Consider the following 461,373-nt stretch of genomic DNA (forward strand, 5'->3'; position numbering starts at 1 on the left):
GGGGTCGACGGCCGCGACGACGACGTGCACGCTCGCGATGCCGCCGTTGGTGGCCCAGGTCTTGGTGCCGTTGATGACCCACTCGTCCTTGGCCTCGTCGTAGACGGCCCGGGTGCGCATGGCGGAGACGTCCGAGCCCGCGTCGGGCTCGGAGGAGCAGAAGGCGGCGACCTTCACGTCATTGGCGTCGCCGTACATCTGCGGGATCCAGGTGCCGATCTGCTCCTCGGTGCCGTTGGCGAGCACGCCGACGGCGGCCAGGCCGGTGCCGACGATGGACAGGGCGATCCCCGCGTCGCCCCAGAACAGTTCCTCCATGGTCATGGGGATGCCGAGGCCGGTGGGGTCGAAGTACTGCTGGGCGTAGAAGTCCAGGGAGTACAGGCCGATCTTGGCGGCCTCCTGGATAATCGGCCAGGGCGTTTCCTCGCGCTCGTCCCATTCCGCGGCGGCGGGGCGCATGACGTCCGCGGCGAAGCCGTGGATCCACTCACGCACTGCCTTCTGATCATCGTTGAGTTCGAACGAGAACTCCGCCATGGCCCCTCCACCTGCCGCGCCTGCTGTTACCGTAGGTAACAGCAGTCTGTTACTGGTCAGTAGGCGATGTCAACTCCACGGCCGTGCGATCCCCTTACCCCGGTCGGGTGTTACGTTGCGCAGATACGCGGTGCCCATTCATGTAACGCGTGAACACGTCAGGGGGCGGGGAGGCCACGACATGGAGACCGGGACCAGCCAGCGCGAAGACCACCAGCAGCAGGCCGCCGCACGGCGCCGCAAGGAGCTGCTGGAGGCCGCCGACCGGGTGGTGCTGCGCGACGGCCCCGAGGCCTCGATGAACGCGATCGCCGCCGAGGCGGGCATCACCAAGCCCATTCTGTACCGTCATTTCGGCGACAAGGGTGGGCTCTACCGGGCCCTCGCGGTCCGCCACACCGATGCCCTGCTCGCCTCGCTGCGCAAGGCCCTGGACGCCCCCGCACCCGACCGCCGCGGACGGGTGGCGGCCACGCTGGACACCTATCTGGTGGCGATCGAGGCCCGGCCCCAGGTGTACCGCTTCCTGATGCACCCGGCCGACCAGGGCCAGCAGCAGGAGCAGGGCTTCGACGTGGGCCACCACTCCGCCCCGCTGCTGCGCCGCATGGGCGACGAGCTGGCCAAGGTGATCGCCGACCGGGTCGAACTCGGCCCCGGCGGCGAGGAGGTGGCCCGGATCTGGGGCCATGGGATCGTCGGCATGATGCACGCCGCGGGCGACTGGTGGCTGCGGGAACGGCCCTGCTCGCGCGAGCGGTTGGTGCACCACCTCACCGATCTGCTGTGGGGGCGGCTGGCCCTGGTGGACGACCGGGTCGGCGCTCCCGGGCTGTTCTGAGGGCCCCGAGGTTCACGCCCGCCCGCGCGCCCACGGCGCGCGGCGGGCCGCCCACAGCACCCGGCGCCGCCGCAAGCCCTCCAGCCGGTCCAGGAACAGCCCGCCGTCCAGGTGGTCGCATTCGTGCTGGAGGCAGCGGGCGAAGAAGCCGCCGCCCTCGACCCGCACCGGCTCCCCGGTCACCGTCACGCCCTCCACCACCGCGCGGTCGAAGCGCGGGGTGCCCGACTCGATGCCCGGCAGCGACAGACAGCCCTCGGTGCCCCGTACGGTCACCCCGTCGGCCTCCGCGAGCCGCGGGTTGACCACGTGCCCCAGATGACGCCGGTCCTCGTCGTCCGGGCAGTCGTACACGAAGACCCGCAGCCCCACGCCGATCTGGTTGGCGGCAAGGCCAACCCCGCCCGCCGCGTACATCGTGGCGAACAGGTCCTCGACCAGCCGGGCGAGCGCCGCGTCGAAGTCGGTGACCTCCTCGCAGGGCGCGCGCAGCGCCTGATCGCCGAGCAGCCGCAGGGGCCGTACCGTCCCCCGGCTCCCCGGGATCGCGCCGTTTCGCATGGCAGCCAAGCGTACGGTCCCTCGGAAGGGCCGACGGAATTCGGGACAGCGCCCGGATCTCGATAGGCTGATCCCCGACCGTGGCCTCCCGGCTGGCGATTCGGCGCGGAGGGGGCGTACCACCGGTGCCTCGGGGGGCAGGTGCGGCGCCGGTATGCGAGGAGGATCGAGAGACGATGGCAGGCAACTCAGAGCCGCTGTCGCCACGTGCCAAGCTGGCCGTGACGGCGGGCAGGGCCGCGGCGGCGGTGTCGAAGGCCGCGGGCCGCGGCAGCGGATCAGTGATCGGCGGCAAGGTGGCCCTGCGCCTCGACCCCGATCTGCTCAGCAGGCTGGCGCACCACCTGGACGTGATCCTGGTGTCGGCGACCAACGGCAAGACCACGACGACCCGGCTGATCGCCGAGGCGCTGCGGGCCGCGGGCCCGGTGGTCTCCAACGCGCTCGGGGCCAACATGCCCGCGGGCATCACCTCGGCCCTGGCGGGCGGCTCCGACGCCCGCTACGGCGTGATCGAGGTCGACGAGAAGTACCTCGCCGGGGTGGCCCGCGACACCGAGCCCAAGGCCATCGCGCTGCTCAACCTCTCGCGCGACCAGCTCGACCGGGCCGCCGAGACCCGGATGCTCGCCGAGAAGTGGCGGGAGGGCCTGGCCGGTACGAAGGCCACGGTGATCGCGAACGCGGACGACCCGCTCATCGTCTGGGCCGCCTCCTCCAGCCCCAATGTGGTGTGGGTCGCCGCGGGCCAGGAGTGGAAGGACGACGCCTGGTCCTGCCCGGCGTGCGGCGGGGTGCTCCAGCGCCCCGGCGACGACTGGGTGTGCGGCGAGTGCGGCTTCCGCCGCCCGGTGCCCAGCTGGGCGCTGAACGGCGACTACGTGCTGGACCCGCACGGCGCGGCCTGGCCGATCCACCTCCAGCTGCCCGGCCGCGCGAACAAGGCGAACGCGGCCACCTCGGCGGCAGTCGCCGCCACCTTCGGCGTGCCCCCGCAGGTCGCGCTGGAGCGGATGTACCAGGTGCAGGCGGTCGCCGGCCGCTATGACGTGGTCACCTTCCAGGAGCGCGAGCTGCGGCTGCTGCTGGCGAAGAACCCGGCCGGCTGGCTGGAGACGTTCTCGCTGATCGACCCGCCGCCCACCCCGGTGATCCTCTCGGTGAACGCGCGCGGCGCGGACGGCACGGACACCTCCTGGCTGTGGGACGTGGATTACACCCGGCTCGCCGGGCACCCGATCTGTGTGATCGGCGACCGCAAGCTGGACCTCGCGGTGCGCCTGGAGGTCGCCGGGCTCGACTTCCGGGTCTGCGCGGACGCGGACGAGGCGGTGCGGATCTCCCCGCCCGGCCGCATCGAGGTGATCGCCAACTACACCGCGTTCCAGGACCTGCGCCGCCGGGTCGGCAACTGACCCCCGTACGAGGAGACACGACGATGCGTAGCACGAGCCAGAACGGCCTGCGTCTGGTCTGGGTCTACCCCGACCTGCTGAGCACGTACGGCGACCAGGGCAACGTCCTGGTGGTGGAGCGCCGGGCGCGCCAGCGCGGGCTGGACGTCTCCCGCCTGGACGTCCGCTCCGACCAGCAGATCCCCACCTCCGGGGACATCTACCTGATCGGCGGCGGCGAGGACCGCCCGCAGCGGCTGGCCGCCGAGCGGCTGATCCGGGACGGCGGGCTGAACCGCGCGGTCGCCAACGGGGCGATCGTCTTCTCGGTGTGCGCCGGGTACCAGATCCTCGGCCACGAGTTCATCAACGACCTCGGGCAGCGCCAGCAGGGTCTGGGCCTGCTGGACGTGATCAGCACCCGCGGCGAGGGCGCCCGCTGCGTCGGCGATGTGCTGGCCGACATCGACGAGCCGCTGGGGCTGCCGCCGCTGACCGGGTTCGAGAACCACCAGGGCGTCACCCACCTGGGCCCGACCGCGCGCCCCTTCGCGCGCGTCCGGTTCGGCAACGGCAACGGCACGGGCGACGGCTACGAGGGCGCGTACAAGGACACCGTCTTCGGGACGTACATGCACGGCCCGGTGATGGCCCGCAACCCGCACATCGCGGACCATCTGCTGAAGCTGGCGCTCGATGTGAACGGGCTGCCGCCGGTCGACGACCAGTGGTACGAGGCGCTGCGCAACGAGCGGATCGCGGCGGCCACCGCGCAGCCCGCCTGAGCGCCCTCGCCCAGCCCGCCTGAGCGCCCTCGTGCACGGCTGAGCCGCCGGGTGACCGCATCGCGGACACCCGGCGGCGAAGCGCGGCCCGCGGCGTCCGCCGCTTGTAGGGTGTCGTCGTCCAGCCGGACAGCGCGGTCCGGATGTCGCCCCATCGCAACGGTGGGCTTTCGCAGACAGAGGAATCACGCGCCATGCGCATCGGTGTGCTCACGTCCGGCGGCGACTGCCCCGGGCTGAACGCGGTCATCAGGTCCGTCGTCCACCGCGCCGTCGTCGACCACGGCGACGAGGTGATCGGCTTCCAGGACGGCTGGAAGGGCCTGCTGGAGTGTGACTACCGCAAGCTCGACCTGGACGCCGTGAGCGGCATCCTGGCCCTCGGCGGCACCGTCCTCGGCTCGACCCGGGTGCAGCCCGCGCATCTGCGCGACGGGGTGGAGCGCGCGAAGGGCCACGTCGAGGAGCTGGGCCTGGACGCGGTCATCCCGATCGGCGGCGAAGGCACCCTGAAGGCGGCCCGGATGCTGTCGGACGCCGGGCTGCCGATCGTCGGAGTCCCGAAGACGATCGACAACGACATCGCCTCGACCGATGTGACCTTCGGTTTCGACACCGCGGTCGGGGTGGCGACCGAGGCCCTGGACCGGCTCAAGACCACCGCGGAGTCGCATCAGCGGGTGCTGATCGTCGAGGTCATGGGGCGGCACACCGGCTGGATCGCGCTGCACTCGGGCATGGCCGCGGGTGCCCACGCCATCGTCGTGCCGGAGCGCCCGTTCGACATCGAGGAGCTGGCCAAAACCGTCGGGGCACGGTTCGAGGCGGGCAAGAAGTTCGCGATCGTGGTGGCCGCCGAGGGCGCCAAGCCGCGCGAGGGCACGATGGAGTACGCGGCCGGGGAACGGGACGTCTTCGGCCACGAGCGGTTCGCCGGTATCGCCCGCCAGCTCTCCGTCGAGCTGGAACAGCGGCTGGGGAAGGAGGCCCGGCCGGTGATCCTGGGCCATGTGCAGCGCGGTGGCACGCCGACGGCGTACGACCGGGTGCTGGCCACCCGCTTCGGCTGGCACGCCGTCGAGGCGGCGCACCGCGGCGAGTTCGGCAAGATCACGGCGCTGCGCGGTACGGACATCGTGATGGTTCCGCTCGCGGACGCGGTGGAGCGGCTGAAGACGGTACCCGCCGAGCGGTACACCGAGGCCGAGTGCGTGCTCTGACCTGACGGGTTCTACGCTGGTGCGGGCACATTTGGTGCACACCGGGTAGAGCAGGAAGGCCGGGGATAACCGATGGATCACGGCGGACACGGCATGATGATGGATCTGCCGCCGTTCACCCTCGCACGCGGATTGGCGTTCGGCGGTGATCCCTTCTTCCTCGTCGGCTGTGTGCTCGCGCTCACCCTGTACGGCTGGGGCGCGGTGCGGCTGTGGCGGCGCGGTGACAGCTGGCCCGTGGGACGGCTGCTGGCGTTCGTGGCGGGCGTGCTGACCGTCGTGGTCGCGATGTGCACCGGGCTGAACGACTACGGCATGGTCATGTTCAGCGTGCACATGGTCCAGCACATGATCATCAGTATGGTCTCCCCCATCCTGCTGCTGCTGGGCGCGCCGGTGACGCTGGCCCTGCGCGCCCTGCCGGCGGCCGGGCGCGGCCGCAAGGGGCCGCGGGAGCTGCTGGTGGCGCTGCTGCACAGCCGCTACATGCGGATCATCACCCATCCGGTGTTCACGATCCCGCTGTTCATCGCGAGCCTGTACGGGCTCTACTTCACCCCGCTCTTCGACTTCCTGATGGGCTCCAAGGTGGGGCACATCGCGATGATGGTCCACTTCCTCGCGGTGGGCCTGGTCTTCTTCTGGCCGATCATGGGCGTGGACCCGGGGCCGCACCGGCCGGGCTATGTGATGCGGATGCTGGAGCTGTTCGCGGGGATGCCCTTCCACGCGTTCTTCGGGATCGCGCTGATGATGGCGAGCGCGCCCATGATCGGCACGTTCGAGCATCCGCCCGGCTCGCTGGGGATCGACGCGCTGTCCGACCAGAACGCGGCGGGCGGCATCGCCTGGGCGTTCAGCGAGGTGCCGTCGGTGATCGTGCTGGTGGCGCTGGTGTACCAGTGGTACAAGTCCGACCAGCGCCAGGCGCGGCGCGATGACCGTACGGCGGACCGCGACGGCGATCAGGAACTCGCCGCGTACAACGCCTATCTGGCGTCGCTCCAGTCCCGCGGGCGCTAGCCGATACCCCACGGCCGAGAGACGATGGAGTCTCGGCCGTGGGGCCGGTGTTCCGGCCGGGGTGCCGGAACCGCCGTGAGGAGGTCGGGTATGACCGGATCTGCCAAGGGGATGACGGCGTGCGCGGTGGGTGGGCTCGTGGTGGTGACGGCCTACACCGTGTCGCTGGGGAGCAATGGCTGGCTGTGGTTCGCCTGGGTGGTGCTCGCGCTGCTGACGGTGGGGACGCTGCTCGCCCGCTGAGCGGGCCTACGTCATGCCGCGGTGCCGCGCAGCCACCGCCACAGGGACGTCCACCACGGGACGCGGGCGGTCGGTGCCGCGGTGTCGGCGGTGGCGCCTTCGCCCGCGGATAAGGCCTCGTCCTCGTCCGCGGGCACCCAGCGCGTGGGGCGCAGCTTGGGCGCGAGCATCATGCCGGAGGTGTCCACCTCGGTCTCGGCCCTGCGCGGCATGAACGCGACCGGCAGCTCGACCAGATGGCGGGAGATCCACGACGCGACCCAGCTCAGCTCGGTCTCCGGCACGTCCAGCCGCAGATCGGGCAGGCGCAGCAGCAGGGTGTCGATGGCGGTGTCCGCGATGGCGCGGCCGATGTCCTGGCCGGGGCATTCGTGCGGGCCGCCGCTGAACGACAGGTGCGAGCGGTTGCCGTACATGGGCGCGCCGAGGTCGGGGCGGATGGCGGGGTCGACGTTCCCGGCGGCGAGGCCGAGGAGCAGCATGTCCCCGGCCTTGATCTGCCGTCCGCCCAGTTCGGTGTCGCCGGTGGCCCAGCGGCCGGGGATCACGGTGAGCGGCGGTTCGTTCCACAGCACGTGCTCGATGGCGTCCGGCAGGGTCATGTGACCTCCGGCCAGGGAGGCGCGGAAGCGCGGGTCGGTGAGGACCATGCGCAGCGTGTTGGCCATGAGGTTGGTGGTGGTCTCGTTGCCGGTGAGCAGCACGAGCCGCAGATGCTGGACGACCTCCTCCTCGGTCAGCTCGGAGGGGTGGCTCAGCAGCCAGGACGCGAGGTCGCTGCCGGGCTGGGTGCGCTTGCGCTCGACGAGCTGGCGGAGGGTGTCGGTGACGTACTGGTCGCTGCGCAGGGCCGTTTCGGAGCCCTTCATCAGGTCTCGGGTGGCCTCGACCAGCCGTGGGCCGTACTCGTCGGGCATGCCGAGCAGCTGGGTGAGGACGAGCATGGGCAGCCGCTGGGCGAAGCCCGTGACCAGTTCGGCCTGTCCGTCGGCGCAGAAGTCGTTGACCAGCTGGTGGGTGAAGCGGGTGATGTGGCGTCGGATGCCGCGGCGGTCGACCCGGTTCATGCTGTCGGTGAGCGCGGCGCGCAGCCGCTCGTGCTCGTCGCCGTCGGCGAAGGTGCACATGGGCTGCCAGCCGACCACGGGGAGCAGCGGCGAGTCGGCCGGGATCCGGCCCTCCCCCCAGGCGCTCCAGTAGCGGGAGTCGCGGGAGAAGCGGGAGGGGGTGCGGGCGACCTCCAGGTTCTCGCGGTAGCCCAGCAGCAGCCAGGCCGGTACGTCGTCGCCGAGCCGCACCGGGGCCACCGGTCCGTGTTCGCTGCGCAGCCGCTCGTACAGGCCCATCGGGTCCTTCTCGTTCTCGGATCCGAAGAGGTCCACCACACCGGCGAGGGGGCTCCGGGCGTGGGCGGGGCACTGGTCGGGAGGAGGGGTCACGGTGTCTCCGGGGTCACGGTGGTGAGGTGTTGCAGATAGCTCACGAGGGTGAGGAGGGTGTCGCGGCTGGAGGCGCGGTCGCGGGCGTCGCAGTCGATGATGGGGACGGCGTCGGGCAGGTCCAGGGCCGCGCGCAGCTCGCCGACGGGGTGGACGGGCGCCCCGGGGAAGGCGTTGATGGCGACGACGAAGGGGACGCCCCGCTCCTCCAGCCGGCCCAGGACGTCGAAGCTGACCTCCAGCCGGCGGGTGTCGATGAGGACCACGGCGCCGAGCGCGCCCTCGAAGAGGCCGTTCCACAGGAACCAGAAGCGCTCCTGGCCGGGGGTGCCGAAGAGGTAGAGCACCAGCCGTTCGTTGAGGCTGATGCGGCCGAAGTCCATGGCCACGGTGGTCTCGGTCTTGCGCTCCACCCCGGCGATGTCGTCGACGCCGACCCCGGCCTGGGTCATCGTCTCCTCGGTGGTCAGCGGGCGGATCTCGCTCACCGAGCCGACCATGGTGGTCTTGCCGACCCCGAATCCGCCGACGATCACGATCTTGACGGCCGCGGCGGCGGAGGCCGGGAGGGTGTCCTCGCTGCGGGGTCCGACGAGCGTGTCAGAGGTTCTGTAGTCCATGCATCACCGCCTGGAGAAGTTCGGTGTCGGGCAGCACGGCGGCCGGGACCGGTGCCCGCGCCTCCACCTGGTGGTGGGCGAGCAGATCCGCGAGGAGTACGGTCACCGTGCTGACGGGCAGCGTCAGATACGCGGAGATCTCGGCCACGGAGAGCGGGAAGTGGCACATCCGCAGCACGGCGGCGGCCTCGGGCAGCATGCCCGGCTCGGGTTCGGCCCGGGCCACGATCAGGCTGACCAGTTCGATGGTGTCCGCCCGCGGGGACCGGCCGGGGCCGCCGTCGACGAGGTAGAGCCGTTCAGGGCCGCCTTCGTCGGCGCCCTTTCCGGTCCGGCTCATGTCATGCGTCCACTGGCCCGTGGCGGGCTGCTGAGGTGTTCGCCGAGCCGGGCGACCAGGTCTCTCATGCACTGGCCCATCAGCCCGGCGTCCACGCCGTCCTCGGCGAGCACCGCGAGGTAGGAGCTGGTGCCGGCCGCCATCAGATAGAAGAAGCCGCCGTCGACCTCGATGACCACCAGCCGCATCCGCCCGTCGCCGGTGGGGAATTCGGCGGCGATCGCCGTCGACAGGCTCTGGAGCCCCGCGCAGGCGGCGGCCAGGCGGTCGGCGGTCTCCTCGTCCGTACCGACCTGGGCCATGCACAGGCCGTCCGAGGACAGCAGGACCACGTGGCGGGTCTGCGGAACGCTCTTGGCGAGGTCCCGGAGCATCCAGTCCATGTTGAACCGCGCTTGCGTCACTTGCTACTCACCCTTATCCGAAGCGTTGTCCACGGCGTTGTCCCAGGCGTGCGGCGTGTCCGACGGCTCCGCGCCGTGCGGGTGCCCGGAGGTGTCCACCGGGTCCTCCTCACCGGACACGGCCTTGGTGAACGCGGCCAGCCACATCCCCGGCTGGACGGGCGGCTCGGCCGGTGCCGGGGGGCCCGCCGGGGCGGGCTCCGGGTCGGCCTGGATCCGGATGGGCGGGGTCACGGTCGGCATCCGGCGGCGGCGCTGGGGCAGTCCTGCGGTGTTGTGGCGGATCCCGTTGTGGTCGTGGGCGACCGGGCCGGTGGCGTTGGCGTTGGTGGGCAGCGGCGGATAGGGCTCGGCGCGCTTGATGGGCTTGGGCGGCGGCAGCTTCTGGGCCCGGGCGATGGCGCCGCCGGGGGCCGGGGTGGGACAGATGACGTCCTGCGGGACGACGAGCACCGCGCGGACACCGCCGTACGCGGAGGGCCGCAGCGACACCTGGAACCGGTACTTCACGGCGAGGCGGCCGACCACGGCCAGGCCCAGCCGGGGCGTCTCGCCGAGGTCGTCGAGGTCGAAGCCGGTGCCCGCCTGCTCCAGCACGTACTCGGTGCGCCTGCGGCTCTCCTCCGACAGGCCCACCCCGGCGTCCTCGATCTCGACCGCCACCCCGGACTGGACCTCGACCGCCGTCAGATGCACCCGCGTCTTGGGAGGGGAGTAGCGGGTGGCGTTGTCCAACAGCTCGGCCAGGGCGTGGATCAGCGGCTCCACGGACGGGCCGACGATGCCGACGTCGGCCACCGAGTGCAGATCCACCCGCCGGTATTCGAGAATGCGCGACATGGCGCCGCGCAGCACGTTGTACAGCGGCACCGGGTTGCGCCACTGACGGCCCGGGCGGGAGCCGCCCAGCACCGAGATGCTGTCGGCGAGCCGCCCGATCAGCGCGTTGCCGTGGTCGAGGTGGAGCAGGTCGTGGTAGACCTCGGGGGCGGCCCCGTGCTTGTCCTCCATGTCCCGCATGTCCATGGCCTGTTGATGGGTGATGGCCTGCACCCGGCGGGCGATGTTGACGAACGCCCGCCCCGCCGCGTCCCGCAGGTCCTCCTCGGCCCGCACGGTCTCCAGCACCGTCCGCAGGACGGCGCGGTGCGCGGACTCGAAGTCCGGGTCGAGGACGGGCGAGGGCTCGATGGTCTTCATCACGGCGTCGACCTCGGCGCCGCGCTGGAGCCGCTCCACGGCCGCGGGCAGCACCTCCTGGGCCAGCCGCCGGGTCTCCACCTCCTGGTCGACCAGGCGCTGCCGGTACGCGGCGTCCTGTTCGGCGGCCCGCGCGCGCAGCCTGCCGATCAGACGTCCGCGGCGGGCCGACTCGGCCGCCGCCAGGGCCACCGCCAGCGTCGCCGCCGCGCCGCACCAGGCGACCGTCGCCCGCGCCCCGGCGGACACCACGGTCACGGCGAACGCCGCGCAGGCCGCCATCGCGGCGGGAGGAATGAGCCATACGAGCGCGGAGGCGGGCCGTCGGCCTCCAGGTGACGCGCCGGCGAAAACCATCGGCTTCCTTAAAAGCAGCGGGAGAAAATGCGTGCGAAGAACTCGCTACGGGCCCTGGAGCATAGCGGTTTGGACACATCCCGAAATGACGATGGTTTTTTCTTGGTAACGAATTCGGCGGGGTGAATTCAACGAGCGCAAAAAAGCGATCGCATTCGCTCACACCCCCGGGGGATCCGAAACCCCACACCGCCAACATGCGGCGCATTTGCCGCCATTACGGACATCATGCGGCGACTCGCCGTGAGCTGCCGGGAGTTGTACAGTCGGTCGGTTTATTCGGTCGCGCGACGATGATCGAATTTCGTAGCCTCGACGGACCATGACGGAGGAACGAACATGAGTGCGCGACTGCGGGGCATCGCCAAGGAGACCGAGAGCATCGTCGCGGCGGGCGGCTATACGACGCCCGGGGGCCGCCCGGTGCGGCTCGCCGAGCGGATCGCCCGGGCCACGGCGGGGACCGCGCTGTACGGGCCGGAGCCGGTGGAGCCCCCGGCATCCGGGGCGGGGGACCGCGCCACGGCGTTCGAGGTGACCGCGGAGAGCAGCATGGAAGCCGCGCGCCGGCTGACGCTCGGGCGGACCGGGGAGCCGGTCGCCGTGCTCAATTTCGCCTCCGCGCGCAACCCCGGAGGCGGCTATCTGAACGGCGCGCAGGCACAGGAGGAGGCGCTGTGCCGGACCTCGGCGCTCTACACGTGTCTGCGGACGGTGCCGGAGTTCTACGCGGCGCACCGCGCCGATCCGAGCCCGTTCTACAGCGACCGGGTCATCCACTCCCCCGGCGTCCCGGTGTTCCGCGACGACCGGGGCGGGCTGCTGGCGGAGGCGTACGAGGTCGGCTTCCTCACGTCGGCCGCGCCGAACGCCGGAGTGATCGCCCGGCGAACCCCGGACCGGGTGGCCGAGGTGGCGGGGCGGCTCACCGCGCGCGCCGAGCGGGTGCTGGAGGTCGCGTCCGTGGGCGGCTACCGGCAGTTGGTGCTGGGGGCCTGGGGCTGCGGGGTGTTCCGCAATGATCCGGCGGTGGTAGCCGGGGCGTTCCACGCCCATCTGGTGGGCGGGGGGGCGCGGTTCGCGGACCGCTTCGACCGCGTGGTGTTCGCGGTGCTGGACCGCCGCGTGGACTCCCCCACCAGGGCGGCCTTCGCGGCGGCGTTCCCCCGGTAGTCCGGGGCGGCGGGGCGCCGGAGCCCGCTTCCGTACGCGCCGACTCGTACGGAAGCGGGCCCGGCCGACCGTTACTTGACGGCCCCGGCGGCCTTCGCGGCCCCGGTCTTCGCGGCCCCGGTCTTCGCGGGCTTCGGCGTGGCGTGCGGAGCGCACGTCACGTCCTTGGCGTCCACCGTGCCCTTGAGCAGGTAGGCGTCCACCCGGTCGTTGATGCAGGCGTTGACCAGCCCGGTGACACCGTGCGAACCGGCGTCCTTCTCGGTGATCAGACGCGAGCCCTTGAGGCGCTTGTGCAGCTCGACGGCGCCCTCGTACGGGGTGGCGGCGTCACGGGTGCTCTGCACGATGAGCGTCTTCGGCAGCCCCTTGCCCGCACCGACCTCCAGCGGGGTGTGCTGCTTCGACGGCCAGGTGGCGCACGGCAGGTTCATCCAGGCGTTGGACCAGGTCAGGAACGGGTAGTCGCGGTGGAGCCGGGTGTTGTCCCGGTCCCACTTCCGCCAGCTGGTCGGCCACTTGGCGTCGGCGCACTCCACGGCGGTGTACACCGCGTTGCCGTTCTCCGAGGCGATGTTGCCCGCGGTGTCGGACATGTCCGGGCCCGCGGCCTCGACGAGCGCCTTCTCGTCACCGGCCAGGTAGTCGCGCCACACCTCGGCGACCGTGGTCCACGACGAGTCGTAGTACGGGGCGCTCTGGAAGAAGCCCAGCAGCTCGGCCGGGCCGACGACCCCGCCGATCGGGTTCTTCTTGGCGGTGGCGCGCAGCTTCTCCCACTGCGCCTGGACCTCTCCCGGGGTGTCACCGATGTGGTAGGCCGCGTCGTTCTTGGCCACCCACGCCTTCCAGTCGTCCCAGCGCATTTCGAACGCCACGTCCTGGTCCAGGTTGGCCTGGTACCAGATCTTCTCCCGCGACGGGTTCACCACGGAGTCCACGATCAGGCGGCGCACATGGTCGGGGAAGAGCGTCGCGTAGACACCCCCGATGTACGTCCCGTAGGACACGCCCAGGTAGTTGAGCTTCTTGTCGCCGAGCGCGGCCCGGATGACGTCGATGTCGCGGGCGGTGTTGGGCGTCGTCATGTGCGGCAGCATCCAGCCGCTGCGCTCCTTGCACCCGTCGGCGTACTCCGCGGCGAGCTTGCGCTGCGCCCGCTTGTCCGCCTCGCTGTCGGGCACCGGGTCCATCTTGGGCGCCTTGACGAACTCCTGCGGGTCGACACAGGAGATGGCGGCCGAGTGGCCCACCCCGCGCGGGTCGAAGCCCACGAAGTCGTACGCCTTCGCAGTCTTCGTCCACAGCGGGTTCTTGTTGGTGACCCGGGTCGGGAACTTCAGCCCGGAGCCGCCCGGTCCGCCCGGGTTGTAGATCAGCGAACCCTGCCGCTCGGAGGCGGTCCCGGTGTTGCCGATGCGGTCCACCGCGATCTTGATGGTGCGGCCGTTCGGCTTGGCGTAGTCGAGCGGCACGGTCACATAGCCGCACTGGATGGGCTTGGCGAGGTTCCAATCGCCCGGACAGTCCGTCCAGTCGATGCCCGCCTTCGCGGCCCGGGCCGCGGCGATCGCCGCCCCGCGGGCCTCCGCGGCGCCCCCCGGCGTCCGCGTGGGCTCCGATGCCCCCGCCGTGGGGGCGGCCAGCGCACCGGTTATCAGCGCGCCGGTCAACACGCCGCCGGCCACGCCGAGTACTGCTGTGCGTCTCACGTAGTAATCCCCCTGCTTTGTTGCGCCGCCGTGCGGCGATGATCACAGAGTGTCAGGAGGATCCTCGCGCCTCGCTTACTCCTGAGTACAGGGCAAACCGCCGTTTCTTTATCAACACGTCACCTTCACAGGCCCGCTCAGCCTTTGATCGCACCGGCGATGAGGGCCTGGAGCTGCTCGGCGGTGCGGTCCAGCGGCTCGATGCTGCGCTTGGCCCGGCACATGGCGACGGTTCCCTCGACGGCGGCGACGGTGAGCGTCGCGAGCTGCTCCGCCTGCCCGGGCGCGGCGCCGTGTTCCCGCAGGGAGACGGCGAGCAGTCTCTCCCAGTCGTCGAAGACGGCCGCGGCGGCCACCAGGGCGGGCGGGATCTCGCCGGGCGGCGGCTCCTCGATGGAGACGGCCAGGACCGGGCATCCGGCCCGGAAGTCGGCGTCGATGACGATCCCGCGCCACAGTCCGAGGAACGCCCGGAGGCCCGCGACCGGGCCCGCCTCCAGCTCCTTGCGGAGCACGCGGGCGATGGTCTCGCCCGCGTACCGGACGGCCTCGGTGGCCAACTGCTGCTTGCCCTCGGGGAAGTAGTGGTACGTGGAACCGAGCGGCGCCTCGGCGTGCTTGGCCATCTCGCGGATGCTCGTGGCGTTCAGTCCGCGCCGGCTGATCATGTCGGCCGCGCCGACCACGATCCGCTGCCGGGCCTGGGGGCCGCCCTTGGTCATGTTCACTCCCGCTCTGGCTATAACGCTCGTCATAGTCTAGCGTGACCTCGCGTTATAACGACTGTCATAAAGCGAGGCCGTCACCGTGCCCCAGGGCGCCCTGTCCGAGCGGCGCAAGGCCGGTCTGGTCGAGGACGCCACCCAGACCGTGCTGAAGGCCGCCGGGCTCTCCCCGGACGAGGCACTGCGGTGTGGGTGCTGATCCACGAGCAGCCGGACGGCACCTGGGGTGCCGGTGGATCCGTCATCCGGTACGCCGACCTGGTCGCCCTCGCCCGGCAGAGCAAGGGCCAGAGCGAGGAGGGCGAGAGCGATGCGTGAACTGACGTACGTCGCGCGGCACACCGTCGAGTGGCGCGAGGCGCCCGACCCCCGGCTGGAGTCCGGCCGGGACGCGATCGTCGCGCCGGTGGCCGCCACCCCCTGCGACGTGGACTCCGCCATCCTCGCCGGGCTGACCGCCCACTGCACCTCCGTGCCGCACATGGCGATGTACGGCGCGCCGATCGGCGGCAGTTGGGGCGGGCCCTTCTCCGACCTGGTCCGCGTGCCGTACGCGGACGCCATGCTGGTCCCGCTGCCGCCGGGGCTCGACCCCATCGCCATGGCCTCGGCCAGCGACGGCTGTACGTGTGCGACATCGCCCGCGCGCTCGGCGCCTCCGACGTCCTGTACGTCGACCCCGACGCCGAGCACCGGAAGCTCGCGACGAGCTTCGGCGCCCGTACCGCCGAGGCGATCGAGCCCATCCGGCACGGCTTCGACATCGCCGTGGAGGCGACCGGCCGCATCGATCAGCTCACCCTGGCGCTCACCTCGCTCGCCCCCGAGGGCATCTGCGAGAGCACGGGCAATCACTTCCGGCCCGGCGAACTGCCACTGCTCGACATGTACCTCACCGGTGTCACCCTGCGCCCGGGACAACGTCCGCAGCCACCTGCCCGACGCCCTCGAACTCGCGGGCTCCGGAAAGGTGGCGCCCGAACGCGTCGTCTCCCATGTCCTGGACTGGGAGCAACTCCCCGAGGCGCTGCCGGAGAAGCGCCTCAAGCCGGTGTTCGTACGCGACATCGCCCCGGCTGGGGCTGCGGCTGCGAGCTGAGCGCCTCGTCCAGCATCCGGCGCAGCCGCAGGCCGTCCGTGGCCACGGCGCTGACCAGGGCGGCCGGGCCGGTGAGCGGGGTGATGACGGCCGTGTCGGCGAGCAGTCGGGGCTGGACGGGAACGCTGTCGTACGCCGGGTCCACCACCAGGAGTTGACCGGCCGCCCGGTGCCCGCCGAGCACCGCGCCGCCGTCCCAGCCGGGCGCGCCGGGGCCGTACGACAGCTCCTGGTCCAGCAGCGGGCGCCCGGCGCGGTGCACGGTGAGACGGCTGGTCAGCGCGCCCGGGGGCTCGCCGAAGCGGCCGAGGATCTGTTCCTCGCGCAGCACCAGGCGGGCGGTGGGGGCGAGTTCGACGGTGGTGGTCATGCGCAGATCGCTGCCGTGGGCGGAGATCAGGGGTTCGGGCAGCCAGTGCAGGGTGGCGCCGTCGGCGACGGTCAGCCGGATCGCGTAGTGGGCGGGCTCGGCGGAACGGCCGGGCAGCGCGAGCGTGGCGGCCGCCGAACCGACGCGGAGCCGGGCGCCGGGGCCGACGGCCGCGGTCAGCACGATGCGGTCGCCGCCGAGCGGGGCGCTCATCGCGCCGACCACGGTGACGCACGCCTCGCCGTCGCCGGTCGCCCGGGTCCGCCGCAGGGCGAGCGGCCCGTCCCCGGCCAGCACGGGCAGCGCGGTGCCGCCGCGGCCGTCCGCTTCGGCGACGAGGCGGGCGGTGGCGCGTACGCCGGGGCCCGGCGCGTCGGCTCTGCCGGTCACGCCGGGTCCGCCGTCCAGGCGGCCAGCCGCTCGCGTACCCAGTCGGCGATCGGACGGACTCCGTCCGGCGCGACCAGGGAGGTGAACGCGACCGGCAGATCGCCCCGCTGCTCCTTGGCGTCGCGCGCCATGCGCTCCAGGTCGGATCCGACGTACGGGGCGAGGTCGGTCTTGTTGACGACGAGGAGGTCGGCCGTCGTCACGCCCGGGCCGCCCTTGCGCGGGATGTCGTCGCCGCCCGCGACGTCGATGACGAACACCTGCGCGTCGACCAGGCCCTTGGAGAAGGTCGCGGTGAGGTTGTCGCCGCCGGACTCGACGAGGACCAGGTCGAGCGGACCGACGCTCTCCTCCAGGTCCTCGACCGCCTCGAGGTTGGCGGAGATGTCGTCGCGGATCGCGGTGTGCGGGCAGGCGCCGGTCTCCACGGCGCTGATGCGCTCCGCGGGCAGCACCGCGTTGCGCAGCAGGAACTCGGCGTCCTCGCGGGTGTAGATGTCGTTGGTGACCACGGCGATCGACAACTCGTCGCGCAGCGCCCGGCACAGCGCGGCGACGGTCGCGGTCTTGCCGGAACCGACCGGTCCGCCGAGCCCGATGCGCAGCGCCCGGCGGGTGCCGTCGAGGTGGCGCGGGTCGGCTGCGTGGGTGTGGCGAGGGGGGTAGGTCTCGGGGTGATCGAGGTGCATGGCGGCTCCGGGGGCGGGTGAGGAGGCGGGCGGTTACGAGGCGAAGAGGCGTACGGGCCAGGTGGCGTGCTGCTCGGCGGCGATGTCGAGCAGCGGCGCCGCGGCGGCGGGCAGCGCGCCGGGTCCCTCGTCCAGGGCCCGGTGTGCCGCCTCGGCGGCGCGGGCGGCGATCCGGTCGATCTCGGGGGCGAGACGGGCGAGGACGGTGGTGGCGTCGAACGGATCGAGGCTGAGCAGCCGTACGGCGGCGGACGCCGGTCCCCCGGCCGACTCGTACGCGGCGGCGTACGCGGCGGCCCGCGGGTCGAGCCCGGCGGCGCGCGCGGCCAGCCCCTGTACGACGGGCTGGTGGGCGCCGCGCGGCCGGGCGGCGGCGAGGGCGTCCAGCTCGGGCGAGGGCCAGGTGGCGCGGGCGGCGCGCATCAGTTGACGGCCGAGCCGCCGTGCGGTGGTACGCAGCGCGGGGACGGGGGTCCGGGCGTCGGCGGCCTCGTCGAGCACGAGCGGATCCATCCCGGCGGCGGCCGCGGCGGCGAGCGCGGCCGCGGTGAGCCCGGCGGTGTGCAACCGCCCGCGGCAGAACGCCTCCAGGGTGACCGCGTCCTGGATGCGCCCGGCCTTGACGGCGGCCTCGGCCCCGCCGGAATGGGCGTGCCCTCCGGCGGGGAACCGCCCATCGGCGAGGATGAGCAGCGCGGCGGCCGGGGTGGAGCGGGCCGGAGGCGGCGGGGGCGCGGTGTTGTCCGTCATCATCGCGGTCAGAAGAGGAAGTACCGCTGGGCCATGGGGAGTTCGGCCGCGGGAGCCGGGTCGACGGGGTCGCCGTCGATGGTCACCGTGAAGGTGTCCGGGTCGACCTCCACCCGCGGCATGGCGTCGTTCTCCCGCATGTCCGCCTTGGTCACCCCGCGCGTCCCCCGGATCGGCACGAACCGCTTCCCGAGGCCGAGCCGGTCGGCCAGGCCGTCGTCCAGCGCGGCCTGGGTGACGAAGTTGAAGGAGTTGGCGGCCGGGGCGCGTCCCACCGCGCCGAACATGGGCCGGGGCAGCACCGGCTGCGGCGTGGGGATGGACGCGTTGGCGTCGCCCATCTGCGCGTACGCGATCTGCCCGCCCTTGAGCACCAGGTGCGGCTTGACGCCGAAGAAGGCGGGCTCCCACAGCACCAGGTCGGCGAGCTTCCCGGGCTCCACGGAGCCGATCTCACCGTCGAGGCCCTGCGCCACCGCCGGGTTGATGGTGTATTTGGCGACATAGCGACGTGCCCGCCGGTTGTCGGCGCGCCCGTCCCCCGGCAGGGCGCCCCGGCGGCGCTTCATGACATGCGCGGTCTGCCAGGTGCGCAGGACGACCTCGCCGATCCGGCCCATGGCCTGGGAGTCGGAGGAGATGATCGAGATGGCGCCGAGGTCGTGCAGGATGTCCTCGGCGGCGATGGTGCCGGGCCGGATGCGGGACTCGGCGAAGGCGAGGTCCTCGGGGACGGCCGGGTTGAGGTGGTGGCAGACCATCAGCATGTCGAGGTGTTCCTCGACGGTGTTGACGGTGTGCGGCCGGGTCGGATTGGTCGAGCTGGGCAGCACGTTCGGCTGGGAGACCACGGTGATGATGTCGGGCGCGTGGCCGCCGCCCGCACCTTCGGTGTGGTACGCGTGGATCGAGCGTCCGGCGATCGCGGCGAGGGTGTCGGCGACGAACCCGGCCTCGTTGAGCGTGTCGGTGTGGATGGCGAGCTGGGCGCCGCTCTCCTCGCACACGCCGAGGCAGGCGTCGATCGCGGCGGGGGTCGCCCCCCAGTCCTCGTGGATCTTGAAACCGAGGGCCCCGCCGCGCAGTTGGGACCACATGCCCTCGCGCGAGACGGTGTTGCCCTTGCCGAGCAGCCCGATGTTGACGGGGTACCCCTCCAGCGCCTCGAACATCCGGGCCAGGTGCCAGGGGCCGGGGGTGATGGTGGTCGCCTTGGTGCCCTCGGCGGGCCCGGTGCCGCCACCGACCAGGGTGGTGATGCCCGAGGACAGCGCCTGGTCGACGAGGGTCGGGGAGATGAAGTGGACATGGGCGTCGATGGCGCCCGCGGTGAGGATCCTGCCGTTGCCCGCGATGACCTCGGTCTCGGGGCCGATGACGAGGTCGGGGTGGACACCGTCCATGGTGTCGGGGTTCCCGGCCTTGCCGATCCCGGTGATACGGCCGTCCCGCAGCCCGACGTCGGCCTTGACCACGCCCCAGTGGTCGAGCACCACGGCACCGGTGATCACGGTGTCGGGGGCGCCCTCGGCGCGGGTGGCGCGCGACTGGCCCATGGACTCGCGGATCACCTTGCCGCCGCCGAAGACCGCCTCGTCGCCGGAGCGGCCGGGGCCGCCGCAGCGGTCCTCCTCGATCTCGACCACGAGGTCGGTGTCGGCGAGCCGTATACGATCGCCGGCGGTCGGCCCGAACAGGTCCGCGTACGCGGCGCGGCTCAGCTCCGTCACAGCGCGCCTCCCGTCTCGCCGCGCAGTCCGGTAACGACCCGCGCGCCCGCCAGCGGCACCAGCTCCACCTCGACGGGGATGCCCGGTTCGAAGCGCACGGCGGTGCCCGCGGCGATGTGGAGCCGGTGGCCGCGGGCCGCGGCCCGGTCGAACGTAAGGCCCGGGTTGGCCTCGGCGAAGTGGTAGTGGGAGCCGACCTGGACCGGCCGGTCGGCCGCGTTGAGCACGGTGAGCCGGATGACCGGCCGCCCCTCGTTGAGCCGTACCGGCTCGTCCGCGTGGAAGATCTCTCCGGGGATCATGGAACGCCGCCTCCCGTCAGTCGATCGGCTGGTGAACGGTGACGAGCTTGGTGCCGTCCGGGAAGGTGGCCTCTACCTGGACGTCGTGGATCATCTCGGGGACGCCCTCCATGACCTCGTCGCGGGTGAGCACCTTGCGGCCGGAGGCCATCAGCTCGGCGACGGTACGGCCGTCCCTGGCGCCCTCCAGGATGTGGACGGTGATCAGCGCGACGGCCTCGGGATGGTTGAGCGACACGCCTCGCGCCCGACGCTTTTCAGCCACGTCGGCGGCCACATGGATGAGCAGCCGTTCCTGCTCGTGCGGCGTCAACTGCACGTTTTCCCACCTCATCCTCGCCCTCGGTGTCCGCAGGCTAGTTCGGTGGCGTTTCGGTGGCGTTAACGGACATCCGGCTGTTATGCGCGGTCCACGGCGGATCACCCTTGACGATCGTGCGGCGCACCCTCGATCCTCATGTCCGCATCACATGATCCATCCGCTTCGCTCCAACCCCCCACATCTTTATGGAGCCCATCTGTGAATCGAATAGTGCTGATCCGCCGCGGCGCGCTCGCGGCCGGAACCTGTGCCGCCGTCGCCGCAGCCCTGCTGGGCGGGGCGCCGGGAGCCGGGGCGGCCGCCTCGCCCCGCGCCGCCGCCCCCGACATCGACGTCGAGGCCGTCAAGGCCGACCTCGGCAAGCTCCAGTCGATCGCCGAGGAGAACGGCGGCAACCGCGCCCACGGACAGCCCGGCTACCGGGCGTCCCTGGACTACATCAAGGGCAAGCTGGACGCGGCGGGGTTCAAAACCGGCGTCCAGGAGTTCACCTCGGGCGGCGCCAAGGGCTACAACCTCGTCGCCGACTGGCCGGGCGGCAGCGCCGACAAGGTGCTCATGGCCGGATCGCATCTCGACTCGGTCGAGGCCGGACCCGGCATCAACGACAACGGATCGGGCTCCGCCGCGATCCTGGAGGTCGCGCTCGCCGTGGCCAAGGCCGAACTCAAGCCCACCAAGCACCTGCGGTTCGCCTGGTGGGGCGATGAGGAGGACGGCATGATCGGCTCCACCCACTACGTGGACAGCCTGAAGTCCGACGAGAAGTCGAAGATCGACTCGTATCTGAACTTCGACATGCTCGGCTCCCCCAACCCCGGGTACTTCGTCTACGACGACGACCCGGAGCTGGAGAAGGTCTTCAAGGACTGGTACGCGGCCAAGAACATCGCGACGGAGAAGGAGACCGAGGGCGACGGCCGCTCGGACCACTCCCCGTTCAAGGACGCCGGGGTGCGGGTCGGCGGGCTGTTCACCGGCGCCGAGTCCACCAAGTCCCAGGCGCAGGCGGACCAGTGGGGCGGCGAGGCGGGCGAGCCGTTCGACCCGTGCTACCACTCCGCGTGCGACAAGACGTCCAACGTGGACGACACCGCGCTGGACCGCAACAGCGACGCGATCGCCCACGCGGTCTGGGAGCTCAGCTCCTAACCGCCACTTCCCCAGCCGTCGTCACTCGCGGCCCGGACGCCGATCCCCGGCGTCCGGGCCGCGGTGTTCTGCCGCGATACCGAAGCGCCGCCGTTCGCCGGGAGCGGACGAGGTCGGGCGCATCGCCGACACCGTACTGATCACCTGCTCCTCCGCCTCCGCCTCCGCCTCGACCGCGTCGAGTCGTTGCAGGTCAGCCGAGGACACCAGGGCGACCAGCGGCTTTCCATGCCGGGTGAGGACCACCCGCTCACCGCCGTAGACCACGCGGTTGATCAGGTCCGCCAGTTCCGCCCGGGCTTGCGTCACCGGAATCTCGTACGCCATGCTCCCCATCGTACGGGACGTACGTCCTGTACATTTTTTACGGAGCCGAGTCCCCGAGAGACCCACGAGAGGTGACCGCGATGGAACGACCGGCCGCGCGCTATGTCCTGCCCGAGTTCACCGAGCGCACCAGCAGCGGCGTGCGCACCATGGACCCCTACTCCAAGCTGCTCTCCGAGCGCATCGTCTTCCTCGGCACGCCCATCGACGACACGGCGGCCAACGATGTGATCGCGCAGCTCATCCACCTCGAACACGCCGTGCCCGACCAGGACGTCTCGCTCTACATCAACTCCCCGGGCGGCTCGTTCGGCGCGATGACGGCGATCTACGACACGATGCACTTCGTCACCTGCGACATCGAGACCATCTGCCTGGGCCAGGCCGCGTCCGCCGCCGCCGTACTGCTCGCCGCCGGGGCGCCGGGCAAGCGGCTGGCGCTGCCGGGCGCGCGGGTGCTGATCCATCAGGCGGCGCTCAGCGAACCCGTCGAGGGGACCACCTCGGACCTGGAGATCCACGCCCGTGAGCTGCTGCGGACCCAGGCGCTGCTGGAGGAGATGCTGGTGCGGCACACCGGGCAGAGCGCCGAGCGGATCCGCGCGGACATCGACCGCGACAGGATCTTCGACGCCGCGGCCGCGGTGGCGTACGGGCTGGTGGACGGGGTCACCCAGAGCCGTAAGCGTCCGGGTTCGCTGCCCGGGGCACGGTGATCGCGCGATGCTTCCGCCGGAACTTCCCCCGCTGCCCGCGCTGACCCGCGCGGAGGGCCGCCTCGTGGACGGCTATCTGGAGGCCGTCGATCTGCTCGGCCGGATCAACCCCGCCCGCGGCCACGACACCTACAGCGGGCTGCGCGCCGCCCAGGCGCTGGTCGGAAAGGCCATCGCGCTGCGGGACGCGCTGGCGCTGATGCACGACCGGGGCGAGAGCGAACTGCACACCGCGACGCTGGACCGTGCGCTGCGCGTGCTGGACGGCGAGCGGCGCTCCGAACGGGTGACGCTGCCGTCCGTCTCGCCGCGATGATCGCGGTCGCGCCCGGGGCCCCGAGGCTCGCCGCGGTGATCGCGGTCGTCGCGCCCGGAACCCCGAGGCGTCGCCCGAACGGCGTAGCGCGGGGCCCGGCGCGAGGCCGCCGCCGGGTTGCGGCCGACGGCGCCGATACCGCCGTCGCCGCAGGCCGGAGGGCGGGTCGCGGGCCGTCCCTGTCACCCGAACGGCAGAGCCGTGACCACCCTCACACCCCGCCCGCTCGGCTCGGAACCGGCGGCCGCGGCGGGTGACCATCCCTGGGACGACCGAACCCGGCCACCGAAGGGTGGTGTGCGAGATGACCGCGCACATACGGATCCCCAGAATGGTCTCCCGGGCCGGTGCCCTCTCGGCCCTCACCGCCGTCGCCGTCGGCGGCACCGTGGCGGTGCCCGGTGTGCCGCAGCAGGCCGACGCGGCGACCGTGGCGGCCAAGGCGCTGCGGATCGCGGCCTCGAAGAAGGGCGCGCCCTATGTGTACGGGGCGGCGGGGCCGCACCGCTTCGACTGCTCGGGGCTCACCCAGTACGCGTACAAGCGGGCCGGGAAGCGGCTGCCGCGCACCGCCGCGGCCCAGTACAACCGCACCCGCCACATCAAGGCGTCCGCCCGCAAGGGCGGTGACCTGGTCTTCTTCCATGCGGGAGGCAGCGTCTACCACGTCGGCCTCTACGCGGGGAGCGGCCGGATCTGGCATGCGCCCAAGGCGGGCACGGTGGTGCGGCTGGAGCGGATCTGGACCGGAAAGGTCTCGTACGGGCATGTGCGCTGACCGGCCGGCTGTCGGACCCCGGCGGTAGCTTGACGGAGGATCAGGGGAGTCCTGGTCCTCCGTCACCTTCCGGAGGCACGGCATGGCGTATCTGAATCCGGTCCGGCACATCTCCTTCGACGCCCACGACCCTTACGCCCTGGCGCAGTTCTGGTCGCGGCTGACCGGCTACGCCATAACGGACGAGGACGCACCGGGCGACGACGAGGTGCTGATCGAGTCGGGCCAACCCGGCGTGCCCGGACTGCTGTTCCTGCGGGTGCCGGACGCCAAGGCCGTCAAGAACCGGGTCCACCTCGACATCCAGCCGCCCTCGGGCACCCGGGACGAGGAGGTGAAGAGGCTGCTCGGGCTCGGTGCGCGGGTCGCCGACGACCGGCGCACGGAGGACGGGATGGGGTGGGTGGTGATGGCCGATCCCGAGGGCAACGAGTTCTGTGTGGAGCGCAGCGCGGTCGAGCGTGGTCTGGTGTGACCGCCCCCGTGAGGCGTTAGCGTGGGCCGGTGCCGGTTCGGGGGAGATCCGGCACCGGGAGGGGAGCTACGTTGAGCGATCAGTTCCAGGCGGACCGGACCTACGACCAGGTGTATCTCGTCTTCGTCGACACCTCCGGCTATTCGACGATCGTCCGCTCGAACCCCAGGGACCGGGCCGCGCACGGATTCGATCTGCTGCGGGAGCGGATGCGGGCGCGCATCGGCCAGGTCTCCGCCCAGCACCGGTGTGCCCGCAGCGATCTGTGGAACTGGCGCGGGGACGGCGGGTTCTTCGCGATCCACGACGACAGCGAGAGCGTGGCCCGCGATGTGGCGCTGGAGGCGGCGCGGACGTTTCTCACCCTCGATCTGCGGCATCTGCGGGACGAGTTCGCGCAGGCGGGGGTGGACGGCGAGCTGCATGTGCGGATGGCGGTGCACAAGGGGGCGATACGGCACACCGGCGAGGGCCGGACCGGCACCATCCACTCCCCCGACATCAACCTGGCCGCGCATCTGGAGAAGGCGACCCCGCCGGACTGTCTGGCGGTCTCGGAGGACGTGTACCGCACCGCGGGCCGGTATGCGGAGCTGTTCGCGCACGTCGGCAGCCACGAGGGCAAGGACGTCTACCTGATGGCGGGCGACGGCGGCCCGGGCGAGGCGGTCAAGGCGTGGCTGGCGGGCCGGGGGCTGGCGGGCGGCACGCCCGTGCACGCCTATCCCGAGCGGCCCAGCTCGGTCGAGAAGGCGCGGCTGCTGGACGCGGCCTCGGCGGAGGTGCTCGACATGGGCACCGCGCTGCGCACCTCGTCGTCCCGGCTGGTCACCACCGAGCGCCCGGCCCGCTATCGCGACGCGGCCTTGAGCCTGCTGCGCCGCGGCGGGGTGTACCGCTGCTATCTGCTGGATCCGTCTTCGGACGCGGCGGCCACCCTGTCGCGGCAGTACCAGGAGGACATGACCCGGAAGATCAAGGATTCGCTGGAGCGTTTCGGCCGGTTCAAGGAGCGGTACGGGGCGGCGGCGGACGGCTTGCGCGTCTACCAGACGAACGAGTTCCCCGGCTTCTCGGCGCTGGCCGTCGATCCGCGCCGGACGAACGGGCTGATCCTCTACTCCTCGTATCTGATGGGCACCAGCCCGTACGGGGTGATCGAGCGCGGCGACATGCCCCACTATCTGATCAGCCCGGACGCCGGTCGTACGTATGCGCGCATCCTGGAGCTGACCGAGGCGCGAGCGGCTACGGGGCAGGTCGAACGCGTATTGTGAGCGCTTCCGGTAACCCGCGGGGTATGAAGAACGACGCCCCGAGAACCGTCCGTCGCGAGACCGCGCTGGAGCGTGACGACCGGAACTTCGCCGAACTGCTCCAGGAGCTGCGGGTCACCCAGACGGGGGTGCAGATCCTGTTCGCCTTCCTGCTGACCCTGGCCTTCACCGACCGCTTCGCATCGCTGGACGCGGTGCAGCGCGGCACGTACGTCGCCACGCTGCTGCTCGCGGTCGTGGCGGCGACCCTGTTCACCGCCCCGGCGGCGCTGCACCGGGCGCTGTTCCGCAGGGGGGCCAAGCGACGCGTCGTGGACGTCTCCGGGAAGCTGGCCTCGGCCGGGCTGTGCGTGCTGACGCTGGCGTTCACCGGGTCGGTGCTGCTGGTGGTGGACGTGGTGCTGGGGCGCGGCCCGGGGATCGCCGCGGCGGCGGGCACGTTCGCGGTGTGCTGCGGGCTGTGGGGCATCCTCCCGCGCTGGATCCGCCACCGGATGGGCCACCGCCCGTCGCCGACCGCGCCGCACGACCACGCGGCCTAGGACACCGGCACAGTCCACGGCAGCGCGATCCATACGGTCTTGCCGCCGTCCGCGGTGGGGGTGACGAACACCTCGCCGCCCGATTCGGCGGCCAGACAGCCGATGATGAGCAGCCCCCGTCCGTTGTCCTGGTGGGCCGCGGCGCACAGCGGCCGGGGGTGACGGGGGTGGCTGTCGGTGACACCGATCTCCAACCGCCCCTCGTGGTCGAGCCTTATGTCCACGGTGAAGGTGGGCGACTCGCCCAGGGTGTGCTGTACGGCGTTGGTGGCGAGCTCGGAGACGATGAGCCGCACGGTGTCCGCGGCCTCCTCGCCTTCCCCGAGTCCCCATTCGGCCAGCACGTCCGCCACGTAGGCGCGGGCCGCGGGAACCGAGGCGGGCGCGCTCGGCAGAGTGACGGATGCTTCCTGATGGTCTGCCATGACGGCCTGTCCCTTTCCCGCCGGGGCACGGCTGCGGACGCGCACGGGTGGCGCCGCGCAGCCTTGGGGTCCGGGTGGGCGGCCCCGGCGGCTCCGACCGTCAGACTGCCACCGATGCCCTCCGTGTCGGGGGCGATCCACCGAGTTATGCATATATCTGTCGCCCGAAGCGGTGAACTCTGCTACGGAAGACCGGATTTGCGGGGCAGACTGGGCCACGGTCACGACAGGGCGGGACAGCGGACGGGCAGCGGGAGGGAGATCTGATGCGGTACGGCCCGGCGGTACGCCGCCGCAAGCTCGGCGCGGAGCTGCGCCGCCAGCGCGATCTGGCGGGGCTCACCAGCGGCGAGGCCGCGCGGCGGCTGAGCTGGCACCAGTCGAAGGTGAGCCGGATCGAGACCGGGCGCAGCGGGGCGAAGCCCGGGGACGTGGCGCGGCTGCTGGAGGTGTACGGGGTCACCGACCCCCAGCTGCGGGCGCTGCTGGAGGCGCTGTGCGGCGGGGGCGCCTCGGATCCGGAGGGGTCGCGGCGCGGCTGGTGGTACGCGTACCGCGATCTGCTGCCGCCCGCCTACCGGGACTTCATCAGCCTGGAGGCGGAGGCGTCGGCCGCGTACACGCTGGAGACCACGGTGGTGCCGGGGCTGTTGCAGACCGCGGACTACGCGCGGACGGTGACCCGGGCGGCGCTGCCGGATCTGCCGCAGGACCAGCTGGACACGCTGGTCGAGGTGCGGATCGCGCGCCAGTCGGTGCTGCGCGACGCGCAGCCGCTGCGGCTGCACGCGGTGCTGGACGAGGCGGTGTTACGGCGCGGGGTGGGCGACGCCGCGGTGATGCGGGCTCAGCTGCGGCAGCTGGCGGAGATGGCCGAGTTACCGCAGGTGCGATTGCAGGTGCTGCCGTTCTCCGCCGGAATGCCCATCGGTATTACCGGTCCTTTCATTATCTTCTCTTTTCCGCACATTACTGACCTCGACGTGGTGGTTCTCGACCATTTGACGAGTAGCCTCTATCTGGAGCGGAAAGAAGACCTCCGGGCGTACAGCAGCGCATTCGATGTGCTGCGGACCAACGCCCTGTCACCCGAGGATTCATTGATCCTCATCTCGAAAATCGGGGGCGGCGCCTGAGGGGGCACCATGTCCGATCTGTCCGCCAAGTCCGTCGTCTGGCTGCGCAGCAGCTACAGCGTCGGAATGAACAATTGCGTCGAGACGGCCCGGCTGAGCCCGGGCCTGCTCGCCGTGCGGGACTCGAAGAACACCGCGGGACCCGCCTTGCTGTTCCCCCCGTCGGCCTGGACCTCGTTCGTCGAGGACCTGTGCCACGGCGATCTCGGTGACCCCGGTCCCGGGGGCGCCTCCCGGCCGTAGCCGGGAGGACGCCACACCGCCGGACACCGATCCGTCAGGCGGCCGGTGCGGTCCCCACGATCACGTCGGCCGCCTCCTCCACCTGCTGATCCGTCAGATCCGCGCGAGCGGTGAGCCGTACCCGCGAGATGCCGTCGGGGACGGACGGGGGACGGAAGCAGCCCACCACCAGACCGGCCGCACGGCAGTCCGCGGCCCACCCCACCGCCTGCTCCGGGGACGGCGCGCGCACCGACACCACCGAGGCGTCGGGCCGCGCCGCGGTGAGCCCGGCGGCGGTCAGCCGTGCGTGCAGCCGCGCCGCGACCGTACGGGCCCGGGCGGCGCGCTCCGGCTCCCGGCTCAGCAGCCGCAGGCTCGCCAGGGCGGCGCCCGCGGCGGCCGGGTTGAGGCCGGTGTCGAAGATGAACGTGCGCGCGGTGTTCACCAGGTGCTCGATCACCCGGGCGGGCCCCAGCACCACCCCGCCCTGGCTGCCCAGCGACTTCGACAGGGTGGCCGTGACCACCACGTCCGGCGCGCCCGCGAGCCCGGCGGCGTACGGGGCGCCGCGCCCGCCGTCGCCCACCACCCCCAGGCCGTGCGCGTCGTCCACGACCAGCGCCGCGCCGTGCGCCCGGCAAGCGGCGGCGAGTCCGGTCAGCGGCGCCACGTCGCCGTCCACCGAGAAGACGGAGTCGGAGACGACGAGCGCGCGCCGGGCCGGGTCCTCCTTCCGGGCCCCGTCGAGCACCTTGGCCACGGCGTCGGGGTCGGCGTGCGGGGCGACGGCGACCTCGGCGCGGGAGAGCCGGCAGCCGTCGATGAGCGAGGCGTGGTTCCCCGCGTCGGAGACGATGAGCGCGCCCCGCCCGCTCAGCGCCGAGACCGCGGCCAGGTTGGCGGCGTACCCGGAGGAGAACACCAGCGCCGCGTCGAAGCCGCAGAACGCGGCCAGCTCCGCCTCCAGCGCCCCGTGCAGCTCCGTGGACCCGGTGACCAGCCGGGAGCCGGTCGACCCGGCGCCCCAGCGGCGCGCCGCCTCCGCCGCGGCGGCCGTCACCTCGGGGTGCCGGGCCAGGCCCAGATAGTCGTTGCTCGCCAGGTCGAGCAGCGGCGAGTCGGCGGGCCGCGGCTTGAGCACGCGCCGCAGCCCGGCACGCCCGCGCTGCTCCTGTGCCGCGTCGATCCACGCGAACGGGTCGTCCTGGCGGTCCTGGGGCATCGGCTTCCTCGCGTTCCTTCGGGCACGGGCGGGCACGGGCCGGGCACCGGCCGGGCTGGGGCCGGGCGCCGACTGTGGGGTCCGGATAGAAGGTAGTCGTGCCCATGCGTGGGCAGGGTGTGGCAATACACACACCCCGAACGCCGCGTCTTGTACGGTCCCTCCTTGGCCAGGGGCGGTGCCGTAAGACAGGATCTCCGCCATGGACCTGCTGAACACGCTGGTGGACAAGGGGCTGCGGGGCGAGTCGCCGACCCGCGCAGAGGCTCTCGCGGTATTGGCGACTTCCGACGACGACGTGCTGGATGTGGTGGCCGCCGCGGGCAAGGTGCGCCGTCGGTGGTTCGGGCGGCGGGTGAAGCTGAACTACCTGGTGAACCTCAAGTCCGGGCTGTGCCCCGAGGACTGTGGGTACTGCTCGCAGCGGCTCGGCTCGAAGTCCGAGATCCTCAAGTACACCTGGCTCAAGCCGGACCAGGCGGCGGCCGCGGCGGTCGCCGGGGTCGCGGGCGGCGCCAAGCGGGTCTGCCTGGTCGCCAGCGGACGCGGGCCGACGGATCGGGACGTGGACCGGGTCTCCCAGACCATCGCCGCGATCAAGGAGCAGAACGAGGGTGTGGAGATCTGCGCGTGCCTCGGGCTGCTGTCCGACGGGCAGGCGGAGCGGCTGCGGGAGGCGGGTGCGGACGCCTACAACCACAACCTCAACACCTCCGAGGCCACGTACGGCGACATCACCACCACCCACACCTACGCCGACCGGGTCTCCACCGTGCAGCAGGCCCAGTCCGCGGGCATGTCGGCCTGCTCCGGGCTGATCGCGGGCATGGGCGAGCGCGACGAGGACCTGGTCGACGTGGTCTTCTCGCTGCGCGAGCTGAACCCGGACTCGGTGCCGGTCAACTTCCTCATCCCCATCGAGGGCACCCCGCTGGCCGGGGACTGGAACCTCACCCCGCAGCGCTGTCTGCGCATCCTCGCCATGGTCCGGTTCGTCTGCCCGGACGTGGAGGTGCGGCTCGCGGGCGGGCGCGAGATCCATCTGCGGACGCTCCAGCCGCTGGCCCTGCACCTGGCGAACTCGATCTTCCTCGGCGATTATCTGACCACCGAGGGCCAGGCGGGCAAGGACGACCTGGACATGATCGCCGACGCGGGCTTCGAGGTGGAGGGCACGGACACCAGGACGCTGCCCGCGCACCGCGCCGATGCGCTCGCGGCGGCCGGCGGCGGCTGCGGCTCGCACGGCGCGGAGGGCGGCGGCTGCGGCCCGTGCGGCGACGCGCCCGGGACCGTCGCCGACACCGCCCCTGCCGAGACCGCGCTTGCCGAGCCCGTCGCGGTGGCGGCCGGGGAGTCGCACGCGGACCTGGTCGCGGTGCGCCGCCGGGGCGCGGGGACGGAACTGCCGCCCAATGCCTGAGCCACTGACGCCCGACGCGCTGCTGGCTCTGGACCGGCAGCACGTCTGGCATCCGTACGCCCCGATGCCCGGCCGCGCGGACCCGCTCGTCGTGGAGTCCGCGTCCGGGGTCCGGCTGCGGCTCGCCGAACCGGTCGAGGGCGTACGGGAGCTGGTGGACGGGATGTCGTCGTGGTGGTCCGCCATCCACGGCTACAACCACCCGGTGCTCAACGACGCGGCCCGCGGCCAGCTCGACCGGATGAGCCATGTGATGTTCGGCGGGCTCACCCATGAGCCCGCCGTGCGGCTGGCCACCCGGCTCGTGGAGATCACGCCCGAACCGCTCCAGCACGTCTTCCTCGCCGACTCGGGCTCGGTGTCGGTCGAGGTCGCGGTCAAGATGTGCCTCCAGTACTGGCGCTCCCTCGGCCGCCCCGCCAAGCAGCGGCTGCTGACCTGGCGCGGCGGCTACCACGGCGACACCTGGCAGCCGATGGCGGTGTGCGACCCGGACGGCGGCATGCACCGGCTGTGGTCGGGCGTCCTGCCCGAGCAGATCTTCGCCGACGCGCCACCGCCCGGCTTCGACGCCGAGCCCGACCCGGCGTACGAGGCCCATGTGCGCGAGCTGGTGGCCCGGCACGCGGACGAGCTGGCCGCGGTGATCGTGGAACCGGTCGTGCAGGGTGCGGGCGGCATGCGGTTCCACTCCCCCGCCTTGCTGCGGATGCTGCGCGAGGCGTGCGACGAGCACGACGTGCTGCTGGTGTTCGACGAGATCGCCACCGGTTTCGGCCGCACCGGAGCGCTCTTCGCGGCTGAACACGCCGGGGTCAGCCCCGATGTGATGTGCCTCGGCAAGGCGCTGACCGGCGGTTATCTGACGATGGCCGCCACGCTGTGCACCTCGCGGGTGGCGGACGGCATCTCGCGCGGCGAGCTTCCGGTGCTCGCCCACGGCCCGACGTTCATGGGCAATCCACTGGCCGCCGCCGTCGCGGGCGCCTCGATCGACCTGCTGCTGTCCTACGACTGGCGGCAGGAGATCAAGCGGATCGAGACGGGGCTGCGGGACGGGCTGGCGCCCGCCGCCGAACTGCCGGGCGTACGGGAGGTACGGGTGCTCGGCGCGATCGGCGTCGTCCAGCTGGACCACCCGCTGGACGACGCGGGGATGGCGGCGGCGTCGCGGGCGGCGGTGCGCGAGGGCGTCTGGCTGCGCCCGTTCCGCGACATGCTCTACACCATGCCGCCCTACATCACCGGCGACGACGATCTGGCCCGTATCTGCGCGGCGGTACGGTCGGCCGCCGCCACGGCGGGCTGACCGCGCGACAGCACAACAACAGCGAGACAACAGCGAAAGGCACGAAGCAACGGATGTCAGTACTGGTCGTGACCGGCACCGGCACGGAGGTCGGCAAGACCGTCACCACGGCGGCCGTCGCGGCGGCGGCGCTGTCCCGCGGCCGGTCGGTCGCCGTACTCAAGCCCGCGCAGACCGGCGTCGGTCCGGACGAGCCGGGCGACGCCGCCGAGGTGGCCCGGCTCGCCGGTGACCTGACCCTGCGGGAACTCGCCCGCTACCCCGAGCCGCTGGCGCCCGACACCGCGGCGCGGCGCGCCGGGCGCCCCGCCGTGCGGCCGCACGAGATCGCGGAGGCGGCGGAGAAGCTGGCCGCCGAACACGATCTGGTGCTCGTCGAGGGCGCGGGCGGCCTGCTCGTACGGTTCGACGAGACCGGTGCGACGCTCGCCGACGCGGCCCGGCTGCTCGACGCCCCCGTCCTGGTCGTCGCCCACGCGGGCCTGGGCACGCTCAACGCCACGGCCCTCACGGCGGAGGCGCTGCGCGCCCGGGGCCTGCGCTTCCCCGGCGTCGTCATCGGCAGCTGGCCCGCGGACGCGGATCTCGCCTCCCGCTGCAACAGGACCGACCTGCCGGAGGCGGCTGGCGCCCCGCTGCTGGGCGCCGTTCCCGAGCGGGCCGGGGCCCTGTCGCCCGCCGACTTCCGCGCGGCGGCCCCGGGGTGGCTGGCCCCGCGGCTGGACGGCGTCTGGGACGCGGAGCAGTTCACGAAGGAGCACCGCACGGCGTAGCGGTGGGGGCGGCATGGGCAGACTCCCGGTATCGGTATACAGCCGTCCCGCTGGAAAAGGGGTGTCACCCATGCCCGTACGCCGTCCCCGGCCCCCGCGCGAAGCCGTCCACCACCCGCTGTTCGCCCGCTTCTGGGCCAAGGTCAGCCCCGTCGCCGACGAACGGGCCGGGGTCGCCGAACTCCGTGACGAGCTGCTGGCCGGGCTGTCCGGCCGGGTCATCGAGATCGGCGCCGGCAACGGCCTGAACTTCGTGCACTACCCGAGCACCGTCTCCGAGGTCGTCGCCATCGAGCCCGAGCGCCATCTGCGCCGCCTGGCGGTGCGGGCGGGCCACCGGGCCGAGGTGCCGGTGGACGTGGTGCCCGGGGTCGCGGAGGCGCTGCCGGTCAAGAGCGAGGCGTTCGACGCGGCGGTGGCGTGTCTGGTGCTGTGCTCCGTACGGGACGTCCAGCGCACCCTGGCCGAACTGATGCGGGTGCTGCGGCCGGGCGGTGAGCTGCGGTTCCTGGAGCACGGGCGGGCCGAGGGGCGGGCGATGGCGGCGACGCAGGGGGTGCTGGACCGGACGGTGTGGCCGCTGATGTTCGGCGGGTGCCACACGGGGCGCGAGGTGCGGGTGGAGATGGCGCGGGTGGGCTTCGAGCCCGTCACCCACCGGTCGCTGCGGCTCCCCGAACGGGGACTGCCGCTGCCCACCTCGCCCTGCACCCTGGGCGTGGTGCGGCGCCCGGAGTCATAGGGGGTGTCTCGCTAGACGCTCCAGCGGCGCAGCTCATCCGCGATCGCGTGCACATCCACCGCGCCGTCGTGCACCAGGCGCGCCAGATCCCGCACCCGCTCCGGCGATGTGGCCACCTTCAGCCCGCTCGCCACCAGGTACGCGTACGCGACGGCCGACGCGAACAGCGCGTTCGAGCGCTCCAGGGCCGGGACCAGAAGCAGCAGCTGCAACAGCGCGGCGGCCCGCTCCTGCGGTTCGGGGTAGATCGGGGTGCCGAATATCTCCGCTTCGTGGCGGCTCACGGCGGCGACCAGCGCACCGTAATCGGTGACGCGCGGATCCCCCGGGGTGTTGTGTTCGGCGATCATCAGAAGCCAGGCGAGATCGATACGCACGGTCAACGGCGCGCTTCGCCCCCGAGCTCCCGACCGGGTTCACGTCCGACGTCCCGGCCGAATTCCTCGTCGAAGACGGACTGGTACTGCTTCATGAAGTCGGCCGCGGCCTCCACGAACTTGTGGCCCACCTCGCCCGCGTCCTGCCGCACCAGCTCTTCGATGTAGCGGTTCACGCTCACTCCCCGCTGTAGCGCACGCTCCCGGGCCACCTCAGCGGTGGTTTCGTCGACCCGGACGTTCAGCTGTGTCTTAGCCACACCATCACGCTAGCGCATATTTGCTAGCTGCGCCAACGGCGCGCGGAAGCGGGCGGGTCCCTACCATCGAGGGCAAACCGTTCCGACACGGGAGGCGTTTGTGTCCACACCGGCGGCAACGAAGACAGACGGGTACGCGGAGGGCGGCGCCCGCCCGGCGGCCCGGGCCCGCGGCCTGACCAAGGCGTACGGCAGCGGCGAGACCGCCGTGATCGCCCTGGACGCGGTGGACGTGGAGATCGAGCGGGGCCGGTTCACCGCGGTGATGGGGCCGTCCGGTTCCGGCAAGTCCACGCTGATGCACTGCCTGGCGGGCCTCGACACGGTCTCCTCGGGCCAGGTCTGGCTGGGCGACACCGAGATCACCGGGCTCGACGACCGCCGACTGACCCAGCTGCGCCGCGACCGGATCGGCTTCATGTTCCAGTCCTTCAACCTGCTGCCCACCCTGAACGCGGCCGAGAACATCACCCTGCCCATGGACATCGCGGGCCAGAAGCCCGACCCGGAGTGGCTGGAGCGGGTCATCGACACCCTCGGGCTGCGGGACCGCCTCAAGCACCGGCCCTCCCAGCTGTCCGGCGGCCAGCAGCAGCGGGTGGCGTGCGCCCGGGCGCTGGCCTCCCGCCCCGAGCTGATCTTCGCGGACGAGCCGACCGGCAACCTGGACTCGCGGGCGGGCCTGGAGGTGCTGACCTTCCTGCGCGAGGCGGTGGACGAGCTGGGGCAGACGGTGGTCATGGTGACCCATGACCCGAGCGCGGCCGCCCACTCCGACCTGGTGCTCTTCCTCGACGACGGCCGGATCGTGGACCGGATGGAGCGGCCCACGGCCGACTCGGTGCTGGGCCGCATGCAGATCTTCACCCGGGCGTACACGACGCACGAGGGCTGACCAATGAGCGCTGTACTCCGATAGGTTCGGGTCATTCTCGATCAAGGAGGGCTCATGGCACGGCCGTTCCGTTTCGGAGTCAATCTGCTCACGCTCGAATCAGCCCCGGCATGGCGGGAGAAGTGCCGCCGCGCCGACCGGCTGGGCTACGACGTCCTGCTGGTCCCCGACCATCTGGGCCTGCCCGCGCCGTTCGCCGCGCTGGTGGCCGCCGCCGAAGTCACCGAGCGGCCGCGGCTCGGCACCTTCGTCCTCAACCTGGGCTTCTGGAACCCGGCCCTGCTGGCCCGCGCGGTGGCCACCTGCGACGCGCTCACCGGGGGACGGCTGGAACTGGGCCTCGGGGCGGGGTACGTGAAGGCCGAGCACGACAGCGCCGGGCTGCCGTTCGGGTCGCCGCGCGAGCGGGTGGACCACCTGGAGCGCACCGTCCGTGAGCTGGAGCGGCTGCTGACCGATCCCGAGCAGCAGCCGCGGCCCGCGCAGACCCCGCGCCCGCCCCTGCTGCTGGGCGGCAACGGCAACCGGCTGCTGCGGGTGGCCGCGCGCCACGCGGAGATCGCGGCCTTCACGGGCGCGGTCCAGGCTCCGGACGACGCGCCCGGCCCGATGAAGATGATCAGCCCGGAGGCGCTGGAGGAGCGGGTGGCGGCCTTCCACCGCTTCGCCGCCGAAGCCGAAGCCGAGGCCAAGACCGGAGCCGAAGCCAAGACCGGGGCCAAGACCGGGGCCGAGGCCACGGCGGGGGCCACGGCGGGGGCAGGGCCCGCCGAGCTGAACTATCTGATCCAGATGGTCGAGAACACCGACGCCCGCCGCGCCAAGGCCCGCGAGCTGAAGCCGTATGCCCCCGACCTCACCGAGGAACAACTGCTGGACCACCCCGCGCTGCTGCTGGGCAGCCCCAAGGACATGGCGGACCAGCTGCGGGCCCACCGCGAGCGCTTCGGCTTCTCGTACTTCACCGTGCTCGAGCACCACATGGAGACCTTCGCCCAGGTGATCGAGGAGCTGCACGGAGCGTGATGGACGTACGGTCCTGGCGCCCGCTGCACCCCCGTACCCACTGAAGCCCCCGGAAACCGTTCGCGAGAGGGTCCGGCGCTCTGCTTGGCTCACCCCATGAGTGATCTTCGAATCCGCCACGCCACCCCCTCGGATGTCGACACCGTGCTCGCCTTCTGGCGCGAGGCCGCGGAAGGGACGAGCATCAGCGACGACCGGGACGGGGTGGCCCGGCTGATCGCCCGGGACGCCGAGTCGCTGCTGCTGGCCGAGCGGGAGGGGGCGCTCGCCGGGACCGTCATAGCGGGCTTCGACGGCTGGCGCTGCCATCTGTACCGGCTCGCCGTCCACCCCGCCCACCGCCGCCGGGGCGTGGCGACCGCGCTGCTCGCGGCGGCCGAGGAGCGGTTCGCGGCGCTGGGCGGGCGGCGCGGGGACGCCATGGTGCTCGACGCGAACGCGCTCGCCCACCACGCGTGGAGCGCGGCCGGTTACGCCCGGGAGCCGCAGTGGAGCCGCTGGGTGAAGCCGCTGACGCCCTGACGCGGGCCTTTGCGCTCACGCGGGCCTTTGCCGCGCCCTTACGATGAGAGTGCGCGGCGTCTCCCGTCGCGCGCTCCTCCGGGCCCTGCCGGATCATGGGACGGAGGTGAACCGATGACCGAAGTCCTCCTCCTGGTCGTGGCGCTCCTGCTGGCGCTCGCATGCGGTGCCTTCGTGGCGGCGGAGTTCTCGCTGACCACGGTCGAGCGCGGCGAGCTGGAGCAGGCGGTGGAGCGCGGCGAGCGCGGTGCGGCGAGCGCGCTGAAGGCCGTGCGCGGGCTGACGTACCAGCTCTCCGGCGCCCAGCTCGGCATCACCGTCACCAACCTGGTCGTGGGCATGCTCGCCGAGCCGTCCATCGCCGCGCTGCTGGGCGGGCCGCTCACCGCGCTCGGGGTGCCCCGCTCCGCCTCCCACTCGGTGGCCCTCGTCATCGGCACCGCCCTGTCGACGGTGGTGATGATGGTGGTCGGCGAGCTGGTCCCCAAGAACTGGGCGATCTCCCGTCCGCTGCCGGTCGCGCGGGCCGTCGCCACTCCGCAGCGCGTCTTCAGCGCGGCCTTCCGCCCGCTGATCACCCACCTCAACAACACCGCCAACCACCTGGTGCGCCGGATGGGCCTGGAGCCCATCGAGGAGCTGGCGTCGACGCGCGGCCCGCAGGAGCTGATCGCGCTCGCCCGGCACTCCGCGAAGGCGGGCTCGCTGGAGGAGGACACCGCGGAGCTCTTCGTCCGCACCCTCAATCTGGGCGGGCTGACCGCGCAGAACGTGATGACGCCCCGGGTGCAGGTGATCGCGCTGGACGTACGGGCCACCGCCGAGGACGTCGCCAACGCGACCCGCGCCACCGGCCTGTCCCGCTTCCCCGTCCACCGCGACAGCCTGGACGCGGTGGCCGGCATCGTCCACATCAAGGACGTCCTCCCGATCCCCGCCGAGGCGCGGCCGCGCCATCCGGTGTCCGAGCTGATGCACGAGGCCCTGCTGGTCCCCGAGTCGCTCACCGTGGACCGGCTGCTGGACCGACTCTCGGTCAGGCGCAGCATGGCCGTGGTCATCGACGAGTACGGCGGTACGGCCGGGGTCGTCACCCTGGAGGACATCGTCGAGGAGGTGGTCGGCGAGGTACGCGACGAGCACGATCCGCACGAGACCCCCGGCCTTGCCCCGGCGGGCGAGGACGCCGAGGGCCGGGCGGTGTACGACGCGGACGGCGCCGCCCGGGTCGATCAGCTGGAGGCGATCGGGCTGCGGGTGCCCCCGGGGCCGTACGAGACGCTGGCCGGGGTGATCGCGGCCGAGCTGGGCCGCATCCCGGTCGTGGGCGACACGATCCGGCCGGAGGGCTGGCGGGTGGAGGTGGTGAACGCGGCGGGCCACCGCGCCGCCCGGGTACGGCTGCACGCCCCGCTCCCCCATGGCCACCGGCGGGGCCACGGCGGGGACCACGGCCGGGACGACGGCGGGGCGGGCCCATGATCGCCGTCCAGCTGCTGATCGGCCTGCTGACGCTGGTCGCGAACGCCTTCTTCGTGGGCGCCGAGTTCGCCCTGATCTCGGTGCGTCGCAGCCAGATCGAACCGTACGCCGAGCGGGGCGACCGCCGGGCGCGGGCCGTGCTGTGGGGGCTCGAACACGTCTCCGCGCTGCTGGCCGCGGCCCAGCTCGGCATCACGCTGTGCACGCTGGTGCTGGGTGCCGTCGCGGAACCGGCCATCGCGCATCTGCTGGAGCCGCTGTTCCACGCGGCCGGGCTGCCGCTCGGGCTGGTGCATCCCGTCTCGTTCGTGATCGCGCTGAGCCTGGCGACGTATCTGCACATGCTGGTCGGCGAGATGGTGCCGAAGAACGTGGCGCTGGCCGAGCCGGTGCGCTCCGCGCTGCTGCTCGGGCCGTCGCTGGTGGGGCTCGCGCGGGCGCTGCGCCCGGTCATCTTCGCAGTCAACGCGTTCGCCAACGGACTGCTGAAGCTGATGCGGGTCCAGCCCCGGGGCGAGGTGGCGGCGACCTTCTCGGATGACGAACTGGCCCGCATGGTCGCGGACTCCAGCGAGGCCGGGCTGCTGGACGACCGCGGTGCCGAGCGGCTGCGGGACGCGCTGGAGCTGGGCCGGCGGCCGGTGCGGGACGTGGTGCTGCCGATGGACCGGGTGGTCTCGGCGCGGAGCGGGGTGACCCCCGAGGAGCTGGAGCGGATGTCGGCCGAAACGGGCTTCTCCCGATTCCCCGTGATCGACGACTCCGGGCGGATGCTGGGCTATCTGCATGTGAAGGACGCGCTGGACGCACATCCGCGCGACGTTCCGTTCCGCCCCGATCAGCTGCGGCCGGTCGCCCGGGTGCGGTCGCAGATGCCGCTGGACGACGTGCTCACCGCGATGCGCGACAGCGGCACCCATCTCGCGCCCGTCATCGACGCGGAGGGGCGATTGGAGGGCCTGGTCACGATGGAGGACGTGCTGCGCCTGCTGGTGGCGTGACGAGCACGACGAGGCGGCGCGCGCGGCGAACGTGACGAGGCGGTGTGACGGGGAGCGGCGGAGCCGGGCCGTCACTGGTCCCGTCTGGACTCATGGGCGATGATGCACGCCTGCCAGTGCGCCAGCGCCTCCTCCCGTCCGCCGCCGCCCTCCTCGGCGACGGCCAGCAGCGCGTCGGCGGCCATCGCGGCGAGCCGGACGGCGACCCGGCACACATCGCGCGTCTCCAGCGGCTCCAGCAGGGCCGCCGCACCCTCACCGTCGTCGGCGAGGGCGGCGGCGACGATCGCCATGGTCGTACGGTCGCATTCAAAGGCATCCACGCGGACCAGACTGCCCTACTCGGCTCCGTCCGGAACCCTGCTCCGCCCAACCGAGCGACCCGTTTGCATCCGCGCGCCGCCTCGGCCGGAGATTCCCGGCCATCCGCCGCAAGGGCTCAGGGGCGGCGGCCGGGGCGCCCGCCCGCCGGGTCGTAGCGGAAGACGACGTATTCGACGTGCCCGATCACCTTGGTGCGGTCCGTCCGCCGGTACAGCTCGGGCGGCCGGAAGATGTTGTCGTCGTAGATGTCCGCGCCGGGTTCGAGGTTCCAGCTCGCCGTCGTCCCGTTCCGGGCTCCGCCCTCGAAATAGATGTGGGTCATCGCCATGCGGCTCATGATGCGCGCGCCTCGGCCTCCGCGCAGCCCGCGTGCACCGGATAAGATCGTCCGAGCCATGCAGACGAACACCACCTATACAAGCTTTGTCGCGGTCGGCGACTCCTTCACCGAGGGCATGTCCGACGCCCTCCCGGACGGCGGCTACCGCGGCTGGGCGGATCTGCTCGCCGCCCGGCTGGCGGCCCGCACCCCCGGCTTCCGGTACGCCAATCTCGCGGTGCGCGGGAAGCTGATCGGCCAGATCGTGGACGAGCAGACGGGCCCGGCCGCCGCGATGGGCGCGGACCTGGTGACGCTGGTCGGCGGCGGGAACGACGTCCTGCGGCCGAAATGCGACATCGGCCGGGTGTGCGGCCTGCTGGAGGAGGCGGCCGAGCGGCTCGCGCCGAGCTGCAAGCAGCTGGTGCTGATGCGCAGTCCCGGGCGGCGCGGTCCGGTGATGGAGCGGTTCCACCCGCGGATGGAGCGGCTGTTCTCCTTCGTGGACGAGCTGGCCGTACGGCATGACGCGACGGTCGTGGACCTGTACGCCTCCGAGGCGGTCGGCGATCCCCGGATGTGGGCGGACGACCGGCTCCATCTGAACGCCGAGGGGCACCGTCGGGTCGCCGAGGCCGTGTGGCAGGCGCTGGGCCACGAGCCGGAGGAGGACTGGGACGCGCCGCTGCCGCCCGCGGTCCGCCCGGGCTGGCTGGCCCGCCGCACCTCGGACGCGCGGTTCGCCCGCGAGCACCTGGGCCCGTGGATCGCCCGGCGGCTGACGGGCCGTTCCTCGGGCGACGGCCGGGCCCCGAAGCGGGCCGAACTCCTCCGTTACGAGGGCTGACCCGGGCCGGGCCGGTGGGCACCGGTCTGGCCTGGGGATACGCCCAGTAGACTCTGTGCACGTGACTGGTAAGCCGCGCATTCCGAACGTCCTGGCCGGCCGCTACGCCTCCGCGGAGCTGGCCGTCCTGTGGTCCCCCGAGTACAAGGTGACGCTGGAGCGGCGGCTGTGGCTCGCCGTACTGCGTGCCCAGAAGGACCTGGGCATCGAGGTGCCGGACACCGCCCTCGCCGACTACGAACGGGTCCTGGAGGACGTCGACCTCGCCTCGATCGCCGAGCGCGAGAAGGTCACCCGGCACGATGTGAAGGCCCGCATCGAGGAGTTCAACGCACTCGCCGGTCATGAGCACGTCCACAAGGGCATGACCTCCCGCGACCTCACCGAGAACGTCGAGCAGCTCCAGACCAGGCTCTCCCTGGAGCTGGTGCGGGACCGTACGGTCGCCGTGCTGGCCCGGCTCGGCAAGCTGGCCGCCGACCACGCCGAGCTGGTGATGGCGGGCCGCTCGCACAACGTCGCCGCGCAGGCCACCACGCTCGGCAAGCGCTTCGCGACCGCGGCGGACGAGCTGCTGGTCGCCTACGGGCGCGTGGAGGAGCTGCTCGGCCGGTACCCGCTGCGCGGCATCAAGGGCCCGGTCGGCACCGCGCAGGACATGCTGGACCTGCTCGGCGGGGACGCCCAGAAGCTGGCCGAGCTGGAGCGGCGGATCGCCGGTCACCTGGGCTTCGCGCAGGCGTTCACCTCGGTCGGCCAGGTCTACCCGCGCTCGCTGGACTACGAGGTCGTCACCGCCCTGGTGCAGCTGGCCGCGGCCCCGTCCTCACTGGCCAAGACGATCCGGCTGATGGCCGGGCACGAGCTGGTGACCGAGGGCTTCAAGCCGGGCCAGGTCGGCTCGTCCGCGATGCCGCACAAGATGAACACCCGCTCCTGCGAGCGCGTCAACGGCCTCGCCGTGATCCTGCGCGGCTACGCCTCGATGACCGGCGAGCTGGCGGGCGACCAGTGGAACGAGGGCGATGTGTCCTGCTCGGTGGTGCGCCGCGTCGCGCTGCCGGACGCGTTCTTCGCCTTCGACGGGCTGCTGGAGACCTTCCTGACCGTGCTCGACGAGTTCGGCGCCTTCCCCGCCGTCGTCGCCCGCGAACTGGACCGCTACCTGCCCTTCCTCGCCACCACCAAGGTGCTGATGGGCGCCGTGCGGGCCGGGGTGGGCCGCGAGATCGCCCATGAGGCGATCAAGGAGCACGCGGTCGCCGCCGCCCTCGCGATGCGCGAGCAGGGCGCCGAGCGCAACGAGCTGCTCGACTCCCTCGCCGCCGACGAGCGGATTCCGCTGGACCGGGCGGAGCTGGAGGCGCTGATGGCCGACAAGCTGTCCTTCACGGGCGCCGCCGCCGACCAGGTCGGCACGGTGGTCGGCCGGATCGAGGAGATCATCAAGCAGCACCCCGAGGCCGCGGCGTACGCACCGGCGTCGATCCTCTGACGCCGTGCCCCTGACGCCCGACGAACTGGAGGCCGCCCGCGACCGCCTCGTGCCCGATGTGGTCGGGGGCGGTCTGCGGGTCCTCTTCTGCGGCATCAACCCCGGGCTGATGACCGCCGCCACCGGCCACCACTTCGCCCGCCCCGGCAACCGGTTCTGGCCCGTGCTGCACGCCTCGGGTTTCACCCCGAGGCTGCTGCACCCCTCCGAGCAGGGGGAACTGCCGTCCTATGGTCTGGGCATCACCAATGTGGTCGCCCGGGCCAGCGCGCGGGCCGACGAACTGTCCGACGAGGAGTACCGGGAGGGCGGCCGGATCCTGGAGGAGAAGGTCCGCCGCCTGCGGCCGCGCTGGCTCGCGGTGGCGGGCGTCACCGCCTACCGGGTCGCGTTCGGCGACAAGCGGGCGAAGATCGGCCCGCAGGAGCGGACCATCGGGGACACCCGGATCTGGGCGCTGCCCAACCCCAGCGGGCTCAACGCGCACTGGACGAAGGCGACGATGGCGGAGGAGTACGCCCGGCTGCGCGCCGCCGCCGAGGCGAACGCCGGCGCAGGAGACCAGGGCACCGCCTGACGTCAGCCGACGCCCGACTCCCCTATCGCCACCAGCAGCTGGAACGGCAGCTCACGGTCGCCCTGCCCCACCCCGAGCCCGACCCAGCGCCCGTCCACGCGCCAGACGTACAGCTCGGGCACATAGCCGCACAGGTCATCGAGCGGCGGCGGAACCGGCTCCCCCATCGCCGAGCGCTCCAGGACGTCCGCGAGGTCGAGGACCCGAGGGGCGCCCCACCGTAAGGTCAGCACCTGCACGAGGACGCCCAGCTCGGCCTCGAACTCCTCCAGCATCTCCTCCACCCGGGTCAGGTCCGCGTCCCAGAAGTCCTCGCTCACCCGGAGGTCGGCGACGTGGAACCCCGGGCCGCGGCGCTGCGCGGGAAAGTCCCGGGCCCGGAGCGCGTCGATCGTGGCCAGGTGGTCCGCCGTACTGGTCATGCCATCAGTAAACAACCCGGCACCGACATCTGGCCGCCCGTCAGGTGCCCGGGCGGGCACGGGTTCGCAGGTGGCTCGCCGTGCCCGCCCCCAGCAGATACGATCCGGCACAGACGCAGTGGGAGGGGGTCCGACGTGGGGCGGCTGACCGGCGGGGATCCGTCCCTGCTGCGGCGCATCAACTCCGCCGTGGTGCTCCAGGCGCTGCGCGCCGCCAAAGCGTCCGTTCCGCCGGACGCCGCCTCCGCGTCCCTCACCGACCTCACCCTGGCCACCGGCCTGTCCCGGCCCACGGTCGAGGGGGTGGTCGACGGGCTGATCGACAGCGGGCTCGCGGCGGAGGTGCCCGCCGAGGAGGGCGGCGTCCGCCGCCAGGGCCGCCCCGCGCGCCGCTTCCGCTTCCGCGCCGAGGCCGGGCATCTGCTGGGCATAGAGATAGGGGCGCACCGGGTCGCCGCCCTGCTGTCGGACCTGGACGGACGAGCGCTCGGCTCGACGGTGCACGAGGTGTCCGAGAAGGCACCGGCGGACGAGCGGCTGGAGCGGGTGCGGGCCGCCGTCGCGGAGCTGCTCCGGCACGCCGGGGTCGAACGCCACTCGCTGCGGGCGGTCGGCGTGGGCAGCCCCGGCATCGTGGAGGCCGACGGCACCGTCCATCTGTGCACCGCCCTGCCGGGCTGGACGGGCCTGCCGCTAGGCGAGCGGCTGCGGCGCTCCTTCCGGTGCCCGGTGCTGGTGGAGAACGACGCGAACACCGCGGCCGTGGCCGAGCACTGGAAGGGCGCCGCGGTCGGCTCGGACGACGTCGTCTTCGTGCTGGCCGGGCTGAGCCCCGGCGCCGGGTCGCTGATCGGCGGGCGGCTGCACCGCGGCTACGGCGGCGCGGCCGGGGAGATCGGCGCCCTGCATCTGCTGGGCCGCGAGGCCAGCCCGGAACAGGTGCTCTCCACCACCGGGGAACCGCTGAACCCGCTGGACGAGGCGCAGGTCGTACGGGTCTTCGCGCTCGCCCGGGACGGCGACTCCCGGGCGCGCGCGGCCGTGGACCGCTTCATCCGGCGGCTGGTGCACGACACGGCGGCCCTGGTGCTGGCGCTCGACCCCGAGGTGGTCGTGGTGGGCGGCTGGGCCGCGGGGCTCGACGGCATGCTGGGCCCGCTCCGCGACGAGCTGGCCCGCTACTGTCTGCGCCCGCCGCAGGTCGCCCAGTCGCTGCTGGGCGAGGCCGCGGTGACGACGGGCGCGCTGCGGCTGGCGCTGGACCATGTGGAGGCGGAGCTGTTCGCGGTGGACAGCACGGTCACCGCGCGCCGCGCCGGTCGCTGAGGACCTTGCCGGTCGCTGAGCCCCTGTCGGCCCGCGACCGGACCGAGACCCTTTCGGCCCGCCGCCGGATCAGCCCGCCAGCAGCTCCACGCCGTTCGGGTCGCCGAAGGTGAGGCGGCAGGTGTCGGCGCGGTAGGTGGCCACGGCGACCGCCGCGGTGCGGTTCTCCGCCACATAGCGGGTGGTCACCACGAGGACGGGCGCGCCGGGCAGCCGGTCCAGCTCCTTGGCGTCGTCCGCCCGGGCCGACCCCAGCTCCACCGACTGCTCCCGCCCCTCCAGCTTCAGCCGGCTCAGCTCGCGCAGCACGGCACGGGCGCGGGCCAGTCCGCTGGGGGTGTCGATGGCGGCGAGGCCGGGAACGGACGCGTCCGGTACGTACAGCAGCTCGGCGGCGAGCGGCTGGCCCTGGCTCACCCGGGTGCGCCGCACCTGGTGCACGGGGGCGTCGGGCTCGGTGTCGAGGAGCCGCACGACCGCGGCGGGCGGCACCGCCTCGACGCTGTCGACGCAACTCCAGGTGTCGTCGCCCGCCTCCGTCCAGGTGTGGGTGTAGTCCCCGACGGCCACGCCGACGCGCGGCGGCGCGACGGTGGTGCCGACTCCACGGCGGCGCTGAAGCCTGCCCTCCAGCTCCAGCTGTTCGAGGGCCTGCCGGAGGGTGGCGCGGGCGACGCCGAAACGGGCGGCCAGCTCACGCTCGTTGGGCAGGATCTCCCCGACCGCGAACTCCGAGTCGAGCGCGTCGCTGAGCACGGTCTTCAGATGCCAGTACTTCGGCTCCGGCACCGAGTCGAGCTGTGTGGTCCCCACCCTGATCTCCCCCTGTTATGCGAGCTGATTTATGCGTGCTTATTTATTAAACATTGTTGCAGTATCAATGCGACCATAGGACGGGGCCCATACTTGGTCAAGACCAATGCCCGATCAGCTATCGTCATGATCATTCCATCAGGGACGGTAACGGGGCGGAGCTGAGGTAATGGACCTGGTCACGGTCGTGACGGGCGGCAGTCGTGGCATCGGGGCGGCGGTGGCGGTGCGGCTGGCACGCGCCGGGCACAGCGTCGCCATCGGCTACGAGCAGGCCCGGGATGCCGCCGAGCGGTGCGCGGAGCTGGTGCGCGCGGAGGGGGTGCGGGCCGCCGTCGTCCAGGCGGACACGAGCGCCGAGGACCAGGTCGAGGCGATGTTCGACACGGTGCGGGACGAGCTGGGCCCGATCACCGGGCTGGTCAACAACGCCGGGATCACCGGGCCGTTGGGCCGCTTCACCGAAACCTCGCCCGAGGTGATGCGGCGGGTCGTGGACGTCAACGTGACCGGCGCCCTGCTGTGCGCGCGGCGCGCGGCGCGCGAGATGTCCACCCGGCACGGCGGCCGCGGCGGCGCCATCGTCAACATCTCCTCCGGTGCGGCGACGACCGGCAGCCCCGGGGAGTACGTGCACTACGCGGCCAGCAAGGCGGCCGTGGACGCGATGACGGTGGGCCTGTCGAAGGAACTGGCCGCGGAGGGGATCCGGGTCAACTCGGTCCAGCCGGGCATGACGCTGACCGACATCCACGCGCAGATGGGCGACCCGGAGCGGCCGTGGCGGAATCCGGAGCGGGTGCCGATGGGGCGGCCGGGCGAGCCGGAGGAGATCGCGGGCGCGGTGGCGTGGCTGCTCTCCCCGGAGGCGTCGTACACGACGGGAGCCGTGCTCCGGGTGGCGGGCGGGCTGTAGCCGCGCCGGATCTCTTTGGAACAGCCTGCTGTTTACTGTGCGTTCGGGAATGAGGCATCTCGCACCGATAGCAACAGACCGGCACAGCTGTTCTACGAGCAACGGGAGGCTCCACCATGGCGAGGGAATCCGGCAGAAGGATCGGGCGGCGCGCGGTGCTCCAGGGGTCGGCCGCCGCGTCCGCGGCGCTGGCGCTGCCCGCCGGGGCGTCGGGGGTGGCGTCGGCCGCGCCCGCGCAGGCGCTGTCGGGTCGCCCGAGCGCCCGGTGGGGCGTGCAGACGGGCGATGTGACGACGTCTTCGGGTCTGGTGTGGGTGCGCTCCGACCGCCCGGCCCGGATGATCGTGGAGACCTCCGCGACGGAGTCCTTCACGCGCCCGCGCCGCTGGCAGGGGCCGTTGCTCGGGCCGGGCACGGACTTCACGGGCCGCACCGCGCTGCACGGCCTGCCGGCCGGCAGCCAGGTGCACTACCGGGTGCTGCTCGCCGACCCGGAGGACCCGCGCCGCACCGGTGAGCCGGTGCACGGGACGTTCCGTACGGTGCCCGAGCGCCGCAAGGGCGTGCGCTTCGTCTGGTCGGGCGACCTGGCCGGGCAGGGCTGGGGCATCAACCCGGACCAGGGCGGCTACCGGGTCTTCGAGGAGATGCGCCGCCGCAACCCCGACTTCTTCCTGTGCAGCGGCGACAACATCTACGCCGACGGCCCGCTCACCGAGACCGTCAAGCTGCCCGACGGCTCCACCTGGCGGAACATCATGACGCCGGAGAAGGCCAAGGTCGCCGAGACCCTGGACGAGTACCGCGGCAACTTCCGCTACAACCTGCTGGACGAGAATCTGCGCCGGTTCCACGCCGAGGTGCCGACCATCACCCAGTGGGACGACCACGAGGTGGTGAACAACTGGTACCCGGGCGAGATCCTGGCCGACGACCGCTACACCGAGAAGAAGGTGGACGTGCTGGCGGCCCGCGCCCGGCAGGCGTTCGCCGAGTACTTCCCGATCAGCAGCCTGCGGCCGGACGCGAGCGGCCGGGTGTACCGGGTGCAGCACCACGGCCCGCTGCTGGATGTGTTCGTGCTGGACTGCCGTACGTACCGCGACGCCAACTCGCCGGGCCGCCAGCCGGAGGACACCCAGGGCATCCTGGGCGCCGAGCAGCTGCGGTGGCTGAAGCGGGAGCTGTCGCGGTCGCGCGCGGTGTGGAAGGTGATCGCCTGCGACATGCCGCTTGGCCTGGTGGTCCCGGACGGGAAGAGCGACTTCGAGGCGGTGGCGCAGGGCGACCCCGGCGCCCCGCTGGGCCGTGAGCTCCAGATCGCGGAGCTGCTGCGGCACATCAAGCACCAGAAGATCACCGGCACGGTGTGGCTGACGGCGGACGTCCACTACACCTCGGCGCAGCACTACGACCCGTCGCGGGCGGCGTTCAAAGACTTCGCGCCGTTCTGGGAGTTCGTCACCGGTCCGCTGAACGCGGGCTCCTTCCCGGCGGTGAAGCTGGACGGCACGTTCGGCCCGGAGCAGCCGTATCTCAAGGCGCCGGACCGGGCGAACGTCTCGCCCGCCGAGGGCTACCAGTTCTACGGCGAGGTGGAGATCGACGGCGACAGCGGCGAGCTGACGGTCCGGCTGCTGGAGGTGGGCGGGACGGTGCTGTACACCAAGGCGCTCAAGCCGGGGCTGGTCGGCCAATAGCGAAGCCGACGTGTGCGGTACGCGTCCCCGGGGGCGCGTACCGTACCGACCATGGCCTCCCGCGTTCCGTCCTCCCGCCTCACCTACCCGGAGGTGGGCGCCACCCGGCACCGGCCGCTGCCCGCCGGATACGGCCATCTGCGGGTGCGGTCCCGGATCGGGACGGGTCCGGAGGTGTTCGAGGCGGCGGGGCGCGCGGTGCTGGAGTGGCGGATGCACCGGGCCGTCGGGGTCACGATCCGCACCGACGGGCCCGCCGCCGAGGGGCGGACGGTCGTGGTGGGGCTGGGGGCCGGGCCGCTGCGGCTGCGCGCGCCGTGCGAGGTGGTGTGGACGGTGGCGGACGGGACGGCAGCTGGCTTCGCGTACGGGACGCTGCCCGGCCATCCGGAGCGCGGCGAGGAGTCGTTCGTGGTGAGCCTGGAGCGGGACGGCTCGGTGTGGCTGACGGTCACGGCGTTCAGCCGCCCGGCGGTACGGTTGACCCGGGCGGTGGCGCCGCTGGTGCCGTTCTTCCAGCGGGCGTACGCGCGCCGCTGCGGGCGGGTGCTGCGGCGGCTGGCGGCCGGGGGCCGGGCGGCGGGATAGGAGAATCCGCCACCTTTGAATCTCCGACAGATTAATCTCGGACAAAACTAGCTTCTCCGAGCAGATGCACACTTAACCCATAGGTCACAGAGCGTTTGTGATCACGCAACACCCTTGCGCGAGGCTGTTTTCCATGACTCCTCGAGCGACACACGACCCCCACCCGACCCGGCCCCGTAACCGCTGGCGGCTGCCCACCTGGTGGCGGCGACTACACGGCCACGCCCCGCCGGTGCCGGAATCCTCACCGGAGCCCGCGGACGACGTGCGGACCGATGCGGCCGAGGCCGCGGGCGCCCCGGAGGACTCCACGTGGCGTATACGGACGACCGACCCATCCGCTGGCCGAGGGGACCGTGGACGAGTTCCTGCTGCGCGCCCCCGCCGCCGTACCGGTCGACGAGCTGAAGCGCGCGATCGCCGCCGGGGGCGGCAGCGACACCTGGATCGAGCGCGCCGACACCCACGATCTGGTGGACGCGCCGACCCGGGTGCTGACGCTGGCGACCCGTACCGCGCTGGACGGCGCCGAACTGCCGCTCGCGCTCCGCCAGTTGCTGGGCCGCTGCACCATCCACTCGCTTCCGGCCACCTCGCTCGGCGGCCGTCCGCTGGAGGACACGCCGCCGGTCGAAGGGGTGCTGGAGGAGACCGTGATGCGGCTGCGGGACCCGTCCGGCGGGGCGCTCACCATCGAGCGGCCCCATCTGCCGTTCACCCCGACCGAGTTCGCGCGCGCCCGCGCGCTGGTCGAGCTGGACGCCCGGCTCGGCCCGCGGCTGCCGCACCGCCGCGATGTGCTGACGCTGCCCGAGGGCAACGAGGTCACCGTGCGCCGGGCCGACACCCGGGACCTGGCCGAGGCCCGCGCGATGCACCAGCGGTGCTCGGCCGCCACGCTCGGGCGGCGCTACCACGGCCCGGTCGGCGACGCCGACCGCTACCTGGACCATCTGCTCAGCCCGCGCTATGGCCGGACCCTCGCCGCGTACACCGCCTCCGGGCGGCTGGTCGCGCTCGGCCATCTGCTGTGGGACGGGGACGAGACCGAGGTCGCGCTGATCGTCGAGGACGCGTGGCAGCGCCGCGGCATCGGCGGGGAGCTGCTGCGGCGGCTGGTCGCGATGGCCTCCGAGACGGGCAGCGGCTGCGTCTACGCGGTCACCCACTCGGCCAACACCGGGATGGTCGCGGCGATGCGCGCCCTCGGGCTGCCGCTGGACTACCAGATCGAGCAGGGCACACTCGTGGTCACCGCCGAGCTGGCCCCCGCCCAGGTGCCCGCCCCGGCGCCGGGCAGCGGCCGCTGAGCACCCGGGGCCCGGGGCCGCCGCCCCGGGCCCCGGTCCGGGGTGGTGCGTGTCCTGGCCTCCACCCTCCGGAGGCCACGCAGGCGCATGACATGCCTACGCTGATGACGCCGCACCCCCGGCCGTACGAGGATGGCCCCATGTCCGATTCCATGAACGCTCCGCTGCCCCGACAGGTCGCCGACGCCTACGTCGACGACCTCATCGAACTCGACCCGATCACCGGCACCTACCTGGGCGTTCCCGAGAGCGCACGCCGCCTCCCCGACTTCTCCCCCGCGGGCGCCGAGGCCGCCGCCGAGCTGGCGCGCGCCACCCTGGAGCGGCTGGCCGAGGCCGAGGGGCGGCCCGGTGCGGACAGCGACGCCGAGCGACGCTGCGGGCGGCTGCTGCGGGAGCGGCTGACCGCCGAACTCGCCGTGCACGAGGCGGATGAGCCGCTGCGCGCGGTCAGCAATCTGCACTCGCCACTGCACTCGGTGCGCAGCGTCTTCCCCCTGATGCCGACCGCCTCCGACGAGGACTGGTCGGCGATCGCGGCCCGGCTGCGGGCCGTCCCCGGCGCGCTGGAGGGCTACCGTGCCTCGCTCGCCGAGGGGCTGCGGCGCGAGCTGCCCGCAGGGCCGCGGCAGGTGGCCACGGTCCTCGGCCAGCTGGACGAGTGGATCGGCACCGACCGCAGCTGGTTCGCCGAGTTCACCGCCGAGGGGCCGGACGCGCTGCGCACCGAGCTGGACGAGGCCGCGGCCGCCGCCACCGAGGCGCTGGTCGTCCTCCGCGACTGGCTGCGCGATGTGTACGGCCCGGGCATCGAGGGCGCCCCGGAGGTGGTGGGGCGCGAGCGCTACCAGCGCTGGTCCCGGATGTGGAACGGCACCGATCTGGACCTGGACGAGGCGTACGCGTACGGCTGGTCGGAATACCACCGCATCCACGCCGAGATGCGCACCGAGGCGGAGAAGATCCTGCCCGGCGCGACCCCGTGGGAGGCGCTGCGCCACCTCGACGAGCACGGCGTGCACATCGAGGGCGTCGAGGAGACCCGGGTCTGGCTCCAGGAGCTGATGGACGAGGCCATCGAGCAGCTGGACGGCACCCACTTCGACCTGGCCGAGCGGGTCAAGCGGGTCGAGTCGATGATCGCCCCGCCGGGGAGCGCGGCCGCCCCGTACTACACCCAGCCGTCGGAGGACTTCTCCCGCCCCGGCCGCACCTGGCTGCCCACCATGGGCGAGACCCGCTTCCCCGTGTACGACCTGGTCTCGACCTGGTACCACGAGGGCGTCCCCGGCCACCATCTCCAGCTCGCCCAGTGGGCCCACGTCGCCGACCGGCTCTCCCGCTACCAGGCCACGGTCGGCATGGTCAGCGCCAACGCCGAGGGCTGGGCGCTGTACGCGGAGCGGCTGATGGACGATCTGGGCTATCTGACCGACCCGGAGCGGCGGCTCGGCTACCTCGACGCGCAGATGATGCGGGCGCTGCGGGTGATCGTCGACATCGGCATGCACCTGGAGCTGGAGATCCCCGGCCACTCGCCCTTCCACCCCGGTGAGCGCTGGACGCCGGAGCTGGCGCGGGAGTTCTTCGGGCTGCACTGCGGCCGCCCCGCGGACTTCCTCGACAGCGAGCTGGTGCGCTACCTGGGGATGCCGGGCCAGGCCATCGGCTACAAGCTGGGCGAGCGGGCCTGGCTGACCGGGCGGGAGGCGGCCCGCAAGGCGCACGGCGACGCCTTCGACGCCAAGAAGTGGCACATGGCGGCGCTGTCGCAGGGGTCGCTGGGGCTGGACGACCTGGTGGCGGAGCTGTCCGCGCTCTGACGGGCGGGAAGGGGCGGCCGGCCGTATCGGCAATCGTGTTGTGCCCCGGCCGCCCCGGTTCCTATGGTCCGTTTCATGCGTCCCGTGTTCCTGTTCTCCCGCGATCCGCTGGCACCGCGCCGCGTCGACCCCGAGTTCGCCGAGGAGGCCCGGGCCGTGCGCGCGACCGGGGCGTCCGTCGCGCTGGTCGACCACGAGACCCTGACCGCCGGGGACGCGGCGGGCGCGGTGCGCGCGGTGGCGCGGGGCGAGCGCGGCGCCGGGCCCGTCTGGTACCGCGGCTGGATGCTGCCCGCCGGGCGGTACGCCGAACTGTCCACCGCCCTCGCCGACCGCGGCCACACCCTGCTCACCTCGCCCGAGCGGTACCGCACCGCGCATGAACTCCCCGGCTGGTACGACGTCTTCGCCCCGCTGACCCCGCGCAGCGCCTGGCTGCCGCTGCCGCCCGGCGGGGCGGTGGATCCGGAGGAGCTGGCGCGGCTGGCCGAGCGGCTGGGCGGCGCGGGCCCGGCAGTGGTGAAGGACTGGGTCAAGTCCCGCAAACACGAGTGGTCCGAGGCGTGTTACGTCCCCGACCTCGCCGACACCGCCCGCCTGGCCTCGGTGGTCACCCGCTTCGTGCAGCTGCAAGGCAGCCACCTCACCGGCGGTGTGGTGCTGCGCGCGTACGAGCCGTACCGGCCGGTGGGCGAGGCCCGGGTCTGGTGGCTCGACGGCGAACCCGCCCTCATAGGCCCCCACCCCGACACGCCCGGTCTGACCCCCGCCCCGGACCTGTCCGAGGTGGCCTCCGCAGTCCGCCAACTGGCCTGCCGCTTCATCACCACGGACCTCGCCCTCCACGAGGACGGCCGCTGGCGCGTGGTGGAGGCGGGAGACGCCCAGGTCAGCGGCCTGCCGCGGACCACCGGGGCAAAGCCCCTGTTCACCGCCCTCACCACGGCCGCTGCGCGCTAGGGGGTGTCTTGCCGATCATGCCGGGCTCCCGACGCCTGGCACGGCACCTCGCGGCCCCGCGCTCGTCGCACGCAGCGCCGCTGCGCTCTCCTCACGCGGGTTGCGAGCCACCGCACCAGACGCCGCTCGCTGATCCAGCCTGATCGACAAGACACCCCCTAGCCGCGCCGGCCGAGTACAGTCACGCTGGGCCGCGCGCACCCTCGCCGCGTCCCGGCGAGGAGGGGCCCACGTGGCGTACCAGCAGGGGCACGAGAACGGCCGGTTCGTGCTGCGGAACGGCCGGATGACGCTGCGCGAGCACACGCCCGGGGACGCGGCCGTGATCGCCGACGGCAAGCCCGGCGACCTGGACTGGGTCGACGGCGTCCCCGGCGACGCGTCCATCGGCGCCGCCGGAATGACCGCCCGCGCCGCGGCGGCGGGGTACTACCGCTCACCCTGGGGCACCTTCGCCATCCTGCGCGCCGAGGACAGTGTCGCCCTCGGCAGCATCGGCTTCCACGGCCCGCCCGCCCCCGGCGAGGGCGAGGTGGAGGTCGGCTACGACCTGTCCCACTCGGCGCGCGGCGCGGGCTGGGCCACCGGCGCCCTGCGGCTGCTGATGGAGTGGACCGCGGAACGGCCGGAGGTCCACACCGTCATCGCCACCACCGAGCCGTGGAACATCCCCTCCCAGCGGGTGCTGCTCCGCGCGGACTTCTCGCGCACGGCGGACCGCGGCGACCTGTACGTCTACCAGCGCGCCGCCACAGGGGTCTGAGTCACCCCAGGGCCGCCGTAGCGGTGCGGTGGCGCACCGCCGATCCCTCGCGCCCCTTCACCACCTCCAGCCGTGCCGGGATCCGCTGGCGCAGATCCGCGACATGGCTGACGATGCCGACCGTACGGTCCCGTTCGCGCAGCGAGTCCAGGACGTCCAGCACCTCGTCCAGGGTCTGTTCGTCCAGGCTGCCGAACCCCTCGTCGATGAAGAGCGTGTCGAGCCGGACCCCGCCCGCCTCGTCCGTGACGACATCGGCGAGCCCGAGCGCCAGGGCGAGCGAGGCGAAGAAGGTCTCGCCGCCGGAGAGGGTGGCGGTGTCGCGCTCGCGGCCGGTCCAGGCGTCGATGACGTGCAGCCCGAGCCCGGAGCGGCCGCGGCCGCCCGTCCGGGCGTCGGAGTGCACCAGGGTGTAGCGCCCGGAGGACATGTGCCGCAGCCGCGCGCTGGCCGCGGCCGCCACCTGTTCCAGCCGCGCGGCCAGCACATACGCCTCCAGCCGCATCCGGCGCTCGTTGTCGGCGGAGGTGCCGGCGGCGAGGGTCGCGAGGCGGGCGACCCGGTCGTACTCCTCGCGCAGCGGCGCGAGCCGCCGCGCGTCCTCGACGGCCTGCGCGGAGAGCCCGTCCAGCTCCTGGCAGCGGGTACGGGCCGCCGCGTCGGCCGCCGAGGCGTCGCGCAGGGTGCGGGTGGCCGCGTCCGCGGCGGCCCGCGCCGCGGCGAGGTCGGCGGGGCGCTCCCGCGCCGCGGCGGCGAGCCGCGGATCGGACAGCTCCGCCGCGACGGCCGCCGCCTCCGTCTGCCACTCGTCCAGGCGACGCTGCGCCTCGCGCCGCCGGTCCGCGGAGAGTACGGCGTCGGCCGCCGCCTCCGGCGTGTCGAAGCCCGCGCGGTACGCGGCGTCGGCGAGATGCGCGTCGGCCTCCTTCAGCCGCCGTGCGGCGGCCTCGGCCTCCCGCACCGCCTCGGCCGTCCGCGCCAGCAGCTCCGCCTGCCGCTCCAGCCGCGCCGCGCGCTCGGCCACCGTGGCGTCCCCGCCGCGGGCCTGGTCCAGCTCGGCCAGCAGCGCGGCCCGCTCCCGGACCAGCGCCTCGCGGTGCGACGTACGGCCCGCCGAACGCCGCTCGGCCTCCTGCCGCTGGGCCAGCCGCCGGGCGTGCTCGCCCTCGGCCCGGTCGAGGGCCGCGCGGGCGTCGTGCCCGTCCGCGGCCGCGTCGCGGGCCTCGGCGTACGCGGTGCGCACCTCGGCCAGGGCGCGGTCCAGCGCCTCCACCGTGCCGCCGTCCGCCCCGGCCTCCGCGCCCGCCAGCGCCTCCTTCAACCGCTGCGACCGGCGCTCGGCCTCCTCGCGGCCCGCCTCGGCCCGCTGGTACTCCTCCTCCGCGGCCTCCTCCGCCGTACGGTCCACATGCCCCGCCCCCGGACGCGCCGGGCTCGGATGCTCACACCCGCCACACACCGCGCACGGCTCCCCCGGGCGCAGCCCGGCCGCCAGCTCGGCGGCGATCCCGCGCAGCCGCCGGTCCTTGAGGTCCAGCCAGCCCTCCCGGGCGGCGCCCGCCCGCTCACGACACCGCAACAGCTCCTCCCGCGCCCGCTCCACCAGCGCGGCGAGGCGGTCGCGCTCGCGGGCGGCGTCGAGCCGCCGCTCGGCGGGCTCGATCCGCGCGCCGAGCTGCTCGGCCCGGGTGGCGGCCTCCTGCGCGGCCTCGATGCGCGCCTGATGCGCGAGCCGCACCGACTCCCATCCGGCGAGCCACTGGGCGGCCTCCTCGATGGCCTCGTCATCGGCCCGCGCCTCGCGGTCCAGCTCCGCGATCTCCGTCACCACGGCCCGGGCCCGCTCCTCGCCCCGCCGAGCCGCCGCCAGCGCCCCCAACTCCCCCCGCACCCGCCGCTCCACCAGCCCCAACCACTCGGCCCCAGCCTCGGCCAACGACCCACCGGAGCGCTCCCGCGGCCCGGCCGCGCCCTCCTCGCCGACCGCGAGGCCATCGCCCGCGCCCGGTACCGCACCGCCCGCGTCGGCAGCCTCGGGCCCCGCCTGCCCGACGACGGTCCCGCGCCCGGCGGGCCCGGCCGACGGTCCGTCACCGGACATCCGCGGCGACGCGGCACCTCGCCCGCCCCGCACGGCAGCCCGGTCGTCCGGCGCGGTCTCCCCGGGCGCCACGGCGCCGCGCGCGGGCGGTACGCCGCCCGCACCGGCCGTGTCTCCGGGCTCGGCCGCCTCCGACGACCCGCGCGGGTCGCCGTTCCCATCCCGCCCCGGCATGGGGGCGTCGGGCTCGCCCGATGGGCTGGTGCCGCGTGCGGGCGGCACCGTGGCTGCGGGCTCGGGCCCGGTGGTTCGGGCGTCCTCCCGCGCGTCCGGCTCGGCGGAGGGGCGCTGGGCGGGGACGTGGGCCAGGGCTTCCAGGGCCGGATCGGTGGCCAGGTGGGTGCGGGCCGTGCGTTCGGCGGCGGCGGCGCGTCGGTGGGCGTGGGCGGCGGTGGTGCGGAGGTCCAGGGCGGGTGCCACGGCGTCGGCGGCGCGGGCGCGGTCCAACAGGGCGTGCAGCCGGTCGCGTTCGGCCCGGCGCAGCTCCAGGTCGTCCGCGCGGCGCCGCGCCTCGGCGTGGCGGCGCTGGAGTGCGGCGCGCTCGCTCTCCGCGTCCGCCGCCCGCCGGGCGGCCTCGTGCACGGCTTCGGCGCCGCGCAGCGCCGACGCCGCGATGTCCCGGCGTTCGCGCGCGCCCGCGCGGGCGAGGGCGGCCCACTCCAGGACGGCGTCGGCCAGGCCGGGTTCCCCGGCGGCGGCCTCCGGGAGCGGGTGCGCGTCCAGTTCGGCGGAGCGGCCCGCGGCCTGGGCCATGCGGTGGGCGAGCGCGAGGAGCCGTTCGTCACCGCCGATGACGCGCTTCTCGGCGGCCCGCCGCTGCTCGGCGAGCCGCTCCTCGACGGCGGCGAAGCGGCTGGTGTCGAAGAGCCTGCCCAGCAGCTTGGCCCGGGCCGGTTCGTCCGCGCGGAGGAAGCGGGCGAAGTCGCCCTGCGGCAACAGCACCACCTGGCAGAACTGATCCCGGCTCATGCCCAGCAGCTGTTCGATCTCGGCACCGATCTCCTGGTGCGAGCGGCTGAGCGCCTTCCAGGTGCGGGAGTCCGCATCGTAGGCGCGCAGCAGGCTCTGCGCCTTCTCCCGGGTCACCCCGGTGCCGCGCTTCTTGGGCCGGGGCTGCTCGGGCCGCCGGGTGATCTCCAAGCGCCGTTCGCCGACGGTGAGTTCGAGGACGACCTCGGTCGGGGTCAGCGGGTCGGCGTGGTCGCTGCGCAGGGAGAGGCCGCTGCCCTGCCGGGCGCCGGGCACCTGCCCGTACAGGCCGTAGCAGACGGCGTCGAGGACGGAGGTCTTGCCCGCGCCGGTCGGCCCGTGCAGCAGGAAGAGCCCGGCGGCCGACAGCTCGTCGAAGTCGACGTGCTGGGTGGCGCCGAAGGGGCCGAAGGCGGTGACGGTCAGCCGGTGGAGCCTCATCGCGGGTCCTCCCCTGACGTCCTGACGGCTTCGAGGGCGTCGCCGAGCAGCACGGATTCGCGCGCGTCCGGGCCCCGCCCGCCCCGTACGTGGGCCACGAAGTCCTCGGCGATCTCCCGGTCGGTGCGGCCGCGCAGCCGCTGCGCGTAGGAGGCGAGCGGGTCGTCGGGGGGCCGCTCCGGGTCGAAGACCAGGCTGAGGACGTGCGGGAAGCGGGCCGCGAGCCGGGCCATCGGCTCGTACGGCCGCACCGGGTCGGTCAGCGTCGCCTCGACCCACGCCGTCTCGTGCCGGGCGAGGTCCGGGTCGGCGAGCAGATCCTCCAGCGGCCCCCGGAGGCGGGCCAGCGGGCGCGGTACGGGGCAGTCGACGCGCTCGGCGGCGGCGAGCGCGCCGTCCGCGCCCAGCTCCACGAGCCACATGGACTTGCGGTGCGCGGCCTCGGAGAAGGAGTACGCGAGCGGCGAGCCCGAGTAGCGGATCCGCTCGGTGAGGGTCTGACAGCCGTGCAGATGCCCGAGCGCCACATAGTCGACGCCGTCGAAGACGTCGGCGGGGACGGAGGCGACTCCGCCGACGGTGATGTCCCGTTCGCTGTCGCTGACCGCGCCGCCGGTGACGAAGGCGTGCGCGAGGACGACGGACCGGGTGCCGGGCGGCCGGGTGGCGAGGTCGGCGCGCACCCGGTCCATGGCGGCGCCGAGGACCGCAGGGTGTCCGGCGGCGGGCGCGTCCAACGTCTCGCGCACCAGGCCGGGTTCGAGGTACGGCAGACCGTAGAAGGCCACGTCGCCGTGGCGGTCGGCGAGGACGACGGGGGTGCCGCACCCGGCGGGGTCGGTGCGCAGATGGATCCCGGCCCGCTCGATGAGCCCGGCGCCGACGCCCAGCCGCCGGGGCGAGTCATGGTTGCCGGAGATCATGACGGTCGGTACGCCGAGGTCGGCGAGCCGGTGCAGGGCGTCGTCGAACAGCTCGACGGCGGCCAGCGGCGGTACGGCCCGGTCGTAGACGTCCCCCGCGACGAGGACGGCGTCCACCTCCCGCTCCCGGACGGTCGCGACGAGGTGGTCGAGGAACTCCCGCTGCGCCGCGAGCAGGCTGACGCGGTGGAAGGACCGTCCGAGGTGCCAGTCGGAGGTGTGCAGAATTCTCAACGATCGACTCCGACCCGCACGCTTGTCCTTCCTCCACCCCGGTGATCAGCAACGCGCCCGTACCGGATCAGCGATACGGGCACCGACCACGTTAACCGCGATCGGTGCCCGGGTCCGCACGGACCTCGCTTTTGTACCCGTGTGTCCCTGTGTTACGTGCGCGTCTCGCCCCAGCGGTGGTCGTCGAAGAGGTCGACGCCCTCGGGGTAGCCGGTGCCGTAGCCCGTGCCGTAGCCATCGCCGTAGCCGTGGCTGTCGCCGTAGCCGTCGTGGTGGCCGTCCACCGGGCGGGGGTCGAGGTAGTACCACTCGGCCGTGGGGCCGGGACCGGCGGACGGGTCGGCCATCTGTTCCGGACCGCTGGGCAGGGGCCCGGCGAACGGGTCGCCGGACCACGCGCCGGTCGCTGCCGCCGCCTCCGGCTGCCGCACGGGCTCCTTGGCCGCCTTGGGCGCGTTCAGCTCGTTCGGCATCAGCAGTTCCACCCGTACGCCGGGGGTGGCCCGCTTCTGTGCGACGAACTCCTCGACCTGGTTGCGGCAGGCGTGATCCAGGTGGGTGACGCCCATCAGATCGAGCCGGATCCGCTCCTTCCCGGAGGCGCCGACGGCTTCGAGCGCGTCGATGAGCTTCGGCAGCCGCAGGAAGGTGGCGTTGCCCTTCATGACGACCTTGGCGCTGTCGCCCTCGATGATGTGCTCGACGGAGGTCTGCGACATCCGCAGCGCGGCCAGCACGATTCCGGCCGCGAGCCCGATCAGCACGCCTTCGAGCAGCGCGGTGGCGACGATGGCGAGCGTGGTGAGGGTCATCACGATGAACTCGCCGCGGTCCTGGTGCCACATCTTCGGGAACTGCTCGGGGGCGAGCAGCTTCCAGCCGCTGTGCACGAGGACACCGGCCAGCACCGAGATCGGGATCAGGGCGAGGACGCTGGGCAGCAGCAGGGCGAAGGCGAGCAGCCACAGGCCGTGCAGCGTGCGGGAGAGCCGGGTCTTGGCGCCGGACTGGACGTTGGCCGAGCTGCGCGCGACGACGGCGGTCATGGGGAGCGAGCCGAGGATGCCGCAGATCGTGTTGCCGGCGCCCTGGGCGATCAGCTCGCTGTTGTACTGGGTGCGCTTGCCGTCGTGCATCCGGTCGACGGCGGCGGCCGTGAACAGGCTCTCCGCCGAGGCGATGACGGTGAAGGTGACGATGGCGGTGAGGATCGCGGGGTCGGCGAGCCCGGCGAACTGCTCGGGGCCCGGAACCTGGATGGCGGCCAGCAGATTGCCGACCTGGAGCGTCTTCACCTCGACGCCGGGGAGCGCGGCGATGCCGATGCCGAGACCGACGGCGACCAGCGCGGCGGGGATCTTGTTGACGGGCCCCGGCACCTTCTTCCAGACGAAGCTGAGGACGACCGTGGCGATGCCGAGCCCGGCGGCGATGGCCGCCTGCGGGTTCGCCAGGGTGTCGGCGACGAGTCCGGGGAAGGCGAGCATGTTCTCGATGGGCGTGCCGGGGGCCTTGTTGTCGGCCAGCGGATACGACTGGCTGACCATCAGCGGCAGGCCGATACCGGCGAGCATGCCCTGCACGACGGCGACCGAGGTGGCCTGGAACATCCGGCCGAGGCGGATCAGCCCCAGCGCGATCTGGAGGATTCCGGCGCCCAGCACGATCACGCCGAGCATGGCGATGCCCTGCGCCTCCACCGTCTCGGCGACGAGCGCGGCGAGTCCCGCGGCGGGCCCGCTCACCTGGAGGGTGCTGCCCGGGGTCATGCCGACGACGAGGCCGCCGATCACACCGGTGATGATGCCGAGTTCGGCGGGGGCGCCCGAGGCGACGGCGACGCCGATGCACAGGGGCAGGGCCACCAGGAAGACCACGAGCGAGGCGCTGATCTCGGTACCGAGGTTCACCCCGGCGGCCTTGCCGCCCTTGGGAAAGAGCCCCTTGGCGTCGCGCCCTCCGGTCCCGCCCTCCGCACCGGCACCCGTGCGGGTGCCGGGTTCCGCCCCGGTGGCGGGGCCAGCACCGGCCCCGCCACCGGGTGTCTTAACCATCCCTTTCAACGTGTCGAACGTTTCCGTAGCCGGCCCGCTTCCGTCGTCCGGCGTGTGGGCCGGGGCGTACGCCGGACTGTGGGCCGGGGCCGGGGCCGGGCTTTGAGCCGCCCAATCATCGACGTATAGCGGGGGCCCGGCCGCTTCCGTGGGGGCCCGGCCTCGTGCATGCCGTCCCGTCGTCATGAGTGCACCCGGAAGTCGCCGTCCGCTTCGAGTTCCCACAACTCGGCGCTGTCGACTTGGTAGAACCAGCCGTGCAGCCGCAGTTGACCATTTTCCAATCGGCGCCGGGCGGCCGGGTATTCCCTGAGCGCATCGAGCTGATTACGGACATTCAGCTGGGCCAATTCCTTCAGGCACGGGTCCTCTTCGGTGGAACCGAGCTTCGGGGTCAACCCGGGCCGGGCGACGTCGAGCCAGGCGCCGACCCCGGGCATCCGGGACAGATCCGCCCCGGAGGCCAGCGCCCCCATGGCGCCGCAGTGCGAATGACCGCAGACGATGACGTCCTGGACGCCCAGCACCTCCAGCGCGTATTCAATGGTGGCGACCTCGCCGGAGACCAGGTGCATACCGTGCGGCGGAACGATGTTTCCCGCGTTGCGCAGCTCGAATATCTCACCGGGCCGGGCCCCCGTGATGAGCGCCGGAATCACACGGGAATCCGCGCAAGTAATGAAGAGGGCCTGTGGAGATTGCCCGTCGGCCAGTTTCCGGTATTCGCCGCTGTCGAAATCGGCCCGGCTCCGGAACGAGCGGGCGTGTTCGAGGAGAGTCTGCATCGTGCCTCCCTGACGGGTGATTGCCACCAGATGCCATTCACCGTAAGGAGGCATGTGTCAGGCGAGGGCTAAACGAACACTAGAGCATTGCAAGTTCTTCGCCAATATTCGGGGCCGCACTCGCAACATTACAAAAACCGGGACGCGGATCCGGCGCTGCGGTAGACAGGACCCATGACCGTACGAGCACTGCTGATCGAGGACGACGAGACGATCGCCGAGCCCCTCGTTGAGGGGTTACGGCGATACGGGCTGGCGGCCAGTCATGTCGGCACCGGTGCCGCCGGGCTGGAAGGGCCGTACGGGGACATCGTTCTGCTCGACCTGGGACTGCCGGACATGGACGGCATCGACGTCTGCCGCGGCATCCGGCGGGTCTCCGACGTACCCATCATCATGCTCACCGCGCGCGGTGAGGAGGCCGACCGGGTACTCGGACTGGAACTGGGAGCGGACGACTATTTGGCGAAACCATTCAGCATGCGGGAGCTGATCGCCCGCATCCGCGCCGTCACCCGTCGCACCCAGCGCACCGAGACCGCACCCACCGTCCCCGCGGCGGCCGCCCCCACCGCCACTCCTCCCCCACCGGTCTTCGAACCGGAACCCACCCCGGCCCCGGCCCCGACGCCCGTCCAGCACCAGACGCTGGAGGGCCAGGAGCCGCTGATCGTGGACCGCAGGACCCGGCAGGTGTGGGTCGGCGGCACCGCGGTCGCCCTCACCCCGAAGGAGTTCGAGCTGCTGGCCCTGCTCACCGAGGACCCCGGCGCCGTGTATTCGCGTCAGCAGATCCTCGACCGGGTGTGGGATCCGCACTTCCACGGGCCGACCAAGACCCTGGACGTGCACATCGCCACCCTGCGCCGCAAGCTCGGCGACCCTGCCTGGATCCAGACCCTGCGCGGCGTCGGCTTCCGCCTCGCCGTGCACACCGGTGTTCCGGAGGCCGCCCGGCCGTGACCCGTCGTCTGCTGCTCGGCTATCTGAGCCTCGCCGTCCTGGTTCTGCTGTGTTTCGAGATCCCGCTCGGCTACATCTACAGCCGTTCCGAGAAGGAGCGGGTCATCTCCGCGGCCGAGGACGAGGCCGAGTCGGTGTCCGCGTACGCCTCGCTGTCCATCATGGCGGGCCGGCAGGAGCGTGAACTTCCGACGCGGGTCAGGCACTGCGCCGAGCGCATCGGCGGCGAGGTGCTCATCGTGGCCGCCGACGGCAGAGTGCTCGCCACCTCCCATCCGCTGCCCGCCGAGGAGGGGCGGGACATCACGTCCCGGCCCGAGATCGCGGCGGCGCTGGGGGGCCGTGACGCGGTCGACGTACGGACCTCCACCATCGGCGGCGTCAGCTATCTCTCGATCGCCCTTCCCGTCTCGCACGGGAACCAGCTCCAGGGCGCCGTGCGGCTCACCGTCCCCACCGACGCGGTGCACTCCAAGGTGCACCGGGCATGGCTGCTGCTGGCCCTGGCCGGGCTGGCGATCCTCACCGGGGCCGCCGCGGTGTCCCTGGTCTTCGCCCGCTGGACCAGCCGTCCCATCGTGGAGCTGGAGCGCTTCGCGCACCGGCTGGCCGACGGCAAGGCCCCCACGCCCGCCCCGGCGACCTCCGGACCGCCCGAGGTACGCAGCCTGGCGGCCACCTTCAACCAGACCGCCGCCCGGCTGGCCCATCTGCTGGAGGCCCAGCGCGCGTTCGCGGCCGAGGCGTCCCACCAGCTCAAGACGCCGCTCGCGGCGCTGCGGCTGCGCCTGGACAACATGGAATCCGACGTCCCCGAGCACGCCCGCCCCCAACTCATCGCCGCGACGACCGAGACGGACCGGCTGGCCCGCATGGTCGAAGGGCTGCTGGCGATGGCCCGGATGGAGGAGGGCGCCGTGACCCCGGAGCCGATCGACCTGGACGAGCTGTGCAGGGAGCGGCTGCGCACCTGGACCCCGCTGTTCCAGAAGCACCACGCCCAACTCGTCCTGCGCGGCCTCCCCGTCGGCTACGCCCTCGCGGTGCCCGGCGCCGTGGAACAGATCCTGGACAACCTGCTCTCCAACGCGCTGCGGTCATCGCCGCTGGGCAGCACCGTCACCCTCGACGTCCGCCACCCGGCGCCGGACCGCCGCCATCTGCACCGGGACGGCCGCCCCACCTGGGTCGAGGTGCACGTCATCGACCAGGGTCCGGGCATGACCGCGGAGCAGCGCCGCCGTGCCTTCGACCGCTTCTGGCGGGCCCCCGACTCCCCCAAGGGCGGCACCGGCCTCGGCCTCTCGCTGGTCCAGCGGCTGGCCCACGCCAGCGGCGGCGAGGCCACGCTGAACGCGGCACCCGGCAGCGGACTGGACGCCGCGGTCCGGCTGCGGTCCCCGGCCCGGTCCGGTGGTGGCCCGGGACGCCCGGCCAGAATGCACCTGCGCCGCAAGCCCGTCGTCCCGGAGCCCACCGCCCAGACCCCGGTCTGAGCGGGCCCGGCGGGACCTTGCGGACACGCCCGAGGGCGTGTCCGTAAGATCGCGCGCCCTAGGGAGCCTCTTCGTATGCCTCGCCGCCCAGTTCCAGCCCGGCCGTCCCCGCGGTGGCGTCCGCGAGCCAGCCGCGGAAGGCCGCCACGTCCGCCTCGGGCAGCCCCACCTCGATGGTCACCGCCTCCGCGTACCGGACGTCCCGTACCACCCGGCCCGTCGCGCGCAGGTCGTTCTCCAGTTTCCCGCCCGCTCCGCCGTGACGCCCAGCGCGTCGAGCGCCTCAGCCCGCCCGCGCCGAGCTTCACGCCCCCGAAGTAGCGGGTGACCACAGCCACCACGTACCGCATCTCCCGGCGCACCAGCATCTGGAGCATCGGTACGCCCGCGGTGCCGCCCGGCTCGCCGTCGTCGCTCGCCTTCTGTACGTCGCCGTCGGCGCCGATGACGTAGGCGTAGCAGTTGTGGTTGGCGGTGGGGTGTTCCTTGCGGACGCGCTGGATGACCTCCTGGGCCTCCTGCTCGGTCGCGGCGGGCGCGAGCGTGCAGAGGAAGCGGGACTTGTTGATCTCGACCTCGTGCACGTCTTCGCGCGCGACCGTCCGGTACTGCTCCTGCATCCGGTCAGCCTACGCTGCGGCTTCTTCGTCAGCGGTGGCCAGGAGTGCGGCGTGGGTCGCCGCGGTGAGCACCGCCGCGGCGAGGACCCATGAGACCCAGTTGCCCGGGTTGGGCAGCCACTGCCTGCCCAGCGCGACCGGGTAGATGACCGCCGCGTAGCCGGCGGGGACGGTGTGGCGCACGATCCCCTTTCTGGCGGCGCCGAGAAAGAGGGGCGGCGCCAGCAGCCCGGCGGTGAACACCACGCCCACGACCCACAGCGCGCGGTGCCGCCGGCTGGTGTACATGGGGGTGGTGGAGGACGCGGCGGCGGGGAATGGGTTCACGTTCACCTCTCGGCGGTCGGTGTACGGGTCATGGGCGTGGACACGGATCGATCATTTGGCCGATTTCTCACTCCCCGAACTCCAGTTCCGATGAAATGTTCGAGGGAGTCGCTAACCGCCCGGTTCGGAGCGGAGACAGCTGAGTGCGCGCCGCGCGCTCGCGGCTCCGATTCCCTCCAGATCGCGCAACTGCTGGGCGGAGAGACTGGACAACCGTTCGACACTGTCGACACCGGCGCGCAGCAAGGTGTTGGCCAGCCGATGCCCGAATCTGTCATGTCCCAGTACGTCGAAGAGTTCGCCGCCCTCGCATGAACAACCGGCCTCCCGGTCCAGCGTCCCCGGCCCCTTTTCCCGTACGCGGCACGCGGAGCACACATCGATCACCTGGCCATCCCGGAGGGTCCTGGCCCAGCTCAGCGGGACCATAGCCGCTCGCGCCGCGCTCACGGTGTCGGTCGCGTCGGATGTACAAGTGGCGCCACAGATGTCACATCGAATGGTGATCGAATGACTCATGTGAGCATGATGGCAGACGAGGCGCCAACCGACTTTGCACACCGATACTTTGCGACGCCTCGGCCCCCCACAGCATTCCCCGGATCTCGCGCGTCCCACCCCTGAAACCGTGGTACTCGGCGAAATGCTGCCCACCGGCACATGCGTTTCTCACGGTGCCTTCATTACAAATGCGACTGTTACAGCGGCCAGACGGGTGAAAACGTGAGCCGACAGTGGACAGCGCAGAGTCCGGGGGGATGCGCGCGCTGGGCGTAGGAAGCGTGAGGAAGCGTCTCAATTCCCTCGGATGAGGCGGACGAGACACACCACGCTTCAGCGGTCACACCCCCTTGATTCCTGCCGGGTGCTGTCACGGAGCCCTGACCGGGGCTCACTTGACCGACAACGGGAACGGCTGGGTGATGACGATCAACGCCACTGGGGACGGTACGGCCGACGCGAAGGGCCACCGGAAGCGTGGATGGCGCGTGTCCGCGGCCGTGGGCCTGGCGGCGGTGCTGACCGGCGGGGGGATCGTGGCGTTGCAGGCGACCGGATCACCCGCGCCCGGCGGCCGCTCGGCGCCCGCGGCGAACGTCGCCTCGCACACCGGACCGCTGACGTCGAAGGAGACCCGGGAGGCGTCCCGGATCGCCGTCGGGGCCACCGGTGGGCAGCAGCCCACGCCCGAGGGCGAGAAGAAGGACACCCAGGGCAGGAAGGCCGGGGGCGGGGAGAAGAACGCCGCGGGCGGTTCGGGCGCCGAGGTGCTGGACACCCGCCGTCCGCCGCGCCCCAAGTCGGCCGCCTCCGCCCCCGACAGCGAGGCCGAGGTCCAGCTGTACGACTACGCCTCCGACACCCTGATCACCCGGCTCGTCGATCTGCGCTCCGGCAAGGTCGTCCGCTCGACCCGTCAGCAGGAGGTCCAGCCGCCGCCCACGTCGGCCGAGGTCCGGCAGGCGGTGAAGGTCATCCTGGCCGACCGCCGTCTCGGGGACGGGATGCGCGCCTCCTACCGGGCGGAGACGAAGAAGCGGCTGACCTCGCCGTCCCAACTGCTGATCCAGGGCATGTCGTTCCTCGGGTCCCGTGCCGAGGGAGTGAAGGGCGCCGAGCAGGTGTCGCAGTGCGGCACCCACCGGTGCGTCCAGCTCTTCGTGCGCATTCCGGGCGGTAAGTGGATCGACACCAGCAGGATCGTCATCGATCTCTCGGCCGGGCGCACCGCCGTCATCGGCCTGTGAGGGGAGCTCAGTTCGTGTTCAGTTCGTTTCGGCGTGCCCGTGTGCTCCTGGCCGTGGTGGGTCTGCTGACGCTGTGGGTGCCGGGTCCCGCGTCCGCCGCTCCCCGGAAGGCCCCGGCGGCTCCCGACTGCCCCAAGGCCGACCGCATCGACCAGACGCTCAAGAACGGCGCCCGCTGGCAGATGTGCTGGCACATCGACCGCCAGACGGGTGTGGAGCTGAGCGATGTGACGTACACGCCCAACCGCGGCACCCCGACCCGCGTCCTGAAGAGCGCGTCGATCGCCGAGGTGCACGTGCCCTACGACAGCGGCCAGCCGCGCTTCTACGACGTGTCGTCCATCGGCCTCGGCGACCTCGGCCAGGGCACGCTGACCAAGCTGTCGAAGGACGACTGCCCCACCGGCAAGCTCGGGAACTACCAGGACACGCCCGTGATGTGCAGTCAGGAGCAGCCGCGGCCGTTCGCGTACAAGAGCGCGGTGGAGAAGAGCGTGCGGCACGGGACCGATCTGACCGTGTTCTCGGTGTCCGAGATCGGCTGGTACGACTACATCATGGAGTGGCACTTCTCCGACGACGGTGCCATCACCCCGCGCGCGGGCGCCACCGGATCCCTCTCGCCGTTCGCGTTCTCCGACGCGACCAGCGGGTGGCCGACGGGCGTGGGCTCCCAGCGGTTCAGCGAGAACCACTCGCACAACATCTTCTGGCGGCTGGACTTCGATGTGAACGGCCAGTCGAAGAACGTCGTCGAGCAGTACGACTTCGAGGGCAGCGGCACCGCCAAGCGCACCATGAAGCGCACCGAGCTGTCCAAGGAGACCGGGGCGGACCTGGCACCCGCCCGCTTCTGGCGGGTGGTGAACCCGGCGGCCGAGAACGACGACGGCCACCCCATGTCGTGGGAGATCGACAACGGCGACAGCGATCAGTACCGGGGCCCGGGCGACACCGAGAAGTTCACGCACCACGACGTGTACTTCTCGCAGTACCGGGAGTGCGAGCGGCTGGCCTACGGCAACACCGCGAAGGGCTGTGCCGCCTCGGTGGACAAGTACACCAACGGTGAGAAGGTCACCGACCCGGTCGCCTGGGTCAGCGTCGACTACCACCACGTGCCCCGGGACGAGGACCAGGACCCGATGCCCACGCACTGGCAGAGCTTCCGGATCGTCCCCCGGGACGTCACGGCCACGAGCCGGCTGCCGTGACCGCCCCGTTCCGTCACCCGTCCCTACCCTGCACGGCAAGGAGTGCACAGTGTTACACCGGCCCATGGATACGTCCCGGGACAAGCGGCGGCCCACGGCGCCCCACCGCCTCGAGGACCGCCTCCACGCCCTGGCGCGGGCCCATCAGGTGCCCGGAGCCCAACTCGCCGTGCACAGCGGCGGAACGACACGCGCCGTGCACACCGGGGTGCTGGACTCCATAACCGGGGAGCCGTTCACCGCCGAGACGGCGGTGCCCATCGGCTCCCTCACCAAGTGCTACACCGCCACCGTCGTCATGCTCCTCGTCGCGGACGGCGACGTGGAGCTGGACGACCAGCTCGGCGACCACGTGCCGGAGCTGCGGCGGGCCGGGCCGCCGTGCACGGTACGGCAGGTGCTCAGTCACACCGCCGGGCTCGCGTCCGGGCCCGACTCCGACCATGTCGCCGCGCTGACCACCGCGCGCTATCTCCAGGCCCACTGCACCGACGGCACGCTGGTGATGGAGCCGGGGACCGACTTCTCGTACTCCAACGCGGGCTATGTCGCGGCGGGCCGGCTGATCGAGACGGTCACCGGGATGAGCTGGCAGGACGCCGTACGGTCCATCCTGCTGGACCCGCTGGGCACCGTGCCGTCGTTCATCGGCGCGCCCGGTACGCCGAAGCGGCAGGCGGCGCGCGGCCACTCGGCCAACAAGGCGTCGGGCCGGACCCGGCCGGTGCGGCAGAACCTCGCCCCGGCGGAGGCCGCGGCCGGTGCGCTGATGGCGAGCGCACCGGACCTGGTGGCGCTGGCCCTGGCCCACACCCATGACGGGCCGGGCGGGCTGCTGCCGCCGGAGCTGGCGGAGGAGATGCGGCGGCCGGTGCCCGGCGCCGACCCCGGTGTCCTCGCCGACGGCTGGGGGCTGGGATTCGCGCTCTTCCAGCAGGGGGACGCGACCTGGTTCGGGCACGACGGGAACGCCCAGGGCACGTCCTGCTATCTGCGGGCCGATCCGCACACCGGCACCGTGGTCGCCTTCACCAGCAACTCCAACAGCGGCGCCGACATGTGGCACGAACTGAGCGCCGAACTGGAGGAGTTCACCGGCATCCAGGTCCCCGGGACGCCGGCCCGGCCACGTCCGGCGGTCACCCCCATGGCCGCGACGTCGCAGTGCACCGGGATCTATCTCAACGGCGACATCGAGTACCAGGTGACGATGAGCGACAGCGGCACCCTCGCCCTGTCCGTGGACGGTGACGTCCCCGCGCCACTGGTCTGTCACGAGGACCTGACCTGCGACCTGGTGGACCCGTCCTCCGGGCGCCGGATCCCCGGTGGCCGTTTCGTGCGCGACCCGCGCACCGGCACGGTCGACCGCATTCAGCTCTCGGGCCGGATGGCCCGCAAGAGCGTCTTCGTCTGAGGTTCGAGGTTCCCCACCGCACACTCCCCACCGCGGCCGTCTCCCCCGCCTCGCCACGGCCGCGCGCGGCGCCTCATCACCCGAGTTCCACCCTTTCAACCGCTCTGAAGGGCCGCACCGACATGATGGACCAGTACGACAACGCATCGGGTTCGGCGTCCTCGTCCGAGGACCCCCCGGGTCTGCCTCCCGCGGCGTGGAACGCCACGTCACGCGCCGTCTCCCGCGCACCGCTGGGTGAGCTGTTCGCGTCCTGGGCGGCCCGTACCCCCCGGGCCGCGGCGCTGGTGGCCGCGGACCGGACGTGGTCGTTCTGTGAGGTCGACGCCTGGGCGAACCGGCTGGCCCACCACCTCATCGGGCGCGGTGTGGGACCCGAGCGCGTGGTGGCACTGGTCCTGCCGCGCTCGGCCGAACTGGTGGTGGCCGAGCTGGCGGTCGCCAAGGCCGGGGCCGCGTTCCTGCCCGTGGACCCCGCGCACCCCGAGGAGCGCCGGGCCATGATGCTGGCCGACGCCCGGCCGGTGGTGGTCCTCGACGATCCCGAGCACATCCGGGCCGTGACCGGCCCCGAGCACACGCCCGGCGACGCGGACCGGCTCGCCCCACTGCTGCCGGAGCATCCGGCGTACGTCATCTACACCTCCGGCTCCACCGGTGTGCCCAAGGGCGTGATGGTGCCGCACGCCGGGCTGGGGAACTTCGCGGCCGCCACCGCCGACCACTACCAGGTGCGGCCGGGCGACCGGGTGCTCCAGTTCTCCTCGCCGAGTTTCGACGCCTCCGTACTGGAGCTGTGCTCCTCCCTGCTCGCGGGGGCGGCGCTGGTGGTGCCCCCGGAGGGCCCCCTGCTCGGCGCCGAACTCCCCGCCGTGCTGCGGGAACACCGGGTGACCCACGCCCTGATCCCCCCGGCGGCCCTGGCGACGGTGCCCGCGGAGGAGGTCCACGCGGGGCTGCCGGAGTTCCGCACCCTGATCGTGGGGGCGGAGGCGTGCCCCGCCGATCTGGTGGACCTGTGGGCCCCGGGCCGGCGGATGGTCAACTCCTACGGCCCGACCGAGGCCACCGTCGTGGCCACCTGGACGGACGCCCTGGAGGCGGGCTCCGGCAACCCGCCGATCGGCCGTCCGCTGCCCAACACCCGGGTGTACGTGCTGGACGAGTCGATGCGGCCGGTGCCGGTGGGCGCCACCGGGGAGCTGTACATCAGCGGCGCGGGAGTGGCGCGGGGCTATCTCGACCGCCCGGGGCTGACCGCGGAGCGCTTCGTCGCGGTGCCCTTCGGGCCGCCCGGCGACCGGATGTACCGCACCGGTGACCTGGCCCGCTGGAACGCCGACGGCGAGGTGGAGTTCCTCGGCCGGACCGACCATCAGGTCAAGGTGCGCGGCTTCCGCATCGAACTGGGCGAGGTGGAGGCCGCGCTCGCCCGCCACCCGGACGTACAGGCCGCCGTCGTCACCGTCCGGGAGGACGAGCCCGGGCTGAAGCGGCTGGTCGGCTATGTGGTGCCCACCAGCGGGGGCACGCCGCCCCGGGCCGCGGAGCTGCGGGCCGCGACCGCCCGGCTGCTGCCCGCGCACATGGTGCCGTCCGCGTACGTCGTCCTGGACGCGTTCCCCCTCACCCCGCACCGCAAGGTCGACCGGCAGGCGCTGCCCGCCCCGTCCGCCACCGCGGAGGGGCACTCCCGCCACATCGCCCCGCGCACCCCCGCCGAGGCCGCTCTCGTCCAGGTCTGGACCGAGGTGCTGCCGGTGGACACCGTGGGCGTCGAGGACGACTTCCTCGGGCTGGGCGGCGACTCCATCCTCGGCGTCCGGCTGCTGTCCCGGCTCCGGGCGGAGCTGGGCGTGGAACTGTCGCTCCGGGAGCTGCTCGACGCCCGGACCGTGGCGCGGCTGGCCGCGCGGCTGCCGGAGGAGGCCGCCGACGCGCCGGAGGCGCCGATCCCGCCCGCCCCGCGCGACCGGCCGCTGCCGCTGTCCGCCGCCCAGCGGCGGCTGTGGTTCCTGGACGACCTGACCTCCGGCGGCACCGAGTACAACACCGGGGCCGGGCTGCGGCTGAGCGGCCCGCTCGACACCGGCGCCCTGCGCCGCGCGCTCGGCACCCTGGCCGCCCGGCACGACGCGCTGCGCACCACCTTCGTCACCGTGGACGGGCACGGTGTGCAGCGGATCGCCGAGCGGGGCACCGTACCGCTCGACCACGCCGACCTCGGCGGGCGGCCCGCCGCGGAGCGCGACGCCGCCGTCGACCGGCTGCTGACCGACGAGCTGAACCGCCCCTACGACCTGGCCGAGGGCCCGCTGACCAGGGCGCTGCTCATCCGGCTCGCCGACGACGACCACGTACTGCTGCTGGCCCAGCACCACATCGTCACCGACGGCTGGTCGGTCGGCCTCCTGGTCCGCGAACTGACCGCGCTGTACGAGGCGGAGGTCACCGGCACCGACCCCGGCCTCCCCGGACCCGCGCTCCAGTACCCGGACTTCGCCGTCTGGGAGCGCAACCACCCGGTGCCGCCCGGGCAGGACACCGATCTGAAGTACTGGCGAACCCGGCTCGCCGGAATGCAGACCCTGGAGCTGCCCACCGACCGCCCCCGCCCCCCGGTGCGCACCACCGCAGGGGCGGTGCACCGGCGCGAGCTGCCCGCCGATCTGGTGGCCGCCCTCGGGCGGCTCGGCCGGGAGCGGAACACCACGCTGTTCACCCTGCTCGCGGCGTCCGTCGCGGTCCTGTTCTCCCGCTACTCGGGCCAGCGGGACGTCGCCTTCGGCACCGTCACCAGCGGACGCCACCGCAAGGAGCTGGAGTCGGTCGCCGGGTTCTTCGTCAACACGCTCGTGCTGCGCGCCGACGTCGACGGGGACAGCACCGTCGAGCAGTTCGTGGACGCGATGCGCGAGACGGTGCTCGACGCCTTCAGCCATGACCGGCTGCCGTTCGAGAAGGTCGTGGAGGAGCTGGCCCCGAAGCGCGACGCCAGCCGCAACCCGCTGGTGCAGGCCCTGGTCGTCCAGCAGGGCGCCATGGTGCCCGCCCGGGAAGCGGGTGGCGTGACGATCGCCGAGCACTCCCTGCCGCGGCCCGCCGCACGGTTCGACCTGGTGCTGGAGTTCCTGCCCCGGGACGACGGATCGCTGGGGCTCACCGTCGAGTACAACTCCGATCTGTTCGACGCCCGGACGATGGAACAGATGGCCGGGCATCTGCACCGGCTGCTGACCCGGATGGTGGCCGACCCCGGCAGCACCCTGATCGAACTCCAGATGCTGAGCGACGCCGAGTGGCACAAGCTGCTCGACTCCTGGAACGGCACCGGCCAGGCCCTCACCGACGCGACGCTGCCCGAACTCTTCGCGGCACAGGCCGCGTCGCGGCCGCGGGCGACCGCCGTGACCTGCGGGGAGACCCGGCTCTCCTACGACGAGGTGAACCGGCGCGCCAACCGGCTCGCCCGGCTGCTGATCGACCGGGGCGTCGGCCCCGAGCGGCTGGTGGCGCTGGCCCTGCCGCGCTCGGCCGACCTGGTCGTCGTCCTGCTGGCGGTGCTCAAGGCGGGCGCCGGATACCTGCCCGTGGATCCCGCGTACCCGGCCGAGCGCATCGCGTTCATGCTGGACGACGCCGCGCCCTCGACCATCCTCGCCACCACCGGCACGGCGGGCAGCCTGCCCACCGGTGCCGACCCGCTGGTGCTGGACGACGAAGCGGTCCGCGCCGAGCTGGCGCGGCGGGCGGACGGCGACATCACCGACGCCGAGCGGACCGGTCCGCTGGACCGGTCCCATCCCGCCTACGTCATCTACACCTCCGGGTCCACCGGCACGCCCAAGGGAGTGGTGGTCACCCACCAGAGCGTGGCGGGCCTGGCCGCCTGGACCGAGGCCGAGCTGGGGCGGGAACGGCTGACCGGGGTCGTGGCCTCGACCTCGCTCAACTTCGACGTGTCCGTGTTCGAGATCCTGTGCCCGCTGCTGGCGGGCGGCAGCATCGAGGTCGTCCAGGATCTGCTGGCCCTCGCCGACCCCGCGAACCGGCCGCGCGCGACCGGGCTGATCAGCGGCGTGCCGTCGGTGTTCGCCCGGCTGCTGAGCGGGGACGCCGGACAGATCGACGCGGGGCAGATCGAGGCCGGGACCGTCGTCCTGGCGGGCGAGGCCCTGCCCGCCCAGACCGTACGGGACATCAGGGCGGCGCTGCCGTCCTGCCGCATCGCCAACATGTACGGGCCGACCGAGGCGACCGTCTACGCCACCGCCTGGTTCTCCTCGGGCGAAGCACCGCGGCAGGCGCCGCCGATCGGGCGGCCCGTCGCCGACACCCGCGCCTATGTCCTGGACCCGACGCTGCGACTGGTGCCGCCCGGGGTGACCGGCGAGCTGTATCTCGGCGGCCGGGGCCTCGCCCGGGGCTACCTCAACCGGCCCGGGCTGACCGCCGACCGCTTCCTCGCGGACCCCTTCGGGGCGCCGGGCAACCGCATGTACCGCACCGGTGACCTGGTGCGCTGGGGCAGCGACGGCCAGCTGGAGTACATGGGCCGGGCCGACGACCAGGTGAAGATCCGCGGCTTCCGCATCGAACTGGGCGAGGTCGAGACGGCGTTGCTGCGCCACCCCGGCATCGCCGAGGCCGCCGCCGTCGCGAAGGAGACCGGCGGCCACAAGCGGCTCATCGCCTACGTCGTGCCCGCGCCGGGCACCACACCGGACCCGGCGGCGCTGCGCACGTTCCTGGGGGGCAGCCTGCCCGACTACATGGTGCCCGCCTCGGTCCTGGTCATGGAGCGGATGCCGCTCAACCCCAACGGCAAGCTGGACCGGAGCCGTCTGCCCGACCCGGACTGGTCGCCGTCGGCGGCGCCGGGCTATGTGGCGCCGCGCACCGCCACCGAACGGACCCTCGCCGCGGTCTGGGCCCGGATCCTCCACGTGGAACGCATCGGGGTGGAGGACAACTTCTTCTCCCTCGGCGGGGACTCGATCCTCAGCATCCAGGTGGTCTCCCAGGCGCGGCAGGCCGGGCTCTCCGTCACCTCCCGCGACGTCTACCGCCACCAGACGATCGCCGCCCTCGCCCTGCACCTGGACACCGCGGCCGCGCAGCCCCTGCCGGACGCCACCGGTGCGGAAGCGGCCACCGGGGAGCTGCCGCTGACGCCCATCCAGCACTGGCTGTTCGAGCACGACCCCGAGCGGGCCGGGCACTTCAACCAGACGATCTCCCTCGTCCTGCCCGAGGACGTGGACGAGGACGCGCTGCGCGGCGCGCTGGAGGCGGTCGTCGCCCACCACGACGCGCTGCGCTCCCGGTTCCCCTCCGAGGACGGCGGCGAGAGCCGCTGCCAGCGGATCGACGGCGGCGGGACGATGGACCTGCTGCGCCGCCACACCGGCGACGGCGAACCCCACCTCGGCGCCTTCGACCTGACGGCCGGACCGCTGCTGCGCGCGGTGCTGGAGGAGAACGCCGGGACCGGAGAGCCGCCGGTGCTCCACCTCACCGTGCACCACGCCGTCGTGGACGGGGTCTCCTGGCGCATCCTGCTGGAGGACCTGGACACCGCCTACCACCAGTTGGCCGGGCTTCCCGCCGCCTCCTCCCCGCTGCGTACCTGGGCCCGGCGGCTGAACGACCATGCGAAGGCCGGGGGGTTCGACGCCGAGGCCGCGTACTGGACCGGCCTGGTCCGGGACTCCGATCCGTCGCTCCCGGTAGACCTGGATGGGGCAGCCGGGGCGAACACCTACGCCTCGGCCCGGTCGGTCACCGTCACGCTCGACCAGGACGAGACCACCGCCCTGCTCCAGACGCTGCCCGAGGTCTACCGGACGCAGGTCAACGATGTGCTGCTGAGCGCGCTGGCCCGGGTGCTGGGCCGGTGGACCGGGCGCACCCGTGTGCCGGTCGACCTGGAGGGCCACGGCCGCGAGGAGATCTTCGAGGAGGTGGATCTGTCCCGTACGGTCGGCTGGTTCACCACCCGTTTCCCGGTGGCGCTCGACCTTCCCGAGGGTGACTGGGGCGACGTACTCAAGTCCGTCAAGGAGCAGTTGCGGGCCGTGCCGCAGCGCGGCCTGGGGTACGGGGCGCTGCGCCATCTGACCCGCCCCGAGGGCCTTCCGACCGGACCCACGGCCGGGGTCAGCTTCAACTACCTGGGCCAGTTCGAGCTGCCGGGCGACGGCGACGGGCTGTTCCGCGGCGTCCACCGCGAACTGGCCCTGGATGCCGACCCGGAGTCGCCGCGCCCGCATCCGCTGGAGGTGGTCGGCCGGGTCGAGGACCAACGGCTCGCGTTCACCTGGTTCTACTCGGCGAACCTGCACCGGGAGGAGACCGTCGGGCGGCTGGCCGGGGAGTTCCTGCGGGCGCTGGGCGCCATCGCCCGGCACGCCGCCGCGCCCGGCGCGGGCGGCCGCACCCCGTCCGACTTCCCGCTGGCCTCCCTCGACCAGGCCACGGTGGACCGGCTGGTGGGCGACGGCAGCGCGGTGGAGGACGTCTACCCGCTGACCCCCACCCAGGCGGGCATGCTGTTCCACGGGCTGTCCCAGGAGGACCGGCGCGCCTACTTCCAGCAGCTCACGTTCGTCCTCGACGGGGTGTCCGACCCGGGCGCGCTGGCCGCGGCCTGGCAGCGGGTCACCGACCGCACGCCGGCCTTGCGCAGCCGCGCCGAGTGGGAAGGGGTGCCGGAGCCGCTCCAGGTGGTGGAGCGCGGGGTCCGGGTGCCGGTCACCCATCTCGACTGGCGCGGGCTGTCCGAAGCGGAGCGCCGGGAGGAGTCGCGGCGGTTCCTCGCCGAGGACCGGGAACGGGGGCTCGACCTGGCCGCGGCGCCGCTGATGCGGCTGGCGCTGGCCCGGCTGTCCGACACCGAGGTCCAGGTGGTGTGGACGTTCCACCATCTGATCCTGGACGGCTGGAGCCTGTTCCAGGTGCTGTCCGACGTCTTCGCCTGCCATGCGTCCGGGGCGGGGGCCGCGCTGCCCAGCCGCCGCCCGTTCCGCGACTACGTGGCCTGGCTGCGGGACCGTGACTGGGCGGAGGCCGAGGAGCACTGGCGCTCCCGGCTCGGCGATCTGTCGGAGCCCACCCCGCTGCCGTTCGACCGGGAACCCACCGAGACCCATCACGCGGAGTCCAACGCCGACGTGCGGGTCACGCTGCCCGCGGACGCGTCCCATCGGCTGGCGGAGCTGGCCAGGGGCGCGGGGCTCACCATGAACACCCTGCTCCAGGGCGCCTGGACGCTGCTGCTGTCCCGGTACACCGGCCGCGCGGACGTCGTCTTCGGGACCACGGTCTCGGGCCGTCCGCCGGAACTGCCGGGCGTCGAGGCGATGACCGGCCTGTTCATCACCACCGTGCCGACCCGGCTGCCGGTGCCCACGGGCGGCACCCTGCTGTCGTGGCTGCGAGAGGTACAGGAGCGGCAGACCGAGGACCGGCGCTTCGACTTCGTACCGCTCACCCGGCTGCGGTCGATGACCCGGCTCGAAGAGCGGGTGAACCTCTTCGACAGCATCGTGGTGTTCGAGAACTATCCCGTCGGCGGGGACCTCGCCGCCGCGCACGGGCTGGCCCTGCGCGACCTCGACGGCGTCGAGACGACGAACTACCCGCTGAGCCTGGTGGTCTACCCCGGCGAGGAGATGGCGCTGCGGCTGGGCTACGACCCGGCCCTGTTCGACGCCGCGACGATTGAGCGCATGGCCGAGTACCTGTCGGTGCTGCTGACGAACATGGCCACCGGCCCGGACCGGGCGCCCGCGCGCCTCCCGATGCTCACCTACGCCCGGCGCGCCCAGGTGCTCCGCGAGTGGAACGACACCACGGCCCCGCTGCCCGAGGGTTCGGTGGCCGACCTGTTCGCCGCCCAGGTGCGGCGTACGCCGGACGCGCCCGCCCTGGACGGCGACGGCGGCCCGGTGAGCTACCGGGAGCTGGACGCGCGCGCCAACCGGCTGGCCCACCGGCTCATCGGGCTCGGAATCGGTCCGGAGCGGCCGGTGGCCGTCCTGATGGACCGGTCCGTGGAACTGGTGGTCGCCCAGCTGGCGATCGTCAAGGCGGGCGGGGTGTACGTACCGCTGGACACCCGCGCGCCCGGGGACCGGCTGCGGCTGGTGCTGGCCGAGGCGACGGCGGACGTCCTGCTGACCGACCGCGCCTGGGAGCGGACCGCCGCGGACATCGGGCACGGCGGGCGGACGCTGCTGGTGGCGCCGGGTACAGAGGGCGGCGACGGGCCGGCCGGACCGCCCGCGGTGGAGGTCTTCCCCGACAACACGGCCTACCTGATGTTCACTTCGGGCTCCACCGGACGGCCCAAGGGCGTCGCGGTCCGGCACCGCGATGTGACCGCCCTCGCCCATGACCGCGCCTTCGCGCGCCACGACCGGGTGCTGGTGCACTCCCCGCAGGCGTTCGACGCCTCCACCTACGAGGTGTGGGTGCCGCTGCTGCGCGGCGGTACCGCAGTCCTCGCCCCGGTGGGCGACGTGGACGCGGACGCGGTGCGGCACGCGATCACCGGACACGGGGTGAGCTGCCTGTGGCTGACCGCCGGTCTCTTCCGGCTCCTGGCGCAGGAGGCGCCGGACTGCCTGCGCGGCGCCCGGGAGGTCTGGACCGGCGGCGAGGCGGTGCCGCCCGCGGCGGTGCGCCGGGTGCTCGACGCCTGCCCGGAGCTGACGGTGGTCGACGGCTACGGGCCCACCGAGACCACGACCTTCGTCACCCGGCGCCCCTTCCGCGCCGGTGAGGAGCTGCCCGGGACACTGCCCATCGGACGGCCGCTGGACAACACCCGCGCCTACGTCCTGGACGGCGCCCTCCAGCCCCAACCACCGGGCATACCCGGGGAGTTGTACATCGCGGGCGCGGGGCTCGCCCGGGGCTACCGGAACCGTCCCGGCCCGACGGCCGAGGCTTACGTCGCCGACCCGTTCGGGCCTCCCGGCTCCCGGATGTACCGCACCGGGGACCTGGTGTCCTGGACCGCCGACGGCGAACTCGCCTTCGTGGGCCGCTCGGACGACCAGATGAAGATCCGGGGCTTCCGCATCGAACCGGGCGAGATCGAGGCCGCGCTCGCCCGCCACCCGGCCGTCGCCGAGGCGGTCGTGGCGCTCGCCCGGGACGGGGAGCGGAAACTGCTGGCCGCCTATCTGGTCCCGGTGCGCGGCGCCGAGGTGCCCGAACCTACGGAGCTGCGGTCCCTGGTGGGCCGGGAGCTGCCCGACTACATGGTGCCCGCGGTCTTCATCGCCCTGGACGAACTGCCGCTCACCGGCAACGGCAAGGTGGACCGCCGCCGGCTGCCCGAGCCCGACTGGGCGGCGGCCACGGCGGGCGCGGAGTACGTGGCGCCCCGCACCGACGCCGAACGGATCCTGGCGGAGATCATGGGGACGCTGCTGGGCCGGGAGCGGATCGGCGTCGAGGACAACTTCTTCATGCTCGGCGGGGACTCGATCCTCAGCATCCAGGTCGCCTCGCGCGCCCGGCAGGCGGGCCTGACGGTGACGCCCAGGGAACTCTTCCGGCACCCCACGATCGCCTCGCTCGCCACCGTCGCCACCGCCACCGCCCGGCCCGCCGCCGACGCGGGCCCGGTGAGCGGCGAACTGCCGCTGACCCCGATCCAGCACTGGTTCCTCGGCACGGGCAGCCCCCGGCCCGAGTACTTCAACCAGTCCGTCCTGGTCGAACTCGACGGGGACCCCGACCCCCGGGCGCTCCGTCAGGCCCTGCGGGCGCTGCTGGTCCACCACGACGCGCTGCGGATGCGCTTCACGCGCCGGGCGGACGGCACCGTACGGCAGTACTGCCCGCCGCCGGACGAGACCGGCCCGGACCCGCTGCGGGAGGTGGACCTGTCGGGGCTCGGGGAGCCGGAGCGGCGGGCCGCCGAGGAGGCGGCCATGGCCGAGGCGAACGCCGGGTTCGTCCTGGACCGGGGGCCGCTGCTGGCCGCCCGGCTGCTGCGCCCGGGCCCCGGACTGCGGCCGTCGCTCTTCCTGACCGTGCACCACCTGGTGGTCGACGGCGTCTCCTGGCGCGTGCTGCTGGAGGACCTGGAGACCGCCTACCGCCAGGTGCTCGGCGGCTCCCCCGCCGACCTCGGGGCGCGCACCACCTCGTTGCGGGACTGGTCCCGGCGGCTCGCCGAGCACACCGCGGCCGGGGGCTTCGACGCCGAACTCCCGCACTGGACGGCGGTGGCCGAGGACTGCGCCGCCGGGATCCCGGTCGACGGGGGCGACGGCGAGGGCGGCAACACCGTCGCGGCCATGGAGTCGGTCACCGTGACGCTGGACCGGGAGCGGACCACCGCCCTGCTCCAGCAGGTGCCCGAGGTCTACCGCACCCGCGTGGACGACGTGCTGCTCTCGGCGCTGGGCCGGGTGCTGGCCGAGTGGACCGGGCGGGGGCGGGTCGCCGTCGACCTGGAGGGGCACGGCCGGGAGGAACACCTGCTGGACGGCGTGGACCTGTCCCGTACCGTCGGCTGGTTCACCACCATGTTCCCGGTCGCCCTGGACATCCCGGACGCCGCGGGCGGCGGCTGGGGCGACACACTGAAGTCCGTCAAGGAGCAGCTGCGGGCGGTGCCCGCCCAGGGCATCGGCTACGGCGCGCTGCGCCATCTGGCCCCGGACTCGCCGCTCGCGGACGCGGCGGAGCCCCGGATCAGCTTCAACTACCTCGGCCAGTTCGACTGGTCGGCCACGGGCGGGACCACCGGCGACGCCGCCCTGGTCCGCACCGTGCGGGGCGGTCTGGGAGGTGACGCCGCACCGGAGTCGCCCCGCGCGCACCTGCTCGACATCGTGGGCCGCGTCGAGCGGCGCTGCCTGGAGATCACCTGGTACTACGGCTCCGGGACGCACTCCGAGGAGACGGTGTCCCGGCTGGCCGGGGAGATGCTCCGCGCCCTGGAGGACATCGTCGCCCACTGCGCCGGGCCCGGCGCGGGCGGCCGTACCCCGTCGGACTTCCCGCTGGCCCGGCTGGACCAGGCCGCGGTGGACCGGGTGGCCGCCGACGGGCGGTCGGTGGAGGACATCTATCCGCTGACCCCGATGCAGGCCGGGATGCTGTTCCACAGCCTCGTGGACCCGGCGTCCGACGCCTACTTCAACCAGGTGCAGCTGCGGCTCACCGGGGTGACGGACCCGCAGGCGCTGGCCACGGCGTGGCAGCGGACCACGGACGCCAACCCGATCCTGCGCACCCAGCTGGTCTGGGCGGACACCCCGGAGCCCCTCCAGGTCGTACGGCGGCGGGCCACCCTGCGGATCGCCCACCACGACTGGACCGGACGGTCCGACGCGTGGCGCGAGGCCGAACTGAGCAGGCTGCTCGCCGACGACCGGGCCGAGGGCATCGACCTCGGCAGCGCGCCGCTGACCCGGCTGGCCCTGATCCGGCTGTCGGCCGACGAGGTACGGCTGGTCTGGACGTTCCACCATGTGCTGCTCGACGGCTGGAGCGCGGCGCAGGTCTTCGACGAGGTCTGCGAGCGGTACGCGGCGCTCACCACCGGCCGCGGTGCCGTCGTGCCCGCCCGGCGGCCCTTCCGGGAGTACCTGGGCTGGCTCGGGGAGCAGGACACGGCGGAGGCCGAGCGGTTCTGGCGCGGGGCGCTGGAGGGCTTCACCGCCCCGACCGAACTGCCCCGCGACCGGCCCGCGGCCGAGGCGCACCGCACGGCGTCCTCGGGCACGCACCGGGTCGCCCTCGGCGCGGAGGAGTCCGCCCGGCTGCGCACCGTCGCCCAGCGCAACGGGCTGACGATGAACACGGTGGTGCAGGGCGCCTGGGGGCTGCTGCTGTCCCGCTACAGCGGGACGGACGACGTGGCGTTCGGCACCACCGTCTCCGGCCGCCCCGCCGCGCTGCCGGGTGTGGAGTCGATGGTCGGGGTGTTCATCAACACCATCCCCACCCGGGTCCGGGTGGACGGCCGGAGCCCGCTGGTGAGCTGGCTGCGGGACCTCCAGACGGCGCAGTCGGAGTCCCGGCGCTTCGAGTTCGCGTCCCTGGCGCAGCTCCAGAGCTGGAGCGAGGTGCCCGGCGGCGTCGGCCTCTTCGACAGCATCGTGGTCTTCGAGAACTACCCCTTCGACAGCGAGGCCATCGCGGCACACGGCCTCCGCATCCATCAGGAACGGGATCTGGAGCCGACGAACTACGCGCTCAGCGTCGTCGTGGCGCCCGAGGAGCGGCTGTCGATCTCGCTGGACTACGACCCCGCCGCCTTCGACGCCGCGACGGTCGAGCGGCTGGGCGGATGCCTGCACGGGCTGCTGGCCGAGATGGCGGCCGATCCGGAACGGCGGCTGGAGGATCTGCCGCTGATCGGCGCGGCGGAAACCCGCCGGATCCTGGACGCGTTCAGCGGTCCCGTCGCCCCGGCGCCGCGCGCGGTCCTGCCGGAGCTGTTCGAGGCGCAGGCGTCCCGTACCCCGGACGCGGTGGCCGTGCGGGGCGGGGACCTCTCGCTGACGTACCGGGAGCTGAACGAGCGCGCCAACCGGCTCGCCCGGCTGCTGATCGGCGCGGGCGCCGGTCCGGAACGGTTCGTGGCGCTGTCGCTGCCGCGTACGCCGGAGCTGGTGGTGGCGCTGCTGGCGGTGGTCAAGAGCGGCGCCGGTTATCTCCCGGTCGACCCCGCGTACCCGGCGGAGCGCATCGAGTTCATGATCGGCGACATCGCCCCGGACATCGTCCTGACCACCGGGGAGACGGCTCCCCGCATCCCGGGCGGGCCGGGCCACCGGATCCTGCTGGACGACGCGGAGACCGGCCGTGCGCTGGCCGGGCTGGGCGCTCATGACGTCGGCGACGCCGAGCGCACCACCCCGCTGGTCCCCGGCCACCCTGCGTACGTCATCCACACCTCCGGATCGACCGGTACGCCCAAGGGCGTCGTGGCCACCCACCAGGGTGTCGCCGCGCTGGCCGCCTGGGCGGCGGAGGAGTTCGGCGCGGCGGGGCTCTCCCACGTCGTGGCGTCCACCTCGCTCAACTTCGACGTGTCGGTCTTCGAGATCATCTGCCCGCTGATGGCGGGCGGTTCCCTGGAGATCGTGGCGGATCTGCTCGCCCTGGCCGAGCGGCCGGAGCCGTGGACGGCGTCCCTGATCAGCGCGGTGCCCTCGGCCCTCGGGCAGGTGCTCGGCAAGGGCGGCGTCTCCGTCACCGCCGACGCGGTGGTGCTGGCCGGTGAGGGGCTGGCGGCCCGTACGGTGCAGGAGGTCCGTACGGCCATCCCGGGCTGCCGGGTGGCCAACATCTACGGCCCCACCGAGGCCACCGTCTACGCCACCGCCTGGACTTGCGACCCCGCGGACCCCGGCCGGACCCCGCCGATCGGCTCCCCGGTCGCCGCCACCCGGGCGTACGCGCTGGACGCGCGGCTGCGGCCGGTGCCCATCGGGGTGCCCGGCGAACTGTATCTGGCCGGTCCGGGCCTGGCCCGGGGGTACTTCGGCCGTCCCGGGCTGACCGCGGACCGCTTCACGGCCGACCCGTTCGGCCCCGCGGGCAGCCGGATGTACCGCACCGGCGACCTCGTGCGCTGGGACGCGGACGGGCAGCTGGAGTACCTCGGCAGGACCGACGACCAGGTCAAGGTGCGGGGCTTCCGGATCGAGCTGGGCGAGGTCGAGGCCGCGCTGGCGCGCCACCCCGAGGTCGCCGAGGCGGCCGCGGCCGTCGTCGAGACTGACGGCCACAAACGGCTGGTCGGCTACACCGTCCCGGCCCCCGGTGCCACGGCGGTCGATCCCGCCGCGATGCGCGCGTTCCTCGCGACGAGCCTGCCGGACCACATGGTGCCCGCGGCCGTCGTCGCCCTGGAGCGGCTGCCGCTGAACCCCAGCGGCAAGCTCGACCGGCGGGCGCTGCCCGCCCCGGACTGGGCCGCCCCCGCCACCGGCCATGTGCCGCCCCGTACGGAGGCCGAGAAGGCGCTCGCGGGGATCTGGGCCGAGGTGCTGGGGGTGGAGCGGGTCGGCGTCGACGACAACTACTTCACCCTCGGCGGCGACTCCATCCTCAGCATCCAGATCGTCTCCTCCGCCCGCCGGGCGGGCATCGAGCTGACCCCGCGCCATCTGTTCGTCCACCAGACCGTCGCGGACCTGGCCGCCGCCGCTAGGGACGTCCCGGCCACGGCGGTCGCGGCCGAACAGGGGCCGGTCGTCGGCGAGGTGCCGATGACCCCCGTCCAGCACTGGCTGTTCGACACCCTCACCGACAGCCCCGGCCACTTCACCCAGGCGGTGTCCGCCGAGCTGACCGGGCCGGTGGACGAGGCCGTGCTGCGCGCCGCCCTGGACACGCTGCTCGACCACCACGACGCGCTGCGGCTGCGCTTCGAGCGCACCGGGAACGGTCACTGGCGCCAGCACAGCGTGCCGCCGGGCGGCGACCGGGTGCTCGACGTCCATGACCTGTCCGCTACCGGCCCCGGGCTGCGGGAGGCGGCGATGCGGGAGGCGGAGCAGCGGATCCGGGCCGGATTCCAGCTGGACCGGGGGCCGTTGTTCAAGGCCGTGCTGTTCCTGCGGGGCGACGGGGAGCGCCCGGTCCTCAGCCTGATCGCCCACCATCTGGTGGTGGACGCGGTCTCCTGGCGGATCCTGCTGGAGGATCTGGACACCGCGTACCGGCTGCTCGACGCCGGGCGGCCGGGGAGCCTCGGCCGGAAGACCACCTCGTTCCGCGCGTGGTCGCGGCAGTTGAGCGAGCACACCGTCGCCGGGGGCTTCGACGCCGAACGCGGCCACTGGACCGCCGCACACGGCTCCCCGGACCTCCCCACGGACGGCGAGGGACCCAACACCGCCGCCAGTGAGGAGACGGTGACGGTCCGGCTGGACACCGAGGAGACCCGGGTCCTGCTCCAGGAGGTGCCGGGCGCCTATCTGACGCGGATCAACGACGTCCTGCTGTGCGCGCTGGGCCGGGTGCTGGGCCGCTGGACCGGCCGGGGCCGGGTGCTGGTCGCGCTGGAGGGGCACGGCCGCGAGGAGATCTTCGAGGGCATCGATCTCTCCCGTACGGTCGGCTGGTTCACCAGCATGTTCCCCGTCGCCCTGGACGGCGGCGCCGGAACCGGTCTGGAGGAGGCGCTGAAGACCGTCAAGGAGCGGCTGCGGGCGGTCCCCGGGAACGGGCTGGGCTACGGGGCGCTGCGCCATCTGGCCCCGGACTCGCCGCTCGCCGGTGCGGCGGACCCGCAGATCAGCTTCAACTACCTCGGCCAGCTCGACTGGGACCTGCCCGACGGCGGTCTGCTGCACGCGCTGCGCAGCGGCTTGGAGGGCGATATGAGCCCGGAGGCGCCCCGGCCGCATCTGCTCGACGTGGTCGGCCGGGTGGAGGGCAGGAAGCTGGAACTCACCTGGTCCTACTCCCGGGACCGGCACCATCGGAGCACGGTCTCCCGGCTCGCCCAGGAGACCATGGACGAGCTGCGCGCGATCATGCGGCTGTGCACGGGTGAGGGGGCGGGCGGACGCACGCCCTCGGACTTCCCGCTGGCCGCCCTGGACCAGGAGACGGTCGACCGGCTGGCGGGCGACGGCCGGGACGTGGCGGACATCTATCCGCTGACGCCCACCCAGAGCGGGCTGGTCTTCCACGGGCTGGCCCAGCGCGGCCAGGGGCTCTATGTGGAGCAGGCGACCTTCATCCTGGACGGGGTCCGGGACTCCCGGGTCCTCGCCGCCGCCTGGCAGCACGTCGTGGACCGCACCCCGGTGCTGCGCAGCGAGGTGGTGACGCAGGGGGTGCCCGAGCCCGTACAGATCGTGCGCCGCGGCGCGGCCGTACCGGTCGAGGAGCTGGACTGGAGCGAACTGACGGAGGACGAGCGCCGGTCCGCGCTGGAGCGGCTGCTCGACCAGGACCGCGCCCGGGGGCTCGATCTCGCCGCGGCTCCGCTGCTCCGCGTCACCCTGGCTCGGCTCTCGCCGACCGAAGTGCAGGTGCTGTGGACCTTCCACCATGTGCTGCTCGACGGCTGGAGCGTCTTCCAGGTCCTGACGGACGTCTTCGCGGCCCACGCCGCCCTGGCCGCGGGGGAACAGCCGCGGCTCCAGGCCCGCAGGCCGTTCGCGGACTATGTCGCCTGGCTCGGACGGCAGGACCGCGCGCAGGCCGAAGCGCACTGGCGCAAGACGCTTGCCGGGTTCACCGCACCCACTCCCCTCCCCTACGACCACAAGCCGACGGCGGAGGCCCCCACCCGGTCCTCGCAGTGGCTGTCGCAGCGGCTCGGTGAGCAGGAGACCGCAGCCCTGGAGGACTTCGCCCGGCGGCACCGGCTCACTCTCAATACGATCGTCCAGGGCGCTTGGGGGTTGCTCGTATCTCGCTTGAGCAGCGAGTCGGACGTCTGCTTCGGGGCGACCGTCTCCGGACGGCCGACCGAACTGCCCGGCGCCGACAGCATCACCGGCATCTTCATCAACACCCTGCCGGTGCGGATCGCGGTGGAGGAAGGCGCCGCCGCGGTCCCGTGGCTGCGCGGGCTCCAGGCCGACCAGGCGGACGCGCGCGGCTTCGGCCACGTACCGCTCGCCCAGCTCCAGGGCTGGAGCGACGTGCCGGGCGGAGCGGACCTCTTCGAGAGCCTGGTGGTGTTCGAGAACTACCCGATCAACAGCTCCGCCGCCGCCGAGCACGGGCTGCGGGTGCGCGAACTCCAGGCCCTGGAGAGCACCAACTACGCGCTGACCGTGGTCGTCTCCCCCGGCTCCGAGCTGTCCGTCGAACTCGGCTACGACCCCCGGCTCTTCGAGGAGACCACCGCACAGGGGCTGGCCGACCAGCTGACGCACGTCCTCGGCGCCCTCGCCGCGGCCCCCGACGACCAGCCGCTGGACCGGATCGACATCCTGCCGTCCGAACTGCGCACACGGCTCCTGGTGGACTGGAACGACACCGCCCGCCCCGCCCCGCAGACGACCCTGGCGGAACTCTTCGAGGCCGCCGCGGACCGTCACCCCGACGCGCCAGCGGTCCTCGCCCCCGATGTCGAGCTGTCCTACGCGGAGCTGGACGCCCGGGCCAACCGCCTCGCCCACCGGCTCATCGCCCAAGGCGTGGGCCCCGGGCGGATCGTCGCCCTGGTGCTGCCCCGGTCGGTGGAGATCGTCGTCGCCCAGCTCGCGGTGGCCAAGGCGGGCGGCGCCCATCTGCCCGTCGACCCCGGCTATCCCGCCGAGCGCATCGCCCTGATGCTGGCGGACGCCGCTCCACACCTGACCCTCGACGGCCTCGACGAGGCCGAGGCTTCCGGGGGACCCACGCACCGGCCCACCGACCGGGACCGGCTGCGCCCCGTCGACCCCGACGACCCGGCCTACGTGATCTACACCTCCGGGTCCACCGGCACCCCCAAGGGGGTGGTGGTCACCCATCGCGGGATCGGCAACTTCGCCGCCGCCGAGGCCGAGCACTACGAGGTGCGGGAGGGCGACCGGGTCCTCCAGTTCGCCTCGCCCAGCTTCGACGCCTCCGTCCTGGAGCTGTGCATGGCGCTGCCCACCGGGGCCGCGCTCGTGGTGCCCGAACCCGGGCCGCTGCTGGGCGAGCACCTCGCGCGCGTCCTGCGCGAGCGGCGCGTCACCCACACCCTCATCCCGCCCGCCGCGCTGGCCACGCTGCCCGTCGGAACCGAGAAGGAGCTGCCCGAGCTGCGCACGCTGATCGTGGGCGGGGACGCCTGCGGTACGGAGCTGACGACCCGGTGGGCCCCGCACCACCGCATGATCAACTCCTATGGGCCCACCGAGGCGACCGTGGTCGCCACCTGGTCCGATCCGCTCGTCGCGGACGGCGCCCCGCCGCCCATCGGGAGGCCCGTCCCCAACACCCGGGCCTATCTGCTCGACGTGCGGCTCCGCCCGGTGCCGCCCGGGGTGCCCGGGGAGCTGTGGATCAGCGGCCCGTCGCTGGCCCGCGGCTATCTGAACCGCCCCGGGCTGACCGCGTCCCGCTTCCTCGCGGATCCCTTCGGGCCCGCGGGCAGCAGGATGTACCGCACCGGCGACCTCGCCCGCTACGACGCCGAGGGCCGGATCCACCACCTGGGCCGCACCGACCACCAGATCAAGCTGCACGGCTATCGCATCGAGGCCGGCGAGGTGGAGACCGCCCTGGTCGGCCACCCCTCGGTCGCGGAGGCCGTGGTGACGGTCCGGGAGGACGAGCCCGGCGTCCGCAGGCTGGTGGCGCATCTCGTCCTCACCCCCGGCGCCGCCGTCCCGGCCGACGCCGAGCTGCGCGCCGAGCTGGGCCGTACCCTGCCCGGCTACATGGTGCCGTCGGCGTTCGCCGTCCTGGACCGCCTGCCGCTCACCGAGAACGGCAAGACGGACCGTGCGGCACTGCCCGCGCCCGGCCCCGCCACCGCGGCCCCGGCCGCCGGCCATGTCGAGCCGCGCACCCCCACCGAGGAGGTCATCGCGGAGATCTGGTCCGAGGTGCTGGGGGTGGCGCCGGTCGGCGCCGAGGACGACTTCTTCGCACTGGGCGGTGACTCCGTCCGCAGCCTGCTGATCGCCTCCCGGGCGGGTGAGGCGTTCGGCCTCGACCTGACCCCGCGGGACATCATGACCGCGCACACCGTCTCCACCCTCGCCGACCTGGTCGAGGAGTACATCCTGCGCGAACTCGAAGACGCCGCTTCGGGCGGCAGCGACCACGACGAACGGTGAGGACAGACAAGATGACGTCTTCGAGGAACAGCCGCGCCTCCGCCCTGCCCGAAGAAATGCGGGAAGCCCTCCGCCGCCGTCTCGCGGGCAAGGCCGGACGCACCGCGGCGATCCCCCGCACGGACCGCACGCAGCCGCTTCCGCTGTCCTTCGCGCAAGCGCGGCTGTGGTTCCTGCACACCCTCCAGCCGGACGAGGCGGGCTACAACAGCGCGGTCGCCCTGCGGCTGACCGGCGCCCTGGACGTGGCCGCGCTCTCCCGGGCGCTCGATGCCCTGGTGGAGCGCCACGAGGCGCTGCGCACCGTCTTCGAGGACGGTGACGGGCAGCCGTCGCAGGTGGTGCGCGAGGCCACCGCGGTTCCGCTGCCGGTGGCCGACCTCACCGGCGATCCCGGGGCACTGGACGACACGCTGCTCGCCGAGTACTCCCGCCCCTTCGACCTGCGGACCGGGCCCCTGCTGCGGGCGCTGCTGATACGGCTGGCCGACGAGGACCACGTCCTGCTGCTCACGGCCCATCACATCGTCACCGACGGCTGGTCCATGGGCATCCTGCTGGACGAGCTGTGCGCGCTGTACGGCGCCGGTCCGGCCGACGGCGTCCGGGACCCGCTGCCGCCGGTGCCGGTGCAGTACCCGGACTTCGCGGTGTGGCAGCGCAAGCGGCTCTCCGGGGCCACCCTGGACAAGCAGCTCGACTACTGGAAGGGGCGGCTCGCGGACACCGTCCCGCTGGAGCTGCCCACCGACCGGCCCCGGCCCGCGGTGCGGACATCGGCGGGCGCGGTGCACGAGTTCACCGTGGACCGGAAGGTCGCGGCGCGGCTGAAGGAGCTGGCGGCGGACCGGCGCACCACCCTGTTCTCCGTGCTGGTCGCCGCGTGCCAGGGGCTGTTCGCCCGCTGGTCGGGCCAGGACGACATCGCGCTGGGCACCGTCACCTCCGGCCGTGGCCGCACCGAACTGGAGCGCGCCGTCGGGTTCTTCGTGAACACCGTGGTGCTGCGCTCCGGGGTCGATGTCGCGCGTTCGTTCCGCGAGCTGATCGACACCGCCGGTACGACGGTCCTCGACGCCTTCGCGCACGACGAGACGCCGTTCGAGCGGCTGGTGGAGGCCGTGGGGGCGCGCCGGGAGGCCGGGCGCAACCCGCTGTTCGACGTGATGGTGCTGCTCCACAGCACCCCGCGGTCCGCGCCCCGCCCGGCCGGGCTGACGGCGACGAGCGTCGATGTGCCGCGGCAGTCCTCGACCTTCGACCTCAGCGTGGAGTTCGTGGAGGACGAACAGGAGCTGCGGGGGCTGCTGGAGTACAGCACCGAGCTGTTCGACGCGGAGACCGCCGAGCGGATGGCGGGGCATCTGCTGGTGCTGCTCGACGCGGCGAGCGCCGAGCCGGATCGGCCGGTGCGGGAACTCCCGCTGCTGACGGAGGCGGAACGGCGGCAGGTGACGGCCTGGGGCCACGGCCCCGCCCTGGACATCGAGCCGACCACGTTCCCCGCCGTGTTCCAGGCGCAGGCGGCCCGCACCCCGGCGGCGACGGCCCTGGTCGCCGGGGACGAGGTGTACGACTTCGCGGCGCTCAACGCGGCCGCCAACCGGCTGGCGCACCAGCTGATCGGGCTGGGCGTCGGCCCCGAGCGGATCGTCGGGGTGAAGCTGCCGCGCACCGCCGACATGGTCGTGGCGATCCTCGCCGTCCTCAAGGCGGGCGGCGTCTATCTGCCGATCGACCCCGAACTCCCCGAGGAGCGCGTCGCGTTCCTGCTGTCCGACGCCCGGCCGATGCTGGTGCTGGACGAGGCGGCGCTGCGTACGGTCCCCGCCACGCTGCCCGCGACCGACCCCACCGATGCCGACCGGACCGGCGCGCTGCACCCGGACGGCGCGGCCTACGTCATCTACACCTCCGGCTCCACGGGCCGCCCCAAGGGGGTGGCCGTGACCCACCGGGCCATGGTGAACCTGCTGGTGGGCCACCGCCACGGCTTCGTGGCCGAGGCGGGTGGCGGTCCGCTGCGCGCCGCGCTGACCGCGTCGTTCTCCTTCGACACCTCGCTGGAGGGGCTGCTGCTCCTGGCGGACGGCCATGAGCTGCACCTCATCGACGAGACCACCCGGCTCGATCCGGCCGCGCTCGTGGACCACATCGCCGGGCACCGGATCGACTTCCTGGATCTCACCCCGTCGTATCTGCGGCAGCTCCTCCCGGCCGGGCTGCTCACCGACGCCCGGCACCGCCCCCGGGTGCTGATGCTGGGCGGCGAGGCCATCGGCCAGACGCTGTGGCGGCAGCTGGCGGGCGCCCCCGGCACCACGGCGTACAACTTCTACGGTCCGACCGAGTGCACCGTCGACGCGCTCGCCGCCCGGGTCGGCGGCGCCGGGCGTCCGGTGGTGGGGCGGCCGCTGGGCAATCTGCGCGCCTATGTGCTCGACGCCCGGCTCCAGCCGGTTTCGGCCGGGGTCGCGGGCGAACTGTATCTGGCCGGTGACCAGCTCGCGCGCGGCTATCCGCACCGCCCGGGCCTCACCGCCGCGCGGTTCGTGGCCGATCCGTTCGGGCCCGCCGGAGCGCGGATGTACCGCACCGGCGATGTGGCCCGCTGGACCGCCGCCGGGGAGCTGGATTACCTCGGCCGCGCCGACGACCAGGTGAAGATCCGCGGCCACCGGGTCGAACCGGGCGAGATCGAGGCCGCGTTGCTCGATCTGCCGTCCGTCGCCGAGGCGGCCGTGATCGCCGTGACCGACGACCGCGACCACGCGCGGCTGGCCGCCTACTACGTACCGGCCGCCTCCGCCGTGCCGCCCACCGCGCAGGAGCTGCGGGCGGCCCTCGGGCGCACGCTGCCGGGCCACATGGTGCCCGGCGCCTTCCTCGCCCTCGACGCCATGCCGCTCACCACGAGCGGCAAGCTCGACCGGCGGGCGCTGCCCGCCCCGCAGCCCGATGCCTCCCGGCGGGAGACCGCCTACACGGCTCCGCGCACGCCGGTGGAGGAGGAGCTGGCCCGGATCTGGGCCGAGGTGCTGGGCGCCGACGCGGTCGGGGTGTCGGACAACTTCTTCGAACTCGGCGGCGACTCGATCCTCAGCATCCAGGCCGTCTCCCGGGCGCGCCAGGCCGGGCTGCGGCTCAGCTCCCGGGACGTGTTCCTGCACCAGACCATCGCCGACCTGGCCGCCGCCATCGCCCCGCGCAGCGCGCCCGGTACGGACGACACCGTCCCCGAGACACCGACGGGCCCGGCGCCGCTGACCCCGATCCAGCACTGGTTCTTCGCCACCCACGGCCCGCTGCGCCACTTCACCATGTCGATGGTGGTGGACCTGCCGTACGACGTGGACGAGACCGCGCTGAACACCGCTCTGGAGGCGGTGGCCGCCCACCACCCGGCGCTGCGCACCCGGTTCGTTCAGGACAACGGTGAATGGCGCCAGTATGCCGACGCTCCGGTGGCGGGGCCGCTGATCCGCCGCCACGACCTGTCCGGACTCACGGGCGACGCGCTGCACACCGCGGCCGAGGCGGCCGCCGAGGCCGCCCGCGCCGAACTCGACCTCGCCACGGGCGCGTTGCTGTGCGCCGCGCTGATCCTGCGCGGCGCGGGGGCGCGGCCGCGGCTGTTCCTGACCGCGCACCACCTGGCCGTGGACAGCGTCTCCTGGCGCATCCTGCTCGGCGATCTGGAGACCGGGTACCGGCAGGCCGCGGCCGGGGACCCGGTGCGGCTCGACCCGGTCGGCACCCCGTTCACCCGCTGGGCCCACCGGCTGAGCGACCACGTGCTGGCCGGGGAGCTGGACGGCGACCTGCCGTACTGGGAGGGCGTGGCGCGGGCGGGCGGCGCGGACCTGCCGGTGGACCGCCCGGGCCGCGCCACCGCCGGAACCACCCGCACGGTCCGGGTGCGGCTCGACCACGACACGACCGACGCACTGCTGCGCCGGGTGCCCGGGGTGTACCGGACGCAGATCAACGACGTCCTGATGAGCGCGCTCGGCCGGGTGCTCGCCGACTGGACGCACACCGACCGGGTGCTGGTGGCGATGGAGGGCCACGGCCGGGAGGAGATCGACGAGTCCGTCGAACTGTCCCGGACCGTCGGCTGGTTCACCACGCAGTACCCGGTGACGCTCACCCTGCCCGGCGGCGGCTGGGGTCCGGTGCTGAAATCTGTGAAGGAGCAGCTGCGGGCGCTGCCCCGCCGGGGACTGAGCTACGAGGCGCTGGCCCACCTGAGCGCGCCCGGCTCCCCCGCCCGTGCGCTGCGCGACGCCCCGCTGCCGGGCATCTGCTTCAACTACCACGGCCAGTGGGGCTCCGCACCGGGCGACGACGCGTTCACCCTCACCGGAGAGACCCTGGGGCAGGATCTCGCCGCCGATGAGCCCTCGACCTATCTGCTCGATGTGTCGGGCGTCGTGGCGGCCGGTGAGCTGGAGCTGACCTGGCTCTACTCCGACCGCGTCCACGACGGGGCCACGGTGCGGCGGCTCGCGGACGCGATGCTGGCGGCGCTGCGGGAGATCGTCGGCCACTGCGCGGAGCCGGGCGCCGGTGGCCGTACGCCGTCGGACTTCCCGCTCGCCCGGCTGGACCAGGCGGGCGTGGACCGGCTGGTCGGTGACGGGCGCGGGACCGAGGACGTCTATCCGCTGACCCCGCTTCAGGAAGGCATGCTCTTCCACCGCCTGGTGGGCGGCGGGAAGGACGTGTACCTGGACCAGGCCACGCTGACCCTGGCCGGGGTGAGCGACCCGCAGGCGTTCGCCCTCGCCTGGCAGCAGACGGTCGACCGCACGCCCGTGCTGCGCAGTGGCGTGGTGTGGGAGGACGTCGAGCGGCCCGTGCAGTTCGTACGCCACCGGGCCACCGTGCCCGTCACCCACGTCGACTGGCGGGAGCTGCCGGAGGAGCGGCGCGCGGCCGAGCTGGACCGGCTCCGGGAACAGGATCTGGCGCTCGGCCTGGATCTGACGGCGCCGCCGCTGATGCGGCTGACCATCGTGCAACTCCCCGCTGACCAGGTGGCGCTGATCTGGACCTCGCACCATCTGATCCTGGACGGCTGGAGCCTGGCCCAGGTCTTCACCGAGGTGTGCGAGCGGTACGCCGCGGCCGCCCGGGGAGACCGCCCGGCGCTGACCGCCCGGCGGCCCTTCCGCGACTATCTGCACTGGCTGGACCGCCAGGACGGGCGGGAGGCCGAGGAGCACTGGCGGGCGCTGCTCGCGGGGGTCACCGCGCCCACACCGCTGCCGTACGACCGCAAGCCGCTGGAGTCCCACCGGGCCGGGTCCTCGGCGACCGTGGCGGTGGCGCTCGGGGCCGGGGTCTCGGCGGAGCTGCGCGAGGCGGCCCGGCGCCGCGGGCTCACCGTCAACACGATCGTGCAGGGCGCCTGGGCGCTGCTGCTGTCCCGGTACAGCGGCGAGGACGACGTGGTCTTCGGCACCACCGTCTCGGGCCGCCCGGCGGAGCTGGCCGGGGTCGAGTCCATGGTGGGCATGTTCATCAACACCCTGCCCACCCGGGTACGGGTCGACGGCGCCCGGAACACCGCCGAGTGGCTGCGGGAACTCCAGGTGGCGCAGGCCGGGTCCCGGGGCTTCGAATCCGTGTCGCTGGCCCAGCTGTCGGCCTGGAGCGAGGTGCCGGCCGGTACGCCGCTGTTCGACAGCATGGTGGCGTTCGAGAACTACCCCTTCGACGACTCCTCGGCGCGCGAGGCGGGGCTGCGGATCCTCGACGTCGAGTCGACCGACGCCACGAACTTCCCGCTCAGCCTGCGCGCCCATCTCTCCGACCGGCTCGGCTTCGACCTCGGCTACGACCCGGAGCTGTTCGACGCCGGGACCGCGGCCGCCCTCGCCGACCGGCTGTGCCGACTGCTGACGGAGATCGCGGCGGACCCGGACCGCCCGCTGCGGGCCCTGCCGTGGCTGACCGCCGAGGAGCGGCGGCGGGTCCTGGTGGAGTGGAACGGCTCCGTGGAGGGCACGCCGGAGCGGACCGTGGTGGACCTGTTCGAGGAGCAGGCCGCCCGTACCCCGGATGCGAGGGCCGTCACCTGTGGCGCGGAGTCGCTCTCGTACGCGGAACTCGACGCGCGGGCGGGCCGGTTGGCCCACCGGCTCGCCGCCCAGGGCGCGGCACGGGAGCGGTATGTGGCGCTGGCCCTGCCCCGCTCGCTCGACATGATCGTGGCGATCGTGGCCGTGCTGAAGACCGGCGCGGCCTATCTGCCGATCGATCCGGACCAGCCGTCCGGGCGGATCGCCCATATGCTCGCCGACACCGAACCCGTGCTGCTGCTGACCACCGGCGCCCTGGACGAGCGGATCGCGGCGGACACCGCCGTGCCCCGGCTGTGCCTGGACGACCCGGCGGTGGCCGCCGATCTGCGGGACCGCCCGGCCACCGTCCCGGCCGCGGCCCGGCCGCTGCCGGACAGCCCCGCCTACGCCATCTACACCTCGGGGTCGACCGGGATGCCCAAGGGCGTGGTCATCCCGCACGCCAATGTGGTCCGGCTGTTCTCGCACACCCGCCAGTGGTTCTCGTTCGACGAGAGCGATGTGTGGACGCTGTTCCACTCCTACGCCTTCGACTTCTCCGTCTGGGAGATCTGGGGGCCGCTGCTGCACGGCGGCCGGCTCGTGGTCGTCCCGTACGCGGTCTCGCGCTCCCCGGAGGAGTTCCTGCGGCTGCTGGCGGACGAGCGGGTGACGGTGCTCAACCAGACGCCGTCGGCGTTCTACGCGCTGATGCGCGCGGACGAAGAGAACCCCGGGGCGCGGCTGGGCTTGCGCACCGTGGTCTTCGGCGGTGAGGCGCTCGACCCGCGCCGTCTGGAGGGCTGGTACGCGCGGCACGCGGACACCGCGCCCGTGCTGGTCAACATGTACGGGATCACCGAGACCACCGTGCACGTCACCCACACCGCCCTCGACCGCGCCACCGCGGCCCGCGCCACCGGCAGCGGCATCGGCACCGGCATCCCCGACCTGCGGATCTACGTCCTCGACGCGGCCCTCGAACCGGTGCCGCCGGGCGCGGTGGGCGAGCTGTACGTGGCGGGCGCGGGGCTGGCCCGTGGCTATCTGCGCCGCCCGGGGCTGACCGCGTCCCGTTTCGTCGCCGACCCGTTCGGCCCGCCCGGGAGCCGGATGTACCGCACCGGCGACCGGGCCCGGTGGAGCGCGGACGGGGAGCTGGAGTACCTGGGCCGCGCCGACGACCAGGTGAAGATCCGTGGTTTCCGGATCGAACCCGGTGAGATCGAGGCCGCCCTGACCGCGCATCCGGCGGTGGCCCACGCCGTGGTGACCGCGCGCGAGGACCGGCCCGGGGTGCGGCGGCTGGTGGCCTACACCGTGGCCACGCGCACTGTGGCCACCGGTCAGGGCACGCCGCCGTCCGCCGCCGAGCTGCGGGACTTCCTCGGGCGCGCTCTGCCCGAGCACATGATTCCGGCCGCCTACGTCCCGCTGGACACCCTGCCGCTGACCGTCAACGGCAAGCTGGACCGGGCGGCGCTGCCCGCCCCGGGCGCGGACGGCTTCGCCACGGGCGCCGAGCGGATCGCCCCGCGCACCGAGGCGGAAGCCACGGTCGCCCGGGTGTGGGCCGAGGTGCTGGGGGTCGAGGAGGCGGGGGCCGAGGACAACTTCTTCGCCCTGGGCGGCGATTCGATCCTCGCCATCCGGGTGGCCTCCCGGCTGCGCACCGCCTTCGGCACCGACGTCTCGCCGCGGTCGCTGTTCACCCATGCCACCGTCGCCGCCCTCGCCGCCGGCTTGAGCGCACCGGACGGCGCCGCGCCGCGCGAGGTGATCCCTGCCGTGGCGCGGGGAGGGGACCTGCCGCTGTCGTACGCGCAACAGCGCCTGTGGTTCCTGGACGGCTTCGACGACCGCGACACCGAGTATGTGACCCCGTTCGCGCTGCGGCTGCGCGGCCCGCTCGACACCGGCGCCCTGCGCGCCGCGCTCGACGGCCTGGTGGCCCGGCACGAGCCGCTGCGCACCACGTTCGCCGAGGTGGACGGCCGCGGTGTGCAGCGGATCCACGACCCGTACCGGGTCGAGCTGCCGCGTCACGACCTGGCCGCCCTCCCCGCCGCCGAGCGCGAACGGGAGCTGGAGCGGCTGCTGGAGCGGGAGGGCGCCACCGCCTTCGATCTGAGCCGTGGCCCGCTGCTGCGGGCGTCCCTGATCGGGCTGGACGACGAGGAACACGTCCTCACGCTGACGATGCATCACATCGTCACGGACGGCTGGTCCACCGCCGTCATCAGCGACGACCTGGGCGAGCTGTACGCCGCGGCGGTGACGGGCCGCAGCCCCGAGCTGCCCCCGCTGCCGCTGGGCTACGCCGACTACGCGGCCTGGCAACGCGATCCGCACGGCGGGGCCGCCGCGGTGGAACCGCAGCTGGACCACTGGCGGAAGACCCTGGCCGACCTGGCCCCGCTGGAGCTGCCGACCGACCGGCCGCGCCCGGCCGTGCAGACCAGGAACGGGGCGCTGCTGGACTTCACGCTGGACGCGGAGCTGGTGGCCCGGCTCCGCGAGACCGGGCGGCACGGCGACGCCACCCTCTTCATGACCCTGCTCGCCACCTGTCAGGTGCTGCTGGCGCGCTGGTCGGGGCAGGAGGACATCGCGGTGGGCACCGTGACCTCCGGCCGGGAGCGGCCCGAGCTGGAGCGCCTGGTCGGGATGTTCGTGAACACGCTCGTGCTGCGCGGCCGGGTGCGTGCGGACCGCGCGTTCGGCGAACTGCTCCGGGAGGTGCGCGACACCGTCCTGGACGCCTTCGCCCACCAGGACGTGCCGTTCGAGCGGATCGTGGACACGCTCCAGCCGGAGCGGGACACCAGCCGCACCCCGCTGTTCCAGGTGATGGTGGCGCTGCACAACCTGGGCGGTGAGGTGCCGAGCCTGCCCGGTCTCGCCGTGGAGACGGTCCGCATCCCGAGCCGGACCGCCGCCTTCGACCTCGGCTTCGACTTCGTGGAACACCGGGGCGCCCTGACCGGGTACGTGGAGTACAACACCGATCTGTTCGACGCGGCCACGGTGCGGCGGATGGTCCGGCAGCTGCGGCTGCTGCTGGAAACGGTGGCGGACGACCCCGGCCGCCCGGTGGGCGAACTCCCGCTGCTGACCGCCCGGGAGCGGCACACCGTGCTGGAGGAGTGGAACGACACCGCCCTGCCGGTGGCGGAAACCACCTTCCCGCGCCACTTCGAGGAGCAGGCGGTCCGCACCCCGCACGCCACCGCGCTGGTGGCCCCCGACGCCACCTACGACTTCGCGGAGCTGAACGCCCGCGCCAACCGGCTGGCCCACCACCTGATCGGCCTCGGGGCCGGTCCCGAGAAGGTGGTCGCGGTCAGGCTGCCGCGCACCGCCGACCTGATGGTGGCCCAGCTCGCGGTCCTCAAGGCGGGCGGCGCGTATCTGTACGTGGATCCCGAACTGCCCGCCGAGCGCGCCCGGTTCCTGCTGGAGGACTCAGGCCCCGAGGTCGTCCTCACCCCCGAGGCGCTGCGCGACGCGCCCCTCGACGGCCTTCCCGCCACCGACCCCACCGACCGGGACCGGCGCTCCCCGCTGCGCCCGGCGAACACCGCGTACATCAACTACACCTCGGGTTCCACCGGCCGCCCCAAGGGCGTCGCCGTCGAACACCGCCAGCTGGTCAACCTCTGCCACGACCACGTGGCCGGGCTCATCGGGCCGCACGCGGCCGAGGCGGGCCGTCCGCTGCGCGCGGCGCTGACCGCCGCGTTCTCCTTCGACACCTCCTGGGAGGGCGCGGTGTTCCTGGCCGCGGGCCAGGAGGTGCATCTGATCGACGACGCGGTACGGTTCGACCCGGCCGCCTTGGTCGAGCTGATCGGCGCCCGGGAACTGGACTTCCTCGACCTCACCCCCTCGTATCTCCAAGGGCTGGTGGCCGCCGGGCTGTTCGGCGGCCGCCACCGGCCGCGGATCGTCATGGTGGGCGGCGAGGCGCTCGGAGCGGCACTGTGGCGGGAGCTGCGCGCGGTGCCCGGAGTGGCGGCGTACAACTTCTACGGGCCCACCGAGTGCGCCGTCGACGCGGTGTACGGGCGCCTCACCGACCTGGGGGACCGTCCGCTGATCGGGCGCCCCGGCCACAACGTGCGGGCGTACGTCCTGGACGGGGCGCTGCGTCCGGTGCCGCCCGGCGTGCCCGGCGAACTGCATCTGGCCGGCGCCCAGGTGGTGCGCGGCTATCGGGGCCGTCCGGGGCTGACCGCGGTCCACTTCGTCCCCGACCCGTACGGCCCGCCCGGCTCGCGGATGTACCGCACCGGCGACCGGGTCCGCTGGACGGCGGACGGGGTGCTCGAATTCCTCGGCCGCACCGACGACCAGGTCAAGATCCGTGGCTTCCGCATCGAGCCCGGTGAGATCGAGGCCGCCGTGCTGGACCACCCGGCGGTCGAGGACGCCGTGGTGGTGGCCCGCGAGGACTCCGGCCACCGGCGGCTGGTGTGCTACCTCGTGGCCACGGGGGCGGACGCCGCGCCCGGCGCGGTGGAGCTGCGCGCCCGGCTCAAGCGGACCCTGCCCGACTACATGGTCCCGGCGGCCTTCGTGACGCTGGACCGGATGCCCCGTAACGACGCCGGAAAGGTCGACCGGCGGGCGCTGCCCGCGCCGCCCGCGCAGCCGGAGGCGGAGACCGCGTACGTGGCGCCGCGCACCGAGGCGGAAACGGTGCTCGCGCGCGTGTGGTCCGAGGTGCTCGGCACCCCGCGGATCGGGGTGGAGGACAACTTCTTCGCCCTGGGGGGCGATTCGATCCTCAGCATCCAGATCGTCTCCCGCGCCCGCCAGGCCGGACTGCGGATCACCTCCAAGGACGTCTTCCGCCACCAGACCATCGCGGAACTCGCGGTGACCATCGGGTCCGCCCCGGCGCCGGACCACGCTCCGGCCGCCGCGCCGACGGGCCCGGCGCCGCTCACCCCGATCCAGCACTGGTACCTCGACGGGCGGCGGCCCGGCGATCCGCACCACTTCACCATGACCCACCGGCTGCGGCTCGCCGACGACCTCGACGAGGCCGCGCTGCGGCGGGCGGTGGACGCGCTCGTGGCCCACCACGCGGCGCTGCGCACCCGGTTCGTCGTCATCGACGGTCAGTGGCGGCAGGAGGTCCTGACCACCGCGCCCGGGCCGCTGCTCGAACGGCACGATCTGTCCGGCCTCGGCGAGGAGGCGCGGTCGCGCGCCGTGCGGGAGGCCACGGTCGCGGCGCAGACCGGGCTGGACATCGGCGAGGGCGCGGTGCTGCGGGCCCTGCTGTTCACCTACGGTCCGGGGCAGCCGCCGGAGTTGCTGGTCACCGTCCACCATCTGGTCGTGGACGGCGTGTCCTGGCGCGTCCTCCTCGGCGACCTGGAGACCGCGTACCACCAGGCCGCCGCCGGAGCCACGCCCGCGCTGCCCCCGGCGAGCAGCGCCTACGCGCACTGGGCGGCCCGGCTGGCGGAACACGTGCGGTCCGGCGGGCTCGACGGCGACCTGGCGTACTGGACGCGCACCGCGGACACCACGCCCGCCCCGCTGCCCGTCGACCGCCGGGGCGCCAACACCCAGGAGACGGCGGCCACGGTGACCGTCGGTCTCGGCCGCGCCGAGACCGAGGCGCTGCTGCGCGACGTCCCGGACGTGTACCGCACCCAGATCAACGACGTGCTGCTCAGCGCGCTCGGCCGGAGCCTGGCCCGCTGGACCGGCGACGACACCGTGCTGATCGGGGTGGAGGGACACGGCCGCGAGGACCTCTTCGAGGAGCTGGATCTCTCCCGTACGGTCGGCTGGTTCACCGCCGAGTTCCCGCTCGCGCTGACCGTCGCACCCGACGCGGACTGGCGGGAGACGCTCAGGTCCGTCAAGGAGCAGCTGCACGCCGTACCGCACCGCGGGCTGAGTTACGGGGCGCTGCGCCACCTCTCCCCCACCGCGGGCGAGCAGTTGCGGGGCGGTCCGGCCCCGCAGATCGGGTTCAACTACCACGGCCAGTGGGATGTCGCCTCGGATGATGCCTCCGGGCTCTACCAGGACGCCCTGCCCTCGACGGGGCGGGACGCGCCGGGCGGCGAGGCCCGTACGTATCTGCTGGAGGTCACCGGAGCCGTCCAGGGCGGCCGTCTCGAGCTGGGCTGGACCTATCCGGCGCTGATGTACGACGAGGCGACCGTGCGCCGTCTCGCCGAGGACGTGGTCGCCGCGCTGCGCGAGATCGTCGCGCACTGCGCGGAGCCCGGCGCGGGCGGCCGCAGCCCCTCGGACTTCCCGCTCGCCCGGCTCGACCAGCGCCAGGTGGACCTGATCGCGGGCGACGGCAGGGACGTGGAGGACATCTATCCGCTGACCCCGTTGCAGGCGGGCATGCTCTTCCACGGCCTGGTCGACACCCAGGGCGCCTACTTCGACCAGATCGCGCTGCGCATCGGCGGCATCGCCGACCCGGACGCGTTCGCCGCCGCCTGGCAGCGGGTCGTGGACCGGACGCCGGTGCTGCGCAGCGAGGTGCGCTGGGAGGGTCTTGAGGAGCCCGTCCAGGTGGTGCGCCGCCATGCCGCGCTGCCCACCGCCCGGCACGACTGGCGCCCCCTCTCCCCGGACGGGCAACAGGCCGCGCTGGAGCGGCTGCTCGCCGAGGACCGGGCGGCCGGAATGGAGCTGACGTCGGCCCCGCTGACCCGGATCGCGGTGACGCGGCTGACCGACGACGAGATCATGCTGGTGTGGACCTCGCACCATCTGATGCTCGACGGCTGGTCCACCGGGCAGCTCTTCGCCGAGGTGTGCGAGAACTACGCGGCGCTCACCGAGGGCCGCACCGTGGCCCCGCCCGCGCGCCGCCCGTTCCGGGACTTCCTGCGCTGGCTGCGGGAGCAGGACCAGGAGCGGGCCGAGCGGCACTGGCGGGACGTCCTGGCGGGCTTCGGCGCCCGGACCCCGCTGCCGTACGACCGGCCGCCCCGGGAGGCGCACCGGGCCGCGTCGGGCGCGCTGACCCGGCTGGAGTTGCCACGGGAGGTGTCCGCGCGGCTGCGCGAGACGGCCCGGAGCCACGGGCTGACCGTCAACACGCTGGTGCAGGGCGCCTGGGCGCTGCTGCTGTCCCGGTACGGCGGCGAGCCGGACGTGGTGTTCGGCACCACCGCCTCGGGCCGTCCGGACGGGCTGCCGGGGGTGGAGACGATGGTCGGCATGTTCATCAACACGGTCCCCACCCGGGCCGTGGCCGACGGCGGCCGCGATGTGGTGCGGTGGCTGCGGGAGCTCCAGGACCAGCAGAGCGAGTCCCGCCGCTTCGACTTCGTCTCCCTCGCCCGTATCCAGGGCTTGAGCGAACTGCCCGCCGCCGAGGCCCTGTTCGACTCCATGGTGGTCTTCGAGAACTACCCCTTCGACGAGGAGTCGGCGGCCGGTGCCGGGATCGCCATCCGGGAGGTGCGGGCCGAGGACGCCACGAACTTCCCGCTGTGCTGCCGGGCCTATCTCGGCGACCGGCTCGGGTTCGACATCGCCTACGATCCGGCGCTGTTCGACGCGGCGACGGCGGAGCGGGCCGCGCGCCATCTGGGGACGCTGCTGGAGGGCATGGCCGACGGCGCCGGGCGCACCCTGGACGAGCTGCGGCTGCTGACCGACACCGAGGAGCGCCGGGCGGTGCGGGAGGGGAACGACACCGCCCGCCCGCTGCCCGCGGGCTCGCTCGCGGAGCTGTTCACCGAACAGGCCGCGCGGACCCCGGACGCCATCGCCGTCACCGACGGCGCCACGGCCCTCCGCTACCGCGACCTCGACGCGTGGTCCGGGCAACTGGCGGCGGTCCTGGCCGAGTCGGGGGTGCGCACCGAGGACCGGGTGGCACTGCTCATGGACCGGTCGGCCGCACTCGTCGTGGCGCAGCTCGCGGTGGTCAGGGCGGGCGGGGTGTACGTCCCCGTGGACGCCCGCGCGCCGCGCGCACGGCAGCGGGAGCTGCTGGAGCAGGCGGGCGCGAAGGTCGTGCTGACGGCGGACGACGTGGCCGCCGCGCGCGACGGCGAGCGGACACCGCCCGCCGTGCCGGTGGACCGGGACAACCTGGCGTACGTGATGTTCACCTCCGGGTCGACCGGGGTGCCGAAGGCCGTGGGGGTGCGCCACCGCGATGTGGCGGCGCTCGCCCTCCACCGGGCCTTCGCGAGCGGCGGGCACGAACGGGTGCCGCTGCACTCCCCGGTGGCGTTCGACGCCGCCACCTACGAGGTGTGGGTGCCGCTGCTGCGCGGCGGTCAGGTGGTGGTGGCCCCGCCGGGCGAGCTGGACGCGGCGGCGCTGCGGCGGCTGGTGGCCGGGCACGGGGTGACGGGCCTGTGGCTGACCGCCGGGCTGTTCCGGCTGCTCGCCACGGACGCCCCGGACTGCTTCGCGGGCCTGCGCGAGGTGTGGACCGGGGGCGATGTGGTGCCGGCGAGCGCCGTGCGCCGGGTGCTGGCGGCGTGCCCCGGGCTGACCGTGGTGGACGGCTACGGGCCGACCGAGACGACGACCTTCGCGACCGCCTTCCCGATGGCCGCGGCCGACGAGGTGCCCGAGGTGGTGCCGATCGGCGGGCCGCTGGACAACATGCGGGCGTACGTCCTGGACGCGCGGCTGCGGATCGTCCCGCCCGGTGTCGTCGGTGAACTCTTCGTCGCCGGTGAGGGCGTGGCCCGCGGCTATCTGGGGCGGCCCGGCGCGACGGCGGCGGCCTTCCTCGCCGATCCGTACGGGCCCGCCGGGGAGCGGATGTACCGCACCGGCGACCTGGCGCGGCGGCGGCCGGACGGCACGGTGGAGTTCGTCGGCCGCGCCGACCACCAGGTGAAGGTCCGGGGCTTCCGGATCGAGCCGGGCGAGGTGGAGAGCGTGCTGACCGCGCACCCCGGGGTGGCGGACGCGGCGGTGGTGGCCCGGGAGGACCGGCCCGGGGTGAAGCGGCTGGTGGCCTATGTGGTGCCGGGCGGCGACCGGCCCGTGGACGGTGCGGAGTTGCGTACCCATGTGGCGGCCGGGCTTCCGGAGTACATGGTGCCGTCCGCGGTCGTCCTGCTGGACGCGCTGCCGCTGAGCCGCAACGGCAAGCTGGACCGCGCGGCGCTGCCCGCCCCCGGTGCCGACCCGGACCGGGCGGCGTACGTCGCCCCGCGTGACGAGGCCGAGCGGCGCACGGCGTCGATCCTGGCCGAGGTGCTGGGGGTCGAACGGGTCGGCGCCGAGGACGACTTCTTCGTGCTCGGCGGTGACTCCATCCTCAGCATCCGGCTCACTTCGCGGCTGCGGGAGGCGTTCACCGCGGAGGTCTCGCCCCGGCTGGTGTTCACCCACTCGACGGTGGCCGCGCTGGCCGCGGCCCTCACCGAGGCGAGCGGCCGCCCCGTGTCCGCGCCGATCACCCCGGTGCCCCGGGACGCGGAGCTGCCGCTGTCCTATCCGCAGCAACGCCTGTGGTTCCTGGACTCCTTCGCGCCGGACAGCACCGAGTACATCACCCCGCTGGCGCTGCGGATGCGCGGCACCCTCGACGTCCCGGCGCTGGAGGACGCGCTGACCGCGCTGGTGGCCCGGCACGAGTCGCTGCGCACCACCTTCGACGCGGTGGACGGGCGAGGGGTGCAGATCGTACACGAGCCCTCCGCGGTGCGGCTCGCCCGCCACGATCTGTCGGACGTTCCCGCCGACCGGCGGGAGGCGGAGCTGACGGAGCTGCTGGCGCGGGAGCGGGAGCGCCCGTTCGACCTGCGGCGCGGCCCGCTGCTGCGGGCCGGGCTGATCCGGCTGGGCGCCGAGGACCACGCCCTCACGCTGACGCTGCATCACATCATCACCGACGGCTGGTCCACCGGTGTGCTCATCGGCGATCTGCGCGAGCTGTACCGGGCGGCGCTGAGCGGCGACGCGGCGGCGCTGCCACCGCTTCCGGTGCAGTACGCCGATGTCGCGGCCTGGCAGCGGGCCGAGCTGTCCGGCCCGCACACTGATGAGCAACTGACCTACTGGAAGCGGCAGTTGAGTCATGTGGAGCCGCTGGAGCTGCCCACCGACCGGCCCCGTCCCGCAGTGCGGAGCGGACACGGCGCGACGGCGGAGTTCGAGGTGCCCGCGGCCGTGAACCGGCGCCTCAAGGAGTACGGGCAGGCCCGTGGCACCACCCTGTTCATGACGCTGGTGGCGGCGGCCCAGGTGCTGCTGGCCCGGCTGTCGGGCCAGGAGGACATCACGGTGGGGACGGTCACCTCGGGGCGGGAGCGCGCCGAGGCGGAGCATCTGATCGGCTTCTTCGTGAACACGCTGGTGCTGCGCTCCTCGGTCGACCCCGAGCGCGGCTTCACCGACTTCCTGTCCGAGGTGCGCGGCACCGTCCTGGACGCCTTCGCCCACCAGAGCGTGCCGTTCGAGCGGGTGGTGGACGAGGTGCAGCCCACCCGGGACACCAGCCGGACCCCGCTGTTCCAGGCGATGGTGGTCCTCCAGAACATCCCCGGCGGGCAGCTGGATCTGCCCGGTCTCGCGCTGGAGGACATCGCCCCCGAGACCGGCACCGCCAGCTTCGACCTCACGCTGGAGTTCGCCGAGGCCGACGGGGGCGTCCTGCGCGGGCTGATCAGCTACAGCACCGACCTGTTCGACGCGTCGACGGCCGAGCGCATGGGCGCGGCCCTGCGTACGCTCCTCACCGGCATCGCCGACGACCCGGACCGGGCGGTGGGCGCGCTGCCGCTCGCCACCCCGGCTGAGCTGCGGCGCACGCTCGTGGAGTGGAACGCCACCGGACACCCCGTGGCTCCGGCCACGCTCGCCGAGCTGTTCGAGCGGCAGGCGGCGGTGTCCCCGGACGCCCCGGCCGTGGCGTCCGGGGCGGGCGGGCTCACCTTCGCCGAGCTGGAGACAGCGGCGAACCGGCTGGCGCACCGGCTCATCGGGCGTGGTGTGGGGCCGGAGAAGCTGGTGGCGCTGGTGCTGCCGCGGTCGGTGGAGATGGTGGTGGCGCAGCTGGCGGTGGTGAAGGCGGGCGGCGCGTTCCTGCCGGTTGACCCCAACTACCCGGCCGAGCGGGTGGCGTTCATGCTGCGGGACGCCGAACCCCTGGTCGTCCTCGACGACCCGGCGTCGGTGTGGGCCGGGGACGGCCCCGCCGATCCACCGGCCGTCCGGGGGCTGACGCCGGACCATCCGGCGTACGTCATCTACACCTCCGGGTCCACCGGGGTGCCCAAGGCGGTCGTGGTCCCCCACGCGGGGCTGGCGAGCTTCTCGGCCGCCGCCGCCGAACACTACGACGTCCGGGCCGGGGACCGTGTCCTCCAGTTCGCCTCGCCGAGCTTCGACGCCTCCGTACTGGAGTTGTGCATCTCCCTGCCGAGGGGCGCGGCGCTGGTGGTCGCGGAAGAGGGGCCGCTGCTGGGCGAGCGGCTGGCCCAGGTGCTGACCGAGCACCGGGTCACCCATGCGCTGATTCCCCCGGCGGCGCTGGCCACCGTGCCGGAGGCGGCGCGGGAGGCGGGGATGCCGGGCTTGCGCACCCTGATCGTCGGCGGTGACGCGTGCTCCGCCGAACTGGTGGACCGCTGGGCCCCGGGGCGCCGGATGATCAACTCGTACGGTCCGACCGAGGCGACCGTGGTGAGCACCTGGTCCGGGCCGCTGGCTGCCGGTTCGGGGGTGCCGCCGATCGGCGGGCCGATCCGTAACACCCGGGCCTATGTGCTGGACTCCGCGCTGCGCCCGGTTCCGGTGGGCGTGGCCGGGGAGCTGTACGTGGCCGGGGCGGGACTGGCCCGCGGCTATCTGGGCCGTCCGGGGCTGACCGCCTCCCGCTTCCTGGCCGACCCGTTCGGCCCGGCGGGGAGCCGGATGTACCGCACGGGCGATGTGGTGCGCTGGACCGCCGACGGCGAGCTGCGGTTCGTCGGCCGGGCCGACGACCAGGTCAAGGTGCGCGGGTTCCGGATCGAGCCGGGCGAGGTGGAGAGCGCGCTGCGGCGCAGCCCGGACGTACGCGAGGCGGTGGTGGCCGTGCGGGACACCGGGCCCACGCCCGAGCATCCGTCCGGGCTGAAGCGCCTGGTCGGCTATGTGGTCCCGGCGCCGGACACCGCCCCAACCGCCGCCTCGCTGCGCGACTTCCTGGGCCGGATCCTGCCGCCCCACATGGTGCCGTCGGCGTTCGCCACCCTGGCGGAGCTGCCGCTCACCCCGAACGGAAAGGTCGACCGCCGCGCCCTGCCCGATCCGGACCCCGCTCCGGCCCCGGGCGCGGACCATGTCGCGCCGCGCACCCCGATGGAGAGCCGGATCGCGGCGATCTGGGCGGATGTCCTCGGCCTTGACCGGGTCGGCGTGCACGACAACTTCTTCGACCTCGGCGGGGATTCCATCCTGAGCATCCAGGTCGTCTCCCGCGCCCGCCAGTCGGGGCTGCGGCTGTCCACCAAGGATCTCTTCACCCACCAGTCGGTGGCCGCCCTCGCCGCCGTGGCCACGGACGAACGGGACGACGAGGGCGGTGCGGAACCGGTGACCGGAGCCCTTCCGCTCACCCCGATCCAGCGGTGGTTCTTCGCCACCCACACCGTCAACCCGCACCACTTCAACCAGTCCACGCTGCTGGAGCTGGACCAGGCGGTGGACGAGGCGGCGCTGGAAGGGGCGCTGGCCGCCCTGCTGATCCACCATGACGCGCTGCGGATGCGGTTCACGCAAGAGGGCAGCGAGTGGCGGCAGTTCGACCCGGAGCCCGAACCGGGAGCCGTCCTCGCCCGGTACGACCTGTCCGGGCTGCCCGCGCACGAGGCGGACGCGGCGATGGAGAAGACCGCCGACGCCCTGCACGCGGGCTTCGACCTCGGCAGCGGCCCGCTGCTGAAGGCCGCGCTGTTCCGGTTCGGCGACGAGCGGCGGCCGTTCCTCTTCCTGACCGCCCACCACCTGGTCATCGACGGGGTGTCCTGGCGGATCGTGCTGGACGACCTGGACACCGCGTACCAGCAGGGCGTGCGGGGCGAGCCGGTCGACCTCGGGCCCAAGACGACCTCGTTCCGGGACTGGTCCCGGCAGCTCGCCGAGCAGGTCGCCGACGGCGCCCTGGACCACGAGGCCGACCACTGGGCCGCGGCGCTGGACGCGCGGCCGCTGCCGATCGACCACGAGCCGTCCGCCGCGGGAGCCTCGGCAGCCGAGACCCGGGCGGTGCCGGTGGAGATCGACGAGGCGGACACCGAGGCGCTGCTGCGTGCCGCCCCCACCGCCTACCGCACCCGCATCAACGACGTGCTGCTGGCCGCCCTCGCGCTGGCGCTGTCGCGCTGGACCGGCCGGGACCGGATCTCCGTCGAACTGGAGGGCCACGGGCGCGAGGACGTCATCGAGGGCGCCGATCTCTCCCGTACGGTGGGCTGGTTCACCACGATGTACCCGGTCTCCTTCGACCTGCCCGCCGCGCGGGATTCCGCGTCCGTCGACTGGCGCGGCCTGGTCAAGTCGGTCAGGCGTCGTCTGCGGGCCGTTCCCGGCAACGGCTTCGGCTTCGGGGCGCTGCGGACCTTCGGCACGGACGCCGTACGGGAGCGGCTGACCGGCACCGGCACCGGGCCCCAGGTCGTGTTCAACTACCTCGGCCAGTGGGACGCCCGGTCCGCCGAGGCCAAGGACGGACTCGTCCACGCCGAGCACGGATCCTTCGGCCAGGACCACGACCCGCGCGAGGGCGGTTCGCATCTGCTGGAGGTCGTGGGCGCGGTGCAGAACGGCCGCCTCGGCTTCACCTGGTACTACCGTCCCGGCGTCCACGAGGAGTCGACCGTGGCGGCGGTGGCCGCGGACTTCGCGGACGCGCTGCGCCGCATCGCCCAGGACTGCCGGGGTGCCGTATGAGCGGGGACCGCGCCGCCCCGTCGGGCCCGGTGGAGGCGCCCCCGTCCACACGCCCGCCGGTGCCGCTGTCGCGCAACCGGGGCTACCGGCTGCTGTGGGGCAGTCAGGCGCTCTCGGAGTTCGGGTTCCACGCGTCGATGATCGCGTTTCCGCTGCTGGTCCTGGCGCTCACCGGTTCGGGCGCCGCCTCCGGGCTGGTGATGGGCACGATCGCCGCCGCGCAGATGCTGGCCGGGCTGCCCGCCGGGGTCCTGGTGGACCGCTACGACCGCAAGGCGCTGATGCTCGGCTGCGAGGCGGCCCAGGCGGTGTCCGCCATCAGCCTCGTGGTGGCGGTGTGGGGCGACGCGGCCACCGTGCCGCACATGGTCGCCGTCGCCGCGGTGTTCGGGGCCGCCGCCGCGCTCTTCGAACCGGCGGAGAACGCCGCGCTGCCGCTGCTGGTGGACGACGCACAGCTGCCCGCGGCGGTCTCGATGAACACGGCGCGGGCGTCTATGGGACAGCTCTCGGGCACCGCCACCGGCGGGTTCCTGTTCGCCGTGGGGCGCTTCGTCCCCTTCCTGGCCGACGCCGTCATGCACACCCTCTCGTTCGTCGCGCTGCTCTTCCTCCGGCTGCCCGAGCCGGAGCGGCCCGCCACCGCGCCGGGCAGGCTCGGCCACGCCATGCTGACCGGCCTGCGGTGGGTGTGGCAGGAGCGCCGGATCCGGGTCACCATCCTGTGCGCGGTCGTGCTGAACCTGTTCTTCAGCGCCTTCTACCTCGTCGTCATCGTGCTCGCCGGAACCAGAGGGGTGCCCTCCGGGGAGGTCGGGGTGATGGCGGCCATGCTCGGAGTGGGCGGGGTCGCGGGCGCGCTCGCCGCGCCCGTACTCCACGGCCGCCTCGGCGCCTACCGCGCCATCGTGGCGGTGTTCTGGGCGCTGACCGTGCTCACCCCGGTCGCCGCCGTCGTGCACAGCGGCTATCTGACCGGGGTGCTGTTCGCCCTGATGGCGCTGTTCCCGCCCACCGCGAACACCGCGATCATGACGGAGCAGCTGCTGCGCACCCCCGACCAACTGCGCGGCAGGCTCACCAGCGTCCTCGCCCTCGCCTGCGGGGCCGCGGGCGCGGCGGGCCCCGCGCTGGGCGGACTGCTCACCCAGGCCCTGCCGGGCGACCGGGCGATCCTGGTGTGCTCGGCCGGGATGGCGGCCGCGGCCGTCCTCGCCACCGCCAGCCCGACCCTGCGCGGGCTGTCCCCGAACCCGCCGCCCGGCAACCGTCCGGCGGCGGCCTGAGAACCACCTCCACGCAAAGATCCCCACGAAAAGATCCCTACGACAGGAGAAACAGCTCATGGACGACAACGCCCGCTTCCAGGTGCTCCGCAACGACGAGGACCAGTACTCCCTGTGGCCCGCCGACCTCGACGTCCCCGACGGCTGGCAGACCGTCGGCAAGGAGGGCACCAAGGACGAGTGCTCCGCCTACGTCGACGAGGTGTGGACCGACATGAGGCCCCGTAGCCTGCGCGAGCGCATGGCCGACTCGGCTTCCTGACCCCTCCCCCCGTCATCAGGCACCCGGCGCGCCGGGGAATCTCCGGGGCGCCGGGGAATCTCCGGGGCGCGGTGTCCGTTTCCGCCCGAGGAGGCCGGACACCGCACCCGCAGGAGGAATCCATGTACGGCGACGCAGCGACGATCCGCACGATCCTGGACGAGCTGGGAGACACCTGGGCGGTCGTCGGCCTGTCGTCCAACCGGGCCCGCGCGGCGTACGGCGTGGCCGGGGTGCTCCAGCGCCACGGCAAGCGCGTGGTGCCGGTGCACCCGAAGGCCGAGACGGTGCTCGGCGAGCCCGGGTACGCCACGCTCGCCGACATCCCGTTCCCGGTCGACGTGGTCGATGTGTTCGTCAACTCCGAGCTGGCCGGTCCGATCGCCGACCAGGCGGTGGAGATCGGCGCCAAGGCGGTGTGGTTCCAGCTCGGCGTCGTCGATCCGGCGGCGTACGAGCGGACCCGGGCGGCGGGGCTGGAGATGGTGATGGACCGCTGCCCCGCCATCGAGCTCCCGCGGCTGGGCCGGTAAAGGGTTTGGGGGCGGCGCGGCCCGGCGGCTAGCTTCGCCCCATGATCCCGATACGTGCCGCCCGCCCCGCCGACGCCGCCGAGCTGGTCCGGCTGCGCCGGCTGATGTTCCTCGCGATGCACGGCGAGGACGAGCCGGGCCCCTGGGAGGCGAGCGCCGAGGAGGCCGCGCGGCGGCAGGGCCGCGGTTACACCCGCCCGTCTCCCCCCACCACCCTCAACTGAAGCGCTGCGCGCACTGTTTTATGCGCCACGACGGAGGCGCTGCTCGACTGGTTCGCCGGGCAGGGCGTCACCCGCGTCGATCTGCATGCCACGGAGGGCGCCGAGGAGCTGTACCGGAGCCTGGGCTTCGCCGAGCACTCCATCGCGCTGTCGCTGGACCCGTCCCGGCGCCAGGGCTGACCGCTGCTCGACCGCTACGCGCCGAGCCCCTCCAGCACGACCGCGCCCGGCAGCCCGGCGAGCACCTTGCCCGGCACGATGAGCTTGCCCCGGCGGCTGCCGCTGCCGATGAGCGCGTACGGGATGTCGGCGACGGCGGCGTCCAGCAGGAGCGGCCAGTCGGCGGGCAGCCCGATCGGGGTGATGCCGCCGAACTCCATCGCGCTCTCGCCGGTCGCCGTCTCGATCGGCGCGAACGACGCCTTGCGGGCGCCCAGATGGCGGCGTACGACACCGTTGACGTCCGCGCGGGTGTGGGCGAGGACCAGGCACGCGGCGAGCGTGACCTCGCCGCCCCGCTTCCCCGCCACCACCACGCAGTTGGCCGACTGTTCCAGCAGCCAGGAGCCGTAGTTCTCCACGAGCACGGCGGTGTCCGCCTTGTCCGGGTCGGTGTCCACGTACAGCACCTGTTCCACCGGGTCGGTGCCGCGCCAGTCGCGCAGCGCGGCGGCCACCGGGGCGGTCAGCAGGTCCAGGCACTCCACGGCGGGACGGACCTCGTCGAAGGCATCCATCGGGGTAGGCATGCGGCTCAAGCTAGCAGGCCGGAGGGGGTGCGCAGGCCCGCGTTTCAGCGGGCGGGCGGCACCGACACCGCCATGGTCATCTCCACCGGTACGTCCCCGTCGTTGCGGTACGTGTGCGGGGTGTTGGCCTCGAAGGCGGCCGAGGTTCCGGTCGGTACGGTGTACGTCCGGTCCCCGACGACCAGGGTCAGCTCGCCCGCGGTCACCCGCAGCAGCTCGAAGGTGCCGACCGGGTGCGGATCGGAGTTGCTGCCGTCGCCGGGCATCAGCAGCCAGTCCCACATCTCCAGCGGCCCGTTCGCCTCGGTGCCCACCAGCAGCGCGGTGTAGCTGCCCGCCTCGGTGGACCACATCCGCACGGCCTGGTCGGCGGGGACGAAGGTCACCTGGGGTCCCTGCTCGTAGTCGAGCAGCGTCGTGATGCTCACGCCGAGGGCGTCGGCGAGCTTCACGGTGGTGCCGACGCTGGGGTTCGTACGGGCCTGCTCGATCTGGATGATCATGCCCCGGCTGACCCCGGCGCGGGCGGCGAGGGCGTCGAGGGTGTAGCCGCGTTCGTTGCGCCAGCGCTTGAGGTTGCGGGCGAGCGACTGCGTGAGCTGATCGAGGTCCGTCACGGGCATCCCGTCCATCATCAGGGGCCGTCCACTATCGTGAATGGCATAGTCGAACAAAGTGAACTACGGTGGGGTGTACTCCAGCGTCCATCACACTGTACGGCGAGGTCTCTCCATGTCCGCACTCTTCGCTCTTGCCACCAGCCTCATGTGGGGGCTGGCCGACTTCGGCGGAGGGCTGCTCACCCGGCGCACCCCCGCGCTCACGGTGGTCGTCGTCTCGCAGGTCATCGCCGTGACCGTACTCGGCGCGATCGTGGTGGCCACCGGCGGCTGGTCCGAGGCCGGGCCGCAGCTGTGGTTCGCCGCGGCGGCGGGCGTCGTGGGCCCCGCCGCCATGCTCTGCTTCTACCGGGCGCTCGCGCTCGGCCCGATGGGCGTCGTCTCCCCGCTCGGCGCCCTGGGCGGGGTCATGGTGCCGCTCGCGGTCGCGATCGTGCTCGGCGAGCGGCCCGGACTGCTCCAGCTGGCCGGGGTCGTGGTGGCGGTGGCCGGGGTGGTCCTGGCCGGCGGGCCGCAGACCGGCGGAGCCCCCGTCCAGCGGCAGACCCTGCTGCTCACCCTGGTCGCCGCACTGGGCTTCGGCTCGGTGATGGCGCTGATCGCCGAGGCGTCCACCACCCTGACCGGGCTGTTCCTCGCGCTGTTCGTGCAGCGGGTGTGCAACGTGGTGGTCGGCGGCACCGCGCTGCTGATCTCCGTACGGCGCGGCACCCCCGCACTGCCCGAGGGCGGCCTGCGCGTCGTCGCGGCGTCCCTGCCCGCGCTCGCCTTCGTGGGGCTGGCCGACGTCGCCGCCAACGGCACCTACAACCTGGCCGCCCACTCCGGACCGGTCACCATCGCCGCCGTCCTCGCCTCGCTGTACCCGGTGGTGACCGCGCTCGCCGCCCGCGGGCTGCTGGGCGAGCGGCTGCGCGCGGTGCAGGCGACCGGTGCCGGGCTCGCCCTGGTGGGCACCGTGCTGCTGACGACGGGCTAACGTGCCGGGGACGAGAGTTCGCGGACCGAAGGAGACGGCAGTGGCGGAGCGGGCGCTGATCGCGGGAGTGGGCGGCAAGGAGCCGAAGGTCGATCCGGAGGCGTTCACCGCCCCGACCTCCGTGGTGATCGGCGATGTGTCGGTGGCCGCGGGAGCGAGCGTCTGGTACCACGCCGTGCTGCGCGGGGACGCCGAGTCGATCAGCGTGGGCGCACACAGCAACATCCAGGACAACTGCACCGTGCACGCCGACCCCGGCTTCCCGGCCACCGTCGGCGAGCGGGTGACGGTGGGCCACAACGCGGTGCTGCACGGCTGCACCGTCGAGGACGACGTCCTGGTCGGCATGGGTGCCACGGTCCTGAACGGCGCGCACATCGGTGCGGGCTCGCTGATCGCCGCCCAGGCGCTGGTTCCGCAGGGGATGCGGGTGCCGCCGGGCTCGCTGGTCGCGGGGGTTCCGGCGAAGGTCCGGCGCGAGCTGACCGAGGAGGAGCGGGAGCACGTGCGGCTCAACGCCGAGGGCTATGTGGAACTGGCCCGCCACCACCGCGCGGCGACGGAGGAGCGGGCCAGTCAGGAGTGACGGACCAGGAGTGACGAAAGCGGCTACTCGGCGGCCGGGACGGGCTCCGGCTCGGCCGCCTCGGCGCCGGTCCCGGCGGTGGCCGCCACCGGCTGCTGCGCGGCCTTCTGCTGCGCCTTCTTCGTACGCCACTTCATCAGCAGCATCGAGCCGAGGCCGAAGCACAGGGCGACCACGAGCCCGAGGTAGGAGAAGCGCTTGAGCCAGTCCTCGGCGACCTTGCCGACGGAGTAGATGACCGCGGTGGTGCCGCCCGCCCAGACGATGCCGCCGAGCACGTTGGCGATGGCGAACTTCCAGTACGGCATGCGCAGCACGCCCGCGAGCGGGCCCGCGAAGATGCGCAGCAGCGCGATGAAGCGGCCCACGAAGACCGCCCACATGCCCCACTTCTGGAAGGACTGCTCGGCGCTCGCCACATGCTCGGCGCTGAAGTGCTTGGGGAATTTGCGGCCCAGCCAGGCGAGCAGCGGCTGACCGCCCTTGCGGCCGATCGCGTACCCGATGGAGTCGCCGATCACGGCACCCGCGATGGCGCAGCTGCCGAGGATGTAGGGGTTGATGTGATCCTGCGAGGCCGCCAGCAGCGAGGCGGTGACGAGGATGATCTCTCCGGGGAGCGGGATGCCCAGGCTTTCGAGGCCGATGACCAGGCCGACGAGCAGATACACACTGATCGCGGGTACGGTTTCGAGCCATTCCTCGATGTGCAACGCCGGTTCCCTCCCGTATGCCGATCCATGGTCGGCGCACGCCCGATCGAGCGCACCCGGGAAGCGTACTCAATCGGCGCGTCCGCCACATTCCACGATGGGTGGTCCCGGCCACACCGGCTCGCCGGACGGCTCCGTACGAGGGGGACATACCCCCGTACGAGGGGGACGGAGGCCGGTCCTCAGCCCTGCGGCCGCAGCGTCCAGGTGATGGACATCTCCCCGGTGACCGCTCCGTCCTCGCGCGTGATCTCGATCCGTACGGGGAATTCGGGGCGCTCGCCCGCGTCGAGTCCGGCCACCACCTCGGCCACCGGCCGGCCGAGCCGGGCGGTCGCGGTAACCGGCCCCTTGGCGAGCTTCTTGTAGTCGATCTCGGCGCGCACGGCCAGCGGCACGGCACGCTGGAGCTGGTCGCCGAAGGCGGCGAGCACGACCGCGCCGGACGCGGATTCGGCCAGGGTGAACATCGCCCCCGCGTGCGGTCCGCCCACGTGGTTGTGGAAGTCGGGCTGGTCGGGCAGGCGCACCACGGCGCGTTCGGCCGACGCCTCGACGAACTCCAGGTTCAGGGTGCGGACCATGGGCACGGTGGCGGCGAGCATGTCGCCGATGGACGGCAGGGTCTCTGACATGACCTGGAAGTTACCACCGAGTAGAAAACTCGGGAAAGGGGCGGCCGTAGCCGCCGCCCGCGACCCCATCTATCGTTATCGGCCATGTGGCCAGGACAGCAGCCGCCCGGGGGCGAGCAGAACCCGCAGGATCAGAATCCCTATCAGCAACCGGGGTATCAACAGCCCAACCCTTACCAGCAGCCGGGTTACCAGCAGCCGAATCCGTATCAGCAGCCACAGCCGGGCTACCCCGGCCAGCCGGGGCAGCAGCCGGGTTACGGGCCGCAGCAGAACCAGCCCGCACACGGCTGGAACACATCCTCCGGACCGGCCGGGGCGCCGCAGCCGCCACAGGACAAGAAGAAGCGCACGGCGACCATCGCCATCGTCGCCGCGGTGGCGGTCGTCGCGGCGGCCGTGATCACCGGCGCCGTCCTCCTGAACCAGGACGACGGCGGGGACGACCAGGCCAAGGACGGCCAGAAGCCCGGCGCCTCCTCGTCCGCCGCCTCCTCCGACCCGGCCGAGGCCCCCTCCGCCGGTGAGGAGGACAACCCGCGCGCCGGTGGCGACGCGGCCGAGGTGAAGCCGGTGATCCCGGGCTGGAAGACGGTCGTCAACCCCAAGCGGCACGACGCCTTCGACGTGCCCGCCAACTGGACGGTGAAGAAGCCGGACCTGAGCATCGGCTTCGAGGACGAGAAGGGCAACCCGCTCGTCATCATGTCCGCCCCGGCCAAGTACAAGGAAGAGGCCTGCACGGTCACGGACGACGACGGCGAGGAGAACACCAGCGGCATCGCCGGAGTCGGCACCAAGGGCGCACAGGGCGCCAAGACCCAGGCCGAAGCCGCCGAGACCGAGGCCAAGAACTGGGTCTTCGCCGGCTTCGACCAGCACGAGACCGGCACCCGCAAGGTCACCAAGGCCAAGCCGTTCAAGAGTGACCACGGGCTGAAGGGCCACACGGCCACGGCGACGGTCACCGGCGTCAAGAAGACCGACAAGTGCGTCACGGACGGCAAGGCGGTCACCGTCACCTACACCGACATCAACGGCGATTACGCGACCTGGGTGCTCTACTCCGCCAAGGGCGTCAAGGACGAGGTCTCGGACGCCACCATCAAGAAGATCATGAGCACGCTGCGTCCGGTGAAGTCCGAGGGCTTCTGATCGACGCGGCCGGAATTGGGTTGGACGCCGGGGCCCGCCCCCAGGGATAGTCCGCTGCGTGACCACTCCCCCGGCCCCGCGTCCCCGACCGCACCGCCCCGCCTGGGCGGGTCGCAACTACACCCTGCTGACCGCCGCCGCGGTGGTGACGGGCCTGGGAAACTCCGGGGCCCTCATCGCGGCGGCGTTCGCGGTGCTGGACGCGGGCGGCGACGGCGGCGACGTCGGGCTCGTGGCCGCGGCCCGTACCCTGCCGCTCGTCGCCTTCCTGCTGATCGGCGGCGCGTTGGCGGACCGGCTGCCGCGGCACCGGGTGATGGTCGCCGCCAACGCCCTCAACTGCGCCTCGCAGGGCCTCTTCGCGGTGCTCGTGCTCTCCGGCGAGGCGCGGCTGTGGCAGATGGCCGCGCTCGCCGCGCTCGGCGGCATCGGCCAGGCGTTCTTCGGCCCCGCCGCCGAGGGCATGCTGTTCTCCAGCGTCACCTCCGAACAGTCCGCCCGCGCCTTCGCGTTGTTCCGGATGGGCCTGAACGGCTCGCAGATCGGCGGCGCCGCGCTCGGCGGCGCGCTGGTGGCGATCGTCGGTCCGGGCTGGGTGCTGGCCATCGACGCCGCCGCCTTCGCCGTCGCCGGGGCGCTGCGCGCGCTGCTCGACGTCAGCCACATCGCGCCGCGCGAACCCGGCGGCGGCATGCTGCGCGATCTGCGCGAGGGCTGGCAGGAGTTCATCGGCCGGCCCTGGCTGTGGTCCATCGTGGTCCAGTTCTCGGTCGTCAACGCCGTGGTGGCCGCGGCCGAGGCGGTGTACGGGCCGCTGGTCGCCGAGGAACATCTGGGCGGCGCGCGGCCCTGGGGGTTCGCGCTCGCGGCGTTCGGCGCGGGCACCGTCGTCGGCGGGCTGACGATGATGCGCTGGAGACCGCGGCGGCTGCTGCTCGCGGGCACCCTGTGCGTGCTGCCGTTCTCCCTGCCGTCGGCCGCGCTCGCCGTCCCGCTGTCCGCGCCCGCGCTGTGCGCGGTGATGTTCGTCGCCGGGGCCTCGGTCGAGGTGTTCGGAGTGTCCTGGATGAGCGCGCTGCACCAGGAGATCCCCGAGAACAAGCTGTCCCGGGTGGCGGCGTACGACTGGCTGGGCTCCATCGCCATGGTCCCCGTGGCCACCGCCCTCGCGGGCCCGGCCGAGAGCGCCTTCGGGCGGACCACCGCGCTGTGGGGCTGCTCGGCGCTGATCCTGCTGCTGACCCTGGCGGTGCTGTGCGTACCGGACGTACGGCGGCTGCGGCGCCGCGAACCGAAGCCGGTCGCCGAGGGGATGCCCGCCGCCGAGCTGACGGCGGCGCCGGACCGCTGAGCCCGCCGTACGCGCCGTACACGACGGCACGTACGGCGAACCGTCAGCCGACGCTGAACGCGCCGCCCGGCGGCTCCGGCGACGGCACCGCGTCCTCGTCCCGCACCGGCGCCGCGTCGCCGATGAACCGCTCCAGCGCCGCCCCGTACTCCACCCGCGCCGGGAACGCGTCGGCCGCGGTACGCCGCGCCAGCGCCCCGACCGGCAGCTCGCTCTGCGAGGCCACCAACACCGCGTTCCCGAACCGGCGGCCGCGCAGCACCGCGGGCTCCGCGATCAGGCACACCTCCACGAACACGCTGCGGAACGTGGCCAGTTGGGAGCGGAGAAAGGTGAACGGAGCGCTGTCGGCGAGGTTCGCCGCGTAAGCGCCCCCGGGGCGCAGCACCCGGGCCGCGGCGCGCGCGTACGCGACGGAGGTGAGATGCGCGGGCACCCGCGACCCGCCGAACACATCGGCCACGACGACATCCGCGGACGCGTCGGGCGCGGCCTCCAGCGCCGCGCGGGCGTCCGCCCGGCGCACCGTGATGCCCGCGCCGCCGGGCGGCAGCGGCAGCTGCTCGGCGACCAGCTCCAGCAGCCCGCCGTCGGCCTCGATCACCTGCTGCCGGGAGCCGGGCCGGGTGGCGGCCAGATAGCGGGGCAGGGTCAGCGCCCCGCCGCCCAGATGCAGGGCGTCGAGGGGCGCGCCGGGCTCGGCGGTCGCGTCGAGGACGTGGGCGAGCCTGCGCGCGTACTCGAACTCCAGGTGGCCGGGGTCGTCCAGGTCGACGTACGACTGCGGTGCGCCGTCCACCGTGAGCAGCCAGGCGCGCGGCCGGTCCAGGTCGGGCATCAGCTTGGCGGTGCCGTGGTCCACGTTCCGGGTCACGGGTATCGGCTCGTTCACCGTCCCATTGTGCCGTCCCGGGCGGGCCACGGCTCCCGCTCGCCCTCCCCGGCGGGGGCGGGCGAGCGGGAGCCGGTCTCTAGGGGGTGACGGTGAGCACCGTGCCCGCGCCCACCGTGCGGCCGCCCTCGCGGATCGCGAAGCCGAGCCCCGGCTCCAGCGGTACCGCGCGGCCCAGCTCTACCGTCAGGGTGACGGTGTCACCGGGGCGGGCCACCCCGGCGGCCCCGAGGTCCACCTCGCCGACCACATCGGCCGTACGCAGGTAGAACTGCGGCCGGTAGCCGGTGACCACCGGGGTGCGGCGGCCGCCCTCGGCCGCCGACAGCACGTACACGCTCGCGGTGAAGCGCCGCCGGGGTACGACACTGCCGGGCGCGGCGACCACCTGGCCGCGGCGCACCGCGTCCCGCGCCACCCCGCGCAGCAACAGCGCCACGTTGTCCCCGGCCTCGGCGGACTCCATGGGTTTGCCGAAGGTCTCGACGCCCGTGACGACCGTCGTCACGTCCGCGCCGAGCACCTCGACGCGGTCGCCGACGCGCACCGTGCCGCGCTCGACGGCGCCGGTGACGACCGTGCCGCGGCCGGTGATGGTCAGCACGTTCTCCACCGGCAGCAGGAACGGGGCGTCGGTGTAACGCACCGGCGTCGGCACGTAGATGTCGACGGCGTCGAGCAGCGCCTCGATCGCACCGGTCCAGCGCGGGTCGCCGTCCAGGGCGCGCAGTCCGGAGACCCGTACGACGGGCGTGGTCTCGCCGGGGTAGCCGTGCGCGGACAGCAGCTCGCGCACCTCCAGTTCGACCAGGTCGGTCAGCTCGGGGTCGCCCGCGTCGGCCTTGTTGAGGGCGACGACGATGTGGTCGACCCCCACCTGGCGGGCGAGCAGCACGTGTTCGGCGGTCTGCGGCATGACGCCGTCGAGCGCCGAGACGACGAGGATGGCGCCGTCGAGCTGGGCCGCGCCGGTCACCATGTTCTTGATGAAGTCGGCGTGGCCGGGCATGTCGACGTGCGCGTAGTGCCGGGTGTCGGTCTCGTACTCGACGTGCGCGATGTTGATGGTGATGCCGCGCGCGGCCTCCTCCGGCGCCCGGTCGATGCGGTCGAACGGCACATAGGTGCCGCCGGAGCCGCGCTCGCTGAGCACCTTGGTGATGGCGGCCGTGAGCGTGGTCTTGCCGTGGTCGACGTGGCCCATGGTGCCGATGTTCAGATGCGGCTTGGTGCGCACGTAGGTCTGCTTGACCGTCTTGGGCATGGCGGACATGGGTTGTTCCTCCTCGGAACGACAAGGGAAACGCGGACCCCGGGGCCTGGCCGACCCTCCCCCGGTGGGGTCCGTCGGAGTCGTCCGAGGAGGGTCAGCTTCGAGCGCCGTCGAGGTGGTCGGCTGTCACGGCCACAGCGGCAGCGAATACGGCTGCGGCGGTGGCGGAGAAGTCGGCGGCAGCCTTCGGAGCGTCCGCGACCGCGGACGTCGTCATGAGGAAGGCATACCGGAACATGCCGTGATCATTGCGCACCGTTCAGTCCCCGTCGAATGGTTTTCGTGGCGTGCGGGGCGGGTGCGGCGCATGCGAACCCCTGGTGTCCGGGAGGTCGTTGTGCGGCCGTCCCATGTATCGGCCCGTCGACAACCAGCCGACGAGCGAACGACATCACAGCGTGCCCGCGGCCCGGTCGGTTACGCTCCCCCGATGCTCGATGTCGCCGCCCCCGCCCCGAAACCGGCCGTGCGCCGCGCCCGCGCCGTGCTGTTCTCGCCGTGGTCACGGCTGGGGCTGCTCGCCGCGCTGCTGGCCGGTGCCGCGACCGCGGTGTGGGTGTGGCAGCCGCACCGGCTGCTGGCCGACGGCTGGCCGCCACAGCTGTCGGGGGCGGCGGCCGTGGTGCTGTTCGCGGCCGCGTACGGGCTGTGCACCGCCGCGCTGGTGCCCAGGCCGCTGCTGAACCTGGCGGCGGGCGTGCTCCTCGGCGCCCAGGTCGGCCTCGCCGCGGCCGTCGCCGGTACGGTGCTCGGCGCCGGAATCTCCTTCGGCCTGGGCAGACTGCTCGGGCAGGACGCGCTGCGCCCGCTGCTGCGGGGCCGCTGGCTGGGCGCGGCGGACCGGCAGCTGAGTCGGCACGGCTTTCGCTCGATGCTGGCGATCCGGCTCTTCCCGGGCGTGCCGTTCGCCGCCGCGAACTACTGCGCGGCGATCTCACGGATGGGCTGGCCCGCGTTCCTGCTGGCGACCGGGCTCGGCTGTGTGCCGAACACGGCGGCGTACGTGGTGGCGGGCGGCCATGCGGCCACGCCCACCTCGCCCGTCTTCCTCATCGCGCTGGCCTGCATCGCCGTACCGGCCCTGGGCGGGCTGTTCGTGGCCTGGCGCAAGCGCGGCCGCCTGCGGGGCGCGTGAGTTGATGGCCCACACCGCTGAACCGGCCCTCGGGCCGGGCCCTTGGCAGGCCGTCCACCCGGGGACGCTACGCTGCCACCACAACCGGTTGCCGGTCCCCGGCCATCGGCCTTCCCCTCGGCCGCCCCGCCTGTTCCGGCATGCCCCGGAGCAGCGCATGATCAGCCTTTGGATAGCGTAGACGCAATGTCGTGGTTTGAATCATTCATCCTCGGGCTGGTCCAGGGGCTGACCGAGTTTCTTCCGATCTCCTCCAGCGCCCATCTGCGCCTCACCGCCGCCTTCGCGGGCTGGAACGACCCTGGCCCCGCCTTCACGGCCATCACCCAGATAGGCACCGAGCTGGCGGTGCTCATCTACTTCCGCAAGGACATAGCCCGGATCGTCAGCGCCTGGTTCCGCTCCCTGTTCAACAAGGAGTGGCGCGGCGACCACGATGCCCAGATGGGCTGGCTGGTGATCGTCGGCTCGATCCCGATCGGTGTGCTCGGCCTCACACTTCAGGACGCGATCGAGGGCCCGTTCCGCGATCTGCGGCTCATCGCCACCACCCTCATCGTGATGGGCGTCGTCCTCGGCTACGCGGACCGGCGGGCCGCGCGCGACGAGACGGGCGGCAAGCACCGCGTCGCCAAGCAGCGCAAGTCGCTCCAGGAACTGAGCGTCCGGGACGGACTGATCTTCGGTATATGCCAGGCGATGGCGCTCGTCCCCGGTGTCTCCCGGTCCGGCGCGACCATCAGCGGTGGTCTGCTCATGGGCTACACCCGCGAGGCCGCGGCCCGCTACTCCTTCCTCCTCGCCGTCCCGGCCGTACTGGCCTCCGGGATCTTCGAGCTCAAGGACGCGTCCCAGGGACACACCGCGTGGGGCCCGACGCTCTTCGCGACCGTCATCGCCTTCGTCGTCGGCTATGCCGTCATCGCCTGGTTCATGAAGTTCATCTCCAGCAAGAGCTTCATGCCGTTCGTGATCTACCGGATCCTGCTGGGCCTGGCACTGTTCGCCCTGATCGCCTTCGACGTGCTGAGCGCGCACGCGGCCGAGTCGGCGGGCTGACCTTCAGCTTCACGTGGGAGGGATGGGCCGCCGGCCGAGGAGGGAGGAGGTCCGGCGGCCCCTTCGCTCAGGTCTGGCGCCCCCTGAGCGGTATGCGAAGAGTCAACCGCCACGCGGCGCGCGGCGGGAGGGTGTGCGATAGATATATGCAAGCACTCTGATCACACGGGGTGTGAAAGCATCACACTCCGTACGACCTCTCCCCTGAGCTGCGGCTCACCCTCCCCGTACGAGCCGGACCAGCTCCCCCAACCCGGCGATCCGCCAGTCCGCCCGCGCCACGTCGTCCCCGGCAGCCCACAGATGCCCCCAGGGCCCCCGGCGGACGTGCGCGGCCCGCAGCCCGGCGGCCTGCGCCGCCCGGATGTCGAACGCCGGATGGTCGCCCACGTACAGCGTCCGGTGCGGCGCAGCCCCGCCCAGCTCGACGACCCGCTCGAAGAACCCCGGATCGGGCTTGGCCACCCCCCACTCCCCGGACGTCGCGACGGCATCCACCGGCAGCTCCAGCCCGCGCACCAGCTCCCCCGTACGCACCGGCTGGTTCCCGGCCACCACGATCCGTACCCCCAGCGCACGCAGCTCCCCGAGCGCGGGCCGCACATCCGGATACAGATCGCGCTCCCCCAGCCACTCCGCGCGCCCCGCCGCATCCCACGCCCGCCGCTCCGCGGCGACGTCGACCCCCGGCTTGACCAGCCGGATCGCCTCCCCGTCGTCCCGCCCCTGCGCGACGACGGCCCCCACCAGGGCGGACAGCGTATGCCGGGGCACGCCGAGCCAGTCGGCCCACGCGGCCCAGTAGCGGTCCTCCCGCACCAGCGTGGACCCGACGTCGAACGCCACCACGTCGATCACCGCACTACCTCTTCCCTGCCTCCCCGTTCTCCCCCGCCCAGTCCGCGTACCGGACCCGCTCGATCTCCAGCACCTCGCCGACCGTCCCCCACTCGTTCTTCCCCAGCCGCGCCAGCGGCCGCAGCCTGCCCACCTCCGGATGCCCGTCGACCATGACCCCGTCATCGACCGCGGCATGCACCACCCGACCGAACACCACGGTCGAGTCCCCCAGCAGCACGGTGCTGTGCAGCTCGCACTCCAACGCCACCGGCGACTGCGCCACCCGCGGCGGCCTCACCCGCACGCTGTCCTCCTGCGCCACCCCGACCGCCTCGAACTCGCTCACCCCGCGCGGAAAGTCCGTAGCCGTCCCGTTGATCGTCTCGAACATCCGCTCCGGCGCGAGGTTCACCACGAACTCCCCGGTCTCCTCCACATTGCGCAGCGAGTCCTTCCGCCCGACGGAGGTGAACTGCACGACGGGCGGGGACACGCAGGCGACGGTGAAGAAGGAGTGCGGGGCCAGGTTCGCGGCCTGCGTGTCCGGGTTGATGGTGGACACCCAAGCGATGGGCCGGGGCACGACGACCGAGGTCAGCAGCTTGTAGAAGGGATTGCGGCCCACGGTCTCGGGATCAAAGTCGATACGCATACGGCCCAGTATCCGCTGGCCGCGGCGGCGCATCCTAACGGCGTCCTGCGGTCTCACCCAGCCCCTGAGCACACCGTGATCGACAAGACACCCCCTAGGAGGAAGAGGAAGAGAGGATGAAGCCGGTGTAACCGCTCCGGGCCACGGCGTCGCACTCCTCCCGGTACCGGTCCAGCCCGCCCGCGTAGGCGAGGAACACGCGGGGTTTGCCCGGGACGTTCGCTCCCGTGTACCAGGAGTCCGCCGCCGGGTAGAGCGTACGGGCGGCGACCTCCGCCACGCGCACGCCCCAGTCCGTCTCGGCCCCCGGGGCGACGTCGATCTCCGTGAGGCCGTTCCTCCGCAGGTGGGCGATGCAGTCGGTGATCCACTCGACTTGCTGTTCCAGGGCCACTGCGATGTTGGCGAGCACGGACGGGCTGAGCGGGCCCAGGACGGTGAAGAGGTTGGGGAAGCCGCTCGAGACGAGCCCCAGATAGTTCCGGGGGCCATCCGCCCACCTGTCCCGGAGCGTCACGCCGCCCCTGCCCACGATGTCGATGGCGAGTTGGGAGCCGGTCAGGGCGTCGAAGCCGGTGGCGAAGACGATCGTGTCGAGGACGTGCTCCCCGTCCGAGGTCCGGATGCCCCGGGGCGTGATCGTCTCGATCGGGGTCGTGCGCAGGTCCACCAGCGTCACGTGCGGCAGGTTGTAGGTGGCGTAGTAGCCGGTGTCCAGACAGGGGCGCTTGGTCGCGAACGGGAACGTGCGCGGGGAGAGCAGTTCGGCCGTCGCGGGGTCGGTGACGATCGACCGGATCTTGGACCGGACGAACTCGGCCACGGTCTCGTTGGCCGTCTCGTCGGTCAGGATGTCGGTGTAGGTGCGCAGCAGTCCGCTCAGCAGGCCCGAGTCCCAGCCGGCCTCGTAGGCGGCCGTACGCTCCGCCTCGTCCGCCTCCAGGGCCGACCGGGTCGGTGGCTCGAAGACGGTCCCGCCCCGGGACAGCCGTTGGGCCCGCCTGAACTCCGGGTAGCGAGCCTTGAGTTCCGCGATCTCCGTGGCCCGCAGCGGGCGATTGTGGGCCGGCAGCACGTAGGCCGGGGTGCGCTGGAAGACGGTGAGAGCGGCCGCCTCATCGGCGATGACGGGGATGGCCTGGACGCCTGAGCACCCGGTGCCGATCACGGCGACCCGCTTGCCGGCGAAAGAGACGTCCTCGCGCGGCCACCGGGCGGTGTGGTGGATGGAGCCCGTGAAGCTGTCGGCGCCGGGTATTTCGGGGTCCTTGGGAACCGACATGCAACCCGTCGTCAGGACGACGAACCGGGCATCGACGACCCGACCGGTGTCCGTGGAGACCCGCCAGAGGTGACTGTCCTCGTCGTACACGGCGCGGGTGACCCGGGTGCGCAGCACGACGTCCCTGCACAGGTCGAACCGGTCTGCGACGTGGTGGATGTAACGCAGGATCTCCGGCTGGGAGGCATAACGTTCGCTCCATTCCCACTCCTGGTCCAGTTCCGAGGAGAAGGAGTAGGAGTAGGACATGCTCTCTATGTCGCAGCGGGCTCCGGGGTACCGGTTCCAGTACCAGGTTCCGCCAATGTCGTCACCAGCCTCGAAGACCACCGCCGTCAGGCCGAGCTCACGAAGCCGGTACAGCTGGTAGAGACCGGAGAGCCCGGCCCCGACGACGACGGCATCGACCGGGTGGGCAGCGGAAAGCGGGCCGGGGATGGTATCCATAGGGGTTCTCCTGTTCTTCCGGATCACCTTGCGGACCGGATGTGGATGCCTGCGGTGTGGAGGGCGGCGAGGTGGACGGTGGCGGCCTTGCCGTGACGAATGGCCGGCCGCGCCACTGCGTGAGCTCGGCCCCTCTTCACGGGAGCCGGCGTGTGCCGCTCAGCGCCACCGCCGGGATCACCGCGAGGGCGAGGGCCCCCGCCACCGTCGCCAGGGCCGGATAACCGCTGCTGCCCACCACCAAGCCCGAGACCATGCCGCCCGTCGCGCCCGCCACGGACATCCCCACGTCCGCCAGGCCCTGCACCGCGGCGCGGTTCTCGGCGGGGGCGGCGTCCGTGATCAGGGCCGTGCCGCCGAGCAGGGCCAGGTTCCAGCCGACGCCGAGAAGTACGAGCGCGCAGGCCAGCAGCGTGGCGGAGGTCGGCGGGGCGAGGCCCGCGGACAGGCCGGCGCCCAGCAGGACCGCACCGGCTGCGGCAGCGACCCGCCGCCCGCCGATCCGGTCCACGAGCAGGCCGCTCAGCAGTGACGGCAGGAACATCGCGCCCACGTGCAGGGCGATGACCAGACCCACCGCCTGCGTCGCATGGCCGTGGCCGGTCATGTGGACGGGCGTCATGGTCATCACGGCGATCATCACCAGCTGTGCGGTGATCATCACGGTGGCGCCGGTGATGACACCAGGGGTATCGCGCACCGGACCATGGGGCTCTGTGCCGGGCTCGGCCACGGCACCGCGGGGATCCTGGGGCTGCGCCAGGACCAGCGGGTCCGGGCGCAGCCACACCAGCAGCACCAGGGCCGCGGCTGTGTAGGCGGCCGCCGCCAGCAGGAAGGGGCCCGCCAGCCGTGGAATGCCCCAGGCGTGGGCGAGGGTCCCGGTGGGGCCGATCAGGTTCGGGCCCGCGACCGCGCCCAGTGTCATGGCGAACAGCACGGTTCCGGTGGCCCGGCCGCGTCGCTCGGGCGGGGCGAGGTCGGCGCCCGCGTAACGCGCGAGCAGCCCCGTGACCGTACCCGCCCCGTACACGAAGAGCGCGGCCAGGAGCAGGGCGGGCCAGCGCGCCGCGGCTCCCGCGACCACGCCCGCGCTGCCCAGCGCGGCGACTCCGTTGCCGAGCGCCAGACCCGGGCGGCGCCCGAAGCGCTGACAGACGCGCCCGAGGACCACGGCTCCGAGGGCCGCACCGATGGTGAACAGCGCGGCCGGCAGCCCGGCCAGGCTGGTCGAGCCGAGCAGGTCCTGGGCGAGCAGCGCGCCGACCGTGATGCCGGCCGCCATGCCGGCGCCACCGAGCATCTGCGAGACGACGAGTACCGTCAGAGCGCGGCGCCGTTCCCGGGAGAAGTCCGCCGCCGGGGTCGACGGGGCCGTCCGGGTCACGCGTGGTCCCTCACCGGGGCCGCCGGGCCGTCGGGCGTCTGCGCGTCGTCGGCCAGGGCGGCTATCTCTCCCAGGGACATGCCGAGTTCGTCGTGCAGGAACCGCACGATCGTCCAGTGCGGCAGGGCGTCGGCGTCGAAGGGTCCGAAGGCGGCCGTGTAGAGGGGGATCCAGCGCAGGGCCTCCTCGGCGGCGGCCTTCCGCCCGGGGGCTTCCTGGTAGGCGTCGTAGGAGATGCTCCGATGGTGGATGAAGTGGCCGCCGGGCAACCGCTGCTCGCACAGGTCGCGGTACTCGCGCGTTTGCAGGATGAGGTAGTGCCATATCTCGTCGATGTCCTGCTCGACGGGGAGGAAGAGGCCGCCGAGCCGGCCGGGGTGGCGGGAGACGAGGTAGAGGTAGCGCAGGCACTCGCGGACCTGGTGCCGGACGACGGATGCGGACGGAGCGTCGGGCTTGGCCGTGAAGTGCCGCACCACCTCCTCGTGCAGAGCTGCGCCGAGCAACTCCTCGGCGGTGGGCGCCCGTTCGGCGGCGGTGTCCGAGGGGGCGTGGGCTGCGGACGTGGGCATGAGGCTCCTGTCGGGAGGTCGTCGCCGGGCGCGTCGGACGGGCGCACGCACAGGGACAGCCGGTACGTACGGGGCAGGACGGGACAGACGGGGTCAGGACGGGTCGGGCATGGTCAGCCAGGCGTACTTGCCGGAGCGCCCGATGGGTATGCCGGTGCGGTGTTCCACCTGACAGGCACGCCCGGTCAAGTCGCTGACGGACGCGGACAGTTCGGCCGCCTCACCGGGTGTCAGCGGCGCGTCGTCGAAGGTCGTGTACGACAGGCGGCACTCGCCTTCGTCGGTCAGGTGCAGCTGGTGCAGGAAGACGCGGGTGCAGACGCCGGCGATACGGGCGTCGAGATCGGCCTGGGAGACGGGCCCTTCGGGGGTGGGCAGCAGCTCCTTCTCCCGCCCGCAGAAGGAGACGATCCGCTCCGGGTCCGCGCTGCCGTCGCGGGTGCGAACGCAGTCGCCGGACCGGTAGCGGACCAGCGGCATGTACGGGTTGCGGACGCTGGTGACGATGAGGTTGTGGATGCCGCTGCCCGGTTCCACCGGGATCAGCTCGACGCTCATGTCCTCCAGGTAGGGCTGGTAGCCGCCTTCGGCATCGCTGTAGAAGAGGTAGCCGAGTTCGGTGCTGCCGAAGAGGTCGACCACCGGGCAGTCGAAGTGGGCGCGCAGGTAGGCGCGGACGTTCGACGGCGTGTACTCGTAGGCGTGGACGATGCCGACCGGGCGGGGAAAGTCGTCCCACAGGCCCCATGCGGAGACTTTGCGGACCAGGTGCGCCAAGTGGTAACCGGAGCAGTCCAGCAGATAGGCGCCGCGGGGGTGGGCGGTGGCCGCCTCGCGGACCTCGGCGAGCATGCGCTCGACCTCGTCGCGGTCCCAATCGGCCGGGTCCAGGCGGCGGTTGAGATACAGCGTACGGTCGTCGAGCCAGCGTTCACCGGGGGTCGTGCCGGGCTTGCGGGCGTTCACCCGGGCGACGTGCTCGGTGGCGAGGACGGTGGTCAGTGAGACCCGCCGGGCGCCGTCGTGCCACGAGGCGCCGAGATCGGGGTGCTCGCTCCACAGGCGGTAGTAGGAGCGGAGCAGGAAGTAGGGCGGCCGGATGAGCTGCATGCGGGCGTGGTTGGTACCGGTGGACAGCACGAACTCGGCTTCTCCCGCCTCCAGTGCGCGGGACAGCTCGGGAGTCATCCAGTTGTCGGGGAAGCCCCGGGCGATCTCCGGCTTCTCCAGGATCGGGAAGTGGCCGCGCTCGATGGAAGCACGGTAGATCGGGATGTCGCGCACCTTGTCCAGGACATCGGCACTCGGCAGGCGGTTCACGGGGGCCCTCCGGGACGGGGTCGACGGCGGGAGGAGCGAGCGAGAGCTGCCGGCGCGGCGACGGCCGCGCCGGCAGCGTGGGACATCAGCGGGTCAGGAGATGCAGCCGCTCTTGGGGGCGGTGCTGATGCAGCCGCTCTTGGGCGTGGCGCTGATACACCCGTCCTTCGCGGCCTGGGCGGAGTTGGCGGTGACCCACTTGCGCCACACGGAGTCCTCCGTCATGCGCTTGATGAGCTGCTCCATGGTGAAACCTCCTGCAATAGAAGGGATCTGGCTTGTTTTCATGAAGGGATGGTTTTGCGGTGATCACCCATCGGCATTGAAAGTAAAGAGATGGTCAATCAAGCGTCAAGGGGCAACTTGTCAATTGACCTGAACCGCACCCTCGCGCGCGGCGGCCGATCGGGGCCGCAGCCGTACACCGTCGCCCGCGCGCCAAGCCCCGCGACCACCGCTCGCCGACCCCCCGGCCGTGGAGTCGACGCCCCGGAGGTGTCCGAATCCCCACCGCGTGATGTCGCCTCCCCAGTAGACGCCCGGGGTCGCCGGGGAGACTTGCTCCACCTGAGCCCGCTGCTTCCCGGTCAGGCCACCCGCATCGGGATACCGCATGACACCGATGAGGCCACGGCGATCCGGAGCGCCGCCGAGCACCGCGCGGAACTCGCCGCGCACACGGCTGGGCTGGAGGCAGCCTGGGCACGCGCCGACGACGTGGACTGGAGCCGTCCGGTCACCTTCCGCAACGCGGACCTCGCCGCCACCGTCTTCGCACGCTGGCGCGAGGCGTGGATCCACATGGTCGACCTGGAACTCGGCGTGCGGCCGGAGGACTGGCCCGATGAGCTGGCCGCACATGCCATCGAGTTCCTCCTCGGCCGCCTCCCAGCAGGCACACGCGTCCATGCCGAGGACGTGCGCCGCCAATGGTCCGTCGGCGACGGGCCGCCGGGCACGGTGGTCACCGGACGCGTGCGCGACCTGGCGGCCTGGCTGGCCGGACGTACGCCCGTGGTCTCACCGATGGCGGCGAAGGAGTTGCCTGCTCTCGGGCCCTGGCCGCCCCACCCGCCACAGCGACTGGACCGCGCCTGACGACGTCGCCGGGCAGGGTGTGAGGGACGCGCCGATCTTGGCCCGCGCGGCGGGCGGGCGTCAGCGCAGTGCAACCTCGCCCTTGTGGCCCGTATGGACGGCACGCATGGCGCGCTCGACAGTCTCCTGGTTTTCGCCGACCGGAGCCACGTAGTCGATGACATCACGCGCGGCGTCCTCCCCGAGCGTTCGGGTGATCACCCACGTGGCGAGATACTGGGACGCCAGGCAACCGCCCGCCGTAGCGATGTTCCCCTCGGAGTGGAACGGCGTGTCCAGCACGGTGACCCCGCTACCGATCAGCACGACGTCGGCTTCGGTCACGAACTCCATCGGGCGCTGCCCGGTCACCTCGACACCATTCATCGACGTGACCACCGGCGTCGGCGTCGTGATGAAGGCTTCCAAGCCGTCCTTACGGCACCGGTTGATCAGCGCGCAAGCGATGAAGCTCTGGCGAACGGCCTACGAGTGAGCACATGAGGTGTCAGGTAGATGCCTGCCCCGGGTGCCCCTTCCCTGATAGCGTTCACGGCATGTCTGCTGCTTCGTGCGCGGCCGCTTGCGCCGCAGTGACCAGGACGTCCCGCTAGCGGCGGGACGTTCGACTCACACATTCCTCCTGGACGTCCAGCCGCTTCGTGATCAGACCGGAGCGGCACGTTCGTGCTGCTCAGAACTTCCTCTGAGCGACGGAGCACCTGATGCTTCCAGGCATCCTTTCTTCCCGCGGGCACAGCCCGTCCCCGGCACGCGCATGGCTGGTGCTGTGCGCGATGTCCATGCTGCAGTTCTTCATCGCGGTCGACGTGACCGTGGTCAACATCGCACTGCCCTCGATCGGCGCCGACTTGGACGTCGACGGACACGCTCTGACCTGGGTCGTGGTCGGGTACACGGTCACCGGTGGCGGGCTGCTGATGCTCGGTGGTCGGCTGGGCGACCTGCTCGGGCGGCGGCGCGTGCTGCTGCTCGGCACCGGCCTGTTCGGGGTCGCGTCCCTCCTGGCGGGCCTGGCCCCCACATTTGTCCTGCTGGTGGTCGCGCGCCTGGCGCAAGGCGCCGGTGAGGCTATCGCGCTGCCCGCTGCGATGGCCACCATCGTCTTGATGTTCTCCGAAGGTCCACGCCGGTCGCGGGCCCTGAGTGTGTGGGCGGCGGTGGCCAGCTGCGGTCTTGTGCTCGGATTCGTCCTGTCCGGAATCATCACCGCCCACCTGGGGTGGCGGTGGATCTTCCTGATCTCGGTCCCCTTCATCCTGATCGTGCTGCTGGCGGCCGTTTTCCTGGTCGAGGGTGACCGGCCCGTGGATAAGGGCGCCTCACCGCTGGACATTCCCGGCGCGCTGCTGCTGACCGCCTGCCCGCTGTTGTTCATCTTCGGCGTGGTCGAGGCCGGCGAACCCGGAACACCCGCATGGGTGGTCCCGGGGGCGCTGGCAGGGGCGGTGGCCGCCGGAGTCGGGTTCGTTCGGGTCGAGGCACGTTCGCGCAACCCGCTCCTGCCGCTGCGCTTCTTCGCCAACCGCACGCGTGTGGCGGCTAATCTGGCCACGATGCTGCTGAGCGGGGCATTGTCGACCTCGTTTTTGCTGTTCACCTTCTATCTACAGGACCGTTTGGGCATTGGCCCGCTCGGCGCGGGCCTGACGATGCTGCCTCTGGCGGTCTCGCTGATTGTGTTCTCCATGCTCGTGCCGCGTCTGCTGGGGCACTGGGGAGCACGCGCGTGCGTGCTCGCCGGCATCGGCTTCACCGCGACCGCAATGGCCGCGGTAGGGCTCGTCTCGGCCCTGCGGGCAGGCGGCGTGGCGATGATCCCGGCCATGCTTCTGATCGCGGCCGGGATGGGGTTCGGCCTCGTGGGGCTCCAGTACCTCGCGGTCTCCGGCGTCACCGACGGCGACGCCGGGATCGCCTCGGGTGTCCAGCGCGCGGCTGATCAGTTGGGCGGTGCGACCGGGGTAGCAGTCTGCGTCGGGATCGGGTTCGCCCCGTCCGTCCACTCCCTCGATCCGTTCCTGGTCGCCACGCTCCTGGCCGCCGTGGGGCTCGTGACCGGTGCGGTCGTGGCCTGGCGCATGCCTGCTCCCGCGCCCGCTCCCGCAGCGGACCTCCAGGAACAAACCGGCTGACGTTCACCCCGCAGGAGGTGTGCCGCCTTGGCAGACGGAACGGCACACCCCTGCGGGGCTGACTGGTCAACGCCCTCTACGGCCGAGCGAAGGTCACGTGTCCGTCCTGCCCTCATGGCCATCGAGGACTCCCTCTCCTACAGCAACGGCACCCTCAGCGTCGACAACACCCAGCGCAACTACCCGTGGGATGCGGGGACTTCGGCGTTCCGCGAAAAAAACACCTCGTGCCGCAGCAGCACCTACAGTGCCGTCAGCGGCCAGGGCCCAGCCGGTATACCTCCGTCGCCGTACTGGCGAAGAGCTGGTTCCTCTCCTCGGTGCTGAAGGCGGCTGTCAGTTCGCTGAAGGCGGCGTAGAGCCGGGTGAAGCTCGAGTACAGGCCGTCCACCGGGAAGTTGCTGGCGAACATGGTGCGGTCGGGGCCGAAAGCCTCTATCGCCCCCAGAACGATGGGCCGGATGGAATCGACGGTCCAGCCGTGGTCCTGTGTTCCGATGCCGGACACCTTGCAGACGACGTTCTCGCATTGTGCGAGGCGGCGCATCTGCTCCCGCCACCGGGCAAGGCCCGGTCCGGTCCGGCTGATCGGCATCCCGGCGTGATCGAGGATGATGCGTACATCCGGAAAGGTGCGGGCGAGGACGACCGCCTGGTCCATCTGGTGCGGGTAGATCTGGAGGTCGAAGGAGAGGCCGAGTGCGGCCAGGCGGCCGAAGTTGGTCAGCCACGAGTGCGCTTCGATGATGTCGGGGCGGGACGTGTGTGTGTACACGGGGTCGGGGTGCCAGCTGAGGATCTGCCGGATCCCCCGCACCCCCGGCTGGGCAGCCTGCCACTCCAGGTCTTCCGTGGCGGAGTCGGCGAGCAGGTCGACCTTGGCCACCAGTGCGGAGGGAATCGGCGCGGACCGCATGACGTCGGCAAGCCACGCCGTCTCGGCGCGGGGGTCCTGCGCTCCGTTCTCGATGTGCACTGACCCGATCAGGTCGATGTCACCGACGTCGTCCAGGTAGTCCGCCACGAGGTAGTCCCGGCGTATCGGTCTGTCGTCGCCGTGGTAAGGAAAGCCCTGCTCGACTGGTCGTTCCAGCCACGGGTAGGAGTGCTGGGAGAGGTTGCACAGATGGTGGTGTGCGTCGACGACCGGGAAGCCCGGCAGTCGCTGTTCCGCTTCCCGGTGCGGGCCACCGCTCATGACGGTTCCCCGGCCTGGGTGCCCGCGATGGTTCGTATGAGGCCCGAGTGGTCGAGGTCGCCATCGCCCCCGGCCACCATCCTGCTGAACTGGCCGAGGAGCAACTCGGTCACCTCGGACGGCGCACCGGCACTCTCCTCGGCCTCGCGCGCGAACATGAGGTCCTTGAGCTGATTACGAGCGCTGCCGCCGCCGGTGAAATCCCCGCGCAGCCAGGAGCCGCCCTTCTGCTTCAGCACCTCGGACCCGGCCAGGCCACCGGTGAGGGCGGCCAACAGATCGGCTCGCGACAGACCGTAGTGCTCGGCCAGGCAGAGCGCCTCGCACAGAGCCGCGATGGTTCCCGCCACCACGACTTGGTTGCACGCCTTGGCCAACTGGCCCGAGCCACTGGCCCCCATGTACACCACCGTCTCGGCGACAGCGGCGAATACCGGCGCGAGCGACGCGACGGTCTGCTGGGGGCCTCCCACCATCAGACTCAGGGTTCCGCGTTCCGCCCCGGGGACGCCGCCGCTCATGGGGGCGTCGACGAGCCGGATCCGGTGTTCTCTCCACAGGTCCTCGGCGAGTGTCCGCACTGCGACGGGCGAGACGGTTCCGTGGACGACCAGGATGGGTTCTTTGACGCCGTTGCCGCGCCATCCTTCCAGGAGACCGTGAGGACCGGGGAGCAACGACTCGACCTGTGGTAGGTCGGGCAGCACGGTGAGCACCACGTCCCTGGCTGCTTCGGCGGGCGAGGCGGCTTGTCGGGCCCCCAGTTCCACCGCCCGTGCGGCGCGTGCCGGCGTGCGGTTCCAGACGGTGAGGGTTTCCAGCCGACGGACGAGGTTCACCGCCATCGGTGCCCCCATGGGTCCCAGGCCGAGAAGAGACACCGAGGGGCGGGGTCCGTGCGACGTCGTCACCATTGCTGAAGGTCCTCGTAGTCACCGATCGTGATGAGGGCTTCGGGAGCCACCTCATCGAGCGACATGCTCGCTTCGAATCGGAGCAGGTCGCGGCAGCGGCGCAGGTCCACCGGCACGTTCCGGCCTGGAACGGGGCTTCTTGCCACTCCGGGGGCGTAACGGGCGAGCGCGTGCTCGGTGTCGTCACGCAGATAGGTACGAGGGGCGGTGACGAGGATGCCGGGCGCCGCCGGTGTGTCGTGTGTCAGCGCCGCGGCCACCGCGCGGGCGGAATCGGTGACGTCCAGATAGGTCCAGCCTTCGCACGCGGCCCGCCGGGGGTCGTCTCTCATCAGCAGGTCCAGGTGTTCGGCGAACCGCCGCCCCCCGTCGAGAGTGATGTCGCGTACGAGTGGGAAGCGGATTCCGGTGATGTTCATGGCCGTGCGGCTGCCGATCTGGGCGGCGGCTTGCTCGTTGGCCTTTTTGGACAGCGAATAGGGGTCGGTGAAGTCCTCGATCGTCGACTCGCTGAAGGGGTACCGCTCGGGGAGCAACGGCCGGTCGTTGAGGGGAAGTCCGGTCGCGTTGATGCTCGATGCGTAGACCACCTTGTCGACGCCGCACTCCGCGGCGATGGAGAGCACGGCGTACGTGCCCACGGTGTTGACGGCGTACGTCGTCACGTCGTCGGCGATGCGGGGGCCGGGAATGCCGGCGAGGTGCACCACCGCGTCCTGATCCCTCACCGCTCGGCGAATCGTCCCGGGGTCGGTCACGTCCCCCTCGATGACGTGCACCCGGGCGTCGAAGGCTCCGTCCCCGCGGTCCCGGTCCAGTACGGTGACGCTCGCGCCCGAGTCCACCAGTTGTCGCACTGTGGCGCGGCCGATGAGACCGGATCCGCCCGTCACGAGGATGCGCTCGAAGGTCATGGGGCCTCCGCTCCCACGGTCTCGCCCGCCGTCTTCTGTGGCTTCGCGCCGACCGGAGGTTCCGTTCTTCTTCTTCCGCCCAGCATGGGCCATCCCTTGGCGCCCTGGTCGAGGGCGACGGCGATGACGACGACGGCACCGGTGACGATCTGTTCGTAGAAGCTCGGCACGTTCAGCAGCACCAGGCCGTTGGTGAGGGCACCGAGGATCAAGGCGCCGACGAGGGTGCCTGCGATCCGGCCTTCGCCGCCCATCAGGTTCGCCCCGCCGATCACTGCCGCGGCGATCGCGGTCAGCAGGTAGGGGCTGCCGCCCTCAGGCTGTGCGGCGTTGATGCGTGCGACCAGGACGAGTCCGGCCACGCCTGCCAGCGCGCCGGACAGGCCGTAGACGCCGAGCTTGATCCGGTTGACATGGATGCCCGACAGCCACGCGGTTTCCTGGCTGCCGCCGACGGCGATCACGTTCTCGCCGAAGAGTGTCCGCCGCAGCAGGAGCCATGCCACGATGCCCAGGACCAGCACCAGGACAACCGCGATGGGTACGCCGCCGACGTAGCTGTTCAGCAGGAAGACGAAGGACGAGGGGACGTTGTAGACGGGATTGCCGTTCGTCACGACGTAGGCGCACCCCTGGAACACACTCATGGTGCCCAGCGTCGCGATGAACGGTGGGAGCTTCAGAGCTGTGACCAGTACACCGTTGACCAGTCCGCAGGCCGTGCCCACCACGAGGCCGATGAGGAGCCCCAGGAGCGGCGTGACGCCGTGGTTGACCATCAGGTAGGCGCTGACGATGCCGACGAAGCTGGCGATGGAGCCAACAGAGAGATCAATGCCTCCGGTGATGATGACGAAGGTGACGCCCAAGCCGATGATCGCGTTGATGCACGCCGAGACCGCGACGTCGCGCAGGTTGCTCAACGCCAGGAAATCGGAGTTCAGCGCGCCGAGGAGGATGAAGATCGCCACCGCGGCGGCGTAGATCCCGAGCGCTTGCGCGCTGACGGCCGGAAGATTGGTGCGTCCCCACCTGGACGTGTGGTTCGGCTCAGTCATGGAACGCCTCCGTTTGGCCCATGGCGCTCGCCACGAGCCGGTGTTCTGTGATCTCGGCTCCCGTATGCACGGAGTTGAACCGGCCGGCACGCATCACCAGGACGCGGTCGCACAGGGTGATGAGCTCCGGAAGGTCCGAGGAAACGACCACGACCGCCTTGCCCGCACCGGCCAGCTCGTCGATGAACTTGTAGATCTCGTAGCGCCCGCCGACATCGACGCCCTTGGTCGGCTCGTCGAACAGATACACCGCCGAGTCCCGCCACATCCATTTGGCGATGACGAGCTTCTGCTGATTGCCGCCCGAGAACTGGCGCGCCTTCAGCTGGACGTTGTTCGGCCGTAGAGCCAGCGCACGGGCGGCGTCACGAGCGACGGACACTTGCTTCTTCCGGCTGGTGAAGGGACCGACCCCGCCGCCCAGCTCTCGCGTGGCCGTCATGGCCACGTTGGTGAAGGCGGGAAGCCCGAGCACGAGCCCCTGCCCCTTGCGGTCCTCCGGGATGAAGGCGATTCCCGCGCGCCGGCTGTCACGCGGGCTGGAGATGTGCGTGCGACGGCCCTGGAGTGCGACGGTCCCCGAGCAGCCGGTATCCGCGCGGATGACAGCCCGCAGGAACTCGGTTCGCCCCGAGCCCACGAGGCCCGCGATGCCCAGCACCTCGCCCCGCCTGACCTCCATGGAGAGCGGGCCGACACCGCGCGGATGGGTCACGTCGGTTGCGGAGAAGATCACCGGACTGTCCGCTGGCACTGGGTGCTTGCGTGTGAACTGGAGGAGTTGGCGGCCGACCATACGGCGCACGATCTCGTCCTGGTCCGTCTCCGTGATGGGGCTCCGGAAGGCCACCTTGCCATCCCGCAGTACCAGGACCGAGTCGGAGACGGCCATGACCTCGGGCAGTTTGTGCGACACGTAGAGGATGCCCACTCCCCGTTCGCGTGCGAGGGCCCGGATCCGGGTCAGCACGTGTGCGACATTGTGCTCGAGCATGCTGGTGGTCGGCTCGTCCAGTGCGACGACCTTGGGGTCGAACGCGAAGGCACGGGCGATCGTCAGGGCGTGCCGCTGCGCCGGGCTCAGCGTGGACAACCGTTTCTTCGGGCTCATGGGGAAGCCCATCAGGCGGACGTCGTCGAGTGCCCGGCCGACGATGTCGGCCATCTGGGTCCGCTGTGCCCGTGGGCGGCCGAGCATCAGGTTCTGCGCGACCGTGAGCTGGGGCACCACCGCGGGCTCCTGGTGGGCGATCACCACGCCGTCGGCCAGTGCGGCACGCGGGCTGTACTCGTGGCGCGCGACGCCGTCGAGGACCACGGACCCGCTATCGGGTGTCAGTGCTCCCCCGAGGACAGCCAGGAGTGTGCTCTTGCCGGCGCCGTTCTCCCCGGCAATCGAGCAGACCTCTCCCCGGCCGAGGCGGAAGGTCACACGGTCAAGGGCACGGACGCCCGGAAAGGACTTGGCGACATCGTGGACTTCGAGGAGATGGGTTGCCATCTTCGTCGAACCTCCTGGTCGTTCCTTGCTGACGTGACCTACGGCATGCCGGAGGCGTACTCGTCGACGTTCTGCTTGTCGATGATGAAGGCGGGGACATCGACCCAGCCCGGCACCTTTCGGCCGGCCAGCAGCCACAGCGCCGTGTTCACGCCTGTCGCTCCCTCGGTCGCCGGCCGCTCGCTGACCGTGGCGGTCATGTTGCCGGCGGCGATCTCCTTCTTCCCCTGGGGAATGCCGTCGGTGCCCAGGAGGAGAACCTTTCCCGTAAGGCCCTTCTCCTTGATGGCGGCCGCCGCACCCAGGGCCATCACGTCGTTCTGGGCGTAGAAGGCCTTGATGCTCGGATGTGCGGTCAACATCGCGGTGGCGATGTCCTGTGCGGCTCTCTGGTCCCATTTAGCGGTCTGGGAAGCGACAAGCCGCAGGTTGGGGTGGGCTTTCAGCCCCTTCTTGAAACCGGCACCGCGGTTGAGCGCATTGGAGGATCCGGGATCACCTTCGATCATCGCCACCGCGCCTCCGTCCGGCAGTTTTTTGGCAATGTAGTCGGCCGCGGTCTTGCCGATGACCTTGGCGTCCGGGCCGACGTAGACGACACCCGGCACGGTTCCCTTCGCATCGTTGAGCACGATCGCCGGCTTGCCCGACGAGAGGGCAGCCTTGTAGACACTGTCCAGACCGGTGGCGGATATCGGTGAGGCAAGCAGCGCGTCACAGTCCTGTTTCATCGCGGTCTGCGCTTTGTCCAACTGCTCGGTGATGGACGATTCGTCGTTAACGGCATAGGTCTTGTAGTCGACCCCCAGCTTCTTGGCTTCCTTCTCGAAACCGTTTCGCTCGTAACTCCAGAACTCGTTCGACAGCGTCCTGGTCACGTAGCAGACCTTCGTCCCCTTTTTCACCTTGGGCGCCCCGAGGCTGGACTGCACATCCCGCACCGGCTTCTTCGCCGTGGCGTCAACCAGTTTCGTGATGGACGAGGACGAGGAGTCACCACCGTCCGGTGTCGCGGAGCAGGAGACCAGCACTATGGCAGCCGGAACAGCGAGCGTCGCCGCCCACCTGCGTCGTTGTACCGTCATCTGTCTGCCTTTCCGATGTGGAGCGAATCGAATCGAGGTCCCCCCGGAATCTCCCGAACCAGGAGCTCTTCTGTTTCCGTTCTGAGTTCGAGTACCTGGCGAAACGCTCCGTCGAGGTCCACGTCGTCCCAGGTGAGGATTGAGCCCTTCGCGATGTCACGGCGCAGCTCGACGTGGTGCGCCAAAGCGACGGGAAGCGCCCTTCGCGCGACCGACGCCCGGGCGGATATCAGCTTCCCCCAAACGGTATAGCCGCCTTCACCGTCGAGCACTTCGCCCGCGGCAAGATCTTTCTTCGCTGTCGCCACGACATCACCGAAAAAGCCCTTGGGCGCACCGGTGGCAACGCCACGGAGAGCGGCGTTCGCTATGGTGATGCCGAGCTCCAGGCCTACGTAATGGTAGGGCCGGTACAGCGCGGCGTACTGCTTCGTCGGGTCCGGATGCCAGGGGTATTCCCCGAAGCAGCCGGAGACGTAGTCATTGGTGGCCTTGACGACGACGAAGACACCCTCCTGGGTGTTGTGAGGAATCCAGGCACCATCGCGGGTGACGCTCGACATGACGTCCACCGAACCCTCATGCGCCAGGACGCCACCCGCCCCCTTCGGTCGGCAAATGGTCGCGATTTCCTCGACATCACCCGGCGTGAAAGTGAGACCGTCGTCGGATGGAATCAGACCAGCGGCATTCGAAACGGCCGCCATTTCGATGGCCGCTTTCGTGCCATCACGGAACGATGTGTGCATGTAGGGGTTGAGCTGGCCGGAGTCGGTGAGTTCCTTGGAAAACTCCCAGTTCTCCCATACGTTGTCGGGGTTCATCTCGTGGTAGTGCTCCAGGTATTTGGCACCCTTTCCGGCGCACACCACCTGGAAGCCGGACGTCCTCGCCCAGTCGACAAGCTCCATGACCAGCGCGGGCTGGTCCCCGTAGGCGAGCGAGTAAACGACTCCCCGCGCCGCTGCTCGCCTGGCAAGCGCCGGCCCGACCAGCGCGTCCGCCTCGACGGTCACCATGACGATGTGCTGGCCGGTGTCGATGGCCCTGACCGCGTGGTCCACACCGACGATGGGGTTCCCCGTGGCCTCCACGATCATGTCGATGCCCTCGGTGAACAGGGAGCCGGCGTCGGACAGGACCGCTGTCCGCCCGTGCGCCAGCGCGTCGTCGAGATCGTCCGAGGCGGCTCCCTCGGGCCAGTCGACCAGCTTGAGCGCCTGATGCGCCCGGTCGAGATTGATGTCCGCTATGGCTGCCACGTGGATGCCGGGCGTGGCGCGTACTTGGGCGAGGAACATCGTGCCGAAACGACCGGCGCCGATGACACCGACCCGGATCGGGTTGCCGTCGTGCTCGCGGGCCAGCAGCAAGTCATGCAAGTTCACCCGAGTCTCCCTGTGGCTGGTAACATGTGGTACCGGTTCCAGTTTTGTACCACGCGTGTTTCAGGAGGGTCAACGGTCGCGTTCAGAGGTCTCGGAGGTCTCGGTTGCCCGCCCATGACAGGCCCACCGGCGGCACACACACGCCCGGCGCACAGGGCGGCACCGGTGCTTTACTGTTCGTCGCTGTTCAGAGAGGAGAACCATGAAGAAGGCGGCCACCATTCGAGATGTCGCTGCCCAGGCGGGTGTGTCCGTCTCCGTGGTGTCGCGCGTCCTCAACGACACGGGCCCGGTCGCGCCTGCGAAGCGCGCCCAGGTTCTCGAGGCGATCGAAGCTCTCAACTACCGCCCCCGCAGGGCAGCGCAACAGCTGAGTCACGGCCAAAGCGACACCATCGGTCTCCTGCTCGCAGACCTGACCAACCCGTTCTTCGCCCGGCTCGCCGACCGGGTCGTCGCCGAAGCGCGATCCCGCGAGCTTCAGATCTTGCTCATGACCACGCAGGAAGACCCTCATCTGGAAGCGCAAGCACTCGAAACCCTCCTGGACCGTTCCGTGGGCGGCATGATCGGAACACCGACCGGCCACAACATCGAACGCTGGGAAAAGCTCGCGGCGCTCGACATCCCCGTGGTCTTCGTCGACCGGTCCATCAACCAGTTCCAGCAAATGGACGTGGTGAGCATCGAGAACATCGAATCCGCCGCCACCGCGACCAGGCACCTGCTTGCGCGCGGACACCGGCGCATCGGCATCATCTCCGGACCGCTGGACACCACCACCGGGCTCGACCGAGTACGGGGTTACGAACGGGCGTTGCAGGAATACGGACTGGCGCGCGACGACAGTTTGGTGTGCCCGGCCCCCTTCCGGGGCGACCGCGGCGCCACCGCGATGGCACAGATGCTCTCGCTTGACGACCCGCCCACCGGGGTCATCGTCGCCAATACCGCTCAGGTACGAGTGACGCTGCGCATGCTCTCCCAGGCCCGGGTGTCCATTCCCGATGATCTGTCGGTCGTGGTCTTCGACGACAATCCGTGGACGGAACTGATCCAGCCTCCCCTGACCGCCGTCCGCCAGCCGATCGACATGCTCGCTCTCCACTCCGTGGAGTTGATCCATGCGCGGATGCGGCAGAAGCTTCCCCCAACGCCCCGTCACGTGCGTGTCGCCGCCGAGTTCGAGGAGCGTGCCAGCACGTCGCGAGTCGATCTGAACGACGGGTGACTCGCTGAAGCTCTCCGTCAGCCATGAACGAGACCTCGGAGCCCCCATGGAACAAGCAGTCGTCGTCACCGCCGTCTTCACCCCTCTGCCCGGTTCCCGGGACACGGCGCGAGCTGCTCTTCGAGCCGCCCTGCCCGACGTCCACGCAGAGGAGGGGTGCCTGCTCTACGCGTTGCACGACGCAGCGGACGGGTCGTTGGTCCTCATTGAGAAGTGGGCTTCGCGAGAACACCTCGACGCCCATGCGTCCGGCGAACCGGTCGCACGGCTCAACCGCGCGATCGAAGGTCTCCTGGAGGATGCGCCGGCCGTTGTGACCATGACGCCGTTGCCCTCCGGGGACGTCTCCAAGGGGCAACTGTGACCGTCTGACCCCGCCTACCGGCGTGTGTGCGGGCTGTTCGCGGCGTTTTATGGTCCTCACGGTGAGCGGCCACAGTTCGGCGAACCGCTGGTTGCCCGCGCTCAATGCGCGGATCAGCTCCGCCAGGCGCGTGTCGTGAGGGAAGCGGCCGGTGGCGCGGCGCAGGTCGGACACGACGGCGGCGTCGGTGGCGTACCTGCCCAGTCGGTCACAGGCCATACCCCAGGCCGTCACCGAAGGGACGGACGCGATCGTCGGCCTCGCCACCGGAAAGCCCGGCGCCGGCTCCGGACGCTTCGTCGACCGAACCGGAGAGATCGCCTGGTAGCGGTCCCGGAAGGCACGCTGCACGGCTGGACTCGGCGTCGTAGTGAACCGAGATTTTTTCGTCAGCCATATTGTTAACAATTTCGGTGACAGTTAGGTTGACGGGCAACATCACACCGAGAGGAGAGCGATCGTGCAGCCCACGACGGCCCCGGCTGCCGGGAGTCCACCTCCGCGACTGCGAGGCAGCCAGGTGGCGGTTCCCTGCTGGTTCATGCGCGGCGGCACGTCTCGGGGGCCATTCTTCCGCGCCGGCGACATGCCGTCGGATCGCACCGCGCGTGACGCGGTGCTTCTGGCGGCCATGGGGTCACCCGATCCTCGCCAGCTCGACGGTTTGGGCGGCGCCACCCCGTTGACCAGCAAGGCCGGCATCGTCGGACCCAGCAGCCGAGCGGACACGGATCTCGAGTTCGAGTTCGCACAGCTTCAGCCCGACAGCGATATCGTCGACACCACACCCAACTGCGGCAACATGCTGGCGGCCGTCGTGCCCTTCGCCATTGAGTCCGGGCTGCTCGTCCCGGAAAGCGACACGACCACGGCACGCGTACTCACCCTCAACACCGGCCTGGCCGCCGAGATCACCGTCCGTACGCCGGAAGGCGAGTCGGGCCGTTACGTCGACTACGCGGGCGACACCCGTATCGACGGCGTTCGCGGTACGGCGGCGCCCATCACGATCAACTTCCTCGACACCGCGGGCTCCGTCTGCTCGGCTCTGCTGCCCACCGGCCACACCCGCGACCGCGTCGAGGTCGAGGGCGTCGGGCCCATCGAAGTCACCTGCATCGACAACGGGCAGCCACTGGTGATCGTCGACGCTTCCGACCTCAACCGCACCGGCCACGAGTCCGTTGCCGCTCTGAACGTCGACAAGGAACTCAGGGACCACATGGAAGCTCTACGCCTCACCTGCGGCGAGCTGATGGGGCTCGGCGACGTGACCGCGAAGAACTATCCCAAGATGACGCTCGCCTCCCCGCCCGCCCGCGGTGGCACGATCAACACCCGCAGCTTCATCCCGCACGTGTGCCACGAGTCGATCGGCGTCCTCGCCGGGCCTCAGTTCGCCCACTTTCTGCGATTCGTCGAACGCAACAACGTATGGGTGAAGGTGACCTGCCCCGAGCGCCTCAGCGTCACCGGACCGGCGGCTCTTGACGGCCAACAGCACGCCTACGCCGACGTCGTGCCCTTCGCTCGCCGAGCCATCGAAGAATTCCCGGATCTCGTGCTGTGGGGTACCGACTGGCCCCATCCCAACCTCACCGACCACATGCCCGACGACGGGCTTCTGGTCGACTACGTCCCCCAGGTGGCGGTCACCACGGAGCAACAGCACAAGCTGCTCGTCGCCAACCCGATGCGGCTCTTTCGCCACCACCGCCCCCAAGCTCATCCACGTGTGGGGAGTCACGATCGACCAGGTGGCCTATGTCACCTCGCGGTCGTTCGTCGGCATGTTCTTCGGATCCGTGATCGCCAGTGGCATCGCCGACCGGTGGGGCCGTAAGAATGCGCTGACTTCGACCACGCTGTTTTTCGGGGCCTTCTCCTTCGCCTCGGTATTCTCCTGGGACATCGTCTCGCTCGGTGTGTTCCGGGTCCTCACCTCGGCGGGGCTGTCCGCCATGACCGTCGTGGCAGTCATCTATGTCAACGAGATCTACCCTGCCGCCGTCCGTGGCAAGTTCCAGGCCTACGCCATCGTCATCGGTATCTGCGGCACGCCGGCCACCAATCTCATCGCCAGCGCGGTCGTGCCGCTCAGCGACTGGTCGTGGCGGCTGGTCTTCCTCTTTGGTTCCCTCGGTATTCTCTTCGTTTTCTTCACCCGGCACATCAAAGAGTCGCCCCGCTGGCACGAAAGCAGAGGCGACTACCGCAAGGCGGACGCGGTCCTCAACCAGATCGAATGTCAAGTCGCCGCCGAGACGGGCCCCCTTCCCGAGCCCGCGCCCCCGGCCGACGAGGCACCGTCCGCCAAGGCTCCGCTGCGCCTCCTGCTCCAGAGGAAGTACCTTGCGCCGACACTCCTGCTCACGGTTCTGTGGGTGACGCAGACCATCGGCTTCTTCGGCTATTCGAGCTGGGCACCTACCCTGCTGGCCAAGGAAGGCTTCAGCATCGAGAAGTCGGTCTTCTACGTAGCTCTCACGACGGTCGGCGCACCGCTCGGCTCCTTCCTGGCCTCCCTGGTCACCGACCGGTTCGAGCGCAAGTGGTGTCTGGTGGCCTTCGGCACGGCCATCGCGCTGTGCGGCCTCTTCTACGGACTCACCTTCGATCCCGTCCTGATCGTCGTCTTCGGCTTCCTGGTGAACCTGTTCGAGCGCGGTTATACGGCCCTGGCCTACGCCTACTCCCCCGAGCTCTTCGACACCCGTAGCCGTTCGCTGGGGACCGGTATCCCCTACGGTCTGGGCCGGCTGTCGAACGCCGCAGGCCCCCTGATCGTCGCGGCCCTCTACAACAAGACGGGCTACCAGTTCGTCTTCTTCTTCATCGCCGGCACCTGGATATTGGGGGCGATCGCCCTGGCAATCTTCGGCCCCAGGACCCGCCCGGCACGGCTCGCTTTCGCGAAGGAGCGGCAGCAGGCAGTGATCTGACCCCGCCACACCGCAGGGCGTCTACTGCACATGCAGGAGGGCCCTATCGGCGGCCACACGAAGACGGGCGGGGGCTGCCCGGACAGGCTGGACGGCCTATCTGCTCGACGCGCGCCCATCACCCCGACATCGTCGTCATGGACATCCGCATGCCCGGCACCGACGGTCTCACCGCCACCGCCACGATCTGCGCCGACCCCGACCTCGCCACCACCCGCGTCCTCATCCTCACCACAGTCGAGACCGAGGAACACGTCGCCAAAGAGGGCCTCGTCGCCGGCATCCGTACCGTCGTCGCCGGCGCCCCCAGCCCGGCACCCACCCCGCGGCCCGGAGAAGCCTGGCCGACCTCACCGACCGCGAACGCGAAGTCATGGCTCTGGCCGCGGGCGCCCGGCCCCGGGAATCTGGAACACCGCCTTCCCCGTACTACGCTTTCGCCGTCAGGAGCTGAGAGCGCTCATCGACGGCCGGTGACCGGAAGGGCGTGGGCCCGCCATGTCCGAGCCCGAGCCCCCGTCCCCCGGACCAGCGGCGTCCACCCGGGCTCACGAGGGCGGCAAGGGGGAGCGCACCCCCGCGTCGAGACCGTCGTGTCCTCGCCAGAAGGAGTTGAGCCGGACGTCCTCCGACACCGCGTCGAGGGTGTAGCAGGCGAGCCAGGCTTCCGCATCGCCCGCGCTGATCGCAGCCAGGCAGGTACGGACGAGGGCTTCATAGGCGCACATACATCTCGGCGATGCTGCTCATGACGGCGGCGTGACGGGCGCCGCGTCGAGCGACACGTCGCCGTCGAGGTAGCGCCTCGGCGAGGTGCCCACGGTTCGGCGGAACGCGGTGAGGAAAGCGCTCGGGGCGCGTACCTCACTGCGTGTGCGACACCGGACACGGGCCGACCCACGGGAGGTGCCCGGTGTCGGAAGTGCCGGCGGATCGAGTACGAACTGTCCGCACCCCTGCGAGGCGGATCGCCGATAGATCCGGAGAGAACTTCTCGCAATATGTGTTAACAACGGAGCGATCCCATGCTAATAATTTCGCCATCGACAACGCGTCCGACACCCCGGGGAAGCCCCTACTCCGATTCCCGTCCCACCCGCACGAGAGGTCCCCCGTCATGCGATCGACCAGATACGTCCTCGTCGCCGGCGCCGCAGCCACCGCCCTTCTCGCCACCTCCTGCTCCGGAGCCGGAGCCGGGGGATCCTCGGGCGGAGGCAAGAGCATCAACGTGCTGATGGTCGGCAACCCGCAGATGGAGGACGTCGCGAAGCTCACGAAGAACACCTTCACGAAGGACACCGGCATCAAGGTCAACTTCACCGTCCTCCCCGAGAACGAGCTGCGCGACAAGGTCACCCAGGACATCGCCACCCAGGCCGGTCAGTACGACGTCGCCACCATCGGGGCCTACGAGGTACCCATCTGGGAGAAGAACGGGTGGCTGCACGAGCTCGGCTCCTACGCCGACAAGGACACGAGCTTCGACAAGGCCGACCTGCTGAAACCGATGGTGCAGTCCCTGTCCGGCTCGGACGGCAAGCTCTACGCCCTGCCGTTCTACGGCGAGTCGTCCTTCCTCATGTACCGCAAGGACGTCTTCGCCGCGAAGGGCCTGAAGATGCCCGAGCACCCGACCTGGCGGCAGGTGGCCAACCTCGCCGCCAAGGTCGACGGCGCGGAGCCGGGCATGAAGGGGATCTGCCTGCGTGGCCTGCCCGGATGGGGCGAGCTCGGCGCGCCGCTGACGAGCGTGGTGAACACCTTCGGCGGCACCTGGTTCACCAAGGACTGGAAGGCACAGGTCAACAGCGGCGGCTTCAAGAAGGCCACCCATTTCTACGTCGATCTGGTCCGCAAGCACGGTGAGGCGGGCGCGGCGCAGTCCGGGTTCACCGAGTGCCTGAACGCGATGAGCCAGGGCAAGGTCGGCATGTGGTACGACGCCACCAGCGCGGCCGGTTCCCTGGAGGACCCGAGCACCAGCAAGGCCGCGGGCAAGATCGGTTACGCGTACGCGCCCGTGGAGCGGACCAAGTCCAGCGGCTGGCTGTGGTCCTGGGCCTGGGCGATGCCGAAGACCACCAAGAAGGCCGATCTCGCCGCGAAGTTCATGCTCTGGGCGTCCAGCAAGAAGTACGAGAAGCTCGTCGGCCAGAAGCTGGGCTGGTCGAGGGTGCCCGCCGGAAAGCGGGCCAGCACCTATGAGATCCCCGAGTACAAGAAGGCGGCGGGCTCGTTCGGCGACATCACCCTACGGTCCATCGAGCAGGCCGACCCGTCCGACCCCGGTGTCCAGCCGCGGCCCACGGTGGGCATCCAGTTCGTCGCCGTTCCCGAGTTCCAGGACCTCGGCACCAAAGTGACGCAGGAGATCTCCGCCGCCATCGCCCGCAAGACCAGCGTGGACAAGGCGCTGAACGACGGTCAGAAGCTCGCCGAGGACGTTGCCGAGAAGCACAGGTGAACCACTCCCCCGGCCTCGCCACCCCATCCCCAGTCGGCCTCGGCGGAGGAACCCCATGACCACGCTCATCCACGCCCCGAAGAAGACCATGCGACCACCTGCCCGCCGCCCGCTCAGGGCCGTGGACGGCCGGAGGTGGCGGCGTCGCTTCCCGCTGCTGCCGGCGCTCGTCTTCACGATCATCGTGACCCAGTTGCCCTTCGTGGCCACGATCGTGATCTCCACGTTCCAGTGGAACATCCTCGAGCCGGGCGAACGCCACTTCACCGGCCTTTCCAATTACGAGTTCGTCTTCACCGACGAGCGGCTGCGTCACGCGGTGCTCAACACCGTCGTACTCACCGCGTCCGTGGTCGTCCTCAGCGTGGTCCTCGGACTGGGCCTGGCCCTGCTGCTCGATCGCCGCTTCCTGGGCCGAGGGCTGGCCCGCACCCTGCTCATCGCACCGTTCCTGGTGATGCCGGTCGCCGCCGCGCTGCTGTGGAAGCACGCCCTCTACAACCCCGACTACGGGCTCCTCAACGGCGTCCTGAACGCCGTCTACCGGCTGTTCGGTGCCGAGAACGGCCCGACGGTCGACTGGGTGTCGTCCTATCCCATGCCGGCCCTGGTGATCGCTCTGGTGTGGCAGTGGACGCCGTTCATGATGCTCATCCTGCTGGCCGGTCTCCAGGCCCAGTCCGGTGACGTCCTGGAGGCCGCCGAGGTCGACGGGGCCTCCGCGCTGCAAACGTTCCGCCACCTCACGCTGCCGCACCTGCGGCAGTACATCGAGCTGGGCATCGTGCTCGGCTCCATCTTCGTGGTGCAGACCTTCGACGCGGTCTACACCATCACTCAGGGAGGGCCCGGCTCCCAGACCACCAACCTGCCCTACGAGATCTACCTGACCATGTTCCGCAAGTTCGAGTACGGCCAGGCCGCGGCCGCCGGCGGCGTCGTGGTGATCGGCTCGATCGTCATCGCCACGTTCGCCCTGCGGGTCGTCGCCTCCCTGTTCCGTGAGGAGGTGTCCCGATGACCGCCACGACCGCCCCGGCAACGTCCGGCACCGTCGTCCAGAGACTCCGCCGCCGCGGGCGCCCGGAGGACCCGGGTCAGCCCACGCGTCTGTCGCCGCTGTGGACCTTCGTCGCGTGGCTCGCCACCCTGGCCTTCTTCGCGCCGGTGGCCTGGATGGTGCTCACGTCGTTCCACCAGGAGTCCGACGCGGCCACCAACCCGCCCAGCTTGTTCGCGCCGCTCACCCTGCACCAGTACGGGCTGCTGCTTGGCCGGGACATCACCCCGTTCCTGCTCAACTCGGCCATGGCCAGTGTCTTCTCGACGCTGCTGGTCCTCGCCCTGGCGGTGCCCGCGGCCTACGCGCTGTCCATCAAGCCGGTCGAGAAGTGGACCGACGTGATGTTCTTCTTCCTGTCCACGAAGTTCCTGCCGCTCATCGCGGCGCTGCTGCCGGTGTACATGATCGTCAAGGACGTCGGCATGCTGGACAACGTCTGGACACTGGTCGTCCTCTACACCGGAATGAACCTGCCGATAGCCGTGTGGATGATGCGGTCGTTCCTCGCCGAGGTACCCAAGGAGATCCTGGAAGCGGCCGAGGTCGACGGCGCCGGGCTGCCCACCGTGCTGCTGCGGATCGTCGCGCCGGTCGCCATGCCGGGGCTCGCCGCCACCTCGCTGATCTGCTTCATCTTCAGCTGGAACGAGTTCATGTTCGCCGTGAACCTCACCGCCACGAAGGCGTCCACCGCACCCGTGTTCCTGGTCGGCTTCATCACCAACGAGGGCCTGTTCCTGGCCCGGCTGTGTGCGGCGGCCACGCTGGTGTCGCTGCCGGTTCTCATCGCGGGGATCGCCGCCCAGGACAAGCTGGTCCACGGCCTCTCCCTGGGAGCCGTGAAATGACCGCCCGAGCCGAAGGGAACCCCGCCACCGTGACCCAGCAGATCCGCCGCGTGCTCGTCCGGTCGATCGACGACATCACCATCGAGCGGGTGCCCGCCCCCGTTCCCGGGGACCACGAACTCCTGGTGCGCACCAAGGTCGTCGGCGTCTGCGGCTCCGACACCCACGCCGCGGCCGGCCACCACCCGTTCGTCGGCCTGCCCTACCGTCCTGGTCACGAGGCGGTCGGCGTCGTGGCCGCGACGGGGCGGGGAGCCGGGGCCTTCGCCCCCGGCGACCGGGTGATCGTCGAACCGAACCTGTACTGCGGCACGTGCGCCCAGTGCCGCTCCGGCCGCTACAACATCTGCCGGGACCTGAAGGTCTTCGGCTGCCAGACGCCCGGTGCCATGACGGACCTGTTCACCATCGCCGCCGACCGCGTCCACCGCGTCCCGGAGGGCATGTCCGACGTCGAGGCCGCCCTCGTCGAGCCGCTGGCGACCCCGGTGCACGCCGTGGCGAAGGCCGGCGACCTCACCGGACGCAGCGTGGCCGTCCTCGGCGCCGGCCCCATCGGCCTGCTCACCCTCCTCGCCGCCCGGCACGCGGGCGCCACCCGGATCGCCGTCACGGACCCGCTGGAGGGCAAGCGGAAACGCGCGCTCCGCCTCGGCGCGGACGCGGCCCTGCCCGCCGACGCGCCCGCCCTGGTCGCACAGGCCAACGCAGCGCTGGGCGGGCCCGCCGACGTCATCTTCGACTGCGTGGCCCGGGAGCAGTCCATGGCCCAGGCCACCGACCTGGTGGCCAAGGGCGGCCACATCGTCGTCGTGGGCGTGGGAGCCGCCGGAACCACCCCGATCCGCCTGGACCTGATCCAGGACCGGGAACTCCGCATCGAGGGCACCCTGATGTACACCGACGAGGACTACCGCACCGCCATGTCCCTCATCGCCTCGGGCACCGTCGACACCGGTGAGATCGTCACCGCCACCTATGCGCTGGAGGACGCCGCCGAAGCCTTCGCCGCTTCCACCGATCCGCAACACGTCAAGGTACTGGTCACGGTGGACGGTCCCTGATGGTGGCACGGCGGGCCGAAGCCCACAGCCCGTGGACCGGACGAGCCCTGGCCTTCCACGGCCCGTGTGCGAGACTGCGGGACCGGAGCCGTGCGACCGCCGCCGTGCAGGGCCGGGGCCCGTCCCCTGCTGCTGGACCGACCAGGACCCGAAGGGGAAGGAGAGTCGCTGTGTCCGCCCGTACGCGACTGTCACAGGCCGCTGTCGAGGAACGGCGGCAGGCCATCCTGCGCCACGTCGCCGAACACGGTGAGAGCCGCATCGACGACCTCGCCCGCAGCTTCGACGTGAGCCTGATGACGATGCACCGGGACCTGGACGACCTCGCCCAGCGCCATCTGCTGCGCAAGGAGCGCGGCCGGGCCGTCGCCTTTCCCGCCCTCACCATGGAAACCGCCACCCGGTTCCGGGAGAACAGTGCCCTCGCGGCCAAATCCGCGCTGTGCGCGGCCGTCGCCGACCGCGTCAAGCCTGGCAGCACGATACTCATGGACGACTCGACCACCCTCTTCCCCCTCGCCCCCGTGCTCGCTCGGCTGGACCAGCTCACCGTCGTCACCAACTCGGTCGGCCTGGCGCAGCGCCTCGGCCGCGCGCCCGGGGTGAACATCACCCTGCTGGGTGGGCACTACCACGGCGACTTCAACTCCTGCACCGGCTCCGCCGTCACCCGCGCCCTGTCCCGGATCCGCGCCGACCTCGCCCTGATGTCCGCCACGGCCGTCCTCGAAGGACGGCTCTTCCACCCGTTGCAGGACTACGTCGAGGTGAAGCTGGCCATGCTCGCCTCCGCGGAGCAGGCACTGCTCCTGGCGGACCATTCGAAATTCGGCAAGACGGCCACGTACACGTACGGCACCGTGGCCGACTACCACGCGGTCATCACCGACACCCACACCCCCGAAGCGGAGTTCGCGGCCATCCGCGGACTCGGAGTCCCCATCGAGACGGTCGAACCCGAAGAGCCCGCCCCGTGAGACACACCCTGTTCGAGACGCCGAGCGCCCGCGGCCTCACCGACGCCGAGATGGCCGCGCCCCTGCCACGGGTCCGGGCCGTGCTGTTCGACTTCAGCAACACGATCTTCGAAATGATCAACCTGGAGACATGGCTGCACCGGGTCGGCACCGCCTCCGGCCGTCTCGCCCTGCTGGACGGCCATGACGCCGTGGCCGAAATCTCCCGGCAACTGCGCACCGCATTCCGGCTGCCCGCCGTGGTCGCCCTCCAGGAAGGCCGGGACCTCTCCCCCGAGCGGCACTACCGCGCCATGCTCGGATGGTGGGAGCACGTGGACTTCCTGCGCGGTGTGGAGGAGACGGCCTATCGGGAGCTCACCGCCCCGGATGCCTGGGGCCCCTACCCGGACACCGAGCCCACCCTGCGGGCACTGCGCGACCGTGGACTGCGCATCGCGATTGTGAGCGACTTCGCCTGGGACCTGCGCATCCACCTCGCCCACCACAAGCTGGACGGCCTGGTCGACAGCTGCGTCATCTCGTACGAGCACGGCCGCGAAAAGCCCGACCCGCAGCTGTTCTTCACGGCTTGCGCCGATCTCGGGACAGATCCCCGCGCCGCGCTCATGGTCGGCGACAATCCGGTGCGCGACGGCGGCGCGGCCGCCTGCGGGCTCCGCACCTACATCCTTCCGGCCGGAAGCCACAGCGCCGACCGGGGCCTGGCGGACATCCTCCGGCTGGTCACCTGACCGCTGCCCGGAGCGGTTTCCAGGCGTCGGTGGGTGAGGCGGAGGGTGCGGGCCGAGTCGGTGGCCGGGGGTGCGGGGATCGCCGTCGGTGTGGGGAGTTGGGGCTACCGGAACATGTTCACCATCATCTGATGAATTAATCCGAGAGCCGCAATCGCTACCAGCCACCACGCAGGATCACGCCACGGGCGCTTTGGCCATTCGTCATCCTCCATCTCGAATCCCTCCCCTCTTCAGCTCACTCCTGAACGACGAGTTTTGCCTCTTGGTCAACGTCAGGGGAGGGCTGACAACTGCGGAGACGGGTGCGAGACACGGACGTTCCACGGAACACTCGTACGGCGTGCCTGTTCCCGGTAGAACGTGCGGAAGCGGGTGCCCTCGCGGCCTGGGGCCGTCATTGGTACGACACAAATTGGGCCCCCTCCCAATTTCCTCCGGCTAGCGAGATATCGCTACACTCGCACGCCTTGAGGAGCCCTCGAAGAAGAAGTACGAGAATTCACCACATCGGTGACCACGGTCAGACGGACGACGCCTCCGGTCGGCGAAGGCCGTCGAGGATGACGCTCATCAGAGGCCGTGCCGTTGATTCCCACTCATCCCGGTCCAGTCGGCCGAGGTAGGCGATGAGCAGCAGGACCCCGTGGGCGTCCACGTCCGTACGGAGGGAACCGGCCGCCTGCCCGGCGTCCAACAGGTGAGCGAGGGCGCCTTCGATGGGGTTGTGGCTGTGGGCGACGAGGTCCTGCCACGCCACCGGCTCGAGCGCCGCCAGGACGCCGCGCTTGATCTCGGCGTAGTCGATCACTCGGTCGAGCCAGTGACGCAGGGCTTCCACGGGCTCGTGTTCCGCCAGCAGCGCGGAGGCGGCGGTCACGAGTTCTTCCACGTCGCGCCGGTAGACCTCGGCGAGGAGCGCTTCGCGGTTGGGGAAGTTCCGGTAGAGCGTTCCCTGCCCCACACCGGCGCGCTTGGCGATCTCGTTGAGGTGGACGTGGTGGGACTCGGCAAGGGCTGCGCGGGCGGCCTCCACGATGCGGGTCCGGTTCTGCACCGCATCCGGACGACGGGCTGACGCGCTCATGGGCCTCTCCTGATGTTCCGCCTGGCACAAGTGGACACGTGTCCGCTAGGGTGAATCGCACTGCGGACACGTGTCCACTTTACTTGGAGGCAGCAATGCTCTCTCTTCACGGCAAGATCGTCGCCATCACCGGGGCGAGTGGCGGCATCGGCGAAGCCACGGCCCGTCTGCTCGCCGAGCGCGGTGCCGGGGTCGTCCTCGCGGCGCGCCGAAGCGAGCGCATCGACGCCATAGCGCAGGACATCCGGGAGGCAGGGGGCCGCGCCGCCACGTGCGTTGTCGACGTCACCCAGGCCGAGGATCTGCACCGCCTGGTCTCCAGCACCATCGACCAGTACGGCCGTATGGATGTACTCGTGAACAACGCCGGTATCGCCCCGATCAGCCCGCTGGCCGACCTCGACACCGCAAGCTGGGCGGCGATGATCGATGTCAACCTTCGCGGCATGCTCAACGGCGTCGCCGCCGCGCTGCCCGTCTTCCGTGAGCAAGGGTCGGGCCACTTGGTGAGCATCGTCTCCGTGGCCGGACTGTCCGTGTCCCCCTCGATGGCCGTCTACGCCGCGACCAAGAACGCGGTGCGCACCGTCCACGAGGGGCTGCGCACGGAGTCCACCGACGGGGTGGTGCGCACGACAGCCATTTCGCCGGGATACGTCCGCACCGATCTCGCCGACTCCATGGCGGACCCGCACATCCGCGAGCAGACGCGCAAGAACATGGACGCCGTGGGCATCCCTCCGGCGGCGGTCGCCCGCGCGGTGGCCTTCGCCATCGAGCAGCCCGACGACGTCGAGATCGGCGAGATCAACGTCCGCCCCACCGTCCAGGCATGACGCGCGCTCAAGCGCCCACCGCGAGGAACTGCCGGGCGCCGCGCAACGTGATGTGCAGCTTGCGCTGGGTGGCTCTGTCTCCGCTGCGGCCTTGGCCGCGCCGTAAGGGGTGACAGGGTCGGGGAGGCAGCTTTCGTCGTAGTGGACGTGGGCGCCGGAGAACACCGCGTCACGCCCCCGGAGTGCTGCCGGGCCTGGTCGCGAACGTCGCGGCCGTCGCGTGCCCGGCCGCTGCCGCCTGGCGCACCAGCTCAGCGCCCAGGAACCCGCTACCGCCGATGATCAGGACCGTCATGACGCGACACAGTAGAGGATCCTCAGGGCGGGGCGACGACGGACGGGTCAGCCGGACTGCACATCATCCTGGATCTCGGCGACGAGCTTCTTCGCCGCCGCCAGCTTCGGCCCATGGACCGCGGGGTCCGTGGCGTTGAGCTCGGTGAAGATGTCCACGGCTTCCCGCGCCCGTGTGAGCGCCTCGTCCCGTCGGCCGGACTGTTGCAGGTAGGGGATCGTGGGAAACATCAGCCAGTCGCCCAGCCCGCCGCGATACCTCCCGGGGTTCCCGGTGGCGAGTTGGCGGAGCAGGTCGGTGGCCTCGATGGCGCGCTGCACGCCTTGGGCGTGGTCGGGTTTACCCCACAGAGCCTGGGCCAGATTGACCAGCACCCACGCCTTTCGGTACAGGAGTTCCTCGGACCCCGGTTGTTCACCGATCAGCTTCTCGTAGAGGCCCAGCGCCTCCCGCATACGGGCGATGGCCTCGTCGTGGCGGCCACTGCCCATCAGATACGCGCCCGCCGGGAACACCAGCCACTGCGCGAGCCCGGGCCGGTAGGTGGGTTTCCTGGTGGCGAGTTGGCGGAGCAGGTCGGTGGCCTCGATGGCGCGCTGCACGCCTTGGGCGTGGTCGGGCTTGCCCCACAGAGCCTGGGCCAGATTGACCAGCACCCACGCCTTTCGGTACAGGAGTTCCTCGGACCCCGGTTGTTCACCGATCAGCTTCTCGTAGAGGCCCAGCGCCTCCCGCATACGGGCGATGGCCTCGTCGTGGTGGCCACTGCCCATCAGATACGTGCCCGCCGGGAACACCAGCCACTGCGCGAGCGTCGCACGGTAGCCGGGGTCCTGGGCCACGACCTCGCGGGCGACCGCAATCGCGTCGGCCGCCCGGGCGTTGGCCTCCTCGCGCGCCGGGCCCGGCAGGCTCCACAGGGTCTGGGCGCGCGCCACCAGGGCTCGCGCATCGGCGATGCGGGCCGACGCGGCCGGCGTGGCCGGGTCGTAGAAACACGTCTGGAGCTTCGGCACCTCGCCGATCTCGCTGCCGAAGTCGACCCGGTAGAGCGATACGCTGCGCGCCGCCGTCGACACCGCGGCCAGCTCGGCGTACGACCACCAGGGCTGCCCGAGCCGCAGCGGCGCCGACCACTGGGGCTGCTGAGCATCCCGGTAGATGGTCTGAACGCGGCTGTCCCGGCCGTACCAGAACCAGTTGGCCCGCCGGTCCCCGGTCACCGCCGGAACGGTCGTGAAGGGCACGCCCCACTTGGTGAGGTGCTGCGGGGTGACCTCGGTCGGGGCGCTCCAGCCGCCGTCGTAGTAAAGGTTCCACATGGACCCGAACGTGCCCTGCCACACCACATCGGCTTTTCCGTCGCCGGTGCCCATGGCCTGGATGGACGACGGGAAGTCGTTCCCGGGGAATTCGGCGATCTGCGCGGGCGCGCTCCACGCGGGGTCGGCCGCGTGGGCGTCGTAGGTGACGCAGTGCAGTGTGCGGTCGTTCATGGTCCACACCACCAGCACGACCCCCGGCGAGGGACAGGCCACCGTGAGGTCCGAGCCCAGCGACGTGGCGCCCGCCGGGGTCGCCGCCTGGGGTGGCCCCCACGCCCCCTTGGCGTCCTGAAAGGCGGCCATCAGCGTGCTGGTGCCATTGTCCCGCCACACCACGACGACCGAGCCCGGTGTCGCGGCGGCCTCGGCATATGAGACGTCGGTGGCGTCGCCGCTCACCCTGACCGGAGCGTCCAGCCATCCGGTCGGCCGGGTGGGGTCGGTGCGCGTGGCGTAGATGCCGCCGTCCTTGCCCATCATCACCACGGTGACGAGGCCCGGCCCCGATGACACGGCGCGCGGCGTGGGTTCCCTCCGCACCGTGTTCTCCGCACTGATGGCCACCGACGGTTTCCAGGCCGGTGCGGTCGCGGTGGAGTCGTAGGAGGTGGTGCGGAGTTGTGCCTTGTCCGGGTCCCGCCACACCAGCACGGTGCGCCCCGGCCGGTCCGAGGCCGCGACCAGGGACGCCATGCTGTCCGGCACTTCCACCGTGGCCCAGGGGGACCATCCGGGTGTGCGCGGGTCCTTGGCCCAGTAGGCCACGGTGTCGTGAAAGCCGATGAGTTTGGCCAGACCCGTCCTGACCTGCATATCGGCGCGCAGCTGGTCGGAGTAGTAGGACCGGGCGTCGTCGTATTCGGCCTGCCCGCCGGGGCGCCACCCGACTTCGGTGTGTCCGGTGTCGTAGCCGGTGATGTGGTCCACGCACTGGTGGGCCAGGAAGTAGCTTCCGCGGTTGTCCGGACCGCCGCCGATGTGCGGTTCGATGGCCTGGTCGGCGTGCTGGAACACCCAGTCCAGCCGCGCCGCGTGCCGGGTCAGCTCCTCGCGGGCCAGCCGGTCGTCGCGGTACTGCGGATTGAGCCCGGCGATCACGCCGAACCGGACGGTCAGCACATAGACATAGGCGATGTACGCCAGCCGGTGGTCGAAGACGCTCTCCGGCGAGTTCGGATCCGGGCGGTAGAAGTAGGAGTCGCCCTCCAGGAGCGTATTCGCCGCCAGCCGTGAGTTGTTGTCCGCGTTGGACCGCAGCAGCGGGTCCTTGCGTCCACCGGCGACCCAGGCGTTGAGCTCGTCCATGGCCGTGCGGGCCCGCCCGCGCAGGCCGTCCAGATCGCGCCGCAGATTGAGGACGTACGCCTGCTGCTCGACTCTGACGGCCTGTTTCACGGCCTCGAGCACCTCGTCGAACCGCCCCTGGAGGGCGACGAAATCCTGGTGCAGCACCTCCAGTCTGGCCAGGATCTCCTCTTCGGGAGTGGGGCTGTGGCTGCCGAGGCTGACGAAGGCGACGATGCCCTGGTATGCCTCGTACGCCTTCTTACCGGCTTCGTATACCGCCAGTGCGGTGACGATGGGCGTGGCCATATCCGGTGTTTCCCCCCTCGGCCCGTGCCCCCCGCGGGCACGCCTGACGCAAGTGAACCACCGGACAACCACACATATGCTGGAAAATTACTTGAGCGCCCGCCATATGCGCTATAAGCCCCCGATCGGACACTATTCCGGGGCGCTGGATTCGGACCGCGTTCGCGAGTGATCACTCGTGTGTGGCATCACCGGCTGGGTCTCCTACCGCCGCGGGCACCTGGATGACCGGCAAGGCGGCGCTCGGTCATCGCAGACTGGCCGTCATCGACCTGCCCGGCGGGGCCGAGCCCATGACCGTCGAGACGGCCGACGACCCCGTCACCCTGGTGTACTCCGGTGAGGCGTACAACTTCACCGAGCTGCGCGACGAACTGCGCCGCAGGGGCCACCGGTCGCGAACCGGCGCCGACGCGGGAGCGGTCCGGGCGTTGCCCCGACAGGCGTAACGCAGCGTGATCAGATCCGGGCGTCGAGTTCGTACAGTGGCCCCATGTGGCGCCTTCCGCAAGCCGGTACCCTCGCCGTCCTCAAGCTCCCGGCCGCACTGCTGCTGGTCACGCTCGCGTTGGTGGGCTTCGGCACGCTCCTGTCGGCGGGCGGGCTGACCGTACTGACGGTGCACCCCACGCGGACGGTCAGCCCGCATCCCACCCCCACGGACACCACGTCCGGCCCGCCGACCACACCACCCACCACACCGCCCACCACGCCGCCGACCTCGCCCGTCACGTCTCCGCCCACCACGCCGCCGACCAGCCCCGCCCCGCAGTCCGCGCCCGCCACGCCGGGCCCCGCCTCGGGCCCGCAGGTCCAGGGCGGACAGGAGGTGGTGGCCAATTCGGCGGCGCTGCTCACCACCTGGATCGGGCTGATCAGCCAGGTGCTCGGGCTGCTGACGGCGATGATCGGGCTGGTCGCCGCGGGCCGCGGTCCGGCCACCATCGAGCCCGCCGACCGCGGAGGGTCCGAGCCGCCCGAGGACAGGCGGCCTCGTCACCGGTGACCGCCCGCGTGACCGGCGTGGCCGATGGCCGCGGTCGCGCATGCCCGGAAGGAGGGTGCGCATGCCGAGGAAGGCGCCCACCAGATCGACGTCGAGGATCCGGGGTGTGGTGGTACCGCATCTGGGGGAACCCACCGGCCAGGGCCTCTCCCTCCTCGTCCGGTGCGCGAAGCGGGCCATGGATCACACGCGTTCCACCACGGTCGCGTTGGCCATGCCACCCCCTTCACACATCGTCTGGAGCCCGTAACGGCCCCCGGTCCGACGCAGCTGGTGGACCAGCGTCGTCAGCAGCCGGGCGCCGGTGGCACCCAACGGGTGGCCCAGGGCGATCGCGCCGCCGAAGGCGTTGGTGCGTTCCGGATCGGCGCCGGTTTCCGCGAGCCATGCCTGTACCACCGGAGCGAACGCCTCGTTGATCTCCACCAGGTCGATCCGGTCGAGGGCCAGTCCCGACCGGTCCAGCACCTTCTCGGTGGCAGGGATGGGCCCGGTGAGCATGAGGACGGGGTCGGAACCGACGACGGCCATGGTGTGCACCCGGGCCAGCGGCACCAGCCCGAGTCGGCGCACGGCGTCCTCGGAGGCGACCAGCAGGGCGGCGGCCCCGTCGGAGATCTGGCTGGACACCGCGGCGGTCAGCCGGCCGCCCACGGTGAGGGGCTTCAGCCCCGCCATCTTCTCCAGCGAGGTGTCAGCGCGCGGCCCCTCGTCGGTCTCCAGCCCGAACGTGGGCACGATCTCGTCCGCGAAGACCCCGCCCGCCTGGGCCGCCAGCGCCCGCTGGTGGCTGGCCAGTGCGTAGCGCTCCATGTCCTGCCGGGAGATGCCCCACTTCTCCGCGATCAGCTCCGCCCCACGGAACTGGGAGATCTCCTGATCGCCGAAGTGGCTGCGCCAGCCGTCCCCGTCGTACGGGGTCCCCATGCCCTCGCGCTCCCCGAGGACGACCGGGCTGCCGATGGGCACCAGACTCATCGACTCGACCCCGCCCGCCACGACGAGATCGGCGGAGCCGGACATCACGGCCTGGGCCGCGAAGTGCACGGCCTGCTGGGACGAGCCGCACTGCCGGTCGATGGTCGTGCCCGGCACGTGCTGGGGCAGACCACCGGCCAGCCAGGAGGTGCGGGCGATGTTGCCGGTCTGCGCGCCGATCTGGCTCACGCAGCCGAAGTACACGTCGTCCACGGAGCCGGGATCGATACCGGTCCGGTCGACGAGCGCGCGCAGCACGTGCGCTCCGAGGTCTGCGGGATGGACGCCGCTCAGGGTGCCCTCGCGGCGGCCGACGGGGGTGCGGACGGCGTCGACGATGAAGGCTTCGGTCACGGTGCGCTCCGGAGTCTTGGGGGGCGGGGTGATTCGGGGCGGGCGGGCCCGCGGTCAGACGTTGCGCCGGTATTCCCCGCCGACCTCGAAGAAGGCCTCGGTGATCTGCTGGAGGGAGCAGACCCGGGCGGCGTCCATCAGCACCGCGAACACGTTGCGGCCACTGGTGGCGGCGTCCTTGAGCGCGGCCAGGGCGGCGGGCGCCTCCTCGCGGTGGCGGTCCTGGAAGTCGCCGACGCGCTTCAGCTGGGACTGCTTCTCGTCCTCGGTGGCGCGGGCCAGCTCGACGGCCGTCCGGCCCCCTTCGGCGTCGGCGTGGGGGTGGCGGAACGTGTTGACGCCGATGATGGGCAGGGTGCCGTCGTGCTTGCGCTGCTCGTAGAGCATGGACTCGTCCTGGATGCGCCCGCGTTGGTAGCCCGTCTCCATGGCGCCGAGCACCCCGCCGCGCTCGCTGATCCGCTCGAACTCGCTCAGCACCGCCTCCTCCACCAGGTCGGTGAGCTCGTCGATGACGAAGGAGCCCTGCAACGGGTTCTCGTTCATCGCCAGGCCCCACTCCCGGTTGATGATCAGCTGGATGGCGAGCGCGCGGCGCACCGAGTCCTCGGTGGGGGTGGTGACGGCCTCGTCGTAGGCGTTGGTGTGCAGGCTGTTGCAGTTGTCGTAGATGGCGATCAACGCTTGCAGGGTGGTGCGGATGTCGTTGAAGTCCATCTCCTGGGCGTGCAGGGAGCGTCCGGAGGTCTGCACGTGGTACTTCAGCTTCTGGCCCCGTGTCCCCGCGCCGTAACGCTCCCGCATGGTCACCGCCCAGATGCGGCGGGCCACCCGGCCGAGCACGGAGTACTCCGGGTCCATGCCGTTGGAGAAGAAGAACGACAGGTTGGGGGCGAAGTCGTCGATGTGCATCCCACGGGCGAGATAGGCCTCGACGTAGGTGAAGCCGTTGGCGAGGGTGAAGGCGAGCTGGCTGATCGGGTTGGCCCCGGCCTCGGCGATGTGGTAGCCGGAGATGGACACCGAGTAGAAGTTGCGCACCTCCTTCTCGATGAACCACTCCTGGATGTCGGCCATCATCCGCAGACTGAACTCGGTGGAGAACAGGCAGGTGTTCTGGCCCTGGTCCTCCTTGAGGATGTCGGCCTGCACGGTGCCGCGGACACTGCGCAGGACATGCGCCCGGACCTGTTCGGCCTCCTCGGCGGTCGGCTCGCGCCCGTGCTCGGTGGCGTGGGCGTCGAGTCGCTGGTCGATCGCGGTGTTGAGGAAGAAGGCGAGGATGGTCGGCGCCGGGCCGTTGATCGTCATGGAGACCGACGTCGTGGGCGCGGTCAGGTCGAAGCCGTCGTACAGCGCCTTCATGTCCTCCAGGGTGGCCACCGACACACCCGAGGTTCCCACCTTGCCGTAGATGTCGGGACGCAGGTCCGGATCGCGGCCGTAGAGGGTGACCGAGTCGAAGGCGGTGGACAGCCGGGTGGCTTCGCTGTCCTGGGAGAGGTAGTGGAAGCGGCGGTTGGTACGGAACGGATCGCCCTCACCGGCGAACATCCGCGCCGGGTCCTCGCCCTCCCGTTTGAACGGGAACACCCCGGCGGTGAACGGGAAGAACCCCGGAAGGTTCTCGGAGTGGAGGAACCGCAGCAGCTCTCCGTGGTCGGTGTAGCGCGGCAACGCCACCCGGGGGATCCTGCTCCCGGACAGTGACTCGCGCACCAGCGTGGTGCGCAGCTCGCGGTCGCGTGTCGTCACGATGCGCTCGTCGCCGGAGTAGTCGCGTACGGTCTGCGGCCAATCGGCCAGCGCTCCGCGCGCTTCCGGTGCGAAGGTGTCCTCCGCGTCCTTCAGCAGCTTTTCGACGTCGTCGGTGTGCGCGCCGACCGCCGCCAGCTCGTCGCGGACGGCCGCCAGCCGCTGGATCCGGCGGGCCTGCCCGGCCAGGACGTCGGTCCGCTCGTGATAACCGCGCACCGTGTCGGCGATCTCCGCCAGGTAACGCACCCGGGCCGGGGGCACGACCTGGGTGGCACCGCTGGAGTGGCGCACCGCCACCTCGGGAAGCGCTCCGGGCACCACGGGCAGGCCGCGCTCGGCGAACAGGTCCCGCAGATGCTGGTAGAGCGCGGTGACCCCGTCGTCGTTGAAGGTCGACGCGCTGGTCCCGAAGACCGGCATGTCCTCCGGCCGCTGCCCGAACGCCTCGCGGTTGCGCACCAGTTGTCGGCCCACGTCACGCAGCGCGTCCTTGGCTCCGCGCCGCTCGAACTTGTTGATGGCCACCACGTCGGCGAAGTCGAGCATGTCGATCTTCTCCAGCTGGGAAGCCGCGCCGAACTCCGGTGTCATCACGTACAGCGACACGTCCACGTACGGGACGATCGCGGCGTCCCCCTGCCCGATGCCCGGCGTCTCCACGATCACCAGGTCGAAACCGGCCGCCTGACAGGCCGCGATGGCGTCCGCCAGACCCTCGGGAACCTCGCGTCCGCCGCGGGTGGCGAGCGAGCGGAAGAACACCGTGTCGCCGTCGAGGCAGTTCATGCGGATCCGGTCGCCCAGCAGGGCGCCCCCGCCGCGCCGCCGGGTCGGATCCACGGCCAGCACCGCCACCTTGAGCCTGCCGTCCTGGTCGCTGCGCAGCCGACGTACCAGCTCGTCCGTCAGCGAGGACTTCCCCGAGCCGCCGGTGCCGGTGATGCCGAGGACCGGTGTCCGGCGGGATGCCGCGGCCTCGCGCAGGACGCGCAGATCCGGGTCGGTCACCGCACCGGCCTCCAGGCCGGTGAGCAGCCGGGCCAGGGCGGGCCTCTCCCCCGCCAGCACCTGGTCCGGCGCGACCGGAGCCAGATCCCACAGGGCGGTGTCGCACTCTTCGACCATCGAGTTGATCATCTTGGCCAGGCCGAGGCGCTGGCCGTCCTCCGGGGAGAAGATCCGCACCCCGGCCCGGGCCAGCCGGGCGATCTCCTCCGCGACGATGACCCCGCCACCGCCACCGAAGACCTTCACGTGTCCGGCGCCACGCTCCCGCAGCAGCTCCACCAGGTACTCGAAGTACTCGATGTGTCCGCCCTGGTAGGAGCTCACGGCCACGCCCTGGACGTCCTCCTCCAGCGCCGCCGTCACCACCTCGTCGACTGAGCGGTTGTGCCCGAGGTGCACCACCTCGACCCCTTGGGCCTGGAGGATGCGGCGCATGATGTTGATCGCCGCGTCGTGCCCGTCGAAGAGGCTCGAAGCCGTGACGAACCGGACCGGGTGCTTCGAGCGGTACAGGGAGTCGGCGGAGGCGGAAGCAGGCAAGGTGTCCTCCAGAGGGGGAGTGAACGAAGCGAACAAGCGGACGCGCCTCCGGCCGGAAGCGACCACGTCACGACCCGTGATGCAGCAACCGTCACCGAAAGTGAACTACTAGGACGTCCAAGTAAATCGGGAGACGATGGACCGCACAAGCCGAATCCGGTGTGCCCCTGCTCTCACTGTCGGATGCGGCATGCTCGCCCAGCACTCGGGCAGCGGCTTGGTCCGACGTCAGCCCTTGCGGGTCTTGACCTCCTCGGTGAGCTGCGGGACGACCTCGAAGAGGTCACCGACCACGCCGTAGTCGACCAGGTCGAAGATCGGGGCCTCGGCGTCCTTGTTGACGGCCACGATGGTCTTCGAGGTCTGCATACCGGCCCGGTGCTGAATCGCACCCGAGATACCGGCCGCGATGTACAGCTGCGGGGACACGGTCTTCCCCGTCTGACCCACCTGGTTGGTGTGCGGGTACCAGCCCGCGTCCACCGCCGCACGCGAGGCACCCACGGCCGCGCCGAGGGAGTCCGCCAGGGCCTCGACGACGGGGAAGTTCTCCGCACCACCGACACCACGGCCACCGGAGACGACGATCGCGGCCTCGGTCAGATCCGGACGACCCGTCGACTCACGCGCGGCACGCGAGACGACCTTCGTCCCCGTCGCCTGCCCGGAGAACGACACCTCCAGCGCCTCGGCGGCGCCCGCGGCCGGGGCCGCCTCCGGCGCGGCCGAATTGGGCTTGACCGTGATGACCGGCGTGCCCTTGGTGACCCGGGACTTGGTGGTGTACGCGGCCGCGAACACCGACTGCGTCGCCACCGGACCCTCCGCACCGGCCTCCAGGTCGACGGCGTCGGTGATGATGCCCGACCCGATACGCACCGCCAGCCGCGCCGCGATCTCTTTGCCCTCCGCCGAGGACGGGAACAGCACGGCGGCCGGGCTCACCGCCTGGTACGCGGCCTGAACCGCATCCACCTTCGGCACCACCAGGTAGTCGGCGAACTCCGGCGCATCGGCGGTCAGCACCCGGGTGGCGCCGTACTCGGCGACGGTCGCGGCGGTGTCGGCGGCACCGGCACCCAGGGCGACGGCGACCGGCTCACCGATCCGGCGGGCCAGCGTCAGCAACTCCAGGGTGGGCTTGCGGACGGCACCGTCCACGTGGTCGACATAGACGAGGACTTCAGCCATGAGACTTCTTCTCTCCTGCGAATACGAGGTATCAGGGGCGGTGAGACGGTCAGATTCAGATGAACTTCTGACCGGCAAGGAACTCTGCGAACTGCTTGCCGCCCTCGCCCTCGTCCTTGACGATCGTGCCCGCCGTACGGGCCGGGCGCTCCTCGGCGCCGTCGACCGCGCTCCAGGCGCCCTCCAGCCCCACCTCTTCGGCCTCGATGTCGAGGTCGGACAGGTCCCAGGAGGTCACCGGCTTCTTCTTGGCCGCCATGATGCCCTTGAACGACGGGTAGCGGGCCTCGCCCGACTGGTCGGTCACCGACACCACCGCCGGAAGCGCCGCCTCCAGGTGCTCGGTCGCGGTGTCGCCGTCCCGGCGGCCCTTGACCATGCCATCCTCGACCGAAACCTCCGACAGCAGCGTCACCTGCGGGACACCCAGGCGCTCGGCCAGGATCGCCGGAAGCACACCCATCGTGCCGTCCGTGGAGGCCATACCGCAGATGACCAGGTCGTAACCGGTCTTCTCCACCGCCTTGGCCAGCACCAGCGAGGTACCCAGCGCATCGGTGCCGTGCAGATCGTCGTCCTCGACGTGCACGGCCTTGTCGGCACCCATCGACAGCGCCTTGCGCAGCGCGTCCTTGGCGTCCTCCGGGCCCACGGTCAGCACCGTGATCTCCGCGTCGGCACCTTCCCGCTGACGCTCCTCCGCGATCTGGAGGGCCTGCTCGACCGCGTACTCGTCCAGCTCCGAGAGCAGGCCGTCCACATCGTCACGGTCGAGCGTCAGGTCCTCGGCGAAGTGCCGATCACCGGTGGCGTCGGGCACGTACTTCACACAGACAACGATCCTCAAGCTCACGCCGACTCTCCTTACGGTTCTCGGATGGCTGCGCTGCCGAACCGGAGCACCTGAAGGAGGGTATGGCACTCAGTACCCTTAGTAAAGGTACTCAGTGTCGCTCATGCCGGTGCTGATGCTACGTTCCCTCCATGACGGACGTACGCGACGAAGGCGGGGCGACCGCGGCGACCGGCGGGCCCGGGCCGTCCGGCAGGACACCCATGCGCGAGGTGCTCATCGAGGCCGCGTTCCAGCTCTTCATGGAGCACGGTTTCGAGCGGACCACGGTGGACGACATCGTGGCGCGGGCCGGAGTGGGGCGTCGGTCGTTCTTTCGCTACTTCCCGTCCAAGGAAGACGTCGTCTTCCCCGAACATGAGCGCTGCCTGACCGAGATGAGCGCCTTCCTCGCGAAGAGCACCGACGGCGAACCGCTCGACGCGGTCTGCGACGCGGCCCGGCTGGTCATGCGGATGTACGCCGCGAACCCCGAGTTCTCCGTGCAGCGCTATCGTCTCACGCGCGAAGTGCCCAGCCTGCGCGGCTACGAACTGTCCGTGGTGCACCGCTACGAGCGGACCCTGGCCCACTACCTCCGGCAGCGCTACGCGGGAGACCGGAACGGAGCGCTTCGGGCGGAAGTGCAGGCCGCGGCCGTCGTCGCCGCGCACAACAACGGGCTGCGGGCCTGGCTGCGAGGCGGGGGGCACGGCGATGCCGCGGAAACGGTGGATCAGGCACTGACCTTCGTCCGGCAGACGTGGGACGGCGCCGGTGAATCCGCGGAGGGCGGCACCGCGCCCGCACCGGAGGACGATGTGATCGTCATGGTGGCGCCACGGGGGGCTCCCATGTGGCGCGTGGTGCAGAAGATCGAGAAGACACTGGGCGGCGAGTAGCCACCGCCATGGCACTCAGCTCCCTTGACCGAGGGTACTCAGTGCCATAGCGTGCGGCGTCGGAACGCGAGCCGGACCGTCGGCCCCTCTCCACAAGCCTGCCCTTCCCCTACGAAGGACCGCCATGGAAAACGTCTCCCGCCTCGGTGTCGTCGGCTGCGGTCTGATGGGTTCCGGCATCGCCGAAGTCGCCGCCCGTCAGGGCCTGGACGTCCTGGTGGCCGAGGCCACCCAGGACGCTGCCGAGGCAGGCCGCCGCCGCCTCACGGCCTCCCTGGACCGTGGCCTGCGGCGCGGCAAGCTCACCGAGGAGCAGCGCGACCAGGCCCTGGCCCGGCTGACATTCACCTGCCACCTCGGTGACCTGGCTGACCGTCAGTTCGTCATAGAGGCGGTCGCCGAACAGCGGGACCTCAAGACCACGGTCATGCAGACCCTCGACAAGGAGGTCGTCGACCCGCGGGCGATCCTGGCCACCAACACCTCCTCCCTGCCCGTCGTCGACCTCGCAGCCGTGACCAGCCGACCGGAGCAGGTCATCGGGATGCACTTCTTCAACCCGGTCCCGGTGCAGCCCCTGGTGGAGCTGATCCCCGCCCTGACCACGGCCTCCGAGACACTGGAGCGCGCCGGGGACTTCGCCACCCAGCGGCTGGGCAAACGGACGATTCAGGCCCCGGACCGCTCCGGCTTCGTGGTCAACGCCCTGCTGGTGCCGTATCTCCTGGCCGCCGTCCGCATGGTGGAGACCGGCACCGCTCGTCCGGAGGACATCGACCACGGGATGGAGCTGGGCTGTGCCCACCCCATGGGGCCCCTGCGACTGCTCGACCTCATCGGACTCGACACCGCCCAGGCCGTTGCCGAGTCGCTGTACGAGGAGTTCAAGGAACCCCTGTACGCGCCGCCCGCCCTGCTGCGCCGCATGGTCGCCGCCGGACGGCTGGGCCGCAAGAGCGGCCACGGCTTCTACGTCTACTGAAGCCGTCATCGACTAGTACGGCAGTCAGACTTCCTGAGCTCGCCGGACTGCTCGCGCCCGGGGACGCCGTGCGTGATCAGGTGCGTGGCTTCGTCGCCCGCCATCTGGGAGCCGCCGGGGGTTCGAGCAGCGCGGAATCGGCTACGTCTTCGCCATCGGCCGCGACTTCCAGATCACGACCTCCGGGCGCCAGAAGATGCGCGCCGATGCGGCGCTCGGCTCGCCGGCACCCGGTGGGCGATCGAAGACGACTTCCAGGACGCGAAACAGGCGGTCGGCCTCGACCACACCCAGGCGCGCGGCTACCGGGCCTGGAAGCGGCACACCGCGCTCGCGCTCGCCGCCTACGCGCTGCTGGCCGTCGCATCGGCCATGGCCAAAGCCACCCGCCCCGCACCTGTCCTACCCGATGATGCCGACCAGAAGGCGCCGGCCGGCTGCGGCATGACCGCGCTGACCGTCCCCGAGATCCAGCGCCTTCTCACCGTGATCACACGGCGAATACAACAGGCCCCGGACCTCGCGTTCCACCTGGCCTGGTCCGATTGGAGACGAAGCCACCCGGCCCGAGCTCGTTGGCACCACTACCGCGCACGCCTCGAACTCATGAAATGACTGTGCGTACCAGGCTGCGAGTCCGACGGCCGTCTCAGATTCGTTACGCGCGCAACGCCTGCGACAGCGCGTCAACGGTCACGCCCACGATAGCCAGGAGCTGCACCGGGCTCGCCCCGGCCCTGCTCATGACGGCGAGCGACTGGTTCACAGCCGCCGCGTGTACAGCGAAGGCCTCGGCGTCCTGGTCGGTCAGTCGGCCGGCCTTCAGCGCGGCGCGCAGGCGCAGGCGCTGGAAGCCGAGCGCCTGCTTAGCGTGCGCTGCGACGGTCGGACTCAGCACTGGAATTGCCATGGCTGACTGGGCAATCAGGCATCCATCAGGTAGTTCGGGATCGGCGATGCGCTCGAGGGTGACGTCGAAGAACGCACGAACAGCGGCAACGGGTTCCGAAGCTGCACACGATAGGGCGGCGTCGTACTTCTCGCCATAGCGCGCGGCGTAGAGATCCAGGCAGCGCAGGAAGAGCGTGTCCTTGTCGCCGAGGGAGGAGTAGATGGAACTGCGGTTCAGGCCGGTTGCCCGAGACAAATCGTCCAATGAGGTGTCCGCGTAGCCGTCGCGCCAGAACTGGATCATCGCGGCGTCGAGCGCCGTGTCCATGTCGAACTGCTTCTTGCCTGCCATGCGGCACTTCCTTGCCGATGCGTCGATGGTTCGGACTGTGTTGCGCACCATTCTATCTTGAACTGATCAGTTCAAGATGTGTTAGCTTTCAAGCGTGGTCATGGCCAGCACCGTCCCAACCGCACACCTGACACCGATGGAGGATCCCCGTGACCGGCCCAGCAACCAGCACCACTCCGCATGTCTCCGAAAGCAACCCCATCCGCGACCTGCCCCTACAGCATCTGGCCGGATTCACTCACCGCTGGGTCGACGCGGACGGCGTCCGCCTTCATGCCGTCGAAGGCGGACGGCCGAGCGGCCCGGCCGTCGTCCTGCTCGCCGGATTCCCGCAAACCTGGTGGGCCTGGCGAAAGGTGATGCCCGGCCTCACCCACCGGTTCCACGTCATCGCGATCGACCTGCCGGGCCAGGGCCACTCCGAGCGTCCTGAGCGCGGCTACGACACGCACACGGTCGCCGCGCACGTCCACGCCGCGGTGAAGGCTCTCGGAGTGTCGACTTACTCCCTGGTCGCCCACGACATCGGCGCCTGGGTCGCTTTCTCCCTCGCCCTCAACTTCGAGAGCCACCTGCGCGGGGTCGCTCTGCTCGACGCCGGAATTCCCGGTATCACTCTCCCGGAGGCGATTCCCACCGACCCGGATCGAGCGTGGAAAACCTGGCATTTCGCGTTCCACACCGTGCCCGACCTGCCCGAGACGCTGCTTGCCGGCCGCGAACGCGAGTACGTCGGCTGGTTCCTGAAGGTGAAGGCCCTGTCTCCCGACACGTTCGACGACGCCGAGCTCGACCACTACACGGCGGCCGTCGCCGTCGACGGCGGCCTGCGCGCTTCCCTCGCGTACTACCGAGACGCCGCGGAGTCAGCGCGCAAGAACCGCGAGGCGCTCAAGTGGCGGCACCTGACCGTGCCCATCCTCGGAATCTCCAGCAGCCACGGCTCCGTTCCGGACATGGCCGCCTCCATCAGCCCATGGGCCGACAACACCACCCGAATCGTCGTGCCCGACGCTGGACACTTCATCCCCGACGAGCAGCCCGAAGCTATCGCTGCCGCGATAACAGACTTCATCGCCGACGACGACTGACACCCGTCGAACCTACCCGACCGCGCCGCCCAAGGCCGCGCGAAACTCAGACCACGAAGTCCAACTGCCGTACTAGGCAGAGGGCGTGGGCAGTTTTGCCGTCCGTCCGCCGTCGAGCACCACTGTCTCTCCCGTCAGAAAGCTCGACTTGTCACTGGCGAGGTAAACGGCGAGGTCGCCGACATCGCTGGGCTGTCCTACGCGCCCCAGAGGGTGCAAGCGGTTGAGAGCGTCACGGGCCGCGGGTGGATCAGGGTGGGACGCCAGGTAGGTCTCGCTGAGTTCGGAAGTGATCCATCCGGGGGCGATCGCATTGCAGCGGATATTGTGCTCGCCGAGATCGACCGCCAGGGCGCGCGTCATGCCATGAATGCCTGCTTTGGAGGCGCAGTAGGCCGCATGTCCGGGGTTCGCCCCGAGCCCTTCGATGGAGCCGATGTTGATGATGCTTCCCCCGCCCCGTTCTCGCATGTGCGGCAGAGCCGCCTGAGCCAGGAACAACGGTGCGCGCATATTGACGGCGACCATGAGGTCCCACTCTTCCACCAGAATGCGGGAGACGCTGCGCTCGAACATGATTCCGGCGTTGTTGACCAGGATGTCCAGGCCGCCGAACCGCTCGACGACACCCTCGACAGCTGCTGCGATCGATGACGGGATACTCAGGTCGGCGTGCACATGAGCGACCTGGGGGTGGTTCTGAAGCGCGGTGTCCAGAGCTTGGCGCTGCACGACCGTCACCTGAGCCCCTTCCTCAAGGAAGCGATCGACGATGCCTCGGCCTATTCCGCGCCCGCCGCCGGTCACCAGGGCGGCTTTTCCGTCCAGTTGCACTGCGCGTCTCCTCAGTTCGCCACCGGCTTGGCGCCCGTGACCTCGACGGTTTCTCCGGCGATGTAACGGGACTCGCTGGATGCGAGGAACGCGATGACGTCTGCGATCTCTTCGGGCTCCGCGATGTGTCCCAGCGGTACGGTCTTGTTCAATTCCGCAACGGCCTTGTCCGGATCCAGGCCCCGGCGCTCGAACCCGGAGCGCAGCATGGGTGTGTTGATTTCGTGCGGGCAGACGGCGTTGACCCGGATGCCATCGGGTGCGTGATCGCGCCCCAGGCTCTTGGTGAAGGAGGCCACCGCTCCCTTGCTGGTGCAGTAGGCGACGTGCTGGGGCCCCGGGTACACCCCCCAGACGGAAGAGGTGTTGACGATGGCACCTCCCCCACGCGCCTTCATAGGAGGAATGGCGGCTCGACACAGGTAGAACATTGCCGTGAGATTGACGTCGAGGGCGGTGTGCCACATGTCGTCGGAGGTCTCCAGAATCGTCCCTCGGGGGATGATCCCGGCGTTGTTGACCAGGACATCCACGCCACCGAAGTGTTCCACGGTTTCCGCGACCACTCGCTCGCAGTAGGTCTTTTCCCGCAGGTCACCGACGATGAACTTCATGGCACCACCGGCCGCTTCGATGTCCTTCGCCAGTGACCGGCATCCCTCCGCCGAAACGTCGGCCACCATCACAACGGCCCCTTCCCCCGTCAGCTTGCGCACCAGGGCCCTGCCCACGCCTCCTGCGCCGCCCGTGACGATGGCGACCTTTCCCGAAAACCTCACCGAGCTTCTCCTTCAGAGCGATATGCGATCGAGAGCCTTATGGCGTCAGGCAGATGCCGGTTCCCGGCGTCCGTTCACCCGGCGGGCGATGGCCCAGGGGTTCGCCTCTTGCAGGGCCGGCGGAAGCTGGGTCTCGGGGAAGGACTGGTAGGCCACCGGCCGCATGAAGCGGCCGATCGAGGCGGTGCCCACGGAGGTGGTGGCGGGCGCCGTGGTGGCCGGGTACGGCCCCCCGTGGTGCTGGGCGTAGGAGACGGTGACACCGGTCGGCCAGCTGTTCCACAGCACCCGGCCGCTCTTGCCGCGCAGTGCGCTCACCAGGCCGGTGAGCTGCTCGTCGGACTCGGCCTGGATGGTGGCGGTGAGCTGTCCGCCCAGCAGGGACGCCAGCTCCTCCAGCTCGCCTTCGGAACGGTATTGGACGATCACGGTGGCCGGGCCGAAGATTTCCTGTTCCAGCACGGTGGCGTCGTTCCGGACGTCCTCCGAGGTGGTGATCAGCACCGTGGGGTGGGGCGCCTCGGCATCGTCACCGGCGATGAGCTCGTCCACCGTCGGCAGGGCACGTACCGAAGCAAGCGCCGTGTCGAACCCTTCGCGCAGATTCGGGGTCAGCAGCTCCGTGCGTGGCTTGGTGCCGAGTTCCGTGCGGAGTACGTCGGTGACCTCATCGACGTCGGAAGCCGGAACGAAGAGGAGTCCGGGCTTGGTGCAGAACTGCCCCATGCCCAGGGTGGAGGCGGTGGCGTAACCGGCCAGGATCTCGTCCCGACGGGTGGCCCAGGCCTTCTCGGTGACGAAGACGGGGTTGATGCTGCCCAGCTCTCCGTAGAAGGGGATGGGGACGGGACGGCGGCAGGCGCGGTCGAAGAGGGCGCGTCCCCCGGCCGGGGAGCCGGTGAATCCGATGGCCTGCACGAGCGGATGGTCCACCAGCCCCTGTGCTGCCGCACGTCCGGTCACCGTGGAGAACAGGCCCGTCGGGGCACCGGCGGCCCGAAGCGCTTCGGCCACGATCTGCCCGGTGCGCACGGCAAGAGCACGGTGACCGTCGTGGATCTTGTGCACCACCGCGCATCCGGCGGCGAGGGCGGAGGCGGAGTCTCCTCCGATCACGCTGAAGGCGAAGGGGAAGTTGGAGGCACCGAAGACGCCGACAACGCCGAGCGGCACATTGAGGCGTCGGATGTCCGGACGCGGCCCCATGCCCCAGGCAGGGTCTTCGTGGTCGATCGTGGCGGCGAAGTGCTCGCCACGGACGATCTCGTCGGCGAAGAGCCGCAGCTGGAAAACGGTGCGCTTCAGCTCGCCTTGGAGACGTCCCGTGGCCAGGTGCGTCTCCTGCTGGGCCAGCGGCACCAGCTCTTCGGCATGATCTTCCAGCGCTGAGGCAATGGCCTCCAGCCACTCCGCGCGTCGGCGAGGTGTCACATCGTGCGCCTGCTCGTAAGCCGAGTGGGCCGCTCGGATTTGCTCATCGAGCTGCTCGGCGGATGTCGTGGACGGTGCGTCCGCAGTGGTGGTCATGCTGTGTTTCCTCGTCGGTGACGGTGTTTCGCGGTTCAGTGCTGCTGTTCCAGACTGGTGTGGACGTGACGGGCCACTCGGGTGCCGCTTTCGATGGCGCCGTCGATGAACCCGGCCCAGATGTTCGCGTGGTCGCTGCTCGCGAAGTACAGGACTCCGGTGCTGGCCTGCAAGGCGTGGTGGTACTGGGTGAGTTGACCGGGCTGCTGGATCAGCCAGGTCTCCTGGGAGTGAGGGTCTGCCATCCAGTCGTGCCCGCCGACGTCGAGCACGTCGAGGTCATCGCGCCACACCCGCAACGCCGCGTCGACGGCCTTCGGGTCGTTGACGTCGATACGGGAGGAGTCGGCGCCGAAGGCGACCAGGACGGCGTCATCTTCCCCGATGAACTCGGTGCGCACGACGGAGAGCGCGTGGTGCTGTGAGGAGTAGGCGAAGAACGGCTTGACGGGGCCGCGGACGCGGATCCACGCCTTCGCTCCCCGGGATGCGGTCTTCTCCAAGCTGGGGCGGAGCTTGCCGTCCGGGAGTGCGGGGGTGATGTCGAGCTGATGCAGCATGTTCTGCGGCAGGGTGATCACCACGCGCCGGGCCCGCAGGGTTTGACCGTCACCGTATGTGATCTCGGCTCCCCGCTCGTCGTGGGTGATCGAGCGGACCGGGGCTTCCAGGCGGATGTCGGCGCCCGAGTCGGCCGCGATGGCCTCCACCAGACTCCGCGTGCCGCCCGCGAGTCGGAAGATCGCCGAGGCTTCGTGCATCAGGTGCCAGGAGCCGGCGGCCGCGGCGGTCCAGCGCAACGCACTGAGGTAGGCGCACTGGTCGAGCGGGGCGTTGAAGTGCCCTACCCAGGCCGCTTCGTTGGCGTTCTTCTCCTCCACTGGCAGCTCGAGTTCATCGAGCATCTCCTGAAGGTTGAACTGGTCGACATCGGCCAGCCGCCGCACGGTCAGGGGCTCGTCGGGGCGGGGGATCCACTTCATGGTGTCTTCCAGCAGCCGGGTCATACCCGGGTTGATCAGGTTCATGAAGTCGTCCAGGGTCCCGCGGCGCACCTCGTCACCGGCGAGCCAGTACGTTTCCTCCGAACGAGGCCCACGGGTGACGGCCAGCCCGTAGCGGGTGACCTCCGACCAGGCGTGAGGCTGAATCCAGTGCAGCCAGGTGCCACCGATCTCCAGGTCCCGCCCGAGACGCTGATCGGTCCACGTCCGGCCGCCGATCCGATCGCGCGCCTCGAGGACGACGGCCCGCACTCCCCTGCGGCCCAGTTCACGGGCGGTGATCAGACCGGCGACCCCGGCTCCGATCACGACGACGTCTGCCTGTTGTTGCATGTCTGCCCTTTCCCCTTTCGCATGTGTCTCGGATGCCGACTACGCCGTGGACACGTCGAACTCGACCGCTCCCCAGCCCTCGAAGGTGCCTGCCCAGTGGCCGGTCTCGTTCATGGGCACTGCCTGGAGGCAGCTGCCGGGGAGGATGACCTGCCCTGATTCGAAGGCGATGTCATAGGCGGCGAGCCGGTTGCACAGCCACGCGGTGGCGGCGAAGGGGTTGCCGAGGATGTTCCTGGTGTTTCCCTCGACCACGGGGCGGCCGTTGAAGTGCAGGGTCCCCCGCGTGTCGCTCAGCGAGAGGTCGGTGGTGCGGCGCGGCGTTCCCCCGAGGATGACGGCGCCGGTCGAGCCGTTGTCGGCCAGGGTGTCCGGCAGGTCGATCGCCCAGTTCTCCACGCGCGAGTCGATGATCTCGATCGCGGGCACGGCGTACTCGACGGCGTTGATGACGTCGGCGACCGTGACGTGGGGACCGCGCAGGGGGTGCTTGAGGAGGAAGGCCGGTTCGAGTTCCACGAACGGCTCGATGTAGCGCCGCCGTTCCTGCGGGACGCCTTCGTAGGCGAACGTCGATCCCAGCAGGTACCCGTAGTCGGGCTGGTCGAGGCCGAAGGCGTCCTGCATGACCTTGGCGATGTTCCCCAGCTTGTAACCGACCACCCGGTCGCCGTCGGCGACAGCCGCTTCCGTGTTGATCCGCTGGACCGCGAAGGCGCTGTCCGCGTCGAGGGCGGGCCATGTCTTCGTCGGCGCGGTGACGGGCTCGGCGTCGGCTCGCGCCGTGCGCAGGGTCGTGGCGATGTCGTGGAGTTCGGACGTCTGCATCGATGTTCTCCTCGGCCCGCTCAGACCATGCTGGGTGCGCCGAAGCCGCCCAGACGTCCCTTGTGGAAGATGAGGGGATCACCCCAGCCGGTGGCCATCTGCAACACGCGGGCGACGACGATGACATGGTCGCCGCCGTCGAGTTCCTGGGTCAGGTCGCACTCGATCCAGGCGTGGGCTCCGGCGATCCGCGGAGTGCCGAGGTCGGAGGGGGTCCAGTCGATGTCGGCGAACTTGTTGGGCTGCTTGCCGGACAGGGCGCGGCAGACGTCTTCCTGCCCGGCGGCCAGGACACTGGCGCACACGCGGCGGGCGGTGCGCAGCTTCGGCCAGGTGGTGGAGGTGTGGGCGACGCTGAAGGTCACCAGCGGCGGTTCCAGGGACAGTGACTGGAAGGTGCCGACCACCAGGCCGTGGGGGTGGGTCGCGGTGGGAGTGAGGCCACAGAGCGCGACGACGCCGGTGGGGAGGTGACCCATTACGTCGCGGAAGTGTGCCTGGTCGATCGCGGTGTGCATTGCGTGCCCCTTCTTCGTTCACATAGTGAACTGTACGTTCAAGTGACGTGTGAGCGATGGTGGGCGGCACGCACTCAGCTGTCAAGAGGTGCGCGCAGCTCTCAACGCCTTTCACCGCAGCTGGAACGAGGCAGAAATGGCAACGCGCGCACAGGCATCGGGCGAAACCACAGTGCGGTCCGGAAGCCTTGACGAGCCCTGAGGTCCATGCCAGGCTTCCGAAAATTTTGGTCGAGACGCTCACTATCCGAACACTCGCCTACGAGGCCCCACCCTTCGGCGCCCCTCACCGACCAAGTCGTGCCGACACCTCATCGGCGTCATGCGGGCCACCTCGGGCCGCACCTGCTCACCTCAGGAAGGACTGAAGTGTGACCACGCTCAGCAACCCCGATCCTGTAGCGACGAATGAAGCCGGTCCGGTCGACAAACGGCGCTTCATGATCAAATTGACCGGCCTGACGGTCGGCGGCATGTTCATCGACGGCTACATCCTCGGCATCATCGGGACTGCCATCGCCGCCGCCACCGCCGAGCTCCACATGTCCCTGTTCTGGGAAGGGCTGACCGGGGCGTCCGCCCTGATCGGTATCTTCATCGGCGGACCTCTCGGTGGCTGGCTGGCCGACAAACTCGGCCGCAAGCCGACGTTCACGCTCGACCTGGCGCTCTTCCTGGTCGGTTCGATCCTCCAGTTCTTCGTCGACTCGACCTGGCAACTGTTCGGCGTGCGCCTGCTGATGGGGATCGCGATCGGGGCCGACTACTCCGTGAGCTGGCCGCTGCTGGCCGAATTCGCCCCGGCACGCCTGCGCGGACGGCTGATGTCCCTCTCAGAGGTCGCCTGGTACGTCGGCTTCATGTTCGCCTTCTGCGTCGGCTATGCGATGAGCACGGTGTTCTCCGCAGACTGGCGGATCATCCTCGGCTCCAGCACGGTGCCGGCAGTGATCTTGTTCCTGGCCCGGCTGGGCCTGCCCGAGTCCCCGCGCTGGCTGATGAACCAGGGCCGTACCGAGGAAGCACACCGGATCGCCCACGACTATCTCGAATCCCCCTCCGACGTCCTCGACCTCGCGAGTGAATCCACCCGTCAGGGCACCTTCTGGATGCTGTTCTCCCGCGACTACTGGCGGACCACGACCTTTGTCTCCGTGTTCTGGTTCTGCACCGTCACCCCGTACTTCGCCATCGCCACCTTCGCGGCCAGCGTGCTGTCCGACTACGGACTCGGCGACGGCTTCGGCGGAGCCCTGGGCCTCAACGGGCTCGCCCTGGTCGGCGTGCTGGTCTCCCTGGCACTCATCGAACGCGTCGGCCGCCGCAAGCTGATCATTCCCACGCAGTGGGTGTGCGCGGTCGTCCTCCTGATCATCGGAGTGTGGACCGACGCGCCCCCCGCTCTGGTCCTGATCTGTTTCCTCGTCTTCGCCTTCACGAACGCCATACCCACGGCCATCACCGGCGTCTACCCCGGCGAGGTCTTCCCCACCGAGATCCGCGGCATCGGGACCGGCTTCGGCTGCGCCTTCAGCCGCGTCGGCGCCGGCCTGGGCACCTTCCTGCTGCCGTGGTCGATGCACAACCTCGGCCCCGGCCCGAGCATGCTCATCGCCGCCGGCGTCTGCGTCGTCGGTGCCGTGGTCTCCCAGGTTCTCGCGCCGGAGACCACCGGCCGCCCGCTGAGCGAAACCTCCGCCCCACACCGCGGCAGGCCCCGCCGGGAGAAGACCCCGGCCTGAAGGGGCGCCGTCGACTACGTCGAGCACGACAGCGGGACCCACGGAAAGCCGCTCGCGGAACGGCCCGGGCCGACATCGCGAGCGGCTTCCCCGCGTCGCGTGCGACCTCCGCACCGGCTGCTCACCGCCGCCCTCACCAGGACCGTAAGGATGATCATGAGTGTGCGACCCGGCCCCGACGGCGAGAAGGGGCTGCCCGCACAGCCCGAGCAACAGGCAGCCGTGCCGGCACCGTCGTGGCCGTCGTCCTCGCCTGGCGCGGACGTATCGGCCTGTTCAAGCGCGGCCGCCACGTCGGGCACGATGCGGGCCTGTGGCACTGCATCACGGGCTTCCTCGAGGACGGGAACCACGTACACGCCCAGGCGCTGCTCAAGCTGTTCGAGTCGACCGGAATATCGGTCGCCGAACTCGTGGACTTCCGGCCCGGGCCGGTCCTGGACCTTCCGGACACCCGGGGCGGCCGGTGGCGGGCGCACACCTTCCGTGCCGAGACCGAGCGGAAGAAGCTGCGGCTGAGCTGGGAGTACGACGCCTGCCGATGGGTGCGCCCCCGGTCCGTGGTGCGCTTCGACGGTCAGGCTGCGTGGCTTCGCGCCGTCCTGGCGGCTGTGGGTGCCGTGGCGTAAGAGGCTGGCAAGGCCCCAGCGCCCCTGGGGACGGACTGTGCGTTCACTATCTGAACATCTAGGCGTTAGAGTGGGAGCGAGAATGGTTTGAGCTGCGTGTGCGCGCAGCGTTCTGCACCACGAAGGGGCCCCATGAGCGACGCATCCGCACCGGTAGAGATGACGAACAAGTCGGTGACCAAGGGTGTGCGACTGCTTCGCGAGCTGGCAGCCCAGCCCCGGTCCGGGGCCACCGTCACGACGCTCGCGAAAGCAGCGGGCATCTCGCGGCCCACCGCGTTTCGTCTGCTGCACAGCTTCGAGGTGAGCGGCTTCGTCGACCGCATCGGCAACAACTACGTCCTGGGCTGGGAGCTGGCCCGGCTCGGCCGTTACGCGGATCCTCACGCGGGTCTCGTCGCCCGCGCGCAGCCGCTGCTGGAGGAGCTGGCGGAGAAGTTCAACGAGCAGGTGACCCTCTCGGTACCGAATCTCCAGGACGGGCTCGAGCTGGTCGCCGAGGCCACCGGATCACACGTGGTGGGCATCGTGCCGCACAACATGGTCGGCCAGCACTACCCCCTGCACGCCAGCTCCACCGGCAAGGTGCTGCTCGCGGAGCTGCCCGTGGAGAAGGTGCTCGCGCTCCTGCCCAAGGAGCTGGAGTCCTACGCCTCGCGCACCATCACCGACCGGGCGACCCTGCTCCGGCAGCTCGACGAGGTCCGCGAGCAGGGTTTCGCCGTCATCGACAACGAACTCGAAGAGGAGCTGCTGTCGCTGTCGCGCCCCATCCGTGACTCGTCCGGCACCCTTGTGGCGATCCTGACCGTCAACGGGCCCCGGTACCGGTTCGGCCGGGCCCAGATCCCCGAGGCCCTCCAGCAGATGCAGACCATCGTGGACCGGCTGGTCGACGTGTTCTGGCAGGACTCGGCATCCGCCTGACCGACTGAAGAACCTTGCTCCCGGTCGTGGCTGCGGCCATGACCCGGGCGACCGCTAACCGAACGTAGCGTTCATCTCTCGGCCGTGAAGACATCCGTCCGAGCAGCGACTCCTGCCCTCAGCGGCAGCCCCACACCCCCCGTCAGGGCGACTTCCCAGCGGAACGCGATTCCCGGCGACACCCTGTTGACACGCGCCTCCAGCAAGCCACAACATGAACGCCACGTTCGCTTACTGAACGCCTCACATTCCTGAAGGTGTGCTCTGCGGGTCTCTCACACCGCAGGAAGGCCCCGCCTCTCGCCCTGGAGCGCAGCCATGAGCAATCAGCCGATGAAGTTCTTCGCCTTCGACGTGTCCGCCCCCGCCCATCTGACCGCGGGCTCCTGGCGCGACCCCGATGACGAGGGACGGCGCTACACCGACCTGAGCTACTGGACCGATACGGCTCGCATGCTGGAAGAGGCCTGCTTCGACGGCATCTTCTTCGCCGACACCGTCGGCTACCACGATGTCTACGGCGGGTCCCCCGACGCCGCCATGCGCGATGCCGCCCAGTTTCCGATCAACGACCCCGCCCTGCTGGTCTCGGCCATGGCGTCGGTCACGCGCCACCTGGGCTTCGGCGTCACCTCGTCCTTGACGTACGAGCAGCCCTACGCCCTGGCCCGCAAGTTCAGCACGCTGGACCACCTGACCGCCGGACGGGTCGGCTGGAACATCGTCACCTCCTACAACGAATCGGCCGCGCGCAACCTCGGGCTCGGTACGCAGATCCCGCACGACAAGCGCTACGACATGGCGGATGAGTACCTCCAGGTCTGCTACAAGCTCTGGGAGGGCTCCTGGCAGGATGACGCGGTCATCCACGACGTTCGGGCCGGTTCCTATCTCGACCCGCAGCGCATCCACTCCATTCACCACAAGGGCACCTACTTCGATGTGCCGGGCCTGCACCTGTGCGAGCCGTCCCCACAGCGCACACCCATGCTCTTCCAGGCCGGTGCCTCCTCCCGGGGGATGCTCTTCGCCGCGGAGAACGCCGAAGCGGTCTTCGTGAACACCATGACTCCCGAGCTGACCCAGCGCAGCGTCCACAAGATCCGCACCGCCGTGGCCGAGGCAGGCCGCGACCCGCGGAGCGTCAAGATCCTCGCCCTGATCACCGTGATCGTCGCGCCCACCGACGCCCAGGCCCAGGAGAAGTACGAGCGGCACCTTCGCAACGTCAGCTACGAGGGCGCACTGGCCCGGTTCGCGGGCTGGACCGGGATCGACCTGAGCGGTGTGGACCCGGACCTGCCGCTGGAGTACGCGGAGGTGGACGGCTCCCGCTCGATGGTGGAGATGTTCTCCAAGGCGGACCCCACGCGGACCTGGACCACCCGGCAGATCGCCGAGTTCATCGGCATCGGCGGCACGGGCGCGGTCGTTGCCGGCTCGCCGCAGACGGTGGCGGCCGAGCTGCGCAGGTGGCGGGATGTGGCCGACGTCGACGGTTTCAACGTCAGCTACGCGACCAAGCCCGGTGGCTGGGAGGACTTCATCGAGCTGGCTCTTCCGGAGCTGCGCCGACAGGGCCTGGCTCGCGAGGGCTACGACGAGCAGGCCACCACGCTCCGCGAGAGCTTCTACGGAGCGGGCCGGAGCCGCACCCTGCCCGACCACCCCGCCTCGAAGGTCCGCTCCGCCCTGCACGAGGGCAGCCACCTGGCATGACCACTCCGTCAGGCTCCGGGCCCTTCCGGCGCGCCGGGCCACTGCGGACAGTTCGACGGATCAGTGGGAGTGCTCGGATTCGGTGGCGTTCGCCGCTGTCCCGGCCGCGCCTTGCGCGGGCACGGTGAAGGCCGCCGTGCGGACCTTGCCCTGGTGCTTGAAGTCCAGGAACAGGCGGTACGCGCCGGGGCTCGGTGCCGTCGCCGTGAAGGAGATGCCGGGGCCGGGCCTGGTCTTGCCGTCGCCCGGTTCGCCGTTGGGGTGCACGTGCAGGTACGCGAGGTCGCCGGAGCGCAGGGCGACCAGGTGGCCGTAGGCGCCGAGGTAGGGCTGGAGGTCCCGCACCGGCTTGCCGTTTCGGGTGACGGTGAACGTCAGCTCACCGGCTTTGCCGGGGGTCAGATCGCCACCCAGCCGGACCTCGTAATCACCCGTCCTGGCCGTGGTGTTGTGCGCGGGCAGCTCCTTCGGCTCGTACGCGCCGGCTACGGCGAGGTCGGCGCCGAGCGTGAGCGCTTCTCCGCCCTTGGGCTTGAAGTCCGCGAAGACGCGGTAGCCACCGGCCTTGGGGAGGTCCACGGGAGTGGACCAGGTGCCGTCGGCCGCCCGGGCCGGGTGCAGGTGGCGATACTCCGTCAGGTCGCGTGAGGCGACGATCAGGTGGAGTTCCTTGTCGTGCTCCCGGTCGTAGCGGGTGAGCTGTCGCCCCGTGGCGTTCCGCACGATGGCGAAGCGCAGGTCGGCGCTCTTGCCAGCCTGGAGGCGCGAGGTCTTCACGTCGAGGGTGTAGCCACCGTCGGAGATCTGTAGACCTCCGGGCAGGTCGGCCTTCTGGCCCTGGTCATGGCCCTGCGAATGGCCCTGGTCATGGCCTTGCTCAGGGCCTTGGTCGTGGCCTTGCTCGTGGCCGCCGCTCTTCTCGGGGCGCGCGGCGTCCGCGTGCTCGCCGTGAGCCGCGCTCTTCGGCTCGGGCGAGATCTCGCCGACCCCGCCGCCCACCCCGTACGCGGTGCCGAAGGTCGCGGCGAGCGCGGCGGCGAATGCGGTGATCCGCAGTCCGGTCTTCATGGCGCACTCCTCGTCTCCCGGCCGCCTCTCCTCGCGGCCTCCCGCACTTCACGATACCCCCACGGGGTATTAAGTCAAGCCGGGCCCGACCTTGCCAAGGATACGGGAGGGGGGTATACAGGACGAGGTCGTCAACATACCCAGGCGGGGTATCCGCCATCGACTGCGGAGGAGCAGACATGACCACCGCCACGCCCGGCGCCGAAGAGGTCGAACTCGCCATCGGCGGCATGACCTGCGCCTCGTGCGCCGCCCGGATCGAGAAGAAGCTCAACCGCATGGACGGAGTCGAGGCCACCGTCAACTACGCCACCGAGAAGGCGAAGGTCACCTTCCGGGAGGACATCGCCGTCGCGGATCTGATCGCCACCGTCGAGGCCACCGGATACACCGCCCGGGAGCCCGAACCGGACCCCGCGCACCAGGCGCCCGGCTTCGACGCGGACGACGAGGGAGGCGACGAACTGCGGCCGCTGCGGCAGCGGTTGACCGCCGCCGTCGTCCTCGCGGTCCCGGTGATCGCGATGGCCATGGTCCCCGCGTTGCAGTTCGAGTACTGGCAGTGGCTGTCGCTGACGCTGGCGGCCCCCGTGGTGACGTACGCCGCCTGGCCCTTCCACAAGGCGGCCTGGACCAACGCCCGGCACGGCGCGGCCACCATGGACACGCTGATCTCGGTCGGCACGACCGCGGCGTTCCTGTGGTCGCTGTGGGCCCTGTTCTTCGGCACGGCCGGAACGCCCGGCATGACGCACGCCTTCGAGCTCACCATCGCCCGCACCGACGGCGCCGGGAACATCTACCTGGAGGCCGCGGCCGGTGTCACCGCCTTCATCCTCGCCGGGCGGTACTTCGAGGCACGGTCCAAGCGGAAGGCGGGCGCGGCGCTGAAGGCGCTGATGGAGCTGGGCGCCAAGGATGTCACGGTCCTGCGCGGAGGACGTGAACAGCTCATCCCGGTAAGCGAGTTGACGGTGGGCGACCGGTTCCTGGTCCGGCCCGGCGAGAAGGTCGCCACCGACGGCACGGTCGTCGAGGGCGCGTCCGCGATCGACGCCTCCATGCTCACCGGTGAGTCGGTCCCGGTCGAGGTCGGCGTCGGCGACAACGTCACCGGGGCCACTCTCAACGCCGGAGGCCGCCTGGTCGTGGAGGCCACCCGGGTCGGTGCCGACACCCAGCTCGCCCGCATGGCCAGGCTGGTGGAGGACGCGCAGAACGGCAAGGCGGCCGCCCAGCGACTCGCCGACAAGATCTCGGCGGTGTTCGTCCCGGTCGTGATCGCCCTGGCACTCGGCACGCTCGGCTTCTGGCTCGGCAACGGCGCGGGGCTGACCGCCGCCTTCACCGCCGCGGTAGCCGTCCTCATCATCGCCTGCCCGTGCGCCCTGGGCCTGGCCACCCCGACCGCCCTCATGGTCGGCACCGGCCGCGGCGCCCAGCTCGGCATACTCATCAAGGGGCCCGAAGTCCTGGAGACCACGCGCAGGGTGGACACCATCGTCCTGGACAAGACCGGCACCGTCACCACCGGCCGGATGACCCTGCTCGCGGTGCACACCGCCGACGGCACGGACGAGACGGACGTACTGCGGCTCGCGGGCGCTCTGGAGCACTCCTCCGAACACCCCATCGCCCAGGCCGTCGCCGCAGGGGCAGCCGCCCGGGTGGGCAGCCTGCCGACGCCGGAGGACTTCGCCAACGTGGCCGGACTCGGTGTCCAGGGCGTCGTGGAGGGTCACGCGGTCCTGGTCGGCCGGACCAGGCTCCTGGCCGAGTGGGCCATCTCCCTGCCCACGGAGCTGGAGCGGGCCAGAGCGGAAGCCGAGGCCGCAGGACGTACCGCCATCGCGGTCGCGTGGGACGGCGAGGCCCGCGCGGTCCTGGAAGTGGCCGACGCCATCAAGGACACCAGCCCCGAAGCGATCAGGCGGCTGCGCGCCCTGGGCCTGACCCCCGTCCTCCTGACCGGCGACAACAAGACCGTCGCCGAGGCGGTCGCGGCCGAGGTGGGCATCGATGCCGGGCAGGTGATCGCCGAGGTCATGCCGCAGGACAAGGTGGACGTGGTCAAGCGGCTCCAGGCCGAGGGCCGTTCGGTGGCGATGGTCGGCGACGGCGTCAACGACGCCGCCGCACTCGCCCAGGCCGACCTCGGCCTCGCGATGGGCACCGGCACCGACGCCGCCATCGAGGCCGGAGACCTGACCCTGGTGCGCGGCGACCTCCGAGCCGCGGCCGACGCCATCCGGCTGTCCCGCAAGACCCTGGGCACCATCAAGTCCAACCTCTTCTGGGCCTTCGCCTACAACGTCGCCGCGCTCCCCCTCGCCGCCTCCGGACTCCTCAACCCGATGATCGCCGGAGCGGCCATGGCCTTCTCCTCCGTCTTCGTGGTCGGCAACAGCCTCCGGCTGCGTGGCTTCCAGGCGGCGGGCCAGTGAGCCGACGGCACACGCCCGTGGCCTCCACCGCCTCGGCCACCGCGCAGGGCACAGTAGGGCCATGAATGCGGACGACAGCAACGTTCTCGCCCGGGCCCGCGCAGCGACCAGGCTTCCGGCCCAGGACCTGGACCGGGCGCGGCGTTTCTACTCGGAACAGCTCGGGCTGGAGCCCGTCGACGAACGGCCCGGCGGGCTCCTCTACCGGTGCGGAGGCGTGGACTTCGCCCTGTTCCAATCGGCGGGAGCCTCCCCCGGCACCTTCACCCAGATGGGGTGGGAGGTCGACGACATCGAGACAGCCGTGGCGGCCCTCAAACGGCGTGGCGTGGTGTTCGAGGAGGTCGACCTGCCGGGCCTGCGCACGCGGGCCGGGATCGCCGAGATCGACGGGAACTACCCGAGCAAGGGTGCGCGGGGTGAACGCGGCGCCTGGTTCCGTGACAGCGAAGGGAACATGCTGGGCATCGGCCAGCCGGTCGTCTGAGCCGACGGCCCACGGTCAGCGGCCGGTCCACCGGGGGAGGCGTTTTTCGGCGAACGCCCGCGGGCCCTCCACCGCGTCGTCGGACGTCAGCATGGCCCGGTATGCGGGCAGGTGGCCGTGGCGCAGATGCTCGTAGCCCTCCTCGATCGTGGTACCGGCCGTGGTGCGCAGGATTTCCTTGATCGCCGCCACGGCCAGTGGCGCCCCGACGCAGATGTCGCGTGCCAGCTGCATGGCCGCCTCCAGGAGTTCGGATCCGTCGACGACACGGTTGACCAGGCCCCACCGTTCCGCCTCGTGCGCGGGCATCCGGCGCCCGGTCAGCAGGAGGTCCCTGGCCACCGCCTGCGGGAGGCGCCGGGGAAGCCGCAGCACTCCGCCGGAGTCGGGGACCATGCCGAGGGTCACCTCCGGCAGGGCGAACTCGGCGTGGTCGGCGGCGACGATCAGGTCGGCGGCCAGGGCGAGTTCGAAGCCGCCGCCCAGGGCGAGGCCGCCCACCGCCGCGATGACGGGCTTGTCGAGGTCGAAGAGTTCGGTGAGGCCCGCGAAGCCGCCCGGGCCGTGATCGGCGTCGATCGCCTCGCCCGACGCCGCGGCCTTGAGGTCCCAGCCCGCCGAGAAGAACCGCTGCCCGGCGCCGGTGAGCACCGCCACGCGCAGCGTCTCGTCCCGGGCCAGCCGGTCGAAGGCCGCGTGGAGCGCACGGCTCGTGGCCACGTCGATCGCGTTCGCCTTGGGGCGGTCCAGGGTCACCACCAGGATGCCGCCGTCGACCTCCGTACGTACCGGGTCAGCCATGCAGTCCTCCTCGTTCGCCGGTCCCCGGACTGATCAGCACATCGGCGGCCACCACGCCGCCGTGGCCGGGCAGGACCAGCAGGGGGTTGATGTCGAGTTCCACGAGTGTGTTCGCGTGGGCGCGCGCGAAGTCGGCCACGGCCGCCACGGTGTCGACGACCGCGTCGACGTCGCCCGGCGGCTGTCCGCGGTAGCCGGTCAGCAGTGGCCAGATCCGCAGGCGCCGCAGCGCGGCGCGGATCTCGTCCCGCCGTACGGGCAGCAGCAGGGTCGCCGCGTCGCCGAGGAGTTCGACCATGGTGCCGCCCGCGCCGATGGTGAGCGCCGGACCGAACTGCGGGTCCCGGTGGACCCCGACGATCAGTTCCGCCACCGCGCCGTGGACCATGCGCTCCACGAGGAAGCGGTCAGAGAGCCCCGCCATGCCGTCCACTGCGTCGCGCACCTGCTGCTCCCCGGTCAGCCCGAGGCGTACGCCGCCGACGTCGCTCTTGTGCGCGATCGTCTCCGACACCGCCTTCACCACCACGGGGAATCCGATGTCCCGGGCCGCTTCGGCCGCGGTCGCGGCGGTGGCCACGGCGCCCGCCGGTACGGGCACACCCCACTCGCCGAGGATCCGCTTCCCCTGCCACTCGTCGAGCGGGCGCGTCCTGGCCGGCGGCGCGGTGGCCGGGTCGAGCGGCAGGACCGTATCGGCCACCTCCTGGGCCAGGCCGATGCGGCGCGCCGCCGCGATCGCCGTCAGGCATTCGGCGATGCCCTGCATCGGGGCGACGCCCTCGTCCAGCAGCCGGGTGCGCACCGGCTCCGGCAGCCCCTCCGGCAGCGAACTGACCACACACGCGGGCGCACCGGTGTGCCGGAGCGCGGCCAGGTAGGCGTCCAGGGTGGTCTGCCACGTCTCCGGGGAGCAGCGGTCGGCGCGCGGGAAGTCGAGCACCAGGAGGTGCATGTCGAAACCGGTGGTGAGGAACGCGCGGAAGCAGTTCCGCTGTGCCTCGGCATCGCCCCAGATGTAGGTGTGGTAGTCCAAGGGGTTGGCGACGGATACGCGTTCGCCGAGCACCTCGCCCAGCCGCTGGGCGGTGTCGTCCGGAAACGGTGGCAGTTCGACCTCGTGATCGTGGGCGAGATCGGCCAGCAGCGACGCCTCGCCTCCCGAACAACTCGCGGAGGCGATCCGCGCTCCGGGCCGTGCCCCGTGGACGTGCAGGTACTTCAACGTCTCCAGGAAGGTGCCGACCTGGTGCACCCGGGCCATTCCCAGGCGCCGGAAGAAGGCGTCGCAGAGCACGTCGGAGCCCGCCAGCGAACTCGTATGGCTCAGATTGGCCCGGCCGCCCAGTTCCGACCGGCCCGTCTTCAGCACGACGATCGGGACCCGCCGGTGGAGCGCGCGTACGGCGGCCCGGGACAGGCCCGCGGGATCGTCGATGCCCTCCAGGTGCAGACCGATCGCGGTGATCCGGGGGTCTTCCAGCAGGGCGTCCACGAGTTCGGGCACCCCGGTCACGGCGGCGTTGCCGACCGTCACCAGCCGGGCCAGCGGCATCGATCTGCGCTGCATGGTCAGGTTCTGGCCGATGTTGCCGCTCTGCGTGATGACGGCGACGCCGCGGTCCACGCGCCGCCCGCCGTGCTGGTCGGCCCACAGGGCGGCGCCGTCGAGGTAGTCGAGCATCCCGATGCAGTTGGGCCCGATCACCGCCATCTGCCCCGCGGCGCGGACGAACGCGTGCTGCCACCGGGCACCGGTCGGCCCGTCCTCGGCGAAGCCCGCCGCGTGGCAGACCGCTCCGCCCGCGTCGCGTGCGGCGAGTTCCGTCAGCACCTCGACGGTGGCATCCCTCGGCACGGCGAGGAACGCGGCGTCCGGTGGATCGGGCAACGCGGCGGTGTTCGGATAGCAGCGCAGGCCCTCGATGGTCGTACGCCTGGGATGGACTGGCCAGATGGTCCCGGTGAAGCCCGCGCGGCGGCACTGCCGGATCGCTTCGGCGGCGGTGTCGCCACCGAACACGGCGATGTGGCGCGGGCTCAGCAGGCGCCGGAGATTGTCCCTGGTACCCATCCCCGCGTCACGATCCGAGGGGGCGCAGCAGGGAGCGGGAGATGATGTGGCGCTGGATCTCGCTGGTGCCGTCCCAGATGCGCTCCACCCGGGCGTCCCGCCAGAACCGTTCGATCGGCAGTTCCGCCATCAGCCCCATGCCGCCGAAGATCTGCACCGCCCGGTCGGTGATCCGGCCCAGCGCTTCCGAGGCGTACAGCTTCGCCATCGCCGCGTCCCGGTCGGTCATGGTGCCCTGGTCGAGCTTCCACGCCGCCCGCATGGTCAGCAGTTCCGCGGCCTCCAGCTCGGTGGCCATGTCCGCCAGGGGGAAGCCGACGCCCTGGAAACGGCCGATCGTCTGCCCGAACTGGCTGCGTTCGGCGGCCCACGCCGTGGCGAGGTCCAGTACGCGCCGGGCGCGGCCGACGCTGGTGGCGGCGACGCTGAGCCGACTGGCGCCCAGCCACTCCCCCATCAGGTCGAAGCCACGCCCCTCTTCGCCGAGGCGCCGGTCCGCGGGGATCCGGCAGTCCGTGAACGCCAGCTCGCACTGGTGGTAGCCCCGGTGCGATACGGCCGCCGAGCCACGGGTGACGGTGAGGCCCGGGGTGTCCAGGTCCACCAGGAACGCCGTGATCGGGTTCTTCCGCCCGCGCCCCGGTTCCTGCGCCGCTTCGGTGGCGCCGGTGGTGGCGAAGAGGATCACGAAGTCCGCCGCGTCGGCGTGGCTGATGAAGTGTTTGGTGCCGTTGATGACGTACGTGTCGCCGTCCCGCGCCGCGCGCGTGGTCATCGAGCGTACGTCGGATCCGGCGCCGGGTTCGGTCATGGCCAGGCAGTCGTGGCGTTCCCCGCGGATGGTCGGGAGCAGGTAGCGCTCGCGTTGCTCCCCTTCGCAGGCCTGGAGGATGTTGCTCGGTCGCGCCACGAGCATCTGGAGGGCGTAGCCGGTGCGGCCCAGCTCCCGCTCGACCAGTGTCATGCTGGTGGCGTCCAGGCCGCCGCCACCCAGCTCTTCGGGCATGTTGGCCGCGTAGAGACCGGCGTCGAGGGCCTTTCGGCGGATCCGCTCGGCCAGTGCGGGCGGCACCTCGTCGAGCCGCTCGACTTCATCCTCGTGCGGCTCCAGCTCGGTCGTGACGAACGTGCGCACCGTGTCCACGATCATGCGCTGCTCGTCGGTGAGTTCGAATTCCATGGCGGCTCCTCAGGAGGGCGGGACGGGAGCGAATGGGCTTCGGGCGTGGCGTGGGCTTCAGCCGCGGCGGGGGATCCCCATCGGGCGGCCCACGACCTCGGGTCGGGGCAGGGCCGTGTGCGCCTGCTGGATCGCGGCCAGCCGCTGGAGCAGGGCCGTGGGCATCGGGCACGACCTTCCCTGCTCCATGTCGACGTGCACCAGCATCTGTTCGGCCGTGGCCAGCAGTGTGCCGGTGGTGCCGTGGTGCATTTCGTGGAAGATGTGGACCCGCTTGGTGTCGTGGTCCAGGACGCGGAGGGTCAGCCGGATCAGCTCGCCCTCGGCCACCTCGCGGCGGTTGTGCAGATGGGTTTCCACCGTGTACAGCGAGTGGCCCTCGGCCCGGTACTGCTCGTCGATGCCGATGTAGCGGAAGAACGCGTCCGCGTTGTCCCCGAAGACCAGCAGGTAACACGACTCGCTCATATGGCCGTTGTAGTCCACCCAGGCCGGGCTGACGGTGGTGTGGTGCAACGACAACGGTGCGGGGATGTCTGCGGTGTCGTCCCATGTGTGGTGGCCGGTGCCCTCGTAGGGCGTGACCACCCGACTCGTTCCTTCCTCGGCCTTCTCGTCGCTGTCTGCCATACCCGGCTCCTGTTCCTGACGGTGCTGTTTCCGGGTTCGTGTCGGTCGGCGCGAGGTCGCTCAGCTCCGGACGATCTCGCGTTGCACGAAGTCGTAGAGAATCCGCCGCATCCGCTCGACGCTGCGGCCGGGGCGGCCGGTGAGCACCTGGATGCCCAGACCGTCGATCAGGGCCGTCAGGGACACCGCCAGCTCCTCGGGGTCGGCGTCGGTGAAGACGCCCTGGGCCTGGCCTTCGGCGATCGTGCGCGCGACCGTCTCGTGGTAGCGGGCGTAGGAATCGGTGTGCAGCACCCGCAGCTCCGGGCGGAGCGCGGTCTCGTTCCACACCTGCAACCAGATCGACCATTCCCGCTGCAACGCACCCGGTGTGGGCAGTTGCAACTCCACCAGGCGCAGCAGCCGTTGATGCGCGTCCTCGATGCTGTGCAGCTCCGCAACCTGGCGGTCGAATGCCTGCTGCACCGAGTGGCGCAGTGCCTCGGTGAGCAGACCGTCGCGGCCCGGGAAGTGGTAGTGGATCGTGGCGGCGCTCGTACCGCAGGCCTCGGCGACGTCCGACACCCGCACCGCGTGGTAGCCCCGCTCGGCGATGAGGCGCCAGGCCGCGTCGAGGATCTGCCGGTACCGGCCCGTGTCCCCGTCGCGTAGCGGTCGTCGCGCGCTGCGCTGCGGAACGGCGGACACGGTGTCCGCCTCGTCGCTGCCGTTGATCAGCCAGTTCACCGTGACGTTGCCGATCTCGGCGATCCTGGTCAGCTCGGCGGGGGTGAACCGCCGCGCCCCGGTCAGCGACTTGGACAGCTTGGTGGGGTCGAGCCCCATGGCGTCGGCGAACGCGCGCTGGCTGCCCGGGTATCCGCGCAGCACTTCACGCACCCGCTGACGCGTCGCGTCCGCAGTGTGCAGCATGCCGCCGACCCTAGGGATGCATTGCGAAACCCGCAATAGTCTGACGCATCAATCGCAACGCAACGCGGCGCGCCGTCCCCCGGTGGCGTCGAACCGCTGGACTGGCTTGGGACCACGGCCCCGCGCCGCTGGCGGACGGTTCCGCTCTGGACGGCCGTAGTCATTGGTCACTTTGGTCAGTCGAGGGCGCTTTCACCCCGACACAGTGGGCAGATTGCCCAGCCGGAAGACGACATGTTGCGCAGTTGGTGGGGTCTCTGTCTACTTCTCGCATCACACAGCATTCCTGGACGCCAAGTCCAGGCCATGGAGGTGGTCAATGTGGTCATGGACGCGACCTTCTCGGGTGCCCCGGGCAAGGACCCGGCCGGGAGGGAACACCCCGGGACGCTCGGCACGCTGGAAGCGGTCGAGCGCCGGGTGCTGTGGCTGTCCACGGCCATCATCGACCATGCCAACCGGGTCCGGCCGAACCCCACGGGGCTGAAGGTCGGCGGCCACCAGGCGTCCAGCGCGTCGATGGCCTCGATCATGACGGCGCTGTGGTTCCACACGCTGACCGCCGAGGACCGGGTGTCGGTCAAGCCCCATGCCTCACCGGTGCTGCACGCCATCAACTACCTGCTCGGCGAGCTGGACGCGTCCTATCTGACGACGCTTCGCGCATTCGGCGGACTCCAGAGCTACCCCAGCCGGTCCAAGGACCCCGACCGGGTCGACTACTCCACCGGCTCGGTCGGGATCGGCGCCACCGCTCCCCTGTGGGGTGCGCTCGCCCGGCGCTATGTGGAGGGCCGCTTCGGCGGCGCCGGGACCGGGCGGCAGTACTCCCTGCTCGGTGACGCGGAGCTGGACGAGGGGGCGATCTGGGAGGCGGTCCAGGACCCGGTGGTGTCCACCCTGGGCGAGGTGACATGGATCGTCGACCTCAACCGGCAGTCCCTGGACCGTGTGGTGCCCGGCATCGCCGCCGGACGGCTCCAGGGCATGTTCACGGCCGCCGGCTGGCAGGTGCTGACGCTCAAGTACGGGCATCTGCTGCACGAGCTGTTCGCGCGGCCCGGCGGAGAGGCCCTGCGCACCCGCATCGACGCCATGGGCAACCCCGAATACCAGCGGCTGCTGCGCTGCACCGCCGACCAGCTGCGCGAGCGGCTGCCCGGCACCGGCTCCACCGCCGGACCCATCGCCGGGCTCATCGCGCAACTGGACGACGCCACGCTGCTCGCCGCGCTGCGCAACCTGGGCGGCCACGACCTCGGCGCCCTCCTGGAGGCGTACGACGCCATCGACGACACCCGGCCGACCGTGATCTTCGCGTACACGGTCAAGGGTCACGGGCTGCCCACCGAGGGCCATCCGCAGAACCACTCCTCGCTGCTGACCGCCGACCAGATGCGCCCGCTCGCCGAGCGGCTGGGGGCGGACCTGGACCGCCCCTGGGCCCCCTTCCCCAGAGGCTCGGCGGAGGCGTCGCTGTGCGCGGCCGCCGCCGAGCGGCTGCGCAGGCCCGAGCGTGAGCCACAGCAGCCGCCCGCCCTTCCGGCCGACCTCGGCCGCCCGGCACCCACCGGGACCGGCCACACCCAGCAGGCGCTCGGGAGGGCGCTGCTGGACCTCACCCGCCGGGCGCCGGAGGCGGCGGGCCGGATCGTCACCGTCAGCCCGGACGTCAGCTCGACCACCAACCTGGGCGGCTGGCTGAACAAGGTCGGCGTGTGGTCGGCCACGGAAGGCACCGACTGGTTCGCCGACGACGCCGAGACGATCCTGCACTGGCGGGAGAAGCCGACCGGACAGCATGTGGAGCTGGGCATCGCCGAGACCAACCTGGTGGGGCTGCTCGGCGAGTTGGGCGCCACTTGGAGCCGCTGGGGGCAGCCGCTGCTGCCCATCGGTGTGGTGTACGACCCCTTCGTCAACCGGGCGCTGGAGCCATGGTCGTTCGGCATGTACGCGGGCGGCCAGTCCATCCTGGTGGGCACCCCGTCCGGTGTGACGCTCGCCCCGGAGGGCGGTGCACACCAGTCGATCACCACTCCGTCGCTCGGCATCGAGCAGCCGGGGTGTGTGTCGTACGAGCCCGCCTTCGCCATCGACACCGAGTGGTGTCTGCTCGCCGCCCTGGGCAACCTCGGTAAGCCGCAAGGGAGTTCGGCGTACCTGCGGCTGTCCACCCGGCCGGTGGACCAGTCCCTGGCCGCCGTGCCCACCGACCCCGCCGCGCGTGAGCGACGGCGTCGGCAGGTGGTCGCGGGCGCCTACCGGTTGCGGCGCCACGACAAGCCGGTGGTGACCATCGCGGCGATGGGCGCCCTGGTCCCCGAGGCCCTGGCCGCCGCAGAACGGCTCGACGCGCTCGGCCACGGCGCCGATGTGGTGTGCGTGACCAGCCCGGACCTGCTGTTCCGCGCCCTCCAGGCGCGCCGTGGCCTGGCGGAGGACCCGGACTGGATCCTCGACCGCGCCTTCCCCGCCGACCGGGCCACCCCGCTGGTCACCGTGCTCGACGGCCACCCGCACACCCTGGCCTTCCTCGCCACGCTGCATCAGGTTCCCGTCACCACCCTGGGTGTGACCCGGTTCGGCCAGTGCGGTGCCCTCGACGACGTCTACCGGTACCACGGCATCGACGGCGACAGCGTCATCGCCGCCGCCCTCGACCTCATCGACTGAGCTTCCCGAGCAGCGTGCCGAGGAGGACGGCCCCGAGGGCGAGGAGTGCGGCGGCGACGGTGAGGGCGAGGGAGAAGCCTTCCGTCGCGGCGCGCAGGGGGCCGTCCTCGGCGGCCAGGGCGTCGCTGCGGTGGGTGGCGAGGGCGACGAGCACCGCCACCCCCACGGCCCCGCCGACTTGTTGGACGGAACTCAGGACGGCGGAGCCGAGCCCGGCGTTCTCCTCGGTGGTGCCCGCGAGCGCGGCCACGGTCAGGGCGGGCAGGCTCAGTCCGCATCCGAGGCTCGTGACGAGCATGCCGGGCAGCACCCCGGAGGCGTAGCCGTCCTCCGGTGCCACGCCGGACAGCAGCAGGAGTCCGGCCGCGCTGATCAGGAACGAGAGGACGAGCGCCGGGCGCACCCCGAGCCGGATCACCGCCCGGGAGGACAGCCACATGCCCGTGAGAATGCCGGCGCCGTAGGGCAGATAGGCGAGACCGGCCGTGAGCGGGCGATAGCCGAGCACGGTCTGGAGGTGCACCATCAGCAGGAAGGCCATCGCGTACATGGCGGCGGAGAACAGCAGGGTCGCCCCATGGGCGACGGCCCGGAACCGGAGGGACAGGAACGACAACGGCACCAATGGCTCGGCGGTTCGTGCCTCGGCGGCGACGAAGGCGACGGCCAGGAGCACGGCCAGGGCCAGGGGCCCGACGGCGGCGGCGTCCCGCCAGCCCGACTCCCCGATCCGGAGCAGTCCGTAGACCAGGGACACCAGGGCGCCGGTGCCGAGCACCGCGCCGGGCAGGTCGAGCCGTGCCGCACGCCCGGCCCGGCTCTCGGGGACCAGATACGGGAGCAGCGCGACGGCCGCGACGGCCACCGGCAGGTTGATCAGGAAGATCCAGCGCCAGGATGCGAGGCCGGTCAGCGCGCCGGAGATCACCAGGCCCGTCGTACCGCCCAGAGCGGCGATGCCGCCCCAGATGCCGAACGCCTTGGCGCGCTCCTCGGTGCCGGGGAACAGGAGGGTGATCAGTGCCAGCGCGGCCGGGCTGGCCATGGCCGCTCCCCCGCCCTGGACGAACCGCCCGGCCACGAGCTGCCAAGGCTCCTGCGCGAACCCGCAGACGAGGCTCGCCACGCCGAACAGCGCCACGCCGTTCAGGAAGACACGTCTGCGGCCCAGCAGGTCGGCCATGCGGCCGAACAGCAGCAACAGCCCGCCGAAGGCGAGGAAGTAGCCGTTGACGACCCAGGCCAGGCCCGCGGCGCCGAAGCCGAGATCGTCGCGGATGCTGGGGAGCGCGACGTTCACCACGTTGTCGTCCAGGACGAGCATGAACTGCACGAAGCACAGCACCACCAGGGCCGGACCACGGCGTCCCGCGGCGGTGGGGTCAAGCGGTCCGTGCGAACGGTGGCAGCGCCCGCGGCGGGCATGAGGGATCGGCATGGAACGACGCTATGCACAGGCCGAGTTGGCCGCTATGCGCTACGAGGCCACGTCATAGCGCATCGGGGACATACCCTGGGGACCATGACCGATGATGCCCTGGGGGCCGTTCCGGCCGGGGTGGGCGCAATCGTCGTCGGGAACTTTCCGCTGGCGTACGGGCAGTGGTTCGTTCCGCACAGCCACTCGCAGCACCAGCTGGCCTGGGCGAGCCGCGGGGTGCTCGGCGTCGCCGTCGACGACGCCTACTGGGTGCTGCCGCGGACACGGGCGTTGTGGCTGCCCGCGGGGGTGGTCCACCGGACCGGCGCGACCCGCGAGGCGGTGCTGTGCAGCCTCTACTTCGCACCGGACCGATGCGATCTGGACTGGACGGAGCCCACGCCGGTCGGCGTCGACGGGCTCCTCGCGCATCTGATCGCGTACCTCGGCCGCGACGACCTCCCCGATGACGCGCGGCTACGGGCCGAGGCGGTCGTGCTGGATCTGCTGCGCCCCCTGCCGGCCACGCCCATCGAGGTGCCGGACCCCGCCGACGACCGCGTACGCGCCGTGGCCGACGCACTGCTCGACCACCCCGAAGACTCCCGGAGTCTCGAGGCGCACGCACGGGCCGTCGGTGTGAGCCGACGCACCCTGTCCCGGCTGTTCGTCCAGGACACCGGCATGAACTTCGACCGCTGGCGCTCCCATGTGCGGCTGCGTGCCGCCCTGCCGCTGCTCGCCGAGGGCCAGCCCGTTTCCCGGGTCGCCCGCACCGTGGGATACGCGACGCCGAGCGCCTTCCTCGCGGCGTTCCGGCGAACCGTCGGCACGTCCCCGGGGCGCTACCTCAATGGCGACGCTTGAGGCGCGTCAGCGTTCGGGGTGCGTCGTGGCGCGGGACCCCCTAGAGGTGTCGCAGCTTGTCCGGGTTGCGGATGATGCGGATCTCCGTGATCCGGCCGTCGACGACCTCCGCGCACGCGACGGTGTCCGGGTGGCCCGCGACGGTGAGCAGCAGTCCCGGCCGACCGTTGACGTCGATCGCGTGCACACGGGGGTCCTCCATCGGCTGGGTGACGACGGCGGCGAGGAAACGGGCGACCTTGTCCGCGCCGCGCTGCGGGCGGACGGCGGCCTTCACCTTGCCGCCGCCGTCGCTCCACGCTGTCACATCGGGGGCGAGCAGCTCCATCATCCGGTTGATGTCGCCGCCGAGACAGGCGGCCAGGAACTCGTCGGTGACCTGTCGCCGCACCTCGGCCGGTGTGTCGTAGCGCGGCCGCCGGGCCTGGACGTGTGATCGGGCGCGGTGGCCGACCTGCCGTACGGACGCCTCGCCGCGCTCCAGCATTCCGGCGATCTCCCGGAACGAGAAGCCGAACACCTCCTTGAGGATGAAGACCGCGCGCTCCAGGGGCGAGAGGGTGTCGAGGACGACGAGCATGGCGAGCGAAACCGACTCGGCCAGCTCCACCTCCTCGGCGGCGTCCGGCTGGGTGACCAGCGGCTCGGGCAGCCAGGGCCCGACGTACTGCTCGCGGGTGGCGGCGGCCGAGGTGAGCCGGTTGAGCGCGAGGTTGGTGACCGTACGGGTCAGATAGCCGGCCGGATTCTCCACGGCGGTGGACACCTGGCTGCACCGCAGCCAGGTGTCCTGCACCAGGTCCTCGGCGTCGGCGACGCTGCCGAGCATGCGGTAGGCGATGCCGAACAGCATGCGTCGGTGGTGTTCAAAGGTGGTTGCGTCGATCACGCACGCGACGGTACCTGGCAGGTGTCCGAGAAGCCCTGGCTGGTCAGGCCGAAGGCGCTGTTGATGCGCGAGCGGTAGTTTTCCAGGGCGACCATGGCGGTGAGTTCGACGAACGCGGCCTCACCGAGCCGTTCGACCAAGGCGGCGGCCAGCTCGTCGGTGACGCGGGGCTCGGTCTCGGTCATGGCCTCGGCATAGTCCAGGACGAGCAGCTCCAGCTCGCTGAAGTCCTCCTGGTGGTCGCGCCACTGCGGGACCTTGGAGATCTTGTCCATGGGCAGCCCCAGGGCGTCGGCCTCCCAGTGTCCGAAGTCCATGCACCACGAGCAGTTGATCCTGGCGGCCGCGGCCATGACGGCGAGGTGCTTGAGGCTCCGGTCGAGACGGTTCCACTTGGCGGCACCGCGCTCCTGCCGCACATAGGTGAGCAGCACCCGCGCGTTGTGCCCGACGGCCAGCCCGGGGTCGAGCACCTTGCCGTAGGTGCGCCGGGAGTACCAGGCGCCGATGCGGTTGAGCAGGGTGTTGGGCGGGGTGAGCGAGATCCGGGCCATGGCAGGCGCTCCTCTTGTCGTATCCGTGACGCGACCGTGTTGGTCGCGCGGGCCTTCCGAAGGCTTCTGGAGGTGTGACAAGGGAGGCGGCCGGAGTGTGACATCCGGCGGGTTGCTCAGGGGAAATAGGATTCGAGCGTGCCGCGGCGCCGGACGTCGAGCGTCGCGCAGTGGAAGGAGCCGCCGAACGGCGCGTAGTGCAGCAGGTCGCACGGGATCGGCTCGAACCCCCAGCCTTCGAGCGCGCGCAGCATGTCGGTGTGGTGGCGCTCCGCGATGACCCGCTTTTCGTCGACCATGAGGATGTTCATGCTGAGCCACCTGCCGCACATCGAGGTGAGCCTGAGCAGGCGTTCCTCGATCCGGTTGGGCTCGGGGGCGATCAGGACGTCCCAGGAGTTCAGAATGTCGGGCAGGCGGTCGACATCGATGTATTCGGGATTGACCAGTACCTTTCCCGGCGCCAGCACGAGGAACGTCGTGTCGATGTGCATGGGCATGCGGCAGCGGCTCTCGATCTCGTGGATGCGGTATTCGGGACCGAGGTGACGGCGCAGCCAGTCGATGCCCATGCGGTTGGTGACATTGCTCCGCAGGACGAACAGGTCGCGCCCCGCGCGGACGAAATCCGCCGCATCGAACACCGGCTCGAACTCGGTGAGGATGTAGCGCATCGGTTCGCCATCCTCCGGGGTGCGGAAATCCGGCTCGAACAGCGCGTCGGTGAGCTGCGGTTTGGGTGCCGCCGTCCAGCGTGCGCCGCGGCGGAAGTAGTCCTTGAGGATCGGGCGATAGGAATGGGTCTCGAAATACCGGCACGGCCATGCCATCGGTGTCTCGATGATTTCGTCGCCGATCACGAGCATGCTGTCGCGCGGGCAGGTGTTGCAGAAGCCGCGCGACGACCAGTCGGGAGTGCCGTAGCGCTTCCGGTGGTCGACCGCCTCCGGGCGCGTGACCGTGACGCCGAGGGACCGCAGGAGAGCGATGAACTGATCGAGTTCCTGCTGTGCCGGTTCGATGAGCTTGCGCGGATACTTGATGCCGGAGGCGAGCCCCTGCCACCGCGCCGCCCGGCGCGGGACGTTGCAGGACACCACGGGGTGGCTGGAGGGGATCGTCGCGCCGTCGAGACGCCCCACGATGATCTCCTCCAGCGGATCCCATTCGTTGTGTGAATTTACCGGCGAAACGAGATGTTCAGCGGGAAGGCCGGATCGCTCTACTACCACCATGGTCAATCGCTTCCGATCACCGAAGTAGGAAACCTAAAGTATTCAACGGGGTTCCCCGAGCGACCGGGTGCATTCCTCCACTTCGGCGAGCAGAACCATCCATTTGGCCTCACTCCCCGATGGCCACCACGCGCGCCCATTCGGGTGGCGTATCCGGCACGTCATCGGGGTCGCCCTCGTCCCACGACGGGACTGCCCGGTGGCGGGGGAAGAGGCCCACCACCGTCCGGCACGGCGGTCGGGTACCCGGCCAGGGCGTCTGGCCGTCGGTGAGGGCCACGATGACATCGGGGCGGGGGCGTGCCCGCAGGGCCCTGGCGAAGCCCGTACGGAGGTCCGTACCCCCGCCGCCCACCAGTGGTGTTCCGGGGCCGGTGATGGCGCACACGGGCGCCGAGGTCAGGCGCTGGTCAGCAGCGCCTCCAGGGCCACGGCCGTATCCGGGTGGCGACCGGCCAGTGCCGCGCCCGCCGGGTGGTGGGAGTCCTCCGGCGCCCATGTCCCGTCGCAGCCCAGCAGGTTCGCCACCGCGTCGCACGTCGCCGGGTGGGCGGCGAGCAGCGCACTGCGGCGGTTGCCGTCCGCGCGCGCCCCGGATTGCGTGGCTTCCGGCTCCGGCTGGGCCTGCCACGGCGGCACCCACGCGTCCAGCGCCGGGAGACGGCCGGGGAAGATCCGCCCGGCCTCGCGGATCAGCAGCGGGGCGAGTTCGGCGCCGCCCGATCGCAGGGTGGTGATCAGGGTCGGCAGCCACGGCAGGAGCACCGTGTCCGGCAGCCGGGCGAAGGCGCTCGACACCGCCTCCACGACGAAGTCGGTGAGGCCCGGGACGGGCTCCAGGGCGTGGACGAAGCCGCTGAGGTAGCGCGGATAGGCGGGCAGCACCATGGGGTTGGCCAGCAGTTCGTCGCACCGCGCCCGAAGGTCCGTGCGGGAGAGGTGTCCGAGCTGCTGCTGTGCCGCCCACAGCAGCGCCGTCTTCGACGGCTCCCGCGGATGCGACTGGGCGACGGCCAGCTCCAGCTGGGTACGGTCGCACCCCAGCGAGAGCGCCAGGCTCTCCATGCTGAACAGGAAGCCCAGCATCGCCGCCACCTGGCGGACGGTGGCGTCGTCGTCGGTGAACGCCGTCGGCAGCAGGGTGCAGTAGTGCGCGTATCCGGCCTTGACGAAGGATTCGATCCACGGCGGCAGCACCGGCTCGCTGGTGCGGTAGTACGCCAGCAGCCGCCGCACCCGGCGCAGCACCTCCGGCGCCCCGTCGACGCTGCGCTCGGCCGACAGCACCTCCAGGGCGCGGTTGCCCAGTTCGTCGGCGAGACGGCGGCTGCGCAGGTACAGCGTGGCGTCCTCGACGGCTTGGAGGACGGTCGCCGCGGTGGCCTGGGGGTCGTACGCCGTGCGGCGAAGGCGCTGCTCCAGGACCTGCTCGATGCTGACGCCCTCGTAGCCCAGCTCGATGAGCGCACGCTGATGGGTGCCCAGCGCCACGTCCCATGACTCCTGGATCGCCCGCTCCCCCAGGGTCCGCTCGCCCATGATCGGCCGGGCGGTGCCGTGTGGCATGAGGTAGCGCAGGATCCACAGCACGTCGGAGCACTGCTGAAGCTCCGGCCGGGAGGCGATGTCCAGCAGCGCCCGTTGCACACCGCGCTGCTGGAGCTTCAGGTTCAGCGGCGCGAGCCGGTCGTGCACGTCGCGGGCCAGCGGTGGCAGCGCGTCGTAGCCGACCTTTCCGATCCGGTCGCCGCCCATCATGATCTCCACGAGGCGGCGCACATCGCGCCGACCGGGCACGGTGTCCTTCTCGATGCAGGTGACGGCCGCGTCCTGGAAGTCGTACGGCGTGGGCTTGGCCCGGTCGCGCATCCCGGCCAGCAGGATCGACGTCTCGAACACCGCGATGGCGTCGGCGGTGGAGGCGAGGTAGCCGTTCCGGCGGGCGGCGCGCACGATCTCCACCGACCAGCCGAGCAGTTCGGTCTCGTCCAGCCGGTCCAGCACGGGTGGTTGCCGCAGGAAGCCGGTCAGCTTGTCGGAGGCCGGTGCCGGGGTGGCGGGCGCGGGAGCCGTGGCGGGCCCGGTTTGCTGCGCCTTGCCCTTCTGCGCCTTGGTCTTCTTCGCGCCCGTCTGACCCGCCTGTCCCTCCAGGCGGTACGGCTCCACCCGGGTGCGCTTGACGTTCTTCGCCCAGACCGTGGCGGCGATCGACACCGAACCGGCGGCGAGGCCGAACTGCGCCTCGATCGCCGCGTGGCTGGACGGGATCAGGCCGTACTGCCATGTGGTGGCCGTGCGCGGGCTGATCCGATACGTGTCCGTGCCGTGGAGGCCGAACTCCTCGACGCGGCTGGCGGCGTGGAAGGCGCCGCAGACATAGAGGCAGTCCGCGGGATCGGTGCCGGTCGCGGCCAGGTGCTCGCGCATCCTGGTCCACATGTAGCGCTCGCGGTCCTCGTCCACGCGCACCCGGTGCGGGTCGCCGGGCGCGAGGCGCCGGAAGAGGCTGCCGATCAGGAACATGACCTGGCGGTAGGTGTCGTGGTCGCCGTCGCCGAGCGGCAGCTCGACGTACTGGTGCCACCACTCCGACCAGTGCCGCACCTTGCCGTGGCGCAGCAGGTGTTCTTCCAGTTCCGCGAAGCGCGGCCGCAGGTCGCCGATCTCCACGCCGACCGCGTCGCCGTGCAGCGCGGCCTCTTCGTCGGTGGCGGCTGCGTCCGGCTCCCCCGCATCGGCGGCGGGCTCGTCGGACTGCGATCCGCGGGCGTCCCACTGGAAGACGTGGTCCGAGGAACGGTCGACGAGGACCAGTTCGACTCCGGGGGTGTCGAGCGCGTAGGCGATCGCCTGGTACTCGGCCGAGGCCTCGGTGACCGGAGCGACCACCGACAGCGGAGACCATGCGGCCGGGAAGCCGTCGACGTCGGTGGCGAACGCCTGGACCGCCACCGGGAGTCTGCAATTGCGCAGTTCGGTCAGCAGCGGCGCCATGTCCTCGCACAGCTCCAGGTACACGACCTTCGGCTGTTTCTGGCGCAGACGGCGGGCCATCGCGATCGCGGAGGCGGGCGAGTGGTGGCAGACGGGGAAGATCTCCAGTGGCTCGCCCGCCGCGCGGTCGACGTCGTCGACGAGGCCGAGCAGGATGCCCTCCAGGGCGTCGGGCCCGTCGGCGAACGTCGCGGCGGCCTCCCGCAGCTGCCCGCGCAGTGCTTCGAAGGTCTCCTGGTGGGTGCCGCTCATGACAGGGTGGCGATCGCGTCGCGGCCGCCCTCCAGGAACTCCGGCCAGGATCCGCCCTCGTCCTTGCTGCGCGGCTCCACGACACCGTGCAGATACTTGTTGAGGATGGCCAGGTCCTCCGGCTCGCGCCGGGCCAGCGACCCGACGAGCGAGGTGGCGAGGGTGTGGGCGGTCAGGGCGCGCTCGCCGAAGAAGTTGCTGTGCAGGATCGCGTCCTCGAGCACACCGATCTGTTCGGCGGTGGACAGCGCGGACTCCAGCTTCTCGTCGTCGCTTCCGGCCGCGGCCGCCGAGGCGCGCAGATCGGCGAAGCTCTGGAGCAGTACGTCGAGCAGCGTCGGCGGCACGTCCAGCTCGATCTGGTGGCGGCGCAGCAGTTCCTCGGTGCGGAAGCGGACGATCTCCGCCTCGCTCTTCTTGTTCGTCATCACCGGGATGCGGACGAAGTTGAAGCGGCGCTTGAGGGCCGAGGAGAGGTCGTTGACGCCCCGGTCGCGGCTGTTGGCGGTGGCGATGATCGAGAAGCCGGGCTTGGCGAAGACGATGCCGTCGCTGTCCAGTTCTGGAACGGAGATGTACTTCTCGGACAGGATCGAGATCAGCGCGTCCTGGACATCGCTGGTGGAGCGGGTGAGTTCCTCGAATCGGCCGATCGCGCCGCTCTCCATGGCGGTCATGATCGGCGAGGGGATCATCGACTCCCGCGACTGGCCCTTGGCGATGACCATGGACACGTTCCAGGAGTACTTGATGTGGTCCTCGGTGGTGCCGGCCGTGCCCTGCACGACCAGCGTGGAGTTGCGCGAGATCGCGGCGGACAGCAGCTCGGCCAGCCAGCTCTTCCCGGTGCCGGGGTCGCCGATGAGCAGCAGGCCGCGGTCGGAGGCCAGCGTGACGATGGAGCGCTCGACGAAACTGCGGTCGCCGAACCACTTCTGGGCGATCTCCCGGTCCAGGCCGTCGGAACGCTCGGAGCCCAGGATGAACACGCGGATCATCTTCGGGGACAGGCGCCAGGAGAAGGGCTTGGGGCTGTCGTCGATGGACTCCAGCCAGTCCAGCTCCTCGGCGTACTTGATCTCGGCGGGGGCGCGCAACAGGTCGGACATCACAGGGCCTTTCTGAGCAGATCAGAGCAGGAAAGTAAGCGAGCGGGGAACTAGTAGGACTCCGTTAGGTCTTTCTGTCGGTCGTGTTCAGCGGCATGGTGGGTGTGTGGATGCACATGAAGTGAACCGTGTTCGGGCGACGTTGGCGCTATTCGTGGCGGATGTGTTCGCGTCGATACCGCGCAAGGACCAGCGGGCCAAGGGCGACTGCTATCTGCGGGGACTGATGATGGACGGTCGCCGCAAGTCCATCCAGGCCATGGCCTCGCGGTTGCCGGACGGCAACGAGCAGAACCTGCAGCAGTTCGTGAACCAGTCCACGTGGGATCCGGTGCCGGTGCGTCGGCGGATCGCTGAGCGGATGGTGCCGCAGATCGGCCCGGACGCCTGGGCGGTCGACGACGTGTCGTTCCCCAAGGACGGAAGGATGTCGGTGGCGGTCGCTCCCCAGTACTGCGGTGCGCTGGGCAAGCAGGCCAACTGCCAGGTCGCGGTCAGCGTGCACGCGGTTTCCGACACGGCCTCGTGCCCGCTGAGCTGGCGGCTGTTCCTGCCCCAGGAGTGGGCGGATGACGCCCTCCGGCGCCAGCGGACCGGCGTTCCCAAGGACGTCGGGCACCGGGAGAGGTGGCGGCTGGCACTGGACGCCCTGGACGAACTGGCCACGTGGCACCTTGTGCCGCCGGTCGTGGTGGCGGATGCCGGCTATGGCCAGAACGCTGACTTCCGCGCTGGCCTGGCCGAGCGGGGACACGCGTACGTGGTCGGCATCCGCGGCGACATCACCGTCCAGCCGCACGACGCGGTCCCCACGGCCCCCGCCTGGTCCGGCAACGGCCGCAGGCCCCAGCCCCGCTACCGGCAGCCACCGGTGACGGTGGCGGAACTAGCCGCGGGCGCCGGACGCGAAGCCTTCAGCCAGGTGACCTGGCGGGAAGGCTCCCGCGGCGCGATGACCTCGCGCTTTCTCACGCTGCGGGTCCGACCGGCCGGGGTGCGCTCGCGTCGGCTGGCCCAGGCAGCCGCGGTGGCCGAGCACGGCCGGTGGGACGGCGTCCTGCCCCAGGTGCGACTGCTGGCCGAATGGCCCGACGGCGAAGACGAACCGACCCGGTTCTGGCTGTCCGACCTGCCCGACGACACCCCGATCGCCGACCTGGTCCGCCTGGCAAAGATCCGCTGGCGCATCGAGCACGACTACCGCGAACTCAAGCACGGCCTGGGCCTGGACCACTTCGAAGGCCGCTCCTGGAACGGCTGGCACCACCACGCCACCCTGGTCACCGCCGCCCACGCCTTCCTCACCGAGCAGCGGCTGGCCCCAAAAGCCGACACACCGGACTCACCCTCTACCAGATCCTCGACGCCCTCCAGGACCTGCTGAACTGCTGGACCGGCATCTGCACCACCTGCCACCAACCTCTGCCCAGCAGGACCACACCAAGATCAAGACAGACCTAACGGAGTCCTACTAGGGGAACTAAGCGAGAAACGTCTTGAGTTCGTGGACGAGCTTGCGGATGTGGCCGGAGAGCACCGGCGCACCGAGATCCTTGAAGCGCTCCCGGAACCACGGGTTGACGCTGCCGCGGCCGGAGCTGGTCACCGAACCGACCGGGATGAACTTGGCGCCCGAGCGGTGAATGGCGGCCATGCTCTCGAACAGCGGCTCGCTCCGCCATTCGTAGAAGTCGGAGATCCACACCACGACGGTGTTGCGGGGCTCGGCGATCTTCGGCTGGGCCAGTGCCATGGCGACCGTGCCGTCGGTGCCGCCCCCGAGGTTGGTGCGCAGCAGGGTTTCGAAGGGGTCGTGCACCCAGGGCGTCAGGTCGAGCGCCTGGGTGTCGTACGCGATCAGATGGACGTCCACCTTGGGGAGCCCGGCGAAGATGGACGCCAGGATGGTGCAGTTCACCATCGGGTCGACCATCGAGCCCGACTGGTCCACGACGACGATCAGCCGCTGAGGCGTCGTCTTGCGGGCGGTGTGCCGGTAGTAGAGGCGGTCGACATACAGTCGCTCCTCCTCCGGGCTCCAGTTGGTGAGGTTCTTCCAGATCGTGCGGTCGAGGTCGAGGTTGCGGAACACCCGCTTGGGCGGCACGGATCGGTCCAGGGCGCCGACCGTGGCCTTCTCCACCTGGGTGCGCAGCACCTCGGCGACCTCGTCGACGAAGCGGCGGATCAGCGCCTTGGCGTTGGCCAGGGCCACGCCCGAGAGGTTGTCCTTGTCCCGCAGCAGCTGCTCGATGAGCGACATGCTCGGGGTCAGCTGCGCGGCGAGCTGGGGGTCGGCCAGCACCTCGCGCAGCCGCATCCGCTTGACCAGGTCGGCCTCCAGGGCGCCCAGCTCCGGGCCGATCTCCGGGATGAGCCGGCTGAGATCGGGCGTCACGCCCGGGCCGCCGGTGCCGGTCGGGCTGACGCCCGGCCCGCCCGCCGCCCTTCCGCCGGATTGCCCGACGGAAGGGCCGCCGGGCTGCCCGCCGGAATTCCCGGCCGAGCGGCCCCCGCGCAGCTCGCCGGGCTTGCAGCCGAGGGCGCGCTCCAGCCAGCCCGCGTCGGACTGCCAGCGCGCCAGCTGTCCGGCGGTGACCGTGCCGGAGCCGCGGGCGAAGACGTTGAGCAGAACCTTCGAGGCCAGCGCCGCGCGCCGTACCTCGGCGGCCCGGTCGCGTCCTCCGTCGTCGCCGGCGATCGCCATCAGACCGTCGAACTCGGCGGCCAGCTCCGGGTGGCGCTGCACGATCGCGTCGACGGAGGCTTGCGGGTCCAGCAGGGCGGGCGGCAGTCCGATGTCCTCCACGACGGCGAGGCTCGCCGACTCCAGGGTGGCCTGCTCCTCGGGGTCGAAGAGGCGGGCGAGCAGCCGCCAGTACAGGACCTGTCGGCGGTTGTCGTGAGCCGCGTGCGGGTCGGTGGGGTCGATGGCCTGTCGGTCGGTGGGGTCGGTGGTCTGCGGGTCGGTGTGTTCGGTGGTGTGCTCCGTCACGTCCGCAGCAACCTCCCGGCCCGCTCCCGCAGCGCGGCCACCGCTTCGGTGGCGGCCTTCTCGGCCTTGACTCCCGCCTTGTCGGTCGTGCCCCCGGCCCATCCCCCGGCGTGAAGGACGACGGCCTTCTTCCGCACCGTCTTCTCGACGGCCAGGGGCTGGACGCGATACGCCCCGGCGTCCCAGCGGAGCAGCCCGATGCAGGCGCTCGACCCCGCGACGGTCTCGGGGGTGAGCGGACCGGCGGTCGGAATGCGGTCGGTGTCGACGGCCAGAGGGTGTCCGGCAACGGTGAACGTCAGCGCGTCGTCGCCCTTCTGGGAGTCGTAGCCCTCCAGGAAGACGGGGACGGCGATGCGCGCCGGATGCCGGTCCAGGGGCGCGGTCGGCGCGTCGGTGGCGGTGGGCAGGGCGACGCGGGCGGTGGCGAAGGGGTCGGCGGGCTCGCCCTGCCGTGCGTACGCATCGCTCCAGAGCAGGTCGCCCTCGGCGGTGACCGGCATGTCGGTGAGATCCATCGAGCGGCCCTCGCCGACGGCCGCCAGGAGCGACATATGCGGCCGGAGCAGCTGCCAGATGCCGACTCCGACGACCGTGTCGGGCTTGGGGACCGACACACTGGCACGGACCAGGCGGGGTGCCCCGCCGTCAGCGGGCTCGAACACCGCGTGGACCTGGGCCTGTGCCGCGGTCGCGTGTTCCTGCACATCGACGCCGAGGGGCAGGAGACGGCCGGTGACCGCGCCGGTCGCGGGTGCCTCGGCCGCGCCGGGCAGCGTCAGCAGCAGCGCCCGCGCCCACAGGTCGGCCCATCGGCGCGCCGGGACGCGGTCCAGGGCAGGGCCGGGGCAGGACGCGGCGAGTTCGGCGGCGAAGCCGTCGAGGAGCGTCGCCAGGCGCCGCAGGGCCGGGTCCGGAAGCATCGCGGAGACGACCTGTGCCGCCCCGGAGACCACGTCGTGGTCGATGCCCTGCCATCCGGTGCGCGCCAGATCGGACAGCCAGGAACGGGCGGCGGCGCGCAGGTTCACCGCTTCCTGCCCGCCGGGCGCAGGCAGAGCGGCGGTCCCCTCGCCGCGGGGCCGGGCGGTCGCCTCCTCGACCCGGGTCATCAGGGCGTCGTGGACGGACCCCAGCAGTGCGGTGCGGGCGGCGGCGAGGGCGACGAAGTGGTCCTCGCCCGCCGCTCCGGCCGCCGCCTTCTCGGCCGCCTCGGCGACCCGGGCGGCCAGCGGCGTGCCCGCGACGGCCTGGGCGAGATCCGTCAGGCCGGTGGCCCGGCCGGGCTGGGGGCGGAGCAGACCGGCGACGAGTGCATGGTCGAAGGCGTCGACGGCGGCCAGGGCCGCGTCGAGGTCGGCGATGGGTTCGGCGAGCAGATCGGCGCGCATCAGGCCACCGCCCTGGTCGGCGGGAACCACTGCATCTCCGGCAACGGCGCGGTGACCGGGGCCAGTTCCAGGTAGGTCAGATGGCGCAGGAAACGGCTGAAGACCGCCGCGGCGGCCTGGGTGCCCGCCTGCGAGGGGTGGGTGTCGGTCATATCGGCGGCGATGGACAGCGCGGTGGGCTCCCCGTCCGCGGTCTCGACCTTCAGATAGCGGGCAACGCGCTCGGCGCCGTACTGGAGCACCGCCTCGCTGATCAGGGCCATGATGTGCTTGCAGTACGAGCCGCGCGCGCCGCCGCAGGGGCGGTTGTTGTTGGTGCTGCAAGCGAACGCGTACGTACCGGTCGCGACGGACGAGACATAGACCCGCCCGATGTCCGAGCCGCTGGACACCACGCCCTGGAGGCGTCCGTCGGCCAGCTCGACGAACGGGACCTTGGCGAGCTTGCGCGGCCGTGCGGGTGGAATCACCCGCGCCGTGCTCGACCTCTCCCAATCGGACAACGCGTCATCTCCTCTGCGCACAGGGGTGGTTCCGCGCCACAGCGGCGCGGCACGAATGAACATACGTGCGCCCACTGACAACGCCGCTCGGGGCGGAGAGGGCCGAGGGGGCGGAGAGGGCCGAGGGGCCGAGGAGGGGCCGGAATCCGCAATTCCGTTACACCGAGGTCCAGTTGGCCGAATACTGTCATCGAACAGGCATCGGATCTCGCCATGTGGAATGTTTGCGGAAAACCTTGTTTGTTGCCATTTACTCCTGTTTTCATCCTCTCAGCTTCAACGGAACACCCGTCGAAGCCGATCGGGAATCACCAGAACAAGAACAGAACATGGGGGGACCATGCGGCATATCCATGCCGGGCCGGACCGTGTCCGCAACCTGCACACACTCGGTCCGCACGGGACCAACTTGGAGGCCGCCTCACACGAATGGCTGCGCAGACGCGGCGTTGAGGGAACGGTTCATCTGCATTCCTCCATCGAATCGGCCCTCGAGGCCGTCCCGGCCGACGGGCAGCACGCCCTGACCGCCTGCGCCGTCTACCCGGCCCTGCACACGCTGGTCTTCGGCAACCTCCACCGGTTACGGATGGTGGACAGCTTCATCATGCCGACGCACAACATGGTGCTCGCCTCCGCGGGAACGCCGGTCCCCGCCACCGTCGCCTCGCATCCGGCGCCCAGGGGGCTCGTCCCCGACTCGGCCGAGGTCCACGAGGTGCTCAGCAACTCCCAGGCCGCCATCGACTGCGCCGCCGGGAAGGTCGAAGGCTGCATCACCACGATCGTCGCCGCCGAGCGGCACGGACTGCGGGTCCTCCGCGACTTCGGCCCGGTCCCCATGGTCTTCACCGTCCACCAGGTCCTGAGCGTGGACGCCGGGGCCGGGGAGCCGCTGACGGCGGGGGCGGTGGCGCTGTGACCGACCAAGCACCCCTGAGCCCCGCGCACCTGGCCGAGGCGCGGCCCCTGACGGAATCGCTCATACCGAAGGTCGACCGCTTCCGGGCGCGCCAGGCCGACGACGGCACGGTCACCGCCCCCACGGCGGAAGACCGTACGCTGCTCACCCGGATCAAGGACGAGGCGTGCGCCTGGTACCGGCGCAACGGGCTGGGGCACCAGGCCGACGCCCTGGACGCCGACGTCGCCGGGTGGCTGGACGCCGGGCTGGACACCCCGCCCCACTTCGCCCGCTCCCGGGACGCGCTGCGCCCGCCCGAGGACGGGAGCGTGGTCTTCTTCCTCGCGCCGCTCCAGACCACCAACAGCGCACCGCCCGTCGGCAAGCGGCTGGACTGCTTCTACGCGCTGCGCAAGGAGCCCGCCGCGCTGCCCGAGCTGGCCGTCACCTACCCGCACCCCAAGAACAACTGCCAGTCCCTGATCCTCATCGCGGGCAGCGATGGCTTCGCGCAGGGCAACTGCCTGGTGGTGTTCCCGGAGAACGTGGCCGCCCACGACAAGATCACCGATCAGTCGTACGCCATGTTCTTCTTCAACAAGATGCGCAGCATCCACGAGACCTACGCGCTCCCGGGCGCGGCGGCCGTCCTCACCCCGGACTCCGTGCCCCGCGCCTCCACCGGGCTGGCCCCGGACGTGTGTTACGAGGCCCGCGCCATCTGGGGCTATCTCCACGACTCCATGCACTTCAAGGGGCTGTGGCCGTTCGACGAACACATCGCGCTCAAGATGAACTGGTTCGTCGGCCTGCTCGAAGAGATCAAGGTGGACGCGAAGACCGTACTGGCCTGCGCCGACGGCGGAGTTCCCTACGCCGAGGAGCAGATCGCCATGATTCTGCTGGAACGTGTCTTCCGCTACCCGCAGGCCGCCGACGCGACCCGCAACTTCGACTCCGGAACCGGTGTGTTCCTGTACTCGTGGCTGCGTGAGCGCGGCGCGCTGACCGGTTCCGCACGCGACGGCGCGCTGCTGCGCATGGACCGGGACGCCACCCTGGCCGCGCTGCGGGACTACATCACCACGGTCGAGAAGCTGGAGGCCGAGGTCACCACCGACGACGAGTACCGGGCCGCCGCCAAGGCGCTGGTGCGCGACTACCTGCCCGCCGGGGAGGCCAAGCAGCGCTATCGGTTCACCGAGGACCAGCGGGTGCTGCTGCGCGCCCGGCAGAGCCTGGACCGGCTGCCACCGCTGACGTTCGCGCTCGCGCAGTGGTGACCGGCGGCCCGGTGCCGCGGCGGGGCGGCGACGCACTGGTGGTGCCCGCCCTGTCGGTGCTCATGGTGCTGCTGCTCGCCGCGGGCTGGCTGATGTCGGCCCGGCTGGTCGACGGTGTTCCCGCGCTCGCCGTGGCGAGCGGCCGTACCGCGGCCAGCTTCCTGGCCATCTCCGCGATCGCCGCGCTCCGCCCGCGCAGCTGGCCGGACGTGCGGAAGGGATTCGGACGGCCGGGCGGGTTCGTGCTGCTGGCGTTCCTCGGGTTCTTCGCGTACTACTCCGGTACGTTGCTCGGCATCGGCCGGATCGGCGCCTCCCGGGTGGGCCTGATCGTCTCACTGCTGCCGTGCGTGACGTTCGTCATCGGCATCGTCGCCTTCGGCGAGCGCGGCACCGTCCGCAAGGTGTGCGGCACCCTGCTCGCGGTGGCCGCGGCGTGCGGTTACGCGGTGGCGGACGGGACGGGCGGGGCGGGCGGCGAGGCGGCGGCGGACGGGGCCACCCTGTCGGCCGGTGCCCTGCTCGCCCTGGGCGGCACGTTCACGTACGCCCTCTACGGCTACGTCTACCGGCAGCGCATGGCCGACATCTCACCGCTGGCGGCGCTGCCCGCCATCACGGGGGCGGGCGCCGTCATGCTGGGGCTGACGACCGCCGTCTTCGTTCCGATGGGCGGCGTCACGGCGGCCGACTGGGGCGGGGTGGCGCTGCTCGGCGCGGGGCTCACCGCCCCCGTCTTCCTCATCTCGCACGAACTCATCCTGCGCAAGGGCCCGCTGTACACCTCCGCCGTGGCGCTGGTGGTGCCGTTCCTGATCCGCCTCGGTGAATGGGCGCTGGGGTGGGCGGGCGCGCCCGGTCCGCTGGTGCTCGTCCTGATCGTCGCCTGCTCGGCCGGGGTGTGGCTGACGGTGGGCGGCCCCCGCCGGGCGCAGACCCCGGCCACCGGGCCCGGCACGACCGACGACACCGGCGAAGGAGCCGGAGTACCACGGATGCGAGGAACATCGTGAGCACGCAGCAGCCCTGCGTCGTCCTGGTGTACCAGCGGACGACGCTGCCCTGGGTCTTCGACAGCGCCGAGCGCGCGGGCATCCGCCTCATCCTGGTCCCCCGCTCCGACGAGACCGTGTCCGCGGACCGGCTGCCCCCGGCCGTGGCCGACGTGCTGCGCCTGGACATCGACGGGGACCGCGCGGGAGCCCTGGCCACGCTGCGGCAGGTGCACGGGACCACTCCGTTCCAGGGCATCTGCACCCTGTACGACCCGGCCGTGCCGTTCGTCGCGGAGGCCGCCGAACTCCTCGGGCTGCCCGGCATCGGGCGGGGCGCGGCGCTCGGCGCGCAGGACAAGCGGGTGATGCGGGAACGGCTGGCCGCGGCAGGGCTCAACGTACCCCGCTTCGTCGGTCTGAAGGACCCCTCCGCCTGGGAGGAGGCCGCGCACCTGGACTTTCCCGTCGTGGTCAAGCCCGCGCACGGCTTCTCCAGCCTCGGCGTCACCAAGGCGGAACGCCCGGACGAGCTGAAGGCCGTGGTCGAGGAGGTGTGGCAGATCTGCCGCGGCAAGCTGGGCGAGGCCCGGGGCTTGATCGTGGAGGAGTATCTCGACGGGCCCGAGTTCGCCGTGGAATCCCTCGCCCACCGTGGGGAGGTGACGGTGTGCAGCATCGGCTACAAGGGCGCGCCCGAGGGCCCCTACTTCGAGGAGAGCGTCTACCGCGCACCGGCCGTCCTGCCCGAGGCGGTGCGGGACGCCATCCGGCACGAGGTCACCGCCGCACACGCGGCCCTCGGCATCACCGACGGGCCCGCCCACACCGAACTGCGGCTGCGCGGCGACCGACCGTACCTGCTGGAGCTGGGGGCCCGCATCGGCGGTTCGGGGGTCTCGGAGTACATCGTCCGGAACGTCACCGGGCGGGACTTCGCCGCGGACGCGCTGCGCATCGCCGCCGGGATGCCGCCACGCTCCTTCGACGCCGGTCACCCGCCCGCCGCCACGGGCGCGGCGGCCAACTACATCGTGCCGTGCGGCGGTTCGGGGCGGATCACCGCGATCCACGGCCTGGACGAGCTGCGCGCCGACCCCCGGGTGGACCACGTCGTGCAGATGCTCTTCCCCGGCGACGTGGTGCGCCCCTACCCGGACTTCACCGGATACCCGGCGTTCGTCCTGTCCCGGCACGCCACCACCGCCGAGGCCGAGGAGTTCCACCGCGCGCTGGAGTCCGCCATCCGCATCGAGTACGCCCCGGAAGGTGGCCGATGACCTCCCTCCCCTTCGACGACCGCGACGGCGTCATCTGGTACGACGGCGCCTTCGTGCCCTGGCGCGACGCGACGCTTCACGTCCTCTCCCACGGACTGCACTACGGCGGTGGCGTCTTCGAGGGGATGCGCGTCTACGGGGGCGCCATCTTCAAGCTCACCGAGCACACCGAGCGCCTGCACACCTCCGCGCGCGCCCTGGGCTTCGCCATCCCCTTCGGGGTGCCCGAACTCGCCGAGGCCAGCAGGGAACTCGTCCGCAGGCAGGGCATCACGGACGGATACGTCCGGCCCGTGGCCTGGCGGGGCGGCGAGCAGCTCAGCGTGTCCAGTGCGGGCAACCGTGTCCACGTCGCCATCGCCACCTGGGAGTGGCCGCGGCTCTTCGGCGACGCGACCCAGGAGGAGGGCATCCGCCTCGGCACCTCCCGCTGGCGCCGCCCGGCGCCCGACACCGCGCCGGTGCACGCCAAGGCGGCATCGCTGTACAACATCTGCACCCTCGCCCGCGACGAGGCCGAAGCCGCCGGTTACGACGACGCCCTGCTGCTGGACCACCGGGGGCTGCTGGCCGAGGCCACCGGCGCCAACCTCTTCCTCGTCATCGACGGCGCCCTCCACACCCCCGTCCCCGACACCTTCCTCAACGGCATCACCCGCCAGACCGTCATCGGCCTCGCCGATGACCTCGGCATCCCGGTCCATGAGCGCCCTCTGGAGCCGGGCGCCCTGGCCGACGCCGACGAGGTGTTCCTCACCGGCACCGCCTACGAGGTGCAGCCGGTCCGTGCGGTGGACGGCCACCGGTACGGCGTCGGCAAGGTGACGTCGGCGCTGGCCGAGGCATACGCCCGTCTGGTGCGCACACCCTAGGGTCCGTGCGATCGCCCTGGTCACGGCTCCCGGGTGACCGGGGCCTGCCACAGGGCGACGATCGCGTCGATGAGGCCGGTGGCGGTGTCGTGCCACGTCGTACGGGAGGTGGGGGCGGCGTCGGCGAGGGCGCGCTCCCTTTCGGCGGTCATCTGCGTGATGAGGTGACGTGTCATGGCGCCACGCTCCGCGTACACCTCGGCGGGCAGGTCGGGCAGGCAGCGGTTCACCCCGTCCTGCAACGGGTGCAGCGACGGGGCGGCGGCGAACGCCTCCGCGGTGGTGACCGCCTGGAGCGCGGGGTCGGCCGTGACCTGGGCGATGAACCGCGCGTACCAGCTGGGGTGGCCCAGCGCCGCCAGGTGTTCGGTGGTCGGCCGGACCACGCAGGCCACCCAGTCCCGCAGCTCGGTGGAGTCGCCGATGTCGGCCAGCATGCCCGCGCGGATCCGCTCCATCTGCTCGGCGTGCCGACGGACGATCGCGCGGACCAGGTCGGTCTTGGTGCCGAAGTGGTAGTTGACCGCGGCGTTGTTGCCCTGTCCTGCGGCCGCGCTGATCTGGCGGTTGGCGACCGCGTGCACCCCGTGCTCGGCGAACAGCCGCTCCGCCGCCGTCAGCAGCGCCTCCCGTGTCGCGCTGACCCGTTCGTGCTGCCTCGTCCTGGCCGTCATCATCACCACCGCATCCGCTCCGCGCACACCGCCTTAAATCAATCCATTGCTTTAAAGCATACCCGGTCCCGCACCGGGCGGCCGTGCACGCCCTGCCGGCGGTGTGGCGTACGGCCGCCGGCAGGGCGCTCTGCCTCAGCGGCAGGTGCGTCCGGTGTTGATGCACCGCACCATCTGCTTCATCACCCGCTCGTCGAAGACGTTGATGAAATCCCCGTGGTCGGTGACCGGCTTGTGCAGCTGCTCGGGGAAACCGTCCACCGCGAAGAACGGCCGGGTCTTCCCGTTGTCCTTCAGGCTGGGCGCGTCCACGTCGTACACCAGGCGCTGCACCAGCTGCGGAATCGCCACGAAGCCCTTGGGGCAGCGGCCGTCGGCGTCCGTGAACGCCACGTGGGAGCGGTGGTTGGCGCTGTCGGCGTTCTTGCCGTCCCAGCAGCTCTGGAACGTCGACGTACGCACCACGTCGCTGCCCTGCGGGCAGATCGGGTACTTGTCCTTCAGCTGCCGGTTCTCGAACCCGGTGCAGCTCCAGGAGGCGTTGGCGTTCGCCGTCCCGTTGCTGAAGGCCTTCGCGTCGCCGGTGATGATGCGCAGGAACCTGGGCATCGCCACGACCTTGCCGCGCGGGTTGCCCACATACTCCAGGGTGACCTTCTTGGCCGTCAGGATGCGGCCGGTGTTGCCCTCCGCGCCACCGCCCTGCCGGTCCGCGTCGAACTCCCGGGTGCCGTCCTGAAGACGCAGCACCGGCCAGTAGTAGGTCGACTTGTCGCCCTGGTTCCGGCAGGTGGTGCGGCCACGGGCGAAGGTGTTGTTGTCGGCGAACGCGTTGTTGGCCTGGTTGCCGACGTAGTCGTGCGTGTGGTGTGCCCCGTTGGACACGCCCGGAGCGACGATGACGTTGTCGGTGTTGTAGAGCTTGTTGGCGTTGACGCCGCACTTGGTGGCGAAGAGGCCCTTGGAGGCGTTCCGCGCCGGGCGCGGGGTGCGCGCGTTGGGCTGGACGGTGGTGATGTCCACGAAGTCCGCGGCCACCGGGCCGTTGCCGTTCTGGCCCTGGTTGCCACCTTGGTTGCCACCCTGGCCACCGCCGGGCTGGCCACCGCCGGGCTGGTTGCCGGAAGCCTTGAGCGTGCAGGTGGCGAGCCCTTCGAGGCCCTGCGGTGTGGCGGCCACCCTGCCGATGGCGATCGAGATCCGGTCGATGGCCGCCGTGCGCTTGTCCTTCAGCGGACCCATGATGGCGTTCTGTGCGAAGTTGGCATCCTGCTGGATCGCCCGCTGGGAACCGGCCAGCCGCTGGTACGCCTCGGCGACCTGCTTGTCCAGCAGGGCCAGCTCCCGGTCCACCTCGGCCCTGGCCCGCTGCGGAACCGCGCTCAGGCGCTGGCCGACGTCGGGACAGTCGATGGTGGAGGCTCGGGCGGATAACTCCCGGCCGCGGGTGTCACTCTGCTGCGAGTCGCCCGCGTCGGCCGAGGCGTACATGTTGGCCGTCACCAGTCCGCCCGCCCCCAGGGCCAGTGCGGCAGTGGCGACGATCGCCCGTCTCGCAGCCTTCGACCGTCTACGCGTATTGCGTCGCATGGAACTCCCTTAGTCATGTCGGACGCGTTCGACGGAAGGTTATAGCCATGCGAGCGGGCCGGGGCAGCGGGGTGGATCAGGCGGCCGATCCGGCGTCGAGCCGGTGGAACGCCCGGTTGAAGTAGACCAGGCTCTGGCCGCCCGCCCGGGTGGTGATGCGGTCGATGGTGACGAAGAGGACGCTGTGGGTGCCCATCGGGACCGCGTCCGTGATCGTGCCGATCGCGGTCACCAGGGCATCCTTGAGGACCGGCACCTCCTGGCTGTGGTCCCAGATGTCCCAGGTGAAGCGCTCCGCCATCGCCACCTTCGTGGCACCGGCGAAATGCAGCGCGAGATCCTGCTGTTCGCCACCGAGGACGTTCACGCAGACCCGGCCGTTGGCCCGGAAGACGTCGTGCATGGCGCTGCCCCGGTTGACGCACACCAGGACGGTCGGCGGGTCGTCGGTGACGGAGCAGACGGCGCTCACGGTGATGCCGCAGCGGCCGTTCGGGCCGTCCGTCGTCAGGATGTTGACGGCTGCCGGGAGGTGCGCCATCGCCTCCCGGAAATCGGCCTGGCTGGGGGTCACGGCGATGCCGCTCCTCTCGTGTTGTCCGGCCATCAGCGCATGTACAGGCCGCCGTTGGCGTCCCAGCACGCTCCGGTGACCGCGTCCGCGTGGTCCGCGGCGAGCAGCACGGCCATGTCCGCGATGAACTCGGGCCGCCCCAGGCGGCCCACGGGAATGGACTCCTCGAGCCGGGCGAGCTGGTCCGGGGGCACCAGCTCGCGGACGACGGGCAGGTCCTGTGGTCCCGGAGAGATCGCGTTGACCGTTACCCGGTGCGGGCCGAGTTCCCGGGCGAAGACCTTGGTCAGGGTGGCGACCGCGCCCTTGGCGGCCGCGTAGTGGCCACCGGTGGCCGTGCCGCCGTTCTGACCGGCGAGGGAGGCGATGTTGACGATGCGCCCATAGCCGCGCCCGGCGAAGTAGGCGCCCAAGACCTGGCAGCCGAAGAACGTGCCGTCGAGGTTGGACGACACGACCGAGCCGAAGCTGTCGGGGGTGATCTCCATCAGCGGCTCGACCTTCGAGTACCCGGCGTTGTTGACCAGGACGTGGACGGCGTCCCAGCGTTCGACGAGCTGGTCGCGGACGCGGACGAAGGCGCCCTTGTCGCGTACGTCCAGGCCGAGGCCGATGGCGTTCCGCCCGTCCGGATCGAGATCCGCCGCGGCTGCGACTGCGGCCGCCTCGTCCAGGTCGGTCAGGGCGACGCGGTAGCCCGCGCCGTACAGCCTGCCCGCGATGCACGCGCCCAGCCCGCGGGCTGCGCCCGTGACGAGCGCGACCCGGTCGGGGGTCGTGGTGGTCATCGGGTGGCCTCCGGCTCCGGCAGGGGACGGCCGATGCGCGCCTCGATCCGCATGTAGCGCCACAGTCCGTGCTCGCCGACCTGGACGGTGCGGAAGAGGTTGCAGGCGGCGGCGACCGTCGGCTGGTCGACCACATCGGCGAGGAGGTACGAGGTCCAGGGCCACGAGCCGGACGGGCCGACCATGTGCTGGTCGTCGTCCATGGTGCCCAGGACGTTCACTCCGGGCAGCTCGCGCAGTTGCGTGAGCATGGTCATGAAGGCGTCCCAGACCGCCTTGCCCTGGCCGGTGGGCAGGTCGAAGAAGTTCTGGTTGACGCCGATGCAGAAGAGCACCCGCAGGGGCGCCGTGGGGGAATTCGGCATGAGGGTTCCTGCCTTTCGGGGAATGGGGAGGAGCGGGCGTTCACAGGAAGCCGGGGAAGGGCTGAACGCCCATGAGCACGGCCCCGGCGCCGTCGTACATGCCCTCCTGGAGGAAGGCGTGCTGCGGGACCACGGAGGCGTCGCGCAGATAGCGCTGCATGGGGCTGTCGTCGGCGATGGCGGCAATGCCGCCGAGCTGGTACGCGGCCCGCACGACCTCGAAGGAGGTCTTCGCGAGGTGGGCGGCGGCCAGCCGCAGCAGACCGGTCTGCCGGGCCGTCGCGGGGCCGCCCGCCACCACCGTTTCCCATGTCTCCTCGGTGGCCTCGTAGAAGAAGGCCCGCGCGGACCGGAGTTGGGCTTCGGCCTGGCTGACGGCGATGCGGTAGGTGGCACGGTCGGCGGGCCGCGGTGCGCCGGTGTAGCTCGCGCGGCCCCCGGCGGCGATGGCCTGGTCGAGCGCGGCGCGGGCGACGCCGAGTCCGACGACGGCCAGGACCTGGGCGGCGTACGGGACGGTCGGGTAGCGGTACAGCGCCTCGTCCACGGTGGGCTCGCCGCCGCGGACGAACGTCCACTCCTCGGGGACGACGGCGCCGTCCACCACCAGGTCGTGGCTGCCGGTGCCGCGCATGCCGACCACGTTCCAGTTGTCGGCGATCCGTACCTGCCCGGGCCGCAGCACCGCGGTCAGCGGCCGGCCGGTGGCGTCCTCACCGGCCTTGATGCCCACGCCGAGGACGTCCGCGCCCGTGCAGCCGCTGGCGAACTTCCACCGGCCGCGGACCCGGTAGCCGCCCTCGACGCGCTCGGCGGTCTGCACCGGGAACAGCCCGCCCGCGAAGACCACATCTGGCCCGTCGGCGTACAGCTCGGCCTGGGTCTCCAGTGGGAGCGCGGCCAGGTAGACGAGGGACGAACCGAAACTGGCGACCCATCCGGCGGAGCCGTCGACGGCCGATATCCGCTCGATGAGAGAGAGGAATCGTGCGGGCGGCAGGGGGTCGCCGCCGAATCGCTTCGGGGTGCTCGCCCGGTAGATGCCCGCGCGCTTGAACACGTCGATCACATCCCGTGGGATGTGCCGCTTCTCCTCGAATTCCGGTTGCCGTTCGGCCACCACGGTCAGCACGTCGTCGATCCGGGTCAGGTCCGGGGAATCCGGCGACTGGGTGATGGGAGTTGCATGGGTCATGGGAGATGCTCCTCGCGTTGCCCGGCGGTTCCCTCCCCCGCCTGGCGACGACGCTACGCCCGCCAACGGGCCGTCGGCCATTGGGGATTCGGCGGCGTTCCGTAGGGGAATTCCCCTACGCACCCGCGGGCAGCGTGAACCGGAAGACCGCGCCGTGCGGCTGGTTCGGGGTGGCGTCGATCCGGCCGCCGTGGCGTGTGATGATGCGGTGGCTCAGCGCCAGCCCGATGCCGCTGCCGTTCTCCTTGGACGTGAAGACACCGTCGAATAGGCGGTCGCCGGGCGGCAGGCCGTTTCCCCAGTCGGTGACGGACAGCTCGGCGTCCCCGTCCGCCGTCAAGCGCGTGGCGATGCGCACCCTGCGTCCGGCGGGCGGGCAACGCGCCATCTCGTCGACGGCGTTGAAGGCGAGGTTCATGACGACCTGCCCGATCAGTACGTTCTCGCAGCGCACCGGCAGCGGCTCGTCGGTGAGGTCGAGCGTGACGGCCACCGAGTGTTCCTGCGCCCGCAGCTCGATGAAGTACGCGCAGTCGCGCACAATGGCGCCCAGGTCGGTGAGCCGCTCGGACGGTTCCAGGCGGCCCACGTAGCTCCGCAGGCTGCCCAGGATCCGGCGCGCCCGCTCGATCTGCCGGGCGGCGTTGTCCAGCCCCCAGGCCACGGAGGTGTCACCGGCGGCGAGACGGCCGCGCGCTCCCTCGACGAAGTTGTAGGCGGCCGCGAGCGGCTGGCTCACCTCGTGGGCGATCGCCATCGCCATGTCGCCCATGGCGTTGTACCGGGCCAGGTGGTCGAGGTGCTGGGTTTCGCGGCGGTGTTCCTCCTCCGCGCGGACCCGGTCGGTGATGTCGTAGAAGAGGAGCATCCGGCCGCGCAGATCGCTCTCGATCTCGATGTGCTGGCAGGTCGACGCGTACCAGCGGGGTACGTCGCCGGGCGCCGCGAACCGGTAGCGCCCCTCACCGGCGGCGGGTACCGGCCCGTCGTGGCAGTAGTCGGCGAAGTCCGCGCCGCGGATGCCGTCGCCGAGCAGCCGGACGGCCGACTCGCTCGCGAAGACGACCCGGTCCCCGTCGTCGAGGACGACGATGCCCTCGGCGAGGCTGCCCAGGAAGGTGCGCAGCCTGCTCTCGGTGCGGAACAGATCGCGGCGTACCGCCTTCTCCTCGGCGATGTCGCGGAACTGGACCATCACCGCCGTCCGCCCCGGCAGGTCGACGCGGATCGCGATCGCCTCGGTGAGGATCTCCTCGCCGGTCTTGGACCGGTAGCACCACTCGGTGGCGCTGATCCCGTCCTCGACGGCGCGCCTGAGCCAGCGGAGGCCGAGTTCGCGCCCGTACTGGCGGGCGTTCTTGCTCATGTCCGGCGCCTTGAGCGGCTTCAGCTCGTCCACGGACCAGCCGAGCAGGTCGCAGGCCGCCCGGTTCGCCCAGAGGATCTCGTAGGTGTGGGCGTCGTGCAGCAGCACGCAGTACTTCAGGGACTGCATCAGGGCCCGGAAATCGGTCGGCTCGACGGAGCTGCTCATGGGGTGCCCTTCACCGGTCGGCGGCGGGCCGCAGCCCCAGCCGGAGCACATCGCGTACGAGCGTGGCCATGCTCTGCGCACCGGTCTTCTCCCGGATCCGGGCCCGGTGCACGTCGATGGTCTTGGCGCTGATGCCGAGCCGCGCCGCGATCTGCTTGTTCGCCATGCCGTCGACGGCCAGCCCGAGCACTTCCCGTTCGCGGGAGGTCAGGCTGTCCAGCTTCGCGCGCAGTTCGCGTTCGACCGCGGCGCGCTCGAAACGCTCCCGTGCGGTGCGCAGCGCGGCCTGTACGACGTCGAGCATGTGCTGCGGGTCGTACGGCTTCTCCAGGAAGTCCACGGCGCCGTTCTGCATGGCGCGCACCGACATCCGGATGTCGCCGTGCGCGGAGACGAAGACCACGGGCAGCGGGGCGCCCGTCTCGTTCAGCAAGTGCTGGACGTCGAAGCCGCTGAGTTCGGGCATGCGGACGTCCAGGATCAGACAGGCGGGCCGGTCGCGGTCGTAGGACCGCAGAAAGGCCCGGGCGTCCTGGAAGCGCTCCGAGCGGATGCCGACCGACTCCAGGAGCCAGGCGAGCGACTCGCTCAGCTCCTCGTCGTCGTCGAGGATGTACACGAGGGTGTCTGTGGTGGCGTCCGCACTCATCGCCCGGCCCCGATGCGCATCGTGCTCCCTCCCGGCGGTTGGTGTCGCAAGGAGCGTAAACCGTGCCGTGAACGCGCAGGACCGGCGGCTTCATGGCCGGGAGGCCAGGTTTGCCTAAAGATCTTAGGCAAACGAATAATGGGCTCTGTCGACGGAGGGGCAGGGCATGGCATACGCAGGGCTGACCGCGGAACGGCTGACCCGGGCCGGGGCGGAACTGGCCGACGAGGTCGGCTTCGACCAGGTGACCGTATCGGAGCTGGCCAGGCGGTTCGACGTCAAGGTCGCGAGCCTGTACTCGCACCTGAAGAACTCCCGCGACCTCAAGACCAGGATCGCCCTGCTCGCCCTGGAGGAACTCGCCGACCGGGCCGCCGAGGCCCTGGCCGGGCGGGCCGGGAAGGACGCCCTGACCGCCTTCGGCCACGTCTACCGCGACTACGCCCGCGAGCACCCCGGCCGCTACGCCGCGGCCCAGTTCCGGCTCGACCCGGAGGCGGCGGCCGCCAGCGCCGGTGGCAGGCACGCACAGATGACGCGGGCGATCCTGCGCGGCTACGACCTCACCGAGCCGGACCAGACGCACGCGGTGCGGCTGATCGGCAGCGTCTTCCACGGCTACGTCAGCCTGGAGTTGGCGGGCGGGTTCAGCCACAGCTCCCCCGATTCGGCGGAATCCTGGTCCCGGACCCTGGACGCGCTCGACGCCCTGCTGCGCAACTGGCCCGCACCCTGATCGCACCCTGGACTCCGCACGCCGCACGCCGGACACCGCACACCGGACGCCGGACGCCGGACACGCGCGCATAGCCCATTCGCTCCCCTCCGGCCGTTCCCCCTCCGTGGCGGCCCTCGCTCCGGTGACCTGCGTAAACGATCAAGCGGGGCGGTAGCCCCTGACCGCGCGGGGTGACGCTTCGTGTTGCGGCGATGGCGGACTGTCGGTTGTCTCAAGAGCGGAACACCTCACAGGTGCCGTGTGATCACGACGGCCACTGCTCCGTTGGAGGATCTTCATGCGTTACGTACCCGCCGGTGCAGGCATCGGCCTGGTTCTCTGTGCCCTCGCGCTCCAGGGCCCGGCCGCCGCCGCCGATGACTCGGAGCTCCGCATCAGCCCGAAGAAGGGCGCCCCGGGGTCCACGGTCACCGTCAGCACGACCGCCTGCGGCTCGGACGTGACCTACGGCAAGGGCACCGCGGGCGGAGACGAGTTCCACCTGTTCGACGACGACCACAACGGTGTGCTCACCGGCCACTTCCGGATTCCCGAGGGAGCCGCGTCCGGCGGCCACGACGTCATCGTGAAGTGCCCGCCGAGCACCAAGATCACGGACACGGTCAAGGTCAAGCGCAGCCACCCCAGTGGCGGGGTCGACGCCGGTTTCGGCCCTGCCGCGGTCGGCGACAACAAGCCGACCCTCCTCGGCGCCACCGTCCTGGCCGTCACCGCCGGGAGCGTGCTGATGATGCGCCGCCACAGGAGCGTCCGGCGCTAGCCTCCGCCCTGTCGAACGGATCGCGGGAAACCGGCCGTGGCGTGGGATGCGGAGGTGGCCGTCGTCGGCGCGGGTGCGGCCGGTCTGACGCTGGCCCACCGGCTCGCCACCCTGCCCTCCCCGCTCCGCGTCCTGCTGGTCGGGGCGCCGGACGGACCGCTGCGGGCGCCGGAGCGGACCTGGTGCTGGTGGGAGGAGCCGGGCGGTGAGCTCGACGGGGCACTCGCCGCCCGCTGGAGCCGGGTCAGGGTGCACGGAACCGACGGCCGCCCACTGGACCGGGAGCTGGCGCCCTTCGTCTACAAGATGCTGCGGTCGCGCGACTTCGAGCGCTGGGTTGCCGCCCGGCTCGACGCGGCGCCCTCGGTACGGCGGGTCGAGGCGGTGGTGGACGAGGTGCGCGACGACGCGGGCGGCGCCGTGGTGCGGGGCGTGTGCGCCAAGGGCCGCCCGGTGGTCTGGCGCGCCCGGTGGGCGTTCGACTCGCGCCCGGCGGCCGCCCTGCCACCGGCTCGTACGACGCTGCTCCAGCACTTCCGCGGCTGGTTCGTCCGCTGCGACGCCCCGGCCCTGAACCCCGCGGTGGCCGAGCTGATGGACTTCCGCACCCCGCAACCGGACCGGGGCCTGTCGTTCGGCTATGTGCTGCCGCTGAGCGACCGTGAGGCGCTGGTGGAGTACACCGAGTTCTCGCCCGCCGTGCTGGACGACGCCGCGTACGACGCGGCCCTGCGCCACTACACCGGGGCCGTGCTGCGGCTGCCGCGCTTCCGGGTGCTCTCCACCGAGCAGGGCGTCATCCCCATGACCGACGGCCGCTTCCCCCGCCGCGCGGGCGCCGCCGTGTTCCGGATCGGCACCGCGGGCGGCGCCACCCGCCCGGCCACCGGCTACACCTTCGCCGCGGTGCGGCGGCAGTCCCGCGCGGTGGCGGCGGCCTTCGCCGCGGGCCGCCGCCCGGTGCCGCCCGCCCCGTATCCGGCCCGCGCGCTCGCCATGGACGCGGCGATGCTGCGCGCCCTGGCCACCGGGCGAGTGGCCGGGGCCGATGTCTTCACCGGGCTCTTCCGCCACGTCCCCGCCGAGCGTCTGCTGCGCTTCCTCGACGGCCGCACCGGTCCGGCGGAGGACGTCATGGTCGGTGTGCGGACACCGGTGGCGCCCATGCTGCGGACGGTGGCCGAACTGCCCTGGCTCCGGTGGCGGACCGACCGGTCGAGGCAACCCGCGCCGCTGGGACGGGAGCGGTGATGCCCGCGGCGGCGGCCCGGCGGGGGCGGGACCGGCGGGCCGAGGTGCTGCCGGTGGCGGCGGGCCGGGCCCGGGTCCCGGCCGGATGTGCGCCGCGGGTCGCGGTGGTGGGCGGCGGGATCGCGGGGCTCGCTGCGGCGACCGCACTGGCCGAGCGCGGGGTCGCGGTGGTGCTGTACGAGCGCCACGCGGTGCTCGGCGGGCGGCTGGCCGGATGGCCGACGACGCTCGCGGACGGGTCGGCGGCGACGATGTGCCGCGGTTTCCACGCCTTCTTCCGGCAGTACTACAACCTGCGCGGACTGCTGCGGCGGATCGACCCGGCCTTACGCATGCTCACCGGACTGCCGGACTACCCGCTGTGGCACGGCTCGGGCCTGCGCGACGGTTTCGCGGGCGTTCCGCGCACCCCGCCGTGGTCCGCGCTCGGCTTCGTCGCGCGCAGCCCGTCGTTCGGCTGGCGGGAGCTGGCGGGCATGGACCCGGTGGCCGCGCTGCCGCTGTTCGACGTCCGGCTGCCGTGGATCCACGAGCGGCTGGACGCGCTCAGCGCGGCGGAGTTCCTGGACGCGGTCCGCTTCCCGGCGGCGGCCCGGCACCTGGCGTTCGAGGTGTTCTCCCGCAGCTTCTTCGTGGATCCGGGCGAGCTGTCCGCGGCCGAGCTGGCGGTGATGTTCCACATCTACTTCCTCGGGTCGAGCGAGGGCCTCCTGTTCGACGTGGTGCGCGAGCCGTTCCCGTACGCGCTGTGGGATCCGCTGCGGCGCTATCTGGAGGGCCACGGCACCCGGGTGCGGGCGGGTGCCGCCGTGGAGTCGGTACGGCCGCTGGACGGCGGAAGGGTGGCGGTGGACGGGGACGCGTACGACGGTGTGGTGCTCGCCCTGGACACGGCGGGCCTGCGCGCGCTGGTCGCGAACTCCCCCGGCCTGGGCGACCCGGGGTGGCGGGACCGGATCGCGGCCCTGCGGACCGCGCCGCCGTTCCTGGTCTCCCGCCTGTGGCTCGGCGCCCCCGTGGACCCCGGCCGCCCCGGTTTCCTCGGTACGAGCGGTTACGGCCCGCTCGACAACGTCAGCGTCGTCTCCCGCTGGGAGGGCGAAGCACGCCGATGGGCCGCCGCCACCGGCGGGTCGGTGCTGGAGTTGCACGCGTACGCGGTCGGCCCGGACGCCGACCGGGCCGCCGTGGAGCGCCGGTTGCGGGAGGAACTGGCCCGGGTCTACCCCGAGACCCGGGATGCCCCGGTGATCGACGTCCGCCACGAATGGCGCGCCGACTGCCCGGCCTTCCCGGTCGGCGGCTACCGCGACCGGCCCACGGTGCGCACGCCCGACCCGGCGGTGGTGCTGGCCGGGGACCTGGTCCGCACCGATCTGCCGGTCGCCCTGATGGAACGGGCAGCCACCAGCGGCTTCCTGGCCGCCAACGCGCTGCTCGCCCGCTGGGGCGTGAGCGGCCAGCGGCTGTGGACGGTCCCCCGCCACGGCCGCACGGCCGTGCTGCGCGGTGTGCACCGGCTGGCCGGGAAACCCCACCGGCACCCCTGACCCCCGTGACCAAGCGGCCCGTCGGTCAGCCCGGGAAGCGGCCCGCCTCCCGCAGGGCCCACCGGCGTTCGGCGTAGGCGAGGTCGTCGCGCCACAGGCGGCCCGCGGCGGCCCGCATCAGGGGCCGCAGCAGGGGTGCGGCCGCGCGGGCGACGGCGAAGCCGGGGCGGTCGGACGTGGCGAGGACCGCCTCGATGACGGCGGTGCGGGGGCGGCCGCGGTGATCGGGGGTCAGCGGGGTGGCGTGGGTTTCGACCACGGAGCCACGGCCCTCGCCGTCGGTGATGCGCATGACGACGGTGCGGGGTCCGGGCGCGGAGAAGACGGCGCGGACGGGAACGACCACACGACCGGCCACCTTGAAGGACACCCGGACGGCGAGGGCGTCGTCGCCGTCCGGCTCCTCGACGGTGAGATCGACGAAGGAGTACGGGTGGAGCCACCCGCCGTGCCACGGGTCGAGGCGGTTGGCGACGACATCGGCCGGCTCGCAGGTGCCGGTCACGTCGTGGACGGCGGTGACCGTGGCCCCGGCCACCGGGCGGGGCGGCAGCAGCGGGCGTTCCAGCGGCTCCTCGCCACCGGCCGCGTCGAGCCGTACCCAGGCGAGGACGCCGTCGTCGTGGGCGGGCAGCGGACACCAGCCCACGCCGGCGTCCCCGGGCAGGGCGAGGCCGTGCCAGTGGCAGAGGAGCCTGCCGCGGCTGACCACCGCGTCCTTCAGCGGCGCCCCGAGGTGCGGGCAGGCGCCGGGCCCGGCGACGAGACGTCCGCCGGGGCCGCGCCAGGCCACCACCTCGGTACCGGCGACGGTCCGGCCGAAGGGGCGGCCCGGGGCGACGGCGGCGGACGCGCCGAGCACGTACCAGTTGCCCGACGGGCGGTCCTGCGCCCGCTTCAGAGCCGCGGCGATCAGGGGGGGCCTGGCCTCCCGCCAGGTGGGCCGCTGCCGGTCCCAGGGGACACCGCGGCGGCGCAGGGACAGCGGGAGGCGGCGGGTGGCGGAGGGCTTCACGCGGCCTCCTCGACGGTGGGCCGCGGGGCGGTGCGTGCCGTACGGGCGGCCAGCAGCCGGGCGGCGCCGACCCGGACCAGCCCGTCGAGCGCGACCGCGGCCCGGACCCGCCGCCGCACCGCCGACCGCCGGTGCAGCACCGCGTAGCCGTCGCGCTCGACGGCGGTGACGATGCCTCCGTAGAGCACGTACGCGGTGCGGATGCAGGGCCGGGCCACCGGGTCGAGCATCGGGATACCGGGCAGCGCCCGGCGGTAGTAGCCGCGGGTGAGGGCGGCGAAGTCGCGCAGTGCGGCGGTGATCCGCCGGTCCCGCCGCCCGGTGCGCCGGGACCACCGCAGGCGCGCCCGGTCCACGCCGTGTGCGGCCAGCAGGTCGGCGGGCAGGTAGATCCGGCCGCGGTCCAGGTCCTCCCCCACGTCCCGCAGGAAGTTGGTGAGCTGGAAGGCGACGCCGAGCGCCGCCGCGTGCGGCTCGGCGTCCTCGCGGGGCACGACGTGGCCGAGTACGGGCAGCATCTGGAGGCCGATCACCGCGGCCGAACCGTGCATGTAGTGGCGCAGTTCCGCGAAGGTGGGGTAGTCGGTGACGGTCAGGTCGGTCCGCATCGAGGCCATGAAGTCGGTGAAGTGGCGGTGGTCGATGCGGTAGGTGGCGGCGGTGTGCGCCAGTGCCCGGACGACGGGCTCGTCGCCGCGGCCGGTGCGCAGGGCCCGGGACAGCTCGGCGTCCAGCCGGTCCAGGCAGGCTGCGCGCGGGGCGGTGCCGCCGGAACCGCCGAGGTCGTCCACGATGTCGTCGGCCCAGCGGGCGAAGCCGTAGAGGGCGTGCACGGCGGGGCGCCGGGCCGCGGGCAGCAGCCGGGTGGCCAGGAAGTACGTCCTGCCGTGGCGGGCGTTGAGCAGACGGCACCGCAGATAGTCGGCGCGCAGCGCCGGGTCGTGGATCCCGGCGGCGTCGAGTTCGTGTCGGGTCATGGGGTTCCTTGCCGGTGGAGGGCCCGCGGCCGGGTGCGGCGGGGGCCGGGGCGGGCGTGGCCGGTGATGCGGGCGGCGGCCAGCTTTCCGGAGATCAGCACGGTCGGGACGCCCACCCCGGGGGTGGTGCCACAGCCCGCCAGCACCACGTTCTCCCGTCCGCGGACGAGGTTGGCGGGGCGGAACGGTCCGGTCTGGCCGAAGGTGTGCGCGAGCGAGAACGGACTGCCCGCGGCATGCCCCTGGGCCGCCCAGTCGGCCGGGGTGACCAGGCATTCCTGTTCGATGGCCGCGCCGAGTCCGGCCAGGCCACGGCGCTCCAGCTCGGTGAGGACACGGTCCCGGTAGCGCGGGCCCAGGGTGCGCCACGCGGCGGCGCCGGGTCCGATGTCGGTGTTCGGGCAGGGCGCGAGGATGTAGTGGATGTGGCGGCCGGGCGGGGCGAGGGCGGGGTCGTGTGTGGTGGGCCGCGTGATGAGCAGCGAGGGGTCGCTCATCAGCCGCCCGGAGACGGTCAGTTCCTCGAACGTGGCGCGCCAGGCGGCGCCGAAGGAGAGGGTGTGGTGGGCCAGTTGGGGCCAGGTGCGGTCGGTGCCGGTGTGCAGGACGACGGCCGAGGGGGCGCGCCGGTGGCGCAGCGGGCGGCGCGGGGCGCGGCCCAGCAGCCGGTAGGCCTCGGTCAGCTCACAGCTGAGGACGACGGCGTCGCAGGGCACCCGGCCGTGCGTGGTGATGACGGCGGTGACCCGCCCGGCCCGCTGCTCCAGCCGGGTGACGGGCTGGCCGAATCGCAGGTCGGCACCGGCGTCGACGGCCGCGGCGGCCAGCGCGCGGGGCACGGCGTGCATGCCGCCACGGGGGAAGTACACGCCCGCGACGGTGTCCATGTAGGCGATGACGGCGTACGCGGCCAGGGCGCGGGCCGGTGGCACGCCCGCGTAGAGGGCCTGGAAGGAGAAGACCCGGCGCAGCCGCTCGTCGCGGAGGAAACGGCCGATGCCGGGGTCGAGCCGTCCGAAGCCGCCGAGGGCGGCCAGCCGGACCAGGTCGGGGTGGAGCAGCTGGAGCGGCGAGTCGAAGTTGGCGTCGATGAAGCGGCCCATCTGGGCGCGGTGGAGTGCTTCCAGCCAGGCCCGCAGCCGCCGGTACCCGGCCGCTTCGCGCGGCCCGGCGAAGGCCCGTACGGACTCCTCCATGGCGTCCGCGCCGGTGTGGACGTCGAGGCTGCTGCCGTCGGCGAACGTGGCCCGGTAGGCGGGGTGCAGCGCGACCAGGTCGAGCCGGTCGGACACCTCCCCCCCCACGGCGGCCAGCGTCTCGGCCAGCAGGTCCGGCATGGTGAGCACGGTGGGGCCGGTGTCGAAGCGGTAGCCGCCGCGCTCCAGGCGTCCGGCCCGGCCACCGGGCTGGGTGGCCCGTTCCACGACGGTCACCCGGCGCCCGGCGCCGAGCAGGTGCAGGGTGGCGGCAAGCCCGGACAGGCCCGCTCCGACGACCACGACATGGCCCGTGGGCCCGGCGACGGTCCTCATGGTTTCAGTCTTCTGACGTCCGGGCCGCCCACCCGCGCGAGGGGCCGTACGGCCGAACGAATTCGACCGTGCGTGAGCCGCGACCGCTCCCCGCGCGCCCGGCTACCTCCGCGGTCCCGGCTCCGGCAGCCCCGGGCCGGTGCAGTGCACGTCGCCCGCCGGGAGGCGGCCGTCGACCAGGTACGCGGCGGCCGTCCGGTCGACGCAGCTGTTGCCGCGGCTGGCGAACACCCCGTGGGAGTAGTCCTGGTGGAGTGTCACCAGCCGCGAGCCCGGCAGCCGGTGGCGGAGCCGGTGTGCTCCCTCGATCGGGGTGACGGGGTCGTGTGCGGAGGCGATGAGCAGGCCGGGCGGGGCGTCGGGGCTGCCGAGCGGGGTGCGGCGGGCCGGGCGGTGGTGCCAGTAGGCGCAGGTGGACGCCTCGATCCCGGTGAGGACGGGGTGCGGGTCGAGGCGCCGCATGCGCCGGACGTCGGCCACCACCCGGCGGGGTGTGGGGGCGTGGCCGTCCGCGCACTTCACGATGCGGTTGGCCGCTTCGTAGGTGCGTGACTCCGCGCCGTCGAAGGGGGTGTCCGGGCGGAGGAGCGCGGTGTCGCCGTCGCGCAGGGTGGCGCGGAGTCCGTCGGCGAGGTCCGTCCAGCGCTCGGTGCGGCCGAGGGCGCGGTAGACGGCGCGGTCGAACTCGGCCGGGCCGACACCACCGACCGGGCGGGCGGTGAGCCGGGCCCGCGCCCCGCGGTAGGCGTCGCGCACCGCGTCCGTACGGTCGCCGAGCCGGAAACGGTCCGCGTGGCGCGCCGTCCAGCCGAAGAACACCTCACGCTGCCGCAGCAGCGCACGGGCCTGCACCAGGTCGAAGTCGTACCACTCCTCGGGGCCGACGACGCTGTCGAGCACCATGCGGCCCACCCGGCCGGGGAACGAGGCGGCGTAGGCGGCGCCGAGGTAGCTGCCGTAGCTGACGCCGAGGAATCCGGTCCGCGGCTCGCCGAGCGCCGCGCGGAGGGCGTCCATGTCGTGTGCGGTCTGTTCCGTCGACAGGTGGGGAAGGGCGTGGGCCGCCCCCTTCGCGCAGTCGTCCGCCATGCGCCGCAGGGAGGCGAGGTGGGCCCGCTCCGCGGCGCGGCCGGTGGGCACGGGGTCGGCGCCAGGGGTGTCGAAGTGGCCGCCCATGGGGCCGCAGTCGGCGGGGGCGCTGTGGCCGACACCGCGGGGGTCGAAGCCGATGATGTCGTACGAACGCCGCACGCTCTCGGGCAGTTTGGCCCGCTTGGTGACGGCGTACGGCAGGCCGGAGCCGCCGGGCCCGCCGGGGTTCACCATGAGGATGCCACGCCGCTCGGCCGGGGTTCCGGAGGCCCGTACGCGGGAGACGGCGATCCGTATGTGCTCGCCCTCGGGGTGGCGCCAGTCGAGGGGAACGCTCAGCCGCGCGCAGGTGACACGGGCGGGCGCGGGCGGGTCGGGTACGGAGGCCGGGCAGGCGCCGAAGCGCAGCGGCGGGGCGGCGGTGGAGGTGGCGGTGGAGGTGGCGGCGTGGGCTGGGGCGCCCGGGAGAAGGGCGGCGGCGCTTGCCGCGAGCGCGCACCACAGGACGGTGCGTCGTGCAGCCGGAGTCATGTGTCTCGCAATCAGCTCAGGGGATCCGGTCGGATCATCAGATGACAATGAAAACGATTATCGATATCGTCTGGGTGGTCAAGACGGGTGCCCCCTGCCGACAAGGGCGCGGCCCGGCCTGCCCGGAACCTCAACCGCATCGCGAAGAAGGAGAGTTGTGGCTCATCTGCTGATGGTGGAGAGCTGGGTCGGATCGATGAGCAGGCTGCTGCCACGGGCGATCCGCGAGAGCGGGCACGAGTTCACCTTCCTCACCCGTGACCTGCACCACTACCTGCGCTCCGCGCCCGAGGGAACCGCCCACCCGCTGCTCGCCGCGCGCCATGTGCTGACCGCCGACACCAACGACACCCCCACCCTGCTGCCGACGGTCGAGCGGCTGCACACGGCTCTCGGTTTCGACGGGGTCATCACCTCCTGCGACTACTACCTGCCGGTGGCGGCGCGCCTCGCGGACCGGCTGGGGCTCCCCGGCCCGTCGGCCGAAGCGGTGGAGAACGCCTGCCGCAAGGACGCGACCCGGCACGTCCTCGACGCCGCCGGACTGCCCGGACCGCGGTTCGCGGTGCGCTCCGAGTGGGCCGAGGTGGCGGAAGCGGCCCGGGAGATCGGCTATCCGCTGGTCGTGAAGCCCGTGGACCTGTGCGCCGGGATGTACGTACGGCGCGTCGACGACGAGGCCGCACTGCGGGACGCGTGGCACGCGCTCGACGGCTTCCCGGTCAACGCCCGCGGCCAGCGCCGCTCCCCCGCCGTGCTGCTCGAGGAGCTGCTCGACGGCCCGGAGGTCAGCGTCGAAACCGTGTCGTACGGCGGCACCACCGAGGTGATCGGGGTGACCGACAAGAGCGTCGGCGGGGCGCCCGCGTTCATCGAGACCGGCCACATGTTCCCCGCCGCCCTCGCGCCCGCCGACGACGCGGCCGCGCGCGAGACCGCGCTGCTCGCCCTGAAGGCGCTCGGCCTGGACAGCGTCGTCGCGCACACCGAGATCAAGCTGACCGCGGCCGGGCCGCGCGTGGTGGAGGTCAACCCGCGCCCCGCGGGCAACCGCATCACCGAACTGATCCGCCATGTCACCGGGATCGACCTGGCCACCGCCTGTGTGGACGTCGCCCTCGGCCACCGGCCCGACCTGCGGGGCTGGGACACGGGGCTGCGCAGCGCCGCCATCGGATTCCTGGTGCCGGACACCGCGGGCACCCTGGCCTCGATCGACGGAGGCGACACGGTGCGGGAAGCGCCGGACGTCCTGGAGGTCCAGCTCGCCGAGCCCGGCAGGACCGTCAAGGCGGCCGGGAGCAACAACGAATACCTCGGCCACGTCATGGCGGGCGACCCCGAAGGGCCCGGGGCCCGCGGCCGGGTCGAAGCGCTGCTGTCCGGACTGCGCCCTCGGGTGGTGGCTCGATGACCGCGCACCCGGCCCCGCTCACCGCCGCGCCACCGCCATCGCGTTCATCGGCACCGCCGCGTTCGTCGCCGCCACCGTGTTTCTCGTACGAGGAGCTGGCCGACCGGGTGCTGGACGGCGCCTTCGGGCCCGATCCGCGCACCCAGCGGATCGCCGTGGCCTTCACCACGCGCCAGGCCGTACGCCACGACGGCCGCAGCGGCGGCTATCGCAACGAGGTGCTCAGCCTGCGGCTGGGCGAGGCCGTCGGCTCGTGCGCGGTCGAACCGGGCGCGCTGCCCGACGAGGCGATCGACACGTGCGTCGGCGCGGACGTGGCCCGGCTGCTGCGCCACGAGCTGACGCCGGTCCGCATCGCCGCCCTCGACGCCTATCTCCTGCGGATGCTGCCGCACACCGCCGCGTCCGGTGCGCGCCCCCAGCCGCTGGCCGCCGGAACCTCGCTGGAGAAGTCCCGCGCCCGCGCCGAGGCCGTCGCCGGGCTGCTCGGGCTGGAGCCGGGCCGGACCGTTCTGGTCGTCGGCGTCGTCAACTCCCTTCTGGAAGCGCTTCGTTCGCGCGGCCTGGGCTATGTGGCGTGCGACCTCAAGGGCGGTACGACGGAATGGGGCGAGCCGGTCGTCACCGACGCACTCGCCCATCTGGACCGCTGCGACGCCGTGCTGGCCTCCGGCATGACGCTCGGCAACGGCACCTTCGAGCCGCTGCGGGAGCACGCGCTGCGCCACGGGAAGCAGCTGGTGATGTTCGCGCAGACCGGCAGCGCGATCCTGCCGCGCTTCCTGGGCGCCGGGGTCACCGCGGTGTGCGCCGAGCCCTACCCGTTCTTCTGGCTGGACGGCGGCCCCGGGCTGATCCACTGTTACGGGGGTCCCGCATGACCACGGCCGTCCATCACCCCACCGCCAACAGCGACCTCCTCGCGCTGCTCGGCCGCACCCCGCTGGCCCGGGTCACCACCGATCTGCCCTGCCCCCACCCCGGTTTCTGGGCCAAGCTCGAAGGGCTCGGCGCCGGTGGCATGAAGGCCCGCGCCGCGGTGTCCATGCTGCTCGGCGCCCGGGAACGCGGTGAACTGCGCCCCGGTGCGCCGGTGGTGGAGTCCACCTCCGGCACCCTGGGGGTCGGCCTGGCCTTCGCGGGCCAGGCACTCGGCCACCCCATCGTGCTGGTCTGCGACACCGAGCTGGAACCGTCGATGCGGCGGTTGCTGCGCACCTACGGCGCCCAGCTGGAACTGGTCGACCGCCCGGCGGCCGAGGGCGGCTGGCAGGCCGCCCGCCTCGCCCGGCTGCGCGCGCTGCTGGCCCTGCTGCCGGACGCCTATTGGCCCGATCAGTACAACAACCCTGACAACACGGCCGGTTACGCCTCCCTCGCCCACGAACTGACCGCCCAGCTCGACCACCTCGACATCCTGGTGTGCAGCGTCGGCACCGGGGGCCACAGCGCGGGCATCGTCCGCCCGCTGCGCGGGCGCTGGCCCGGGCTGCGGCTCATCGGCGTCGACGCCACCGGCTCGACCATCTTCGGCCAGCCCGCGCGGCCCCGGCTCATGCGGGGCCTGGGCAGCAGCATCCATCCGCGCAACGTGGCCTACGGCGCCTTCGACGAGGTCCACTGGGTCGGCCCGGCCGAAGCGGCGGACTCCTGCCGCCGACTGGCCCGGGGCAGCTTCGTCAGCGGCGGCTGGAGCACCGGCGCGGTCGCGCTCGTCGCCGCCTGGGCCGCCCGCGTCCACCCCGGCGCCGTCGTCGCCACCGTCTTCCCCGACGGGCCGCACCGCTACCTCGGCACCGTCTACGACGACGACTTCGCCACCGCCCACGGCGTCGACGTGGCCGACGCCGCCACCCGTCCCGTGCAGATCGCCCACCCGCGCGCCACCGAGGCCACCGGCTGGGCCCGCTGCACCACCGTCACCGACCCGCTGACCGGCGGGACCCCGATCCGGGAAGAGAGCCCGTGAACGTCAGCCAACGCACCGTAACGCTCCACCTCGCCGAGCCGCTGCGCATATCCCGCTCCACCATGGCCGCGCGCGACGCCGTGTGGCTGCGGGTCGAGCACGCGGGACAGCGCGGCCACGGGGAGGCCGTCAGCAGCGCGTACTACGGCCTGGACACCGCCACCCTCCGGCGGCTGCTCCACGAAGCGGCCCTGGAGCTGGGCCGGTTCGCCGACCCGGAGAGCGCGTTGCGGGCCCTGTGGGAGGAGGAGCCGGGCCGTCGGCCCGCCGCGGTGACGGCGGCCGTCGAATCCGCACTCCTCGACCTGTGCGGCAAGCGCGCGGGCCGCCCCGTGCACCGGCTCGTGGGCGCCACCGCGGAGCCGTTCGCCGCCACCGCCCGCACCCTCGGCATCGTCCCGGCCGAGCGCGCCACGGCGCAGGCCCGGTGCCTGGCCGACAGCGGGTTCTCCGTCATCAAGGTCAAGGCCGGTGCCGCGGACGCCGAGGACGACATGGCGCGGATACGGGCCGTACGGACCGCCGCACCCCACGCCCGGCTGCTGCTCGACCCCAACGGCGCCTGGAGCGTGGCCCGGGCGCGTGAACTGCTGCCCCGCTGCGCGGAGTTGGGCGTCGAGGCCGTCGAACAGCCCATCGCGCCGGGCGACCCCGAGGCGCTGGCCGGCCTCGCCGAACACGCGCCACTCCCCGTCATCGCCGACGAGGACGCGGTGTCCTACGAGGACGTCCGCCGTCTCGCCGGACGGGTGCAGGGTGTCAACGTCAAGCTCGCCAAGTGCGGTGGCGTCCACGCGGCGCTGCGGATCGCCTCGCTCATCGAGGGCAGTGGCACCGCGCTGATGCTCGGCTGCCTGACCGCCAGCACCCTCGGTATCGCCCCCGCCGTCCACCTCGCCGGTCACGCCCGCTGGACCGACCTGGACGGACATCTGCTGCTCGCCCACGACCCGTGGACCGGCATCGGCGGCACCGACGGCGTGGTGCGGGCCAGTGGCCGACCCGGGCTCGGCGTACGGCCGCTCGCCACCGCCACCGCCACCGCCACCGGAGCCCGCGCAGAGGAAGAGGAGGGCTACCGTGAGAACGTGGCGTGAACTGCGCGGCTTCCCGCTCGCGATCCGGCTGCTCCTGGTCAACCAGCTCGGCGTCAACACCGGCTTCTATCTGCTCATCCCCTATCTCGCCACCCACCTCGGCGAGGATCTGGGCATGTCGGCGGCGGTCGTCGGCATCGTCCTCGGGGTGCGCAACCTCAGCCAGCAGGGCCTGTTCCTGATCGGCGGTTCGGCGGCGGACCGGCTGGGCGCGCGGGGCGTCATCATCGCCGGCTGCGCCGTACGCACCCTCGGATTCGCGCTGTTCGCGCTCGGCGACGGGCTGCCGGTGCTGCTGGCCGCGTCCGTGCTCAGCGGTCTCGCGGGGGCGCTGTTCAACCCGGCCGTGCGGGCGTATCTCGCCCGTGAGGCGGGCGAGCGCAGGGCGGAGGCGTTCGCCCTGTTCAACGTGTTCGCCACCACCGGCGCCCTCATCGGGCCGCTGCTCGGCAGCGCGCTCCTGCTCGTGGACTTCCGGGCCTCGGCGCTCACCGCCGCCGCCATCTTCGCGGTGCTGACCGTCGCCCAGGCGCTGGTGCTGCCCGCCCGGGAGGTCGAGCCGTCGACCGGCGGTGTCCTCGCGGACTGGCGGGAAGTGGTGGGCAACCGCGCCTTCCTGGCCTTCGCCCTGGCCATGGTCGGCATGTTCACCCTGGAGAACCAGCTGTATCTGCTGCTGCCCGCCGGGGCGCGCCAGGCCACCGGCTGGGACGGCGCGGCCGGGCTCGTGTTCCTCGTCGGCACGCTCGCCAACCTGGCGCTGCAACTGCGCGTCACCCGCGCCCTGAAGCGGCGCGGAAGCCGGGCCCGGTGGATCGGCGCGGGCCTCGCCCTCATGGGGCTGGCCTTCGTCCCGCCCCTGCTGGTGGCGGGTGCCTCGCCCGGCGGGCGTGGCACGGCGGTGCTGTACGCGCTGCCGGTGCTGGCCGGTGCGCTGCTGCTGTATCTCGGGGTGATGGCCGCCCAGCCGTTCGTGATGGAGCTGATCCCGCGCTTCGGTCGGCCCGAGCTGACCGGCACCTACTTCGGGGTGTTCTACGTGGTGTCCGGCATCGCCGCGGCCGTCGGCAACACGGCCGTCGGCTGGGCCATGGACACCGGGGAGGGCGGGGGCGCCGCCTGGCTGCCCTGGGCCTGCTGCACGGGCTTCGGCCTCGCCTCGGCGGGCGGCGTCGCCTGGCTGCACCGCTCCGGTGCGCTGCCCGCCCGTACCGAAGACGTGGTGGCGGCCGCATGAGCGGGGACAGGAGATCCGGCAATCTGCTGACCGACAGCCCGGAGTTGTACGAGGCCCGGTTCCCCGACCCCGAGCGGCTGGCCGGACGCTGGGCCGAGGACACCTTGCGGCGGTACGGCGCGGGGCCACGTGTCCTGGACATCGGCTGCGGCACCGGGCGCGACGCCGCGTATCTGCACCGCGCGGGCCGGACGGTCACCGGCGCCGACCTCTCCCCGGCGATGCTCGGCTACGCCCGCGAGCGGCACCCCGGGCCGGAGTACCGGCGGGCCGACCTGCGCGGCTTCGCGCTCGGCACGTTCGACGCCGTCGTCTGTCTGGACAGCGCCCTGCTGTACTGCCACGGCAACGACGACCTCGACGGCTTCCTCGGCTCCTGCCGCCGCGGTCTGGCGCCCGGCGGCCTCCTCGTGGCGGAGATGCGCAACGGCGCGTACTTCCTGGGCCGCACCGACCTCCTGGACACCCCGGCCGTCAACGCGTTCACGTGGCGGGGAACCGGCTACCGGTCCACCACCACCCTCCGCGTCGACCGGACCGCGCAACTGCTGCGCCGCACCCGGGTGTGGACCTCCGACGACGGATCGCCGCCGGTCGAGCAGCGCTCCGCCTGGCGGCTGCTCCTCCCCCAGGAACTGCGCCACTTCCTGGCCGCCCACGGCTTCACCGTCCTCGCCCTCCACGACGGGCCGGGGCCGCGCACCGAACCGCCGTGGCGGGACGGCGACACCCCCGGCGTCACGGCCGACGCCGACCGGCTGCACCTCATCGCCCGGCTGGACACGCCCCAGGGCGTGTCCGCACACCACCAGCCAAGGACACCGCATGCATGACGATCCCGCCCACCCCCTCCGCCACCCGGGCCTGCACCGCCGCGGCTTCCTCGCCGCCTCGGGCGCGGCCTCGCTCGGCGCGCTCGCCCTCACCGGATGTGGCGGCTCCCCCTCCGGCGGCGGGCAAGGCGACGGCAAGCCGAAACGTGGCGGGCGGCTGCGCGCCGCGTTCGCCGGTGGCGGGGCGAGCGAGAGCCTCGATCCGCATCTGGGCAGCCTCTTCGCCGACGCCGCCCGCGCCAAGGCGCTCTACGACAAGCTCGCCGACTACGACGCGGACCTCGTGGCCCGGCCGCGCCTGGCCTCGGCGTGGGAGCCGAACGCGGGCCTGGACCACTGGAAGGTCACCCTCAGGGAGGCCACCTTCCACGACGGAAAGCCGGTGACCGCGGACGATGTCCTCTTCAGCTACCGCCGCATCGCCGACCCGGAGAAGACCTTCCGCGCCAAGGCGTCACTGGAACCCATCGATCTGAAGGCCAGCCGGGCGCTGGACCGGCGGACCGTGGAGTTCGTCCTCAAGCGACCGACCGCCGAATTCCCCAATGTGCTCGCCGCGTTCGGCGCGTACATCGTCCCCGAGGGTGCCGACGACTTCGATGAGAAGCCGGTGGGCAGCGGGCCCTTCCGCCTCGTCTCGTTCTCCCCCGGCCGCACCACCGTCCTGCGGCGCAACGACGACTACTGGGACGGCGCCCCCTACCTGGACCGGCTGGAGTTCATCGTCGCGAACGACGAGTCCGCGCGCGTCAACTCCCTCCTCGGCGGCCAGGTGGAATACGCCCACGAGCTGAGCCCCACCACGGCGCGCGCCCACGAGAAGTCGGGCCAGATCGAGATCGTCCGGCTGCCGGGCAGCGCCATGCAGGCGTTCGCCATGAAGACCGACCGGCCGCCCTTCGACGACAAGCGGGTCCGCGAGGCGTTCTTCCTCATCGCCGACCGGAAGGAGCTGCTGAACGGCGCCCTGTCCGGGGCGGGCGAGATCGGCAACGACCTCTTCGGCAAGGGCTACGCGTACTACGCCGACGGCCTGCCGCAGCGCGAACAGGACCTCGGACGCGCACGCAAGCTGCTCAAGCAGGCGGGCGCGGAAGACCTCCGGGTCACCCTCGACACCTCGGCCGTCGCCGCCGGATTCACCGAGGCCGCCGGGATCTTCCGCGACCAGGCCGCCAAGGCCGGCGTCACCATCACGGTCCGCCACGGCAGCAAGGACTCCTACTGGAACGACATCCTCGACTCCGGCACCCTGTGCAGCTACCGCTCCGGCGCCATGCCCATCGAATCCCACTTCTCCCAGCGGCTGCTCACCGGCTCCACCACCAACGCCACCAAGTGGCAGCACAAGGACTTCGACGCCCTCTACCAGCAGGCCCAGTCCACCAGGGACGACAAGGACCGCGCCGCGGTGTACCAGCGCATGCAGCGGCGCCTGTACGCCGAAGGGGGCTTCCTGGTCTGGGGGTTCGCCGACTGGATCATCGGCACGGCCCGCACCGTGGGCGGCGTGGACCACCGGGCACCGGCCAACACCCTGGACTGGGCCCGGTTCGACAAGGTCTGGCTGAGGTGACGGGTCTGCGCTCCTGGCTCGCCCGGCGGCTGCTGCTCGGCGTGGCGCAGACCGTGGCCGTGGTGCTGCTGGTGTTCGCGCTCACCGAGGCGCTGCCGGGCGACGCCGCCGTGGCCCTGGCCGGGGACCAGCCCGACCCGGCGCGGATCGCCGCCGTCCGGGACGCCATGGACCTGGACCGGCCCGCGTCCGTGCGCCTGGTGGACTGGGCGGCCGGGCTGCTCCACGGCGACCTGGGCACGTCGCTGGTGTCCGGCCGTCCCGTCGGCTCGTACGTCAGCGACGGGTTCGGCCCGACGCTGCTGCTCGCCGGGCTCACGCTGCTGCTCCTGGTGCCGCTGGGGGTCGGTCTCGGTGTGCTCGCGGCCCGCCATGCGGGGCGCCGTACGGACCGGGTCATCAGCTCGGTGGCGCTCGGTGTCTACGCCGTCCCCGAATTCGCCCTCGGCACGCTCCTGGTGGCCGCCTTCGCGCTGCGCCTGGGCTGGTTTCCGCCGACCGCCGTCGGCTACGGCACCGATCTGCTCGCCCACCCCGCCACCCTGGTGCTCCCCGTGCTCGTGCTGCTGTCCCGGCCGGTGTGTTCGCTGACCCGTCTGGTGCGCGCCGGAATGATCGACGCGCTGGCCTCGCCGTACGTCGCCCAGGCCCGCCGGTACGGCGTGTCCGGTGTCCGGGTCCGCTACGCGCACGCCCTGCCGAACGCGGTCGCCCCGGCCGCCCAGCACATCGCCCGCACCGTGGACTGGCTGCTGTGCGGCGTCATCGTCGTGGAGGGCCTCTTCGTGATCCCGGGGCTGGGAACCGTCCTGCTGAACGCGGTCGCCGAACGCGACATGCCCGTCGTCCAGGGGCTCGCCGTGGTGTTCGGGCTCATCACCGTCGTCCTGAACACCGGTGCCGATCTGGTGGCCCACCGGTTCGCTCCCCGGGCGGAGGTGGCGGCGTGAGTGTCCCCCTCGGCAGGCGGCCGGGGCGTTATGTGCTCGCCGCCGTGCTCACCGGAGTCCCGCTCGCCCTGGCCCTGTTGGGGCCGTTCTTGGCGGGCGAGGCCGGGCCGCGCGGCGTGTCCTTCACGCTCGGCGGCGGCCACTGGCTCGGCACCGACTTCACCGGCCGCGACGTGTGGCGGCAGGTCCTCCTCGGCGGACGTCCGGTGGTCCTGGTCGCGCTCGCCGCGACGGCCCTCACCTATCTGATCGCCCTGCCGTTCGGACTCCTCGCCGCGCTGACCCATCGGCGGCGGCTGGAAGACCTGCTGATGCGCCCCCTCGATGTGCTGCTCGCCGTGCCGTCGCTGCTGCTGCTCCTGCTGGTGGCCACGGTCGCCGCGCCGGGTCCCGCGGGGCTCGCGCTGCTGGTGGCGCTCGTCAACATCCCGGACGCCGCCCGGATCGTACGCGCCGCCGCGGCCGAGGCCGCCTCACGCCCCGCCGTGGAGGCGCTGCGCATGCAGGGCGAGAGCGGGTGGCGGATCGGGGTCGGCTACGTCGGCCGGTCCACCGTGCGCACCCTCGCCACCGACGCCGGTATCCGGCTCACCGGGGTGCTCTATCTGGTGGCCACGGCCGCGTTCCTCGGCGTCGGTGTCGCACCGGACGCCGCGGACTGGGCCGTCATGGTGGACCGCAACCGCACCGGGCTGTTCGTCCAGCCCTGGGCGGTCGTGGTGCCCGCGCTGCTGATCGTCGCCCTGACCATGGGAAGCAACCTGCTGTTCGACGCCGCGCTGGATCGCGGGAAGCGACCGCGGGAGGAGAAGAAGGGGGAACGGACATGAGCGCGGTCGCGGAGATCGAGGATCTGCGCATCGAGATCGGCGGCCGGGCCATCGTCGACGGGGTGAGCCTGCGGGCGCTGCCCGGGAAGGTCACCGCGCTGGTGGGCTCGTCCGGCAGCGGCAAGACCACCACGGGCCTCGCGCTGCTCGGCGAGTACCCGGCGGGGGCGAGGGTCACCGGCCGGGTCCGGGTGGCCGACGGCCTGGCCGGATACGTGCCCCAGCACCCAGCCGCCGTGCTCAACCCGGCCCGCCGGGTCGGCGCGCTGCTCGGCGACATCGCGCGCGGCCAGGTGCGGAACCTGCCGCGCTCCGAGCGCCGTGCCGCCGTACGCGAACGCGTCCGCACCGCCCTGTCGCTCGCCCAACTCACCGACGGCGAGCAGACGTTGCGCCGCTATCCGCATCAGCTCTCGGGCGGCCAGCAGCAACGCGTCGTACTCGCACAGGCACTGCTCCTCGGGGCCAGGGTGGTGGTCGCGGACGAACCGACCACCGGGCAGGACCCGGTGACCAAGCAGCGCATCGTCGAGCGGCTGTCCGCGGTCGCCGCACAGGGCATCGCCGTGGTGCTGCTCAGCCACGACCTCGACGTGGTGCGGACCCTCGCCGACGAAGTCGTGGTGATGCGCGACGGCCGGGTGGTGGAGTCGGGACCGGCCGAGCGGGTGTGGCACGCGCCCGCCCACGCCTGGACCCGCCAACTCCTCGCGGCACACGGGCCCGCGCCGGAGGCCACGGGGTCCGTGCCGCCCGGCGAGGCCGTCCTGCGGGTGCGCGGCCTGACCGCACGCCACGGGTCCACCCCCGTGCTCCACACCGGCGACCTCACCGTCCGCAGCGGCACCTGCCTGGCCGTCCTCGGCCCCTCGGGCAGTGGCAAGACCACGCTCGGCCGCTGTCTGGCCGGACTCCACCGGGACCACGAAGGACAGGTGCTGCTCGACGGGACGCCCCTGCCGCGCAGCCTGCGCTCGCGCACCCGGGAGCAGATCGCCGCCGTCCAGTACGTCTTCCAGGACGCGCGGGCCGCCTTCGACGAACACCGGCCGGTGCTGGACCAGGTGGCGCGCACGGCGGTACGGCTGAGGGGCGCCGCTCCGGCCGCGGCACGGGCCGAGGCGCGGACGGCCCTGGACCGCCTCGGGCTGGTCGACGAGCTGGTGCACCGGCTCCCCGGGCAGCTGTCCGGGGGTGAACTCCAGCGTGCGGCGCTGGCCCGCGCCCTGCTCGCCCGGCCCCGGGTGCTGGTGTGCGACGAGATCACCTCGGGCCTGGACACCGTCACCCGGCGCGCCCTCCTCGATCTGCTCGCCACGCTGCTGCGCGACCGCGACGACCTGGCGCTGATCCTCATCACCCACGACGCGGACACCGCGGCGCTCGCCTCGCGGACCGTGGTGGTGGAGGCAGGTACGGCGGGCGAGGCGACCGAACACTAGCTTTTGGTTATCATTTTCATCTAGCTGCTACGGTGGCACCTATATATCCCCGAACACGACCAGAGAGGACCCATGTCCGCCCACTGCCAACTCACCGGACGCCGGCCCGGCTTCGGCAACCACGTCTCCCATTCCCACCGCCGCACCAAGCGCCGGTTCGACCCCAACATCCAGCGCAAGCGCTACTGGCTGCCCAGCGAGGGGCGCCATGTCCGGCTCACGCTCAGCGCCAGGGCCGTGAAGACCGTCGACAGCATCGGCATCGAAGCGGCCGTGGCCCGCATCCGCGCCCGGGGAGGGAAGGTCTGATGGCGAAGAAGAGCAAGATCGTCAAGAATGAGCGGCGGCGCGCGATCGTCGCCCGTTACGCCCAGCGCCGCGCCCAGCTCAAGGCGCTCATCGCCGCACCCCACACCCCGGAGGAGGAACGCCTCGCCGCCGAGCGGGAGCTGCGCCGCCAGCCACGTGACGCCAGCGCCACGCGCGTACGCAACCGGGACTCCATCGACGGCCGCCCCCGGGGCCATCTGCGGGCCTTCGGCCTGTCCCGCATCCGGCTGCGCGAAATGGCGCACGCGGGCGAGCTTCCCGGGGTGACCAAGAGCAGCTGGTGACCCCTGCGGGCCCCGTGGCGCACGAGGGGCACCGACATACGCCGCCACCCCCGGCACGGCCGGGGGTGGCGGCGTGTGCGGGTGGCGGGTCAGCCGGCTCCGGCCGTGGCCTCGGGCTGGACCTGCGGGGCGGGACTGGGGCGCCCCGCCGTGCGGGTGGCGGCGGAAACGGCCGCCATCGCCACCATGTTGAGGACCAGCGCGATGACGCCCACGTTCAGATCCTTGATGCTCTGCGGAAGGCCCGGCATCAGGCTGCCGACCGTGACACCGGAGAGGGTGACGACGGCGACCGTGACCACTCCGACGACGATGCCCGCGGCCGCCCCCTGCTTGGTGACCAGTTGCCGCTTGGCCAGGCTCGCCAGCAGGGCGGGGAAGAGCTGGGTCACCAGGGCGTAGCCCATGAGCAGCAGGGACACGATCGAACTGCCGCCGTTGAAGGTGAAGTAGAGGGACACCAGCGCGAGGGCGGGGACCAGCCACTGCGCCAGGCGGGTCACCTGCTGGTCGCTGCTCCGTGGGCGAGCGAGGCGGTAGACGTTCTTCGCCAGGCAGGTCGCGGAGGTCATGAGGAGCAGCGATCCGGGGACCAGCGCGGTGAGCAGTCCCGCGCCGCCGACGATGCCCACGAACCACGACGGGAACGTGGCGGTGGTGATGCGCAGCAGCGAGAGGTCCGCGTCGGCGCCCTTGAGGCCGGGCACGACGAGGATGGCTGTGAAGCCGACGAAGAACACGAAGAGCAGGATGAGCTGGTAGAGCGGCATGAAGATGGCGTTGCGGCGGAAGACACGTTCGTTCTGCGCGCTGTAGGAGGCGCTGAAGGTGTGCGGCCACATGTAGAAGCCGAGTGCCGAGAGCAGCACGGTGGAGGCGAACCACGAGGTGCTCATCCCGCTGGACGGCAGCGTGAGGAAGCCCGCCTGGCTCTTCTCGACCGCCTGGAACATGTTCTCGAAGCCGCCGAAGTAGTGGATCGGCAGATAGATGCCGAGGATCAGGACGACCGCGAGGATGGTGACGTCCTTCATGACGGCGGTCCACGCGGAACCGTGAATGCCCGAGATGGTGACGTAGACGGTCAGGGCGATGGTGCCGATCACGATGGCCCAGTGGGAGGGGATCTTGCCGTCGGAGGAGACCGACACGATGATCCCGAGTCCCTTCAGCTGGAGGACGAGGTACGGCACCATCGCGATGACACCGACGAGCGCCACGAGCGCACCGAGCAGCGGGCTCTCGAACTTGGCGACGAAGAAGTCGGACTGCGAGATGAGCCGGTGCTGTTTGGCGTAGCGCCACACGGCCGGGAGCAGCCAGTAGGACAGCACGTAGGCGAGTGAGGCGTAACAGAGGATGTAGTACGCCGGGGCGCCCTTGCCGTAGGCCCAGCCGGAGGCGCCGAGGAAGGTGAAGGTCGTGTAGATCTCACCGGCCAGCAGCAGGAAGACGAAAATCGTGCCGAAGCCCCGGCCGCCGACCGACCACTGTTCGAGGTCCATGTCCCTGCCGCGGCGGGCGCGCAGCCCCAGCAGCAGCGAGGCGGCGAGGAAGAGGAAGATGACGGCGAGGGCGATCACGAGGTGCCCTCCTCGCGGTTGGCGGGGTCGAGCCGGTAGATGACGGCCATGGTCACCGAGATCAGGACGACCCACAGGACCAGCCAGAAGAGGATGAACGGCATACCGAGGACGTAGGGCGTCACCCGGTTCACGAAGAAGATCCCCCCGAGGATCCCGAGAAACGGGATCGCGCCGAGCAGATGGATGGGTTTCACGTCAAGAACCTCCTGGGGCGGGCCGCACTCCACAGACAGGGCGGGGCTCCTCTGGGGATGACACGAGCGTGGGACGGTCCCGCCGGGGTGATGCCACCGGGGGACGGCTCGGCCCTGAGGAGGGGGTGGTCACCTCTCCCCGATCCAGGCCATTCCACTTCGCGGAAAACTTTTTTCAACTGGGAGATGTATAGGTCGGCCGCGATCCCATGTCAACGCTTCGCACGCAGGGGGCTGATCAAACCTTTTGTTGAAGCGGACCCATCGCCATCAACCGCCGCCGGGGGGTTGACGCCGACACGCCCCAGGAGATGTTATTCCGCTAAGCAAAAAACACTATCCGCATCGTGGAAATTGACTGCGGCGGTGGGCGACGCCGGGGGCGTGCTCACCGCGCTCGATGTCGTCGAGACCGGTACCGACCACATCGTGGTCGACCTGACCTGCGACGCCGTGGACAGCGACGTCGCACCCGCGGTCGCCGCGGCGGTCCGGGACGCGAGCCGCACCCGAACCTGACCAGAACACCTGGCAAGAGCGCCTGACAAGAGCACCTACGTCCTGGGATGTGAGAAATGAGCGCCCACCGTCTCCCGTACACGGTCAACCTGTCGATCCTCTTCACCGAGCTGCCGCTGCTGGAGCGCCCGGCCGCGGCGAAGGCCGTCGGGTTCGACGCGGTCGAGTTCTGGTGGCCCCACGCGGTGGCGGTGCCGGAGGACCGGTACGTCGACGCCTTCGTCCGGGCGGTGCGGGACGCCGGAGTCCAGCTGACCGGGCTGAACTTCTTCGCCGGGGACATGCCCGGCGGCGACCGCGGCCTGGTGTCCTGGCCCGCCCGCAGCGCGGAGTTCCGCGACAACATCGACGTGACCGTGGGGATCGGCGAACAGCTGGGCTGCCGCGCGTTCAACGCCCTCTACGGCAACCGCGTCGACGGAGCCGACCCGGCGGAGCAGGACGCCCTCGCCACCGAGAACCTGGCGCTCGCGGCCGAGGCGGCGCGGCGTATCGGCGGCACGGTGCTGGTGGAGCCGGTCAGCGGCGCCCCCGCGTACCCCCTGCTCACCGCGGCGGACGCGCTCGGCGTCATCGACCGGGTGGAGCGCGCGTCCGGCGCCCGCAATGTGCGCTTCCTCGCCGACCTCTACCACTTGGCCGTGAACGGCGACGACGTGGCCGGTGTGATCGCCGGCCACGCGGACCGCATCGGCCATGTGCAGATCGCGGACGCGCCCGGCAGGGGCGCGCCGGGCACCGGCGGGCTGGACCTCGACGGGCTGCTCACCGCGATCGAGGCGGCGGGATACGACGGCTGGGTGGGCCTGGAGTACAAGGCCCAGGGCCCGAGCGCCGACAGCTTCGACTGGCTCCCGCGCGAGCGGCGCGGCAGCACCGCCCGCGCCTGACCCAGCCCTCAAAGCAACCACATGGAGGAAACCATGACCGCCACTCCACGGAACATCGCCTTCATCGGCCTGGGCATCATGGGCGGCCCGATGGCCGCCAACCTGGTCAAGGCCGGGCACACCGTCACCGGCTACAACCGCAGCCGCCCCGCCGTCGACAAGCTCGCGGCGGCCGGTGGCCACGGCGCGGACAGCATCGCGCAGGCGGTGCGCGACGCGGAGGTCGTCATCACCATGGTCCCGGCCGACCCGCAGGTGAAGGAGGTCGTCCTCGGCGAGGGCGGCGTCCTGGAACACGCCGCGCCGGGCACCCTGCTGATCGACATGAGCAGCATCACCCCGCAGACCTCCCTGGAGGTCGAGGCCGCGGCGCGGGACATGGGCATCCGCACGCTGGACGCCCCGGTCTCCGGCGGTGAGGCCGGGGCGATCGAGGCCGTCCTGTCCATCATGGTCGGCGGCGAGACGGACGACTTCGCCGAGGCGCAGCCGGTGTTCGAGGCGCTGGGCACCACCATCGTGCACGTCGGCCCGCACGGCGCGGGACAGACGGTCAAGGCCGCCAACCAGCTGATGGTCGCCGTCCATCTCCAGGCCCTGGCCGAGTCCGTGGTGTTCCTGGAGAACGCCGGCGTGGACCTGGGGGCCGCGCTGGAGGTCCTGGGCGGTGGCCTGGCCGGATCGACCGTGCTGGCCCGCAAGCGGGACGCCGTACTGAGCCGTTCGTTCCAGCCCGGTTTCCGCATCGACCTGCACCACAAGGACATGGGCATCGTCACCGACGCCGCCCGGGCGGTCGGCGCTCCGCTGCCCGTCGGCTCCGTCGTCGCCCAGCTGGTCGCCTCCGCCCGCGCCTGCGGCGACGGCGGCCTGGACCACTCCGCACTGTTGCGCGGCGTCGAGCGCCTGGCCGGCCGCGACATCCACTGAACCCCCCGGAACCACAGGAGAACCCCATGGCGCGTATGACAGCGGCTCAGGCGGCGGTGGAGATCCTGAAGCGTGAGGGCACCACTCACGTCTTCGGTCTCCCCGGCGCGGCGATCAACCCCTTCTACGCCGCGATGCGCAGCAACGGCGGCCTCACCCACGTCCTGGCGCGGCATGTCGAGGGCGCCTCGCACATGGCCGAGGGCTACACCCGGGCCGAGGCCGGGAACATCGGTGTCTGTGTGGGCACCAGCGGCCCCGCGGGCACCGACATGATCACCGGTCTGTACTCGGCGAGCGCCGACTCGATTCCGATCCTGTGCATCACCGGCCAGGCGGCGGTGGCCAAGCTGCACAAGGAGGACTTCCAGGCGGTCGACATCGCCTCGATCGCGGCGCCGCTGACCAAGATGGCCATGACCGTGCTGGAGCCCGCTCAGGTGCCGGGCGCGTTCCAGCAGGCGTTCCACCTGATGCGGTCCGGCCGCCCCGGACCGGTGCTGATCGACCTGCCCATCGACGTCCAGATGGCCGAGATCGAGTTCGACCCGGACACCTATGAGCCGCTGCCGGTCCACAAGCCCACCGCGACCCGGGCGCAGATCGACAAGGCGATGGGCCTGCTCCAGGCCGCCCAGCGGCCGCTGCTGGTCGCCGGTGGCGGCATCATCAACGCCGACGCGGCCGATCTGCTGGTGGAGTTCGCCGAGCTGACCGGGGTGCCGGTGGTGCCCACCCTGATGGGCTGGGGCACCATCCCCGACGACCACCCGCTGATGGCGGGCATGGTCGGCCTCCAGACCTCCCACCGCTACGGCAACGCCACCCTGCTGGAGTCGGACTTCGTCCTCGGCATCGGCAACCGCTGGGCCAACCGCCACACCGGCGGCGTCGACACTTACACCCAGGGCCGTACGTTCGTCCACGTCGACATCGAACCCACCCAGATCGGCCGGGTGTTCGCGCCCGACTACGGCATCGTCTCCGACGCCCGGGCCGCCCTGGAGCTGTTCGTCGAGGCCGCCGGGGAACTCAAGGCGACAGGCCGCCTCCAGGACCGCGGCGACTGGGCCGACAGCTGCCGCGGGCGCAAGGGCTCGATGCTGCGCAGGACCCACTTCGACCAGGTGCCGGTCAAACCGCAGCGCGTCTACGAGGAGATGAACCGGGCGTTCGGGCCGGACACCCGCTACGTCTCCACGATCGGCCTCTCCCAGATCCAGGCCGCCCAGATGCTGCACGTCTACCGCCCCCGGCACTGGATCAACGCCGGTCAGGCCGGGCCGCTGGGCTGGACCGTCCCGGCCGCGCTGGGCGTGGCGACCGCCGACCCGGACGCCCCCGTCGTCGCCCTCTCCGGCGACTACGACTTCCAGTTCATGATCGAAGAACTCGCCGTCGGGGCCCAGTTCCAGATCCCGTATCTCCACGTCGTCGTCAACAACGCCTATCTGGGGCTGATCCGCCAGGCCCAGCGCGGTTTCGACATGGACTACTGTGTCCAGCTCTCCTTCGACAACGTCAACGCCCCCGAGGTCGGCGGCTACGGGGTCGACCACGTCAAGGTCGCCGAGGGGCTCGGCTGCAAGGCCATCCGGGTCTTCGAACCCGACCGCATCGCCCCCGCGCTGGAAGAGGCCAGGAAGCTGATGGCCGAACACCGGGTCCCGGTCGTCGTCGAGATCATCCTGGAGCGCATCACCAACGTGTCCATGGGCACCGAACTCGACAGCGTCAACGAGTTCGAGGAACTCGCCACCAGCCCCGAACACGCCCCCACGGCGGTCCGCACCGCCATCGGCTGACCCCCGGGCGGCATCGCCCGGCACCCCACAGCTCCTCCCGGCGGCGAACCTGCCGCGCCCCGCGGCACCGGTCTTCCAGCCCCACACCTTCGGCCACAAGGGCCAGATCATGGACGGCTGGGAGACCCGTCGCCGCCGCCCCGAATTCGAGGACGGGGACCACGACTGGGCGATCGTCCGCCTCGGCACCCCCGGAGTGATTCACGGCGTCGTCGTCGACACGGCCCACTTCACCGGCAACTACCCCGAACACTGCGCGCTGGAGGCGTGCGCGGTCGAAGGCCATCCCACGCCCGAGGAGATCGCGGGCGCCGCGTGGGTGCCCATCGTGCCGAAGAGCGCCCTGCGCGGCGACAGCGAGCACCGCTTCGCGGTGGACGTGGAGCAGCGCTCCACCCACGTCCGGCTCCGCATCTACCCCGACGGAGGCGTCGCGCGGCTGCGCGTCCACGGACCGACGGGGGCCTGGCCCGCCTCCGGCTCTTCGGCGCCCCCACCCCGGACGGCCTCGCCGCGCTCGGGCTGCGCTGGTTCGATCTGCTGCCGCCGGAGCAGGCGTCGGACGTCCTCACGGCCGAGTGCGGGGCCCCCGCGGACTGGGCGCGGGACTTCGCGACCGCACGGCCCTTCTCCGGCGAGGCCGGGCTGCACAAGGCGCTGGAGGGGGCCGACCCGCTCATCGCCGCCCGGGTACGCGGCCTCCTGGGCGTGAACCCGTCCTGAACCGGGGCGGGTTCACCAGGCCACGGGCAGCTCGTGGACGCCGTAGACCGATCCGTCGTGCTTGAAGGGGATCTTCTCCAGATCGGTGGCCAGCCGGAGGGTCGGGATACGGCGGTAGAGCGTGCTGTAGACGACCTGAAGCTCCATCCGGGCCAGCGGCTGGCCCAGGCACTGGTGCACCCCGAAGCCGAACGCCACATGGCGGCGGGCGTCGCGCCGCAGGTCCAGCCGGTCGGGGTCGGGGAACACCTCGGGGTCCCGGTTGGCGATGTCGTTGGCCAGGATGATCCCCTCCCCGGCCCGGATGACCCGGCCCGCGACCTCGATGTCCGCCAGCGCCACCCGGCGCCGCCCGCTGTGCGTGATGTTGAGGTAGCGCAGCAGCTCCTCCACCGCCGAGGCCACCAGCTTCGGATCGTCGCTCTCGCGCAGCAGCGCGAGCTGGCCGGGGTTCTCCAGCAGGGCGAGGGTGCCCAGCGCGATCATGTTCGCGGTGGTCTCGTGGCCCGCGAGCAGGAGCAGCACACCCATCTGGGCCGCCTCCTCGCGGGTCATCTCACCCGCCGTGACCCGCCTGGCCAGACCGGACAGCAGATCGTCCACGGGGTGGGAGATCTTCTCGCCCATCAGGCCGTCCAGGTAGCCGAGCAGCGCTCCGTGGGCGGCCGACCGCTGCTCGGGCGTCACCTCACGGTTGATGAGGACCTTGCTGTTGTCCTGGAAGAAGTCGTGGTCGGCGTACGGCACTCCGAGCAGCTCACAGATCACCAGCGAGGGCACCGGCAGGGCGAACGCCTGCACCAGGTCGACCGGAGTGGGACCGGCCAGCAGCTCGTCGATGAGGTCGTCCACGATCTTCTGCACGGCCGGACGCATCACCGCCACCCGCTTGATGGCGAACGGCGCCGTGACCATCCGCCGGAGCCGGGCGTGTTCGGGGTCGTCCATCAGGATGAAGCTGCTGGCGGTGCCGCCCTTGGGCAGCGGGACCTGGCTCGGATATCCGGGCCGGGTGATGTCGGCGCTGACCCTCGGGTCGCCCAGCAGGGCCCGCTGCTCGGCGTGCCGGGTCACCAGCCACGGTGTGCTGCCGTCCCACAGCCGGACCCTCACGAGCGGCCCCTCCTCCGTCGTCTCCCGCAGCGCGGGCGGCGGGTCGAACGGGCAGCCCGCCGCCCTGGCCATCGGAAACTCGGCAAGCGTCATGCGTCTTCCTTCCTGTGCTGTGTGACGGTCTGCTGTGCCACGGGCGCCGGCCACAGCCCGACGAGCGCGTCCCGTACGGCCCGCCCGCCACGGTTCAGCACCTGTTCGCCGTCGTTGGCGGCCACCGCGTTCTCCTCCGATCCGGGCGTCGTCCGGTGATCAGGCAATCCGATCCGGTACATTAAGTCAACCAGCTGATTTAAATTTGCTCAAAACGGAGGCCCCGCGATGTCCGACGCCCTGCCCAGACCCGCCACCGCCGGGGCCTCCGGCCCACCGCGGGCGAACACCGTCGTGGCGGTCCTGGCCTTCGCCGGGATCGTGGTCTCGCTGATGCAGACCCTGGTGATCCCGCTGATCCCCGAACTCCCCACCCTGCTGCACGCCTCCGCGGCGGACACCACCTGGGCCATCACCGCCACCCTGCTCGCGGCCGCCGTCGCGACACCGGTGATCGGGCGGCTGGGAGACATGTACGGCAAGCGGCGCATGCTCCTGATCAGCCTGGGCCTGCTGGTCGCCGGGTCGACCGTCGGCGCCCTCAGCGACTCCCTGGCCCCCATGGTCGTCGGCCGGACCCTCCAGGGCCTGGCGGCCGGGGTCATACCGCTCGGCATCAGCATCATGCGCGACGAACTGCCCGCGGAGCGGCTCGGCGCGGCGACCGCCCTGATGAGCGCCTCGCTCGGGGTCGGCGGCGCGCTGGGCCTGCCCGCCGCCGCGCTGCTGGCCGAACGCGCTGACTGGCACGTGCTGTTCTGGACCGCGGCCGGGTTCGGCGCGCTCGCCACCGTGCTCGTGGCCAAGCTCGTCCCGGAGTCCGCGGTGCGCAGCGGCGGACGGTTCGACGTGGCGGGGGCGGCCGGTCTGTCGATCGCGCTGGTGTGCCTGCTGCTGGCGATCTCCAAGGGGGCCGCCTGGGGCTGGACCAGCGGCCTCACCGGCGGGCTGTTCCTCGCCTCGGCGGTCACGCTGGCGCTGTGGGGCCGGTGGGAGCTGCGCACCGCGCGGCCGCTGGTGGATCTGCGCACCACCGCACGGCGTCAGGTGCTGCTCACCAACCTCGCCTCCGCGGTGTTCGGCTTCTCCATGTTCGCGATGTCCCTGCTGATGCCGCAGCTGCTCCAGCTGCCGAAGGCCACCGGTTACGGCCTCGGGGAGTCGATGCTGACCGTCGGCCTGGTCATGGCGCCGTCGGGTCTGGTGATGATGGCCATGGCGCCGCTGTCCGCACGCATCTCCAAGAACCAGGGCCCCAAGGTGACACTGATGCTCGGCGCCGTCGTGGTCGCCGCGGGCTACGGCCTCAACATCGCGCTGATGTCCGCCATCTGGCACCTCGTCCTGGTCTCCTGCGTCATCGGGGCCGGGATCGGGCTCGCCTACGGCGCCATGCCCGCGCTCGTCATGGCGGCCGTGCCGGTGACGGAGACGGCCGCGGCCAACAGCCTCAACACCCTGATGCGGTCCATCGGCACCTCGATCTCCAGCGCGGTGGCGGGCGTCGTCCTGGCCGAGATGACCACCACGCTCGGCACCGTCGCCCTCCCCGCCCAGAACGGCTTCCGGGTGGTCATGGCCGTGGGCGCCGGGGCCGCCCTCCTCGCCTTCGTCCTCGCCTCGTTCCTCCCCCGGCAGCGCCCGGCACCCGTCGCGGCGACCGCACCCGCGACGGCCGCGCATGGGGCCTCGCGCACCGGGTAGACGGATGCCCGACCAGCCCGATGTCCGGCAGTCTCATCACCCGAGGAGAGCCCCCATGCTGATGGCCCACCCCGCCGTGTTGCGCAATCTCATCGAGCAGTACGAGACCCTGCACGCCCTGCACGCCGACGTGGGCAGCCCGGAGGTCCGGCAGCGCATGGACGACGTGGCCTACACCCTGTGCGTGGCCACCGGAACCCGGGACGTGGACACCGCCCTGATCGCCGCCCGCCACCGGCTCCCCGGCGCCCGCGTCCAGGACGACTCCCTGCTGAGCACATGACGCCGGGCCGGTGACGGCATGCGCCGGGGGCCACGTGGTGTCCGTCAGCGGCCCACGTCGTCCTCGGCGAGGACGCGGGCCATGGTGCGTTCCGCCAGGGCCGTGATCGTCACGAAGGGGTTGACGCCGATCGAGCCCGGGATGAGGGATCCGTCGGTCACGTAGAGCCGCGGGTGACCGGCCACCCGGCCGTACGCGTCGGTGGCGCGGCCCAGCACGCAGCCGCCCAGCGGGTGGTAGCAGAAGTCGGCGGCGAAGGCGCGGGTGTCGCCGAAGAGGTCATAGCGGTAGATGGTGACGTTGGCCGCGTTGACCCGGTCGAAGAGGGATTTCGCGGCGGCGATGGCCGGGGCGCTCTGCCCGGCCGTCCAGTTCAGTACGGCGGCGTCCTTGGCGGCGTCGTACGTGAAGGTGCCGCGCTCGGGGTTCTTGGTGATCGCCAGATAGAGGCTGGCCCAGGTCTCGGTGCCGGCCGGGAGCGGGGCGATCTCGGCGAAGACCGGGTTGGCCGCGTTGGACCAGTCGTCGATGGCCGTCACCGGGATCGTGGACTGATGGGCCCCGGTGGGGTTCCAGATGTGGTTGGCGCGGCCCAGCATGACGTTGCCGTTGCCGCCCCACCCCCGGCCGACCTCCGCGTTCAGCCCGGGCAGCGCGCCGGTGTCGCGGGCGCGCAGCAGGAGTTCGGTCGTCCCGAGGCTGCCCGCGCCGAGGAAGAGGGCGCGGCAGCCGATCTCGTCCGTCGCGGTGACCGCGCCGGTGGTGTCGATGCGGTCGACGGTGACGGTGTACGTACCGTCGGCGGCCCGCCGTATCGCCCGGGCGCGGCTGAGCGTGTGGATGGTGACGTTCCCGGTGCCGAGGGCGGCCGCGAGGTAGGTCTTGTCGAGGCTGCGTTTGCCGTGGTTGTTGCCGTAGATGACCTCCTGGGCGAGCGCGGACTTGGTGGCGGTCCCGGCGGCCTCGCGCCGCATGTAGCCGAAGTCGTAGACGCTGGGCACGAAGACGGTCTTCAGCCCCGCCGCGCTCGCCTGGGCGCGGGCGACCCGGGCGTACTGGTACCACTCCGTGCTCTCGAACCAGTCGGAGGGGATGGTGGCGGTGCCGAGCATGCGGTTGGCGCGCGGGAAGTACGTGCCGTACATCGCGTCCGCGTCGACGCCCGGCAGCACCTCCTCGAAGTACGCGCGGGGCGGGGTGACCGCGATACCGCCGTTGACCAGCGATCCGCCGCCGACCCCGCGCCCGACGTAGACGGACATGTTCGGGTGCCGCACCCGGTCCAGGACACCGGGATAGGGAGTGATGTCCTTGTTGATGACGTCCAGCCACAGGAACGTGGACAGCGGCGCCTCGGTTCTGCGCTTGAACCACATGGATCGCTGGTCGGGGGCGGTCATCGAGCAGAACACCGTCCCGCCCGGGCCCGGCGCCTCCCACAGCCGCCCCATCTCGATGACGAGGGTTCGGATGCCCGCCTCGCCCAGCCGGAGCGCGGCGACCGCCGCACCGTAGCCGGACCCGATGACGAGGGCGGGCGTGTAGTCGGCGCTCTGGGCGGCGGCTGCCGGGGTGAGGCCGATTCTGGTGAGGCCGAGGGCGGCGGCCGTCTGGAGGGCCGCCAGCCCCAAAAAGTGACGACGCGTCAGTTTTCCTTCCATGGCCGCATCATGGGCGGAATGAGCCACTCCGCCCATCCTGCGTGCACATGGTCTTTTGACGCTACGTCAGATCCTTTTCCAGTGCCTGAGGTGACCGCTTCCGACGCATCTCGCGCACCAGGGCGACAGCGAGCACCACCGCCGCGGCGAGCAGCGAGAGAACCATCTGCTCACGGCCGGTCGAATCGGTGAACATGTAGCCCACCACGAAGACGATCATGCCGATGGTGACCCAGGTCAGATACGGGTACGCCCACATCTTCACCGTCAGCCGCTCCGGCGACTCGCGCTCCAGGATCCTGCGCATCCGCAGCTGGGAGAAACAGATCACCAGCCACACGAAGAGCGCCACCGCACCCGAGGAGTTCAGCAGGAACTGGAACACCGTGTCGGGGTACGCGTAGTTGAAGAAGACCGCGACGAAACCGAAGACGACCGAGGCGAGGATCGCCGTGGTCGGCACACCGCGCTCGGTGGTACGGCTGAAGCTCTTCGGCGCGTCTCCGCGACCGCCGAGCGAGAAGGCCATCCGGGAGGCCGTGTACAGGCCGGAGTTGAGACAGGAGAGCACGGCGGTCAGCACGACCACGTCCATCACCTGCCCGGCGTGGGCGATGCCGATGTGGTCCAGCACGGCCACGTACGGGCTCTTCTTCACCTCGGGGGAATTCCACGGCAGCAGGGTCACCACGATGAGGATCGAACCGAGGTAGAAGACCGCGATCCGCCAGATCACACTGTTGGTGGCGCGGGCGACGGCCTTGCGCGGATTGGCGGACTCCCCCGCCGCGAGCGTGACGATCTCACTGCCCATGAAGGAGAACACGACCATCAGCACACCGGTGAGCACGGCACCGGGACCGTTCGGCAGAAAGCCGCCATGACCGGTCAGATTCGCGGTGCCGACCGCGCCGTCGGAAGCACCCGGCAGCAGACCGAACATCGCCAGCCCGCCGATCACGATGAACGCGGCGATCGCGACCACCTTGATGCCCGCGAACCAGAACTCGAACTCCCCGTAGGAGCCCACCGAGAACAGGTTCGTCGCGGTCAGCACCACCATCACGATGAGCGCCCAGCCCCACTGGGGCACCGCGGGTATCCATCCGGTGAGGATGTCGGCCCCCGCGGTGGCCTCCACCGCCAGCACCACGACCCAGAAGAACCAGTACAGCCAGCCGATCGTGAACCCCGCCCAGCGGCCGAGCGCCCGGTCCGCGTACGACGAGAACGAACCGGAGACCGGATCGGCCGCGGCCATCTCGCCGAGCATCCGCATCACCAGCACGACCAGGGTGCCCACCAGTGCGTACGAGAGCAGAATGGCGGGCCCCGCCGCGGCGATCCCCGCACCGGAGCCGACGAACAGCCCGGCCCCGATCACGCCACCGATGGCGATCATGGACAGATGGCGGTTCTTCAGCCCGGCCTTCAGGCCGTCGTCGGAGCCGGAACCGGAGCCGCCGGGCGGGGCCGCGCCCGGCGGCGATGCGGCGCCGCCGGGGGCGCGGGCGTCCGTGGTGATCGGCTTATGGGCGCTCATGATCGTTCCTCGTCTCTGATGACGGCGGGAGTCGGCGGATACGGACGCACGCCTATGAGGCGCACGGGACGTCACCGGCAGTGAGCCGTGTCCCCGATCGGCGACACGAAAAGCGGCCCCGAGCAGGACCGAAGCCCCGGTAGAGGCAGATGTGGGCTGGGTTGCGGTTCAGTGGAATCTAGGTGTCCCACCAGACCCCGGCCATCGACAGACGTCACGCATCGAGCCCCTCGGTTTCATACAGATGTAATAAAGCGGAGCCCTCCAGCCCCCTGTACCGCGCCGGGCCGTGCATCGAAGGATGTACCGGCCTTTCATCAGCGGTCATGAGGTCCGTGGCGGTGCGCGACACGAGGATGGCGGGGATATCGTCCATCGCTCGACGCAGCGCCTGAGGATGCCCGTATGCCCCGGCTTCACCCCGCCCCGACCGCTTCCCCACCCGCTCCCCCGACCGCCCCCTCGGCCGCACTCGCCCTCGGCCGGGCGCTGCTCGGCGGGCTGGTGATGGCCGTGGCCCTGGGCGTGGGGACCGGCGTGGGTGCGGTTGTCGGGGCGGGGGGCTTCGCGGGGCGGCTGGTGCCGGCCGCGCTGGTGAGCAGTGTGGCCGTACCCGTGGTGTGGCTGCTGATGCGACGGGCGGGGCGGCCGGTGACATCGCTGGGGTTCGGCGGGGCGCGGGCGAGTGCGCGGGCGTTCCTGACCGGGGCGGGAGTGACGGCCGGGGCGGCCGCGCTGGTGCTGGGAGCGGGGACGGCCGCGGGCATGCTGCGGTGGTCCGCGGCCGACCCCCTCGACCTGGCCCGGTTCCTCATCTCCAACGCGGTGGTGGCGCTGCTGCTCGAAGCCCTGCCGGAGGAGACGACACTGCGCGGCTACGCCTGGTCATCTCTGCGGCAACGGTTCCGCGGTGCGGCGGCGGCTCTCGGCACCACCGGCGTGTTTCTGCTGGTGCCCGGAGCCTCGACGGTGGCGCACGCCATGACCGCACGGCTCCTCGGCGGTGAGCCGGGGCCGATCGGATGGGCACCGGACGGGCAGAACCCGGTGGACTATCTGATCCTGCTGACCGTCTTCGGGCTGACGCTGGTCGCGGCAAGGACGGCGGTGCGGCAGGCGCCCCTGTGGGCCGCCATCGGCACCCACCTGACGTTTCTTACCGTCAACCGGATCGCGCTGGATGGCGACCGGCGCGACACGGGCTGGCCCGTCGAGGCGACGACACCGGACGCGGTGCTGCTGGTGCCCGCGTATCTCCTCGTGGCCGCTGCCGGGTTCGCGCTCTGCCGGTGGGCCGCGCGGGGCAGTTGGGCCCGGGCTGCCGCGGGCCAAATGAGGTGACGGGCCCGGCCCGGGGCCGTATCAAAGGGGCATGGACACGACGCACGGTGCCGCGGGCACCCGACGGCGCCCCGGGGTGCTGCGACAACGGGACTTCCGGCTGCTCTGGCTGGGCGAGACCACCAGCGGGCTGGGCGCCAGCATCACCACGGTGGCACTCCCCCTGGTCGCGGTGGTGGAACTGCGGGCCGACACCTTCGCGGTCGGGCTGCTCGCCGCCGCGGTGTGGCTGCCATGGCTGGTGATCGGGCTCCCGGCGGGGGCCTGGGTGGACCGGGTCCGGCGGCGGCCCCTGCTGATCGCCTGCGATGTGGTGTCGGCGGCACTGTATGTGAGCGTCCCGGTGGCGGCCTGGTGCGATGTCCTGACACTGGCTCAGCTGCTCGTCGTAGCGGTGATGTGCGGGGTGTCCGCGGTGTTCTTCGACACCGCGTACCACGCGTACATCCCCGCGGTGCTGGACGAGCGCGACCTGCTGGAGGGCAACGCCAAGCTCCAGGGCAGCGAGGCCGGTACGCGCGTGGTCGGCCGCGGCACCGCCGGGCTGATCGCCCAGGCGTTCGGCGCGGTGGCCGGGCTGCTGATCGACGCCCTGACCTTCGTGGTCTCGGCGGTGTGCCTGCTGATGATCCGGGTCCGGGAACCCGCTCCGTCGGCCCCCGACGCGACGGCCACGCTGCGGCGACGGATCGGCGAGGGACTGCGCTTCGTCCGCCATGACCCCTATCTGCGGCCGATGGTGACGTACGGGGCCGTGCTCAACATGGCCCTGATGGGATACCAGGCGGTGCAGATCGTGTTCCTGGTCCGCACGGTGGGAGTGTCCGAGGCGACGGTCGGTGTCCTGATCATGGCGGGCAGTCTCGGCGGCATCCTCGGCGCCCTGCTGGCCACGGCCGTCGGCCGCCGCTTCGGATCCGCCCGCGGGATGCTCGTCCTCCAGGCGGTCACCAGCCCGTTCGCGCTGCTGATGCCGCTGGCCGCGCCCGGCGCCGGGCTGCTGCTCTTCGCGGTCGGCGCGTTCATGGTGGGGACGGGCGTCGCGGTGTGCAACGTGGTGGTGGGCAGCTTCCGGCAGCGGTACTGCCCGCCCGAGCTGCTGGCCGGGTGGTCGCGACGACGATGATGCTCAACCACAGCACCATTCCGCTCGGTTCGCTGCTCGGCGGACTCCTCGGCGACGCCCTCGGGCTGCGCCCCACCATGTGGATCATGACGGGGATGGTGGCGTCCTGCTGGCTGATCCTGGCGCTCGGCCCGATGCGGCGGCGCCGCGATCTGCCGCATGCGTACGAGGCGAGGCCGGTGCCGGACAGCGCGGGCTCGGCCGTCGGCGCCGTCGATGCGGCGGACTGACGGGAGGCGCGCTCCGGCCCTTGGGGGCATGGCCCGCTTGGCACACTATTTATCGGCCTATGTGTCCCGGGCTATGTGTCCCGACCACGGGCACCGTTGCCCAGGTGCTGGGACAGGACGGTGGCCAGCTCGACGCTGTGCAGATAGCCGTAGCCCTGGGTGCGGACGGTGTCCAGCCCCAGTCCGACGCACTGGATGTTCACCGAGACGCCCTCGAACCGTTCCGTCAGATCGCGCGGGACGGCCAGCGGATCGTCGGTGCCCGCGAGGTTCACCCAGCGCCGTACGCCCGGGGGGCGCCTGCCCCGGCCGTCGACGGGGGCGGGTTCCAGCCGGTTGAAGACCAGGTCCAGGCCGAGCGGTGCGCCGAGGGTCACCAGCAGGTCCACCGAGAGGTCCGGCCGTTCCCAGAGCGTTTCGTAGGCGACCAGGCCGCCCAGGGAGTGGGCGATGACGACGTCCGGCAGCCGTGCGGCGATGGCCTCGGCGACGATGTGCCGTGCCCGGGCGCGCTGCGCGGGGTCGTTCAGGTAGGTGTACAGCTCCCTCCCCATGCCGGGCAGCAGGGCGTTCGGCATGCCGATGGCCCGGGCGAGGGCGTCCGCGAGGCGGCGCAGCCGTCCGCGGCCGTTGCCGCCGTTGCCGCCACTCTCGCTATCGGTCTTCTCGGCCGTGGTGCGCAAGGTGCCGCCGTAGTGGGCGATGCGCACGTCGAACGGCACCGGGGGCCCGGTGCGGCCGACCCGCTCCACGCCGTCACGCAGGGCCAGGAGCCATTGGCGCGACAGCTCCGGGGCGCTGTGCCGGCCGTGGCCGAAGCCGTGGACGCCCAGCACCCGGGGGACGGCGGTGAACCGCTCACCGGCGGGGGTGAGGTCGTCCAGATGCCACGCCCGGGGGGCGCCCTTCTCGTTCACCGCGACCGCCAGGGGGCGCCCGCCCACGCTCGTGGCGGCGGTGAACGCCTCGATGGGGCCCAGGTCTTCGGGGGTGCGGAATTCCGGGCGTGTCGAACCGTTCAGCGGCCACACGGTGCAGTACTGCCGGGAGCTGCGGACCAGCGCCCGGTCGCCTCGCCAGTCGACGAACCGCAGCTGTGGAAGGGGCTGGGTCGGCAACTCCTCGACGGGCACCGTCAGGGGCACTTCGCCCGGGGCCACGGAGGCGCGCATCAGCACGGAATCGTCCGATCCCATGAAGTAGAGGCCGGACCCCTTCGCGGCGGCCATCGCCACCACCGTGCCCCGCCAGGCGCCCAGGGTCACCGGCTCCGACCACAGTCGGCGGGGCGGTGGCTCGCACGCGGGGCCGATGCCCTGTGCCTGCCGTATCTGTGCCGCGACGGACGAGGCCGCGAGGCGGTACAGCGTCCTGCCCCGGGAGTCGGTGACGGATTCGAGCAGCCCGCGTACGGGGGCCAGGGCCTCCCGCACCTCGTAGAGCGAGAGCGGTCCGCAGCGCCGCTGGATCTCGATGTCCGTCAGCGCCTGGTCCCCGGCCGCCGCCAGCGTGGTGAGGACCGGCACGGTCCAGGGGTTACGGGCGTCCGCGAGCAGCAGGGCCACGACATCGGCGCTCGTGCGGGGCACACCGGAACCCACCCGGCGCGCCTCCTCCGGGTCCTCCAGGGGGTCGCCGCGGGAGGCGATGAAGCCGGTGTAGGCGCGGGCGATGAGGACCTGTTCGGCGACCGGGCTCCGTTCGACGAGCGCCGTGGCGGCGGCCTCGCCGAACGCCTCGCGCACGGGGGCGGCGGAGGCGGCGCGATAGGCGGGGGCGGTGGACAACGCGCGCGGGCGCAGGCGGGTGTACTGGGGGACGCTGTGCAGCAGTCCGTCCATGGGACGGCCCGGGCGGGTGGCGACCACCAGTCGGCAGCTCCCGGATTCGAGGAGCGGGCGCAGCAGTCCGGCCACGACGGTCTCGGGGTACCGCGCCTCGTCCAGGGCGTCGATCACGATGACGGGCGGGGTCGTGAGGCGCCGGAGCCGTGCGATCAGTTCGTCGGACGTGCCCGGCACCGGGTCTCCGGGCACGGTGATCTCTTGCCCGAGGACCCGCGCCAGCTCCGTCTCGTCGCGACCGCGGGCGGAGACGGCCAGCGGTGTGGGGCGGCCGGGGCGGCGCCGCATCCGCGTGGCCAGCGCGGCCAGGAGGGTCGTCTTGCCGCTCCAGGGCTCCCCGGTGACCAGGGCCAGCCCGCCCGCGGACGGGTGGTCGATCCACTGCGCCAGTTGCCGGAAGGCCGGTGTCTCGGGTGGTTCCGCCGGGTCCTGGTCGAGGAGGGGGGACAGGGGCGGGGCGTAGTGGGGGTTGGGCAGGAAGTCGTCGTTGTCCCGCAGCGACAGCACGACGCTGTTCGAGGTGCGGCCTTCGGTCAATTCATGGGCGAGGGCCAGCACGTCCCCGAAGGAGATGAACTGCTCGTAGCGCGCGTGCCGTCCCGCCCCGGCCGCGAAGTGGCGCAGCGCGTCGGCGAGCGCGAGGGTGAGGTCCCAGGCGGGGGCCCGCTCGGGCGGCCCGGACATGAGGACGGCCTCGAAGCCGAAGACCGGGACGATGGCGCTCCGCACGGCCGGGCAGTCGTCCACGATCATCAGGCGCCGCCCCTGCGACGCTTCGGCGGGCAGCGTCCTGAACAGTGTTTCGCTGTCCGCCGACTGGCCCGCCACATGGACGATCAGGGCGTCCGCGTCGCCGAGTCCGGCCGCGGTCTCCTCGACCGTACGCCGGAACTCCCGTGCCGAGACGTCCATGACGACCCGGGCCCGGCAGCGGAACTCCTCGAATGCCTGGGCGAGTTGGCGGCAGGCGGGTTCCAGCGAGGGGTCGGCGGCGGCGCCGAAGCCGAAGCTGAGCAGGAAGAGCCGCCCCGCCCGCCGGGGCACCCCGGCGGGGGCCGCGCCGCCGACGGCCACTTCGGCGGACTCCAGGACCCGGCCGCGGACGACGCCTTCGGCGTCGCCGGTGAACAGATGGGACCGGCCGCCGTCGGTCAGCAGCGCCAGCGCGCTCACGCGCTCGGTCACCGGGACGGTGGGCAGGAAGGTGGCGCCGCTGTCGAGGTCCAGCAGGTTGATCCCGTCCGGGCCGAGGACCGCCACGACCCGCTGGCCCATGATGTCGTGGCAGGCCAGGACGGGCGGGTGCGCGGTGCCGCCCGGCCGGACATCGCGCCGCCAGACGTCCACCCGCAGGTCGGGCGCCTCGGCCACGGCGGCGCCGAGGTCGGTGGCGGCGAGCGTGCCGTCGATGGACAGCGTCACGGCGAGGCTCCGGCCGGAGGCCGTGGTGGCGCAGGCGAGGGCGGTGACGCCCGAGGAGCCCCGGTGGGTGGCGAGCCTGCCGTGGCCGGTGGCCACGTCCCAGACCCACAGCTCGCTGCCGGACGTCGTCACGACCACGTCGCGGCCGCCCACCCGGGCGCACTCCACGCACACGGTTCCGTCGGCCGCTCCCCCGCCCCGGGCCGGGTGGCGGCCGCGCAGCGCCGCGTGGATCGCCCTGGCGTACGGGGCGAGTTCGCCGCCCAGACCTCCCAGCACCGACGCGGCCACGGTGGCGAACGCGCGGCCGCCGGTCAGTGCGAGCGGGCCCGTGGGGTCGGCGGCCAGCACCCGGAAGTCGAGGGAGCCGCCGAAGGGCGCGGCGAGCGCCTCGGGGGCCCGGATGAGGGTGGTGAGCACCTGGTAGGCGCGGGTGCGGGTGAGCCCGGCGGCCAGTTCGTCGCGTACGCCGTCGCGGAACGCGTACACCACTTGGTCCGGGTCCTCCCCGCGGCGGCGGTCCGTGGTGCGCACCAGCAGGTCGGAGAGGAACACCTCGGCGAGGTGGGCGGGGCCGGTGGCGGGCAGCAGGTGCTGCTGGAGCCAGCGCATCAGCGGCAGGGTGAGCGGGGCGGCGGACAGCAGGAACGCCAGGTTCAGCGCGCCCGGCGTGGCCCAGGTGCGGAACTCCTCGACCAGTTCCGGGGCCGCCGTGTGGTCCGGGAGGCGGCCCGCGGCGTCGGCGGCGGCCTCGGGGCGGCCGTGCCAGGGCTCCCGGCCGAGGTCGACGGCCGAGCCGGGCCGCCAGGTGGTGCGGCTGCCGGACAGCGCCTGGGCCCAGGGGCGCAGCCACTCGGGGTCGAGGGTGACCAGCGGCGCCAGGTCGGCGGCACATTCGGCGGGGACGGCGGAGACGGCCGGGCCGACAGGGCCGACGGGGCGTACGGTCAGCCGGGCGGGGCCGGTGGCGCGCAGGGCGGCGCGCACCGGGGGCAGCCAGGTGCGGTGCCACAAGTCGGGCGGCAGCATCTGCACGAAGGCCAGCGGTGACCGGCGCGCCCATTCCCGTACGGTCGCGGTCATGGCGGGCGTGCCCCACAGCGCGCCGACCCCGTCGGTGAGGACGAGGATCAGCCGTCGGCCGGAGGGGTCGTGCAGCTCGGCGGGGTTACGGCCCTCCGCGGCCTGGTCGGCGCGGTCCTCACCGGCGGTGCCGTAACGGAGGACGAGGGCGGGGTCGTCGGCGTCGAACCGCCACATGCGGACGTCCCGGAAGGCGCCGTGTCCCTCGACGAGTTCGCGGAAGTCGTCCACGGTACGGCGCCACACCGACATCGACACGCTGTCGTCCACCACCAGCGCCAGCTCCAGCCAGCGTTCGCTGGCGTGGCGCAGGGCGGGGACCGGGCGGCGGGCACGGGCGGAGCGGTCGGCGGTCAGCGGCTCGTCCAGGATGCGCCGCCCGGGGGCGCGGACCCGCCGCTTGAGCGGGCGCAGCGCGCGGGCCAGTTCCAGCCGCCGGGGCAGCGCGGGCGGCCGCCGCACCGGCAGGGCCTTGGCCTTCGTGGCGGACGTACCCGGCCCGCCGGGGGTGCTCCCGCCGTCCCCGGCGCCGTCCGCAGGGGTGGCGTCGGGGCTGTGGAGCGGGGTGGGCGGGGCCGGTGGCGGCTGGAGCGGCTCCGGTGCGGCGGTGGGCCCGCCGGGCGGCTGCTCGACGGGCGGTGGCGGGGCCGGTGGTCCGGGCGGCGGTGCGGGCCGGTCGCCGGGTGGCGGGTCCGGGGGCGCGGCGGCGGGCGGCCGGGCGGGGGTGATCTGCCCGGCCAGCCAGAGGAGTTCGGCGACCTCGCGCACCGTCAGGTCCTCGTCGCCGCTGCATCGCCTCGCCAGGGCGAGCGCCTCGGTGATGTCGGTCATGCCATGTCGTTCAGCGGCCGCAGGAGTTCCCGCAGGACCGTGGGCCATTCGGGGTCGTCGGCGTGCTCGGCGGTGTGTTCCAGCCGGAGGGTGTTGAGCAGCTGGTCGGTGGCGAGGAGTTTGCGGCCCTCCGTCAGGTCCTTCGCGAAGCTCTCCAGCCGTGGCCCGGAGGCGCGCAGCACGTCCGCGCCGAGGTGGGCCTCGACGATGCGCTCCAGCTTCTGCCGGGACGGCGGCCGGATGTCCAGCCGGACGCAGCGGCGGACGAACGCGGGCGGGAACTCGCGCTCGCCGTTGCTGGTGAGGACCACGAGGGGGAACTCGGCGCAGCGCACCTGCCCGTGCCGGACCGGCTCGCGGCGCAGTCCGTCGTCGGTCATCACATGGACGTCGCAGACGGGGTACCGCTGGAGTTCGGGGATGGTGAACTGCCCGTCCTCCAGTACCGAGAGCAGGTCGTTGGGGAGGTCGACGTCGCCCTTGTCGAGTTCGTCGATGAGCAGGACACGGGGGCGGTCGGAGGGGAGCAGCGCGGTGCCGAGGGGGCCGAGCCGCACGTACTTTCCGATGTCGAGCGGGGCTTTTCCGATGTCGAGCGGGTTTCCGAGGCCGATGTCGAGCGGGGCCTTCTCGCCGTCGGCGGGGGCCGCGCCCTTCGGCGGCCGGGTGGCGGCGGTGGCCTCGGTGCGTCCCTCGTCCTGGAGGCGGCCGATGGCGTCGTACGCGTACAGCCCGTCGGCGAGGGTGGTGCGGCTGGTGACGGACCAGTGGAGGACGCGGCCGAGGCCCAGTTCATGGGCGATGCCATGGGCGAGGGTGGACTTTCCGGTGCCGGGTTTGCCGGTGACCAGGAGCGGGCGGCGCAGATGGATGGCGGCGTTGACCATCCGGGCCTCTTCGGGCTCGGCGCGGTAGGTGGTGGCGACGCCGGTGCGGCCGGGCCCCTCCGCGGTGTGGCCGTCGCAGCAGGGCTCGGCCGCCGGTCCCTCGTCGTCGCCGGTTGCGGGGCGGGTGCCGTTGAAGCGGCGCCAGGGCGGGGGGTCGGGCAGGGTCCAGTCGGTGCGGCGGACGCCGTCCCCGTAGTAGATCCACCAGGCGGGCGGCCGGGGCCGTTCGTGGTCGGTGACGGGCGGCTGCCGGTCGTCCGCGTTCATCGCATGCCTCCTTGGTGGGCCCGCGGGCCGCCGAGTCGTCTGAGTCGTTCGGGGTGCCAGCCGGGGTTGTCCCACAGGACCGCGATGCCGGTTCCGTCGTGGGCTTCCTCCGGGCGCTGCGCCGCCTGTTGGCGCAGCGCCAGTACGGTGCCGGGCAGCCCGGCCAGGCCCCCGTCCAGGGCGACGAGGTCGGCCACCCGCCGGGGCCGTCCGGGCGGGGCGGCGCCGTTCGGGCCGGGCCGCCACCACACGGCGGCGGGCACGCCCTCCTGGATGGCGCACTGGAGGGCGTCCGGGACGGCGGGGAGGCACGGGTAGGGGTAGGTGAGGAACAGGCAGCTGATGTCCTTGCGGGAGGCCAGCCGCCCGGCGAGCGCCGGGAGGGCGGAGGCGTCCGCGACCAGGGGTTCGTGCTCCGGCTCTGGAGGTCCGTCGGCAGGGCCGTCCGGTTCGGTCTCCTCGGCCGGGGTGCCGTCGCCGTGCAGCCAGTGCGGTCCGGGCGGCGGGCCGTCACCGGCGGGCGGCTCGCCCAGCCGCTCCCAGCGGGCCAGCCACTGGGCGGTGGACCAGCCGTCCCGCAGCCGGTCCAGGGAGCGGACGACGACCGGCCCGCAGCGGCCGATGGGGCGGGGTGCGGGCATTTCGCCGCCGCCCCGCAGGTTCCACTCGTCGACCGGCCAGCCGAGCGCCTCCCATGGCAGCAGGAACTCGAACAGCAGGGACTCGGGGCCGAGGTGCTGGACGAAGGGCTGGAGCCGGGCGATCAGCACCTCGGCCGCGGCGGGTATCGCCTCCACCGGGTGCGGGGTGTCGTCCTGGAGCTTGACGCCCAGACAGCGGCCCCCGCGGTAGAGCCAGGCGGCGAGCCGGTAGCGGTCGCCGCCGGGGTCGCAGCGCTCGGCCCGGACCAGGCAGCTGGTGTACGGGGGCGCCGGGGCCCCGGCCGCGGAGGTGGCGGCGTCGCGTTCGGCGGTGAGCCGCGCGGCGGGCATCCGGCCGGTGCGGCGGTGGGCCACGGTGTCGATCCAGACCCGTAGTTCGTCGCCCACGGGGTCCTCCGCGCGGGCGGCGAGGTGTTCCAGGAAGACGAGCAGCGGCGGCACCCGGGTGTCGGGGCTGTTCCGCGCGTCCAGGTCGTCGACGAGGGCGGTCACGCTCCCGGCCTGTTCGGCGGCGAGCAGACCGTCCTTGGCCACCAGCAGCCCCAGGGACGAGGCCGCGGCCCACAGCACCTCGCACAGCTGGTTGGGGTCGGTGGGGCAGCGGGGGTCGGCCAGCAGCGCGTCGAGGTCCCGGCGCTCGTCGGCGTCGAGCAGCCCGGCGGCGACCGTAGGGAGCGGGGCCGGGTCGCTGCCGGGGAGGGCGTCGTAGCCGTGCCGCAGCTCGGTCACCCAGGGCGGCGCGTCGTACTCCCGCTCCAGGGCGTCGAACAGGCGCCGCATGACGTCGGGCCGGTGCACCCGGTGCTGGAACGCGCGGTACAGCAGCGCCCCCAGCGGGCCGCCGCGGTCCGCGGGCCAGTCGACCTCGATCCCGGCGCGGGCGAGCAGGAGCTGGGCGCGGTCGGCGGTCTCCAGGCGGCGGGCCAGCTCCGTCGCGAAGTCGGGGCACCACTGGACGCGCGCCCGCTCGGCCAGGACCTCTCGTTCCGGCCCGATGGGAAGTGCCACGCTCACCGTGCCCTCAGGTGGTGAGGGTGGCGAGCAGCTCGGCCAGCCATCGCACCGGGACGCCCTCGTTGCTGTACACGTGCCCGGTGCCGTCGGGGGCCGGGAGGTGTCCGCCCGCGCGGTGCACGGCGGCGACCCGCCACCGGTCGTCGAAGGCCGGGGAGCCGGAGGAGCCGGGGAGGGTGTCGGTGAGGTAGAGCACCCGGTGCTCGTCGGCGTGGGTGACCACGTTGTGGTACAGCGCGATCTTCTTGGGGGCGCCGCCGGGGTGCTGGACGATGTTGACCCGTTGCAGCTGCGGCGCCCGGGGCGGGGCGAGGGTGAGCGCGCCCCACTCCTCGGTCAGCGGCTCCCGGGCGCGGACGACGGTGAGGTCGTGGCGCTCGGAGGTGGCGAAGCCGAGGTCCGGGGCGAGCGCGTGCGACGTGCCGCCGACGATCTCGCCGCCCGGTCCCTCCTGGTAGCCGAGGACGAGGTGGGCTCCGGCGGCGGCCGCCGCGTCGGGGAGGACATGGCCGGCGGTGACGACGATGTCGCCCGCCACCAGGAAGCCGGTGCCCAGGGCCTCCACGTCGTCCCGTAACAGCCCGACGGCGCGCGCCGCCCGCAGCCCGCTCTCCAGGAACGCCAGCGGCAGCAGGGTGCTCTGGGCGCCCATCAGCTTCTCGGCGCCCGCGACGGACACCGCGCCGCCCGTGCCGCCCGGGGCGGCCGGGGGCGTCGCGGCCGGGTCGGTGAGCGCCTGGGACAGGGCCCGGCGCAGCTCCTCGTCGTCCGAGAACTCGCCGACGGCGGTGGTGAGCAGGGCCACCCGCTTGCCCCGGTTGTCCGCCTCGCGCAGCGCGGCGTGCCACACGTCCCGCGCGCCGCCGCCGAAGTCCACCATGTCGCTCGGGATTCCGGCCGTCTCCATGAGCCGCCGGACGGATCTGACCTCCGGGTACAGCTTCGCCAGCCGGGCGATCAACGTGGCCCGGTCGGGCCCCCCTTGTGACAACGCGACCTCCCGTGCTCCGCCCGATGAGCGGACAGCTTAGCGCCGCATCGGCACCGATATTCCGTTTGTCCACAAGATGGCATCAAGGCCCGCTCCGCTCCCCAGGGGGCGCTTCGTCCCTGTCCTCAATGTGACAGGTCGTGGGCACGGACGGCGGGCAGCGGTCCGTCGTAGCGTTCCACCTCGACCCGCGCGAGCTGGCCGGTGCAGCCCTGGGCGAGCCGGGAGGTGCCGGTGTCGCGGGTCACCGCGTTGGGGTTGCCGTGGATGCAGGTGGCCACCTCGGGGGCGGAGGGGTCGAACCAGGCGCCGGTGGCGAGTTGGACCACGCCGGGCCGTACCGCGTCGCTGAGCACGGCACCGGCCAGGCAGCTGCCCACGGTGGAGCGGATGCGCACCACGTCGCCGTCGCGTACGCCGCGCGCCGCGGCGTCATCGGGGTGCATCCGGGCCGGTTCACGGCCGCGGACCTTGGAGGAGGCGCTGAGTTCCCCCTGGTCGAGCTGGCTGTGCAGCCGGGTGGGCGGGTTGTTGGCGACCAGGTGCAGGGGGTACGCGCCCGGGTCGTCGGCGTCATCATCGGCATGTGGCTCCGGCGGCAGCCAGGCCGGGTGGCCGGGGCAGTCGTCGTAGCCGTAGGAGGCGATGGTGGCCGAGTACAGCTCGATGCGGCCGCTGGGCGTGGGCAGTGGCGCGGCGCCGGGGTCGGCGCGGAAACCGGCGTACAGGATGCGCTGTTCGCGCTGGGCCCGCAGCGGGATGCGGCCCGCGCGCCAGAAGGTCTTGAAGTCCTCCTCGGGCGCGTATTCCGGGGGCAGGCCGCCGCGCCAGGTCTCGTAGAGGTGTTCCAGCCAGCCGCCTGCGTCGCGGCCTTCGGTGAAGGCGTGCCCGATGCCGAGTTCGGTGGCCAGGTCGCTGAGGATGCGGTAGTCGTCGCGGGCTTCGCCGACCGGGTCGGTGACGCGGTGCATGGCGATGAGCGCGGTGTCCTGTTTGGCGCCGCCGATGTCGTCGCGCTCCAGGGTGGTGGTGGCGGGCAGCACGATGTCGGCGTGGCGGGCGGTGGCGGTCCAGTGGGGTTCGTGGACGACGACGGTGTCGGGGCGGGCGAAGGCGCGGCGCAGCCGGCCGAGGTCCTGGTGGTGGTGGAAGGGGTTGCCGCCGGCCCAGTGGACGAGGCGGATGTCGGGGTAGGTGTGGCGTCCGCCGTCGTAGTCGAATTCTTCGCCGGGGTGGAGGAGCAGGTCGGCGATGCGGGCGACGGGGATGAAGTCGGGGATGGGGTTGGTGCCCTGGTCCAGGGTGGGCAGCTTGTACGGCAGCGTTCCGGCTCCGGTGCCGCCGGTGGCGCCGTAGCCGTGGCCGAAGCCCCCGCCGGGCAGTCCGATCTGGCCGAGCAGGCAGGCCAGAGCGATACCCGTCCACAGGGGCTGCTCGCCGCGGTGGGCGCGTTGGAGGGACCAGCTGAGGGAGATCATGGTGCGGTGTTCGGTCAGCTCGCGGGCCAGGGCGGCGATGCGGGTGGCCGGGATGCCGCAGATCGGCTCGGCCCACCGGGGGGTCTTGGCGGCGGAGCCGTCCCGGCCGAGGACGTGGCGGGCGAAGGTGTCGAAGCCCTCGCAGTGGCGGTGGCAGAAGTCGGCGTCGTACCGGCCCTCCTCGATGAGGACGTGGCACAGGGCGAGCATCAGCGCGGTGTCGGTGCCGGGGACGGGGGCCAGCCATTCGGCGTCCAGTTCGTCGGCGAGGTCGTCGCGCAGGGGGCTGACCAGGATGAAGCGGGCGCCGCGGTCGCGGGCGGCGCGCAGGAGTCCCGCGGTGCGGTGGCGGCTGATGCCGCCTGCGTTGACCTGTGTGTTCTTGGCGGGCATGCCGCCGAAGCAGAGGAAGAGGCCAGTGTGCTCGGCCAGCACGGACAGCGGGGTGGGGTTGCTGATGGGGGCGTCGTCGCCGACCACGTGGCGCAGCAGGGTGCGGGCGGCGCCGAGGCTGTAGGTGTTGACGGAGCGGGTGTAGCCGCCGAGGCAGTTGAGGAACCGGTGGATCTGGCTCTGCGCGTGGTGGAAGCGGCCCGCGCTGCCCCAGCCGTAGGATCCGCCGAAGATCGCCCGGTTGCCGTGGGTGGTGCGGACCCGGTCCAGTTCGCGGGCCAGCAGCGGGATCACCTGGTCCCACGGGACGGGCACGTGGTCGTCGGTGCCGCGGGCCGGGTCGGGCCCTGGGCCGTGTTCCAGCCAGCCGCGGCGGACGTGGGGGGTGAGGACCCGGTCGCGGGGGCCGAGCGCGGCGGGCACGTTGCGCAGCAGGGCTGCGGGGTGGGGGTCGCGGGGGTCGGGGGTGACGTCGAGGCCGCCGTCGGGGCGGACGGCGGCGTCGAAGGCGCCCCAGTGCGAGCTGTGGGGGTGGCCGTGGGAGGTGGCGTCCGGGTGCGGCCCCGCCCCGTCGCCGCCTTCGTGGGCCGTGCGGTCGCCGTCGTCGGCCGTGCCGTCGCCGTCGTGGACCGCCCCATCGCCATCGTGGGCCGTGTCGTCGGCTCCGTTACTCACTGCCCTGCTCATGCGGTGATCTCGCCTTTCGTCGGTCTCTCCACTACCTCCAGTTCCTCTCTTCGCCCCGCTCACTCCCCCTCGGCCGGTCCGGGTCCGTCCTGACCGCCGGGCATCAGCCGGTCGGCCCATCGGAAGGCTGTCCGTGCGGAAGGGATGTCAGCCCGGCTGCTGAGCGTTATCGTCGATCCCGTTCCGCGTATGCCGATATTCGGCCACCGATGGCATACTTGAACGCGCGACCAAATGGGTTCACTCCCCGCCAGGGCCGCGGCGGTGGAGGCCGTCATCTGCCCATGGCGGAAGTCCGAGGGCAAGGGTGAGATGACCACATGACGGGACCGGACACGCCGCCGCACGAGCAGCCCGTCCGGTCGGAGGACCTCATCGGCGAGGCGTCCACGGCCAGGGCCACTGTCGACGGGCACGGCGTCGTCACCCAGTGGAACGAGGGGGCCGAAGGGCTGCTCGGATACCGGCCCGAGGAGATCGTGGGCAGATCGGCGGCCGGTCTGCTCGCCGACCACGCGAATCCGCGGTCGGTGGCCGAAACCCTGCGCACCCTGAATCCGCCCGACCGGTTCCGGGGCCGTGTGGCGCTGCTGCACCGCGACGGCTCCCGGGTGACGGCCGGGCTGCTGGCACACCGCGTCGCCGCGTCCGGCGATGCCACCGAATGGCTGGTCGTCTCCCCGCTGCCCCGGCCGGAACGGCCACTGGCGGACGAGGAGTTGCTGAAGCACTGCTTCGCCCAGGGGCCGTGCACGATGGCGGTGTACGACACCGATCTGCGGCTGCGGTGGGCCAACCAGGACATGGAGCGGGTGCTGGGCCTCACCCAGGAGGAGATCCGCGGGCTGCGGGTGCCGGAGATCACCCCCGGGCCCGAGGCGGAGGAGACCGAGGAGCGGATGCTCCGGGTGCTGGAGACCGGTGAGGAGCAGCACATCGAGCTGTTCCTGCGGATGCCCGGGCGCGACCGTCCGGTCGCCTGGTCGACCTCGCTGGCCCCGCTGCGGGACGGCGACGGCCGGGTGGCGGCCGTGATGCTGTCCGCGCACGACCGGACCCCGCAGCACACCACCCGGCAGCGGCTGCTGCTGCTCAACGAGGCGAGCGTCCGGATCGGCTCCACCCTGGACATCGACCGGACCGCGCAGGAGCTGGCCGATGTGGCGGTCCCGGAGCTGGCCGACTTCGTCACCCTCGACCTGCTGCCCTCGGTGCACGGCGGCAGCGAACCCCGCCCGGGCCCCCTCAGCGGCCATGTCATGCTGCGGCGGGTCGCCGCCCGGTCGGTCTTCGCGGGCACCCCGGAGGCCGTGGTGGAGGTGGGGAAGGTGGCCGCGTACCCCGACTTCTCCCCCGCCGCCGAGTGCCTGAAGGCGGAGCGGGGGCTGCTGAACCGGGTGACGGACCCGGCGGTGGCCCGATGGGCGGCCGAGGCCCCGGACCGGGCCGCGTCGATCCATCGGTTCGGCTTCCACTCCACGATGGCCATCCCGCTGCGCGCCCGCGGCACCACCCTGGGGGTGGCGACGTTCTCCCGGCACCAGCGCCCCGAGCCGTTCGAGGAGGACGACCTCCTGCTCGCCGAGGAGATGACGGCCCGGGCTGCGGTCTGCATCGACAACGCCCGCCGCTACACCCGGGAGCGGAACACCGCGCTGGCCCTCCAGCGCAGCCTGCTGCCGCGGACCCTGCCGCACAGCGCGGCCGTCGAGGTCGCCTCCCGCTATCTGCCCGCGGGCCCGCAGGCCGGGGTGGGCGGCGACTGGTTCGATGTGATCCCGCTGTCCGGTGCGCGGGTCGCGCTGGTGGTGGGCGACGTGGTCGGCCACGGGGTGCAGGCGTCGGCGACCATGGGACGGCTGCGCACGGCGGTCCGTACCCTCGCCGATGTCGACCTGGCCCCCGATGAGCTGCTGACCCACCTCGACGACATGGTCAACCACCTCTCGGCGGAGGCGGAGAGCGCCCAGGGCCCGATGGGTGCGGGGGCCACCAGCGGGGACATCGGCGCGACCTGTCTGTACGCGGTCTACGACCCGGTCTCGCGGCGCTGTTCGATCGCCCGGGCGGGGCATCCGCCGCCCGCGGTGGTGTCCCCCGACGGCTCGGTCGACCTGCTCGACCTGCCCGGCGGCCCGCCCCTGGGGCTGGGCAGCCTGCCGTTCGAGACGGTCGAGGTGGAGCTGGCGGAGGGCAGTCTGCTCGCGCTGTACACCGACGGGCTGATCGAGTCCCGCGACCAGGACGTCGACCGCGCGCTGGACACGCTGCGCTCCGCGCTGGCCCAGCCCGCGGAGTCGCTGGAGGCCGCCTGTGACGTCGTGATCAGCAAGATGCTGCCCAGCCGCCCGGAGGACGACGTGGCGCTGCTGCTCGCCCGCACCCGGGCCCTGGACGCGGGCCACGTGGCCACCTGGGACCTGCCCGCCGACCCCTCCGTGGTGGCGCAGGCCCGCCGGGACGCCTCGGCGCAGCTGGAGGCGTGGGGTCTGGGCGAGGCCGTGTTCACCACCGAGCTGGTGGTCAGCGAGCTGATCACCAACGCCATCCGGCACGCGAAGGCGCCCATCCAGCTGCGGCTGATCCACGACCGCACCCTGATCTGCGAGGTGTCCGACGGCAGCGGCACCGCCCCGCATCTGCGCCGGGCCCGCACCTTCGACGAGGGCGGCCGCGGACTGCTGCTGGTGGCCCAGCTGACGCAGAGCTGGGGCACCCGGCAGACCGGTACCGGCAAGACGATCTGGGCGGAGCAGGCCCTGTCCGCCGCCGACGGCTGACCCCCTAGGGTCCGTAAGGACCGGCCGCCTTCACTACAATCGGCGGCAAGAAGCCCTGTTCGTTGCGGACTTGAGGCTGCACCATGGCACTCGGCGTCAGGCGGACGCCGCTGCCCGCCGCCGTGGCGGGCCCCGCGGCGGAACGAAAGGCCGCAATCCATGCGAACTGAAGCCACGCGCCCTGCCGACTCCCTGGCGGCGCTGAGCCCCGCCGAGTCGGCCCGGCTGATGGCGGTCATGCGGGACGCCGCGCTGAGCCGCGGCAGGCTCCCGCTGCCCGCGCGCCCGGTGATCGGCCAGTCCTGGGACCGGATGCTGCGGCTCGGCCTGGACCCGGACCGCGGCCACGACCGGGGGCTGCTCAGCCTCGACGAACTGGAGCGGCGACGGCAGGCGACCCGGCTGGCGGACGTGCTGCCCACCCTGCACAGCGGGCTGCTGGAGGCGGCGGAAGCGGCCGGACACATCATGATCATCGCGGATGCCGACGGTCGGGTCCTCTGGATCGACGGCCACCGCGGCATCCGTCGGCACGCGGAGGGGATCGCCCTCACCGAGGGCGCGTACTGGGCCGAGGAGACGGCCGGGACCAGCGGGATCGGCACCGCGCTGGCCGTCCGGGCGCCGGTGCGGGTGCACTCAGCGGAACACTTCGTCCGCGCCTTCCACACCTGGAGCTGCGCCGCCGCGCCGGTACACGACCCGCGGGACGGGCAGCTGCTCGGCGTCATCGACATCAGCGGCCCCGCACCCACCGCCCACCCCACCGTGCTCTCCCTGGTCACGGCCACCGCCCGGTGGGCCGAGGGCGAACTGCGACTGGCCCACAGCCGCGAACTGGACGCGCTGCGCGCCCTCGCCGCCCCCGTCCTCGCGCGCATCCCGGGCAAGGCCGCCGTGGTGGACCGGCACGGCTGGGTCGCCGCCGTCACCGGCATCAGTCCGCAGGACCACCGGCTGCCGCTGCCGAAGGCGGCGCGGGAGGCGCCGTACGGGCCGGTCTGGCTGCCGTCGCTCGGCACCTGCGCGGTGGAACCGCTGCCCGGCGGCCATCTGCTGCGGGTGCTCGACGGCGAGGACGGCGACCCGGCGGCACCCGCCGGGCCGGGGCACCTGGTGCTGGACGTACGCCACCCGCACCACTGGTCGCTGACCTTCTCGGGCCCCTCCGGCGCCTGGACGCACGGGCTCAGCGCCCGCCACGCCGAACTGCTGCTGGTGCTCGCCGCGCACCCCGAGGGGCGCACCGCGGCGCAGCTCGCCCACGACCTGTTCGGCGACCCGACGCGGACGGTCACCGTGCGGGCGGCGATGTCCCGGCTGCGCGGACGGCTCGGGGCGGTGCTCGCGCACCGCCCCTACCGGTTCGCGGACCGGATCCGCGTCGAGGTGCGGAGTCCGGACCGCCGACAGGATCTCCTGCCGTTCAGCGCGGCCCCCGCCGTCACCCGCCTGCGAACGGAACCCCTCTTCTAGAGGTCGGCTCTTCCAGAGGTCAGCGCGTGCCCGCGACCTCCTCCGGGCTGAGCACCTGGGCGAGGCGTTCGGCGGGCAGCAGGCCCTTCTCCAGGACGAGTTCGGCGACGCCGCGGCCGGTGGCGAGCGCCTCCTTGGCGATGCTGGTGGCCGCGCCGTAGCCGATGTACGGGTTGAGGGCGGTGACCAGGCCGATGGAGTTCTCGACCGTGGCGCGCAGCTCGTCGGCGTTGGCGGTGATGCCCGCGACGCAGCGGTCGGCCAGCACCAGGCAGGCGGCCCGCAGGTGGGTGACGCTCTCCGAGAGGGAGTGCAGGATGATCGGCTCGAAGGCGTTCAGCTGGAGCTGTCCGGCCTCGGCGGCCATCGTGATGGCCACGTCGTTGCCGATCACCTCGAAGGCCACCTGGTTGACGACCTCGGGGATCACCGGGTTGACCTTGCCGGGCATGATGCTCGAACCCGCCTGCACCGGCGGCAAGTTGATCTCATTCAGCCCGGCACGCGGGCCCGAGGAGAGCAGCCGCAGGTCGTTGCAGCTCTTGGACAGCTTGACCGCGATGCGCTTCAGGACACCGGACAGATGGACGAACGCCCCGCAGTCCTGGGTGGCCTCGACCAGGTTGGCGGCGGTGATCAGCGGCAGCCCGGTGATGTCCTCCAAGTGGCCGCGGGCGGCCTCCGCGTAGCCCTTCGGGGCGTTGAGGCCGGTGCCGATCGCGGTCGCGCCGAGGTTGATCTCGTGCACGAGGCCCGAGGCCTCCAGCAGCCGGCTCTGGTCTTCCTCCAGCATCACGGCGTACGAGGAGAACTCCTGACCCAGCGTCATCGGCACGGCGTCCTGGAGCTGGGTGCGCCCCATCTTCAGGATCTCGCGGAACTCCTCGGCCTTGGCGGCGAAGGCCAGGCGCAGCGTCTCCATGGCCGAGTGCAGTTCGCGGACGGCGATGATCGTGGAGACGTTGACGGCGGTCGGGTAGACGTCGTTGGTTGACTGGCTGAGGTTGACGTCCTCGTTGGGGTGGAGGATGCCGTACTCGCCCTTTTCGTGGCCCAGGATCTCCAGCGCCCGGTTGGCGATGACCTCGTTGGCGTTCATGTTCGTCGAGGTCCCGGCGCCGCCCTGGATCACGTCCACGGTGAACTGGTCGTGCAGTTCGCCGCGGCGTATCTCCTGGCAGGCGGCGGCGATGGCGTCGGCCTTGAGCGAGGAGAGCAGGCCCAGGTCCTCGTTGGCGCGGGCCGCCGCCTCCTTGACGGCCGCCAGGGCGTTGATGAGGTGCGGGTAGGCGGAGATGGAGGTGCCGGTGATGGGGAAGTTCTCGGAGGCCCGCAGGGTGTGGATGCCCCAGTACGCGTCGGCGGGGACGTCGCGGTCGCCGAGCAGGTCGTGTTCGCGGCGGTAGCCGGAGTCAGCGGTCATGGCGGTGCATGGTCCTTGGGTCAGGGTGGGGTGGGCGGATCAGGCGGCGGGCGGGGCGAGGACGTCGGTGGCGTGCAGCCGGCCGACCGTGGTGTCGCCGCCGACGACCGGGGCGGTGGCGAACTCGCCGAGGATGTCGGCGGCTATGCCGCAGTGGGCGAGGGCGGCCGCGGTCACCGGCATCCGGGCGCGGTCGGCACCGTCGGCGATCTTGACGACGACGGCCTGGCCATCCGACAGCCCGGCCATCTGCACGCCCTCGAAGCCGTCCTTGGCGAGCAGCCCGGGGACCTTGCGCATCAGCCGGGCGACGTCCCGGTCGTCGCCGGACGCCATCTCGGGGTGCGTGCGCATGGCGTCCGCGACCCGGCCCTCGGGGGTGTCCGGGGCGGCCGAGGCGATGGCGGCGGCGGCGCGGGCGAGGCCGAGCGGGGAGACGGAGAACAGCGGCGCGCCGCAGCCGTCGACGGTGACCTGGGCGACGCGCTGGCCGGTGAGGTCCTCCACGGTCTCGGCGATCACCTGCTGGAGCGGGTGGGCCGGGTCGAGGTAGTCCTCCAGCGACCAGCCGCGCAGCTTCGCGGTGTACAGCATCGCGGCGTGCTTGCCGGAGCAGTTCTGGGCCAGCCGGGTGGGCTTGCGGTCGGCGCGCAGCCACGCTTCGCGCATCGCGGAGCCGTACGGCAGGTCGGGGGTGTTGCGCAGCTCGTCCTCGGTGAGGCCCGCCTGCTCCAGGATGCGCCGGGCACCGGCCAGATGGGTGTCCTGGCCGGAGTGGCTGGCGGCGGTGAGCGAGAGCAGCGCGCCGTCCAGCGGCAGCCCGGCGCGCAGCAGCGCGACGGCCTGGACGGGCTTGATCGCGGACCGCGGGTAGAACGCCGCGTCGATGTCACCGGCCTGGAACGCGACCCGGCCGTCGGCGGCCAGGACGACCGCCGACCCGTGGTGCACGCCCTCGATCACACCGGCGCGGACGACATGGGCGAGCGGCACGTGGCGGGGTTCGCGGATGACGGGGGGCTCGGCCGGGGTGTGGCGAGCGTCGTCGGTGTGCTGCCCGGTGGTGGTGTTCATGGTGGTGGTGATGCTCCGGTCGTCGGGGTGGTTCAGGGGGTGGTTCATCCGCCTGGTCGGGTTGGGGCCGTCCTGGCCCGGCCGGTCTACCGCTTGGACGCCGCGTCCTCGCGGACGGCGTTCACCCGGCCCCTGGTACAGAACCAGCCGATGACCAGCGCCAGCGCGATGCCCGGGAGCGCCATGACGGTGAGCCGGCTGGGTCCGCCGTCGGCCCACATCAGGACCATGACGGAGAAGAGGAAGCCGAGGGTGACGATTTCGGTGTACGGCGAGCCGGGGAGCCGGTAGCCGGGCCGGGTGACCTGGCCGGCCTGGGCGCGGCGCCAGAAGAGCAGATGGCAGATCATGATGATCGCCCAGGTGGAGAGGATGCCGAGCGCCGCGAAGTTGAGCACGATCTCGAACGCCTCGCTGGGCACGACGTAGTTGAGGCCGACGCCCAGCACACAGACGGCCGAGGTGAGGAGGATGCCGCCGTAGGGCACCTGGGTGCGGCTCATCGCGCCGGTGAACTTGGGCGCGGAGCCCGCCATGGCCATCGAGCGCAGGATCCGGCCGGTGGAGTAGAGGCCGGAGTTGAGGCTGGACATCGCGGCGGTCAGCACGACGAGGTTCATCACATCGCCCGCCGCGGGCACGCCGAGCTTGGAGAGCACGGTGACGAAGGGGCTCTGGTCGGCGGAGTAGGCGCCGGAGGGCATCAGCAGGGAGAGCAGCACCACGGAGCCGACGTAGAAGACGGCGACGCGCCACATGATGGAGTTGATCGCCTTGGGCATGATCTTCTCGGGCTCCTGCGTCTCGCCCGCGGTGACGCCGACGAGTTCGACGGAGGCGTAGGCGAAGACGACGCCCTGGATGACCAGCAGCATGGGCAGCGCACCGTGCGGGAACAGGCCGCCGTGCTCGGTGATCAGGCTGGGGCCGGTGCCGTGGCCGTCCACGGGGTGGCGGCTGACCAGCAGGAAGATGCCGATCGCCATGAAGACGACGAGCGCGCTGACCTTGATGATGGCGAACCAGAACTCCAGCTCACCGAAGATCTTCACCGAGATCAGGTTCACCGCCAGCACGACGGCGAGCGCGATCAGCGCGATCACCCACTGCGGGATCTCGGTGAACATGCCCCAGTAGTGGGTGTAGGTCGCGACGGCGGTGATGTCGGCGATGCCGGTGGTGGACCAGTTCAGGAAGTACATCCACCCGGCGACGTAGGCACCCTTCTCGCCGAGGAACTCCCGGGCGTAAGAGACGAACGCGCCCGAGGACGGCCGGTGCAGCACCAGCTCGCCGAGGGCCCGCACCACCAGGAAGGCGAAGACGCCACAGACCGCGTACGCCAGGGCCAGTGAGGGCCCGGCGTCCTTCAGGCGCCCCCCGGCGCCGAGAAACAGCCCGGTGCCGATGGCACCGCCGATGGCGATCATGTTGACGTGCCGGGCCTTGAGGGACTTGCTGTAACCGGCGTCGCCGGCGTCTATGTGCTGGGGCTGGTCGGGCCCGTGGTCGTGGCGTTCTTCCTGCCGGAGGGACTGCTCGCTCACGCCTGCTGTCCGCCTTCCGTTGGTACGTATCACACGCCGTCCGCCGAAACGGGGCGCACGATGGAGGTCAGGGTGGTCTCGACCCGTTCGAGGTGGTGGGTCATCGCCGCCACCGCGTCGGGTTCGGACCCGTCGGCGAGCGCCTCGACGATCGCCCGGTGTTCTCGGTTGGACTGCTCCCGGCGGCCGCCGAGTTCGTTGAGAAATGCCGACTGCCGTGCCAGGGCGTCGCGAATCTCCTCGATGACCCGGCGGAAGACCGGGTTCTGCGCCGCCTGGGCGACGGCGAGATGGAACGTGGTGTCCATCGCCACCCAGGCGGTGGTGTCGGTCTCCCGCTCCATCCGGTCCAGCAGATGGGACAGGTGGTCGAGATCCTCGGCGGAGCGGCGCACGGCCGCGTACCCCGCGACGGGGATCTCGATGTGCCGCCGCACCTCCAGCAGGTCACTCGCGGCGTAGTCGCCGAAGGTGGGATCTTCCACCGGACCGCTGGAGATGACGAAGGTGCCCTTGCCGGTGCGCGAGGCGGTGAGCCCCATGGTCTGCAAGGCCCGCAGGGCCTCGCGGAGCACCGGGCGGCTCACCTCCAGGCGACGGCACAGCTCGGCCTCGGAGGGGAGTTTGTCCCCTACCGCGTAGTCGCCGCGCTCGATGGCCTCCCGGAGGTGGCTGAGGACCGCCTCCATGGCACTCACCCGACGAGGGAACGATTCTGCGCCTGTCTGGCTGTCTGACAAGTTCACTCGAGGATCCTGGGCCGTACGCCAAAGCGTTGTCAAGGGTTCTGATGCGGCGAATGATCCGGCCGCATAACGAAGGGTTCCGGCCAGCCTGTGCCCGCTTTATCCGTATATGGACTTTTGGTCGCCCAGGCCGGAGACTGCGACTGAGGGGGTGAAGGGACGTGTGACGCGCGATGGCGACGATACGGCGGACCGCAGCACGCACGGCGACGAGGACGCGGATCACGGCACTCGACACCCACGACATCCGCTTCCCCACCTCACGCTGGCTCCACGGCTCGGACGCCAGCCACCCCGACCCGGACTACTCGGCCGCGTACGTCATCGTCCGCACCGACGCCGGGGACGGCCTGGAGGGGCACGGCTTCTGCTTCACCATCGGCCGCGGCAACGAGGTCGAGGTCGCGGCGATCGACGCGCTGCGCCCGCGGCTGGTCGGCGCCGAGCTGCCCGCCCTGCCCGCCGGTCTGGCCGACGTCTACCGGGGGCTCGTCGACGACGGGCAGCTGCGCTGGCTGGGCCCCGAGAAGGGCGTCACCCACATGGCCGTCGCGGCGGTGATGAACGCCCTGTGGGACCTCACCGCCAAGCGCGCGGGCAAACCGCTGTGGAAGCTGCTGTCCGACATGACCCCGGAGGAGCTGGTCGCGCTCACCGACTTCCGCTACCTCTCCGACGCACTGACCCCCGACGGCGCCCTGCGGATCCTGCGCCGCGCCGCACCCGGCAAGGCCGGGCGCGAGGCCCGGCTGCGGGCCGAGGGCTATCCGGCGTACCTCACCTCCTGCGGCTGGCTCGGCTACGACGACGACCGGCTCGCCCGGACCGCGCGGGCGGCCGTCGCCGACGGCTTCACCCAGATCAAGCTCAAGGTCGGCGCCTCCCCGGACGACGACCTCCGGCGCTGCCGGATCGCCCGCGAGGCCATCGGCCCGGACATCCGGCTGGCGCTCGACGCCAACCAGCGCTGGGAGATCGGCGAGGCGGTCGAGCGCACCCGGGCGCTGGCCCCGTTCGACCCGTACTGGATCGAGGAACCCACCAGCCCTGACGAGATCATCGGGCTGGCCGCGATCCGTCGCGCCGTCGCACCCGTGAAGGTCGCGGCGGGCGAGCACACGGCCAACCGGGTCGTCTTCAAGCAGCTGCTGCAAGCGGGTGCGCTCGATGTGCTTCAGCTGGACGCCTGCCGGGTCGGCGGGGTCAACGAGAACCTCGCGATCCTCCTGCTGGCCGCCGAGTTCGGGGTTCCGGTGTGGCCGCACGCGGGCGGCGTCGGACTGTGCGAACTGGTCCGGCACCTGGCCATGTTCGACTACGTCGCGGTCTCGGGCACCCGGCGGGACCGGGCCATCGAATACAGCGACCATTTGCATGAGCACTTCCTCGACCCGGCGATCGTCACCGGTGGGCGCTACCGGGTTCCGACCGCGCCCGGCTTCAGCTCGGCGCTGCGGCCGGAGGCGCTGCGGGCGTATGCGTACCCGGACGGGGCGGCGTGGGTTTAGGGCGCGGTGCGGCTCCGGGTGCGCGGTGGTTCGTCCCCTACCCGCCCCTTCCCGAACCAGGGGGCTCCGACCCCTGGCCCCCCGGACGCCCTCCGGGCGTGTCCTCAATCGCCGGACGGGCTGGTTATTTCCAGCGCGTGGTAGGGGAAAGCCCCCGGGCCCTCGCCGCCACGCTGCCGGTGGGTGGTATCGGTGTGCCCCCTGCCGGGGACCCCGCGGCGTGCCCCGGGGAGACGGGGCGGCGCACGGGCTTATGGTCGCCACAGCCGTTCCACGACCGGAGCCGGGAGCACGATGCGCACGACGCGCCACCGCCTCGCCACCGCCGCCGCGGTCCTCGTGCTGGTCTGCGGCCCGGCCGCCGCGGGGTGCTCCGACGGGGGCGGGGACGGGCGGCGGGTCGGGGTGGTGGTGCCGTTCCTGACCTCACCGTTCTGGGAGGCGTACGAGCGCGCCATCCCGCGGCAGGCGGCCAGGGTGGGCGTACGGGTGCTGCCGACGGTGAACTCCAACAACGACGCGAGCCGCCAGGTCAGCGACATCCGCAATCTGCTCGCCCAGAACATCGACGGGCTGGTCGTCTCCCCCATCGACTCCGCCGCCATCGTCACCGGGCTGCGGGCCGCGCAGCGGCGGCGCGTCCCGGTGGTGGCGGTCGACGTGGCGCCCGACCGGGGCAAGGTGGCGATCGTGGTCCGGGCCGACAACCGGGCGTACGGCGAGAAGGCGTGCCGGAGCCTCGGGCGGGCCGTGCGGAGCGGCAAGGTGGTGCAGATCGAGGGCGATCTGGCGTCGGTCAACGGGCGCGACCGCACCGCCGCGTTCGACCAGTGCATGCGGCGCCGCTACCCGCACATCAGGGTCCTCGACATCGCCGCCGGGTGGCAGGCGGACAAGGCGGCGGCCGGGCTGGAGGCGCTGTACAGCGCCAATCCGGACATCAAGGGCATCTATCTCCAGGCCGGGGGCGTGTATCTGGCGCCCACGCTGCGCACGCTCCAGCGCCATCGGGCGCTGCATCCGAGAGGCCGTCGCGGCCATATCGCGATCGTCTCCAACGACGGGATCCCGCAGGAGCTGGACGCGATCCGGAAGGGGTGGATCGACGCGACCGTCTCCCAGCCCGCGGATCTGTACGCCCGGTACGCCATGGTCTACATCAAGCAGGCCATGGCCGGGAGGCCGTTCCGGAAGGGACGGACCGATCACGGCAGCCGAATCGTCGAGGTGCGCAGGGGCATCCTGGAGGATCAGCTTCCGGCCCCGCTGGTGACCCCGGCCAATGTGAACGACCCCGCGCTGTGGGGCAATCGCGGATGACCACCGGTCGGCCACCGCTGTGCGAGGCGCGCGGGATCACCAAGCGGTACGGGCCGACGGTGGCCCTGCGCGAGGCGGGGATCACCGTGCGGACGGGCGAGACGCACGCCCTGGTCGGGCGCAACGGCGCGGGCAAGTCGACGCTGGTGGCCGTCCTCACCGGGCTGGAGCGGCCGGATGCGGGCACGGTGTGGTTCGAGGGCGCGGCCGCCCCCGCCGCAGCGGACCGGGCGGCCTGGCGCCGCCGGGTGGCCTGCGTCTACCAGCAGTCCACGATCATCAACGAGCTGACGGTGGCGGAGAACCTGTTCCTGGGCCATCAGCCGGTCCTCCCCCGCACCTCGGTGATCAGCTGGCGGCAGACCCGCCGCCGGGCCCGGGCGCTGCTGGACGCCTGGGGCGTCCCCGTGCACGAGGGCGCGCGGGCCGGGGATCTGAGCGTCGAGGACGCCAAGATGGTGGAGATCGCGCGGGCGCTCTCCGAGGGCACCCGCTTCGTCATCCTGGACGAGCCCACGGCGCAGCTCGACAGCCGGGCGACGGCGCGGCTGTTCGCGCACATGCGGCGGCTCCAGGAGGCCGGGGTCACGTTTCTGCACATCTCGCACCATCTGCGCGAGGTGTACGAGATCTGCCAGGCCGTCACCGTCTTCCGGGACGCCCGCAGGATCGTCACCGCGCCCGTCGGCGAGCTGCCCACCCGGGCCCTGATCGAGAAGATGACCGGCGAACCGGCCGCCCCCGCCCGGCCCGGCGCACCGCCCCGGCCGCGGCCCCGGGGCCCGGTGGCGGTCCGGGTCGAGCGGCTGAGCAGCGCGGCCTTCCACGACGTGGGCCTCACCGTCCGGGCCGGTGAGGTGGTGGGGCTGGCCGGGCTCGCCGGGTCCGGCAGCCATCAGCTGGGCGAGGCGCTGGCCGGGCTGTACCGGCCGACCGGCGGCCGGATCGAGGTCTTCGGCCGTCCGCTGCGGCTGGGCAGCGTCACGGCGGCGCTCGCCGCCGGGGTCGGCTGTGTGCCGCGCGACCGGCGGGTGCAGGGGCTGATCCCGCAGCTGTCGGTGGCCGACAACATCACGCTGCCCATCGGCGACCGGCTCGGGCCCCGGGGGCTGATCCGGCCGTCCGCCCGGGACGCGGTGGCCCGCCGCGCCATCGAGCGGCTCGGCATCACCACCCGGGGCCCGGCCCAGCCGGTGACCGCGCTGTCCGGCGGCAACCAGCAGAAGGTCGTCATGGCCCGGGCGCTGGCCACGGATCCCCGGGTGCTGGTGCTGATCGATCCGACGGCGGGGGTGGACGTGCGGTCCCAGCGCGATCTGCTGGAGACCGCGCTGCGGGCCCGGGCCGAGGGGCGCGCGGTGCTGATCGTCTCCGACCAGCTGGGGGATCTGCGGGCCTGTGACCGGGTGCTGGTGATGGTGGGCGGCTTCGTCACCGTCACGCACCCGGCGGGCTGGACCGACCGGGAACTCGTCGCCTCGATCGAAGGGGTCACCCTCGGCCATGAATGACAGCGCCCATGAACGACCGCACCGCACCCATCAATGACCGTGCCCATGGATGACAGCGCCCATGAACCCCACGAATGACCTCGCCGCGCCGCGCACCGGCCGCGCCCGGCGCCTCGTCCCGGTCCGGATCCGCGATCTGGCGCTGCTGCCCGCGGTGGTGCTGCTGCTGGTCATCGGCGCGATCGGCAACCCCGACTTCCTCGACCGGGACAACCTGGTGAACATCCTGGGGGCGTCCTCGGCGCTCGGGCTGCTGGTGCTCGCCGAGGCGATGATCCTGATCAGCGGCAGGTTGGACCTCTCCCTGGAGTCGATCGCGGGCCTGGCCCCGGCCCTCGGCTTCCTGGTCGTCATCCCGGCCGCCTCCGCGGGCTTCGGCACCGAGTGGCCAACCTGGGTGGGGCTGCTGCTGATCCCGCTGGCGGGCGCGGGGCTGGGGGCGGTCAACGGGGCGCTGATCGTGGGGCTCGGGCTCAACGGGTTCATCGTGACGCTCGCGATGAACATCGTGCTGCGCGGCGTACTGATCGGCCTGGTCTCCGGCAAGACGCTGTTCGACGCGCCGGACGCGTTCTTCGTGCTCGGCTCGCGGGAGTGGCTGGGGGTGCCGATCTCGGTGTGGGTGACCGCGCTGTGCTTCGCGCTGGCCGGGTTCGTACTGCGCTACCACCGGCACGGCCGGGCGGTGTACGCGATCGGCGGCAGCACCCCCGCCGCCCGGGCGGCGGGCATCCGTACCGCGCGGGTCGGCTGGACGGTGCTGGTGGCCGGCGGTGCGCTGGCGGGGCTGGCCGGTCTGGTCATCGCGGGGCGGGTCGGCGCGGTGGGCGCCAACCAGGGCAGCGGTCTGATCTTCACGGTGTTCGCGGCCGCGGTGATCGGCGGCATCAGTCTCCGCGGCGGCCGGGGCTCCCTGCTGGGCGCGCTGCTGGGCACCCTGTTGCTGGGCATGCTGGAGAACCTGCTCACCCTCGCCCAGGTGTCGTCCTTCTGGATCCAGGCGATCTACGGCGGGATCATCCTGCTCGCCCTGGTCGTCGCACGACTGACGACCGGGGAGGCCCAGGAGTCATAGTATTAAGGGAAATGTCTCCGCAGATGGGACGGGTGCGATGGCCATCCCCGAGGGAATCGCGCCGACCGAAGCGCATGTCCCGTTCGACATGGCCGATGCGGCGACGGCCCTGATCGATGCCACGGGGACCGTCGTCGGCTGGACCACGGCGGCGGAACGGCTGCTGGGCTATCCGGCGCCGGAGGTGCTGAAGCGGCCGGGGACGATGCTGCTGGCGGCGCCGGAGGACGCCGCGAAGGCGGTGTCCATCGCCGAACAGTGCGGTGAGCACGGCGGCTGGGGCGGGCTGCTGGAGGTCCGGCACCAGGACGGCCACCGGCTCGCGGTGGGCCTGCGGGTCTCCCCGGTCACCGGGCTCGGCGACCGCACCTGCTGGCTGATCTCGGCGATCGACGTGGCGACGATCCCGACCTGGGCGGTCAGCGGATCGCTGCTCCAGGCGTTCCTGACCCGCTCCCCCATCGGAATGGCCGTGCTCAGCCCTGACCTGCGGTACGTGTGGATGAACGACACCCTGGAGCGCTACGGCGGCGTCCCGCGCGGCGAGCGGCTGGGCCGCCGGATGGCGGACTCGCTGCCGGGCCTGGACACCGAGGCGCTGGAGGCGAAGATGCGCCAGGTGCTGGAGACCGGCGTCCCGGTGATCGACTACGAGTACCGGGGCTGGACCATGGCCGAGCCGCACCAGGAGCACGCGTACTCGACCTCCTTCTTCCGCCTCGACAACGCGGACGACCACCCGGTCGGCGTCTGCTACATGGGCATCGACGTCACCGACCGCTGGCGCGCCCGGGAGCGGCTGGCCCTGCTCAGCGAGGCCAGCGAGCACATCGGCAGCACCCTGGACGTGATGCGCACCGCGCAGGAGCTGGCCGAGTTCGCGGTGCCCCGGCTCGCCGACTTCGTGACCGTCGACCTGCTGGACTCCGTCCTGCGCGGCGAGGAGCCCTCGGCCGGGCGGACCCGGATCCTGCCCCAGTTCCGGCGGGCGGGCCAGGCGTCCATCCACGAGGGCTGTCCGGAGTCCATCGCGGAGCTCGGGGACGTGGTCGCCATCTCCCCGGCGTCCCCGTTCGCGTGCAGCTTCCTGGAGGGGGAGGCCATCCTGGACCCGGAGCTGGACGCCTCGCTGGGCGCGTGGACCGGCGACGACCCGGCGCGGGCGCGGAAGGTCCACGAGTTCGGGATGCGCTCCCTGATGGTGGTCCCGATCTGTGCGCGCGGCACGATCCTGGGCGTGGCCTCGTTCGTCCGCACCCGGCATCCGGACCCCTTCGAGCCGGACGATCTGGTGCTCGCCGAGGAGCTGGTGACGCGCGCCGCGCTGTGCGTGGACAACGCCCGCCGCTACAGCCGCGAGCACACCGCGGCCCTCGCGCTTCAGCGCAGCCTGCTGCCGCACGCCCTGTCCGGCGGCCAGGCCCTGGAGGTGGCCTCGCGCTATCTGCCCACCGACGCGCGCAACGGGGTCGGCGGCGACTGGTTCGACGTCATTCCGCTGTCCGGGGCCCGGGTGGCGCTGGTGGTCGGCGACGTGGTCGGGCACGGCATCACCGCGGCGGCCACCATGGGGCGACTGCGTACCGCCGTGCACACGCTCGCCGACATGGACCTGCCGCCCGAGGAGTTGCTGGCCCATCTGGACGACCTGGTCATCCGGCTCACCGAGGAGGAGTCGGGCCAGGAGGGGGTGGGCGCGGCGGTGCTGGGCGCCACGTGTCTGTACGCGGTGTACGACCCGGTCACCCGGCGGTGCACGATGGCCCGGGCCGGGCACCCCCCGCCCGCGGTGGTGGACCCCGGCGGCGCGGTGTCCTACCCGCCGCTGCCCGCCGGTCCCCCGCTGGGGCTCGGTTCGCTGCCGTTCGAGTCGGCGGAGCTGGAGCTGCCCGCGGGCAGTCTGATCGCGCTGTTCACGGACGGCCTCATCGAGACCTGCGACCAGGACATCGACATCGGGCTCGGCCGGCTGAGCAACGCCCTGGCCCAGCCCGGGCTGCCACTGGAGGAGCTGTGCTCGACGGTCGTCGACGCCCTGCTGACCCGCCCGCAGTCGGACGACGTGGCCCTGTTGCTGGCCCGTACCCACGCACTGGGCGCCGGGCACGTCGTCTCCTGGGACCTGCCCCACGACCCGGCCGTGGTCGCCAACGCCCGCTCGCTCGCCGTCCACCAGCTCGCCGAATGGGGCCTGGAGGAGCTGGTGATGACCACCGAGCTGATCGTCAGCGAGCTGGTCACCAACGCCATACGGCACGGCACCGGGCCCATCCGGCTGCGGCTGATCCGGCACGAGGTGCTGATCTGCGAGGTGTCGGACACCAGCAGCACCTCCCCGCGGCTGCGCCATGCCCGTACCACCGACGAGGGCGGCCGCGGGCTGTTCCTCGTCGCGCAGATGACCCGCCGCTGGGGCACCCGCTACACCGAGGGCGGCAAGCTCATCTGGGCCGAACAAGACCTTCCGGACGCGGCATGAGGCACGCTCCGGCGCGTCCACGCCCTATCCATGATCGGTTTCCTCCCGCACACTGGCCCTATGCCAAGGGGAGGGGGGCATCCGACGTGCGCGGAGAGGTCGGCGACCGGGACCTGTGGAGGCGGCGGCTCGCCTCCCGGTGGGTGCGCGGCGGCGCCGCGGTGCTGGCGGGCGCGCTGCCCGCGCTGGCGTTTCCCGCGCCGTCGCTGTGGTGGTTCGCGTACGTCGCCCTGGTGCCCTGGCTGCTGCTGACGCGCTCGGCGCCCACGATCCGGCGGGCGGCGTACGACGGCTGGCTGGGCGGGGCCGGGTTCCTGCTCGCGGCGCACCACTGGCTGATGCCGAGCCTGCATGTGTTCATCGTGCTGCTGGCGCTGCTGCTGGGGCTGTTGTGGGTGCCGTTCGGCGCGCTGACGCACCGGCTGCTGCACGGCCGTCCGGGGCCCGGCCGGGCGGGCGCCGCGCTGGTGCTGCTGCCGTCGGCATGGCTGCTGGCCGAGCTCGTGCGGTCCTGGCAGTACCTTGGCGGGCCGTGGGCGCTGCTCGGGGCGAGCCAGTGGCAGGTGCCCGTCGCGCTGCGGCTGGTGTCGGTGGGCGGGGTGTGGCTGGTCGGCTTCCTGCTGGTCCTGGTGAACGTCGCGCTGACCGTGCTGATCACGCTGCCTTGGGCCCGTACGGTCGCGGTGGCCGGGCTCACCGCGTGCGGTGCGGCGGCGGCCGGGGTGTGGGCGTGGGCGCCGGTGCCGGAGGAGACCGGGACCAGGCGGATCGCGGTGGTGCAGCCCGGGGTGATCAAGGGGCCGGAGCCGCGTCTGGAGCGCAGCGTCGAGCTGACCCGGCAGCTGGCGGGCCACCATCCGGACCTCGTGGTGTGGGGCGAGAGCAGCGTCGGCACGGATCTGGGCGACCGGCCGGGGCTGGCGAAGCGGCTGGGTGCACTGTCCCGTTCGGTGGGCGCGGAACTGCTGGTCAACGTGGACGCGCGGCGCAGCGACCGGCCGGGGATCTACAAGAGTTCGGTGCTGATCGGGCCGGACGGTCCGACCGGTGACCGCTACGACAAGATGCGGCTGGTGCCGTTCGGCGAGTACGTCCCGGCCCGGTCGCTGCTGGGCTGGGCCACCTCGGTGGGCAAGGCGGCCGGTGAGGACCGGCATCGCGGCACCGAACAGACGGTGATGCGGCTGCCGCAGGGCCTGCGCATCGGGCCGGAGGTCTGCTTCGAGTCGGCGTTCCCGGACATGAGCCGCAATCTGGCGCGGGACGGGGCGCAGATGCTGGTCGTCCAGTCGGCGACGTCGACGTTCCAGCAGAGCTGGGCGCCCGAACAGCACGCCACGCTGGCCGCACTGCGCGCCGCGGAGACCTGGCGGCCGATGGTGCACGCGACGCTGACCGGCACGAGCGCGGTCTTCGGCCCGCACGGCGAGCCGGTGGGCGACCGCATGGGTACGGACACCAGCGCGGCGGAGGTCTACTCGGTGCCGCTGGCGGAGGGAACCAGCCCGTACGTACGGACCGGGCCGTTGACGGTGTACGGGGCGCTGGCCGCGCTCGCCGTGTACGGGGTGACGGAGGCGGTCCGGGTGCTCAGGCGCCGTTCCGTTTCCCGAACCCCTCCGCGTCCCTGATCACCCGCTCGCACAGTTCATGGGTGCGCAGCGCGTCCGACGCATCGAGCCGCCTGCCGGTGCGCACGGCGTCGAGGAAGGCGTCGGTGATCTGCTCGATGCCGCGCTGCCGGGCGACCGGCACCCAGTCGCCGCGGCGCCGCACGCTCGGCTGCCCCTTGTGGTCCGTGATCTCGGCGAGGTTGGTCACCTGCCGCTTGGTGTCCTGGCCGGAGACCTCCAGGATCTCCTCGGTGGAGCCGCTCATCCGGTTCATCACGCCGAGCGCGCTGAACCCGTCGCCGGACAGCTGGAGGACGACGTGGTGCAGCAGCCCGTCACGGATCCTGGTCCGCACGTCGATGTGGTCGACCGGGCCGGGGGCGAGGAAGCGCAGGGTGTCGACGACGTGGATGAAGTCGTCCAGGACGAGGGTGCGCGGATCCTCGGGGAGGCCGACGCGGTTCTTCTGCATCAGGATCAGATCGCGCGGATGGTCCAGGCACTGCGCGTACCCGGGGGCGTAGCGCCGGTTGAAGCCGACCATCAGGCTGACGCCGCGGTCCTCGGCCAGCCGCACCAGCCGCTCGCTCCGGTCGAGTTCGTACGCGAGCGGCTTGTCGACATAGGTGGGCACCCCGGCGTCCAGGAGCCGGGTGACGAGCCCGGCGTGCTCGGCGGTCGGGGCGTGCACGAACGCGGCGTCCAGGTCCGCCGCGAGCAGCGAGTCCAGGGCGGTGTGGCGCTGGGCCCCGGGCACCCGGTGGGTGTCGGCGACCCGCTGGAGGGTGGCGGGGGTGCGGGTGTGCAGATGCGGCTCCACCCCGGGCCGCGCCATGAGCACGGGCAGATAGCCCTTCTGCGCGATGTCGCCGAGACCGATGCAGCCGACCCTCACGATGCCTCCTGGTGTTCGGTGGCCGTGTCCACCCTACTCAGGACGGCCGGCGGGGTATGCGGCCTCCCCGGAGGCCGGAGGGTGCCAGTCGGCGATGCCGTCGAAGCCGCGCAGCAGCAGCCCGGGGGCGAGGCGGGTGGCGGCGGCGACGGCGGTGTTGCGGAGGGCCACGGCGGGGGGCGCCGGTCAGGGAGATCGCGCGGGCGGCGCGCGCGGAGCGGCGTACGACGTCCATCGTGCGCGGCAGCCGGTCGCGGGTGTACGCGGCGAGCCCGCCGGACGGGTCGGCGGCCTCGTCGGCGGCGTGCGGTGACAGATGGTGGGCGAGGACGACGGCGTCCTCGATGGCCTGGTTGCCGCCCTGCCCCAGGGTGGGGGCCATGGCGTGGGCCGCGTCGCCGAGGAGGGCGGTCCGGCCCCGGTGGTAGGCGGGCAGCGGGTCGGTCATGGCCCGGACGTCATGGCGCAGGACGGCGCCGGGTTCGGTGGCCGCGAGGAGGTCGGGGACCGGCCGGTGCCAGTGGCCGAAGAGCCGGAGCAGTTCGGCCTTCTCGTCGTCGGGGGCGCGGCCACCGGCCGGGGGGTGGCGGACCCGGCGGGCTCGGCGGCCCCGCCGCCGACCACGGCGCCGATCCGGTTCCCCCGCTGGCCGACGCGCTCGCCCTCGCGCTGCACCGCTCGCTCACCCAAGCGCCCGATCTGCTGATCGCGCGGTACGAACTGGCCCTGGAGGCGACCCGCCGCCCCGAACTGCGGGAGTTCTACGACGCGGCGGGGCACGGCATCCGCGAGCCGCTGGAGTCGCTGATGACCGCGGTGGGATCCGGCGAACCGCACGCCCGGTCGCTGGTCGCCTGGTGCGAGGGGCAGATGTTCAGCTGCGCGGCCGGGGCCGACCACGCCGCGGTGCCCGAACGCGCGGCGCTGCGCGCCGGGTTCGAGGAGCTGCTGCGCGGGATGCTCGGCCGCTGACCCGAAACGACCCGTGCCGCCGAGCCGGCCGGGAGCTCGATGCGACGAACGCCCCGAAGCGCCCCGCACCGCCGATGAACGCACCAGCCTGGAGGGGTGGCTGGACTTCCACCGCGCGACCCTGGCCCTCAAGTGCGAGGGACTCGACGACAAGCAGCTCCGCGAGGCGTCCGTGCCGCCGTCCGGGCTCACCCTGCTCGGGCTCGTACGGCACATGGCCGAGGTCGAGCGCAGCTGGTTCCGGCGGGTGCTGGACGGTCAGAGCGCGCCGCCCATCTGGTACAGCGAGGAGGATCTGGACGGCGAGTTCCGGGTCACCGAAGCGGACACCGGCGAGGCCGCGTTCGCGATCTGGCGGGACGAGGTCGCCGAGGCCCGCGCCGCCGCCGCGCGCCACTCCCTGGACACGGTCGTCACCCGCCGCGAGCACGGCCACGGGGACTACAACCTGCGCTGGATCTACCTCCACATGATCGAGGAGTACGCCCGCCACAACGGCCACGCCGACCTCATCCGCGAGCGCATCGACGGCGTCACCGGCGACTGATCCACAACGGTCCGTCAGAGCGCGAGCCGCTGCGCCAGCCGGGCGATCGCCGCCCGTACCCGGTCCCCGTACGGATCGTCGCCCAGCGTGCCCGCGCTCGCCCGGGCCAGCTCCAGCTGGCTGCGGGCCGCCGCCTCCTGGCCGAGCTTCGCGTAGTCGGCGGCCAGATTGAGGTGGAGGGCCGGGTAGAGGGCGCGCAGCCGGGGCGTGGGGTTACGGGCGCCGGGCCCGTCGGCCGCGGCCAGGGCCAGCAGGTCCCACAGCAGCTCATCGGCCGGATCGTCCTGGGTGTCGGCGAGGTAGTGGGCGAGGGCGCAGCGGTGGAACGGGTCGCCGTCGCCCTCGATCTCCCGCCACAGCGCGGCCAGCCGGTTGCGCGCCTCCTCGCGGTCGCCGCCCCGGTGCAGCATGACCGCCTGCCCGATCCGGGTCAGCACGGCCTCGTCCTCCGGCGCCTCCCGCCGTACGTCGCCCATCCGGTCCTCCCGCCTGCGCAACCGCCGGTACCCCCCGCCTGCGGCCGACGCTAGCCCGGGAGCCGCACCACCCCCGTCAGGCGGGCCCATCGGGTCAGTCCGGCGGCCCGTACCGCTCGGCCAGTTCGGTGACGGCACGGGCGACGGCGGTCCGCAGCTCGGGCGGTCCGAGCACCTCGGCGTCGGTGCCCAGCCGCAGCATGTCGTCGACCGCGACGGGCAGCGACTCCACGGGCAGCGCCACCCGCACCCTCCCCCGGTCGTCGGGCGGGCCCGCCGCGGCGGCCGCCACCGCGCCGACCGCGCCGAACTTCATCGGCAGCAGCCGCAAGCCCCGCTCGGTCAGCAGCAGTTCGGCCTCGCCCCGGAAGCGCGCGGCCTCCATGGCGCGCGCCGACTCCTGCCAGTAGGCGGCGAGATCGAACCCGGCGGGGCGCTCGAAGACCTCCCCGAGCACCTCGGCGGCCAGGATCCGCGCCACCCGGTAGCTGCGGATGGTGTCCTCCGCCCTGGCCACCAGGTACCAGATGCCGCCCTTGAGGACGAGCCCGAGGGCGTGCAGATCGCGGTGCACCTCGCCGCGCCAGCGCCGGTAGTGCACCCGCAGCACCCGGCGCCGCCAGACGGCCTCGGCCGCCGCCGCGAGGTACGGCACCGGCTCGGCGTCCCGGAACCAGCCGGGCGCGTCGAGGTGGAAGCGCTCCTGGATGCGGCGCGACCGCTCGTCCAGCTCGGGCGGCAGCGCGGCCCGCAGCTTGAGCTGGGCGGTGGTGAGGTCCGCGCCGAGGCCCAGCTCGGCGGCCGGGCCGGGCATTCCGGCCAGGAAGAGCGAGTCGGCCTCGTCGCCGGTGAGCCCGGTCAGCCGGGTGCGGTAGCCGTCCAGCAGCCGGTAGCCGCCCGCGGGGCCGCGGTCGGCGTAGACCGGCACGCCGGATCCGCTCAGCGCGTCGATGTCGCGGTAGACGGTACGGACCGACACCTCCAGCTCCGCGGCGATCTCCGGCGCGGTCATCCGGCCCCGGTTCTGGAGCAGAAGGAGCAGGGAGAGCAGGCGGTCGGCACGCATGCGGTCCATTGTGCGCCCGTACCTGACAGAAGATGTCAGGTACGGCGGGCAGAGTCGTCCTCACCAGCGCACGGCCTGATCGAAAGGACCCGCCATGACCACGCACGCCACCGGTACCTTCACCTTCGCCGACTGGCAGGAGAAACCGGTCGGGGAGGCCGCGGGCGGGGCGAAGCTCGCCCATGCCACCGTGACCAACGGCTACTCGGGCGCGATCACGGCGTCCGGCACCGCCTGTCAGTACGCCATCGTCTACCTCGCCGACAAGACCGGCGCCTTCTCGGGCCATGAGCTGGTGGACGGACTGCTCGACGGCCGCCGGGGCAGCTTCGTCCTCGCCCAGCACGGCACCTTCGGCGAGGACGGCACCGTGCGGTGCGCCTTCGAGGTGGTGCCGGGCTCGGGCACCGGCGAGCTGGCCGGGCTCACCGGTGCGGGCACCTTCACCGCCCCGCAGGGCATCGAAGCGGTCTCATACGCCTTCGACTACGAGCTGGGCTGAGACGGTCCGAGGTTCGGGATGCGCCAGTCGATCGGCGTGTGGCCCTGGGCCTTCACCGCCTCGTCGATCTGAGTGAAGGGGCGCGATCCGAAGAACTTCTTCGCCGACAGCGGCGAGGGGTGCGCCCCCTTCACCACCGCGTGCCGCTCCTCGTCGATCAGCGGCAGCTTCTTCTGGGCGTAGTTCCCCCACAGGACGAAGACGGCCGGGTCGGGGCGGGCGGCCACGGCGCGGATCACCGCGTCGGTGAACTTCTCCCACCCCTTGCTCTTGTGGGAGTTGGCCTCGCCGCCCCGGACCGTCAGCACCGCGTTGAGCAGCAGGACGCCCTGCCGGGCCCACGGCATCAGATAGCCGTTGTCCGGGATGGGGTGGCCCAGCTCCTCCTTCATCTCCTTGTAGATGTTCCGCAGCGACGGCGGCGTCTTGACGCCCGGCCGCACCGAGAAGCACAGCCCGTGCCCCTGGCCCTCGCCGTGGTACGGGTCCTGCCCGAGGATCAGCACCTTCACCTGGTCGTACGGCGTGGCCTCCAGGGCGGCGAAGACCTCGTCGCGCGGCGGGTGGACCGGCCCCTTGGCCCGCTCCTCCTCGACGAACTCGGTGAGCTCCTTGAAATAGGGCTTCTCCAGCTCCTCGCCGAGGACGCCGCGCCAGGACTCGGGCAGCTCGTAGGCCACGTCAACAACCTCCGGTCGTGTTCCGTTCACGGGCACGAACCTACCGGCGGCCACTGACAACGCCTCACGCGGTGCGGGGATCACGGGCGCGGGCCCGGCACCGGGAGCGGTGCCGGGCCCGCCGTCGTGGCGGCGGGTGCGTGGCGGACGGTCAGCCGACGCCCGCGTTGAGGAAGACACCGCCGTCCACGACGAGCGTCTGGCCGGTGATCCACGCGGCCTGGTCGGAGGTGAGGAACGCGGCCGCGCCCCCGATGTCCTCCGGCACGCCCAGCCGCCCGAGCGGATACGCCGCGGCGGCCTCCTCCTCCCGCCCCTCGTACAGGGCGGTGGCGAACTTGGTCTTCACCACCGCGGGGGCGATCGTGTTGACCCGCACGCCCGGCGCGAACTCGTGGGCGAGCTGCTGCGTGAGGTTGATCATCGCGGCCTTGGACACGCCGTAGGCGGCGATGAACGGCGAGGGCGTCATCCCGGCGACCGAGGAGATGTTGACGATCGCGCCGCCGTTCTCCTTCTGCCACGCCTTCCAGGTCTGCTGGGCGAAGCCGAGCGCCGAGACGACGTTGGTCTCGAAGACCTTGCGTATCACCGCGAGGTCGAGATCGGCGATGGGCGAGTAGACCGGGTTCGTCCCGGCGTTGTTGACGAGGTAGTCGACGCGCCCGAACGCCTCCATCGCGCGCTCGACGGCCACCGCCTGGTGCGCCTCGTCATGGGCCTTGCCGGGGACACCGATCACCCGGTCGGCGCCCAGCCGCTCGACGGCCTCCTTCAGGGCGTCCTCGTTGCGGCCGGTGATGCACACCCGGTCGCCGCGTGCCACCATCGCCTCCGCGATGCCGTAGCCGATGCCGCGGCTGGCCCCGGTGACGAGCGCGGCCTTGCCGCTGTCCGATGCGATCTCTTTGGTCATGGGGTTCGTAGGCTCCTGATCAGTTGAGCGGGCCGCCGGCCACGTACATCACCTGGCCGGAGACGAACCCGGCCGCGTCCCCGGTGAAGAAGGCGACGGCGTTCGCGATGTCCTCCGGCTGTCCGACGCGCTGCACCGGGATCTGGCTCGCGGCCGCCTTCTGGAAGTCGTCGAAGCCCATGCCGACGCGCTCGGCGGTCGCGGCGGTCATGTCGGTGGCGATGAAGCCGGGCGCCACGGCGTTGGCGGTGACGCCGAACTTGCCCAGCTCGATGGCGAGGGTCTTGGTGAAGCCCTGCATACCGGCCTTGGCGGCCGAGTAGTTGACCTGACCGCGGTTGCCGAGCGCCGAGCTGCTGGAGAGGTTGACGACCCGTCCGAACCCGGCGTCCACCATGTGCTTCTGACAGGCGCGCGACATCAGGAACGCACCCCGCAGATGCACGTTCATGACCGTGTCCCAGTCGGACTCGCTCATCTTGAAGAGCAGGTTGTCGCGGAGCACACCGGCGTTGTTCACCAGGATCGTCGGCGCGCCCAGTTCTTCGGCGACACGCCCGACCGCGGCCTCCACCTGCCCCGCGTCGGACACGTCGCAGCCCACGGCGATGGCCTTGCCGCCCGCCGCGGTGATCTTCTCCACGGTCTCGGCGCAGGACGCCTCGTCGAGGTCGAGCACGGCGACGGCGCGGCCCTCCTCGGCCAGTCGCACGGCGGTCGCCGCGCCGATGCCGCGGGCCGCGCCCGTCACGATGGCGACACGCTGCTCGTTGGTGGACATGCGGGTTCTCCTCGCCTCGGGTAGCGGCGCACCGTCCCGGCACCCGGGGGTGAGCAACCGCTTAGTCTCTTCTGCGGTCGAGACGCTATGAGGCCCGCCGCCCACTGTCAACGACCCGCTGTGATGCCCTTGCTCACCCCCGCCCGTCAGCGCACCAGCAGATCGAGCAGCCGCTCGACCTCCGCCTCCGCGTCCGTGGTCAGCCCGGTGTGCACCGGCCCCGGCTGGACGACGGTGGAGCGCGGCGCGACCAGCCAGCGGAACCGCCGCCCCGGCTCGTCACCGCCCGCCTGACCGGCCTGTTCTCCCCCGCGGCAGACGCCCTCCACGGCGTGCAGCGCGGCCCGTACGCCCGCCACGTCCGCCGACGGGTCGAGAGCCAGCAGCCGGGTCTCGTCCAGATGGGTGCGGGCCGCCACGAAGGACGTCGCGCGGCAGTAGACCACGACGCCCGCGTTGATCAGCTCACCACGCTCCACCCGGGGAACGACCCGCACCACGGCGTACTCGAACACATCCCGGCCCTGGTGCAGCCCGCTCACTTCGCTGCCTTTCCGTCGACCCATACGCGCAGCCAGTCGGGAGCCTTCGACGGCCCGTCACCGGAGCGCTCCCCGAGCGTGATCCTTTCACCGATCGCCGCGGCCCGCTCCAGCAGCACCCGCACATAGGCGCGGCGCACCGCGTCCGGGCTGTCGAAGCCGGGCTCGTCGGCCAGCCAGGCGTCGGGGACGTCTGCGGTGACCTCGGTCAGCAGCTCCTCGGTGATCCGCGGCGCGAGCGCGGCCGCGGCCGCGGCCACATCCGGGGCGAAGGGGGCGAGCACATGCTCGGAGGCGTCGTACGGCTTGGTGGCGGCCGCGTCCAGCCCGCGCCAGCTGTGGTGCCAGATGATCGTGGCGCCGTGGTCGATGAGCCACAGGTTGCCGTGCCAGACCAGCAGGTTGGGGTTGCGCCAGGACCGGTCCACGTTGCCGATGAGCGCGTCGAACCACACCACCTGTCCGGCCTCCGCCGCGCCCACCTCGAAGGCCAGCGGGTCGAAGCCGAGCGAGCCGGGCAGATAGTCCATGCCCAGGTTGAGCCCACCGCTGGCCTTGAGCAGGTCCTGCACCTCCTCGTCCGGCTCGCTCAGCCCGATCACCGGGTCGAGCTGCATCCGCACCAACTCCGGGACGCGCAACCCCAGGCGGCGGGCCAGCTGTCCGCAGATGACCTCGGCGACGAGGGTCTTCCGGCCCTGGCCCGCACCGATGAACTTCATGACATACGTGCCGAGATCGTCGGCCTCGACGATGCCGGGGAGCGACCCGCCCTCACGCAAGGGCGTGACATAGCGGGTGGCCGTGACTTCAGGAAGCATCCGCCCAGGCTATCGGTGCGCACGGCGCGGACGGCCGGCTCCGGGTTCCTCCTGCGCGGGCCGCTCGTCCAGCGGCTTCAGTTGGCCGTGCCCACCATGGCCACGGCCGGTGCGTCGGTGGCGTCGAGGCTGCTGAGGATGGACTCCACCCGCTGCCTGGCGTCGCCGAAGAGCATCCGGCTGTTCTCCCGGAAGAACAGCGGGTTCTGCACGCCCGCGTACCCGGCGGCCATGGAGCGTTTGAAGACGACGACGTGGGCCGCCTCCCACACGTGCAGCACCGGCATCCCGGCGATGGGACTGGCCGGGTCGTCGGTGGCCGACGGGTTGACGGTGTCGTTGGCGCCGATGACCAGGACGACCGAGGTGGCGGCGAAGTCGTCGTTGATCTCGTCCATGTCCAGGACGATGTCGTAGGGCACCTGGGCCTCGGCAAGGAGCACGTTCATGTGCCCGGGCAGCCGGCCGGCGACCGGGTGGATGCCGAAGCGCACCTCGATGCCGCGGTCGCGGAGTTTGCGCGCAAGCTCCGCGACCGGGTACTGGGCCTGGGCGACCGCCATGCCGTAGCCCGGGGTGATGATCACCGAGGAGGCGTCGCGCAGCAGTTCCGCGGTGTCCTCCGCGCTGATCTCCTGGTGTTCCCCGTGGTCGCTGTCGTCGCTCGTCACCGTCTGGGCCCCGAAGCCGCCCGCGATCACCGAGAGGAAGGAGCGGTTCATCGCCTTGCACATGATGTACGAGAGGTAGGCGCCGGAGGAGCCCACCAGCGCGCCGGTGACGATCAGCAGGTTGTTGGCGAGCAGGAAGCCCGAGGCCGCGGCGGCCCAGCCGGAGTAGCTGTTGAGCATCGAGACGACGACCGGCATGTCACCGCCGCCGATGGAGGCGACCAGATGCGCGCCGAGGGCCAGGGCCAGCACGGTGACCGCGATGAGCAGTCCCATGTGGGGCCTCGCGACGAACGCCACGGTGAGCACGGCGAACGCGGCGAGCGCGCCGAGGTTGAGGGCGTGTCTGCCGGGGAGCATGAGCGGTCGGGACTTGATCCGCGCCGACAGCTTCAGATACGCGACGACCGAGCCGGTGAAGGTGACGGCTCCGATGAACACGCCGAGGAAGACCTCGGCGTGGTGGATGCGCAGCAGCGAACCGGTCAGCTCGGCGTCGACGTCGAGGTAGCCGTTCCAGCCGACGAGCGCGGCGGCGAGGCCGACGAAGCTGTGCATGACGGCGATCAGTTCCGGCATGCCCGTCATCTCGACCACGCGGGCCCGCCACAGTCCGATGCCCGCGCCGACAGCCGTGGCGACGGCGATCAGCACCAGACCGGTGGCGGTGATGCTCCGGGAGGCCAGCCCGATGGTGGCGGCCAGCGCGATGACCATGCCCGCGATGCCCCAGACCACTCCGGAGCGGGAGGTCCGGTGCTGGGAGAGTCCGGCGAGACTCAGGATGAACAGCAGCGAGGCGACGACGTAGGCGGCCTGTGCGGCCGTGGTGGTGGTCATCCGCGATCAGCCCTTCGAGAACATGCCGAGCATGCGGCGCGTGACGGCGAATCCGCCGAAGATGTTGATGCTCGCCAGCAGGATCGCGGCGAACGACAGCACGGTGACGGCGGTGTTCGCGTGCCCGATCTGGAGCAGCGCGCCGACCACGACGATCCCGGAGATCGCGTTGGTGACCGACATCAGCGGGGTGTGCAGCGCGTGGTGCACCTTTCCGATGACGTAGAAGCCGACCACGATCGACAGGACGAAGACCAGGAAGTGGCCGATGAGCTGGTGCGGTGAGAAGGCGGTCACCAGGAAGAGGGCGAGCGCTCCGGCGCCGACGAGGGCGTAGTCGGACCGCGCGGACCGGGTGGGCCCGGCCGGTGGGCCGGGAGGTGTGGCGGGTTCCGGGGCCCCGGCGGGCGTGGGCGCGGCGGACACCTGCACCGGTGGCGGCGGCCAGGTCTTCTCGCCGTCGCGGACCACGGTCATCGACCGCTGCACCACGTCGTCGAAGTCGAGGACGAGCCGGCCGTCCTTGCCGGGGGTGAGCAGCTTCATCAGGTGGACGAGGTTGGTGCCGTACAGCTGCGACGCCTGGGCCGGGAGCCTGCCGGGCAGGTCGGTGTAGCCGATGATCGTCACGTCGTTGCCGGTGACGACCGCCTTCCCGGCGACCGTTCCCTCGACGTTGCCGCCCTGGGCCGCGGCCATGTCGACGATCACGCTGCCGGGCTTCATGCGCGCCACGTCCTCGGCGGTGATCAGCCTCGGCGCCGGTCTGCCGGGGACGAGTGCGGTGGTGATGATGATGTCGACGTCGGCGGCCTGCTCGGCGTACAGCCGCGCGGCGAGCCGGTTGTAGTCGTCCGAGGTGGCCTTGGCGTAACCGTCGGCGCTGACCTGCTGTGCGGACTGTTCCGACGGCGCGGACTGTTCGGGCCGCACCTCCAGGAACTCCCCGCCCAGCGAGCGCACCTGCTCGGCGACCTCGGGCCGGGGATCGGTGGCGCGGACCACGGCGCCGAGACTGCGCGCCGCGCCGATCGCCGCGAGTCCGGCCACCCCGGCCCCGGCCACCAGCACCCTGGCAGGCGGCACCTTGCCCGCGGCGGTCACCTGACCGGTGAAGAAGCGGCCGAAGGCGTGCGCGGCCTCGACCACGGCCCGGTATCCGGCGATGTTCGCCATCGAGCTCAGGACGTCCAGGGACTGGGCGCGCGAGATGCGCGGGACGGCGTCCATGGCCAGTACGGTGATCGGCCGCCGGGCCAGCTCCTCGACCAGTTCCGGGTGGAGCGCGGGGCCGATGAGCGCGATCAGGGTCGCCCCGTCGCGCAGCCGCCCGATCTCCTCGCCGGAGGGTCCGTTGACCTTCAGGACGACCGACGCCGACCAGGGATCCCCGAGACTGGCTCCCGCCTCCTCGTAGGCCGCGTCGGAGAAGCGCGACGCCTCTCCCGCCCCCGGTTCGACGATCACGTGGTACCCCAGCTCGGCGAGTCGGCCCACGGTGGCCGGTGTCGCCGCCACCCTGGTCTCGCCCGGGGTGGACTCGGCGGGTACTCCGATCCTCCGGCGTTGCACTTCCGGTTCCGGTTCCGGTGCGGCCATCGTCTTCCTCTCACCGTCGACGTCCCGGCGCCGGGCCCGTCCGCCCGGCGCTTCGCGTGCCTGTCCCTCCATCGGTGCCCGGATCCCCTCGTGTTCGACCCTGCCCGGATCGACAACAGGCCGAGCGACGGTTGAACGCTGGAGCGCCGGGCCGCGTATGGAAGCGAAACGTCCCTGGATCAGGAGGCACCACCATGACGCAGCCGGAAACCACCGGATGGGGCACCACCCGTCGCGCCGTCGTCTCCGCTGCCGGAGCGGCCGGGCTGGCCGCCGCCCTCACCGCCTGCGGTAAGGACGACGGCGGCGGGTCGGGCGACTCGCAGAACGCCGGTTCCGCACAGGAGTCGGCCGGGGCCGGGCAGTCGGGCGCGGCGGGAGCGGGAGGCGACACGTCGGGGGGCGGGGGCGGCATGGAGCTGGCCAAGACCTCCCAGATCCCCGAGGGCGGCGGCATGGTCTTCAAGGATCACAAGGTCGTGGTGACCCAGCCGTCCTCGGGGCAGTTCAAGGCGTTCTCCTCGATCTGCACCCACCAGGGGTGCTCGGTCGGCGACGTGTCGGACGGCACCATCAACTGCCCGTGCCACCAGAGCAAGTTCGACATCAGCGACGGCAGCCCGAAGGGCGGGCCCGCCACGAAGGCGCTGCCCGGCGCGAAGATCAAGGTGGAGGGCACCTCGATCAAGATGGCCTGATCGCCTGCCAGCAGGCGATCACGTCCTCGGTCGAGGTGACGGTCGCGACGAGGGCGAGGGTGTGACGGACCATTGCCGGGGTGTACGAGGCGGGCACCCCGGCGATGGCGTCCGCGGGCACCACGGCCGTATAGCCGAGGTTGACCGCGTCGAAGACGGCGTTGGGTATCGCCACATTGGCCGACACGCCGACGATGACCAGGGTGCGGCAGCCCAGGTTGCGCAGCAGCGCGTCCACGCCGGTCCCGGCGAGCGGCGACAGGCCGTGCAGCCGCCGCACCAGCAGATCTTCCGCGCCGACCGGGACCGGTTCGGCGATCCGTACGGCCTCGCTCCCGGTGAGCTGCCGCACCGGCAGCCGCTCGGCGGCCCGGAACAGCGGCGCGTTGCGGTTCGCGCCGCGCCCGTCGGCGCGCCGCTCGGCCACCGCGTGCAGCACCGGTACGCGCGTGTCGTGGGCGGCCGACACCAGCCGGGCGACACGCCCGAGCGCGCCGGACTCCCGGGCCTCGGCGGCGAGTTCGGGCAGTGCGCTGCCCGGGCCCACGACGCCGCGCTGGCACTCCACGGTGAGCAGGGCACAGCCCTCGGGGCGGAGCAGTTCGGACAGCGACACGGCGGCCTCCTAGCGCCGGGAGGGTAACGGCCATTGCCTTTGGAAGGAAGAGTCGCGATTCTGTGCGGATGACCGTCACCCAGCGGCGGGGACGCCGCATCATGATGACCCCGGCCGAGCTGGACGCCTTCCTCACCGAACAGCGCACCTGCCGGGTCGCGACGGTGTCCGCGGACGGGCGGCCGCACATCAGCGCGCTGTGGTTCGCCTGGGACGGCACGGCCCTGTGGCTCTACTCCCTGACCCGCAGCCGCCGCTGGGCCGAGCTGCGCCGCGATCCACGGCTCGCGGTGATCGTCGACGACGGGCACGACTACGGCGAACTGCGCGGCGCCGAGCTGAGCGGCGAGGCCGTCTTCGTGGGCGAGGCCCCGCGCTCGGGCGCGCCGTGTCCCGAACTCGACGCGCCGGAGCGGATGTTCGCGGCGAAGTACTTCGGGCTTGACGCCATGCCGCACGACGGGCGCCACGCGTGGCTGCGGCTGACCCCGGACACGGTCAGCTCCTGGGACTTCCGCAAGCTGCCCCAGGGCTGAGCGCGCCGTACGGTACGAAGCCTGAGCTGCCGTACCGTACGACAGCCTGAGCGCGCCGTACGCGCCCAGCCTGCCGGTCAGTCGACGATCTTCTCCCCCACCGACCGCAGCACGTCCACCGCCGCGCGGATGGAGGGCCTGCGGTCGGCGTCGGCGCGCCAGATCGCGTAGACGTGCCGGCGCATCGTGGGCGGGCTCACCGGCACCATCCGCACGCCCTCGGGCACCGGACCCCGGCCGAGCCGGGGGATGACGCCGATCCCGAGCCCGGAGGCGATCAGCGCGAGCTGGGTCTGGTGCTCCCGCGCGGTGTGCCGGATGTGCGGCTCGATGCCCTTGCCGCGCAGGGTCACCATCAGCCAGTCGTAGCAGAACCCGCCCTCGGGCCAGGACACCCACTCGTCGTCCACGAAGTCCTCCGGCTCGACCGCGCAGCGGTCGGCGAAGGGGTGGTCCGCGGGCATCGCCACGTCCACCAGGTCGTCCAGCAGCGCCGCCTTGACCAGCCCGCCGGGCACCGGCAGGGGCTTGTTGTACCAGTCGAGGACGACCGCCAGGTCGATGTCGCCGCGCACCACCGCGGGCACCGACTCGTCCGGCTCCATCTCCTGCAACCGGGCGCGCAGCTGCGGATGTTCGGTCCGCATCCGCTCCAGCGCGGCGGGGAAGAGGCCGCGGACGGCGGTCGGGAACGCGCCCAGCAGCAGCTCGCCGACGGCGTGTCCGCGCTGGGCCTCCAAGTCTGCCTGGGCCAGCTCCACTTGGGACAGGATCCGCGCCGCGTGGTCGGAGAGCAGCCGCCCGGCGTCGGTGAGGCGCACCCCGCGGCCGTTCTTGGCGAGCAGCTGCTGCCCGGTCTCCCGCTCCAGCTTCGAGAGCTGCTGGGAGACGGCCGAGGTGGTCACATGCAGTCCTTCGGCTGCGCCGCTCACGGAACCGTGCCGGGCCACGGCGTACAAAGTGCGCAGGCGATCCAGATTCATGTAAGCAATGCTACGCGATAACGCACATGAATTCTCGCTTGTTCTAAGAAGTTGTAGCCCGCAATGTAGACGCCATGAAGGCCATGACCTCCGCGACCACCGCGGCGCCCTCCCCCGCCGCCGAGCAGCCCGCCGCGCCAGCCGCCCGCCCACGGCGGCTGCTCGACTGGCGGATCCGCTTCGGCGTGCTCGCCCTGGTCTGGGGCTTCAGCTTCCTGTTCATCAAGGTGGGCACCGAGGCGTTCGCACCGCTGTACGTCACGCTCGGCCGGATGGTGTTCGGCACGGCCGTCCTCCTCACGGTCCTGGTGGCGAAGCGGGAGCGGCTGCCGCGCGGGGCCCGGGTGTGGGGCCATCTGGCGGTGGCCGCCTTCTTCCTCAACGCCCTGCCGTTCTCGCTCTTCGCCTACGCCGAGACGACCATCCCCTCCACCCTGGCCGGGATCTGCAACGCCGCCTCGCCCCTGTGGGGCATGGTCGTCGCGGTGGCCGTCGTCTCCGACGACCGCCCGACCCGGCAGCGCGTCGCGGGCCTGGGCCTCGGCTTCGCCGGTGTCCTGATCGTGCTGGGCGCCTGGCAGGGCTTCTCCGGCCAGGACCCGGTGGGCACGGCACTCGCGCTCATCGCCTCGCTCAGCTACGCGATCGGCTGGGCCTACGTGCGCCACACGCTCGCCGGTACCGGGAACTCCCATCTGGCCATGTCCTCCGGCCAGTTGCTGCTCGGTACCGTCCAACTCGCGGTGGCCGCCCCGCTCGCCGCCCCGGCCCCCGGCTCTTATCCCCTCCTCCCCCTGCTCTCGGTGCTCGCCCTCGGCGCCCTGGGCACCGGTGTCGCCTTCCTGATCCAGTACGGCCTGGTGGCGGAGGTCGGCCCGACGACGGCGATGATGGTGACGTACTTCGTCCCGGTGATCGCCACGGCGGCGGGCGTGCTGATCCTCGGCGAACACCTCAACTGGAACACGCCGGTGGGCGCCCTGATCATCCTTGTCGGCGCGGCTCTCACCCAGCGCCGGTAAACCCCCGGGAAGCACGGCCCCCATCAGTCCACCCGCCCCGCCGGGGCCGGCCCCCGCGCCACCGCCGACGCCACGGCGTCGGCGAGCCCGGCCACCTCACCGGCGCGCAGCGGAGAGACCGTCAGCCGCAGGCCCGGACCCGAGGCCACCCGGAACCGGGCGCCCGGGGCGACCGCCCAGCCCGAGGACAACAGGCGGGCCACCGCGCCCGTCTCGTCGGACACCGGCACCCAGACGTTCATCCCGCTGCGCCCGTGCGCGGCGACTCCGCGCTCCCGCAGCGCCCTCACCAGGGCGTCGCGCCGCACGTCGTACGACGCCGCGACGGTCGCCACGTCCACCGCGCCGGTGCGCCACAGATGCGTCACGGCATCCTGGAGCAGATGGCTGACCCAGCCGGGGCCGAGGCGCTGCCGTCCGCGCAGCCGGTCCAGGGTGACGGTGTCGCCGGTGAGCACCGCGAGGCGCAGATCGGGGCCGTACGCCTTGGCGGTGGAACGGACCAGCACCCAGTGGTCCGTGCTGCCCGCGAGCGGGTGCAGGGGCAGGTCCACGATGCCGTGGCCGTGGTCGTCCTCGATGAGCACCACGCCGGGGTGCCCGGCGAGGACGGCGCGCAGCTCGCGGGCGCGCGCCGCGCTCACCGCCGCACCCGTCGGGTTCTGCGCCCGGTCGGTGACGACGAGCGCCCGCACCCCCTGGCGCAGCGCCCGCTCCACCTCCTCCGGCAGCGGCCCGTCGTCATCCACCCCGACGGGAACGGTGTGCAGCCCGAGCGCCGGGATCAGATCGAGCGCACTGCCCCAGCCGGGGTCCTCGACGGCGACCGCGTCACCGGGCCGCAGATGGGCGGCGAGGACGCGTTCGATGGCGTCGAGCGCGCCGGAGGTGACGGCGATGGGCCCGTCCGGCACGCCGTCCGCGTCGAAGGCGGCGCGTGCCGACTCGCCGATGCCGGGGGCGACCCCCGGCGTGCCGTACAGCGTGGGGGCGGCCGCGGCGTGCGCCGCGGCCTCCGCGAGGGCCGCGCCGAGCGACGGCAGCAGGGCGGGGTCGGGGTTGCCGGTCGCGAGGTCGCGCGCGCCCGGGGCCTCGACCCGGAGCCACTCGCGGGGTGTGCTCGCCGGGCGCGCCCGCACCCGGGTCCCCCGGCGGCCCGCCGTCTCGATCACGCCGCGCTCGCGCAAGACGCGATAGGCGGCCGCGACGGTGTTCGGGTTGACGCCCAGCCGCGTGGCCAACTCCCGCTGCGGCGGCAGCGGTTGGCCAGGCGGCAGCGCCCCGGCGCCGACCGCCCGCTCCACGCTGGCCGCAATCTCCGCTGCGCCACGCCCTTCGATCGGATATTCTCCTAGCACAAAACACAGTTTGCACTAGTGCAATGGGAGAGCGCAAATGAGTGCGACCACCGAGCCGCCCGCCGAGCCGCCCGCCGAGCCGTCCGCTGCCCCGCCCGCCGAGCCGGACGGCACCGCCTACGCCGCGACCGACCGCACCACCCCGACCCGCGCCCGGCAACGCGCCTCGTACGACAAGGACGTGGTGCACGCGATCCTCGACGAGGGGTACGTCTGCCACCTGGGCTTCATACGCGAGGGCGCCCCGGTCGTCCTGCCGACCCTCTACGCCCGGGCCGGGTCCCGCCTCTACGTCCACGGCTCGACCGGCTCGCGCCCCCTGCGGATGGCGGGCGACGAGGACCCGGGGCTGCCGGTGTGCCTCACGGTCACGCACGTCGACGGTCTGGTGCTCGCCCGCTCGGCGTTCCACCACTCGATCAACTACCGCTCGGTGGTGGTGCACGGCACCGCCCGTCAGGTGCTGGACGAGGCCGAGCGCGCGGCCGCGCTCGACGCGCTGGTGGACCACGTGGTGCCGGGCCGGGCCGCCGACTCCCGCCGGGCGAACGCGAAGGAGTTGGCCGCCACCGCCGTGCTCCGCCTCGACCTCGACGAGGTCTCCGCCAAGATGCGCACCGGCGGCCCCAACGACGAACCGGAGGACATGGCGCTGCCGTACTGGACCGGCGTGGTCCCGGTCGCCCGGACGCACGGCGCGCCCGTTCCCGCGGACGACCTCGCGCCGGACACGCCCGTACCCGGCTATCTCGCGTCGCTGGGCCGGACCACTACCCCCTAGACGGCAGGGTCCTCCGGGGGCTCGTCCGCCGCCGCGCGGCGGTGCCCCGACTCGGACGCGGCGACCGCGGGCGCGGCGGGGGACGGCCCCGCCGCCACCGGCTCCGCCCCCGCCGCCTTCGGCGCCGACGTCTGCGCGATCAGCGCCCCGCCCAGCACCACCGCGCCGCCGACGACCTGGGCCGCGCCCAGGTGTTCGTCCAGCAGCACCCAGGCCAGCACGGTCGCGACGACCGCCTCCAGACAGGCCACCACCCCGGCCACCTGCGGCGACAGCCGGCGCACCGAGAGCACCCCGGTCAGATACGCGAGCACCGTGGCGATCAGCACGATCCAGCCCAGCAGCAGCACCGCGGGCACCCGCGCGCCCGCGAGGTCGGCCTGCCCCGTGAGCACCGGCCAGTGCGTCTCCCACGGCCGGGCGATCACCGTCAGCGTCGCGGCGCCGATCAGCAGCCCGTAGGCGATGACCCCGAGCGGATCGGCCGCGTCCTGCCCCTCGCTGCCGTGGTCGGACAGGACGAAGTAGCCGACCTGACAGCAAGCGGCGCCGAGGGCGAGCGCCAGCCCCAGCGCGTCGAAGCTCAGCCCGGACCACACCTCCACCACGCACGCGAGCCCGCCCACGGCGAGGACGACGCCGACCGCCGCCGCCCGGCTCACCGGCCGCCGCTGGACGAACCGGACCCAGCCCAGTACCAGCGCGGGCGCGAGGTACTCCACGAGCAGCGCGACCCCGACCGGGATGCGCGAGAGCGCGGCGAAGTAGAAGGCCTGGACGCCCGCCACGGCCAGCAGGCCGAAACCCAGCAGCAGTCCGGGGCGCCGCAGCGGCAGCCGACGGTGGCGCCAGGCCAGCGGCAGCAGGACGAGCGCCGCGCCCGTCACCCGCAACCAGGTCACCTGCAACGGTTCGAGCCCCGCCCCGATCAGCGGCTTGGCGGCGACACCCGAGCCGCCGAACGCGAGCGCCGAGACCAGGGCGAGCCCCAGACCGACGCCCCTTCCCTGGCCATGGCGCTGGCCTTGCGTGCTGTGCATCGGGCCATCATGTCAGCCCGATGTCAGGACCGTCACCCCGTTTGCAACTGGCACGATTCACCGTCCAGCGCCGTGACCAGCAGATCCACATCCACCCCGGCCCGCCGCAGCACCTCCACGGCCCGGCACTCCCGGTCGTAGGTCAGCGCGGCGAGGAGGTCGGGGCCCTCGGCGAGGAACGCGCCCCGCGCCGCGGCGCGCCCGGCGGCCGCCGCCATCGCGGTCGCGGCCGCCGGGGACCAGCCGGGCACCCCGTCCCCGGCGCCGGTCACGGAGGTCTCGACCGCGCCGCTCCACCGGAGTCCGTAGCCGATGGTGCGCTGCACCAGATAGCCGAGCAGCCGCACCACTTGGGGCGGGCCCCCGGCGAACGCGCCCCACACCCGCGGGTCGTTCTCCACGAGGGTGTGCAGCAGATGAGCCGTGTCGAGGTGTGGGTCCCCGTCGCGTACGGCGCGCCGGCGGGCCCCCGTGACCACGGCGGTCAGCCGCTCGCTCAGCCGGTTCTCGAATACGGCCGCGGCCGGGCCGACGGAAGCGGAAAGGGTAGGACTTCGCACGCTCTCACCCCATCAGTCCCTTGAGGCCGAAGCGTCCTCAGCGGGAAGCATGTGCGGATCCCACGGTAGTTGGGTGCGGATGACCGGAAATCATCCTCGGGGAGGAGAGAACCCGGTTTTCCTCCCGACTCCGAAACCCCTCGAAACTCCCGCGGCACGCAACCGCCGCCGCCCCGGGCGCCGTCCCCCCACTCACAACCGCGCCTTTCCGCCACACAGTGCCGCCAAGGAGTCCCATGACCGCCCGGCCGCTGCTCTTCCTGGACATCGACGGTGTCCTCAACCCGGTCCTGCCGTCCGACGGGTTCACCGCCCACGACATCCTCGACTTCACCGTCCTCCTCTCCGTCACCCACGCCAACTGGCTGCGCGAGCTGTCATCCACCTACGACCTGGTCTGGGCCACGACCTGGGAGCACGAGGCCAACCGCCATATCGCGCCACTCCTCGAACTGCCCCAGCTGCCGGTCGTGGAGTTCACGGGCTACGTGCCGCGCCCGGACGATCCGAAGCTGCCGGTCCTCGACCTCTTCTCGGGCCGCAAGTGGGCGCCGATCCTGCGGTACGCCGCGGGCCGCCCGTTCGCCTGGGTGGACGACGTGATGCCGGAGCGGCTGGTGAGCCGGTCCCGACTGCGGCGCGACCAGCTGCTGCTGCCGATCGACCCCGCGCACGGGCTGCGCCGGGAACACGTCGACCGGCTGCTGGAGCGCCCGCCCCGGACGCGCCGCCTGCACCGGCTGCGGCCGCGCTCCGCACGGAAACCGGGAGCTGACGGTTCGTCAGTATTGAATGTTCCGGGCGGCGCGGCTACGGTGCGTAGCCCCGCCGCCGGACGCCCGGAAGGGATGTAGCCCCATGGCCGAGGTCAGCGCGCAGTTACGCATCGAGGCACCGGCCGAGAAGGTATGGGCCCGGCTCACCGACTTCTCCTCGTACGGCGACTGGAACGTCACCCACACCGGCTTCCCGCAGGGCACCCCCGCCGCGCCGGAGCCCGCGGCGACGTACCAGGAGAACATGCGGCTCATGGGCTTCCCGGCCGAAGTGACCTGGACCGTCGAGGAGTACGAACCCGGACGGGTACTCGCCACCCGGGGCAAGGGCCCGATGGGCGTGCACCTCGGCATGCGCTATGCGCTGACGCCGGACGGGGACGCGACGACGGTCCGCGTCGACGGCGACTTCACGGGGGCGGCGGTGTCCCTGATGGCAGGCAAGCTCAAGGACTCGGCGACCGCGGCGCTGGACGAGTCGCTGCGCAAGCTCGCCGCGCTGGTGGCATAGCCCGCCGCCCCTCTCAGCCCTCGTCACCCTCGGCGACCCCGGCATCTCCGGCGTCCTCGTCGTCCTGCTCGGCGAGGATCAGATACAGCCGCTTGCGCGACTGGTTGATGACGGACAGCGCCTTCTGCCGCTGCTCGGGGCTCCCCGTCTTCCAGACCTGCGCGAACGCCTCCATCAGCCCGAATCCGGCCTGCCTGACCTCCTGCATGGCCTCCCAGTCGATGCCGCGCCCGGCCTCTTCCCACGGGGCCTGCGGCCCCGCCTCGGCCTCGGTACGCCCGGCGTCGGTGAGCGCGTACAGCTTCTTGCCGCCGTCGCTCTCGCTGCTGATCATCCCCTCGTCCTCGAGGAGTTGCAGCGTCGGATACACCGAACCGGGGCTCGGCTTCCACGCTCCCCCGCTGCGCTCGGCGATCTCCTGGATCATCTCGTAGCCGTGCATCGGGCGGTCCCCCAGCAGCGCCAGGATCGAGGCGCGCACATCGCCGCGCCGCGCCCGGCCGCGGCGCCCGCCGCCGCCACGGCCCCGACCGCCGAACGGAGGCCCGCCGAAGGGGGGTCCGCCGAAGCCGCCGGGTCCGGGGCCGAACGGCCCGAAGGCCGCGCGCCGCTCCTCGAAGTCACCCCGGTCGCGCCGACCGGGTCCGCAGTGTTCATGTCCACGGTGGTGCCTCATCGTGACGCTCCTTTCATTATCGATCCATCACGATGGCTCAACGATATATCGGAACCGATCGGATGGCAATGCCAGAAGGAGGTCCACCCTTCGGGGATTGGCCATGGCCGGTGCTCCGCCCGCCGCCTACGGTCGGGACCATGCGGATACGAATCGTCGACGCCTTCACCGACCGCCCCTTCGCCGGGAACCCGGCCGGGGTCGTCCTCCTGGACACCGACGCCTTCCCGGACGACACCTGGCTCCAGGATGTCGCCGCCGAGGTCAACCTGTCCGAGACCGCCTTCGCCCACCCGCTTCCCGAGGGGGCCGAGGCCGACTGGGCGCTGCGCTGGCTCACCCCGGCCACCGAGGTCAGCATGTGCGGCCACGCCACCCTCGCGACCGCTCATGTGCTGCGTACGACGGGCGCCGCGACCGGCACCGTACGGTTCGCCACGCTCAGCGGGGTGCTGTCCGCGGCCGGTGACCCCGACGGCACGATCACCCTGGACTTCCCGACCGCTCCGCTGACCGAGGTCACGGTCGCGGACGAGGTGACCGACGCGCTCGGCGCCACGGTCCTCTCGGCCCGGGACACCGGCCCCCAGGTCGGCGATCTGCTGGTGGAACTGGCCGACGAGAAGTCCGTACGGGCCCTCACCCCCGACCTCGCGGCGCTCGGGCGGCTGGTCAAGCGGGCCGTCATCGCGACCGCGCTCCCCGAGGACCCCGCCTCCGGCCACGACTTCGTCTCGCGCGTCTTCGCGCCCGGCGTCGGCATCGACGAGGACCCGGTGACCGGCAGCGCGCACACCGCGCTCGCGCCCTTCTGGTCCGCCCGGCTCGGCCGCGACGAGCTGACCGGACTCCAGGCCTCCGCCCGTACCGGGCTGGTCCGCACCACGCTGCGCGGCGACCGTACGCTGCTGACCGGCCGGGCCGTCACGGTCATCGACGGGGAATTGCTGGTCTGAACGGGCCCGCCGGGGGCGGGCGGGTCAGGCGGTGGGCAGCCAGCCCACCTTGCCCGCCAGCAGGGCGTAGCCGACGAACGCCACGATGTCGATCAGCGCATGCGCGGCGACCAGCGGCCCGACCCGCCCCCACCTGCGGTAGAGCAGGACGAAGACGACGCCCATCGCCATGTTGCCGAAGAAGCCGCCGATCCCCTGGTACAGGTGGTACGAGCCGCGCAGCACCGAGCTGGCCACCAGCGCCGCCATCGGCGTCCAGCCCAACTGCCCGAGCCTGCGCAGCAGATAGCCGACCACGATCACCTCCTCCAGCACGGAGTTCTGCACGGCGGAGACGATGAGCACGGGCAGCTTCCACCACACGTCGGGCAGCGCCTCGGGCACCACCGTCAGATTGCCGCCGGCCGCCCGCGCGCCCAGGTAGAGCAGCAGCCCGGTGCCGCCGATGCCCGCCGCCACCGCGGCGCCCCAGGCCAGGTCGGAGCGCGGCCGGGTGCGGTCGAAGCCGATCGCGCGCAGCCCAGCGCCCTCGCGGAGCAGCAGATGGGCCACGAGCACGACCGGCACCAGCGCGGTCGCGATCCCGAACAGCTGCCAGGCGAGGTCCAGCCACGGGCGGCCGGGCGCCTGGGAGCCGTTGAGGGTGGCCGCCTGGTCCTTGAGCCCGCCGGGCTTGGTCACCGAGCCGATGAAACTGATCAGCGCGGACAGGGCGCTCGCGCCGAGCGACAGGGCCAGTACGAGCAGCGTCTCGTTGCGCAGGATCCGTCGCGGCAGGTCGCCCTCGATCGCGGGCAGCTCCGTCCCACGCGCCTCTGACTGCACTCCTGCCTCCACTTCCGCTCTTCCCGCCTCATCGGCGCGCCCGCCCCGCTAAGGTCTCGAAAACACATCCGAGATCGCGCACGAGCAGGCTGGGCCGGGCGCCATCCGCCGGCGCGCCGCCCTCCTGACAGCGTCATCTTCCAGGAGAGACAGATCGCCATGGGACGCCACAGCCAGCCCGACGAATCCGACGGTCCCGACTACTCCGGCATATTCGATGCCATGGACCGCGCCGATCACACCGATCACGCGGATCACACGGATCGCTCTGGGCGTATCGATCACTCCGCACCGGACAATACGGGGTCCAGACCCGGCGCGTCCTCCCGACGCCGGACCGTGGCGATCTCCACAGCGCTGGTGCTCGCCGTCGCGACCGGCGCCGTCGTGGTCTTACGCGGCGGGCTGCTGCCCTCCGCCGAGTCCTGCCGGAGCAACGCGGTGCGGCTCTCGGTGGCCGCGTCCCCGGACATCGCCCCGGCGCTGCGCACCGTGGCCGACGGCGCCCGGAGGGAGGGCGTCCGGTCCGATGGCCGCTGTCTGGACGTGAAGGTCACCAGCCGCCCGGCGTACGAGGTCGCGAACGCACTCGGCGACGCGGGCCGCACCCCGGGGTTCCAGGTGTGGGTGCCGGACTCCAGCGTCTGGGTCGAACGCGCGGCGACCTCCCCGGTCAGCGCCGCGCCCCTGGACACGCTCGGCGGGATCGCCTCCTCCCCGGTCGCGGTCGCCACCACCTCCGCGGCCGCCGACCGGCTGGGCTGGCCGGAGAAGACCTACGACTGGGCGGAGCTGGCCGCGGCGGGAAGCGGCGGCGACAGCCCGCGGCTGGGCACCGCCGACCCGGCGCGCAGCGCCACCGGGCTGCTGGCCCTCGCCCGGATCAACGGCTCCATCGCGAAGGCGGGCTCGGCCGACGGCAAGGCCGCGACCGATGCCCGCGCCGCGGCCAGCGCCAAGCTGCTGTCCCAGCGGGCCGCCAGGACCGACGCCGCCCTGCTGGAGACGGTGCCCCGGCGCAACCAGGCGGTGGTCCTGTCCGAGCAGGCCGCCTTCGCCCACAACGCGGAGGCCGACGACGCCTCCCGCCTCGACCTGTTCTTCCCGAAGGACGGCACGGCCGAGCTGGACTACCCGTACACGGTGCTCAACGACCGCGAGCTGACGACCGTACGGGCGCGGGCCGCCACCCGCTTCCTGACGCTGCTCACCGACCCCCGCGGCCGCCGGGCCCTGAAGAAGGACGGCTTCCGGACGGCGGACGGCAAGGTCAGCGAGCCCGTGGCGCAGGCCGCGGGCGGCCGCACCCCCCAGCCGTACGCGGTCACGCCCTCCCCCGGGCCGTCCGCCCGGGAGGTGGAAGCGGCCCTGGGCATGTGGACCATCACCGTGCAGAGCGCCCGGCTGAACACCGTCGTCGACGCCTCGGCCTCGATGAGCGACCCGGTGCCGGGCCGCCCCGGGCAGAGCCGGATGGACGTCACCAAGGCGTCGCTGCGGCAGGCCCTCTCACGCTTCACCCCCGGGGACGAGATCGGGCTGTGGGAGTTCTCGACCGAGCTGGACGGCGACCGCGACTACCGCGAACTGGTCGCGACCCGCCGCCTCGGGGCGCGCACCCCGGACGGAACCGGCCAGCGCGACGAGCTGACGGCCGCCTTCGACGCGCTGAAACCGCTCCCCGAGGGCTCGACCGGGCTGTACGACACCACGCTGGCCGCCTACAAGAAGGCCCAGGAGACGTTCGTACGGGGCAAGTTCAACGCGGTGGTGATCCTCACCGACGGCGCCAACCAGGATCCGGGCAGCATCTCGCGCACCGCGCTGGTGAAGGAGCTGAAGCGGCTGGTCGACCCGGACCGCCCGGTGCCGCTCATCGCCATCGCGGTCGGCCCGGACGCCGACCGGGCCGCGTGCCGCGAGATCGCGCAGGCGACCGGCGGATCGGCACAGCAGGTGAACGACCCCGCGCAGATCAACACGGCCATGCTCAAGGCCATCGTCGCCGCGGGCGAAGCGGGCGCGCCCCCTTCCTGAGTTCGCCTCCGGGGCGTCTCAAGCGGAGAGATCCGCGGGCCAGGTGTGGACCGGGGCGTCCGTCCGCATCAGGGCGCAGTAGCGGCGGGTCATGGCGGCGAGCGCGGCGTCCCGCCCCAGCCCGCTGTCCCGCGCCCGGTGGTAGGTCGCGGCCTGCCACGACGCGCCGTTGACGCGCAGGGCGCAGCGCTGCTCGATCACCCCGAGGTAGCGGTCGCGGTCGGCGGGTTCGACGCCCCACGCGTCCAGTCCGGCGGCGGCCAGCGGCAGCAGTTCCTCGAGGACCAGCCGTACGGCGGGAGTACGTGCCAGGGACGAGGAACGGCCGGGCTTCGGCCATTGCAGGACCGTGTCGATGCCGTGGCGGCACGCGGCGTCGAAGTTGGCCGCGGCGGCGCTGAACGGCAGCCGGGTCCACACCGGGCGGGGCTCCTCGGCGAGCGCCCTGACCAGCCCGTAGTAGAAGGCGGCGTTGGCGATGACGTCGGTGACCGTGGGGCCCGCGGGCAGCACCCGGTTCTCCACCCGCAGATGCGGCACGCCGTCCACGACTTGGTAGACGGGCCGGTTCCAGCGGTAGATCGTGCCGTTGTGCAGCACCAGCTCCTGGAGGTCGGGCACACCGCCCTCGTCCAGGATCCGCAGCGGCTCCTCGTCGGCGCCGGTGGACAGCAGCGGGGGGAAGTAGCGCAGGTTCTCCTCGAAGAGCTGGTACGCGTCGGTGATCCAGCGCTCGCCGAACCAGGTGCGCGGCCGCACCCCCTGCGTCGCGTATTCCGGTGCGCGCACATCGGTGGACTGGAGGAACAGCGGCGGGCGGGATTCCCGCCACACCTCACGGCCGAAGACGAACGGGGAGTTGGCGCCGATGGCGATCTGCACGGCGGCCACGGCCTGCGCCGCGTTCCACACGGCGGCGAAGCGTCCGGGGGTGACCTGGAGGTGCAGCTGGACGGAGGTGCAGGCGGCCTCGGGGGCGATGCTGGCGCTGGCGTAGCTGATGCGCTCCCGGCCCTCGATATCGATGAGGAAATCCTCGCCGCGGGCGGCCAGCATCTGTTCGTTGAGAAGTTTGTAACGGTCGTCGTAGGACAGGTTGGCCGATCCGAGATCCCGGGTGGCCAGCGTCGGCAGAATTCCGATCATCACGATCTCGGAGGACACCTCGCGCGCCTTGCGGTCGGCATATGACAGTCCCGTTCGCAACTCTTCCGAGAGCTGATCGAGAACCCTGCCGTGCAAACGGTGCGGCACGATGTTCACTTCAAGATTGCACTGTCCGAGTTCGGTCTGGAAATCGTGACTCGCGATGCGCTCCAGAACCTCTGTGTTCATCATCCTCGGCAGCCCGTCGGCGCCTGCGAGATTCAGCTCGATCTCCAGCCCCATGAGATTCTTCGGGCGGTCGAATCGCTTGTCGGCCAGGAGCCGGGACAGCGCGTCGAGACACTGCCGCAACCGCCCGCGCTGCCGCTGCCGACCCGACGGATCGAACTCACCGGCTACGACCTTCTCCCCCATCGGAGCACCTCCTCGAGTGGATCATCGGCGCCCGCACCGCGCACACCACGCTCGATGATGCCCGCCAATGTGATCGATAACGCCCCGCGCGGCCCGCCCAGCCGGTAGGCTCTCAAGAGCGGCGCATTGCTCCAGGAAAATGGATCGGTGGGATCCAGCCTACCGCGGCGGACGTAAACCGCCAGGTCATATCCGTGCATCCAGCACCGAATCGGGGGAAATCCCCGCGCCCGCACGGACCTGAAAGCACCTTGTGCGCAATATCGGGGACAGGTAGCCGAAACACGGCCGGAACATGAGTCGTATAAACTCGCTTTACGAGGCAGAGAGATAACGCCCGGACAGTTCGTCCCGGCCCCCTCTGACCCGCGTACCGAGCTACGTACACCGACAGCGCGCGTCCATACCCTGGCCCGCTATCGCTCCACCGTGTCTCCGAAGTGAGAGGCGACCCACCATGCCGCTGCTCGTGCCCCCGGCCCCCGCGCCCGCCCTGCGCAGCGTCCTCACGGCCCTTGGTTCCCCCACCGCTGTCCGTGAGGTCCGTACCCCGGCACTCAGCTCCCTTCCCGGCCCCTTCGAACCCGAACTCCCGCTCCCCGTCCACGTCCTGGACGACATCACCACACCCGCCGGCCCGCCGCAGGTCAGACTCACCGGCTGGCGGTTCATGCTCCGCGACGGCGACCGCACGGTGGCCGCCGCCGAGGCCAGACTCACCGCCGACGGCTGGGCCTTCTCGCACTTCTCCGAGGGACCGTACGTGGCCTCCGCCGAACTCGCCCTGCGCCAGGCCGAGTCGCTGCCGTCGGCGTACCAGCCGAGGCTGCTGTCCATTCCCGAGCTGTACATGGTCGCGCTGTGGCTGCACGGCGACCCCGCCGCGGACGCCGCCGAGGGCGGCATCGAGACCGGGGACCTGCTGGTGCCGCTCGCCCCGGCACCGCCCGGCATCGCGGCCCACCACCCGCACCCCGCGGCCGATCTGCTGTCCGTCCTCACCCATCGGCTGACCCCGGCCCCGCTGCTGGGCTCCCCGGCCTGACCTGCCCCTTCCACGACGGATGGCGCGCCCCGTGGCCCGGCGGGCCACGGGGCGCCGCGCTGCGGCCGGGTAACAGTCCCGCCACGGTGAACCGTCCGGTCGGGTGATGCGTCATTATCTAGCAAGACCGGTGCCGCGAAATCCCTGCGGAATCCGTGCCGCAGGGCAACACTGGGAGCATCCGACCGACACACAACGGGGGGCGGCCAACATGAACGCCGCAGCGAGCAGCAGGACATACACCTCACCGCAGCGAAAGAACCTCGCCATGTGCCAGCATCAACCACCGTGCCCGTCAGCCGACTCCGCCGACCGGGAGGCCGCCCATCTCGTGGCGCACCACCCGGAGCAGGGCTGGAGCCTGCTGTGCAACGGTGTCCTGCTCTTCGAGGACACCGGCGAGCTGCTGCCGGACGGGCGCATCATCGCCCCGTGCCGACCGCTCGCCACCGAGCACGTCGTGACCGCCGCCTAGGCTGACCACCTGGACGGCATGGCATAACCAGGGGCCGGCCCGGCGAGCACCCGCCGAACCGGCCCCATCGTTGTGCTCAGTTCTCGTACGACTCCATCGGCGGGCACGAGCAGACGAGGTTGCGGTCCCCGAACGCCCCGTCGACCCGCCGCACCGGCGGCCAGTACTTGTCGGCGGCCGAGACTCCGGCCGGGAAGACCGCCTCTTCCCTGGTGTACGGGTGGTCCCACGCCCCGCTCAGCGTGGCGGCCGTGTGGGGCGCGTTCCGCAGCGGGTTGTCGTCCTTGCTCCACTCCCCCGAGCCGACCTTGTCGATCTCGGCGCGGATCGCGATCATCGCCTCGCAGAACCGGTCCAGCTCCGCCAGGTCCTCGCTCTCCGTCGGCTCGATCATCAGCGTCCCGGCGACCGGGAACGACATCGTCGGCGCGTGGAAACCGTAGTCGATCAGGCGCTTGGCCACATCGTCGACCGTGACCCCGGTCGCCTTGGTGAGCGGCCGCAGATCCACCACGCACTCGTGCGCCACCAGCCCGCCGGGCCCGGTGTAGAGCACCTGGTAGTGCGGCTCCAGCCGCTTGGCGATGTAGTTGGCGCCGAGCACCGCGGTCTGGGTCGCGCGGCGCAGCCCCTCGGCGCCCATCAGCCGGATGTACGCCCAGGAGATCGGCAGGATGCCCGCCGAGCCCCACGGCGCGGCCGAGACCGGGCCGACGCCGGTGGCCGGGCCCGCGGCGGGCTGAAGCGGGTGGTTGGGCAGGTACGGCGCGAGGTGCTCGCGCACCGCGACCGGGCCGACGCCCGGGCCGCCGCCGCCGTGCGGGATGCAGAACGTCTTGTGCAGGTTGAGGTGGGAGACGTCGCCGCCGAACCGGCCGGGCTCGGCCAGCCCGACCAGCGCGTTGAGGTTGGCGCCGTCCACGTACACCTGGCCGCCCGCGTCGTGCACGGCCGCGCAGATCTCGGTGATGTGCTCCTCGAACACGCCGTGGGTGGACGGGTAGGTGACCATGAGGACGGCCAGCTGCTCGCCGTGCTGCTCGATCTTGGCGCGCAGGTCGGCGGCGTCGACCTCGCCGTCCTCGCCGGTCTTGACGACGACGACCTTCATGCCCGCCATGACGGCGCTGGCCGCGTTGGTGCCGTGCGCGGAGGACGGGATCAGGCACACGGTGCGCTGCGGCTCGCCGTTGGCCCGGTGGTACGCCCGCACGGCCAGCAGCCCGGACAGCTCGCCCTGCGATCCGGCGTTCGGCTGGAGGGAGACCTTGTCGTAGCCGGTGACGTCGGCCAGCCGCTCCTCCAGCTCGCGGATCAGCGTCAGATAGCCGTGGGCCTGCTCGACCGGCGCGAAGGGGTGCAGCGCGCCGAACTCCGGCCAGGTGACCGGCTCCATCTCGGTGGTCGCGTTGAGCTTCATGGTGCAGGAGCCGAGCGGGATCATGCCCCGGTCCAGGGCGTAGTCCCGGTCGGCCAGCCGCCGCAGGTAGCGCAGCATCGCGGTCTCGGAGCGGTACTGGTGGAAGACCGGGTGGGTCAGGTACGTGTCCGAGCGGAGCAGCTCCGCGGGGAGCGCGTCGGCCGTCGCGGCATCCAGCTCGTCGATGCCGGGAGCGCTGGTTCCGTCTCCGCCGTCGACGCCGAAGGCGGACCATACGGCGGCCAGCTGGGCGCGCCCGGTGGTCTCGTCGCACGCGATGCCCACGTGGTCGGCGTCGGTCAGCCGGAGGTTGACCCCGGCCTCCCGGGCGGCGGCGACGACATCGGCGGCCTTGCCGGGGACGCGCGCGGTGAGGGTGTCGAAGAAGGCGCCGTGCACCACCTCGACGCCGCCCGCCCGCAGCCCCTCGGCGAGGACGGTGGCGTAGCGGTGGGTGCGGCGGGCGATGCCCGCGAGCCCGTCCGGGCCGTGGTAGACCGCGTACATTCCGGCCATCACCGCGAGCAGGACCTGCGCGGTGCAGATGTTGCTGGTGGCCTTCTCGCGGCGGATGTGCTGCTCCCGGGTCTGGAGCGCCAGCCGGTACGCCTTGTCCCCGTCCGCGTCCACCGAGACCCCGACGAGGCGGCCGGGCAGGCTGCGGGCGTGGGCGGCGCGCACGGACATGAACCCGGCGTGCGGGCCGCCGAAGCCCATGGGCACGCCGAACCGCTGGGTGCTGCCGACCGCGATGTCCGCGCCCAGCTCCCCGGGCGAGGTCAGCAGGGTGAGCGCGAGCAGATCGGCGGCGACGGTGACGATCGCGCCCAGCTCGTGGGCCCGCTCGATGACCGGGCGCGGGTCGCGGACGGCGCCGGAGGCGCCCGGGTACTGGAGCAGCACGCCGAAGACACCGCGCTCGGCGATCTCGTCCGGGATGCCGTCGGTCAGGTCGGCGACCACGACCTCGACGCCGGTCGGCTCGGCGCGGGTCTCGATCACCGCGATGGTCTGCGGCAGACAGTCGGCGTCGACCAGGAAGACGCCCTCCTTGACCTTGCCGACGCGCCGCGACAGCGCCATGGCCTCGGCGGCGGCCGTGGCCTCGTCCAGCAGCGAGGACCCGGCGGTGTCCAGGCCGGTCAGATCGGCGACGACGGTCTGGAAGTTGAGCAGGGCCTCCAGACGCCCCTGGGAGATCTCCGGCTGGTACGGGGTGTAGGCGGTGTACCAGGCGGGGTTCTCGAGGACGTTGCGCAGGATCACCGGCGGGGTGAAGGTGCCGTAGTAGCCGAGGCCGATCATGGACGGCAGCACCTGGTTGCGGTCGGCGAGCGCGCGCAGCTCGGCGAGGACCTCGGCCTCACTGCGGGCCGGCGGCAGCCGAAGCGCCTCGGCGCTCTTTATGACCTCGGGTACGGCGGCGGCGGTCAGCTCGTCGAGGGAGCCGAAGCCGACCTGGGCCAGCATCTTGGCCTGCGCTCCGGCGTCGGGGCCGATGTGACGCTGCTCGAATGGAGTACCGCGCTCCAGTTCGGCGAGCGAGATGCGGTGGGTGGTCATCTGCGGGGGCCTCCTGGTCTGTGACGACCGGCGAGGGGCACCGCGGCGCGGGTGCCCGGACGGCCTCCCCCTCTGTCATCTCAACCTGAGAGCTTCACCGGCCCGTTCGTGCCTGACCGGCTTTCACCGTCGGTGAGGAGGGGTTCCGGAGCTGTGCTCCCCGTGGCCCACCCTGCTTTCCAGAGTGACCTCGCCCGCACGGTACGTGTGCCTGAGAGATTCCGGGGAGGATTTGCTCCTTCGGCGCCTCCGACTCCATTGTCGGAGGACTCTCCCGCACGGGGTCTGCAGCCACAGCCAGCGTACCAGCGCGGCTACTGCCGGGAGGGGTTGGCCGCCAGGTGCTCGAGTGGCCGCGTACGAGGATGTGGCTTTTGGTAGGTATCACCGGATCATCGCCACCTGTGGGAGAGAGCGTGCAGACGGACATCGACCCGCGGACCCTGATCGGCCGCAAGGCATTCGACCGCGAGGGCGCCAAGATCGGCACTGTGGACGAGGTCTACCTCGACGACGCGACCGGCGAGCCCGAGTGGGCGGCGGTACGCACCGGCCTGTTCAGCCGGGACGTCTTCGTACCGCTCGAACCGAGCGAGGTCGTCGGCGACACGCTGCGGGTGCCGTACGACCGGGCGCTGATCAAGGACGCCCCGGACCTCGGCGTCGGCCGCCATCTCTCCCCGGAGCAGGAGCTCCAGCTCTACCACCACTACGGGCTCGACGTCACCGGCTGACCCCGCCCCCGGCCCCCACCGGGCCGTTCGCTCCCACCGGGCCCGTCGCCCGGCGCCCCGGCGGGATGCCCGGGGGGCTCGGGGGGCTCGGCGCTTTCGGGGGGCCGGACCAGCGGCAGGGGCTCGCCCGGTTCCAGCTCCGGGTCGTCCACGGCGAACGTCCGCACCCGGCCGGGCCCCGACCAGGGCACCTCGAACCGCACGGTCACCCGCCCCACCCCGCTGCCCTGCACCCAGCCCGCCCCGTACTCCGCGTGCCGCACATCGGCCCCCGGCAGCCACACCCGTGGCCTCCCGGAGCCCTCAGCGGCCTCTGAGGCGCCCGGGCCCTCCGGCTCCGGCACCTCGGCGCCGGAACCCCTCTCCGGGCCCTCCACGGCGTCGTGAGCGGCCTCAGCGGCTTGGGCGGCCTGGGCGGCCTGGGCGGCCTGGGCGGCTTGGGCGAACAGATCCTCCTGCGTGTAGTCCGCGAGCCCCGACACGCCCACCCCCAGCAGCCGCACGCCCGCCGTGGTGTCCACCCCGTCGATCAGCCGCGCCGCGGCCTCCCTGACCACGCCGGGGTCGTCGGTCGGCCCGCGCAGGGTCTCCGAACGGGTCAGCGTCGAGAAGTCGTACCGCCGCACCTTGATCACGACCGTGCGCCCCGAGCGGCCCGCCTCACGCAGCCGCCGCACACAGCGGTCGGCCAGCCGCGCCACCTCCAGCTGCACCCGGGTCCGGTCGGTCACGTCGACGTCGAAGGTGTCCTCCACCGAGATGGACTTGGCGTCCCGCTCGGCGACCACCGGCCGCTCGTCCCGCCCGCTGGCCATCAGGTGCAGCGACGCCCCGTGGGCCCGGCCCAGCAGCCGGACCAGCTCCGCCTCGCCCGCCTCCCGGGTCTCGGCGACGGTGTGGATACCGGCCCGGCGCAGCGCCTCCGCAGTGGCCGGGCCGACGCCCGGGAGGGTGCGCACCGGCATCGGGTCCAGCAGCTCCCGCTCCGTGCCGGGCTCGATGACCGCCAGGCCGTCCGGCTTGGCCTGCTCGGAGGCGATCTTGGCGAGCATCTTGGAACCGGCCAGGCCCACCGAGCCGGTCAGCCCGGTCACCGCGCGGATGTCGGCCCGCAGCCGCTCCGCCACGGCCCGCGCCGCCGCCACCCGGGACTCGGTGCCGCCCGCCTCCAGGTCCACGAACGCCTCGTCCAGGCTCAGCGGCTCCACCAGTGGCGACAGCGCCCGCAGCAGCCCCATGACCTGGTCGCTGACCTGGCGGTAGAGCGAGAAGCGGGGGGTGAGGTAGGCCGCGTTCGGACAGAGCCTGCGGGCCTGGGCCATCGCCATGGCCGAGTGCACCCCGAACACCCGGGCCTCGTACGAGGCCGTGGCCACCACCCCGCGCGGCCCGAGGCCCCCCACGATCACCGGCTTCCCGCGCAGGCTGGGCTTGGCCGCCTGCTCCGCCGAGGCGTAGAAGGCGTCCATGTCCAGATGGAGAATCGTCGGCGCACCCCTCACACGTTCGATGCTGCCGCACACCACTGACAATCGGCGCCCGGCTGCGGGGTGGGAGCGCTCTCAGCCGGCCCGGTTGCGGCGCCGGGCGAGTTCGTCGGCGGGGTTGTGGCCCACCAGGGTCTCGCCGGTGTCCACCCGCTCCCCGTGCAGCTGGGACAGCGCGCTCTCCACGTCCCGCCACACCACGCCCACGGCGATCCCGAAGACGCCCTGGCCGCCCTGGAGGAGGTCCACGACCTCGTCCGGCGAGGTGCACTCGTACACCGTCGCGCCGTCGCTCATCAGCGTCATCTGGGCCAGGTCGTCCAGGCCCCGGGTGCGCAGGTGCTGGACGGCGGCCCGGATGTTCTGGAGGGACACGCCGGTGTCCAGCAGCCGCTTGACGATCTCCCACGTCAGCTGCAGCCGCTGGCTGCGCGCCGGGCACGCTCGTCCAGCCGGTGGCGGTAGGTGATGCCCGCGGCGGCGCACGCGGTGGGTCCGCGGTAGCCGACCGTCTCCGTACCCCCCGCGGCGGGCTCCCGTGGTGCCGTGGGCTGTGCCGCGACCCGAGCCTTCAGTGCCGGATCGGCCGGTGCGCTCCCCTGGAGCGTATACGGACCGCCGGCTGCCGTGCCGTCGCCGGTGCTTCTCACGCCGACCTCCGTCCTCGACCTGCCTTCTCGAAGGTAGGCAGTCACCCGGGGTGCGTCAACGATCGCCACACTCGGCACGCCGAGTGATAATCACCCTGAGAGTGGTTTCCCGTGTCCCTCGTCCGGGAAAGGCTACTCGAATGCGCTAGCGAGGTCCGGCAGACCGCATCACTGGCTGCTGCTTCCGAAGTCCTCGGGCGAGATCTGGTCGAGGAACTCGCGGAACTTCTCCACCTCGTCCTCCTGCTCGTCCGGGATGGCGATACCGGCGTCGTCCAGCACGCCGTCGCTGCCGTAGATCGGCGTCCCGGTGCGCAGCGCGAGCGCTATGGCGTCGGACGGCCGCGCGCTGACCTCCACACCGCTGGCGAAGACCAGCTCGGCGTAGAAGACTCCCTCCCGCAGATCCGTGATCCGGACCTCCGTGAGCGTCTGGCCGACCGCTTCGAGTACGTCTTTGAAAAGGTCGTGGGTCAGCGGGCGTGCCGGAGCCATGCCCTGCTGTGCGAAGGCGATCGCGGTCGCCTCCCCTGGTCCGATCCAGATGGGGAGGTAGCGGTCGCCTCCCACTTCACGCAGGAGCACGATCGGTTGGTTGGAGGGCATTTCCACCCGGACACCCACGACGTCGAGCTCGTTCACACAGCAACCCTAGGACGTGCCCGGCCGGTTTGGATAGTCGGGGCCGGATCGGTCAGTGCGCGGCGGCCCGCAGAGCCGACTGCACCAGGGCCGCGTGCAGCCGGACGGAGAGCGTCGCCAGCTCGCGCGCGCTGGCCTCCGCATGCGCTCTGGTCTGCGGGTTTCGATGCAGCCGCAGCGGCGCGACCACCTGCTCGACCAGTCCGGCCTCGCGCTCCGCGGCCGCTTTCATGATCCGCAAATGGCGTGGCTCCAGACCGAAGCGGCCCAGCTCGGCGAGCAGCCGGGCGACCGTCACCGCCTCGACGTCGTAACCGCCGTCGTCGTCGTGCGCGATCAGCCCGTACGACTCCCAATCGGCCAGCTCCTCCTCGCTGACCTGCGCGGATGCCAGCAGCTCGGCCCGGCCCACCCGGGCCACGGTCGGGCTGTCGGGAGGCACCGCCCCCCGGTCGGCTCCCGGCTCCAGCAGCTCGTGCGGCCGCGCCCCCGGCGAAACGGCAGGAAGCTGCGGCCGCTCACCCCGCTCCAGGGCCTCCAGGTGCTCCCGGATGACTTTGAGTGGCAGGTAGTGGTCACGCTGCATGCGGAGGATGAGAGCGAGCCGCTCCACATCCTCCTGACTGAACTTGCGGTAGCCCGACGGCGTGCGCCGCGGCTCCACCAGTCCTTCGGCCTCCAAGAAGCGGATCTTGGAGATGGTGACTTCGGGGAACTCGTCGCGCAGCAGATTCAGCACGGTGCCGATGCTCATGGACCGGCCGCCCGCGGGGGCGGTGCCGGTACCGGCACCGCCCGACGGTGTCTGAAGCATGGACGGACCTCCCCTGACGGGTCAGATGCCGACGCCCCGCTGGCTCGGGTAGAAGACCAGCCGGTACTTACCGATCTGCACCTCGTCGCCGCTGGTCAGGACCACCGGCGCGTCGATCTGCTCCCGGTTGACATACGTCCCGTTGAGGCTGCCGACGTCGGCGACGGTGAAGCTGCCGTCCTGGCCGCGCCGGAACTCCACATGGCGGCGGGAGACCGTCACGTCATCCAGGAAGATGTCGCTCTGGGGGTGACGGCCGGCCGTGGTCAGATCGCTGTCCAGCAGGAAACGACTGCCCGAGTTCGGCCCGCGGCGGACCACCAGCAGCGCGGAACCCAGCGGCAGCGCCTCCACTGCGGCCTGGGCCTCCGGGCTGAGCGACGGCAGCGGCGTCTGCCCGGTCACCTCGGAGTCGTACGCCTCGATGCCGGAGATGGAGATCGTCGACGTGGTCTCCGAGGCACGCTCCGAGGGCGCCTGGCCCCGCAGCGGCGCGCCGCAGTTGGAGCAGAACCGGCTGTCCTCCGCGTTCCGATGCCCGCACCTCGTACAAACAGGCAATCCGGGACCTCCACCACTACGCGAGGCCGATGAGTCCTCGAAACCTATGCGCCCGGCCGCCGAGGGGTCAACAGAAGACGCGCCCTGGCCGCCCGAAATGTCACCGCCCTGGCCGCCGACCTGATCCCGGAACAGCGGGCGCTCCTCGCTCCCCCCTCCGCTCTCGTCCGCACCACGCCCCGCGCGGTGGCGAGCGGTGCTGCTGCCGCCGTCCTGGCGTGCACTCTTCCCGAACAACTTCCCGAACAACTTCACGGGCGATTCCCCTTGACTGAAACAGACCCGCCCGTGGGGCAGGACAAACCCTCGATGCACACACCAGCAGACGGTCCGGACATCCTCACAACGTCCGTGACCACCAGACAGTTTCCATCACGCGCGACTCTTCTGGTGCGTCGACCCCCCGCATCCACATGGTCTCGCCGAGAGACCCTCATATCGAACCGCCTCACCGTGATGACGACCGAGCGTAGTCAGGGCGCTTCCCTGACCGCAAGGCATCCACAACGATCTTCTTCTCCCTCCGAACGGACACGGTGGCCTGCTCCTTCTCCAGACTCTGCACCACTCCGCCCGGAATATTCAGCGCGGGCTCCAGATCCTCCGGCTTGCCGATCACCTTCACGACGTACGGCTGCGTCACTTTCCGTCCATCGATCTCCACCGAGCCGCCCGCGTCCGAGAAGTAGGAGTTGGCGACCACCCGGACCTTGCCGATCTGGATGGCCTCGGCGCCCGCCGCCCGCAGCTCCTGCACCGTGTCGAGCAGCATGTCGGCCTCCACGGAGCCCCGGGAGTCGTCGATGGTGATCGTGATCCCCGGTCCCTGCGCGGCGACCGTGCCCGCGAGCACGCCCAGCTGCTGCTCCTTCTGGAGCGTCTGCTTACGGGCCTCCTCCGCCTGGTCCGAGCTGTTCTCCAGCTCGGTGCGCTGGTTCTCCAGACGGCGCTTCTCGTCCTGAAGCCGCTGGGTGCGCGAGTCCAGCTCGTCCAGGATCCGCACCAGGTCCTCCTGGCGGGCCCCGCGCAGCACGCTGTTCTCGTTGGTCGAACGCACCTGGATGGCCAGGCCCAGACCCAGCCCGAACAGCAGCACGGCGACGATCAGCTGCGCCCGGGTCACCCGGGGCGGCCAGACGCCCTTCAGCAGCCGCTGCCGACCGGTCAGCGCCTCCTCCTTCGCACCCTCGGGCTTCCCCCCGGGCGCGGCCTCGGCACGCTGCCCCGACCCGTTCCACGGCCCGCCGCCGTTGCCCGCGCCATCGGCCGGGCGCCGCCCGTTCGGCACCGACGCCGAGGGCAGACCCGCCGCACCCGGCCCCCGGGGCGGCACGCCCTTGGGCGCCGGACCCCGGCCGCCCTGGGGGGCCTGGCCCCGGGCGCCCTGGGGAGCCGGACCCTTGGGGACCGGGCCGCGGGGCGGGGTGCTCTGCGGCAGCGGGGCCCTGGGAGCTGGGCGGGGGCCGCCCGGCCCACCCGCCCCGGGGCGCGTCGCCTGGGGCGCCGGGGGCTTCAGCGGGGCAGCCTTACGCCGCTCCTCCGCCTCGGGGTGCTCGGGCTTCCCGCTCGCCTCCGCGCGCTTCTCCGGCGGCTTGGGCAGCGACGGCCGCGGCGGCACCGCCCGCTGCTCCGGCGTGCCCTTTGCGCCCGGCTTCCCGGACGACTCGGAGCCGGCGGGCCGCTCGGGCGCGCCCTGCTGCCGGGGCTTCGCGGGCCGTTCGGGGGCCTCGGAACGCTCCGATACGTCCTGCTGCCGGGGCTTCGCGGATCGCTCGGGCGCGGCAGGCCGCTCCCGTACGTCCTGCTGCCGGGGCTTCGCGGACTCCTGGGACGCGCCAGGCTTCTCAGGGCCGCTCCGCCGCACCGAATCGCCGGGCCGCTCGGAGTCTCGCGGCTTCTCCGCTGTGGCCCGCTCCTCGGGCGACTCGGCCGACGACTCGGCCGACCGGGGCTTCTCGGCCTGCTCAGGCCGCTCGGACTCGCGCGGCGTCTCGCGCCGCTCCGGCCGCTCGGAGTTCTGGGCCTGACGGGACTCCCCGAGCTGCTCGGGCTTCCCGTCCTGCCCGGCCTGCTCAGGCCGCTCCGACTCGCGCGGCGTCTCGCGCCGCTCCGGCTTCTCTGGGGTGTCGTCGGTCGTCATCGGCCTCACGCCCGGAACACGTGCCGACGGATCGCGGCAGCGTTGGAGAAGATGCGGATGCCGAGGACGACCACGACCCCGGTGGACAGCTGGGCGCCGACGCCGAGCTTGTCACCGAGGAAGACGATCAGTGCGGCCACCACCACATTGGACAGGAACGACACGACGAAGACCTTGTCGTCGAAGATCCCGTCCAGCATCGCCCGGAAGCCGCCGAACACGGCGTCGAGTGCCGCGACGACGGCGATCGGCAGATAGGGCTCGACCACCGTCGGCACCACGGGTCGGACCACAAGCCCGACCACGACTCCCACGATGAGGCCCAATACGGCGATCACGATGTGCCCTTCCCTGTTTCGGTGCCACCCTTGCCGGCACCGCCGACTATGGGTTCTGCGCTACGTACGATCAGGCTCGGCGCGGCAGGCAGCCGGACCGTGTCCTGGGCGGAAATGCTCGTGCGGATGTCGTAGTTCTCCTGCAACACGTGCAGGTACTGCCCATCGGCGCTGTCCTGGAAAGCGGTGCTCAGTCGCTGCCCGTCCCCCACCGCGAGCACCGTGTACGGCGGCGCCAGCGGCTTGTTGTCGACCAGTATGGCGTCTCCCGCGGCCCTGATCGCCGACAGTGCCGTCAGCCGCTGTCCGTTGATCGCGATGGCCTCCGCACCCGACTCCCACAGGCCGTTGACGACGCGCTGCATGTCGTGGTCGCGTACCCGCCCCGTATCGGAGAAGTCGTTGCTCTCCCTGGGGCCCCCGCCGCTCCCCGACGCGGACTGCTTGGCATCGTTGACCATCAGCTTGACCCCGGGACCGGACACCTCGGTCGCCCCCGAGAGCAGCGCCACCAGGTCGCCCTTGGCTCCCCCGTGCTTCTGAAGCGCCTGCCGCTGCTTCTCCCCCACGTCGCCCCGGAGCTTGTCCACGCTCTTGGCGAGCCCGTCCGCCTTCGCGTTCCCCGACTCGATGCGGTCGATGAGTTCTCCCCGCTCCTTGGCCAGCGTCGGCGCCGATATCCGGGCCTCGGCGGCCCCGATGGTCACCACGACCGCCACCATCACCAGGCCGAGGGCCATCGTCATCCGCCCGCGCAGGGTGCGCGGCAGACGGGACCGGCCGGTCTCGCCACGTCGCGCGGCCGCCTCGGCGTAGCCGTCGTCGAGGCTGTGGTCCATCACGTTGGTCAGCAGCGACATGGACGCGTCGAGGCGCGGGCGCGGGCTCGACGTTTCTGTGCTCCGAACGGGGGGCTGCTGCGACATGCCGCACATCGTCGCACGTCGGGGGCGCCGTCTCCCAATGGCCCCACCGGCGTGCCGGATCCGGGCCGGGGAGAGGGCGCCCCAACGTGTTCAAACGGGTTCAAGAGCCGTCGGAAGACCTCCGGATCAGCGCCCCGCGCTGTCCACGACACCGGCCCACTCGTCGAGCAGCGCCTGCGCCGACGCGTCGTCCGGGCCCTCCGCCCACAGGTGGGTGACGGCCTCGGCCGGGTCGGGCAGCACCATCACCCAGCGGCCGTCGGCCTCCACCACCCGCACCCCGTCGGTGGTGTCCACGGACCGGTCGCCGGCGGCCTCCACCACATGCCGCATGACCAGGCCCTTGACCGCCCAGGGGGTGGCCAGATCGCGCCGCTGCACATGGGCCCGCGGAATCCGCGCATCGATCTGGCTGAGCGTCAGCTGGGTGCGTGCCACCAAGCCGATGAGCCGGACGAAGGCGGCCGTACCGTCGAAGACGCTGCTGAACTCGGGGACGATGAAGCCACCGCGGCCGTCGCCGCCGAAGATCGTCGTCTCGGACCGGGCCACCCGGGTCAGATCGTCCGCCGCGGTCGTCGTCCACTCCACCTGGGTGCCGTGGTACGCCGCGACCTGCTCGGCGATACGGGTCGTGGTCACCGGAAGCGCCACCCGCCCGCTCCGTCGCTCCGCGGCGACCAGGTCCAGCATCACCAGCAGCGCCCGGTCGTCCTCCACGATGCGGCCGCGCTCGTCCACGAGCGAGAACCGCTCCCCGACGGGATCGAACCGGACACCGAAGGCCGCGCGGGCCGAGGCGACGATCTCCCCGAGCCTGGCGAGCCCGGAGCGGCGGCCGTCGGCGGTCTCGGTGGGGCGCGACTCGTTCAGCCCCGGGTTGATCGTCAGCGCGTCCACTCCGAGCCGTCCCAGCAGGCTGGGGAGGACGAGCCCGGCGCTGCCGTTCGCGGCGTCCACCACGACCTTGAGACCGGACTCGGCGATACCGCTGACGTCCGTGGACCGCAGCAGCGAGCCCGTGTACGAGTCGTAGACGCTCGACGGGAAGCTCAGGTCACCGATCTCCCCGGGGAACGCCCGGCGGTACTCCTGGCGCGCGTAGACCCGGTCCAGCTTGCGCTGCCCTCCGGCGGACAGATCGGCGCCGCGCTCGTCGAAGAACATGATGTCCACGGAGTCGGGGACTCCGGGCGATGTACGGATCATGATGCCGCCGGCGCTGCCCCGGGCCGTCTGCTGGCGGGCCACCGGCAGCGGCACGTTCTCCAGGTCCCGGACGTCGATGGCGCTGGTCTGGAGGGCGGAGATCATGGCCCGCTTCAGGGCGCGGGCGCCGCGGGAGTGGTCGCGCGCCGTGGTGACCGTGGAGCCCTTCTTGAGGGTCGTGGCATACGCACCGGCCAGCCGCACCGCCAGCTCGGGGGTGATCTCCACATTGAGGATCCCGGACACTCCCCGGGCCCCGAAGAGATGGGCCTGCCCTCGCGACTCCCAGATGACCGAGGTGTTGACGAACGCGCCCGCTTCGATGGTCTTGAACGGATAGACCCGGACGTTCCCCTGCACGATCGATTCTTCGCCGATCAGACACTCGTCGCCGATCACCGCACCGTCCTCGATGCGGGAGGCACGCATGATGTCGGTGTTCTTGCCGATCACACAGCCGCGCAGATTGCTCTGCTGGCCCACGTAAACGTTGTCATGGACGACGGCCTTGTGCAGGAAGGCGCCGCTCTTCACGACGACGTTGGAGCCGACGACGGTGTGCTCCCGGATCTCCGCGCCCGCTTCCACCTTGGCGTAGTCACCGATGTAGAGCGGCCCGCGGAGCACGGACTCGGGATGCACCTCCGCGCCTTCGGCGACCCAGACTCCGGGCGAGATCTCGAAACCGTCGAGTTCGACCTCGACCTTCCCCTCCAGCACATCGGCCTGGGCCTTCACATAGCTCTCATGCGTGCCGACGTCCTCCCAGTAGCCCTCGGCGATATAGCCGAAGATGGGCTTGCCCTCCTTCATGAGCTGCGGGAAGACATCACCGGACCAGTCGACGGGAACATCCGGCTCGACGTAGTCGAAGACTTCGGGCTCCATGACATAGATGCCGGTGTTGACCGTATCCGAGAAGACCTGGCCCCAGGTGGGCTTTTCGAGGAAGCGCTCGACCTGGCCCGCCTCGTCGACGATGGTGATTCCAAATTCAAGCGGATTGGGGACCCGGGTCAGGCACACCGTGACCAATGCGCCCTTTTCCTTATGAAAATTGATCAGCTCGGTGAGGTCGAAATCGGTCAGGGCATCGCCCGAGATCACCAGAAAGGCATCGTCCTTGAGGGCCTCTTCCGCGTTCTTGACGCTGCCCGCGGTGCCGAGCGGCTTCTCCTCGTTGGCGTACGTGAGCTCCATGCCGAGCTCCTCGCCGTCCCCGAAGTAGTTCTTGACCAGAGACGCGAGGAACTGCACGGTCACCACGGTCTCGGACAGGCCATGCCGCTTGAGCAGCCGCAGCACATGCTCCATGATCGGCCTGTTGGCCACGGGCAGCAGCGGTTTGGGCATGGTCGCGGTCATCGGGCGCAGACGAGTTCCCTCGCCCCCTGCCATTACGACGGCCTTCATGTCGGAAGCGTCCTCCTCGAAAGAGACGACGGTCATGCCGACCGCGCACGCCCGATGGCCCTTGAAATCGCTACGGGCACCCGGTCCTGGCTTGCCCACGACGGCGAACTCAGTCGGCCGCGGCGTCCGCCTTCACCAGCCGGCGGACCTGAACCACGTAGAGGACTCCTGCCCACCAATAGAGTGTTGTACCCCATCCGGCGAACGCCCATCCGAAAATAGCGGCGGTCGTGTGAAGTGGGCCACTTCCATCACTCAGAAGGAGCAAGGGGAAGGCGTACATGAGGTTGAACGTGGCCGCCTTGCCGAGGAAGTTCACCTGCGGCGGCGGATAGCCATGGCGCCGGAGGATCCACACCATCGCAACGAGCACGACCTCGCGCGCGAGGAGAACCACGGGCAGCCAGAGCGGCAGGATGTCCCGCCATGTGAGGCCGATCAGCGTCGACAGAATGTAGAGCCGGTCGGCCGCGGGGTCGAGGAGCCGCCCCAGACTGCTGATCTGGTTCCAGCGACGGGCCAGCATGCCGTCCAGATAGTCGCTCACCCCGCTGAGCGCCAGCACCAGCAGGGCCCAGAGGTCGCTCTTGGGCCCGCCGAACTCGGGCCGGAGGATCAGCCACAGGAAAAGCGGTACGCCGAAGAGGCGCGCGGTGCTGAGGATGTTCGGGATGGTGAGTACACGATCCGTCTGGACCCGTGTCTCCTGAACCTCCACCCGGGGGCCTCCTGTGAGGGAATCAGCCGATGATGCCCCATGACTCTACCGGTAGTGCCACCGGGACCCCTCACCGGGGAGGTGGTGACATATACGAAAAGGCCCTGTTGGGAGCTTCAAGCTCCCAACAGGGCCTTTTCTAAAATTTGTTCGGCGGCGTCCTACTCTCCCACAGGGTCCCCCCTGCAGTACCATCGGCGCTGAAAGGCTTAGCTTCCGGGTTCGGAATGTAACCGGGCGTTTCCCTAACGCTGTGACCACCGAAACACTATGAAACAAACAAACCGGATATCAACACAGTTCGTTATTTCAGAACCAACACAGTGGACGCGAGCAACTGAGGACAAGCCCTCGGCCTATTAGTACCAGTCAACTCCACCGGTCACCCGGCTTCCATATCTGGCCTATCAACCCAGTCGTCTACTGGGAGCCTTACCCCATCAAGTGGGTGGGAGCCCTCATCTCGAAGCAGGCTTCCCGCTTAGATGCTTTCAGCGGTTATCCCTCCCGAACGTAGCCAACCAGCCATGCCCTTGGCAGGACAACTGGCACACCAGAGGTTCGTCCGTCCCGGTCCTCTCGTACTAGGGACAGCCCTTCTCAAGACTCCTACGCGCACAGCGGATAGGGACCGAACTGTCTCACGACGTTCTAAACCCAGCTCGCGTACCGCTTTAATGGGCGAACAGCCCAACCCTTGGGACCGACTCCAGCCCCAGGATGCGACGAGCCGACATCGAGGTGCCAAACCATCCCGTCGATATGGACTCTGGGAAGATCAGCCTGTTATCCCGGGGTACCTTTTATCCGTTGAGCGACGGCGCTTCCACAAGCCACCGCCGGATCACTAGTCCCGACTTTCGTCCCTGCTCGACCCGTCGGTCTCACAGTCAAGCTCCCTTGTGCACTTACACTCAACACCTGATTGCCAACCAGGCTGAGGGAACCTTTGGGCGCCTCCGTTACCCTTTAGGAGGCAACCGCCCCAGTTAAACTACCCACCAGACACTGTCCCTGATCCGGATCACGGACCCAGGTTAGACATCCAGCACGACCAGAGTGGTATTTCAACAATGACTCCACCATGACTGGCGTCATGATTTCACAGTCTCCCACCTATCCTACACAAGCCGAACCGAACACCAATATCAAGCTGTAGTAAAGGTCCCGGGGTCTTTCCGTCCTGCTGCGCGAAACGAGCATCTTTACTCGTAATGCAATTTCACCGGGCCTATGGTTGAGACAGTCGAGAAGTCGTTACGCCATTCGTGCAGGTCGGAACTTACCCGACAAGGAATTTCGCTACCTTAGGATGGTTATAGTTACCACCGCCGTTTACTGGCGCTTAAGTTCTCAGCTTCGCCCCACCGAAATGGAGCTAACCGGTCCCCTTAACGTTCCAGCACCGGGCAGGCGTCAGTCCGTATACATCGCCTTACGGCTTCGCACGGACCTGTGTTTTTAGTAAACAGTCGCTTCTCGCTGGTCTCTGCGGCCACCACCAGCTCACACTGCAAGAGTGATCACCAGCAATGGCCCCCCTTCTCCCGAAGTTACGGGGGCATTTTGCCGAGTTCCTTAACCATAGTTCACCCGAACGCCTCGGTATTCTCTACCTGACCACCTGAGTCGGTTTAGGGTACGGGCCGCCATGAAACTCGCTAGAGGCTTTTCTCGACAGCATAGGATCATCCACTTCACCACAATCGGCTCGGCATCAGGTCTCACCCTTAACGAGGAACGGATTTACCTACTCCTCGGGCTACACCCTTACCCCGGGACAACCACCGCCCGGGCTGGACTACCTTCCTGCGTCACCCCATCACTTACCTACTACCACCTTGGATCAGCGGCTCCACCACTCCCCTCAACTCCGAAGAGATCAGGGCGGCTTCACGGCCTTAGCATCAGAGGATTCGATATTGGGCGCTTCAAAGCGGGTACCGGAATATCAACCGGTTGTCCATCGACTACGCCTGTCGGCCTCGCCTTAGGTCCCGACTTACCCTGGGCAGATCAGCTTGACCCAGGAACCCTTAGTCAATCGGCGCACACGTTTCCCACGTGTGTATCGCTACTCATGCCTGCATTCTCACTCGTGAACCGTCCACAACTACCTTCCGGCGCTGCTTCACCCGGCACACGACGCTCCCTACCCACCACAGCCCTCGTTAGAGGTATTGCTGCAGTGACACGACTTCGGCGGTACGCTTGAGCCCCGCTACATTGTCGGCGCGGAATCACTTGACCAGTGAGCTATTACGCACTCTTTCAAGGATGGCTGCTTCTAAGCCAACCTCCTGGTTGTCTCTGCGACTCCACATCCTTTCCCACTTAGCATACGCTTAGGGGCCTTAGTCGATGCTCTGGGCTGTTTCCCTCTCGACCATGGAGCTTATCCCCCACAGTCTCACTGCCGCGCTCTCACTTACCGGCATTCGGAGTTTGGCTAAGGTCAGTAACCCGGTAGGGCCCATCGCCTATCCAGTGCTCTACCTCCAGTAAGAAACACACGACGCTGCACCTAAATGCATTTCGGGGAGAACCAGCTATCACGGAGTTTGATTGGCCTTTCACCCTAACCACAGGTCATCCCCCAGGTTTTCAACCCTGGTGGGTTCGGTCCTCCACGAAGTCTTACCTCCGCTTCAACCTGCCCATGGCTAGATCACTCCGCTTCGGGTCTTGAGCGCGCTACTAAACCGCCCTATTCGGACTCGCTTTCGCTACGGCTTCCCCACACGGGTTAACCTCGCAACACACCGCAAACTCGCAGGCTCATTCTTCAAAAGGCACGCAGTCACGACCGTGCTCCGAAGAACACGGCGACGCTCCCACGGCTTGTAGGCACACGGTTTCAGGTACTATTTCACTCCGCTCCGCGCGGTTTTCACCACCATTCTCACGGTACTATCCGCTATCGGTCACCAGGGAATATTTAGGCTTAGCGGGTGGTCCCGCCAGATTCACACGGGATTTCTCGGGCCCCGTGCTACTTGGGAAATACGCAAGAGAGCCGTACAGATTTCAGCTACGGGGGTCTTACCCTCTACGCCGGGCCTTTCGCATGCCCTTCGCCTATCCATACGGTTTCTGACTCTCCGACCGGCCGGCAGACCGATCCAGCACACTCCCACAACCCCGCATGCGCAACCCCTGCCGGGTATCACACACATACGGTTTAGCCTCATCCAGTTTCGCTCGCCACTACTCCCGGAATCACGGTTGTTTTCTCTTCCTGCGGGTACTGAGATGTTTCACTTCCCCGCGTTCCCTCCACACTGCCTATGTGTTCAGCAGCGGGTGACAGCCCATGACGACTGCCGGGTTTCCCCATTCGGACACCCCCGGATCAAAGCTCGGTTGACAGCTCCCCGGGGCCTATCGCGGCCTCCCACGTCCTTCATCGGTTCCTGGTGCCAAGGCATCCACCGTGCGCCCTTAAAAACTTGGCCACAGATGCTCGCGTCCACTGTGCAGTTCTCAAACAACGACCAGTCGCCCACCAAACCTGCATGGACTCCGGCCTCCGAGGGGTCATTCCCTCAGACACCCAACAGCGTGCCCGGCAGATCTTCCTCACCACGGTCTCTTTCCACGCCCCGAAGGGGCAGTACTGAAGACGGCAGCTCAGCCGATCCACCGAATAGTCAACGTTCCACCCATGAGCAACCGTGCGAGTCATTCGCTCGCAGTCGGCTATGTGCTCCTTAGAAAGGAGGTGATCCAGCCGCACCTTCCGGTACGGCTACCTTGTTACGACTTCGTCCCAATCGCCAGTCCCACCTTCGACGATTCCCTCCCACAAGGGGTTGGGCCACCGGCTTCGGGTGTTACCGACTTTCGTGACGTGACGGGCGGTGTGTACAAGGCCCGGGAACGTATTCACCGCAGCAATGCTGATCTGCGATTACTAGCGACTCCGACTTCATGGGGTCGAGTTGCAGACCCCAATCCGAACTGAGACCGGCTTTTTGAGATTCGCTCCACCTCACGGCTTCGCAGCTCATTGTACCGGCCATTGTAGCACGTGTGCAGCCCAAGACATAAGGGGCATGATGACTTGACGTCGTCCCCACCTTCCTCCGAGTTGACCCCGGCAGTCTCCTGTGAGTCCCCATCACCCCGAAAGGCATGCTGGCAACACAGAACAAGGGTTGCGCTCGTTGCGGGACTTAACCCAACATCTCACGACACGAGCTGACGACAGCCATGCACCACCTGTACACCGACCACAAGGGGGCGCCTGTCTCCAGACGTTTCCGGTGTATGTCAAGCCTTGGTAAGGTTCTTCGCGTTGCGTCGAATTAAGCCACATGCTCCGCCGCTTGTGCGGGCCCCCGTCAATTCCTTTGAGTTTTAGCCTTGCGGCCGTACTCCCCAGGCGGGGAACTTAATGCGTTAGCTGCGGCACGGACAACGTGGAATGTCGCCCACACCTAGTTCCCAACGTTTACGGCGTGGACTACCAGGGTATCTAATCCTGTTCGCTCCCCACGCTTTCGCTCCTCAGCGTCAGTATCGGCCCAGAGATCCGCCTTCGCCACCGGTGTTCCTCCTGATATCTGCGCATTTCACCGCTACACCAGGAATTCCGATCTCCCCTACCGAACTCTAGCCTGCCCGTATCGAATGCAGACCCGGGGTTAAGCCCCGGGCTTTCACATCCGACGCGACAAGCCGCCTACGAGCTCTTTACGCCCAATAATTCCGGACAACGCTTGCGCCCTACGTATTACCGCGGCTGCTGGCACGTAGTTAGCCGGCGCTTCTTCTGCAGGTACCGTCACTTTCGCTTCTTCCCTGCTGAAAGAGGTTTACAACCCGAAGGCCGTCATCCTCACGCGGCGTCGCTGCATCAGGCTTGCGCCCATTGTGCAATATTCCCCACTGCTGCCTCCGTAGGAGTCTGGGCCGTGTCTCAGTCCCAGTGTGGCCGGTCGCCCTCTCAGGCCGGCTACCCGTCGTCGCCTTGGTAGGCCATCACCCCACCAACAAGCTGATAGGCCGCGGGCTCATCCTGCACCGCCGGAGCTTTCCACACACAGACCATGCGGTCGTGTGTCGTATCCGGTATTAGACCCCGTTTCCAGGGCTTGTCCCAGAGTGCAGGGCAGATTGCCCACGTGTTACTCACCCGTTCGCCACTAATCCCCCACCGAAGCGGGTTCATCGTTCGACTTGCATGTGTTAAGCACGCCGCCAGCGTTCGTCCTGAGCCAGGATCAAACTCTCCGTGAATGCTTCCAGGTAATCCTGGTGAACACCACGAGAGCGGAACCACCGGAGGAATAGTCCGATGGTTCACAGCGTCCTCGCTGTGTGTTTTCTTCAAAGGAACCTCGACCACATCGATGATGCGGACGGGGTATCAACATATCTGGCGTTGACTTTTGGCACGCTGTTGAGTTCTCAAGGAACGGACGCTTCCTTTGAAACCGTATCACCGGTTTCTCCGGGCGCTTCCCTTCGGTGTTTCACACGCTATCAGACCCTTTTCCGCTTTCCGAATCCGCGTCTTTCGCATGGCATGCGAAAGCAGATCCGGGATTTGGATCAAGTGACTGAAGGTGCCGCCCTCACCTGGACGCGTCCGCAGCTGACTGCGATGCTTCATCCGGATGGGCAGGGGTACGACAGTACAGCGCCTCACGCGGCCGTGGCAAATCGATTCGGGGCCCCTGGACGGGTCTCCGGCCTGCGCCGCTTGTGCGGAATCCCAAGTTCCTATGACTTACGCTTCTGGGCAGTGCGCTGTCCGGGACAGGCGGTGACGGCGCGAGATGGATCTTCACCCCGGGAGGCTTCCCATGACCACCGTGACGTCTCCGCTCGCCGGGCGCGCGATCGGACTGACAGCGGTTCCGGATCCGGTGTTCTCGGGCGCCATGGTCGGTCCGGGTACGGCGATCGATCCGGTGCTCGAGCCCTCCGTGGCGGTGGCTCCGGTCGACGGCATCGTCGTCTCGTTGCACCCGCACGCGTTCGTGGTCGTGGACGAGGAAGGGCATGGGGTGCTCACCCACCTCGGGATCGACACCGTGCAGCTGAACGGTGACGGCTTCGAGGTGCTCATCAACAAGGGGGACACCGTCAAGCGCGGTGACGCGATCGTGCGCTGGGACCCCGCGGTGGCCGTGGCCGCCGGCAAGTCGCCGATCTGCCCGGTCGTGGCCCTGGAGGCCACGGCCGAATCCCTCTCCGCAGTCCAGGAGGACGGCGACAAGAAGCCGGGCGACGCACTCTTCAGCTGGACGTGACCTCGACGCCGTCCGGAACCGGTCCGGGCGGCGTCGACGGCTAGTACGACATCCACCACGGCGGGGTTCCGCCGTATCAACCGGGGACAGGTGACATGGAGACAACGCTGCGAGGCGTCGGCGTGAGCCACGGGGTGGCCATCGGCGAGGTGCGCCACATGGGCACGGCGGTGCTGGAGCCACCGGCGAAGCAGATTCCGGCCGACGAGGCGCCGCGTGAGCAGGGGCGGGCGCGCCAGGCGGTGGAGGCCGTGTCGGCGGATCTGATCGCGCGGGGCAATCTCGCGGGCGGCGAGGCCCAGGCCGTGCTCGAGGCACAGGCCATGATGGCGCAGGACCCGGAGCTGATCGCCGACGTCGAGCGGCGCATCGCGGTGGGCAGCACCGCCGAGCGCGCGGTGTACGACGCCTTCGCCGCGTACCGGGCGCTGCTGGCCGGGGCCGGGGAGTACCTGGCGGGTCGGGTGGCCGACCTCGATGACGTGCGGAACCGGATCGTGGCGCGGCTGCTGGGTGTGCCGATGCCGGGCGTGCCCGACAGCGACGAGCCGTATGTGCTGATCGCGCGCGATCTCGCCCCGGCGGACACGGCGCTGCTCGACCCGACCCTGGTGCTCGGCTTCGTGACCGAGGAGGGCGGGCCGACGAGCCACAGCGCGATTCTGGCGCGCGCCCTCGGGGTGCCTGCCGTGGTGGCGCTGCCCGGTGCCGGGGAGCTGATCGAGGGCACCATGATCGCCGTGGACGGCAGCACGGGCGAGATCTTCGTGTCGCCGAGCGAGGAGAAGCGGGCGGAGCTGACCCGGGCCGCCGAGGAGCGGCGGGCGGCGCTGGCCGCCTCGTCCGGTCCGGGGGCGACCTCCGACGGGCACAAGGTGCCGCTGCTGGCGAACGTCGGCGGTCCGGCGGACGTACCGGCGGCGGTCGAGGCGGGCGCCGAGGGCGTCGGGCTGTTCCGGACCGAGTTCCTCTTCCTCGACGACAGCACGAAGGCGCCGTCGGAGGAGAAGCAGGCCGAGGCCTACCGGCAGGTGCTGGAGGCGTTCCCCGAGGGCCGCGTGGTGGTGCGGGTCCTGGACGCGGGCGCGGACAAGCCGCTGGACTTCCTCACCCCGTCCGATGAGCCCAATCCGGCGCTGGGCGTACGCGGACTGCGCACGCTGCTGGACCACCCCGAGGTACTGCGGACGCAATTGACGGCGCTGGCCAAGGCTGCGGAGGGGCTGCCGGTCTACCTCGAGGTGATGGCGCCGATGGTGGCCGACCGGCTGGACGCCAAGGCGTTCGCGGACGCGTGCCGGGAGGCCGGGCTCCAGGCGAAGTTCGGCGCGATGGTGGAGATTCCGTCGGCCGCGCTGCGGGCCCGCTCGATCCTTCAGGAGGTCGAGTTCCTTTCGCTGGGCACCAACGACCTGGCCCAGTACACCTTCGCCGCGGACCGGCAGGTGGGTGCGGTGTCGCGGCTTCAGGACCCGTGGCAGCCCGCGCTGCTCGACCTGGTCGCGGCGTCGGCCGAGGCCGCGCAGGCCGAGGGCAAGAGCTGCGGGGTGTGCGGTGAGGCCGCGTCCGACCCGCTGCTGGCGTGTGTGCTGACCGGTCTGGGCGTCACCAGCCTCTCCATGGGTGCCGCGTCGATTCCGTATGTCCGCACCACGCTGGCCAAGCACACGCTCGCCCAGTGCGAGCGGGCCGCTTCGGCGGCGCGCGCGGCGGACACCGCCGAGGATGCCCGCAGGGCCGCGCAGGCGGTGCTGTCCGGCGAGTGAGCCGATGAGCTGAGCAGGGTGCGGGGCCCGTCCCGCCGCGGTGGCCGCGGCGGGACGGGCCCTTCGCCGTGTCACTCCTCTTCGTCCTCGGGCCGGGGAAGCGGGAGGCCCGCCCGGTACTCGACGCCGTGCTCCGGCGGGATCGGCTCGCCGGTCTGTGCGTCGGTGCAGTACGCGGTGAAGACCTCGGCCTCGCTCAGCGGGCGCGGCCAGCCGTCGCGCAGCGCCCAGCCGCGGACCGTGTCCGGCGCTCCGGGCAGGCTCGTCCGCAGGACCATGCCGCAGGGGCTTCCGGTGGCGATGCCGCAGGCCAGCACGGTGCGGAAGACCAGTGCGCCGGGCTCGGCGAGCGTCGGCTGCCGCCCTTCCCGTGCGGTGGCGTGCACCGCGGCGGCCAAGGGGGTGCCGTGCGCCGGGACGCTGCACACCAGGTGGTGCAGGCCCGGCCCCGCCGCGTCGAGCACCGCGGACAGCGCGGCCGTGGCGCGGTCGAACGCCGCGCGACCGGTGCCGTCCCCACAGCCGCCGCAGCAGCCGCAGCCGCCCGCTCGGGCGAGCACGGCCGAGGCGTACTCCCAGGTGGCGCGCTCCTCGGCGACGGTGATCAGGCGCGGCAGCAGCTGGTCGATGGGCTGGCCCTCGTAGACGACGGTGGCACCCGTGGACGCCACCTCCGCCGTGTAGCGGCTGCGGCTCACGGGGGTGTCCGGGTCGAGCCGGGTGTGCGCGCAGTACTCCTCGTACGCGACCGGGTCGAAGAGCGCGACGGTGGTGTGCACGCCCTGTGACGCCAGCGCCCGCAGCAGCCCCTCCATCCGCCGCAGGTACCGGGTGTGGTCGTCGAAGCCGAAGGACGCGTACCGCCGCATCGCGGCGAAGTCGTCCTCGGCCGCCAACAGCGCCACTACGCTGGGCACTTCCCTGCGTAAGGCCCGGATCGCGGTGGGCTTCCCGCAGTGCGTGCCGCCGGTGTCGGTGTGCGCCATGACTCCCCCTCAGCGCGGACGTTCAGTGCTCACTCACCGTAACCGCGGGCACTGACAACGCTCCGGCGGACGCGTCATCAGGCTGTCAGCCGCGGAGCCGGTCGAGGCGGAACGGGGTGAGGGCGGCGGGGCGGCGGCCGGTGACGACGTAGGAGGCCAGTTCGCTGCCGGTGACCGGGCCGAGCGTCACGCCCAGCATCCCGTGGCCCGTGGCGGTGAAGGCGTTCCCGGGGCCGGGCACGCGGTCGATGACCGGCAGTCCGTCGGGCAGGAACGGCCGACCGCCGACCCAGGGGTCGCGGATCAGCGCCACCAGGTCGTCGGGATCGTCGAACCACGGCCCGAGGTAGTGGCGGCTCGCCCGGGCGACGGCGACGATCCTGCGCCAGTCGAGCCGGTTGTTGTTGCCGCTCAGCTCCATCGTCCCCGCGATGCGGGTGGTGCCGCCGATCGGGGAGGCCACCGCCCGGTGTTCGCCGAAGTACAGCGTGTGCGTCGGTGCGGGGTGGAGGTCCACGGAGAAGCTGTAGCCCTTGCCCGCCTGGAGCGGCAGGTGGTGTCCCAGCTCGTGCAGCAGGTCCGCGGAGCGCACTCCGGCCGCGATGACGACGGCCGAGCAGGGGATCTCGCCGGTGTCGGTGACCACCGCGGTGACCCGGCCCCCGGCCGATCCGCGCCGGAAGCCGGTCGCGGCCACATTCTCGTGGACCTTCACCCCGGTTGCCGCCAGCCGTTCTTCGAGGGCCCGGGCGAAGGCCACCGGGTCCAGGACGCCTTCGCCGGGGACGAGGTAGGCGGCGCGGACCTCGGGCGCCAGCGAAGGGTCCAGGGCCATCGCCTCGGCGCCGGTGCTGACGTCGTCCGGGAGCGGATAGCGGCCGTCCGCCATCTGCCGCTGGAGCTGGAGGTGGTGGCGCGCCTCGCCGGGCGAGAGAAACGCGTGCACCATGCCGGGGCGGCTGAGGGTGGTCTCGACTCCCGCTTCGCGCAGCCCGTCGAAGAGTGCGAACGTGCCGCGGTTCAGCTCGGCGATCGCCGCATAGCCGCGCCGGAACGCCGCGGGTGTGCTGCTGCGCCAGAAGCGCCACAGCCACCGTACGAACGCGGGATCCGGCAGCGGGCGCAGATAGAGCGGGGAGTCCGGCCGCCCGAGGGAGCGCGCCGCGTACCGCAGGACGCCCGGGGCGGGGACGGGGGTGGAGTGGCTGAGGCAGACCCACCCCGCGTTGCCGCGCGAGACGCCGGAGCCCACACCGCGCCGTTCCACGATCTCGACCGGCAGCCCGCGCTCGGCCAGGTAGTACGCCGTGCACAGGCCGACCACCCCGCCGCCGACGACCACCACGGGACCGCTGCCGTGCATTGTGTCCATGACGCGTCCCCTATTCGGCGGACTCGTAGGTGGTCAGGAACGCCCGGGTCCGGGCCTGTCGGGGGCGGCCGAGCACCTCGGCGGGCGGGCCCGCCTCGATGATCCGGCCGCCGTCGACGAAGGCGACCCAGTCGGACACCTCGCGGGCGAAGGGCAGTTCGTGGGTGACGAGCATCATCGTCATCCCCTCCTCGGCCAACTCGCGCATGACCCGCAGCACTTCACGGGTCGCCTCCGGGTCGAGCGACGAGGTGGGTTCGTCGAAGAGCAGCACTTCGGGCTTGAGGGCGAGCGCCCGCGCGATGGCGACCCGCTGCTGCTCGCCGCCGGACATCTGGTCGGGGTGGGCGAGGCCGCGGTGGGCGAGCCCGACCCGGCGCAGCAGCACGACGGCCCGCTCCAGGGCCTGCCGTTCGGGGACGCCCGCCTTGACCTGGGCCAGCATGACGTTCTCGACGGCGGTCAGGTGCGGGAAGAGGTGGAAGCGCTGGAAGACCATGCCGACCGTGCGGCGCAGCCGGGCGAGGTCGCGGCAGACCGTCCGTCCGTCGCTGTGCACCGTCTCGCCCGCCACCTCGATGGTGCCGGTGTCCGGCCGCTCCAGCAGGTTGACGCAGCGCAGCAGTGTGGTCTTTCCGCCGCCGCTCTGCCCGATGACGCTGACGATCCGGCCGCGCGGTACGTCGAGGGAGACGTCGTCGAGGACGCGGCGCCCGTCGAAGGACTTGCCGAGGTCTCTGATCCGTATGACGGCGTCGGTGGGCCGCGGGGCGGTGGTCCCGGTCGTCGTACCGGGGGCCTGGGCCGCCGCGGTGACGGGCTCGGTCATGCCGTCGCCTCCTTCGGGGACGGTGGGTCGGCCGGCGCGGGCGCCTCGGCGAGCAGGGCGCGGGCGGTCCGCAGTCGGCGCCGCCGCTTCGGGGTCAGCGGCTTTCCGGCCCGTATGGCGCGCTCCAGCGCGAGCAGCAGCTGGGACAGCGGGTAGCAGAGGGCGAAGTACACGGCCGAGATGACGAGGTACACCTCCAGCGCCCGGAAGGTGGAGGAGGTGATGAGCCGGGCCTCGGACATCAGCTCGGCGGCGGAGATCGTGACCAGCAGGGAGGTGCCCTTGAGCAGGTCGACCAGCATGGTGTTGGTGCCGGGCAGCGCCAGGCGCAGCGCCTGGGGGAAGATCACGTGCCCGAAGACGCTGAGGCGGCCCAGTCCGAGCGCCTCGCCGGCCTCCGTCTGGCCGTCGTGGATTCCGCTGATGGCGGCGCGGAAGATCTCGGACAGGTAGGCGGAGTAGAAGACGATGAGGCTCAGGCATCCGGCGGTGAAGACGTCGAGGCGGATGTCGACGGACCCCAGGCCGAAGTAGGTCAGGAAGATGATGGCGAGCAGGGGGATGTTCTTGAACAGTTCGGTGTACACGGCGGCGAGCGCGCGCAGCGGCCATACGCGGCTCAGCCGCAGCAGCGCCACCACCAGGCCGAGGAGTGCCGCGCCCGCGAAGCTCACGGCGGTGTACGACAGCGTCTTCAGCAGGGCGTCCAGCAGATCGGAGCGGTAGTCGGACCAGGGGACCTGGAACAGTCCGGCGGCGGTCGTCACGTTCGTGGCCTCCTCACTGCGCGGCGGTGCCGATGGACGGTGCGTTCCAGTCGGCGGGCCGGTCGACTCCGCGCCGTGCGGGGGCGACGTCGGAGGCGGGCTTCAGGAACTGTGCCGGGTCGCCGCCCCACTTCTTGATGAGCTTCGTCAGCTCGCCGTTCTTGTACATGGCGTCGATCTGGGCGGAGATGGCCTTCTCCAGCTTGGTGGCCTTCTTGGGGAGGTAGAAGCCGGTCTGGTACGGGCGGAAGTACTCGTAGGCGGGCTTGGCCTTGACCTGTGCGGCGGTCGGCGGCGTCAGGTATTGGGTCTTGATCTGCTCGGACCGTTCCTTCTCGGCCGCGATGATGATGAGCGGGTCCAGGAAGCCGACGTCGATGCGGCCCGCGGCGAGGTCGTCGAAGACGCCGTTGGCGTCGGGGTAGGCGCGGAGCTTCGCGCCGGGGACGGCCTTGATGGACTTGACCCAGACGTAGCCCTCGACGGTGCCGAGGCGCAGTCCCTTGAGGTCGTTGATGGTCTTGTACGTCTTGCCCGAGCCGACCGCCATCGCCGGGGGCGAGTAGTAGGGCGGATCCGTGAACAGTCCCTGCTTCTGGCGCTCCTTGGTCCAGGCGACGCCGCCGATGGTGATGTCCATCCGCCGGGACTGGACCCCGGCGAGCATGCCCGCGAAGTCCGTGGTCTCGGGCTGGATGGTGAGGCCGAGCTTCTTGGCGGCGTAACTGAGGATGTCGCCGTCGAGGCCGACGATCTTGCCGTTCTTGACGGTGGTGTAGGGCGCGTAGGGCTGGACGGCCACTTTCAGGACGCCGGGGTCGATCGTCCCGAGCGCGGCCGTCTTCGCGGAGACCTTCTTGGGGGCCGCGGCGTCGCTGTCCGATCCACAGGCGGTCAGGGCGAGGAGCGGCATGACGGACAGGGCTGTGAGGAGGATGCGTACACGGGCCATCGGCGTTCGGCCTTCCGTGTCAGGGCTGGGCAGGGCCCGCCGTTCACCGCGTCATCACCGCGGCGGGGGTGTGAATTGCCCCATACGCTACGAGTGCACCGAGCTTCGGTCACTGGTTGCTTCGTACGAATATATGGCGAGAAAGAACCGCCGCACTGTATGGTGCGTCCACTTCGCGCCGCCTCGCGCGCCCCTTCCGCGCACCTCTCGACGGGGGTCCCGCATGCTCAGCCCGTCACTCGCCCAGGAGATAGCCGGGGACACCTCGGCGGTCATCGGATTCAACGTCCTCATCACCGACAGCGAGGGCACCGTCATCGGCAGCGGCGACCGGAGCCGCATCGGCACCTTCCACGAGGCGTCCGTCGAGGTGTTGCGCACCCAGGAGCCCGCCACGCACACCACCGCGCAGGCGCAGTCCCTGCGGGGCGTGCGCCCCGGTGTCACCCTCCCCCTGGTCCGGGACGGGCACGCGGTCGGCACGGTCGGGATCACCGGCACGCCCGCCCAGGTGGGCCGCTTCGGGCTGCTGGTGAAGCGGCAGACGGAGATCCTCATGCGGGAGTCCGTACTGCTGCGCTCGCGGGTGCTCAGGGAACGGGTGCTGGAGGATCTGATCGCCGACGTCGCCTCGTACGACGCCCAGGTGGTCGAGCCCGACTTCATCGTCTTCCGCGCCGCGGAGCTGGGCTTCGACCTGCGGCTCGCCCGGGTCGCGATCGCGATGGAGGTGACGGTGCCGGACGCGGAGCGCCGGGGCGGCGGGCGCGGCCACGGAACCGGGTACGCCGGTGGGCACCGGCCCCGGGACACCGCGCTGGTCCGCCCGGAGCTGCTGCGCACCGTCCGCGAGGCGTTCCCCGATCCGCAGGACATCGTCGCGAGCGCCGCCCCCGGGTGGATCGGGGTGCTGCACCGGCTGCGGGGCGAGGCGCTCGACCCGGGCGTGGCGGCCGTCTGCGGCCGGCTCACGGAGGTCGCCGACGCGCGGTACGGGCTGGTGCTGCGCGCCGGGATCGGCGAACCGGCCTCCTCGGTCGGCGGGCTGCACGACTCGTACCAGGACGCGTGCGACGCGCTGCGGCTCGGCGCCCGCGTCGCCGCCGACTCCCCCGACGCCCATGTCCATCTCATCGGCGATCTGCGCGGCCACCAGCTGCTGGCCGCGGTCGGGCAGCACGCCCGGGCCCGGCTCATCGCCCTGACCACGCTGGACCTGCGCGGGCAGCCGGACTGGCCGGTGCTGCGGGAGACGGTGGTGGCGTGGTGCGAGAACGGCTTCAACCTGGTGCGGGCGTCGGCGGCGCTGCACATCCACCGCAACACCCTCGTCTACCGCATCAACAAGATCGAGCAGATCAGCGGCCGCTCACTGCGCGACCGCGGTGCGCTCTCCCTCTATCTGGCCTGCCTGGCCGACCAGTTGGACACGACGCACGTCTAGTCGGCCGAGACGCCCTTCGTCCGGGCCAGGCGCTCGTAGTACTTCAGCAGATCGATGTCGTCCACCGACCCCGGGTTGACGGCCTTGTCCAGCGAGGTGCCCTGGAGGAGGCGCTTGACCGGGACCTCGATGCGCTTGCCGGTGAGGGTGTGGGGGACGCCCGGCACCTCGATGACCTCGTCGGGGACGTGGCGCGGGGAGAGCTGGGTGCGGATGGTGGTCTTGATGCGCGCCAGCAGGTCCTCGTCCAGGGTGGCGCCCGGGGCGAGGTGGACGAAGAGCGGCATCCAGTAGCCGCCGTCGGGCTGTTCGACGCCGATGACGAGGGATTCGCGGATCTCGGGGAGGCGTTCGACCGCCTCGTAGATGTCGGCGGACCCCATCCGTACGCCCTGCCGGTTGAGCGTGGAGTCGGAGCGGCCGTGGATGACGACGGTGCCGCGCGATGACCGACGGTGAAGTAGCTGTCGCGGTGACCGGACCAGGACGGCATGGGGCGCCCAGACCTCGTCGACCACCGGCCTGCCCTGCGGGTCCCACGCCTGGAGGTCGGTGCCCAGCCCGGGGGCCTGGAGCTCGCCGATGTGGACGGGGAGGGTCGGCACGGCGCCCGCGAAGCAGCTGCACACATCGGTGCCGCCACTGACGGAGGCGATCCACATGTCCTCGGCCACCTCGTCGTGGATCCAGCGGAAGCCGTCCGGTGGCAGCGGCGAGCCGGTGGTCGCGACGCACTTCACGCGCGACAGGTCGAAGTCGCGCCCCGGGTGGACACCGGCCTTGCGGCAGGCCATGACGTACGCGGCGGAGGTGCCGTACAGCGTGGTGCCGGTGCGCTCGGCGATGCGCCACTGGGCGGCGGTGTCCGGATAGCCGGGGCTGCCGTCGTACAGCACCACGGTGGCGCCGGACAGCAGCCCGGACACCAGGAAGTTCCACATCATCCAGCCGGTGGAGGTGTACCAGAAGAAGCGGTCCTCGGGGCTCAGGTCGCAGTGCAGGCCCAGCTGCTTGAGGTGCTCCAGCAGGATGCCGCCCTGGGACTGCACGATCGCCTTGGGCAGCCCGGTGGTGCCGGAGGAGTAGAGCACCCACAGGGGGTGGTCGAAGGGCACCTGCTCGAAGACCGGTTCGCTCGCGTCGCGGACGATGTCGTCCCAGGCCAGTGCCCCTTCGGGGGCGGGGGTGCCCAGCAGCGGGATGTGGACGACGGCGCGCACGGTGGGCAGTTCGCGGCGCAGCTCGGCGACGGTTTCGGTGCGGTCGTGCGTCTTGCCGCCGTAGGCGTAGCCGTCGACGGTGAACAGGACGACCGGCTCGACCTGCTGGAAGCGGTCCAGGACGCTGCGCGCGCCGAAGTCGGGGGCGCAGGAGGTCCACACCCCGCCGACGGCGGCGGTGGCGAGGAACGCGATGGCGGCCTGCGGGATGTTGGGGAGGTAGCCGCTGACCCGGTCGCCGGGGCGGACGCCGAGCCGGCGCAGCGCGGCGGCGGCCGCGCCGACCTGGGCGCGCAGCTCGGCCCAGGTGACGGGGCGCGGCTCATGGGTCTCGTCGACGTGCAGCAGCGCGGGGTCGTCGGCGCGGGCGGGGTCCTCCCCGGCGCGCAGCGCGTGCTCGGCGTAGTTGAGGGTGGCGCCGGGGAACCAGCGGGCGCCGGGCATGGCCGGGTCTGCGAGCACGGTGTCGTACGGGGTGCCGAAGCGCACCTCGAACCACTCGGCGACCGCCCCCCAGAACGTCTCCAGCTCCTCCACCGACCAGCGGTGCAGCGCGGCGTAGCTCGCGGCCGGGTCACCGGGGCGGGCGGCGGGCGCACCGTGCCGCTCGGCCGCCCAGGCGTGGAAGCGGGTCAGCTGGGCGCGCTCGATCCGGTCCGCGCCGGGCTGCCACAGGGGGCCGGGCAGGTCGTCGGGGTGCGCTGCGGTGTTCATCTGTGTCGGCTCCCGGGAGGTCCGCTTCTGTCCGCTTCGATCCGCTTCGGTGCAATTGATCCGGTTGGTCCGCATCGTCTGCTGCATCTGCGTCCGAGCAGGACGATGCCATGTGATCGACTTGTGCACCAGGGGCGCCACTCCACATCCACGGTGGGGAGGCATGTGGGACGACACATGCGTGGTGGGTGGCATGTGGGACGACCACGGGTGAACGGCAGTTGAACTATGGTCGCGTCCTGCCTTGTCAATGGCACAGTGATCAGTATGAATGCGCGTGACCTGGTGCGGTCGGTGAAGGTGGTCGGTACGGCGCAGGGGCTGCGCTCCCTGCGCTGGGCATGGCGGCGCCGGCGTTCGGACGCGACCGGGCTGCCGCGGCGGGGCGCGGAGCTGGCGCGGGTGCCGGGGGTGGTGGAGGGCGCGGATCCGCAGCCGGGCGGTGGTGTGGTGCGGTTCGCGCGGTCCTCGCTGCGGGTGCGGGTGGCGGCGGGCGGCGCGGTGTTCTGCGGGTGGGACGGGGCCGAGCCGGAGCCGTCGTACGCGCTCGACGGCGCCTGCCCGGAGGCGGACGAGCGGGCCCAGCTGGAGCCGGACACGGACGGCGGCTGGCGGGTGGTGTCGGAGCGGGTGACGGTCGCGGTGTCACGGATGGGCACGGTGGAGGTGCGCACCCCGGGCGGGGTGGTGCTGCGGCGGGATCTGCCGCCGCGCTGGTGGGAACCGGCCGAGGCGGTGATCGACCGCGGCTGCGAGGGGCGCGGCGCGGGGGTCACGGACGCGCGCTGGCACCAGCGGTCGGAGGTGGCGGCGGACGCGCGGTTCTTCGGGCTCGGCGGACGGGCGTGCGGGCCGCGGCTGACGGACGGCTCGTACCGGCTGTGGAACACCGACCCCGGCGGTGGCTTCGGGCCGGGCGACGATCCGCTGTACCTGACCATGCCGGTGCAGCTGGTGGTGGCCGACGCAGGCACCCATCTGGTGTTCCACGACAACTCGTGGGACGGCACGGTCACCCTGCGGGAGGGCGAGGAGGGCGCGGGCTCGGGGCACGACCGGCCGGGTGGGGTACGGATGCGCATGGAGGGCGGGCCGCTGCGCTACTGGGTGTTCGTGGGCACCCCGGCGCGGGTGCTGCACGGCTGGGCGGCGCTGACCGGCTCCCCCGCGGTCCCGCCGGGCTGGGCCCTGGGCCACCACCACGCGCGCTGGGGGTTCGGCGACGCGAACGAGGTGCGGCGGGTGGTGGCGGGCTACCGGGAGCGGGACCTGCCGCTGTCCGCGCTGCACCTGGACATCGACCACCTGGCCGGGAACCGGGTCTTCACGGTGGACCCGGCGCGGTTCCCCGATCTGCCCGGGCTCGCCGCCGAGCTGCGCGCGGACGGGGTGCGGCTGGTGTCGATCGTGGAGCCCGCGGTGAAGGCGGAGCCGGGCAACGCGGTGTACGACAGCGGGGCGGCGGCGGAGGGGTTCGTGACCGACGCCCGCGGCCGTGAGGTGCGCGGGGTGATGTGGGCGGGCGAGTCGGTGTTCCCGGACTTCACCGATCCGCGGGTGCGCAAGTGGTGGGGCGGGCTGTACGCGGAGCGGCTGGAGCAGGGCTTCTCCGGGGTGTGGCACGACCGGTGCGAGCCGGTGTCGTTCGCCGCCTTCGGCGAGCCCACGCTGCCGCGCTCGGCCCGGCACGCCCTGGAGGGCCGGGGCGGCGACCACCGGGAGGCGCACAACGTGTACGGGCTGGCCATGGCCCGGGCCGGGTACGAGGGGCTGGGCGAGCTGCGCCCCGACGAGCGGCCGTTCGTCTTCTCCCGCTCCGGCTGGGCGGGGCTCCAGCGGTACGGGGGCAGCCGGTCCGGGGAGGTGACGACGGGCTGGCCGGGGCTGCGCGCCTCCCTGGCGCTGGTGATCGGGCTCGGGCTTTCGGGGGTTCCGTACTCCGGCCCGGACATCGGCGGCTTCACCGGCTCCCCGTCGCCGGAGCTGTATCTGCGCTGGTTCCAGCTGGGTGCGTACCTGCCGCTGTTCCGTACGCATTCGGCGATCACCGCCGGGCGGCGCGAGCCGTGGGAGTTCGGGGCCGAGGTGCTGGAGCACGCGGCGGCGGCGCTGCGCGAGCGGCAGCGGCTGCTGCCGTACTTCATGACGCTGGCGCGGCTGGCGGAGCGTACCGGCGCGCCCTATGTGCGGCCGGTGTGGTGGCGGCAGCCCAAGGACCGGGCGCTGCGCGACTGCGGGGACGCCTTCCTGCTGGGCGACGCGCTGCTGGTGGCCCCGGTGCTGGAGGAGGGCGCGGTGCGGCGGGCGGTGCGGCTGCCCCGCGGCCACTGGTACGACACGGCGACCGGCCGCGCCTACGAGGGCCCCGGGCAGGTGGTGGTCGACGCCCCGCTGTCCCGGATCCCGGTGCTGGCCCGTGCGGGCGCGGTGATACCCGTCGCGTCGCCGGACGGCGGCGTGGAGCTGGAGGTGTGGCCGCCGTGCCAGGGGCGCAAGGGCGGCGGGTCGCTGGCGGTGGACGCGGGCGACGGCTGGGACAAGGCGGAGCTGGTGCGGTTCGTCTCCCGGCTGCGCGGGGACGAGGTGCGGATCGAGCGGGAGGGCGGCGTCGAGGCGGGGTATCCGGTGCGGGTGCGGGGCGCGGCTCCGGAGGTCCGGTCGCCGCGCAAGCGCTGACGGTCGGGCCGACGGCGGGTGCGCCGGGGTTCACGGCCCGGCGGGACTGGGTAACTCGGTGTCCATGCCAAGAATCACCGCCGCGCTGCGTGCGCTCGCCCTGCCCGTCGCCGCCCTGATGGCCCTCGCCTCGCCCGCTCCGGCGCGGGCGGAGGCCGAGCCCCAGGCGCCGAAGGAGTTCGTGGCGCTGAGCGATGTGGATCCGACGATCCGCCAGGAGATCCGGTACTTCACCCCGCACAACTTCACCGGCCGCCCCGTCGAGGGCTATCGCAGGCCCCTGTGCCTGCTGACCCGCCCGGCGGCCAGGGCGCTGCACCGGGCGCAGCGTCAACTGCTGCGCCGGGGCTACACCCTGAAGGTGTACGACTGCTACCGGCCGCAGCGCGCGGTGGACACCTTCGTCGACTGGGCGAAGGACCTCGACGACCAGCGGATGAAGCGCGAGTTCTATCCGGACGTCGACAAGACCCGGCTGTTCGAGGACGGTTACATCGCCGAGAAGTCGGGCCACAGCCGCGGCAGCACCATGGACCTGACGATCGTGAAGCTGCCCGCGCTGCCGACCCGTCCGTACATTCCGGGCGAGAAGCTGGTGCCGTGCTACGCGCCGCAGAAGGAGCGCTTCCCCGACAACTCGGTGGACATGGGCACCGGTTACGACTGCTTCGACACGCTCTCGCACACCCTCGACCCGCGGATCAAGGGCAAGCAGCGGGCCAACCGGCTGCTGCTCAAGGGGGCGCTGGAGGCCCAGGGCTTCGTCAACCTGGCCGAGGAGTGGTGGCACTACACGTATAAGCCGGAGCTGTTCCCGGACACCTACTTCGACTTCCCGGTCTCGCGCCGGTCGCTGCACTGAGACCTCACAGCCGCCCGCCCGCGGTGTCCGAGGACAGCCGCTGCGCGATGGCCACGGGCACCACGGACAGGGCGATGAGCAGGGCGGCGACGACGTTGACGACGGGGGCCTGGTGCGGCCGGGCCAGGTTCTCGTAGATCCAGATGGGCAGGGTGCGGGTGCCGGGGCCTGCGGTGAAGGTCGTCACCACGATCTCGTCGAAGGACAGCGCGAAGGCGAGCAGCGCGCCCGCGAAGAGCGCCGAGCGCATGGCCGGGAAGGTGACGTGGCGGAAGGTCTGCCAGGGGCGCGCACCGAGGTCCGCGGACGCCTCGGCCATCGAGGGGGCGATACGGCGCAGCCGGGCCGCCACGTTGTTGAACACGACCACGATGCAGAAGGTGGCGTGCCCGACGACCACTGTGAACAGGCCGAAGCCGATGCCGAGCGGGTCCAGGACGGTGCGGAAGGCGGCGTTGAGGGCGATGCCGCTGACGATGCCGGGCAGCGCGATCGGCAGCACCAGCAGGAAGGACACGGTCCGTCGGCCGAAGAAGCGGTGCCGGTGGACGGCGTACGCGGCCATGGTGCCCAAGCCCAGGGCGATCCCGGTGGCGGCGAGCCCGGCCTTGAGCGAGGTGAGCAGCGCGTCGCGAGCGCCGTGGTTGTGCAGGGCGGCGCGCCACCACTCCCCCGTGAGACCGCTGGGCGGCCAGCCGAAGGAGCGGTCGGCGTTGAAGGAGTTGAGCAGGACGAGCAGCAGGGGCGCGTAGACGACGGCGAGTCCGGCGGCGGTGACGCAGCCGAGGACGATCCGGGCAGTGCGCGAGAGCCTCATGGGGCATTACCTCACAGCGCGTCGAGGGCGCCGGCGCGGCGTACGGCGGCCAGGTAGCAGACGATGAGGACGACGGGGACGGCGGAGAGCGCGGCGGCCATCGGCAGGTCGAGGGTGACCTGGGAGGCGATGGCGTTGCCGAGGAGCTGGGTCTTGCCGCCGACGATCTGCACGGTGATGTAGTCGCCGAGGCTGAGCGAGAAGGTGAAGACGGATCCGGCGAACAGGGCGGGGCGTACGGCGGGCAGGACGACCGAGCGCAGGGTGCGCCAAGTGCCCGCGCCGAGGTCGGCGGAGGCTTCCAGGGTGCGTTCGGGGAGCCGTTCCAGGGCCGCGTACACCGGGAGGATCATGTACGGGAGCCAGAGGTAGGCGAGCACCAGGACGACGGCGGGGGTGCCGTAGCCGGGCCCGTGCAGCCCGAGCGGGGAGAGCAGGGAGTTGACCACGCCGTCCTCGCTCAGCATCACCCGCCAGGCGTACGCCTTGACGAGGTAGCTCGCCCACAGCGGGGTGAGCACGGCCACCAGCAGCGGCCGCCGCCACCGCGGGCCCGCGACGCGCGCCATGCAGAAGGCCATGGGCAGGGCGAGGAGGGCGTCGAGGAGGGTCACGGCGGCGGCGATGGTGAGGGTGCGCAGCGCGATGGTGCGGTAGACGGGGGTGGTCAGCAGCTCGCGGATGTTGTCGGTGTTCCAGGTGCGGACGACGTCGGAGGTGAAGGAGTCGGTGGTCCAGAAGGCGGAGAGGAGGAGGACGGCGAGCGAGCCGAGGTAGGCCAGGGTCAGCCACAGCAGGGGCGGTCCGAGGAGCGCGGCCAGGCGTAACCGCGCTCCCCCGACCCCGGCGCGACGCACCCCCTTAGCCCTTGACCTCGGTCCAGGCGCGGGTCCACTGGGCGTAGTCGGTGCAGGTGGCGTTCTTACGGCCGTCGAGACACTGTTTGATCGGTGTGGTCCAGAAGTGGACGCGCTGGAAGTACTTCTCGTCGTCGGCGTGGAAGACGGCGCAGTGGTTCGGGTCGGAGGTCTCGGCGCACGCCTTGCGGTTGGCGGGGGCCTCGCCGAAGTACTCGGCGACCTGGGCGTTGACCTTCGGGGAGACGATCCAGTCGAGCCACCTGTAGGCGCAGTTGGGGTGTTCGGCCTTCGCGGAGACCATCCAGGTGTCGGACCAGCCGGTGGCGCCCTCCTTGGGCAGCACGGCCTTGACGGGCGCCTTCTCGGCCTGGGTGAGGTTCGCGATGACCTGCCAGGTGGTGCCGATGACGCTGTCGCCGCCCTTGAAGGCGGTGATCTCCTTCTGGTAGTCGCTCCAGTACTCGCCGATCGCCCGGTGCTGCTTCTTGAGGAGGGTGACGGCGGCGTCGAGCTGCTTCTTGTCGAGCGCGTACGGGTTCTTGATGCCGAGCGACGGCTTGGCGTGCATGAGGTAGAGCGCGGCGTCGGCGATGTAGATGGGCGAGTCGTACGCGGTGACCCGGCCCTGGTGCGCGGCGGCGCCGTCGAAGACGGCGCGCCAGGAGTCGGGGGCGGGCCTGACCTTGTCGGTGCGGTACATGAGGAGGTTGGCGCCGCGGCCGTGCGGGATGCCGTACATCCGGCCGTCCTTGGAGTTGAACGGCTGCTGCTTGAGGGCCGGGAAGACATCCTTGTAGTTCGGCACCAGCTTGGTGTTGACGGGGGCGGCGTCGCCGGAGGCGATGAGGCGCAGGGTGGCATCGCCGGAGGCGGAGACCGTGTCGTACTGGCCGGTCTTCATGAGGGACACCATCTCGTCGGAGGTGCCAGCGGTCTTGGTGTTGACCTTGCAGCCGGTCTTCTTCTCGAAGGGGTGCACCCAGTCGGCCCGGGGGTCGTTGGAGCCGTCCTCGGCGTAGCCCGCCCAGGCGATGATGTTGACCTTGCCCTCGCCCTTGCCGAGTGTGTCGGGGGCGCGCGCGGCCTTGCCGTCGTCGTCGGATCCGCAGCCAGCGGCGGTCAGCAGCAGCGCGCACACGGCCGCCGCGGACCTCCACGCGGATGTCGTCCGTTTCCGCATCCGGTCCTCCTCGTCCCATTTGGCGCTCGAGGCCCCGTCAGTATCCGCGTGGCGCGTACGCCGACGCCAGGGTGCCTCCGGCGATCCATGGGTCAACTGGGCACCGGGAAGGCGTCCTTCTCGTCCCAGACCAGCCTGATCTCGGCCTGGGGGCGGGCCGTGGGCGGGAGTTCGGCCAGGTTCTGCCGGTGGACGGTGAGCCGGTCGCCGTGTGGGAGCGCGATGGTGAAGCGGGTGTGCGCCCCGGCGTGCACGATGTCGGCGATGCGCCCCGTGACCGTGCGCTCGCCGTCGAGCGGGGCGTCGGCGGGGTCGGCGAGCCGGATGCGCTCGGGGCGGATGCTGTACGCGCCGGGGCGGCCGACCACCCGGACGGCGGCCTCGCCGCTCAGCAGGTTGGTGGTGCCGACGAAGCCCGCGACGAAGGCGGTGGCGGGGCGTTCGTACACCTCCAGGGGCGGGCCGGTCTGTTCGATCCGGCCGTCGGAGACGACGGCGACGCGGTCGCTCATGGTCAGCGCCTCCTCCTGGTCGTGGGTGACCAGGAGGAAGGTGATGCCGGTGGTGCGCTGGAGTTCCTTCAGCTCGGTCTGCATCTCCTGACGGAGCCGCAGGTCGAGGGCGCCGAGCGGTTCGTCGAGGAGCAGCACGGCGGGCCGGTCGACGAGGGCCCGGGCGAGGGCGACGCGCTGGCGCTGCCCGCCGGAGAGCGCGTCGGGGCGGCGGGGCGCGAAGCCGTCGAGGCGGACGGTGGCGAGGGCCTCGCGGGCGCGGGCGGTGCGCTCCGGCTTGCGGACGCCTCGCACGGTGAGCGCGTACGCCACGTTCTGCTCGACGGTCATGTGCGGGAAGAGCGCGTAGTCCTGGAAGACGGTGTGCACATCACGGCGGTGCGGGGGCAGCGCGGTGACGTCCCGCCCGGCGAGTTCGATACGGCCGCCGGTGGGCCGTTCGAACCCGGCGATCAGACGCAGCAGCGTGGTCTTGCCGGAGCCGGAGGGGCCGAGGAGCGAGAAGAACTCGCCCGCGCGGAGGGTGAGATCGACGGCGTCCACCGCGCGCACGGTGCCGAACTCCTTGGTGACGGCCGTGCAGCGGACCGCCTCTTCCGTCTCCGCCACGCCTGCTCCCCTCGCCGCACCGGCTGATCAGGGTCGTGATCGCGCCGGTCGCCGGCATCCGTCCTGCTACCTGGGTTACCCGTCGTACGGTCCCTGTGCAACACTTCTGACGTTCCGTCAGGTATTCGGCCCTCACCGCCGGGAGAAGTCGTGGCATCTGCGCGTACGCCCGTGGTCGCCGGATGGTTCACCTCCGGCGACGGGGACTTCCGGCTGCTGGGGACCCGCTGCCGGGCCTGTGGCGCGGTGTACTTCCCGCGCGAGGACACCTTCTGCCGGGCGCCCGGTTGCGCCGGTGAGGAGCTGGACGAGGTGCCGCTGTCGCGGCGCGGCCGGGTGTGGTCGTACACCGACGGCCGCTACCGCCCGCCCGCCCCGTACCCGTCCGATCCCGGACGCGACTGGGAGCCGTACACGCTGATCGCCGTGGAGCTGGCCGCCGAGCGGATGGTGGTGCTCGGGCAGGGCGCGCCCGGGGTGACGGTGGCGGACCTGGCGGTCGGCATGGAGGTCGAGGTGGTGCCGGGGGTGCTGGCCGGGGAGGGCGGGCAGAGCTGGAGAACCTGGCACTGGCGGCCGGTCCCCGCCGAGGACGCGGAGGGCTCGTCATGACCGGCGAGGTGGCGGTGATCGGCGCCGGGATGCACCCGTGGGGCAAATGGGGCCGGAGCTTCGTGGAGTACGGGACGAAGGCGGCGCGGGCGGCGCTCGCGGACGCCGGGCTCGACTGGCCGGACATCGCGTCGGTGGTCGGCGCGAACGCCGTGCGCTGCGGCTATCCCGGCCAGGTGGCGGGGGCGACCTTCGCCCGGGCGCTGGGCTGGCAGGGGGCGCGCGTCACCAGCGTGTACGCCGCCTGCGCGTCCGGTGCGCGGGCCATCGACACCGCCCGCGCCCAGATCCTGTCCGGCATGGTGGACACGGTGCTGGTGGTGGGCGCGGACGCGGCGCCCAAGGGTTTCTTCGCACCGTCCGGCGGCGACCGGCCCGACGACCCGGACTGGCTGCGCTTCCGGGTGCTGGGCGCCACCAACCCGGCGTACTTCGCGCTGTGGGCGCGCCGCCGGATGGCGGTGTACGGGGACACGCCCGAGGACTTCGCGGCGGTCAAGGTGAAGAACGCGGCCGCGGGGGCCGCCAACCGTCACGCCCGCTACCGCTCCCCCGTGACCGCCGAGGAGGTGGCCGCCTCGCCGGTGGTGGCCGATCCGCTGCGGCTGCTGGACATCTGCGCCACCTCGGACGGGGCCGCGGCGCTCGTGCTGAGCAGCGTGGACTTCGCGCGGCGGCACGGGGTGGCGGACCCGGTGCGGATCCGGGCCGTCTCGTCCGTCGCACCGGTGTATCCGCGGACCGCGCTCGACCTGCCGGACATCGCCACCGACTCCGCCCCTGGCTCCGCCGCCGGCTCCCCGGCCGGGCCCGGTCCGGTGCCGGATGCGTTCCGCCCGTCGATCGCGCGGGCGGCGTACGAGGAGGCGGGGATCGGGCCGGAGGATCTGTCGCTCGCCGAGGTGTACGACCTGTCCACCGCGCTGGAGCTGGAGTGGTACGAGGACCTGGGGCTGTGCGCCGCCGGGGAGGGCGCGAAGCTGCTGAGGGAGGGCGCGACGGCGCTCGGCGGCCGGATCCCGGTCAATCCGAGCGGTGGTCTCGCCTCCTTCGGGGAGGCGGTTCCGGCCCAGGCCATCGCCCAGGTGTGCGAGCTGGCCCAGCAGCTGCGGGGGCGGGCGGGCGACCGCCAGGTGGCGGGGGCGCGGGTGGGCATCACCGCGAACCAGGGCCTGTTCGGCCATGGTTCGTCGGTGATCGCCGTGCGGTGAGGCGGGCGTGTGCGCGCCGCGCCGCGGTCAGCCGGTGGCCGCGGTGGCGAGCATGGCGTGTTCCACGACGGATATCAGCACATGCTTGACGGATTCGCGCTCGCGCGCGTCGCACATCACCACCGGGGTGCCGGGGTCGAGGTCCAGCGCCTCGCGCACCGACTCCTCCGGGTAGCTGTCGGCGCCCTCGAAGCAGTTGACGGCCACCGTGAAGGCGATGCCGCGCCGCTCGAAGTAGTCGACGGCGGCGAAGCAGTCCTCCAGCCGACGGGTGTCGGCCAGCACCACCGCGCCCAGCGCGCCGGTCGCCAGCTCGTCCCACAGGAACCAGAAGCGGTCCTGCCCCGGGGTGCCGAAGAGGTACAGCACCAGGTCCTCGCGGAGCGTGATGCGCCCGAAGTCCATCGCGACGGTGGTGGTCTTCTTGCCCTCCACCCCCGCGATGTCGTCGACCGGCCGGCCCGCCTCGGTGAGCAGTTCCTCGGTGCGCAGCGGTTTGATCTCGCTGACCGCGCCCACCAGTGTCGTCTTTCCCGCACCGAACCCGCCCGCCACCAGAATCTTGAGCGTCACGGGTTCGATGATGTGGGAGCGGCCCGGGTCAGAGTGCCCGTAGACCATTGATCACCTCGCGCAGAATCCTCTCGTCCGGCAGTTCCGCCGGAGGTACGGGCCGGGACACTCGGACGAGTGCCGCGTGAAGCAGGTCGCCGATGAGCACGCGGACCACGCCGACCGGAAGGTCCAGCTCGGCCGCGAGCTCGGCGACGGACTGTGGGGTGTCGCGGCTGAGTTCGACGATGTCGATGTGTTCCGGTGACAACGTCTGGTCGGCGACGGTCCCGGGGTTCACTCTGTCCGCGACGACGACGGCGATCAGGTCGAGCTTGTCCTCGGCGGCGCTGCGGGTACGGCCCCGCGTCATCGCATACGGCCGGACCACCGGTCCGGCGGCGTCGTCGAACCAGCGGTCGTCGGTCGCACCGGCTCCGGTCATCTCCCCCCGCCTCCGTCACCCACTGGAGCGCGGAGCGGAGCCCAAATGCACGCCCACCCGCTTGACCAGCAGCGTCATCTCATAGGCTACCTGTCCGACATCCGAGTCGGCATCGGCCAGCACGGCGAGGCAGCTGCCGTCACCGGCGGAGGTGACGAACAGGAAGGCGTCGTCGAGTTCGACGACGGTCTGCCGGACGCGGCCGACGTCGAAGTGGCGGCCGACCCCCTTGGCGAGGCTGTGGAATCCCGAGGCCACGGCGGCCAGGTGCTCGCCGTCCTCCCGGGACAGATCGCGTGAACCGCCGGTGGGCAGTCCGTCGCCGGAGAGCACCAGCGCCTTGCGGATGCTGCCGACCCGGCCGACGAGTTCGTCGAGCAGCCAGTTCAACTCGCCCGACGGTGCCGATCCGTTGCGTGCTGCGGCGTTCGATGCGGTCATCGCCCGTCCCCCTCATCTCTCGTTCCTGGTGCCGTGTCCGAACCGCCGGAACCGGTGGCCGTCTGCCGCCGACCGCGCTGCCATCCCCGTTGCAGCGAGGCCATGGTGGCCCTCGCCTGTTCGGCGTCGCGTTCGGGATCGGTGTCGGCAGCGTATCGATCACTTTCCGCCGGTGGTTCGGGGTCGTTCTTCAACTGCGGGGCGAGGCTCGCCTGGCGTACCCGCTTGGGGAGCCCGGAGGCGGCCCGGCGGGGCGGCGCCTGACGCTCCGGGGCCGGCGCCTGGTCCTGGCGCCGGTCCTCGCCGTCGTTCCTGGCTCCCGGGTCCTGTTCCGGATGCCGGGTCTGGTCCCGTTCCTGGTTGCGTTCCTGGGTCTGTTGCTGGGGCTGTTGCCGGATCTGGTGCTGGGTCTCGTTCCGGGGCTGGTTCGCGGCCTCGTCCGGGGTCTGCTCCCGCCGCTCGGCCCAGGAGGGCCGGGTGTGCCGCCCTGCCGCGCCGTCGTCGACCGGGTGGCCGTGGTCGGAGACCAGCACCGGTGGCACGCGGCGGGGCAGTGGGGCGGGGCCGCCTTCGCGGGCGCCGGACCGGCTGTCGGGCGCCTGCTGGTGCTGTTCGGCGGCAGGCGCGCTCACCACGGACGGGGAGGGGCCGCGGGGCCTGCGCTGCTTCGGCAGGGCGGCGCCGCGCTGCCGCTTCTCCTGACGGCCGGTGTCGGCGTCCGCGCCCGGGCCGTCCGCGCCGGGGCCCTCCGGGTCGGGTCCGGACTCGGTGAGCAGGGCCGCCGGGATCAGCACGACGGCGGTGGTGCCGCCGTACGCCGAGGGCTGGAGCGAGACCCGTACGCCCTGCCGCTGGGCGAGCCGGCTGACCACGAACAGGCCGAGCCGGTCGGTGTCGGACAGCTCGAACTCGGGGGTCTCGGCGAGCCGGAGGTTGGCCTCCGTCAGGGCGTCGGGCGTCATGCCGAGCCCCCGGTCGTGGATCTCCAGCGTGAAGCCCTTGGCGACCCGCTCCCCGTGCACCTGGACGGCGGTGTGCGGCGGGGAGAAGACGGTGGCGTTCTCCAGGAGTTCGGCGATGAGGTGGGTGAGGTCGCCGACGGCGGGGCCGTTCACCGCGATCCGGGGCAGCCTGCGGATCTCGACCCGCTCGTAGTCCTCGACCTCGGCGACGGCGGCGCGCACGACGTCCATCAGCTGGATGGGTTTGCGCCACTGCCGGGAGGGGGCCGCGCCGGAGAGGATGACCAGGCCCTCGGCGTGCCGCCGCATGCGGGTGGTCATGTGGTCCAGCCGGAACAGGTCGGCGAGTTCGTCGGTGTCCTCGGTGCGCCGCTCCATCGCGTCGAGCAGGGTCAGCTGGCGGTGCAGCAGCACCTGGCTGCGGCGGGCGAGGTTGACGAAGACGTCGGAGACGCCCTGGCGCAGTTCGGCCTGTTTGACGGCGGCCTCGACGGCGGCCCGCTGGAGGGTGTTGAGGGCGTGGCCCACCTGGCCCATCTCGTCGGGGCCGTGCTGGAGGCGGGGCACCTCCCGCTCGACGTCGACGTGCTCGCCCGCGCCGAGGCGGCGCATCACGCTCGGCAGCCGGACGCTGGACGCCTCCTGGGCGTCGTTGCGCAGCCGGGACAGGTCGCGGACCAGGCCGCGGCCGATCCGGACGGAGACGAAGACCGAGAGGACGAAGGCGAGGAGACCGAGGACGGCGGCGGCGCCCGCCTTGAGCAGGACGCTGTTGGCCACCGGGTCGATGCGCTTCTGGAGGCGGTCGGTGGCCTCGTCGCCCAGCCGGTCGTAGTCGTTGAGGACGGGCCCGGCCGCGTTCTCCCAGTGCTCCCGGTCCAGGGCGCCGATCGCCTGGCTCGGCTCCATGGTGGCCAGGATCTTGCCCTCGGCGATGCGCAGGGCCGCGGGGGCGGCGTTGGTGCGCCGGTAGTCGGCGAAGACCTTCTGCTCCGAGGCGGGCAGGATCGGCAGGTTGGTGTTGTAGAGCAGGGTGCGCTCGGCGATGAGGTCGGACATCGACTTGAGGTCGGCGAGCGTCAGCTTCCGTGCCGTCAGCGCGGAGACGTACAGGGCGTCCTCACGGGACAGGGCCTCCCGGGCGCGGATCATGGCGACCAGCGCGCGGCCCTGTTTGTCCAGGTCGGTGTCGGGTACGGCGTGCAGCGAACTGCGGAAGGCGTAACAGAGGTCGACGAGTTTGTTGTAATACTCATAGGCAGCGGTCCGCGAGGTACCGTTGTCCTCGACCTTCCGGCGCAGACCGTCGAGGCCCTCGGATGCCTTGAGGACGTCGTCGAGCAGGCCCTCGGATTCGCTGTTCATCCGGTCGTTCACGGTGCTGTCCGACTGGGCGTCACGCAGCCGTGCGATGGCCTCGTCGGTCTTGCGCTGCTGGGTGTGGAGCAGGGGCAGCGCGTCGGACTGGCGTGGGTCCGCGAGCAGGATCAGGGTCTGCCGGCGCTCCTGCTGGACGGCGTTCACGGCGTCCTCGGCGGGCTGACCGGCCTTGTCGATGATGGCGGAGGCGTCGAGCAGTTGCAGCGCCTCCCGGCCGGTGATCACTGTCGCGAAGGCCCAGATCGCCGTCAGCGAGACAAGCGGCACGAGCAACAGCGCCACGATCTTCCTGCGGATGGACTTCCCGCGAAAGCGCATGGCCTCCCCAACGTCGTCCCCGTGGACCGGGGCGGTGACTGATGTTCTCCGACAACGAGCGGCGCGAGCCTACTACTGAGGCTTGGTCATCCCGAAGGCTTGTCCGACCGGTTACGGGAACTCTCCACATTCGATGATCACCAGTTGTCCAATGATTATCGGACTTAACCCCCGTGGCATGGCACACCGACGACCGGTCACGGTGCGCGCAGGGCCGGACACCGATGGCCGGTTTTCCCCTCCCCACGGGAACCACCGATCGCTGCCATTCGTGATCCAACAAGGCACACTAGGGGTGCATACGACCCAAGTCCCGCCATGTGTGACCGACCGGACCGGGGCAGCGCCGAAAGGGGTGGGAACGTCATGGACACCATGGACAAGGATCGCGACATCCCGGCACAAGGGGCCCGGCAGCTATGGACCGAGGAGCCCGCCCGCAGGCGGCGGCTGCCCGAACCGGTGCGGACGTCGGCGGTGCGGGCGGTCATCATCGTGGCGGTGACGCTGGTCCTGGCGATGGTGGCGGTGCTGTGCACGTTCGCCGGTTCGTGGTTCGCCTTCCCCGCCGTGCTCACCGCGGTGGCGAGCACGGTGGTGGCGACCTGGGGCGTGCTGGACGTATGGGTGACCCGGCAGGTGTGGAACCAGCGGTACGGGGTGGTCTCCCGGCCCAGCAGCACGGCGCGGGAGATGCGCCGGCAGCGCCGGCGCGCCCGTAAGGAGGCGGTCAGCGCACGGCGAGCCGGGGACCGCGGGCGAGCTCGCGGCGCAGCCGTGTGAAGGGTTTGGGCCGGTTGACGGCGAGGACGGCGGTGGGGACCGCGTCGCGTTCGTAGACGGCGAGGAAGCCACCGGCAGCGCCCTCATCCCCATCGGGGTTGCCCTCTTCGATCCGGACGGTGTCGCCCGTCTCGCGCCGCCCGGCGAACTGGATGCGCGCCCCGTACTGGTCGGACCAGAAGTAGGGCAGCGCCCCGAAGGGCTCGACGGTGGTCCCGGCGAGCAGGTTGCGGGCGGCGACCGCGCCCTGTTCCGCGGCGCTGGTCCAGTGCTCGGCCCGTACGGTGCCTCCCGTACCGGGCCGGGCGAGGCGGGCCACGTCGCCGACGGCGACGACGCCCGGCACCGCGGTGGCGCAGCCCTCGTCGCACAGCACCCCGTCGTCCAGGGCCAGCCCGGAGCCTTCCAGCCAGCCGGTGACCGGGCGCACCCCGACGCCGACGACCACCACGTCGGCGGGCAGCACCCGGCCGTCGGCGAGCTCGACACCGGTGACGCGATCGGTGCCGCGCAGGGTGGCGACGCCCGTGCCGCACAGCAGGGTCACGCCGTGCGCGGCGTGCAGAGCGGCGCACGCCTGGGCCATGCGCTCCCCCAGTTGCGGGACGAGCGGCAGCGGCGCGGCCTCCACCACGGTGACGTCCAGCCCGAGGGCGGCGCAGGAGGAGGCGACCTCGGCGCCGATGAATCCGGCGCCGATGACGACCACCCGGGCCGCCCCCGCGCGCAGCTCGGCGCGGAGGCGGCGGGCGTCGTCGAGGGTGCGCAGGGTGTGCACCCCGGGCAGGGCGGTGGCGCGCAGCGTCCGGGGCGCGGCCCCGGTGGCGATGACGACGCCGTCGGTGCGCAGGGTGCGGCCGTCGGCCAGCCCGACCGTGCCGGACGCGGGGTCGAGCCGGTCGGCCCGGACGCCGAGCAGCCACTCGGCGTCCAGTTCGGCCTCGTCCTCGGGGGCGGTGAGGGCGAGCGGGCCGAGGCCGCCGTCGGGCTCGCCCGTAGCCGTAAGGAATTCCTTGGACAGCGGAGGGCGGTCGTACGGGCGGTGGCGCTCCTCGCCGACGATCACCAGCCGCCCGTCGTAGCCCTGGTCGCGCAGGCCCCGCGCCGCGTGCAGTCCCGCGAGCGAGGCCCCGACGACGGTGATCGTCCGCATCATGCGACGGCTTCTTCCTGGGCCGCGGGCACCAGGGGGTGGACATAGAGCATTCCGTCGACCACCGTGACCGCATGCGTCCGTACCGGCTTACGGGCGGGCAGACAGGTGGGCATGCCGGAGCGCAGGTCGAACAGGGCGGCGTGCAGCGGGCATTCGACGTAGCAGCCTTCGAGCCAGCCTTCGGAGAGGGAGGCGTCCTGGTGGCTGCAGGTGTCGTCGACGGCGTAGAACGCGCCCTCGGTGTGGAACACGGCGATGGCTGCGTGGCTGTCGCCGGCCTCGATGCGCACCGACTCGCCTTCCGGCAGATCTTCGATACGGCAGACGGGAATCATTGGCCCCCCTCACGTTGATCGGTACCATGCGTTGTTAATGGCGCATCGAAATGCGCGATGCGCAACAGAATCCAGATGAGGAGGGCAGCCGTCAAGAGTTGCCCGTCGAGAGGCCCCACTCGGAGCCGCCGGATGGTGAGATCAGACCCATGACGAACACGACCGAGGACCGGGCCGAGGACAAGCGGGGGGCCACCGGGTCAGTGCAGTCGGTGGACAGAGCGGTCAGCGTTCTGGAGATCCTCGCCAAGCTCGGCGAGGCCGGAGTGACCGAGATCGCCGATGAGCTGGGGGTGCACAAGTCCACCGCGTTCCGGCTGCTGGGCGTGCTGGAGAACCGCGGCCTGGTCGACCAGGAGCGCGAACGCGGGAAGTACTACCTGGGCGCCGGGGTGCTGAGACTGGCGGGCGCGGCCGCCATCCGGCTCGACATCTCGCAGGAGGGCGCCCCGGTGTGCCGGGCGCTGGCCGACGAGACCGGCGAGACGGCCAACATCGCGGTGCTGGACGGCGACGCGGCGGTCAACATCATGCAGGCCCGCGGGGCCGCCGCGGTGACGGCCTACAACTGGCTGGGGCGGCGCACCGCCCTGCACGCGACCGCCAGCGGCAAGATGCTGCTGGCCCATCTGAGCGGCGAGCGGCGGGAGCGGCTGGTGACGCGGAAGCTGCCGCGGTTCACCGAGCACACCATCACCACCTCGGCGGAGCTGCGGCAGCAGCTGGAGACCGCCGCCGAGCGCGGCTTCGCCTACTCGTGCGAGGAACTCGAAATCGGGCTGAACGCGGTCGCCGCCCCGGTGCGCGGCCACGACGGCGCGGTGATCGGGGCGATCGGCGTCTCGGGTCCGGTGTACCGGATGGCCCAGAGCCAGCTGCTGGATCTCGCCGAGCACGCCATGAAGACCGCCGAGGAGCTGTCCCGCCGCATGGGCTTCCCCGGCTGACCGAATTCCCTCCCTCACCCACCCGAAGGGGCCGGATCCGATCCGGCCCCTTCGTCGTGCGCTGGGCGGGAAACCCGGGGTCAGCGCTGGTTTACGGACGGTTTACGCGAACCTCTTGACGCGCCGTGGACACGGCTTTCAGGATGTCCCTCATCGCGCAACACGCCGCGCATTACGCAACTGGGGGGTAACCAGCTGCCGTTTGAACCGGCTTGGCTCCCCCGCTTCTTCCGAACACCTCATGCCAGCTCGTGCCAGCTCCCACGCACCGGTCCCTGCCAGCGCAGGAGAACAGAGGAGTGAGCCATGCCGCAAGAAGTCCGCGCCGTCGTCGCGCTGAAAAAGGGCGCACCCGTGGAGGTGCTGCCGGTCCTCGTGCCCGATCCCGGACCCGGCGAGGTGCTGGTGGGAGTGCAGGCGTGCGGCGTGTGCCACACCGATCTGCACTACCGGGACGGCGCCATCGGCGAGGAGTTCCCGTATCTGCTGGGCCATGAGGCGGCCGGAATCGTCGAATCCGTGGGCCCGGGGGTCACCGGGCTTGCCCCCGGCGACTATGTGGTGCTGGCCTGGCGCGCGCCCTGCGGCGGCTGCCGCTCCTGCCGCCGCGGCCGCCCCTGGTACTGCTTCGAGAGCCGCAATGCCGCCCAGCCCATGGCGCTCGCCGACGGCACCGAGCTGAGCCCGGCGCTGGGCATCGGCGCGTTCGCCGAGAAGACGCTGGTCGCGGCGGGGCAGGCGGTGAAGATCGACCCGTCGGCCCGGCCCGAGGCGGCGGGGCTGATCGGCTGCGGGGTGATGGCCGGTTACGGCGCGGCCGTGCACACCGGCGGGGTGTCCAACGGCGACACCGTCGCGGTCATCGGCTGCGGCGGGGTCGGCAACGCGGCGATCGCCGCCTCCGCGCTGGCCGGGGCGCGCCGGGTGATCGCCGTGGACATCGACGACGCCAAGCTGGACCTGGCCACCCGCTTCGGCGCCACCGACACCGTCAACTCCCGCGGTACGGACCCGGTCGAGGCGGTCCGCGAGCTGACCGGGGGCGTGGGCGCCGACATCGTCATCGACGCGGTGGGCCGCCCCGAGACCTACCGGCAGGGCTTCTACATGCGCGATCTGGCCGGAACGCTGGTGCAGGTCGGGGTGCCGGACCCGGAGATGCGGATCGACCTGCCGCTGATCGACGTGTTCGGGCGGGGCGGCGCGCTCAAGGCGTCCTGGTACGGCGACTGTCTGCCCAGCCGGGACTTCCCCGTCCTGGTCGACCTCCATCTCCGCCGCAAGCTCGACCTGGACGCGTTCGTCAGCGAGACGATCACGCTGGACGAGGTGGAGCCCGCGTTCGCCAAGATGCAGCGCGGCGAGGTGCTGCGCTCGGTGGTGGTGCTGTGATGGCCGGGACTGAAAAAAGGCACCAACGCGTCGTCATCGTCGGCGCCGGGATCGTCGGCTGCTCGCTCGCCGACGAGCTGACCGAACGCGGCTGGACCGGGGTGACGGTCCTGGAGCAGGGCCCGTTGCCCGCCCCCGGCGGCTCGACCTCGCACGCGCCCGGGCTGGTGTTCCGGACCAGCCCCTCCAAGACCCTCACCGAGTTCGCCGTCTACACGGTGGAGAAGTTCTCCGCGCTGGAGGTCGACGGGCTGTCCTGCTTCAACCCGGTCGGCGGTCTGGAGATCGCCACCAGTGAGGAGCGCTGGGCCGATCTGCACCGCAAGGCGGGGCTCGCCGCGTCCTGGGGCGTCACGGGCGAACTGCTCTCCCCGGCCCGGTGCGCCGAGCTGTGGCCGCTGCTGGACCAGGAGAAGATCCTGGGCGGCTTCCACACCCCGGACGACGGGCTGGCCCGCGCGCTGCTCGCCTGCCGCGCCCAGATGGAGCGGGCCACCGCGCGCGGCGCCCGCTTCCTGGAGCGGCACACCGTCACCGGCATCGAGCAGGAGGACGGCCGGGTCACCGCGGTCGTCACCGACCGGGGCACCTTCCCCGCCGACATCGTCGTCTCGGCGGCCGGGTTCTGGGGTCCGCTGATCGGTGCGATGGCGGGCGTCCGCGTCCCCCTGCTGCCGCTCGCCCACCAGTACGCGAAGACGGCGCCGCTGCCGGAGCTGGCCGGGGTGAACGACCCGCGGACCGAGGCGAGCCGGCCGCTGCTGCGCTTCCAGGACCGCGACCTGTACTACCGCGAGCACACCGACCGCATCGGCATCGGCAGTTACGCACACCGCCCGATGCCGGTCGACCCGGCCGCCGTGCCCGCCTACGACGACGCTCCGGTGATGCCGTCCTCGTTGCCGTTCACCGAGGAGGACTTCGCGTCCGCCTGGGAGGACAGCGTCGGGCTGATCCCGGCGCTCGGCGGAAGCCGCGTCGAGGAGGGGTTCAACGGGGTCTTCTCCTTCACCCCCGACGGGATGCCGGTCATCGGCGAGTCCCGCGAGGTGGGCGGCTTCTGGCTGGCCGAGGCGGTGTGGGTGACCCACTCCGCGGGCGTCGCCAAGGCCGTCGCCGAGTGGATGACCGACGGGCGGCCGTCCATGGACGTCCACGAATGCGATCCGTACCGCTTCGAGGACGCCCAGACCTCCCCCGCCTACATCGCCGAGCGGGGCGCGCAGAGCTTCACCGAGGTGTACGACGTCATCCATCCGCTCCAGCCGATGGAGCGGCCGCGCCCGCTGCGGGTCAGCCCCTTCTACGGACGCCAGCGGGAGCTGGGCGCGTACTTCCTGGAGGGTGCGGGCTGGGAGCGGCCGCACTGGTACGAGGCCAACGCCCCGCTCGCCGAGGGGCTCGAACTGCCCGGGCGCGACGCCTGGTCGGCCCGCTACTGGTCGCCGATCGCCGCCGCCGAGGCGCGGGCCACCCGGGAGCGGGTCGCGCTGTACGACATGACCCCGCTCAAGCGGCTGGAGGTCACCGGCCCCGGCGCGCTGGACTTCCTCCAGCGCATGACCACCAATCAGCTCGCCAAGAAGCCGGGCGCGGTCACCTACACCCTGCTGCTGGACGAGGCCGGGGGCGTACGCAGCGATCTGACCGTCGCCCGCCTCGGCGAGAGGCGCTTCCAGGTGGGCGCGAACAGCGGCATCGACCTGGACTGGCTGCTGCGCCACGCGCCCGACGACGTCCACATCGCCGACATCACGCCCGGCACCTGCTGCATCGGGGTGTGGGGCCCGCTCGCCCGGGAGCTGGTCCAGCCGCTGACCCCGGACGACTTCTCGCACCGGGCGTTCGGCTACTTCAAGGCCCGGCAGACCTACATCGGCCATGTCCCGGTGACCGCGATGCGGCTGAGCTACGTCGGTGAGCTGGGCTGGGAGCTGTACACCACCGCCGACCTGGGCCTGCGGCTGTGGGACACGCTGTGGGAGGCCGGGCAGCGGCACGGGGTGATCGCCGCCGGCCGCTCCGCCTTCAACAGCCTGCGGCTGGAGAAGGGCTACCGGGCCTGGGGCCACGACATGACCACCGAGCACGATCCGTACGAGGCGGGCGTCGGCTTCGCCGTCCGGATGAACAAGGGCGACTTCCTGGGGCGTGCGGCCCTGGAGGGCCGCGGCGAGGAGACGGCGCGGCGCAGGCTGGCCTGTCTCACGCTGGACGACCCGGCCGCGATCGTCCTGGGCAAGGAGCCGGTGTACGTCGATGGCGTGGCGGCGGGCTATGTGACCAGCGCCGCGTACGGCTACACCGTCGGCCGCACCGTCGCCTACGCCTGGCTGCCCGCCGCGGCGGCCGTCCCCGGAACCTCCGTCCACATCGAGTACTTCGGCGAGAAGGTCCCCGCGACCGTCGCCGCCGAGCCCCTCTTCGATCCGGGCATGGAACGCATCCGCCGGTGATCCCCCGTCACCCCGCACCGGTTCCGGCCCGACCCGCATCGACACTTTCGACCCCCGTCGGCTGACCGCCGTCGCGTCCTCTTACGGAGAATCCCATGACCGTGGCTCCCGAGTCCCCCGCCGCCACGTCCCCCAGCCTGATCACCACCCTCCCCGGCCACTGGTACACCTCGCCGTCGGTCTTCCGGCGGGAGCAGGAGCACCTCTTCGAGGCGATGTGGTTCTGCGCGGTGCGCAGCGCCGACCTGGAACGGCCGGGGGCGTTCCGCACGGTGCAGGTGGGCCGTGAGAGCGTGCTGATCACCCGCAACCGCGCCGGTGAGCTGCGCGCGTTCCTCAACATCTGCCGCCACCGCGGCGCCCGGCTGTGCACCGAGGAGTCGGGCACGGTGCGGCGCTCGCTCCAGTGCCCGTACCACGCCTGGACGTACGACCTGGACGGACGGCTCACCGCCGCCCCGAACCTCCAGAGCATGCCCGATGTGGACCGCACCGAGCGCGGGCTGCTGCCGGTGCGGCTGCGCGAATGGCTGGGCTACGCCTGGGTGTGCCTGGCCGACGAGCCGCCGTCGTTCGAGGAGACCGTCGTCGGGGCGGTCGCCGAGCGGCTCGGCGACACCGAGGCCGTGGAGCGGTACGGCGTGGCGGGGCTGTCGCTCGGCCGCCGGATCGACTACGACATCAAGGCCAACTGGAAGCTGATCGTCGAGAACTTCATGGAGTGCTACCACTGCGCGACGATCCACCCCGAACTCACCGAGGTGCTGCCGGAGTTCGCCGACGGCCTGGCGGCGCAGTACTTCGTGGGGCACGGTGCCGAGTTCGCCGAGGAGGCCCAGGGGTTCACGGTGGACGGCAGCGCGGGCTTCGACCGCATCACCGGCATCGCCGACGAACAGGACCGCCGCTACTACGCGATCACCGTGCAGCCGCAGGTCTTCATCAACCTGGTCCCCGACCATGTGATCTTCCACCGGATGTTCCCGCTCGCCGCCGACCGCACGCTGGTCAGCTGCGACTGGCTGTACGTACCGGACGTGGTGGCGTCGGAGCAGGACCTGTCGAAGTCGGTCGAGCTGTTCCACCGGGTCAACACCCAGGACTTCGACGCCTGTGAGCGCACCCAGCCCGCCATGGACTCGCGCGCGTACCGCCGCGGCGGGGTGCTCGTGCCCAGCGAACACCACATCGGCGCGTTTCACCGATGGGTGACCGACCATGTCCCGACACCGGAAGCGGAGGAATGCCCGTGAGTGATCTCTTCATAGGCGGCCAGTGGACCGAGGCGATCGACGAACGCACCCGGGAGATCAGGTGCCCGGCCGACGGCACGCTGGTGGCGGTCGTCGACGAGGGCGGCGGCAAGGACGCGGCCGAGGCGGTGGCCGCCGCCCGGCAGGCGTTCGACCACGGCCCCTGGCCGCGCACCCCGGTCGCCGCCCGCGGTGATCTGCTGTTGCGGGTCGCCGGTTTACTGGCCCGCGACAAGGCGGCGATGGCCCGCGCGGAGTCCCTGGACACGGGTAAGCGGCTGGCCGAGAGCTACAGGGACGTCGACGATGTGATCGCGTGCTTCCGCTATTACGGGCAGCTGGTGCGCACCGGAGCGGACCGGGTCGTGGACACCGGCACCGAGGACGCCGTCAGCCGCGTCGTGTACGAACCGGTCGGGGTCTGCGCGCTGATCACCCCGTGGAACTACCCCCTGCTCCAGGCCGCGTGGAAGGTGGCGCCCGCGCTCGCCGCGGGCAACACCTTCGTCCTGAAGCCCAGCGAGCTGACCCCGTCCACGGCCGTCGCGCTGATCCGGCTGCTGGAGGAGGCGGAGCTGCCGGACGGGACGGCCAACCTGGTGCTGGGACCGGGCGCCGAGGCGGGCGCCCCGCTCACCGACAGCCCGGATGTGGACCTGGTGTCCTTCACCGGGGGCCTGCGGACCGGGCGCCGCATCATGGCCGCGGCCTCCCACACGGTCAAGCGGACCTTTCTGGAACTGGGCGGCAAGAACCCCAACATCGTGTTCGCGGACGCGGACTTCGAGACCGCCGTCGACTACGCGCTCACCGCCGCGTTCCACCACTCCGGGCAGGTCTGCTCGGCGGGTGCCCGGCTGCTGGTGCAGGACCCGGTGCACGACGCGTTCGTGGAGGAGGTGGTGCGCCGCGCCCGCGGGATCCGGCTCGGCGGGCCGTTCGACGAGCGGGCCCAGACCGGTCCGCTGATCTCGGCCGCACACCGGGCCAAGGTCGAGGCGTACGTGGCCACCGGGCTCGCGGAGGGCGCCCGGCTGCGCTGCGGCGGCTCCCGACCGGACGATCCGGAGCTGGCGGACGGCTTCTACTACCGGCCGACGGTGCTCGACTCCTGCCACAGCGGGATGTCGGTGCTGGCCGACGAGTCCTTCGGGCCGGTGCTCACGGTGGAACGTTTCGACTCGGAGGAGGAGGCGATACGGCTCGCCAACGACACGGTGTACGGGCTCGCGGGGGCGGTGTGGTCCGGCGACGAGGGGCGGGCGCAGCGGGTTGCCTCCCGGCTGCGGCTGGGCACCGTATGGATCAACGACTACCTCCACCCGACGCTGCCGCAGGCGGAGTGGGGCGGCTTCAAGCAGTCCGGGACGGGACGGGAACTGGGGCCGAGCGGGCTCGCCGAGTATCGGCAGGCGAAGCACATCTGGCGCAACACCCGCCCCAGGCCGCAGGGTTGGTTCACCTGACCCGCGCAGGGCCCGAGCCCCGCGCGGGGCCCGCCCGACTTTGGAGTGTCCACCGTGTCCGCTTCGCAGGATGACGCCGAACTCACCGAGTTCGGCTACCGCCCCGAACTGAAGAGAACCCTCGGCAGCTTCCACACCTTCGCCGCCGGGATCAGCTACATCTCCATCCTCACCGGCACCTTCCAGCTCTTCTACTTCGGCTTCGCCCAGGGCGGACCCGCCTACTGGTGGTCCTGGCCCATGGTCTTCGCCGGACAGCTCATGGTGGCGCTGTGCTTCGCGGAGCTGGCCGCCCGCCATCCAGTCGCCGGTTCCGTCTACAACTGGTCGAAACGGCTGGGCAACCCGCACGTGGGCTGGCTGGCCGGGTGGATGATGCTGGTCGCCTCCATCGTGTCGCTGGCCGCCGTCGCCCTCGCCTATCAGCTGACGCTGCCGCAGATCTCCTCGGCGTTCCAGTTCGTCGGGGACGGCTCCGGTACGTACGACACGGCGACCAACGCGGTGCTGCTGGCCGCGGTGCTCATCCTCTTCACCACGCTGGTCAACGCCTTCGGGGTGAAGCTGATGGCCCGGATCAACACGGCCGGGGTGTTCCTCGAACTCATCGCCACGGTCGTGCTGATCGTCCTTCTCGCCGTCCATGTGGTGCGCGGCCCGGGCGTCGTCACCGACACCGCGCACACCGGTTCCGGGCAGAACCTGGGCTACCTGGGCGCCTTCCTCACGGCCTCGCTGGCCTCCGCGTACGTCATGTACGGCTTCGACACGGCGGCGTCCCTCGGCGAGGAGTCCCTGGACCCCTCGCGCAACGCGCCGCGGGCGATCCTGCGCGCGCTCATCGCCTCGTTCGTGCTGGGCGGGCTGATCCTGCTGCTGGCGCTGATGAGCGTCGGGAGTCTGACCGGCGAGGGGCTGACCACGGACGGTCTCCAGTACGTGGTGCTGGACGTGCTCGGGCCGACGGTCGGCAAGGCGATGCTGTGGTGCGTGCTGATCGCGGTGACGGTGTGCGCGCTGGCGGTGCACACGGCGGCCGTGCGGCTGGCGTTCGCGATGGCCCGGGACACCAACCTGCCCGCCGCGTCGCTGATGGCCCGGGTGAGCCCCCGGTTCAAGACCCCGGTGCTGCCCGCGGTGATCGTGGGCCTGCTCGCGCTGGGGGTGCTGGCCGTCAACATCCGTCAGCCGCAGATCTTCTCGGTGGTGACCAGCATCGGGATCATCATGATCTACGTGGCGTATCTGCTGGTCACGCTGCCGATGCTGGTGGCCAGGGTGCGGGGGCGGTGGACTCCGGCGGGTGAGGGCCGGTTCTCGCTGGGGCGGTTCGGGCTGCCGGTCAATGTGCTCGCGGTGCTGTGGGGCGCGGGCATGACCCTCAACCTGGCCTGGCCGCGCGAGGCGGTCTACAACGCGGCTCCCCCGCACCACTGGTATCTGCGCTGGGGCGCGTTCCTCTTCGTGGGGACGGTAGCGCTCGGCGGCTTCGCCTACTACTGGTTCGTCCAGCGCCACCGTACGGGCGTGCTGGCCGAGCACGCGGCGGCCGCGGACACGGGCAGTGATGCCGACAGCGGCTCCTCGGCGGCGGCCAAGGTCTGAAACCGGGGTCGCCCGCGCGGCACCTCCGCCGGAACCACGGCCCTGGTCGTGACGACGCCGGGCTGAGGTCCCTAGGGGGTGTCCGGCCCGGTGGTCGGGTCCGGTGCGTCCCCCTCGGGCCGCTTGTACATCCGCGTCGCCGTGATCTGGCCGTGCACCTGCTCCCCCTCCGGGTCCTGCACCGGAAGGCCCGGCCGCAGATGCTCCTCGACGCTGATGTACTTGAGCCCGGCCCGCAGGTCCGCGTCGTTCCGCAGCCGGATCACCAGCGGGAACTCGGCCAGCGCCGTCGTGTCGAACAGCCCCGTCGTATAGAGCAGCTGGACGCCCAGCGCGTCCGCCACCGCCCGCTGGAGCTCCAGCAGATACGTCGCGTTGGCCCGGCCGATCGGGTTGTCGAGGAACAGCGTGCCCGCGTGACGGTGCTTGTCGCGGCCCCGGTCGTTGCTGCGCAGCGCGGCCATCGTGCAGTACAGGGCGATGGCGGCGGTCAGCAGCTGGCCGCCGGAGAAGACGTCGCCCATCTGCCCCACCGGCACCCGCTCCGCGCGCAGCACCGCGTCCGGCTTCAGGATCTCCACGGCCACCCCGCGCGGCTGGAGCGCCGCCTGGACGCCGCGCAGCAGCAGGGACATGCCGTCCCGGCGCAGGTCGGAGTTCTTCTTCACCGCCGAGCGGGTCGCCTCGTCGATGACCTCGCCCAGCCGCTCGGTGAGCGTCGCCTGGTCCGGGTCGTCGAACCGGATCCGCAGGAACTCCTGCCCCGACCACTCGCCCAGCCCCTCCGGGAGCCGGGAGAGCCGCTGCGCCGAACGCAGCGTGGCCAGGCAGGATTCGACCAGGCCGCGGAGCCGGTCGACGATCGAGTCGCGGTTGCGCTCCAGCTGCTCCAGCTCGTCCGTCAGCACCCGCAGCCGGGGCGCGAACGCGTCGGCCCAGGCGGCGGCGTGCTCGGGCAGCGCGGCCGCGGGCAGTTCGCGGATCTGCTGGCGGGCGGGGGTGCGGACCTGCTCGTAGCGGGTGGAGTTGGCGTGCCGTACGAGGACGTCGCTCGCCTCCCGGACCGCCGACTCGGCGCCCGACAGATCCGCCGCGCAGCCGCGCAGCGAGCGGCGGGCCTCGGTGGCCGCCTGCCGGGCCTCGGCGAGGCCGCCCGCGTACGGGTCGGGGCGCTCGCCGTCGTCCTCGGCGCCGGGGCCGTCGCGGAGCAGGTCCCGCAGCAGCGCGGCCGTCTCGTCGAAGCCGCCCGCCGCGTCCTCCGCGGAGCGGTGGGCCTGGAGCAGGTCGGCGTGGGCGGTGCGGGCGGTGTCCAGCGCGTCCGTCCGGGCGGCCAGTTCGCCGTTGGCCGTGCGCAGCAGCTCCTTCGCCTGCTCCGCATCGGCCGGAACCATCTCCTCCGGCAGGGCGGTGTGCGCGTCGCCGTCGGCCGGTGCCAGCCGCTCGGCCTCGCCGCGCAGCCGGCCGAGCTGCTCGCTCGCCGCCGACGCGCGGGTCTCCAGCATCTGGACGAGGGACTCGGCGCGGGCCGCCGCGGCCTGCCGGGACGGGCCGTCCGCGCCGTCGGTGCCCTCCAGCAGCTGGGCGGCGCGGGTGCGGACCTTGTTGGTGAGCCGGTCGAGGCTGGCGAGCGCCGCGCTCTCGTCGCTCTCCGCGCGCGCCTGTTCGGCCCGCAGATCGGCGCCGACGCCGACCTTCTCGTACACCTGGGAGGCCGTGCGGTACGCCTCGCGCAGCGCGGGCAGCGACGCGGACGGGGGCTCGGTGTCGTCGCCCAGGTCGTCGGGCGCCCCCGCGATCTCCGCCCGCTCGGCGCGCAGGGCGCGCGCGGTGCGGTGCGCGTCGTCGGCCGCGCGCTGGGCCGCGCGCCGGTCCTCGTCGGCGGCGCGCGCCCGGTCCACGCAGGCGGCCGCCTGCTCCTCGGCCTCGGCCGCCTCGTCGGCGAGTTCGCGCAGTCGGGTCTGCCAGTTGGCCCGCTCGCGCAGCCGGTACGCGAGCCCCGCCAGCGCGTCCGCCACCCGGCGGGCCCGCTGCGCGGCCTCCTGCCGCTCGTCCCGCACCCGGGCCGCCTCGGCGGCCGCCTCGTCCGCCTCGGCCCGCGCCGTACGCGCCTCCACCAGCTCCCGCTGCGCCGCCTCGGCCGCCTCCGCGGCGCCCTCGGCCGCGGCCGCCAGCTCGGCGAGCCGCCCGGCCGGGCACCCGTTGCGCCACGACGCCAGCCGGGCCGCCAGCGCCCGGTCCCCGGACAGCCGGGCGGCCAGCGCCCGGATCTCCTCGTCCCGCGCGGCGGCTCGGTCCCGCAGCCCGCGCCGCTCGTCGTCCGCGGCGCGCTCGTCGTGCATCGCCGGGTTCGGCGGGACGAGGAACACCCCGCTCTCCTCGCCCGCCCCGGGCGCGGGCGTCGGAGCGAGCAGCGCGGCGGCCGTCCCGACCGCGACGGCCGAACGCGGTAGCAGCGACGCCTGCCCCAGCACCGCGCGGGCGCGGGCGTGGGTGTCGGGGTCCGTGATGACGACGCCGTCCACCAGCTCGGGACGGGCCGCGAGCACGGCCGCGTGGTCGGCGGGGTTGACGGCCTGCGCCAGATAGCGCCAGCCGGGCAGGGCCGGGATGCCGTGCTCGCCCAGGTACTCGACGGCGGCCAGCACGTCGGTGCTGGGCGGCAGCAACCCGCCGTCGCCGAGCGCCGCGAGGATGCGCGAATCGTCGGCGGCGGCGGTCCGCAGGTCGAACAGCTGCCGCTCGGCGGAGGCCACGCTCTCCTCCAGCAGCTCCCGCAACGCGTCGGCGTTCCGGTCCAGCTCCTCGGCCGTCAGCGGCCCGTCGCCCACGGGCCGCTGCCGCGCGTCGTCCCGTGCGGCGGCGCCGGGCCCCACGGGCGCGTCGCCGTCGCCGGCCTCGGGGGCCCAGCAGTCCTGCTCGTCGTCGGACGTGCTTTCCGCGCTATCCGCGTCGTCCGCCTTGTCCGCTGGGTGCGGTTGACCGGATTCCGGCGCCTGCTCGGCCCCGGCCGCGGCGCCGCCGTCCGCCGTCCCGTCCGCGTCGGCCGAGGCCCGGTCGTCGCCGTCACCGTCACCGTCGCCGCCCTCGTCGCCGACCCGGGCCGTGACCCGCCCCGGCGGCGTCGCATCGGCCGCGTACACGCGTACGGCGCCGGAGCGCATCCCGCGAGCGCCGGTGCCGTCAGCCGCGGCCTCACCCTCGCCCGCCGCGGGCGAGCCCGCGTCCTCGTCCTCGTCCTCGACGCGGACCGTCACCTGGTCCCGGGGGCGGGAGTCGGCCGCGTGGGTGTGGCCGGGCGGGGGCGGGTCCTCGTCGGTGTCCGTCCGGGGGCCCCGGGTGTCGCCGGCCTCGTCGGGGGCGTAGGCGTGGTCGGGGTGCGGCGCGCAGTCGGGGGCCACGGCGCACTCGTCGGGGGTGCGGGTGGTGGGGTCCGCGCGGAAGGCGGCCGGGAGTTGGGACAGGCCCAGCATGTCGTCCGCGTCCGGGTCCTCGTCCACCCGGACCGTGATCCAGCCCGTGCGGGACGACTCGGCCGCCGAGGGGCGGGCGGGGCGGCGGGCGGCGGGGATGGCGGCGGTCGGCTGGGGAAGGCCCAGCAGCTCGAGGAGGCGCGGCTCGGCGCCGAGGGCTTCGGCGGCGCGCCGCTCCGCGTCGTACGCCGACTCCGCCGCCCGCGCCGCGTCGGCCGCGCGGGCGGCGGCCAGCTCGGTGCGGGACTGTTCGGCGGCGGTCGCCTTCGCGTGGTCGGCGGTGCGGCCCGCCGTCTCGCGGGCCGCTTCCCAGGCCGCGGCGGTCGTCTTCTCGGCGTCGCTGGCGGCGAGCGCGGCGCGGGCCGGGTCGGCGTCGGGGGCGGAGTCGTCGAGCCATCCGGCGCGCACGGCCTCGGCGGTCTCCTGCTCGACCTCGGTGAGCCGCTGCCGCAGGTGCTCGGCCTCGCTGCGGGCGCGCTGGGCGGAGGTGGCGGCGGAGGTGGCGTCGCGGTGGGCGGCCTCTCCGGCCTGCTGGAGGGCGGCAGAGCGCTCCTCCTCCTCGTTGGCGTGCCGCTCGCCGTCCTCCGCCGCCGCGTGCAGGGCGCGTACGAGGTCGGCGGCGGCCTTGGCGCGGGCGGCGAGCGCGGGGGCCGCGTCCCGCTCGGCCTCGCGGATGGCGGCGGCCACGCGCGCGGAGCGGTCGGCGGCGGCGCGGTGGCGGAGCACCGTCTCGGCGGCCTGCCAGGCGGAGTGCAGGGTGCGGGCGTCGTTGAGCTCGCGGCGCTGGGCGGCGGCGCCCTTCTCGGCGGCGGCGAGGGCCAGCGAGGCGTGGCGGTAGGCGAGTTCGGCGGCCACCAGGTCGCTGCGTCCGCGCGCGGTCTCCGCCTCGGTGACGGCGTGCGCGGCGGCGGCGACCTGCTGGGCGAGTTCGGCGGCGCGGCCCCGCTCCTCGGCGCCGCGCGCGGAGAGCCGCCGGGCGAGCGTACGGGTGCGGCGCTCGGCGCCCGCGTGCACCCCGCGCGCCTGCTCGCGGCGCTCGGCGGCGTCGGCGATGCGCTGGAGCAGGTCCAGCGAACCGGCCGTGAAGTCGCGCTCGGCGGTCAGCTCGGCGCGGCGGCCGAGCTTGTGCGCGAAGCCGTGGACGAGGTCGGCGAGCCCGTCCGTGTCGCGGGTGTCGGTGACGGCGCGCAGCAGCAGATCGGTGAAGTCGGAGTCGTTCTTGACGGCGAAGAGCCCGGCCGCCTCGCCCTCGTCGGCGTTCATCTCGCGCTGGTAGCGGAAGAGTTCGGGGTCGAGGCCGAGTTCGCCGAGGTGTTCGTTCCAGCGCTCGTGGATCTCCACCCAGGAGACGTCCAGGTGCGGATACGCCTTGTCCGCCTCGGTGAGGGCGTCCCGGAACCCCTTCATGGTGCGGCGGCGGCCGCGGGCGGTGGAGGCGCCCTCCGCGGAGGGGCGGACGGAGGCGGCCTCGGCGACCGGCAGCGAGTCGAGGCTGAGCCCGGGGCCGGGGCGGAACGAATACCACGCCTCGGCGAACTTCCGCGGGTCGTTGGAGACCTGGCGGCCGCGCCACTCGCTGACCTTGCCGACCACGATCGACTCGCCGGTGACCGTGTGCTGCCACTCCAGGGCCACGTGCCCGCAGTCGTCGGCGAGCAGGAACTTGCGCAGCACGCCGGAGCTGGCGCCGCCGAGCGTGTTCCGGTGGCCGGGCAGCATGACCGAGAAGATCAGCTTGAGGAGGACGGACTTGCCGCCGCCGTTCTCCAGGAAGAGCACCCCGGCGGGGGCGGGGCGGCGCGGCGGGCCGACCGGCTCGTCCTCGAAGAACTCCGCCTGGGTCGGCGCGGGGCTGGGCACCGGATCGCCGACTCCGCGCAGGTCCAGCACGGTGTCGGCATAGCGCGCACCGGCCGGCCCGATGGAGTAGAGGCGGATCCGGGACAGCTCGTACATGGCGGCGGACTCTCGTTGTCGGAGGTTGGTCGGAGGTTGGTCGGAGGCTGGTCGGAGGTTGACTGGGCGGGGTCAGGAGTGGAACGGCAGACCGGCGTCGGCGACGAGGTCGAGGGCGTCGCCCTCCTGCGGCGGCAGCAGCGTCGCGCTGCCGTCGCCGACCGGCACGACGCCGAGCGCCAGCAGCTCGGACATGGCGGCACCGGCCGCCATGTCGCGCACCTGGAGCTGGTAGCGGGCGGTGGTGCGGTACGTGCCGCCGGACTCGTCCCCGGTGCGCTGGAGGAACCCGGAGTCCACGAGGAACGCGACGGCCTTGCCGATGATGCCGGTCGTCGAACCGGCCAGCCGGCGAGCGTCCTTGGTCGCGCCGGTGGCGCTGCGCCGCGCGTACACCCGCCAGGCGGCCTCCAGGCCGGGCGCGTCGGTGGCCGGGTCGGTGTTCTCGCCCTGCTCCTCGGCCCGCTCCTCCAGGCGGGCGCAGGCCTGCCGCACGAAGGCGTCGACTCCGTTGACGGTGACCCGGCCGATGTACCCGTCGTCGGCCAGGTCCTCGGGGCGCGGGAAGGCCATGGCAGCGACGGCGAGATGGGCGAGCCCGTGCAGGAAGCGGTCGGCGGAGTCGCTGGCGGCGCGGCGGGCGTAGTCGCCCATGCGGACGGCGAAGACGGAGTCCTCGGCGGCGGTCACGGCCATCCCGGCGCGGGTGGACACCTCCAGCACGATCAGGCCGAGCCCGGCGGCGACGGCGTCGGCGAGCCGGGCGAAGGCCGGTTCGTCGCGGTAGCGGCGCAGCAGCTCGGCGTACTCGACGTCCCGGGCGGGCAGCAGCTTGGGCTGGAGCCCGAAGGACACCAGCCGCGCCGCGTCGGCCGCGTCGGCGGGCGTGACCCCGCCCGCCGGAGCGCTCGGCGCGTCGGTCGGCTCGGCCTGTGCCGCGTCGTCGGCGGCGTCGTACTCGGTCACGGGTGAAGCTCCTTGCGCGGGGCGTACTCACGGGGTGCGGCGAGGGCGGCGACAGATCCGGTACGGCCGGGGGCCTTTCGGGGTTGCATCTACGCCACCTCCGTCCGGTCCGCCGCCATGCCCGCGGCGTCCAGGAGGGCGGTGCCCACTATGAGGTCGGCGCCGCCGAATTCGTGGTCCTCCAGCTCGGTGCCGTCGTCCACGGCGAACAGCAGCCGCTGCTCGCCCTGGCGGTAGGCGGTGCCGACCGGGGGGCTGGCGGCGTGGACGGCCAGGAGGGCGATCAGGTAGGGCAGGTCGGGGTCGCGGCGGCGGGCCTCGGCGAGGAGGCCGGAGAGGCGGCGCGGGGCGTCCGCGGGGAGGTCGAGCAGTTCCATGGCGACCGCGAGCTGTTCCTCGCTGAAGCGGCTGTCGTCGGGGGTCGCGATGAGGTCCGGCTCGGGCATCTCCGCGCCGAGGTGTTCGCGCTCGACGGGCGGGGTGAGGAGCATGTCGACCAGGTCGCCGACGCGTACGGAGGTGGGCGTCCGCATTCCGGTGCCACGGGCGAAGAACGCGTCGGTGACCCGCCCGGACTGCTCGACGGGGAGCGGCAGGATCGGGGCGAGGAGCTGTCCGTACAGGTCGAGTCCGGCGCGCGCGGCGGGCGGGGCGAACGCCTGGCGGTCCTGCTCGGCGCGGAACAGCGGCCCGGCCTCCAGCAGCCGGGACTGGAGCTGGGTGTGGCGCCGGATGCAGTCCTTGACGATGTCGACCAGTTCGGCGGCGCGCCGCTTGTGCTCGGCGCCCTCGGCCTCGTCGCGCGCCTTGCGGATGTTGGTGAGGATCGCGTTCTCGTGGCGGTAGCGGTCGGCGACGTGGTCCAGCGCCTCGGTGATCAGCTCGGGGACGGTGCGCAGCCAGTCGACCGCGCGGACGTTGCGCCGGGTCGCGTCCAGCGTGCGGCGCAGCGTCTCCGAGTACTGGACGGTGCGGTAGCGGGCCTGCTCGGCGGCGAGTTGGGCGTCGGCGAGGCGGCCGCGGCTGATGAGGACCTCCAGCTTGACCTCGGCGGCGATCTGGGCGCTGGTGACGTCCGTGTCGAGGGCGCCGACCAGGACGTTGACCGCTTCGTCGGTGGTGCGCAGATAGACGCCGCCGCCGGGCCCCGGCACCTCCTCGATCAGCTTGAAGTCGTAGTCGCGGCGCACGTACGCGCCGTCGGCGCCGAACGTCCCGTACACGGCGCGGAAGCCGCGGTCCACACTGCCGACGTTGATCAGGTTCTCCAGCACCCAGCGGGCGACGCGCTCGTGCTCGGCGGCGGGCCGCTCGGGGGCCTGGGCAGCGACGCGGGGCAGCAGCCTGGCCACTATCTGTTCGTGGTCGGCGCCGGTGTCGAAGTCCATGTTGAGCGTGACCAGGTCGATGGCGGCGAGGGCGACCTCGGCCATCGCGTACACCCCGTACTCCCCCGCGAGGTTGGCCTTGCGGGTGTCCAGGTCATGGAGCGGCGCGGTGCACGCGAGCGCGCGCAGCCGCCGGGCCAGGCCCTCGTCGGCGGCCGGGCCGGGCGCCGGGCGGGCTGCCCCGTCATGGCCGTTGAGCTGGGGCGCAGTCGTGGCCCCGGGGGGTGGAGATGTCACGTCGCACAGATTAGGCGGTCGCACCGACAACGCACGAAACGGCGCGGAGATCCCGCTATGTCGGGGCGCGTCGCGCCCGTACACCGGCGCGTCTCCCGTGACTCACCGACCGGTCAGTCTACGGCTTCGCAGGAGTTCCCCGGTCCGCCCGGCGGACCGTCGAGGGCGAGGGCGGCGCAGCGCTCCGCGTACGGGGCGAGGGGCGCGCTCAATGAATCGCGCCTTCGGCGCTGCGCAGATCCGTCTCGGTGCTCGCCGCCGTGGCCGCGATCGCGCGGAGCGCCTCGGCGACCGTGGCGGCGGGCAGGGAGGGTGTGGCCCGGTCCACGACCTGTTCGGGTGCGTACGGGACGTGGACGAAGCCGCCGCGCAGGGCGGGCCACTCGGTGGCGATCAGGTGGGCGAGGCCGTAGAAGACGTGGTTGCAGACGAACGTTCCGGCGGTCTGCGATACGGAGGCGGGGATCCCGGCGGCGCGTACGGCGGCGACGCACGCCTTGATGGGCAGGGTGGAGAAGTACGCGGCGGGGCCGCCCTCGACGACCGGGCCGTCGAGTGGCTGTTGTCCCGCCTCGTCGGGTATGCGCGCGTCGTTGACGTTGATCGCGACCCGCTCGACGGTGATGTCGGGGCGGCCGCCGGCCTCCCCCACGCACACCACCAGTTCGGGGTCGGTCCGGTCCACCGCGGCCCGCAGCTCGTCCAGCGCGGTGCCGAAGACGCAGCTGAGCCGGGCGGTGGCCACGGTCAGACCGGGCGGCGGGTCGGCGGCGACCAGGGAGACGGCCTGCCATGAGGGGTTGACGACCGACCCGCCGAAGGGGTGGAAGCCGGTGAGGAGTACTCGGGTCATGCGATGACCTCTCCAAATGCTCTCGGAATGCTCGGAATACTCAGAAGGCTCAGAAGGCGAACAGCGAGATGATGACGATGTTGCAGGCGAGCAGCGCGCCGGCGGTGGGGATCTGCGCCTTGATGGGACCGTACTGGTCCTTGAGTTCGAGCAGTGCGGCGGGCACCAGGTTGTAGTTGGCGGCCATGGGGGTCACGAGCGTTCCGCAGAAGCCCGCGAGCATGCCGACGGCGAGGACGACGGGCGGGTCGCCGTTCATCTGCTCGATGAGCACGGGCCAGCCGATGGCGGCGGTCATCACCGGGAACGCGGCGAACGCGTTGCCCATGACGACCGTGAACAGGGCCATGCCGACGCAGTACACGGCCACGGCGACGTACTTCTGGCCGTCCGGGAGCAGCTGTTCGGCGATCTTGCCGACCTGGGTGCCGACCCCGGCCACCTGGAAGATCGAGCCGAGGACGGCGAGCAGTTGGGGCAGCAGCAGCGCCCAGCCCATGGACTCCAGCAGGCTGCGGCCGGAGTCCAGCGGGACCGAGGGCCTGCGCTCGCGGACCACGACCATGCCGACCAGCAGTCCGGCGACGGCGCCGAAGCCGAGGCCGAGGATGGTCTCGCTGCCGGTCTCCAGGACCGGTTCGCCGCCGACGTGCCACTCCTTGACGGCCGAGGCGCAGACCACCGCGACCAGCGGGATGGTGAGCGCCGGGATGAACAGCCTGCTGCCGAGCCGGGCGGCGGTGGCGGTGCGCTCCTCGGCGGTGGTGGTGCGCGGGACGCCGCGGCCGGTGAGCCCGAAGCCGCCGAGGCAGACCATGGCGAGGACGGCGACGCCCAGCGGTTCGGCCGGGACCTTCTTCTCGACCACCCAGGTGCTGTAGAAGAAGCAGGCACCCAGCAGGCCCCAGAAGGCGGCGGAGCCGTACCGCTTGGGGTTGCTGCGGTCGACGGCCATCTGGGCGGCCATGGCCAGGAAGACGGCGCCGACGAGCCAGTAGAACCACTCTGTCTTGATCACTTGGCCTCCTCCGCGGTGCGGCTGCCCATGGCAGCGGACGGGCCGCCCGGGGCGGCGAGGTCGCTCTCCAGGGTCCGGTCCAGCCGCAGCAGCCGGGCGCCGTGGATGAGGAAGGCGCAGACGGCGGTGGGGATGGCCCACAAGGCGAGCTGGAGGGGCTCCAGATGGGTGTGGTACGTGGTGTTGACGAAGCCCGTGATGAGCAGGATCGAGCCGATGGCGAGGAAGCAGTCCTCGCCGAAGAACAGCCCGACGGTGTCGGCGCTGGCGGAGAACGAGCGGACGCGCTCGCGCGTCCGCTCGGGCAGGGTGCCGTGGCGCCGCTCGGCGGCTCCCTCGGCCATCGGCGCGACCATGGGGCGCACGCTCTGCGCGGGGCCGGCGATGCTGATGAGGCCGACCGCCGCCGTCAGTTGGCGGATCAGCAGATAGAGGGCGAGGAAGCGGCCGGTGGTGAGCTTGCCGAGCCGTCCGATGAGGGTCCGGGCCTGCTCCTGGAGGCCGTTGCGCTCCAGGAGACCGATGACCGGAAGGGTGATGACGAAGATCGTCACCGAGCGGCTGGAGGCGAAGCCGTTGCCGAACGCGGCCAGGATCTCCTGGGGCGAGAGCTTGCCCAGAAATCCGGTGGCGATCCCGGCGACCCCGACCACCAGCAACGGGTTGCGTCGTGTGGCGAATCCGAGGATCACCACGAGGACGCCCAGGAGAACAATCATGCGTCCCGCCTTTCCGCGCACAGGACCTCACGAGGGGCGTGAGGAGAATGCACCGGAGGCTAGAACTTCGTTGAACAATCCGACAAGAGGTTGACGCCGACTTATTGGTGGTGCGCCGGATCGCTCACCGCTGGGAAACCTGCCTGCCGGGAAACCTGTTGCGCGTAGGCGCCGGACAACTGCGCCTGGGAGTCGTCCAGGTACGAGGCGAGCAGCCGCTCGGCCTCCGCGGCGTCCCCGGCCTGGAGCACCTCCAGGATCTGCCGGTTGCGGACCAGGTAGGGGGCGTAGAAGCGGCGCGGGTCGTCCATCACGTGGAAGACCAGCCGCAGTTCGGCGAGCACCGCGCGCATCAGTTCGTCGGCGCGCGGGCTGCCCGCGAGCGCCACGATCGCCTGGTGGAAGCGGATGTTGGCGGTGGACAGGTCCTGCCAGGCCCTCTCCTGCGCGGCGCGTTCGCCCGCCGCGACGGCCGCCTCGACCGCGGCCAGGGGGTACGGCGGTTCGCCCAGGCCCCGTACGGCGGCGCACTCGACCATCCTGCGCACCCGGTAGATGTCGTGGAGGTCGTCGACGGTGACGATGCGGACGAAGACGCCCCGGTTCAGCTCGTGCACCAGCAGCCGCTCGTGGGTGAGCAGCCGGAACGCCTCCCTGAGGGTGTTGCGGGAGACGCCGAGCGCCCCCTTGACGCTGTCCTCGGACAGCCGGGTGCCGGGCGGGAAGAACCCCTCCGCGATGCGGTCGCGCAGGACGTCCGCGACCCGCTCGGCCGTGCTGGTGCGCCCCAGCAGCGCCCGGTCGGCCTCCAGACCGGCGACTCCGGCGACCTCGGACACCTCGGACGCCTCGGCGAGCCGTCGCTCCACGCCGTTTGCCACGGTTTCTCTCCCTTTGCTCTGTCGCATCCGTCCCGTATGGCGAGAAGTGAAGCCCAGATCCGGAAAGGCGACAACAACTTCTTGTCGGATCGTTCAACGATCGCTAGCTTGTGGTGCCATGGCGAACCCGACGATCGATCTCAACGCCGACCTCGGCGAGGGCTTCGGCCGCTGGCAGCTCACCGACGACGACGCCCTGCTGTCCATCGTCACCAGCGCCAACGTCGCCTGCGGCTTCCACGCGGGCGACCCCTCGACCATGCGCCGGGTCTGTGCGCTGGCCGCCGAGCGCGGCGTCCGCATCGGGGCGCAGGTCTCCTACCGGGACCTCGCGGGCTTCGGGCGGCGCGCCATGGACGTACCACCGCGCGAGCTGGCCGACGAGATCGCCTACCAGATCGGCGCGTTGGAGATCTTCGCCCGGGCCGCCGGGGCGCGGGTGGCCTACGTCAAACCGCATGGCGCGCTCTACAACCGCTGTGTGCACGACGCGGCGCAGGCCGCCGCCGTGGCCGAGGGCATCACGCTGGCGGCCGGCGGCCCGCTGCCCGTGCTGGGCCTGCCCGGCTCCCGGCTGCACGAGGCCGCCCGCGCGGCCGGGCTGCCGGTGATCACCGAGGCGTTCGCCGACCGCGCGTACACCGCGGCGGGCACCCTGGTGCCGCGCGGCGAGCCCGGTGCCGTCGTCTCCGACCCCGACACCGTCGTCAAGCGCGCCCTCGGCTTCGCCCGCGACCAGGCCGTGACCTCGGTCGACGGGCAGCGGATCGAGGTCGAGGCGCACTCGCTGTGCCTGCACGGCGACACCACCGGCGCCGCCGAACTCGCCCGCCGGGTACGGCGCGAGCTGACCGGCGCGGGTGTCCGCGTGGCGGCGTTCGCATGACCGCCGAGCCGGGCGTGACCTGTCTTCCGGTCGGCGACCACGGGCTGCTCATCGAAGTCGGCACCGGCGAGGCCGTGGAGGCCCTGCACGCCGAGCTGCTGCGGCGCGCCGCGGCCCGTACGCTGCCCGCCGTCCGGGAGATCGTCCCCGCCGCGCGCACCGTGCTGCTGGACGGCGTCGCCGATCCGGCCGGTCTCGCCGCCGAGTTGGTGACCTGGGAGATACCGCCGCTGGTCCGCGGCGACGAGGAGGCCGTGGAGGTCCCCGTCCGCTACGACGGGCCGGACCTCGCGGACGTCGCCGGGCTGTGGGGCGTCACGCCGCAGGAGGTGGCCCGGATCCACTCCGGCACCGAGTTCCGGGTGGCGTTCAGCGGGTTCGCCCCCGGCTTCGGCTATCTGACGGGGCTTCCCGAGCGGCTCCACGTACCGCGCCGTGCCACCCCCCGGACCCGCGTCCCGGACGGCTCGGTCGCCCTCGCGGGCCCGTACACCGGCGTCTATCCGCGCTCCTCCCCCGGCGGCTGGCAGCTCATCGGGACGACGGACGCGGTGCTGTGGGACACCGCACGGGAACCGGCGGCGCTCTTCGTCCCCGGCACCCGGGTCCGTTTCGTCCCCGTCACGCCGGACGCAGGCGAAGCACCGCAGGGGGACGCGCCGTGACGGACAGCGCCTTCTCGGTGGTGCGGGCGGGCGCGCTCACCACCGTCCAGGACCTCGGCCGGGAGGGCCACGCCCATCTCGGAGTGCCCCGCTCCGGCGCGCTCGACCAGCCCGCCCACCGGCTCGCCAACCGCCTGGCCGGGAACCCGGACGGGGCCGCGACCCTGGAGACCACGCTGACCGGCTGTGCCGTACGGCTGCGCCGCGCGGCCACGGTGGTGGTCACCGGCGCGCCCTGCCCGGTCACCGTCGACGGCCGTCCCGCGGCGTGGGGGGCGCCGGTGCGGGTACCGGCGGGCGCGGTGCTGGAGGCCGGGGCGGCGACCCACGGCGTGCGGTCGTACGTGGCGTTCGACGGCGGTGTGCACGCCGATCCGGTGCTCGGCAGCCGGGCCACGGACGTGCTGTCCGGGCTCGGCCCGGCGCCGCTCGCCGACGGCGCCGTCCTGCGGCTCGGCACCCCGTACGGACCGGCGCCGGGTACGGACTGCGTGCCGCTGGGGAACGTCGTATCGGAGCTGGTGCTTCCGGTGGTGCTCGGTCCGCGCGACGACTGGTTCACCGCCGCCGGGCTGCGCACCCTCACCACCGGCCGCTTCCGGGTCGCGGCCGCGAGCAACCGGATCGGGCTGCGCACCGAGGGCCCGGCGCTGGAGCGCGCCAGGGACGGCGAGTTGCCCAGCGAGGGCATGGCGCTCGGCGCCCTCCAGGTGCCGCCCGACGGCCGCCCGGTGCTCTTCCTCGCCGACCATCCGACGACCGGCGGCTATCCCGTGGTGGGTGTCGTCCCGGAGCCGTACCTGGCCGCCGCGGCGCAGGCCGCCCCCGGTACCCCGGTGCGGTTCGCGCCGCTGCGCCGCCCGGGTCAGCCGTCCTGGGTGCGGGCCCCGTCCCGGGTGCGCACCGGGCGGCGGTGACTGGTGTCGCACCAGGGGTAGCGGGCGCTGCGCCCGCAGGCGCAGACCGCCACCATCACCCGGTCGGAGCGGGCCGTGCTGCCGTCCTCCAGGACGACCTCCACCGGGCCCTCGACCAGCAGCGGGCCCTCGGGGTCGACGATGACGCGCCGCGCCGGACCCCGGGCCGCTCCGGGCTCATCGGGCACCGGCTCATCGGGCACGGGCTCATCGGGCACAGCTGCTGCACTCCGTCGTACGGATGGCACGGATCACCACCAGCTCCTCCTTGTCGTCTCCCGGGCCGATCAGCCCCCGGGAGGCCAGCCAGGGGCCGCGCCGCAGCAGCACGGGCCCGAACGGGACGACGCGGCGTGCGGTCACATCCGCGTGCAGCCCCTGCTCGGCCAGTCGCTCCAGCGTCGTACCGACGCCGCTCAGCGCGGACTGGACGAGCAGCAGCACTCCCCGTGGGCGCAGCAGCTCCGGCATCCGGGCGCACAGCCGGTCCAGCACCGCCCGGCCGTCGGGCCCCGCGTTCCAGGCGCGCCCGCCTCCGGCGCGCTCGAAGGGCCGGGGGTGGCGCGAGGGCACGTAGGGCGGATTGGCCAGGACGACGTCGAAGCGCCGCCCCGGGGCCACGGACGCCAGACCGCCGAGGCGGACCCGGACCGGCTCGCCGCTGAGCCGGGCGTTCAGCCAGGCCGCCAGCACCGCGCGCGCCGAGACGTCCACGGCCTCGACCCCCGCGGCTCCGCAGCGCGCGGCGAGGACCGCCAGCGCGCCGGTGCCCGTTCCGATGTCCAGCACCTGGGCGCCCTGCATGGCGGGCTCGCCGCGCACCGCCCCGGCCAGCAGGGCGGTGTCGTCCTGCGGCGCATACACCCCGGGAGGCGCAATCAGTCGCATCCGCCCTAGGTACCTCATCGGCAACGATCGAAACCGCGCCGGTACGCCCGGCCGGATGCGTCGGCCGGGCGAACGGGGGCACTCGGCGGCCCGGAAGGAGCAGCGGCAGATCGGCGGAAGAGGAGCGGTCGATGACGAGTCTTCCCACCGGGTTCGCGCCCGCGTCGTACTGGATGGAGTCGGCCCCCGGCCCGGCGTATCCGGCCCTGGAGCCCGGCCCGGAGCGCACCGTCCCCGAGGTCGAGGTCGCCGTCGTGGGCGGCGGCATCGCGGGGATCTGCACGGCCTGGGAGCTGGCGCGGGCGGGGCGCCAGGTGGCGCTGATCGAGGCGGACCGGCTGGCCGCGGGGGCGACCGGCCACACCACGGCCAAGCTCTCCGCCCTCCAGGGCCTCGCGTACCAGGACATCCGCGCCTCGCGCGGCGAGGAGGCGGCGAGGCTGTACGCGGCGTCCCAGGCCGACGCGGTGGACCGGGTCGGCCGGGTCGCCGCCGAGCTGGGCATCGACTGCGATCTGGAGCGGGCCCCGGCGTACACCTACGCCGAGAGCGAGGAGTCGCTGGACGCGGTGCGGGCCGAGGCGGAGGCGGCCGCGGCGGCCGGTCTCGACGCCTCGTTCACGGAGGAGACGGATCTGCCGTTCCCGGTCGCGGGCGCGGTCCGGGTCGCGGACCAGGCCCAGTTCCACCCCCGGAAGTTCCTGCTGGCCCTCGCCGGGGACCTGGTCGCGCGCGGCGGCCGGATCTACGAGAACTCGCGGATTATGGGCCTGGGCGAGGGCCATCCCTGCCGCCTCACCACCGACCGCGGCGCGCGGATCCTGGCCCGCGAGGTCGTGGTCACCACCGCCTACCCGATCTTCGACCGGGCGCTGCTCTTCCCGCGGCTGAAGGTGCGGCGCGAACTGGTCGTCGCCGCGGTGCTGCCCGAGGACCACGCCCCCCGCGGCATGTACCTCACGCCCGAGGACGACACCCGGTCGGTCCGCACCGCGCCCTACGGGGAGGGCCGGCGGCTGCTCATCGTCACCGGGGAGAAGTTCACGCCCGGGGTGGGCAGCGTCGAAGGGCGCTACGAGCGGCTGATCTCCTGGACGCGGCGGCGCTTCCCTAGCGCCGAGCCCGCGTTCCGCTGGGCCGCGCAGGACAACTGGACCACCGACCACGTGCCGTACGTGGGCCCGCTGCACCCCGGCGCCCGGCACGCGTACGTGGCGACAGGCTTCGCCGGATGGGGCATGACCGGCGGCGTACTCACCGGACGGCTGCTGGCCGGGCGCCTGACGGGACAGCCGCTGCCGTGGACGGACCTCTACGATCCGCGGCGGCTGAACCCGCTGCGGGAGACCCCGGCGCTGCTCCGGCTGCAAGGCGAAGTGGCGCGCCACTTCTTCGGCGACCGGATCTCCGGGGACGGCGCGGACGCGGTCCGTGACATCCCGCCGGGCGGCGGCGCGGTCGTCCGCGTCGGGGCGGGGCAGCGCGCCGTCCACCGCGACGAGGACGGCGCGCTGCACGCCCTGTCCGCGCGCTGCACCCATCTGGGCTGTCTGGTGCGGTTCGACGACGCCGAACGGACCTGGGAGTGCCCGTGCCACGGGTCCCGCTTCGCCGTCGACGGCAGCGTGCTCCAGGGCCCGGCGGTCCACCCGCTGGAGCGGTACGACGACCTCGGCGCCGGACGCCACGGAACCGGCCCGGACGGGCACGACGGGCCGGACGGGGAGGGGCGGCGGTGACCACCGAATCCCGGAACGCGGCCACGCACGCGACGCACGGCGCGCCCCCGCTGCCGGAGGCCCGTGGTCCGCTGTCCGCGGCGGTCCGTACCGCCCTGCTCCGAGCCCCGCCGCCGAAAGATCTTCCATCGGTCGGGGCCGCCGACCCGTTCGGCGAGGACCTTCAGCTCGCGCTGTACCTCGCCTACGAACTCCACTACCGCGGCTTCGCGGGCGTCGACGAGGCGTGGGAGTGGCAGCCGGACCTGCTGCGGCTGAGGGCCGCGCTGGAAGACCGGTTCCTCGGCGCGCTGCGCGAGGCCGTGCCCGGTGGCGCGGATGTGGCCGGGGAGCTGGACGCGCTGCTGGTCGAACCGCTGGACGCGCCCGGCGTCAGCCACCACCTCAGGAGCCGGGGCACCTGGGGGCAGCTGCGCGAATATCTGGCGCACCGCTCGCTGTACCAGCTGAAGGAGGCCGATCCGCAGGCGTGGCTGATTCCCCGGCTGACGGGACAGGCCAAGGCGTCGCTGGTGGCGGTGGAGTTCGACGAGTTCGGGGCGGGCCACGGCGACCGGGTGCACGCCCGGCTGTTCGCCGAGGCGATGGCGGGCGCGGGGCTCGACCCGGGGTACGGCCGCTACCTGGACCGGGCGCCCGCCGAGACGCTCGCCACCGTCAACCTGATGTCGCTGCTCGGTCTGCACCGCTCACTGCGCGGCGCGATGGCCGGGCACTTCGCCACCCTGGAGATCACCTCGTCGCCCGGGGCCCGGCGGCTGGCGCAGGCCCTGGAGCGGCTGGGTGCCGAGCCCCGGTGCGTACGGTTCTTCACCGAGCACGTCGAGGCCGACGCGGTGCACGAACAGCTGATGCGCCGGGACGTCATCGGCGGCTTCCTCGCCCAGGAGCCGGAGCAGGCCCCGGCCGTCGTCTTCGGGATCCAGGCCACCGGCTACCTGGACGCGCGCTGGTCGGAGCGCCTGCTCGGGGCGTGGGCGGCCGACCGCCCGTCCCTGCGCCTGCCGCTGTGCGACGGCTGACCGCCGCGCGGCGGGGCGCTCCGGGGCTGGCCGCCGCCCGGCGAGGGTGCGCCCCGCGCCTGCCGCCGTGCCCGCTGGCGCAGCACCCGGCGCTCCTCCTCGTCGGTGCCGCCCCACACGCCGTGGGTCACCCCGCTCTCCAGCGCGTAGGTGAGGCACTCGTGGGTCACCGGGCAGCGGTGGCAGACCTCCTTGGCCAGGGCCTGCTGCGCCTGGGCCGCGGGTCCGGCCACCCCCACCGGGAAGAACAGCTCGGGGTCCTCGTCCACGCATGCCGCGCTCTGCCACCATTCCATGACTGCCTGCCCCTTCTGTGGTGCGTCGTGGTGGGAGCCCGCCGTCGCCCGCGCGGGTCTGACGCGTCCAGTGGGTGGAGATGGAAAAGGAGGCCGACCCCGCGCACAAGGCTTGGCGGGCTTGATAAGGGGCGGGTTTCCGGTGTCGGCGACCGCAAACGGGATTGATCGCGCCAATACGGCGGCGCGTCCGGGGGCCTCGGCGCTCAGTCCGGCGCCGGGCCGTATCCGCCGCCGCCCGGAGTGTGGACGACGAGGACGTCGTCCGTGCCGACGTCGGCCGCGTCGCAGCCCGCCAGCCGGTCCACCGAGCCGTCGGCGCGCTCGATCAGGTTGGCGCCGAGCGCGCCCGGCGCACCGCCCGCCATGCCGTACGGGGCGACGCGGCGGTGGCCGGTGAGCAGGGCCACCGTCATGGGCTCCAGGAAGCGGATGCGGCGGGTGACGCCGTGGCCGCCGCGCCAGTGGCCGTGGCCGCCGCTGTCCCGGCGCACCTCGAAGCTCTCGACCCGGACCGGATAGCGCCACTCGAGCACTTCGGGGTCGGTGAGCCGGGAGTTGGTCATGTGGGTCTGTACGGCGTCGGCGCCGTCGAAGCCGTCGCCCGCGCCCGAGCCGCTGGCCACGGTCTCGTAGTACTGGACGCGGTCGTTGCCGAAGGTGACGTTGTTCATCGTGCCGGAGCCCTCGGCCTGGACGCCGAGCGCCGCGTAGAGGGCGCCGGTGACGGCCTGGGACGTCTCGACGTTTCCGGCGACCGTGGCGGCGGGGTACACCGGGGCGAGCATCGAGCCCTCGGGGATGCGGACCTCCAGGGGCTTCAGGCAGCCGCTGTTGAGCGGGATGTCCTCGGCGACCAGGGTGCGGAAGACGTACAGCACGGCCGCCATCACCACCGAGCTGGGCGCGTTGGCGTTGCCCGGCATCTGCGGCGACGTACCCGCGAAGTCCAGGACGGCGCCGCGGCCCGCGCGGTCGACGGTGACGGTGACGCGGATGACGGCCCCGCTGTCGGTCTCGTAGCGGTACGAGCCGTCCCGGAGGGCGCCGACGATGCGGCGTACGGACTCCTCGGCGTTGTCCTGGACGTGGCGCATATAGGCGTGCACGACGTCCAGGCCGAACTGCCCGATCATCCGGCGCAGTTCCTGGATGCCCTTCTCGTTGGCGGCGATCTGGGCGCGCAGATCGGCGAGGTTGGCGTCCGGGGCGCGGGAGGGGTACGGCCCGGCGGTCAGCAGTTCGCGGGTCTCGCGCTCGCGCAGCACGCCCTCCCGCACCAGCAGCCAGTTGTCGAAGAGCACGCCCTCCTCCTCGATGGTGCGGCTGAAGGCGGGCATGGAGCCGGGGGTGATGCCGCCGATCTCGGCGTGGTGGCCGCGGGAGGCGACCAGGAACAGCAGCTCCGTACCGCCGTCGTCCGCCTCATCGAAGACCGGGGTGACGACGGTGACGTCCGGGAGGTGGGTGCCGCCGTGGTACGGGTCGTTGATGGCGTAGACGTCCCCGGGCCGCATCGCGTCCCCGTTGCGCCGCAGCACCTCCTTGATGGACTCGCCCATCGACCCCAAATGCACCGGGATGTGGGGGGCGTTGGCGATGAGGTTGCCGTCGGCGTCGAACAGGGCGCACGAGAAGTCCAGCCGCTCCTTGATGTTGACGGAGTGGGCGGTGTTCTCCAGGCGCAGGCCCATCTGTTCGGCGATGGCCATGAAGAGGCTGTTGAAGACCTCCAGCATCACCGGGTCCACCTCGGTGCCGACGGCGGCCGTGCGCGGCCGGGGCCGGACCCGGGTGAGCAGCAGATGGCCGCGTTCGCCCAGCGCCGCCTGCCAGCCGGGGTCGACGACGGTGGTGGCGTCGTCCTCGGCGATGACCGCAGGGCCGGTGAGGGTGTCCCCGGGGCGCATCCCGGCCCGTTCGTACAGCCCGGTGCGCTGCCACCGCCCCTCCGTGAACATCTCCACGGTCGCCACCGGCGCCAGGGCGCCCTCCCTGGACGGCTGTTCCACGGCGTGGCCGCCCGCCGGGCCCGCCGCGCCGACCGCCTCCACCGACACCGCCTCCATGACGATCGGCTTGTCCATGGTGAACGCGTAGCGCGTGCGGTGCGCCCGTACGAAATCGGCGGTCATCGCGGGGACGGAGTCCAGCGGGACGGGGAGGGCCGCGTCGGTGCCCGCGTACCGCAGATGGACCCGGGCCGTGGTGCGCACGCTCTCCCCGGGGACACCGTCGGCGAGCAGCTCGTCGCGCGTCTGGCCGGACAGCCGCGCGCACAGGTCGCGCACGTCCGGCAGAGACTCCTCGCTCAGCTCCGTCTCCACGGCCTGCTCGCGCATCGCGGTGGCGTCGGCGACCCCGATGCCGTACGCCGAGAGCACCCCGGCCAGCGGTGGCACGATCACCGTGCCGATGCCGAGGGCGTCGGCGACCGCGCACGCGTGCTGGCCGCCCGCGCCGCCGAAGCTGGTGAGCGCGTAGCGGGTGGCGTCGTGGCCGCGCTGCACGGAGATCTTCTTGACCGCGTTGGCCATGTTCAGCACCGCGATGTCCAGGAAGCCCGCCGCGACCTCCTCCGGGCCGCGCCGGTCGCCGGTCGCCTCCGCGATCTCCTCGGCGAGGCGGGCGAAGCCCTCCCGGACGGTGTCCGCGTCCAGCCGCTGGTCGGCGTGCGGGCCGAACACCGCCGGGAAGTGGGCGGGCTGGATCCGGCCCAGCATCACATTGGCGTCGGTGACGGTCAGCGGGCCGCCGCGCCGGTAGCAGGCGGGGCCGGGGACGGCACCGGCCGAGTCCGGGCCCACCCGGTAGCGGCGCCCGTCGAAGTGGAGCACCGAGCCGCCGCCCGCCGCGACGGTGTGGATGTTCATCATGGGCGCGCGCATCCGCACCCCCGCCACCTCGGTCCCGAAGACCCGCTCGAACTCGCCCGCGTAGTGCGACACATCGGTCGACGTGCCGCCCATGTCGAAGCCGATGACCTTGGCGTGGCCCGCCTCGGCCGAGGAGCGCACCATGCCCACCACGCCGCCCGCGGGCCCCGACAGCACCGCGTCCTTGCCGCGGAAGTGCGCGGCCTCCCGCAGCCCGCCGTTGGACTGCATGAACATCAGCCGGATGCCGCGCAGCTCGGCGGCCACGTCCTCGACGTAACGGCGCAGGATCGGCGAGAGATACGCGTCGACCACGGTGGTGTCGCCGCGCGACACCAGCTTCATCAGCGGGCTCACCTCATGCGAACAGCTCACCTGCGTGAAGCCGAGGCCGCTGGCCGCCTCGCCCACCGCGCGCTCGTGCGCGGCATGCCGGTAGCCGTGCGTCAGGACGACCGCGGCGCTGCGGAAGCCGTCGCGGTGCGCGGCGCGCAGCGCCTCCGTGGCGGCGTCGAGGTCCAGGGGGCGTACGACGGCGCCGTGCGCGTCCACCCGCTCGGGCACCTCGATCACCCGGTCGTACAGCGCCTCCGGCAGCACGATCCGGCGGTCGAACAGCCGCGGCCGGTTCTGGTACGCGATGCGCAGCGCGTCCCGGAAACCGGCCGTGACGACGAGCACCGTGGGCTCGCCCTTGCGCTCCAGCAGGGCGTTGGTCGCGACGGTGGTGCCCATCTTGACGACGGCGATCCGGTCGGCCGGAACCGGCTCGTCCGGCCCGAGCCCCAGCGTCTGCCGGATCCCCGCGACGGCCGCGTCCATGGTGCGCTCGGGGTGGTGGGACAGGAGCTTGCGGGTGACGAGGCGGCCGTCCGGGCGCTTCCCGACGACGTCCGTGAAGGTACCGCCACGGTCGATCCAGAATTCCCAGCGACCCGTCATCCCGCCATTGTCGCAGCGTGCGGGGGTGATGTGCCGGGGCCGGTTCGGGCCTGGGACGGCAGTGAGGCGAGTGCGGCGAGCGCCGCCCGCCGTTCGTGCCCGTCGAGCAGATGTCCGGTGCCGCGCACCCGGTGGCGTACCTCCTGCGCCGCCAGTGCCAGGAGTCCGGGCAGCAGATCGGTGCAGCGGTCCACGACCCAGCGCGTGCCCCGGGTCGCCATCCACCAGGCGCTCGCGGCACGCGAGGGCGTCGGCCCGTCGAGCGCCGTGGACGGCGGGTCGCCCATGGCGATGCCGCGGGCCGTGAGCGCGCTGTGGAACTCCCGCGCCAGCAGCCGGTGCCCCAGCTCGCTCGGATGCAGCCGGTCCACGCTCCACGCCGCGCGGTCCGTGACCCAGGTGTGCTCGGTCAGCTCCACGTGCACCGCGCCGTACCGCCCGGACAGCGCGTGCACCACCGTGTTGACGGCCCGCATACGGCGCCCCAGCGGCCGGGCGAGCGCGTCCGGCAGCCCCAGCATCCGGCCCGGATCGGGCAGGCACGCGGTGAGCACCACCGTCCCGTCGGCGCGCAGCGCGCCGATCGTCGCGTCCAGGGCCTCGGCGACCCGGCGGATGTCGAAGGTGTCGCGCAGGGTGTCGTTCATGCCGACCACGACGGACGCGAGATGCGGACGGGCCCGGCGTGCGGCGCTCAGCTGCTCACCGGCCACGTCGGCGGCGAGCGCGCCGCTACGGGAGACGTTGACGAAGTCCACGGCCTCCCCGTGCGGCCCAGCCACCCCCGCCAGCAACGCCGCCCACCCCCGCCACCCACCCCCGGTTACGGGATCCCCGAGCCCCTCGGTCAGCGAGTCGCCGAGCGCGGCGAACCGGGTGGTGGGCACCGCGGCGGGAACGGCCCCGGCCGGGGCTCCCCCGTCGGCCATCACCGCCCCGGAAGCCCGGCCCACGGGGGCCGCGCACGGGTCGCCCACGGCACCACCACCGTCGGGCGCCGGGCGGAGGGCCTCCGGAACCACCGGCGCGGCCACCGAGCCGCCGGGCACGACGGGAACGGCCCGACGGGCACCCGGTGCGGGCGACGCCGGGCCCAGGGCCGAGGTACGGGGTGGGAGGGTCGCGGGCGAACCGTCCCCGGGCGCGCGCCCCCCGAGCCCGGTGGTGAGGGAGTCGCCGAGGACGGCGAACCGGGTGGTGGGCACCGCGGCGGGAACGGCCCCGGCCGGGGCTCCCCCGTCGGCCATCACCGCCCCGGGAGCCCGGCCCGCGGCGGATTCCGCGCACGGGTCGCCCGCGACGTCACCACCGTCGGGCGCCGGGCGGAGGGCCTCCGGAACCACCGGCGCGGCCACCGAGCCGCCGGGCACGACGGGAACGGCCCGACGGGCACCCGGTGCGGGCGACGCCGGGCCCAGGGCCGGGGTACGGGGCGAGGCGATCACGGCGTCGCGGTCGTCGGCCACCGGCGCGGCGGGCGCCGCATCGTCGGCCGACCCCGCCGCTGCTCGGCCGTCCCCGACCGGCATGGCCGAGCAGACGGCCTCGTCCGGGACGGCCGCCACGCGCCGCGGCCGGACCACGGCACGCCCCTCGGCGACCGTGCGAACGCGCCCCGGGTCACCCGGGTCACCCAGGACGCACGCCCGCTCGGCGGAGTCGCCGTGCCGGGCCTGCCGGGCAGCCGCATCCTGTGCGGCACCACCCGGAATCGCGCGACCGGCAGGGATCACCACAGCCGGGCCGCTCGGAACCGCGTCCGGAATGGGCCGCGCGTCCGTCCGGCCCGGGGCCGACCGGCCGGTCGCGGCATCGTCGCCGGTCGCCGCATGGGCGGCGCGTCCGGCGGGCGCCGCGGGCCGGGCGGGCCGGGCGCCCGGGGGCGTCGCGGCGGGGGCCGGGGGCGCCGACGCGTCGGCGAGGGCCGCGGGACAGGGACGGTCCGGGCAAGCGCGGGGTGCGCTCACCGGGCACCGCCGGCCGCCGTGCGGGCCGGGACCCGGCCGTCGGGGTGGACGCGGGGCGCGTCGTGGGCGGCCAGGAAGGCGTCGACCGCCGCGGGCCAGCCGTAGCGCTCGGCGCGGACCCGGGCCGTCGCGCGGCGTACGGGTTCGGGGCGGGCCAGGACCTGGGCGACGGCGTCCGCGAACGCCGCCCCGTTGTCGGCCGCCGTCGCGCCCGCCGGGCCGACGATGTCGGGCAGCGCGGACAGGGCGCTGACGACGACGGGCGACCCGCACGCCAGCGCCTCCAGCGCGGCCAGCCCGAAGGTCTCCGCCGGACCCGGGGCGAGGACGACGTCCGCGCTCGCCTGGAGCGCGGCCAGCCGGGCCCGGTCGCCGACGTGGCCGAGGAAGGCCGCCGGAAGGTCCTCCGCGCGGGCGCGGGCCTCCAGCCGGGCGCGCAGCGGGCCGTCGCCCGCGACGACGAGCGCCGCCGGGACGCCGCGCCGCCGCAGTTCGGCGAGGGTGTCGAGCGCGCGGCCCGGCCGTTTCTCGGGCGACAGGCGGGAACACATGGCGAGCAGGACGGAGGCCCCGCCCCGGTGGTGCTCGCGCAGGGCGCCGTCGTAGTGGGACGGGTGGAAGTGGCCGAGGTCGACGCCCAGGGGGGCGCGTACGACATTGCGCGCGCCGATGCGTACGAACTCGCGCTCTGCCCACTCCGTCGTGCAGACGATCCGCGCATACGCCCGCGCGGTACGGCGGTTCAGCCGGTCGGCCGCGCCCCGGGCGGCCGCCTCGGGCACGCCCCAGGTGCGCAGCACGGCGTCGGCGCTCTCGTGGGAGACCATCACGGCAGGCACGCGGGCGCGCCGCGCCCACTCCCCCGTCCAGCGCAGGGTGGTGCGGTCGGAGACCTCCAGCCGGTCGGGCGCGAGCCCGTCGAGCAGCCGGGCCAGCCGCCGCCGGTCGGTCAGCACCCGGTAGCCGCCGGTGCCGGGTACGGAGGGTCCGGGGAGGGTGATCACCCGGCCCTGGCGGGTGTGCTCGTCCGCGTCGCGTTCCCCCGGCACGATCAGGACGGACTCGTGCCCGGCCGCCTGGTAGCCCGCGCCCAGCTCGCGCAGCGCGGTGCGCAGGCCGCCGGAGGAGGGGGTGACGAAGTTGGCGAGCCGGACGATGCGCAGCGGCCGCTCGGCGTTCCCGTTTCCGTTTCCGTTCCCGTTCCCGCTCATGCCGCCACCGCCGTACGGGCCATCAGCACCTCGGCGTAGTGGTCGATCAGCTGGTCGACGATCGCCTCCCAGGTGCGGCCCTCGACCGCCTCCCGGCCCGCCTGCCCGAGCGCGGCGCGCGTCCGGGGATGGGCGGCGAGGAGCGACACGGCGTCGCGCACCTCATCCGCGTCACCGGGCGGCACCAGCAGTCCGGTACGGCCGTGGTCGACCAGGTCGAGCGGGCCACCCGCGGCGGGGGCGACCACTGGCACGCCGCTGGCCTGCGCCTCCTGCACGGTCTGGCAGAAGGTCTCCTGCGGGCCGGTGTGCGCGAAGACGTCCAGCGAGGCGAAGATGCGGGCCAGCTCGGTACCGGTCCGGCGGCCGAGGAAGTGGGCACCGGGCATGGCGGCGCGCAGCGTGGGCTCGCTCGGCCCGTCCCCGACCACGACCACCCGGACGCCGGGCAGCGAACACAGCGGGGCCAGCAGCTCGACGTTCTTCTCGGGCGCCAGACGGCCGATGTAGCCGACGATCAGCTCGCCCCCGGGGGCCAGGGAGCGGCGCAGCTCCGGGTCGCGGCGCGAGGGGTGGAAGCGCTCGGTGTCGACGCCGCGCGGCCACAGCGCGATCCGCGGCACCCCGTGCCCGTCCAGGTCGCGGGCGGCGGCCGTGGACGGGGCGAGGGTGCGGTCGGCGGCGGTGTGCACGGCCCGTATCCGGCGCCAGGCCGCGTTCTCGCCCGCGCCGAGGTACGTACGGGCGTAGCCGCCCAGGTCGGTCTGGTAGACGGCGACGGCGGGGATCCGCAGCCGCAGTGCGGCCGTCATCCCGCGCGCGCCGAGCACGAAGGGGCTGGCCAGGTGGACGAGATCGCTGCGGTGCGAGGTGATCGCGGCGGCGAGTCGGCGGCTGGGCAACGCGACGCGCACCTGCGGATAGCCGGGCAGGGGCAGGGAGGGGATCCGGACGACGGGAAACGGATGCGCTCCGTCGGCGTCCCCGCCCCCGTCGGGCGGCCCGTCGTGCGGACCCGCGGGAGCGATGACGAGGGGGTGGTGACCGCGGCGGTGGAGATGCTGGGCGGTCTGAAGCGTGCAATGAGCGACGCCGTTGATGTCGGGCGGGAAGGATTCGGTCACGATGGCGACTCGCATACCGGTGTTGTCGGCGTACGAAGGGTGGCCCCGGCATCGTGCACCTTGCGAGCCGTGAAACGTCCCGTGAGCGTTGGCCCCCGCGCCCGCCGAAGCCGGGTGAGTGCCGGACGAACCACCCGAAACCCGGCATGAACCCGCGGGTTTACGGACGACCACCTGGCGTAAACCCATCGCTCCCCGCCCCGCCCCGACCACCCCGGGTGACCTCCGGCAACGCCGCGCGACGCTGGGCGAGCGCGGCGGGCGCCACGCACGGGCGAGATGCGGGGCCGCCGCGCGCGACGCGGGCCGTCGCCCGGCGGCGAGGCGCCCGGCGGCGAGGCGCCCGGAGAACGGCGGCGTCCGGCGGGGCGGGCCGGGGTCAGACGCCGGCGGCGTCGGGGCCGATGCGGCTGCGGACCGCGGTTTGGACCTCGGCTTCCTCGGCCGGGTCGGCGGCCAGTCTGCGGAGTTGTTCCACGACGCGGGCGTCACCGGTGGCGGCGTGGTGGGCGGCGAGTTCGCGGGTGGTCTCCTCGCAGTCCCAGAGGCATTCGACCGCGAAGCCCGCGGCGAACGAGGGGTCGGTGGCGGCCAGAGCGCGGGCGGCGCGGCCGCGGAGGTGGGAGGAGGCGGTTTCGCGGTAGATGTGGCGCAGCACGGGGGCGGCGCAGGTGATCGCGAGGCGACCGGCGCCGTCGACGAGCGTCCACAGCGCCTGGCCGTGCGGGCCCTCGGCCCGCACCGTGCGGCGGAGGGCGCCGAGGACGAGCCCCGCGTCGTACTGCCCGCCGCGGGCGGCGAGCATCGCGGCCGCCGCGGCGCCGAGCGCGTCGGGGCGGTGCGCCCAGATCCGGGCGCGATCGAGGGCGGCGATGCTGCGCATGCGTTCGAAGGCGCCGAGGGCGGCGCGGGAGACCGACTCCGAGGCGTCCGGCTCGGTCACCGCGGCCTCGATCAGGTCCAGCACCTCGGGGTCGCCGGTGTCGGCGAGGTGCCGCAGGGCGGTCGCGCGGGCCGCGTCCGGGGCCGACGCGGCGGCGGCCAGCAGCTCGGGACGGTCCTCCGGACCGGCGACGGCGGCGAGGCAGCGGGCGGCGGCGTCGGGGCGGCGGCTGCCGGGCCGCAGGTCGTGTTCCTGCTGGGCCCAGGTCAGGACGTCGTGGACGCTCCAGCCGGGCCGGGGCCCGGAGGGGCGCAGCTGGCGCTGCCAGCGGTCGAAGGCGCCCTGTTCCTGCACGGCGCGCACGCGCGGGCCGTGCGCCGGGTCATCGGCCCACAGCCGCCAGGGGCGGGGCTCGTAGGCGCCGCGCGCGGCGGCGGCCAGTTCGGCGTCGCCGTCGGGGGTCTCGGGGAAGCGGCCGAGGACGGCGGGGGCGAGGGCGCGCAGCCCGGCGTCGTCGTCGCGCAGGGCCAGCTCGTCCAGGGCCCATTCCCAGTTGCTGCCGGCGGCGGCGTACCGGCGCAGCAGCCGCAGCGCGTCGAGCCGGTCGTAGGCGGCGAGGTGGCCGAGGACGGCGAGGGCGAGCCCGGTGCGCTCCTCGTCGGTGTTCACCAGGTCCTCGGGGTGGAAGAGGTGCTGTTCGATCTCGTCGAGCTCCGCGTCGAGGTCCAGGCAGAGCCGGGCGTAATAGAGGGAGCGGTTCTCGACCTGCCAGTCACGGCGTGGGTCGTGCAGCACGCAGTGGTGCAGTGCCGCGAGCGCCTCGGCCCGCGGCGCGGCGAGGGCGTGCAGGGTCCCGTCGCCGCGGCCTCGCTGGAGGAGGCCGAGCAGGGTACCGCTGGGCGCTATGTCTGGATCGAACATGAGGTCAGCATCCGGTGCGGGGGGTTCGCTGGCAACGGGATTTCCGTCGTCCGGCATTCTTGCCGATGTCCTGGCGCCATATGCCGGATGAACACCTGAACTGAGGGATTCCCGAGCGCCGCAGCCTACCTGGAACCGCATGCTCCACCGAGCCGTGCCCGACTTGCCCCAGGAAAGCCATGGGCATATGCCAGAAGCACCACCGGATCGGGTATTGCCAAACGACTTACGCGACGTCGCAGCCTGTGCAAGAGTCGTTACCGGTCCTTACCCCGTCAGACCCGGCAGCGCCGCCCCGTACCGGCCCGTATCGGAGAACACATGCCGTCCCCCCGCTCCGCGGACCATCCCGCCGCCCCGTCGCCCCAGCGCGGCACGGTCGACGCGCTCATCACGCAGACCCGGCGGCTCCGCGGCGGCATCGCCGCCGTGCGGCGCGACACCACGGCGGACCTGAGCGGTACGGCGAACGAGACCCAGTTGCGCTGGCAGCGGGCGCTGTGCGATCTCGCCGTCCACCACCTGGATGACCTCGGCCAGCATCTGGACCAGCTGCGGGAGGGGCTGCCGTCCGAGCAGCCCGGGGAACCGGAGGGACCCGGGGAATCGGAGGAGTCCAGGAGAGCGGCTGGGGCGGCTCCGGAGCGGAAGCCGCTGGATCAGGACGCGCCGGGGCAGGACCCCGGCCACGGCCCCGGCTCGCTGCTCAACCGCGTCGGCAGCGCCGAGTGGAACCTCCTCACCGACGAGGTGACCTGGTCCGACGAGCTGTGCCAGATCTTCGGCCGCAGCCCCGACGAGGGCGGCCTGCCCCTGGACGAGCTGCCCTCCTGGGTCGTCGCCGACGATCAGCCGGTGCTGACCGCGATGGTCACGGACTGCCTGGTGGACGGCAAGCCGATCGACGGCGAGTTCCGGGTGGTCCGTCCGGATGACGCCGTCCGTACGGTGCACATGGCGGGCGAGCCCGTCCTCGACACCGACGGCAGCACCGCCTCCATGTGGGCGGTGCTCCGCGACGTGAGCGCGCTGCGCCGCAGCGAGCGGGCGGTGCGCGAGTCCCGCGACTCGCTCCAGCGCCAGCGGCACATGGCCCGCGCCGAGCGCCGACTGGCGGTCGAGCTGCACGAGGCCGTCCTGCCGCCGTGGCGCGGCTCCGCGCCCCTCGCGCACGGCCGGCGGCCCGCGGGCACCGCCCTCGACGTCGCCTCCCACTACTTCCCCTCCGCGGACAGCGCGCTGATCGGCGGCGACTGGTACGACGCGCTCGAACTGCCGGACGGCGGCACCCTGCTGAGCGTCGGCGACCTCACCGGCCATGGCGTCGCCGCGACTTCGGGCATGGCGATGGTGCTGGGCGCGGTGCGCGGCATGGCGGTGGCCGGGATCGAGCCCGGTCCGCTGATGGGGCGGCTCAACCAGCTGCTCGACGCCTCCGCGCAGCCCGCCCTGGGCAGCGCGGTCTGCGGGCGGTACGACCCGGCGACCCGCACCCTGGTGTGGTCGCAGGCCGGGCACCCCGCCCCGCTGCTGTTCCGCGACGGGGCGGGGCGCGCCTTGCGGCCCCCGGCCGGTGTGCTGCTCGGCGGCACGACGGGCGCCACGTACGCCCAGGCCGAGGAGCGGCTGGAGCCGGGCGATCTGCTCCTGCTGCACGCCGGGGGGCTCGCCGAGGACCCCACGGTGGCGGCCGAGCGGCTGCTCGGGCTCGCGCCACGGTTCGCCGCCGCCCGCGGCACGCAGGAGTGCGTACGGGTGGTGGCCGAGGAGTTCGACGACGAGCGGCGCGAGGGCGACGCCTGCGTACTGCTCGCGATGATCGGTTGATTCGGTGATGGGCTGATTCGGTGATGGGCCGCCGCTAGACGTGCCGGACGGCCGTGCTCTTCCGCCGGCCGCCGTTACACGGCCGTGGTCTTCGCCGCCCCGCCCGCCCCCTTCGCCCCGCCTCCGGCTCCCTTCTGGTGGCCCAGCCCCTTCGGCATGGCCTGCTGGATCTCCGCCCGCAGCTCCCGCACCGCGGCCGACGAGGTGTACGGCGCGGTGAGCCGGTACATCTCCCGCAGCCGGTCCCAGGTGCGGTGCGAGGAGTTCTGCTCGATCGTGGCCAGCGCCTGGCGGGCGGAAGCGGTCCCCTGCTCCGGGTCGCCGCCGATGAAGGAGGCCGAGGCGATGGAGATGTGGTCGAAGATCTGCGACCGCTGACGGCCGCCCTCCCGCATCCGCAGCGCCTCCTTGGCGTGCCGCTGTGAGATGGCCGCAACGCCCGGTTCGTGCTCGGCCAGGGTGCGGTAGACCAGCCCCTGCATCCCGTGCATGTCGGCCTCGTTGAACAGCTGCATCCAGCTCGGCGCGGGCCCCCGGTCCTGGTCGGAGACGAACAGCTCCTCCGCCTCCCCCAGGGTGCGGCGCACCGCCTGGCCGTGCCCCTTCGAGGCATGAGCCCAGGCCTCGATTGTGCGGAACATGGAGCGGGTGCGGGGCAGCGCCGCGTCCCCCGCGCCGGACGACGCCAGCTTCATCAGATCGAGGGCGTCGTCCGGGCGGCCGATGTGCACCATCTGCCGGGCGGCGCGGGACAGCGCCTCGCTCGCCCGCGGCCGGTCGCTGCCCTCCCGGGCCGCGTGCGCGGCGATGACGAAGTACTTCTGGGCGGTGGGCTCCAGGCCCACGTCATGGGACATCCAGCCCGCCAGCACGGCCAGGTTGGCCGCGACGCCCCACAGTCTGCGCTGGAGCGCCTCGGGGTGACGGTAGGCCAGCATCCCGCCCACCTCGTTGAGCTGGCCCACCACGGCCTTGCGCTGGAGCCCGCCGCCGCGGGCCGCGTCCCAGGCGCGGAAGACCTCGACCGACGTCTCCAGCGCGTCGATCTCCTGGGAGCCCACGGGGGCGGCCTCATAGCGGTCGAAGCCCGCGGGCTCGGCGGAGAGCGGGTTGTCGGAACGGGGCGCGTCGGTGGCGAGGGTGGGGTCGGAGAGCAGCCATTCGCTCATGGCACCGGTGATGGCGGATCCTGCGGCGAGCGCGGCGCCCGCACCCACCAAGCCGCGTCGGTTGAACATAAGGTCCATTCCCGTGAATTCGGTGAGGACCGCGGCCGTGGACTCGGGCGGCCAGAGCAGCCCGTCGGCGGACTGCCCCTTTCCCGCGCGCCCACCTCGTCCGAACCCGAGGTCCTCGATGGTCACGACTCGACCGAGGCGCTCGGTGAAGAGGACGGCCAGCACCTTGGGCACGGGATCGCGCGGCGTCTCGCCGGTGTCGATCCAACGCCGCACCCGCGAGGTGTCGGTCGCCAGCTGCGGGTGGCCCATGGCCGCCGCGCGCCGGTTCACGAGCCTCGCGAGCTCGCCCTTGGACCAGCCGGCCAGGCCGAATAGGTCCGCAAGACGGGTGTTGGGTTCCCTCGTCACGTCAAGCCCCCAGGATCCTCGGCTGACTTGACAGTAACGGGCCCGTCACGAGCCGTGCGACTATTCGCCAGGGTTCGCCAGGGTCCGCCAGATGGTGTGCCACCCGCGCGCGGGTGTGATGTAGGAGTGCGCTACCCGGCCCGGTGGCGGTTGGAAAATGCCAGCTGGAAAATGCCATCCGGAAGATGCCAGCTGGAAAATGCCAGCCGCATTCCCCAGGGTGCGGTCCCGCCCCGGGGCCGGGAGCGTACGCACATACGTCGGCACACGAAGGGATCTGTCTCGCCCATGTACGCAGCGTCGTCCTCCGTGTCCGCCCCACCTCGGCCGTACCGGCGGCAGCTGCCCGGCAATGGGCCGTACCTCGATCCCGCTCCCGGCGGCCGCGCGCGGCGCACCGCCGTCCCCGGCTCCGTGCCGCCCAGCGGAAGACTCGACGTGTCCGGTCCCCAGGGTGCCCAGCTGCGCACCGCCATCGCCGCGGTCCATCGCATCTGTCCGGAGTTCAACCCCGTCCAGGTGCTCCGGCGCAGCGGGCGGTCCGTCCTCCTGGTCGGTTCGACGGGCCGCACCACGGCGGTCGCCAAGTGCCTGCTGGACCACTCCCCGGCATGGGCCGAGCGGTTCCGCCGCGAGATAGCGATGTACCGGACGTTCGTACGACAGCGTCCTCCCGTCCGGGTGCCGCGGCTGATCGCCGCCGACCCCGACAACTGCGCGCTGGTCATCGAGCGGATGCCCGGGCGGGTCGCGGCCGCGCAGCGCCATCCCGCCGAGGCGCCGCCGCGCGCCGATGTGCGCGCCGCGCTCGGCGCGATCTGCCGGATCAACCAGTGGCGGCCGCCGGGGGACCTGTTCGACGCCCCGGTCGACTATGCCGCCCGGCTGTCCCGCTACCACGAGTTGGGGCTGCTGACCGACCGGGACATGGGCGATGTGCGCAAGTTGCTGCGCGGTGTCTCGCAGGCGGCGGGGCGGCAGCTGCCGGCCCAGTTCTGCCACGGCGACGCCCTGTTGAACAACGTGCTGCTGGCCCCCTCGGGCGCGGCGCTCATCGACTGGGACCACGCGGGCTGGTATCTGCCGGGCTACGACCTGGCGACGCTGTGGGCGGTGCTGGGCGACGCCCCGGTGGCCCGGCGCCAGATCAGCCAGCTCGCGCAGGCGGCGGGTCCGGCGGCGCGGGACGCGTTCCTGGTCAACCTGATGCTCGTCCTCACCCGGGAGATCCGCCGGTACGAGACCGCCGTGCAGCGCACCATGCACGATCCGGCCCCGGTGGTGCCGGGGGTGATGGCCGCCGGTGAGGAGCAGCGGCTGCTGCTGCGGCGGCTGCATGACGACTGCGGTCTGGCCCGGCGCGCCGTGCGCGCCGCGGTGGGCACGCGCTGAGTCGCCTCACCACACCGTCTGCGGCGCGTCACCGGTCTGGACCGGTGACGCGCCGCAGACGGTGTGACGTGCGAACCCTTTGTCGCGTGACGGTGATTGACGGATCGCCTGGCAGCGGATACCTCTAGGCCGTGCCCCTTGGGAGGCACCCTACGGTTCGGCTCAGCCCACCTCGAGGAGGCTGCAATGCCAGGATCCGCACAGGACGGCGCCCACGACGCAGACGCCCCCGACACCAACAGAGACGCGGACCGGGACGGCGACAGACCCGTCCCCGGCCCCAGCCGGAGGACGGCGCTGCGGACCGCGGGCGCCGCCGCGTCCGCCGCCTTTCTGCTCCCGGTCGTCTCCGCGGCCCCGGCCGCCCGCGCCGATCAGCCGCCCTCGGACGGCACGTCATCGCCGGAGGGGGCCGGGGCGCTGCAACGGGCCTTCGTGGCGGCGGCGCAGGAGCACGGGGTGCCGCTGAGCGTGCTGCTGGGCGTGTCGTATCTCCAGTCCCGCTGGGACGGCCATCGTGGCGCTCCCAGCGTCACCGGCGGATACGGCCCGATGCACCTCACCGACGCCTTCACCGCCCTCTCCTCGGCCCCGCACCACAGCCAGGGCACCGAGGACGCCCGCGGCGACCTGGCGCGGCCCCTCAAGGTGCCGGAAGCGTCGGTGCCCGAGCCGCGGCAGCTGCCCGCGCGGCTGCGCACGCTGGACCGGGCCGCGGAGCTGACGGGGCTGTCCGCCGCCGAGCTGCGCGGCGACGCGGCGGCCAATGTGCGCGGTGGCGCCGCGCTGCTGGCCGCCACGCAGAAGCGGCTGGGGCTGCCGCCGAGCGAGGATCCGGCGGACTGGTACGCGGCGGTGGCGGCCTACCCGGGCGCCGACAGCGCCGCGGCGGCCACCGTGTTCGCCGACGACGTCTACGACGTGATCCGCGGCGGCGCGGCGCGCACCACGGGCGACGGAGAGCGGATCACGCTCGACGCCGTCCCCGGCGTCGCCCCGGACCGGCGGCAGCTGCGGTCGCTCGGCCTGCCGGACCCCCAGCGGGATCCGCACGTCGAGGCCCCCGGCAATGTGTCGTGCGAGTGGATCCCGGCCCCCTACGAGCAGTTCGGGGACAACGACTACGGCAACCACGACCTGGGCAACCGCCCCCTCTCCCAGTCGATCGACTACATCGTCATCCATGACACCGAGGGCTCCTGGGACACCACCCTCAAGCTGGTCCAGGACCCGACGTATGTCTCCTGGCAGTACACGCTGCGCTCCTCCGACGGCCATATCGCCCAGCACGTACCGCTCAAGGACGTCGCCTGGCACGCGGGCAACTGGTACGTCAACGCCAAGTCCATCGGCCTGGAGCACGAGGGCTTTCTGACCGCGCCCGACGCCTGGTACACGGAGGCGATGTACCGGTCGTCGGCCCGGCTGGTGAAGTGGCTGGCACGGCGGTACGGCATCCCGCTGGACCGGCAGCACATCCTGGGCCACGACAATGTGCCCGGCACGACCGCCACCACCATCAGGGGCATGCACACCGACCCGGGCCCGTACTGGGACTGGGCGCACTACTTCAGCCTCCTCGGCGCGCCGTTCCACCGCACCGCGGGCGCCTCCGGGGGGCTGGTCACCATCCGCCCGGACTACGAGACGAACGAGCCGGTGTACACCGGCTGCGAGCGGGCCGGTCAGGAGTGCGCCCCGCACGGCTCGTCCGCGGTGCGGCTGCACACGGCGCCGAGCGACGACGCCCCGCTGGTCAAGGACATCGGGCTGCGTCCGGACGGCGCCGACTCGACCACCGGCGTCAACGACACCGGCGCCCGCGCCACCACCGGCCAGAGTTACGCGCTCGCGGGGCGGCAGGGCGACTGGACGGCGATCTGGTACCTCGGCCAGCAGTCGTGGTTCCGGAACCCGCGGCGGCGGCCCACGGCCGTGTACGGCAAGGGCCTCGTCGTCACGCCGAAGCCGGGCCTGGCGGAGGTGCCGGTGTACGGGCGCGCCTACCCGGAGAAGGAGGCGTACCCGGAGGGCGTACCGGTGCAGGCGGTCTCGCCGCTGCCGTACAAGCTGCTCGCCGGGCAGCGGTACGCACTGGGGCTGAGGACCCAGGGTGAGTACCTGTGGGCGACCACCTTCGATGCGAACGGGCACATCGTGGTGCGCGGTCAGGACGTCTACTACCAGATCCAGTTCGGGCACCGGGTGGCGTTCGTCCGGGCCGCGGATGTGCGGGTGCGGCGCTCGGGCCGGTGAGTCAGGTCCGCTCCGCGAAGCGGTAGGTGTGGCCGCCGCGGGCCGCGAGCGTGGCCGTACGGGCGTCCCCGGGATCGTCGCGTACGGCCGTCTTGCGGCCCGTGGTGCCGTCATGGACGGTGTACGGGCGCGCGAACAGATCGCTGCGTATCCGGACCGGTCCGTCGTGTCCCGCCGTGACGGTGAGGCTGCGGGCGCGCCCCTCGCGCCAGGTGATGTCGACCGTGAGGTCGCCGTGGGCGCGCAGCCCGCGCACCGAGCCGTCCGGCCAGCGGCGCGGCAGCGCGGGCAGGACCTCCAGCACGGCGCGGTGGCTCTGGAGCAGCATCTGGGCGATCCCGGCGGCGGCGCCGAAGTTGCCGTCGATCTGGAACGGCGGATGGGTGTCCCACAGGTTGGGGAGGGTGGAATCCGTCAGCTGTCCGGCGAGCAGCCGATGGGCGCGGTCGCCGTCGCGCAGCCGGGCCCAGAAGTTGACCTTCCAGGCCCGGCTCCAGCCGGTGCCGCCGTCGCCGCGCGCGTCCAGGGAGACCGCGGCGGCCCCGGCCCAGGGGCCGTTCGGGGCGATCTGCCGTCCGGGGTGCAGGGCGAAGAGGTGGGAGGCGTGCCGGTGGGTGTCGGCGGGGTCGTCCAGGTCGGCCTTCCACTCCTGGAGCTGGCCCCAGGAGCCGATGCGCAGCCCCGGGTCGAGGGCGTCCAGGGCGCGCCTCAGCCCGGCCTGGAAGGCGGGGTCGTCGCCGAGGGTGCGGGCCGCCTCCAGGGTGGCGGTGAGCAGGTCGTGGACGATCTGCTGGGACATGGCGGGCCCCGCGGTGAAGTCGCCGTGCTCGGGCGAGTAGCCGGGCGAGACGACGAGCGTGCCGTCCCGGGGGTCCGGGCGCAGCGTGTCCAGCCAGAACGCGGCGGCCTCCCGCATCGCCGGGTACGCGGTGTCCCGCAGGAAGCCGGTGTCGAGGGTGAAGCGGTAGTGCTCGTAGAGGTGGTGGACCAGCCAGGCGGCCGCCTCGGGGAACCAGAAGGCGGTGGGCCAGTCGTGGACACCGGTGAAGCCGTACGGATTGGTCTCGTTGTGCACGACCCAGCCGCGGGCGCCGAACATCTCGCGGGCCGTGATCCGGCCGGGGATGCGCAGGGCGGTGATGAAGCGGTGCAGCGGCTCGGCGGTCTCCGCGAGGTGCAGGGCGTGGGCCGGCCAGTAGGTCATCTGGAGGTTGATGTTGGTGTGGTAGTCGGCCGACCAAGCGGGCCGGATGCTGTCGTTCCAGACGCCCTGGAGATTGGCGGGGAGCGGGGCGCCGGGGCGGGAGGAGGCGATGAGGAGATAGCGGCCGTAGTCGAAGAACAGCTCCTCCAGGGCGCGGTCGGCCGGGCTCTCCCCGCCCGTGTACGCGGCGCGTTGCCGGTCGGTGGGCAGGCCGGGCGGGGTCCGGCCGCCGAGGTCCAGCGCCGTACGGTCGAACAGGGCGCGGTGGTCGCGGACATGGCGGCTCAGCAGGGCCAGCCAGCCCTGGCTCGCGGCGGCGTCCACGGTCTCGGTCACGGCCCGGTGGGGGTCCTCGCCGCGGTAGTGGGGGTGGGTGTCGGCGTAGTCGGTCCCGGCGGCGAGGACGAACCAGGCGCTGTGGGCGCCGGTGACGGTGAGCGTGCCGTCCTCCCCGGCCGTCACGGTGCCGCCGTCGCACACCACCCGCACCTGCGCCTCGAAGCGCAGCCCGTTGTCCTCCAGCGCGCCGCGGATCGTCAACCGCCCGTCGCGGGCGGTGACGTGGTGGTCGCCGGGGCGGGGTGAGGTGTGGCGCAGGGTGAAGCCGACCGGTCCGGGGGCCGCGCCGAGCCGTCCGACGATCACCCGATCGGGGTACGAGGCGAAGAACTCGCGCTGGTGCCGCGCGCCTTGGGCCGTGTACTCGACAAGGGCCACGCCCTGGCGGATGTCGAGTCGGCGGCGGTAACCGTCCGGGGACTCGGGCGCGCCGGGAATCTCCAGCCACAGATCACCGAAGGTCTGGTAGGCGCCGTAACGGGAGCGGGGCCGGCCGAGGCGGGCCGCCACGTCCTCGGGGGCGGCCGCGCCGTGCTCGTCGATCAGCCGCTGGACGGCGGCGAGGGCCCCGGGGCGCGGCTCACGCCAGTTGCCGTGGTCGTACGGCGGGGATCCCGGGCCGCCGGGGCCCCCGGTCCATAACGACTTCTCGTTGAACTGGATCCGCTCCCGGGCCACACCGCCGAAGACCATGGCGCCGAGCGTGCCGTTGCCGATGGGGAGCGCCTCGCGCTCCCAGTCCGCCGCGGGGGTGTCGTACCAGAGCGTCCAGCGTGCCACCGGGGGTGTCCCCCTCAGCCCTGCTGGAACATCTCCGCGGGCAGCGGCTTGAGCAGCCGGTAGAGGTCGTCGGTGATCGGCCGGTCCCAGCTGGCGATGGTGACGAGGACGCCGTCGCTGCGGTCGAACTGGGCGCAGGAGATCCGGCCTTCGGACAGCTTGATCCGGCGCACGATGAGGAGGTTGTCGTCGTGCATGACCGGGGTGTCCTCGGTGTCCACGACCTGGACCTGCTCCTCGTTGCCGAGGGCGGCCAGCAGCTGGGTCACCTCGAACGGAGCCTGGCCCTCGGCCACCTCGCGGGCCGGGGAGCCCTCGGGCAGATTCCCGATGATCATCGCCGGGCCGCGGCCGCCGAACAGGTCGTAGCGCAGGAAGACGCCCTGACAGGTGCCGTCCGGCGCGGGCAGCAGCCCCGCGCCCAGATCGCCGGGCCAGTCCCCCGGATCCATGGCCAGGACATCGAAGTCCGGCCCGGTGGGCGTGGCAGCGCTGCGGCGGCGGAGGAAGGACATGCGGACATGGTACGTGGCCCGCCGCCGTTCCCCTGCTGGGGAGCGCCCTCCCACGGCCCGCCCTCACAGCCTCTTCACCAGTCGGCACGCGACCCCGGACACCGGGCCCTCCCAGCCCCCGGGAGCCGCGGGGCCCGCCCCCCTCTCAGTCCCCGGGGAGCGGGTGCGCGGGGCGGTCGGGGCGGGGGGTGCCCAGGAGCGTGGCGAGGCCGCCTCGGTCGGTGCCCACCTTGCGGTAGACGCCGGACAGCAGCCGTGCCACCTCGCGCTCCGCGAGGCCCATCTCCTCGCCGATCCGGTCGTCCGGCCAGCCCTCGGCGGCCCGCTCGGCGACGGCCTGCTCCTGCGAGGTGAGCGGGCTGGTGTGGTCGACCCGCAGCTGCATCGGGCGCAGCCCGGCGGCGGACAGCTCGTCGCGGGCCCGGGACGCCAGCGTGTCCGCGCCGCACTGGACCGCGCCCTCCAGCCCGCGGTAGAGCCGGTCCCCGGCCTCCTGGGGCAGGCCGATGCGGCGCAACGCGGCGCCGTGGTCGACCAGCGCCACGGCCAGGTCGTACGCGGACGGCGAGCGCTCCAGATGGCTGACGGCCTCGGCCAGGAGCTTGATCCGCTCCGATCCCTGGGCCACGGCGGCGGCGCTGTGCAGCGCCCGGCCGATCGCGGAGTGGGTGCCGAACTGGCGGGCGCGGCGCACCGCGTCGTCGGCGACCTGGTGGGGGTCGGTCAGCGCGAGGGCCTGGGCCATGTGGAGCTGCCAGGGGCACCAGACGGGGTTGCGCATGCCGCGGCCGTCCATCCGGCGGCCGACGTCGGCGAGCTGCTGGCGGGCCTCGCCGTGCAGGTTGGAGGCGACCAGCAGTTCGCCGCGGACGGTGGGCACGTCGGGGCAGAGCACGGCCTGCGGGAGGATCTCGCCGCCGTGGCCGGCCGCGAACTCCTGCGCCTCCCGGATCCGGCCGCGGCTGATCAGGGTCTCGATGAGGGTGCCCACGGCGGTCCAGTGCGCGGGCGTGGAGGAGCCCACGAGGTCGGCGACGCGCATGCCCTCGCGGGCCAGCTCCTCCGCCTCGACGAGCGCTCCGCGGCGCAGCCTGGCGTATCCGAGGAGGGTGATCCCGAACGCCAGGTGGGAGCCGCGCCAGCCCTTGCGCTCGCATTCCGCGATGCCGGTGTTGAACAGCGCCTCGGCGCGTCCGGGCTGGTCGCAGTGGAGGAAGATCAGGGCGACCAGGATCGGCACCTCGAAGCCCCAGTCGTCATCGGTCCAGCTCAGGCCGTCACCCAGGGCCTCTTCCGCGTAGTGCAGGGCGGTGGCTGCCGGTTCTCCGCGCGTCATCGCGTCCCAGGCGCGCAGGCCCAGCAGATAGCGCTCGGCCATGCCGCGGCCGGTGAGGTGGTCGGCGAGCCGGGCGAGGCGCCGGGAGCGGGCGGGGGACTCCTTCTCGTCGGCGCGGAACATGCTCCACATGAACTGTTCGGCCTGCATGCGCAGCCGGGCGCGGGCGCTGGTGGCGCGGGGCACCTCGGCCGCGACGACCTGCGCGGCCTCCTCCATGCGGCCGCTGTGGCCGTACGCCTGGGCGAGCCGGTAGGTGATCGCCTCGCGCAGGTCGGCGCCGAGGTCCGGCTCCTCCAGGGCGGCCCGCAGATGGTTGACGGTGACGGAGGGCTCGGTGAGCTGGGCGGAGCAGCCCAGCTCGTACAGGACGGCGGCGCGCTCCTCCGGGGCGGGCGGTTCGCGCAGGGCGCGGGCGAGGCAGCGGCGCCCGGCGTCGGGTGCGCCGGCCCGCAGATACTCCCGGGCGGCCTCCCTGAGATGGCGCACCACCCAGGAGTCGCCCTCGGGGTGCATCTCCAGCAGATGGCGCCCGGCGGCCGCGGAGCCCAGGCCCGCGGCGAGCACCACGGTGGCGGCCTGGCCGTGCATGGCCACGCGGAGCGCGCCGGGGATCGCCTGGTAGACGGCGGTGGCGATGAGCGGGTGGAGGAATTCCAGCGGCTGGGCCCCGCGGGCGCCCTGCCGCGGCGGGGCGAGGATGCGGGCGTCCGCGAGCCGCGCCACCTGCTCGGTGGTCTCGGTCTCGCTGAGCCCGGCGACGTTGGCCGCCAGCGACGGGGTGGCCTCGATGCCGAGGACGGCGACGGCCCAGGCGAGGCGGACGGCGGCGGTGCCGAGCCGGGTCAGCCGGTCGCCGAGACCGCTGTCCTTCGCGCCGGCGACCAGCTCGCGCAGGGCGCCGAGGTTGACCGTCTGCGGTTTCAGGTCGCGGTCGCGGACCTTGGCGGTCAGCTCGACGACCTCGAAGGGATTGCCGCCGGTCACCGCCCAGCACTCGCGGCAGAACGCCTCGTCGGCCTCCTCGCCGAGGACGTCCCGCACGATCCTGCCGACCCCGGCCGGGGTGAGCGGGGCGAGCACATGCGGGCGCGAGCCCTGGCGTTCGGTGAGGCCGCGGACGGCGACGGCGTCGGCGGTCAGGTCCTCCGGGCGGTAGCCGACGGCGAGCAGCAGGGGCAGGTCCACGGCGCGGGCGGCGAACCGGAGGAGCCAGTCCAGCGATTCGGGGTCGGCCCAGTGGACGTCGTCCAGGATCATGACGACCGGGGCGTGCTCCACCGCGTACCGGGTGACCAGCCAGTCCAGGCCGTCGCGCACGCCCTGCGGATCGGGTGCGCCGCCGCTCCCGGAGACCACCAGGCCCACCGCGGGCGCGACGATGTCGTACCAGCTGCCCAGGATTCTGCGGTGCTCCTCCTCGCCGGCCGTCGCGAGCACGGGCTGGAAGAGCTGCCGTACGACGTGGAACGCGGCGCCCTGCTCGTGCTCGCCGCCGCGCGCAGACATCACGGTGCAGCCGCGGTGGGCGGCCCGGCGGCGCATCTCGCCGAGCAGCGCGGTCTTGCCGAGGCCGCCCGGCCCGGCGAAGGCGATCACTCCGCCGGTGCGGGTGCCGGACGGATCACCGGGATCGGATCCGCACAGATCGGTCAACGCGTGGTCGACCGCAGCGAGTTCCACCTCCCGCTCCAGCAGTGCCCGACGTGTCCGGTCCTGCCGGTCCCTCATGTCCGCCACGTTCGATCCCCTTCGGCACGTAACGCCGAGCGTAGCCTGTCTGGCACGCTCCGTAGCCCGGTATGCGGGTATTTCCTTCTGGCATTGCCAATGGCACACGCCAATTCAACTCGCGCTCTATCGATGGCACGTTCACCACGCGAGGATGACCGGATTCATCGGGTCGGCCCGTCGCCGCGGGGGGTTGTGGTATTGGGCGGCGCGGCCTGCCCCGGAACCCGAAGGGGGGCGATACCGCCATGAACGCGACGCACACGACTACTTCGCGCCCGCCCGCCCGGCATGCGGCACTGCTGAGCCGGGCGGCCCTGCTCGACATTCCGGCCTCGGCCGACCCCAGCCCCGGAACCGGGGCCGCCAGAGTGCACACCATCCAGTGGCTGTCGCGGTACGGCGTGTTCCGGGCCGGTGGCGCGGTCGCCGAGTACGACGCGCTCCGATTCGACCTGCTGGCGGGTCTGTTCTACCCCCGGACGACCGGTGCGGAGCTCGACGTCGGCAATGATCTCATCGGCTGGTACTTCGTCTTCGATGATCAGTTCGACGGCGAACTCGGGTGCCGTCCGGAGGCGGTGGCGCGGATGGTGCAGGACGTCATACGGGTCACCGAGGAGCCGGACGACGCACCGGGGCAGGGCGGCGGGCCCCTGCTGGAGAGCTTCCGCGATCTGTGGCGGCGCATCCACGCGGGCCGCCCACCGGTATGGCGGGAACGTTTCCGCCACCACTGGCTGGAGTATCTGCACTCCTATCACCGCGAGGCGCTCGACCGCACCGGCGCGCAAGGCCCCCCGCTCTCGGTGGACGCCGTGCTGGCGCTGCGCCGCCACTCGATCGGCGTGCAGCCGTGCCTGGACCTGAACGAGCGCTTCGGCGGCTACGCCCTGCCCGCCGCGCTGCACGGCGGCCATCCGCTGGCCCGGATGCGGGAGGCCACGGACGACGTCGTCGTCTTCACCAACGACATCGCCTCCCTGGACAAGGAGCTGGCCGCCGGGGACCTCCACAACACCGTCATCGTCCGCCACCAGTGCCACGGCGGCACCCTGGAGGACGCGGTCGAACACATCGCGGGCCTCGCCAACGCGCGCTACCGCTGGTTCGAGCAGACCGCGGACCAGCTCCCCCGGCTGCTCGCCGAGGCGGGTGCGGGGACGGATCTGCGCCGGGACGTGGACCACTACGTGGACGGGATGCGTGACGTGATGTGCGGCAACCTGGGCTGGTCCCTGCGGACGGCCCGCTACGACGAGCGGGGCATAGCGGCGGTCAGCGACGGCCGCCAACGACCGTGGGCCGAACTCAGCGCCCCCGGTTCCGGCTGACCGGATCCGCTACGTACGAACGGCCCGCCACGGCGGGCCGTTCGGGTATCAAGGGCAACGTGAACGACACCCTCAACCTGTGGAAGGCGGGGCTCGCCGAGGCACCGGACGAGATCTGGCGGCACACCGGTCTGCGCGTCCTGATCCTGGCCGACAACGCGCTCACCCGCCTCCCGCCCGCCCTCGGACGGCTGCGGCGGCTGCACACCCTGGACCTCGGCCACAACCGGCTCGCCGAGATCCCGGAGGAGATCGGCGAGCTGTCGGGCCTGACCCGCTGCCTCTATCTGCACGACAACCGGCTCCCCCGGCTGCCGCGTTCCCTCGGCCGGCTCGGCCGGCTCGGCTATCTCAACGTCGGCGAGAACCCGCTCGGCAGTCTGCCGGAGGAACTCGGCGGCATGGCGGGGCTGGTGGAGCTGCGCGCGCAGCACGCCGAACTGACCGGGCTGCCCGGCTCGATCGGGCAGCTCGGCGCGCTGCGGGAGCTGTGGCTGCGCGGCAACCGGATCACCGCCCTGCCCGCCGAGGTGTCCGCGCTCCGCGGGCTGCGTCAGCTGGAGCTGCGGGAGAACGCGCTGAGCGAGGTCCCCGAGCCGCTGCGCGGGCTCCCGCGCCTGCGCCACCTCGATCTGCGCGGCAACCGGATCAGGACGCTCCCCGACTGGGTCGCGGAGCTGCCCGCCCTGGAAAAGCTCGACCTGCGCTGGAACCCGCTCGACGAGGGCGTCGACGACGGCCCGGTCGTCCGGGCGCTCGGCGAGCGGGGCTGCGTCGTGCTCGGATGAAGCCGGGACCGCGTCACACCGAAGCCCGGATGAGGCGTCAGGTCAGGTCGAACTCGCCCTCGCGCGCGCCCAGGACGAAGGCGCGCCACTCGGCCGGGGTGAAGATCAGGGCCGGGCCTTCGGGACGGCGGCCGTGGCGCATCGCGATGAAGCCCTCGACGAAGGCGATCTCGACATCGCCCACCCCCTGGCTGCTCGACTGCCACTGGGCGCCCGTGAGGTCGAGGTCGGGCTTCTCGCCGTTGCCCCTGAGCGGCTGTGCGGTCGTGGTGGTGTCTGCCACGTGTCGGCTCCTCCCGGATCGTCGTCCCGGCCCCACCCTAGCGAGCGCGGCCGGTGCCGGACAGGCCACGAAAGGAGGACGTGATCTGTCCGGCGGGTGTCGTCCGGGTGCACGCCTCATGTGGTGGGAGGGGCCGCCCCGACCACCCACATGGCGAAGAACTGCGAACCGCCGCCGTAGGCGTGGCCGAGCGCCGTGCGCGCCCCCTCGACCTGGTGCTCGCCCGCCCGGCCGCGGACCTGGAGGGCGGCTTCGGCGAAGCGGAGCATGCCGGAAGCGCCGATGGGGTTGGTGGACAGCACCCCGCCCGAGGGGTTGACGGGGAGGTCGCCGCCGATCTCGGTCACCCCGGACTCGGTGAGCTTCCAGCCCTCGCCCTCCTCCGCGAAGCCCAGGTTCTCCAGCCACATCGGCTCGTACCAGCTGAACGGCACGTACATCTCGATCGCGTCGATCTCCCGGCGCGGGTCGGTGATCCCGGCCTGCCGGTAGACGTCGGCGGCGCAGTCGCGCCCGGCGCGCGGCGAGACGCAGTCCTTGCCCGCGAAGAGCGTGGGCTCGCTGCGCATCGCGCCGCCGTGCATCCAGGCGGGCGGCCGGGGGGCGCGGGAGGCACCGGTGCGGTCGGTGAGCACCATGGCGCACGCGCCGTCGGAGGAGGGGCAGGTCTCGGAGTAGCGGATGGGGTCCCACAGCATCGGTGAGGACTGCACCTTCTCCAGCGTCAGATCCTGTTCGTGGAGGTGGGCGTAGGGGTTGAGCAGGGCGTTGCGGCGGTCCTTGTAGGCGACGAGCGCGCCGATGGCCGGGGGCGCGCCGGTGCGCCGCATGTACGCGCGGACGTGGGGGGCGAAGAATCCGCCCGCCCCGGCCAGCAGCGGCTGCTGGAAGGGGACGGGCAGCGACAGCCCCCACATGGCGTTGGACTCGGACTGCTTCTCGAACGCCAGGGTGAGCACGGTGCGGTGGACCCGGGCGGCGACCAGGTTCGCCGCGACGAGCGCGGTGGAGCCGCCGACCGATCCCGCGGTGTGCACACGCAGCATGGGTTTGCCGACCGCGCCGAGCGCGTCGGCGAGGTACAGCTCGGGCATCATGACGCCCTCGAAGAAGTCGGGCGCCTTGCCGATGACCACGGCGTCGATGTCCGCCCAGGTCAGCTCGGCGTCCTCCAGGGCCCGTACGGCGGCCTCCCGGACCAGCCCGGCAATGGAGACGTCGCGCCGGGCGGCGGTGTGCTTGGTCTGGCCGATTCCTACGACGGCCACCGGCTCTTTGCCCGCCGTGTTCATAGGGCTTCCCCTTCCAGGACGGCGACCAGGTTCTGCTGGAGACAGGGGCCGGAGGTGGCATGGGCCAGCGCCCGGTCGCCGTCGCCGCGGTGGAGGGCGGCGGCGGCCTCGCCGAGCCGGATCAGCCCGGCGGCCATCATGGGGTTCGCGGCCGGTGCCCCGCCGGACGGGTTGATGCGTACGCCGTCGTCCAGCTCCAGTTCGCGGCGCAGGATGATCTCCTGCGAGGTGAACGGGGCGTGGAGTTCGGCGAGGTCGACGGGTGCCTCGAAGGCCCCTGCGCGTGTCGCGGCGAGCCGGGTCGACGGGGAGCGGGTGAGGTCCCGTACGCCCAGGCCGTGCGGCTCGATGCGGTGGTCCATGCCGCGGATCCACGCGGGGCGGGCGCACAGCCGCCGCGCGGTGTCCCCGGCGGCGAGCACCACGGCGGCCGCTCCGTCGCCGATGGGCGGGCAGTCGTGGCGGCGCAGCGGGCGCACCAGGTACGGGGCGTCGAGGAGGGCGCCGGGCGGGGCGGAGCGGGTCACCTGGGCGTGGGGATTGTCGGCGGCGGCGTTGCGGCCGCGCGCGGCGACCTCGGCGAGGGCGCGCTCGTCGGTGTCGCCCGCGTCGAGGAGCGCCTGGGCCTGGAGGGCGGCCAGGGAGACCGAGTCGGGCCACAGGGGGGCGACGTAGTACGGGTCGAGCTGGCGGGTGAGGACCTCGGGCAGATCGCCGGGCGAGGACTTGCCGTAGGAGTAGACGAGCGCGGTGTCCGCCTCGCCGGTCAGCAGCTTGACCCAGGCCTCGTAGAGCGCCCAGGCGCCGTCCATCTCGACGTGGGACTCGGCGATGGGCGGCCAGGCGCCGACGCCGTCCAGCGCCATGGTGAAGGAGAAGGCGCGGCCCGCGAGGTAGTCGGAGGAACCGGAGCAGGTGAAGTCGATCTCGCCCGCGCGCAGGCCCACCGCGCCGAGCACCTGGTGGAGGACGGGCATCAGCATCTCGACCTCGGAGACCTCCGCGCTGGTGCGCCGGGTCCCGCTCTGCCCGAAGGCGACGATGGCGACGTCTCGCATCTACAACAGCTCCTTGTAGGTGTCGTAGTCGGCGTCGGGTTCGCCGGTGGGCCGGAAGTGGTCGGGGTAGCGGCCGCCCTCGGTCCACACGGGCGTCACCCGCAGCCCCATGCGCACCTGGTCGTACGGGATGCCGCCGATGCGGCCGTGGAGGGCGAGATCGGCACCGTCGAGGGCGATGTGCGCGTAGACGTACGGCACTTCGATGTCCAGGTTGCGGGCCTTGATGTTCACGATGCAGAAAGTGGTGACGGTGCCGTGCGGGCCCACCTCGACCTGTTCGTCGGTGGCGACGCCGCAGGTGGGGCACGCGCCGCGGGGCGGTACGTACACCTTGCGGCAGGACGGGCAGCGCTCGCCGACGGTCTTCTGCCCGGCGAGGGCGGCGAGGTAGCGGGACTGGGCGCGGCCGGGCGCGTAGGTGTAGTCGAGGCGGGCGGGGGCGACGATGCCGGTGACCGGGTCGGCGAACGCGCCGTCGTGGGGCCCCGGTTCATGGGTGGCCGGGCCGTCGTACGGTTCGAAGCAGGCGATGTCGGTGATGGCGCCCTCGCGCTCCTCGGCCCAGCGGACCCGTACCCGCATGCCGGTGCGCACGGCGTCCGGCCCGCTCGCGTCGAGGGCGTGCAGGAGGGAGGTGTCGGCGCCGTCGAGCCGTACCAGCGCCCAGGCGAAGGGGGTGGGCAGGGGCTGGCCGCGGCGCGGGGCCGGGTTCCAGGCCCAGGTGGTGACGGTGCCGGTGGGGGCGACCTCGACCAGGTCGCGCAGTTCGGCGGCGGTGTCCGGATCGTATTCGACGGGCGGGACGAGCACCCGGCCGCCGGCGGTCCGTACGCCGAGCACGGTGCGCTCGCGCAGGCCCGTGAGGAAGGCGCTCTGGACGGGGCCGAGGGAGCGGGTGAAGGGGAACTCGACCACGAGAGGGGCCTTCAGCACCTCGGGGGCGGGAGCCGGTGTCATGGGGCGTCTCCTTCTGCGGCCGGCGCGGTGGGGGCGGCGGTCCGGGGTCAGGCCCGGCGGTAGACCGGCGGGCGTTTCTCGGCGAAGGCCCTCGATCCCTCTTTGGCGTCGGCGGTGTCGAAGATGGGCCAGCCGCGTTCGAGTTCGGACGCGAGACCATCGGTTTCGGTCATCTCGGCGGTCTCGTAGACGGATGCCTTGACCGCCTCGACGGCGAGCGGGCCGTTGGCGTTGATGAGTTCGGCGATCTCCAGGGCCTTCTTCAGCGCGGCGCCGTCGTCCACCACATGGCCGATCAGCCCGATCCGCTCGGCCTCCTCGGCGGGGTAGGGGCGGCCGGTGAGCAGCATCTCCAGGGCGTGGGTGCGCGGCACCTGGCGGGCCAGCCGGACCGTGGAGCCGCCGATGGGGAAGAGCCCGCGCCGGACCTCGTACAGCCCGAAGGTGGCGCCGCGGCCAGCCACCCGGATGTCGGTGCCCTGGAGGATCTCGGTGCCGCCCGCGACGCAGTGGCCCTCGACGGCGGCGATCACCGGTTTGCGGGGCCGGTGGTGGCGGAGCATGGCCTTCCAGTGGAGGTCGGGGTCGGTCTTCAGCCGGTCCCGGTAGTGCTGTCCCTCCATCCGGCCGCCGCCCGCGAGCGCCTTGAGGTCCATTCCGGCGCAGAAGACGCCGCCGGCGCCGGTGAGCACGACGGACCGGACGGTGTCGTCCTCGTCGGCCTCGATCCAGCCGTCGTACAGCCCGACCAGCATGGGCAACGAGAGAGCGTTCTTGGCCTCAGGCCGGTTGAGCGTCAGCACCAGCGTGGCGCCTATGCGCTCGACGATGAGGTGTTCGGTCCCGTGCGGCACGGCAGTCCTCCCGTCTCAGACCTAGAACAGGTTGCAGGAGCGACGGAGCGACTTCAATAGGAATCTGATGGCCAGTCAGATTTTTTGGCCGCAGCCCTTCCCACCTCTCCCCCGCGGTGCTGTCATGAGCGCCGAGCCCGCCCGATGTCAGGTCAGGAGGAGCCGTGGAGTACAACCTTGCCGACCTGTTCGAGTCGATCGTGGACACGGTGCCCGACAGAGAAGCGCTGGTGTACGCCGACCACCCGGGCACCGGCGCCGAGCGGCGGCTGAGTTACGCCCAGCTCGACGCCGCCGCGAACCGGCTCGCCCACCACCTCCGGGACAGCGGGATCGCACCGGGCGAGCATGTGGGGCTGCACCTCTTCAACGGTGTCGAGTACCTCCAGACCGTCCTCGCCTGCCTGAAGATCCGGGCCGTCCCGGTGAACGTCAACTACCGCTATGTGGAAGACGAGTTGGTCTATCTCTACCGCGACGCCGATCTGACCGCCCTGGTCTACGACGTCGAGTTCGGCGACCGGGTGGCCGCGGCACTGCCGCGTACGGACACCCTGCGCCACCTCGTCCAGGTCGGCGCCGGGGAGGGTACGTCCGGCGCGCCCGGCGCCGTCCCGTTCGCCGAGGCCGAGGCGTCGGGCTCGGCCGGGCGCGGCTTCGCGCCCCGCTCCGCGGACGACCGCTTCATCATCTACACCGGCGGCACCACCGGCATGCCCAAGGGCGTGGTGTGGCGTCAGGAGGACCTCTTCTTCTCCGGGCTCGGCGGCGGCGCGCCGACCGGCATCCCGGTCGGCCGCCCCGAGGAGCTGGCCGAGCGGGTGGCGGCCTCCGGCGACGGCCTGGTCTTCTTCCCCACCGCGCCGCTGATGCACGGCACCTCGACCCTCACGACCTTCATCGGCCTCAACTTCGGCCAGAAGGTGGTCCTCCACCGGAAGTTCGTGCCCGAGGAGGTGCTGAGGACGATCGAAAAGGAAAAGGTCAGTACGGTGTCCCTGGTCGGTGACGCGATGCTGCGGCCCCTGGTGGACGCCCTCACCGGGCCGCTGAAGGGCATCGACCTCTCCCCGCTGCTCAGCGTCAGCAGCTCCGGGGCGATCCTCTCGGACACCGTGCGCGCCCAGTTCGCCGCGCTCGCGCCGCACACCCTGATGCTCAACAACTTCGGCTCCTCGGAGTCCGGGTTCAACGGCACCGCCACCGAGGACTCCGGCCCCGAGCGCGGCTTCCGGGTGCGCGTCAACGACCGTACGGCCGTGGTCGACCCGGCGACCCACCGGCCCGTCGCGCCCGGCGAACCGGGCCGGGTCGCGCAGCGCGGCCATGTGCCGCTCGGCTACTACAACGATCCGAAGAAATCGGCGGAGACCTTCTTCGAGGCGGACGGCGAACGCTGGGTGCTCCTCGGCGACATGGCGACGGTCGACGAGGACGGCGTGATCACGGTCCTCGGCCGGGGCTCCCAGTGCATCAACACCGGCGGCGAGAAGGTGTACCCGGAGGAGGTCGAGCAGGCCCTGAAGGCCCATCCGGACGTGTACGACGCGCTGGTGGCGGGCGTCCCCGACGAGCGCTGGGGCAATCGCGTGACGGCCGTCGTCCAGCCGCGAGAGGGGGCCGGTGCCCTCACGGCCGACGCGGTGCGGGACCACTGCCGCACCCGGCTCGCCGGGTACAAGATCCCCCGTACGGTCGTCTTCACCGACCGCATCCAGCGCTCCCCCAGCGGCAAGGCCGACTACCGCTGGGCCCGCAGGGTCGCAGTCGGAGACGGCCCCCGGGCGTAGCGGACCGTCGGTGGGTGCCGTCAGGACGCGGGCGGCGGCGAGGTACGGGGGAGCACCCGGGCGGCGAAGTCGCGGACCGCGTCCAGGACGCCCATGCCGCGGTGTCCGACCCCCGGCACGATGTCGAGGGTGACGTCGATCCCCAGCGCGAGGTAGTTGTCGCGCAGTGCGGTGATCCGCTCGACCCGGGTCCGGCCCAGGGCGTCGGCGCCGTCCATCCAGTTGGAGTCGCCCGGGTTGTTGATCTCCCAGGTCTCGGTGTCCTCAGCGCCGACCACCATGTGGACCGGCACCTTGCGGATCTCCTCCAGCCGCACCGGCGCGCCGAAGCGCTCCTCGAAACCGGCCGTGCCGAGCCACCACTCGCGGTCCGGGTCGATCAGCGTGACCCGGCCCGGCGCGCCGATCGACACGGCGCGCAGCCGCTCCGGGTGGAGGTAGAGGAAGCGGTGCGCGAACTGCCCGCCGCCCGAGAAGCCCTGGAGCATGAACCGGTCGGTGTCGACGGTGAAGCGCGTCCCGACCTCGTCGACGATCGCCAGCAGCTCCCGGTCGTAGCGGATGCCGTCGTACTCGATGAACTTGAAGTTGTGCAGGTCGTCCGGGTCACCGATGGCCGCGGGGAACAGCGGGGTGAGGATGACGCAGCCGTGCCGCTCGGAGAACTCCGCCATCGCGTCCCGGTACTCGGCCGCGGTGCGGCCGGTGCCGTGCTGGATCACCAGCAGCGGGAGCGGTGTGGTGGTGGTCTCGTGCACGGAGGGCACGTGCAGGCTGTAGGAGAACCGCTGATCGTGCTGTGAGGCGAAGAAGGTGGTGGCGCCGGTGCGGTAGAACGCCTTGGTGGTCTTGATGCGCGGTGTCACATGTCCTCCTGCGATGCGCCGCCACCGACGTGGGGCGGTGCCCGTCACGATCACGGGTGCGTCGGCGGCGGCTCAAGATGATTGCCGCGCAGGCGTCAATGACACCGACCGTGTCAGCGGCGCAGTGCGGAGAGCAGGTCGACGCCGAGGGTGCGGACGGCTTCCTCGTCCAGCTGGTAGTGCACCCGGGCGCCCTGCCGGTGGGTGTGCACCATTCCGGCCTCCCGGAGTTTGCGCAGATGGCGCGACATCTGCGGCGGGGTGGTGTCGAAGTGGCTGGCCAGCTCGGTCGTCGTCATCGACTGCCGCAGCAGGACGCGGCACACCCTGACGCGCAGGGGCTCGTCCAGCGCCCGTACCCGGCGCAGCACCTCGTCCATGGCGGGTGGCTCCCCGTCGCCGTCTCCCCGCACCGGGTACTGCACGACCACGGGATATCCGGGGTAGTGCTTGATCGCCACGTGCGGGTTGATGTGCAGCGAGGGCACCAGCAGGCACGGGACGTCGGCGAGGCTGGCCCGCCCGTTGTACAGCTTGTCGAAGACGACCCGCGGCGGATCGTCCTCGACCCGTGCGGTGGGGAAGTCGGCGAGCGCCCGGGCGCCGTCCAGCCGGTGTTTCTGGAAGCGCATGCGGACGTCGCCTCAGCGCGAACCGGGCCTCCGAACAGCTCGTCGGCGGCGCGTGCAGCCTGCCGAGGAAGCGGTCGGGGGAGTTCCCCGCGGCGCCCGTGGGCCGGTGGCTGTTCTGCCCGATCAGGGCCTGTTCCGTCATGGCCGTGAACGTCGCCTCGGGCAGCTCGCCGATGTCGGCCAGCTCCTCCTCCAGGGAGCGCTCCGGCCCGGGGGTGAGGGGCAGCAGATAGCGGGCGCGGAACGCGCCCCACAGCGGTGCCCACTGCGCGGCCCGCACCAGCAGCCGTTCGTCCGCGCCCTGGAGCACGGCGCCGACCCAGCGGCGGCTGGCCGGATGGTGCCGGGGCTCGTCCAGCGCGTGCAGGCAGGCGCACAGCTCGGCGAGCGGGGACAGCCGTGCGGCGATGCGCTCCTCGGGAGCGGGGCCCAGGTCGATCACTACGGGCATGCGTCGACGGTCCGGGATTGACGCCTTGCTGTCAATCGTCTTGTGGCCGGATCGCGAGGGGCGCAGGCTCCGGTCATCTTCCCGGCCGCCCCCTCAGCCCCCGATCCCGTCCCCGATTTCCGCACCTCTCCGCGACGGAGCGTTTCCATGCCCCCTCTCCTCCGGAACGGTCCACGCGTCGTGCTGACCGTCACCTTGCTGGCCACGGTGAGCAGCGCGTGCACCATCGGTTCCGCCGACGACTCCACCGCGGCCGCCGGCTACCCCTCCCGCGGCCTGTCCATCCTGGCCCCCGGCAGCGTCGGCGGCGGCTGGGACGCCCGGGCCCGCGGCATGAGCGCCGCGCTCACCGGCTGCGGGGTCATCGACGAGGACGTCACGGTCACCAACAAGCCGGGCGCGGGCGGAGCCATCGGGCTCGCCCGGATGGTCGGCCGCAGCGGCGACCCGTACCAGCTGATGACCATGGACACGGTCACCATGGCCGGGGGCGCGGTGCAGAACGACTCCCCGGTCGGGCTCTCGTCCCTCACCCCGATCGCCGGGCTGACCGTGAGCCCCAGCGTGATCGTGGTGCCCGCCCGCTCCCCGTTCCGCGATCTGACGTCGGTGATGGCGGCCATGAGGCGGAACCCCAAGGGCATGTCCTGGGTGGGCGGTTCGCTGGGCGGCCCCGACCACATCACCGTCGCCTCCCTCGCCAAGGCGAGGGGAATCCCCGTCAGCAAGATCACCTACGTGCCGACCGGCGGTGGCGGCGAAGTGCTCAACCTGCTGCTGAGCGGGGCGTCCAAGGTCGGCATGTCGACACTGACCGAGATCCGTCCGCAGATCGAGGCGGGCAAGCTCAGGGTCCTCGCGATCAGCGGCGACGAACGTCCCGAGGGGCTGGACGCCCCGACCCTGAGGGACCTCGGATACGGCGGGGCGAGCGTGGTGAGCACCGGCGGTGTGATGGCCCCGCCCGGCCTGAGCGACGGTGAACGGCGGGCGATCGTGGCGATGGTCGACCGGATGCGCCGCACCTCGTGCTGGAAGCGGACCCTGAAGCGACACGATTGGAAGGCGGTGTGGCTGCCGGACACGAAATTCGGCACGCTGATCGACCGGCAGCAGAAGCAGGTCGCTCAGGTGCTGAACGACGTGGGGCTGACCTCATGAGCACGCGAGACGCAAGCACGCGGGACGAAGCACCTTGGACCTGGGGCCCGCGCGTGGCCGCGCTACTCTTCCTCGCCGCCGGGGTGGTGGTGCTGGGCTGGGCGTTCGCCATCCCCGAGCGGGCCACCGACCAGGATGTGGGCCCGCGGGCGTTTCCGCTGCTCGTCGGGGTGGGGCTGTGCGTATCGGCCACGTTCTCCACCGTGCGGGCATTCCGCGGCGCCGACCGGGAGCAGACGGAACAGGCGCGCGAGGAGGCCCGGCTCACCGACTGGGGTCCGGTCGCGGCCCTGCTCGCGCTGCTGGTCGGCTATCTCTTCGCGCTCGCCCCCTGCGGCTACTGGCAGTCCACGGCCGTGCTGTTCACCCTGGTCGCCCGCGTCCTGGGCAGCCGCAAGCCGCTGCGGGACGCGCTGATCGGGCTCGTGCTGGCGCTGGCCGTGTACATCCTCTTCGACCGTCTGCTGGGCATCCATCTGCCGCCCGGCATCATCCGATTGGCGTTCTGACATGGATGTGCTCACCCACCTCACGGACGGCTTCGCGAGCGCGTTCAGCCCGATGCACCTGCTGCTGGCCTTCGCGGGCTGCACCCTCGGCTCCCTCGTCGGCGTGCTGCCCGGGCTCGGCCCCGCCACCACCGTCGCGCTGCTGCTCCCGCTCACCTACGTCTTCGACCCCGTCGGCGCGCTGGTGCTGTTCGCCGGGATCTACTACGGAGGGATGTACGGCGGCTCGACCACGGCCATCCTGCTCAACGTCCCCGGCGAGACGGCCTCGGTGCCGACCACGCTCGAAGGCCATCCCATGGCCCGCTCCGGCCGGGCGGGCGCCGCGCTGGCCACCGCCGCCATCGGCTCCTTCGTGGCCGGGACGATCTCCACCGTCGCTATCACCTTCATCGGCCCGGCCATGTCCCGGGTCGCCGAGAGCATCCAGCCCGCCGAGTACTTCGCCGTGATGATCCTCGCGTTCGCCACCGTCACCGCGGTCGTCGCCGACGCCCCGGCCCGCGGGCTGTGCAGCCTCTTCCTGGGGCTGGCGATCGGGCTCGTCGGCATCGACAGCCTCACCGGCCAGGTCCGCTACGCCTTCGGCGTGCCGGAGCTGTACGACGGCGTCCAGGTGGTGGCCGTCGCCGTCGGGCTCTTCGCGATCGGCGAAGGGCTGTACACCGCGGCCCGCATGCGGCGGGCCCCCGAGGAGCAGATGCTTCCGGTGGGCGGCCGGATCGGGATGAGCCGCGAGGACTGGGGGCGCTCCTGGAAGCCGTGGCTGCGCGGCACGGCCATCGGCCTGCCGATCGGCGCCCTCCCGGCGGGCGGGGCGGAGATCCCCACGTTCCTCAGCTACAACCTCGAACGCAGGCTCTCCCGGCACAAGAAGCAGTTCGGCAAGGGCGCCATCGAGGGCGTGGCCGGTCCCGAGGCCGCCAACAACGCCGCCTTCTCCGGCGTGCTGATGCCGCTGCTCACGCTCGGCATCCCCACGTCGGCGACGGCGAGCGTGCTGCTGATCGCCTTTCAGATGTACGACGTGCAGCCCGGGCCGCAGCTGTTCCAGACCCAGTCCGCGCTGGTGTGGACGCTGATCGCGAGCCTCTACATCGGCAATGTGATGCTGCTCGTGCTCAACCTCCCCATGATCCCGCTGTGGGTGAAGCTGCTGAAGCTGCCCCGGCCGCTGCTGACCGCGGGCATCATCGTCTTCGCCACGCTCGGCGTGTACGCGCTGTCCCAGAACGCCGTCGACCTCGCCATCGCGGTGGCCTTCGGCGTCCTCGGCTTCCTGATGCGCCGCACCGGCTATCCGGTGGCCCCGTTGATCCTCGGCGCGGTCCTCGGCCCCATGACCGAGACCCAGTTCCGCCGTGCGCTGGCCTTCAGCGAGGGCGACTGGACGGTCTTCCTCACCCGCCCGGTGTCCGCGGGCATCCTGTGCCTGGCGCTGGCGTCCCTGGCGGGCCCGATGGCCGTACGACTGCTGCGCCGTCGGTCGTCCGTACAGTCGGCTTAAGGTGCCGTCTCGCACACCGACGGCAGCGCGCGGGTCAGCGCCACCGCGTGCAGCCCGTCCAGCCGCTTCTCGTGGCCCGTGGCCAGGGCTCCGGCCAGCAGTCGGCCCGGGCACGAGGGGGCGGTGCGGGCGTCGGCGGCATCCGCGATCGACCGGACCAGTTCGCCGTTGATGCGGTTGATCTCCACCCGGACCTTTCCGAGGTCGGGGCGCTCGGTGGGCGCCGACGACGGGTCGGCCTGCCACCGCCGGTACAGGCCGCGCTGGACGACCTTGCTCGCCTCGATCTGGTCGCGGAAGATCCGTACCGTCGCCGCGGGGTCGCCGCCCGCCTCCCGGGCCTGCTCCGCGACCGCGTCCAGCACCTGCTGCTCCCGGGCCGGGTCGTCGATCGGGCTGTCGGTGCCCCACTTGGCGGCGGCGACCTGGTCCGCGACCAGCAGCCGGTCGGCGGACAGCCCGGCCAGCGGCCGCAGTTGACCGTGGGCCGTCGGTGCGGACGGCGCCGCGGGCGCCGCCACGGCTCCCCCGGCTCCCGCGGCCAGCACGGCGGCGGCCGTGGCGGCGATCAGGACGGGGTGCAGGGAATCGGTCGGTCGCACGGCGGGACCCCTCTCTCGGCGGCGCGCGGCGGCGCGGGCAGTGCGGGCGGCGCGGTCAATCGCCCACCGGGAGCGTACGGCCCGGAGGGCTCTGGCACGATGTGGGCTCGTTCACGGATCATCGACCGCATCGCGCAACGGGGAGCGCCGCCACATGCCGCAGTCACCGCATCCACCCTCGCTGCTGGAGAGCGCCCCGCGGCGCCGGGTCTTCGCGCCCGGGTGGCTGCCGCCGCTCACCGCGCCGGCCGCCGCCGGGGTCGCCTACGCCCTCGCCGACGACCCGCTGTTGCGGGTGCTGGTGCCCTTCGCGGTGGCGCTCGGCGCCTACGCCCTGGGCGCGGCCCTCGCGCGGCTGTGGCCGCGCGCCCGGTGGCGGGTGACGGAGCTGGGGCTGCACCGGCTGCGCGGCACGCGCAATGTGGCGACGCATCTGTCCACGTCCGCGCAGCCGCTCGTCCTCACCGTGCCGGATCTGGCGGTGCGGATGCCGCTGGACTACGGGGCGTCCGCCATCGGCTCCCTGAGCGCCACGGGCGCCACGGGCCTGCGGATGTCGCCGTTCCCGTTCCATCTCGCCTTCCGCCGGATCGGCCTGCCGCTGCGGCTGGCGGACGGGAAGGGCGCGGCGCCGGGGCTGGCGGCGCACTGGGAGGCGGGGTTCGCCCGGCGCGAGGCGGCGCTGCTCGCCGCCGCGGCCGAGGGCCCGCTGCCCTCCCCGGCGGCGGACACGGTGGAGTGGGCGCGCCCCGAACGTGCGGAGCGGCGGCGGCAGTTCACCGGCCGTCTGGTGCCGCTGCTGATGGGGCTGGTCGCGCTCGGCGTGGCCGCCGTGCCGTCGGACGGGGCGGTCCCGGGGCGGGTGGCGGTCATCAACGCGCTCGCCGTGCTGGTGCTCGTCTGGACGGCGGGCTCGTACTGGCGCGTCCTGCGGAACCCCGGGGTGCGGTGGAGCGTCGGCCCGCGCGGGATCACGGCGTACGACCCGTGGTTCGGCACCACCGAGCTGCCCGCCGACCGGATCGCCGCAATCGTCCCGCAGCGGTTCACCGAGGAGACGCCCACCGGCACCACGCGGACCTCGGTGGTGCTCCAGTTCTACGGGTACGACCTGTCGCTGCTCGGCACCGCCCACGCCGGGCGGATCCCGCCCGTCGAGCTGCTGGCGGTGCTGCACTCACGCGGCTACCGCGTCATCGAGGACGAGAACGCGCCGGACGGCGGCAGCCACCGTGCCCCCGGCCAGCCGCCCGCCCCGGAGTACGACGCGTACGCCTCGACCGCGTACGCCTCCCTGGCGGCGGGCGCGGCGCACCCGGCCCCGGCCCGTCCCGCGCCGCAGGCCCCGCCCCCGCCGCCGTCCCCCTCCGGGGGCGAGCCGGTGGTCGTTCCGCTGCCCGCCGCCACCCGCCTCTGGTACTACCTCGGCGGGGTGGCCGCCGGGGCGGTGGTGGCCGGGGTCCTCGGCTTCAAGCTGCGTCACCTCGTGGGCGGCGGAATGTCCTGGCTGGTCTGGGGGCTGCCCGCGGGCATGGCGATCGGAGCGCTGGCGGGCTGGTTCCACGATCTGCGCCGCCCCGGTGTCGTCCTCGGCCCGGACGGCCTTCGGCTGGCGGGGCGCGGCGGCAAGGGCGGTACGCAGTGGCGGCACGACCGCGCGACGATCGGCGGCATCGCCGTGGAGGCGTACGACAACGGGGAGCGCGCGCTGTACGTGTGGTCGCCGTCGGGTCAGGTGATCCGCAAGGAGAGCGGGCACGTACCCGACGCCCAGGAGCTGCGGCGCGGCTGTGAGCGCGCCGGACTCCCCTGGGGCCGCCCGGACTTCGGCCACTGGAGCCCGCCGCCGAGCCCGTAGGTCGCCCTAGGTCTCCTCCAGGAACGCCCCCAGGGCTTCGAGGAACTCCTCGGGGCGGTTCTGGTGGACGCAGTGGCCCGCGTCGATGGTGACCAGGCGGCAGTCGGGTATGCGCGCCGCCAGGTCGGCCAGCAGCTCCTGCGGGATGTGGCTGGCCGGGCCGCCGCCTATCACCAGGGTGGGCGCGGTGATGGCCGAGAGCCCCTCGGTCCAGCCCGGGTCCGGGGCGTTGCGCTGCTCGGTGAACTGCGTCTTCACCGCCCAGTCGAAGGCCATCCGCCCGGCCGGGCGCGGCGGCACCTCCAGCGGTGGGTCCTGGGGCAGCAGCAGCGGGGCGTCCTCGATCACCAGCCGCTCCGTCAGGTGCGGGAAGCGCTGGGCGACGAGGTAGGCGACCACGCCGCCGTAGGAGTGCCCGATGAGGGTGACGCGCTCCAGCCCGACCGCCGCGAGGAACCCGGCGACCTCGTCCCGCAGCAGTTCCAGGGCGTACTCCCCCGGCCAGTCGCTGGATCCGTGGCCGCGCAGGTCGAGCGCGTACACCCGGCGGCCCGGGGCGAGCCGCGGCGCTATGGCGAGCCAGTCGACGCCGTCCTCGCCGAGGCCGTGCAGCAGCAGGACGGGCGGGTCGCCCGCGGCGCCCCACACCCGGTACGTCAGCTCGACCCCGTCCACCTCGACACTGTCAAGTGTGTGCATGCGGCAGAGGATACGGCCGATACGGCTGGGGACCACCCCTGTCACAGGGGTCGCTCATGACCGTCCCAGTAGGGCTCCCGGAGCCGCCGCTTGTAGAGCTTGCCGTTGGGGTCGCGGGGCATGTCCGCGATGAAGTCGACGGACTTGGGGCGCTTGTAGCCCGCGAGCCGCTCTGCGCAGTGGCCGAGGATCGCGGTCGCCAGCTCCGGTCCTGGGGTGTGGCCCGGGGCGGGTTCCACGACCGCCTTGACCTCCTCGCCCCAGTCGTCGTGCGGGATGCCGAAGGCGGCGGCGTCGGCGACGGCGGGGTGGGTGAGCAGCGCGGACTCGATCTCGGCCGGGTAGATGTTGACCCCGCCCGAGATGATCATGTCGATCTTGCGGTCGCGGAGGTAGAGATAGCCGTCCTCGTCGAGGAGGCCGAGGTCGCCGACGGTGAACCAGTCCCCGATGCGGTTCTTGCGGGTCTTGCCCTCGTCCTTGTGGTAGCTGAAGCCGCCGGTGCTCATCTTCATGTAGACGGTGCCGAGTTCACCGGGCGGCAGCTGCCGTCCGTCGTCGTCGAAGATGGCGATTTCGCTGATGGGCCAGGGCTTGCCGACCGTTCCCGGCTTCTTCAGCCAGTCCTGGGCGGTGGCGAAGGCGCCGCCGCCCTCGCTCGCCGCGTAGTACTCCTCGACGCAGCCGCCCCACCAGTCGATCATGGCGCGTTTGACGTGGTCCGGGCAGGGCGCGGCGCCGTGGATGGCGTGGCGCATCGAGGAGACGTCGTAGGACTCCCGTAACTCCTCGGGGAGGGCGAGCAGCCGGTGGAACTGCGTGGGCACCATGTGGGTGTGGGTGCAGCGGTAGACGTCGATGAGCCGCAGCATCTCCTGGGGCGTCCACTTGTCCATCAGCACCAGGGGGTGGCCGATGTGCAGGGACGAGGACGCGAACTGGAGGACGGCGGTGTGGTAGAGCGGTGAGCACACCAGGTGGATGTGGTCGGGCTCCTCGGCGCGGGGCCGGATGCCGAAGAAGCGCAGGAAGCCGCCGAGATGGCTCTCCTCGGGGAGCTTTCCGGTCAGCGGGCGCCGGATGCCGCGCGGGCGTCCCGTCGTACCGGAGGTGTAGTTCATGACCCAGCCCAGTTCGCGGTCGGCGGGCGGGTCCGTCGGCTGTCCCTGGAGGAGTTCGGCGTACGGGCGAAAGCCCTCGACGGCGCCGACCGCGTAGCGGTGGGTGGCGGGCAGCCCGGCCTCGTCGGCGGCCAGGGCGGCCTGGGTGCCGAAGCGTTCGTGGGCGATCAGCACCTTGGCGCCCGAGTCGGAGACGATCCAGGCGATCTCGGGGCCGACCAGGTGGTGGTTGACGGGCACGAGGTAGAGCCCGGCCTGGGTGGCGGCGAGCGCGGCGGTGAAGAACTCGACCCCGTTGGGGAGGACGGCGGCGAAGGCGTCGCCGCGCCGGAGCCCGGCGGCGCGCAGCCCGCCGACGAGCTGGTTGCAGGCGGCGTGCAGCCGGGCGGCGGTCCACTCCTCGCCGTCGGGGGCGACGAGGACGACGCGGTCGGGTTCGCTCGCGGCCTGGGCCCAGAAGCCGACGGGGATGGTGGGGGTGGGGTCGCTGGTCGTGGCGGTCATCGGTCGTCGCCCTCCTCAGTCCCGTCCGGCGATGCGGTTGACGCGGTCGATGGCACGTTCGAAGCCCCGGGTCAGGTCGTCGAAGACGGCCTGCACACTGCGGGTGGAGGTCATCCGGCCGACGATCTGCCCGACCGGCGTGCCGAGCAGCGGTTCCACCTCGTACTTCTGGATGCGCGAGACGGCCTCGGCGACCAGCAGCCCCTGGAGCGGCATCGGCAGCGTCCCCGGGCCCTGCGGGTCGTCCCAGGCGTCCGTCCAGGCGGTGCGCAGCTGGCGGGCGGGCTTGCCGGTGAGGGCGCGGGAGCGCACGGTGTCGCCGGATCCGGCGGCGAGGAGCTTGTCGGTGAGCGCGGCCGAATGCAGTTCGGCCTCCTCGGTGGTGAGCCAGATCGAGCCGAGCCACACGCCCTGGGCGCCGAGCGCGAGCCCGGCGGCGATCTGTTCGCCGCTGCCGATGCCGCCCGCGGCGAGCACGGGCAGCGGGTCGACGGCCTCGACGACCTCGGGGGTGAGCACCATGGAGGCGATCTCACCGGTGTGGCCGCCCGCCTCGTAGCCCTGGGCGACGACGATGTCGAGGCCCGCGTCCTGGTGGTGCCGGGCGTGGCGGGCGCTGCCCGCCAGCGCGGCGACGAGGATGCCGCGGTCGTGGGCGCGGGCGACGACATCGGCGGGCGGCGAGCCGAGCGCGTTGGCCAGCAGCTTGACGGGGTAGTCGAACGCTACGTCGAGCTGGCTGCGGGCGACCTGCTCCAGCCAGCCGGTGATCCGCCAGCCGGACGCCTCGCCCTCGGCCAGTTCGGGCACCCCGTGCTTGGCCAGGGTCTCCTGGACGAACGCGCGGTGCTCCTGCGGGATCATCGCCTCGATGTCGGCCTCGCTCACCCCCTCGACCTTCTTCGCGGGCATCACGACGTCGAGGCCGTACGGTTTGCCGTCGGTGTGCTCCTGCATCCAGTCCAGGTCGCGGGCGAGGTCCTCGCCCGCGGCGTAGCGGACCGCGCCGAGCACGCCGAACCCTCCCGCCCGGGTGATCGCCGCGGCCACGGCGGGGAACGGCGTGAAGCCGAAGATGGCGTGCTCGACACCCAGCCTTGTGCTCAGCTCCGTCTTCATGCGGGGCAGGATGCCGCAGGGGGGCGGGGAGGGGAAGAGTTTTTCTGACGGAACGTCAGATTGGCTCGGTTGCCGGGGTGCCGGGGTTACTTCCCCAGCACCGCCATCGCCGCGTTGTGGCCGGGGATGCCGCTGACCCCGCCGCCGCGCACCGCGCCCGCGCCGCACAGCAGCACATTGGCGTGGCGCGTCTCCACGCCCCAGCGGCCGGTGCCCTCCTGGGCGTACGGGAAGGCCAGCTCGCGGTGGAAGATGTTCCCGCCCGGCAGCCGCAGTTCGCGGTCCAGGTCCAGCGGGCTCTTCGCCTCGATGCACGGCCTGCCGTCGGCGTCGTACGCGAGGCAGTCGGCGATCGGCTCGGCGAGATGGGCGTCGAGCTGGGCGAGGGTGTCCCGCAGCAGGGCCTCGCGGGTCCCCTCCGGGTCGTCCGTGAACAGCCGGGCGGGGGTGTGCAGCCCGAACAGGGTCAGGGTCTGGTAGCCCCGCGCGGCCAGGTCCGGGCCGAGGATCGACGGGTCGGTCAGCGAGTGGCAGTAGATCTCCGACGGCGGCCGCCGCGGCAGCTCCCCCGCGGCCGCCTGGCGGTACGCCTCCGCCAAGTCGCCGTAGCCCTCGGCGATGTGGAACGTCCCGGCGAACGCCTCGCGCGGGTCCGCCTCGGGGTCCCGCAGCGCGGGCAGCCGCCGCAGCAGCATGTTCACCTTCAGTTGCGCGCCCTCGGCGGGCGGGGCGGGCGGCTCCTCGCCGAGCAGTCGCGCCAGCTCGCGCGGGGCGGCCCCGACCAGCACATGGCGGGCGCCCACGACGTGTTCGCCGTCGCGGTCGGCGTAACGCACCTCGGCCGACGTCCCGTCGGTGGCGATCCCCGTCACCTCGCAGCCGGTCGCGATCCGCGCCCCCGCCAGACTGGCCGCGTGCGCGAGCGCGTCGGTGAACGCGCCCATGCCGCCGACGGGTACGTCCCAGTCGCCGGTGCCGCCGCCGATCACGTGGTACAGGAAGCAGCGGTTCTGCCGCAGCGAGGGGTCATGGGCGTCGGCGAAGGTGCCGATCAGGGCGTCGGTGAGCACCACGCCCCGCACCAGGTCGTCCTCGAACGCCGCCTCGACCGCCTCCCCCAGCGGCCGTTCGAACAGCGCCTCCCACGCCGCGTCGTCCCCGATCCGGGCGCGCAGCGCGTCCCGGTCCGGCAGCGGCTCGGTCAGCGTCGGGAACACCCGCTCGGCGACCCGCCCCGTCATCCCGTAGAACCGCTCCCAGGCCGCGTACTCCCGCTCCCCGCCGGTCAGCCGCGCGAACGCCTCCCGGGTCCGGGCCCCGCCGCCGGTCTCCACCAGCAGCCCGGTCGGCCGCCCGCCCCGGACGGTGGGGGTGTACGAGGAGACGGACCGCTTGCGGACCGCGAACCGCAGGCCCAGGTCGTCGACGATGCGCCGGGGCAACAGGCTGACCAGGTACGAATAGCGCGAGAGCCGGGCGTCCACCCCGGCAAAGGGCCGCGTGGACACGGCCGCGCCGCCGGTGTGGCCGAGCCGCTCCAGCACCCGCACGCTGCGCCCCGCCCGGCCCAGATAGGCGGCGGCGACCAGGGCGTTGTGGCCGCCGCCGACGATGACGACGTCGTAGGCATCACGGGCATCGCTGGCATCGCTGGCATCGCTGTGAGGCATGTCCTCTGGATTAGCACGGGGTGATCCCCGCGGCTACCACCCGGCCCGGTCCGGTACGGCCGCGTCGCGGAGGAGCGTACGGGGCGAGGGGCGCGTGCCCGGGCCGAGCCTCTCCACCGCCCGCAGGATGTGCTTCGGCGGCAACTGCCAGCGCACCGTGGACGGGATGCGGCGCAGCACCCGGCCCGTCGCCCGCAGGCGGCGGGTGACGGTGGCGGGCGCGGGCGCGGGGCGTCCGTACAGCGCGTGGGCGTAACGCGGCAGGGAGGCGTAGGCCAACGCGGCGAAGCGCCCCCAGATCATGTCGCGCGCCGGGACGAGCGCGGCGTGCACCGGGGGCCTGCGCAGAAAGGCGTCGACCTCGCGGGCCTCGGGGGTGGCGGCGAGTTCGGGGCGCACCGCCGCGAAGTACGCGCGCAGTTCCGCCGTATCGCCCGGCACGGCGGCGGGGTCGAGCCCGACCAGGCGGGCGGACTCCCGGTTCTCGGCCACATAGGCGTCCGCCTGGCCGTCGGTGAGGGGATACCCGGAGCGGCGTACGACATGGAGGTACGAGGCGACCTCGGCGCAGTGCACCCACAGCAGCAGGGCGGGCTCGTCCACGGCGTGCCGGGCGCCGGTGCCGGGGTCGGTCACGGAGAGCCGCCGGTGGATGCCCCGCACCCGGGCACCGGCCCGCTCCGCGGCCTCGGTGGTGCCGTAGGTGATGGTCGCGACGAACCGGGCGGTGCGCAGCAGCCTGCCCCAGGCGTCCTGGCGGAAGTCGGAATTCTGGATGACGCCGCGCACCGCGAGCGGGTGCAGGGCCTGGAGATAGAGCGCGCGGACCCCGGCGATCCACATCATCGGGTCGCCGTGCATCTGCCAGGTGACCGACCGCGGACCGTACAGCCCCGGGTCGGGGTCCGGTATGCCCTGTCGCACGGCCGCCGTCATGGCCCACCACCTCCTGCGGCCAGCCTAGAGGCGCATGGGCTTGCACTAAGTTCGAGCTCAATACAATTTCTGCTTCGCTGTCAGATCTGCCCAAGGCCATGAAAATCCCTTCGCTCCCGGCAGTTGTATCAATACGCGACTTGAGACAACATGGGGCGCCCGACGCTCACCCGCAGGCTCCACCCGCCCGGAACGACAGCAGGGATCATGAGCACAGACCGCATCGACGCCCCGCCCGCGCACGCCCGGCCGACGCGCCGCCGGGTGCTGCGCGGCGCCACCGCCGCGGGCGTCCTCGCCGCCACCGGCGGCACGCTCTCCGGCTGCACCGCAGACGAGGCGGACGCCGCCGCCCAGCCGGTCCCCGCGTACTACCCGGCCGCGTACGACCGGATCGTCGACCGGTCGCGGCACGAGCAGAAGCTGCTCATCTACTCGAACACCTCGCAGACCAACTGGCAGCCGATCTTCGAGGCGTTCGCCCGGCGCTACCCCTGGCTCTCCGACATCCGCGCCACCAACCTCGGCGGCTCCGCGGTCTACGAGCGCTACTACAGCGAGGCCGCCGGCAGCACCTGCCCGGCCGACCTCCTGGTGAACAACGGCGGCCCGCTCTGGGGCGATTCTGGCCCTGATCATCGCCTTCGGCGTACGGGCCCTGCCGTCGGCGTACGGGGCGATCTCCCCGGCGACGATGCCGCTGGGCGCCGAACTGGACCAGGCCGCCCGGGTCGCGGGCGCCGACTGGTGGCGCACGGTGTCGCGGATCCTGATCCGGCTCCTGGTGCCCGCGATGCTCGCCTCGTTCCTGCTCATCTGGACCCAGATAATCCGCGAGTACGCGCCCCTCACGAAGTCCTTCCACGGCACCACCGTCCTGGAGGGCATCGACTTCACCGTCGCGGACGGGGAGTTCTCCACCCTGCTCGGGCCCTCCGGCTGCGGCAAGTCCACGCCCCTGTCGTGCGTGGCGGGCCTGGAACACCCCGACTCCGGCACCATCCGCGTCGGCGACGAGATCTTCTTCGACGGGCTGCCGCGCACCGCCGTGCCACCCGAGGGCCGCAACCTGGGCCTGGTCTTCCAGTCCTACGCGCTGTGGCCGCACATGACCATCGCCGACAACCTCGCCCTGCCGCTGGGGACCGCTACCCCCACCAGCTCTCCGGCGGCCAGCAGCAGCGCGTCGCGCTGGCCCGCGGCATCGTCTACGCACCCGGCGTCCTGCTCCTGGACGAGCCGCTGTCCAACCTCGACGCCAAGATGCGCGACCAGGCCCGCATGTGGCTCAAGGACCTCCAGCGCGCCTCCAGCAGGTCGGCACCCCCGTCGAGATCTACGAAACCCCGGCCACCCCGGAGGTCGCGGGCTTCATCGGCCGCTGCAACCTCCTGGACGGGCGCATCGACGAGGAGTCACCCACCGACGCCAAAACGCAACTCGCCATCGGCGACCTGCGCGTACACGCCGAGAGCGCCGTACGCCACACGGGCCCCGAGATCAGCCTGGTGATCCGCCCCGAGGACTGCCTGCTGTACCCGCGGACGACGTGAGCCCGCCCGGGGTGTGGTGTGACCAGGATCGCTAGTTGGCACTAGCCAACGTTCGTGACCTGCACTGATGCCAAGTAGCTTCAGCGGTTGGAGGCACGGAATCAGAGAGATAGTTGGCACTTTGGTACAGCGCAGGTCACGAAGGGTGTCAGCGCAGCTGGGCATCGAAATACACCTGGCAGTCCCGGTCACCACAGTCCCGACCTGACGCATGGTGTAGCTCTGGCCGTGGGATGGAGACGCGCACGACGGATCTGTACGAGCCATTGCCGCTGGAGTCGTCGTTGGCACCGCGCTGCGGCACTGATGAAGTCAGGGGCCTTCTATGGCGGGATGAAGTGGCTTGAGGTGAGCACGGACAGCTGTCCGGTCCAGCGCACGCTCGACGTGAACGGGGAGATGTGGACGCTGCTGATCCTGCGCGAGGCCGGCAACGGACTCCGCTGCCTCATCGGCCAAGCGCCGCCTCGCTCAGCCTGGCAGCAATACCGCACCCGATCCGGTGTCGCCGACCCGCCCAGATTGAATCGTCCGGTTCGGGGATCCGACACGGGCGTCCCCTCGGCTCCGGAGGGTCTCGGCCTGGTTCTGGTGATTGCGGAGCCGGTAGGAGGGCCGTCGATGCCGACGGCTGCGGCCCGGTGCAGGAGCCGGTCGAGCATCGCTGCGGCGACGGCGGCATCCCGAAGGCGCCGACCCAGTCGGCGATCCCGACGCCGGGGCAGGATCGTGGAGAATTCAGATACCCGCTGGTCGATCACTCGGCAAAGGACGGAAGTGCCGTCCTCGGCAGCGGGAAGCAGCCGAGCTCGTCGACGATCAAGAGCTTGGGTCCGGCGAAGAACCGCATGCGGGTCTCCCAGCAGCTTTGGCGGCGCAGGAGACGATTCCCGGTGGCGTCGGCCGAGTCCCAGCTGGAGAGAACCTGCCGGCGTCGGACTGTTCCCCAAGAGCCACAGCATGGGGCTGATGTGGTGCATCAGACGCGCTGCCCGGCGTCCAGCAGGGCGAGGGCGTTGTTTATCCCCTGATCGAGGAGCTCATTGGCGAGTTGACTCTCGGTCAAGGCGCGGGAAAGCTGCAGTGTCCCGGCCATCAGGCCGAGGAGGCTGAGCGCCTTCACACGTGCGGAGGACGGGGCCTCGGGCGCCATGCGGGCGGCAATGCCGTCGATGAGGACCAGCACGCCGTCGGTGTACGCCTGCCTGGTTGTGTCGGTGCAGCGCCCGATCTCGTCGAGCAGAGCGGCGTTGGGGCAGCCGTCGCCAAGGCTGTCGCGGTGCTGGGGCGACAGGTACCCGCGGACGATCTGCTCGAGTCCGGCACGGCCAGGCGCAGCCCGAGCGACGACGCTCTCGGCCTGCGCCTTCAACTGGTCGGCGATTGCCGTGGTAACGAGGTCATCTTTGGATTCGAAGTGAGCATAGAAGGCCCCATTTGTCAGCCCCGCGTCCTTCATGAGCGTCGAGACCCCGGAGCCGTCGATACCGTCTTGCTTGAACCGGCGGCCCGCCATCTCGATGATCCGCCGCCTCGTCCTCAGCTTGTGCTCTTTTCCGTACCGCACCACAGCACACACTCCTTCGCCGGCCGGAAGGAACAGTTGCCCTTCACCGACTTCGCCAGTCTATGGTATTGCGAACGTAATCCAAAGAGTCGGCAGCGGCGACGGTCGGCCGCCTCCTCGCCACTTGCCCTCTACAGCAAGGACGACGGGCGAGCGTCGGGCTTTCATCAGTGAGGGCAGGCACGGACCCAGCGCCTGAACTCGCCCTCGTCGGCGCGGCTCATGGTGCCGGCCGTCACCACGAGCCGCGCCGACCACCCCCAGGCGCGCCGGCGCACATCGCCCCGACGAGATCGGCGCCGGCCGCACCGGCCTCCGGATCGCCCCCGGCAACCCCTTGAAAATCAACGACCTCCCGGAGAGCGACCCCCCACGAGCTCTACCCGCACCTCCTGCGCGCCCTCGCACCCCTCAACCTCGCCTACCTGCACATCGGCCACGGCGGCGACCACGAATTCCTGCACACCCTCCGCAAGCTCTGGCCGGGCCACGCTGCTCCTCAACCGGCCCGGCGCCGACCTCGCCACCCGCGCCAAGGACATCGAAGACGGCCTCGCGGACGTCATCACCGTCGGCACCATGGCCCTCGCCAACCCCGACCTCGTCGAACGCGTACGCGCCAACACCCCCCCCTCAACGCCCCCGACCCCAACACTTTCTACGGCGGCGGCGCGGCCGGCTACACCGACTACCCCACCTACGCCGCCCGAGCAGAGCACCCAGTGCCCGAGGGAAACGTCTCCCCCGGGCGCCCAGGCATGGCTGCGACACACACCAGCCTCACAATCGACGAGTCACCAAGGGGCAGCGGGCCGCCGCCGAGTGGAATGTCGATGCACTCCCTGTTGTCCCGACTGCCCCCCACGGACCGAGGACCCTGGTGCGGAGTCACACCTGAGGGGCGGGCACCGGGAAGAGCATGCAGCTGCTGGTGGCGTGGGCGAGGAGACGGTCCTTCGCGTCGGCCAACTGCGCCTGGGCCAGGGCAGTTTGGCGGCCCTTGCTGACGACCGTGCCGATGGCGCGCACCGGGCCCGTGTCCACGGTGATCCGTCGCAGGAACTTCACCGTCAGGTCGAGCGAGGTGTACGCCATGCCCTGCGGGAGGGTGGACTGGACGGCGCAGCCCGCCGCCGAGTCGAGCAGGGTGGCGAAGATGCCGCCGTGGACGCTGCCGATCGGGTTGTAGTGCTCCTCGCCCGGTGTCAGCGAGAAGACCGCCCTGCCGGGCTCCACCTCGTCCAGGGCGAAGTCGACGGTGTAGTTGATCGGCGGCCTCGGCAGCCGCCCCGCCTGCACCTCGCGCAGGAAGTCGATGCCGGCCTTGCGCCCGGCGGCCTCCGCCAAGATCGAGGGATCGTCCCACTGATACGTACGCGTTCGCCCCACGGCCCAGCGCCCTTCCCTCTGACTGTCAGCTGACTTTTTCGAGTGAAGCTAGCTTTTGTTCACCTGACTGTCAATAGCGAAGACAGGTCCCTTACGATGGCGGGATGGAGTGGCTTGAGGCGAGCACGGAGAACTGCCCCGTCCAGCGCACGCTCGACGTGATCGGGGAGAAATGGACGCTGCTGATCCTGCGTGACGCCGTCAACGGCGTCCGCCGCTTCGACGACTTCCACCGCCACATCGGCCTGTCGGAGGCCGTCCTCAGCGACCGCCTCCGCAAGCTGACCTCGTCCGGCATCCTGAAGACCGTCCCCTACCGGGAGCCCGGCAGCCGCTCCCGCAACGAATACCGCCTGACCCGCAAGGGCTGGGACCTATGGCCCGTTCTGATGGCGCTGAGCCAGTGGGGCGAGGCATACGCCCTCGGCTCCGAGGGTCCTGTACTGGATGTCCGCCACACCGAGTGCGACGCCCCGGTCCGCGTCGTCGTCGAGTGCTCCGCGGAGCACTCCGCCCTCACTCCCCGTGAAGTCACTGCCCGGCTGGGAACAGGCGCCCGCCTCCGGTCGTGAGCCACCGACCTCGCGGTCGCGGGCCTGACAGCGGTGAGACATCAGCTGAGTGCCGTCTGCTCCGCCACCGTTGCCCCTCAGCGCACGATCGGCTCAGGCGCGCCGCCGAACCGAAGTCGATGGGCGCTCCGGTCGCAGGGTTCAGCGCCTTCGCCGTCCCCGACGTCGCCGGCACACTGGCCGCACCGATGAGCAGTTCTACGGGGAGCGTCAGGCCCGTGCCTTCTTGAACGCAGTGACGAGCGCGACGTGGTTGCGGGAGGGCCCGTCACCTGACGCGTCGGTCGCCACCGACACCCGCGTACAGTCTTTGGTTGGGCGACAGCTCGACTGCGGTCAGCTGCCTGCCGTAGGCGGCCTGTGCGGTGGCAATCGCCTGCTCGCAGGTGTCCGTTTCGGTGTCGATCGTAGGGGCGGTGCCGGCGCGCTTGGTCGCGCGCGGCGGTGCGCGCGCGTAGCTGGAGCCGCCGTCGTGGTCGGCCGTCCCGACCGTCGCCTGCGGGATCGGGACGAGGTCGCGTGCGTCGCGGACCCGCGCGCCGCCGCAGGCCATGTCGGCGTCCGTCCACCGTCCCGATCCTGCAGGCACGCGGATCTTGCAATTGCCGCGCCCGTACCGCTCGGTCAGATCTTCGTCTTCTCCCGGACCCACGCGCCGATCTGTGCGATGGCGGCGTCGGCCTCCGGAACCCGGCCGGCACCGTAGACGTACGAGTGCTGGCCTCCCGGGACGACAACCGTCGCCGTGTCGATTCCGGCGTCCTTGACGCGGGCGGCGAACTCCTCGTCCTCGCCGGCCAGGACCTCGTACGTTCCCCAGGAGACGAGGGTCGGGGGCAGACCGCTCAGGTCCGCCCGGTTCAGATTGATCCTGGTGTCCGTGAACTCGATGCCCGTGCCGCCGACCCAGGACTCCCGGAAGAACTCCAGCAGCTCCTTGCTGAGTATCTTGTCCGTCTCGGCCTTGGTCGCCATGGTCTCGTTGGCGATCTCGAGGTCGCACCAGGGGGAAATCGACACGATGGCGCCGGGCAGCGGCTGCTTCTTGTCGCGGAGGCGAAGCGCCAGGGCGACAGCGATGAACCCGCCGATGGAGTGGCCGATCGTGATGATGTTTCCCGGCTCATACCCTTCGGACAGCAGCCAGTTGAAGGCCATCTCCGCGTCGTCCACCTGAGCCGGGTACTTGTGTTCCGGTGCTCGCCGGAAGTCCAGGACCAGTACAGGGGCTCCTGCGGCCTTGGCGATATGACCGGCGAGCTTTCGGTCGACGAATGCCGACGACAGAACGGAGCCCCCGGCGTGACCGTGCAGGAGGACGTAGTCGGTGTTGGCGTCGAGCGGTTCGCACCAGATTCCCGGAACGCCACCCGCGTCCACTTCCCGATAGGTGACGCCTTCCGGCTCGCGGGCCGTGAGATGGACGCTCTCCGACCGGGTGCGTATCGCATCCACCTCGGACTCGGGAATCACCAGTCCGGCCATAAAGTCCGCGAATTCGATCGCTTCCGGGCTCAGTTCAACAGCAGCGTGATCAGACACGTGGCACCTCCATGGGGCCATTGGGGGACACCGGCCCGCCAGGACCGGTATCGCCGGGGATTGTCAGGCGGTGTAGGTGGGGTAGTCGGTGTAGCCGGCCTCGCCGCCGCCGTAGAAGGTGGCGGGGTCGGGGGTGTTCAGCGGCGCGCCGGTGCGTACGCGCTCGACCAGGTCGGGGTTGGCGAGTGCCATCACACCGACGGTGACGATGTCGGCCAGGCCGCCTTCGATGTCCTTCGCGCGGGTGGCGATGTCGGTGCCGGCCCGGTTGAGAACCAAGGTGTTCGGCCACAGCTTGCGGAGGGTGCGCAGGAGTTCGTCGTCGCCGCCGTGGCCGATGTGCAGGTAGGCGAGGTCGAGCGGGGCGAGGGCGCGCACGAGTGCCGGGTACAGCTCGTGGGTGTCGCTCTCCGCGATGTCGTTGAACGGGTTGCCGGGAGAGATCCGCAAGCCGGTGCGGCCGGCCCCGATCTCCTCGGCCACGGCGGTGGCGACCTCCACCGCGAAGCGGATGCGATTGTCGAGGGAGCCCCCGTAGCGGTCGGTGCGCTGGTTGGTGTTGGTGGCGAGGAACTGGTGCACGAGGTAGCCGTTGGCGCCGTGGATCTCGACGCCGTCGGCGCCGGCCGCGATGGCGGCCGCCGCGGCGCGCCGGAAGTCCTCGACCGTCGCGGCGACCTCCTCGGTGGCCAGCTCACGCGGTACCGGCATCTCCTGAGGGCCGGACGGGGTGAACATGGTGCCCGCCGGCTGAACCGGGGAGGGGGCGACCGGCTGCCGGTGGTGGGGGGTGTTGTCGGGGTGGGACATCCGTCCGGCGTGCATGAGCTGGATGACGATGCGTCCACCGACGCCGTGCACGGCGTCCGTGACCTTGCGCCACCCGGCGATGTGCTCCTCGGAGTAGATGCCGGGGGTGAGCAGGTAGCCCTGGCCGTCGGCGTTGGGCTGGGTGCCCTCGGTGATGATGAGGGCGTGCGAGGCGCGCTGGGCGTAGTACTCGGCGTTCAGCTCGGTGGGTATGCCTTCCGGGGTGGACCGGTCCCGCGTCATGGGGGCCATCGCAAGCCGGTGCGGCAGGGACATCTCCCCGGCGACGATCGGGTTCCACAGGGCGTTCAACATGGATGATTCCTCAAATAAGGTGTGAGAGAGCTACGGGGTGGCGGGCTGCCGCGAATAGCGCGTACGCGATGACCGGCCGGATGGGCCCGGTGACCTTCCGCTGTGGAAGTCATTACGCCGTCGGGGTTGACGGTGATGTTCTCGGGGATCTTGCCGGCGGCGAAGTCGAACTTCGCCGCGGTCCGTACGTCGGTGACAACGGATCCGCGATACGAGTGTCCCGTCCCCGTGGACGCGGACGGCGCCGACACCAGGACGGCCGCCGTCGCGGTGACCGCCAGCGCGATTCCGACGTTCTCCTTCAGAAAGCGCCTTGCGCTCGATGCACTGCGCCGGGCCGTTTGCTGGCGTTGCTGCTGTATGACTCTCCTCGGCAAATCAACGAGTGACTGATCAATGAACTTTCGGGAGATTAGAGATATCAGGCATATAAGGACATTAAGGCGGAATCGGCGCCCTTGAAGCCGGACCGGGATGTCACGTGGGCATGCGGTTGTTCTTGCGGATCTGCTTGTCGAACGCTCCGGCGGGGACGAGGCGGCGCGCTGTGGTGACGCGTGAGGCCAGCGGGCCGGCGGTGTAGCGCAGCTTCGGCTTCTTGTCCGTGGCCGCAGTGACGATCACTTTGGCGACGACGGCGGGGTCATCGCCGTCCTTCATCGCATCCGCCATCACCTCGTCGAAGACGCGCCGTCGCTCCGCGTACAGAGGCAGCGGGGTGTCGGGCTGCGCGGCGTTGGTGTCGAAGCTGGTCTTGGTATAGGCGGGCTGGACGAGGAGGACCCGGACGCCGTGCTCGCGGACCTCGTGGTCCAGCGACTCGGAGTAGCCCTCGATGGCGTGCTTCGACGCGACATAGAGGGCCATGAAGGGCTGGGGGGCGACCCCGAGGACGGACGAGATGTTGATGACGCGTCCGCCGCCCTGGGCGCGCATGTGCGGCAGGACGGCCTTCGTCATACGGACGACACCGAGGACGTTGATGTTCAGGACGCTCTGGGCCTGGCTGACGGAGTTCTCCTCGACGGCGCCCGCCGAGCCGATGCCTGCGTTGTTGACCAGGACGTCGATGCGTCCGAACCGGTCGATCACCTCTCCGACCGCGGCGGTGGCCGAGTCGTCACTGGCCACGTCGAGATCGAGGTACGTCACACCGGCGGGCGGGGTGAGTCCGGATGTCTTGCGGCCGGTTCCGATCACCTCGAAACCCGCCGCGACGAAGGCACGGGCCGCCTCCTTGCCGATCCCCGATGAGGCACCTGTCACGAGCGCCACCGGCCGAGTTGCCGCCATCACGAACTCCCTTGGGTTTTGAATTACGATCGTATGTCTTACGTTCGTACGACCATAAGAGGGTCGTCGGTCGATGGCAAGTGGTCACGTCCGGCAATCCGAGAAAGATCCGGGAAACGGTGGGGTGCGGTACGGGAAAGACCACGAGCGGACGACGAGCAGTTGACCGAGACGGCCGGTCCTCTGACACGGACGCGCCGACGCCTCGCGCCGGCCGGACCGACCGTCGCGCTCACCTGCCTCGCGGTGACGACCAGGGACATCGGGCGGCAAACGTAGTGATCAGCCCTGACGACAGCGACCCACGCAGCCGCGCCTGGCCGGACGACGTGCGTCCGGCCGCGCCCGAACACCCCCGCATCGCCGCCCCCGGGTACGAAGAGCTCGTGCCGGCGCACTCAACGAGGCCGACCTTGGCCAAGGACACCCCGAAAGCAGCAGATCAGAGTCGGTACGCGCACACAGAGAGACTCGGCGCCGATCAGACCGAGCGCCATCGCCAGTGCCAACTATCCCGCTTTTGTGCCAACTAAAAAGCCTCGTCACACATGTGGTCAGCGGCGCACCCGCGGCATACCCAGGCCGATCCAGGAGATGATCTCCCGCTGGATCTCGTTGTTGCCGCCGCCGAAGGTGAAGACGACGCTGCTGCGGTAGCCGCGTTCCAGCTCGCCGTGCAGGACCGCGCCCGCCGAGCCCTCCTTGAGGGGGCCCGCGGCGCCGACGATCTCCATGAGCCAGGCGTAGGCGTCGCGGCGTGCCTCGGAGCCGTAGACCTTGACGGCGGAGGCGTCGTGCGGGGTCAGGGTGTCGCGCTGGAGGGCGTCCACCATCTGCCAGTTGAGCACCTTCATGGCGTCCAGCCGGGCGTGGGTGCGGGCCAGCCGGGTGCGCACCCAGGCCAGGTCGATGACCCGGCGGCCGTCCGGGAGCTTGGTGTCGGCGGCCCACTGCTGTACGCCGCGCAGGGCGCGGATGGCCATGGTGCCGTGGGCGGCGAGGGTGACGCGTTCGTAGTTGAGCTGGGTGGTGATCATCCGCCAGCCCTCGTTCTCGGCACCGACGCGGCGGGTGGCCGGGACGCGGATGTCCTCGTAGTAGCTGGCGGTGGTGTCGTGGGAGGCGAGGGTGGTGATGACGGTGCAGGAGTAGCCGGGGTCGGTGGTCGGTACGAGCAGGATGCTGATGCCCTGGTGGGGCTTGGCGTCGGGGTCGGTGCGGACGGCGAGCCAGACCCAGTCGGCGGTGTCGCCGTTGGTGGTCCAGGTCTTCTGGCCGTTCACCACGTAGTCGTCGCCGTCCCGTACGGCACGGGTCTTGAGGGCGGCGAGGTCGGTTCCGGCGTCGGGCTCGCTGTAGCCGATCGCGAAGTCGATCTCGCCGGAGAGGATGCGCGGCAGGAAGTACCGCTTCTGCTCGTCGGTGCCGTAGCGCATGAGCGTGGGGCCGACGGTGTTGAGGGCCATGAGCGGCAGCGGGACGCCCGCCTGGGCGGCCTCGTCGAAGAAGATGAACTGCTCGACCGGGCCCAGCCCCCGCCCGCCGTACTCCCGGGGCCAGCCCACGCCCAGCCAGCCGTCGCCCCCGAGGCGGCGGATGGTCTCGCGGTAGAACCGCTTCTGCCCGGCGGGGTCGGCGTAGCGTGCGTAGGCGTCGTCGGGGACCAGCTCGGCGAAGTAGGTGCGCAGCTCGGCCCGTAACTGCCGCTGCTCAGGGGTGTATTCGAGGTCCACGGCCCCTCCTGGAGTCTCGCGTGCGCCCGACGGCGGTCTGGGAGCGTCCTGGGATCGAGGGGCACGGTAGAACGCGTTCCAAAAATTCGGAAGGGCCGTGGGGCCGTGGACCGTCAGGCGCTCAGCTCGTCTCGTCCGCCGGGGGCGGGCGGTCGTCCGCGCCGGGCCGTACGACGCGTACCGGCTGGCCCGGACGCCAGGTCCGCAGGCTCAGCCCCGATTCCCCGGCCTCGGTCTGCACGACCTCGGTCACCTCGGCGCGGAAGAGGTGGAACGGCTCGGGCGGATGGACCTCGGCGGCGAAGCGGGCGAGCGCGTCCGGGTCGGTCACCTCGACGGCCCGGCCGCTGACCCGGACGTCGCCACCGGGGGTGCCGGTGTCGGCACCGGGGTTGGCCTGGATCGAGAAGCGCCGGTCGCGGCGCAGGTCGACGGCCTTGCGCGAGTCGGGCATCATGCCGAGCCACAGTTCCCCGAAGCGGAAGTTGACCTCCAGCGGTGTCAGCCGTGGGGAGCCGTCCTGGCGCAGGGTGGCCAGGACATGGGTGCGGTAGCGCTCGAAGCGCTCCTGCGCGGCCGTGGCGAAGCCGGGCTCGGCGGCCTGGAATCCGGCCCAACTGGTGATCGGATGCGTCGTCATGGCGCCCATGTTCGCGGGATTACCCGACGCCTTCTGTCCGGTTTTCCGGGACTGAAGGGACTCCCCCGCACCACGCGAGGCCACTTGGCGCGCCTGATGCGGCGGCAGATACGCGCTCCACACGGTGCCCGGCAGCGGGAAACCGACCCAGGTGCGGGCGTACGACGGCGGCCGGGCGCCGCCGTCGCGCCGGACGAGCAGCGCGGTGGGCTCGTGTGCGGCCCGCCGCAGCAACCCGGACACGCTGGTGGAGCGGTTGTTCCCGGCGGTCTGGGCGGAGGCGCAGCCCGCGTGGTACGCGACGGGCAGGGCCCGGTCGCCCGCCACCAGGCACGGCGGCCGCAGCCCCAGCCGCGTCAGCCCGTCGGCGGCGGTGCGGTAGCGGCCGGTGGTCTTCTCGGAGACCGCCGAAGTGTGCGTGAGGACGGCGACCTGGCTGCCCAGCTGGAGCAGGACGACGATCCCGAGCGCGGTGGCCATGTGGCGGGGCGAACGCGCGGCGCGTACGGCGCGGAAGCCCAGCGCGGCGATGGGCAGGGCGAGCAGCGCGTAGGAGGGCATCAGGAAGCGCGGCGCCGAGTAGTCGATGAGCAGCAGGTAGGGGACGGAGAGGGAGGCCGCGCAGACGATGGGCAGCACGGTGACCGGCACGCCGGGGTCCTGGGGTGCGTGGGGCCGCCCGAGCCCGACGCGCACCCGGGTCCGCCGTTCGTGACGGTCCCGCAGGGCGAGGCCGACGGCGGTGAGGGTCAGCACCGGCAGCGAGAGCCACCATAAAGTCAGCTCCGGGTGGGTCAGCGGCACTTCGCACGGGCGGCACAGCTGCGGCCCGTTGAGGCTGCGCAGCGCGGCGCCGACGGCGAAGTGGAGGCCCATGCCGCCCTCGACCTCGCTGGAGACGTCCAGCCGCCCGCCGATGCCGCCGAAGCGTTCGTAGGCCTCGCCGATCCACTGCGCGGAGCCGAGCAGGAGCCCACCCACCAGCGGGGGCAGGGCGGGCCGCCAGGTCCGTACCCGGAGCGCGGCGGCCAGCAGCGGGAGGGCCAGCCAGCCGCCGTCGGGGGTGCGGACGAGCGTGACACCGGCGACGAGGGCGGCGAGCCACCAGCGGGCATGGCGCTCGGTGGGCAACCGCAGGAACCAGCCGACGGCGGCCACCGCGCCGAGCGCGACCCAGAGGTTGGGCATCACGGCGGGTCCGCTGATCATGGTGATCCACAGCCCGGCGAAGAGCAGCGCGGCGAGCGCCACGGGGCCGCGGGGCAGCAACCTGTTCCAGACGCGGAAGGCGGCGTAGAGCGCGCCCGCGGAAAGCACCGCAAGGAGGACCCGGAGCACCGTAATGGAGGACGTGGCGGCCACCACCGGGGAGACCAGCATGCTGATGCCGCGGGAGCGCGGCGCGCTGAAGTACGCGGACGGGGTGCGCGGGTCCACCTGGGAGACGTACACGGACTCGTCCCAGCCCCACGCGTGCCCGACGTGCGGAACGACCACGGCGAGCTGGACCGCCGCATAGCCGACGGCGACCACCGCGAGCCACGGCGCGCGGCGCCGGTGGCGCGGCGGCTGGGGTGGATGCGGGCGCGGGCGCGCGGCAGCGGTCGCCGGTGCGGCAGTGTTCTCCATGCGCGCACCATATGATGCCTATGTACCTTTTTCTGCTTATTAGGCCGATCGGCTCAGCGTCCCAGGGGTGCCATGACCGCGCCGGATCCGTACGCTGTTGCAGCGGTGCACAGCTCCCACCCGGTGGAGGACGAACACGCCCATGAAGATGCTCATCAATGTGGCCGAAACCGTGGTCGCCGACGCACTGCGCGGACTGGCCGCCTCCCATCCCGAACTGACCGTGGACGTCGAGAACCGGGTGATCGTCCGGCGGGACGCGCCGGTGCCCGACAAGGTGGCCCTGGTCTCCGGCGGCGGCTCCGGCCACGAGCCGCTGCACGGCGGGTTCGTGGGGCGCGGCATGCTCGACGCGGCCTGCCCCGGCGAGGTCTTCACCTCCCCCGTCCCCGACCAGATGGTGCGCGCGGCGGCCGCCGTGGACAGCGGCAAGGGCGTGCTGTTCGTCGTCAAGAACTACACGGGCGACGTGCTCAACTTCGACATGGCCGCCGAACTGGCCGAGGACGAGGGCATCCAGGTCGCCAGGGTGCTCGTCGACGACGACGTGGCGGTGTCCGACAGCACCCACACGGCGGGCCGCCGCGGCACCGGCGCCACGCTGTTCGTGGAGAAGATCGCCGGCGCGGCGGCCGAGGAAGGGGCACCGCTGGAGCGGGTCGAGGCGATTGCCCGCCGGGTCAACGCGTCATCGCGCAGCTTCGGCGTGGCGCTCTCGCCCTGCGCGACACCCGCCAAGGGCGGCCCCACCTTCGATCTGCCCGCCGGGGAGCTGGAGTTGGGCGTGGGCATCCACGGCGAGCCGGGGCGGGAGCGGCGCGCCATGATGACCTCGCGCGAGATCGCCGACTACGCGGTGGACGCGGTCCTGGACGACCTGCGCCCGGACAATCCGGTGCTCGTCCTGGTCAATGGAATGGGCGCCACCCCGCAGCTGGAGCTGTACGGCTTCGCGGCCGAGGTGCACCGGGTGCTCGGCGAGCGCCGCGTGGCGGTGGCACGTACGCTCGTCGGCAACTACGTCACATCACTCGACATGGCGGGCGCCTCGGTCACGCTGTGCCAGGTCGACGAGGACCTGCTGCGGCTGTGGGACGCGCCCGTACGGACCGCCGGGCTGCGCTGGGGCTGCTGACCCGGACCACCGGGCCCGGACCACCGGGCCCGGACCGCCGGATACGGACCACCGGGCCCGGCCCGCCGGACCCCACCGGCTGACCTGATACGTACGCTGTCGCCGTCGGTTACCGTCATGAGGAGGCGTCTGTGTCCAGCAGTGAATCCGCAGTCGAACATGCGCTCGACACCTCTTTCTTCCAACGCTGGCTCACCGCCGCGGCCGAGTCCGTGCACCGCGAGGCGGCCCGGCTCACCGAGCTGGATTCCGCGATCGGCGACGCCGACCACGGCACCAACATGCAGCGCGGTTTCGCGGCCGTGACGGAGGCGATGGAAAAGGAGCCGCCGGGATCGCCCGGCGCCGCGCTCATCCTGGCCGGGCGCCAGCTGATCTCGAAGGTGGGCGGCGCCTCCGGGCCGCTGTACGGGACGCTGCTGCGGCGCGCGGGCAAGGCACTGGGCGACGCGGCGGAGGTCACGCCCCAGCAGCTGGCGGACGCGCTGCGGGCCGGGGTGGACGCGGTGGCCCAGCTCGGCGGCGCCGCACCGGGCGACAAGACCATGCTGGACGCGCTGCTCCCCGCGGTGGAGGCGCTGGGCGGCGACACCGCCTCGTTCACCGCGGCGGGCGAGGCCGCCGACAAGGGCGCGCTGGCCACCGTGCCGATGCTGGCGCGCAAGGGCCGGGCCAGCTATCTGGGCGAACGCAGCGTCGGCCACCAGGACCCCGGCGCCACCTCGTCCGCGCTGATCGTCGCGGCGCTGGCGGAGGCCGTCCGATGACCCAGGACAGCGGGGAGAAGCTGGTCGGGGTCGTGGTCGTGTCGCACAGCGGGGAGGTCGCCGAGTCGGTCGCCCGGCTGGCCACCGCGCTGGCCGGTGGCGGGACGGCGCCCGTGCGGGCCGCGGGCGGCACCCCGGACGGCGGATTCGGCACCAGCGAGGAGCTGATACGCGAGGCGGCGTACGCCGTCGACCAGGGCGCCGGGGTGGCCATACTGGTCGACCTCGGCAGCGCCGTACTGACCGTCAAGGCGCTGCTGGCCGAGGAGGACGAGCTTCCGGAGGGCTCCCGGCTGGTGGACGCGCCGCTCGTGGAGGGCGCGGTGGCGGCCGTGGTCACCGCGTCCACGGGCGCGGACGTGGACACCGTCGCCGGAGCCGCCGCGGAGGCGTACGACTACCGCAAGGTCTGAAGCGCCGCGCACGGGCCCGGGGACATCGCAAACCGCCTGCCACCGGGCCCGGATCGCCGCGCCCCGTTCGTATGGGTGCGGCGCCCGCAGCGGACGGCCCAAGTATGGAGTCCCCGTACATATCCGAGCTGACATGCGCATTTCTACGGTGTGGGCACTCGCATCCGTCCCCGCACCCGCTCGGAAGTGGTAACCATGGCTACCCCGGCCCCCGCTCCCCCTACCAGCCCCGGATCGCTGCGCCGCGTCGTCGCGGCGAGCCTCATCGGCACCACCATCGAGTGGTACGACTTCTTCCTCTACGGGTCGGCCGCCGCGCTCGTCTTCAACAAGCTCTTCTTCCCCGACTCCGACCCGCTCGTCGGCACCCTGCTGTCGTTCCTGACGTACGCGGTCGGCTTCGCCGCCCGGCCCATCGGCGCCCTGGTGTTCGGGCACTACGGCGACCGGCTCGGCCGTAAGAAGCTGCTGGTCCTGAGCCTGCTGCTGATGGGCGGGGCGACCTGTGCGATCGGCCTGCTGCCGACGCACGCCACGGTCGGCTCGGCCGCGCCCGTCCTGCTCACCGCGCTGCGGCTGGTGCAGGGCTTCGCGCTCGGCGGCGAATGGGGCGGGGCGGTGCTGCTGGTGTCCGAGCACGGGGACGCGCGACGGCGCGGATTCTGGGCGTCCTGGCCGCAGACCGGCGCCCCCGCCGGGCAGTTGCTGGCCACCGGGGTGCTGTCCGCGCTGACCGGGCTGCTCTCCGAGGGCTCCTTCGAGTCCTGGGGGTGGCGGGTGCCGTTCCTGCTCTCCGGTGTGCTGGTGCTGGTCGGCTTGTGGATTCGTCTCTCTGTCGATGAATCACCGGTGTTCAAGGCGGCGCTGGCCCAGGCCGAGGCGCGGAAGTCCGCCGACGTGGCGGAGAAGATGCCGCTGGTGGCCGTCCTGCGCCACCACTGGCGGGACGTCCTGGTCGCCATGGGAGCCAGGATGGCCGAGAACATCAGCTACTACGTGCTCACGGCCTTCGTCCTCGTCTACGCCACTTCCGACCACGTGGGCCTCGGCAAGCAGACCGCGCTGAACGCCGTCCTCATCGCCTCCGCCGTGCACTTCGCGACGATCCCGGCCTGGGGCGCCCTCTCGGACCGCATCGGCCGCCGTCCGGTCTATCTGCTTGGCGCCGCGGGCGTCGGCGCGTGGGCGTTCCCCTTCTTCGCCCTCATCGACACGAAGGGCTTCGGGGCGCTGCTCCTCGCGGTCACGGTCGGGCTGGTCTTCCACGGTGCGATGTACGCGCCCCAGGCGGCCTTCTTCTCGGAGATGTTCGCGACGCGGATGCGGTACTCGGGCGCCTCGATCGGCGCCCAGTTCTCCTCGGTCGCGGCCGGGGCGCCCGCACCGCTGATCGCCACCGCGCTGCTGGCCGACTACGACAGCGCCACGCCGATCGCCCTGTACGTCATCGCGGCGGCGCTGCTGACGATGGTGGCGGTCGGCGCGGCGAAGGAGACCCGCGAACGCGACCTGGCCGCGATCCGGCCGGGCGACGACGAGCCGCGGGCGGCGTCGAAGGCTTCCCGTTCGGCCTCGGCATAGGAGGTGCTCGGCCTAGGAAGTGGGGGGCGGGTGCTCCACGGCGCCCGTCAGCCGGTGCAGCCGCAGCGCCAGCTGGATCTCCAGCGACCGCGCGGGCGACTGCCAGTCGGCGCCGAGCAGCCGCCCCACCCGCTCCAGCCGCTGCGCCACCGTGTTCACATGCACATGCAGTTCGTCCTTGGTGCGCGCCGGGCTCATCCCGCTGGCGAAGTACGCGTCGAGCGTGCGGACCAGCCCGGTGCCGCGCCGCGCGTCGTACTCCACGACCGCGCCGATGGTGCGCGTGACGAAGTCCCGCACCCGGGTGCCGTCCGGGGCGCCGTCCCGCGTACCGGCCAGCAGCAGGCCGAGGAAGCCGAAGTCCTCGGCGGCGGCCCCCTCACCGGCCCGGCCCAGCACCCGCAGCGCGGCCAGACAGCGCCGGGCCTCGGCGTACGAGGCGGCCACCTCGGCGGGGCGGGCGGCGGGCGCGGCGACGGGCGCGGAGGCGCCGACGGTGACGGGCGCGTGCACGGCGGCGCCCAGCTGCCGGGCGATGCGGCGGGCGAGGGCGTCGGCGCTGTCGCCGTCGGCGAGCGGCAGCAGCAGCACCGTGCCGCCGTCGCGCGCCGCGGCCAGGCCCTGCCGGGTGGCGGCCAGATGGGACGCGGCGGACCACAGGCGCTGCCGGTCGGCGGCGTCCTCGGCGGCGGGGGCGGGTTCGGCCGCGGGCTCGGCGCGGGGCGCGTCGATGCCCGCGGCGAGGACGACATGGGGCGCGTCCAGGTCCGCCCGCAGCCGCGCGGCACGCTCCCGCAGCAGCCGCGGCTCCCGGTCGGGCGCGTCGAGCAGATCGTCCAGCAGCTCGCCGCGCACCCGCTGTTCGGCCTCGCCCGCCGACCGGCGGGCGAGCTGGAGCAGTGAGGTGACCATCGCGGCGCGCTCCAGGGTGCGCTGGTCCACGGGGTCGAGCCGGGGGTGGCCGTGCAGGACGAGCGCGCCGAGGAGTTCGCCGCCCGCGGAGACGGCCGCGACCCAGTCCTCGCCGTGGCGTACGGCGTGGCCGTCGGCCCGCGACCGGTCCAGGGCGCCCGCGGGTGCCTCGTCGGCCTCCAGGAACTCCACTGATCCGCTCAGCACCTCGGCCACGGCGGCGGCGACGTCCTGCACCCCGCCACCGCGCAGCACCAGTTCGGTGAGCCGGTCGTGGACCTCGGAGGCGCGCTCGATGACACCGCTGCGGTCCCGGATGATCTCGTTGGCGGCCTCCAGTTCGGCCAGCGCCGTCCGGGTCTCGGCGAGCAGGTTGGCCGTGTCGATCGCGACGGCCGCGTGCGCGGCGAAGGAGGCGAGCAGGGCGATCTGTTCGCGTTCGAAGACGCGGACGCGGCGGTCGGCCGCGAACAGCACCCCGATGACGCCGCTGCCGAGCAGCAGCGGCACCCCGAGGATGGCGACCAGGCCCTCGTCGCTGACGCCCGCGTCGATGGTGCGGGTGTGCTGGAACCGGGGGTCGTCGAAGTAGCTGTCGGTCACATAGGGGCGCGCCGTCTGGGCGACGAGCCCGCCGAGCCCCTCCCCCATGCCGAGCCGCAGCTGCTGGAAGCGCGCCGAGACCGAACCGTCGGTGACCCTCATATAGGTGTCCCCGGCGGTCGGGTCGTTGAGGGTCAGATACGCGACCTCGGTGCCCAGCAGCGAGCGGGCGCGCTGCACGATGGCCTGGAGGACCGCGTCCAGATCGCGCAGCCCGGCGAGGTCGTGGGCGGTCTCGAAGAGCGCGGACAGCTCGGCCTCGCGCCGCCTGCGCCCCTCCAGTTCGCCGCGCACCCGCAGGGCGAGCAGCTTGGCGCGCTCCAGCGCGGCCAGCCGCTCGGCCGGGGCCCCCTCGGCGCGCGCCCGCAGACCGGGACGCTCGTACGCCTCGGCGGGCGCGCCGCGCGCGAGCAGTTCCAGGTACGGGGTCTCCGGCTGATCGTCGGTCATGGGCGTCGACATGGGCGTACTCCCGCCGGACGCGGCGCGGCCTGGTGAGCGGCCGGGCAGGGGGCCGTTCGGCCCCTCGTACGGTGGGCCGTTCGAGGGGCTGTCCAGGGAGCCGTTCAGTGGGCCGTCCATCCGCCGTCCATGCTGAGCGAGGCGCCGGTGATGAACGAGGAGTGCGGACCGCACAGATACGCCACGGCCTCCGCCACCTCCTCCGGCTCGACGAGCCGCTTGACCGCCGCGTCGGCCAGCAGCACCTCGGAGACGACGCGCTCCGCGGAGATGCCGTGCGCCGCGGCCTGGTCGGCGATCTGACGCTCGACCAGTGGAGTGCGTACATAGCCGGGGTTGACGCAGTTGGACGTCACCCCGTGGGGCGCGCCCTCCAGGGCGGCGACCTTGGAGAGCCCCTCCAGCCCGTGTTTGGCGGCCACATACGCGGACTTGTACGCGGAGGCGCGCAGCCCGTGCACGGAGGAGATGTTCACGATCCGCCCCCAGCCCCGCTCGTACATCCCCGGCAGGGCGCCGCGCACCAGCCGGAACGGGGCCTCCAGCATCACCGTGAGCACCCGCGAGAAGACCTCCGGCGGGAAGTCCTCGATGGGGCGGACGAGCTGGATCCCCGCGTTGTTGACGAGGATGTCGGCGCCCACGGCGGCCCGTTCGGCCGCGTCGAGGTCGGTCAGGTCCAGGGCGTACGCCTCGACGGTGCCCGTCGGGCGGGCCGTCCCTTCGGCCAACGCGACAAGGTCGGCCAGCCCCTCGGCGTCCATGTCGACCGCCCGTACCCGCGCCCCCGCGGCCGCCAGCCGCAGGCTGCACGCCCGCCCGATGCCCCCGGCGGCGCCGGTGACGACTGCGGTACGGCCGGCGAGACCGGCATCGGCGGGCCGGGGGGCGGAGCCCGGAACGTGGCCGGGCACGGGGGACGCGCTCATGAGCGGCACACTAGGCGGCGGCCGCGCCCGGACCGATGGGGGCGCGGCACACTCTTCACTCCGCCGGGATGGGTTCGAACCACGTCGGCCCCTCGCCGAGCGCCTGCTTGATCCGGATGAGCGAGAAGTCCTCCAGCTCCGGCAGCGCGTCGAGCGGGAACCAGCCCACGTCCAGCGACTCGTCGTCGTTCACCCGCGCCTCGCCGCTCACCGCGCGGCAGCGGAAGCAGACGTCCATGAACTGGCACTGGTCGTCGTTGGGGTACGTCACCGGCGCCAACGTCCGTACGAGCACGATGCGCTCCGGAACGCAGCGCACCGCGGTCTCCTCGTGCACCTCGCGCACCACCGCCGTGGCGGGCTGCTCGCCCGGTTCGGGGATGCCGCAGATGATCGCCCAGCGGCCGTTGTCGGCCCGACGGCCCAGCAGCACCCTGTCCTCGTCGTCGAAGACGACGGCGCTCACGCCCGGCAGGTAGAGGAGTTGATGGCCGATGGAGGCCCGCAGGCCGCGGATGAAGTCGGGGGTCGCCATGCGCCGAGGGTATCCGCCGGGCCCGAACCCGCGCCGGTGACCTGCGCCGGGCGCCCGTTCTGCGCGCTCGGGGTGCGTTTCACCACTGACACATCGTTTCTGCGCAACATATACACATATCTCGCCGCTGGCGCTACCGTTCCTGGTGCATGGCTCGCGACGCGACGTACCGTCGCTGCGCGATGCCCGTCACGACGGGGGGTCGACGGGATGACGTCATCTGCGCTGGAACCGGTCGTGAGGAATCACGACCAGGACCACGACAGCGATCACTACAGCCAGGCCCCGGGCAGTCTGCCCGACATCGCGGGCGTGGCGATCCTCGCTTCCTGCGCCCTCTGGGCGCTCATCTCCGCCATGGGGCGCACCGCGCGCCCCGAGGGGGTGCTGCTCGCCGTACTGGCCGTGGCCGCCGGGTACGCCTGCGGCCGCATCGCCGGGTCGCTCCTGCCGGTCGCCTGCGGGGCCGCCGCCGGGCTCGCGGGGCTCGGCCTGGCCCTGGCCACCCCCACCGGTCCGAGCGGCCACCAGGGGCTGGACGCGGCCCAGCTGACCCTGGCCACCGGCGCGGCCTGCTGCGCCGCGTGGGCCGCCCGGCGGCCCGCGCTCCGGCTCGCCCTGTGGCTGCTGGCCCTGACGATCACGCTCACCGCGGTGGTGAGCGGGCCGCCCGCGGGGTGGGCCGCGAGCGGCGCGGTCCTGCTGTGCTCCCTGTCCGCCGCCCGGCTGCGGCGGCGGCTCGCCGGACTGGCCGCCCTCGCGCTCGTCGCCGCGGTCGGCGTCGGCGGCTGCTGGGCGGTCGCGGCGGACGCGGTGCCCGGCGGTCTGCCGCGCCCGCTGCGGGCCCACCTCACCGAGCACCGCATCCGCATGTGGCAGGACGCGGCCCACCTCGCCGGGGCGAATCCGGTGCGCGGCGCCGGGCCGGACCGCTTCGCCGAGCTGAGCCCGGCGGCCGCGGAGTCGCCCGATCCGGACACCACGCCGCACTCCGCCCCACTCCAGCAGGCCGCCGGGCAGGGGCTGCCGGGGGTGGCGCTGCTGGGCGCGGCCTTCGCCTGGCTGCTGTACGCGCTGTGGCGCTCACCCCGGTCCACACCGGTCGTCCTGACGGCGGCGGCCGCGCTGACGGCCCTCGCCGTCGAGGCGTCACTGGGCAACGCGCTCAGCTTTCCGCAGGTGACGGCCGGGGCGGGCCTTCTGGCGGGCCTGGCGACGGCCCGCCCCCCAGAGGAACCCCTGCCCCGAACCGTCCCCTGACGCGGCGGGCCTCTCCCCCACCCCGCCCCTTCCCGAACCGGGGACACCCCGGCCCCCGCAGCTCCTCCGCCCCCGGGCAGACGGGGGCCCGGGGGTACCCCAGGGGCGAGGAAACAACCGCCGCACCGGTGCAGGCCCACCGCCGGTCGGACCGGCCTCGGCCGCACTCCCAACCCGACCACCCTGGGCACGGCACTCCGGGAAACCCCGGGAGGGGCCCAGGGGTATCCCCGGATTCGGGAAGGGGCGGGGTAGGGGAAACAACCGCAGCCACACCCGACAGGCGCACCACAGGACCGCCCCGGGCACGGCACTCCGCGAGGCCCCAGGACAGGGGGCCGGGGGATCCCCCGGATTCGGGAAGGGGCGGGCTGGGAGCCGCTAGACCTGGGACGTCCGCGTCGCGATGAGCCGCAGCCGGTCGCGAATGACCCGCACGGCCGCCTCCGCATCGTCCACCGTCACCGTGAAGATCCGGCCGTCCCCCAGCCGCAGCACCAACCCCTCACCGCGCCGCACGACCACGGCGGTGCCCTTGTCGGGGCGCCATCGGTAGCCCCAGCCGCCCCAGTGGCAGGGGGTGACGCGCGGGGCGACGTCGGCGTCGACCACGTCGCTGAGGGGGATGCGGCGGCGGGGCAGACCCATGTGGCCGCAGCGGACCTCGAGGCACTCCTCGTCGACCCGCACCGCCACATGGACGAAGGCGAGGGTGCCGAAGAGCATCAGCAGTCCGGCGGCGAGGCAGCCGATGACCGCCATCAGGAGCGGCGCGAGTCCGGTGGCCCAGGGGGAGGCGACGGCCAGGTCGATGCCGAGCGCCACGCACGCGGCGCCCACGGTCGCCAGCAGCCACTGCATCCGGTTGTGGGCATGACCGGTCCAGACCGCGGGCGTGCCCTGGCCCGGGGTCTGCGTGCCGTGGTTCTCGGAGTCCTCGGCGTGGGGCCTCATGTCTGGCAGGGTACTCACGTTCCGCTACCACGGCAGCCGACGGCGGCGTTTTGGCCGGTGGGAGGGGTTCGGGTCAGCCGCGCGCCGGGGTGGCGGGGGCCAGCAGGCCGCCCTCGGCGTAGGCGAGCGCGGCTTCCGGAAGCGTGGCCTCGCGGCCGCTGAGGATGACCGTGAGGGTGCCGCGGGCGGACCCGGCCGCGCCGGGCGGCAGGGAGGGTTCGGCGCCGATCCGGCGCAGGGCCTGCGCGGCGACGGCCCCGGCCGACCCGTGGAGGGCGATGGGCGGCGCACCGGCGGGCTGGACGGCGGCCCGGATGCGGTCGGCGACCAGCTCGTAGTGGGTGCAGCCGAGGACGACGGCCCGGACGTCGTCCGGGGTGCGGGCCGCGGCGGCAGCCACCGCGGCGTCGATCGCCGCGTCATCGACGTGCTGGACGGCGTCGGCGAGGCCGGGACAGGGCACGGCCGTCACCTCGACGCCGTCCGCGAAGTCACGGATCAGCTCGCGCTGGTACGGGCTGCCGGTGGTGGCGGGCGTGGCCCAGATCGCGATGGGCCCGCCGCCGGCCGCCGCGGGCTTGATCGCGGGGACGGTTCCGATGACCGGCAGCCCGGGCTCCAGTTCGGCCCGCACCGTGGGCAGGGCGTGGACGGAGGCGGTGTTGCAGGCGATGATCAGCGCGTCGGGCCGGTGTGCGGCGGCGGCGCGGGCGCAGGCCAGGGCGCGTTCGGTGACGTCCTCGGGAGTACGAGGCCCCCACGGCATGCCGTCGGGGTCGGAGGAGAGGACGAGATCGGCGTCGGGTCGAAGGCGGTGCATCGCGGCCGCGGTGGGCAGCAGGCCGAATCCGGAGTCCATTAGCGCGATCTTCACCCCGTCACTTTAATGGATCGGCCCCGACTCCTCGGCACCGCGGTGCGGGTTCGGGCAGACTGCGGCGGGTGAGCGCGCTGACGTGGATCGCCGCCGGGGCCTTGGTGGTGTGGCTGTGGCTGCTGCTGGGCCAGGGGTTCTTCTGGCGTACGGACGTCCGGCTGCCCCGGACCCCACCTGGTGAGCACGGGAATCCGTCCGGTGGGCACGGGCCCACGCCCGGCGAGGAGCCGGGCGACTGGCCCTCGGTGGCCATCGTGGTGCCCGCCCGGGACGAGGCCGCCGTCCTCCCCATGAGCCTGCCGTCGCTGCTCGCCCAGGACTATGCGGGACCGGCCGAGGTCTTCCTGATCGACGACGGCAGCTCCGACGGCACCGGAAAGCTGGCCCGTGAACTCGCCGACACCTACGGCGGGCTGCCGCTGACCGTCGGCTCGCCGGGCGAGCCGGAGCCCGGCTGGACCGGGAAGCTGTGGGCGGTGCGGCACGGCATCGCGCTCGCCAAGAGCGCCCACCAGGCCGAGTTTCTGCTGCTGACGGACGCCGACATCGCTCATGAGCCGGACTCGCTGCGGGAGTTGGTGCGGGCGGCCCGGGCCCACGGCCTGGACCTGGTGTCGCAGATGGCGCGGCTGCGGGTGACGACCGGCTGGGAGCGGCTGGTCGTCCCGGCGTTCGTGTACTTCTTCGCCCAGCTGTACCCGTTCCGTTGGGTCAACCGGCGCCGGGGACGCTGGGCGGCCGCCGCGGGCGGCTGCGTCCTGCTGCGCCGGGAGGCGGCCGAGCGGGCCGGGGTCCCGGAGGCCATCCGGCAGGCGGTCATCGACGACGTGGCGCTCGCCCGGGCGGTCAAGCGCTCCGGCGGGGCGATCTGGCTGGGCCTCGCCGACCGGGTGGACAGCGTGCGGCCGTATCCGGGGCTCGGCGAGCTGTGGCGGATGGTCTCGCGCAGCGCGTACGCCCAGCTGCGGCACAATCCGCTGCTGCTGGTGGGGACCGTCGCGGGGCTCGCGGTGGTGTACCTCGCGCCGCCCGTCGCGCTGTGCGCCGGCGCACTCACCGGGCGCCCGGCGCTGCTGGTGGCGGGCGCCGCCGCGTGGGCGCTGATGGCCGCCACGTACGTCCCGATGCTGCGCTACTACCGGCAGACCCTCTGGCTGGCCCCGCTGCTGCCGCTGACGGCGCTTCTGTATCTGCTGATGACGGTCGACTCGGCGGTGCGGCACTGGCGGGGGCGGGGCGCGGCCTGGAAGGGGCGCACCTACGCCCGCCCCAGCGCCGCGCCCGGCGAGTGAGGCACAGCCCTCACTTGCGCCCCGGGGTCCAGTTCATGCCCCAGCCGTACGCGTGGTCGAGGGTGCGCTGCGGGCTGACGCCGCGGTCCGGCACCAGATAGCGGGCCTCGCGCTGGACGACGAGGTCGCCGCCGTTGTTGGTGATGAGCGCGAGCGCGCAGACCGTGGACGGGACGGTGCACTCGTCGAGGGAGAAATCGACCGCCGCACCGAACTGTGGCTGAAGAGTGACGGTGGCGTGCAGGTTCGCGAAGCTGCGGGCACCTTCGTAGATGGTGACGAAGACGAGGATGCGGCGGAACGCGTCCTTGTGGTCGAGGTTGACGGTGAGGTTCTCACCGGACGACCGGGCGCCGGTCCGGTCGTCGGCGTCGAGGTGGATGAACGGCGGCTGGTGCAGCGACCCGAACGAGTTGCCGAGCGCCTGCACCACGCCCTTGCTGCCGTCGGCGAGTTCGAACAGGCAGCCCAGGTCGAGGTCGAGGTCGCCGTGCAGGGCCAGGGCCCTGCCGAGCTTCTGGCCCCACCCCTGGAACTGCTTGTGCACCTGCCAGTTGAGGTTGACCCGCAGGGCGCCGGAGGTGCCGCCCTGCTTGGTGAGCGAGACGGCGGGCGCCTCCTTGGTCAGCGTGACCTTGCTGAGGCTCACCGGAGCCCCCGCGGGCGCGGTGCCCGGCGCGGGCGGGGCGGCCGGGGGCGCGGGCGCGGTGCCCGGCACGGGCGGCGGGTACGGCGCGGCGGCGGCCCCGGGCGGCGGCGGGAAGGCGGCGGCCGGAGGCCCCGACGGCGGCGCCGGGGGCGCGGCGGGCGGTACGGGAGGCGCGGCCGGGGGCGCGGCGGCGGAGGCGGGGGCGGGCGCCTGCTGCGGTTCGTCGACGCTGATCCCGAAGTCGGTGGCGAGGCCCGCGAGCCCGCTGTCGTACCCCTGGCCGACCGCGCGGAACTTCCATCCGCCCTGCCTGCGGTACAGCTCGCCGAGGACGAACGCGGTCTCCACGGAGGCGTCCTCGCTGTCGAAGCGGGCGATCTCGGCGCCGCCGGACGCGTCGAGGACCCGGATGAACAGGCCGGGCACCCGGCCAAACGTTCCGCCGTCCGAGGAGGCGGCGAGCACCACGGTCTCGATCGCGGGCTCCACGCGGCCCAGATCGACCGCGAGGGCGTCGGTCACGGTGTCACCGATGGTTTGCTTGCCCTCGTGCCGTACGGCGCCCGAGGCGTGCACGGCCTGGTTGTAGAACACGAAGTCCGCGTCGGAGCGAACCTTTCCGGACACCAGCAGCAGCGCGGAGGCGTCCACGTCCGGCACTCCGGGGCCGGACCGCCAGCCGAGTTCGACCCGCACCGACCCTGCCGTGACCTGGATGTTGCTGCCTTTGCGCATCGCCATGCTGTCCCCCTGTCTTTCTGTTCGCTTCATTTTCTGGACGGGCATGTGACCCTCTGAAAACGCGCCCTTTACAGGATCTCAACGTACCCTGACGACCGTTTTTCCCGGGTTCCATCCGATTGGGGATCCACGACCGCTCCGAACACTGAAAACAACCCTCTTACCGGGCTCCCCAATCAGCACATGGTGGGCTTAACTTATGGTCTATGACCTCCCCCCGCAGCACCTACGGCGGCGGCTACTACTCCTCGCCGTCCTTCCCGGACACCCCCATCTACGACAGCCTTGTCGCCGAGCGGGGAACGCCTCAGATCGCACCCATCCGGGTGCCTTCCGCGTATGACAGCGGAAGTCACCTCCCGGCACTGCCCTCGGCGCTTCCCGCGCTTCCGGCCGCTCCCTCCCAGCAGACCCCGCCGCCCGGCTATCAGCAGCAGGCGCCGCAGCCCGGCGGCATGCAGCCGGGCGGGCTCCAGCAGGCGCCCTCCCCGTACATCCCGCCGCAGGCGGGCCCGCGCGGCTACCCGGGGGCGCAGCAGCAGCAGCGTCCGGCGGCGCCGAACGGGTACGAGGCGATGCGTCCGGCGATGCCGCGCCCCCAGGCGCCCCGCCCGGCGGCTCCCTCGCCGTCCCCGTACGACGACCCGTACGGCCGGCAGCAGCAGTATCCGGGGCGTCCCCAGCAGCCGGGGGGCGGCTACTGACCCCAGCGCACTCTCCGCGCACCCTTTCGCAAGCCTGCCGGGGCCCGGTGGTCCGACGTTCGGACCGCCGGGCCCCGGCTCGTGTTCACCCTGCGGACCTCTGGTCTGTCGGACCCTGGTGGCAGGATGTTCCGCATGGTCAACCCGGAGCTGAGCGCCCTGCACGTCTACCCCGTCAAGTCCGTCGCGGGGTTGGCGCCCGGTGCCGCGGTCGTGGAGCCGTGGGGGCTGGCCGGTGACCGCAGATGGATGGTCGTCGAGCCGGACGGGCGCTATGTGACCCAGCGCCAGCAGCCGCGGCTGGCGCTCGCCTCGGCCGAGTCGCTGCCGGACGGTGGCATCCGGCTGAGCGCCGAGGGCCGTGAGCCGCTGACCGTGGCCGCACCCGGGCCGGGGGACCCGTCGGTGCCGCCGCCGGTCGCCTTCCCCGCGAAGCTGGCGCGGACGGAGGTCGAGGTGGTGTCGGCGGGCGCCGACGCCGATGCGTGGTTCAGCGACTTCCTGGGCACCGAGGTGCGGCTGGTCCACCTCGACGACCCGGCGCGGCGGCCCCTGACCCCGGAGTACGCGCGCGGCGGGGAGACCGTGAGCCTCGCCGACGAGTTTCCGCTGCTGCTCACGACCACCGCGTCGCTGCACGCGCTCAACTCGCTCATCGCCCAGGGTGACCACCCCGACGAGGGCCCCTTGCCGATGAACCGCTTCCGGCCGAACGTCGTGATCGACGGCACCGCGCCATGGGCCGAGGACGACTGGCGGCGGATAAGGATCGGTGAGGTCGTCTTCCGGGTGCCCAAGCCGTGCTCCCGCTGTGTGATCACCACGACGGACCAGAGCACCGGCGAGCGCGGCAAGGAGCCGCTGCGGACGCTGGCGCGGCACCGGCGGGTGGGGGACGCCCTGCTCTTCGGGCAGAACATGGTGCCGGAGGGCACGGGCACGCTGCGGCTGGGCGACCCGGTCGAGATCCTGGAGTAGCCCCCCGACGGGCATCGCGGCGGGATCGCCACGGCACGGTGGCGGGCGCCACCCGGGCGCGCCGTGCGGCGGCCCATATGGCCCCGGGCCAGGGGCCGTTCGGCCCTCCCCCGCCGGGGCGGGGGGCGGGATGCTGGGGCGGGCGGTGTGAGCCGGTTGACCACGGGGCGGCCGGGCTCTCACCCCACTGCGGTGATGAGCCTCCATGATCGGCCGGCCCCGTTCGGCGTGGGGTGCGGGGCCGGATGGGGAGCCGGCCTCGTGCCCCCCGCGACCTAGGGGGTGTCTCGCCGATCATGCCGGGCTCCCGACGCCTCACTGCCCCGTCTCGCGCTCCCTGATCCGCTCGGCGATCACCGCGGCCTGGATCCGCCGCCCGACGCCCAGCTTGGACAGGATCGAGGAGATCCGGTTCTTGACGGTCTTCTCGGCGAGGAACAGCCGCTCGGCGATCTGCCGGTTGGTCAGCCCGTCCCCGATCAGCTCCAGGATCTCCCGTTCGCGCGGGGACAGCCGCTCCAGCTCGTCGGGCGTGCTGGGCTGGGGGCCGCGGAGCCGGGCCATGACGCGGGCGGTCGCGCCCGGGTCGAGCATGGACCGCCCGCCCGCGACGGTGCGTACGGCGGACACCAGGTCGGAGCCGTTGATCTGCTTGAGCACGTAGCCCGCTGCCCCGGCCATGATGGCGTCGAAGAGCGCCTCGTCGTCGTCGAAGGACGTGAGCATCAGGCAGGCCAGCCCCGGCAGCCGGGTCCGCAACTCCCGGCAGACCGCGATCCCTTCGTGGTCGGCGTTCTCCCCCGCCCCGCCCAGCCGTACGTCGAGCACCGCCACGCGGGGCCGTACGGCGGGGGCGCGGGCGATGGCCTCGCGGGCGCTCGCCGCCTCGCCGACGACCGTGAGGTCGGGCTCCGCGTCCAGCAGGTCGCGCAAGCCCCGTCGCACCACCTCGTGGTCGTCGAGCAGGAAGACCCCGATGGGCTCGGCGGGAGGGTCGACTCCCCCCGCATCGGCGGTGTCGGCTGTCTCGGGCACTGCCCTCTCCTCCGTAGCGCGCGGGGCGCCGGTCGTGATCCGGTTGCCCACTCTTACGTCCTGCCGCGCGGAGGCGGAAGGGGCCATTCGGCCCTCGGGTGCGCCGCTCCGCGATCAGCGGTGCCGACGATACGCAGTCCGGCCCGCCCGGCGGCGTCAGCGCGCGGTTCCCGTCCCGATCAAGGGGACGGCAGGGGGACGGTCAGGACGGCAGGGGAGGATCAGGGGGACATGCCGCCCGCGTACGGCCCGTACAGGTCCAGCAGACGGCTGCGGGCGGCCTGGAGGCGGCGCCCGATCACCTGTGCGCAGGCCAGCGCGAGCGAGTAGCCCAGCTCCGTGTCGTCGTCGCACAGCCTGCGCACGGCCTCCGCGTCGAACTCGTACGCGCGCACCGGGCTGAGCGCCTCCGCGCCCAGGTGCCAGGTGTCCGGCGGGAACAGCCATGACCAGCCGATCAGCTCGCCGGGGCCCAGGGTCTCGATCACCGCGGCCCGGCGGCCCGGGACCCGCAGGTCGAGGGTGACGGCACCGGTGCGGATGACCCAGAAGCGGTCGGCCTTCCGGCCCTCCTCGAAGATGCGGCCGCCGGAGGGGAAGGACACGTCGTGGGCGAGCGCCATCAGCCGCTCGCGGTGCTCGGTCTTCAGTGCGCCCAGAAGTCCCATCATGGCCTCACTCTGCCGTCTCCTCCCCCGCCTCGCCCCTCGGCGGTGACCGTGCGTGCGAGCGGCCGTCGATCCAAAGCGATACGCCGATGAGCGCGTACCGACTCTCCTTTAGTCATTTCCCGTCGAGTTGCCGTTATGACACGTCATTTGTGGTCACGCCTCCCGATGGCGCCCCGCACCCCATACCCTCGGCTCCTTCACCGACCCTGATGTCGCTCGCCCTCGTCACACGGGAGGCCCTGGTGCCAGCCGACTCTCTCCGTCGGTCCGCCAACCGAGCCGGAGCACACCTGGAACATCTGCTGCACCGCCGCTTCACCGCCGGCGAGCTGCCGCGGCTGCGCGTGCTCGTGGAGGAGTGCGCCGCCTGGGCCGGGCTCAGCGAGGCCCGCCGCGGGGACTTCGTCCTCGCCGTCGACGAAATCGCCAGCAACGCGATCGAACACGCGGGCGGCACGGGCTCCCTGCTGCTGCGGCGGGTGGGCGACGAGCTGGAGTGCCGGATCAGCGACTCCGGCCCCGGCTTCTCCGAGGACGTCATCCCGCAGATCCTGCCCGGGCTGGACGGCGCGACCAGCGGCCGCGGGCTGTGGCTGACCCGCCTGGTCACCGACCGGCTGGTGATCAGCGCCGGGGCCATGGGCGCCGTCGTGACGCTCGCCATGCGGCTGCGTTAGCCGGCCGTTACTCCTGGTGCCCCGATACCGCGTCACGGCCGCCGCTTCGACGGGACAATGAGCGGGAATACAGCCAGGTGCCGACAGGAGAGGCGGTGGGCACGGTGGAGCTTCCCGTGGTCGTCGGGGTCGACGGTTCGGACGCCGCCTCCGACGCTCTGGACTGGGCCGCCGCGATGGCGGCCCGGCGGCGGCTCCCCCTGCGCATCGTGCACGCCTCCCTGTGGGAGCGGTACGAGGGCTACGTCTCCGCCACGGCCGCCGACCGTCCCACCGAGCGCCTGCACAGCGAGACCGTGCTGGCCACCGCCGCCGAGCGGGCCGGGCGGCGTGCCCCCGCGCTGAAGGTGATGACCGATCTGGCGGCCGACGACCCCGTGACCGCCCTGCTGCGCGCCGGGCAGAGCGCGGAGGCGGTGGTCGTCGGGTCGCGCGGGCGCGGCGAGTTCGCGTCCCTGCTGCTGGGCTCGGTCGGGCTGGGCATCGCGGCGCGCGCGACCTGCCCGGTGATCGTCGTCCGCGGCCGCCCGGAGGGCGGGTACGGCCGGATGAACCGCGTCGCGGTGGGCATCGCCGAACGCGAGCGCCCGGGTGACCACGAACACCCCTCGCCCTCCCCCGCCGTCGCCTTCGCGCTCCGGGAGGCCCGGCTGCTGGGCTGCGAGCTGGAGGCGGTGCACGCCTGGCGCTGCGCGGGACCGGACGACCACGGGCCGCACGAGGACCACGCCCGGCACGCCGCCGAGCTGCTGGACGAGGCGCTGGGCGGGGTGACGGAGATGGCGCGACCGCCCGTACCGGTGGCCTACCGCGCGG

General features: G+C 72.2%; 375 protein-coding genes, 3 rRNA genes, 16 pseudogenes and 1 riboswitch (2 of these 395 cut by a window edge). Of the genes and pseudogenes, 181 read left to right on the forward strand and 213 right to left on the reverse strand.

Annotated features, from left to right (window positions below; genetic code table 11):
• On the reverse strand, positions 1 to 540 hold the 5' portion of the coding sequence (locus HYQ63_RS04475; RefSeq protein ID WP_179932620.1) for an acyl-CoA dehydrogenase family protein. It extends 687 nt beyond the left edge of the window; only the first 540 of its 1,227 coding nucleotides appear in the window; its start codon is at positions 538 to 540; its stop codon lies beyond the left edge, outside the window.
• A 181-nt stretch (positions 541 to 721) separates the two neighbouring features.
• On the opposite strand from HYQ63_RS04475, the gene HYQ63_RS04480 reads away from it, so the two are divergent.
• A complete protein-coding gene (locus HYQ63_RS04480) occupies positions 722 to 1,381 on the forward strand; it encodes a TetR family transcriptional regulator (protein WP_179932621.1) in 660 nt (219 codons plus the stop codon).
• Positions 1,382 to 1,393: 12 nt separating this feature from the next.
• Here the strand turns inward: HYQ63_RS04480 and def are convergent, their stop codons facing one another.
• On the reverse strand, positions 1,394 to 1,942 hold the full coding sequence (gene def, locus HYQ63_RS04485; protein ID WP_179932622.1) for a peptide deformylase: 549 nt from the start codon (positions 1,940 to 1,942) through the stop codon (positions 1,394 to 1,396).
• A 176-nt stretch (positions 1,943 to 2,118) separates the two neighbouring features.
• Here def and HYQ63_RS04490 point away from each other — a divergent pair, with 176 nt between their 5' ends.
• From HYQ63_RS04490 to HYQ63_RS04510, 5 genes are all read left to right on the forward strand, one after another.
• Positions 2,119 to 3,357 (forward strand): MurT ligase domain-containing protein, encoded by a 1,239-nt coding sequence (locus HYQ63_RS04490; RefSeq protein WP_179932623.1) that lies wholly within the window; start codon positions 2,119 to 2,121, stop codon positions 3,355 to 3,357.
• A 23-nt stretch (positions 3,358 to 3,380) separates the two neighbouring features.
• Complete coding sequence (locus HYQ63_RS04495) at positions 3,381 to 4,121, forward strand: type 1 glutamine amidotransferase (protein WP_179932624.1); 741 nt, start codon at positions 3,381 to 3,383, stop codon at positions 4,119 to 4,121.
• A gap of 194 nt (positions 4,122 to 4,315) precedes the next feature.
• Positions 4,316 to 5,341 carry a 6-phosphofructokinase gene (locus tag HYQ63_RS04500; RefSeq protein ID WP_179932625.1) on the forward strand — a complete coding sequence of 342 codons (1,026 nt, stop codon included), beginning with the start codon at positions 4,316 to 4,318 and terminating at the stop codon, positions 5,339 to 5,341.
• A gap of 72 nt (positions 5,342 to 5,413) precedes the next feature.
• Positions 5,414 to 6,364, forward strand: a complete 951-nt coding sequence (locus HYQ63_RS04505) for a cytochrome c oxidase assembly protein (protein ID WP_179932626.1) — start codon at positions 5,414 to 5,416, stop codon at positions 6,362 to 6,364.
• A 90-nt stretch (positions 6,365 to 6,454) separates the two neighbouring features.
• Complete coding sequence (locus tag HYQ63_RS04510; protein WP_179932627.1) at positions 6,455 to 6,607, forward strand: hypothetical protein; 153 nt, start codon at positions 6,455 to 6,457, stop codon at positions 6,605 to 6,607.
• Positions 6,608 to 6,618: 11 nt separating this feature from the next.
• Here HYQ63_RS04510 and HYQ63_RS04515 read toward each other — a convergent pair whose 3' ends face one another.
• From HYQ63_RS04515 to HYQ63_RS04535, 5 genes are read right to left on the reverse strand one after another with little or no spacing between them, the layout of a single operon-like run.
• Positions 6,619 to 8,046, reverse strand: coding sequence for a cytochrome P450 (locus tag HYQ63_RS04515; protein WP_179932628.1), 1,428 nt, complete (start codon positions 8,044 to 8,046; stop codon positions 6,619 to 6,621).
• On the reverse strand, positions 8,043 to 8,666 hold the full coding sequence (locus HYQ63_RS04520) for an ATP/GTP-binding protein (protein ID WP_179932629.1): 624 nt from the start codon (positions 8,664 to 8,666) through the stop codon (positions 8,043 to 8,045). The genes HYQ63_RS04515 and HYQ63_RS04520 overlap by 4 nt, the downstream gene beginning before the upstream one ends.
• Positions 8,647 to 9,006, reverse strand: coding sequence for a DUF742 domain-containing protein (locus HYQ63_RS04525; protein WP_179932630.1), 360 nt, complete (start codon positions 9,004 to 9,006; stop codon positions 8,647 to 8,649). Before HYQ63_RS04525 ends, HYQ63_RS04520 begins: the two co-directional genes overlap by 20 nt.
• The gene (locus tag HYQ63_RS04530) at positions 9,003 to 9,389 is read right to left on the reverse strand and encodes a roadblock/LC7 domain-containing protein (protein WP_179939743.1); all 387 of its coding nucleotides are present in this window, start codon (positions 9,387 to 9,389) and stop codon (positions 9,003 to 9,005) included. The genes HYQ63_RS04525 and HYQ63_RS04530 overlap by 4 nt, the downstream gene beginning before the upstream one ends.
• 24 nt (positions 9,390 to 9,413) lie before the next feature.
• Positions 9,414 to 10,967: a sensor histidine kinase gene (locus tag HYQ63_RS04535; RefSeq protein ID WP_179932631.1), complete on the reverse strand. Its 1,554-nt coding sequence runs from the start codon at positions 10,965 to 10,967 to the stop codon at positions 9,414 to 9,416.
• 339 nt (positions 10,968 to 11,306) lie between these two features.
• Here HYQ63_RS04535 and HYQ63_RS04540 point away from each other — a divergent pair, with 339 nt between their 5' ends.
• Positions 11,307 to 12,140: a TIGR02452 family protein gene (locus HYQ63_RS04540; RefSeq protein ID WP_179932632.1), complete on the forward strand. Its 834-nt coding sequence runs from the start codon at positions 11,307 to 11,309 to the stop codon at positions 12,138 to 12,140.
• 71 nt (positions 12,141 to 12,211) lie between these two features.
• On the opposite strand, the gene HYQ63_RS04545 is transcribed toward HYQ63_RS04540, so the two are convergent.
• Entirely contained in the window at positions 12,212 to 13,852 is a 1,641-nt protein-coding gene (locus HYQ63_RS04545; protein ID WP_179932633.1) for an alpha/beta hydrolase, read from the reverse strand.
• A gap of 137 nt (positions 13,853 to 13,989) precedes the next feature.
• Positions 13,990 to 14,574 (reverse strand): TetR/AcrR family transcriptional regulator, encoded by a 585-nt coding sequence (locus HYQ63_RS04550; RefSeq protein WP_179932634.1) that lies wholly within the window; start codon positions 14,572 to 14,574, stop codon positions 13,990 to 13,992.
• Between the two features lie 79 nt (positions 14,575 to 14,653).
• Between HYQ63_RS04550 and HYQ63_RS04555 the strand changes: the two are divergent.
• A pseudogene (locus HYQ63_RS04555) lies at positions 14,654 to 14,895 on the forward strand (4-oxalocrotonate tautomerase family protein); the annotation flags it as partial.
• Positions 14,888 to 15,676 (forward strand): annotated as a pseudogene (locus HYQ63_RS04560) (dehydrogenase). The pseudogenes HYQ63_RS04555 and HYQ63_RS04560, both read left to right, overlap by 8 nt.
• Here the strand turns inward: HYQ63_RS04560 and HYQ63_RS04565 are convergent.
• From HYQ63_RS04565 to HYQ63_RS04590, 6 genes are read right to left on the reverse strand one after another with little or no spacing between them, the layout of a single operon-like run.
• On the reverse strand, positions 15,621 to 16,436 hold the full coding sequence (locus tag HYQ63_RS04565) for an urease accessory protein UreD (protein WP_257231610.1): 816 nt from the start codon (positions 16,434 to 16,436) through the stop codon (positions 15,621 to 15,623). The pseudogene HYQ63_RS04560 and the gene HYQ63_RS04565 sit on opposite strands and share 56 nt — an antisense overlap.
• Positions 16,433 to 17,125 carry an urease accessory protein UreG gene (ureG, locus tag HYQ63_RS04570; protein ID WP_179932635.1) on the reverse strand — a complete coding sequence of 231 codons (693 nt, stop codon included), beginning with the start codon at positions 17,123 to 17,125 and terminating at the stop codon, positions 16,433 to 16,435. The genes HYQ63_RS04565 and ureG overlap by 4 nt, the downstream gene beginning before the upstream one ends.
• Before the next feature lie 33 nt (positions 17,126 to 17,158).
• A complete protein-coding gene (locus tag HYQ63_RS04575) occupies positions 17,159 to 17,878 on the reverse strand; it encodes an urease accessory protein UreF (protein ID WP_257231612.1) in 720 nt (239 codons plus the stop codon).
• 5 nt (positions 17,879 to 17,883) lie between these two features.
• Positions 17,884 to 19,605: an urease subunit alpha gene (locus HYQ63_RS04580; RefSeq protein ID WP_179932636.1), complete on the reverse strand. Its 1,722-nt coding sequence runs from the start codon at positions 19,603 to 19,605 to the stop codon at positions 17,884 to 17,886.
• Complete coding sequence (locus tag HYQ63_RS04585) at positions 19,602 to 19,907, reverse strand: urease subunit beta (protein WP_179932637.1); 306 nt, start codon at positions 19,905 to 19,907, stop codon at positions 19,602 to 19,604. Before HYQ63_RS04585 ends, HYQ63_RS04580 begins: the two co-directional genes overlap by 4 nt.
• 16 nt (positions 19,908 to 19,923) lie before the next feature.
• Positions 19,924 to 20,226: an urease subunit gamma gene (locus HYQ63_RS04590; RefSeq protein WP_179932638.1), complete on the reverse strand. Its 303-nt coding sequence runs from the start codon at positions 20,224 to 20,226 to the stop codon at positions 19,924 to 19,926.
• Positions 20,227 to 20,427: 201 nt separating this feature from the next.
• Here HYQ63_RS04590 and HYQ63_RS04595 point away from each other — a divergent pair, with 201 nt between their 5' ends.
• Entirely contained in the window at positions 20,428 to 21,381 is a 954-nt protein-coding gene (locus tag HYQ63_RS04595; RefSeq protein WP_179932639.1) for a M28 family metallopeptidase, read from the forward strand.
• A 21-nt stretch (positions 21,382 to 21,402) separates the two neighbouring features.
• Here HYQ63_RS04595 and HYQ63_RS04600 read toward each other — a convergent pair whose 3' ends face one another.
• Positions 21,403 to 21,708: a type II toxin-antitoxin system Phd/YefM family antitoxin gene (locus HYQ63_RS04600; protein ID WP_179932640.1), complete on the reverse strand. Its 306-nt coding sequence runs from the start codon at positions 21,706 to 21,708 to the stop codon at positions 21,403 to 21,405.
• Positions 21,709 to 21,788: 80 nt separating this feature from the next.
• On the opposite strand from HYQ63_RS04600, the gene HYQ63_RS04605 reads away from it, so the two are divergent.
• From HYQ63_RS04605 to HYQ63_RS04630, 6 genes are all read left to right on the forward strand, one after another.
• Positions 21,789 to 22,424 carry an ATP-dependent Clp protease proteolytic subunit gene (locus tag HYQ63_RS04605; protein ID WP_179932641.1) on the forward strand — a complete coding sequence of 212 codons (636 nt, stop codon included), beginning with the start codon at positions 21,789 to 21,791 and terminating at the stop codon, positions 22,422 to 22,424.
• Positions 22,425 to 22,431: 7 nt separating this feature from the next.
• A complete protein-coding gene (locus tag HYQ63_RS04610) occupies positions 22,432 to 22,740 on the forward strand; it encodes a hypothetical protein (protein ID WP_123106065.1) in 309 nt (102 codons plus the stop codon).
• Positions 22,741 to 23,044: 304 nt separating this feature from the next.
• The gene (locus HYQ63_RS04615) at positions 23,045 to 23,518 is read left to right on the forward strand and encodes a C40 family peptidase (RefSeq protein WP_179932642.1); all 474 of its coding nucleotides are present in this window, start codon (positions 23,045 to 23,047) and stop codon (positions 23,516 to 23,518) included.
• An 82-nt stretch (positions 23,519 to 23,600) separates the two neighbouring features.
• Positions 23,601 to 23,993 (forward strand): VOC family protein, encoded by a 393-nt coding sequence (locus HYQ63_RS04620; RefSeq protein ID WP_179932643.1) that lies wholly within the window; start codon positions 23,601 to 23,603, stop codon positions 23,991 to 23,993.
• Between the two features lie 71 nt (positions 23,994 to 24,064).
• Positions 24,065 to 25,270, forward strand: a complete 1,206-nt coding sequence (locus HYQ63_RS04625) for a hypothetical protein (protein ID WP_179932644.1) — start codon at positions 24,065 to 24,067, stop codon at positions 25,268 to 25,270.
• Between the two features lie 23 nt (positions 25,271 to 25,293).
• Positions 25,294 to 25,812 carry a DUF6328 family protein gene (locus HYQ63_RS04630; protein ID WP_179932645.1) on the forward strand — a complete coding sequence of 173 codons (519 nt, stop codon included), beginning with the start codon at positions 25,294 to 25,296 and terminating at the stop codon, positions 25,810 to 25,812.
• Here HYQ63_RS04630 and HYQ63_RS04635 read toward each other — a convergent pair.
• Entirely contained in the window at positions 25,809 to 26,237 is a 429-nt protein-coding gene (locus HYQ63_RS04635; protein ID WP_179932646.1) for an ATP-binding protein, read from the reverse strand. The genes HYQ63_RS04630 and HYQ63_RS04635 overlap by 4 nt on opposite strands.
• A gap of 266 nt (positions 26,238 to 26,503) precedes the next feature.
• Here HYQ63_RS04635 and HYQ63_RS04640 point away from each other — a divergent pair, with 266 nt between their 5' ends.
• Both HYQ63_RS04640 and HYQ63_RS04645 read left to right on the forward strand, forming a co-directional pair.
• Positions 26,504 to 27,373 (forward strand): helix-turn-helix transcriptional regulator, encoded by an 870-nt coding sequence (locus HYQ63_RS04640; RefSeq protein ID WP_179932647.1) that lies wholly within the window; start codon positions 26,504 to 26,506, stop codon positions 27,371 to 27,373.
• Positions 27,374 to 27,382: 9 nt separating this feature from the next.
• The gene (locus HYQ63_RS04645; protein WP_179932648.1) at positions 27,383 to 27,616 is read left to right on the forward strand and encodes a DUF397 domain-containing protein; all 234 of its coding nucleotides are present in this window, start codon (positions 27,383 to 27,385) and stop codon (positions 27,614 to 27,616) included.
• Between the two features lie 34 nt (positions 27,617 to 27,650).
• Here the strand turns inward: HYQ63_RS04645 and HYQ63_RS04650 are convergent, their stop codons facing one another.
• Positions 27,651 to 28,820 (reverse strand): 8-amino-7-oxononanoate synthase, encoded by a 1,170-nt coding sequence (locus HYQ63_RS04650; protein ID WP_179932649.1) that lies wholly within the window; start codon positions 28,818 to 28,820, stop codon positions 27,651 to 27,653.
• Positions 28,821 to 29,022: 202 nt separating this feature from the next.
• Here HYQ63_RS04650 and bioB point away from each other — a divergent pair, with 202 nt between their 5' ends.
• The 4 genes from bioB (at position 29,023) to HYQ63_RS04670 (ending at position 33,067) form a co-directional block, all read left to right on the forward strand.
• Entirely contained in the window at positions 29,023 to 30,243 is a 1,221-nt protein-coding gene (bioB, locus tag HYQ63_RS04655) for a biotin synthase BioB (protein WP_179932650.1), read from the forward strand.
• Entirely contained in the window at positions 30,236 to 31,552 is a 1,317-nt protein-coding gene (locus tag HYQ63_RS04660) for an adenosylmethionine--8-amino-7-oxononanoate transaminase (protein ID WP_179932651.1), read from the forward strand. Before bioB ends, HYQ63_RS04660 begins: the two co-directional genes overlap by 8 nt.
• A 53-nt stretch (positions 31,553 to 31,605) precedes the next feature.
• Positions 31,606 to 32,325, forward strand: a complete 720-nt coding sequence (bioD, locus tag HYQ63_RS04665; RefSeq protein ID WP_179932652.1) for a dethiobiotin synthase — start codon at positions 31,606 to 31,608, stop codon at positions 32,323 to 32,325.
• A 70-nt stretch (positions 32,326 to 32,395) separates the two neighbouring features.
• Positions 32,396 to 33,067: a class I SAM-dependent methyltransferase gene (locus HYQ63_RS04670; RefSeq protein WP_179932653.1), complete on the forward strand. Its 672-nt coding sequence runs from the start codon at positions 32,396 to 32,398 to the stop codon at positions 33,065 to 33,067.
• Between the two features lie 11 nt (positions 33,068 to 33,078).
• Here the strand turns inward: HYQ63_RS04670 and HYQ63_RS04675 are convergent, their stop codons facing one another.
• Positions 33,079 to 33,450, reverse strand: a complete 372-nt coding sequence (locus HYQ63_RS04675) for a hypothetical protein (protein WP_009712939.1) — start codon at positions 33,448 to 33,450, stop codon at positions 33,079 to 33,081.
• Entirely contained in the window at positions 33,447 to 33,704 is a 258-nt protein-coding gene (locus tag HYQ63_RS04680) for a hypothetical protein (protein ID WP_179932654.1), read from the reverse strand. Before HYQ63_RS04680 ends, HYQ63_RS04675 begins: the two co-directional genes overlap by 4 nt.
• A gap of 100 nt (positions 33,705 to 33,804) precedes the next feature.
• Here HYQ63_RS04680 and HYQ63_RS04685 point away from each other — a divergent pair, with 100 nt between their 5' ends.
• The 5 genes from HYQ63_RS04685 (at position 33,805) to HYQ63_RS04705 (ending at position 38,630) form a co-directional block, all read left to right on the forward strand.
• A complete protein-coding gene (locus HYQ63_RS04685) occupies positions 33,805 to 34,599 on the forward strand; it encodes an ABC transporter ATP-binding protein (protein ID WP_179932655.1) in 795 nt (264 codons plus the stop codon).
• Between the two features lie 54 nt (positions 34,600 to 34,653).
• Positions 34,654 to 35,625 (forward strand): TIGR03621 family F420-dependent LLM class oxidoreductase, encoded by a 972-nt coding sequence (locus HYQ63_RS04690; RefSeq protein WP_179932656.1) that lies wholly within the window; start codon positions 34,654 to 34,656, stop codon positions 35,623 to 35,625.
• 96 nt (positions 35,626 to 35,721) lie between these two features.
• Positions 35,722 to 36,147 (forward strand): GNAT family N-acetyltransferase, encoded by a 426-nt coding sequence (locus tag HYQ63_RS04695; RefSeq protein ID WP_179932657.1) that lies wholly within the window; start codon positions 35,722 to 35,724, stop codon positions 36,145 to 36,147.
• Positions 36,148 to 36,261: 114 nt separating this feature from the next.
• Complete coding sequence (locus HYQ63_RS04700) at positions 36,262 to 37,629, forward strand: hemolysin family protein (RefSeq protein WP_179932658.1); 1,368 nt, start codon at positions 36,262 to 36,264, stop codon at positions 37,627 to 37,629.
• The gene (locus HYQ63_RS04705) at positions 37,626 to 38,630 is read left to right on the forward strand and encodes a hemolysin family protein (protein ID WP_179932659.1); all 1,005 of its coding nucleotides are present in this window, start codon (positions 37,626 to 37,628) and stop codon (positions 38,628 to 38,630) included. Before HYQ63_RS04700 ends, HYQ63_RS04705 begins: the two co-directional genes overlap by 4 nt.
• Before the next feature lie 71 nt (positions 38,631 to 38,701).
• Here HYQ63_RS04705 and HYQ63_RS04710 read toward each other — a convergent pair whose 3' ends face one another.
• Positions 38,702 to 38,923: a hypothetical protein gene (locus HYQ63_RS04710; protein WP_039936516.1), complete on the reverse strand. Its 222-nt coding sequence runs from the start codon at positions 38,921 to 38,923 to the stop codon at positions 38,702 to 38,704.
• Between the two features lie 146 nt (positions 38,924 to 39,069).
• Entirely contained in the window at positions 39,070 to 39,282 is a 213-nt protein-coding gene (locus HYQ63_RS04715) for a hypothetical protein (protein WP_257231613.1), read from the reverse strand.
• A gap of 67 nt (positions 39,283 to 39,349) precedes the next feature.
• Here HYQ63_RS04715 and HYQ63_RS04720 point away from each other — a divergent pair, with 67 nt between their 5' ends.
• The 3 genes from HYQ63_RS04720 to mug all read left to right on the forward strand — a co-directional run bounded on the left by HYQ63_RS04720 (position 39,350) and on the right by mug (position 42,192).
• Complete coding sequence (locus HYQ63_RS04720) at positions 39,350 to 40,120, forward strand: SGNH/GDSL hydrolase family protein (RefSeq protein ID WP_179932660.1); 771 nt, start codon at positions 39,350 to 39,352, stop codon at positions 40,118 to 40,120.
• Positions 40,121 to 40,181: 61 nt separating this feature from the next.
• On the forward strand, positions 40,182 to 41,615 hold the full coding sequence (gene purB, locus HYQ63_RS04725; protein WP_123106881.1) for an adenylosuccinate lyase: 1,434 nt from the start codon (positions 40,182 to 40,184) through the stop codon (positions 41,613 to 41,615).
• A gap of 4 nt (positions 41,616 to 41,619) precedes the next feature.
• A complete protein-coding gene (mug, locus tag HYQ63_RS04730) occupies positions 41,620 to 42,192 on the forward strand; it encodes a G/U mismatch-specific DNA glycosylase (RefSeq protein ID WP_179932661.1) in 573 nt (190 codons plus the stop codon).
• A 2-nt stretch (positions 42,193 to 42,194) separates the two neighbouring features.
• Here the strand turns inward: mug and HYQ63_RS04735 are convergent, their stop codons facing one another.
• Positions 42,195 to 42,614, reverse strand: coding sequence for a hypothetical protein (locus tag HYQ63_RS04735; RefSeq protein ID WP_179932662.1), 420 nt, complete (start codon positions 42,612 to 42,614; stop codon positions 42,195 to 42,197).
• A gap of 135 nt (positions 42,615 to 42,749) precedes the next feature.
• On the opposite strand from HYQ63_RS04735, the gene HYQ63_RS04740 reads away from it, so the two are divergent.
• The gene (locus HYQ63_RS04740) at positions 42,750 to 43,940 is read left to right on the forward strand and encodes an ROK family protein (RefSeq protein ID WP_179932663.1); all 1,191 of its coding nucleotides are present in this window, start codon (positions 42,750 to 42,752) and stop codon (positions 43,938 to 43,940) included.
• Between the two features lie 69 nt (positions 43,941 to 44,009).
• On the opposite strand, the gene HYQ63_RS04745 is transcribed toward HYQ63_RS04740, so the two are convergent.
• Positions 44,010 to 44,753 carry a GntR family transcriptional regulator gene (locus HYQ63_RS04745; RefSeq protein WP_179932664.1) on the reverse strand — a complete coding sequence of 248 codons (744 nt, stop codon included), beginning with the start codon at positions 44,751 to 44,753 and terminating at the stop codon, positions 44,010 to 44,012.
• Positions 44,754 to 44,922: 169 nt separating this feature from the next.
• On the opposite strand from HYQ63_RS04745, the gene HYQ63_RS04750 reads away from it, so the two are divergent.
• The 7 genes and pseudogenes from HYQ63_RS04750 to HYQ63_RS04780 all read left to right on the forward strand — a co-directional run bounded on the left by HYQ63_RS04750 (position 44,923) and on the right by HYQ63_RS04780 (position 52,813).
• Positions 44,923 to 45,669 (forward strand): SDR family oxidoreductase, encoded by a 747-nt coding sequence (locus HYQ63_RS04750; RefSeq protein WP_179932665.1) that lies wholly within the window; start codon positions 44,923 to 44,925, stop codon positions 45,667 to 45,669.
• 116 nt (positions 45,670 to 45,785) lie between these two features.
• Positions 45,786 to 47,369: an alkaline phosphatase gene (locus tag HYQ63_RS04755; protein ID WP_179932666.1), complete on the forward strand. Its 1,584-nt coding sequence runs from the start codon at positions 45,786 to 45,788 to the stop codon at positions 47,367 to 47,369.
• A 51-nt stretch (positions 47,370 to 47,420) separates the two neighbouring features.
• Positions 47,421 to 47,957 (forward strand): DUF1990 family protein, encoded by a 537-nt coding sequence (locus tag HYQ63_RS04760; protein ID WP_179932667.1) that lies wholly within the window; start codon positions 47,421 to 47,423, stop codon positions 47,955 to 47,957.
• 133 nt (positions 47,958 to 48,090) lie between these two features.
• Positions 48,091 to 49,267, forward strand: a pseudogene (locus HYQ63_RS04765) (N-acetyltransferase family protein).
• Positions 49,268 to 49,407: 140 nt separating this feature from the next.
• Positions 49,408 to 51,090 (forward strand): DUF885 domain-containing protein, encoded by a 1,683-nt coding sequence (locus HYQ63_RS04770; protein ID WP_179932668.1) that lies wholly within the window; start codon positions 49,408 to 49,410, stop codon positions 51,088 to 51,090.
• 75 nt (positions 51,091 to 51,165) lie between these two features.
• Positions 51,166 to 52,050: an ATP-grasp domain-containing protein gene (locus tag HYQ63_RS04775; protein WP_179932669.1), complete on the forward strand. Its 885-nt coding sequence runs from the start codon at positions 51,166 to 51,168 to the stop codon at positions 52,048 to 52,050.
• Positions 52,051 to 52,282: 232 nt separating this feature from the next.
• Positions 52,283 to 52,813 (forward strand): GNAT family N-acetyltransferase, encoded by a 531-nt coding sequence (locus HYQ63_RS04780; protein ID WP_257231614.1) that lies wholly within the window; start codon positions 52,283 to 52,285, stop codon positions 52,811 to 52,813.
• A 1-nt stretch (position 52,814) separates the two neighbouring features.
• On the opposite strand, the gene HYQ63_RS04785 is transcribed toward HYQ63_RS04780, so the two are convergent.
• From HYQ63_RS04785 to HYQ63_RS04800, 4 genes are all read right to left on the reverse strand, one after another.
• A complete protein-coding gene (locus HYQ63_RS04785) occupies positions 52,815 to 56,324 on the reverse strand; it encodes an AAA family ATPase (RefSeq protein WP_179932670.1) in 3,510 nt (1,169 codons plus the stop codon).
• Complete coding sequence (locus HYQ63_RS04790) at positions 56,321 to 57,481, reverse strand: exonuclease SbcCD subunit D (RefSeq protein ID WP_179932671.1); 1,161 nt, start codon at positions 57,479 to 57,481, stop codon at positions 56,321 to 56,323. Before HYQ63_RS04790 ends, HYQ63_RS04785 begins: the two co-directional genes overlap by 4 nt.
• A gap of 152 nt (positions 57,482 to 57,633) precedes the next feature.
• Complete coding sequence (locus HYQ63_RS04795; protein WP_257231615.1) at positions 57,634 to 59,535, reverse strand: SulP family inorganic anion transporter; 1,902 nt, start codon at positions 59,533 to 59,535, stop codon at positions 57,634 to 57,636.
• 182 nt (positions 59,536 to 59,717) lie between these two features.
• Positions 59,718 to 60,320: a carbonic anhydrase gene (locus HYQ63_RS04800; protein WP_179932672.1), complete on the reverse strand. Its 603-nt coding sequence runs from the start codon at positions 60,318 to 60,320 to the stop codon at positions 59,718 to 59,720.
• A 174-nt stretch (positions 60,321 to 60,494) separates the two neighbouring features.
• On the opposite strand from HYQ63_RS04800, the gene HYQ63_RS04805 reads away from it, so the two are divergent.
• A complete protein-coding gene (locus tag HYQ63_RS04805; RefSeq protein WP_179932673.1) occupies positions 60,495 to 61,283 on the forward strand; it encodes a response regulator transcription factor in 789 nt (262 codons plus the stop codon).
• Positions 61,280 to 62,779 carry an ATP-binding protein gene (locus tag HYQ63_RS04810; protein ID WP_179932674.1) on the forward strand — a complete coding sequence of 500 codons (1,500 nt, stop codon included), beginning with the start codon at positions 61,280 to 61,282 and terminating at the stop codon, positions 62,777 to 62,779. The genes HYQ63_RS04805 and HYQ63_RS04810 overlap by 4 nt, the downstream gene beginning before the upstream one ends.
• Positions 62,780 to 62,837: 58 nt before the next feature.
• On the opposite strand, the pseudogene HYQ63_RS04815 reads toward HYQ63_RS04810, so the two are convergent.
• The 3 genes and pseudogenes from HYQ63_RS04815 to HYQ63_RS45860 form a co-directional block, all read right to left on the reverse strand.
• Positions 62,838 to 63,399, reverse strand: a pseudogene (locus tag HYQ63_RS04815) (YigZ family protein).
• A 9-nt stretch (positions 63,400 to 63,408) separates the two neighbouring features.
• A complete protein-coding gene (locus tag HYQ63_RS04820; RefSeq protein WP_257231616.1) occupies positions 63,409 to 63,726 on the reverse strand; it encodes a hypothetical protein in 318 nt (105 codons plus the stop codon).
• A 111-nt stretch (positions 63,727 to 63,837) separates the two neighbouring features.
• Positions 63,838 to 64,245, reverse strand: coding sequence for a helix-hairpin-helix domain-containing protein (locus tag HYQ63_RS45860; RefSeq protein ID WP_179932675.1), 408 nt, complete (start codon positions 64,243 to 64,245; stop codon positions 63,838 to 63,840).
• 377 nt (positions 64,246 to 64,622) lie between these two features.
• Between HYQ63_RS45860 and HYQ63_RS04830 the strand changes: the two genes are divergently transcribed.
• The 9 genes from HYQ63_RS04830 (at position 64,623) to HYQ63_RS45555 (ending at position 109,141) form a co-directional block, all read left to right on the forward strand.
• Positions 64,623 to 65,474, forward strand: coding sequence for a hypothetical protein (locus HYQ63_RS04830; protein ID WP_179932676.1), 852 nt, complete (start codon positions 64,623 to 64,625; stop codon positions 65,472 to 65,474).
• Positions 65,475 to 65,488: 14 nt separating this feature from the next.
• Complete coding sequence (locus tag HYQ63_RS44330; RefSeq protein ID WP_257231618.1) at positions 65,489 to 66,688, forward strand: copper amine oxidase; 1,200 nt, start codon at positions 65,489 to 65,491, stop codon at positions 66,686 to 66,688.
• 64 nt (positions 66,689 to 66,752) lie between these two features.
• Positions 66,753 to 68,105, forward strand: a complete 1,353-nt coding sequence (locus HYQ63_RS04835) for a serine hydrolase (protein ID WP_257231620.1) — start codon at positions 66,753 to 66,755, stop codon at positions 68,103 to 68,105.
• Positions 68,106 to 68,227: 122 nt separating this feature from the next.
• Positions 68,228 to 86,866, forward strand: a complete 18,639-nt coding sequence (locus HYQ63_RS04840) for a non-ribosomal peptide synthetase (protein WP_179932678.1) — start codon at positions 68,228 to 68,230, stop codon at positions 86,864 to 86,866.
• Between the two features lie 11 nt (positions 86,867 to 86,877).
• The gene (locus tag HYQ63_RS04845; RefSeq protein WP_179932679.1) at positions 86,878 to 106,836 is read left to right on the forward strand and encodes a non-ribosomal peptide synthase/polyketide synthase; all 19,959 of its coding nucleotides are present in this window, start codon (positions 86,878 to 86,880) and stop codon (positions 106,834 to 106,836) included.
• The gene (locus HYQ63_RS04850; RefSeq protein ID WP_179932680.1) at positions 106,833 to 108,122 is read left to right on the forward strand and encodes an MFS transporter; all 1,290 of its coding nucleotides are present in this window, start codon (positions 106,833 to 106,835) and stop codon (positions 108,120 to 108,122) included. The genes HYQ63_RS04845 and HYQ63_RS04850 overlap by 4 nt, the downstream gene beginning before the upstream one ends.
• A 58-nt stretch (positions 108,123 to 108,180) precedes the next feature.
• Positions 108,181 to 108,384: an MbtH family protein gene (locus HYQ63_RS04855; RefSeq protein WP_123103458.1), complete on the forward strand. Its 204-nt coding sequence runs from the start codon at positions 108,181 to 108,183 to the stop codon at positions 108,382 to 108,384.
• A 122-nt stretch (positions 108,385 to 108,506) separates the two neighbouring features.
• A complete protein-coding gene (locus HYQ63_RS04860; protein WP_179932681.1) occupies positions 108,507 to 108,917 on the forward strand; it encodes a CoA-binding protein in 411 nt (136 codons plus the stop codon).
• 41 nt (positions 108,918 to 108,958) lie between these two features.
• A complete protein-coding gene (locus HYQ63_RS45555) occupies positions 108,959 to 109,141 on the forward strand; it encodes a hypothetical protein (RefSeq protein WP_306664809.1) in 183 nt (60 codons plus the stop codon).
• A gap of 194 nt (positions 109,142 to 109,335) precedes the next feature.
• Here HYQ63_RS45555 and HYQ63_RS04870 read toward each other — a convergent pair whose 3' ends face one another.
• Together HYQ63_RS04870 and HYQ63_RS04875 are read right to left on the reverse strand one after the other, a co-directional pair.
• Complete coding sequence (locus tag HYQ63_RS04870; protein WP_179932682.1) at positions 109,336 to 109,890, reverse strand: YbaK/EbsC family protein; 555 nt, start codon at positions 109,888 to 109,890, stop codon at positions 109,336 to 109,338.
• Positions 109,891 to 109,934: 44 nt separating this feature from the next.
• Positions 109,935 to 110,507, reverse strand: coding sequence for a helix-turn-helix domain-containing protein (locus tag HYQ63_RS04875; RefSeq protein WP_179939757.1), 573 nt, complete (start codon positions 110,505 to 110,507; stop codon positions 109,935 to 109,937).
• Positions 110,508 to 110,622: 115 nt separating this feature from the next.
• Between HYQ63_RS04875 and HYQ63_RS04880 the strand changes: the two genes are divergently transcribed.
• Positions 110,623 to 111,489 carry an EamA family transporter gene (locus tag HYQ63_RS04880; RefSeq protein ID WP_179932683.1) on the forward strand — a complete coding sequence of 289 codons (867 nt, stop codon included), beginning with the start codon at positions 110,623 to 110,625 and terminating at the stop codon, positions 111,487 to 111,489.
• Between the two features lie 40 nt (positions 111,490 to 111,529).
• Positions 111,530 to 112,075 carry a gamma carbonic anhydrase family protein gene (locus tag HYQ63_RS04885; protein WP_179932684.1) on the forward strand — a complete coding sequence of 182 codons (546 nt, stop codon included), beginning with the start codon at positions 111,530 to 111,532 and terminating at the stop codon, positions 112,073 to 112,075.
• A gap of 23 nt (positions 112,076 to 112,098) precedes the next feature.
• On the opposite strand, the gene HYQ63_RS04890 is transcribed toward HYQ63_RS04885, so the two are convergent.
• Entirely contained in the window at positions 112,099 to 112,788 is a 690-nt protein-coding gene (locus tag HYQ63_RS04890; RefSeq protein WP_179932685.1) for a DedA family protein, read from the reverse strand.
• Positions 112,789 to 112,970: 182 nt separating this feature from the next.
• Positions 112,971 to 113,423 (reverse strand): DUF4442 domain-containing protein, encoded by a 453-nt coding sequence (locus tag HYQ63_RS04895; RefSeq protein WP_179932686.1) that lies wholly within the window; start codon positions 113,421 to 113,423, stop codon positions 112,971 to 112,973.
• An 84-nt stretch (positions 113,424 to 113,507) separates the two neighbouring features.
• On the opposite strand from HYQ63_RS04895, the gene HYQ63_RS04900 reads away from it, so the two are divergent.
• Together HYQ63_RS04900 and HYQ63_RS04905 are read left to right on the forward strand one after the other, a co-directional pair.
• A complete protein-coding gene (locus HYQ63_RS04900) occupies positions 113,508 to 114,578 on the forward strand; it encodes a hypothetical protein (RefSeq protein WP_179932687.1) in 1,071 nt (356 codons plus the stop codon).
• 58 nt (positions 114,579 to 114,636) lie between these two features.
• Positions 114,637 to 115,929, forward strand: a complete 1,293-nt coding sequence (locus HYQ63_RS04905) for an MFS transporter (protein WP_179932688.1) — start codon at positions 114,637 to 114,639, stop codon at positions 115,927 to 115,929.
• Positions 115,930 to 115,972: 43 nt separating this feature from the next.
• Here the strand turns inward: HYQ63_RS04905 and HYQ63_RS04910 are convergent, their stop codons facing one another.
• From HYQ63_RS04910 to HYQ63_RS44335, 3 genes are all read right to left on the reverse strand, one after another.
• Entirely contained in the window at positions 115,973 to 116,821 is an 849-nt protein-coding gene (locus HYQ63_RS04910; protein WP_179932689.1) for a spermidine synthase, read from the reverse strand.
• Positions 116,822 to 116,900: 79 nt separating this feature from the next.
• The gene (tuf, locus tag HYQ63_RS04915; protein WP_179939759.1) at positions 116,901 to 118,085 is read right to left on the reverse strand and encodes an elongation factor Tu; all 1,185 of its coding nucleotides are present in this window, start codon (positions 118,083 to 118,085) and stop codon (positions 116,901 to 116,903) included.
• 103 nt (positions 118,086 to 118,188) lie between these two features.
• Complete coding sequence (locus tag HYQ63_RS44335; protein WP_257231622.1) at positions 118,189 to 118,311, reverse strand: hypothetical protein; 123 nt, start codon at positions 118,309 to 118,311, stop codon at positions 118,189 to 118,191.
• 213 nt (positions 118,312 to 118,524) lie between these two features.
• On the opposite strand from HYQ63_RS44335, the gene HYQ63_RS04920 reads away from it, so the two are divergent.
• Positions 118,525 to 119,229 (forward strand): TVP38/TMEM64 family protein, encoded by a 705-nt coding sequence (locus HYQ63_RS04920; RefSeq protein WP_179932690.1) that lies wholly within the window; start codon positions 118,525 to 118,527, stop codon positions 119,227 to 119,229.
• 186 nt (positions 119,230 to 119,415) lie between these two features.
• Entirely contained in the window at positions 119,416 to 120,288 is an 873-nt protein-coding gene (locus HYQ63_RS04925) for an undecaprenyl-diphosphate phosphatase (protein WP_179932691.1), read from the forward strand.
• Positions 120,289 to 120,504: 216 nt separating this feature from the next.
• Here HYQ63_RS04925 and HYQ63_RS04930 read toward each other — a convergent pair whose 3' ends face one another.
• The 7 genes from HYQ63_RS04930 to HYQ63_RS04960 form a co-directional block, all read right to left on the reverse strand.
• Complete coding sequence (locus HYQ63_RS04930; protein WP_179932692.1) at positions 120,505 to 121,146, reverse strand: HAD family hydrolase; 642 nt, start codon at positions 121,144 to 121,146, stop codon at positions 120,505 to 120,507.
• Between the two features lie 4 nt (positions 121,147 to 121,150).
• Positions 121,151 to 121,780 carry a flavin reductase family protein gene (locus HYQ63_RS04935; protein ID WP_179932693.1) on the reverse strand — a complete coding sequence of 210 codons (630 nt, stop codon included), beginning with the start codon at positions 121,778 to 121,780 and terminating at the stop codon, positions 121,151 to 121,153.
• A gap of 94 nt (positions 121,781 to 121,874) precedes the next feature.
• Positions 121,875 to 123,509, reverse strand: coding sequence for an NAD(P)/FAD-dependent oxidoreductase (locus HYQ63_RS04940; RefSeq protein ID WP_179932694.1), 1,635 nt, complete (start codon positions 123,507 to 123,509; stop codon positions 121,875 to 121,877).
• Between the two features lie 136 nt (positions 123,510 to 123,645).
• Positions 123,646 to 124,896: an MFS transporter gene (locus HYQ63_RS04945; protein ID WP_257231623.1), complete on the reverse strand. Its 1,251-nt coding sequence runs from the start codon at positions 124,894 to 124,896 to the stop codon at positions 123,646 to 123,648.
• On the reverse strand, positions 124,893 to 125,468 hold the full coding sequence (locus tag HYQ63_RS04950; RefSeq protein ID WP_179932695.1) for a hypothetical protein: 576 nt from the start codon (positions 125,466 to 125,468) through the stop codon (positions 124,893 to 124,895). Before HYQ63_RS04950 ends, HYQ63_RS04945 begins: the two co-directional genes overlap by 4 nt.
• Positions 125,469 to 125,561: 93 nt before the next feature.
• Positions 125,562 to 126,788 (reverse strand): hypothetical protein, encoded by a 1,227-nt coding sequence (locus HYQ63_RS04955; RefSeq protein ID WP_179932696.1) that lies wholly within the window; start codon positions 126,786 to 126,788, stop codon positions 125,562 to 125,564.
• Between the two features lie 93 nt (positions 126,789 to 126,881).
• Positions 126,882 to 127,034 (reverse strand): hypothetical protein, encoded by a 153-nt coding sequence (locus HYQ63_RS04960; RefSeq protein ID WP_179932697.1) that lies wholly within the window; start codon positions 127,032 to 127,034, stop codon positions 126,882 to 126,884.
• A gap of 312 nt (positions 127,035 to 127,346) precedes the next feature.
• Between HYQ63_RS04960 and HYQ63_RS04965 the strand changes: the two genes are divergently transcribed.
• Positions 127,347 to 127,886, forward strand: coding sequence for a maleylpyruvate isomerase family mycothiol-dependent enzyme (locus HYQ63_RS04965; protein WP_257231624.1), 540 nt, complete (start codon positions 127,347 to 127,349; stop codon positions 127,884 to 127,886).
• A gap of 60 nt (positions 127,887 to 127,946) precedes the next feature.
• On the opposite strand, the gene HYQ63_RS04970 is transcribed toward HYQ63_RS04965, so the two are convergent.
• Positions 127,947 to 128,294 (reverse strand): hypothetical protein, encoded by a 348-nt coding sequence (locus tag HYQ63_RS04970; RefSeq protein WP_257231625.1) that lies wholly within the window; start codon positions 128,292 to 128,294, stop codon positions 127,947 to 127,949.
• A gap of 368 nt (positions 128,295 to 128,662) precedes the next feature.
• Between HYQ63_RS04970 and HYQ63_RS04975 the strand changes: the two genes are divergently transcribed.
• Entirely contained in the window at positions 128,663 to 130,021 is a 1,359-nt protein-coding gene (locus tag HYQ63_RS04975) for an MFS transporter (protein ID WP_179939765.1), read from the forward strand.
• A gap of 253 nt (positions 130,022 to 130,274) precedes the next feature.
• Here HYQ63_RS04975 and HYQ63_RS04980 read toward each other — a convergent pair whose 3' ends face one another.
• The 7 genes from HYQ63_RS04980 to HYQ63_RS05010 form a co-directional block, all read right to left on the reverse strand.
• The gene (locus HYQ63_RS04980) at positions 130,275 to 131,219 is read right to left on the reverse strand and encodes an amidohydrolase (protein WP_179932698.1); all 945 of its coding nucleotides are present in this window, start codon (positions 131,217 to 131,219) and stop codon (positions 130,275 to 130,277) included.
• On the reverse strand, positions 131,216 to 132,133 hold the full coding sequence (locus HYQ63_RS04985) for an NAD(P)-dependent oxidoreductase (RefSeq protein WP_179932699.1): 918 nt from the start codon (positions 132,131 to 132,133) through the stop codon (positions 131,216 to 131,218). Before HYQ63_RS04985 ends, HYQ63_RS04980 begins: the two co-directional genes overlap by 4 nt.
• The gene (locus tag HYQ63_RS04990) at positions 132,127 to 133,047 is read right to left on the reverse strand and encodes an NAD(P)-dependent oxidoreductase (RefSeq protein ID WP_179932700.1); all 921 of its coding nucleotides are present in this window, start codon (positions 133,045 to 133,047) and stop codon (positions 132,127 to 132,129) included. The genes HYQ63_RS04985 and HYQ63_RS04990 overlap by 7 nt, the downstream gene beginning before the upstream one ends.
• Complete coding sequence (locus HYQ63_RS04995; protein ID WP_179932701.1) at positions 133,044 to 134,018, reverse strand: ABC transporter permease; 975 nt, start codon at positions 134,016 to 134,018, stop codon at positions 133,044 to 133,046. The genes HYQ63_RS04990 and HYQ63_RS04995 overlap by 4 nt, the downstream gene beginning before the upstream one ends.
• A 79-nt stretch (positions 134,019 to 134,097) precedes the next feature.
• The gene (locus HYQ63_RS05000; RefSeq protein WP_179932702.1) at positions 134,098 to 135,606 is read right to left on the reverse strand and encodes a sugar ABC transporter ATP-binding protein; all 1,509 of its coding nucleotides are present in this window, start codon (positions 135,604 to 135,606) and stop codon (positions 134,098 to 134,100) included.
• Between the two features lie 38 nt (positions 135,607 to 135,644).
• Complete coding sequence (locus tag HYQ63_RS05005) at positions 135,645 to 136,691, reverse strand: substrate-binding domain-containing protein (RefSeq protein WP_179932703.1); 1,047 nt, start codon at positions 136,689 to 136,691, stop codon at positions 135,645 to 135,647.
• On the reverse strand, positions 136,688 to 138,079 hold the full coding sequence (locus HYQ63_RS05010) for an NAD(P)H-dependent oxidoreductase (protein WP_179932704.1): 1,392 nt from the start codon (positions 138,077 to 138,079) through the stop codon (positions 136,688 to 136,690). Before HYQ63_RS05010 ends, HYQ63_RS05005 begins: the two co-directional genes overlap by 4 nt.
• A 202-nt stretch (positions 138,080 to 138,281) precedes the next feature.
• On the opposite strand from HYQ63_RS05010, the gene HYQ63_RS05015 reads away from it, so the two are divergent.
• Positions 138,282 to 139,310, forward strand: a complete 1,029-nt coding sequence (locus HYQ63_RS05015) for a LacI family DNA-binding transcriptional regulator (protein WP_179932705.1) — start codon at positions 138,282 to 138,284, stop codon at positions 139,308 to 139,310.
• Between the two features lie 46 nt (positions 139,311 to 139,356).
• Positions 139,357 to 139,674, forward strand: coding sequence for a putative quinol monooxygenase (locus HYQ63_RS05020; protein WP_123100038.1), 318 nt, complete (start codon positions 139,357 to 139,359; stop codon positions 139,672 to 139,674).
• Between the two features lie 78 nt (positions 139,675 to 139,752).
• Here the strand turns inward: HYQ63_RS05020 and HYQ63_RS44340 are convergent.
• Both HYQ63_RS44340 and HYQ63_RS45865 read right to left on the reverse strand, forming a co-directional pair.
• Positions 139,753 to 139,893: pseudogene (locus HYQ63_RS44340) on the reverse strand (hypothetical protein); the annotation flags it as partial.
• Complete coding sequence (locus HYQ63_RS45865; protein ID WP_179932706.1) at positions 139,883 to 140,113, reverse strand: hypothetical protein; 231 nt, start codon at positions 140,111 to 140,113, stop codon at positions 139,883 to 139,885. The pseudogene HYQ63_RS44340 and the gene HYQ63_RS45865, both read right to left, overlap by 11 nt.
• Before the next feature lie 81 nt (positions 140,114 to 140,194).
• On the opposite strand from HYQ63_RS45865, the gene HYQ63_RS05035 reads away from it, so the two are divergent.
• The 3 genes and pseudogenes from HYQ63_RS05035 to HYQ63_RS05045 all read left to right on the forward strand — a co-directional run.
• Positions 140,195 to 141,517, forward strand: coding sequence for a PrpF domain-containing protein (locus tag HYQ63_RS05035; RefSeq protein WP_373689026.1), 1,323 nt, complete (start codon positions 140,195 to 140,197; stop codon positions 141,515 to 141,517).
• On the forward strand, positions 141,432 to 142,616 hold the full coding sequence (locus tag HYQ63_RS05040) for an MFS transporter (protein WP_179931891.1): 1,185 nt from the start codon (positions 141,432 to 141,434) through the stop codon (positions 142,614 to 142,616). Before HYQ63_RS05035 ends, HYQ63_RS05040 begins: the two co-directional genes overlap by 86 nt.
• 107 nt (positions 142,617 to 142,723) lie before the next feature.
• Positions 142,724 to 143,004 (forward strand): annotated as a pseudogene (locus tag HYQ63_RS05045) (response regulator); the annotation flags it as partial.
• A gap of 160 nt (positions 143,005 to 143,164) precedes the next feature.
• Here HYQ63_RS05045 and HYQ63_RS05050 read toward each other — a convergent pair.
• Entirely contained in the window at positions 143,165 to 143,344 is a 180-nt protein-coding gene (locus HYQ63_RS05050; RefSeq protein ID WP_179932708.1) for a nuclear transport factor 2 family protein, read from the reverse strand.
• Positions 143,345 to 143,362: 18 nt separating this feature from the next.
• Positions 143,363 to 143,514, reverse strand: a pseudogene (locus HYQ63_RS44350) (AraC family transcriptional regulator); the annotation flags it as partial.
• Positions 143,515 to 143,733: 219 nt separating this feature from the next.
• On the opposite strand from HYQ63_RS44350, the gene HYQ63_RS05055 reads away from it, so the two are divergent.
• From HYQ63_RS05055 to HYQ63_RS05080, 6 genes are all read left to right on the forward strand, one after another.
• Positions 143,734 to 145,083 carry a sugar ABC transporter substrate-binding protein gene (locus HYQ63_RS05055; protein WP_179932709.1) on the forward strand — a complete coding sequence of 450 codons (1,350 nt, stop codon included), beginning with the start codon at positions 143,734 to 143,736 and terminating at the stop codon, positions 145,081 to 145,083.
• 55 nt (positions 145,084 to 145,138) lie between these two features.
• A complete protein-coding gene (locus HYQ63_RS05060) occupies positions 145,139 to 146,104 on the forward strand; it encodes a carbohydrate ABC transporter permease (RefSeq protein WP_179932710.1) in 966 nt (321 codons plus the stop codon).
• On the forward strand, positions 146,101 to 146,994 hold the full coding sequence (locus HYQ63_RS05065; protein ID WP_179932711.1) for a carbohydrate ABC transporter permease: 894 nt from the start codon (positions 146,101 to 146,103) through the stop codon (positions 146,992 to 146,994). Before HYQ63_RS05060 ends, HYQ63_RS05065 begins: the two co-directional genes overlap by 4 nt.
• Complete coding sequence (locus tag HYQ63_RS05070; RefSeq protein WP_179932712.1) at positions 146,991 to 148,058, forward strand: zinc-binding dehydrogenase; 1,068 nt, start codon at positions 146,991 to 146,993, stop codon at positions 148,056 to 148,058. The genes HYQ63_RS05065 and HYQ63_RS05070 overlap by 4 nt, the downstream gene beginning before the upstream one ends.
• Positions 148,059 to 148,228: 170 nt before the next feature.
• Positions 148,229 to 149,035 carry a DeoR/GlpR family DNA-binding transcription regulator gene (locus HYQ63_RS05075; RefSeq protein WP_257231629.1) on the forward strand — a complete coding sequence of 269 codons (807 nt, stop codon included), beginning with the start codon at positions 148,229 to 148,231 and terminating at the stop codon, positions 149,033 to 149,035.
• On the forward strand, positions 149,032 to 149,769 hold the full coding sequence (locus HYQ63_RS05080; RefSeq protein WP_179932714.1) for an HAD family hydrolase: 738 nt from the start codon (positions 149,032 to 149,034) through the stop codon (positions 149,767 to 149,769). The genes HYQ63_RS05075 and HYQ63_RS05080 overlap by 4 nt, the downstream gene beginning before the upstream one ends.
• A 523-nt stretch (positions 149,770 to 150,292) precedes the next feature.
• On the opposite strand, the gene HYQ63_RS05085 is transcribed toward HYQ63_RS05080, so the two are convergent.
• Positions 150,293 to 150,856, reverse strand: coding sequence for a TetR/AcrR family transcriptional regulator (locus tag HYQ63_RS05085; protein WP_179932715.1), 564 nt, complete (start codon positions 150,854 to 150,856; stop codon positions 150,293 to 150,295).
• A gap of 95 nt (positions 150,857 to 150,951) precedes the next feature.
• Between HYQ63_RS05085 and HYQ63_RS05090 the strand changes: the two genes are divergently transcribed.
• The gene (locus HYQ63_RS05090; RefSeq protein WP_179932716.1) at positions 150,952 to 151,692 is read left to right on the forward strand and encodes an SDR family oxidoreductase; all 741 of its coding nucleotides are present in this window, start codon (positions 150,952 to 150,954) and stop codon (positions 151,690 to 151,692) included.
• Positions 151,693 to 151,861: 169 nt separating this feature from the next.
• Here HYQ63_RS05090 and HYQ63_RS45870 read toward each other — a convergent pair whose 3' ends face one another.
• Positions 151,862 to 151,987, reverse strand: coding sequence for a hypothetical protein (locus HYQ63_RS45870; protein ID WP_373689027.1), 126 nt, complete (start codon positions 151,985 to 151,987; stop codon positions 151,862 to 151,864).
• Positions 151,988 to 152,034: 47 nt separating this feature from the next.
• Entirely contained in the window at positions 152,035 to 154,905 is a 2,871-nt protein-coding gene (locus HYQ63_RS05100; protein ID WP_179932717.1) for a tetratricopeptide repeat protein, read from the reverse strand.
• A 224-nt stretch (positions 154,906 to 155,129) separates the two neighbouring features.
• Between HYQ63_RS05100 and HYQ63_RS05105 the strand changes: the two genes are divergently transcribed.
• The gene (locus HYQ63_RS05105; RefSeq protein WP_373689028.1) at positions 155,130 to 155,354 is read left to right on the forward strand and encodes a hypothetical protein; all 225 of its coding nucleotides are present in this window, start codon (positions 155,130 to 155,132) and stop codon (positions 155,352 to 155,354) included.
• Between the two features lie 44 nt (positions 155,355 to 155,398).
• Positions 155,399 to 155,911: a hypothetical protein gene (locus tag HYQ63_RS05110; protein WP_179932718.1), complete on the forward strand. Its 513-nt coding sequence runs from the start codon at positions 155,399 to 155,401 to the stop codon at positions 155,909 to 155,911.
• Positions 155,912 to 156,094: 183 nt separating this feature from the next.
• Here the strand turns inward: HYQ63_RS05110 and HYQ63_RS05115 are convergent, their stop codons facing one another.
• From HYQ63_RS05115 to HYQ63_RS05130, 4 genes are all read right to left on the reverse strand, one after another.
• Complete coding sequence (locus HYQ63_RS05115) at positions 156,095 to 157,243, reverse strand: acetyl-CoA C-acetyltransferase (RefSeq protein ID WP_179932719.1); 1,149 nt, start codon at positions 157,241 to 157,243, stop codon at positions 156,095 to 156,097.
• Between the two features lie 54 nt (positions 157,244 to 157,297).
• Positions 157,298 to 160,549: a fused isobutyryl-CoA mutase/GTPase IcmF gene (gene icmF, locus HYQ63_RS05120; RefSeq protein ID WP_179932720.1), complete on the reverse strand. Its 3,252-nt coding sequence runs from the start codon at positions 160,547 to 160,549 to the stop codon at positions 157,298 to 157,300.
• Between the two features lie 228 nt (positions 160,550 to 160,777).
• Entirely contained in the window at positions 160,778 to 161,740 is a 963-nt protein-coding gene (locus HYQ63_RS05125; protein ID WP_179932721.1) for an electron transfer flavoprotein subunit alpha/FixB family protein, read from the reverse strand.
• Between the two features lie 55 nt (positions 161,741 to 161,795).
• On the reverse strand, positions 161,796 to 162,593 hold the full coding sequence (locus tag HYQ63_RS05130; RefSeq protein ID WP_179932722.1) for an electron transfer flavoprotein subunit beta/FixA family protein: 798 nt from the start codon (positions 162,591 to 162,593) through the stop codon (positions 161,796 to 161,798).
• 203 nt (positions 162,594 to 162,796) lie between these two features.
• Between HYQ63_RS05130 and HYQ63_RS05135 the strand changes: the two genes are divergently transcribed.
• From HYQ63_RS05135 to HYQ63_RS05145, 3 genes are all read left to right on the forward strand, one after another.
• The gene (locus HYQ63_RS05135) at positions 162,797 to 163,474 is read left to right on the forward strand and encodes a TetR family transcriptional regulator (RefSeq protein ID WP_179939767.1); all 678 of its coding nucleotides are present in this window, start codon (positions 162,797 to 162,799) and stop codon (positions 163,472 to 163,474) included.
• Between the two features lie 124 nt (positions 163,475 to 163,598).
• Positions 163,599 to 164,456, forward strand: coding sequence for a 3-hydroxybutyryl-CoA dehydrogenase (locus HYQ63_RS05140; RefSeq protein WP_179932723.1), 858 nt, complete (start codon positions 163,599 to 163,601; stop codon positions 164,454 to 164,456).
• Positions 164,457 to 164,540: 84 nt separating this feature from the next.
• Positions 164,541 to 165,071, forward strand: coding sequence for a hypothetical protein (locus HYQ63_RS05145; protein ID WP_179932724.1), 531 nt, complete (start codon positions 164,541 to 164,543; stop codon positions 165,069 to 165,071).
• A 43-nt stretch (positions 165,072 to 165,114) separates the two neighbouring features.
• On the opposite strand, the gene HYQ63_RS05150 is transcribed toward HYQ63_RS05145, so the two are convergent.
• Positions 165,115 to 165,699: a TetR/AcrR family transcriptional regulator gene (locus HYQ63_RS05150; protein ID WP_179932725.1), complete on the reverse strand. Its 585-nt coding sequence runs from the start codon at positions 165,697 to 165,699 to the stop codon at positions 165,115 to 165,117.
• Between the two features lie 149 nt (positions 165,700 to 165,848).
• Here HYQ63_RS05150 and HYQ63_RS05155 point away from each other — a divergent pair, with 149 nt between their 5' ends.
• A complete protein-coding gene (locus tag HYQ63_RS05155) occupies positions 165,849 to 166,790 on the forward strand; it encodes an alpha/beta fold hydrolase (protein WP_179932726.1) in 942 nt (313 codons plus the stop codon).
• 72 nt (positions 166,791 to 166,862) lie between these two features.
• Here the strand turns inward: HYQ63_RS05155 and HYQ63_RS05160 are convergent, their stop codons facing one another.
• The 6 genes from HYQ63_RS05160 to HYQ63_RS05185 are packed head-to-tail and all read right to left on the reverse strand — an operon-like array spanning position 166,863 to position 172,613.
• Positions 166,863 to 167,624, reverse strand: a complete 762-nt coding sequence (locus HYQ63_RS05160) for an SDR family NAD(P)-dependent oxidoreductase (protein ID WP_179932727.1) — start codon at positions 167,622 to 167,624, stop codon at positions 166,863 to 166,865.
• Between the two features lie 11 nt (positions 167,625 to 167,635).
• A complete protein-coding gene (locus HYQ63_RS05165) occupies positions 167,636 to 168,403 on the reverse strand; it encodes an SDR family NAD(P)-dependent oxidoreductase (protein ID WP_179932728.1) in 768 nt (255 codons plus the stop codon).
• A 45-nt stretch (positions 168,404 to 168,448) separates the two neighbouring features.
• Complete coding sequence (locus HYQ63_RS05170) at positions 168,449 to 169,930, reverse strand: aldehyde dehydrogenase (NADP(+)) (RefSeq protein WP_179932729.1); 1,482 nt, start codon at positions 169,928 to 169,930, stop codon at positions 168,449 to 168,451.
• A 35-nt stretch (positions 169,931 to 169,965) separates the two neighbouring features.
• The gene (locus HYQ63_RS05175; protein WP_179932730.1) at positions 169,966 to 171,267 is read right to left on the reverse strand and encodes an NAD(P)/FAD-dependent oxidoreductase; all 1,302 of its coding nucleotides are present in this window, start codon (positions 171,265 to 171,267) and stop codon (positions 169,966 to 169,968) included.
• 39 nt (positions 171,268 to 171,306) lie between these two features.
• Entirely contained in the window at positions 171,307 to 172,095 is a 789-nt protein-coding gene (locus HYQ63_RS05180) for a 2-keto-4-pentenoate hydratase (RefSeq protein WP_179932731.1), read from the reverse strand.
• A gap of 20 nt (positions 172,096 to 172,115) precedes the next feature.
• Positions 172,116 to 172,613, reverse strand: coding sequence for a flavin reductase family protein (locus HYQ63_RS05185; protein ID WP_179932732.1), 498 nt, complete (start codon positions 172,611 to 172,613; stop codon positions 172,116 to 172,118).
• A gap of 440 nt (positions 172,614 to 173,053) precedes the next feature.
• Here HYQ63_RS05185 and HYQ63_RS05190 point away from each other — a divergent pair, with 440 nt between their 5' ends.
• From HYQ63_RS05190 to HYQ63_RS05205, 4 genes are all read left to right on the forward strand, one after another.
• Complete coding sequence (locus HYQ63_RS05190) at positions 173,054 to 174,355, forward strand: MFS transporter (protein ID WP_179932733.1); 1,302 nt, start codon at positions 173,054 to 173,056, stop codon at positions 174,353 to 174,355.
• Between the two features lie 236 nt (positions 174,356 to 174,591).
• A complete protein-coding gene (locus HYQ63_RS05195) occupies positions 174,592 to 174,984 on the forward strand; it encodes an NUDIX domain-containing protein (RefSeq protein ID WP_179932734.1) in 393 nt (130 codons plus the stop codon).
• A 132-nt stretch (positions 174,985 to 175,116) separates the two neighbouring features.
• Entirely contained in the window at positions 175,117 to 175,911 is a 795-nt protein-coding gene (locus tag HYQ63_RS05200) for an IclR family transcriptional regulator (protein WP_179932735.1), read from the forward strand.
• A gap of 318 nt (positions 175,912 to 176,229) precedes the next feature.
• On the forward strand, positions 176,230 to 177,630 hold the full coding sequence (locus HYQ63_RS05205; RefSeq protein ID WP_179932736.1) for an LLM class flavin-dependent oxidoreductase: 1,401 nt from the start codon (positions 176,230 to 176,232) through the stop codon (positions 177,628 to 177,630).
• Between the two features lie 60 nt (positions 177,631 to 177,690).
• Here HYQ63_RS05205 and HYQ63_RS05210 read toward each other — a convergent pair whose 3' ends face one another.
• The gene (locus HYQ63_RS05210) at positions 177,691 to 178,698 is read right to left on the reverse strand and encodes a hypothetical protein (RefSeq protein WP_179932737.1); all 1,008 of its coding nucleotides are present in this window, start codon (positions 178,696 to 178,698) and stop codon (positions 177,691 to 177,693) included.
• Between the two features lie 179 nt (positions 178,699 to 178,877).
• Here HYQ63_RS05210 and HYQ63_RS05215 point away from each other — a divergent pair, with 179 nt between their 5' ends.
• Both HYQ63_RS05215 and HYQ63_RS05220 read left to right on the forward strand, forming a co-directional pair.
• A complete protein-coding gene (locus HYQ63_RS05215; RefSeq protein WP_179932738.1) occupies positions 178,878 to 181,142 on the forward strand; it encodes a cation-translocating P-type ATPase in 2,265 nt (754 codons plus the stop codon).
• A gap of 61 nt (positions 181,143 to 181,203) precedes the next feature.
• Positions 181,204 to 181,629, forward strand: coding sequence for a VOC family protein (locus tag HYQ63_RS05220; protein WP_179932739.1), 426 nt, complete (start codon positions 181,204 to 181,206; stop codon positions 181,627 to 181,629).
• A gap of 15 nt (positions 181,630 to 181,644) precedes the next feature.
• Here the strand turns inward: HYQ63_RS05220 and HYQ63_RS05225 are convergent, their stop codons facing one another.
• Genes HYQ63_RS05225 through HYQ63_RS05245 form a run of 5 tightly spaced genes read right to left on the reverse strand, consistent with a single transcriptional unit; the run spans position 181,645 to position 187,226 of the window.
• Positions 181,645 to 182,430 carry an enoyl-CoA hydratase-related protein gene (locus tag HYQ63_RS05225; protein ID WP_179932740.1) on the reverse strand — a complete coding sequence of 262 codons (786 nt, stop codon included), beginning with the start codon at positions 182,428 to 182,430 and terminating at the stop codon, positions 181,645 to 181,647.
• Positions 182,423 to 184,504 (reverse strand): acetate--CoA ligase family protein, encoded by a 2,082-nt coding sequence (locus HYQ63_RS05230; protein WP_179932741.1) that lies wholly within the window; start codon positions 184,502 to 184,504, stop codon positions 182,423 to 182,425. Before HYQ63_RS05230 ends, HYQ63_RS05225 begins: the two co-directional genes overlap by 8 nt.
• Before the next feature lie 7 nt (positions 184,505 to 184,511).
• Positions 184,512 to 185,684, reverse strand: a complete 1,173-nt coding sequence (locus tag HYQ63_RS05235; RefSeq protein WP_179932742.1) for an acyl-CoA dehydrogenase family protein — start codon at positions 185,682 to 185,684, stop codon at positions 184,512 to 184,514.
• A 57-nt stretch (positions 185,685 to 185,741) separates the two neighbouring features.
• Positions 185,742 to 186,314 carry a thioesterase family protein gene (locus HYQ63_RS05240; protein ID WP_179932743.1) on the reverse strand — a complete coding sequence of 191 codons (573 nt, stop codon included), beginning with the start codon at positions 186,312 to 186,314 and terminating at the stop codon, positions 185,742 to 185,744.
• 60 nt (positions 186,315 to 186,374) lie between these two features.
• Complete coding sequence (locus HYQ63_RS05245) at positions 186,375 to 187,226, reverse strand: TetR/AcrR family transcriptional regulator (RefSeq protein WP_179932744.1); 852 nt, start codon at positions 187,224 to 187,226, stop codon at positions 186,375 to 186,377.
• Positions 187,227 to 187,532: 306 nt separating this feature from the next.
• On the opposite strand from HYQ63_RS05245, the gene HYQ63_RS05250 reads away from it, so the two are divergent.
• Positions 187,533 to 189,902 (forward strand): pyruvate dehydrogenase, encoded by a 2,370-nt coding sequence (locus HYQ63_RS05250; protein ID WP_218929545.1) that lies wholly within the window; start codon positions 187,533 to 187,535, stop codon positions 189,900 to 189,902.
• Here HYQ63_RS05250 and HYQ63_RS05255 read toward each other — a convergent pair.
• On the reverse strand, positions 189,892 to 191,340 hold the full coding sequence (locus tag HYQ63_RS05255; protein WP_257231633.1) for an MFS transporter: 1,449 nt from the start codon (positions 191,338 to 191,340) through the stop codon (positions 189,892 to 189,894). The two genes, HYQ63_RS05250 and HYQ63_RS05255, sit on opposite strands and share 11 nt — an antisense overlap.
• A gap of 84 nt (positions 191,341 to 191,424) precedes the next feature.
• Here HYQ63_RS05255 and HYQ63_RS05260 point away from each other — a divergent pair, with 84 nt between their 5' ends.
• Positions 191,425 to 192,189 carry a helix-turn-helix domain-containing protein gene (locus HYQ63_RS05260; RefSeq protein ID WP_179932745.1) on the forward strand — a complete coding sequence of 255 codons (765 nt, stop codon included), beginning with the start codon at positions 191,425 to 191,427 and terminating at the stop codon, positions 192,187 to 192,189.
• A 40-nt stretch (positions 192,190 to 192,229) separates the two neighbouring features.
• On the opposite strand, the gene HYQ63_RS05265 is transcribed toward HYQ63_RS05260, so the two are convergent.
• From HYQ63_RS05265 to HYQ63_RS05290, 6 genes and pseudogenes are all read right to left on the reverse strand, one after another.
• Entirely contained in the window at positions 192,230 to 193,078 is an 849-nt protein-coding gene (locus HYQ63_RS05265; protein ID WP_179932746.1) for an RNA polymerase sigma-70 factor, read from the reverse strand.
• A complete protein-coding gene (locus HYQ63_RS05270) occupies positions 193,075 to 193,632 on the reverse strand; it encodes a carboxymuconolactone decarboxylase family protein (protein WP_179932747.1) in 558 nt (185 codons plus the stop codon). The genes HYQ63_RS05265 and HYQ63_RS05270 overlap by 4 nt, the downstream gene beginning before the upstream one ends.
• Positions 193,633 to 193,748: 116 nt before the next feature.
• Positions 193,749 to 194,867, reverse strand: coding sequence for an amidinotransferase (locus HYQ63_RS05275; RefSeq protein ID WP_179932748.1), 1,119 nt, complete (start codon positions 194,865 to 194,867; stop codon positions 193,749 to 193,751).
• A gap of 109 nt (positions 194,868 to 194,976) precedes the next feature.
• Positions 194,977 to 195,234: pseudogene (locus HYQ63_RS05280) on the reverse strand (hypothetical protein); the annotation flags it as partial.
• A 32-nt stretch (positions 195,235 to 195,266) separates the two neighbouring features.
• Entirely contained in the window at positions 195,267 to 198,113 is a 2,847-nt protein-coding gene (locus tag HYQ63_RS05285; protein ID WP_179932749.1) for a DUF5682 family protein, read from the reverse strand.
• Entirely contained in the window at positions 198,110 to 199,222 is a 1,113-nt protein-coding gene (locus tag HYQ63_RS05290; RefSeq protein WP_179932750.1) for an AAA family ATPase, read from the reverse strand. The genes HYQ63_RS05285 and HYQ63_RS05290 overlap by 4 nt, the downstream gene beginning before the upstream one ends.
• Before the next feature lie 106 nt (positions 199,223 to 199,328).
• On the opposite strand from HYQ63_RS05290, the gene HYQ63_RS05295 reads away from it, so the two are divergent.
• Positions 199,329 to 200,606, forward strand: coding sequence for an IS701 family transposase (locus tag HYQ63_RS05295; protein ID WP_179932751.1), 1,278 nt, complete (start codon positions 199,329 to 199,331; stop codon positions 200,604 to 200,606).
• A 96-nt stretch (positions 200,607 to 200,702) separates the two neighbouring features.
• On the opposite strand, the gene HYQ63_RS05300 is transcribed toward HYQ63_RS05295, so the two are convergent.
• The 3 genes from HYQ63_RS05300 to HYQ63_RS05310 are packed head-to-tail and all read right to left on the reverse strand — an operon-like array spanning position 200,703 to position 204,111.
• On the reverse strand, positions 200,703 to 202,217 hold the full coding sequence (locus HYQ63_RS05300; protein ID WP_373689029.1) for a VWA domain-containing protein: 1,515 nt from the start codon (positions 202,215 to 202,217) through the stop codon (positions 200,703 to 200,705).
• Positions 202,214 to 203,638, reverse strand: coding sequence for a hypothetical protein (locus HYQ63_RS05305; protein ID WP_179932752.1), 1,425 nt, complete (start codon positions 203,636 to 203,638; stop codon positions 202,214 to 202,216). Before HYQ63_RS05305 ends, HYQ63_RS05300 begins: the two co-directional genes overlap by 4 nt.
• A complete protein-coding gene (locus HYQ63_RS05310; protein ID WP_179932753.1) occupies positions 203,608 to 204,111 on the reverse strand; it encodes a hypothetical protein in 504 nt (167 codons plus the stop codon). The genes HYQ63_RS05305 and HYQ63_RS05310 overlap by 31 nt, the downstream gene beginning before the upstream one ends.
• Before the next feature lie 340 nt (positions 204,112 to 204,451).
• Here HYQ63_RS05310 and HYQ63_RS05315 point away from each other — a divergent pair, with 340 nt between their 5' ends.
• From HYQ63_RS05315 to HYQ63_RS05330, 5 genes are read left to right on the forward strand one after another with little or no spacing between them, the layout of a single operon-like run.
• On the forward strand, positions 204,452 to 205,033 hold the full coding sequence (locus HYQ63_RS05315; RefSeq protein ID WP_179932754.1) for a bacilysin biosynthesis protein BacA: 582 nt from the start codon (positions 204,452 to 204,454) through the stop codon (positions 205,031 to 205,033).
• Positions 205,030 to 206,298, forward strand: a complete 1,269-nt coding sequence (locus HYQ63_RS05320) for a DUF6421 family protein (RefSeq protein WP_179932755.1) — start codon at positions 205,030 to 205,032, stop codon at positions 206,296 to 206,298. The genes HYQ63_RS05315 and HYQ63_RS05320 overlap by 4 nt, the downstream gene beginning before the upstream one ends.
• A complete protein-coding gene (locus HYQ63_RS44355) occupies positions 206,292 to 207,311 on the forward strand; it encodes a DMT family transporter (RefSeq protein WP_257231634.1) in 1,020 nt (339 codons plus the stop codon). The genes HYQ63_RS05320 and HYQ63_RS44355 overlap by 7 nt, the downstream gene beginning before the upstream one ends.
• The gene (locus HYQ63_RS05325) at positions 207,308 to 208,570 is read left to right on the forward strand and encodes an ATP-grasp domain-containing protein (RefSeq protein WP_257231635.1); all 1,263 of its coding nucleotides are present in this window, start codon (positions 207,308 to 207,310) and stop codon (positions 208,568 to 208,570) included. The genes HYQ63_RS44355 and HYQ63_RS05325 overlap by 4 nt, the downstream gene beginning before the upstream one ends.
• Positions 208,567 to 209,442, forward strand: coding sequence for a branched-chain amino acid aminotransferase (locus HYQ63_RS05330; protein WP_179932757.1), 876 nt, complete (start codon positions 208,567 to 208,569; stop codon positions 209,440 to 209,442). The genes HYQ63_RS05325 and HYQ63_RS05330 overlap by 4 nt, the downstream gene beginning before the upstream one ends.
• Before the next feature lie 20 nt (positions 209,443 to 209,462).
• Here HYQ63_RS05330 and HYQ63_RS05335 read toward each other — a convergent pair whose 3' ends face one another.
• From HYQ63_RS05335 to HYQ63_RS05370, 8 genes are all read right to left on the reverse strand, one after another.
• Complete coding sequence (locus HYQ63_RS05335) at positions 209,463 to 210,116, reverse strand: TetR/AcrR family transcriptional regulator (RefSeq protein ID WP_179939775.1); 654 nt, start codon at positions 210,114 to 210,116, stop codon at positions 209,463 to 209,465.
• 135 nt (positions 210,117 to 210,251) lie between these two features.
• The gene (locus tag HYQ63_RS05340; protein ID WP_179932758.1) at positions 210,252 to 211,706 is read right to left on the reverse strand and encodes a DUF1996 domain-containing protein; all 1,455 of its coding nucleotides are present in this window, start codon (positions 211,704 to 211,706) and stop codon (positions 210,252 to 210,254) included.
• 76 nt (positions 211,707 to 211,782) lie between these two features.
• Positions 211,783 to 212,280, reverse strand: coding sequence for a flavin reductase (locus HYQ63_RS05345; protein WP_257231636.1), 498 nt, complete (start codon positions 212,278 to 212,280; stop codon positions 211,783 to 211,785).
• Positions 212,281 to 212,312: 32 nt separating this feature from the next.
• Positions 212,313 to 213,068 (reverse strand): SDR family NAD(P)-dependent oxidoreductase, encoded by a 756-nt coding sequence (locus tag HYQ63_RS05350; RefSeq protein ID WP_179932760.1) that lies wholly within the window; start codon positions 213,066 to 213,068, stop codon positions 212,313 to 212,315.
• Complete coding sequence (locus HYQ63_RS05355; protein WP_179932761.1) at positions 213,065 to 213,433, reverse strand: hypothetical protein; 369 nt, start codon at positions 213,431 to 213,433, stop codon at positions 213,065 to 213,067. The genes HYQ63_RS05350 and HYQ63_RS05355 overlap by 4 nt, the downstream gene beginning before the upstream one ends.
• Positions 213,434 to 213,473: 40 nt before the next feature.
• Positions 213,474 to 214,628 carry an acyl-CoA dehydrogenase family protein gene (locus HYQ63_RS05360; RefSeq protein WP_179932762.1) on the reverse strand — a complete coding sequence of 385 codons (1,155 nt, stop codon included), beginning with the start codon at positions 214,626 to 214,628 and terminating at the stop codon, positions 213,474 to 213,476.
• Between the two features lie 115 nt (positions 214,629 to 214,743).
• A complete protein-coding gene (locus tag HYQ63_RS05365) occupies positions 214,744 to 216,162 on the reverse strand; it encodes an ATP-binding protein (protein WP_179932763.1) in 1,419 nt (472 codons plus the stop codon).
• Between the two features lie 10 nt (positions 216,163 to 216,172).
• Positions 216,173 to 216,811, reverse strand: a complete 639-nt coding sequence (locus HYQ63_RS05370) for a response regulator transcription factor (protein ID WP_179932764.1) — start codon at positions 216,809 to 216,811, stop codon at positions 216,173 to 216,175.
• 166 nt (positions 216,812 to 216,977) lie between these two features.
• Here HYQ63_RS05370 and HYQ63_RS05375 point away from each other — a divergent pair, with 166 nt between their 5' ends.
• The 4 genes from HYQ63_RS05375 (at position 216,978) to HYQ63_RS05390 (ending at position 221,111) form a co-directional block, all read left to right on the forward strand.
• A complete protein-coding gene (locus HYQ63_RS05375; protein WP_179932765.1) occupies positions 216,978 to 217,547 on the forward strand; it encodes a TetR/AcrR family transcriptional regulator in 570 nt (189 codons plus the stop codon).
• Between the two features lie 280 nt (positions 217,548 to 217,827).
• Positions 217,828 to 218,310 carry a sortase gene (locus tag HYQ63_RS05380; protein ID WP_179932766.1) on the forward strand — a complete coding sequence of 161 codons (483 nt, stop codon included), beginning with the start codon at positions 217,828 to 217,830 and terminating at the stop codon, positions 218,308 to 218,310.
• 36 nt (positions 218,311 to 218,346) lie between these two features.
• Complete coding sequence (locus HYQ63_RS05385) at positions 218,347 to 219,561, forward strand: lycopene cyclase family protein (RefSeq protein WP_179932767.1); 1,215 nt, start codon at positions 218,347 to 218,349, stop codon at positions 219,559 to 219,561.
• Positions 219,561 to 221,111 carry an FAD-dependent oxidoreductase gene (locus HYQ63_RS05390; protein WP_179932768.1) on the forward strand — a complete coding sequence of 517 codons (1,551 nt, stop codon included), beginning with the start codon at positions 219,561 to 219,563 and terminating at the stop codon, positions 221,109 to 221,111. The genes HYQ63_RS05385 and HYQ63_RS05390 overlap by 1 nt, the downstream gene beginning before the upstream one ends.
• A gap of 25 nt (positions 221,112 to 221,136) precedes the next feature.
• On the opposite strand, the gene HYQ63_RS05395 is transcribed toward HYQ63_RS05390, so the two are convergent.
• The 4 genes from HYQ63_RS05395 to HYQ63_RS05410 all read right to left on the reverse strand — a co-directional run bounded on the left by HYQ63_RS05395 (position 221,137) and on the right by HYQ63_RS05410 (position 226,258).
• Positions 221,137 to 222,126 carry a DUF5914 domain-containing protein gene (locus tag HYQ63_RS05395; protein ID WP_179932769.1) on the reverse strand — a complete coding sequence of 330 codons (990 nt, stop codon included), beginning with the start codon at positions 222,124 to 222,126 and terminating at the stop codon, positions 221,137 to 221,139.
• A complete protein-coding gene (locus tag HYQ63_RS05400; RefSeq protein WP_179932770.1) occupies positions 222,123 to 223,103 on the reverse strand; it encodes a phytoene/squalene synthase family protein in 981 nt (326 codons plus the stop codon). The genes HYQ63_RS05395 and HYQ63_RS05400 overlap by 4 nt, the downstream gene beginning before the upstream one ends.
• Complete coding sequence (gene crtI, locus HYQ63_RS05405; protein ID WP_179932771.1) at positions 223,100 to 224,635, reverse strand: phytoene desaturase family protein; 1,536 nt, start codon at positions 224,633 to 224,635, stop codon at positions 223,100 to 223,102. Before crtI ends, HYQ63_RS05400 begins: the two co-directional genes overlap by 4 nt.
• Before the next feature lie 102 nt (positions 224,636 to 224,737).
• Complete coding sequence (locus HYQ63_RS05410; RefSeq protein ID WP_179932772.1) at positions 224,738 to 226,258, reverse strand: alpha/beta hydrolase; 1,521 nt, start codon at positions 226,256 to 226,258, stop codon at positions 224,738 to 224,740.
• Between the two features lie 157 nt (positions 226,259 to 226,415).
• Here HYQ63_RS05410 and HYQ63_RS05415 point away from each other — a divergent pair, with 157 nt between their 5' ends.
• The 12 genes from HYQ63_RS05415 (at position 226,416) to rpsN (ending at position 238,220) form a co-directional block, all read left to right on the forward strand.
• On the forward strand, positions 226,416 to 227,672 hold the full coding sequence (locus HYQ63_RS05415; RefSeq protein ID WP_179932773.1) for an ATP-grasp domain-containing protein: 1,257 nt from the start codon (positions 226,416 to 226,418) through the stop codon (positions 227,670 to 227,672).
• Positions 227,669 to 228,553 carry a Rossmann-like domain-containing protein gene (locus tag HYQ63_RS05420; RefSeq protein ID WP_257231638.1) on the forward strand — a complete coding sequence of 295 codons (885 nt, stop codon included), beginning with the start codon at positions 227,669 to 227,671 and terminating at the stop codon, positions 228,551 to 228,553. The genes HYQ63_RS05415 and HYQ63_RS05420 overlap by 4 nt, the downstream gene beginning before the upstream one ends.
• Positions 228,550 to 229,641, forward strand: coding sequence for a PLP-dependent cysteine synthase family protein (locus HYQ63_RS05425; protein ID WP_179932774.1), 1,092 nt, complete (start codon positions 228,550 to 228,552; stop codon positions 229,639 to 229,641). Before HYQ63_RS05420 ends, HYQ63_RS05425 begins: the two co-directional genes overlap by 4 nt.
• Positions 229,638 to 230,738: a dipeptide epimerase gene (locus HYQ63_RS05430; RefSeq protein ID WP_257231639.1), complete on the forward strand. Its 1,101-nt coding sequence runs from the start codon at positions 229,638 to 229,640 to the stop codon at positions 230,736 to 230,738. Before HYQ63_RS05425 ends, HYQ63_RS05430 begins: the two co-directional genes overlap by 4 nt.
• Positions 230,722 to 231,975 (forward strand): MFS transporter, encoded by a 1,254-nt coding sequence (locus HYQ63_RS05435; RefSeq protein WP_179932775.1) that lies wholly within the window; start codon positions 230,722 to 230,724, stop codon positions 231,973 to 231,975. Before HYQ63_RS05430 ends, HYQ63_RS05435 begins: the two co-directional genes overlap by 17 nt.
• Positions 231,972 to 232,808 (forward strand): class I SAM-dependent methyltransferase, encoded by an 837-nt coding sequence (locus HYQ63_RS05440; RefSeq protein ID WP_179932776.1) that lies wholly within the window; start codon positions 231,972 to 231,974, stop codon positions 232,806 to 232,808. Before HYQ63_RS05435 ends, HYQ63_RS05440 begins: the two co-directional genes overlap by 4 nt.
• Complete coding sequence (locus tag HYQ63_RS05445; protein WP_179932777.1) at positions 232,801 to 234,384, forward strand: ABC transporter substrate-binding protein; 1,584 nt, start codon at positions 232,801 to 232,803, stop codon at positions 234,382 to 234,384. Before HYQ63_RS05440 ends, HYQ63_RS05445 begins: the two co-directional genes overlap by 8 nt.
• Positions 234,381 to 235,334 (forward strand): ABC transporter permease, encoded by a 954-nt coding sequence (locus HYQ63_RS05450; RefSeq protein WP_179932778.1) that lies wholly within the window; start codon positions 234,381 to 234,383, stop codon positions 235,332 to 235,334. Before HYQ63_RS05445 ends, HYQ63_RS05450 begins: the two co-directional genes overlap by 4 nt.
• Positions 235,331 to 236,164, forward strand: coding sequence for an ABC transporter permease (locus HYQ63_RS05455; protein WP_179932779.1), 834 nt, complete (start codon positions 235,331 to 235,333; stop codon positions 236,162 to 236,164). The genes HYQ63_RS05450 and HYQ63_RS05455 overlap by 4 nt, the downstream gene beginning before the upstream one ends.
• Positions 236,161 to 237,606, forward strand: coding sequence for an ABC transporter ATP-binding protein (locus HYQ63_RS05460; protein WP_179932780.1), 1,446 nt, complete (start codon positions 236,161 to 236,163; stop codon positions 237,604 to 237,606). Before HYQ63_RS05455 ends, HYQ63_RS05460 begins: the two co-directional genes overlap by 4 nt.
• A gap of 72 nt (positions 237,607 to 237,678) precedes the next feature.
• Complete coding sequence (gene rpmB, locus HYQ63_RS05465; RefSeq protein ID WP_123104134.1) at positions 237,679 to 237,915, forward strand: 50S ribosomal protein L28; 237 nt, start codon at positions 237,679 to 237,681, stop codon at positions 237,913 to 237,915.
• On the forward strand, positions 237,915 to 238,220 hold the full coding sequence (gene rpsN / locus HYQ63_RS05470) for a 30S ribosomal protein S14 (RefSeq protein ID WP_179932781.1): 306 nt from the start codon (positions 237,915 to 237,917) through the stop codon (positions 238,218 to 238,220). The genes rpmB and rpsN overlap by 1 nt, the downstream gene beginning before the upstream one ends.
• Positions 238,221 to 238,309: 89 nt before the next feature.
• Here rpsN and HYQ63_RS05475 read toward each other — a convergent pair whose 3' ends face one another.
• Both HYQ63_RS05475 and HYQ63_RS05480 read right to left on the reverse strand, forming a co-directional pair.
• Positions 238,310 to 239,803, reverse strand: a complete 1,494-nt coding sequence (locus HYQ63_RS05475) for a sodium:solute symporter (protein ID WP_179932782.1) — start codon at positions 239,801 to 239,803, stop codon at positions 238,310 to 238,312.
• Positions 239,800 to 240,000, reverse strand: coding sequence for a DUF3311 domain-containing protein (locus HYQ63_RS05480; RefSeq protein WP_179932783.1), 201 nt, complete (start codon positions 239,998 to 240,000; stop codon positions 239,800 to 239,802). The genes HYQ63_RS05475 and HYQ63_RS05480 overlap by 4 nt, the downstream gene beginning before the upstream one ends.
• A 366-nt stretch (positions 240,001 to 240,366) precedes the next feature.
• Here HYQ63_RS05480 and HYQ63_RS05485 point away from each other — a divergent pair, with 366 nt between their 5' ends.
• The 5 genes from HYQ63_RS05485 to HYQ63_RS05505 are packed head-to-tail and all read left to right on the forward strand — an operon-like array spanning position 240,367 to position 244,856.
• Positions 240,367 to 240,519: a hypothetical protein gene (locus tag HYQ63_RS05485; protein WP_179932784.1), complete on the forward strand. Its 153-nt coding sequence runs from the start codon at positions 240,367 to 240,369 to the stop codon at positions 240,517 to 240,519.
• Positions 240,520 to 240,575: 56 nt separating this feature from the next.
• Entirely contained in the window at positions 240,576 to 241,409 is an 834-nt protein-coding gene (locus HYQ63_RS05490) for a hydroxypyruvate isomerase family protein (protein ID WP_179932785.1), read from the forward strand.
• Positions 241,410 to 241,442: 33 nt separating this feature from the next.
• Positions 241,443 to 242,339, forward strand: coding sequence for a 2-hydroxy-3-oxopropionate reductase (locus HYQ63_RS05495; RefSeq protein WP_179932786.1), 897 nt, complete (start codon positions 241,443 to 241,445; stop codon positions 242,337 to 242,339).
• Positions 242,340 to 242,365: 26 nt separating this feature from the next.
• Positions 242,366 to 244,144 (forward strand): glyoxylate carboligase, encoded by a 1,779-nt coding sequence (gcl, locus tag HYQ63_RS05500; protein ID WP_179932787.1) that lies wholly within the window; start codon positions 242,366 to 242,368, stop codon positions 244,142 to 244,144.
• 49 nt (positions 244,145 to 244,193) lie between these two features.
• The gene (locus HYQ63_RS05505; protein ID WP_257232571.1) at positions 244,194 to 244,856 is read left to right on the forward strand and encodes a hypothetical protein; all 663 of its coding nucleotides are present in this window, start codon (positions 244,194 to 244,196) and stop codon (positions 244,854 to 244,856) included.
• 23 nt (positions 244,857 to 244,879) lie between these two features.
• Here HYQ63_RS05505 and HYQ63_RS05510 read toward each other — a convergent pair whose 3' ends face one another.
• Both HYQ63_RS05510 and HYQ63_RS44360 read right to left on the reverse strand, forming a co-directional pair.
• Positions 244,880 to 246,073, reverse strand: a complete 1,194-nt coding sequence (locus tag HYQ63_RS05510; protein ID WP_179932789.1) for a cytochrome P450 — start codon at positions 246,071 to 246,073, stop codon at positions 244,880 to 244,882.
• Positions 246,070 to 246,198: a hypothetical protein gene (locus tag HYQ63_RS44360; RefSeq protein WP_257231640.1), complete on the reverse strand. Its 129-nt coding sequence runs from the start codon at positions 246,196 to 246,198 to the stop codon at positions 246,070 to 246,072. The genes HYQ63_RS05510 and HYQ63_RS44360 overlap by 4 nt, the downstream gene beginning before the upstream one ends.
• 103 nt (positions 246,199 to 246,301) lie before the next feature.
• Here HYQ63_RS44360 and HYQ63_RS05515 point away from each other — a divergent pair, with 103 nt between their 5' ends.
• Positions 246,302 to 247,777, forward strand: coding sequence for an MFS transporter (locus tag HYQ63_RS05515; protein WP_179932790.1), 1,476 nt, complete (start codon positions 246,302 to 246,304; stop codon positions 247,775 to 247,777).
• A gap of 55 nt (positions 247,778 to 247,832) precedes the next feature.
• Complete coding sequence (locus tag HYQ63_RS05520) at positions 247,833 to 248,060, forward strand: DUF5133 domain-containing protein (RefSeq protein WP_123104156.1); 228 nt, start codon at positions 247,833 to 247,835, stop codon at positions 248,058 to 248,060.
• A gap of 44 nt (positions 248,061 to 248,104) precedes the next feature.
• On the opposite strand, the gene HYQ63_RS05525 is transcribed toward HYQ63_RS05520, so the two are convergent.
• Positions 248,105 to 249,721, reverse strand: a complete 1,617-nt coding sequence (locus HYQ63_RS05525; protein ID WP_179932791.1) for a GMC oxidoreductase — start codon at positions 249,719 to 249,721, stop codon at positions 248,105 to 248,107.
• A gap of 61 nt (positions 249,722 to 249,782) precedes the next feature.
• Entirely contained in the window at positions 249,783 to 251,264 is a 1,482-nt protein-coding gene (locus HYQ63_RS05530; RefSeq protein ID WP_179932792.1) for an amino acid permease, read from the reverse strand.
• A gap of 405 nt (positions 251,265 to 251,669) precedes the next feature.
• Here HYQ63_RS05530 and HYQ63_RS05535 point away from each other — a divergent pair, with 405 nt between their 5' ends.
• Genes HYQ63_RS05535 through HYQ63_RS45560 form a run of 3 tightly spaced genes read left to right on the forward strand, consistent with a single transcriptional unit; the run spans position 251,670 to position 253,961 of the window.
• Positions 251,670 to 252,605, forward strand: coding sequence for a type II CAAX prenyl endopeptidase Rce1 family protein (locus HYQ63_RS05535; RefSeq protein ID WP_179932793.1), 936 nt, complete (start codon positions 251,670 to 251,672; stop codon positions 252,603 to 252,605).
• Positions 252,606 to 252,636: 31 nt separating this feature from the next.
• A complete protein-coding gene (locus HYQ63_RS05540; protein ID WP_306664811.1) occupies positions 252,637 to 253,731 on the forward strand; it encodes an MFS transporter in 1,095 nt (364 codons plus the stop codon).
• On the forward strand, positions 253,713 to 253,961 hold the full coding sequence (locus HYQ63_RS45560) for a hypothetical protein (protein ID WP_306664812.1): 249 nt from the start codon (positions 253,713 to 253,715) through the stop codon (positions 253,959 to 253,961). Before HYQ63_RS05540 ends, HYQ63_RS45560 begins: the two co-directional genes overlap by 19 nt.
• 71 nt (positions 253,962 to 254,032) lie before the next feature.
• Here the strand turns inward: HYQ63_RS45560 and HYQ63_RS05545 are convergent, their stop codons facing one another.
• The 5 genes from HYQ63_RS05545 to HYQ63_RS05565 all read right to left on the reverse strand — a co-directional run bounded on the left by HYQ63_RS05545 (position 254,033) and on the right by HYQ63_RS05565 (position 265,508).
• Complete coding sequence (locus HYQ63_RS05545; protein ID WP_179932794.1) at positions 254,033 to 259,141, reverse strand: SAV_2336 N-terminal domain-related protein; 5,109 nt, start codon at positions 259,139 to 259,141, stop codon at positions 254,033 to 254,035.
• Entirely contained in the window at positions 259,138 to 260,295 is a 1,158-nt protein-coding gene (locus HYQ63_RS05550; protein WP_179932795.1) for a MoxR family ATPase, read from the reverse strand. The genes HYQ63_RS05545 and HYQ63_RS05550 overlap by 4 nt, the downstream gene beginning before the upstream one ends.
• The gene (locus HYQ63_RS05555) at positions 260,292 to 261,965 is read right to left on the reverse strand and encodes a hypothetical protein (RefSeq protein WP_179932796.1); all 1,674 of its coding nucleotides are present in this window, start codon (positions 261,963 to 261,965) and stop codon (positions 260,292 to 260,294) included. The genes HYQ63_RS05550 and HYQ63_RS05555 overlap by 4 nt, the downstream gene beginning before the upstream one ends.
• A 13-nt stretch (positions 261,966 to 261,978) precedes the next feature.
• Complete coding sequence (locus HYQ63_RS05560) at positions 261,979 to 262,962, reverse strand: trypsin-like peptidase domain-containing protein (protein ID WP_179932797.1); 984 nt, start codon at positions 262,960 to 262,962, stop codon at positions 261,979 to 261,981.
• A gap of 125 nt (positions 262,963 to 263,087) precedes the next feature.
• Positions 263,088 to 265,508 (reverse strand): molybdopterin-dependent oxidoreductase, encoded by a 2,421-nt coding sequence (locus HYQ63_RS05565; protein ID WP_257231641.1) that lies wholly within the window; start codon positions 265,506 to 265,508, stop codon positions 263,088 to 263,090.
• 332 nt (positions 265,509 to 265,840) lie between these two features.
• On the opposite strand from HYQ63_RS05565, the gene HYQ63_RS05570 reads away from it, so the two are divergent.
• Positions 265,841 to 268,300 carry a SpoIIE family protein phosphatase gene (locus tag HYQ63_RS05570; RefSeq protein WP_179932799.1) on the forward strand — a complete coding sequence of 820 codons (2,460 nt, stop codon included), beginning with the start codon at positions 265,841 to 265,843 and terminating at the stop codon, positions 268,298 to 268,300.
• A 159-nt stretch (positions 268,301 to 268,459) separates the two neighbouring features.
• Positions 268,460 to 269,776 (forward strand): GAF domain-containing protein, encoded by a 1,317-nt coding sequence (locus HYQ63_RS05575; RefSeq protein ID WP_179932800.1) that lies wholly within the window; start codon positions 268,460 to 268,462, stop codon positions 269,774 to 269,776.
• A gap of 19 nt (positions 269,777 to 269,795) precedes the next feature.
• Here the strand turns inward: HYQ63_RS05575 and aspA are convergent, their stop codons facing one another.
• From aspA to HYQ63_RS05595, 4 genes are all read right to left on the reverse strand, one after another.
• A complete protein-coding gene (gene aspA / locus HYQ63_RS05580; protein ID WP_063732774.1) occupies positions 269,796 to 271,199 on the reverse strand; it encodes an aspartate ammonia-lyase in 1,404 nt (467 codons plus the stop codon).
• A 39-nt stretch (positions 271,200 to 271,238) separates the two neighbouring features.
• Positions 271,239 to 272,273 carry an asparaginase gene (locus tag HYQ63_RS05585; protein WP_179939779.1) on the reverse strand — a complete coding sequence of 345 codons (1,035 nt, stop codon included), beginning with the start codon at positions 272,271 to 272,273 and terminating at the stop codon, positions 271,239 to 271,241.
• 86 nt (positions 272,274 to 272,359) lie between these two features.
• Positions 272,360 to 273,820: an amino acid permease gene (locus HYQ63_RS05590; RefSeq protein WP_179932801.1), complete on the reverse strand. Its 1,461-nt coding sequence runs from the start codon at positions 273,818 to 273,820 to the stop codon at positions 272,360 to 272,362.
• A 29-nt stretch (positions 273,821 to 273,849) separates the two neighbouring features.
• A complete protein-coding gene (locus tag HYQ63_RS05595; protein WP_179932802.1) occupies positions 273,850 to 274,566 on the reverse strand; it encodes a FadR/GntR family transcriptional regulator in 717 nt (238 codons plus the stop codon).
• 173 nt (positions 274,567 to 274,739) lie between these two features.
• On the opposite strand from HYQ63_RS05595, the gene HYQ63_RS05600 reads away from it, so the two are divergent.
• The 6 genes from HYQ63_RS05600 to lnt all read left to right on the forward strand — a co-directional run bounded on the left by HYQ63_RS05600 (position 274,740) and on the right by lnt (position 284,090).
• Positions 274,740 to 276,074, forward strand: coding sequence for an enolase C-terminal domain-like protein (locus HYQ63_RS05600; protein ID WP_179932803.1), 1,335 nt, complete (start codon positions 274,740 to 274,742; stop codon positions 276,072 to 276,074).
• Between the two features lie 294 nt (positions 276,075 to 276,368).
• Entirely contained in the window at positions 276,369 to 277,394 is a 1,026-nt protein-coding gene (locus HYQ63_RS05605) for a sugar ABC transporter substrate-binding protein (RefSeq protein WP_257231643.1), read from the forward strand.
• Positions 277,391 to 278,905 carry a sugar ABC transporter ATP-binding protein gene (locus HYQ63_RS05610; RefSeq protein ID WP_179932804.1) on the forward strand — a complete coding sequence of 505 codons (1,515 nt, stop codon included), beginning with the start codon at positions 277,391 to 277,393 and terminating at the stop codon, positions 278,903 to 278,905. Before HYQ63_RS05605 ends, HYQ63_RS05610 begins: the two co-directional genes overlap by 4 nt.
• 61 nt (positions 278,906 to 278,966) lie before the next feature.
• Positions 278,967 to 279,980, forward strand: a complete 1,014-nt coding sequence (locus tag HYQ63_RS05615) for an ABC transporter permease (RefSeq protein WP_218929547.1) — start codon at positions 278,967 to 278,969, stop codon at positions 279,978 to 279,980.
• Between the two features lie 37 nt (positions 279,981 to 280,017).
• Positions 280,018 to 282,459, forward strand: a complete 2,442-nt coding sequence (locus tag HYQ63_RS05620) for a SpoIIE family protein phosphatase (protein WP_179932806.1) — start codon at positions 280,018 to 280,020, stop codon at positions 282,457 to 282,459.
• Positions 282,460 to 282,545: 86 nt separating this feature from the next.
• The gene (gene lnt / locus HYQ63_RS05625; protein ID WP_179932807.1) at positions 282,546 to 284,090 is read left to right on the forward strand and encodes an apolipoprotein N-acyltransferase; all 1,545 of its coding nucleotides are present in this window, start codon (positions 282,546 to 282,548) and stop codon (positions 284,088 to 284,090) included.
• Here the strand turns inward: lnt and HYQ63_RS05630 are convergent.
• A complete protein-coding gene (locus HYQ63_RS05630) occupies positions 284,050 to 284,967 on the reverse strand; it encodes a Gfo/Idh/MocA family protein (RefSeq protein WP_179932808.1) in 918 nt (305 codons plus the stop codon). The two genes, lnt and HYQ63_RS05630, sit on opposite strands and share 41 nt — an antisense overlap.
• Positions 284,968 to 285,000: 33 nt before the next feature.
• Positions 285,001 to 285,547, reverse strand: a pseudogene (locus HYQ63_RS05635) (FAD-dependent monooxygenase); the annotation flags it as partial.
• Between HYQ63_RS05635 and HYQ63_RS05640 the strand changes: the two are divergent.
• From HYQ63_RS05640 to HYQ63_RS05650, 3 genes and pseudogenes are all read left to right on the forward strand, one after another.
• Positions 285,428 to 285,673 (forward strand): hypothetical protein, encoded by a 246-nt coding sequence (locus HYQ63_RS05640; RefSeq protein ID WP_179931892.1) that lies wholly within the window; start codon positions 285,428 to 285,430, stop codon positions 285,671 to 285,673. The pseudogene HYQ63_RS05635 and the gene HYQ63_RS05640 sit on opposite strands and share 120 nt — an antisense overlap.
• Positions 285,571 to 285,939 (forward strand): annotated as a pseudogene (locus HYQ63_RS05645) (TetR/AcrR family transcriptional regulator); the annotation flags it as partial. The gene HYQ63_RS05640 and the pseudogene HYQ63_RS05645, both read left to right, overlap by 103 nt.
• Before the next feature lie 13 nt (positions 285,940 to 285,952).
• A complete protein-coding gene (locus HYQ63_RS05650; protein ID WP_179932809.1) occupies positions 285,953 to 286,486 on the forward strand; it encodes a DinB family protein in 534 nt (177 codons plus the stop codon).
• Between the two features lie 14 nt (positions 286,487 to 286,500).
• On the opposite strand, the gene HYQ63_RS05655 is transcribed toward HYQ63_RS05650, so the two are convergent.
• Both HYQ63_RS05655 and HYQ63_RS05660 read right to left on the reverse strand, forming a co-directional pair.
• Positions 286,501 to 286,962: a hypothetical protein gene (locus HYQ63_RS05655; protein ID WP_179932810.1), complete on the reverse strand. Its 462-nt coding sequence runs from the start codon at positions 286,960 to 286,962 to the stop codon at positions 286,501 to 286,503.
• Positions 286,963 to 287,056: 94 nt separating this feature from the next.
• Positions 287,057 to 288,037 (reverse strand): YafY family protein, encoded by a 981-nt coding sequence (locus HYQ63_RS05660; RefSeq protein WP_179932811.1) that lies wholly within the window; start codon positions 288,035 to 288,037, stop codon positions 287,057 to 287,059.
• Between the two features lie 85 nt (positions 288,038 to 288,122).
• On the opposite strand from HYQ63_RS05660, the gene HYQ63_RS05665 reads away from it, so the two are divergent.
• The gene (locus tag HYQ63_RS05665) at positions 288,123 to 288,530 is read left to right on the forward strand and encodes a DUF3224 domain-containing protein (protein WP_179932812.1); all 408 of its coding nucleotides are present in this window, start codon (positions 288,123 to 288,125) and stop codon (positions 288,528 to 288,530) included.
• Here HYQ63_RS05665 and HYQ63_RS05670 read toward each other — a convergent pair.
• The 7 genes from HYQ63_RS05670 to HYQ63_RS05700 all read right to left on the reverse strand — a co-directional run bounded on the left by HYQ63_RS05670 (position 288,515) and on the right by HYQ63_RS05700 (position 295,380).
• Positions 288,515 to 289,210, reverse strand: coding sequence for a uracil-DNA glycosylase (locus HYQ63_RS05670; protein WP_179939783.1), 696 nt, complete (start codon positions 289,208 to 289,210; stop codon positions 288,515 to 288,517). The genes HYQ63_RS05665 and HYQ63_RS05670 overlap by 16 nt on opposite strands.
• A gap of 151 nt (positions 289,211 to 289,361) precedes the next feature.
• Entirely contained in the window at positions 289,362 to 290,126 is a 765-nt protein-coding gene (locus HYQ63_RS05675) for an SDR family oxidoreductase (RefSeq protein ID WP_123108020.1), read from the reverse strand.
• A 19-nt stretch (positions 290,127 to 290,145) separates the two neighbouring features.
• Positions 290,146 to 290,907 (reverse strand): 3-oxoacyl-ACP reductase FabG, encoded by a 762-nt coding sequence (gene fabG, locus HYQ63_RS05680; protein ID WP_123108021.1) that lies wholly within the window; start codon positions 290,905 to 290,907, stop codon positions 290,146 to 290,148.
• A gap of 146 nt (positions 290,908 to 291,053) precedes the next feature.
• Complete coding sequence (locus HYQ63_RS05685) at positions 291,054 to 291,449, reverse strand: DUF3037 domain-containing protein (protein WP_257231645.1); 396 nt, start codon at positions 291,447 to 291,449, stop codon at positions 291,054 to 291,056.
• On the reverse strand, positions 291,446 to 292,270 hold the full coding sequence (locus tag HYQ63_RS05690) for a HipA family kinase (protein WP_179932814.1): 825 nt from the start codon (positions 292,268 to 292,270) through the stop codon (positions 291,446 to 291,448). Before HYQ63_RS05690 ends, HYQ63_RS05685 begins: the two co-directional genes overlap by 4 nt.
• A gap of 77 nt (positions 292,271 to 292,347) precedes the next feature.
• On the reverse strand, positions 292,348 to 293,781 hold the full coding sequence (gene pntB, locus HYQ63_RS05695) for a Re/Si-specific NAD(P)(+) transhydrogenase subunit beta (protein WP_179932815.1): 1,434 nt from the start codon (positions 293,779 to 293,781) through the stop codon (positions 292,348 to 292,350).
• 6 nt (positions 293,782 to 293,787) lie between these two features.
• Entirely contained in the window at positions 293,788 to 295,380 is a 1,593-nt protein-coding gene (locus HYQ63_RS05700) for a Re/Si-specific NAD(P)(+) transhydrogenase subunit alpha (RefSeq protein WP_179932816.1), read from the reverse strand.
• A 194-nt stretch (positions 295,381 to 295,574) separates the two neighbouring features.
• Here HYQ63_RS05700 and HYQ63_RS05705 point away from each other — a divergent pair, with 194 nt between their 5' ends.
• Positions 295,575 to 296,078 (forward strand): Rieske (2Fe-2S) protein, encoded by a 504-nt coding sequence (locus HYQ63_RS05705; RefSeq protein WP_179932817.1) that lies wholly within the window; start codon positions 295,575 to 295,577, stop codon positions 296,076 to 296,078.
• On the opposite strand, the gene HYQ63_RS05710 is transcribed toward HYQ63_RS05705, so the two are convergent.
• On the reverse strand, positions 296,065 to 296,694 hold the full coding sequence (locus tag HYQ63_RS05710) for a cysteine hydrolase (protein ID WP_179932818.1): 630 nt from the start codon (positions 296,692 to 296,694) through the stop codon (positions 296,065 to 296,067). The two genes, HYQ63_RS05705 and HYQ63_RS05710, sit on opposite strands and share 14 nt — an antisense overlap.
• A 68-nt stretch (positions 296,695 to 296,762) precedes the next feature.
• On the opposite strand from HYQ63_RS05710, the gene HYQ63_RS05715 reads away from it, so the two are divergent.
• Positions 296,763 to 297,230, forward strand: coding sequence for a pyridoxamine 5'-phosphate oxidase family protein (locus tag HYQ63_RS05715; RefSeq protein ID WP_179932819.1), 468 nt, complete (start codon positions 296,763 to 296,765; stop codon positions 297,228 to 297,230).
• Positions 297,231 to 297,307: 77 nt separating this feature from the next.
• Here the strand turns inward: HYQ63_RS05715 and HYQ63_RS05720 are convergent, their stop codons facing one another.
• Positions 297,308 to 298,213, reverse strand: a complete 906-nt coding sequence (locus HYQ63_RS05720; protein WP_179932820.1) for a LysR family transcriptional regulator — start codon at positions 298,211 to 298,213, stop codon at positions 297,308 to 297,310.
• Positions 298,214 to 298,287: 74 nt separating this feature from the next.
• Here HYQ63_RS05720 and HYQ63_RS05725 point away from each other — a divergent pair, with 74 nt between their 5' ends.
• Positions 298,288 to 299,235: a DMT family transporter gene (locus HYQ63_RS05725; RefSeq protein WP_179932821.1), complete on the forward strand. Its 948-nt coding sequence runs from the start codon at positions 298,288 to 298,290 to the stop codon at positions 299,233 to 299,235.
• A gap of 23 nt (positions 299,236 to 299,258) precedes the next feature.
• Here HYQ63_RS05725 and HYQ63_RS05730 read toward each other — a convergent pair whose 3' ends face one another.
• Positions 299,259 to 300,593 (reverse strand): aminotransferase class I/II-fold pyridoxal phosphate-dependent enzyme, encoded by a 1,335-nt coding sequence (locus tag HYQ63_RS05730; protein ID WP_179932822.1) that lies wholly within the window; start codon positions 300,591 to 300,593, stop codon positions 299,259 to 299,261.
• A gap of 37 nt (positions 300,594 to 300,630) precedes the next feature.
• On the opposite strand from HYQ63_RS05730, the gene HYQ63_RS05735 reads away from it, so the two are divergent.
• Complete coding sequence (locus HYQ63_RS05735) at positions 300,631 to 301,374, forward strand: pyridoxamine 5'-phosphate oxidase family protein (protein WP_179932823.1); 744 nt, start codon at positions 300,631 to 300,633, stop codon at positions 301,372 to 301,374.
• On the opposite strand, the gene HYQ63_RS05740 is transcribed toward HYQ63_RS05735, so the two are convergent.
• Positions 301,371 to 302,414: a DMT family transporter gene (locus HYQ63_RS05740; protein ID WP_179932824.1), complete on the reverse strand. Its 1,044-nt coding sequence runs from the start codon at positions 302,412 to 302,414 to the stop codon at positions 301,371 to 301,373. The genes HYQ63_RS05735 and HYQ63_RS05740 overlap by 4 nt on opposite strands.
• Before the next feature lie 32 nt (positions 302,415 to 302,446).
• The gene (locus HYQ63_RS05745) at positions 302,447 to 302,974 is read right to left on the reverse strand and encodes a Clp protease N-terminal domain-containing protein (protein WP_179932825.1); all 528 of its coding nucleotides are present in this window, start codon (positions 302,972 to 302,974) and stop codon (positions 302,447 to 302,449) included.
• Between the two features lie 236 nt (positions 302,975 to 303,210).
• Here HYQ63_RS05745 and HYQ63_RS05750 point away from each other — a divergent pair, with 236 nt between their 5' ends.
• Both HYQ63_RS05750 and HYQ63_RS05755 read left to right on the forward strand, forming a co-directional pair.
• Complete coding sequence (locus HYQ63_RS05750; protein ID WP_179932826.1) at positions 303,211 to 303,828, forward strand: HAD domain-containing protein; 618 nt, start codon at positions 303,211 to 303,213, stop codon at positions 303,826 to 303,828.
• A 4-nt stretch (positions 303,829 to 303,832) separates the two neighbouring features.
• Complete coding sequence (locus HYQ63_RS05755) at positions 303,833 to 304,261, forward strand: SRPBCC family protein (RefSeq protein ID WP_179932827.1); 429 nt, start codon at positions 303,833 to 303,835, stop codon at positions 304,259 to 304,261.
• Between the two features lie 13 nt (positions 304,262 to 304,274).
• Here the strand turns inward: HYQ63_RS05755 and HYQ63_RS05760 are convergent, their stop codons facing one another.
• Entirely contained in the window at positions 304,275 to 304,937 is a 663-nt protein-coding gene (locus HYQ63_RS05760; protein ID WP_179932828.1) for a PadR family transcriptional regulator, read from the reverse strand.
• Positions 304,938 to 305,077: 140 nt separating this feature from the next.
• On the opposite strand from HYQ63_RS05760, the gene HYQ63_RS05765 reads away from it, so the two are divergent.
• Positions 305,078 to 305,893, forward strand: a complete 816-nt coding sequence (locus tag HYQ63_RS05765) for a PhzF family phenazine biosynthesis protein (protein ID WP_179932829.1) — start codon at positions 305,078 to 305,080, stop codon at positions 305,891 to 305,893.
• A gap of 24 nt (positions 305,894 to 305,917) precedes the next feature.
• Here the strand turns inward: HYQ63_RS05765 and HYQ63_RS05770 are convergent, their stop codons facing one another.
• A complete protein-coding gene (locus tag HYQ63_RS05770; RefSeq protein WP_373689031.1) occupies positions 305,918 to 306,730 on the reverse strand; it encodes a CPBP family intramembrane glutamic endopeptidase in 813 nt (270 codons plus the stop codon).
• A 210-nt stretch (positions 306,731 to 306,940) separates the two neighbouring features.
• Between HYQ63_RS05770 and HYQ63_RS05775 the strand changes: the two genes are divergently transcribed.
• On the forward strand, positions 306,941 to 308,755 hold the full coding sequence (locus tag HYQ63_RS05775) for a substrate-binding domain-containing protein (protein WP_373689199.1): 1,815 nt from the start codon (positions 306,941 to 306,943) through the stop codon (positions 308,753 to 308,755).
• Positions 308,756 to 308,773: 18 nt separating this feature from the next.
• On the opposite strand, the gene HYQ63_RS05780 is transcribed toward HYQ63_RS05775, so the two are convergent.
• Entirely contained in the window at positions 308,774 to 310,276 is a 1,503-nt protein-coding gene (locus HYQ63_RS05780) for a glutamate--cysteine ligase (RefSeq protein WP_179932832.1), read from the reverse strand.
• A gap of 457 nt (positions 310,277 to 310,733) precedes the next feature.
• On the opposite strand from HYQ63_RS05780, the gene HYQ63_RS05785 reads away from it, so the two are divergent.
• Together HYQ63_RS05785 and HYQ63_RS05790 are read left to right on the forward strand one after the other, a co-directional pair.
• On the forward strand, positions 310,734 to 311,321 hold the full coding sequence (locus HYQ63_RS05785) for a hypothetical protein (protein ID WP_179932833.1): 588 nt from the start codon (positions 310,734 to 310,736) through the stop codon (positions 311,319 to 311,321).
• A 268-nt stretch (positions 311,322 to 311,589) separates the two neighbouring features.
• A complete protein-coding gene (locus tag HYQ63_RS05790) occupies positions 311,590 to 311,796 on the forward strand; it encodes a DUF5999 family protein (RefSeq protein ID WP_009713198.1) in 207 nt (68 codons plus the stop codon).
• A gap of 76 nt (positions 311,797 to 311,872) precedes the next feature.
• On the opposite strand, the gene gcvP is transcribed toward HYQ63_RS05790, so the two are convergent.
• Positions 311,873 to 314,779, reverse strand: a complete 2,907-nt coding sequence (gene gcvP / locus HYQ63_RS05795) for an aminomethyl-transferring glycine dehydrogenase (RefSeq protein WP_179932834.1) — start codon at positions 314,777 to 314,779, stop codon at positions 311,873 to 311,875.
• A 189-nt stretch (positions 314,780 to 314,968) separates the two neighbouring features.
• A riboswitch (glycine riboswitch) is annotated at positions 314,969 to 315,066 on the reverse strand.
• 129 nt (positions 315,067 to 315,195) lie between these two features.
• On the opposite strand from gcvP, the gene HYQ63_RS05800 reads away from it, so the two are divergent.
• On the forward strand, positions 315,196 to 315,513 hold the full coding sequence (locus tag HYQ63_RS05800) for a PRC-barrel domain-containing protein (protein ID WP_063737176.1): 318 nt from the start codon (positions 315,196 to 315,198) through the stop codon (positions 315,511 to 315,513).
• Here HYQ63_RS05800 and HYQ63_RS05805 read toward each other — a convergent pair.
• The 13 genes and pseudogenes from HYQ63_RS05805 to HYQ63_RS05865 all read right to left on the reverse strand — a co-directional run bounded on the left by HYQ63_RS05805 (position 315,489) and on the right by HYQ63_RS05865 (position 331,652).
• Entirely contained in the window at positions 315,489 to 317,015 is a 1,527-nt protein-coding gene (locus tag HYQ63_RS05805; protein ID WP_179932835.1) for a DNA polymerase IV, read from the reverse strand. The two genes, HYQ63_RS05800 and HYQ63_RS05805, sit on opposite strands and share 25 nt — an antisense overlap.
• A gap of 60 nt (positions 317,016 to 317,075) precedes the next feature.
• Positions 317,076 to 317,650 (reverse strand): annotated as a pseudogene (locus HYQ63_RS05810) (MerR family transcriptional regulator).
• A 168-nt stretch (positions 317,651 to 317,818) separates the two neighbouring features.
• Positions 317,819 to 318,292 carry a bifunctional nuclease family protein gene (locus HYQ63_RS05815; RefSeq protein ID WP_009713203.1) on the reverse strand — a complete coding sequence of 158 codons (474 nt, stop codon included), beginning with the start codon at positions 318,290 to 318,292 and terminating at the stop codon, positions 317,819 to 317,821.
• A gap of 52 nt (positions 318,293 to 318,344) precedes the next feature.
• The gene (locus HYQ63_RS05820) at positions 318,345 to 319,106 is read right to left on the reverse strand and encodes a MerR family transcriptional regulator (protein WP_179932836.1); all 762 of its coding nucleotides are present in this window, start codon (positions 319,104 to 319,106) and stop codon (positions 318,345 to 318,347) included.
• 21 nt (positions 319,107 to 319,127) lie between these two features.
• A complete protein-coding gene (locus HYQ63_RS05825; RefSeq protein WP_257231648.1) occupies positions 319,128 to 319,982 on the reverse strand; it encodes a zinc-ribbon and FHA domain-containing protein in 855 nt (284 codons plus the stop codon).
• A gap of 133 nt (positions 319,983 to 320,115) precedes the next feature.
• On the reverse strand, positions 320,116 to 321,000 hold the full coding sequence (locus tag HYQ63_RS05830) for a DUF881 domain-containing protein (RefSeq protein ID WP_373689200.1): 885 nt from the start codon (positions 320,998 to 321,000) through the stop codon (positions 320,116 to 320,118).
• 812 nt (positions 321,001 to 321,812) lie between these two features.
• Entirely contained in the window at positions 321,813 to 322,145 is a 333-nt protein-coding gene (locus HYQ63_RS05835; RefSeq protein ID WP_014058688.1) for a small basic family protein, read from the reverse strand.
• Complete coding sequence (locus HYQ63_RS05840) at positions 322,142 to 323,080, reverse strand: DUF881 domain-containing protein (protein WP_179932837.1); 939 nt, start codon at positions 323,078 to 323,080, stop codon at positions 322,142 to 322,144. Before HYQ63_RS05840 ends, HYQ63_RS05835 begins: the two co-directional genes overlap by 4 nt.
• A 117-nt stretch (positions 323,081 to 323,197) precedes the next feature.
• The gene (locus tag HYQ63_RS05845) at positions 323,198 to 325,693 is read right to left on the reverse strand and encodes a mannose-1-phosphate guanyltransferase (protein WP_123106155.1); all 2,496 of its coding nucleotides are present in this window, start codon (positions 325,691 to 325,693) and stop codon (positions 323,198 to 323,200) included.
• Positions 325,694 to 325,802: 109 nt separating this feature from the next.
• Positions 325,803 to 326,411, reverse strand: coding sequence for a CDP-alcohol phosphatidyltransferase family protein (locus HYQ63_RS05850; RefSeq protein WP_009713209.1), 609 nt, complete (start codon positions 326,409 to 326,411; stop codon positions 325,803 to 325,805).
• A 148-nt stretch (positions 326,412 to 326,559) separates the two neighbouring features.
• A 5S ribosomal RNA gene (gene rrf, locus HYQ63_RS05855) occupies positions 326,560 to 326,676 on the reverse strand.
• A gap of 74 nt (positions 326,677 to 326,750) precedes the next feature.
• Positions 326,751 to 329,866 (reverse strand): 23S ribosomal RNA (locus HYQ63_RS05860).
• A 259-nt stretch (positions 329,867 to 330,125) separates the two neighbouring features.
• Positions 330,126 to 331,652 (reverse strand): 16S ribosomal RNA (locus HYQ63_RS05865).
• Together the 16S, 23S and 5S rRNA genes form the textbook arrangement of a ribosomal RNA operon.
• A gap of 569 nt (positions 331,653 to 332,221) precedes the next feature.
• Here HYQ63_RS05865 and HYQ63_RS05870 point away from each other — a divergent pair.
• Positions 332,222 to 332,671, forward strand: a complete 450-nt coding sequence (locus HYQ63_RS05870) for a PTS glucose transporter subunit IIA (RefSeq protein ID WP_179932838.1) — start codon at positions 332,222 to 332,224, stop codon at positions 332,669 to 332,671.
• A gap of 95 nt (positions 332,672 to 332,766) precedes the next feature.
• A complete protein-coding gene (ptsP, locus tag HYQ63_RS05875; protein ID WP_179932839.1) occupies positions 332,767 to 334,437 on the forward strand; it encodes a phosphoenolpyruvate--protein phosphotransferase in 1,671 nt (556 codons plus the stop codon).
• 71 nt (positions 334,438 to 334,508) lie between these two features.
• Here the strand turns inward: ptsP and HYQ63_RS05880 are convergent, their stop codons facing one another.
• The 5 genes from HYQ63_RS05880 to HYQ63_RS05900 all read right to left on the reverse strand — a co-directional run bounded on the left by HYQ63_RS05880 (position 334,509) and on the right by HYQ63_RS05900 (position 339,343).
• Positions 334,509 to 335,423, reverse strand: coding sequence for a hypothetical protein (locus tag HYQ63_RS05880; RefSeq protein ID WP_179932840.1), 915 nt, complete (start codon positions 335,421 to 335,423; stop codon positions 334,509 to 334,511).
• Between the two features lie 85 nt (positions 335,424 to 335,508).
• Positions 335,509 to 336,795 (reverse strand): FAD-binding oxidoreductase, encoded by a 1,287-nt coding sequence (locus HYQ63_RS05885; RefSeq protein WP_257231652.1) that lies wholly within the window; start codon positions 336,793 to 336,795, stop codon positions 335,509 to 335,511.
• A gap of 10 nt (positions 336,796 to 336,805) precedes the next feature.
• Positions 336,806 to 337,624, reverse strand: a complete 819-nt coding sequence (locus tag HYQ63_RS05890) for an amino acid ABC transporter ATP-binding protein (RefSeq protein WP_257231653.1) — start codon at positions 337,622 to 337,624, stop codon at positions 336,806 to 336,808.
• Positions 337,621 to 338,391 (reverse strand): amino acid ABC transporter permease, encoded by a 771-nt coding sequence (locus HYQ63_RS05895; RefSeq protein ID WP_179932841.1) that lies wholly within the window; start codon positions 338,389 to 338,391, stop codon positions 337,621 to 337,623. The genes HYQ63_RS05890 and HYQ63_RS05895 overlap by 4 nt, the downstream gene beginning before the upstream one ends.
• 13 nt (positions 338,392 to 338,404) lie before the next feature.
• On the reverse strand, positions 338,405 to 339,343 hold the full coding sequence (locus HYQ63_RS05900) for an ABC transporter substrate-binding protein (RefSeq protein ID WP_179932842.1): 939 nt from the start codon (positions 339,341 to 339,343) through the stop codon (positions 338,405 to 338,407).
• Between the two features lie 223 nt (positions 339,344 to 339,566).
• Here HYQ63_RS05900 and HYQ63_RS05905 point away from each other — a divergent pair, with 223 nt between their 5' ends.
• A complete protein-coding gene (locus HYQ63_RS05905; protein WP_179932843.1) occupies positions 339,567 to 340,787 on the forward strand; it encodes a sugar diacid recognition domain-containing protein in 1,221 nt (406 codons plus the stop codon).
• Here HYQ63_RS05905 and HYQ63_RS05910 read toward each other — a convergent pair.
• Positions 340,784 to 342,721, reverse strand: a pseudogene (locus HYQ63_RS05910) (acetoacetate--CoA ligase). The gene HYQ63_RS05905 and the pseudogene HYQ63_RS05910 sit on opposite strands and share 4 nt — an antisense overlap.
• A gap of 267 nt (positions 342,722 to 342,988) precedes the next feature.
• Here HYQ63_RS05910 and HYQ63_RS05915 point away from each other — a divergent pair.
• Positions 342,989 to 345,397: a glycoside hydrolase family 31 protein gene (locus HYQ63_RS05915; RefSeq protein WP_179932845.1), complete on the forward strand. Its 2,409-nt coding sequence runs from the start codon at positions 342,989 to 342,991 to the stop codon at positions 345,395 to 345,397.
• 64 nt (positions 345,398 to 345,461) lie between these two features.
• Positions 345,462 to 346,259: a M15 family metallopeptidase gene (locus tag HYQ63_RS05920; RefSeq protein WP_179932846.1), complete on the forward strand. Its 798-nt coding sequence runs from the start codon at positions 345,462 to 345,464 to the stop codon at positions 346,257 to 346,259.
• Positions 346,260 to 346,263: 4 nt separating this feature from the next.
• On the opposite strand, the gene HYQ63_RS05925 is transcribed toward HYQ63_RS05920, so the two are convergent.
• From HYQ63_RS05925 to HYQ63_RS05940, 4 genes are all read right to left on the reverse strand, one after another.
• Positions 346,264 to 347,076, reverse strand: a complete 813-nt coding sequence (locus tag HYQ63_RS05925) for an ABC transporter permease (protein ID WP_179932847.1) — start codon at positions 347,074 to 347,076, stop codon at positions 346,264 to 346,266.
• A gap of 11 nt (positions 347,077 to 347,087) precedes the next feature.
• Positions 347,088 to 347,933 (reverse strand): ABC transporter permease, encoded by an 846-nt coding sequence (locus tag HYQ63_RS05930; RefSeq protein ID WP_179932848.1) that lies wholly within the window; start codon positions 347,931 to 347,933, stop codon positions 347,088 to 347,090.
• 4 nt (positions 347,934 to 347,937) lie between these two features.
• A complete protein-coding gene (locus tag HYQ63_RS05935) occupies positions 347,938 to 349,116 on the reverse strand; it encodes an ABC transporter substrate-binding protein (RefSeq protein WP_179932849.1) in 1,179 nt (392 codons plus the stop codon).
• 92 nt (positions 349,117 to 349,208) lie between these two features.
• Positions 349,209 to 350,237 (reverse strand): ABC transporter ATP-binding protein, encoded by a 1,029-nt coding sequence (locus HYQ63_RS05940; protein ID WP_179932850.1) that lies wholly within the window; start codon positions 350,235 to 350,237, stop codon positions 349,209 to 349,211.
• 150 nt (positions 350,238 to 350,387) lie between these two features.
• Here HYQ63_RS05940 and HYQ63_RS05945 point away from each other — a divergent pair, with 150 nt between their 5' ends.
• Both HYQ63_RS05945 and HYQ63_RS05950 read left to right on the forward strand, forming a co-directional pair.
• Positions 350,388 to 350,849, forward strand: coding sequence for a Zn-ribbon domain-containing OB-fold protein (locus HYQ63_RS05945; protein ID WP_179932851.1), 462 nt, complete (start codon positions 350,388 to 350,390; stop codon positions 350,847 to 350,849).
• Positions 350,846 to 352,060, forward strand: coding sequence for a lipid-transfer protein (locus tag HYQ63_RS05950; protein ID WP_179932852.1), 1,215 nt, complete (start codon positions 350,846 to 350,848; stop codon positions 352,058 to 352,060). The genes HYQ63_RS05945 and HYQ63_RS05950 overlap by 4 nt, the downstream gene beginning before the upstream one ends.
• A 27-nt stretch (positions 352,061 to 352,087) precedes the next feature.
• On the opposite strand, the gene HYQ63_RS05955 is transcribed toward HYQ63_RS05950, so the two are convergent.
• From HYQ63_RS05955 to HYQ63_RS05970, 4 genes are read right to left on the reverse strand one after another with little or no spacing between them, the layout of a single operon-like run.
• Entirely contained in the window at positions 352,088 to 352,681 is a 594-nt protein-coding gene (locus HYQ63_RS05955) for an ATP/GTP-binding protein (RefSeq protein ID WP_179932853.1), read from the reverse strand.
• Entirely contained in the window at positions 352,662 to 353,057 is a 396-nt protein-coding gene (locus HYQ63_RS05960; RefSeq protein ID WP_179932854.1) for a DUF742 domain-containing protein, read from the reverse strand. The genes HYQ63_RS05955 and HYQ63_RS05960 overlap by 20 nt, the downstream gene beginning before the upstream one ends.
• 15 nt (positions 353,058 to 353,072) lie before the next feature.
• On the reverse strand, positions 353,073 to 353,498 hold the full coding sequence (locus tag HYQ63_RS05965; protein WP_179932855.1) for a roadblock/LC7 domain-containing protein: 426 nt from the start codon (positions 353,496 to 353,498) through the stop codon (positions 353,073 to 353,075).
• The gene (locus HYQ63_RS05970; protein WP_179932856.1) at positions 353,495 to 356,158 is read right to left on the reverse strand and encodes a nitrate- and nitrite sensing domain-containing protein; all 2,664 of its coding nucleotides are present in this window, start codon (positions 356,156 to 356,158) and stop codon (positions 353,495 to 353,497) included. The genes HYQ63_RS05965 and HYQ63_RS05970 overlap by 4 nt, the downstream gene beginning before the upstream one ends.
• A gap of 366 nt (positions 356,159 to 356,524) precedes the next feature.
• Between HYQ63_RS05970 and HYQ63_RS05975 the strand changes: the two genes are divergently transcribed.
• On the forward strand, positions 356,525 to 356,941 hold the full coding sequence (locus HYQ63_RS05975) for a hypothetical protein (protein WP_179932857.1): 417 nt from the start codon (positions 356,525 to 356,527) through the stop codon (positions 356,939 to 356,941).
• On the opposite strand, the gene HYQ63_RS05980 is transcribed toward HYQ63_RS05975, so the two are convergent.
• Positions 356,889 to 358,094 carry an NAD(P)/FAD-dependent oxidoreductase gene (locus HYQ63_RS05980; RefSeq protein ID WP_179939792.1) on the reverse strand — a complete coding sequence of 402 codons (1,206 nt, stop codon included), beginning with the start codon at positions 358,092 to 358,094 and terminating at the stop codon, positions 356,889 to 356,891. The two genes, HYQ63_RS05975 and HYQ63_RS05980, sit on opposite strands and share 53 nt — an antisense overlap.
• Entirely contained in the window at positions 358,094 to 358,432 is a 339-nt protein-coding gene (locus HYQ63_RS05985; protein ID WP_179932858.1) for a bifunctional 3-phenylpropionate/cinnamic acid dioxygenase ferredoxin subunit, read from the reverse strand. The genes HYQ63_RS05980 and HYQ63_RS05985 overlap by 1 nt, the downstream gene beginning before the upstream one ends.
• A gap of 149 nt (positions 358,433 to 358,581) precedes the next feature.
• Here HYQ63_RS05985 and HYQ63_RS05990 point away from each other — a divergent pair, with 149 nt between their 5' ends.
• From HYQ63_RS05990 to HYQ63_RS06015, 6 genes are all read left to right on the forward strand, one after another.
• Positions 358,582 to 359,379, forward strand: a complete 798-nt coding sequence (locus HYQ63_RS05990; RefSeq protein WP_179932859.1) for an IclR family transcriptional regulator — start codon at positions 358,582 to 358,584, stop codon at positions 359,377 to 359,379.
• A 306-nt stretch (positions 359,380 to 359,685) separates the two neighbouring features.
• Positions 359,686 to 360,771, forward strand: coding sequence for an S-(hydroxymethyl)mycothiol dehydrogenase (locus tag HYQ63_RS05995; RefSeq protein WP_179932860.1), 1,086 nt, complete (start codon positions 359,686 to 359,688; stop codon positions 360,769 to 360,771).
• Positions 360,771 to 363,227 carry an FAD-dependent oxidoreductase gene (locus HYQ63_RS06000; protein ID WP_179932861.1) on the forward strand — a complete coding sequence of 819 codons (2,457 nt, stop codon included), beginning with the start codon at positions 360,771 to 360,773 and terminating at the stop codon, positions 363,225 to 363,227. Before HYQ63_RS05995 ends, HYQ63_RS06000 begins: the two co-directional genes overlap by 1 nt.
• A 95-nt stretch (positions 363,228 to 363,322) precedes the next feature.
• Complete coding sequence (locus tag HYQ63_RS06005; protein WP_179932862.1) at positions 363,323 to 364,480, forward strand: aromatic ring-hydroxylating dioxygenase subunit alpha; 1,158 nt, start codon at positions 363,323 to 363,325, stop codon at positions 364,478 to 364,480.
• Positions 364,477 to 365,946, forward strand: coding sequence for an aldehyde dehydrogenase family protein (locus HYQ63_RS06010; protein WP_179932863.1), 1,470 nt, complete (start codon positions 364,477 to 364,479; stop codon positions 365,944 to 365,946). The genes HYQ63_RS06005 and HYQ63_RS06010 overlap by 4 nt, the downstream gene beginning before the upstream one ends.
• A gap of 45 nt (positions 365,947 to 365,991) precedes the next feature.
• On the forward strand, positions 365,992 to 367,551 hold the full coding sequence (locus HYQ63_RS06015; protein WP_179932864.1) for an APC family permease: 1,560 nt from the start codon (positions 365,992 to 365,994) through the stop codon (positions 367,549 to 367,551).
• Positions 367,552 to 367,622: 71 nt separating this feature from the next.
• On the opposite strand, the gene HYQ63_RS06020 is transcribed toward HYQ63_RS06015, so the two are convergent.
• The 7 genes from HYQ63_RS06020 to HYQ63_RS06050 all read right to left on the reverse strand — a co-directional run bounded on the left by HYQ63_RS06020 (position 367,623) and on the right by HYQ63_RS06050 (position 379,039).
• Positions 367,623 to 372,977 (reverse strand): hypothetical protein, encoded by a 5,355-nt coding sequence (locus tag HYQ63_RS06020; protein ID WP_179932865.1) that lies wholly within the window; start codon positions 372,975 to 372,977, stop codon positions 367,623 to 367,625.
• A 72-nt stretch (positions 372,978 to 373,049) separates the two neighbouring features.
• Positions 373,050 to 373,943, reverse strand: a complete 894-nt coding sequence (locus HYQ63_RS06025) for a hypothetical protein (protein ID WP_179932866.1) — start codon at positions 373,941 to 373,943, stop codon at positions 373,050 to 373,052.
• A gap of 89 nt (positions 373,944 to 374,032) precedes the next feature.
• The gene (locus tag HYQ63_RS06030) at positions 374,033 to 375,568 is read right to left on the reverse strand and encodes a hypothetical protein (RefSeq protein WP_179932867.1); all 1,536 of its coding nucleotides are present in this window, start codon (positions 375,566 to 375,568) and stop codon (positions 374,033 to 374,035) included.
• Between the two features lie 208 nt (positions 375,569 to 375,776).
• Positions 375,777 to 376,421, reverse strand: a complete 645-nt coding sequence (pcp, locus tag HYQ63_RS06035) for a pyroglutamyl-peptidase I (RefSeq protein WP_179932868.1) — start codon at positions 376,419 to 376,421, stop codon at positions 375,777 to 375,779.
• 49 nt (positions 376,422 to 376,470) lie between these two features.
• Positions 376,471 to 377,439: a DUF979 domain-containing protein gene (locus HYQ63_RS06040; protein WP_179932869.1), complete on the reverse strand. Its 969-nt coding sequence runs from the start codon at positions 377,437 to 377,439 to the stop codon at positions 376,471 to 376,473.
• The gene (locus tag HYQ63_RS06045) at positions 377,436 to 378,158 is read right to left on the reverse strand and encodes a DUF969 domain-containing protein (protein WP_179932870.1); all 723 of its coding nucleotides are present in this window, start codon (positions 378,156 to 378,158) and stop codon (positions 377,436 to 377,438) included. Before HYQ63_RS06045 ends, HYQ63_RS06040 begins: the two co-directional genes overlap by 4 nt.
• Before the next feature lie 101 nt (positions 378,159 to 378,259).
• Positions 378,260 to 379,039 (reverse strand): GntR family transcriptional regulator, encoded by a 780-nt coding sequence (locus tag HYQ63_RS06050; RefSeq protein WP_257231654.1) that lies wholly within the window; start codon positions 379,037 to 379,039, stop codon positions 378,260 to 378,262.
• A 118-nt stretch (positions 379,040 to 379,157) separates the two neighbouring features.
• Between HYQ63_RS06050 and HYQ63_RS06055 the strand changes: the two genes are divergently transcribed.
• The 3 genes from HYQ63_RS06055 to HYQ63_RS06065 are packed head-to-tail and all read left to right on the forward strand — an operon-like array spanning position 379,158 to position 381,507.
• Complete coding sequence (locus HYQ63_RS06055) at positions 379,158 to 379,925, forward strand: LamB/YcsF family protein (RefSeq protein WP_179932872.1); 768 nt, start codon at positions 379,158 to 379,160, stop codon at positions 379,923 to 379,925.
• Complete coding sequence (gene pxpB, locus HYQ63_RS06060) at positions 379,922 to 380,590, forward strand: 5-oxoprolinase subunit PxpB (protein ID WP_179932873.1); 669 nt, start codon at positions 379,922 to 379,924, stop codon at positions 380,588 to 380,590. The genes HYQ63_RS06055 and pxpB overlap by 4 nt, the downstream gene beginning before the upstream one ends.
• Complete coding sequence (locus HYQ63_RS06065; protein WP_179932874.1) at positions 380,587 to 381,507, forward strand: biotin-dependent carboxyltransferase family protein; 921 nt, start codon at positions 380,587 to 380,589, stop codon at positions 381,505 to 381,507. The genes pxpB and HYQ63_RS06065 overlap by 4 nt, the downstream gene beginning before the upstream one ends.
• Here HYQ63_RS06065 and HYQ63_RS06070 read toward each other — a convergent pair.
• The gene (locus HYQ63_RS06070) at positions 381,456 to 381,725 is read right to left on the reverse strand and encodes a CDGSH iron-sulfur domain-containing protein (RefSeq protein WP_373689034.1); all 270 of its coding nucleotides are present in this window, start codon (positions 381,723 to 381,725) and stop codon (positions 381,456 to 381,458) included. The two genes, HYQ63_RS06065 and HYQ63_RS06070, sit on opposite strands and share 52 nt — an antisense overlap.
• Positions 381,715 to 382,395 carry a HemK2/MTQ2 family protein methyltransferase gene (locus tag HYQ63_RS06075; RefSeq protein WP_179932875.1) on the reverse strand — a complete coding sequence of 227 codons (681 nt, stop codon included), beginning with the start codon at positions 382,393 to 382,395 and terminating at the stop codon, positions 381,715 to 381,717. The genes HYQ63_RS06070 and HYQ63_RS06075 overlap by 11 nt, the downstream gene beginning before the upstream one ends.
• 131 nt (positions 382,396 to 382,526) lie before the next feature.
• Between HYQ63_RS06075 and HYQ63_RS06080 the strand changes: the two genes are divergently transcribed.
• Together HYQ63_RS06080 and HYQ63_RS06085 are read left to right on the forward strand one after the other, a co-directional pair.
• Positions 382,527 to 384,134, forward strand: a complete 1,608-nt coding sequence (locus HYQ63_RS06080; RefSeq protein ID WP_179932876.1) for an FAD-dependent oxidoreductase — start codon at positions 382,527 to 382,529, stop codon at positions 384,132 to 384,134.
• Positions 384,131 to 385,156 (forward strand): iron-containing redox enzyme family protein, encoded by a 1,026-nt coding sequence (locus HYQ63_RS06085; protein ID WP_179932877.1) that lies wholly within the window; start codon positions 384,131 to 384,133, stop codon positions 385,154 to 385,156. The genes HYQ63_RS06080 and HYQ63_RS06085 overlap by 4 nt, the downstream gene beginning before the upstream one ends.
• On the opposite strand, the gene HYQ63_RS45875 is transcribed toward HYQ63_RS06085, so the two are convergent.
• From HYQ63_RS45875 to HYQ63_RS06115, 6 genes are all read right to left on the reverse strand, one after another.
• Positions 385,069 to 385,452, reverse strand: a complete 384-nt coding sequence (locus tag HYQ63_RS45875) for a WhiB family transcriptional regulator (protein WP_179932878.1) — start codon at positions 385,450 to 385,452, stop codon at positions 385,069 to 385,071. The two genes, HYQ63_RS06085 and HYQ63_RS45875, sit on opposite strands and share 88 nt — an antisense overlap.
• A 206-nt stretch (positions 385,453 to 385,658) precedes the next feature.
• Entirely contained in the window at positions 385,659 to 389,270 is a 3,612-nt protein-coding gene (locus HYQ63_RS06095; protein ID WP_179932879.1) for a hydantoinase B/oxoprolinase family protein, read from the reverse strand.
• A complete protein-coding gene (locus HYQ63_RS44370) occupies positions 389,267 to 391,237 on the reverse strand; it encodes an SGNH/GDSL hydrolase family protein (RefSeq protein WP_257231656.1) in 1,971 nt (656 codons plus the stop codon). Before HYQ63_RS44370 ends, HYQ63_RS06095 begins: the two co-directional genes overlap by 4 nt.
• A complete protein-coding gene (locus HYQ63_RS06105; protein ID WP_179932880.1) occupies positions 391,234 to 392,448 on the reverse strand; it encodes a glycosyltransferase in 1,215 nt (404 codons plus the stop codon). Before HYQ63_RS06105 ends, HYQ63_RS44370 begins: the two co-directional genes overlap by 4 nt.
• Positions 392,445 to 393,587: a glycosyltransferase family 1 protein gene (locus tag HYQ63_RS06110; RefSeq protein WP_179932881.1), complete on the reverse strand. Its 1,143-nt coding sequence runs from the start codon at positions 393,585 to 393,587 to the stop codon at positions 392,445 to 392,447. Before HYQ63_RS06110 ends, HYQ63_RS06105 begins: the two co-directional genes overlap by 4 nt.
• A gap of 364 nt (positions 393,588 to 393,951) precedes the next feature.
• The gene (locus tag HYQ63_RS06115) at positions 393,952 to 395,376 is read right to left on the reverse strand and encodes a HEAT repeat domain-containing protein (protein ID WP_179932882.1); all 1,425 of its coding nucleotides are present in this window, start codon (positions 395,374 to 395,376) and stop codon (positions 393,952 to 393,954) included.
• Between the two features lie 321 nt (positions 395,377 to 395,697).
• Here HYQ63_RS06115 and HYQ63_RS06120 point away from each other — a divergent pair, with 321 nt between their 5' ends.
• A complete protein-coding gene (locus tag HYQ63_RS06120) occupies positions 395,698 to 397,203 on the forward strand; it encodes a PP2C family protein-serine/threonine phosphatase (protein ID WP_179932883.1) in 1,506 nt (501 codons plus the stop codon).
• A gap of 74 nt (positions 397,204 to 397,277) precedes the next feature.
• Here the strand turns inward: HYQ63_RS06120 and HYQ63_RS06125 are convergent, their stop codons facing one another.
• Positions 397,278 to 398,792, reverse strand: coding sequence for a hypothetical protein (locus HYQ63_RS06125; protein ID WP_179932884.1), 1,515 nt, complete (start codon positions 398,790 to 398,792; stop codon positions 397,278 to 397,280).
• 288 nt (positions 398,793 to 399,080) lie between these two features.
• Between HYQ63_RS06125 and HYQ63_RS06130 the strand changes: the two genes are divergently transcribed.
• Both HYQ63_RS06130 and HYQ63_RS06135 read left to right on the forward strand, forming a co-directional pair.
• Positions 399,081 to 400,184 carry an aminoglycoside phosphotransferase family protein gene (locus HYQ63_RS06130; protein ID WP_179932885.1) on the forward strand — a complete coding sequence of 368 codons (1,104 nt, stop codon included), beginning with the start codon at positions 399,081 to 399,083 and terminating at the stop codon, positions 400,182 to 400,184.
• A 186-nt stretch (positions 400,185 to 400,370) separates the two neighbouring features.
• A complete protein-coding gene (locus tag HYQ63_RS06135; RefSeq protein WP_179932886.1) occupies positions 400,371 to 402,440 on the forward strand; it encodes an N-acetylmuramoyl-L-alanine amidase in 2,070 nt (689 codons plus the stop codon).
• A gap of 1 nt (position 402,441) precedes the next feature.
• Here the strand turns inward: HYQ63_RS06135 and HYQ63_RS06140 are convergent, their stop codons facing one another.
• From HYQ63_RS06140 to HYQ63_RS06150, 3 genes are all read right to left on the reverse strand, one after another.
• Positions 402,442 to 404,763: a glycoside hydrolase N-terminal domain-containing protein gene (locus HYQ63_RS06140; RefSeq protein ID WP_179932887.1), complete on the reverse strand. Its 2,322-nt coding sequence runs from the start codon at positions 404,761 to 404,763 to the stop codon at positions 402,442 to 402,444.
• A gap of 14 nt (positions 404,764 to 404,777) precedes the next feature.
• Positions 404,778 to 405,278: a hypothetical protein gene (locus HYQ63_RS06145; RefSeq protein ID WP_009713271.1), complete on the reverse strand. Its 501-nt coding sequence runs from the start codon at positions 405,276 to 405,278 to the stop codon at positions 404,778 to 404,780.
• A 145-nt stretch (positions 405,279 to 405,423) separates the two neighbouring features.
• Positions 405,424 to 408,345 (reverse strand): AAA family ATPase, encoded by a 2,922-nt coding sequence (locus HYQ63_RS06150; RefSeq protein WP_179939795.1) that lies wholly within the window; start codon positions 408,343 to 408,345, stop codon positions 405,424 to 405,426.
• A gap of 248 nt (positions 408,346 to 408,593) precedes the next feature.
• On the opposite strand from HYQ63_RS06150, the gene HYQ63_RS06155 reads away from it, so the two are divergent.
• Positions 408,594 to 409,679 carry an isoafricanol synthase gene (locus tag HYQ63_RS06155; RefSeq protein ID WP_179932888.1) on the forward strand — a complete coding sequence of 362 codons (1,086 nt, stop codon included), beginning with the start codon at positions 408,594 to 408,596 and terminating at the stop codon, positions 409,677 to 409,679.
• Positions 409,680 to 409,738: 59 nt separating this feature from the next.
• Positions 409,739 to 410,467 (forward strand): leucine-rich repeat domain-containing protein, encoded by a 729-nt coding sequence (locus HYQ63_RS06160; RefSeq protein ID WP_179932889.1) that lies wholly within the window; start codon positions 409,739 to 409,741, stop codon positions 410,465 to 410,467.
• 37 nt (positions 410,468 to 410,504) lie between these two features.
• On the opposite strand, the gene HYQ63_RS06165 is transcribed toward HYQ63_RS06160, so the two are convergent.
• The 5 genes from HYQ63_RS06165 to HYQ63_RS06185 all read right to left on the reverse strand — a co-directional run bounded on the left by HYQ63_RS06165 (position 410,505) and on the right by HYQ63_RS06185 (position 414,914).
• The gene (locus tag HYQ63_RS06165; RefSeq protein WP_055556519.1) at positions 410,505 to 410,750 is read right to left on the reverse strand and encodes a DUF397 domain-containing protein; all 246 of its coding nucleotides are present in this window, start codon (positions 410,748 to 410,750) and stop codon (positions 410,505 to 410,507) included.
• Positions 410,751 to 410,866: 116 nt separating this feature from the next.
• The gene (locus HYQ63_RS06170; protein ID WP_179932890.1) at positions 410,867 to 412,042 is read right to left on the reverse strand and encodes a thiolase domain-containing protein; all 1,176 of its coding nucleotides are present in this window, start codon (positions 412,040 to 412,042) and stop codon (positions 410,867 to 410,869) included.
• Positions 412,039 to 413,100 carry a thiolase domain-containing protein gene (locus HYQ63_RS06175; protein ID WP_179932891.1) on the reverse strand — a complete coding sequence of 354 codons (1,062 nt, stop codon included), beginning with the start codon at positions 413,098 to 413,100 and terminating at the stop codon, positions 412,039 to 412,041. The genes HYQ63_RS06170 and HYQ63_RS06175 overlap by 4 nt, the downstream gene beginning before the upstream one ends.
• Positions 413,101 to 414,060, reverse strand: coding sequence for a Zn-ribbon domain-containing OB-fold protein (locus HYQ63_RS06180; protein WP_179932892.1), 960 nt, complete (start codon positions 414,058 to 414,060; stop codon positions 413,101 to 413,103).
• Positions 414,061 to 414,107: 47 nt separating this feature from the next.
• Positions 414,108 to 414,914 carry a crotonase/enoyl-CoA hydratase family protein gene (locus HYQ63_RS06185; protein ID WP_179932893.1) on the reverse strand — a complete coding sequence of 269 codons (807 nt, stop codon included), beginning with the start codon at positions 414,912 to 414,914 and terminating at the stop codon, positions 414,108 to 414,110.
• A 164-nt stretch (positions 414,915 to 415,078) separates the two neighbouring features.
• On the opposite strand from HYQ63_RS06185, the gene HYQ63_RS06190 reads away from it, so the two are divergent.
• Positions 415,079 to 416,704, forward strand: a complete 1,626-nt coding sequence (locus tag HYQ63_RS06190; RefSeq protein WP_179932895.1) for an acyl-CoA synthetase — start codon at positions 415,079 to 415,081, stop codon at positions 416,702 to 416,704.
• A 20-nt stretch (positions 416,705 to 416,724) separates the two neighbouring features.
• Here HYQ63_RS06190 and HYQ63_RS06195 read toward each other — a convergent pair whose 3' ends face one another.
• From HYQ63_RS06195 to HYQ63_RS44380, 3 genes and pseudogenes are all read right to left on the reverse strand, one after another.
• Positions 416,725 to 417,570: an alpha/beta hydrolase gene (locus tag HYQ63_RS06195; protein WP_179932896.1), complete on the reverse strand. Its 846-nt coding sequence runs from the start codon at positions 417,568 to 417,570 to the stop codon at positions 416,725 to 416,727.
• A gap of 113 nt (positions 417,571 to 417,683) precedes the next feature.
• Positions 417,684 to 418,202: a metalloregulator ArsR/SmtB family transcription factor gene (locus HYQ63_RS44375; protein WP_257231657.1), complete on the reverse strand. Its 519-nt coding sequence runs from the start codon at positions 418,200 to 418,202 to the stop codon at positions 417,684 to 417,686.
• A 175-nt stretch (positions 418,203 to 418,377) separates the two neighbouring features.
• Positions 418,378 to 418,653: pseudogene (locus tag HYQ63_RS44380) on the reverse strand (DUF5937 family protein); the annotation flags it as partial.
• A gap of 147 nt (positions 418,654 to 418,800) precedes the next feature.
• On the opposite strand from HYQ63_RS44380, the gene HYQ63_RS44385 reads away from it, so the two are divergent.
• From HYQ63_RS44385 to HYQ63_RS06210, 3 genes are read left to right on the forward strand one after another with little or no spacing between them, the layout of a single operon-like run.
• Positions 418,801 to 419,814 (forward strand): tripartite tricarboxylate transporter substrate binding protein, encoded by a 1,014-nt coding sequence (locus HYQ63_RS44385; protein ID WP_257231658.1) that lies wholly within the window; start codon positions 418,801 to 418,803, stop codon positions 419,812 to 419,814.
• Between the two features lie 53 nt (positions 419,815 to 419,867).
• The gene (locus HYQ63_RS06205; RefSeq protein ID WP_257231659.1) at positions 419,868 to 420,323 is read left to right on the forward strand and encodes a tripartite tricarboxylate transporter TctB family protein; all 456 of its coding nucleotides are present in this window, start codon (positions 419,868 to 419,870) and stop codon (positions 420,321 to 420,323) included.
• A gap of 1 nt (position 420,324) precedes the next feature.
• Positions 420,325 to 421,830: a tripartite tricarboxylate transporter permease gene (locus HYQ63_RS06210; RefSeq protein ID WP_179932898.1), complete on the forward strand. Its 1,506-nt coding sequence runs from the start codon at positions 420,325 to 420,327 to the stop codon at positions 421,828 to 421,830.
• Here the strand turns inward: HYQ63_RS06210 and HYQ63_RS06215 are convergent.
• Complete coding sequence (locus HYQ63_RS06215) at positions 421,827 to 422,432, reverse strand: chorismate mutase (RefSeq protein ID WP_257231661.1); 606 nt, start codon at positions 422,430 to 422,432, stop codon at positions 421,827 to 421,829. The genes HYQ63_RS06210 and HYQ63_RS06215 overlap by 4 nt on opposite strands.
• Before the next feature lie 154 nt (positions 422,433 to 422,586).
• On the opposite strand from HYQ63_RS06215, the gene HYQ63_RS06220 reads away from it, so the two are divergent.
• Positions 422,587 to 424,290: a hypothetical protein gene (locus HYQ63_RS06220; protein WP_179932899.1), complete on the forward strand. Its 1,704-nt coding sequence runs from the start codon at positions 422,587 to 422,589 to the stop codon at positions 424,288 to 424,290.
• A 6-nt stretch (positions 424,291 to 424,296) separates the two neighbouring features.
• Here HYQ63_RS06220 and HYQ63_RS06225 read toward each other — a convergent pair whose 3' ends face one another.
• The 5 genes from HYQ63_RS06225 to HYQ63_RS06245 all read right to left on the reverse strand — a co-directional run bounded on the left by HYQ63_RS06225 (position 424,297) and on the right by HYQ63_RS06245 (position 430,339).
• Positions 424,297 to 424,989, reverse strand: a complete 693-nt coding sequence (locus HYQ63_RS06225; protein ID WP_179932901.1) for an alpha/beta fold hydrolase — start codon at positions 424,987 to 424,989, stop codon at positions 424,297 to 424,299.
• A 41-nt stretch (positions 424,990 to 425,030) separates the two neighbouring features.
• Positions 425,031 to 426,614 (reverse strand): acyl-CoA synthetase, encoded by a 1,584-nt coding sequence (locus tag HYQ63_RS06230; protein ID WP_179932903.1) that lies wholly within the window; start codon positions 426,612 to 426,614, stop codon positions 425,031 to 425,033.
• A gap of 15 nt (positions 426,615 to 426,629) precedes the next feature.
• Entirely contained in the window at positions 426,630 to 427,733 is a 1,104-nt protein-coding gene (locus tag HYQ63_RS06235) for a nitronate monooxygenase family protein (protein ID WP_179932905.1), read from the reverse strand.
• 86 nt (positions 427,734 to 427,819) lie between these two features.
• The gene (locus tag HYQ63_RS06240) at positions 427,820 to 429,403 is read right to left on the reverse strand and encodes an NAD(P)/FAD-dependent oxidoreductase (RefSeq protein ID WP_179932907.1); all 1,584 of its coding nucleotides are present in this window, start codon (positions 429,401 to 429,403) and stop codon (positions 427,820 to 427,822) included.
• 33 nt (positions 429,404 to 429,436) lie between these two features.
• Positions 429,437 to 430,339 (reverse strand): oxygenase MpaB family protein, encoded by a 903-nt coding sequence (locus HYQ63_RS06245; RefSeq protein ID WP_179932909.1) that lies wholly within the window; start codon positions 430,337 to 430,339, stop codon positions 429,437 to 429,439.
• 679 nt (positions 430,340 to 431,018) lie between these two features.
• On the opposite strand from HYQ63_RS06245, the pseudogene HYQ63_RS44390 reads away from it, so the two are divergent.
• The 3 genes and pseudogenes from HYQ63_RS44390 to HYQ63_RS44400 all read left to right on the forward strand — a co-directional run.
• A pseudogene (locus HYQ63_RS44390) lies at positions 431,019 to 431,524 on the forward strand (ATP-binding cassette domain-containing protein); the annotation flags it as partial.
• 98 nt (positions 431,525 to 431,622) lie between these two features.
• A complete protein-coding gene (locus HYQ63_RS06255) occupies positions 431,623 to 431,892 on the forward strand; it encodes a hypothetical protein (protein WP_179931893.1) in 270 nt (89 codons plus the stop codon).
• A gap of 333 nt (positions 431,893 to 432,225) precedes the next feature.
• Positions 432,226 to 432,336, forward strand: a pseudogene (locus tag HYQ63_RS44400) (transcriptional regulator); the annotation flags it as partial.
• 230 nt (positions 432,337 to 432,566) lie between these two features.
• Here the strand turns inward: HYQ63_RS44400 and HYQ63_RS45880 are convergent.
• The 3 genes and pseudogenes from HYQ63_RS45880 to HYQ63_RS06265 form a co-directional block, all read right to left on the reverse strand.
• Positions 432,567 to 432,872 (reverse strand): annotated as a pseudogene (locus HYQ63_RS45880) (hypothetical protein); the annotation flags it as partial.
• A complete protein-coding gene (locus tag HYQ63_RS06260) occupies positions 432,872 to 433,462 on the reverse strand; it encodes a TetR/AcrR family transcriptional regulator (RefSeq protein ID WP_179932910.1) in 591 nt (196 codons plus the stop codon). The gene HYQ63_RS06260 and the pseudogene HYQ63_RS45880, both read right to left, overlap by 1 nt.
• A gap of 885 nt (positions 433,463 to 434,347) precedes the next feature.
• A complete protein-coding gene (locus tag HYQ63_RS06265) occupies positions 434,348 to 434,848 on the reverse strand; it encodes a PaaI family thioesterase (RefSeq protein WP_179932911.1) in 501 nt (166 codons plus the stop codon).
• 104 nt (positions 434,849 to 434,952) lie between these two features.
• Here HYQ63_RS06265 and HYQ63_RS06270 point away from each other — a divergent pair, with 104 nt between their 5' ends.
• The gene (locus HYQ63_RS06270) at positions 434,953 to 435,420 is read left to right on the forward strand and encodes a helix-turn-helix domain-containing protein (protein ID WP_179932913.1); all 468 of its coding nucleotides are present in this window, start codon (positions 434,953 to 434,955) and stop codon (positions 435,418 to 435,420) included.
• Between the two features lie 268 nt (positions 435,421 to 435,688).
• Here the strand turns inward: HYQ63_RS06270 and HYQ63_RS06275 are convergent, their stop codons facing one another.
• From HYQ63_RS06275 to HYQ63_RS06300, 6 genes are all read right to left on the reverse strand, one after another.
• Positions 435,689 to 436,009, reverse strand: coding sequence for a hypothetical protein (locus HYQ63_RS06275; protein ID WP_179932914.1), 321 nt, complete (start codon positions 436,007 to 436,009; stop codon positions 435,689 to 435,691).
• Between the two features lie 35 nt (positions 436,010 to 436,044).
• Positions 436,045 to 436,962, reverse strand: coding sequence for an alpha/beta hydrolase (locus tag HYQ63_RS06280; RefSeq protein ID WP_257231663.1), 918 nt, complete (start codon positions 436,960 to 436,962; stop codon positions 436,045 to 436,047).
• A 63-nt stretch (positions 436,963 to 437,025) separates the two neighbouring features.
• Positions 437,026 to 438,087: an alkene reductase gene (locus tag HYQ63_RS06285; RefSeq protein ID WP_179932917.1), complete on the reverse strand. Its 1,062-nt coding sequence runs from the start codon at positions 438,085 to 438,087 to the stop codon at positions 437,026 to 437,028.
• 477 nt (positions 438,088 to 438,564) lie between these two features.
• Positions 438,565 to 439,380 (reverse strand): oxidoreductase, encoded by an 816-nt coding sequence (locus HYQ63_RS06290; protein WP_179932918.1) that lies wholly within the window; start codon positions 439,378 to 439,380, stop codon positions 438,565 to 438,567.
• 554 nt (positions 439,381 to 439,934) lie between these two features.
• The gene (locus tag HYQ63_RS06295; RefSeq protein ID WP_179932920.1) at positions 439,935 to 441,113 is read right to left on the reverse strand and encodes an acyl-CoA dehydrogenase family protein; all 1,179 of its coding nucleotides are present in this window, start codon (positions 441,111 to 441,113) and stop codon (positions 439,935 to 439,937) included.
• 121 nt (positions 441,114 to 441,234) lie between these two features.
• Complete coding sequence (locus HYQ63_RS06300; protein ID WP_179932922.1) at positions 441,235 to 443,382, reverse strand: pyridoxamine 5'-phosphate oxidase family protein; 2,148 nt, start codon at positions 443,380 to 443,382, stop codon at positions 441,235 to 441,237.
• A gap of 142 nt (positions 443,383 to 443,524) precedes the next feature.
• Between HYQ63_RS06300 and dhaK the strand changes: the two genes are divergently transcribed.
• The 4 genes from dhaK to HYQ63_RS06320 all read left to right on the forward strand — a co-directional run bounded on the left by dhaK (position 443,525) and on the right by HYQ63_RS06320 (position 447,278).
• The gene (gene dhaK, locus HYQ63_RS06305) at positions 443,525 to 444,517 is read left to right on the forward strand and encodes a dihydroxyacetone kinase subunit DhaK (RefSeq protein ID WP_179932923.1); all 993 of its coding nucleotides are present in this window, start codon (positions 443,525 to 443,527) and stop codon (positions 444,515 to 444,517) included.
• Between the two features lie 131 nt (positions 444,518 to 444,648).
• Entirely contained in the window at positions 444,649 to 445,284 is a 636-nt protein-coding gene (dhaL, locus tag HYQ63_RS06310; RefSeq protein ID WP_179932925.1) for a dihydroxyacetone kinase subunit DhaL, read from the forward strand.
• Positions 445,281 to 445,697, forward strand: coding sequence for a PTS-dependent dihydroxyacetone kinase phosphotransferase subunit DhaM (locus tag HYQ63_RS06315; RefSeq protein WP_179932927.1), 417 nt, complete (start codon positions 445,281 to 445,283; stop codon positions 445,695 to 445,697). The genes dhaL and HYQ63_RS06315 overlap by 4 nt, the downstream gene beginning before the upstream one ends.
• Before the next feature lie 195 nt (positions 445,698 to 445,892).
• Complete coding sequence (locus HYQ63_RS06320) at positions 445,893 to 447,278, forward strand: MFS transporter (RefSeq protein ID WP_179932929.1); 1,386 nt, start codon at positions 445,893 to 445,895, stop codon at positions 447,276 to 447,278.
• 12 nt (positions 447,279 to 447,290) lie between these two features.
• Here HYQ63_RS06320 and HYQ63_RS06325 read toward each other — a convergent pair whose 3' ends face one another.
• The 3 genes from HYQ63_RS06325 to HYQ63_RS06335 all read right to left on the reverse strand — a co-directional run bounded on the left by HYQ63_RS06325 (position 447,291) and on the right by HYQ63_RS06335 (position 450,719).
• Positions 447,291 to 449,255 carry a GAF domain-containing protein gene (locus tag HYQ63_RS06325; protein WP_179932930.1) on the reverse strand — a complete coding sequence of 655 codons (1,965 nt, stop codon included), beginning with the start codon at positions 449,253 to 449,255 and terminating at the stop codon, positions 447,291 to 447,293.
• A gap of 104 nt (positions 449,256 to 449,359) precedes the next feature.
• Positions 449,360 to 450,184: a 3-hydroxybutyrate dehydrogenase gene (locus tag HYQ63_RS06330; protein ID WP_179932932.1), complete on the reverse strand. Its 825-nt coding sequence runs from the start codon at positions 450,182 to 450,184 to the stop codon at positions 449,360 to 449,362.
• 55 nt (positions 450,185 to 450,239) lie between these two features.
• On the reverse strand, positions 450,240 to 450,719 hold the full coding sequence (locus tag HYQ63_RS06335) for an NUDIX domain-containing protein (protein WP_179932934.1): 480 nt from the start codon (positions 450,717 to 450,719) through the stop codon (positions 450,240 to 450,242).
• A gap of 237 nt (positions 450,720 to 450,956) precedes the next feature.
• On the opposite strand from HYQ63_RS06335, the gene HYQ63_RS06340 reads away from it, so the two are divergent.
• Complete coding sequence (locus HYQ63_RS06340) at positions 450,957 to 451,979, forward strand: O-antigen ligase family protein (RefSeq protein ID WP_373689035.1); 1,023 nt, start codon at positions 450,957 to 450,959, stop codon at positions 451,977 to 451,979.
• 381 nt (positions 451,980 to 452,360) lie between these two features.
• On the opposite strand, the gene HYQ63_RS06345 is transcribed toward HYQ63_RS06340, so the two are convergent.
• Both HYQ63_RS06345 and HYQ63_RS06350 read right to left on the reverse strand, forming a co-directional pair.
• On the reverse strand, positions 452,361 to 452,933 hold the full coding sequence (locus tag HYQ63_RS06345; RefSeq protein WP_179932936.1) for a hypothetical protein: 573 nt from the start codon (positions 452,931 to 452,933) through the stop codon (positions 452,361 to 452,363).
• Positions 452,934 to 453,006: 73 nt separating this feature from the next.
• Positions 453,007 to 453,807 carry a glutamate racemase gene (locus tag HYQ63_RS06350; RefSeq protein ID WP_179932938.1) on the reverse strand — a complete coding sequence of 267 codons (801 nt, stop codon included), beginning with the start codon at positions 453,805 to 453,807 and terminating at the stop codon, positions 453,007 to 453,009.
• A 68-nt stretch (positions 453,808 to 453,875) separates the two neighbouring features.
• Between HYQ63_RS06350 and HYQ63_RS06355 the strand changes: the two genes are divergently transcribed.
• Positions 453,876 to 455,102, forward strand: coding sequence for a glycosyltransferase (locus HYQ63_RS06355; protein WP_179932940.1), 1,227 nt, complete (start codon positions 453,876 to 453,878; stop codon positions 455,100 to 455,102).
• Positions 455,103 to 455,112: 10 nt separating this feature from the next.
• Here the strand turns inward: HYQ63_RS06355 and HYQ63_RS06360 are convergent, their stop codons facing one another.
• Positions 455,113 to 456,486, reverse strand: coding sequence for a TerD family protein (locus HYQ63_RS06360; protein ID WP_179939801.1), 1,374 nt, complete (start codon positions 456,484 to 456,486; stop codon positions 455,113 to 455,115).
• 212 nt (positions 456,487 to 456,698) lie between these two features.
• Here HYQ63_RS06360 and HYQ63_RS06365 point away from each other — a divergent pair, with 212 nt between their 5' ends.
• On the forward strand, positions 456,699 to 457,196 hold the full coding sequence (locus tag HYQ63_RS06365; protein WP_179932942.1) for a DUF6643 family protein: 498 nt from the start codon (positions 456,699 to 456,701) through the stop codon (positions 457,194 to 457,196).
• 135 nt (positions 457,197 to 457,331) lie between these two features.
• Positions 457,332 to 458,174: an MOSC domain-containing protein gene (locus HYQ63_RS06370; protein WP_179932944.1), complete on the forward strand. Its 843-nt coding sequence runs from the start codon at positions 457,332 to 457,334 to the stop codon at positions 458,172 to 458,174.
• A gap of 315 nt (positions 458,175 to 458,489) precedes the next feature.
• Here HYQ63_RS06370 and HYQ63_RS06375 read toward each other — a convergent pair whose 3' ends face one another.
• Positions 458,490 to 459,209: a response regulator transcription factor gene (locus tag HYQ63_RS06375; RefSeq protein ID WP_257231665.1), complete on the reverse strand. Its 720-nt coding sequence runs from the start codon at positions 459,207 to 459,209 to the stop codon at positions 458,490 to 458,492.
• Between the two features lie 221 nt (positions 459,210 to 459,430).
• Entirely contained in the window at positions 459,431 to 459,880 is a 450-nt protein-coding gene (locus tag HYQ63_RS06380) for a cyclic nucleotide-binding domain-containing protein (RefSeq protein ID WP_179932945.1), read from the reverse strand.
• 209 nt (positions 459,881 to 460,089) lie between these two features.
• Between HYQ63_RS06380 and HYQ63_RS06385 the strand changes: the two genes are divergently transcribed.
• Both HYQ63_RS06385 and HYQ63_RS06390 read left to right on the forward strand, forming a co-directional pair.
• A complete protein-coding gene (locus HYQ63_RS06385; protein ID WP_257231666.1) occupies positions 460,090 to 460,557 on the forward strand; it encodes an ATP-binding protein in 468 nt (155 codons plus the stop codon).
• Positions 460,558 to 460,652: 95 nt separating this feature from the next.
• Positions 460,653 to 461,373, forward strand: partial view of a universal stress protein gene (locus tag HYQ63_RS06390; RefSeq protein ID WP_179932946.1) — the 5' portion only. The gene runs 167 nt beyond the window's last position; only the first 721 of its 888 coding nucleotides appear in the window; it begins with the start codon at positions 460,653 to 460,655; its stop codon lies off the right edge, out of view.

The sequence above is a fragment of the Streptomyces sp. Rer75 genome, assembly GCF_013414305.1.
Classification (GTDB): domain Bacteria; phylum Actinomycetota; class Actinomycetes; order Streptomycetales; family Streptomycetaceae; genus Streptomyces; species Streptomyces himastatinicus.

Coding starts and splice junctions, on each gene's coding strand:
- HYQ63_RS04525 (WP_179932630.1), bottom strand. CDS start 9,006: ATGAGCCGGACCGGAAAGGGCGCCGACGAAGGCGGCCCTGAACGGCTC.
- HYQ63_RS05545 (WP_179932794.1), bottom strand. CDS start 259,141: ATGACCGACATCACCGAGGCGCTCGCCCTGGCGAGGCGATGCAGCGGC.
- HYQ63_RS05365 (WP_179932763.1), bottom strand. CDS start 216,162: ATGAGCAGCTCCGTCGAGCCGACCGATTTCCGGGCCCTGATGCAGTCC.
- HYQ63_RS05675 (WP_123108020.1), bottom strand. CDS start 290,126: ATGACCAAAGAGATCGCATCGGACAGCGGCAAGGCCGCGCTCGTCACC.
- HYQ63_RS45555 (WP_306664809.1), top strand. CDS start 108,959: ATGATCCCGATACGTGCCGCCCGCCCCGCCGACGCCGCCGAGCTGGTC.
- HYQ63_RS04850 (WP_179932680.1), top strand. CDS start 106,833: ATGAGCGGGGACCGCGCCGCCCCGTCGGGCCCGGTGGAGGCGCCCCCG.
- HYQ63_RS04690 (WP_179932656.1), top strand. CDS start 34,654: ATGGCACGGCCGTTCCGTTTCGGAGTCAATCTGCTCACGCTCGAATCA.
- HYQ63_RS05975 (WP_179932857.1), top strand. CDS start 356,525: ATGGACACCATGGACAAGGATCGCGACATCCCGGCACAAGGGGCCCGG.
- HYQ63_RS05275 (WP_179932748.1), bottom strand. CDS start 194,867: ATGGTGGTAGTAGAGCGATCCGGCCTTCCCGCTGAACATCTCGTTTCG.
- bioD (WP_179932652.1), top strand. CDS start 31,606: ATGTCAGTACTGGTCGTGACCGGCACCGGCACGGAGGTCGGCAAGACC.
- HYQ63_RS05585 (WP_179939779.1), bottom strand. CDS start 272,273: ATGAACACCACCACCGGGCAGCACACCGACGACGCTCGCCACACCCCG.
- HYQ63_RS05615 (WP_218929547.1), top strand. CDS start 278,967: ATGAACCCCACGAATGACCTCGCCGCGCCGCGCACCGGCCGCGCCCGG.
- HYQ63_RS05340 (WP_179932758.1), bottom strand. CDS start 211,706: ATGCGACGCAATACGCGTAGACGGTCGAAGGCTGCGAGACGGGCGATC.
- HYQ63_RS05530 (WP_179932792.1), bottom strand. CDS start 251,264: ATGAGCGCCCATAAGCCGATCACCACGGACGCCCGCGCCCCCGGCGGC.
- tuf (WP_179939759.1), bottom strand. CDS start 118,085: ATGCCCAAGACGGTCAAGCAGACCTACGTGCGCACCAAGCCGCATCTG.
- HYQ63_RS05925 (WP_179932847.1), bottom strand. CDS start 347,076: ATGAGGCTCTCGCGCACTGCCCGGATCGTCCTCGGCTGCGTCACCGCC.
- HYQ63_RS05205 (WP_179932736.1), top strand. CDS start 176,230: ATGAGCAATCAGCCGATGAAGTTCTTCGCCTTCGACGTGTCCGCCCCC.
- HYQ63_RS05995 (WP_179932860.1), top strand. CDS start 359,686: ATGCCGCAAGAAGTCCGCGCCGTCGTCGCGCTGAAAAAGGGCGCACCC.
- HYQ63_RS05140 (WP_179932723.1), top strand. CDS start 163,599: ATGGAAAACGTCTCCCGCCTCGGTGTCGTCGGCTGCGGTCTGATGGGT.
- HYQ63_RS05235 (WP_179932742.1), bottom strand. CDS start 185,684: ATGGAATTCGAACTCACCGACGAGCAGCGCATGATCGTGGACACGGTG.
- HYQ63_RS45865 (WP_179932706.1), bottom strand. CDS start 140,113: ATGTTGCCCGTCAACCTAACTGTCACCGAAATTGTTAACAATATGGCT.
- HYQ63_RS05400 (WP_179932770.1), bottom strand. CDS start 223,103: ATGACCCGACACGAACTCGACGCCGCCGGGATCCACGACCCGGCGCTG.
- HYQ63_RS05185 (WP_179932732.1), bottom strand. CDS start 172,613: ATGCACACCGCGATCGACCAGGCACACTTCCGCGACGTAATGGGTCAC.
- HYQ63_RS06105 (WP_179932880.1), bottom strand. CDS start 392,448: ATGAGCGGGAACGGGAACGGAAACGGAAACGGGAACGCCGAGCGGCCG.
- HYQ63_RS06345 (WP_179932936.1), bottom strand. CDS start 452,933: ATGAGGCCCCACGCCGAGGACTCCGAGAACCACGGCACGCAGACCCCG.
- HYQ63_RS05000 (WP_179932702.1), bottom strand. CDS start 135,606: ATGGCAACCCATCTCCTCGAAGTCCACGATGTCGCCAAGTCCTTTCCG.
- HYQ63_RS06155 (WP_179932888.1), top strand. CDS start 408,594: ATGAACGCGACGCACACGACTACTTCGCGCCCGCCCGCCCGGCATGCG.
- HYQ63_RS05315 (WP_179932754.1), top strand. CDS start 204,452: ATGCGGCATATCCATGCCGGGCCGGACCGTGTCCGCAACCTGCACACA.
- HYQ63_RS05360 (WP_179932762.1), bottom strand. CDS start 214,628: ATGACCCATGCAACTCCCATCACCCAGTCGCCGGATTCCCCGGACCTG.
- HYQ63_RS05255 (WP_257231633.1), bottom strand. CDS start 191,340: ATGCCGATCCCTCATGCCCGCCGCGGGCGCTGCCACCGTTCGCACGGA.
- HYQ63_RS04645 (WP_179932648.1), top strand. CDS start 27,383: ATGTCCGATCTGTCCGCCAAGTCCGTCGTCTGGCTGCGCAGCAGCTAC.
- HYQ63_RS04535 (WP_179932631.1), bottom strand. CDS start 10,967: ATGGTTTTCGCCGGCGCGTCACCTGGAGGCCGACGGCCCGCCTCCGCG.
- HYQ63_RS06240 (WP_179932907.1), bottom strand. CDS start 429,403: ATGCCTCACAGCGATGCCAGCGATGCCAGCGATGCCCGTGATGCCTAC.
- HYQ63_RS04755 (WP_179932666.1), top strand. CDS start 45,786: ATGGCGAGGGAATCCGGCAGAAGGATCGGGCGGCGCGCGGTGCTCCAG.
- HYQ63_RS04960 (WP_179932697.1), bottom strand. CDS start 127,034: ATGGAGCAGCTCATCAAGCGCATGACGGAGGACTCCGTGTGGCGCAAG.
- HYQ63_RS45875 (WP_179932878.1), bottom strand. CDS start 385,452: ATGGAATGGTGGCAGAGCGCGGCATGCGTGGACGAGGACCCCGAGCTG.
- HYQ63_RS05920 (WP_179932846.1), top strand. CDS start 345,462: ATGCCAAGAATCACCGCCGCGCTGCGTGCGCTCGCCCTGCCCGTCGCC.
- HYQ63_RS04575 (WP_257231612.1), bottom strand. CDS start 17,878: ATGATGACGGACAACACCGCGCCCCCGCCGCCTCCGGCCCGCTCCACC.
- HYQ63_RS04720 (WP_179932660.1), top strand. CDS start 39,350: ATGCAGACGAACACCACCTATACAAGCTTTGTCGCGGTCGGCGACTCC.
- HYQ63_RS05735 (WP_179932823.1), top strand. CDS start 300,631: ATGAGTGCGACCACCGAGCCGCCCGCCGAGCCGCCCGCCGAGCCGTCC.
- HYQ63_RS05190 (WP_179932733.1), top strand. CDS start 173,054: ATGATCAAATTGACCGGCCTGACGGTCGGCGGCATGTTCATCGACGGC.
- HYQ63_RS04870 (WP_179932682.1), bottom strand. CDS start 109,890: ATGCCTACCCCGATGGATGCCTTCGACGAGGTCCGTCCCGCCGTGGAG.
- HYQ63_RS05845 (WP_123106155.1), bottom strand. CDS start 325,693: ATGAAGGCCGTCGTAATGGCAGGGGGCGAGGGAACTCGTCTGCGCCCG.
- HYQ63_RS05335 (WP_179939775.1), bottom strand. CDS start 210,116: ATGACGGCCAGGACGAGGCAGCACGAACGGGTCAGCGCGACACGGGAG.
- HYQ63_RS06135 (WP_179932886.1), top strand. CDS start 400,371: ATGCCAGGATCCGCACAGGACGGCGCCCACGACGCAGACGCCCCCGAC.
- HYQ63_RS05510 (WP_179932789.1), bottom strand. CDS start 246,073: ATGACGCTTGCCGAGTTTCCGATGGCCAGGGCGGCGGGCTGCCCGTTC.
- HYQ63_RS05260 (WP_179932745.1), top strand. CDS start 191,425: ATGACCGATGATGCCCTGGGGGCCGTTCCGGCCGGGGTGGGCGCAATC.
- HYQ63_RS06315 (WP_179932927.1), top strand. CDS start 445,281: ATGACCCAGGACAGCGGGGAGAAGCTGGTCGGGGTCGTGGTCGTGTCG.
- HYQ63_RS44375 (WP_257231657.1), bottom strand. CDS start 418,202: ATGCGCTTCCAGAAACACCGGCTGGACGGCGCCCGGGCGCTCGCCGAC.
- HYQ63_RS44335 (WP_257231622.1), bottom strand. CDS start 118,311: ATGACGACGTCCGCGGTCGCGGACGCTCCGAAGGCTGCCGCCGACTTC.
- HYQ63_RS05690 (WP_179932814.1), bottom strand. CDS start 292,270: ATGCTTCCTGAAGTCACGGCCACCCGCTATGTCACGCCCTTGCGTGAG.
- HYQ63_RS05660 (WP_179932811.1), bottom strand. CDS start 288,037: ATGGACCGCATGCGTGCCGACCGCCTGCTCTCCCTGCTCCTTCTGCTC.
- HYQ63_RS05600 (WP_179932803.1), top strand. CDS start 274,740: ATGGCGACGATACGGCGGACCGCAGCACGCACGGCGACGAGGACGCGG.
- HYQ63_RS05550 (WP_179932795.1), bottom strand. CDS start 260,295: ATGAACGCGGACGACCGGCAGCCGCCCGTCACCGACCACGAACGGCCC.
- HYQ63_RS05665 (WP_179932812.1), top strand. CDS start 288,123: ATGACCACGCACGCCACCGGTACCTTCACCTTCGCCGACTGGCAGGAG.
- HYQ63_RS04900 (WP_179932687.1), top strand. CDS start 113,508: ATGTGGCCAGGACAGCAGCCGCCCGGGGGCGAGCAGAACCCGCAGGAT.
- HYQ63_RS05990 (WP_179932859.1), top strand. CDS start 358,582: ATGACGAACACGACCGAGGACCGGGCCGAGGACAAGCGGGGGGCCACC.
- HYQ63_RS05700 (WP_179932816.1), bottom strand. CDS start 295,380: ATGGCCGCACCGGAACCGGAACCGGAAGTGCAACGCCGGAGGATCGGA.
- HYQ63_RS05110 (WP_179932718.1), top strand. CDS start 155,399: ATGTGGCGCCTTCCGCAAGCCGGTACCCTCGCCGTCCTCAAGCTCCCG.
- fabG (WP_123108021.1), bottom strand. CDS start 290,907: ATGTCCACCAACGAGCAGCGTGTCGCCATCGTGACGGGCGCGGCCCGC.
- HYQ63_RS05715 (WP_179932819.1), top strand. CDS start 296,763: ATGACCGTCACCCAGCGGCGGGGACGCCGCATCATGATGACCCCGGCC.
- HYQ63_RS05060 (WP_179932710.1), top strand. CDS start 145,139: ATGACCACGCTCATCCACGCCCCGAAGAAGACCATGCGACCACCTGCC.
- HYQ63_RS06020 (WP_179932865.1), bottom strand. CDS start 372,977: ATGTACGAGCTGTCCCGGATCCGCCTCTACTCCATCGGGCCGGCCGGT.
- HYQ63_RS05270 (WP_179932747.1), bottom strand. CDS start 193,632: ATGGCCCGGATCTCGCTCACCCCGCCCAACACCCTGCTCAACCGCATC.
- HYQ63_RS06330 (WP_179932932.1), bottom strand. CDS start 450,184: ATGAGCGCGTCCCCCGTGCCCGGCCACGTTCCGGGCTCCGCCCCCCGG.
- HYQ63_RS06045 (WP_179932870.1), bottom strand. CDS start 378,158: ATGATTGTTCTCCTGGGCGTCCTCGTGGTGATCCTCGGATTCGCCACA.
- HYQ63_RS05135 (WP_179939767.1), top strand. CDS start 162,797: ATGCGCGAGGTGCTCATCGAGGCCGCGTTCCAGCTCTTCATGGAGCAC.
- HYQ63_RS04700 (WP_179932658.1), top strand. CDS start 36,262: ATGACCGAAGTCCTCCTCCTGGTCGTGGCGCTCCTGCTGGCGCTCGCA.
- HYQ63_RS05760 (WP_179932828.1), bottom strand. CDS start 304,937: ATGAGGCACCACCGTGGACATGAACACTGCGGACCCGGTCGGCGCGAC.
- HYQ63_RS06270 (WP_179932913.1), top strand. CDS start 434,953: ATGGAGTGGCTTGAGGCGAGCACGGAGAACTGCCCCGTCCAGCGCACG.
- HYQ63_RS05950 (WP_179932852.1), top strand. CDS start 350,846: ATGACCGGCGAGGTGGCGGTGATCGGCGCCGGGATGCACCCGTGGGGC.
- HYQ63_RS05420 (WP_257231638.1), top strand. CDS start 227,669: ATGACCGCGCACCCGGCCCCGCTCACCGCCGCGCCACCGCCATCGCGT.
- HYQ63_RS05540 (WP_306664811.1), top strand. CDS start 252,637: ATGGACACGACGCACGGTGCCGCGGGCACCCGACGGCGCCCCGGGGTG.
- HYQ63_RS04860 (WP_179932681.1), top strand. CDS start 108,507: ATGTACGGCGACGCAGCGACGATCCGCACGATCCTGGACGAGCTGGGA.
- HYQ63_RS05050 (WP_179932708.1), bottom strand. CDS start 143,344: ATGTGCGCCTATGAAGCCCTCGTCCGTACCTGCCTGGCTGCGATCAGC.
- HYQ63_RS04650 (WP_179932649.1), bottom strand. CDS start 28,820: ATGCCCCAGGACCGCCAGGACGACCCGTTCGCGTGGATCGACGCGGCA.
- HYQ63_RS04715 (WP_257231613.1), bottom strand. CDS start 39,282: ATGGCGATGACCCACATCTATTTCGAGGGCGGAGCCCGGAACGGGACG.
- HYQ63_RS05610 (WP_179932804.1), top strand. CDS start 277,391: ATGACCACCGGTCGGCCACCGCTGTGCGAGGCGCGCGGGATCACCAAG.
- HYQ63_RS05380 (WP_179932766.1), top strand. CDS start 217,828: ATGCGTTACGTACCCGCCGGTGCAGGCATCGGCCTGGTTCTCTGTGCC.
- HYQ63_RS04950 (WP_179932695.1), bottom strand. CDS start 125,468: ATGCCCACGTCCGCAGCCCACGCCCCCTCGGACACCGCCGCCGAACGG.
- HYQ63_RS05125 (WP_179932721.1), bottom strand. CDS start 161,740: ATGGCTGAAGTCCTCGTCTATGTCGACCACGTGGACGGTGCCGTCCGC.
- HYQ63_RS05005 (WP_179932703.1), bottom strand. CDS start 136,691: ATGACGGTACAACGACGCAGGTGGGCGGCGACGCTCGCTGTTCCGGCT.
- HYQ63_RS05100 (WP_179932717.1), bottom strand. CDS start 154,905: ATGGCCACGCCCATCGTCACCGCACTGGCGGTATACGAAGCCGGTAAG.
- HYQ63_RS05495 (WP_179932786.1), top strand. CDS start 241,443: ATGACCGCCACTCCACGGAACATCGCCTTCATCGGCCTGGGCATCATG.
- HYQ63_RS05285 (WP_179932749.1), bottom strand. CDS start 198,113: ATGAGCGGCACCCACCAGGAGACCTTCGAAGCACTGCGCGGGCAGCTG.
- HYQ63_RS05390 (WP_179932768.1), top strand. CDS start 219,561: ATGCCCGCGGCGGCGGCCCGGCGGGGGCGGGACCGGCGGGCCGAGGTG.
- HYQ63_RS05410 (WP_179932772.1), bottom strand. CDS start 226,258: ATGACTCCGGCTGCACGACGCACCGTCCTGTGGTGCGCGCTCGCGGCA.
- HYQ63_RS05890 (WP_257231653.1), bottom strand. CDS start 337,624: ATGACCGAGCCCGTCACCGCGGCGGCCCAGGCCCCCGGTACGACGACC.
- HYQ63_RS05225 (WP_179932740.1), bottom strand. CDS start 182,430: ATGGCTGACCCGGTACGTACGGAGGTCGACGGCGGCATCCTGGTGGTG.
- HYQ63_RS06110 (WP_179932881.1), bottom strand. CDS start 393,587: ATGCGAGTCGCCATCGTGACCGAATCCTTCCCGCCCGACATCAACGGC.
- HYQ63_RS06005 (WP_179932862.1), top strand. CDS start 363,323: ATGACCGTGGCTCCCGAGTCCCCCGCCGCCACGTCCCCCAGCCTGATC.
- HYQ63_RS04620 (WP_179932643.1), top strand. CDS start 23,601: ATGGCGTATCTGAATCCGGTCCGGCACATCTCCTTCGACGCCCACGAC.
- HYQ63_RS06230 (WP_179932903.1), bottom strand. CDS start 426,614: ATGACCGCCACGACCAGCGACCCCACCCCCACCATCCCCGTCGGCTTC.
- HYQ63_RS04605 (WP_179932641.1), top strand. CDS start 21,789: ATGGAACGACCGGCCGCGCGCTATGTCCTGCCCGAGTTCACCGAGCGC.
- HYQ63_RS04705 (WP_179932659.1), top strand. CDS start 37,626: ATGATCGCCGTCCAGCTGCTGATCGGCCTGCTGACGCTGGTCGCGAAC.
- HYQ63_RS05775 (WP_373689199.1), top strand. CDS start 306,941: ATGGACCGCGCCGATCACACCGATCACGCGGATCACACGGATCGCTCT.
- HYQ63_RS04795 (WP_257231615.1), bottom strand. CDS start 59,535: ATGGTTAAGACACCCGGTGGCGGGGCCGGTGCTGGCCCCGCCACCGGG.
- HYQ63_RS06095 (WP_179932879.1), bottom strand. CDS start 389,270: ATGACGGGTCGCTGGGAATTCTGGATCGACCGTGGCGGTACCTTCACG.
- HYQ63_RS05820 (WP_179932836.1), bottom strand. CDS start 319,106: ATGCTTCAGACACCGTCGGGCGGTGCCGGTACCGGCACCGCCCCCGCG.
- HYQ63_RS04500 (WP_179932625.1), top strand. CDS start 4,316: ATGCGCATCGGTGTGCTCACGTCCGGCGGCGACTGCCCCGGGCTGAAC.
- HYQ63_RS06365 (WP_179932942.1), top strand. CDS start 456,699: ATGACCTCCCCCCGCAGCACCTACGGCGGCGGCTACTACTCCTCGCCG.
- HYQ63_RS05655 (WP_179932810.1), bottom strand. CDS start 286,962: ATGGGCGACGTACGGCGGGAGGCGCCGGAGGACGAGGCCGTGCTGACC.
- HYQ63_RS06120 (WP_179932883.1), top strand. CDS start 395,698: ATGCCGTCCCCCCGCTCCGCGGACCATCCCGCCGCCCCGTCGCCCCAG.
- HYQ63_RS45860 (WP_179932675.1), bottom strand. CDS start 64,245: ATGAGTCATTCGATCACCATTCGATGTGACATCTGTGGCGCCACTTGT.
- HYQ63_RS04695 (WP_179932657.1), top strand. CDS start 35,722: ATGAGTGATCTTCGAATCCGCCACGCCACCCCCTCGGATGTCGACACC.
- HYQ63_RS05355 (WP_179932761.1), bottom strand. CDS start 213,433: ATGCCGAATTCCCCCACGGCGCCCCTGCGGGTGCTCTTCTGCATCGGC.
- HYQ63_RS05970 (WP_179932856.1), bottom strand. CDS start 356,158: ATGCGCTTTCGCGGGAAGTCCATCCGCAGGAAGATCGTGGCGCTGTTG.
- HYQ63_RS05220 (WP_179932739.1), top strand. CDS start 181,204: ATGAATGCGGACGACAGCAACGTTCTCGCCCGGGCCCGCGCAGCGACC.
- ureG (WP_179932635.1), bottom strand. CDS start 17,125: ATGCACCTCGATCACCCCGAGACCTACCCCCCTCGCCACACCCACGCA.
- aspA (WP_063732774.1), bottom strand. CDS start 271,199: ATGACCGCTGACTCCGGCTACCGCCGCGAACACGACCTGCTCGGCGAC.
- HYQ63_RS05170 (WP_179932729.1), bottom strand. CDS start 169,930: ATGACCACCACTGCGGACGCACCGTCCACGACATCCGCCGAGCAGCTC.
- pxpB (WP_179932873.1), top strand. CDS start 379,922: ATGACCGCCGAGCCGGGCGTGACCTGTCTTCCGGTCGGCGACCACGGG.
- HYQ63_RS04770 (WP_179932668.1), top strand. CDS start 49,408: ATGTCCGATTCCATGAACGCTCCGCTGCCCCGACAGGTCGCCGACGCC.
- HYQ63_RS04940 (WP_179932694.1), bottom strand. CDS start 123,509: ATGGATACCATCCCCGGCCCGCTTTCCGCTGCCCACCCGGTCGATGCC.
- HYQ63_RS04840 (WP_179932678.1), top strand. CDS start 68,228: ATGATGGACCAGTACGACAACGCATCGGGTTCGGCGTCCTCGTCCGAG.
- HYQ63_RS06360 (WP_179939801.1), bottom strand. CDS start 456,486: ATGCGCAAAGGCAGCAACATCCAGGTCACGGCAGGGTCGGTGCGGGTC.
- HYQ63_RS05180 (WP_179932731.1), bottom strand. CDS start 172,095: ATGCAGACGTCCGAACTCCACGACATCGCCACGACCCTGCGCACGGCG.
- HYQ63_RS04540 (WP_179932632.1), top strand. CDS start 11,307: ATGAGTGCGCGACTGCGGGGCATCGCCAAGGAGACCGAGAGCATCGTC.
- bioB (WP_179932650.1), top strand. CDS start 29,023: ATGGACCTGCTGAACACGCTGGTGGACAAGGGGCTGCGGGGCGAGTCG.
- HYQ63_RS04775 (WP_179932669.1), top strand. CDS start 51,166: ATGCGTCCCGTGTTCCTGTTCTCCCGCGATCCGCTGGCACCGCGCCGC.
- HYQ63_RS04880 (WP_179932683.1), top strand. CDS start 110,623: ATGTCCGCACTCTTCGCTCTTGCCACCAGCCTCATGTGGGGGCTGGCC.
- HYQ63_RS04490 (WP_179932623.1), top strand. CDS start 2,119: ATGGCAGGCAACTCAGAGCCGCTGTCGCCACGTGCCAAGCTGGCCGTG.
- HYQ63_RS04975 (WP_179939765.1), top strand. CDS start 128,663: ATGTCCATGCTGCAGTTCTTCATCGCGGTCGACGTGACCGTGGTCAAC.
- HYQ63_RS05085 (WP_179932715.1), bottom strand. CDS start 150,856: ATGAGCGCGTCAGCCCGTCGTCCGGATGCGGTGCAGAACCGGACCCGC.
- HYQ63_RS05955 (WP_179932853.1), bottom strand. CDS start 352,681: ATGGTCTACGGGCACTCTGACCCGGGCCGCTCCCACATCATCGAACCC.
- HYQ63_RS05250 (WP_218929545.1), top strand. CDS start 187,533: ATGGAGGTGGTCAATGTGGTCATGGACGCGACCTTCTCGGGTGCCCCG.
- HYQ63_RS06220 (WP_179932899.1), top strand. CDS start 422,587: ATGCCGCAGTCACCGCATCCACCCTCGCTGCTGGAGAGCGCCCCGCGG.
- HYQ63_RS05980 (WP_179939792.1), bottom strand. CDS start 358,094: ATGCGGACGATCACCGTCGTCGGGGCCTCGCTCGCGGGACTGCACGCG.
- HYQ63_RS05640 (WP_179931892.1), top strand. CDS start 285,428: ATGGCGCAGGACGGCGCCGGGTTCGGTGGCCGCGAGGAGGTCGGGGAC.
- HYQ63_RS06380 (WP_179932945.1), bottom strand. CDS start 459,880: ATGATGGGACTTCTGGGCGCACTGAAGACCGAGCACCGCGAGCGGCTG.
- HYQ63_RS06300 (WP_179932922.1), bottom strand. CDS start 443,382: ATGGAGAACACTGCCGCACCGGCGACCGCTGCCGCGCGCCCGCGCCCG.
- HYQ63_RS05350 (WP_179932760.1), bottom strand. CDS start 213,068: ATGACCACCACGACCCCCGACCGGGTCGCGCTCGTCACGGGCGCAGCC.
- HYQ63_RS04920 (WP_179932690.1), top strand. CDS start 118,525: ATGCTCGATGTCGCCGCCCCCGCCCCGAAACCGGCCGTGCGCCGCGCC.
- HYQ63_RS04610 (WP_123106065.1), top strand. CDS start 22,432: ATGCTTCCGCCGGAACTTCCCCCGCTGCCCGCGCTGACCCGCGCGGAG.
- HYQ63_RS05520 (WP_123104156.1), top strand. CDS start 247,833: ATGCTGATGGCCCACCCCGCCGTGTTGCGCAATCTCATCGAGCAGTAC.
- HYQ63_RS04985 (WP_179932699.1), bottom strand. CDS start 132,133: ATGGTGACGACGTCGCACGGACCCCGCCCCTCGGTGTCTCTTCTCGGC.
- HYQ63_RS05705 (WP_179932817.1), top strand. CDS start 295,575: ATGACGCAGCCGGAAACCACCGGATGGGGCACCACCCGTCGCGCCGTC.
- HYQ63_RS05055 (WP_179932709.1), top strand. CDS start 143,734: ATGCGATCGACCAGATACGTCCTCGTCGCCGGCGCCGCAGCCACCGCC.
- HYQ63_RS04845 (WP_179932679.1), top strand. CDS start 86,878: ATGACGTCTTCGAGGAACAGCCGCGCCTCCGCCCTGCCCGAAGAAATG.
- HYQ63_RS04520 (WP_179932629.1), bottom strand. CDS start 8,666: ATGGACTACAGAACCTCTGACACGCTCGTCGGACCCCGCAGCGAGGAC.
- HYQ63_RS04550 (WP_179932634.1), bottom strand. CDS start 14,574: ATGACCAAGGGCGGCCCCCAGGCCCGGCAGCGGATCGTGGTCGGCGCG.
- HYQ63_RS04785 (WP_179932670.1), bottom strand. CDS start 56,324: ATGAGGCTCCACCGGCTGACCGTCACCGCCTTCGGCCCCTTCGGCGCC.
- HYQ63_RS44385 (WP_257231658.1), top strand. CDS start 418,801: ATGCCCCCTCTCCTCCGGAACGGTCCACGCGTCGTGCTGACCGTCACC.
- dhaK (WP_179932923.1), top strand. CDS start 443,525: ATGAAGATGCTCATCAATGTGGCCGAAACCGTGGTCGCCGACGCACTG.
- HYQ63_RS05290 (WP_179932750.1), bottom strand. CDS start 199,222: ATGTCCGACCTGTTGCGCGCCCCCGCCGAGATCAAGTACGCCGAGGAG.
- def (WP_179932622.1), bottom strand. CDS start 1,942: ATGCGAAACGGCGCGATCCCGGGGAGCCGGGGGACGGTACGGCCCCTG.
- HYQ63_RS06210 (WP_179932898.1), top strand. CDS start 420,325: ATGGATGTGCTCACCCACCTCACGGACGGCTTCGCGAGCGCGTTCAGC.
- HYQ63_RS06115 (WP_179932882.1), bottom strand. CDS start 395,376: ATGTTCGATCCAGACATAGCGCCCAGCGGTACCCTGCTCGGCCTCCTC.
- HYQ63_RS04935 (WP_179932693.1), bottom strand. CDS start 121,780: ATGCGTATCGACTTTGATCCCGAGACCGTGGGCCGCAATCCCTTCTAC.
- HYQ63_RS05740 (WP_179932824.1), bottom strand. CDS start 302,414: ATGCACAGCACGCAAGGCCAGCGCCATGGCCAGGGAAGGGGCGTCGGT.
- HYQ63_RS04495 (WP_179932624.1), top strand. CDS start 3,381: ATGCGTAGCACGAGCCAGAACGGCCTGCGTCTGGTCTGGGTCTACCCC.
- HYQ63_RS05065 (WP_179932711.1), top strand. CDS start 146,101: ATGACCGCCACGACCGCCCCGGCAACGTCCGGCACCGTCGTCCAGAGA.
- HYQ63_RS04635 (WP_179932646.1), bottom strand. CDS start 26,237: ATGGCAGACCATCAGGAAGCATCCGTCACTCTGCCGAGCGCGCCCGCC.
- HYQ63_RS05750 (WP_179932826.1), top strand. CDS start 303,211: ATGACCGCCCGGCCGCTGCTCTTCCTGGACATCGACGGTGTCCTCAAC.
- HYQ63_RS06325 (WP_179932930.1), bottom strand. CDS start 449,255: ATGTCGACGCCCATGACCGACGATCAGCCGGAGACCCCGTACCTGGAA.
- HYQ63_RS04750 (WP_179932665.1), top strand. CDS start 44,923: ATGGACCTGGTCACGGTCGTGACGGGCGGCAGTCGTGGCATCGGGGCG.
- HYQ63_RS04615 (WP_179932642.1), top strand. CDS start 23,045: ATGACCGCGCACATACGGATCCCCAGAATGGTCTCCCGGGCCGGTGCC.
- rpsN (WP_179932781.1), top strand. CDS start 237,915: ATGGCGAAGAAGAGCAAGATCGTCAAGAATGAGCGGCGGCGCGCGATC.
- HYQ63_RS05175 (WP_179932730.1), bottom strand. CDS start 171,267: ATGCAACAACAGGCAGACGTCGTCGTGATCGGAGCCGGGGTCGCCGGT.
- HYQ63_RS04925 (WP_179932691.1), top strand. CDS start 119,416: ATGTCGTGGTTTGAATCATTCATCCTCGGGCTGGTCCAGGGGCTGACC.
- HYQ63_RS06055 (WP_179932872.1), top strand. CDS start 379,158: ATGGCGAACCCGACGATCGATCTCAACGCCGACCTCGGCGAGGGCTTC.
- rpmB (WP_123104134.1), top strand. CDS start 237,679: ATGTCCGCCCACTGCCAACTCACCGGACGCCGGCCCGGCTTCGGCAAC.
- HYQ63_RS05425 (WP_179932774.1), top strand. CDS start 228,550: ATGACCACGGCCGTCCATCACCCCACCGCCAACAGCGACCTCCTCGCG.
- HYQ63_RS05525 (WP_179932791.1), bottom strand. CDS start 249,721: ATGGAAGGAAAACTGACGCGTCGTCACTTTTTGGGGCTGGCGGCCCTC.
- HYQ63_RS06170 (WP_179932890.1), bottom strand. CDS start 412,042: ATGAACACGGCGGGCAAAGAGCCGGTGGCCGTCGTAGGAATCGGCCAG.
- gcl (WP_179932787.1), top strand. CDS start 242,366: ATGGCGCGTATGACAGCGGCTCAGGCGGCGGTGGAGATCCTGAAGCGT.
- HYQ63_RS06370 (WP_179932944.1), top strand. CDS start 457,332: ATGGTCAACCCGGAGCTGAGCGCCCTGCACGTCTACCCCGTCAAGTCC.
- HYQ63_RS05330 (WP_179932757.1), top strand. CDS start 208,567: ATGACCTCCCTCCCCTTCGACGACCGCGACGGCGTCATCTGGTACGAC.
- HYQ63_RS04585 (WP_179932637.1), bottom strand. CDS start 19,907: ATGATCCCCGGAGAGATCTTCCACGCGGACGAGCCGGTACGGCTCAAC.
- HYQ63_RS05905 (WP_179932843.1), top strand. CDS start 339,567: ATGCTCAGCCCGTCACTCGCCCAGGAGATAGCCGGGGACACCTCGGCG.
- HYQ63_RS05570 (WP_179932799.1), top strand. CDS start 265,841: ATGACGGGACCGGACACGCCGCCGCACGAGCAGCCCGTCCGGTCGGAG.
- HYQ63_RS04480 (WP_179932621.1), top strand. CDS start 722: ATGGAGACCGGGACCAGCCAGCGCGAAGACCACCAGCAGCAGGCCGCC.
- HYQ63_RS04760 (WP_179932667.1), top strand. CDS start 47,421: ATGGCCTCCCGCGTTCCGTCCTCCCGCCTCACCTACCCGGAGGTGGGC.
- HYQ63_RS06225 (WP_179932901.1), bottom strand. CDS start 424,989: ATGCACACACTTGACAGTGTCGAGGTGGACGGGGTCGAGCTGACGTAC.
- HYQ63_RS05210 (WP_179932737.1), bottom strand. CDS start 178,698: ATGAAGACCGGACTGCGGATCACCGCATTCGCCGCCGCGCTCGCCGCG.
- crtI (WP_179932771.1), bottom strand. CDS start 224,635: ATGAGGACCGTCGCCGGGCCCACGGGCCATGTCGTGGTCGTCGGAGCG.
- HYQ63_RS05960 (WP_179932854.1), bottom strand. CDS start 353,057: ATGACCGGAGCCGGTGCGACCGACGACCGCTGGTTCGACGACGCCGCC.
- HYQ63_RS05535 (WP_179932793.1), top strand. CDS start 251,670: ATGCCCCGGCTTCACCCCGCCCCGACCGCTTCCCCACCCGCTCCCCCG.
- HYQ63_RS04600 (WP_179932640.1), bottom strand. CDS start 21,708: ATGGCGTACGAGATTCCGGTGACGCAAGCCCGGGCGGAACTGGCGGAC.
- HYQ63_RS05965 (WP_179932855.1), bottom strand. CDS start 353,498: ATGACCGCATCGAACGCCGCAGCACGCAACGGATCGGCACCGTCGGGC.
- HYQ63_RS06000 (WP_179932861.1), top strand. CDS start 360,771: ATGGCCGGGACTGAAAAAAGGCACCAACGCGTCGTCATCGTCGGCGCC.
- HYQ63_RS05440 (WP_179932776.1), top strand. CDS start 231,972: ATGAGCGGGGACAGGAGATCCGGCAATCTGCTGACCGACAGCCCGGAG.
- HYQ63_RS05515 (WP_179932790.1), top strand. CDS start 246,302: ATGTCCGACGCCCTGCCCAGACCCGCCACCGCCGGGGCCTCCGGCCCA.
- HYQ63_RS05490 (WP_179932785.1), top strand. CDS start 240,576: ATGAGCGCCCACCGTCTCCCGTACACGGTCAACCTGTCGATCCTCTTC.
- HYQ63_RS06145 (WP_009713271.1), bottom strand. CDS start 405,278: ATGTCCTTCCTCCGCCGCCGCAGCGCTGCCACGCCCACCGGGCCGGAC.
- HYQ63_RS05200 (WP_179932735.1), top strand. CDS start 175,117: ATGAGCGACGCATCCGCACCGGTAGAGATGACGAACAAGTCGGTGACC.
- HYQ63_RS04510 (WP_179932627.1), top strand. CDS start 6,455: ATGACCGGATCTGCCAAGGGGATGACGGCGTGCGCGGTGGGTGGGCTC.
- HYQ63_RS04530 (WP_179939743.1), bottom strand. CDS start 9,389: ATGGACTGGATGCTCCGGGACCTCGCCAAGAGCGTTCCGCAGACCCGC.
- HYQ63_RS45870 (WP_373689027.1), bottom strand. CDS start 151,987: ATGACGGTCCTGATCATCGGCGGTAGCGGGTTCCTGGGCGCTGAGCTG.
- HYQ63_RS06180 (WP_179932892.1), bottom strand. CDS start 414,060: ATGACACCGGCTCCCGCCCCCGAGGTGCTGAAGGCCCCTCTCGTGGTC.
- HYQ63_RS05780 (WP_179932832.1), bottom strand. CDS start 310,276: ATGGGGGAGAAGGTCGTAGCCGGTGAGTTCGATCCGTCGGGTCGGCAG.
- HYQ63_RS05020 (WP_123100038.1), top strand. CDS start 139,357: ATGGAACAAGCAGTCGTCGTCACCGCCGTCTTCACCCCTCTGCCCGGT.
- HYQ63_RS04980 (WP_179932698.1), bottom strand. CDS start 131,219: ATGAGCGGTGGCCCGCACCGGGAAGCGGAACAGCGACTGCCGGGCTTC.
- HYQ63_RS05790 (WP_009713198.1), top strand. CDS start 311,590: ATGTGCCAGCATCAACCACCGTGCCCGTCAGCCGACTCCGCCGACCGG.
- HYQ63_RS06175 (WP_179932891.1), bottom strand. CDS start 413,100: ATGCGAGACGTCGCCATCGTCGCCTTCGGGCAGAGCGGGACCCGGCGC.
- HYQ63_RS06290 (WP_179932918.1), bottom strand. CDS start 439,380: ATGGCGGCAACTCGGCCGGTGGCGCTCGTGACAGGTGCCTCATCGGGG.
- HYQ63_RS04710 (WP_039936516.1), bottom strand. CDS start 38,923: ATGGCGATCGTCGCCGCCGCCCTCGCCGACGACGGTGAGGGTGCGGCG.
- HYQ63_RS05460 (WP_179932780.1), top strand. CDS start 236,161: ATGAGCGCGGTCGCGGAGATCGAGGATCTGCGCATCGAGATCGGCGGC.
- HYQ63_RS05445 (WP_179932777.1), top strand. CDS start 232,801: ATGCATGACGATCCCGCCCACCCCCTCCGCCACCCGGGCCTGCACCGC.
- HYQ63_RS05755 (WP_179932827.1), top strand. CDS start 303,833: ATGGCCGAGGTCAGCGCGCAGTTACGCATCGAGGCACCGGCCGAGAAG.
- HYQ63_RS05370 (WP_179932764.1), bottom strand. CDS start 216,811: ATGAGTGCGGACGCCACCACAGACACCCTCGTGTACATCCTCGACGAC.
- HYQ63_RS04895 (WP_179932686.1), bottom strand. CDS start 113,423: ATGTCAGAGACCCTGCCGTCCATCGGCGACATGCTCGCCGCCACCGTG.
- HYQ63_RS05725 (WP_179932821.1), top strand. CDS start 298,288: ATGAAGGCCATGACCTCCGCGACCACCGCGGCGCCCTCCCCCGCCGCC.
- HYQ63_RS05900 (WP_179932842.1), bottom strand. CDS start 339,343: ATGGCCCGTGTACGCATCCTCCTCACAGCCCTGTCCGTCATGCCGCTC.
- HYQ63_RS04990 (WP_179932700.1), bottom strand. CDS start 133,047: ATGACCTTCGAGCGCATCCTCGTGACGGGCGGATCCGGTCTCATCGGC.
- HYQ63_RS05070 (WP_179932712.1), top strand. CDS start 146,991: ATGACCGCCCGAGCCGAAGGGAACCCCGCCACCGTGACCCAGCAGATC.
- HYQ63_RS06245 (WP_179932909.1), bottom strand. CDS start 430,339: ATGACGGCGGCCGTGCGACAGGGCATACCGGACCCCGACCCGGGGCTG.
- HYQ63_RS06075 (WP_179932875.1), bottom strand. CDS start 382,395: ATGCGACTGATTGCGCCTCCCGGGGTGTATGCGCCGCAGGACGACACC.
- HYQ63_RS06320 (WP_179932929.1), top strand. CDS start 445,893: ATGGCTACCCCGGCCCCCGCTCCCCCTACCAGCCCCGGATCGCTGCGC.
- HYQ63_RS05230 (WP_179932741.1), bottom strand. CDS start 184,504: ATGGGTACCAGGGACAATCTCCGGCGCCTGCTGAGCCCGCGCCACATC.
- HYQ63_RS06150 (WP_179939795.1), bottom strand. CDS start 408,345: ATGAGGGACCGGCAGGACCGGACACGTCGGGCACTGCTGGAGCGGGAG.
- HYQ63_RS05105 (WP_373689028.1), top strand. CDS start 155,130: ATGACCGGCAAGGCGGCGCTCGGTCATCGCAGACTGGCCGTCATCGAC.
- HYQ63_RS06080 (WP_179932876.1), top strand. CDS start 382,527: ATGACGAGTCTTCCCACCGGGTTCGCGCCCGCGTCGTACTGGATGGAG.
- pcp (WP_179932868.1), bottom strand. CDS start 376,421: ATGACCCGAGTACTCCTCACCGGCTTCCACCCCTTCGGCGGGTCGGTC.
- pntB (WP_179932815.1), bottom strand. CDS start 293,781: ATGACCACCACCACGGCCGCACAGGCCGCCTACGTCGTCGCCTCGCTG.
- HYQ63_RS05785 (WP_179932833.1), top strand. CDS start 310,734: ATGCCGCTGCTCGTGCCCCCGGCCCCCGCGCCCGCCCTGCGCAGCGTC.
- HYQ63_RS04505 (WP_179932626.1), top strand. CDS start 5,414: ATGGATCACGGCGGACACGGCATGATGATGGATCTGCCGCCGTTCACC.
- HYQ63_RS05150 (WP_179932725.1), bottom strand. CDS start 165,699: ATGGCAGGCAAGAAGCAGTTCGACATGGACACGGCGCTCGACGCCGCG.
- HYQ63_RS05375 (WP_179932765.1), top strand. CDS start 216,978: ATGGCATACGCAGGGCTGACCGCGGAACGGCTGACCCGGGCCGGGGCG.
- ptsP (WP_179932839.1), top strand. CDS start 332,767: ATGGAGACAACGCTGCGAGGCGTCGGCGTGAGCCACGGGGTGGCCATC.
- HYQ63_RS06385 (WP_257231666.1), top strand. CDS start 460,090: ATGTCGCTCGCCCTCGTCACACGGGAGGCCCTGGTGCCAGCCGACTCT.
- HYQ63_RS04805 (WP_179932673.1), top strand. CDS start 60,495: ATGACCGTACGAGCACTGCTGATCGAGGACGACGAGACGATCGCCGAG.
- HYQ63_RS05765 (WP_179932829.1), top strand. CDS start 305,078: ATGCGGATACGAATCGTCGACGCCTTCACCGACCGCCCCTTCGCCGGG.
- HYQ63_RS04670 (WP_179932653.1), top strand. CDS start 32,396: ATGCCCGTACGCCGTCCCCGGCCCCCGCGCGAAGCCGTCCACCACCCG.
- HYQ63_RS04835 (WP_257231620.1), top strand. CDS start 66,753: ATGGATACGTCCCGGGACAAGCGGCGGCCCACGGCGCCCCACCGCCTC.
- HYQ63_RS05935 (WP_179932849.1), bottom strand. CDS start 349,116: ATGCGGAAACGGACGACATCCGCGTGGAGGTCCGCGGCGGCCGTGTGC.
- HYQ63_RS05605 (WP_257231643.1), top strand. CDS start 276,369: ATGCGCACGACGCGCCACCGCCTCGCCACCGCCGCCGCGGTCCTCGTG.
- HYQ63_RS05880 (WP_179932840.1), bottom strand. CDS start 335,423: ATGGCGCACACCGACACCGGCGGCACGCACTGCGGGAAGCCCACCGCG.
- HYQ63_RS05885 (WP_257231652.1), bottom strand. CDS start 336,795: ATGGACACAATGCACGGCAGCGGTCCCGTGGTGGTCGTCGGCGGCGGG.
- HYQ63_RS05620 (WP_179932806.1), top strand. CDS start 280,018: ATGGCCATCCCCGAGGGAATCGCGCCGACCGAAGCGCATGTCCCGTTC.
- HYQ63_RS05240 (WP_179932743.1), bottom strand. CDS start 186,314: ATGGCAGACAGCGACGAGAAGGCCGAGGAAGGAACGAGTCGGGTGGTC.
- HYQ63_RS05985 (WP_179932858.1), bottom strand. CDS start 358,432: ATGATTCCCGTCTGCCGTATCGAAGATCTGCCGGAAGGCGAGTCGGTG.
- HYQ63_RS05215 (WP_179932738.1), top strand. CDS start 178,878: ATGACCACCGCCACGCCCGGCGCCGAAGAGGTCGAACTCGCCATCGGC.
- HYQ63_RS04855 (WP_123103458.1), top strand. CDS start 108,181: ATGGACGACAACGCCCGCTTCCAGGTGCTCCGCAACGACGAGGACCAG.
- HYQ63_RS05245 (WP_179932744.1), bottom strand. CDS start 187,226: ATGCTGCACACTGCGGACGCGACGCGTCAGCGGGTGCGTGAAGTGCTG.
- HYQ63_RS05870 (WP_179932838.1), top strand. CDS start 332,222: ATGACCACCGTGACGTCTCCGCTCGCCGGGCGCGCGATCGGACTGACA.
- HYQ63_RS04640 (WP_179932647.1), top strand. CDS start 26,504: ATGCGGTACGGCCCGGCGGTACGCCGCCGCAAGCTCGGCGCGGAGCTG.
- HYQ63_RS06285 (WP_179932917.1), bottom strand. CDS start 438,087: ATGTTGAACGCCCTGTGGAACCCGATCGTCGCCGGGGAGATGTCCCTG.
- HYQ63_RS04630 (WP_179932645.1), top strand. CDS start 25,294: ATGAAGAACGACGCCCCGAGAACCGTCCGTCGCGAGACCGCGCTGGAG.
- HYQ63_RS05915 (WP_179932845.1), top strand. CDS start 342,989: ATGAATGCGCGTGACCTGGTGCGGTCGGTGAAGGTGGTCGGTACGGCG.
- HYQ63_RS05090 (WP_179932716.1), top strand. CDS start 150,952: ATGCTCTCTCTTCACGGCAAGATCGTCGCCATCACCGGGGCGAGTGGC.
- HYQ63_RS05015 (WP_179932705.1), top strand. CDS start 138,282: ATGAAGAAGGCGGCCACCATTCGAGATGTCGCTGCCCAGGCGGGTGTG.
- HYQ63_RS04660 (WP_179932651.1), top strand. CDS start 30,236: ATGCCTGAGCCACTGACGCCCGACGCGCTGCTGGCTCTGGACCGGCAG.
- HYQ63_RS05840 (WP_179932837.1), bottom strand. CDS start 323,080: ATGTGCGGCATGTCGCAGCAGCCCCCCGTTCGGAGCACAGAAACGTCG.
- HYQ63_RS05720 (WP_179932820.1), bottom strand. CDS start 298,213: ATGAATCTGGATCGCCTGCGCACTTTGTACGCCGTGGCCCGGCACGGT.
- HYQ63_RS06130 (WP_179932885.1), top strand. CDS start 399,081: ATGTACGCAGCGTCGTCCTCCGTGTCCGCCCCACCTCGGCCGTACCGG.
- HYQ63_RS06235 (WP_179932905.1), bottom strand. CDS start 427,733: ATGAAGACGGAGCTGAGCACAAGGCTGGGTGTCGAGCACGCCATCTTC.
- HYQ63_RS06335 (WP_179932934.1), bottom strand. CDS start 450,719: ATGGCGACCCCCGACTTCATCCGCGGCCTGCGGGCCTCCATCGGCCAT.
- HYQ63_RS05575 (WP_179932800.1), top strand. CDS start 268,460: ATGCGAACTGAAGCCACGCGCCCTGCCGACTCCCTGGCGGCGCTGAGC.
- HYQ63_RS04800 (WP_179932672.1), bottom strand. CDS start 60,320: ATGCAGACTCTCCTCGAACACGCCCGCTCGTTCCGGAGCCGGGCCGAT.
- HYQ63_RS04735 (WP_179932662.1), bottom strand. CDS start 42,614: ATGACCAGTACGGCGGACCACCTGGCCACGATCGACGCGCTCCGGGCC.
- gcvP (WP_179932834.1), bottom strand. CDS start 314,779: ATGACCACCCACCGCATCTCGCTCGCCGAACTGGAGCGCGGTACTCCA.